Here is a 459,311-nt window from a genome sequence, read left to right as displayed (position 1 = left end):
CGACGACCGTGGCGCGGCCGGTGGTGCCGGAGGACGCGTGGATGCGGGCGACCTCGTGCTGCGGTACGGCGAACATGCCGAACGGGTAGGTCTTGCGCAGGTCTTCCTTCTCGGTGAAGGGGAATTTGGAGAGGTCGGAAAGTTCCTTCAGGTCCGTCGGGTGGACACCCGCGGCGTCGTACTTTTCCTTGTACAGCGGCACACGGTCATAGGCGTAGGCCAAGGTGTCTTGGAGACGGGCGAGCTGGATCGATTCGATCTGGTCGCGGCTCATGGTTTCTTCCGGATCCAACGGATTTGGAAGCTCGATCCGGGTGGAGGTCTGGGTCATTTCTTGGGCCTATCGTGCTGTGTGTGCGGGAGAAGTAAAGCTGGGGAACTAGGCGCGCTTGGGAATGGTGCGCGAACGGCCGCGGAATTCTGCCAGGATCTCATCCTCCGCGCCGGGAACCGACTGGAAGACCTGGATGTCGTAGATGCCGCTGCGGCCGGACTGCTGGCGGCGGTTCGCAACGGCCGTGAGCAGGCGTCCGGGAATGCCGGGCTTGAGGAAGTTGATGTCCACCCCGGCGGCCACCGTGATGGAGTCTTCGGAACCGGTGTGCGGGTTGCAGGACAGGGCGAAAGCCGTATCGGCGAAGGCGAAGATCATCCCGCCGTGGGCGATCCCGAAACCGTTGAGCATTTCCTGGCGGAGCTTCATGGTGATGGTCGCATGACCGTCGGCGACCTTTGTCACTTCGATGCCCATCCATTGGGTGGCATAGTCGTTCTTCAGGATGGGATGCATTAGTGGTGCGTCGACGTCGATGTCGCTCATGAAGGTCCCTTCAGTTATTTACCGAACGATCATTAGGTAATCCTGAAATGTGAGATAAGTCAAGACGCGAGCTTCGAATCACCGTCATTTTTCGCTCTACCGGGTACGAAAATGCTCCGAACGGAACGATGTGTCCAGACCTCCGCGGACGCGAGCGTAGGTGCCTCACGTGGACTTTTCGGTGGGGCCGGGATTCTCGGAAGGCGTCGGAGCGATTTCTTGCCGGCAGATTGAATGTGCTTGGGACGAAAGCCCCTTCCAGCTCCACCGGATCCAGGGGCAAACTCAAGAGTGGAGGACCTTCTGGATTATTGAGGAGTTGAGGGCTGATGCGTAAATGGCATCGTTGGGAAGACTGGACGGTGGTTGTCGCAGGCTTGGCCATTGCGCTGACCCCGTTGTGGAGCGAGGCAATTGGAAATTCCATTCCGCTGATGATTACTTCGGGTGCCTTGCTGGTAATTGTCGGGGTGATCAATCTGGCCGGGCCGAATCTTTACGGCATCGAGGCCGGACAATTGCTGGCGGCTTTGATAGCCATCCTCTTGCCGGGACTTGGAAGTTTTGTCGGGGTCAATGTACCGGCCATGACTTGCTGGATCGCCGGTGGCGTCGCATTCATCGCCACCATCCTGGCCATGAAGCCAAGTGTCAAAGCCTCGCACGAAGTGCAGCACCAAGGCGGCTAGGGCCCCGGGCTGTTGGGCCAGCCAGGCTTATCGAAGAACCATGATGTGTCTTCGGGGGTTTTACTCCGAAGACACAACATTTTTGTGTCCGGGCCGCAAGCGAGTTGGTCACCCCGGCTCGACATGAACCATGACCAAGTGCTTGGGCTACTGCGCCGGATGGGGCAAAACCTTGGGAACGACCCGGAAGCCCCGGAACAATCCGGGGCTTCAGCACGGCCGGTTCGATCAGTCCGCGTAGATCTTGGCGTAAAGGTCCCGGATGAACGGTTCCTTGACCGCGTTGTAATCCATGACCAGACCCATACCGCCGCCGCGCGCGTTGACCTCGTGCGCGGCCGAGCGCTTGATGCGCGCGTACGCCTCACGGTCGGCGGGATGCCGACGCAGCCAATCCCTGTAGGCGCGCATGCGCGAGGTCTCCGGGCAGCCCGGGGCAAAGACATGGAGGTTCACCGCCGGTAGCCCGTTGCCTTCCGCCGCGACCAGGAGCCGATGGGCATACCAGCGCGGTTCACGAAGCCGCAGGGCAAACCCGGCAGCCTCAAGGTCCGGAACATAGTCGGCCTCGGCCGCGGGGTCGTCAACCGCCAGCACCACGTCGATGACGGGCTTGGCGAGCAGGCCCGGCACCGACGTGGAACCGAGATGCTCCACCGACACGGCCTTGGGGCCCAGGGCCGACCTGATGCGCCCGGCGAGCGCGGCGAAGTCGTCAGTCCAGGACTCCCGGGGCTCGACGACGGCGACCTGCACGGGTGCGGGGGACCCATTGACCCATTCCACGGAAGATGAATCGGTTTCCGGGTTCCGCACCAGCGGCACGTGGGGCAGCACGCAGATGTAGCGCTGCCTGTCAGGCCAGCGCGGGTCGGTGGCCGAGGCGCTGCATTGGAAGCCGGAATCGCGGTAGAACCCGATGGCGTCGTCATCAGTGCGCGCCACGACCATGGCCGCCTCGAGTGCCTGCACCCGGTTCACCAGTGCCCTTGCCACGCCTTGGCGGCGCACGGCCGGGGCGACCGCCAGGTACTCGATTTCAACCGCGTAGGCATCGAGCCGCCGGTAGACGACCAGGGCCTGCGGATCTCCCTGCGGGCCGGGCACCACCAGCAGCTCCATGTCGGCGATCTGCCCGAGCAGGGCGTCGAGGTCCGCGCCGGTGGCGTCGCTGGCATCGGTGAGCAGTGCCCGGAACGCGGGGTTCGTGGCGAACCCCGCGCCGGACGTGCCAATTATTTCGGGTGTGGTCATGCCCCCGCCGGGTTCAGGCCCAGGGTGTCCAGGGCGAAGGCGTAGTCCCAGGCGCGGGTCTTCCAGCCCTCGTAGCGGCCCGAGGCACCGCCGTGTCCGCCGTCCATTTCGATCTTCATGATGATCGGCTCGCCGCCGGTGGTTTCCTCACGTAGCTTCGCGACCCACTTTGCCGGCTCGACATAGAGCACGCGGGTGTCGTTCAGCGAGGTGACCGCGGCAATCTTCGGGTAGGGCAGGGCCGCGACGTTTTCATACGGGGTGTAGGACTTCATGTACGCGTAAACCTCCGCGTCCTCGATGGGGTTGCCCCATTCCTCCCACTCCAGGGCCGAGAGCGGCAGCTCGGGATCCAGGATGGAGGTCAGCGCGTCGACGAACGGCACCTGGGCGATGATGCCCGTGTAGAGCTGCGGGGCAAGGTTCGCGACGGCGCCCATGAGCAGGCCGCCGGCGGAGCCTCCGAGGGCCACCACGCGGGACGGGTCGGCCCATCCGGTGTCCAGCAGGTACTTGGTGGCATCGACGAAGTCGGTGAAGGTGTTCTTCTTGGTCAGCTTCTTGCCGTCCAGGTACCACTGGCGGCCCAGCTCGCCGCCGCCGCGCACGTGGGCGATGACAAAAACCACGCCGCGGTCAAGCAGGGACAAGCGGGGGATGCCGAAGCCCGGGTCCATCGAGGCCTCGTAGCTGCCGTAGCCGTAGACGATGACCGGGTTGGGGGATTCGTTGGTGATGCCGGCCCGGCGCAGGATGGTCAGCGGGACCTTGGTTCCGTCCGCCGCGGTGGCCCATTCGCGGGTGGCCAGGTACTCGGAGGAATCGTAGTTGTTGACCTGGGTCTGCTTGCGGAGGGTCAGCGTGCCGTCGGCCAGCGTGTAGTCGTAGACGCGGGACGGGGTGAAGTCCGAGGTGTAGGACAGCCGGATCATCGGCGCCTCGAGTTCGGCGTGGGCCAGCGAGGCGGTGTAGAGCTCCTCGTCGAAGGCGGGTTCCACGGCCGGCTGCTGGGCCGCGGTGCCAAGGCCCGTCAACGGCAGGATCTGCACGCGTTCGGTGGTGTCCTTGCGGACGGCAATGAGCAGGTGGCTTGCGGTCGCCGCGGTTCCCTCGACCTTGACGGTGTCCCGGTGCTCGAGGATGGTTGCCCATTCCTGCTGTTCGTAGGGAGCACCGACCTGGTTGGCGGGAAGTAGCGAGACCATGTTGTTCAGGGCGCCGCGGTCGTGGGTGACCACGTAGGCGCGCTCGCCCTCAAGGGTGATCGGGTCCATCGAGTGCAGGATCCGGTGTTCGCGCGACAGGAGCATGACCGGGACGGCTTTCTCGTCGGTCAGGTCCAGGGCGAGGGTCTCCGAGTACTCGGAGTTGCCGATCGAGATCATCAGTTCGGTGCGATCCGCCGACAGGTCGAATCCGAGCCACATGCCCGGATCCTCCTCCTGGAGGATGACAACATCCGTTTCCGGGTCGGTTCCCAGGGTGTGGGCCTTGATCTGGTGCGGGCGCCATGACTCGTCCACGACGGTGTAGAACAGGCGGGTGCCGTCGGGGGAGAAGTTCAGGCCGTAGAAGACGTTCTCGATGACATCGGGCAGCAGCTCGCCGGTAGCCAGGTCCTTGACGCGCAGGGTGAAGCGCTCGTCCCCGGCGTTGTCCTGGGCGTAGGCCAGCAGGTTTCCGTCTTCGCTGACGCTCAGGCCGCCCAGTGAGAAGAAGGGCTTGCCTTCGGCCTCGAGGTTTCCGTCGAGCAACACCTGTTCGCCCTCGATTTCCACGCCGGCCTCGATGGCCGGGGGAGTCCAGTCGGCGGCGATGTCGCCGGTGTCGCTTGCCGCCACGCGGCAGTGGATCGAGTACTGGGAACCTTCGGCGGTTCGGGTGAAGTACCACCATCCGCGCTTGCGGGCGGGCACCGACAGGTCGGTTTCCACGGTTCGTTCCTTGATTTCCTGGAAGATCGCCTCGCGCAGGGATTCCTGGTTGGCCGTGACGGCTTCCGCGTATGCGTTTTCGGCGCGCAGGTGTTCCAGGACCTCGGGGCTGTCCTTCTCACGCAACCATTCGTAGTCGTCAATGAAGGTGTCCGCGTGGTGTGTGCGGGTGACGGGGACCTTGGCGGTCACCGGTGGCTGGGGCGTCTGCTCGGCGTGGCTCATGCTCCTATTCAATCCGAAGCACGGCCCGTCCGTGCGTAGCTACGCCCACCGCGTACAAATGGGGCCCGGCTCGGGCCCGCAAGGCATGGCCGCGTGCGGGAATCAGGAAGCGGCGGGCCTCCAACGGCTGGCATGGAAGAGCAAGGTGGCCAGCAGGCAAACCACGCCGAGAACCAGGAACACGAATGCCGCGATGTTGTAGTGCAGCAGCGTCGTGGCATCGAACATCAAGCTCGAGCCGTTGCCGAGGCCGTCGTCGAGCATCGCCCTCGAGGGTCCCAGCTTCTGCAGGATGAGTGCAGTCAAGAGCGTGGCACCGGTCAAGCCCCACAATGCGATGGCGTAGGGATTCCTCGGCGTCGAAGACATTGCGGGAACGGTTGGCGCGGCATCCAGTGCCGTGGTCTGGGAATCGCTCATGACCTGAGACTACGCAGTTCACCCCTGGCCGGGAAGGTCGCACCGGTTGTCGGTCCGAATCGTTATCCGACATGGCAGGATGGCTTCATGAGCAAAGCGCAACAGCCCACGGGCAATCCCGGCCAGACCGATCCTGCGGCCAATCCCGCCATTGCCGTCTGGGAGTCCGTGCTGCGGTATGCGCCAAGCTTCCTCGAGATCGACCGTGCCGTGTCCAGGCAACCCGGCTTCCAATGCGCGGTGGGCGTTGACGGTGAAATGCTCGGGGCCTTCAGCGGCGGATACGCGCACCTGGGCCAGCACGCCAGGCTGACCAACGACCACCTGTTCAGGGTCGCCTCGCATTCGAAGACCTTCACCGCCACCGCCGCCATGCTCCTGTGCGAGGACGGGGTCCTGTCCCTCGAAGACAGGCTCGGCGACCTGTTGCCGGCCTTGGCCGACAGCGACGTTTCCGGGGTCCGGGTCGGGGAGCTGCTCTCGCACTCCGGCGGAATCATCCGGGACAGCGAAGACGCGGATTTCTGGGCACTCGGACGGCCCTTCCCTCCGGAGACGGAACTGCTGGAGATCGCCAGATCTGCCAAGGTGCTCGAACGCAACGAACACTTCAAGTACACGAACATCGGCTACGGGTTGCTGGGCCTGGTCATCGAGGCGGCGAGCGGGCAAGACTATGCCGAATTCGTCAACCAACGCATCCTTGCCCCGCTGGAGTTGGAGAACACGGGTGTCGACCTTGACGGACGCGCGCGGGAACTCGCCGCGGGCTACGGGCCCCTGGTGTTGGCGGGCAGGGACCACGCATTGGACGCCCGGACCGAAATCGAGCACATCCACACCGGTGCGCTGGCCGCGGCAACGGGCTTCTACTCCACGGCAAGCGACATGGTCGCCTATTTCGCTTCCCATCTGGTTGGCGCCGCACCTAGCGTGATCAGCGACGAATCCAAACGCCTCATGCAACGCAAGGTGGAAGACTCGGGCGTTGCCGGCCGCGGCTACGGCCTCGGGCTCATCCTGCAAAAGGTCCAGGACCGCGACACCTTCGGCCACAGCGGCGGGTACCCCGGGCACATCACGCGTTCATGGGTTGTCCCCGAAACCGGTGTGGTGCTCAGCGTGCTCAGCAACGCGGTGGACGGTGCGGCAACCGCCTGGGGAGAAAAGCTCTTTGCCCTGGCCGCGCTCGCCGAGCAGAAAACACCCGAGTCCTACAAGGGCATCGGACCGGACACGCTGGCTCGGTTCACAGGCCGCTTTGCAGCCCTGTGGGGTTTGCAGGACGTCGTGGAATTGGGCGGCAAGCTGTTCCTGCTCGAACCAGGGGCGGCCGTTGACCCCAAGACCGCAGCGCCGTTGGAATTCGTCGATGAGTGCACCCTGAAATCCGCGGACCCCAACGGCTTTGGCGGGTACCGGGAATCCGTCCGCTTCGAATTCGACGAGCGTGGCGCCAGTGCTCTTCGCGGGCCCGGCGGACTGCGCTTTGTGCGTCAGGAAGATTTTGCGTTGCCGAAGGTCTTGGGCCTCGCCAACTAGGCACCGTCCGGAAACGAACGGCGGAAACCCGACCCGCAGCATCCCTCCGGCCCGTGGCTGGTAAAGACTGGGAGAAGATCGGCGAAATTGGACCCCCAGCAGTGTTTTCGGGAACCTGTTGCACCTATGCTTTGACCCGTGTTACGTCCATCGCACCACGGTGGATGCATCCATTGACGGGAGAGTGAACAACACGTGAAAACACCACACAGGAGAGGCGGTCCCGGAGCCCGATTCAGGGCCGTGCTTGCTACCGCGTTGGGAATGCTTTTGTTGCTCAGCGGTGCCGGCACAGCATGGGCCCAGACCACGGACGACGGGGTCGAGGGCAAGACCTTCGTCATTGGCACCGACACCACCTTTGCCCCCTTTGAATTCCGCGAGGGCGGCGAACTGACCGGCATCGACATGGACCTGATCCGGGCCATTGCCGAAACGGAGGGGTTCGATGTCGAGATCCGTTCCCTGGGATTCAACGCGGCCCTGCAGGCACTGAGTTCAAACCAAGTCGACGGCGTCATTGCGGGCATGTCGATCACCGATGAACGGAAACAGGTCTACGACTTCTCGGACCCCTACTTCGAATCGGGCATCCAAATGGCCGTCGCCGCAACGGACAACGACATCAAGGGCTATGAGGACCTGGCAGGAAAGACCGTGGTTGCCAAGACCGGATCCGAGGGCGAAACCTATGCCAAGTCGATAGCGGACCAATACGGGTTCACTGTCACGTCCCTTGACCAGTCGGCAACCATGTACGAGTCGGTGAAGTCCGGCAACGCCGTCGCGGTGTTCGACGACTATCCGGTGCTCGCTTACGGCATTGCCCAAAACAACGGACTCAAGACGGTCACGGAAAAGGTCCCGGGCGGCTCCTACGGATTCGCCGTCAACAAGGGCCAAAACACGGCGCTGCTGGCGGCATTCAACGACGGGTTGGCCAAGCTGAAGGCCGACGGCAGCTATGACAAGATCCTGGACAAGTACCTTGCCGCCCCCGCCGCAGCGGTCCCCACCGGTTTCGGGGACCTGGTGGTCAGGTCTTTCCCGGCGTTGATGAAGGGCCTGGCCAACACCATGGTGGTGACGGGCATTTCCTTCGTCGTTGCCATGGCTCTGGGGTTGATTGCAGGCTTCATGAAGATCTCGCGCAACATCGTGCTGCGCGGGATTGCCACCACGTTCGTGAACATCTTCCGCGGCACCCCGATCCTGGTCTGGGCGTTCTTCTTCTACTTCGGCCTGGCGCAGTTGATCGGACAGCCCGTGAACATCTGGGTGGCCGGCGTGCTGACACTTTCCCTGAATGGTGGCGCATACATTGCCGAGATTGTGCGTGGGGCCATTCAAACAGTTGATCCCGGCCAGCTCGAAGCGAGCCGTTCACTGGGACTGGGATACGGAAAGTCCATGCAGAAGGTGGTGGTCCCGCAGGCGTTCAAGATCATGACCCCTTCATTGATCAACCAGCTGATCATCATGCTTAAGGATTCCTCGCTGCTCTTGGCGATCGGCTTCGCGGAATTGCTCTACCAAGGCCAGCAGATCTACGCGGCAAACTTCCGCGTCACCGAAACGCTGTTCATCGTGGGTGCCATCTACTTTGTTGCAATCATGGCCCTGACCAAGCTGGCCAACTACGCAGACAGGAAGTTCAACAAGTGAGTGAAGCAACGGCTGAAACACAGAAGAACGCCAAAATCACGGTCAAGGGACTGCGCAAGTCATTCGGCACCAACGAGGTGCTCAAGGGCATCGACGTGGAGATCCGCGAAGGCGAAGTTGTATGCGTCATCGGACCTTCGGGTTCGGGCAAATCCACCCTTCTTCGTTGCTTGAACAAGCTCGAGGAAATCTCCGATGGACACGTTATCGTGGACGGCTTCGATGTCACCGACCCGAAGGTGGATATCAACGAGGTCCGCCGCCACGTGGGAATGGTGTTCCAGCACTTCAACCTGTTCCCGCACATGTCGGTGATGGAAAACATCATGCTGGCACCCGTGGAACTCAAGAAGGCGACGAAGGACGAAGCCAAGGCGCAGGCCCTCAAGCTCCTTGCGCGTGTGGGGCTCCAGGAAAAGGCCAACGCCCGGCCTGCTTCCTTGTCGGGCGGGCAAAAGCAGCGTGTCGCCATTGCCCGGGCCCTGGCGATGAACCCCGGCATCATGCTCTTTGACGAAGCCACCAGTGCACTTGACCCGGAAATGGTCGGCGAGGTGCTTCAGGTGATCCGCGATTTGGCGGCCGAAGGCATGACCATGGTCCTGGTGACCCACGAGATGGGCTTCGCCAAGGAAATCGGCGACCGGGTGGTGTTCATGGCGGACGGAGTGGTCTGCGAGTCGGGCAAGCCTGCCGACCTCTTCGGCAATCCGCAACAGGCACGCACTAAGGAATTCCTCTCCAAGGTCCTCTAAGGGACGCCGGGAGGGGAGGGCGCGCCGTGCTTCGAACTCGAGGCGCGGCGCGCTTCCACGATTGCAGGTGAACCAACGCAAGGCATGATCCAACCACCGAGTCATTTCACCGGTTGCAAGCCACCGTGGTTGAAGAAGCAGCGGTGCATGTCCCTGGGAACGGCAGCACGTGTGCGGCCTTGGTTCAGTCCTTGGCCGTGGGGTGTTGGCCCGAGCCGTAACCGATGCCCGGCTTCGGGCTGCCAATGAGTTCGGTGACCGTCACGAAGTGGTAGCCCTTGGTGCTCAGGTCCTTGAGGATCGTGGGCATGGCATCGACGGTCGACTTGTGGATGTCATGCATCAGGACGATGGATCCGGGAACGATCTTCTCCGCGGTCTTGATCGTGGACTTGGTGTTGCGCGTTTGCCAATCGAGCGTGTCCACGTCCCACAGCGCGATGGGCACGGAGAGATTCTTTTTCAGCGATGCCGGAAGCGAACCAAACGGCGGCCGGACCAAAGTCGGGTCGACACCCGCGGCCTCCTTGATGGCATCATCGGTCTTTTGCATGTCTCGCTTGGCCGCGGCAACCGAGACCTTCGTCAGGTCCTCGTGCGACCAGGTGTGGTTACCGATTTCGTGGCCCTTGGCGACCTCGTCGCGCACGATCTGCGGGTGCTTCTTGACGTTGCCTCCAATCAGGAAGAACGTCGCCTTGGCGTCGTACTGGTCCAGCAGGGACAACAGCTCAGGGGTGTACTTGCCGGGTCCGTCGTCGAAGGTCAATGCCACGCATTTGACCTTGCTGCAGTTCGGCGGAGTCCGCTCCGCTTGGGGCTCCACCGACGATGCCGTGGCCGGAGGCGTCGCGGTTGCCTGTCCGGAGTCCTCGGGGGCCTGGGCGAACGAATATCGCACCCATTTTTCGCTCAACGGGGCCGAACAACCGGCCAGGGAAAGTGCCAGGGCGGCAGCGGTTGCGATGCGAAGGGCGGCAAGGCGTGAGCTCATGGTTCCCATGTTGCCGGTCGAACCTCCAAAGATCCTCAACAGGCGGGGCGTTTCGCCCAAAACGTTAGCGAACGACTATCTCCGGCCTGCCGTACCGGCACGGTGCCCTGGCAACGTGGCGTCACATTCGTCGAGGCAAATCTCACAACACTTGAATCTTCAACTAATTTAATGGAAAGCTTGAACCAGAAACAGCGGACCGGCCGAACCCGGGCCGCCGCGCCATCCGCCACCGGTGGAGGCTGCGACCACCAGAAACCCCCAAGGACACTACCGATGAATGCTTTTTCGAAAAACCCCGCACTGACAACCGCCACCCAGACGCTACTGCGGGTGGTGGTCGGATTCCTGTTCGCCGCGCACGGATGGCAAAAATACGTCCAGTTCACCCTGGACGGAACGACGGCGGCCTTTGGCCAAATGGGCGTTCCGGCGGCTGAACTGGTGGCCCCGGTCGTGGCCACGCTTGAACTGGTCGGCGGCATTGCCTTGATGCTGGGCGTGCTGACCCGCGTCTTTGCGGCGCTGCTGGCGCTGAACATGCTCGGTGCGCTGGTCCTGGTGCACGCCCCGGCGGGTGTCTTCGTCGAGAACGGCGGATTCGAGCTGGTGCTGGCCCTTGCCGCCGGAGCCGCTGCCATCGCACTGATGGGCCCCGGGCGGATTGCCGTTGATCGTTTCATCCTTGGACGCTCCCGGGCAAAGTCCACGCTTCACGCCTAAGCCGCCAAACGGGCGAACCCCCGTGGCTGCACCGAGATCTCTTCGGTGCAACCACGGGGGTTTTGCTTTTTGGGCCCGTAAGGCCGGATGCTACTTGGCGTCGATGGGGACCAGTAGGTCCTTGACCGACGGATCGGTGCGCAGGAATTCCTGCACGGCGGGATCCTGGAACGCCTTGACCAGGTTCTTCACGTTTTCGGTGTCCTGGTACTCGGTGCCGATGGTCAGCTGCCCGGCAAACTCGTCGGGCGCCGCCGGGGCAAAGATCTGCTGCTCGAGCGGGATCTTGGCCGAGACGTAGTACTCGGTGTAGCCGACGGCCGCATCCAGGTCCGGCAGCGCGCGGGACTGTGCCGCGAAGTCAAGCAACTTGATCTTGATCCCCTTGGGGTTCTCCACGATGTCCTTCTGCGTTGCTTCCCACTTGTTGACCCCGTCGGCAAGCTTGAGCAGCCCGGCGCGCTCCAGGAGCCAAAGCCCCTGGGCCTCGTTGGCCGGGTCGGAGTAGAGGGAAATGGTGGCCCCGTCGGGAATCTCATCCACCGACTTGTACTTCTGGCTCCAGATCCCGAAGCCCCAGCGGAAGACGGGGGTTGCCGCGTTGAGCTTGAAGTCCGGGTTGGCCTCCAGCACCTGGGACAGCCAAAGCTTGTGCTGGTAGATGGTTCCCGCAACCTCGCCGGTGGACACCGCGCGGTTCAGCGTCGTCGAATCGGCAAGGCCCTTGAATGCGACCTTGATGCCGTACTTGGGCGCCACGTTTTCGGCGACGAAGTTCACCAACGCCTGTTCGGCATGGTTGCCTTCGGCCGTGACAACCGTCAGGGTGGCGCCCGCGACGTTGTTCGGCGACTTGTCTCCGGAACCCGCATTGATGGCCACGGTTGCGGCGACCGCGGCGACTACTGCCAGCGCGCCGACGGCCCAGGGCCACTTCTTTTTCTTCTGGATGGTGAATCCGTGGGACTCGGGCTCGCTTGTGGTTTTGGTGTCCGTGGTGGTCATGGGAGTTCTCTTTCCGGTGTGGGGGGGTGGTGCCTGGAACGGGGGAGACGTTCCGGCTTGGTGTGCGTGGATGAAAAGTGTTGTTTGCTAGCGGCGGCGCAGGTGCGGGGTTGCCGCCCGCACCAGGGCATCGCCAACCAGCTGGACGACGGTGACCATGAGGATCAGTAGCAGCACGGTGGCCAGCATGACCGTCTGGTCGAATCGCTGGTAGCCGTAGGTCACCGCAACGTAGCCGATGCCGCCGGCGCCGATGGTCCCGGCGATGGCCGAGTACTCGATCATCGCGATGGTGTTGATGGTCAGCCCGCCGAGGATCGCGGGAACCGCCTCGCCGAGTTGCGCGGTGCGGATGATCTGCAGGGGAGAGCCACCGGAGGCCCGTGCCGCCTGGGTGACCGAGCGGGGCACATCGCGCAGGCAGTTCTCCACGAGCCGGGCGAAGAACGGGATGCCCGCCAGCGACATGGGGACGATGGCCGCGGCAATGCCGATGTTCGTGCCCGTGACGAACCGGGTGAACGGGACGATCGCGGCCATCAGCACCAGGAACGGGAGGGACCGGCCGATGTTGACGATCCAGCTCAGCACCCCGTAGACGCCACGGTGCTCGAAGAGCCCACCCGGCGCCATGTTGTGCAGGGCGACGGCGATCGGGGTGCCGATTGCCACCACGATCGCCATGACGATCCCGACCATCGCCAGGGTCTCGCCCAGCGCCGGGAGCAGCAGCGCCGGCAGCTCCGGAACGGGGGTGTCGGACAGGGCGCGGACATGCACCGCGGAGGAAACCATCAGGCCCATTGGAGCTGCCCCTCTTCCTTGGCGTCGGCCCCGGACGGTGCGGGAATCCCCGGGCCGGACTCGGGACGCAGCGTGGCGCGCAGGCCGTGGCGGGCAAAGGCGCGCTGGACCCGGCGGGCCTCGGCGCGCAGCCCCACCGTGGCGTTGCCGGTGCTGGTTCCGTCGATGCTCTGGATGGTGGCTGCCAGCAGCGCGACTGGCTCGCCGATCTCGGCCGAGACCAGCTGCAGCCAGTCGGCCGGGACGGTGCGCGAATCGTAGGTCACGTACCAGGCCCGGGAACCCGCGCCAGGTTCGGCGGGGGACAGGTGCGGCTGCAGGGCCCGGCCCAAAGCGGAATCGTGGTCGGTGAGCAGGTCCACCAGGGAACCCTGCTCCGCGATCCGGCCGTGGTCCAGCCGCGCCGCCGAGTCGGCGACGTGCAGGACGGTGTCCATTTCATGGGTGATGAAGACGACCGCCAGGTCAAGGTCGTCGCGCAATTGGCGCAACAGCGCCACCACCGACCGCGTGGTTTCCGGGTCAAGGCCGGAGGTCGCCTCGTCGGAAAGCAACACCGAGGGGCGCAGCGCCAGCGCCCGGGCGATGCCCACACGCTGCAGCTGGCCGCCGGAAAGCTCGAACGGGTAGTGGTCCGCGCGGTGCGAAAGCCCGACTCGATCGAGCAGCTCTGCCACCCTCGATTTGGCTTCGGCGGGCGTGACGCCCAGGTATTCGAGCGGCAGGGCGATGTTTTGGGCGGCAGTGCGCCGGGAGAGCAAGCTGGCGGACTGGAAGACGGTGCCGATGCGGCGGCGGGCCACCCGGAGCTTGTGCTCCGGCAGTCCGGCGAGGTCTTCGCCGTTGACGATGACCTGCCCCGAGGTTGGCCGTTCCAAGAGGTTGATGCATTGGGCGAGCGTGCTTTTGCCGGCGCCCGAGGGGCCGACAACCGCAAGGATTTCGCCGCTTGCAACCTCCACGTCAAGGCCGTCGAGGACGGTGACGGCGTTGGCGCCGTGTCCATAGACCTTTGTGAGGTTTTTGAGGCTGATCATGAGGGGGCTTTCCGTGGTGGTCCGGTACGGGGTCGGACCGTCTGGCGGGCAGGTTCACCGGGGTGGACTGCCGTGGGGGAGTGAATCCATCCTCCCGATGCCCCGCTTTTTGCGCCAGATGCCGGTCACGGAGCGGCATGTGCAGTCACGCGGCGACGTGTTTATCCGGTCGGTTGGGCAGCTAACAGCCCCGTTTGACACACAAGGTCATCTGTCGACACATCTGACGTCTTGTACTTGCGGGTAGCTCGGTGACCGGCCTGCGCCAAGGTGCGGATCAAACGCCAGTGGTCTCGGTTCATGGCGAATCGGGACCACTGCTGCCCTGTTCGTCCAGGGCGGGTTGCCCGCTCGGGTGAACGCAAAGTATTTGCGACCGGGGCCGCCGCATCCAGCCTGCCATTCGGTCTTCACCGGCCCCGCGGCTTCAAGCGCGTCAACAGCGGATCGTGCGTGCCACCCTTGACGATGCAGAGCCCGGCTTCTACAGCGCCGCGATGATCGCGTACCCGTAGGACGGTCCGGTTTCGGTGGTTTCGGGGCACGCCATCCTAGCCTTGCCCTGAGTCAGCCGCTGGGTCATGTTGTGTGCTGACTAGGGTCGGAACCTGTTTCGTTTCCGGCTGGAGGCGTTTTCACAACTAGCTTGCATATCTAACTGGCAAGCCTGCCCAGAGAAGGGATCGAGATTTCGGGCCCGTAACCGATTGACGAAAAGGTTACGATCCGCATATCCTGAACGAACGGTCAGTAAATAAATCTTTTTGTCACAGTGAGGTGAGCACTATGGCTGCGCAGAATGAAAGCGGCGGAAAACTATCCGCGGTACTTTCTCCTGAGGAGCAAGCAGGCAAGGATCGCTTCGACGCGATCATCGCCGAAGATTCCCGCATCGAACCACGCGACTGGATGCCTGAGGCGTACCGCAAGACGCTCACGCGTCAGGTTTCCCAGCACGCGCACTCCGAGATCATCGGAATGCAGCCCGAGGCAAACTGGATCACCCGCGCTCCGTCGCTGAAGCGCAAGGCCATCCTGATGGCCAAGGTGCAGGACGAGGCGGGCCACGGCCTGTACCTCTACTCCGCGGCCGAAACCCTCGGCACCCCGCGCGACGAGCTCAACGAGCAGTTGCTCAGCGGCCGCGCAAAGTACTCCTCGATCTTCAACTACCCGGCGCGTTCCTGGGCAGACATGGGCGCCATTGGTTGGCTTGTGGACGGTGCAGCAATCGCCAACCAGGTCCCGCTGTGCCGCGCCTCCTACGGCCCGTACGGCCGGGCCATGGTCCGCGTGTGCAAGGAAGAATCCTTCCACCAGCGCCAGGGCTTCGAAATCCTGCTCGAGCTCGCCAACGGCACCGAGACCCAGAAGAAGATGGCGCAGGACGCCATCAACCGCTTCTACGCCCCGGCCCTGATGATGTTCGGCCCGACCGATGACGAGTCCCCGAACTCCAAGCAGTCGATGGAATGGCGCATCAAGCGCCATTCCAATGACGAACTGCGCCAGCGCTTCGTCGGCATGATCGCCGAGCAGGTCAAGGTCCTTGGACTGACCCTGCCCGATCCGGAATTGCACTTCGACGAGGAATCCGGCAAGTGGATCCACAAGGAACTTGACTGGGAAGAATTCAAGGCGGTGATCGCCGGCAACGGTCCGGTGAACTCCCAGCGGTTGGAACGCCGCCGCCAGGCCCACGCTGAAGGCGCATGGGTTCGTGAAGCAGCAGCGGCCTACGCCGCAAAGATGGCTCGAAAGACTGAGGTTGCCTAAACAATGAGTGAAAACAACAGCGCCTGGCCGCTTTGGGAAGTATTCGTCCGTTCCTCACGCGGACTCTCGCACGTGCACGCCGGATCCTTGCATGCCCCGGATGCGGAAATGGCACTTCGCAACGCACGCGACTTGTACACCCGCCGCAACGAGGGCGTGTCCCTGTGGATCGTGAACTCCAACGACATCATTGCCTCCGACCCGGACGCCAAGGGCCAGTTCTTTGAGTCCCCGCAGGGCAAGGACTACCGCCACGCAACCTACTACACCAAGAGCGAAGGCGTGAAGCACCTGTGAGCGCACACGACATCGACCACTCCCTGGACAGCTTCGGCGACGCGAGCGCCTCGGCGACCCGGGTCACCCCGGGCAACGCACTGCGCCCGGAGGACATTGCCATCCAGCAGACCGCCCCGAGCGAAGAGGTCGCGCAGTACGCCCTTCGCCTGGGCGACGACGCCCTGATCCTTGCGCAGCGGCTCTCCGACTGGATCTCCCGCGGCCCCGAGCTCGAGGAAGACATCGCCCTGGGCAACATCGCCCTGGACCAGTTGGGCCACGCCCGTTCCTTCCTTTCCTACGCCGCACTGGCCTGGGACAAGACCGAGGACGACCTTGCCTACTTCCGCGAGGAAGAGGAATTCACCGCGCTGCACATCGTGCAGCAGCCAAACGGCCACTTCGGCACGACCATCGCGCGCCAGCTGATCGTTTCGATCTTCCAGCACCTGCTCTACACTCGACTGCTGGATTCCTCGGACGAAACCATCGCGGCAATCTGCGCGAAGGCCGTCAAGGAAGTGGACTACCACCGCGACCACGCCATCCAGTGGACGCTGCGCCTGGGCCTCGGCACCGAGGAATCGGCCGAGAAGATGCGCCACGCGCTGGAGATCCTCTGGCCGTACGTTGACGAGATGTTCAAGGACGAACCGCTCTACGACGTGCTCGGCGACGCGGGCGTCCGCCCGTCCACGCTGCGTGCGGCCTGGGACGAAGAAATCACCGCCGTGCTTGCCGATGCGGGCTTGGAAATTCCCAAGACCGGTTCGGCCATGAGCTTCGGCCGCCAGGGACAGCCCAGCGAATACATGGGCTTCATCCTGGCCGAAATGCAGGTGCTGGCGCGCAAGCACCCCGGCGCCACCTGGTAACGAAAGAGGCTGACTAACGTGTCTGTTTCCACCGAGCGCTTGCTCGACATCGCCTCACGGGTCACGGATCCCGAGATCCCCGTTCTCACCATCGAGGACCTCGGGATTCTGCGCTCGGTGCAACAGGACACCGAGGGCACGGTTCACGTGACCATCACCCCCACCTATTCGGGGTGCCCGGCCATGGACGCGATCACCGAGGACCTCGGCATTGCCTTCCGGGAGGAAGGCTTTGAGAAGGTCAGGGTGAACCTGGTGCTCTCACCGGCCTGGACCACCGACTGGATGACCGAGTCGGGCAAGGCCAAACTCGAGGAATACGGCATCGCCCCGCCCACCGGCAAGGGCCACCGCGGGCCGGTGACCCTCGGCCTGGCCGTGAAATGCCCGCGCTGCCATTCGCTCAATACCAAAGAACTTTCCCGCTTCGGTTCCACCTCTTGCAAGGCCTTCTATTCCTGCAAGGATTGCCTGGAACCATTTGATTACTTCAAGGTGCTCTCATGACAGATACCGCTGCCACGCCCGAAACGACCCGACGCCGGGCCACCTTCCATTCCCTGCGCGTCGCCGAGGTGCGCCGGCTGACCGCCGACGCCATTGAGGTCACCTTCGAGGTCCCCGAGGACCTGGCCGACCAGTTCGACTACGTTTCCGGCCAGTACGTTGCGCTGCGCAAGGAACTTCCGGACGCCGATGGCAACCCCTTCGAGCTGCGCCGCAGCTACTCGATCTGCGCGGCCCCGGTACGCGGTGAGATCCGCGTTGCGATCAAGCGTGACCTCGGTGGAATCTTCTCCACCTGGGCCAACGAATCGCTGGCTGAGGGCGATGTCATCGACGTGATGAGCCCTGCCGGTGCCTTCATTTCAAAGCACAAGATGACCGGGATGAACGACCCGGAATCCATCGACACGGAAAATGAGAACAACTTCGTGGCAGTCGCCGCAGGTTCGGGCATCACCCCGGTCATGGCCATCGCCCGCACAGTGCTTGCCGCAAACAAGAACACGCGCTTCGACCTGATCTACGCGAACAAGGCAGCCATGGACGTTATGTTCCTTGAGGAACTGGCGGACCTCAAGGACAAGTACCCGGCACGCTTTGCACTGCACCACGTGCTCAGCCGTGAACAGCGCATCTCCCCGCTACTCTCAGGACGCATCGACTCCGAGAAGCTGCACACCATGCTCAGTACGGTGATCCGCACGTCCTCCATCGACGAGTGGTTCCTCTGCGGCCCGTTCGAACTGGTCCAGATGGTGCGCGACAACCTGACGGCCCAGGGCGTTGCGGCCGAGAAGGTCCGCTTCGAACTGTTCACCACCGGCGAGCCGAACCGCCCCGAGGGGCACATTGGTCGTCCGGTGGTTGCCGACGAGGGCGGGAAGAACTTCGAGATTTCCTTCAAGCTCGACGGCCTGCAGGGCGAGGTCAAGAGCCCGGTCAGCGCCCGCGAAACCATCCTGAACGCCGCGCTGCGCGTCCGCCCTGACGTTCCGTTTGCTTGCGCCGGCGGCGTGTGCGGCACCTGCCGCGCCAAGGTTGTCACCGGTACCGTCGAAATGGACGAAAACTACGCGCTGGAACCGGACGAAGTGGAGAAGGGCTACGTCCTGACCTGCCAGTCGCGCCCGACCAGCGACAGCGTCCTGGTCGACTACGACGCCTAGGAATATTCTCGGGGAAGGATCTGCCCATGAACGCGGGCGGGTCCTTCTCCTGTACCGACTGGAAAAGAGGACCGGATGATTGAACTAAGCATTTCCGGCGGCGTGGCAGAAATTGTGCTCAACGCCCCGCAGAAGATGAACGCGCTCGACGAGGCGGCATTGGCCGAATTGGAGGCCGCCTACGACAAGGCCGTCGAGGGCGTCGAAACCGGAGAGGTCCGTGCCCTGCTGTTGCGCGGGGAGGGCCGCGGATTCTGCGCCGGCCGCGACATCTCCGGGGTCACCCCGGCCGACGATGACGTGATCGGCTACCTGGGCGGCAAGGTCCAGCCGCTGTTGGCCAAGATGTCCTCGTTCCCGGCGCCGACGTTCGCATCCGTTCAGGGCGCGTGCCTGGGCGTCGGGCTCGGCCTGGCCATCGCCACCGATGTTGTCTACGTTGCGGACAACGCGAAGATCGGCTCGCCCTTCGCCAATCTCGGTGCCACCCTCGATTCGGGCGGACATTGGCTGTTCACCGAACGCCTGGGTTCCCACCGAACCCTGGACATGATTTACACCGCCGAACTGATCAGCGGTGCGGAGGCAGTGCGCTCGGGCCTCTTCTCGCGTTCGATGCCCGCGGACGAATTGCTGGAGAACACCCGAGCCATCGTTGCCAAGGTTGCCAGCGGTGCCACCGAGGCATTCAGGGCGTCCAAGGAATTGGTTGCCGAGATCCGCGACGCACGCCTGGGGCTGTGGGAATCAATGGCCAATGAAAACCAGGCGCAGGCCGACCTCTGCGCAACCGAGGACTATGCCGAAGGATTCCTTGCCTTCCAGGAAAAGCGCAAGCCCGTGTTCAAGGGCTAGTTGTCTTCCGGTCGTGACGGAATGCGCCGCCGCTGCTGGCAATAGCCAGCAGCGGCGGCGCATTTTCTTTGGGCGGCTCGGGCCGATGTCCTCGGAGCATGCCTGGCTGAGGTGTTTTCACACTCCGCCCGACCGAGGACTAATCGTTTGCCGGCTCGGATTCCCGGCTGGATTTATTGAGGACGGCGACCAGTGGAAGCGCTGCGCATGCGGTGATTCCCACCCAGATCCACATGGCAGCCTGCAGGCCGAGCCGGTCGCCCAAGAAACCGCCAACGATTCCCAAAACCGGAACCGGACCCATCGTGAAGACCAGACGGAACCCTTGCTGACGGCCCATCAATTCCTCGGGAGTGTAGCGTGCGAGCAAGCCATACACAGTTGCATTGTAGGAAACCATCAGCGCGTTGTAGAGCACCGAACTCGTGATGATCAGGAACACGGCTGCCTGCGAGACGCTGGCGGCCAAGGGGATGAGAGTGACCGCCAATGGCAGACACAGGACGGAAAGTGCCAGGACCTTTCGCTCGCCCAGGCGGCCCACCATTCCTGGAACCACTAGCGAACCGACAAGGCCACCAACGGCGATGGTTGAAATGACCAGTCCGACAACCTGCGGCGTGAACCCCAATACCTTGATGAAGTACAGGGTCTCCAACGCCGCACCGAACGCCAGACCCATGTTGGTGATGGATGACGAGGCCGTGAGCGCACGGATCATCGGGTGCTTGAGAGTGAAATGCAACGCCTCACTGAAAGAGGCCTTGAAGGAAACGCGTTCCTTGGGCTCCGTGGACTGGATGGCGACGTTGGATTTGTTCCGGAAGCCCCAGAGCAAGGCCCCTGCCGCCATGAAATTTGCTGCTCCGGCCACTAACAGGGTGAATGGTGCGGAAACGAGCGCAACCAAGACGCCTGCCAAGCCTGGGGAAATGATCCCCGCAGAGGCATCCACCGTTTCCTTGCGCGCAAAAGCCACTGAAATGAGGTCGCCCCCAACAATGCCGGGCAATGCAGAACCTGCACCCATGCCCCAGAACATGCCGGTGACACCCACCAGGAATGAAACAACCAGCAATTGCGGGTAACTCAGCACTTGCAGTGCCCAACAGACGGGAACTGAGAAGATTGCCATCCCCGCTATCGCTTGCGCCCAGATCATGGTCTTGATCCTGTTGACGCGATCAAGCAGGATCCCGGCCGGAATGGCCAGGAATAGAAACGCGATGGATTCCGAGGCGTTCAGCAGACCGATTTGAGTTGCATCGGCGTCGAGCGCATAAATGGCAACCAAATCGTTGGCGACATTCAGGATGCCCGAGGCAACGGCGCCAAAGGCAATGGAGACCATCAACATGGGGAAGCCGGGACGCCGCCTCAGGAGACTTGGCGTCCTTGCGGATTCGTCTTGTGTTTCCGCTTCCGCCGACTGCCGATCCATGCTGGCCGCTCCCTGTTGGTTCACGACCCCGGAAGAGTCATTGGGAATAGCCTATGGCTCGTGTATTCGTTTAGCGAGTATCGACATCTTCGAAGATCAAGAACGTTTGGGTGTCCAAGACTCCTGGCATGGCCTGGATCTGTTCAAAGATGACGCGGCGCAGGTCGACGTTGTCCCTGGCCCGGACCAGTAGGATGACATCGAAGTTGCCGCCGACCAGTCCCACGTGGTGCACCTCCGGCATAAGGGCCAGGCGTTCGCGCAGTTCACGCCAGGAATGCTGGCGCAATTTCAGGGTCACATAGGCGCTGGCGCGCAGGCCCGCACGCAGCGGATCGATCACCGCGGTGTAGCGGGTGATGACCCCTTCTTCCTGGAGGCGATTGATACGAGAATAGGCGTGGGCGCGCGAGACGTGGACCTTCTGCGCGACGGTGGTGACGGACTGCCGACCGTCGCGGGTTAGCTCTTCGAGGATGCGGCGGTCCACGTCGTCGAGTCGAACCGGGGGAGTCTCCATCAAATGCCTCTATCCGCTTTGTCTATAAACCATCGTGTAGCGACGGTCACATTTTCAATCTGTCTACAATACTATCGATCTCATGCTCAGTTTTCCAGAATTGCTCAACAGACTGGATACGTTTCAGTAGCAAAACACATAATTGAGTAATGAATTGGCATCGAGTCAAGCCTCCAGGCTTGGACGAATGCCTCCGAAACGGCAGAAAGGCGTGGACCGTGACCATCAACGAATCGCGCGAAGCAATCGAGCAGGTGAGCAGCAAATTCGGCATCACCCCGGAGGACTACATGCTTCCGGCGCGAACCGAGATCCACATGCTCGATGTAAACGGCAAGCTCCACCCGTCGGGTGAACAGGGTGCCGAGCCGGGCCACGATTACCCGCTGCCGAGCCCCGCCGCACTGCTGGCCGCCTATGAGCAACTGGTGATCGGCCGACGTGTCAACGACCAGAACTCCGCACTCGTTCGCCAGGGCCGCATGGCCGTTTACCCCTCCAGCCACGGACAGGAAGCTTGCCAGGTTGCGGCTGCCCTGTGTCTGGGCGAAGACGACTGGATGTTCCCCACCTATCGCGACTCGGTGGCAGTCATGGCCAAGGGCGTGGCACCGATGGAGGTCATGACAAGCTTCCGCGGTGACTGGCACAGCGGCTACGACCCCAAGCAGTACAAGGTTTCGGTCCAGGCCACCCCGCTGACCACCCAGCTGCTGCACGCTGTCGGCGTGGCACACGCGGCCAAGCTGCGCGGCGAGGACACCGTAGTCCTGGCAATGTGCGGCGACGGCGCGACCAGCGAGGGCGACTTCCACGAGGCACTTAACTTCGCGGCTGTGTTCAACCTGCCGGTGATCTTCTTCGTGCAGAACAACCAGTACGCCATCTCCGTCCCGCTCTCGCAGCAGTCGGTCGCCCCGTCCCTGGCGCACAAGGCCGTCGGCTACGGCATGGCGGGCGAGCGCGTCGACGGCAACGACCTGGTTGCCCTGCTCTCCGTGCTTGGCCGTGCCGTGCGCCTGGCCCGCGAAGGAAACGGTCCGCTGCTGGTCGAGGCCCACACCTACCGCATGCAGGCACACACCAACGCCGATGACGCAACGCGCTACCGCGAAGACGCCGAGGTCCAGGCCTGGATCGCCAAGGACCCGCTGACCCGCATGCGCAGCTACCTGGTCGATGCCGGGCTGCTCACCGAGCAGGCCGAGGAACGCATCACGGCCAGCGCCGAAGCAGTGGCCAAGACCCTGCGCGACGGCATGAATTCGGAAAACACCCCGGATCCGGCCGAGCTGTTCGCCCACGTATTCTCGACCCCCACCACGCAACTGACCGAGCAGGCCCACCTGCTCGCCGACGAACTCGCCCGCGAGGAGGACACCAAGTGAGCCCGACCATCAGCACCTCATCCGAGGCCAACGGCAACGTCAGCGCCGAAACCGCCGCCCAGGCGGCCCGCGCCGCAGACACCGGCCTGCAGTCCGTCACCTTTGCCAAGGCACTGAACACCGCGCTGGCCGATGCCATGGAATCCGACTCGTCGGTCCTGATGTTCGGCGAGGACGTCGGAGTGCTCGGCGGCGTCTTCCGCATCACCGACGGGCTGACCAAGCGCTTTGGCTCAAGCCGCTGCTTCGACACCCCGCTGGCCGAATCCGGCATCGTCGGCATGGCCATCGGCATGGCGATGAACGGCATGCGCCCGGTCATCGAGATGCAATTCGACGCCTTCGCCTACCCGGCCTTCGAGCAGATCGCCTCCCACGTGGCCAAGATGCACAACCGCACCAAGGGCAAGATGCCCCTGCCGATGGTCATCCGCATCCCGTACGCCGGCGGCATCGGCGGCGTCGAGCACCACTGCGATTCCTCCGAGGCCTACTACGCGCACACCCCCGGGCTGAAGGTCTTCACCCCGGCCACGGTCAAGGACGCGTACCTGATGCTGCGCGAGGCCATCGATTCCCCGGACCCGGTGGTCTTCATGGAGCCGAAGAAGCTCTACTGGACCAAGGAACATGTCGACCTCGAGGCCCTGCGCCTCTCGCACGAGACGGCCCTGGTTCCCTCGACCGAGGGCAGGGCGGCAATCGCCAGGTCCGGCACCGACGCCACGCTGATCGCCTACGGCCCCTCGGTTTCCACGGCGCTTGCCGCGGCCGAGGCCGCCGCCTTGGAGGGCCGCAACCTCGAGGTCATCGACGTGCGCTCCATCGTGCCGCTGGACGACGCGACGATCTGCGAGTCCGTGCGCAAGACCGGCCGCGCCGTGGTCATCGCCGAGGCCCCGGGCTTTGCCTCCGTGTCCAGCGAGATCGTGGCGCGGATCCAGGAGCGGTGCTTCCACTCGCTCGCGGCCCCAGTGCTGCGCGTGACGGGCTTCGACACCCCGTTCCCGGCCCCGAAGCTGGAAAAGTATTTCCTGCCGTCGGTTGACCGCATTCTTGACACCGTTGACGCATTGCAGTGGGAGGAAAAGGCATGAGCGTGAAGACATTCCTGTTGCCGGACCTCGGCGAGGGCCTTGCCGAGGCGGAACTGGTGAAGTGGCTGGTTGCCGTGGGCGACACCGTGGTCATCGACCAGCCGATTGCCGAGGTCGAGACCGCCAAGTCGATGGTGGAGGTGCCAAGCCCGTATGCCGGAACCGTGCACCAGCTGCACGGCGCCGCGGGCGAAATGATCCAGGTCGACACCCCGTTGATCTCCGTGCTTGAGGAGGGCAGCGAAGCCGAGCCCGCAACGGCCTCCCAGCCGGTGCGCGAGGTGGCATTGTCCTACCGCGAGGAGGAACGCGCGGGGGTTGCCGAGCCCGAGGCCGAGGGATCCGGCAACGTGCTCATCGGCTACGGCACCCCCGACGGGCTGGCCGCCAAGGCGCGCAAGCGCCGTCCGCGCGGCGGGGCCGTGGGAACAGCCCCGGCACAGGCACAGGTTCGTGCGGCGGTTTCGGTGCCGCTGCGTGCGCCGCTGGTGATCTCGCCGCTGGTCCGCAAGCTGGCAAGGGACCGCGGCATCGACATTGCCACGCTCGCGGGATCCGGGATCGGCGGGCTGATTTTGCGCAGCGACGTCGAGGCCGCATCCGCTGCCCCGGTCGCGGCGGCGGTTGTCGCCGCACCGGCTCCGGCTGCCGCACCGGCTCCGGCTGCCGCGCCCGCTGCGCAGCCTGCAGTCGTCGCGCCGCGTGCAGCAAGTGCGGAGACCGGCGAGCTCGACTCGCGCTCCGGCCTGGCGGTTGCCTCGCGCACCCCGATCACTGGCGTCCGTAAGACCATTGCCCAGGCCATGGCGCGCTCGCGCAGCGAAATCCCCGAGGCCACGGTCTGGGTCGACGTGGACGCCACGGCGTTGCTGGAGATGCGAAGCTCGCTCAAGGCCAGGGACCCGCAGAACACCCCCGGGCTGCTGGCGTTCATTGCGCGCTTCGTGGTGGCCGGGCTGCAGAAGTACCCGGAGCTGAACAGCCGCATCGAGACAAATGCGCAGGGCGACGTGGAGATCGTCGGGTTCGACGGGATCAACCTCGGCATCGCCGCGCAGACCGACCGCGGGCTGATGGTTCCGGCCATCCGCAACGCCCAGCAGCTCAGCGCCCGTGGCATCAATGCCGAGCTGGCGCGGCTCACCGAGGTCACCCGCTCCGGCAAGGCCACGGTGGCCGAGCTGACCAGCGGCACCTTCACGCTGAACAACTACGGTGTCTTCGGGGTTGACGGCTCGGCCGCCATCATCAACTACCCGGAGGTCGCGATCCTGGGCGTCGGCCGCATCATCGACAAGCCGTGGGTCGTCAACGGGGAGCTTGCCGTCCGCAAGGTCACCGAGCTGACGCTGGCCTTCGACCACCGCGTCTGCGACGGCGGCGTTGCGGCAGGCTTCCTGCGCTTCGTTGCCGATGCCATGGAGAACCCCGCGGGGGCGCTGGCCGACCTGTAGGGGTTACGCAGAAATCGGGCGTGCGCCCAATCCGTTTGAGGGGGATTGGGCGCACGCCCGATTTTGTTTGCCGCCAAACCCTCTCCGGCGACCTAACCCCGGGAAACATCGGGGCCCGAGGCGCCGAACGGGGGCCACCTGCGCAAATGCAAGGGGTCGGCATCTATGCCGTTGTTGCTCGCGGCTTTATCCTGAGGTCATGATCGAGATGAATGATTTGCCAGCAAGCTATGTCGAGTACCTTCTAAGCCTCGAGGAACACCACGCGGCGATGGTGCTGCCGGTGATGAGGGAATCGGTGGCCGAGGGAACGCACGGAGTCCATGTGCGAGGTCTGGGCGGCCACTCCGAGCAGGCCTACGTTGACGAGACTGTTCCCTTTGGCCATGTGAAGGTCACGGTCACCTGATCGCCCGCCTGACGTACCCCGGTACCCGCTTGAGGAGGCGTTGAATGCCTGGTGTTCCCGAGCCGATGCCGGAACGCTCTTCAAACGGCGACCCCGCCGGGGACGCGGAAGCCGCGCCCTTGGCATGGGAGGCGTTGCCCGACGCCTGCTGGCGGTTGACCAGCCCCGGGTTCGCCATGAACAGCGGGCTCATCGTGGGCAGCCGGCTGGCGGCCCTGATCGATACCGGCGCGGGTCCCCGCGAAGCCCGAGCGATCCACCGTGCGGTTCGCCGAATCACCGGCCTGGATCTCGTCGTCGTCAACACGCATGCCCACGGCGACCATTTTCTTGGCAACGACTATTTCCGCGCCCAAGGGGTCGGCGACTTCTACGCGGGGAACCTGGCCATCGGCCACATGGAGGAAACCGCGGCGGAACAACGGGCCCTGGTGCGGATGCTGGAACCGGAAATGGGTGCGGGGGTCGGCGAACACACACGCATCCACGTGCCGACCCATGCCCTGGGCAGCGAACCGCACGAACTGAATCTCGGGAACAGGTTCATCACCCTGCAACAGGTCGGTTCCGCGCACAGCCCCGGAGACCTGACCGTGCGTGCGGGCCGCGTGCTTTTTGCGGGCGACGTGATCGAGCAGGGCGGCCCCCCGAATTTCGGGGATTCGCGCCCGAGCCAGTGGCTACGGCTGTTGGAGGACCTTGCGGTGCATGAAGGCAGCGACACGGTGTTTGTTCCCGGCCACGGCGGCCCGGTGGACCGGGACTTTGTGCAGCGGCAGGCAAGAGAACTGCGCGAAGCCATTTTGCTGTGCCGGCGCATTGCGACCGGACGGGCCGAGGGGTGCGAGCCGACGGACGAGGAGTTGTCGGCCCTTCCCTACGGGCCGGTGGAGTCCCGCTTCATATATGAACGGCTGGTCGCCACGAGCCCGTAGTCCGTGCGTAGGATGAGGCAATGGACGATCAAACTTTCAGTATGCGGAGCATGGCGCTGAAAGTGTATTCGCCATCGCTTTTGTACTCCATTGGCCTTGGGGCCGTCACTCCGGTCATTGCGATTTCGGCCAGGGACCGCGGGGCGAGCATCGCAACGGCCGCACTCATCGTCACGCTCGTCGGCGTCGGGTCGCTGGTTTCCAATGTCCCGGCCGCGCTGCTGACCAACAAGGTCGGCGAGCGGACCGCCATGGTGGCTGCCGCCGGCTGGGCAGCCGCGGGACTGGCGCTTGGGCTGTTCCATTCGGAGCTGCCGCTCTTCGCCGTCGGCGTCACCATGCTGGGCATGGCGGGCGCGGTTTTCAACCTTGCCAGACAGAGCTACCTTGCCGAGGCCGTGCCCGTTGCCTACCGGGCACGGGCCATGTCCACGCTCGGGGGCGTGATGCGCATGGGCGTGTTCGCCGGGCCGTTCATGGCGACGGTCGCCATGGGATGGTGGGGCATCACCGGGGCCTATTGGGTGGGTGTGGCGGCAATGCTGCTTGCCCTGGTCGTCTGTTTTGCCATACCAGAGCTTCCCTCGCGCAGCGGAGAGCGGGGGAGCGCCAGGCCCGAGGCCCCCACCATATCCATGTGGGGCATGGCCAGGAAAAACCGGAGGGTGCTCTGCGGGGTGGGGCTGGGCGTGGTGTGCATTGCAGCTGTGCGTTCGTCCCGCCAGATCGTGTTGCCCCTGTGGGGTGAAAGCCTGGGCCTGGACGCGGGCACCATCGCCCTGGTGTACGGACTTTCCGGCGCGCTCGACATGCTGATTTTCTATCCGGCGGGCAAGGTCATGGACCTCAAGGGCAGGGTCTGGATAGCGGTGCCGTGCCTGGTCATCATGGCGATTGCCATGTCCCTGCTGCCGCTGACGACCGGCATTGGAATGTTCACGGCCGTTGCCATGCTGCTGGGCTTCGGGAATGGAATCGGCTCGGGCATCGTGTTGACACTGGGCGTCGACTATTCCCCGGTGCACGACAGGGCGAGGTTCCTGGGAGTGTGGCGCCTGATGGCGGACGCCGGGGCGATGGGCGGGCCGATCCTGCTTTCCGGCATGCTGGCCGTCGCCACGCTGGGCATCGGAATCTGGAGCATCGCGGCGGTGTCTGTGCTCGGGGCGGTGCTTTTCGGCTACTTCATTCCGAGGTCGGGATTGAAGCGGATCGGGGCCCCGTAGCGGCTGAATAGCCGAAGCACCACGTGGCCGATGAGGAACGCCGAGCCCAGGATCAGGGCCAGGCCGGCGCCGAGGAAGACCAGCAAGACGGGATCCGATACGTCGCCGATCCTGGGGTGCGGCAACAGCAACGCCAGGACCAGTCCTGCGCTCAAAGCGATGGTCCCGGCCGACGCGCACCAGGCCAGGATCCTTTCCGAGCTCCCGGAACGAGGCAGGCCCGCGCTGCCGGCCGGTTCCGTGGGTCCGTGCAGGTGGCGCAGCACGAGACCCGCAAGCATCGTCCAGAAAGCGGCCACCAGGTACGCGGCCACAACGTCGCTGGGACGGTGCCAGCCGAGCACCAAGGTCGAGGCGCCGGCGACTGCGGCGTAGGCCCAGCCGCCGAGGGCCACCATGGGGCGGCGTGCCGCGGGGCTCACCAGGAAGATCGACATCATGGCTGCCGCGGCAAAGGTCGTATGCCCGGAGGGGAAGGAGTTGACGGTGGCGCCGGAAATGTTCAGGTCGGGCCGCTCGAGAACCACGTGTTTGAGCAGTTGCGTGGTCCCCGATGCTCCCAGGATGCTCAAGCCGGCAATGGCTGGGCGCACGAAATCCCGTCTGCGGACCAGGGCCCAGAGCAGCACCGCTCCCGACAGGACCGCCGAGAACGCTGGCATGTAGTCAAGGAACGCCAGGGCCGGTTTCCGTGTTGCATAGGCAGCGAGGAATGCCTGCCCTCCCAGGAGCGCGGCATCGTCGATCCATTGCCCGAGGCGGGTTCGCACGAAAAAGACATAGCACGCAATGAACGCCACGGCCAGTGACGCCATGGCGGCATACCAAGGCAGCACGCCGGCGGTCCCGCGCCGAACGGTTGGGGCCAATTCTTCTGAACTCATCGCCACAAGCCTGTCACATCCGGAACCTCCGATGCGGTTTATGCGCTTCGGACCTCCGGGAGGGTTCCCGCCGGGGTGCCGATCGGCCGTGGAATTCGGCTGTCGCCGGCCCGCCAGGAATCTGTTGACAAATAAATTTGTCAGTGGGATTCTTGAGTCATGTTAGACCTTGCCGTGCTGGAAGACCCGCGGGCCGCAGCAGCCACGCTTGACCCCATGCGACGCACCCTCCTGGGGGAGCTGCGCGAGCCGGCGTCCGCGAGCATGCTTTCGCAGCGAATGAACATCCCACGCCAGAAGATCACCTACCACCTGAACCAGCTGGCGGAACTCGGGCTCGTGCAGGAGGTCGAGCAACGCCAGAAGGGCATCATGACCGAACGTCTCATGCAGGCCACGGCCGCGTCCTACGTGATTTCGCCGGAAGCCGTGGGAGCCCTGAACCCGAGCGCCGGCGACTTGCGGGACAGCTTTTCCGCGATCTGGATGCTTGCCCTCGCCGCTCGAACCCTGCGCGAGGTGGGGCGCCTGGTCGTCGGGGCCCGCACGGCGAACAAGCCACTGGCAACCTTTGCCGTGGACGCCGAATTGGTGTTTTCCAGTGCCCGGGACCGCGCCGAGTTCAGCCGCGAGTTGGCCGAAAGCATCGGTTCCCTGGCATCCAAGTACCACAAGCCCTCCGCGACCGGACGCATGCATCGGCTGGTCGTCACCCTTCACCCCACACTGAAAGAACAAGCCTCATGAACAAGGAATTTGAAATCCGCCAAGAGTCGGATCTGCCGGGCGCACCCGAACAGATCTGGAAGGCCGTCACGGAGGACACCGCCGCCTGGATGTTCCCCACGGGGGAGTGGGAATCCTATGTGAGCGAAAAGAACTACCCAACGCACCTGGTGTCCCGCATGGAAGGACCCAACGGGTGGTTCAACCAGCTCGAGCATGAAATGACCCCCGGGCCGGGCGGAACCCATCTGCGTTATGTGCATTCGGGAATCTTCGTTGAGGACTGGGACAACCAGTACGATGGCGCTTCCAAGCACACCACGTTCTACCTGCACACCCTGGGCCAGTACCTCCGGTACTTCAACGACCGCCCGGTGGCCTTCAGTGATGTCCAGGGACCGGATGCGGCAACAAGCGCGGATGCACTCGACCGGTGGGTCGATGCCTTGGGGCTCGGCAACGCGGCAGTGGGGGACACCCTCAGCCTGGACCTTCCCGGGCGTGGCCGGCAGGAAGTTGTCGTCGACTTCAGGAACGAGAATTTCGTGGGCCTGCGGACCGACGACGCGATGATTCGCATCTTTGGGCGCAACGCCTTCGGTCACCGGGTAGGACTGACGGTGCACGACTTCAAGCCCGGCGCCAAGCCGGAAGACAATGCCGAGGCCTGGCAGCAAGCCCTCAACAGCGCATACTCCGCAGCGTAAGCACCGGACTTCACGGGAGGGAACCGGCGATAGGCTGGAAACATGTTTGAACTGCCAGGCCTTGCCGAACTCACCGAGCGCGCCCACGTCGTCTCCCTGCCGATGCGCGTCAAGTTCCGCGGGGTTGAACATCGCGAGGCGTTGCTCCTCGAGGGGCCCGCGGGGTGGGGCGAATTTTCGCCGTTCCTCGAATACGCCCCCGCGGAGACCTCGTCATGGCTGGCCGCGGCCATCGAGGCCGCCTGGTGGGGTTACCCGGAACCGGTCCGTGAAGAAATCCCGGTGAATGCCACCCTGCCGGCGGTCGGCCCCGAACGAGTTGCACAGGTGCTGTCCAACTACGACGCCGTCCACACCATCAAGGTCAAGGTGGCGGAGCAAGGGCAGGACCTGGCCCAGGACGTCGCGCGGGTGGCCGAGGTGCGCCGGCTGTTCCCCGACGCGCACATCCGCATCGACGCGAATGCAGGATGGACCTTCGATGAAGCAACACTGGCCCTGGAAGCGCTGGCCGGCTTCGGCTTGCAGTATGCGGAACAGCCGGTGGCAAGCATCGAGGACTTGTCCCGGCTGCGCAAGCACGTGCAGGCACAGGAACTCGGGGTATTGATCGCAGCCGATGAATCCGTGCGGAAGGAAGAAGACCCGCTGGCTGTTGCCCGTGCCGGGGCGGCCGACCTGATCGTCATCAAGGCGCAGCCGCTGGGCGGCGTGCGCCGTGCGCTCGAAATCGTGGCGCAGGCCGGGCTGCCGGCCGTTGTCTCTTCCGCGCTGGACACCTCCGTTGGCCTGCGCCAGGGGGCGGCACTGGCCGCCGCCCTGCCCGAATTGCCCTACGCCTGCGGTCTGGCCACGGGATCCCTGCTTGTCGAGGACGTTACCACCGCCAGGTTCCTCGCCGTCGGCGGTGCGCTGCGGTTGCGCAACATTGCTGCGGATCCGGACCTGTTGCGGGCCCAAGCCGTGGACCCCGAACGCCGTCGTTGGTGGATGTCCCGGCTACGTGCAAGCCACCAGGTCCTCAGCGACAAAGCTGCGACGGCGGGCCGGTAGCCGGTTCGGGAATTTGGCGCCTAGACGCGCGCCGCGCGGCTTCCCCTGCTGCCATGGCGGTCTCCGGGAGCCCGACGCCGGCCAGTGAAGGCTGGTCCTGGCTGAAGACGAAGTACCGGTAGGCAAGAAACCTGAAGATGGTTCCGAGGATCAATCCGATGACCCCGCCAGCAATGAAGTCGGCGCTGAACGACGTGAAGCCCAAGACATACCGGGAAATGAATTGGCAGGCCACGACAATTCCCAGGCCGATGCCGTTCATGACAAGGAAGAGAACGAATTCCTTCCAGGGGCGGTCCGAACGCCGGTGCCTGAAAGTCCAGTAGCGGTTGGCGAACCAAGAGAAAATCGTGGCAATGGCTGTTGAGACAACGCGAGCCTTGATGGTGCTGTCGGACATCGGCCCGTGCCACAGCAGGGTGTAAATGCCATTGTCGATGACCCAGCCCAAACCGCCGACCACGCCGAACTTTGCTGCTTCGCGCCACAACAACATGAACAAATTTCTCAGGGATCCAATGAAGCGCATGGGGCCTTTCGAGCGGAGACTTGGAGTTGCAAGGCCCAATGACAATCGATATCCGTACGGCGGCCCCTGAATATCCGCCATGCGGGCATTCCCGGAAATGATTTAACCCGGCGTTTATCCAGCGTTAATGACGACCGTGTCCAATGCTCACCCTCTCATGGAAAGTTGTGAATCGAATAATTCATTCTCAACTTCATTTATGGGGACAACGATGATCCAGAACCGAACCCTCCTGCCCATGATTGGCCACACCCGGGGCAACCGAAACGCGGCGACCTGCCAGTTCAAGTGCGGCAATGCGTGCGCCAAGGACGTCTGCAACACCAGCGACAACGAGTACTTCCGAGACATTGCGGATGCCGCATTGAGCCGCCGTTCCGTGCTGGGCCTCGGCGCCGTGGCTTCGGCCGCGTTGGTCATCGGAGGAGAGATGCTGCGGGCCCCGTCGGCGAACGCCCAATTGGCCGCGGCTCCCGGAAACGGCGGCAAATTGCAGTTCAAGGCGATTGCCCCGGTCCCGCGCAGCAGCGATGTCCTCACCGTGCCGGAAGGATACGACTGGAGCCCAGTGATCCGGTGGGGCGATCCGCTGTTCAAGAATTCGCCGATCTTCGACATCACCAAGCAAAGCGCCAAAGCCCAAGCCGGCCAATTCGGGTACAACAACGACTACCTCAACTTGATCGTGGACAAGTACTCAGGTCGCAGCGGTGTGCTTGTTGCAAACCATGAATACACAAATGAAGACCTCATGTTCGACCCGGAATGGTTCGCCGCCAACAAGGCCGAAGCCGCGCGCATCGCCATGGCCGCACACGGGTTCTCCGTCGTCGAGATCAAGCGCGGGAGGGCAAGTGCACGCTGGGAGTACGTCCGCGGCGGCGAAAGAAACCGCCGCATCACCGCTTCCACCGCCTTCGCCGTAGACGGTCCCGCAGCGGGCTCGGCACTGCTCAAGACCGCGGCCGACCCCTCGGGACGGAAAATCCTCGGAACATTGAACAACTGCTCCGGCGGGACAACTCCGTGGGGAACCGTGATATCCGGTGAGGAAAACTTCAACCAGTACTTCCGCGGCACGGGCTCGGCCACGGACAAACGCTACGGAATCGCGGATGCCGCCACGGAACGCGGTTGGGAGGACATCGACCAGCGATTCTCGGCACACAACAAGGGGTTCGAAAACGAGTCCAACCGCTTCGGCTGGATCGTCGAAATCGACCCGCAAAACCCCGACTCGACCCCGGTCAAGCACACGGCGCTCGGGCGGTTCAAGCACGAGGGCGCAAACATCCGCATTGCAGCGGACGGAAGGGCAGTTGCCTACTCCGGCGACGACGAACGCTTCGACTACGTGTACAAGTTCATCTCCAAGGAGAAGTACCGGCGCGGGGACCGCAAACACAACCTGCGGTTGCTCTCCGACGGAGACCTCTATGTAGCACGATTCAGCGGGGATTCCCCGGCCGGCCAGATCGACGGTGCCGGCGCGGTTCCGTCCGATGGCGAGTTCGACGGAACGGGAACCTGGCTGCCGCTGGTGCTGGACGGCCGGTCCCGGGTGCCGGGGATGAGCGTCGAGGAAGTCCTGGTTTACACCCGTCTCGCGGCGGACAAGGTCGGAGCCACCAAGATGGACAGGCCCGAAGACGTGGAGCCGAGCCCCGTCTCGGGCAAGCTGTACATAGCGCTGACCAACAACACCCAGCGCGGCACGGCCGGCAAGGCAGCGGTCGACGAGGCGAACCCGCGCACCGGGAACCGCGACGGGCACGTCATTGAGCTGACCGAACGCAAGAACGATGCCGCAGCCATCGAGTTCTCCTGGAACATCCTGCTCGTTGCCGGGGATCCTTCCAAGGATGCGAGCACCTACTTCGCTGGGTATCCGAAGGACAAGGTCTCGCCGATCGCCTGCCCCGACAACCTGGCATTCGATTCGAAGGGAAACCTGTGGATCTCCACCGACGGGCAACCAGGAACCATCGGCTACTGCGATGCCCTGCACAAGGTCACTCTGACAGGCAATGAACGCGGCAAGGTTGAACAATTCCTTGCGGTTCCCGCAGGAGCCGAAACCTGTGGCCCGGTGATCCACGACAAGGACGGGTCGGTGTTCGTTTCGGTCCAGCACCCGGGGGAGGGTGGCAGCTACGACAAGCCGATCTCGTTCTTCCCCGACTATGTGGCGACACCCGGCAAGTCCAAGCGCGGCGAGGTCTACGGGCCCCGGCCCTCGGTGGTCCAGGTCTACGCCACGGGTAAGCCGGGGCGACGCTAGCACTGGGCCAAGACCCGGCGCATGAGCGCCGTGTGTGAATGGGAATTTCCTTTCACACACGGTGCTTTTCTGTTTTTTCAGGAAAGTTGGCTAAAGATGTCAGGAATTTCCCGATGTCGGAAATAGGTAGGGTGAAAGACTTACTCGCATACCTACCGAGGGAGGCCCATGCAGCCCGACCCAAAGCTGCTGGAGCATACGACCAGACCGCCGAACGGATTGGAAGAACGCTTCAGCGACTTCTACCGCCGGCATTACTGGATGGTTTTGAGATTCGCCGAACGGCGATTGAGCAGCCATGAGACATCGCGCGACATCGCCAGCGAAACCTTCCGCATTGCGTGGACCAAGTTCCAGGACGCCGAACCGGGCGGGCTCGCCTTCCTCTACCTCACGTGCAAGAACCTGATAGGCAACGAATACCGCAGGCAGCTGCGCGTCGCCGCCCTCGATGTCACGCTCCAACACGGGGCCGGTGCCTCAAACACCGAGGACCACGCGGTGGCATTGCGCGAGGCGATGCTGAAAATGCGAGAGGCCGAACGCGAGGTCCTTTACCTAACGTACTGGGAGGAAGCCAGCGCCGAACAGCTGGCCAAGACACTTGGCTGCTCGCAGGACGCGGCCTGGGCCAGGGTTAGCCGGGCACGCAAGTCATTGAAGAACATCCTACGAAGCGGGGGATCGAATGCCTAAGAATCTTTTCGAAGACGACATTTGGCTTGAGCAGAAGCTGCGAGAGTCCAACCCGTTCCCGGAATCGCCCCAACGCAATTTGGATGAGCGGGCGCTTCGAGACCTGGCATCGATCATGGCCATGGCCATGGCCATGGGCAGGGGTAGCGCAGCAGTGATTGAAGAAGCCACTGACTCGGAACCGATCCGATCGGATGCGAGCCGCACTGCAGGCGAGAACGTTGTGCCGTTCAAGCGCAAGTCCGCACTCACCCGACGTTGGGTGCTCGGAGGCCTGGCGGCCGCGGCCGCCGCGGTGCTTGTTGCAGTGCCCTTGGGGTCATCGCTGAATGGGGCGGCGAAGGCCGTGGCATCGCCCCTGCCGCTTGCTGTCGTGAAGCCCGCCACGCTGAGCACCGCGGAAGCGGTCGAACAACTCACCGGCGCAGTAAAAGCGCACCCGGATGCCGCCGACTTCATGCCGGGGTACCTGGACGTTGAACATTGGGAAGCAGGGACCATGTTTGTTCCGCTCGATGTCCAATTCGCCCCGACACAAATCCCAGATGGAGACCTCGGCGGAACCATGACGATAACAGAAGTGGAGTCCGACGACCGGATCTCCATTCCCACTACCTCCCAAATACGCAGGGAAGCCGACGGCTCCGGCACCATCACCCAGACCGTGGGGGAACCGCGTTCCACAACCGGTGAGACGGTGAAGTACGTTCCGTTCGAGGGAAACCAAAAGCCTGGCAGTGTTGACACGATCAATTTGTCGGCCGGACAATTCCAGAGCTGGTTCCCGAAAGGTCCGGAAGGCTCGGCAGCGAAACTCTACGGGCAGGTCACCAAGAAGCAAATTGCCAGCAATGCGGCAGTGGCGGATGGCCCATGGGGATTCGTTCAAACACTCGGATTCATGATGAGCGATTGGAAGTTCGACCAAACGCAATCCGTCGCACTGCTCGAAACGATCCCCAAGATTGACGGCATGAAGGTGCTTGGAACCACCAAGGACCGCTGGGGCCGGGACGCCGTAGCCTTCGGGGTGGAAACGTCCGAAGAAGGGGGCGTATTCAAGACGATGCTCCTGTTCAATCCGGAGACGGGGCGACTGACCAACTACGTCGAGGAGTTCCGCAAGGGCAAGGGACCCGAGGGGACCGCCACCTACGCCACCGACGTAGTCACCCGCTACATCTCGGTCTCCGAATAGCAGCGGCGCAGTTCGGCACGGCACGGCACACGTCGGGGTCGGAATTAGGATGGAAGACATGCCGTCTAATTCCGACCCCGAACTCGTCTCCATGGATGTAGCCCGGAAACTTGTGACAACCCTTCAGTCCGCCGGAGTGCGTGACGTGGTGATCTGCCCGGGCTCACGCAGCGCCCCGCTGGCCTACGCGCTCGCCGAATCCGAGGCCGCAGGAACGCTTCGACTGCACGTGCGCATCGACGAACGGGTCGCAGGATTCACGGCACTGGGGCTAAGCCTGGCCGGCGGAGCACCGGTGCCGGTGGTGACAACCTCCGGCACGGGCGTGGGGGAGCTGCTTCCCGCGGTTATGGAAGCTAACCACGTGGGCGCCCAGCTGCTGGTGCTTTCGGCGGACAGGCCAACCGAACTTCACGGCACCGGGGCAAACCAGGCCACCAACCAGGTCGATCTCTTTGGTGTGCACGTGCGCGCCAGCGTGGACATCGAGGCCGGCGCCGATCCTGCCGTGCCGGTTGCCAAGGCCCTGAAGATGGCCAGGGGTTCCAGTACCGCGGCACCGGGGCCTGTGCAGATCAACGTCGCCTTCCGCGACCCGTTGGTTCCCTCGGACGAGGACGGGCTGCCGGCCTTTGGCGCCAACGTGACGCACTCACCGGTTGGCGTGGACATCGCGGAATCGGTTGATTGGGCACGTCCCGGCTCGGGCGCGCCACTGCGGACCGTGGTAGTTGCCGGACACGGTGCCGGACCCGTCGCCGCGGACTTTGCCCACGCCCTGGGTCTGCCGCTGTTCGCGGAGCCGAGTTCAAACGCACGTTTCGGTCCGAACGCCGTCGGCCCGTACCGGACGCTGCTGGCCCGGCACATGTCCCACATCCAGCGGGTGGTTCTCTTTGGCCGCCCCACCCTGAGCCGGCCCGTGGCGCGCCTGCTGAACAATGCATCGATTGAAACGGCCTTGTGGACGCCTGCGCCGGCGCCGTGGTTTGAGGAGGGGAAGAGGCGCGAAAAGCTGATCTCCAAAGCCTCGGAGCTGGAGGCATTTGCCGGGACCGCGCCGGTGGGATGGCTGGCGAGCTGGCAAAAGCTGGCAATCTCGGCCACGAATGCGATCCAGCAAGGCATCGAGGGCTACGGCGGGCTCAACGGCCCGCTGGTGGCGCAGGAAGTCTGGGGGACGGTCCGGGGAAACCTGGTGTTCGGCTCCTCGAACGTCATCCGGGACGCAGACCTGTGCGGCACGCCAGCGGACAAGTCCGCGGCGCACGTGTACGCAAACCGCGGGTTGGCTGGAATCGACGGAACGATTGCCACCGCCACGGGCATCGCGCAGACCCGCGCGGGGCTCAAGACGACGGTGCTGCTCGGGGACGTGACGTTCCTGCACGACGTGGGCGGGCTGTTGCTGGGGTTGGGCGAGCCGGAACCGGAAATGGACGTGATCGTCCTCAACGACGGGGGAGGGGCCATCTTTTCAACGCTCGAGCACGGAGCCGTGGAGGAGTCCGGGCGCTATGCCGACGCCGTCGAGCGGCTCTTCGGCACCCCGCACAGGGTGCGGATCGAGTCCCTCGCTGCAGCCTACGGCTGGGAATACCTTGCGGTGGACCAGATGGACGGGCTTCGCCGTGTCCTGGGCTCCACTGGTCCTCGCCGCCGCTTGATCGAGGTTGTCGTGAGACGCAGCGGCCTGCGGGCCCTGCATGCGGAGATCACCGAAGCCGTGAACGCACTTGAATGGCCCGAAAGCCGGTAGAAACCAAATGGCCGCGCCCGGCTTTCGATCTGTTCAATGTCGGAAGCCGGGCACGGCCGGCAGGATTGCATGCTTTCCTATTGCGGTGCCAGTGGTGCGCTACCCGAACCGAGATTGGGTACCGGCAGGATGTGTGGGACGCTCCCGCGGGTTCCGTCCAGCTCAAGGATCACGACCCGGTTTTTCCCGGGTTGGATGAGCGGGGCGGGAACGTAGAGCGACAGCTGCGGACCCCTGTCCCAGAACCGTCCGAGACAGAATCCATTGACCCACACATAGCCTTTGCCCCAGCCGGTGAGATCCATGTAGCCATCGGCAGGGGCCGCGGCCGTGAAGTCCAGCGAGTGGAAGGCTGCCTCGGGTTCGTCCCCGGACTGTACCGATCCGGCTTGCCGCAATAGCTCGGTGGAAGGAGCCTGCGGCAGTTCCAATGCCGTCATGTTCCAGCCATGGAGTTCTTGGCGCTCGTGCAGCACGGCACCGAGGATGCCCTTGCGTTCGCCAACCAGCCGTCCATAGTTGACCCTGCCCATTGACTCAACGAAGAGCTCGATTTCCAACCCTTCGGCAGGAACTGACAAATCGTAAGGTTGCTGGCCGTTGCGCTCGAAAACGTGCTTGATCTTCCCGTCGATGACCAGATGCGCGCGATCGTTGAGTCCGTCGAGGGTCAAGGGGTATGACTGCCGCGGACCGGGGATGGTGGTGGTGTAGCGAACCACGCCGTGCGAAATACCGAGCTCTTCGAACGTCAAGGGATGCCCCGACTCGTAGATACCGCCACCGTTGATTGCTACGGCATCCAGGTAGCCGCGCAGCCCCACCGGTGCTCCCGCCGCAACCAATTGGGTGGCCGGCAGGAGCGGCTCGGTGAATTCCTCGAGTTCCGGGACAGCACGGTACTTGGCAATCACCTCGCGATAGGCATGGAACTTGGGCGTGGGTGCGCCGCGCTCGTCCAGGGGGGCATCGTAATCGTAGGAGGTCACGGTGGGTTGGTACCTGCCGACGGTCACCGACTGCGGGGGATCGAAGTTTGCGCCCGCACCGGTGCCGAAGTTTGTTCCGCCGTGGGCCATGTAGAAGTTCACCGACCAGCCGGCGGAAAGCATCTCATCGAGTGTCTGCGCGGCCTCCTTGGGGTCGCGGGCATGGTGTTCCTCGCCCCAGTGGTCGAACCACCCGTTCCAGAATTCCATGCAGAACAGCGGGTCATCGGTGCGGTGGCGGCGGAAACCGGCGAAAGCCCTGTCCGTGCCCGACCCGAAATTCGCGGTGGCCGGTACGCCGGGGATCATGCCGCCGGTGAGCATGTGGTCTTCGGGGCCGTCCGAGGTGAAAAGCGGGACGTCGATGCCTCGCTCAACGAGGGCCTTTTGGACCTGTTCCAAGTAGACGAAGTCGGAACCAAAAGATCCGTACTCATTTTCAACCTGGACCATCGAAATCGGACCGCCGTGTGTTTCCAGCAACGGAACCATGCGGGGGAGCAGCTCATTGAAGAACGCGGCTACCGCTGCCGTGTAGGCTGCCTGCCGGGTCCGGACCCTGATACCGGGTTGCGCGGTGAGCCAGGCAGGGAGGCCCCCGTTGTCCCATTCGGCGCAAATGTACGGCCCCGGTCGCAAGATGACTTTGAGTCCTTCCTCGCCCGCCAATCGAATGAACCGTTCGAGGTCGGCTCCTCCTGAGAAGTCGAACTCACCTTGGCGAGGTTCGTGGACGTTCCAAGCAACGTAGGTTTCCACGGAATCCAAGCCCATGAGCCTGAGCCAGTGCAACCTGGTTCGCCACTGTTCGGGATGGGTCCGAAAGTAGTGAAGGGCTCCGCTGATGATCACGTTCTGATACCTCGGTTCTTGCTCGAAACTGCTGCACGTCGTCTGTGAGGCAGAAAGTGGCAGACCACGGAGTCGACGCCGACTGGAACTGTTCGTTCCGGCGTCCGTGGTCATACGATTGTTATCGATAACAAGAGATTTGGCAATGGGGTCAAGAACTACAATTTTCAGTTCAGCGTTTGGCGGTGCTTGAGCGCAGGATCAATTCCGGAACGATTGGACCGGTTTGGCTGGAGCCTGGCGTGTCGCCGTGTTCCGAAAGTTCGCCGTCCAGCTGGCGTACCGCTTGGCGGCCGATTTCTTCCAGCGGCTGGCGGACCGTGGTCAATGGCGGGGCGCAGTACGGGGCCAGTTCAATGTCGTCAATGCCGACCACGGAGATGTCTTCCGGAACCCTGCGGCCGAGTTCCTTGACGGCTGCAATCAGGCCGAAGGCCATTTCGTCGCTTGCCACGAAAACGGCAGTGACCTCAGGCATGCGCCCGAGGATCAGTCCCGAACGGTAGCCGGATTCGGCGCTCCAGTCCCCGAAGAGTTCGGGGGGAACGGGAAGGTTCGCGGCCTTGAGGGCGTCCCGCCAGCCCGCGATTCGTGTCTCGGATTCGATCCAGTCCTTGGGGCCGGCAACATGCCAGATATTGGTGTGCCCGCAAGAGATGAGGTGTTCAACGGCAAGGCGCGCGGCCTGGGCCTGGTCGAACGTGACGGCCTGTTCGCCCGCGGGCAGTGGGGAGTCAATGGCTACGGACGGTACCTCCTGGAGCAGGTTGTCTACCTCCGCGGTGGAGTCCTGCAAGGGGATGGCGGTGATGATTCCGTCGACTCCCTGGGCCACGAGCCTGCTCAGTCCTTCCTCAAGTGAGCGGGCGGAGAGGTTGGTGATTGAAACGAAGGTGACCGAATATCCTCGGGCAGCGGCCTCTCGCTCGATACCTACGATCAGGGTCATGCGCGAGTAGGAGCTGGTTGAAAGCGTGATGACGCCGATCATGTTGCTGCGCCCGGTTACAAGTGCCCGGGCCGTTGCGTTGCGGCGGTACCCGAGGCTGCGTGCCGCTTCCTTGACGGACTGGCGGGTCGCTGGCTGGACATTTGGGTGGTCGCTGAGGACTCGGGACACGGTCTGGGCGGATACACCAGCCAGCTGGGCAACGTCGCGCATGGATGGGGCGCGGGACGGTTTCTGGTTCATCGTGTCCTTAGTGTCGGGCCGACAGCCATCGGTCGGGATGGCGGGATTGCATGTTATGTATCAAGTGACTCTATGTTATGGACCTTCTCCTTGGCCACGATTGACGAAGTGGAGGCAAAACGCTTCGAGATACTTGTTATCGATAACAAGCTGTGGCATTCTGGTTTTCACGCTGGATGTTGCGCGGCTCACATGAGTTCACTCTTGGGGGGGTGCCCGGGCAGGTTCAGGTGTCGGGGGAAACCCTCGTAGACCCAGCCTTTGATAGTCATACCGGGCAACGCATTGCCTGGTGGTAGCAAGTGGAGGAAACATGAAAAGCTTCAAGCGATGGGGGCTGGCCGCGGCCGGTACCCTTGCAGCGACACTCGCCCTGACGGCCTGCGGCGGCTCCAGCGGGGCCCCGGCAGCGAGTACGCCGGCGCCTGCGGCGTCGAGCAGCGAAGCCGCCAAGCCGGCAGAGCTGACGTTTTGGGGCTGGGCCCCGGGTTACGCGGACAGTGTCAAGGCATTCAACGCCTCCCAGTCGGACGTCGTCGTCAAGTACGAAGAGATCCAGCCGGGTTCGCGTGGCGGGTACGAAAAGATGCTCAATGCCGTTCAGGCCGGTAACGCCGCTTGCTTGGGTCAGGTCGGCTACGAAACCCTGACCAGCTTTGCCGCGCAGGGAGCGCTCGAGGACGTCACCCAGTACGCGACCGCGAACCAGGGCGAGTACGTGGAGTTCGCCTGGAACAGCGTCACCGTCGGTGGCAAGGTGTTCGGTGCCCCCGTGGACACCGGTCCCATGGCCATGTACTACAACAAGGCACTCTTCGAGAAGCACAAGATCGCAGTCCCCACCACGTGGGACGAGTACAAGGTCGCCGCAGAGAAGTTGAAGGCCGCCGACCCGAAGGTCAAGATCAGCTCGCCTTACGCGAACTACGACTACGCGGGAATGTCGTGGCAGGCAGGGGCCCCATGGTTCGGCATTGAGGGAGATAGCTGGAAGGTTTCCATCGATTCGGCGGAGAACAACAAGGTCGCCGAGTACTGGCAGTCGCTGGTTGACGCCGGAACCATCGCGAAGGCTCCGATGTATGACCCGGCGTGGTTCAAGGGACTCGGCGACGGCTCCATCGCAACCCTTGTCGGTGCGGTCTGGCAGGCAGGCGTCATCAAGGGCGACGCGGCGGACGGCGCCGGCAAGTGGGCCGTTGCCCCGATGCCGCAGTGGGATGCGGCAAGCCCGAAGGTCGGCAACGTCGGCGGGTCCGCGACTGCGGTGCTCAAGGGCTGCGAAACACCCGAGGCGGCTTGGAAGTTCGCAAACTTCCTTTCCACCGATGCCGACAGCTATGGCAACCTGATCGAAAAGGCTGCGCTGTACCCGGCCGTCAAGGCCCTGCTGGACTTGCCGCAGCTGACCAAGGCAGACGAGTACTTCGCGGGCCAGAAGATCTTTGACGTGTTCAAGGAAGAGGCCTTGAAGGTCAACACCGACTGGACCTGGGGTCCGAACATGCCGCTGACAACGACGAAGCTCGATGACGGCCTGAACAAGGCTTGGGCAGGCAACGGCAAACTCGCCGAGGCATTGGTCGAAGCCAACACCGCAACAGTTGAGAACATGAAGAGCCAGGGCATCAACGTCGCTGACTAACCCGATTCCCGTGGCGCCCCATGCCGGGCGCCACGGGTTTCAGTCGTTACAAAAACTTCGAAAGGCAGCAACACCCATGAGCGTCGCTTCCACAGCCCGGCCTCGGAAACCCGGGGCAAAAACCAACGGACGCCAGGGGCGCACCGCGGCCTTGCTGCTTGCTCCTTTTGTTGTCATCTTTGCGGCGATGTACCTGGCCCCCCTGGGGTTCGCCGTCTACCGCAGCCTTTTTGTCCTCAAACGCGACGGGCTTGGCCTCACAGCCCCCACGCTCGCATTCGACCCGATGGCGAACTACCTGAAGGCGTTCGCGGACCCGGTCTTCATCGAGTCCCTGGGCAGGGTCTTGCTTTTCGGCGTGGTCCAGGTGCCGGTCATGCTGGGGCTGTCCACCGGCCTGGCCCTGTTGATCGACTCCCGTTCCGCGCGGGCCAAGGGTTTCTTCCGCCTCACGAGCTTCCTGCCCTACGCGGTGCCGGGCGTCATCGCGGCCCTCATGTGGTCGTTCCTGTATTCAGGCACCTCCAGCCCCATCAATGCACTGTTGGAACCGCTGGGAATCGAGATCCCGTTCCTCGGCGAGGACATGGTGCTGTGGTCGGTGGCGAACATCGTCACCTGGGGATGGACCGGATACAACATGATCATCATCTATGCCGCGCTGCAGTCGATACCCGGCGAAATACTTGAAGCGGCAAAAATCGACGGGGCTTCGGCCTGGCGCATTGCCTGGAACATCAAGATTCCCATGGTGCGGCCGGCAATCATCCTCACGGCGGTCTTTTCAATCATCGGAACCGCCCAGTTGTACAACGAGCCCAAGGTGCTCCAAAGCGTCTCCGGCGGGTCCATCGATTCCGCTTTCACGCCGATCATGGCCGCCCAGGTTGCCACGGCCGCGCAGAACTATCCATATGCCGCTGCCATGTCCGTCATCTTGGCGGTGCTCGTAGGCATCTTGTCCATCACCTTCTTCAAGCTCACGAATAGAGGCTCCGACGCATGAGCACTCAACTAATCGCAGGGAACGACAGGGATTCCGAGAACGCCGTTGACGGGCGGGCCACTGCGCCGGGGAAGCCCGTGGGCGGCGGCCGGAACTTCGGGAACGGAACGGGACGAAAGGCACGTGACAATCGCGAGACGACTCTGACCAGCCGGCTGGTTGTCACCATCGTGTTGGGATGCTTTGCAATCTACTTCCTCGTGCCGATTTGGTGGCTGGTGGTCGCCGCCTCCAAGCCCATGGGCGAGCAGTTCTCCGCACCCGGATTCTGGTTCAACGGCATGCACATGGGGAGCAACGTGGCCGAGCTGCTCTCGTCCCGCGACGGCATCTTCATGCGCTGGATCCTGAACTCGATCTTCTATGCGGGTATCGGGGCCATAGTTGGCACGCTGCTGGCCTCGATGGCAGGCTACGCGCTGGCCAAGTACCGATTCCGCGGGCGCGAAGTCGTCTTCGGCGTCGTGCTGGCGGCGGTGCTGATCCCCAAGATCCTCTTTACCCTGCCGCTGTACCTGATGTTCTCCGAAGTGGGGCTGATCAACAACCCGCTGGCCGTGATCCTGCCAAGCATCGTGAGCCCCTTCGGCGTCTACCTGTCCAGGGTCTTTGCGGCTCAGTCAGTGCCGGACGAGGTCATCGAGGCGGCCCGGCTCGACGGGCTCGGGGAAGTCGGCATCTACTTCCGCATCGGCCTGCGCATGATGACACCGGCCCTGGTGACGATCTTCCTGTTCAACTTCGTGGAGATCTGGAACAACTACCTGTTGCCGGCGATGGTCATCAACGATTCCTCGCTGCAGCCGGTCACCGTCGGCCTGGTGTCCTGGTTCGCTTCCAACGGCAAGGTGCCGATGTCGTTGGTGGTTGTCGGTGCCCTGGTTTCGATCATTCCGCTGTTGTTGCTCTTCCTGTTCCTTCAGCGCTTCTGGAAGGCAGGGCTCACCGCAGGCGCCGTGAAATAGGAATGCCGATCTTGCCCGGTGCCTTTGCCAGGTAGCCGGGTTGGGGAAGTGGAGCGGTGTTGGCTTCCCTGGGTGGGGGAGCCAACACCGCTCCTTCCCTTTGCCCAAGTGCTCCCGTGGCGCCCCGGCTCGTAGGGATCTTTCGGTTCCAATGCCTGCCCCTGCGAAGCACAGGGCCCGATCGGGATCCGGCCATGGGAAGACTTGTCCGCTGTCAGCAACGAAGCCGCGGACGGGGGTTGAGACAAAACGCATGGGGGCCGTAGGCCGCAAGCCGGGAATGTCCAGTGCGGCGTACGACCCCCATGCGGAGCGCTTCTCGGAATCCTAGTCCGTGATCTCCACATGCGTGGGATCAAGAACGCGCTTAAGGAAGTCCTGGGTGCGCGGCTGCTGCGGATTGCCAATGACGTCCTTGGCATGCCCCTGCTCGACGACCACGCCGCCATCCATGAAGATCACCCGGTCGGCGACATCCTTGGCGAAGGACATCTCGTGGGTTACGACCAACATGGTCATGCCGGCCTTGGCCAGCGAGCGCATGATGGCCAAGACCTCGCCGACGGTTTCAGGGTCAAGTGCTGAGGTCGGCTCGTCGAAAAGCATCAGCGTCGGGTCCATGGACAAGGCGCGGGCGATTGCCACGCGCTGCTGCTGGCCGCCGGAAAGCTGGTCCGGGTAGCGGTCGCCGAAATCGCTCAGGCCCACCCGGTGCAGGTTCTTCTGGGCGGTTTCCTTCGCCTGCGCGGCCGGGCGCTTGAGCACCTTGGTTTGTGCAACGGTGCAGTTCTGCATCACTGTCAGGTGCGGGAAGAGGTTGAACTGCTGGAATACCATGCCAACCGTCCTGCGCATCTTGTCCAGGTCAACGTCGGGATCCGTGGCGTCGAAGCCGCCCACGTGGATGGTGCCGCCGTTTGGCTGTTCCAGGAGGTTCACGCAACGCAGCAGCGTTGACTTGCCGGAGCCGGACGGGCCGATCAGGCAAACCACTTCGCCGGGCTTGACCTCAAGGTCGATGCCCTTGAGGACTTCGTTGCTGCCGTAGGACTTGCGCAGGCTCGTGATGGATACGCCGGCAGCCTTGAAAGCGGTCGGGGTGTTTGTGCTGTCGTTCATGACTTTGCCTGCCTATCGATTCGTCTTCGCGGTGCGCGACTCGAACTTGCGAGCCACAAGACTCAACGGGACCGTGATGACCAGGTAGAAAGCACCGGCAACGACCAGCGGCGTGATACCCGCACCCAAGCTGGTCAGTCCTTGGCGACCGAAAGTCGTCAACTCGTACTGGCTTGCCGTGGCGCCGAGGATGAATGCAAGCGAAGAGTCCTTGGTGAGCATAATGACTTCATTGGTCAGCGGCGGCAACACGATCTTGAAGGCCTGGGGGATCACGATCGTGACCATGGCGCGCCAGGCCGGCATGCCCAGCGAGCGGGCCGCCTCAATCTGGCCCTTGGGTACTGCCTGCAGGCCCGCGCGGAGTGTTTCTGCGATGTAGGCGGATGAGACAAGGCCGAGGGAAACCATCACGACCACGGGCTGTGGCCAGAGGACGCCGGGGAACGCGATGGGGACACCGTACCCGAAGGCGATCAGCACCAATAGCGCAGGAACGCCGCGGAAGAATTCGATGAATCCGGTTGCTAGCCATCGGTAGGGGGCGAAGCTCGCGATCTTCATCAACGCCAGAATCAGGCCGAGTGTGAGGCCGAAGGCAAAGGAGAGGATCGTGTAGTACAAGGTGTTCTTCAAACCTACGGTGATCAGCTCGGGGAACATCGGCCCAAGCTTGTCGAAGTCGAAGAACGTGTCAGCCAGCAAAGCCCAGTTGGCGGATACCAAGAACCAAATGAGTAGGCCAGCGAATATGGCAGCCTGGACAATTTTGCTGGCCCGGGCTCGTTGACGCGTAGTCATGGCCATGAGAAAGAAGCCTTCCGTGAAAGTGGGTGAGGCCCCGGATCCGATCGGGAGCCGGGGCCTCACCAGTTACAAATGGACCAAGAAAACGGGTCGGTTAGTTGGTGGTTCCGAACCACGTGTCGGAGAACGTCTTCATCGTGCCGTCATCGGTAATGCGCTTCAGGGTCGCATTGATCTTTTCAAGAAGCACGGTGTTGCCCTTGGCAACGGCTATGCCCAGCTGCTCACCTGACTTGAAGTCCTCCACGCGCTTGAGCGTCGGTTCGTTCTTGATGGCATAGCCAAGGATCGACTGGTTGCCCAGTGATGCGACGGTCTGGCCGCTCTTCAGTGACATGACCTGGTCATTGCCGGTGGCGTATTCAACCGGGACCAGGCCGTGTTCCTTGGCGAACTTGGCGCCGGTGGTGGCCTGCTGCACGCCGACCTTCTGGCCCTTGGCGGATTCGACGCTGGTGATGCCCGAACCTTCCTTGGCAACCAGGGTCAGGTCGTCGTCCATGTAAGGGGTGGAGAAGTCCATGTTTCCCTTGCGCTCTTCGGTGATCGAAAGCCCGGAGATGGCCGCATCGCACTGGGTCTTGAACAAGCCCGACTGGATGGATTCGAAGGGTGAAGTGATTACATTGAGCTCCACGCCCAGGTCCTTGGCGATTTCGGCCGCAATGTCCATGTCGAAGCCGACATTCTTGCCGTCCTTGACGAATTCAAACGGTTCGTAGGGAATGTCGGAGCATACTGTGAACTTTCCCGGGTTGAGCAGCTTGACTGCATTCGGGTCGGCTGAAGTTGAAGCGGCCGGGGTGTCGTTGCTTCCGCATGCGGTAAGCGCGAGTGCGCCCACCGCCGCCACGGCCAGGGATTTGAGTACGGTGGTGGTGATCCGCATGGAGTGTGGTCCTTCTCTAGGTAATCGCTTCTGGACTTGCGTCGAAGCCAATTGTAACCGGCAATGCCCCAAGTAATGAGATATGCATCACAGGCTACATTCATTTTCTCCGGGTAAACAACTTTCGTTGTTCACCCGTTACCTAGTTGCGTGAACCCAGCTGCGCAAACCTAAATGCTGAGTGCCTCACGCATCGGGCGCATCTTGGCCCAGGACTCGGCCAACTCCGACGCCGGATCGGACGCCGCAACAATGCCGCAACCGGCGTAGAGCCGAATCGAGGTGGGGGACTCGATCACGCCGCCGCGCAGCGCAATGCCAAACTCTCCGTTCCCGCGCGTGTCGACCCAGCCGACGGGCCCCGCGTACGGGCCTCGGTCCATGCCCTCGAGCTCGCGCAGGATGCGGCCGGCTTCCTTCGTGGGGGTTCCGCACACCGCGGCCGTCGGGTGGAAGACCTCAGCCAAATCCAGAGCCGAGGGAACGCTGCCGTCCGAACGGTGGGCCAGCGACGCCTTGACGTCCGAGGCGAGGTGCCAGACGTTGGGCAGCTGCAAGACAAACGGTTCGGCGGGGGCGTCCATGCCGGAGGCCAGCGGCCCGAGCTGTTCGGTGAGCGAATCGATTGCCAGCTGGTGCTCGTGGCGCTGCTTCTCGTCCTCGACCAGCATGCGGTGCGCGTAGCTGGAATCCCCGGCCGGCGCGCTGGCGCGGTCAAGGGTGCCCGCCAGGACGCGGGCCTCGGCGATGTCGCCGCGCACCCGGACCAGCATTTCCGGGGTGGCGCCGATCAAGCCGTCCACCGAGTAAGTCCAGCAATCGGCGTAGCGCAGCGCGAGCTGGCGCAAGACCTGGGCCACGGCGATCGGCGTCGCGAGCTCGGCCACCGCATCGCGGGCCAGCACCAGCTTGGTGACCTGCCCGGATTCGATCGCTGCAACACCCTTGCGTACCGAGTCCATGTACTCGGCCTCGGTGATCTGGCCGGTCACCAGCCGGTCCACGCCTGCCCCCAGTTCGTGCTCGGCCGAGTAGTCGTCCAACAGCATCGCCAGCTCGGCCTCGGCCGCCTCGAGGCTCAACTCGGCCTCCGGGTCGGTGACCGTGTAGGTGATCCAGCTGCAGTTTTCGTCCTTGCCCACCACGATTTTCGGCACGATCATGCGCGAGGCATAGGTGCTGGAGAAGGAAAAGGCGAAGGCTCCGAAGGCGATCAGTCCCGTGCCGGGCAGTTCCAGCGGATCCTCGATGCCGGCCGCCGCCGTTACCCCGTTCCACCAGTCGCGGGCCAGCGCGAAGCGCTCGGGTCCGGTCGACTCGAACCGTGCAATCTGGCCGAAGCCGATGACTCCCTCGCCGCGTCGGGCCCACATCAGTGAATCGTCGCGGGTGGCGTAGTCAAGAAGTCCGTGTTCGCTCATCGCCGGGCGTTTGATGGTCAAGCTGCGCAGCTGCGGCACCGGGGTTGGCGTGTGCGGTCCCGTACCGGCGGAAAGTTGGGAAGTCATGATGAGCTAAGCCTACCGCCGCCGGGGTGCGCGCCGGACTCTTGAGTGGCCCCGCTCACCAGGACATCCGTGCGCCGTATTTTCACGTTGCCGCCGAACTTTGCGACAATGAAACCATGAGCCGCGCATCGCTGGAAAAGCACACAGAAGAAGTCCAAGCAATGTTTGACGACGTTGCCCCGCGTTATGACGTGGTCAACGACATTCTGTCCCTAGGGCAGACCCGCCGCTGGCGCAAGATCGTCTTCGACGCGGTCGGCGCCAAGCCCGGCCAGCGCGTGCTGGACCTGGCCGCCGGCACGGGGACTTCCTCCGAGCCGTTTGCCGATGCCGGCATCGGCGTCGTTGCCTGTGATTTCTCCCAGGGCATGCTGAAGGTCGGCAAGCGCCGCCGCCCGGACATCGACTTTGTCGCGGGCGATGCCACCAACCTTCCCTTCGAGGACAACAGCTTTGACGCGGCGACGATCAGCTTCGGCCTGCGCAACGTGAACGAGCCGAAGAAGGCGCTGGCCGAGATGCTGCGGGTGACCAAGCCCGGTGGCACCCTGGTGATCGCCGAATTCTCGCACCCGACGTTTGCGCCGTTCCGCACCGTGTACACCGAGTACCTGATGAAGGCGCTTCCGCCCATCGCCAAGAAGGTCTCCTCGAACCCGGCGGCCTACGTGTACCTTGCCGAATCCATCCGCGACTGGCCGAACCAGGACGGCCTTGCCGCCTGGATCGACCAGGCCGGCTGGGATTCGTGCCGCTACCGCAACCTCAGCGGCGGCATCGTTGCGGTGCATCGCGCCACCAAACCGCTGGTCTAGGCACGCCGCAGGCGGGCTGCCCGGGCGCCAAACGCCGGGCAACCTGCCGCGAATCGCCCGCCTTCGCCTTGATCGGGCCGAATGGCGATAGAGTGAAGCCTGTACTTGAGCAGCTGGTACCTACCGACCAGCAACCAGAATCGGCCACATGCCGCGGCTGGAACCGACCGTCGAGAGATAGTAAGTCTTAGAACTGTGACCGATTCCCAGACCAACTGGACCGCTGCCGGACACGGCGTGCACGATTCCTTCGATCTGAACCCGGAGACCAGCGTGCTGGCCGCCGCGGTGAACCTGCCCAGCGGTTTTTCCCTGATCGCCCACGATCCCGAGTTCGGCCCGGCCATCGCCACCGGCCTGGCCAAGGTGGAGAAGCTGCTGCGCGACGCGATCGCGAACTCCGACCCCTTGATCGATGCGACCAGCCGCCACCTGGTCGAGGCCGGCGGCAAGCGGATCCGTCCGCTGTTGGTGGTCTTGACCTCGCTGTTGGGCGAGGGGGTGACCGAAGAGGTCATCAAGGCCGCGGCCATTGTCGAGCTGACCCACCTTGCCACGCTTTACCACGACGACGTGATGGATTCGGCGCCGCTGCGCCGCGGTGCACCCACCGCGCACGAGGTCTGGGGCAACTCCGTTGCCATCCTCACCGGCGACCTGATCTTCGCCCGGGCCTCGGTCCTCGGTGCCGAGCTGGGCCCCGAGGCGGTCTCGATGCAGGCACGCACCTTCGAGCGCTTGTGCCTGGGCCAGCTGCACGAATCGGTGGGGCCGCGCGAGGGCGACGACCCGATCGAACACCACCTCAGCGTCATCGCCGACAAGACGGCATCCCTGCTGGCAACCTCCGGCGCCTTCGGTGCGCTCTTCGGCGGCGCCCCGGAATACGTGGAGATCCTGCGCACCTACGGCGAAAAGGTCGGCGTTGCCTTCCAGGTTGCCGACGATGTCATCGACGTGACAGGCGCAAAGGTCCGTTCGGGCAAGACCCCCGGAACCGACCTGCGCGAAGGCGTCCCGACGCTGCCGATCCTGCTGATGCGCGATGCCGCTGCGGCGGGTGACGCGGAGGCGGCCCGCGTGCTGGAGATTGTCGACGGGGACCTGACCGAGGACGCGGCTCTGGCCCGTGCGGTGGAAGCCGTTGCCGGCAACCCCGCCACGGCCAAGGCCTGGGCCGTTGCGCGGCACTGGGCCGACGAGGCCGTGGCCGTGCTGCAGCCGCTCCCGGCCGGAACCGTCAAGGACGCGCTGGCGGCCTTTGCCGACGCAGTGGTCACCCGCGAGGTCTAGGCAAAACCTAAACGAGGAACCTTTCGGGGTATTCGCCCCAAAGGTTCGCTTCACCCAAGGCCGCCCGTAACTGGGCGGCCTTTTGTGCGCGCTCGGCAACCGGGACGCGGTGCCGCAGGTGCCTGTAGAGGTCGTCGTCGCTGAAGCGCGGAAACACGTGCTGGTGGTAGTGCCAGACGTGCTGGTTTCCGGCGGGTTCGTTGTGCTGTCTGGTGCTGGTGCCCTCGGGGGACCACGCGTACTTCATGGCCAGGGCGATGCGCCGGGTCTCGAACATGATTTCGGCGGCGACCGTCTCCGGCAAATCGTAGAGCGCCTCGTGGTGCACGGAGGGAATGACCATGGCGTGGCCGCCGTGGGGGCCGAAGCCGTCACAGGCCATGATGACGGCGACGTGTTCGGTCCTGTAGATCAGGTCGGTCTGCGCACAGAGGTTGTCGGGGGAAAACTCTGCGCCGGCCAGGAGCTCGCAAAAAGGGCAGCGGTAATCTTCCGGTGCGTGCGAGTTCCATAGCCGGCGCATGGGGGTTGCTGACCCGGGGTTAGTCGTTCAGCTCGGGGGAGAGCTCGTCGAAGACCCAGCTGAACATGTCAAGGACATATTCGCTGAAGGTGCCCTCTTCGCTCTTCCACGTGCCGCGGGCATTCTGGCGGCGGTAGACGATCGGGTCCGGCACCTCGAGCTGGTCAAGGCGGAAGCCCCATACGTACTTTTCTTCCTCGTCCTCAAGGAAGAGCAGGTAGCCGTCTTCGACCTCGAGCTCGTCGGGGTCGAAGAAGTAGTGGTACGCCTCCATCAGGTCTTCGCAGCCACCCAGTGCCAGGTAGAACTCGCGCAGCACCAAGGGGAGCTGGACGGGGAGGGTGCCGAGCGCGTCATCGAGCTCGGCGTCGGTCAAGCCATCTTCTTTTTGCCACTCGTCCTCGAGGTACAACGGAACCAGTGAACGGAACTTCTCAAGGAACATTTCAGCCATGCCCCCCATTCTATCCGGAGCGATTCTAAGTAATGTCCTTGGCGGTCAATGCAAGCCACAATTGCACCCGATCGGCGGTGGTTGTCGGGTCGTAGCCGCTGAGCTCGCTGATCTGCTGGAGCCGGTAACGCACGGTATTGCGGTGCAATCCCAGGGTTTCGGCCACGGCGCCGACGCTGCCGTCCAATTCCAGGTAGTGACGCAACGTACCCAGCAATTCCGCCGAATGTTTCTTGTCGAAGGCCTCCAGTGGCCCGAGCGCCTCCTGGGCCAGGGCCTGCAGCGGGACATCGCGCGCCGCAAGCAGCAGGGAAGTGAGCGAGAGCCTGGACGGGGTGTTGATGCGTTCGCCGTGGCGCAGGGCCTCGAGCGCCTCGAAGAAACTCCAACGCAGGCCATTGGGCTGGGCATAGTCCCCTCCGAAACTTACGCGGGCGGTGATGCCGGCCCCTTCCAGGTACCCGTCAAGCTGGTCCGCGAATTTCGCGGCGTGGGAACCGTTCACCACCAGGGCAAGCCGGTCATCGACAATGGCCGAGACCTCGTGTTCGAGGTGCGGCGGGATGGGCAGGGTCCGCAACGCCTTTTCATGCCCCGAGGCCGCATGAACCAGCACCACCGAATGCGGGCGGTCCACGGTGATCCCGATGCCCTGCAAGCGGGCGGTTGCCTCGGAAGCGCTGAGGTTCCCGGCGATCAGATCCGAAAATGCCTGTCCCGCAACCAAGCGGTTGGATTCGCGCAACCTGGCCTGGTTTGCCAGCTCCAGCCCGATCAGCCCCTGGGCGTAGTCGACCAATCCGTCCCGGGTGTATGGCTCGGCCAGGTAAAGCGTGCACTTGTCCTTCAGCCCGGTGGCAATGGGAATCGGGTGCCACTTCTCCTTGCCCAGTTCCGGGCCGTGCACCCTGGCCCCGAACTGCGTCAACGAGACAGCGCTGCCGAGCATGCGCGAGAGCTCGCGCAGCATGGAACGCAACCCGCCGGTGAGCAGCGTGGACGCCAGCTGCTGGTGTCCCTTGAGCAGGCGTTCAAGGCGCGCCAAGTGGTCGGCGTTCAGCGTGTCGGCAATCAACTTGGTGATTGCCACGAACGGGGTCTCGTAGGGGACCTCGAAGACCGGCAGTCCGAGCTCGGTGGCCTTGCGGATGACCGCCGCCGGAACGCTGCGGTGGCTCAGCCCCGTTCCGTAACCCAGGGCCAGGGCGCCGGCGCCGTGCACGGTTTCCACAAAGGCCTGCTGGTTGGCGATCGTGGTCTGCCGCAGGCCCGTGGTCAGCACGATTTCCCCGCCGCTGAGGAAAGGGGAAGGATCCCGCAGTTCGGTGACTGCCGCCCACTCGATGGGAGTGTCTCCCGCCGCCGAAATATCGGTCAGTGCGCGCAGGGAGAGGGCGTGGGACCCGAGAAGTCGCGACAAGGTGATGGCCATGCACCAAGTCTATGGAGTTTTTTGTGCACTCATACGACCAATCGCTCCCCGGACTGGTCAGAATGCGGCCTGGGTCACGGGACGTACGTCACTTATGGGTAAGGTTGTCCGATGATCACTGCACCATCAGGCCAGGGCGGACAACCCGCACCGGCTCCTCGAGAGACATTCTCGTCTCGAAAACTCTTCATACTTTCCGCCATTGGCTCCGCCGTTGGGCTGGGCAATATTTGGCGTTTCCCCTATGTTGCCTACGACAACGGCGGCGGCGCCTTCCTGATCCCTTATCTTGTCGCCCTGCTCTGCGCGGGCATCCCCTTGCTTTTCCTTGACTACTCGGTCGGCCACCGTGGACGCGGCTCCGCCCCCTTGGCATACCGCCGCCTCAATCGTGCGGCCGAGCCGCTCGGCTGGTGGCAGGTGCTGATCTGCTTCGTCATCGCCATCTACTACGCGGCCATCATTGCGTGGGCAGCCATGTATGCCTGGTTCTCCGTGACCAAGGCCTGGGGCGACGACGCCGGGGCCTTCTTCGACAGCTACCTGAAGACGGCGCCGGCCGACCAAGTCGGACTGTCCTTCGACTTCGTCTCCGGCGTCTTCTTCCCGATGCTGGCCGTCTGGATCATCGCGATCGTGATCATGGTCGCCGGCGTGAACAAGGGCATTTCGCGTGCAAACGCGATCTTCCTGCCGCTGCTGGTGGTCATGTTCGTGATCCTGGTGATCCAGGCCGTGTTCCTCCCCGGCGCGATGGAAGGCCTGAATGCCTTCTTCACCCCTAACTGGGAAGCGCTGAAGAACCCGGGCGTGTGGGCCGCGGCCTTCGGCCACATCTTCTTCTCCCTCTCCGTGGCCTTCGGCATCATGGTCACCTACTCCTCGTACCTGAAGCGCAAGACCGACCTGACCGGTTCGGGCATGGTTGTCGCGTTCGCCAACTCCGGCTTCGAGATCCTGGCCGGCATCGGCGTCTTCGCGGCACTCGGCTTCATGGCGGCGGCCTCCGGGCAGTCGGTATCGGAAGTGGCAGGAGGCGGCATCGGCCTGGCCTTCATCGCCTTCCCGACCATCGTCTCCGAAGCCCCCCTCGGTGCGATCCTCGGCGTGCTGTTCTTCGGCTCGCTGGTCTTCGCGGGACTGACCTCCTTGATCTCGATCCTCGAGGTCATCGTCGCGGCATTCCAGGACAAGCTGGGCTGGAGCCGAAAGTCGGCAACGCTGATTGTCACGGTCCCGATCGCACTGATCTCCATGGTGCTCTTCCCGACCACCACCGGTCTCTACCTGCTGGACACCTCGGACGCGTTCGTGAACCAGTTCGGCATCCTTGCCTGTGCACTGGTGACCGTCATCGTCCTGACCGCGGGGCTGACGGCTCTTCCGCAATTGCAGAAGCACATGAACCGCACCTCGTCGATCAAGATGGGTACCGGCTGGCGCATTCTGGTCGGTGGCATTGCGCCCGTGGCCCTTGGCTACATGCTGATCAACGAAATCCAGACCAAGAGCACCGAGCAGTACTCCGGCTACCCGGCGTGGTTCAACGGAGTCTTCGGCTGGGGCATGGCGGGCGCGCTGGTCGTCGGCGCGCTGCTGCTCTCGCTGATCCCGTGGAGCGACAAATCGAAGCTCAATGACCCGGAATACGATGAATTCGAAGCCGCACTTGCGGACGAAGACGCAGCAGAGGAGCTGAAGGCATGACCCCGGTAGCCATCACCATGATGATCATTGCCATGGTCACCGTCTGGGGAGGCCTCGGCCTTGCCATGTGGAACCTGGCCCGCCACCCGGAGGACGAGGGACACCTTCCCGAGGAAATGCCCCACGAGCTGTAACACGTCCACGCCCCGCGGGGCGTGGCGGCAAAGGTGGCCCGTACCCGTCCGGGAATCCCGGACGGGTACGGGCCACCTTTGCCGTTAAACGGGCCCCGTAAAGTTCTGTGCACATGCACTGCGAACTCCCGGGAGTACTGTGCCAATTTCACTAGCGGGTATTCTCGCCCGCGGCATAGGCTTCATGAAAGTACACAACAACCAACACACCGGATTCCCTTGCTTGTGCCCAAACACCTGCGCTACGGCGCAGGACGCGGGCCGAAACCAGCAAAGGCCGGGAAAGGAATGAGCGTTCATGGACGTCACTTACCGCATTGAACAGAAGCGCCAGATCAACGGCGCCTTCCCCGGACCGAAGTCCGTTGAGCTGGCTGCACGCCGCACCAACGCTGTGGCACTGGGCGTGGCTTCCTCGCTCCCGGTCTACGTTGCCGACGCCGATGGCGGCGTGATCGTCGACGTCGACGGAAACTCCATCATCGACCTGGGCTCGGGCATTGCGGTAACCAGCGTTGGCGCCTCCAACGAGCGCGTTGCGGCAGCCGTTGCCGCACAGGCAGCACACTTTACCCACACCTGCTTCATGGTGACCCCGTACGAGGGCTACGTCGAGCTGGCCGAGAAGCTTGCCGAAATCACCCCGGGCACCCACGCCAAGAAGGCAGTCTTCTTCAACTCCGGTTCCGAAGCCGTCGAGAACGCCATCAAGGTTGCCCGCGTGGCCACCGGCCGCACCGCCGTTGTCGCCTTCGACCACGCCTACCACGGCCGCACCAACCTGACCATGGGCCTGACCGCCAAGGCTGCACCGTACAAGCGCGGCTTCGGCCCGCTGGCCTCGGAAATCTACCGCATGCCGATGAGCTACCCGTTCCGCGAAGAGAACCCGAACATCTCCGGCAAGGAAGCCGCAGAGCGCGCCATCCTCGCCATGGAGAAGCAGATCGGCGGCGACCAGATCGCAGCCATCATCATCGAGCCGATCCAGGGTGAGGGCGGCTTCATCGTTCCCGCCGAGGGCTTCCTGCCGCGCATCGCCGAATGGGCCAAGGAACAGGGCATCGTCTTCGTCGCCGACGAAGTGCAGGCCGGCTTCTGCCGCGCCGGCGCCTGGTTCGCCTCCGACATCGAGGGCATCACCCCGGACATCATCACCGTTGCCAAGGGCATCGCCGGCGGCATGCCGCTCTCGGGCATCGTCGGCCGCGCCGACCTGCTTGACTCGGTCCACCCGGGCGGCCTCGGCGGCACCTACGGCGGCAACCCCGTTGCCGTTGCGGCTGCGCTCGAGACCATAAAGTTCATGGAAGAGCACGACCTCGCAGCCCGCGCCCGCGAGATCGAAGAGCAGTTCTTCACCCGCATGCGCAAGATCCAGTCCGAGGTTTCGGTCATCGGTGACATCCGCGGCCGTGGCGCCATGGTGGCCATCGAGCTGGTCAAGGCCGGCGGCATCGAGCCGGATGCAGACATCACCAAGAAGATTGCGGCCGACTGCCTGGCCGCAGGCGTCCTGATCCTGACCTGCGGCACCTACGGCAACGTCATCCGCCTGCTGCCCCCGCTGGTCATCAGCGACGAGCTGCTCGCCGACGCCCTTGAGGTGCTGGAAGGCGCCATCCGCGCCAACGCCTAGCCAATGCGCTAGGGCGTAGAGCCAAGAAAGGGGCTGGAGGTTGTTCAGGGCTTTGAACAACCATCCAGCCCCTTTCTTCATGCCCGGAAATCGACGGAAACCCGGTGCATGGTGCGGAGCTTACTCCTTGTCGGCGGAAGACTCTGCCGCGGTGATGCCCGTGGATTCGCGCGGGGCCTTGTTCTTCGGCGGGAGCGGGGCGATGGCCGCCCGGGCCGCGCGATCGCGGCGCGGCTGGCGGGCCATGTCGATGCACAGCAAGATCACTGCCACCCAGACCAGGCAGAAGCCAACCAGGCGCTCGGGCGGCATCGGTTCGTTGAACACCGTCAGGGCCACGATGAATTGGAGGATCGGGGCCAGGAACTGCAGGGTGCCCAGGGTCGTCAAGGGCAGGCGTCGGGCCGATGCGCCGAAGAGCAGCAGGGGGACGGCGGTAATGACGCCGCTGGCCACCATGAGCCAGAAGTGCGCCGGACCCGCGGAAATCACCGTGTCCTGGTTCGAGGCGATGAGCCATGCCATGACTCCCAGGGCGGGAATGCTCAGGACGGCGGTTTCCACGCTCAACGAAGTCAACGCGGTGGCGGTGCGACCCACGCGGTTTTTCACGAAGCCGTAGAAGCCAAAGGAGAAGGCCAAGGTCAGTGCGATGTACGGGACATTGCCGTAGGCAAAGGTCAGGGTGAGAACCGCGGCCAGGCCGAAGCCCATGGCGACCCACTGCATCGTGCGCAGTTTTTCCTTCAGGAAGATGACGCCAAGCGCCGTGGAAACCAGCGGGTTGATGAAGTACCCCAGCGATGCCTCGACAGCATGCCCGTTGAGCACGGCAAAGGTGTAGGTCAGCCAGTTCACGGCAATCAGCACCGAGGCCACCGATAGCCGGATCATTGCCTGCCTGTCGCGCCCAAGCGCGAACAGCTGCTGCCAGTTCCGGGTCAGGCTCAGCAGGATGGCACAGAACACCAGTGACCAGACGATCCTGTTGGCAACGATTTCCAACGGCGAGGCAATGCCGATGGTCAGGAAGTACAGCGGCAGCAGACCCCACAAGCCGTACGCTGTGAGCCCCTGTATCAAGCCGGCGTTGCGTTCGGACGCCGGTGAGACCCCGGCGCCTGTACTCGTGGTTTTGAGGGTACTCGTTTGGGTCATGATTGACTCAACAGGGAAAACATTGATTCCATTCCGTGCTGCCGTGCAAAGCAACAAAAAGTTCGGGCATTTTCGTGGGTGACAAAAGGTATCTGACTAGTACCAACTCACTTCTTGGCTGGCGGTGCGAGCCAACGGAGGACTGCCCACACTTCAGCCTACAGTTCGATCGTTCCTGCGCGGCGACATCGCCCGCACCCAACCCCGCATCCCGGCCCGGAAAATGCCACGTGGGAACGTGAGTATGCGCACACCGGTTCCCACTTGGGAGCCAATCCCAATTAGACTATGTAGCTGTGCACTAATTTGCGCGCCCGTGTACATCCTCCGGAAGGAACCCCTCGTGTCCGATTCAGCAGTACGTCCGCTCCGTGTCGCCATCATCGGGGCGGGTCCGGCCGGCGTCTATGCTGCCGACATCCTCACCAAGGCCGAGCGCGAGTTCGAGGTCAGCATCGACCTGCTCGACGCCTACCCGGCTCCCTACGGCCTGATCCGTTACGGTGTTGCCCCGGACCACCCGCGCATCAAGGGAATCGTCAACGCCCTGCACAAGGTGCTTGACCGCGGCGACATCCGCTTCCTCGGCAACGTGACCTACGGCCGCGACGTGACTCTGAGCGACATCCGCGACATGTACGACGCCGTCATCTTCGCAACCGGCGCCATCAAGGACGCGGACATGAACATCCCGGGCATCGGCCTGGAGGGGTCCTACGGCGCCGCGGACTTCGTGTCCTGGTACGACGGGCAGCCCGACGTGCCGCGCACCTGGCCGCTCGAGGCCAAGGAAATCGCCGTGCTCGGCAACGGCAACGTGGCGCTGGACGTGGCCCGCGTGCTCTCCAAGCACGCCGAGGACCTGCTGGTCACCGAGATCCCGGAGAACGTCTTCGAGGGCCTGAAGGATTCACCCGTCACCGACGTGCACATCTTCGGCCGCCGCGGCCCCGCCCAGGTGAAGTTCACCCCGCTGGAATTGCGAGAACTGAGCCACAGCCGCGACGTCGACATCGTGCTCTACCCGGAGGACTTCGAATTCGACGAGGCCTCCGATGCCCTGATCAAGTCGAACAACCAGGTCAAGACCATGGTCAACACGCTGACCAACTGGATCGTCGAGGAGCAGGACACCGGCGCCTCGCGCCGTCTGCACCTGCACTTCCTGCACAACCCCGTCGAAGTCATCGGCGAGGACGGCAAGGTCGCCGGCATCAAGTTCGAGCGCCAGGAGCTGGACGGAACCGGAAACGTCAGGGGAACCGGCGAATTCGTCGACTACCCGGTGCAGGCCGTCTACCGCGCCATCGGCTACTTCGGCTCCGAGCTCGCCGAGCTCGAGTTCGACGAAAAGCGCGGGGTCATTCCCAACGCCGGGGGCCGCGTGCTGGATGGCAAGGGAACACACGTTCCGGGCCTCTACGCCACCGGCTGGATCAAGCGCGGCCCGGTCGGCCTGATCGGCCATACCAAGGGCGACGCCCTGGAAACCATCGGCAACCTGCTCGAGGACCGCATGGAACTGCCGCCCGCCGTGAACCCGAGCGAGGATGCAATCATCGAACTGCTGCAGTCCCGCGGCGTCGAATTCACCACCTGGGAAGGGTGGAAGAAGCTCGATGCGCACGAGATCGCCCTCGGGACCGCGGCAAGCCCGACCGAAACCTCGGTTGGCCCGGTGGAGCGCACGCGCATCAAGGTCGTGGACCGCGACGAGATGGTCAAGATCTCCCGCGACTAGGGCCCAACCCCACGCAGCCGATGCCCGCGTCCTCGAATGATCGAGGACGCGGGCATTTGCCTTGTCCGGGGCTTGTTCGTTCCGACGACCCGGCGGCGTGCAGGGAGCGGGCCACCGGCGGGCATTCGCGGCGATGCGACGAAGGGCCCCAACTCCGGGTGGAGGTGGGGCCCTTCGCTTGGTTGGCTAGGTGCCGGCCAAGTCCGCGGTGCGGGACTTAGTTGGCTGCCACGCCGTTCAGGCTTGCTGCGTAGGCGTCGCGCAGGATCTGGCCGAGGTTCGCATCGACGTTCGTCCAGTACTGGAAGAAGCCTTCGCGGATGGACTCGATGGTGATGCCCTGGCACTGGCCCAGCAGGGTTGCGTGGAAACGCTCCTTGGACTCTGCATTGTAGACCTCGCGGTACAGGGTACCGGCCTGGCCGAAGTCGTCGTCTTCCGAGCGCAGGGTCTGTGCCGCGCGGACCAATTCGCCGTCGGTCTCCCAGCCGCCCTCACCGGCGCGCTCTGCATCGGCGGACGGGCCACCGAAGGAGTTCGGGGTGTAGACGCGGGCCTCCGGGTCGTTGAACAGGTACTGCATGGCACCTTCGTGCATGTAGTTGTTCACCTTGGCGGCGTGCGGCTGGTTGACCGGCAACTGGTTGTAGTTGGCGCCGATGCGGTTGCGCTGTGCATCCGGGTAGGAGAACACGCGGGCCATCAGCATCTTGTCGGGGCTGATGTCGATGCCCGGAACCAGGTTCGACGGGGAGAACGCTGCCTGCTCGATCTCGGCGAAGAAGTTGCGCGGGTTGCGGTTCAACGTGAAGTGGCCAACCGGGATCAGCGGGTAGTCCGCGTGCGGCCAGACCTTGGTCATGTCGAACGGGTTGAAGCGGTAGGTCTTGCCCTCTTCGTACGGCATGACCTGGACCTTGACGTCCCAGGTCGGGAAGTTGCCGGCCTCGATGTTGTCGAACAGGTCGCGACGGTAGAAGTCGGCGTCCGAACCGGCAAGCTTCTCGGCTTCCTCGGCACCGATGTTGTGGACACCCTGGCGGGAGATGAAGTGGTACTTCACCCAGAAACGCTCGCCCTCGGCGTTGATCCACTGGTAGGTGTGCGAGCCGTAGCCGTTGAGTTCACGCCAAGAGCGGGACAGGCCGCGATCGCCCATCAGGTAGGTCACTTGGTGTGCGGACTCGGGGGAGTGGGTCCAGAAGTCCCACTGCATGTCGCCATTGCGCAGGCCGGAGGCGCCCATGCGCTTCTGCGAGTGGATGAAGTCCGGGAACTTGATGCCGTCGCGGATGAAGAAGACCGGGGTGTTGTTGCCTACGACGTCGTAGTTGCCCTCGGTGGTGTAGAAGCGAAGTGCGAAACCGCGCACGTCGCGCCAGGTGTCGGGGGAACCCTGCTCGCCGGCAACCGAGGAGAAGCGCAGCAGCGTCTCGGAGTTGGCGCCCGGCTGGAAGACTGCGGCACGGGTGTACTTGGAAACGTCTTCGGTGACGAAGAATTCACCGAATGCTCCGCCGCCCTTGGCGTGTGGGTTGCGCTCCGGCACACGCTCGCGGTTGAACGAGGCCAGCTTTTCGACAAGGTAACGGTCGTGGAGGGCGGTGATGCCGTCCGGACCGCTGGTCAGCGAGTGCGCGTCGCTGGCGACCGGCGCACCGCTCTGGGTGGTGGTGAAGTTCTCGCTCAAGAGACTCTCCTTCTGTTTGGGTTGGTAACTCTGCAGTGCAACGGACTTGCTCTAGGAATCCGCTGCTTTCCTGCAGTCTTCACAGATGCCCTGGTAAAGGACATCGGCAATCTGGATGGCCATGCCATGGTCGTCCGAGGGGGTCAGGCAGGGGGCGTGGCCCACCGCGCAGTCCACGTCCTCGACCCGGCCGCAACCGGTGCAGATGGCATGGTGGTGGTTGTCATTCACGCGGGTTTCGTAGAGTGCCGCGGAATGAGGGGGAGTGAACCTGCGCAAGATGCCTTGCTCGGTTAGATCATTAAGCACGTTGTAGACCGACTGGATCGAAACATCAGGCAAATCGCTGTGAACTTTTTCCACAACATCTTCCGCCGAGGAATGCGGATGCCGGTCAAGGACCTCGAGCACGGCAAGGCGGCCGCGGGTTACCCGCAGCCCTAGATCCCGCATCTGTGTCGAATGGTCCATGTGAACTATTCCACACGCTTATTTTGAATAAGTCAAGATAAGCGGGCTGTGTGGCGTGTCATGCGTGGCTAGACTCGTTGGGTGCCACGAATCCTTGCTGACCTGAGTCCACTACGCGAAAGCCCGGCATTCAAGAGGCTCTGGATCGGCAATGCGCTCTCCGCGGTAGGCGGGCAGTTGACGCTTGTGGCGGTCAGCCTGGAGGTTTACGAGCTGACCCAGTCAAGCCTCTACGTGGGCCTGCTTGGCGCCTTCGCCCTGGTTCCCTTGGTGCTGACGGGGCTCTATGGAGGCTCGATCGCCGATGCCCACGACCGGCGCAAGGTGGCTTTGGCCTCCGCCTTCGTCCTGTGGGCGGCCACCGCCGCGATCGCGGCGCAGGCATGGCTCGGCGTGGACAACGTCTGGGTGCTCTACGGCCTGGTGGCCGTCCATTCGGCGGCTGGCGGAATCAACCAGCCGGCCCGCGGCGCAATCATCCCCGCAATCGTCGGCCTCAAGCTCCTGCCTGCCGCGAACTCGCTGAACATGGTCACCTTCGGAATCGCGCAGATGGTGGGACCGCTGCTGGGCGGAATCCTGGTGGCTCGGATCGGCTTCGGCTGGACCTACGGAATCGACGTGCTGACCTACACCGCCGCCGTATGGTCCGTATACATGCTCCCGGCACTGCCGCCCAACGGTAAGGCCGGGCAGGCGGGGCTGCGGTCGGTCGTCGAGGGATTCCGTTTCCTGGGCACCCAGCCCAACGTCCGCATGACGTTCCTGATTGACTTGGCGGCCATGGTGCTTGCGGCCCCGCGGGCCCTGCTTCCGGCCGTGGGCGCCGTGCTGATCGGCGGCGGGGAACTCACGATGGGCCTGCTGCTTGCCGCCACAGCCATGGGGGCATTCCTGGCCGGGCTGTTCTCGGGCCCGCTGGGACGCATCCGCCGTCAGGGAGTTGCGGTGTTCGTGTCAGTGGTGGCCTGGGATGTGAGCATCGGGGCCTTCGGATTGGTGGTGCTGTTGGCTTCGCGCCAGCCGCTCCCTGCCGGCGGGGAGGCCAGCGCCTGGCTGTGGCCGGCCGCACTGTGCATGGCCGTGGCGGGTGTTGCCGACGCGATCTCCTCGGTCTTCCGCACCACCATCCTGCAAACCGCGACCCCGGACCATCTGCGCGGGCGGTTGCAGGGCGTGTTCATCGTGGTCGTCGCCGGCGGCCCGAGGCTGGGCGAGATGATCTCCGGCGGCGTGGCCGGCGGAATCGGCGAGGGCGCAACGCTGCTCCTTGGCGGGATCGCCTGCGTGCTCGCCGCGGCGCTTCTCATGCGTGCACAGCCCGGATTCCTGCGCTACGACTCGCGCCACCCCACGCCCCGAAGCATTCCCAGAGCCGCCGCACCCCAAACTCCCGGCAACATCCCAGCGGGGAACAAAGACTCACCAAGGCACGTTGACTACAGTTGATACAACAAGCGGTGCATGAAGCCGTGAACCGTTCTTCGAGGAGAAAACCACAGTGCACAATCACAACAACGGTCTGAAGACTGCGGGGTTGCTTGGTGGCATGTTCGCCCTGTTGCTGGCCATTGGCGGTCTGTTGGCTTCGGGGACCGGAAGCAGCAGTTTCATCTGGATCTTTGCGCTCATCGGCCTGGCCACCACGGCCTATGGCTACTGGAACAGTGACAAGATCGCCATCCGCTCCATGCAGGCCTACCCGGTCACCGAGGCCGAACAGCCTGCCATGTACAAGATCGTGCGCGAGCTTTCGGCAGCGGCCCAGCAGCCGATGCCCCGTCTCTATGTCTCGCCCACGGCCGCCCCGAACGCGTTTGCCACGGGCCGCAACCCGCAGAATGCGGCGGTGTGCTGCACCGAGGGCATCCTGCATTTGCTCAACGAACGGGAACTTCGCGGGGTGCTGGGGCACGAACTCATGCACGTCCATAACCGCGACATCCTCACCTCCTCCGTGGCCGCAGCGGTGGCAGGCGTCATCACCTCGCTGGCCCAGTTCCTGCTCTTCTTTGGCGGCGGGGACCGCCGCAACGCCAACCCGCTGGCCATGATCGCGATGGCACTGCTGGCCCCGCTGGCTTCCACCGTGATCCAGATGGCGATCAGCCGCACCCGCGAGTACGACGCCGACGAGGACGGGGCCAAGCTGACCAACGACCCGCTGGCGCTGGCCTCGGCCCTGCGCAAGCTCGAGGGTGGAGTTCAGCGCGCCCCGTTGCCGAGCGACGACCAGCGCCTGGTGAACGCCTCGCACCTGATGATCGCCAATCCGTTTGCCGGGGGAGCCCAGAAGCTTTTCTCCACCCACCCGCCGATGGACGACCGTGTGGCTCGCCTGGAAAAGATGGCTGGCCGCCCGCTGGGCTACTAGCCCAGTCAGGGTGGCACCGGGCAAAACAGCCTTTCGCTCCCGTTTCCCCGTTACTGGGGAAACGGGAGTTTTTTCATGGCCAGGCCCGCGTTCCTGAGTTGGCTCTCCGACTGCCGGACGGCGGCCATTGCCGTGCCTCAAAACTGTGGAAACCCGGCTCAAAACAGCCGTAATCTAAGGAAATGCCGAATCGTGAACACGATCGGACGGTGGTCCGTATCGCCAAGTGAAGCTTCGGAAAGCTGTGAGCGGAAGCCTCAGCGGGTTGAGCGGCACACTTTGTTACGTCGCTTTCGGTTTGCGGCTTGAAGTAAGCAGGGCGTAACCTCATTAGGCAATGGGCATGTGGCCTATTGGCACCAGTCACGCCTAATGGGTGGGGCGCCGCAGTGTCGGTGTCTGCCGGTTGACGCTGAACCCACGAAGGTAAATCATGACCGCGAACTTTCTCATCGGCCTGCGCGAAGGGCTCGAAGCTGTCCTTGTAGTTGTGCTGCTGTTGGCATACCTGCAAAAGACCGGACGGAATGAGCTTATTCCCCGGATTTTCGCCGGAGTCGGCATCGCCGTTGCGGTTTCCCTGGGGTTCGGCGCACTACTGACCTTCGGGCCGCGCGGGCTGACCTTTGAAGCCCAGGAAGCGATCGGCGGCAGCCTGTCCATCGTTGCCGTGGGATTCGTGACGTGGATGGTCTTCTGGATGGCGAGTGCATCCAAAACCCTGGCCGCGGACCTTCGCGGGAAAGTAGACCAAGTGGCCGAAGGCTCAGCCTGGGGGCTGGTCCTGGTGGGGGCGTTCGCGGTGGGCCGCGAGGGCCTGGAAACAGCAATGTTCCTCTGGGCCGCAACCCGTGCCACGGGTGAGACCTGGCAGCCGTTGTTGGGCGCGACACTGGGCATCATCGTAGCCATCGGCCTGGGTGGGCTGTTGCAGCGAGGAGTCCTGAAGATCAACCTTTCCAAGTTCTTCACCTGGACCGGCGCCGCCCTGATCATTGTTGCCGGCGGCGTCCTGGCCTACGGCGTCCACGACCTTCAGGAGGCGGCAATCCTGCCGGGCCTGCACAACCTCGCTTTCGACGTTTCGCACATCATCGCCCCGGGCAGCTTCCTGGGAACGCTGCTCAAGGGCGTATTCAACTTCTCACCAGCGACCACATGGCTCGAGGCAATCGTCTGGGTTGCCTACGTGGTTCCCGTGACGTTCATTTTCTTCCGCCGGATCGCTGCGCCAAAGAAGGCCTCGCGGGTCGCATCTGGCGCAGCCCGCACCGTCTAGTTTTCACACCACTTTCACACCCAAGGAACCCTCATGAAGCTTGCCCGACCCCTTCACTTCACCGCGGCCGTTTCGGTAGCGGCGCTGGCCCTGACCGGTTGCACAACCAACACCCCGTCCGCCGAAGGCGACGGAGCCATCCAGGTCACCAGCACGGCCGATGCCTGCACGCTCTCCGCCGGCACCGCGCCGGGCGGAACCATGAAGTTCTCCGTCAAGAACGAAGGCACCCAGGTGACCGAGTTCTACCTGTTGGCCGAGGACGGCCTGCGAATCGTCGGCGAAGTTGAAAACGTGGGCCCGGGACTCAGCCGTGACCTCGTGGTCATTGCGCCGGAGGGAAAGTACTTCACCGCTTGCAAGCCGGGCATGGTGGGCGACGGCATTCGTGCCGCTTTCGCCGTGACCAAGGCGCCGGAAGGGGAAACCGTCAGCGCCGACCGCGCAGCGCTTCAGGCCACCGCCGTGAGCCTGTACTCCGCTTACGTCAAGGACCAGGCGCAGCAGCTGGTCGAGGGCACCAATGAATTCGCCGAGGCTTTCGCCGCGGGGGATGTCGACAAGGCCCGTGAACTCTACCCTGCCGTGCGCATGCACTGGGAACGCATCGAACCGGTCGCCGAGTCCTTCGGCGACCTCGACCCCATGTTGGACGCACGTGAGGCCGACCTGGAAAAGGGCGACCCCTTCACGGGTTGGCACCGGGCCGAAAAGGACCTGTGGGCACCCAAGGGCTACACCGCCATGACGCAGGCCGAACGCCAGAAGCTGGCCGACAAGATGGTTGCCGACACCATTGACCTCAACAACCGCACCCGGGAACTGACCTACACGCCCGACAAGCTGGCCAACGGCGCCAAGGAATTGCTGGATGAGGTTGCCACCGGCAAGGTCACGGGCGAAGAGGAGTTCTTCTCGCACACCGACCTGTGGGACTTCCAGGCAAATGTCGAAGGTGCGCGCATCGCCTACGAGGACCTGCGCCCGTTGCTGACCGAGAACGACGCCGAGTTGGATTCGGCCCTGGAAACCAACTTCGCCACGCTGCAGGGCCTGTTGGACCAGTACAAGAAGGGCGATGGCTATGTCCTCTACACGGATCTGACCCCCGCCCAGATCAAGGAGCTCAGCTCGGCCGTGGACGCGCTGGGCGAGCCGCTGTCCAAGCTCACCGCCGCAGTGGTGAAGTAGCACCCGATGGACAAACCCAAGGACGTCGCCAACGACGACAAGCCGAAATCGCGGGGCATCAGCAGGCGCGGCCTCTTTGGCGTTGCCGGTGCCGGCGGAATCGGCTTGGCCGTTGGCGCCCTGGGCGTCAATGCGGTCAACGCGGCCACGGACCCCAAGCCAGCCGGCACGATCGTCGACTTCTACGGGGATCACCAGGCCGGCATCGTGACCGAGGCGCAGGACCGCATGCACATCGCTGCGTTTGATGTCACGGCAAGCACGCGCGAATCCCTGGTTTCCCTGCTCAAGGACTGGACCGAGGCGATCGCTGCGCTGACGCAGGGACGCGAGATCGGGGAAGGTGCCACCGACGGCAACTACGATGCCCCGCCGGACGACACCGGTGAGGCTCTGGACCTGGGCGCCAGCCACCTGACCGTGACGGTCGGATTCGGCCGGACGCTCTTTGAGAAAGACGGCAAGGACCGCTACGGCCTGGCCGGGAAGCTGCCCGAGGCGCTGATCGATCTGCCTCACTTCGTCGGTGACGCCTTGGAGGAGGGACGCAGCGGAGGCGACCTGATTGTCCAGGCCTGCGCCGACGATCCCCAAGTGGCCGTGCATGCCGTGCGAAACCTGGCAAGGATCGCCTTTGGCAGGGCGAGCGTGCGTTGGTCCCAGATCGGTTTCGGCCGTACGTCATCGACCTCCACGACCCAGGCGACGCCCCGGAACCTCTTCGGCTTCAAGGACGGCACCGCAAACCTGAAGCAGGAAAACGCCGACCTGGTCAACCAGCACGTGTGGGTGAGCGATGCCAGCGGACCGGAAGCATGGATGAACGGCGGAACCTACATGGTTGCGCGTCGAATCCGCATGCACATCGAAATCTGGGACCGCACGTCCATGCGCGAGCAGGAAGGCCTCATCGGCCGCACCAAGAAGGAAGGGGCGCCGCTCTCGGGCGGCGGGGAATTCACCGAGCCGGACTTCGGTATGCAGGGCCGCGAGGGACCGCTGATTGCCGTGGACTCGCACGTTTCGATTGCGCACCCGAACCACAACAACGGGGTGCAAATGCTTCGTCGCGGCTTCAACTACACCGACGGCTCGGACGGGCTGGGCAAGTTGGACGCAGGGCTGTTCTTCATTGCGTTTGTCGTGGATGCGAGGACGCACTACGTCCCCATGCAGTCGGCAATGGCCAGGAATGACGTCCTTTCCCTCGAGTACTTGCGGCACACCGGATCGGGCCTCTTTGCCGTTCCGCCGGGGGTCAAGCCCGGAGGATACCTGGGCCAAACACTGTTCGAATCCTGATTTTGGCGCCGCGGTTCCCGGTGCGGTAGCAGTCTGGACCACGCACTGCTCAATCCTGGAATGCAGATGGGCCCGCCACCTCGAATCCGAGGTGGCGGGCCCATCGTCGCTATCAAAGGCGGGTTAGCGGAAGTTCACAAACTGAAGATCCGCATCTTCGAAGGTCCGCAGCAGTGCCATGGTGGCCTGCAGGTCGTCGCGGGACTTCGAGGAAACGCGCAGTTCGTCACCCTGGATGGTGGACTTCACACCCTTGGGCGCTTCGTCGCGGATGAGCTTGTTGATTTTCTTTGCAACATCCTGGGCAATGCCCTCAACGATGGTTGCCTCGATGCGGTATTCCTTGCCCGAGGGGTAGGGTTCGCCGGCGTCCAAGGACTTCAGGGAAATGTTGCGCTTGACCAGCTTGGACTGCAAAACGTCGAGAACGGCCTTGACGCGTTCCTCGGAGTTTGCCTTCATCAGGATCTTCTCGCCGCTGAAATCGACCTCTGCGCCGACGCCCTTGAAATCGTAGCGCTGCACGATTTCCTTCTGGGCCTGGTTCAGTGCGTTGGACACTTCTTGGCTGTCGACCTTGCTGACAACATCAAAGGTTGAATCGCTCGCCATGGGAGCCTCCTATGAGTAGAGAATGGGCTTTGAATACAAGACTACCGGGGTGCCGCAAATGCCCAAAAGTTGAGTGTGGGGCAGCTCACGTGCCACCCGATTTTATCTTTCGGAAAAAGTCATGTAGAGTTTCTACTCGTTCCGAAGGGAACAAATTCGGCAGATTACCCGAGCGGCCAAAGGGGGCTGACTGTAAATCAGCTGGCAACGCCTTCACTGGTTCGAATCCAGTATCTGCCACGAATGAAGCTCGAGTCCAAATCGAAAGATTTGGACTCGAGCTTTTTTCATGCCCAAATTCACCCTTATTGCTGCAGCGGCTTCCGCCGGTTGGCGCCCCGTAGCCAATGTGCCCCACCCGATACCTTGAGGTGGCTGAGGAATTTGCCGGAGACCTAAGCCGCCATGCGCTCACCCATGGGAACCACAAATACATCCCAGAGCAACATCATGGAGTCGCCCGGAGCCTGCAACACCGCGTTGTAATGCGCCCACTGCCATTCGGTCGCCCCGTTGTCAGCCTGCGGCTTCGGAGGGCAGGAACCCGGCGTCAACCACGTGTTTCCATCCCAGATGGCCTGGAGGGACCCCACGGCCGTTGCCGCCGCGCTGGGATCGTTCAGCGGGGAGGGATATGAAACGCGCTTCTGGATCCGGGACGCAGGCGCAATGGCAAACGGCATTGAATCGGTGATGGCCAGGTCCACGGGCAGCCCGTCGACATAGCTTTCGGCAAGCAGCATTCCCTCGGAGAGTGCCTTGCGCCCGGATTCGCCGGTGGTGATCAGCAACAAGGTGCAGCGTGTCATGGTCCGTTCCCTTCATTTTCCAATGGGTTCCCCTTGAGGATAGAAGCGCGGAAAGGGGAATGGGACGGCGGCGCCGGGGTTGTGGATACGCGCCACTTGCGCACCCGATGGGCCGGTGCGGCGGTGTGGTGCCCAAGACCACAAATTGGGGATAACTGAAGCATGAACGGCTGTAAGCGGTACCGTGGAGGTATGGCTACCATCAATATCACCGAAGCTGAGTTCACTACGACACTGGAAGAAAATGACATTGTCTTCGTAGATTTCTGGGCTGAATGGTGCGGACCTTGCCGCCAATTTGCCCCTGTCTACGAACAAGTTTCGGCAAAATTCCCGGACGTAAAATTCGCCAAGGTCGACACCGAGGCCGAACAAGGCCTGGCACGTGCCGCAAACATCACTTCCATCCCCACCCTGATGGCCTTCCGCGACAAGGTGCTCGTTTTCTCGCAGCCCGGTGCGCTGAATGCCTCGCAGCTCGACGACCTGGTTGTTGCGGTCAAGGGCATCGACATGGAACAGGTTCACGCACAGATCGCCGAGCAGGAAGCACAAGCTCAGTAACTGCGCTTCAGCGGCGCCGGTGGTCCATCGGCGCCAATCTGGGACCGAAGGCCTGCTTGCGCACCCCCGAGGCTCCCAAAAGCCTGACCACGCGCTGCCGGTGTCCCGCATAGGGCGCCAGCAGCCGGAGCATCCCCGCATCATCAACCCTGCGCCCGGTCAGGACCTGGCCGACGAAGGCCGCCAAGTGGTAGTCGCCGACGGAAACGTGGTCCGGCGCCCCGTGCGTGCGTTGCAGCACCTCTGCGATGCTCCAAGGGCCAATCCCGGGAATCGAGCCCAGCGCGGCGTCGATGGTCCCGGCCCCCAAGACACCCTCGCGTTTGCTCCCCAGCGCCAGTGCGCCCCAGCGTTCCAGGCTCGAAGCAAGGGCGGCAGCCCGCACTGCCGTGGAAGACCGCTTGGCATCGACGCGCGCCTGGTGCCACTGCCACGGTTGCAGCGAACGGACCGCAGCTGGGGTGGGAGGCAGGCGCATGCCGGCCGGCGCGGGGGCAGGCGGGACCTCGCCCACGGCGAGCGCGAGGTACTTCCACGCGTAGTGGGCCTCGATGACCGTTACCTTTTGCTCGAGGATGGCGGGGAACAGCGCGTCGAAGATGCGCCCCGTCGCGGGGAAGCGCAGCCCGGGGTTCACCCTGCGGGTTTGTGCGACAACGGGCGGCACGATTTCCCTGAAGGCAGGAGCTTCAAAGGCGCTCCAGTCGTCGTGGGCGCCGACCAACCGCAGGCCCTGGGCCACGGCAGTTTGCGCTCCCGGGCCCCATGCCTGCAGCACCACCTCCGAATGCAGACCCTCCGTGCGGGAGACGCGCAGGGTGACGGGGCCCTCGGTGGTGCGGAAACACAACCAGGCCTGGGATGCGCCCACCCGGGTGGTGGGGTCCTGCGGGCCGCGCTGCAGGATGGAAAGAGTCGACCGCAGCGAGTAAGGTCCCTGCGGATCCCAAACGGCATGCGCATCACTGGGGGGAAGCTGGTGTGCAACATCGAGGACCATGGTTCAATCCTCCCACCGGCCCCGCACCGGGTGTTACGCGGCCCTGCCGCTCATGAAGAATCACTACGTATCGCCGCGAAATTGTTACGCTGCGCCGGTAGAGTGTGCGCCATGAAGTACGCTCGCACAGTCCTTGACCTGATCGGCAACACGCCACTGGTTCAGCTCAACGCAGTCACCGCCGGAATCGAGGCAAAGGTACTGCTCAAGCTCGAATACCTGAACCCGGGAGGGTCCATCAAGGACCGTATCGCCCTGAAAATGGTTGAGAAAGCCGAGGCCAGCGGGGAACTGCAGCCCGGCGGCACCATCGTGGAACCAACCAGCGGAAACACGGGGGTCGGACTGGCCATGGTGGGCCAGCTCAAGGGGTACAAAACAATTTTTGTCACCCCGGACAAGGTCGGCGAGGAAAAGCGCGACGTGCTGCGTGCCTACGGTGCAGAGGTCGTTGTCACCCCCACCGCGGTGGCACCCGAATCACCGGAGTCCTACTACGGGGTCTCCGACCGCCTGGTGCGGGAAATACCGGGGGCCTACAAGCCCGACCAGTTCTCGAACCCCGCGGCCCCCGACAGCCACTATGAATCGACTGGCCCGGAAATCTGGGCCGACACCGACGGCACCGTCACCCACGTGGTCATCGGCGCCGGCACCGGCGGAACCATCACCGGCACAGGGCGCTACCTCAAGGAAATCTCCGCGGACCGCCCCGGCGGCCCCGTCCGGGTCATCGGCGTGGACCCCGACGGCTCCGTGTACTCCGGCGGCACCGGACGACCCTACTTCGTCGAAGGCGTGGGGGAGGACATGTGGCCGGACAACTATGACAAGTCCGTCCCGGACGAGGTGCTGCCCGTGGGGGACGCCGAGGCATTCGAGATGACCCGCCGCCTGGCCAAGGAAGAAGGCTTGCTGGTTGGCGGCTCGTCCGGCATGGCGGTGGCTGCTGCCCTGCGCCTGGCCCGCGACCTGCCCTCCGACGCCGTGGTGGTTGTCATCGCACCGGACGGCGGACGCGGCTACCTGGGCAAGATCTTCAACGACGCCTGGATGCGCTCCTACGGGTTCCTGTCCACCGAGGGGCAGGACACTGTGGCCAAGCTGCTGGGGTCCAAGGACATCAGCCTCCCGGACCTGGTGCACGTGCACCCCAACGAATCGGTGCGCGACGCGATCGGCATCATGAACGAATACGGGGTCTCCGCCCTTCCGGTGCTCAGCACCGAGCCGCCCGTGCGGCTGGGGGAGGTGCGCGGCTACATCGACGAGCGCGCGCTCACCGAGAAGCTCTTCCGCAATGAAATCTCCCTTACCGACCCGGTCGGTCCGCTGGCGACCATCCCGCTGACGATGATCGGCGTGCACGAATCCATCGACAACGCCCGCACCCTGCTGGCAGACCACGACGCACTGCTGGTCACCCACGACGGCGAGGCCGTCGGGGTGGTCACCCGCCACGACCTGCTGACCTACCTCACCCACTAAGGACACCCGACACCATGAGCGAAAACACCCACGCCAACCAGGGCTTCAACACCCGCGCCGTCCACGCCGGCCAGGCCTTCGAGCCGCGCACCGGCGCCGTCGTGCCCCCGCTGCACTTCTCCTCCACCTACGCCCAGGACGGCATCGGCAACCTGCGCGCAGGCTACGAATACGGCCGCGGCGGAAACCCCACGCGCGACTCCCTGCAGGAACAGCTTGCAGCATTGGAGGGCGGCACCCACGCCTTCTCCTTCTCCTCGGGCCTCGCCGCGGAGGATTCGCTGATCCGCGCGCTTGCGGTGCCGGGGGACCACATCGTGCTGGGCAACGACGCCTACGGGGGAACCTACCGGCTGATCTCCCGGGTGCTCGGCGGCTGGGGGATCGGCAACACCCCGGTGAACATGGCCGACCACGCGGCGCTCGCCGAGGCCATCGCCGCGAACAACACCAAGCTGGTCTGGGTGGAGACCCCGTCGAACCCGATGATGCGCATTTCCGACATCGAGGCCATCGCGAAGATCACCCACGATGCCGGCGCCCTGCTGGTGGTGGACAACACCTTCGCCTCCCCGTACCTGCAGCAGCCGCTGGCCCTGGGCGCGGACGTGGTGGTGCACTCGACGACCAAATACATCGGCGGGCACTCGGACGTGGTCGGCGGCGCCGTGATCGTCAAGGACGCGGAGCTGGCGGAGAAGATCGGCTTCATCCAGTTTGCCGTCGGCGCCGTCTCCGGCCCGATGGACGCCTTCCTGACCACCCGCGGGCTGAAGACCCTGGGCGTGCGCATGCGCACACACTCGGAGAACGCCATGGCCGTTGCCAAGTGGCTGGCCGGGCGCCCCGAGGTCGAGGCCGTGCACTACCCGGGCCTGGAGGACCACCCGGGCCACGCGCTGGCCAAGAAGCAGATGCGCGATTTCGGCGGCATGGTCTCCGTGCAGTTCACCGGCGGCGAGGCCGCGGCCCGCACGGTGGCCGAGGCGACCCGCATCTTCACCTTGGCAGAGTCCCTGGGAGGCATCGAATCGCTGATGAACTACCCCTCGGAAATGACCCACGCCTCGGTGAAGGGCACCGAGCTGGCGGTTCCGGTGAACCTGCTGCGCCTTTCGGTGGGCATCGAGGACACCGCGGACCTGATCGCGGACCTGGAGCAGGCGTTCGCCAAGCTCTGACCCCGGCTCCACCCCGGTTTCAGGGGCAACCTGGACACCAATGGCCGGGGCCCGCGCGGAAAATTCCGCGCGGGCCCCGGCCATTGGTGGTTTGGGATTTGCCGTTCGTCCGGCTACTTGGCGGAACCCTGCTGCCGGCGTGCCGCACGTTCGGCCTTGCGCAGGTCCCGCGCGGCCTTGGCCTGCGGGGCGAAGAACCTGATGCTGGCCGGGGTCCACAGCAGGGCGACACCGACCAGCACCAGCGCGGCAAAGATGCCGAGCCGGAAGCCGCGGGTCAACAGCGGCAGCCCGATGATCAACCCGCACCAGGTCAGCGACAGCCGTCCCGCCAGCTTGCCGCGCCACAGCTGGACGACGGCGAAGCCGACGAGCAGCCCGATCCCGATGAGCGCAATGCCCGCGGCCCACAGCCCGGGCGCCTCGGCGGCCGGGCGCTGCGTGGAGTTGTAGAAGAAGCTCGCGGCGAAGCCCAGCGCAGCAAGCGCGATGGCGGCCCACCACCAGCGGGCCACCACCAGTGAGTGCGGCACGGGGTGCGGCGGGGACTGCAGCCTGGTCTGGTTGTCCGAACCCATGGCCTTAGTCGGCTACCTTGACGGGCAGTGCCCGGTGGTCGAGCATGTCGTTCTCGGTCCAGAGGAGGTCGCCTTGGTCTGCCAGCCAACCGGCAAAGGCGTCATTATCTAGCAAGTTCATGTTCGGGAGGATACCGGAAATGGTTTGGAAATGAGATCGGGGAACCCGGCTCGCCCCGGGGGCCTGGCCCGGCGCATGTGTAAACAACGAAGACCGGCCATCAGCATCCCGGTTGGCCCAAATTACCCCCGGGGGCATATTGTCGAGGCATGGAACTGGACCCAGTGGAACTCAAACCGGTACTCAACAGGCTCAAGCGCGCGCAGGGGCAGCTAGGCGCCGTCATCCGCATGATCGAGGACGGCCAGGAGTGCGCTGACGTGATCACCCAGCTGTCGGCGGCGTCCAAGGCCTTGGACCGTGCCGGGTTCAGCATCATCGCCAGCGGGCTGCAGTCATGCATGCAGGCGGAGGCGAACGAAGAGGGCGCCGGGACCCTGGATCGCCAGAAACTTGAGAAGCTTTTCCTCTCCCTGGCATAGACTGCGAATCATGAGTGCACAGGCCAACGCGGAAACAGCGAACCACCATGGGCCCGGAACCGGGACCCTGGAACACGTCTGTGTGGTCCATGCGCTGAAGCCCGACCGCGGTATCGGTGTCACGGCGATTGACAAGCGCGCGGTGCCCGGGCCGGTCAAGGTGGGCAAGATCGGGCTCTATGCCGACGTGCAGGCCGACCGCGTGCACCACGGGGGATTTGATCAGGCGGTCTACGCCTATTCGGAGGCCGAAGCGCAACGCTGGGCCCTGGAGCTGGTCCGCGAGATCCCCGCCGGATACTTTGGCGAAAACCTGAGGGTCTCCTCGCGGGCAACCACGGACGCCATTGTGGGGGAGCGCTGGCGGATCGGCAGGGACGTTGTCGTGGAAGTCACGCTGCCACGCACGCCATGCTCCACCTTTGCGCGGCATGTCCGGGAAGACGACTGGGTCGCCCGCTTCACAGAACGCGGCGATGTCGGCTGTTACCTCAGAGTTGTCCGGGTCGGCAAGATCCGGGCCGGCGACTCCATCGAGGTCGTGTCCAGACCCGCGCACGGGGTCAGCGTGCGGGATGTCTTCACGGGACCCACGCCGGGGCAGGCGCAGGCCATGCTCGACGAACAGGCGGCAACCGGTGTCCCGCTTCCGGAAAAGATCCTCGCCAAGCTTCGGCAACTCGGGTTCGCCGAGTAGATCCGCCCAAGTGGGCCGGGTGCGACCGCCCACAAAGGCCGCGGCACGCGGCTGTGTGCGCAAGCTCACCGGGCAAAAAGACCCCCGTTTCAGACGGGGGGCGATAAGCTTAGGTGTTCGCTGTATCCGGCTTCCCTCGCATTCTGCCCAATATTTGAGGCAGAAGCTCGTCGTGTGTGAGCCCGCCAAATTGTGCGGGATGTTTCTTTCATAGGGGAGTCGCCGGACCAAAGTGATTGAGTCCGATTGTGCTGCGGAGCCTCGTTGAAACGGGGTTTATCCGCCCCTATGAATGAGGTAATTTTCCTTGTCTACTGACATGCCCGAAAACCAGAACACCACCGCCGAGACCAAGACCGAAGAAAACGCAGTTCTCTTCAGCGATCTGGGCCTGGACGGCCGCGTTCTCGCCGCCGTTTCCGACCTTGGCTACGAAAAGCCGTCCCCGATCCAGGCAGCAACCATCCCGCTGCTGCTCGAGGGCCGCGACGTTGTCGGCGTTGCCCAGACCGGCACCGGCAAGACCGCCGCATTCGCCCTCCCTGCCCTGTCCAAGATGGCCGAACTGGCCGACTTGAACGGCACCGCCCGCAAGACCCAGGTCCTGGTTCTTGCCCCGACCCGTGAGCTTGCGCTCCAGGTCGCCGAAGCATTCACCTCCTACGCCAAGCACATGGGCGACTTCACCGTCCTTCCCGTGTACGGCGGATCCGCCTACGGCCCGCAGCTCAACGGCCTTCGCCGTGGCGCACAGGTAGTCGTCGGCACCCCCGGCCGCGTCATCGACCACATCAACAAGGGTTCCCTGGACCTTTCGGACCTGCAGTACGTGGTCCTGGATGAGGCCGACGAAATGCTGCGCATGGGCTTCGCCGAAGAGGTCGACAAGATCCTCGAGGCAACCCCGGAAGAGAAGCAGGTTGTGCTGTTCTCGGCCACCATGCCTTCCTCGATCCGCCGCATCTCCAAGCAGTACCTGCGCAACCCGCAGGAAGTTTCCGTCAAGTCGCAGAGCAGCACCGGCAGCAACATCCGCCAGCGCTACGTGCAGGTCATGGGAGCCCACAAGCTCGACGCCATGACCCGCATCCTGGAATCGGAGAAGTCCGAAGGCGTTATCGCCTTCGTGCGCACCAAGATGGCAACCGAGGACCTGGCCGACAAGCTCAAGTCCCGCGGCTTCACCGCTGCAGCCATCAACGGTGACATCCCGCAGCAGCAGCGCGAGCGCACCATCGAGAACCTTCGCGATGGCAAGATCGACATCCTGGTTGCCACCGACGTCGCGGCCCGTGGCCTTGACGTTGAGCGAGTGTCCCACGTGATCAACTTCGATATCCCGCACGACACCGAGTCCTACGTCCACCGCATCGGCCGCACCGGCCGTGCAGGCCGCTCGGGCGACGCGATCCTCTTCATGACCCCGCGCGAAAAGTACTTGCTGCGTGCCATCGAAAAGGCCACCCGCCAGACCGTTGAGCACATGCACCTGCCGAGCGTTGACGCCGTGAACGACAAGCGCCTGGCAAAGTTCGCCGACCAGATCGGTGAGACCATCTCCTCGCAAGACCTGACGGTCTTCCGCAACCTGGTGGAGAAGTACTCCGCCGAGCACGAGGACGTCACCGAAGTCGAGATCGCCGCGGCCCTCGCACACATGGCACAGGGCGGCCGCCCGCTGCTCATGCAGGAAATGCCTGCGGCCCCGGCCAAGCAGGCCCGCCTTGCAGGCGGCGGCAAGGACGGCTTCGGCTCCCGCGGCCCGTCGCGTGCACTGACCGAAGGCAACGCCACCTACCGCCTCGCGGTTGGCCGTCGCCAGCGCGTCATGCCGGGCTCCATCGTTGGCGCACTTGCCAACGAAGGCGGCCTGACCTCCGCTCAGATCGGTGGCATCGACATCCGTGCCGACCACACCCTCGTGGAACTGCCGGCGGACCTTTCCTCGGAGCAGCTGCAGTCGCTGTCCCGCACCCGCATCGGTGGCGAACTGATCCACCTCGAGCTGGACAACGGCCGTAGCCCGCGCAGCGATCGTGAAGGCGGCCGTGAAGGCGGCGGCGGTTACCGTGGCGGCCAGGGTGGCGGCGGCGGTTACCGTGGCGGCCAGGGTGGCGGCGGCGGTTACCGCGGCGGCCAGGGTGGCGGCGGCGGATACCGCGGCGGCAGCGACCGTCGCAGCGAAGGCGGCTCCTCCGAAGGCGGCCGTGGCGGTTACGACCGCGACCGCAACGATCGCGGTGGCGAGCGTGGTGGCCAGGGTGGCGGCGGTGGATACCGCGGCAACGCCGGCGGCGGAGAGAACCGCTTCGGCGGCTCGCGCAAGCCGCGCACCGCAGGTGGCACCAGCGCCCCGCGTCGTCGCGACTACTAAGCGCTAAATAGACAAAACCCCCGATGGGGGTGTCCTTCCTGGAAAGGTTGGGCACCCCCGCCGGGGGTTTTGCTTTCCCCGGAAACCGGCCGATGGCCGGCCAAGTCCGTGACCCAGCCCCGTCTTTCGCGCGTCGGCCATCGACCACTGGAGCCGCTGGCAGGGTGATGACGGCGCTGGTGGCCTCTCTGGCCGGGTTCATGAGGTTGTCGGTGAAAGGTGCCGGGTCCCGCGCGCTGCACAGCCACGCTGGCGCCGGCAGATCCATTGACCAGATGCCCTGTGCCTTGAGCCGCACCGGGAAGGCGGGCAAACCTGGGTGCGGGTATTCGCCGGAGTCCTGCATGACTTCGGCTTCCCCTCCCGTGGCCGCAACGCCTGCGATGCAACGGGGCACGGTGCAGGTGACGGGTTGGCCGCCACGGTGCTTGTCGTTGCAGCCGAGGTTCCACCGAGCGACTATGCTGCGTCGGCACCGAATCCTTGGCGGAGTACCGACTCGATGCCGTGGACGCCGTTTCGTCCCTGGCAGGGGACGGCCCGGCGGGCTTCGGTGAGACTGATGAGCTTGTTCGTGCCCGGGGAATCCTGGCCGCGGGTGCCCTCCGAATGGCATCCGTGGTCGCTGAAGGTTCCGTCCCGGGCACCCGCGTGCGCCGCTGAGATTGCCCACCCAAGGATCATCCGTGATGTGTATCACCGAATATCGACGCAAATGACATCCTGACGTGCCCCTTTTGGCAGATTTTGTGTCGTCGGCCACAAAAGTGCATCTCGATTTCACAGTGCCGAAAAATGCTGGTAGAGTTCTTACTCGTTGCCCCCCTAGCTCAGTGGTAGAGCGCGTTCTTGGTAAGAACGAGGTCACCGGATCGATTCCGGTGGGGGGCTCTGAATGGAATGGCCCGCGTTTGAGTCTGCCCGTAAGGGAACGTGACGCGGACGCGGGTATTACCATTCGTGGCGGCTTAGCTCAGCTGGTTAGAGCGCACGACTCATAATCGTGAGGTCCCGGGATCGAGTCCCGGAGCCGCTACAGATGGATCCCCGTCTTCCTTGCGAAGGCGGGGATTTTTTCATGCCTGCTTTCAGGATTCCACCCCGCCATGCCCGCGATTTTTTTGGTTGCCCGCGTCGCTATTGGCCGGCAACCGACTCCACTCATTTGAGGGTTAAACGTCCCTCGGCAAACGCGCTGCCGGCCCGATGGGCCAAGCAACACATTTTCCGCGTCTTTCTTGGGGGAAGCCGCGGAATGCACCCTGTTGTGCCGGTTTCGATGCGGGTCCGGCAGGGTGTCCGGAAGGGCCCCGTGCATTCGCTGCGCGGGGCCCTTTACGTTTGGCCGGTGGTTCGACCACGGGGCGACCAAACACGCAGGAAGCCCTGCTGGCTCAACGAGGATCAGGGTCCGGCACCTCCAAGGAGAAGGGTTGCGCCACCGTGGCATTTCCGTTGACCCTGAGTTCAACCGAATGGATTCCCGGGTAGTACTTCCGGGTACTGAGGGGCACGATGCCATGCTCCCGCCGTCCTGTCCAGGTTTCGCCGGAGTCAAGGGTGCGCGTGCTGAGCTTGAATGTCTTGGGTCGCGTCCGGCCGTTGGCCTTCATGAAATGGATGACGTAGTCAATGACGACGGTGGTCGGTGTGCTTTCTTCATTTGTCACCGCGTAAGAGAAACCCAGCGATTCCCCGAGGCGGATGGACTTCCGCTCGACGACGGGTCCGGAGATGGACAAGCGTCGCGATCCTTCCACGCCGACCATCGCCAAGGCATCGAGATTCGCTTCCTTGATCAGTGTCCTCAAGCCAAGTCGAATCAGCTTTCGGCTTTGGGCACTGCCGTCCACCGCCCATCGCCGTGCGAACCGCAGTGCCAGCTCGGGGTTGATCTTGCTGATGTCGTTGAGGTGGTTTGCGACCGAACGGCGAACGAAGTCCGATGTGTCGTTGTGCAGTGCGTCAAGAATCGGGCCGGAGTACCGTTCACCCTTGGCAAGGTGGTCCAGCCGCATGGCCCAGGGCAGTCGCGGCCGGGTGCATTCCGAAGCCAACCTTCGAACGTCCGGATCGGCATCTTGTGTCCACCGGAGAACGGTGGGCCATACATCGTCCTGTTTGGAAGCGATCAGTTTTCGCATGGCGAATTCGCTGCTCAGCCGGGGTGTTAGGCGTCGAAGCAGTTCGAGTGTCGTGTCCAGATCCGGAATCTCCCGGGTGACAAGGGCATCCGACACCGCCAGCGTCATCCAACCCGCGAAATCATTGGAGTCCAGGAGGTACGTGGCCGTGACGTCGAGCGATGGCTCGATGTCATCACGAAGGGCCGCGGCGATCAGTGCGATGCGTTCATGGATGCCCCTTGGTCCAAGGTTCCCTTGCACTGCGCGCAGGGACGTAAGCGGTTCGGCGGGATTGGTATCCGAGATCAATCCGATGAGCCTGGATAGGTCGTCTTCGCTGAGCATTTCATCTGCAAAAGGCACGGGGCATCGGGCTTTCTGGGTTGGACGCGGGTGGACTGGCCGAAGGTTCCTTGCCGTGGATCACAAGGTGAATCACGCTGAAAGCGGGTTCGTCAAAAAGAGGCTTCGGCACCGTTTCCGACCCGGGAAGCAACGCCTGACATGGGAAGCAGGCGCCCTTGCGGTAGTCTAGTCGGAAGTTTGCAGGCCGTCCGGCGCAACGGATGGCCAATTCCGAAAAGTGTCGCTTGCGCGCCGGGTTCGGGATGGCGCCAGTGGCGCAAGCGACTACACGATGAGCCGCTGGGCAGGAAAACCACCTGCAAAGCCAGGGATCGCACCGCGCCGTTTCCCAACTGCAGCACAACGAAGGAACGGGGCGATTTACGTATGGGGTATGGACGAGGTTCATGGTTGGCTGCCCTGACGGGTGTTGCCGCGTTGGCGGTCACGGGATGCGCCAGCCAAACCCCGAAGGCGGTGGCGCACGAACCCGTCGGCTACTCCGCCTTGGAATGGTCGGACGGTAGCGAATTCATGGTCAGCAGGGTCGATCTGCAGTCGGCCACCGAGGCCGTGGCCGGCAAGGACTTCAAGCAGGTGTCCACCACCGAACAATGGGCCCTTGGCAGCGAATCTTTCGGATCGTTCGGCCTGGACCGCGAGGGCAGGCTGGTGGGATCCATGATGCAGAACCAGGGGATCGACGCCGCCACGGAAGACCCCGCCACGGGTTCGCGCGTCGGCATGGTGGTCGGCGCCGAATTCAAGGCATGGCCCGATGCCACAGGGTCGGCGCCTTCCAACGAAATCCGTCAGCTGCAAAGCGGTGACTCCGACGGTGAAAGCTTCGTTTGGTCCGAAACCCCGGACACCACCCTTGTTGCCACCAGCTGGAAGATCTTCGCCAAGCGTGCCGATGCATCCGTGCCCGTGCTGCTCGCGAAGTCCAGCGAGAACGTCGACGATCCTTCTTCGGGGGCTGGCATGGGCGGCATCGCGCCAATCATCCATGGTGACCGCGTGTATTGGCACACCACCGTTGGGTCGGACATCGGGGGAGTGCTCAACACCCAAATCGTATCTACCGACATGGCCGCCCAAGGGAAAATTCGCCTCGAGGAATCCGGGGTTGCCTACCCGGTGTCCCTGGGCGATGCCGTGGCGGCAGTGAGACTCGAAAAGCTCGACGGGGAAGGGGGAGAAGGAGACCTGAACGTTCCCACGCTGGACGATGCGCAGGGAATAGTGCTTCTGAACAACGACGGAACCAAGACGGACTTGCTCAAGATCGCTGAAAACGCGCCGTCGGGCAGCACCTTCGAGACGTTCAACGGTTCCGGCAAAGCATTGTCCTTCTCCTTCAACGGGGAAACATTCGTTGTGGACACCAAGAGCAAGAACGTCATTGCGTTCCCGGAACCGCAGGATTCCTACCTTGAGGGCCTGGCACACTGCGGGGACATGGTGACGTGGACTTACACCGATGCCAACGGTGAAGGTGTTGGATCGCAGTACGTTTATGACACCAAGATGCAGACGCTGCGTGCCGTGAAGGAGCCGGAACTGTTCGGCAGCAGCCTTTGCCAGGGCGAGTACCTGGCCTGGTCGGTAAGCGATTCATCCAATGACAGCGCACTTGCCACGGACATAGTCACGCAGTGGAAGGACTGACCCGTTAGAAGGGTGGCGTCCCTGCAAAAACCGGGCGCATGGCGGTGACGGCTTCTTCCGGGCCTGGCGTTGTTGGCCGGAAGCGAAACGGAACCGGACGCACATTTGGAAACGGTTCCAAGACATCGGGGGAACCCGGTGAAACCGCGGGGCCATGGCCGTCCGAGATCCGGCCGCAGGCTTTTCCTAGAATGTTTGCCGAAGTTGCACAGTTTGCCCACGGAAGTGTCGACCGAAAATCGGCTTAATGTCGTAACTGGACGGGGTGTTGGGCCACGGGACTGTTTGCAGCTGACGAGACGGAAACGGCTATGGTGTTCGTGAATTCGATCAGTTTGGTTGGCGGTTGGTTTCCAACAACCGTTTGGATCGTCGCAGTGATCGGGATGCTTTTCCTTTTGCTTCCCCGCAAGCAATCCAGGTGGTTGCTGAGGATCGTGGTTGTGGCGGTAGCGGCCGTTATGGTGACGCTCGTTGCGCATTGGTTGTCGGTATGGGTTTTCTATGTTCTTCCCGAGCCCATGCCCGGGTCCGTGCTTGCCTGGGGCTGCGTGGGAACGTTTGCCGTATTCCTGGGGATTCTCGGATTGCGGGGCGTCTGGGCCTGGCGAAGGCTGGGCATCCCGCTTGCCGTGGTTGCGGTGGTCCTCCTGTCAGCGGTTCAGGTCAACGCCTACTTTGGCCAATATGTGAACATCGGGAGTCTCTACGATGCGGATACCTCGGGACTGCCGACACTGAGCCGGAACGACCTGCGCACTCCCCAAGGACTGGCCCATGCAACGGGTTCCAAGCTCCCCGCGATTCAAGGGTGGAAGGCGCCGGCCGACATGCCGAAAAGCGGCAAGCTTTTCGAGAACAGCATCCCGGGAACTGTCTCCGGATTCTCCGCCCGCAAGGCGGTGATCTACCTGCCGCCGGCATACCTGGTTGCGAACAGGCCGCAGCTGCCGGTGATGGTCATGGTGGCAGGGCAGCCGGGGAGTCCCAACGCTGGATCGATTCAGGCAATCTCGCGCACATCATGAACAAGTTTGCCCATTCACATCACGGGCTGGCTCCGGTCGTGGTGGTCGTGGATCCCAACGGCAGCCAGAACGGGAACACGATGTGCATGGACAGCCAAATCGCCAAGGCAGGAACGTATCTCTCGGTGGATGTCCCGAAGTGGATGAAGACGAATCTCGATGTCCAAGCAGATACGTCGCGATGGGCCTTTGGCGGATTCTCATTTGGCGGAACTTGCGCGATTCGGCTGGGCACCGAGCAACCGGCGATTTACCCGAATATCCTTGATCTGTCGGGCCAGCTCGAGCCCGCGCTGACCGCCAACAGAACGGTCACGATCCAACATTCGTTCGGCGGCAACACGGCGGCCTTTGATGCCAAGACGCCGCTGGCGTTGCTCAGCCGAAACAAGTACGACCACAGTTTCGCCTACCTTTCCGTTGGCGCGGACGACTACCATTACGGACCGGAGATGGGCACGCTTTCGGCGGCCGCCAAGGCCGCCGGAATGATCGTCGTGGATGCGAAGGTTGCTGGCATGGGACACTCCTGGAAAGCAGCCAAAGTTGGCCTCGCCGACGGCCTGGAGGTCCTGTCCAAACGCATGGGCTTGGCCAGGTAGCACCCTCGCGCTTGCACCGGCACGGTCCCTTGCAGATGACGGCCCTTGGTCCGGCGCGTTGGCCGTGAATCCGCTGGGAGATCGCGCCTCGAAAGGCGGATGCGACGCCCTGCCGCTGACCGTTGCCATAGTGTTGGGAAGTGATTTCTTTTTCGAACGTGCATGCGTCGCTGGCCGCCGTCTCGGTGAGGCCCGCAACCTCGAGCTTCCTTCCGGACTGGTTGAATCCCGACGTTTTCCTGAGGGATCCGGCCCTTGGCCCGTGGGTAATCTTGCTGGTTTGCGGCATCGTGTTTGCCGAGACCGGTCTGCTGGTGGGTTTCTTCCTGCCGGGAGATTCCATGCTCTTTACTGCGGGCCTCTTGGTCGCCACCGGTGCACTGGACGTCAGCCTTCCGGCTTTTGCCCTCCTGATCTTCATCGCCGCGTTCCTGGGGGACCAAACCGGCTATCTCATCGGGCGCAAGGCGGGGCCCGCAATTTTCAAGCGGCCGGATTCGCGGTTCTTCCGCCAGGAACACGTTGAAAAGGCCCACGCATTCTTTGAGCGCTTCGGCGGCAGGGCAGTGGTTCTTGCCCGTTTCGTGCCCATCGTCAGGACCTTTGTGCCGGTCATCGCGGGTGTCGCCCACATGAGCTACAGGGTCTTCGCCCTCTACAACTTGCTCGGTGCCTTGCTCTGGGGCGTGGGTGTGACGCTGCTCGGCTATTGGCTGGGGCAGTATGAATGGGTCGGCAACAACATCGACGTGATCTTCGTTGTCATCGTGCTTATTTCGGTGATTCCGATTGGATTGGAACTGCTCAAGGCAGGACGAAGAAAAGCAAGCGAAAGCTAACCCGGTTCCGGCGGGCGCTGCGCGAAACCATACACAACGCCCGCCGGTGGCACCCTGTCGGTTCAATACCGCGTCCGGGCGCAAGGAGCAGTAGCCCGGTGAGGGGCATCGCAAACACCCGACTTCCACGAGCAAATTGCGATCTTCGTCACTTTCGGCGCTTTCGATGTGCAATTCGGGGCGGTTGTTGGGTAGAGTATTTCTTCGTTGCCCCCCTAGCTCAGTGGTAGAGCGCGTTCTTGGTAAGAACGAGGTCACCGGATCGATTCCGGTGGGGGGCTCAGGGATGAAAACCGCTGTACAACCCATTTCAATGGGTTGTACAGCGGTTTTTTGTTGTCCGGAGTACCCGGATCCTCCGGTTGGCCTACTTTCGAAGCGAAGTGTTTCCGCTGATCCGGGCGACAACGCGGTCGATCATGATTCCCAAGCCCAGCGCAACCGCCACCGCAACCACCATGCCCAAGAGGTGGTACTCCTGGAACCACTGGCCCGCCAGCACCCCGATCAGCACCGAATACGAAGCCCAGCCAACACTGGAAAAACAGGTGAGAATCAGGAACTTACGATGCGAGTAGCGGGTGGCTCCGGCAACCAGATTCACCGCAACCCGGCCGATCGGCACGAAGCGCGCCACCAAAATCAGTGACACTGGCCGGAGTCGCAGTTCGTAGCCTGCCCACGCGAAGGCGTGTTGAAGCCGTTTTCGGCGCATCCACGCAAACCTGTCGGTTCCGATGGCCCTGCCGATCAGGTAGGCGACGTTGTCGCCCACGAACGCGCCCAATCCGGCCATGAGGCCCAGAAGCCATGGATTGGGCATGCCCCTGCTTGGTATCAGGGAAGCCAATGCCACGACCAGCGATTCACTGGGGACCGGGGGAAAGAAGCCGTCGATCGCGCAGAACAGGAAAATCATCAGGTAGGACAGCGGGTGTCCCGCAGCCGAGAGAATGAACGTGCTCAGCGCATCCATGGCTGTGGTGAATAAATCCAAGAGCGGTCCTGTTCGTTGAATGCCCCGTGTGGTTCATGCCACGTAGTTGGTCACTAACAAGGCTAGCCATCGGCGAATTCAATTCATACTCCGGCACCCGGAAGAGCCATGCCGGGGCCAATCTGCCACTTGGAGGGGGCTCCCCGATATGATGGAAGGAGTGCGAAATCTGTGGTCATAGGTGCCTTGTAGCTCTATGAAGGGCCAATGAGAGTAAGCGCTCGTGATGACCATGAACCTTTATGAGAGGACCAAGCGCATGCCCAAGGCCGACTTCAACCAAGAGTTCCCTACCCGCGCCTCGCTTCGACGTGCGCGCCAGGAGCAACAGGATTCGGGGAGCCAAGAAGGCGCTGCGGACAAGAAAGCACCAGGGGTTTCGGCACAGCGGGATGAATTTGATTCGATTCCGGAATCGAAACGCCAAGAGACCCGCAAGCCCGCTGCCGCCACGTCGCAGAAGCCTGTGGCGCCCGCCGCGCCGGCAACTAAAAAGAGCGCTCCAAGTGCCAAGACCGGGTCATCTTCTGCCGAGACAAGGCCGGCCAGGAACGTCAAGGACGTCAAGAAGGCAGACAAGGCAACGATGGGATCCGCCAAGCCTGGCGCTACGTCCCCGCAGCAGACGGCCAAGCCGACTGCGCCGGTGACCTCCCGGGTTGCGGCGGTGCAGGAAACCGCAAAACCAAGCAACGCGAAAGCCATGGCTTCGGTCCCCTCGACGCCAAGGCCCGCGGACCCGGCCGGCAGCAACACGCGGGTGCAGCCGGCGGCGAATGATGCCAGGCCCTTCGAGGCCCACAGCAATGGTTCCAAGGCCGCCGGCAAGCAGAAGAAACAGGCCCAGGTTGAATCCGTACCGGTGAAGACCGCCCCCGCGTCGCCAGCCAAGGCTGCATCGTCCGTGGCGCAGCTGGCTCCTGCGGTGGCCAAGCCCGCCGCATCCGAACCGACGCCCGCCGCTGGCGGCGTAAAGAACGCCGCGGCCACCGCCGCGGAAGAGACAGCCGGTTCCGAGAAGTTTGAAGACCTCTCCACCGCGGATGGGCGGCGCCAGGCATTCCGGGAATTGAATCCCGGGGCAGGGGAGCGGGACACCTTCCTGCGCCCGGAAGACGAGACGTCGTTCCGTGCCGAACGCGGGTTCCGCGGGTTCCTTTCGCGCATGGGCTTCAACATGGAACCATCGGCCCAGGAAGTCGAGGAGCGCAATTGGCGCCGGACGGTGGGAACCCGGCTGGACGAGTCAAAGACCATCTCCGTGGTGAACGGCAAGGGCGGTGCCAACAAGACGCCGACTGCTGTTCTGCTCTCAGCTGTTTTCGGCCGTAACAGCGGAGACCCGGTCTTGGTCTGGGACAACAACGGCACGCGTGGAACCCTGGGCTGGCGCACCGTCCAGGGTCCGCACTCGCGGCATTCGATGGATCTGCTGGCCTCGGCCGGCAAGCTCAAGGACACCCGGGTCGGGGACCCGATCATCCACGACTACGTGCACTACCAGCCCGAGGACTGCTACAGCGTGCTGCGCACCGACCCGACGTTGCTTGCCTCGGAGCAGCACGTGAATGCGGCCGATTTCGATGTCATGCATGAGATCGTCTCGCGCTTCTTTTCCCTGACCATCGTCGATTCCGGCAACGACGAATCGGCCGAGCGCTGGATGCGCATGATCGACCACACCGACCAGCTGGTCATCGCCAGCACCACGGTGGAGGAACACGCGGAGGCCGGCGCCCTGCTGCTCGAGGCCCTGGCCAAGCGCGGGGGACACTACGCGGAGCTGGCGAAGAACGCCGTGGTGATCGTTTCCCAGCACCAACCGCAGGGAAACAGCGACCAGCTAAACCGGATCGCCCACGGGTTCCGCCGCCTGGCCCGCTCCGTGGTGACGGTCCCGTATGACGCGGCCTTGGTGAAGGGGCAGGTCCGCTTCGACGGGATGCGTCCCACCACCCGCCGGGCATGGTTGCACGCGACCGCCGCGGTGGCCGGGGCGCTGCACAACTAAATGCAGGACCACGTGTTGCTGTGCCGGGGAGTTCTCTGGCCGGCCGAACCCGGAACCCCCTCGCTGTCCCTGCGGGATGAAAACGATGCTGCCCGCAACATTTCCCTGGACAGCGGCGTCGAGCTCGGCTTTGGCGTGCTGTCCGGGCGTTGGTGCCTTGGCCACCAGCTGATCCAGGACCGGACGCACCGCACGCAGGTTCCTTGTCCGACGGGTGCCAGGGTGGCGCGCGGAACCCAGTGCGAGTCCTGCGAGGCGGCCGACCAGTCGCGGGCGATGCACGACTTCCACCGCTCGGGGCGCGCCGGCGCCGGGCTGCGGGACTACCTGATGCAGGAACACTGGCTGTACATCGCATCCTTCGCGCACGGGGTCAGCAAGATCGGCACCGCGGCGAACCCCAGCAAGTGGCGCAGGCTGGCCGAGCAGGGGGCCGTCAGCGCCCGCTATGTCGGCCTGGCGGCGGATGGCGCACAGGTACGCATCCTGGAAGACCTGGTGACCAGGGAATTGGGCTTCACGCAGCAGGTGCGTGCGCAATCGAAGGTGCGCGGCCTGCTCGACTCCCGCACCAGCTGCGCCGCGTTGGACTCCCTCACCAGCGAGAGGGCATCGCGGGTGAGGGAGTTCCTGGCCACGTTGCCGATCGCCGGCGATGAAACCTTCCGGGTCGTCGACGAGCAATGGGCCGCCCCGGCACAGGCGGCAGCCCTGCTGGAGGGCTGGGATGCCAACGAACTGCAGCCCTATCCGGCCGACTTGGCCGGCGGCGAGCACGGCTTCACCGTGGCGGCTGTCCTGGGCCAGGGGCTGGGCGTGCGGCTGGGGAACGCTCCCGATCTCTTCGTCGCCGACGCATCCATGCTCAAGGGCAGGAAAGTCGTGCTCGGGCAATACGTGACGGAATCCCCGGCGATCCAGTCGGCATTGTTCTGATTTCCGCCCGCGCATCTGAATTAGGATTGACCCATGACCAATACTCCCTGGGAAGCCTCTTCCGGACTCTACAAGAAACTGGCCTTCGGGTCGATGATCATCTCGGGAACCGGCATAATCCTGGCAATCATTGGTGCCAACATGAAAAACCTGCCGCTGATGTACACGGCCATCGGCATCATCGGTGTCGGACTGCTGACCCACATCGCCGGCATGGTGGTGCGCGCCCGCGATGCAAAGGCCTGGCGTGTCTCCCAGGGAATTGTCCCGGCCTCCCGCCCCAGGCGTGAACGCAAGAAGAAGTCCTAGCACCCCACCCGCATTACCCCCCCCGTTTCCCAAACCCCTGCCCAGGAGAGAAATATCCGATGAGCATCAATCCCGAGTTGGCCGGACGCGTTTACCCGGCCCAGGATCCCTACGTGGTAGGCCGCGAGAAGATCCGCGAATTCGCCGCAGCCGTCAAGGCAACCCACCCGGCCCACTTCGAGCTGGCGGCCGCGGCCGAGCTTGGCCATGCCGACCTGCTGGCCCCGCCGACATTTGCCATCATCGTCGCCCAGCGCGCCGACGCGCAGCTGATCGCCGACCCGGCCAGCGGCATCGATTTCTCCCGCGTGGTGCACGCCGACCAGCGTTTCACCCACCACCGCCCGATCGTCGCGGGTGACGAACTGCTCGCCGAACTGCACGTCGACACGGTCCGTGCCATGGGCGGCGGGGCGATGATCACCACCCGTTCGGAAATCACCACAACCGCCGGCGACAAGGTCGCAACGACGGTTTCCTCCCTTCTGGTACGCGGAGAGGACCAGTAATGATCGACTTTGCAACCCTTGAAAAGGGCATGGACATCGGTTCCACCACCATCCACGTGAACCGCGCGGACCTGGTGCGCTACGCGGGCGCGTCGGGGGACTTCAACCCCATCCACTGGAACGAACGCTTTGCGACCGAGGTCGGGCTGCCGGGCGTCATCGCCCACGGCATGTTCACCATGGGCTCGGCCGTGCAGCTGGTCAGCAACTGGGTGGGCAACCCCGGCGCGGTCATCGATTACCAGACCCGTTTCACCAAGCCGGTGCCGGTGGCCGACCCGGCCGGCAGCAACCCGAGCGAGCACGCGGGCACCGCCGTCGAGATCAGCGGCGCGATCGGTGCGCTGGACGAGGAAGCCCGCACCGCGCGGGTGGACCTGACGGTCACGCTCGAGGGAACCAAGGTGCTGGTCAAGGCGCAGGCTCTGGTGCAATTCTGAGCAACGAACCCCGGCGCGGCGCCATGGCGGGCCGCACGGCCAGACCCCGGCCTGTGAAGGCCGTGGCCAACCCCGAGGTGCTGCCCTGGCGCAATGGCGTCATCGCCACGTACTTCGCCTCCGGGCTTGTCATCTCCACGCTGGTGGCCAGGCTGCCCTCGGTGCGCGACGCGCTGGGGCTGAGCCACGGGGAGGTCGGCCTGCTGCTGTTGTGCATGACCGCGGGCTCCTTCCTGTCCGTCTCCGCCTCCGGCTTCATCGTGATGAGGCTGGGATCCAAGCGCACCCTGGTGCTTGGCGCGACGCTCGCGTCGCTGGCCATGGCCGGGGTCGGCATCGGCTCGGCGGTCTTCGGCTCCGTGGCCCTGACCGGGCTGGCGCTGGCGCTCCAGGGCATGGGAACGGCAAGCTGGAACGTCGCCTCCAACGTCCAGGGCGCGGCTATGGAGCGGGCGCTGGGCAAGGGCATCATGCCCGCGCTGCACGGCTTCTTTTCCGTGGGAACGGTGGTCGGTGCGGCCGCCGGGGCGATCGGCGCGGCAACCCACCTGTCGATCGCCTGGCACTTCGGGCTCATGGCGCTGGTCGTTCTCCTGCTGGTCCACGGAGGCGCCCGAACCTTCGGGCCCGATGCCACAAGCACCGGCAGCGGACCCTCCAACAAGGCGCTGCTGGCCGCGGCCTGGCGCGAACCCCGCACCCTGGTCCTGGGTCTGCTGGTGCTCGGCATGGCGCTGGCCGAGGGCGCCGCGGGCGACTGGGTGGCCCTCGCACTCTCCGACGGCTACGGTTCGGCCAACACCGTCGGGGCCCTGGGCTACGGGGTGTTCGTGACCGCGATGACCACGGCGCGGATGCTCGGCGGCCGCGCCCTGGACCGCTTCGGGCGGGTCCTTGTCATGCGGGTCTCGGCCGCAAGCGCGCTGGCCGGACTGCTGCTCTTCGTCTTCGGTCCCTCGATCCAGGTGGCGATGGCCGCGCTGGTGCTGTGGGGCCTGGGCGTGGCGCTGAGCTTCCCGATCGCGATGACCGCGGCGTCCGACGACCCCATGCGGGCCGCGGCGCGCGTCTCGGTGGTCTCGACCATCGGCTACGGCGCGTTCCTGGGCGGGCCCCCGCTGCTGGGCCTGCTGGCAGACCGCATCGGGCTGCTCAATGCCCTGGCATCCGTGGGGGTGCTGGTGGTTATGTCCTTCGTGCTGGCCGGCGCCACGGCCCCGGTACACAAGACGACTCCGGAACAAGAATCCACGCCGGAACGCAAGTCCACCCCTGAACAAAAGCCCGAGCCGGAAACGGAGCCCGACGGGCAAACGTCCGTCGGCGCGGCTACCATCAAAGAGTAAATCCCGCTGCCGGCCGCTGCCGGCCGCTGCCGGCCGCTCCCGGCACGGCCCCGGATCCCATCACCACCCGATCTCCAGACCGCCGGCATCCGCGCCGGCAGGCATTCCCAGAACAGGCGCAAGAAACAGTGAACTCCCCGTTGCTCTCCCAGATGACCACCACCGGCGTCGGCGGCCCGGCCCGCACCCTGGTGCGCGCCACCACCGAGGAAGAGATCATTGCGGCGGTTTCCGGGGCCGACGCCCGCGGGGAGCGCCTGTTGATCATCGCCGGCGGGTCCAACCTGGTGGTCGACGATGCCGGCTACGACGGAACGGTGCTGCACATCGAATCCCACGGCGTGGAAATCGCCGGGGAACTGGGCGACGGGCGCATCCGCGTGGACATCGCCGCGGGCCACCCCTGGGACAACGCGGTCGCGCAGACCCTGGCCGCCGGGCTCAGCGGCCTCGAGGCGCTCTCCGGCATCCCCGGCTCGGCCGGCGCGACCCCGGTGCAGAACGTGGGCGCCTACGGGGCGGAAGTGGCCCACAGCCTTTTGGAGGTCCGCGTGTTCGAGCGTTCCACCGGCCGCACCACTGTCCTTGGCAATGCGGGCCTGGGCTTTGGCTACCGGGACTCGCTGCTCAAGCGCACCACGAACGAGGGGTCCCCGGAATTCGTGGTGCTCTCGGTCAGCTTCGCACTCGAACGCCGCCCCGACTCCGCACCCGTGCGCTACAAGGAACTGGCGAACTCGCTCGGCGTCCAGGCGGGCGAGCGGACCGGCTCCGGAGCGGTGCGCAGCAAGGTGCTGGAACTGCGCGCCTCCAAGGGCATGGTGTTCGATCCATCCGACCGCGACACCTACTCGACGGGGTCCTTCTTCACCAACCCGATCGTCAACGCCTCCGTGCTGGAAACGCTGCCGGAGGGCGCCCCGAACTTCCCGGCCGCCGAGCCGGGCAAGGTCAAGCTCTCCGCGGCATGGCTGATCGACCGCGCCGGCTTCGGCAAGGGCTACGGCCTGCCCGGCACCGCGGGCGAAGCCGTGGCGGGAGGCCGCGCCTCGCTGTCCTCCAAGCACACGCTCGCGATCACCAACCGCGGGGGAGCGGGCAGCGAGGACATCCTGGCCATCGCCCGGGCCGTGCGCGCCGGCGTCAAGGAACGCTTCGGCATCGAATTGCACAACGAACCGCTGCTGATCGGCTGCAGCCTCTAACAGCTGCAGCCTCCAACAACCCGGGAGACCGACCATGGCCACCGCACCTGCCCCGATGACACGCAGCGACAAGCTCCGTGTGGCACGGCTGCGACTGGCCGCACAGGGCCTGCTCCCGAAGGCGGTTCCGGGAATGGACGCGGCAACCACACCGGAGATGGTTGTCTCCCGCCTGGGCATGGTGCAGGCCCAGGACCTCGCCCAGGCGTGTTGGGCGCTGGGCGTGCGGCTGCCCGGAAGCACCATGGCCGAGGTCCATGCGGCACTCGAGTCCGGTGGCATCGTACGTTCCTGGGGTGCCCGCGGAACCCTCATGTTCCTGGATCCACGGCTGCTCCACCGATTGCTGCTTGTCACCGGGCCGCGCATCAAGGCACTGGCGGCGGGCACCTGGCGGAGTGAAAACATCACCGAGGCGGAACTCGAATCACTGCTGCCGGTGGTCGTGGAGCGCTGCGGCACGGCGGGGGCAAGCCGCTCCGAGTTGATGGAGGCAATCTCCGCCGCCGGATCGGATGTTTCCGGGCAGCGCGGCTACCACCTGCTGGTGGCGCTGAGCCTGGGCGGGCAGATCGTGCAGGGCCGCATGGAACCCGGGTCCGGAACGCGCCAGTTGTTCATGGCCAGCAGCCGGTGGTCGCCCGGCGCGGTCCCCGAAACAACCGCCGAGACCCCCGAACTGGCCCTGCGGGAGATTGTCCTGCGTTATTTCCGCTCGCACGGGCCGGCGACGGTTGCCGACTGCGCCTGGTGGCTGGGCCTCGGGCTGACACCCGTGCGGGCTGCACTGGAAGCCCTGGGCGACGAACTGGCCACCCGCGAACTCGGCGGCAGTGCCTACCATCTCGCGCAGGAAATCGATGCACTCTGGGACGACGCCCCCGGGGCGCGCAGCGTGCTAGCACTGCCCGGCTTCGACGAATTCCTGCTCGGCTACAAGGACCGCTCCGCCACGCTCGCCCCGGAGCATTCGGAGGCCATCGCCCCGGGCGGCAACGGGGTCTTCCGCCGCACGCTGGTCAGCGGCGGGCAAACCGTCGGCACCTGGCAGGTGGAGACCAAGGGCAGGGAAACCCGTACGGTTGCGGTGCCCTTCGAGGCCGGGTCGCCGGCGGGCATGCTGGGCCGGATGCATTCGCGCATGAACGGCTACCTGAAATTCCGCGAGGGCTAGACCGAACAAGAAATGCCGGGCTCCGCGGCCAAAAGGCCGCCGGAACCCGGCATCGAACTTGCTGAACCATTCAGCCCAAGGGCTAGAGGCGTCCCTGCGCGATCGCGAGCATGCGGCGCAGCGGCTCGGCGGCGCCCCACAGCAGCTGGTCGCCGACGGTGAACGCCGAAATGTACTGCGGGCCCATCTCGAGCTTGCGGATGCGTCCCACCGGGATGTCCAGGGTGCCTGATGCGGCAACCGGCGTCAGTGCGTCAACCGTGGCGTCCTTGGTGTTGGGAACGACCTTGGCCCACTCGTTGTCCTCGGCCAACAGCTTCTCGATCTCGGCCACCGAAAGATCCTCGGTGAGCTTGAGGGTGAGGGCCTGGGAGTGCGAGCGCATGGCGCCGATGCGCACGCACAGGCCGTCCATGATGACCTTGTTGGCGTCGGTGTTGCCAAGGATCTTGTTGGTTTCGACCCCGGCCTTCCACTCTTCCTTGGATTGGCCGTTGCCCAGATCGGAGTCGATCCACGGGATCAGCGAACCGGCCAGCGGCACGCCGAACTGGGTTGCATCGAGTCCGCCGCGCTGCGTGGCCAGGACCTTGCGGTCGATCTCGAGGATCGCGGAGGCCGGATCGTCGAGTTCCACGGAGACATTGCCGTTGATCGTGCCGAACTGGGTGAGCAGTTCGCGCATGTGGCGGGCGCCGCCGCCGGAAGCGGCCTGGTAGGTCATTGCGGTTCCCCACTCGACCAAGCCGTTCTTGAACAGCCCGCCCAAGCCCATGAGCATGCAGGAGACGGTGCAGTTTCCGCCCACGAAGTCCTTGGTCCCCGAGGCCAGCGAGGCGTCGATGACGTTGCGGTTGATCGGGTCCAACACGATGACCGAGTCGTCGTTCATGCGCAGCGTCGATGCGGCATCGATCCACAGGCCGTTCCAGCCGCGGGCACGCAAGTCGCCGTGCACGGCCTTGGTGTAGTCCCCGCCCTGGGCCGTGACGATGATCGGCAGCTTGGCCAAGGTGTCCAGGTCGTAGGCATCCTGCAGCGCGGGTGCGCCTTCGGCAAATGCCGGGGCAGCAGCACCTGCCTTGGAGGTGGAGAAGAACACGGGATCGAGATTCGCAAAGTCGCCCTCGTCCTGCATGCGTTGCATCAGAACAGAGCCAACCATGCCGCGGTAACCGACAAAGCCAACGGAAGAAGTCATGAACCCATCTTAAGGCTTCGGGCCCGCGATTGGGGAGTTGGTTACGCCACACGGGCGGCACCGCGCGGGTTGCCCGGGCGTGCGCTGCCGGGACATGCCACGTCACCAAACGAAGGACGCCGCACCCGAAGGGAAAAAATCCCTCGGGCACGGCGGCCTTCATGGTGCGGCGGCCCGAAGGCCCCGGTGTTACGGCTTCTTGTCTTCTTCGGCCAGCAACTTCTTGCGTGCACCAACGGCCCAGAGCGAACTGAAGGCAAAGACCTGGGTCAGCGTAAGCAGCAGGACCAGGCCCATGATCTTGGAGCCGGTCAGGATCAGGAACAGGCCAAGGCCCGCAAAGATCAGGGCAAAGAGCGGGAAGAACATGTAGCCCAAGACAAAAAGTGCCTCGGGGTGGGTCTTCAGCGCCTTTAGGCTGTCCTTCACGCGGCGCGCTCCCATGCCTCGATGCGGTATTCGGTGCCGTTGGCCGACTTCAGCCATCCGGTGTCCGGCTCGCTCATGGCCATGGTCCAGGCCGCGTCCAATGCCGGGGCGATGGTGTCGCCCTTCAAGCTGTCGTTGATCACGGTGACGATCGCCAGGTTGGCCTTCGTGGCCAGTGCCGTGTAGATTTCCCCGCCGCCGATGACCCAGATCTCCTCGGCGCCGTCGCTGGCGCGCGCAACCTCCAGTGCTTCCTCCGGCGAGGAAACGGGGGTGGCACCCGCGGCGCTCAGAGCGGCGTGGGTCGATGCATCACGGGTGATGACGATGTTGGTGCGGTTGCTCAGCGGGCGGAACTTTTCCGGGAACGATTCCCAGGTCTTGCGGCCCATGATGACCGGGTGGCCAAGGGTGGTGCGCTTGAAATGGGCCATGTCCTCGGGCAGGTGCCACGGCATGCTCCCGTTCAAGCCGATGACACGGTTTGCTGCCTCCGCCCAGATCATGCCGAGTCGTTCGGGGGTGGTGGTCTCGGCGCGGTGTCCGGCGCTGGAATTCAGGTTGCTCATACGGCGATGGGGGCCTTAATCGTCGGGTGGTGTTGGTAATCCTCGATGACGAAGTCGTCGACCGTGTATTCGAAGATTGAATCGGGGGTGCGCGTGATGCGCAGCTGCGGGTACGGGTACGGCTCGCGGGAGAGCTGTTCCTTGACCTGCTCCAGGTGGTTGGCGTAGATGTGGGTGTCGCCGCCGGTCCAGACGAACTCGCCGGGCTGGAGGCCCAGCTGGTCCGCCATCATGCGGGTCAGCAATGCGTAGGAGGCGATGTTGAAGGGGACGCCCAAGAACATGTCTGCGCTGCGCTGGTAGAGCTGGCAGGAAAGCTTGCCGTCGGCGACGTAGAACTGGAAGAAGGCGTGGCATGGCGGCAGTGCCATGTTCTCGATCTCCGAGACGTTCCACGCCGAGACGATGTGGCGGCGGGAATCGGGGTTCTCGCGCAGCGAATCCATGACCTGCGAAATCTGGTCGATGTGTCGGCCGTCGGCCGTGGGCCATGAGCGCCACTGCACGCCGTACACCGGACCGAGTTCGCCCTCGGCATCCGCCCATTCGTCCCAGATCTTCACGCCGTTCTCTTGAAGATAGGAGATGTTCGAGTCCCCGCGCAGGAACCACAAAAGTTCCACTGCCACGGACTTGAAATGGACGCGCTTGGTGGTGATCAGCGGGAAGGATTCCGACAGGTCAAAGCGCATTTGGCGGCCAAAAACACTGAAGGTGCCGGTGCCGGTCCGGTCGCCCTTGGCGTTGCCGTGGGCCAGGACTTCACGCAGCAAGTCTTCGTATGGGGTTTGAATCGTCACCTGCTAAGTGTAGTCGGGCACGGCGAATCAGCCGGCTACTGGCGTGACGAACACGCGAAATGCGCTCATGATCACCATGAAAGCCAAAGCGATGATCCGGTCCCGGGGAGTGGCGGCACCGGCTGTGCGGCCGCTGGCAAACCCAGTTCGCTACGGCACCATGGTGGCGGCATCGGCCTGGTTGTTGTAGATGAACGCGGCAACCCGCGGTGCGCCGGGGCCTTCAACTTCGTGCCTTGGCGCTAGTCGGTGGCGCGCAGCCGGCCCCGGACCAAGGCCAGCAGTGTCTCGTCGTCTATGCCCGCTGTACGTGCCTCTGCTACCAGTTCGGAGATCCTGAGCTCGATCTCGTGGTCGGCCTTTGTCTCGCCGTCGCCGGCCGGGGGGTGGGTGACTACGGTGCCGAGACGCCGCCGGCTCTCGATGAGTCCGGCCGCCTCGAGTTCCTTGTAGGCGCGGGCCACAGTGCCGGTTGCCACGCCAAGGTCTGAAGCCAGGGACCGCACCGTGGGCAGACGCGAGCCGTCGGCGAGTCGGCCGACGGCGATCAGCGAGGCGATCTGTGTGCGGATCTGTTCAAACGGGGGAGTGGCGTCGCGCAAATCGACGGTGACAAGTGCGCTCAACGCTGGCTCACGCTCAGGCCGTTGGTGTTGGGCATGGGGGACCGGTAAGCCGTGGCCGCAGGCAAGATGCACAATACTGCGCCGAGAATCAGGCACACGATCTGGAATCCGGAGGCGTCGAGCTCCGGATCGATGCCTTGTCCGTGGACCGCGTTTGCCGGCACCCAGTATCTGGGGGTGCCCAGGATGCCGGCGATGAAGAATGCGACGCCACCCAACATGCGGGCTCCACGGTGGGCGACGACGACGCGCAGATCATGGTCCTCGCGGATGCCGACTTCGCGCAGTGCCGGGCGGCCTGCGGCCATTCGAAACAGCGTCAGGGCCGACAATCCGGCCAGCAGCAGGAGTCCCAGCATCCACCACGCCGCGGCGGCAAGGGTCGGCAGTCCCTTCAACAGGAACGTTGCGATGCTCGCCAGTGCCGTGGTGAGGGCAACGGCCAGAACCACCGTGAACCAATGGGGCAGTAAGTCGGTGCGAGGCTTCTCCAGTGAGGTGCCGTTGCCCAGCCTGTTGGAGACGACGTAGGCGGCAAGCGCCTGGATGAGGAAGTACCCGACAATGACAATCAGCATGGAAATGGCGAAGGACGACAGTTCGGCCAACCTTGTTGGTCCGCTGGATGAGATGAGGTTCTGCACCCCCTGCCCGTCGACGTTGACCACTTCCCACGTCTGGCTCTCGGTGTAACCAGTGGTCCAGGCTGGAAGCATCCCCAGGAACGCGAGGGCAACGATCGAGGCGCACTGGGCCAGCAACAGGAAATCACGCGCTGTGCTGTAGGCGGCGGAAGGGGAATCCGTCAGGCGGGTTGCGGTGCCCGGCGAAACATGGTTCAGCGACGGCGGCCGGCAGGCCAGCACGATGATGACCAAGAGCAGCATGCACAAGGTGGTGGTCATATTGAGGGCATTGGTCTGGTCCTGGACAGCAAGGTCGAAACCAGCCCCGGGGTCGCTCACGGGAATGGCCCATTCTGCGCGGGCGCTCATGGACTCGGCCATGTAGGTCACGGACGCGGCCCCGAACCCGCCGACGATGATGATCGCGGTGCGCAGCAACCTGTTGATCCAGGTGGTGCGCAACACCGAGTTGCCCTCGTCATCCAGCGCGTCCAGCGGCGGGCGGCGCACCACGAGGGCCGTGACTGCGGCGACCGATGCCAGCACCAGCGCCAGCCCGCCGAGCAGGTAGGGGCCGACGACGGTTCCGGGGCGGGTGCCGGTGATGGAGGGAACGAACGGCTGGTCGGCTGCTTCTTCGGCCTCTTCCTCGTCCAAGAGGTTCCCGTATTCATCCACGGGATAGCCGTCCTCGTCCACGGGCACGCCGTCGATGTAGGTCTGGTCGTAGGAGCTGAACGACTCGGTACCCACCCGGCTCGGGGCGCCGGGGTCGCTCCAGGCGAAAACTATGGCCACGTTGCTGATCACCGTGCACACCAAGAGAAGCCCGGCCAGGAACTTGGGAATGACGGTCTTGATGCTGCGGACTTCCAGGGATGCCGAGCGCACGGGCTTGAGGTGCCGTGGCCAGGTGAACTGGCCCAGGGTGTAGATGATGCCCAGCCAGATGCCGGGGGCCGCGGCGTGCATGACCAGCGCGGGGGCGCTGGTTTCGCTGGGGTAGTTCGGGTCCGGATTGGCCCAGAGGTTGGCCAGCCCGGCCGTGCCGGTGGCGAGGAAGGCGATGGCAGCGGTCCACAAGGCGTGGCTGGAGATGGCCTTGGTGCTGTCGCGTGCGGCCGGGTTGGCGACGAAGAAGCGCAACACCACATAGAGCAGGGCCGCGGAAACGGCCAGCCCGACGCCGGTGGCGGTGAGTTGAGACAACGTGGACCCCCTGGATGGAACTTTGTCTCAATGTATCAATACATTGGGACAAAGTTCCATCGTTCGAGGGTCGTGTCAAGACAACGATCAGGCGGCGAGCATGTCGTTGTACTCGGGGTAGCGGCTCAGGTAGCCCTGCACGTAGGTGCACTCGGGAACGATTTTCGCGTTCTGCTTGCGCAGGTCCTCCAGCACCAACGTGACAAGCGCGCGGGCGTAGCCCTGCCGGCCGTACTCCTCATTGATGATGGTGTGCTGCAGCGTCGCCACGCCCTCCTCGAGGTGGTAGCCGAGGAATCCCACATAGGTGGGGCCCTGCCACAGGCTGTAGCGGCCGCGGTCCCGGTCGTTGTCCAACCGCAGTCCCTGGTGAACGATCTTCCGTGGGACGGTGCCGTGATTTGCAACAGCCATGATGCACTCCTCTTGTTCGTCAGGACCACGCCCCGCAAACCTCTCGCGGGGGCTTGCCTCCGAGCCTACATCCAAGACCTGCGGCTAGTCTTCAAACGCGTCGTAAACTTCCACTGAAACGAGTTTCCCCTTGCCACCAACCGGTTGATGGACCACCAGCAGGGAACCCGGGCGCAGGAACGGATCCTCGGCGGGCAGGAACGCGGCGAGCGATTCGCCCATCCGGGATGTCAGTTCCTCGAGGATCAGCGGCAACACCGGCCGGTGCGTGCACAGGACCTGCGACCGGCACTTGTCCAACAGCTTGGCAACGGCCTTCCGCGCCTTGCGCGGGTGGCGGTTGGCCTCGTGCTCGGTGGTGGAGTTCAGCAGCTTGACGGTGAAACGGTGCTGTTTCACGTACGGGGTGATGGTCTGCACGCACCGGGTCCATGGGCTGGACGCCACCCGCTCCGGGCGCCAGGCATCCAGCAGGCGGGCCACGGCTAACGCCTGGCGCTGGCCCGTAGCGGCCAGCGGGCGCTTGCCTTCTTCCCTGGTCCAGTTCGAGCGCGGCTTGGCCTTTGCGTGGCGCACCACCAGGAAGGGCTGGGTCTCCAGCTTCCCGGCCTTGTGCGCATGCACCAGCGCCTCCAGCGGAGCCATGTCACCGGGGTTGGTCAGCCACTTGCCGGCCATCTTCGGGGCGCACCAGCGCACGGCGTCGGTTTCCCGGCCGTCGGGAACGGGCTTGGTGCCGGGAGTCTTGGCGGCCCAGTAGTAGACGACCTTGGTGCCGCTGGCCACCTGGTAGGTCATCGCGGGAAGCGGGATGCCCAACTCGATGTCGAGCCCCACCTCCTCGAAGACCTCGCGGGCGGCGCACTCGGGCATGGTCTCGCCCTCGTCGAGCTTGCCCTTGGGCCAAGACCAGTCGTTGTAGCGGTCCCGGTGGATCATCAGGACTTCCAGCTCGCCCTGGTTGATACGCCAAACGATGGCACCGGCCGCGACCACGGCGAAGGCACCCTCACGAACCTCCTGGGAATCACAGGAGCGAAGCATGTGCACGGTTTTAGCGCCTCACTGCCGTCCGCTGGCGGGCCCGTGAATCCAGCAGCCAGGACTGGATGTCCTGCAAGGGCGCGCCGTTCGCATCCTTGTGGTGGCGGGTCCAGGCACCCTCGGCGTCAAGGTGCCAGCTGGCGGTTCCCGGATCCATGTACCGGTCCAGCAGCAAGACGAGTTCGGCGATGTCCTCGTGGCTGCTCAGCGAGACAAGCGCCTCCACCCGGCGGTCCAGGTTGCGGTGCATCATGTCGGCGGAGCCGATGTAGATCATCGGTGCCCCGGCGTTGGCGAACATGAACACGCGGCTGTGCTCCAGGAAGCGGCCCAGGATCGAGCGCACCCGGATGTTTTCGCTCAGCCCCGGGATGCCCGGGCGCAGCGCGCATATGCCGCGCACGATCACGTCGACGCGCACCCCTGCCTGGGAGGCCCGGTACAGCGCGTCGATGATCGCCTCATCGACCATGGAGTTCACCTTGATCACCACGCGGGCCGCAAGCCCGGCGCGGCGGTTGGCGATCTCCGCCTCGATCCGGTCGATCAGCCCGGAGCGCAGCGAGCGCGGGGCGACCAGCAGGCGCTTGAACGTGGAACGCGGCGCGTAGCCGGAGAGCTGGTTGAACAGGTGCGAGAGGTCCTCGCCGACCTGCTCGTCGCTGGTGAGCAGGCCCAGGTCCTCGTAGTAGCGTGCCGTGCGCGGGTGGTAGTTGCCGGTGCCGATGTGGCAGTAGCGGCGCAGCTTGTCGCCCTCGCGGCGGATCACCAGGGAAAGCTTGGAGTGCGTCTTCAGGCCCACGATGCCGTAGACCACGTGCACGCCGGCCTGTTCCAGCTTGCGCGCCCAGGAGATGTTGGCCTGCTCGTCGAAGCGCGCCTTGATCTCCACCAGCGCCAGCACCTGCTTGCCGGCCTCGGCGGCGTCGATCAACGCGTCCACGATCGGCGAATCGCCGGAGGTGCGGTAGAGCGTCTGCTTGATGGCCATGACCTTCGGGTCGTTGGCCGCCTGCTCCAGGAACGCCTGGACGGAGGTGGAGAACGAATCGTAGGGGTGGTGCAGCAGGATGTCGCGGCGGCGCATCGCGGCGAACACGTTGGCGGCCTTGGAGGTCTCTGACTCGTTCAGGTGCCGGGAGGTGTGCGCCAGCTGCTTGGGGAAGTGCAGGTCCGGGCGGTCGATGCCGGCGATGACAACCAGGCCGCGCAAATCCAGCGGGGCCGGGAGGGCGAAGACCTCGTCCTCCTCGATGCCCAGCTCGCGCACCAGCAGGGCGCGGATGTTCGGGGAAATGTCGTCGACCACCTCAAGGCGCACCGGAGGGCCGAAACGGCGGCGCAGCAATTCCTTTTCCAGGGCTTGCAGCAGGTTCTCGGCGTCGTCTTCTTCGACTTCAAGGTCCTCGTTGCGGGTGACGCGGAAGAAGTGGTGCTCGACGATCTCCATGCCGGCGAACAGGTGCTCCAGGTGCTGGGCGATCACGTCCTCGAGCGTGATGAAGCGAGCCACCCGGCCGGCGGTGTTGCCGGCGCGCGGCCCGTCCACGGAAATCAGCCGCGGCATGGTGTCCGGCACCTTCAGGCGGGCGAAGAGCTCCTTGCCGCTCACCGGGTTGCGGACCACCACGGCCAGGTTCAGCGAGAGCCCGGAGATGTACGGGAAGGGGTGGGCAGGGTCGACGGCCAGCGGGGTGAGGATCGGGAAGACCTGGTCGATGAACCAGCGGTGCAGCTCCTGCTGCGCGCGGGTATCGAGCTCGTCCCAGGTGGTGAGCAGGATCTGCTCGTTCTCCAGGGCGGGGCGGACCTGCTCGGCGAAGACCTTCGCGTGGCGCAACTGCAGTGCGTGCGCATCGCTGAGGATCATTTCCAGCTGGTCGATCGGGCTCATGCCGGCCGCGGAGGGCACGGCAAGGCCCGTGGCGATGCGGCGCTTGAGTCCCGCGACGCGGACCATGAAGAACTCGTCGAGGTTCGAGGAGAAGATCGAGAGGAAGTTGACCCGCTCCAGCAGGTGCACCTCCGGGTCCTCGGCGAGCTCGAGCACGCGGGCGTTGAAGTGCAGCCAGCTCAGCTCCCGGTCCAGGAACCTGTCGTCGGCGAAATCGCCGTCGGGCACCGGGGAGGGGCCGAAGTCGGGCAGCTCGATCCGGTCTTGGGTCGCGCGGGCCGCCGGTACGTCGGTGAGGCCCAGGGCGGTGGTGACTGGTTGCGGGTCCATGGTGTGTGCCCCTAGCTTAGGAGTGAATCAGGAAGCCGCATGCCCGTCGGCGTAACGTCGGGCACGCGGCTTTGCGTCTGGTACTTACTCTACCGAATCCTGCGCGCCCGCCGGGGCGTACATGACATCGACATCCCACTTGGTGAAACCGAGCTTCCGGTACAGTGCGACGGCGGCCGTGTTGTCCGCGTCCACGTAGAGCATCAGCGCGTCCAGACCCTTGCCGTTCAGGTGTTCGATGCCGGCCAGGGTCAGAGCCTTGCCCAGGCCGGTGCCCTGCGCGGCCGGGACCACGCCCACCACGTAGATTTCGCCGATCGCCTGGTGCTCCCCGGTGGTGGGGGAGGAGGTCGCGGGGTGCACCTTGGTCCAGTGGAAGCCCAGGATGTTGTCCGCCCCGTCGACGGCGAGCAGGAAGCCAGCGGCATCGAACCAGCCCTCGCCCATGCGGGCGTGCAGGTCCGCCAGGGTCATGGCGCCCTGTTCCGGGTGGTGCGCGAATGCCGCCGCGTTCGCCGCGACCCAGGCCGGGCCGTCGGTGTCCGGGTTGAAGGCGCGGATGCAGGTGCCGGCCGGGAGCGCCGGGGCGGGCACGGAGGTGCCGTGGACCAGGCGCATGCGCCACAGTTCGCGCACCGGGGTGAAGCCGAAGCGCTCGGCGAGCTTGGCCGCGCCCTCGTGGTTTCCGTGGGCCCAGGCGCGCAGCGCGGTGAGGTCCGTGTGCTCGGCCAGGGCCTCGAGCAGCGAACGGGCGATCCCGTCCTCGCGGAACGAGGGGTGCACGGCAAGTTCCAGGGTGCCCGGCTGGCCGGCGCTGCCCAGAACCGCGACAGCGGCGCCGACCAGCTCCGGCGAATCGTAGTCCGCGCTTTCCGCAAGGTAGGCGTAGGCGCCGAGGATGGCGTCGGTGTCCGGCTCGCTGCGCAATTGCAGCAGCGTCTGTTCGCCCAGTGGCGGGTTGCCGTCGGCTTCCTCGGCCGCTGCAACAAGCGTGCGCACCGCGCGAAGGACGTTTTGTTCCGGTGCGCCCTTGACGATGTCGATGGAGACTAGGGGGTTTCTGGCGGCGTTCATACCCCTAAAGATAGCGCCGCGGCCCCTAGGCGTCGACGACCTCGGGGTTTTCTTGGCGTTGCGGGGTGAACCGGTATCCGACATTGCGCACCGTCCCGATGAGTTGCTCGTGGTCGGTGCCAAGCTTGGCGCGCAGCCGCCGCACGTGAACGTCCACGGTGCGGGTGCCCCCGTAGTAGTCGTAGCCCCAGACCTCGTGGAGCAGCTGTTCGCGGCTGAAGACCCGCCCGGGGTGCTGGGCCAGGTACTTCAGCAGCTCGAATTCCTTGTAGGTCAGGTTCAGCGGGGTGCCGTGGACCTTCGCCGTGTAGCTTGCCTCGTCGATCAGGACGCCGGCGGCGCGGATCGGGGCCACCTCCGGTTCGTCCTGCGGAACGGCCCGGACCAGGGCCAGGCGCAGCCGGGCCTCGACCTCGGCCGGCCCGGCGGTGTCAAGGAATACATCGTCGACCTGCCACTGGCCGGACACTGCCGCCATGCCGCCCTCGGTGAGGACCAGCAGGACGGGGCGGCTGATGCCCGTGGTCCGCAGCAGCTGGCACAGGGTGCGGGAGGCAACCAGGTCCTTGCGCCCGTCGACCAGGATGATCTGTGCATCCTCGGCGTCCAGCAGCGCGGTTGCCTGGGCGGGCAGGATACGGACCTGGTGCGAGAGCAGCTCCAAGGCAGGAACGACATCGGGGGACGGCCCAGGTGCATTTGTCAGCAAAAGGATGCTTGCCACGGATGCCCCTCCTCAAGGTTGCGAATAAGAAACCGAGCACATCTACGGGATCGGGTGCATAAAAGCAGTATAGATTGCCGGGTGATTCGCATCGGCGCATGTGACGAGGGCATGCTCCCGGGATCCGAGCGCGCCGGAGGCACGCATGTGCCGGGCCCCGTCGATTCCGCTTCCCCGTGCGGGCCGGCACCCGCCCCGGCACCTGCCGCGCGGCCCGGGTTGGCGCGGTCCGGATGGGGGCACCCGGCGTCACATAAGGCAGGATGTAACTTGTGAGACTCAAAGTTTTGGCTACAGGAACCATTGCCCTTGCGCTGGTCATCGGGGCGAGCTACCTGCCCGTTGCCGCGGGATGGCCCGTGTTGGCGGTAGTGCTGTTGCTCCTGGGAGCCTTTGCCCTGGGCTGGCCGCGATTGCTGAAAGTGCCGGCGCCGAACCCGGTGGGCATTGTCATCTTCGTGGTCTCCGCCGCGGCGTCCCTGCTCGCCTTTTTCGGGGAGCCGTCCCCAGGCCTGATGTGGGTTGCCCCCTGCCTGGGGCTGGGCACGATCCTGGTGTTCCTCACCCAGCTCTTCCGCGGCACCGATGCCCAACAGCGCCTCGAATCCGTGGCCGTTGGCACCACAGGCATGGTCGTCGCGAGCCTCGGTGCGGGCTGGGTGGCGCTGGGCACCGATCCCCAATGGCGCGTACTCATGCTGATCTCGGGGCTGAGCATCCTCGGCGCCGCGATCCCCGGGGTGTTGCGCCTGCCGGACCGCATTGTCTTCCCGCTTGGATTCGTCTTGGCGGCCCTGATCGGCGGCGCCGCGAGCATGCTGGACATGGGCGTCAACGTGGTGCCCGCCATGGTGATGGGTGCGGCCTGCGGCCTGGTGGTGGTGGGCTGCCGGGCGATGCTGGTCACCGCCGGCGGCCCGCGCACCAATGCACAGGTTCTCGCCGCGGCCGGCGCACCGCTGTTGGTGTGCGGCTCGGTGGTTTGGTACGCCCAGCTCCTGATGGTCTAGGCCGCGGCCGGCTCCCGAAGCCGCGTGACCTTTGTCATGCGCAGGCCCTGAAGGGGCCCCGCCCGGGCGTTGTCCCGTTTATCTTTGTGACGGCCGGATGCCCTTTGCACGCATGGGAAGGGCGACGCGAAAGCGCGGGTCCGTCATCAAAGATCGGTCGGCGGCACGGAAACGGTTAGGATGGAGCCATGACTGAAAACTACCTTGGACTCGAGATCTTCTTCCTTTCCCTGCTGACCATTGCGGGACTGGGCATGGCCGGCTTTGCCGCACTTGTCGTGACCCGTCTCTTCAAGGGTCAGAAGTAATTTAGAAACGCAGCAGGAAGCACACGCGCCATGCCAATTGAGATCCCCACAGACTTGACCCCCGAGCTCGTACCACTTTCCTGGCTCCTCGGAACCTGGGAAGGCAACGGCCGCCTCGGCGAGGGGGAAGACGACGACGAGTTCTTCTGGCAGAGCGTGAGCTTCACGCAGAACGGCTTGCCGTTCCTGGAATACCGATCCGAATCGTGGGTCACCGACGAGCAGGGCACCAAGTTGCGCCCGCTTTCGGTTGAAACGGGATTCTGGTCGTTGGAACGCCCCATGGTGGACGGCGATCTTGGCCCGGGCATGATTCCGGGCGACATTGTTCCGACCCTGCGTTCGGCCGAAGACGTTGAAGCCTTGCGGACCGAAGACAACGGGTTCAAGATCCAGGCCAACATCGCGCACCCCGGGGCGATCTCCGAGCTTTATTACGGTGTCATCAAGGGCCCGCAAATCCAGCTGGCCACCGACTTGGTGATGCGCGGTTCCAACTCCAAGGAATACGCCTCGGCCACCCGCATCTACGGGCTGGTCAACGGCGACCTGTACTGGCGTTGGGATGTATCCACCGGCGGCAACGAACTGAAGGCCCACGCCTCAGCCGCACTCAAGAAACAGGCATAAACCATGGCGCTCTCGCCGTTGTTGTCACGACCGGCCGCAGTGGCCGGATCCGGGGTTGATGAGGGCGTGGCCGCCCACTACGGGGAACTGAGCGCCGAACAGCGCAGGTTGCTCGCGGGAACCGCGGTGGCCGACATGTCCCACTTCGACGTGGTGACGCTCTCCGGGGAAGACCGGTTGAGCTGGCTCAACACGCTCTCCAGCCAGATGCTGCTGGAATTGCGCCCGGGCCAAAGCGCCCAGACCTTGCTGCTGACGGTCCAGGGCCGCGTCGAATTCGACATCCGCATCCTGGCCGACGAGGACAAGCTGTGGCTGCTGGTCGAACCCGGCCAGGGCGCCCCGCTTGCCGCGTGGCTCGACCGCATGCGCTTCATGTTGCGCGTTGAGGTCACGGACGTCAGTGAGGACTTCGGCCTGGTCGGGGCCTGCACGCCGCAGCCCGCGCTGGAGGCCTACCCCTGCTGGGTCGATTCCTGGCCGGAGATCTCCCCGGGCGGCTACGCCTATTCCGTGGGGGAGCACCCGGGCGCCGAACGCCCGTGGCGTGAATACATCATCCCGCTCGGCGAGCTTGAGTCCGCCGTCGCGGACCTGCAGCTGGCCGGCATGATGGCCGTCGAGGCGCTTCGCATCGCCGCATGGCGTCCGCGCTTCGGCTTCGAGACCGACGAGAAGACCATTCCCCACGAGCTGGACCTGGTCCGCACGGCCGTGCACCTGAACAAGGGCTGTTACAAGGGCCAGGAAACCGTCGCCCGCGTCCACAACATCGGGCACCCGCCGCGCCGCATCGTGTTCTTGCACCTCGACGGGTCAATGCACACCCTGCCGGCCGTTGGCTCGGAGGTCCGCCTGGGCGAGAAGACCATCGGCAAGATCACCTCGGTGGCCACCCACTTCGAGGCTGGCCCGATCGCGTTGGCCTTGATCAAGCGCAACATTGATCCGGATGCGGCCCTGCAGGTCGTCGACGGGGAAGAGGCCTACGCGGCCTCGCAGGAAACGATCGTGACAACCGACGCCGGGCAGACCGCCGGTCGCTTCACCGGTTTCCTGCGCCAGCCGCACCAGTAGCGCTCCCGCCGGGCGCTCTGAGCCCGCGGGCAACCGGCATGGCGGCCTGCGACCGCACGGGCCGGTGCACTCACAAACCGTTGTGCAGCCGCACGCTCAGCAGGGAGCCCACGAGCTCGAACCCCAGGGACGTCGCAAGCGCGCTTGCGGCGTCCTGTCCGTCCTTGATGCGCGCCTGAGGAATCAATCCCTCGCTCAGCGCATCGTCGACCGCCAGCGCCGCCGCGTACTTGCCCAGGCCATAGCCGCGCATCGCCGGGTAGGTGAGCACCGTGGTGTCGGCCAACAGGCCGCCCGGGGCCCAGTAGCTCGCCGCGGCCACGGGATCGTCGTGGGTCTCGGAGAACAACACAAAGCACTGGTCGCAACCCTGCAACGTGGTGGTCGACGCGTCGTCGTGCGGGCTGCGTTCCAGCAACCGCGCCAGATCGGCCCGGGCGCCGGAGATCGAGACGTGTTCGGAATCGACGATCCCGAACGGGGCATCGACATAGGTCAGCGCGTCGACGCCCAGCGAACGCACCGAGGGGGCCTGCCCGCTGCCGTGCAGCAGCGAAACCAGTGCCCGGTCATCCATGAAGTGTTCGTCGGGGGCCGTGCGCAGCAGCGGCAACAGCTCCTCCGGGGCGCGGACCAGCTGGTGGTCGCCCAGGTGCAGGACCTGCACCATGTCGGTGCCGACGGCCGGGACAAAGAGGCGCACCGGGGCCCTGTCCGGCTGCAACGCCGAGTCATCGACGCCGAAGTCGCGTGCCCACGCCAGGGCGATGATGGCACGGGTGCCGAATTCAAGATTCACGTTTAGAGCCTAGTCCAGCGCGTCGGCTTTTTGTTGCCCGGCGCCCGTTCCGCGAACCGGGCCGCGCCGGACACGAACCGGACCGGGGCATGGACAGGACGGGTGGACGGCGGCAAGAATGGGCCAGCCGGCGCACCCGGAATTCCCGGGCCGCACCGCCCGGGTTCCCTGGGCCAGGCCGATCCGATGGTGCGAGGCGGGACATGAAGGCTCTGGTGGCGGGGGCGGGACTGGCGGGCCTCGTCGCGGCCCGCCAGCTGGGCTTGGCCGGCTGGGAGGTCGAGGTCCTTGAGAAGGCCGCGGCGCCGCCCTCGAACCGCGCTCACGCCGCCCGAAAACCTCGCCCACTGCCTTGGGCGAATCAGTGTAGGACCAATCGGTCAAGGTCCGTGCCGCACTGGAATCCTCCGGGCTGGACCAGGGACCCATCAACGTGCAAGACAAGATGAATTCCCTGGGCATGAATACACCGTCCACAGCCACGTTGGCGAGGATCTTTCGCGAACGGGACGTGGCCCGCAGCGAGCCACGGAAGAAACCACGCGCAGCGTGGCGCCGCTTCGCCTATCCAGCCCCCAATGCGTGTTGGCAACTGGATGCCACCGAATACGTATTGACCGTTGGACGAAAGTGCGTGGTCTTCCAGCTGCAAGATGATCATTCCAGGCTGGCTGTCGCCACGTTGGCCACTTCGGGGGAAACCAGCGAAACGGCCCTGGCGGTGGTGAAGAAGGGTATCGCGGCACACGGGGCACCCCAACGCCTTCTCGCCGACAACGGGACCGCACTAAATCCAAGCCGACGAGGCGCCATCGGCCAACGAGTCACCTACATGACGTCTTTGGGAGTCAGCATGATCACGGGCAAACCCTACAAGCCCACGAACCAGGGCAAGCACGAAAGGTTCCATCAAACCTTGTTCCGCTACCTGGATAAGCAACCCATGGCCAACTCATTGGCCGAATTACAAGCACAGGTTGATCGGTTCGACCTCATCTACAACACCCAACGGCCGCACCAAGGACTGCCCGGGCACATCACCCCGCAGCAAGCCTGGGATGCCACCGAGATCGCCGAGGCACCACGCCCGGACGTAACCAAATCACCGCAGGATCGTGACGCGGAGCCCTCAGATCCTTTGCCCCAGAGTCCTGCGTCGTCCGAGCCCCCTACTGGCCACGGAACCAGCTACGCTTTGGGCTGAATTCTCTGCCCGGTCGGTCACCGGCAGCTTCAACACCTCTGAATCGACCGGAGACCGGATGCTGAAGGTCTACTCCAACCGCACGATTCGTTTCAAGGATGTCGTTTATTCGCTGACCACTGGGCTGGACCACCGACAGGCGAGCATCACGTGGGACCCCGAGACGATCACCTTCGTCACCCTTGAAGGGGAAATCATCGCAGAATTTGACTGGCCGGCACCGGGAACCAAGCATCTGGGACTCAGATCTTCGCGAAGGTCATTTTAACGAGTCATGAACACGTAGAAAATACTCCGCACCCGTGCCGAACTGCTACCGATGTCTTGACTCATCGAGTGTCATCGAAGTCCTGATGCAGAATTGTCACCGATGCGTCGGGATATCACAAATTAGTTGAGGTATGCAGGAATGCTTGGCGGCATATTGACTTGAGGCAAGGCGGGGTTCAGTGTGAAGGCATCGCAACACTTGCAGCTTCTTGGGGTTCTTTGGGAGAAATAGCGATGCTCGCTGATTCAACCCGCCATTCCCTGGCGACCCTGACCAAGCTCATGGCAGGAGAACGAGGGAGATCATGTCGATTATCAAGGATCCGCACCTGTTCAACGAACAGAACCTATTCGTCGACCTGGAAGGGATGCTGGGCCGCCGCCTCTACCTGAAGATCGAGGGGTTCAACTTCGCCGGGTCGATCAAGCTCAAGCCCGCGCGGGAGATGGTCGAGCGCGCCGAGCGTGAGGGGTTGATCGGGCCCGGCTCCACGCTCGTGGAGTCCTCGTCGGGCAACCTCGGTGTCGCGCTCAGCATGATCGCGGCCAGCAAAGGGTACCGCTTTGTGTGCGTGGTCGATCCGAACTGCAATTCGACGACCCGGCAGCTGATGGAGTCGCTCGGGGCACAGGTTGACCTGGTCACCGAACCGGATCCCGTCGACGGGTTCCTTGGCGCCCGGCTCAACCACGTCCGGGAACTATGCGCGTCCGACGAGCGGTACGTCTGGCTCAACCAGTACGTCAACCCCGGCAACTGGGGCGCGCACTACCGCTGGACCGCCCCCGAAATCGCCGCCGAATTCCCCGACCTCGACGTGCTGTTCGTCGGAGCCGGCACTACGGGCACGCTAATGGGTTGCGCGCGGTACTTCCGTAAGCACCGCCCCGACGTCCGGATCGTCGCGGTCGATGCCGTCGGATCGGTCTCCTTCGGCGGCCAGCCGGCGCCCCGTCTGATCCCCGGCCTCGGCATGAGCGTGCGGCCGCCCCAGCTCGACGAGTCCTTGCTCGATGACGTGGTGTTCGTCAAGGAGCTGGACACGGTGCGTGCCTGCCACCGTCTGGCCGCGGGCGGGTTGCTGCTCGGCGGGTCCACCGGGACCGTGGTCCACGGCGCCATGACATGGCTCGCCGACCACGACGCCCAGGACGTCACCGCGGTGGCCATCTCGCCCGATCTGGGCCGCCCATACCTGGACACCGTCTACCAGCCCGGCTGGGTGCTCGACCACTTCGGGGCCGAATCGCTCGGCAGCGCTGGCACGACGGCAGACCCCGGTCTACGGTCTGACCCGGTGTCGGGGCCACAGCTTCCGGCAGCCGCCCCGTTGACTGATTCCGTGGCCACTGCCTCACTACGGAGGCTCGCGCAGTGAACAAGTCCGTCGACACGCCGCCAACGTCACCGGGTCCCACGACTCCGGTAGTTGCGACGAATCCCCCGGCACCCGTGGCACCCGCGGCTCCGGCCGGGAACGGCTCTCCAGCAACGCCGGCCACGGGTGCGGGCCTTGCCCTGGAGTGCCGGCTGGCGGATCTTCTCGCATCGGTGGTGAAGAAGGACGACGTCCCCGTGGACGCCAACTTCTTCTACGAATTGGGTGCGGACTCGCTGGTGATGGCGCAGTTCTGCGCCCGGGTGCGCAAGCAGCCGGACCTGCCGGCGGTGTCCATCAAGGACATCTACCAGCACCCGTCGATCGCGGCCCTGGCCGCGGCCCTGGCGCCGGCGGAACCGGCGATGTCGCCCGTGCAGGGCCGGCTGGCCGAGGTGCTGGGCGGCGTGCTGGGCATTGACCATGTCCCGGTGGACAGCGACTTTTTCCAGGATCTGGGTGCGGACTCGCTGGTGATGGCGCAGTTCTGCGCCCGGGTGCGCAAGCAGCCGGACCTGCCGGCGGTGTCCATCAAGGACATCTACCAGCACCCGTCGATCGCGGCCCTGGCCGCGGCCCTGGCGCCGGCGGAACCGGCGATGTCGCCCGTGCAGGGCCGGCTGGCCGAGGTGCTGGGCGGCGTGCTGGGCATTGACCATGTCCCGGTGGACAGCGACTTTTTCCAGGACCTGGGCGCGGACTCGCTGGTGATGGCGCAGTTCTGCGCCCGGGTGCGCAAGCAGCCGGACCTGCCGGCGGTGTCCATCAAGGACATCTACCAGCACCCGTCGATCGCGGCCCTGGCCGCGGCCCTGGCGCCGGCGGAACCGGCGATGTCGCCCGTGCAGGGCCGGTTGGCGGAGGTGCTGGCCGGTGTGCTGGGCATTGACCATGTCCCGGTGGACAGCGACTTTTTCCAGGACCTGGGTGCGGACTCGCTGGTGATGGCGCAGTTCTGCGCCCGGGTGCGCAAGCAGCCGGACCTGCCCAAGGTGTCCATGAAGGACATCTACGGCAGCCCGACGATCGCGGCCCTGGCCGCGGCCCTGGCCGCGGCCCTGCAAGACCCCTTGCAGCAAGACCAGCCGCAGGTGCTCCCACCAGTCCTGGCGTCAATGCCGGAGACGCCGCGGCCCATGGACGCGCGGACGTGGGAGTACGTCACCTGTGGCGCCCTGCAGGTGCTCGTCTACCTCGGCTACTGCATCCTCGCCGGCGCGCTCGCGGTCGTGGGGTATTACTGGCTGTTCCCCGAGGCGAAACCGGGGAACCACTACTGGCTGGCCCACGGGACGAGCTTCTGGGCGATCTACCTGCGGTCGATCGTCTACGCCGTGGTGGTGTTCGTGCTCATGTGCATCCTGCCGGTGGCCGCGAAGTGGATCTTTGTCGGGCGCTTCCGGCCCCGGGAGATCCGCATCTGGAGCCTGGCCTACTTCCGGTTCTGGCTGGTCAAGACCCTGATGCGAACCTCGCCCCTCTCGATGATGCCCGGTTCCCCGCTGACGACCTTCTACCTTCGCGCCATGGGCGCCAAGGTGGGCCGCAACGTGACGATCCTGACCAACCGGCTGCCGATCTGCACCGACCTGCTCACGATCGGGGAGGGGACGGTGATCCGCAAGGACGTGGTCGCCAACGGCTACCGCGCCCACGGCGGTGTCATCCAGTTGGGTGGGGTCACGCTGGGCCGGGACGTTATCATCGGCGAGGGCAGCGTCCTGGACATCGACACGGCGATGGGAGACGGCTCGCAACTGGGCCACCGGTCCACTCTGTACACCGGCCAAGCCGTGCCCGGTGGTGAGCGGTGGCACGGTTCGCCGGGCAGGGGCACGGATGTGGACTTCAGCACGGTCGCCGCCACGCCCTACCGGCCGTGGCGGCGGGGATGGTTCGCCGTGTCCCAGCTCCTGGGCACGGTGGGGCTGGGCCGCACCATGGTGGGACTGGTGGTCACGCTTTTCGTCCTGGCGTATCCACCCGTGGCGGCGCTTCTGGAGGCGCACCCGTACGCGTTCGCGGACTGGACGTTCTATGCCGACGCTGTCGCACTCGCTGGCCTGAGCGTCTTTGGTGGAACGGTCCTGGCGATGGTCGTCATCACGACCGTGCCGCGGCTGCTCCAGCTCGCGGTGAAGCCCGACACGGTGTATCCGCTGTACGGGCTGCGGGACGCGGCGGCGCGGGCGGTGGCGAGGTTGACCAACAGTCCCATGATCGGGAAGGTGTTCGGCGACAGCTCGTACGTCGTGAACTACGTGCGGGCCATCGGGTACCACCAGCCGCAGGTCCAGCAGAGCGGCTCGAACTTGGGCACGGCGTTCAAGCACGACACCCCGTTCCTGTCGACGATAGGCACCGGCACGATGATCGCCGACGGGGTGTCTTTCATGAACACCGACCACTCGGCGACGTCGTTCAAGGTCAGCCGGGTGGCCATCGGCGCGAACAACTTCCTGGGCAACGCCATTCTCTACCCGGCCGGGGCCAGGACCGGGGACAACTGCCTGCTCGCGACCAAGGTGATGGTCCCCATCGACGGACCGGTGCGCCACGACGTGGGCCTGCTCGGGTCGCCGGCGTTCGAGATCCCCCGTTCGGTCCTGCGGGACGCCCTCCCCGAGGAGCATACGGGCCGTGCCCGCTTTCGCCGGGACCTCTCGGCCAAGAACCGGCACAACCTGCGCACCATCGCGCTCTTGATGCTGGCGCGGTGGTTCAACGCCTCGGTGGCCCTGCTGGCGATGTTCGCCGGCCTCGAGCTGTCCGACCAATTCGGTTTCCTTGCCCTCAGCGCGTCGTTCGTCGTGGCGCTCCTGGTCGGCTTGCTGGTCCCCATCGGCATAGAACGCCTCGTGGCGGGGTCCCGGCGGCTTCAGCCCCAGCTCTGCTCCATCTACAATCCCTATTTCTGGTGGCACGAGCGGTACTGGAAGCTGACGGCCGAGAGCCGATACATGGCCATCCTCAACGGGACGCCGTTCAAGCCGCTGGTTTGGCGTCTGCGGGGGGTGCGGATCGGGACCCGGGTCTTCGACGATGGCTGCGGAATCATCGAGCGGAGCCTGGTGACGATCGGCTCCCGCTGCACCCTGAACGCCGGCAGCACGGTTCAATCCCACTCCCAAGAGGACGGAATGTTCAAATCCGACCACAACGTCATTGGCGACGACGTCACGCTCGGCGTCGGCGCCTTTGTCCACTACGGCGTGTCCATAGAAGACGGTGCCGTCGTCGCCGCCGACTCCTTCGTGATGAAGGGGACGACCCTCTCCCGGGGATCCGTGTGGGGTGGCAACCCGGCCGACGAGGCCCGTGCCGCCGCCACGTCCCCCGTCGCCTTGGAAAGGACCGTATCATGACCACCACTCCAGCGCTCACCTGCCGTACCGCCGGCCAATCGTTCGATCCGGTTGACGGCCGGCGCTCCGTCCCGGCTGCCGCACCGACGGCGATTCCCAGATGGACCCGGGACCCGCAGTCCGGCCAGGAGCAGGTCGAGGTGGCGGTTCCCGAAGACCTGCGCACCTCCGTCAGGCTGACGGCCCGTGCCCTGAAGACGACGCCTGGCTCGCTTTGGCTGGCGGCCCACGCGCGGGTACTGCAGGCATTGTCCGGCGAGTCGGAGATCGCCACCGGATGCGTGGACACGGCGGGTACCTGGCGGTGCAAGCTCGATCTGGGCCACCCGTCCTGGCGAGGTCTGGTCGCCGAGGCACATGACCGGCAGGTCCGGGCCGGCGCCAGGCCAGCCGACACCGAGCAGGCCGGCCGCGGGGAGACCCGTCACGAGGCCGCATCTCCGGGGTACGAGGTGGTGTTCGGCGCGCTTCAGCGCGACGATGAAGAGCTGCCGGAGGGCATCGTCCTCGGGGTCACCTTCCGGACCGTGGCCGGGGGCGAGGTGCTCCTGCTGCGGTACCGGCGGGACGTCCTCGACGACGGCGCCGCCCTTAGGATCGCCGGCTACCATCTGGCCGCGCTCCGCCAATTGGTCGCCGACCCCGAAGCGGAGCCCGCCGATGCCGATCTCGTTGATCCGGACGAGCGCCGCCTCCAGCTCGAGCAGCTGGCCGGACCCGAGCGGCCCCGGCCCCAACGACGCTTCCACCAGCTGTTCGAGGAGCGCGTCCGGCTTCACCCCGAACGCATTGCGGCGGTCCAGGACACGCGGGAGTGGACGTACGCGGAGCTGAACGCCCGCGCCAACCGGCTTGCCCGCGCCCTGCTGGCGCGCGGACTGCAGGCGGAGGACGTCGTGGCGGTCGTGGCCAAGCGGGACCTGGAGTGGATGGCCGCAGTCATCGGCGTCCTCAAGGCCGGAGGCGCGTACCTTCCAATCGAACCGCATTTCCCCGCCGACCGGATCGCCAGAACGATCACCCGGGCCGGGAGCCGGATAGCGCTGACCGAGGAAGGCAGCACCGCCTCGCTGGACGAAGCACTCGACGGGATGCCCTCGGTCACCAGGCTCCTCTTCGAGGACATCGAGGCCGAGGGGCACGCCGACGACGATCTCGGCGTGGAGGTGCGTCCAGACCAACTCGCCTACGTCTACTTCACCTCGGGCTCCACGGGCGAGCCGAAGGGTGCAATGTGCGCGCACGACGGGATGGTGAACCACCTGTACGCCAAGATCGAGGACCTGGGAATCGGCCCCGGCGACGTCGTCGCCCAGAGCGCCCCCCAATGCTTCGACATCTCGCTGTGGCAACTGGTCTCGGCCCTGCTCGTCGGCGGCCGCACACTCATCGTCGGGCAGGACCGCATCCTGGACGTCGAGCGGTTCGTCGACACGGTGGAACGGGGCGCGGTGGCGGTCTTCCAGGTCGTCCCGTCGTATCTGGATGCGGTGGTGGCGTACCTGGGCGGCAATCCCCGCACCCTGCCGCACCTCCGCTGCGTCTCCGCGACCGGGGAGGCCCTGAAAAGTGAGCTGGTCCGCCGGTGGTTCGACGTGATGCCGAACGTCAAGCTGGTCAACGCCTACGGACTGACGGAGACCTCGGACGACACGAACCACGAGGTGATGAGCGCAGCGCCCGCGGGCGGCTCCGTGCCACTGGGCCCGCCGATCCCGAACGTCCGGATCTACATCCTCGACGAGCAGCAGCGGCTCGTGCCGCTCGGAGCGCCGGGCGAGATCGCCTTCTCCGGGGTGTGCGTGGGCCGCGGCTACATCAACGACCCGGAGCGCACGGCACAGGCCTACTCCACCGACCCCTACGTGGATGGCGCGCGGCTCTACCGGGCTGGCGACTATGGGCGCTGGTCACAGGACGGCAAGCTGGAGTACCTTGGCCGGCGAGACAACCAGGTCAAGATCTCCGGGTTCCGTATTGAGATCGGCGACATCGAGAACGCGCTGTTGCGGGTTCCCGGCGTCCGCGACGGCGCCGTCGTCGTCGGCGCAGGCGGCGGGCAGTCCAAGTTCCTGGTGGCGTTCTACTCTGGCAACGGGCCGCTCGAGGTCGACGAGATCCGCAGCGAGATGGCCTCGCGGGTTCCGGGCTACATGGTTCCGTCGGCGTACAGATGGCAGGAGAGCCTGCCCCTGACCGGCAACGGGAAGATCGACCGGAAGGCCTTGACCCGCATGGCGCAGGAGGTCGCCCCCGAGGTCGGCACCCCCACGGAGGCGCTCACGGCCACCGAGCAGCGGCTTGCCGAGGCATGGGCGAGCGTCCTTGGCATACCGGCGGGTCGGATCGGCGGGCAGGACTCGTTCTTTGCGCTGGGCGGCACCTCCCTGTCCGCGGTAAAGCTCGCCGTCCTGCTCAAGCGCGCGGTGTCGATCAAGGACATCATGCAGACGCCCGTCCTGACGGACCTGGCGACCCTTCTCGGGGCCTCGTCCCTGGAGGATGCTGCCGAACCGCCCGCGCCCACGCCGGCGGAAACCGCCGCAGAGCCCGCCTCCATGCCCCGGACACCGGCAAGACACTCCAACCCGCTACCCGTAAAACGAAAGGACCTATGATGTCGTCTCCTTCACCCAGAATCCAGTTCGATGTGAAACGCGAAGCCGGCCGGGCACCGATGCTCGCCGTCGAGGTCGGCCACGACCCCGTGCGGTGGGCCGAAGAGAACCGCGAGGCGCTGCGCGCGGCAGTGGACGAGAACGGCGCGGTCCTGGTCCGCGGGCTGGGCCTCAGTGATCCAGTCCAGGTGGCCGAAGTCTACCAGCGGCTGGTCCCGGGCGGCCTCATACCGGACAGGGAGGCCTTCGCCACCAGGCAGCCCTACTTGGACGGCGTGTACTCGTCCCTCACATGGCCCGCGAACCAGCCTATGTGCATGCACCACGAGCTCAGCTACGCGCTCGAGTTCCCCGGCCTAATGCTCTTCGCCTGTCTCCAGGCACCCAGCGTCGGTGGCGTGACCGGTATCGCGGACGCCCGCTCGGTGCTCGACGCCATACCGGCGGACATCGTCCGGCGGTTCGAAAGCGAAGGGTGGCTGCTCGCCCGCAGCTACAACGGGGACATCGGAGCCACCTACGAGGAGGCGTTCGGGGTCGCCGACCGCGCTGCCGTCGAGAGCTACTGCCGTGCCCACGCGATCGAGTTCGAGTGGCAGCCCGACGGGGAGCTCCGCACCCGGCAACGGCGCCCTGCCGTGGTCCGGCACCCGGTGACCGGCGAACGCTGCTGGTTCAACCAGGTCGCGTTCTTGAGCGAATGGACCATCGCGCCCGAGGTGAGGGAGTACCTGGTGGACGTCTATGGTTCCGACGGGCTGCCGTTCAACACCCGCTTCGGCAACGGCGAGCCGATCGGCGAGGATATTATCGCCCTCTTGAACGAGGTCTACGAGGCCCACACCCTTCGAACGCCGTGGGAGACCGGGGACCTCATGCTTGTCGACAACGTGCGCATGGCCCACAGCCGCGAGGCGTACGAGGGTCCACGGGAGATCCTCGTTGGCATGGCCGAGCCACGCAATGCATTCGATCTCACTACCCACACCCAGGACGGTGCACGATGAAAGAATTCGCAGCTTCCCCAGTGACAGCCGCTGCGGAGCCGAAGACGATTCCCCCCTTCGCGGTCATCTCCGGAGCCCAGGTGCAGCAGGTGCTCCAGGGTCGTGAGAAACAGGTCGTCGAACTGGTCGAGCAGACCTACCGGGTGCACGCGGCCGGAGACTCGGTGAACCCCCCGTCCTACTTCCTGCGCTTCCCGGACCGGCCCACCTCGCGCATCATCGCCCTGCCCGCCTCGGTCGGTGGACAGGTGGACGTTGACGGCATCAAGTGGGTCTCCAGCTTCCCGGACAACGTGGCGTCGGGGATTCCGCGCGCCTCAGCGGTGTTGATCCTCAACGACCGGGCGACGGGCTACCCCTTCGCGTGCATGGAGAGCTCCATTATCAGCGCCTCCAGGACGGCTGCATCGGCCGCCGCGGCTGCGAACTGGCTCAGCCGAGGACGGGGGCGTCCAAGACGCATCGGGTTCTTCGGAGTGGGACTCATCGCCCGCTACATCCACACCTTCCTGAACGCGACCGACTGGTCCTTCGACGAGATCGGGGTATTCGACCTCTCGGGCGAGAGCGCGGAGGGTTTCAAGGGCTATCTCGAACGCAGCGGCACCCGAGCCCGGGTGACCGTGCACGACGGCCCCGAGCAGCTGATCCGGAGCAGCGACCTCGTCGTGTTCGCCACGGTGGCGGGCGAGCCGCACGTGCACGACACGACGTGGTTCGCGCACAACCCGCTGGTGCTGCACGTGTCCCTGCGCGACCTGGCCCCGGAGATCCTGTTGGCGTCGACCAACATCCTCGACGACGTCAACCACTGCTTGAAAGCCGGGACGTCTGCCCACCTCGTGGAGCAGATGGTCGGCCACCGGGACTTCGTGGACGGCACCTTGGTCGACGTCATGGAAGGCAGGGTCTCGCCGGCGGACGACCGCCCCGTGGTGTTCTCGCCATTCGGCCTGGGCGTGCTCGACCTGGCGGTGGGCAAGTACGTCTACGACGAACTTGCCAGCAGCGGCCAGCTCCGGGTGGTCGAGGACTTCTTTTCCGAGCTGCGTCGGTACGGCTGACCCGGCGGCCCATCCACGTTCATCAATTCGCACCCACCGAGGAGTGACACAATGCTCTCGCTATCACAGATGCTGGGGAATGTGTCCAAGGCACACTTCCAGTCCCCTGACGACTGGGCAAGATCGGTCACCGACGTCCTGCGGGACGCCGCCATCTACCACCAGGCCGGAAACGGCTTCTACCGTGCCCAGTGTGACGCGTTGGGAGTCGATCCCGCCGCGATCAACGACATCAACGACCTGCAAGACCTGCCCCTGTTGCCGATCGGCATGTTTAAGCGTCCCGACGCGCAGGTGCTGCTCACCTGCTCCCTGGCCGACGTTGAGACCGAGACCAGCTCCAGCGGAACCCGCGGTGCCCCGTCCCTTGCCCGCCGCAACAGCGAGACAGTGACCCGGGCGCTGGTTGGCCTGATCGGAACCTACCGGGAGTTCTTCAGCCTGTCCGGGGGCGCGGGCCTTTTCTTGAACCCGTCGGACCCCGAAGTCTCGGAGATGGGTCTGCTCAAGGACTTCAACATCCTGAACAGCGTCTTCGACGACCACGCATACCTCGTAGCCGACCAGGCATTCGACGCCAGGGAGGCCCTGGAGCAACTGCGCCGGTGGAAGGGCCACATGATCCGGCACATCGTCTGTCCACCGTTCGTCGTCGGCCGGCTCCTCCGGTTCCTCGAACAGGAGAATTTCAATGTGCGGTTGGACCCGTACAGCATGATCATCACTCTCGGCGGTTGGAAGCGGCACACGGCCGAGACCATCCCTGCCGAAGGCTTTCGGGAGCGGTGCCACGACCTGCTCGCCGTGCGCCCGGGGAACGTGCGCGACATGTACGGGATGATCGAATCGAACATGCTCGCTGTCGAATGCCACCTGCATCGCAAGCACGTCCCGCCGTGGTGCTACATCTCCATCCGGGACCCTGACCAGATCGGCAAGGAGCTCGCTCCGGGGGAGACCGGCACCATCGCCGTACTGGACGCCCTCAACACCAGCTATCCCGGTTTTCTCCTCACCGACGACGTGGGCGACGTCGAGACCGGTACCTGCGGGTGCGGGAGAACCGGCCAGATCATCAACTTCCGCGGTCGGGGGCCGGGTGGCGGGCTTGGCCACTGCCCCGTCAGCATCGAGCGCTACCTGGGGTCTGAGACTGGTAAGGACCGTTGATCAAGTGGTCTGTATTCCTCGGATTTGATCATGAGTCTGTGGATGGGAGTGTCCGGCTTTGCCGCTGTCGGGAATGGCCCGGTGTTGCGGGAGTTGTGATCGGCTGTGGTCGCCGGGTGTGTATCCGCTTCAGGGTGATCCGGCTTCTGCTGCAATCTTGGTGGTGCTGGTGTGGTGGTAACCGAGGCCCTGGGCCGCCACCGGTGGCATCTGGAGGACAAGCTGTCGGATCGCTGCGGTTCTGCCGGACTGGGCCGGGACCCCGATTTCCTGCGGCAGATCGCGGATGCTTCCCGGGTCCACGGGTTGCCCGGCCCTGCGCCCCCGGAAGAGCCAGCGGGAGGCAGGGCTGGCGGCCGTGGTCATGTTGGGCCTGTCTTCGAGGTATGCCCGCAGTAGCCCGGCCAGTGGCTCCGGAACCGGAGTCGGCGGTTCACCGAGGCGCAGCAGGGTGTGGTCCCCGTCGTGGAGGACGTCGTCGGTGGTGAGCCGGACGATCCGGCTCACCGGTTGGGCGTAGAGCAGAATCAATGAGCCGGTGATGCTGTCCCATCGGGGCCGGGTTTCCCGAGGATCGGACGGGGATGGTCAGGGCGGGCATCCGGCCGGTCTTCATGCACCAGCTCCAACTCATGCGGAATCTTCAGACCTGCCTGTGAGGATTACTAGTAGCTAGTCCGGGACTGGCTGGCAGAGTGGGTATCGGCTGTTCTGTCCCAACGTTGTGACTCTAGACCTGCCTGGCTCCAACTGGACGCCTTGTTGTTGACTTGTCCTCTCGCGGGATGGTCGGCCGGTACCTACCCGGCCCACCTCGGTAACCTGATAAGAAGGTTGTCCGCGCCTAAGGCGCGTGGCTCGTCACAGGAATGTTCCGAAGTGACCTCTATCCGGACTGGTACCGGCCGGCAGCGGCCTGACCACATGTCCGCCAAGAGGAAAGGTGCCGTGACCGCCATGGCTATCGTCGCGCATTCCTATCCATTTGTCGTGGGTGTAGACACTCACGCCCGCAACCATGTCTATGCCATCATCAACACCGCCACCGCTGCAGTACTCGAGACCCGCGATTTCCCGACAACTGCTGCTGGCATCAAAAGATCCATTGCCTGGGTAGCGAGGCGTACCGGTGCCGACATGGCCACCCTATGGGCGATCGAGGGCGCAGCTTCCTACGGTGCCGTCCTCGCCGGAACAATCGCAGCCGCCGGATATCCGGTGGTCGAAGCAGCGCGTATGAACGCCCGGGCCAACCGGGGCGTGGGGAAAACAGACCAACTTGACGCACAACGGATCGCTGCTGCGGTTCTACCTCTGGAGACCAGCCAATTGCGCCGTCCACGGCTGAATGCCGGTGTCCGCGCTGCTTTGCGTGTACTCATCGCGGCACGTGATTCCATGACCAGTGAACGTACCCGGGATGTCAATGCATTGACCGCCCTGCTGCGCGTGAACAGTCTCGGTCTGGATGCCCGCAAGCCCCTGACGAGGGCACAGATCCTTCAGGCGTCGCGGTGGCGTGAGCGTGACGAGCCCTTGGAGATATCCACCGCGCGCGCTGAAGCGACGCGGTTGGCTAAACGGATCACCGAACTTGATACGGATATCGGCACCAATACCACCAAGACCACCGAACTGGTCCAAATCAGCGAAGCTGCCCCACTGCTGGAAGAAAAGGGCTTTGGACCGGTCACGGCAGCGATTTGCCTCACCGCGTGGTCCCACCAAGGACGCGTACGCTCCGAGGCGGCGTATGCAAGCCTGGCCGGGACCAACCCGATCCCGGCCTCCTCTGGTAACACCGTCCGGTACAGGCTTAACCGGGGCGGCGATAGAAGGCTGAACTGGGCGCTGCATATGGTGGCGGTGAGCCGCATGGCCTTCGATCCGGACACCAAGAGATATGTCGAGAAGCGCCAAGCCGGTGGCAAGACCAACAAGGAAATTCGACGGTGCATCAAGCGCTACCTAGCACGTCAAATCTACCGAACCCTCAACTCGGCAAAACCAGCTCAACCCGAGCATTGACAGCTATAGAAGGGTCAAGAACCAATTGGAGAAAATGACACCGGCGCCGCGCGGAAACACGCGGCGCCGGGTGCGCGGAGGCCGCAGGTCAGCCGAAGAGGATCCGTGCCTCGTCGTAGCGTTCCTGCGGGACGCGCTTGAGGTTGTTCAGTGCGGCCTGGAACGGGACCCTGTTGAGCTTGGTGCCGCTCAACGCGACCATCGAGCCCCAGGCCTGGTCGTGCACCGAGTCGACGGCCGCCATGCCCAGCCGGGTGGCAAGCACCCGGTCGAAGGCGCTGGGAACCCCGCCGCGCTGGATATGCCCGAGCACCGTGGCGCGGGTTTCGATCCCGGTGGCGGCCTCGATGAACGGCGCCAGCTGCTCGCCGATGCCACCCAGCCGCGGCCGGCCGAAGGCGTCGAGCCCGCGGTCGGAGAAGGCAGCGTCGGCGCCCTCCGGCACAAAGCCCTCGGCGACGACGACCAGCGGGGCGCGCCCGCGGTCGTGCGCCTCGCGCACCCAGGTGTAGATCTGTTCCATGGTGGTGGACTGCTCGGGGATCAGGATGGCGTGCGCGCCGGTGGCCACGCCGGCGTGCAGGGCGATCCAGCCCACGTGGCGGCCCATGACCTCGGCGATCATGCAGCGGTGGTGGGATTCGCCGGTGGTGCGCAGGCGGTCGATGGCCTCCACAGCGATCTGGTTGGCGGTGTCGAAGCCGAAGGTGTAGTCGGTGGCGTCGAGGTCGTTGTCGATGGTCTTGGGGACGCCGACGATCTTCAGGCCCGCGTCGGTCAGCCGCTTGGCCCCGGCCAGGGTGCCCTCGCCGCCGATGGCGATGATCGCGTCGACGCCGATGCGCTTCAGCGTGGCCTTGATGTTGTCCGGGCCGCCGTTTTCGCCCTCGAACGCGTTGGTGCGCGAGGTGCCGATGATGGTGCCGCCCTGCTTGGAGATGCCGCGCACCGCCTCGCGGGGGAGGTCGATGAAATCGCCGTCCGTCACGCCGCGCCAGCCGTCACGGAAACCGACGAACTCGTGCCCGTAGCTCTTGATGCCGTTCAGGACGGCCCCGCGGATGACCGCGTTCAGTCCCGGGCAGTCTCCGCCGCTGGTCAGGATCCCGATGCGCATGCAAACTCAATTCTTTGTCGGTGCTCTTTGCCCGACCGAAAACGGTCGGGGGTCTGGTTGGAGCGCGACGCTGAGCTCGACAATGACCAGTCTAGCCAAGTGATGCGTGTGATGGCCAACACGCGGCCCCAGTGCTACGTGGCTTTGCCGGTGGCGGCACGGGCGTGGCGACGTGCCGCCGGTTGCACGGCAACGCCGAGACCCCGGCCACCCCGACCCGCACGCCGCAGTAGTTCCCAACAGCAGGAGCGGGCGGGGAACTGCGGGGTGAAAGCGGCGTGGCCGGGGCTGGCCCCGGAGGCTACCCGGGGGAGCTGCCTACTTGCTGAAGGAGCGGATGATCTTCTGCAGCGCGATCGAGTCATCCTGTGCCGGGATCAGCAGCCAGGCCACCAGATAGAGGGGAATGCCCAGGACCGGCAGCAGGAAGCTGAGCAGCAGCCCGATGCGTACCAGCGTGACGTCCCAGCCGAATTTGTCGGCGATGCCGCCGGCGACGCCGGCTACAAGGCGCTTGGGTCCGCGGCGGAAAGGGATGGAGCGAAGGGAATTGAAGAAGGAGTCCATGTCGGCAAGTCTTTCATGTTGTGGGCCCGAACGGGGCCTGGGCGTGGATGAAGCGTGGCGTTGGACGAATCCGCGGAAAGCTGCGGCTACCGGGTGCGGCGTGCCGCGACGATCCCGGAGATGATCAGGATCAACCCTGCACCTCCGAGCAGCCCGATGAACAGCAGCGGGCCATTGAGCTGGATTCCGAAGAGCAACCCGGCGAGCAGGAGCACGCCGACCACCAGCAGGATCAGGCCGAAGACCAGGGTTCCGGTGGGGAACTTCGACGGGGCCTGGAGCTCGGCCTCGTGCTGCGGGAACGGCTGGCTCATGGTGCCACCTCTGCTTTCTGGACGCTGACCTCGACGCTGTTGAAGGCGCCGTCAAGGTCGATTCGTAGGGTTGGGCCCGTCGCCGCGGGGTTGAGCCTGGTGCTACCGCCGGTGCTTGTGGTGTCCGCACCGTTGACGTTCAGCGAGGTGAAGGCGCCGCTGAACTCGAGGACAACCGGGATATTGTCGGGCACTATCAGCTTCACGGAGGAGAAAACGTTGTCGATCGACACCTCGGTGTCCTGGGTGATCGTCGAATAGTGGCGCAGGTCCATCTCCCCGGAGTGGAAGACGTTGGTACTGCTGCCCTCGTCAGTGGTGCTGATGCCGCTGCTGAACATGTTGACCTCGGCCATGCGCAGCGCACCGCCGCTCCACACGAGCGAGCACACCAGGGCCGCGATGCCGAAGCCGACCAGGGCCCCGCCGGTGCGTTGGTTCAGGGCCGCGCCGATCATGCCCAGGGCAATGACAACGAGTGCCGCGGCAAAGCCGATGGCCACGGAGCTGGTTGGCAGGTCGAGCCAGCCAAGTTCGTTAAGCCCCACGATCAGCGCGAAGACCAGCACCGCCAGGCCAAGCACGATGGTTGCGGCGTAGCCGGGAATGGCGCGGAGGCGCGGGGCCTTGGGTGCGCGCGTTGCCGTCGGCGGGGTGTACGGCGGCGGGGTGAATCCACCGCCGGCCGCGTGCCCGGTGCCGGGCTGCGCCGGGTCCAGCGGTGGAAGCACAGCATCAATCCTGGGGTTTTCGGACGGCGTGGTTGCGGGGAATGGCATGGTTCGCTCCTGGTCCAAGGGCTGGAACCTCGTGGTGGGGGTGTCTGTGGAGTCGCCGGAGGCTGCGGCGGGGGTGTTGTCCATGGTTGTTGTTTCAACACCTTCCGCGTCAGCTGGGCCGTTGGTTTTCTCCAAGCTGACTGGGACCGTGAGGTCGGAGCCGGAACCGGAGCCGGAGCCGGAGCCGGAGCCGGAGCCAGAGTCAGAGCCAGAGTCAGAGTCGGCCGGTGCGGTCTCGGCGTCGGGTTCGTTCCGGGCATCTGGTCCCGAAGCTGCAGGGGCCACCTGTGAACCGCTGTCGGTGCCGGCCGCCGAGGCAAAGGACCCGAACGTTGCGGGCGTACCCGGTGTCCCGGGACCGTCGGACCAGCTTGGATCCTTGGAGGAGGGGTACTGCGCCATCCATGGACCTGCCGCGGGTGCACCTTCGGGCGCAGGGCTGGTGTCCTGCCGGCGGTCATCAAAGCGACCGCGACGAGAGAAGATGACAAAGAGGATCGCCGCAATCACCGCAAAGGTCCAGAACCCGCCGTCCCACCAGCTGACGAACCACGGGAAACCGATGGCGCCACCGACAAAGAAGAGCAGCGCCCAGGTCATTGAGGTGCTCCAGCGGCCGGCCGCGGTCTCCTGGGCCTCGATGCGGCCGTCGGGCCCGGGCAGCAACGCCCAGGCAAGCCCGTAAACCAACAGGCCCAAGCCCGCCAGGAAGGCGAGCGCCACAAAGATGCCGCGGACAAGGATGGGGGCCAGGCCAAAGCGTTCGGCCAGACCGGATGCCACGCCGCCGATCCAGTGATCGCTACCGCGGCGCACCTCCAATTCTCTGACCCAACGGAAAAAACCGTGTTCGACTGGTGCTTCATTCATAACAACAATCTTTCCGTGCCCGCGGAGTGCACGCTATGAGGGTCGCCCCTGATTGAACCCTGAAGATACCCCCGAAGCGGCCGGGAATTCCCCTTCACCGATCCCGGACGTGCTTGTATTGAGGCATGAACACAACGCTCGAACGCCCCGAACTGGTCCGCGGCCAACCCCGCGTGCTGGCCGGGGTGTGTTCCGGCCTGGCCGTGCACCTTGGCGTCCAGGCGCTGTGGATCCGCATCGGCTTCGTGCTTGCTGCGGGCCTGGCCGGAGCCGGCATCATCCTTTATGCCTGGCTGTGGATTTTCCTTCCAAGCGCCACCGACGTCCAGCGCGAGGCCGAACGCCGCGAAGGAACCCGCAGGTTCGGCCTGGCCGAGGAATTGAACAAACAACTGCCGCCGGAAGCCGAAGACCCGGCCAGCGAGCAGCGCCAGCATTCGATGCGCCAGGTACTCATCGGCGCCGGACTGCTGGTCATGGCTGGATTGGTTTCCGCCCAGATGCTCGGGGCCGAACTGCGCCTTGACAGGCTCTGGCCCATTCTGGTGGTGGTCGCCGGCGCGATCCTGGCCTGGCTGCAATTGGATGACGAGGGCCGCGCGGGATTGCGCAGGAACACCGGGACACTGAGCACGGGCGCCCTCATCCGTCTCATCTTCGGTGTGGCATTGGTGGTCACCGGGCTGCTGTTGTTCCTCAGCGGCATTGTCGGACTGCGCGAGCTGCTCTCCGGGCTGGCCGTTGCGGTGGCGGTGATCGCGGGCCTGGCCCTGGTGCTGCTCCCGTGGGGACTGCGCTTCTGGCGCAACTACGTCTCCGAACGCTCCAACCGGGTGCGCGCCGCCGAACGCGCGGACATAGCGGCGCACCTGCACGACTCGGTGCTGCAAACCCTCGCACTGATCCAAAAGCGCTCCCAGGACCCCGCGCAGGTGCTCACCCTGGCCCGTGCCCAGGAACGCGAATTGCGCCAGTGGCTCTACAACACCCAGGAGCCGGAGGAAGGTGAAATCACCGAGGCCATCCGCCGGGAAGCCGCCGAAGTCGAAGAACTCTACCTGGTCTCCATCAACGTGGTTGCCGTGGGGGAATGCAGCGGACTGGGCGGCCACGACGCGCTGCTCCAGGCCACCCGCGAAGCCATGACCAACGCGGCGAAGCACGCGGGCGGAACCATCTCCGTCTACGTCGAGGCAAGCCCCGGCCGGGCGGAAGTCTTTGTGCGCGACCGCGGGGACGGGTTCGAGGTGGACCAGGTCTCCGATGACCGCCACGGCGTGCGCGAGTCGATCATCGGGCGTATGGAACGCAACGGCGGGAGCGCAAGCATCCGCAGCTCCGGCGACGGCACCGAGGTACACCTGACGATGAATGAAGAAACTAAGGACGATGATGACTGACCAGGCATTCACACCCATTGACGTGGTGGTGGTCGATGACCACGCCATCTTCCGTTCGGGACTGAAGGCAGACCTTGACCAACGCATCCGCGTGGTCGCGGAGGCCGCCACCGTCGCGGAGGCGATCGCCGCCGTGCACCAACACGCACCGGCAGTGGTGTTGCTGGACGTGCACCTGCCGGGTGGCCGCGGCGGGGGAGGTGCCGAGGTGCTGGCAGGCTGCGCCGACATGTTCTCCAGCGTGAAGTTCCTGGCCCTGAGCGTTTCGGATGCCGCCGAGGACGTTGTCACGGTCATCCGGGCCGGTGCGCGCGGCTATGTCACCAAGTCGATCTCCGGCCGGGAAATCTCCGATGCAGTGGAAAGGGTCGCTGGCGGGGACGCCGTTTTTTCCCCGCGGCTTGCGGGGTTCGTGCTGGACGCGTTCGGCACCCAGGCGGCCATCAGCGCCGATGAGGAACTTGACCTTCTCAGCGCCCGCGAACTCGAGGTGATGAGGCTGATCGCCCGGGGCTACAGCTACAAAGAAGTGGCCAAGGACCTTTTCATCTCCGTCAAGACGGTTGAAACCCACGTCTCGAGCGTGTTGCGCAAGCTGCAGCTCTCCAACCGCCACGAATTGACCCGTTGGGCAGTGGACAGGCGGATTCTCTAGCACCCTCGCCGGGGGTCGGCCCGGCCGTCACGGGCCGCCAATGCCCGGAAAACGATCGTGGCCGGCAACCTCCGTGAGGAGATTGCCGGCCACGATCGTTTGTCCAGAACCTGCTTACTTCGCTTCGCCCAGCAGTGCCGCCAGGCGGCCGACGCCCTCGGCCAGGTCCTCATCGCCCAGGGCGTAGGACATGCGGATGTAGCCCGAGGGGCCGAAGGCCTCGCCCGGGACCACTGCAACCTCTGCCTGCTCAAGGATCAGTGCGGCAAGCTCGGCCGAGGTGGCCGGGACAATGCCGCGGATTTCGCGGCCGAGCAGGCCACGGACATCCGAGTACGCGTAGAACGCACCCTCCGGGGTCGGGCAGTTCACGCCGTCGATGGCGTTCAATGCCGAAACCATGGCCTTGCGGCGGCGGTCAAACGCGGTGCGCATTTCTGCGACGGCATCCAGCGGGCCGGAAACTGCGGCCAGGGCCGCGATCTGCGAGACGTTCGAGACGTTTGAGGTGGCGTGCGACTGCAGGTTGGTTGCGGCCTTGATGACATCCAGCGGGCCCGCCATCCATCCCACGCGCCAACCGGTCATGGCATAGGTCTTGGCCACACCATTGAGGATGATGACCTTGTCGCCAAGTTCCGGGGCGGCGGTGGCGATCGAGGTGAACACCGCGTCGTCGTAGGTGAGGTGTTCGTAGATTTCGTCGGTGATGACCCACAGGTCCTTCGACGCGGCCCAGCGGCCCACTTCGGCAACCTGTTCCGGGGAGTACACGGCGCCTGTCGGGTTCGACGGGGACACGAAGAGCAACACCTTGGTCTTCTCGGTCACCGCAGCTTCGAGCTGGTCGATGGTGACCTTGTAGCCCTGCTCGGGGCCGGCAAAGACTTCTACCGGGACGCCGCCGGCCAAGCGTATGGCTTCGGGGTAAGTGGTCCAGTACGGGGACGGGAGGATGACTTCGTCTCCCGGATCCAGCAACGTGGCAAAGGCGTTGTACACGGCCTGCTTGCCGCCGTTGGTGACAAGCACCTGGGACGCATCCAGCTTGTAGCCGGAGTCGCGCATTGTCTTTTCCGCGATCGCTGCGCGCAGTTCCGGCAGGCCGGCTGCGGGGGAGTAGCGGTGGTACTGGGGATTGCGTGCCGCTGCGATTGCTGCTTCAACGATGTAGTCGGGGGTGGCGAAATCCGGTTCGCCTGCGCCGAAGCCGATGACCGGGCGTCCGGCGGCTTTCAGGGCCTTGGCCTTTGCGTCTACGGCCAAAGTTGCGGATTCTGCGATGGACCCGATACGTCGGGAAATGCGTGACATGTCGTCGCTTCCTGGAAGGGGAGGTGATTTGGGGGTGTGTGATTTCAGCTTAGTGCGCCAAGCCTGTTGGAACTACTAATTCACCCAATGCGACACGCGGTTCCCCGCAGGCGTTTCATGCACCTCGCGCGGGGGAGGGGACTACTCGTTGGGCAGCCGGCCGTAGCGCTTGAGGTGCAGCTCGGCTTTTTCCTGCGCATCCAGGTCGATTTCCTGGGCTTGGGCACGAACCTGGTGCCACTGGAAGTACGCGGCCACGCACAGGAAGACGGGGACCGTGATGACAAACGGCAGGTACATTGCCCCGGTGTAATTGATCAGGTGGAACTGTGCGCCCGCCGCCAGCACCAGCAGGCTGGTGCCAACCCACATGAGCAGGTTCTGGCCCAGCCTCATCGACCACATGACCAGCCCGGCCCCCAGATACCAGCTGACCGGAATGACGGAAGCGATCTCCACGAACCAGACAGGGAACGCCACTGCGAACATGATGAAGCAGGCTCCGGAAAGTTCCTTCTGATTCCGCAGGGCAACCCACGTGCCCGTGGCGATGAGCAGAGGGATGGCTGCGGCCATGAACTGGATGGGCCAGAAGCCGAACGACCCGGCAAGGTGCGCAATGCCGAAAATCGCATCGAGGATCGAGCCTCCGGCAAAGACCAAGAGAATCAACGCACTGGCGCGCTCGTAGCGAATGGACCCCGTTTTGGAAGAAGGCATGTCAATAAACCTAACAGGGAGGCCCGAAAACCCTTGAAAACACGGGGAAGTGGTTCTCAGTTCGACAATCGACCCATTCCATGCGTAAACTTGATCCTCGGTGTTGGAAAACATCTAGATCACCCAAGTTGCTAGCGGCTTGAGTGGCCGAACGAGTTCTGAACTCGAAGGGTAGTGGCGCAATTGGTAGCGCAGCGGTCTCCAAAACCGCAGGTTGCAGGTTCGAGTCCTGTCTGCCCTGCGCAGTAGCAATCATTCTGGATTGCTCGGCGAAATTCACGTCACGGTGTGTCGTGGTCGATACGACTGCGGCACACCGTGATTGTTTCAATTGGCATAATCTGAAACGAGGAACCGGTGACTGAAACGACTGCGAGCGATTCGCACGGCGCAGGGCGCAACAAGAAGCCGGCCAAGGCAGGTTTCTTCGCTGGAATTGCCCTGTTCTTCCGCCAGATGATTTCTGAGCTGAAGAAGGTCGTTACGCCGACTCGCAGCGAACTGGTGAACTACACGCTAGTGGTCATCGGCTTCGTCGTGTTGATGATGGTCATCATTTCCGCCCTGGACTTCGTGTTCGGCAACGGATCTATTTGGCTCTTCACCAACCCGGCCGAAAAGTAAGCCGAGACGATTCGCCCCATATTTCTGGTGAACCAGTAACAGAAAGCAGGAACCGCAGTGTCCGATCAGGAACTCGAACCGCAGGCCATCGAAGAACTTGAGGGTCAGGCAGCAGAGGTCGATACCGAAGAGGTGTCGACCGATTCCGTCGTTTCCGAGGACGCCGAGCAGGCTCCTGAAGATGCAGCAGCCGCGGAAACCCCGGCCGTCGATCCCATCGAAGAATTCCGCACCAAGCTGCGTCGTCAGCCCGGTGACTGGTACGTCATCCACTCCTACGCAGGTTACGAAAACCGCGTCAAGGTGAACCTCGAAACCCGCATCCAGACTCTGGGCATGGAAGAATTCATTTATGAAATCCAGGTCCCGGTGGAAGAGGTCGTGGAGATCAAGAACACCACGCGCAAGATCGTGCGTCGTGTTCGCATCCCCGGCTACGTCCTGGTCCGCATGGAATTGACCGATGCCTCCTGGGGTGCCGTTCGTCACACCCCCGGTGTCACCGGCTTCGTTGGCAACGCCCACAACCCGGACCCGCTGCGCCTCGAGGAAGTCTTCTCGATGCTCGAGCATACGATCGTCAGCGAAGAAGAAGCAGCCAGCATGAAGCCGGGCCGCGCCCCGATCACCGAGGTCACCGTTGACTTCGAGGTTGGCGAATCGGTTATCGTCAACGACGGTCCGTTCGAGACCCTGCCGGCAACGATCAGCGAGATCAAGCTGGAATCCTCCACCCTCGTGGTGCTGGTTTCGATCTTCGAGCGCGAAACCCCGGTTACCCTGTCGTTCAGCCAGGTCACCAAAATCCAGTAACATCTAGTCTTCGTGCCTTTCCCGGTTTGCTTTACCGGGAAAACGGCATGACTCGGCCGCCGCGCCACGGCGGTCAACCCCCCGAGGCACGCTCCTGTGCAACGGGGCAACGCAAAAGAAGAAGGACCCGACATGGCCCCCAAGAAAAAGGTCACCGGACTCATCAAGCTGCAGATCCAGGCAGGCGCCGCCAACCCGGCACCTCCGATCGGCCCGGCGCTTGGTCAGCACGGCGTCAACATCATGGAATTCTGCAAGGCTTACAACGCAGCGACTGAGTCGCAGCGCGGTAACGTGATTCCGGTTGAAATTACTGTCTACGAAGACCGTTCCTTCACCTTCATCACCAAGACTCCTCCGGCAGCCGAGCTCATCAAGAAGGCTGCAGGCGTTGCCAAGGGTTCCGCTACCCCGCACACCGTCAAGGTTGCAAACCTGACCCAGGCTCAGGTTGAAGAGATCGCCACCGCCAAGATGGAAGATCTCAACGCCAACGACATCAAGGCTGCTGCCCTGATCATCGCCGGCACCGCCCGTTCCATGGGCATCACCGTAGCTGGCTAATTAGCCCCCGCTACACCCCGCGCGCCCGGTTCAACCGGAAACGCACCCCCATAACAAACAAGACGACCGGGATATTTTCATCATTTGGTGGACACCCGATCGCAAGTGGCAGGGTCGCGCGCGACCCATACATGACCACGACTGCATAAGGAGAAAAAGCAGATGGCAAAGCGCAGCAAAGCATACGTAGCCGCCGCGGCTAAGATCGAAGCCGACAAGGTTTACGCACCGACCGAGGCAATCGCCTTGGCCAAGGAAATCGCTTCCTCGAAGGCTGACGAGACCGTTGAGGTTGCTTTCCGCTTGGGCGTTGACCCTCGCAAGGCTGACCAGATGGTCCGCGGCACCGTTATCCTGCCGCACGGCACCGGTAAGACCGCCCGCGTCCTCGTTTTCGCAAACGGTGACAAGGCTGAAGCTGCAATCGCAGCCGGCGCCGACTTCGTTGGCTCGGACGACCTGATCGCCAAGATCGCCGGCGGCTGGACCGACTTCGACGCAGCAGTTGCTACCCCTGACCTCATGGGCAAGGTTGGCCGTTTGGGTAAGGTCTTGGGTCCCCGTAACCTGATGCCGAACCCGAAGACCGGCACCGTGACCATGGACGTCGCCAAGGCTGTCAACGACATCAAGGGTGGCAAGATCGACTTCCGCGTCGACAAGCACTCGAACCTGCACTTCATCATCGGCAAGGTTTCCTTCGATGCCCAGAAGCTGACCGAGAACTACGCAGCAGCACTGGACGAGGTTCTTCGTTTGAAGCCTTCTTCCTCCAAGGGCCGCTACATCTCGAAGGCAACCATTGCAACCACCTTCGGTCCCGGCATTGCCGTTGACTCGAACGTGACCCGCGTGGTTACCGAAGCCTAAATAGCGCTTCAACTTCACCGCAGGCCCGGATCCCCTTTGCGGGGGATCCGGGCCTGCGGTTTTTTGTGACCGCTACAGGGCAACCCGGCCAACGATTCTCCACCCCACTGCGCGCCGTCGAGCGTCGGAAGGTTCCTTACACGCCGGGAAACTTCCCGCGAGCGGTGGAAGCACGACCGGGGCGGCCGTTGCACCCCGGCGTGAACGGCACAGGGATAGTTCCTGGACGTTGAAGAGCACGGCTGGCATCATCACCCGGGACTCATGGCAGTCCAACTTTCCGTGGCGGGGCAGACAGGCCCGAACTGCGGCCTCACGGAGCATCCGCGGGCCGCTAGTTCCTGGTTTATCCGCTCACCCACGTGGGCGCCCTCTGGCTACGTGCGAGGCGTGCTGCTCGAATTGCAAGCGGGCAAGGCGCGGATGGAAGGGCCCGTGCCGGACTTCGACGCGATTGCCTTCAGCACGGGGACCCTGGCCTGATGCCGACCTACCCGCGGCAAGGGTGGACTGGTGCGCTCCGGCTGCGAGAAGGCCGTGGAAATGGCCTCCTTGGCGCATGGAACACCATCAAGGAATGCGACCCCAACCGGATCGCAGGCTTTTCGCCGATCCCCGCCATATCGATGGCCAACCCGCAGATCTTCAGTCACCAGAACGACGTGCCGGGGCCGGGTGGCTGGTGGTGGATCGATCTGCCCGGTCATGTGAGACTAGAACGTGTCGTTGACCCCGCATCGGACACCCACCGGATGGTTGAGACCCGCCAGCAGGGACATGGCGGTTCCTTCGGCGCTGGCTACGCGGACAGCACCAATTTTGACTATGATTGGCCGCCGGCTTTGGCAAGAATCGACGCTGCACCGCCAATGCCGCATGCTGGCCGGTGTCGGACGGCCTCAAGCGGGTTTCTCCAAGCACATTTGTTGATGGCAGTGATGGTGACAGTGGTGTGATTCACCACGAGTGAATCGCCGGCGCGCATGGCGGTCAACGACCGTTCATCCCCAAATCGATGGGGCGGTTCGGGTTCCCGTGACATGGCAGACAACGTTCCGGTATGTGGTGATGGTTGGGGATTCTTCATCTTTAGCGACTATCCACGTACCTGCCTTCGTGTTCTCTACGATATTTCTCCCGCAGGGGCGGCCCTGCGCCGCCGAATGTGCGCTTGCCACGGTAAATGAGCGGCCCGTTGGAGGCCATTTTCCAGTCGTGGTGATGGGCGCAACCCACAGCCCGATGTCAACAACTGCGGGATTGGACTGCTCTTGCCGGGCATCGCGGAGGTGGTCTCCCTGGGCCTGGACCTGATCTTGGAATGCAAGCCCTCGGCACCCGCAGCAACGACGCGGCGCAAAGTCCTGGACGGACTTAGCCAACACTTGACAATGCACGGCTTGCCGAACGATTTGACGGCATAATATTTCCCCTTTAGGGAATCGAATTGATCAACCAAGTGAGACTTCGAACACGCATTCCGTAGGATGCAGGATTCCGGCCATCCACATGCTGACTTGGGGTCTTGTCGCAAAAAAAGATGACCTGTCAATTTTCTTTGCCTGTCAGGCAAGGCCCGATCTGTCAATTTTGGCTACCCCAACACCTTGTGTCCGAAAGCATTGCTGATAGGCTTATTTCGTTGCAACCTAGTTGTGACCGGTGATCTAATCACCAGTGTTTTTGACGGAGACCCCAAGCCCCGTCGTAAACACTTAGTGCGGCAATGCGTTCCCCCAAGTTGCATTGCCGCTTCCGCAGAACCCCGCTTCCGTTATCCCCCAAGTTACGGAACCGGGGTTTTGCTCTTTTTAAAAACCGCTGGCAAGGCTGCGGCTCTCGGGGCAGGTCCCCGCGAACCTTGAGTGGCAATGTTGTTTCCGCCTGGGGACATCGTGTTGCAGGGATGGCGTGGTTTGTGTTCTTGAGGCATTGGGATGGTGCGGGGAACCCGCAGGGCAGCGCTGCTCCACCGTGTGCCGGGCGTGCGTGCCGCGCTAGCTCCCTCCAGTGCGGGTGTTGCCTGCCGGGCAAGGTGCTGAATGGGCGGGAGATGCCTCGATTTGGTTCTTCCGTTGCGGCGCTGTTAGGCTTGTAATACCGAAGACCGTCGGTCGAGATTAGCTGCTTATGTAGTGAGGCTCCGAAAGTCCCACAAAGGACGACCTGCGCAGGTGAACGAAGTGAATTTTCCGCATTTTTAGTGCGTTCTTTCCGCCCCGTGCATCCTGCATGGGGCGTTTTTTATGTCAGTACTCCTGGCCGGGTCAGATCGACTGGTATCAGATCTATACCCCGGAAGGAGTGTTATGGCAACGCCGACTAAGGTTTCCGCAGTAGAGGAAATCACCGCCGACTTCAAGGAGTCGACCGCCGCTGTCCTGACCGAATACCGTGGGCTTACTGTTGCGCAGCTCAAGCAGCTTCGCCGCTCACTTGGTCAGGAGACCAAGTACGCGGTTGTGAAGAACACCTTGACTGGTATCGCAGCAAAGGAAGCCGGCATCGATGCATTCGAAGGCCAGCTTGCTGGCCCGACTGCAATCGCCTTTATTAAGGGCGATGCAGTTGCTGCCGCTAAGAGCCTCACGGATTTTGCTAAGGAAAACAAGCAGCTCATCATCAAGACCGGTTACTTCGAGGGCAAGGCCCTTGACGCAACCGAGGTTGCCGCTCTGGCAGCACTTGAGTCGCGTGAGTTCCAGCTTGCACGTGTTGCTGGTGTACTGAAGGCTCCGGCTTCTGCCGCGGCCCGCACCATCGAAGCACTGCGCGCAAAGCTCGAAGAAGCAAACGGTGGCGCTGCTGAAGCACCTGCCGAGGCCGAGGCACCTGCTGCCGAAGCCGCCACCGAAGAAGCCTAAGCTTTCTTCACCCCCTCACACATGTAACTTGTGGCACGCAAGTGCCGCCAACGGAAAGGACGCCCATCATGGCGAAGCTGTCCACCGAAGAGCTTTTGGAAGCCTTCAAGGAAATGACCATCATCGAGCTCTCCGAGTTCGTAAAGACCTTCGAGGAGACCTTCGAGGTCACCGCAGCAGCTGTTGCAGTTGCTGGCCCGGCCGCTGGTGCCGTTGAGGCCGAAGAGCAGACCGAATTCGACGTTATCCTCGAGTCGGCTGGCGACAAGAAGATTGCAGTCATCAAGGAAGTTCGTGCCTTGACTTCGCTGGGTCTGAAGGAAGCCAAGGAGGTCGTTGACTCGGCTCCGAAGGCCGTCCTCGAAGGCGCAACCAAGGAAGCTGCAGAGAAGGCAAAGGAAGCCCTCGAGGCAGCCGGCGCAACCGTTACTGTCAAGTAACTCTTCGCACTTTTCACTGCGGGCCCGCGGAACCAATTGGTTCCGCGGGCCCGCAGTATTTTAACGGCCAATACCGTTTTTGCGGGGCTTCCATCAACGCAGCGGGGTGAGAAAAAACCCACTATCGGATTGCAAGCAATGAACTTTGCTACCGTTGATAACGAAAAGACAACGCAAATCAACTAAAGGTGGGGTATGGCTTTGCCGGATTCCGGAACAGCGCTCATTGACGTCCCGCGCCAAAACGGCGCCTTGACGCAACCTGCTGCCCAGACACCGCGTGCGCCGAGACTGGCATTGCTGGACGGCCTTCGATTCCTTGCCGCGGTCCTGGTCCTGCTCTACCACTACACCGCGTGGCGCCATGAATTTTGGGGAACCCCGATGGCCAAGGACGCCTGGCCCGAGCTTTCAAAGTTCACCCTCTACGGCAACATGGGTGTGCAGCTCTTCTTCATCATCTCTGGATTCGTCATCCTGCTCTCGGCCTACGGGAAGAGTGCGAGCAGGTTCGTTGGTTCACGCGTGGGCAGGCTCTACCCGGCCTATTGGGTCGCCGTGCTTGCCACCGGCTTCCTGGTGATCGTCATGTGGCCGAAGTTGGGCGAGGGGCGAGGCATTAAGGAATTGCTGGCAAACCTCACCATGTTCCACCCGATGATGGGCATGCGGCATATCGACGGCGTCTACTGGACGCTTTGGATCGAGTTGCGATTCTACTTGGTCATCCTGGCGTTGATCCTGCTGCGCCTGCTGACGATTCGCGGGGTGACCGTCTTTGCGGTGGTCTGGCCGCTCCTGGGCCTTGGCGCCGAACTCTTGGGAAATGGAAACGCCACCTACCTGTTGATGGCCGAATACGCCCCGCTCTTTGCCGGCGGCATGATGTTGTTCATGATTTACCGCTTCGGACACAACCTGCAACGCTGGAGCATACTGCTGCTCAATGTCGCGCTGTCCGCCTACTTCACGGGGCTGAAAGCGCCGGTGGAAGCCATGGAGCTGGTTGGCTATCACGTCGCGCCGTGGACCTACTGGCTAATCGTCGCGGGGCTGTTCGCATGCGTTGCTGCCCTGAGCCTGACGCCGCTACGCAACGTCCAATGGAATTTCCTGGCATTGGCGGGGGCGCTGACCTACCCTGTGTACCTCTTGCATCAGGTGTGGGGCTGGTGGCTGATCGACCACCTCAATCCCACGTTGGGCAAGTACCTGACATTGCCGATTGTCATGGGCATCGTGTTCACGGCCGCGTACCTGGTGCACCGCTTTGTCGAGCGCCCGTTGGCCAAGCCGCTGGCAGCAGCCACGACAAAAGGACTTGAATTCCTGGGGGCGCGCGGAAAGAAGTTGCTTAGCCCGGTGCTTCAGCGTCGCTGATGTCGGCGACCGTCGCGTTGAGTGCGGAAATCAGTTCCGTCGAGTCGACGAATGCCGAGTGGCCGTGGGCGCCGGCGCCCAGGCAGATCCTGCCGGCAGCAACGCTTGAATCAACGTAGACCGGCCACGGAGTTGTCGCGCCCAGGGGAGTGATGGTGCCTCGCTCGTAGCCGGTTGCTGCAAGGGCCACCTCCGGGCGCGGCAGGGACAGCTTGTTGACGCCCAGCAAGGCCCGCAGCTTTGGCCACGAAATGCTGCGGTCCCCTGGAATCAACGCAAACAAGAATGTACCGTCCTTGTGCTTCACCACAAGCGACTTGACGATCTCATGGACCTCCAGGCCCATGAGCCCGGCTGCTTCGACCAGGCTGCCGGCCTGTTGGCGGGTAACCACGTCAACGTGCAGCCCGCGGCTGCGGGCATCGCGTTGCATGCGTTCCAGGCCGTCGGCCGGCAGCTGATCCTCCATCTTTAGGCTTCGCGCACCAACAGCAGCGCATCGCCCTGGCCGCCGCCGCCGCACAGGCTGACAGCTGCCTTGCCGGATCCGCGGCGCTTGAGTTCAAGTGCCGCGCTCAGGGCCAGGCGTGCGCCGGAGGCGCCGATCGGGTGGCCCAGTGCGATTGCCCCGCCGTGGATGTTTGTCTTTTCCAGCGGGTAGCCAAGGTCCTTGAGCGACTGGCAGGCAACCGCGCCGAAGGCCTCGTTGATCTCGATGAAGTCCAGGTCCGAGGTTTCCCAGCCTTGGGTTTTCAAGGCAGCGGCAATGGCATTCGAAGGCTGCGAGTGCAGGGAATTGTCGGGACCGGCAACCTGACCGGCTGCACCGACGGTGGCCAGGATCTCAAGGTTGTGCGCGATGGCGTACTCGCGCGAAGTGACGACAACGGCTGCGGCGCCATCGGAGAGCGGCGAGGAGTTGCCGGCGGTAATGGTGCCGTCCTTGGCGAAGGCCGGGCGCAGGCCGGCAAGGGTCTCGACGGTGGTCGTCGGACGGATGCCCTCGTCGGCGGAAACAACCAGGGGATCGCCCTTGCGCTGCGGGATGCTGATCTCCACGATTTCCTCGGTGAAGATCCCGGCCTCGACGGCGGCGGCGGCACGCTGGTGCGATGCCGCTGCAACCTCGTCCTGCTCGGTGCGGGTCAGTCCCAGCACAGTGTTCTTGGCTTCGGTGCTGCTGCCCATGGAGTTTCCGTCGAAGGCGTCGGTAAGGCCGTCGTGGGTCACCGAGTCGATGGCTGTGATGTTTCCGTAGGTCCAGCCCTGGCGCGAGCCCGGAAGAATGTGCGGGGTGTTGGACATCGACTCCTGGCCGCCGGCCACGACCACGTCGGCATCGCCCACGCGGATCAGGCGGGCGGCATCCGCGATGGCCGAGAGGCCCGAGAGGCACACCTTGTTGACCGTGATGGCGTTGACGTTCCAGCCGATTCCGGCGGCGATTGAACTCTGGCGGGCAGGGTTCTGGCCGCACCCGGCCTGGACCACGTGTCCCATGATTACTGCCTGGACATCCTCGGCTGGCACGGCGGAGCGCTGCAGTGCCCCGCGGATGGCTGCGGCACCAAGCTCAACTGCGCTCAGCTTTAAAAGCTGGCCATTCAGGCGGCCGAACGGGGTGCGGGCGCCGGCGACTATGACGGCGTCACGGTGTGAAGACATGATCGAATTCTCGCTTTCGGTAAAACAGGGTGAATGTTTACTTCTAGGCTAGCGCGCTGTGGTTTGCACCACAGAATTATCAACAAACCGTGATCCATCTCTCAGGAGTTGCGGGGGTTTCCGGGTCGGGTTTGCGAGTTTGGTGGTGGACATGGTAAGCCGCATGGTGTAACGTGGAGATTTGCGTCTTCTCTTTTCATCTCCGGCCTTCATATAGCGGTGGGCCTGCTCAACGGTGCTGTTGCGAGTGAAACTCGGGCAGAGAGACGGCGTCGGAAACCTGACGGTCTGTGGAAGGATCCATCTTGGTCGCCTCGAGCACCTCTAACAACCAAACCGCTAGTTCGGCCCGCAGCGCGGAATATGCTGGCCGACTTTCTTTTGCAAAGATTCACGAACCACTTGATGTTCCTAATCTTTTGGCACTTCAGACCGAGAGCTTTGACTGGCTCGTCGGCAACGAGCGCTGGAAGAACCGTCTGGCATACGCCCAGACCATTGGTGACACCAGTGTAGCCACGACTTCGGGTCTGGCCGAGATCTTCGAAGAGATCTCCCCGATTGAAGACTTCCAGGAGACCATGTCCCTGAGCTTCTCGGAGCCTGAGTTCGCTGATCCGAAGTACACCATGGCCGAGTGCAAGGACCGCGACGCCACGTACGCCGCTCCGCTGTACGTCAAGGCCGAGTTCATGAACAACAACACGGGCGAAATCAAGCAGCAGACCGTGTTCATGGGCGACTTCCCGCTGATGACGGACAAGGGTACCTTCATCATCAACGGCACCGAGCGTGTCGTGGTATCCCAGCTCGTTCGTTCCCCGGGCGCCTACTTCGAGCGCACCCCGGACAAGACCAGTGACAAGGACATCTTCACCGCGAAGATCATCCCGTCGCGTGGTGCATGGTTCGAACTGGAAATCGACAAGCGCGACCAGGTCGGCGTTCGCCTCGACCGCAAGCGCAAGCAGTCGGTCACCGTTCTGCTCAAGGCCCTAGGCTGGACCGAAGGCCGCATCCTGGAAGAGTTCGGACAGTACGACTCGATCCGCGCCACCCTGGAGAAGGACACCACCGATACCCAGGAAGAAGCCCTCCTGGATATCTACCGCAAGCTTCGCCCGGGCGAACCGCCGACGGTCGATGCTGCACAGGCGTTGCTCAAGAACCTCTACTTCGAGGCGAAGCGCTACGACCTGGCAAAGGTTGGTCGTTACAAGATCAACCGCAAGCTCGGTGTTGAAACCCCGCTTGATTCCCCGGACGCCTCGGTGCTGAACATTGACGACATTGTCGCAATGATCAAGTTCCTGGTTGCCCTGCACGCCGGCGAGAAGACCACCCCGGGCATGCGCGACGGCAAGCCCGTTGCCTTGACCGTGAGCGTCGATGACATCGACCACTTCGGCAACCGTCGCATCCGCGCCGTTGGCGAATTGATCGAAAACCAGGTCCGCACGGGTCTGTCCCGCATGGAGCGCGTGGTCCGCGAACGCATGACCACGCAGGACGTCGAGGCAATCACCCCGCAGACGCTGATCAACATCCGCCCGGTTGTTGCAGCGATCAAGGAGTTCTTCGGAACCTCCCAGCTCTCGCAGTTCATGGACCAGAACAACCCGCTGGCCGGTTTGACGCACAAGCGTCGTCTCTCCGCGCTGGGCCCGGGCGGTCTGTCCCGTGACCGTGCAGGCATGGAAGTTCGAGACGTTCACCCGTCCCACTACGGACGCATGTGCCCGATTGAAACCCCTGAAGGCCCGAACATTGGTCTGATCGGTTCGTTGGCGACCTACGGCCGCATCAACGCTTTCGGCTTCATCGAAACTCCGTACCGCAAGGTCGTCGACGGTCGCCTCACCGGCGAAATCGACTACCTGACCGCGGATGAGGAACTCGAAAACTTCATCGCACAGGCCAACGCACCGCTGGATGCAGACAACCGCTTCATTGAAGACGGCGTCCTGGTCCGCGAGCGCGGCGGCGGCGGCGAGCCCGTCATCGTGGAACCGTCCGAAGTTGAATACATGGACGTTTCCCCGCGCCAGATGGTGTCCGTGGCAACCGCCCTGATTCCGTTCCTCGAGCACGACGATGCCAACCGCGCCCTCATGGGTGCGAACATGCAGCGTCAGGCTGTGCCGCTGCTTGCCTCCGAGTCCCCACTCGTGGGTACCGGCATGGAGAAGTTCGCGGCAGTCGACGCCGGCGACTCGGTCATCGCAACCACCGGAGGCGTTGTCTCCGAGGTTTCGGCCGACCTTGTCACCGTCATGAACGACGATGGCACCGAAGCCGCCTACCCGATCATGAAGTTTGCTCGCTCCAACCAGGGCAACGCATACAACCAGCGCGTGATGGTTTCCGAAGGCGATCGTGTTGACTACAACTCGATCATCGCCGACGGCCCGTCCACCGACAAGGGCGAGCTCGCCCTGGGCAAGAACCTGCTGGTTGCCTTCATGTCCTGGGAAGGTCACAACTTCGAGGATGCGATCATCCTCTCCCAGCGCATGGTCTCCGACGACGTGCTCACCTCGATCCACATCGAAGAACACGAAGTCGACGCCCGCGACACCAAGCTTGGTGCCGAGGAAGTTACCCGCGACATCCCGAACGTCTCCGAAGAGATCCTGGCGCAGCTCGACGAGCGCGGCATCATCCACATCGGTGCCGAGGTTGAAGCAGGCGACATCCTGGTTGGCCGTGTCACCCCGAAGGGTGAAACCGAGCTGACCCCGGAAGAGCGCCTGTTGCGCGCCATCTTCGGTGAGAAGTCCCGCGAAGTTCGCGATACTTCCCTGAAGGTTCCGCACGGCGAGTCCGGCGTGGTCATCGGTGTCCGCATCTTCGACCGCGACAACGACGACGACCTGCCCCCGGGCGTGAACCAGCTGGTTCGCGTCTACGTGGCACAGAAGCGCAAGATCACCAACGGTGACAAGCTTGCAGGCCGCCACGGTAACAAGGGCGTCATCTCCAAGATCCTTCCGATCGAAGACATGCCGTTCCTTGAAGACGGAACCCCGGTTGACGTCGTCCTGAACCCCTTGGGTGTTCCGGGTCGAATGAACGTCGGCCAGGTCCTGGAAATCCACCTCGCGTGGGCTGCCAAGCAGGGCTGGAAGATCGAGGGCGAGCCGGAGTGGGTCAAGAACCTGCCGGACCTCCCGCGTGAAGTCGGCTCCAGCAAGGTTTCCACCCCGGTCTTCGATGGCGCCACGGAAAACGAAATCCGCGGCATCCTCGACCACACCAATGTGACCCGCGACGGCAAGCGCCTGATCGGCAACTCCGGTAAGGCCCGTCTGTTCGACGGCCGCTCCGGCGAGCCGTTCCCGGATCCGGTTTCCGTTGGCTACATGTACATCCTGAAGCTCCACCACCTGGTGGACGACAAGATCCACGCACGTTCCACCGGTCCGTACTCCATGATCACCCAGCAGCCGTTGGGTGGTAAGGCACAGTTCGGTGGCCAGCGCTTCGGTGAAATGGAAGTGTGGGCCCTGGAGGCCTACGGTGCCGCATACACCCTGCAGGAACTGCTCACGATCAAGTCCGATGATATTCACGGTCGCGTGAAGGTCTACGAGGCAATCGTCAAGGGCGAGAACATCCCGGAACCAGGTGTCCCGGAATCGTTCAAGGTCCTGATCAAGGAAATGCAGTCGTTGTGCTTGAACGTCGAGGTCCTCGGAACCGACGGCAACACCATCGAAATGCGAGACTCGGATGAAGAAGTCTTCCGGGCCGCGGAAGAACTCGGCATCGACCTTTCCCGGTCGGAACCGAACTCCGTCGAAGAAGTTTAGTTCCAACTGACGTCCTGTGGTCGGGGGAGCGGTGCCGGTGGCAACACCAGCGCAGCGCTCCTTCGACCGCCGGGACCAAACGGAACTGGATATCTTCCAGACCCACGGTGAGCGTGGAACCTTCGGGTTCCGCGAACACCTCACCACATTAGACTTCAGAAACTTAGAAGAGAGATAAGGACCATATGTCCAGCGAATCCTCATTCGGCCTCATGCGCATCGGCCTGGCAACTGCGGAAGAGATCCGCGGGTGGAGCTACGGCGAGGTTAAGAAGCCCGAAACCATCAACTACCGCACCCTCAAGCCGGAGAAGGACGGTCTTTTCTGCGAAAAGATCTTCGGCCCTTCCCGCGACTGGGAGTGCTACTGCGGCAAGTACAAGCGCGTGCGCTTCAAGGGCATCATCTGCGAACGCTGTGGTGTTGAAGTTACCCGTGCCAAGGTTCGTCGCGAACGCATGGGTCACATCGAGCTTGCAGCCCCTGTAACCCACATCTGGTACTTCAAGGGCGTTCCCTCGCGCTTGGGCTACCTGCTTGACCTGGCACCGAAGGATCTTGAAAAGATCATTTACTTCGCCGCCTACATGGTCACCTCCGTTGACGAAGAGCGCCGTCACGCCGAACTGCCGAACCTCCAGGCGCAGCACGACCTGGAACGCAAGCAGCTGGTCGACACCCGCGACTCCGACATCGCCTCCATCGCCCGCGACCTCGAGAACCAGCTTGCTGCCCTCGAAGCCGAAGGTGCCAAGGCTGCGGAAAAGAAGAAGGCCCGCGATCTGGCCGACAAGACGATGGCCCAGGTGCGTAAGCGCGCCGATGCGGACATCGAACGTCTTGACCAGGTCTGGGACCGATTCAAGAACCTCAAGGTCGCCGACCTCGAAGGAGACGAAGGCCTGTTCCGCTCGCTGCGCGAGCGCTACGGACTGTACTTCGAGGGCTCCATGGGCGCCGAAGCCATCAAGAAGCGCCTCGAGTCCTTCGACATGGCCGCGGAAGCCGAGATCCTTCGCGACATCATCGAAAACGGCAAGGGACAGAAGAAGACCCGTGCGCTCAAGCGCCTCAAGGTCGTCAACGCGTTCCTGACCACGTCCAACTCCCCGTTGGGCATGGTTCTTGACGCCGTACCGGTGATCCCGCCGGAACTGCGCCCGATGGTCCAGCTGGACGGTGGCCGCTTCGCGACCTCCGACCTCAACGACCTGTACCGCCGCGTCATCAACCGCAACAACCGCCTGAAGCGTTTGTTGGACCTTGGCGCACCGGAAATCATCGTCAACAACGAAAAGCGCATGCTGCAGGAAGCTGTTGACTCGCTCTTCGACAACGGTCGTCGTGGCCGCCCGGTCACGGGTCCAGGCAACCGTCCGTTGAAGTCGCTTTCCGACATGCTCAAGGGCAAGCAGGGACGTTTCCGTCAGAACCTGCTCGGCAAGCGCGTTGACTACTCCGGCCGTTCGGTCATCGTTGTCGGCCCGCAGCTGAAGCTGCACCAGTGTGGTCTGCCCAAGCAGATGGCCCTGGAGCTCTTCAAGCCGTTCGTGATGAAGCGCCTGGTTGACCTCAACCACGCACAGAACATCAAGAGCGCCAAGCGCATGGTCGAGCGTTACCGCCCGCAGGTTTGGGATGTTCTCGAAGAGATCATCACCGAGCACCCTGTGCTGCTGAACCGTGCACCTACCCTGCACCGTTTGGGTATCCAGGCGTTCGAACCACAGCTGGTTGAAGGCAAGGCCCTTCAGCTGCACCCGCTGGTTTGTGCCGCATTCAACGCCGACTTCGACGGTGACCAGATGGCAGTTCACCTGCCGCTGAGCCCCGAAGCCCAGGCCGAAGCACGCATCCTGATGCTGTCCTCGCACAACATCTTGAAGCCTTCGGACGGCCGCCCGGTTGCCCTGCCTTCGCAGGATATGATCATCGGCCTCCACCACCTGACCACCAAGCGTCTGGACGAGAAGGGCGCCGGTCGTGCGTTCTCCTCGCCGGCCGAGGCGATCATGGCGATGGACCGCGGCGAGCTGCACCTGAACTCGCCGGTCAAGATCCGCGTTTCCGGCTTTGTTCCTTCCGAGGAGCAGCCGGCACCGGAAGGCTGGGTCGAGGGTGAAGATGCACTGATCTCCACTTCGCTGGGCCAGGTTCTCTTCAACGAGACCCTGCCGGCGGACTACCCGTGGGTTGAGCAGGTTGCCGGCAAGGATGCACTCTCCGAGATCGTCAACGATCTCGCCGAGCGCTACCCGAAGATTGTCACGGCGGCAACGCTGGACAACCTGAAGGATGCAGGCTTCAAGTGGGCCACCCGCTCGGGTGTCACCGTCGCCATCTCCGACATCACCTCGAACATGGACAAGGCAACCATCCTTGCTCCGTACGAGGAGAAGGCCAAGCGCGTCCAGTCGCAGTTCGACAAGGGCCTGATTGCCGACTCGGAGCGTCGCCAGGACCTGATCGACATCTGGACCAAGGCAACCGACGAGGTAGCCGAGGCCATGAAGGCCGGCATGGAAGAGCTGAACACCATTAACCGAATGGTGACCTCGAAGGCTCGTGGTAACTGGCTGCAGCTGCGCCAGATTGCCGGTATCCGTGGTCTGGTGTCCAACCCTAAGGGCGAGATCATCCCGCGTCCGATCAAGTCTTCGTACCGCGAAGGCCTGTCGGTTCTCGAGTACTTCATCGCCACCCACGGTGCCCGTAAGGGTCTGGCCGATACCGCGTTGAAGACCGCAAACTCGGGTTACCTGACCCGTCGTCTGGTCGACGTGTCGCAGGACGTCATCGTTCGCGAACAGGACTGTGGCACCAGCCGCGGCCTGAACGTGCCGATCGCGTACACAGACGAAATCGGTACCGTGCGCATGCACGAAACCGTTGAGAACTCGGCCTACACCCGTACGCTGGCCACCGACGTGGTCGACGCCTCGGGCAAGGTGCTGGCAGCAGGCGGCTCGGACGTGGGCGACGTGCTCATCGACGAACTGTTCGCAGCTGGTGTCACCGACATCAAGGTCCGCTCCGTGCTGACCTGTGAGTCGGCAGTCGGAACCTGTGCACTGTGCTATGGCCGCTCGCTTGCAAGCGGCAAGACCGTCGACATCGGTGAGGCAGTGGGCATTATTGCCGCACAGTCCATCGGTGAGCCGGGTACCCAGCTGACCATGCGTACCTTCCACACCGGTGGCGCTGCCTCCGCGGAAGATATCACCCAGGGTCTGCCACGTATCCAGGAGCTCTTCGAAGCACGTACCCCGAAGGGTGTTGCTCCGATCTCCGAGGTTGCCGGTCGCGTGTCCATCGAGGACTCCGAGAAGCAGCTGCGCATCGTGATCACCCCGGACAACGGCGACGAAGAAATCGCCTACCCGGTGTTGCGCCGTGCACGCCTGCTGGTCGCCGATGGCGATTCGGTGGCGGTTGGCCAGCAGCTGGTTGCAGGTGCCATCGACCCGAAGCAGGTTCTTCGTGTCCTCGGCCCGCGTGAAGCCCAGAAGTTCCTGGTCCGCGAAGTCCAGGAGGTCTACCAGTCCCAGGGCGTAGGCATCCACGACAAGCACGTGGAAGTCATCGTTCGTCAGATGCTTCGCCGCATCACCGTCATCGAGTCGGGCGAAACCGACTTGCTGCCGGGTGAGCTTGCTGACCGCGCTCGCTTCCAGAACGCGAACCGCAAGGCCGTCTCCGAAGGCAAGAAGCCGGCATCGGGTCGTGACGAGCTCATGGGTATCACCAAGGCTTCCTTGGCTACCGACTCGTGGCTCTCGGCCGCTTCCTTCCAGGAGACCACGCGTGTCCTGACCCAGGCTGCAATGGAAGGCAAGTCCGATCCATTGCTCGGCCTGAAGGAAAACGTCATCATCGGTAAGCTGATCCCGGCCGGCACCGGCCTGGATCGCTACACCCAGGTGAACGTGGAACCGACCGAGGCAGCGAAGGCTTCGCTGTTCACCGGCCAGTCCGCATTCTCCACCGGCATGGACTACGACGGCTTGGAGCCGGGCCTCAGCCCGGAATTCCACGCCATCGCCATGGATGACTACGATCTCGGCAACGATTTCCGCTAAGGCATGAGCCGTTGTCCCGCCCACTCGGCGGGACAACGCTGATGCAACAAACTTTGGCCGGCATTCCCCATTCGGGGAATGCCGGCCAAAGTCGTTAACGGGGGGAGCGGGTGGTTGGCACCAATGGGGGTGGGGCAAGATCGCTGGCGGTGAGCCCGCCGAGCAAGTTGTGGCGCGTCGCTGTCGGAACTGAACCATGGACTTGCATAGGCTCGAGCCATGATCGAACTCATCGCCCCGGACGTCCGGTACCGGGACGATTGGCTGGAAGCTGCCATGGAATTCAACGGTGCCCACCGGGACGGAGCCAGTGCCGAGGACCTTGACCTTGAGCAATGGCGGGATCCGGGAGTCTTCGAAGGTTTTGTGGAACGGCTGCTCGCCGACGCACTACCCGACAGCCCGCGAAAGCCGGAGTATGTTCCGTGCACATTCCTTTGGATCGCCCAGGGGGCCAGCATTCTCGGCTCACTCGCCATCCGTCACGAACGCAACGACTATCTATTCAACGAAGGCGGACACATCGGGTACAGCGTTCGTCCGTCGGCTCGCCGCAAGGGTCATGCCACAGCGGCGCTGGCCCGGACCCTGCCCATGGCCGGGGCCTTGGGGATATCGCGAGTGCTCGTGACATGCCTTGAAGGCAACGCAGGATCACGCGGAACCATAGAGAAGAACCGAGGCGCGTACGAGGATACTCGAAACGGCACCCGTCGCTACTGGATCGATGCAGGCTAGGTCCGAGACCCGGAGCGTCCGATCGCGGTTTCGCTGTCTCAGCGAGTTGCGCCGGCAACTTGTGGCGCATGCGTCCCACGGCTGCTTCGATGAAGTGGCAGCGTGGCCGCACACGAAGAGTTCCTTGTGTTTAAAGGGAACCAGGGCAGTGTGTGATGAGACCCGTGTCATTAAGCGCGGAGAACTCATGCTAAGCTAGAGCTAATTGTTTTATAGGTGTGGCAAATGGACACAGTCCGGGTTGCGGGTAGGTTGCGCAACATATGCCACACTTTCGCACGCCTAGGGGTCAACCCGAAGTCGCTGTGACTAAACGACTATAAACGCAGCGTCTCCAAGCAGTCTTATTGTGGGCGGCGCCGCAGAACAAGAAACCGGAGGACACGAAAGTGCCTACTATTCAGCAGCTGGTCCGCAAGGGCCGCTCGCCGAAGGTCAAGAAGACCAAGGCCCCAGCCCTTAAGGGCAACCCAATGCGTCGTGGCGTATGCACCCGTGTGTACACCACCACCCCGAAGAAGCCGAACTCCGCACTTCGTAAGGTCGCACGTGTGCGCCTTGCCGGTGGCGTTGAAGTTACCGCTTACATTCCGGGCGTTGGCCACAACCTGCAGGAACACTCCATCGTGCTCGTTCGCGGTGGTCGTGTGAAGGACCTTCCGGGTGTGCGCTACAAGATCGTACGTGGTGCGCTCGATACCCAGGGTGTAAAGAACCGTAAGCAGGCTCGTTCCCGCTACGGTGCCAAGAAGGAAGGTAAGTAATGCCTCGTAAGGGCCCGGCGCCAGCGCGCCCCCTCGTCTCGGATCCGGTATACGGTTCCCCGCTTGTTACCCAGCTGATCAACAAGGTTTTGATCGACGGTAAGAAGTCCACCGCAGAGCGTATCGTTTACGGTGCACTCGAAGGTGCATTGGCCAAGAACGGTACCGACCCGGTTGTGACCCTCAAGAAGGCCATGGATAACATCCGCCCGGCCCTCGAGGTTCGCTCCCGCCGTGTTGGTGGCGCTACCTACCAGGTTCCAGTAGAAGTAAAGCCGGGTCGCTCGACCGCTCTGGCACTTCGCTGGCTCGTTGGCTACTCGAAGGCTCGCCGCGAGAAGACCATGATCGAGCGTCTCATGAACGAGATCCTCGACGCCTCCAACGGTCTGGGTGCCGCTGTAAAGCGTCGCGAAGACACTCACAAGATGGCAGAGTCCAACAAGGCCTTCGCCCACTACCGCTGGTAAAAAGCGTTCTATTCAGATGGCGGGATCGATCATTGATCGGTTCCGCCTCTGGAATGGATATCACCAACTTAGGGAGACATCGTGGCACAGGACGTGCTTACCGACCTGAATAAGGTCCGAAACATCGGCATCATGGCCCACATCGATGCCGGTAAGACCACTACGACGGAACGCATCCTGTTCTACACGGGTGTGAACCACAAGCTCGGCGAAACGCACGATGGTGCCTCGACGACTGACTGGATGGAGCAGGAAAAGGAGCGCGGCATTACGATTACGTCTGCCGCCGTGACCTGCTTCTGGAACAAGAACCAGATCAACATCATTGACACCCCGGGTCACGTTGACTTCACCGTTGAGGTTGAGCGCTCCTTGCGCGTCCTCGATGGCGCAGTTGCCGTCTTCGATGGCAAGGAAGGCGTGGAGCCACAGTCCGAGACTGTTTGGCGCCAGGCTGACAAGTACAACGTTCCGCGTATCTGCTTCGTCAACAAGATGGACAAGCTGGGTGCTGACTTCTACTTCACCGTAGACACCATCATCAAGCGCCTTGGTGCCAAGCCGCTGGTAATGCAGCTGCCGATCGGCTCCGAGTCCGAGTTCACCGGCGTTGTCGACTTGATGACCATGAAGGCTTTCGTATGGGAGGGCGACTCCAAGGGTGACGTCACCATGGGTGCCGCCTACGAAGTCCAGGAAATCCCGGCCGACCTTCAGGAAAAGGCCGAGGAATACCGCGCCAAGCTGGTTGAGGACGTAGCCGAGGGCTCTGACGAGCTCATGGAGAAGTTCCTCGAAGGCGAAGAGATCAGCATTGCTGAGCTCAAGGCCGGCATCCGCAAGATGGTTGTCAACTCCGAGATCTACCCGGTCTTCTGTGGCTCCGCCTTCAAGAACCGTGGCGTTCAGCCGATGCTCGATGCTGTCATCGACTTCCTGCCGAACCCGATGGATGTTGGCGCGACGATCGGTCACGATCCGAAGAACGAAGAGATCGAGATCCGTCGCGAACCTTCCGAGGACGAGCCGTTCTCGGCTCTTGCCTTCAAGATTGCGACCCACCCGTTCTTCGGCCAGTTGAACTTCATCCGCGTGTACTCCGGCAAGGCAACTCCGGGTACCCAGCTGCTGAACTCCACGAAGCAGAAGAAAGAACGTATTGGCAAGCTCTTCCAGATGCACGCCAACAAGGAAATGCCCGTAGACGAGGTCCACGCAGGCCACATCTACGCAGTGATCGGCCTCAAGGACACCACCACCGGTGACACCTTGTGCGATCCGGCAAACCCGATCGTTCTTGAGTCGATGTCCTTCCCTGATCCCGTGATCTTCGTTGCCATTGAGCCGAAGACCAAGGGCGACCAGGAAAAGCTCTCGACCGCTATTCAGAAGCTCTCCGCTGAGGACCCGACGTTCACCGTCTCCCTCAACGAGGACACCGGCCAGACCGAAATCGGCGGCATGGGCGAACTCCACCTGGACATCCTGGTGGACCGCATGCGTCGCGAATTCCGCGTTGAAGCCAACGTTGGCAAGCCGCAGGTTGCTTACCGCGAAACCATCAAGAAGGCTGTGGAGAAGGTTGACTTCACCCACAAGAAGCAGACCGGTGGTTCCGGCCAGTTCGCAAAGGTCCAGGTCTCGTTCGAGCCTCTGGAAGTTGTTGACGGCGTCATCTACGAGTTCAAGAACGGCGTAACCGGCGGCCGTATTCCTCGCGAATACATCCCTTCGGTTGACGCAGGTATCCAGGACGCAATGCAGTTCGGCATCCTGGCCGGCTACCCGATGGTGGGCGTTAAGGCGACCCTCCTCGACGGTGCCTACCACGACGTTGACTCCTCGGAAATGGCGTTCAAGATCGCCGGTTCCCAGGTGTTCAAGGAAGGCGCACGCCGCGCCCAGCCGATTATCCTCGAGCCGGTTATGGATGTTGAAGTCCGTACCCCCGAGGAATACATGGGCGACGTCATTGGTGACTTGAACTCCCGCCGTGGCTCCATCGCTTCGATGGAAGACGCAGCAGGCGTGAAGGTCATCCGTGCAACGGTTCCGCTGTCTGAAATGTTCGGTTACATCGGTGACCTGCGTTCCAAGACCCAGGGTCGTGCCGTTTACTCGATGACGTTCTCCAGCTACGCCGAGGTCCCGAAGGCAGTAGCCGACGAGATCATCCAGAAGTCCCGCGGCGAGTAATTTCGTTCAGGACCAAAAATTGGCCGTGACCCCGACTATCGGGTGAATGGCCGGACAGTGGGGTCGAGAGCGAGAAATCGTGCATCGACCCCACTAGGCCACCGGATGGATCTGCTATTGATCCCGAAGGCAACCGCAATTTAAACATTTCACCAAGCCCCCAGTAGACTTATATAAGTTTCGCCCGCGATCCGAGCGGGTGAGGTACGTCTTCTGTAAACGTTTCTAGGAGGAACCTGTGGCAAAGGCAAAGTTCGAGCGTAACAAGCCGCACGTTAACATCGGCACCATTGGTCACGTTGACCACGGTAAGACCACGTTGACTGCTGCCATCTCCAAGGTACTTGCTGACAAGTACCCGGATTTGAACGAACAGCGCGATTTCTCGCAGATCGACTCGGCGCCGGAAGAGCGCCAGCGCGGCATTACCATCAACATCTCTCACGTCGAGTACCAGACCGAGAAGCGCCACTACGCGCACGTTGATGCCCCGGGTCACGCTGACTACATCAAGAACATGATCACCGGTGCTGCTCAGATGGACGGCGCGATCCTCGTGGTTGCCGCTACTGACGGCCCGATGGCTCAGACCCGCGAGCACGTTCTGCTTGCCCGCCAGGTTGGCGTTCCGTACCTGCTCGTCGCACTGAACAAGTCCGACATGGTAGATGACGAAGAACTCCTCGACCTCGTGGAAATGGAAGTTCGCGAACTTCTCTCCGCACAGGGCTTCGACGGCGACGAGGCACCTGTTGTGCGCGTTTCCGGCCTGAAGGCTCTGGAAGGCGACCCGGTTTGGGTCAAGGCCGTCGAGGACCTGATGGACGCCGTTGACGAGCACGTTCCGACCCCGGTTCGTGACCGCGACAAGCCGTTCCTGATGCCGGTTGAAGACGTCTTCACCATCACCGGTCGTGGCACCGTTGTTACGGGCCGCGCCGAGCGTGGTACCCTCGCCATCAACTCCGAGGTCGAGATCGTCGGCATCCGCCCGGTCCAGAAGACCACGGTTACCGGTATCGAGATGTTCCACAAGCAGCTCGACGAGGCTTGGGCCGGCGAGAACTGTGGTCTGCTGCTTCGCGGCATCAAGCGCGAAGACGTAGAGCGTGGCCAGGTCATCGTGAAGCCGGGTTCCATCACCCCGCACACCGAGTTCGAGGCCAACGTGTACATCCTTTCCAAGGATGAAGGCGGACGCCACAACCCGTTCTACTCGAACTACCGCCCGCAGTTCTACTTCCGCACCACGGACGTCACCGGCGTTATCACCCTGCCGGAAGGCACGGAAATGGTTATGCCTGGCGACAACACCGAAATGTCTGTCGTGCTGATCCAGCCGATCGCCATGGAAGAGGGCCTCGGCTTCGCAATTCGCGAAGGCGGCCGCACCGTTGGTTCAGGCAAGGTCACCAAGATCACCAAGTAATTTTACTTCGCAGATCTTGACCTAACGGTCTAAGAAAAGACCCCCAACTGTTTCGACAGTTGGGGGTCTTTTTCTGTTAACCGCCAAGCGACCCAAGGGGCGCGCTGGCGCACCGCCAAACAAGCGACCTGGGGACTGTTCATTCGGAGCGGACCGCCTCACGGATTCGCCTGGAGGGCAGATGAACCCGAGGGGCCCGGCGATCCCGCCGGCAGGATCGACCGGAATGGCAGCATCCGCGTGTGTTGTCGTGCCCCTATCGCGAAAGCAGCCGGAATCAGAAACGAGCGTCGGCTGAATCGGCGGAAAAACCGTCCGGCGGACCGGGGGAGCGGTCTCGATTCCTCCGCTGGCTTTCGGTTTCGAAGCGCCATCGCCCATCGACGCGGACTGCACTCCTCGAATGAAATCGACACCCACGGAATCCTTAGCACGAAAATTACGCCCGCCCGGCCCGCGCACATATTCGGAAGCGCTTGACTGCCCAATCCCGGGCCACCGACAAATGCTCCATCGTGACCGCGGGTGCCGAGAACATGGTGATCGACAAGGGTCCAGCCACTACCATGGGGTCATGGAATTTTTGATTGTTGTCGCGCTACTCGTGGTTCTTGGCGGAGCTGCACTCTGGGCGCGCAAACACTTTTCGAAGGAAATCCAGCGGGCCAAGGAGATACGACGGGCAAACCGCGACGGTGCGTAGTGGTCTGAAGTCGCTGGCGCGGTGAGTTTCGTCACGGAAACTGCACGTCGGGGATCGTTCTCCGTGCAGCTGTTGCGGCAAGGTCGGGGGAGTGGGCGGGCTCCGGCGCCCCTTGCCGGCGGCGAATCCCGGGATTTCGAGAAGCCCGAACAAAGCTGGCGCCAAGGAACGCCCCGCGCCCGGTCGGTGTGAGCGAGCTGGGCGAGAGAATGCCCGATTTGGTGTTTTGGCCCTGTGTCTGCCAGACTAGACAAGTTGTTCATGAGTATTTCCATGGTTCATGTCTGCTGATCGGGTAACCGAGACCGGGGCAATGAATTTTCAACCGAGATTGTGTCTCACCCGGGATAATGCCCGGGGCTGGGGAGCAATACGACCGAATCTTTTGGAAACGTGAACATCACCCCCACGCATTCATGCGGGCTAGTATCGCCTTCAACCGCGACACGCCCGAGCGCGGGGGTCGGGCTTCGGCGGATTGAGGAACCCGGATTTATCCGGATTCAGTTCGATGCGAGGCGTGCCGGTTCCCAGGAACCCGTAGGGCACAGTAACTGTACAGAGAGTGCTAATTAGAAAGAGGCATGACGCCATGGCGGGACAAAAAATCCGCATCCGGCTGAAGTCGTATGACCACGAGGTCATTGACGTTTCTGCCCGGAAGATCGTTGAGACGGTCACGCGCGCAGGCGCAACCGTAGTCGGCCCAGTGCCGCTGCCAACGGAAAAGAACGTGTACTGCGTTATCCGTTCGCCACACAAGTACAAAGACAGCCGTGAGCACTTCGAAATGCGCACGCACAAGCGTCTGATCGACATCATCGATCCGACCCCGAAGGCCGTAGATTCGCTGATGCGTCTCGACCTGCCGGCGGATGTCAACATCGAAATCAAGCTCTAGGGGAGGTGGCGAGAAAACTATGACCGCAACCCGTAATGTAAAGGGCCTGCTGGGCACGAAGCTCGGCATGACCCAGGTTTGGGACGAGAACAACAACCTCATCCCGGTAACCGTTGTACAGGCCGACAGTAATGTCGTGACCCAGCTGCGCAACGCCGAACGCGATGGCTACGTTGCAGTTCAGATCGGCTACGGCCAGATCGATCCGCGCAAGGTCACCCAGCCTTTGGCTGGCCACTTCGAGGCCGCCGGGGTTACCCCGCGTCGCCACGTTGTTGAGCTGCGCACCGCAGACGCTGAATCCTACGCCCCGGGCCAGGAACTCTCCGTCGAAATCTTCACCGCCGGCCAGAAGGTCGACGTTGTTGGAACGTCCAAGGGTAAGGGCTTCGCTGGCGTTATGAAGCGCCACGGCTTCCACGGTGCTCCGGCATCGCACGGTGCTCACAAGAACCACCGTAAGCCAGGCTCCATCGGTGGCGCTTCGACCCCGGGCCGCGTGTTCCAGGGTCAGAAGATGGCCGGCCGCATGGGCGTCGATCGTGTTACCACGCAGAACCTCACGGTTCACGCTGTGGACGCCGAGAAGAACCTCCTGCTGATCAAGGGCGCCGTTCCAGGCGCTCGCGGCCGCGTCGTTCTCGTGCGCACCGCTGTGAAGGGAGCATAACTAAATGTCTAAGGCACTTACCGTAGAACTTCCTTCGGAGCTCTTCGACGTCCAGACCAACGTTCCGCTGCTGCACCAGGTCGTTGTGGCCCAGCTCGCAGCTGCTCGTCAGGGCACGCACAAGACCAAGGATCGCTCGGAAGTTTCCGGCGCCGGTCGCAAGCCGCACAAGCAGAAGGGTACCGGCCGCGCCCGTCAGGGTTCCATCCGTGCTCCTCACATGACCGGCGGTGGCGTTGTCCACGGTCCGACCCCTCGCGATTACAGCCAGCGCACCCCCAAGAAGATGAAGGCTGCTGCACTGCGCGGCGCCCTGTCTGACCGCGCTCGCAACAACCGCATCCACGTCATTGAAGCCCTGGTTGCCGGCACCACGCCGTCCACCAAGGAGGCCTTGGCCACCCTGCGCTCGCTGTCCGAGCGCAAGAACCTGCTCGTAGTCATCGAACGCAACAACGACGTAGCAGCACTTTCGTGCCGCAACATCGTGGCTGCCCACGTTCTCTACGTAGACCAGCTCAACACTTACGATGTTCTGGTTTCCGATGACGTCATCTTCACCAAGGCTGCTTTTGAAGCCCTGGTCCAGAAGGAGGAAGCCAAATGAGCACCTTCTCAAAGGCTCCGCACGATGTGGTCATCGCACCCGTCGTTTCGGAAAAGAGCTACGGTCTGATCGACGAAGGCAAGTACACCTTCCTCGTTGACCCGCGTTCAAACAAGACGGAAATCAAGAACGCCGTAGAAGCTATCTTCTCGGTCAAGGTTGATTCCGTAAACACCCTTAATCGTGCCGGTAAGCGCAAGCGCACCAAGTTCGGATGGGGGACGCGCAAGGCTACCAAGCGTGCGATCGTCTCCCTGAAGGAAGGCTCGATTGACATCTTCGGCGGTCCGCTTTCCTAAGCGGAGACCACTTTAACGAGGAATTAAACTATGGGAATCCGTAAGTACAAGCCGACAACCCCGGGCCTTCGCGGCTCGAGCGTTGCCGACTTCGCAGAAATCACCCGTTCGACTCCGGAAAAGTCGTTGCTTCGCCCGTTGCACAAGACTGGCGGCCGTAACAACACCGGTAAGATCACCACCCGTCACAAGGGTGGCGGACACAAGCGCCAGTATCGTCTGATCGACTTCCGTCGTCACGACAAGGACGGCGTGCCGGCGAAGGTCGCTCACATCGAGTACGACCCGAACCGTACCGCTCGCATTGCGCTTCTTCACTACATTGATGGAACCAAGCGTTACATCATTGCACCGAACAAGCTCGCCCAGGGCGATGCCATTGAAGCCGGCCCCAACGCCGACATCAAGCCAGGCAACAACCTGCCGTTGCGCAACATCCCGGTGGGTACCGTTATCCACGCTGTGGAACTGCGTCCCGGCGGCGGTGCCAAGATGGCTCGTTCCGCAGGTGCCTCGGTTCAGCTGGTGGCCCGTGAGGGTCGCTACGCTCAGCTCCGTTTGCCTTCCGGCGAAATCCGCAACGTTGACGTGCGCTGCCGCGCAACCGTCGGCGAGGTCGGCAACGCCGAGCAGTCGAACATCAACTGGGGCAAGGCCGGCCGTATGCGCTGGAAGGGCGTTCGCCCGACCGTACGTGGCGTAGCCATGAACCCGGTTGACCACCCGCACGGTGGTGGCGAAGGCAAGACCTCCGGTGGTCGTCACCCGGTCAACCCGAACGGTAAGCGTGAAGGACGCACTCGTCGTCCGAACAAGGAAAGCGACAAGCTCATTGTGCGTCGCCGTCGTACCGGCAAGAACAAGCGATAGGAGCCTGGAAACATGCCACGCAGCCTGAAGAAAGGCCCCTTCGTCGATCAGCACCTGTTTGTCAAGGTAGCTGCTGAGAACGAAAAGGGCACCAAAAACGTCATCAAGACGTGGTCCCGCCGTTCGATGATCATCCCCGACATGCTCGGGCACACGATCGCCGTACACGACGGACGCAAGCACATTCCTGTGTTTGTCACCGAGTCGATGGTCGGGCACAAGCTCGGCGAATTCAGCCCGACGCGGACGTTCCGTAGCCACGTAAAGGACGACAAGAAGGGCAAGCGCCGCTAACCCGCAAGGGTTAGTGAGTGCTTAGCACTTCTTCGAGAAGACGAGAGAAGGAAAGCAATGGAAGCCAAGGCAATTGCGCGCCATATTCGCGTGACGCCTATGAAGGCCCGGCGCGTCGTCAACCTGGTTCGTGGCAAGCAGACGAACGAAGCACTGGCGATTTTGAAGTTTGCCCCACAGGCAGCTTCTGAACCGGTGTTCAAGGTTGTTGCATCGGCCGTGGCTAACGCCCGCGCCGCTGCTGATCGCGAGGGAATCGCGTTCAACGAAGACGAGCTGATCATCAGCGAAGCGTTTGTTGACGAGGGTCCGACCATGAAGCGGTTCCAGCCGCGTGCTCAGGGTCGCGCATACCAGATCAAGAAGCGCACGAGCCACATCACTGTGGTCGTCGCAACCCCTAAGAAGGGTGGGGAAAAGTAAATGGGACAGAAGGTTAACCCGCACGGGTTCCGCCTCGGTATCACCACGGACCACGTTTCGCACTGGTTCGCTGATTCCACCAAGGTCGGCCAGCGATACAAGGACTTCGTAAAAGAAGACATCCGTATCCGCGAACTGATGACCACCGGCATGGAACGCGCCGGCATCGCACGCGTCGAGATCGAGCGCACCCGCGATCGTGTTCGTGTGGATATCCACACCGCACGTCCGGGCATCGTTATCGGTCGCCGCGGCGCCGAAGCCGATCGCATCCGTGGCGAGCTTGAAAAGCTCACCCAGAAGCAGGTTCAGCTGAACATCCTCGAGGTCAAGAACCCCGAGATCGAAGCTCAGCTTGTTGCACAGGGCATCGCCGAGCAGCTTGCTTCGCGTGTGGCTTTCCGCCGCGCGATGAAGAAGGCAATGCAGTCGGCAATGCGCGCAGGTGCCAAGGGCATCCGCGTACAGTGCTCGGGTCGTCTTGGCGGTGCAGAAATGTCCCGCAAGGAGTTCTACCGCGAAGGTCGTGTGCCGCTGCACACCCTCCGTGCGAACATCGACTACGGCAAGTTCGAAGCCAAGACCACCTTCGGCCGCATCGGCGTGAAGGTTTGGATCTACAAGGGCGACGTAACCTCGAAGGAACTGGCAGCCCAGGCTGCAGCAGCTCCTGCTCGCGGCCGCGGCGACCGTCCGGGCGGACGCCCGGGTGGACGTCCAGAAGGTGGCGAACGTCGTCGTCGCAACGACCGCAACACTGCACCGGAAGCAGCAGCAGCTGCTGAAGCTCCGGCAGCAGGCGCAGAAGGAGGACAGGCTTAAATGCTTATCCCACGCCGCGTAAAGTTCCGTAAGCAGCACCACCCCAAGCGGAGTGGCGCAGCATCGGGCGGTACCACGGTAGCTTTCGGCGAGTACGGTATCCAGGCCCTTACCCCGGCCTACGTTACCAACCGCCAGATCGAAGCTGCTCGTATCGCCATGACCCGCCACATCAAGCGTGGCGGTAAGGTCTGGATCAACATTTATCCGGACCGTCCGCTGACCAAGAAGCCTGCCGAAACCCGCATGGGTTCCGGTAAGGGTTCGCCGGAATGGTGGGTCGCAAACGTAAAGCCGGGACGAGTTCTCTTCGAACTCTCCGGTGTCAGTGAAGAGGTAGCACGCGAGGCATTGCGCCTGGCAATCCACAAGCTGCCGTTGAAGGCACGCATTGTGCGTCGCGAAGGTGGTGAATAAGGAATGGCAATCGGATCCAAGGATCTAGCAACCGAAGCACTGGACGGCTTTGATAACGCCCGTCTGGTCGAGGAGCTCAAGAAGGCCAAGGAGGAGCTTTTCAACCTCCGTTTCCAGTCGGCCACCGGTCAGCTTGAATCGCACGGCAACCTGAAGGCTGTCAAGCGCGATATCGCTCGTATCTACACGGTACTGCGCGAACGCGAGCTGGGCATTCGTCCGGACGTTGTTGTCCCAGTAGAGGAAGCTACGAAGGCCAAGAAGTCTTCGAAGAAGGCCGAAGCTGCTGAAGCAACTGAGGAAGCCAAGTAATGAGCGAGAAGGAGAACGTCGTGGATGCAGCTTCAGAGCGCAACGACCGCAAGACCCTCCGCGGGTACGTGGTTTCCGACAAGATGCAGAAGACCATCGTCGTTGACGTTGAGGACCGTGTTAAGCACGCCCTTTACGGCAAGGTCATGCGTCGCAACAAGAACGTGAAGGCTCACGACGAAGAGAACATCGCCGGCATCGGCGACCTCGTTCTCATCGCCGAGACCCGTCCGCTGTCCGCTGACAAGCGGTGGCGCCTGGTAGAGGTCATCGAAAAGGCTAAGTAAGCTTTTCGAATCTCGACGCTTAGCGTTGTTGCGCATCCCCCTCGACGGGGGTGCGTAGCGTTTGCCGAGACCCGAAATCGTGTGCATAGCACAGGATTTCGGGTCTCGGCCTTTTTAACGTAGACTAGATAACCTGTGCGCGTTGCGTTTGGAGACTATCCACCTCAAGCGCCACGCATAGTGCACTCGGACGGGCGTTTACGGGCCCGAAGGTTTGTGCGGCATAGCTCTCGGCTAACGCCTCGGCCCTGCTTCCCCAGCATGAAATCCGGCTACCGCTCTGCGGTCCGGCTTGAAGTGTTTGGAGGTGGGGGTAAGTGAAGGCTGAGATGGACCATATCCGTTCCGCAAGGCTCCCTAGGAGAACCAGCGAGACGACAGGAGTGAAAAGTGATTCAGCAGGAATCGCGACTGAAGGTTGCCGATAACACCGGTGCTAAGGAAATCCTTACCATTCGTGTTCTCGGTGGCTCTGGCCGTCGCTACGCAGGCATTGGCGACATCATTGTCGCCACCGTCAAGGATGCTATCCCTGGCGGAAACGTAAAGAAGGGTGACGTCGTCAAGGCTGTCATCGTTCGCACCAAGAAGGAGCGCCGTCGTGCAGACGGTTCCTACATCAAGTTCGACGAGAACGCAGCTGTCATCCTCAAGGCTGACGGTGAGCCCCGCGGTACCCGTATTTTCGGTCCGGTGGGTCGTGAGCTTCGCGACAAGAAGTTCATGAAGATCGTTTCCCTGGCTCCGGAGGTACTGTAACCATGGGTGCAAAGATTAAGAAGGGTGACCTCGTTCAGGTCATCGCCGGTTCCGACCGCAACAAGCAGGGCAAGGTGCTGAAGGTATTCCCGGCAGCACAGCGCGTGATTGTTGAAGGCGTCAACCGCGTCACCAAGCACACCAAGGCCGGTCAGACCGAGCGTGGCACGCAGACTGGTGGCATTGAGGTCGTTGAGGCCCCGATGCACGTCTCGAACGTGGCAATCGTTGATCCGGAAACCAAGAAGCCGACTCGCGTTGGCTTCCGTGAGGAAACCGTAGAGAAGAACGGCGTGTCCAAGACCGTCCGTGTTCGCTACGCCAAGTCTTCCGGGAAGGCACTGTAATGACTGAAGCAGCTGTGAACATCCAGCCACGTCTGAAGACCAAGTACGCCGCCGAGATCCGCGAAGCCCTCACGACTGAATTCAGCTACGCCAACCCGATGCAGGTTCCGGGCTTGGTCAAGGTTGTAGTCAACATGGGTGTCGGCGAAGCCGCCAAGGACTCCAAGCTCATCGAAGGCGCAGTTCGCGACCTCACCGCCATCACCGGCCAGAAGCCGTTGGTTACCAAGGCACGCAAGTCGATCGCACAGTTCAAGCTGCGCGAAGGCATGCCGATTGGTACCCACGCTACGCTTCGCGGCGATCGCATGTGGGAATTCCTGGACCGCTTGGTTACGCTGGCACTGCCGCGTATCCGCGACTTCCGTGGCCTGAGCCCGAAGCAGTTCGACGGCAACGGCAACTACACCTTCGGTCTCACGGAACAGTCCATGTTCCACGAAATCGATGTTGATTCCATCGACCGCGTTCGCGGTATGGACATCACCGTAGTGACCACCGCGAAGACCGACGACGAAGGTCGTGCCTTGCTCAAGGCACTGGGCTTCCCGTTCAAGACCGCCAACTAGATCAACTACGTTGCAGGTCCGCGCTTGCGCGGAAACCGTAGCGAGGAAGGGCAGAAGCCCAAATGACAATGACAGATCCTGTCGCAGATATGCTGACTCGTCTGCGCAACGCCAACTCGGCTTACCACGACACGGTTGCAATGCCGTCGTCGAAGCTGAAGGTGCGCGTTGCACAGATCCTCAAGGAACAGGGCTACATCGCCTCGTTCGTTGAAGAAGCAGCAGAGGTTGGCAAGAAGCTGACCATCACCCTGAAGTTCGGCCCGAGCCGCGAGCGTTCAATCGCTGGCGTTCGCCGTATTTCGAAGCCGGGCCTGCGTGTATACGCAAAGTCCACCAACTTGCCGCACGTCCTTGGTGGACTCGGCATCGCCATCCTGTCCACGTCCTCCGGTCTGCTTACCGACCGCCAGGCAGCCAAGAAGGGTGTAGGTGGGGAAGTCCTCGCCTACGTCTGGTAACGGGAAAGGGAGAAAGAAACCATGTCACGTATTGGACGTCTTCCGATCACTGTTCCTGCCGGCGTCGAGCTCAAGATTGATGGCGACGTTGTCTCCGTCAAGGGCGCCAAGGGCGAACTGACTCACACCGTAGCAAGCCCGATTGCCGTTGTTCTCGAAGAGAACATCGTCACCGTGTCTCGCCCGAACGACGAGCGCGATTCGCGTTCGCTGCACGGCCTGACCCGCACCCTGATCGAAAACATGATCATCGGTGTCACCGCTGGCTACGAAAAGAAGCTGGAAATCCACGGTACCGGTTACCGCGTTGCACTGAAGGGCTCGACTCTCGAGTTCGCCCTCGGCTACTCGCACCCGGTTATTGTCGAAGCTCCCGAAGGCATCACCTTCGCGATCGACGGCAACACCAAGATCACCGTTTCCGGTATCAACAAGCAGCAGGTTGGCGAAGTTTCCGCCAACATCCGCAAGCTGCGTAAGCCCGACCCGTACAAGGGCAAGGGCGTTCGCTACGCTGGCGAAATCATCCGCCGCAAGGTCGGAAAGGCTGGTAAGTAAACCATGGCTATCGGAATCAAGGGTAAGAGCAAGGCTGCCGCACGCGGCCGCCGCCACCTGCGTGTTCGTAAGCGCATCACCGGCACCGAGCTTCGTCCGCGCCTGGTCGTTAACCGCTCGGCTCGCCACATGTTCGTTCAGATCGTTGACGACAGCAAGGGCATCACCGTTGCTTACGCGTCGACTCTCGAAGCCGACCTGCGCGCCTTCGACGGCGACAAGACCGCCAAGGCCAAGCGCGTTGGCGAGCTCGTAGCCGAGCGCGCCAAGGCTGCCGGCATTGAAGCCGTGGTCTTTGACCGCGGTGGCAACAAGTACCACGGTCGCGTGGCTGCTGTTGCTGAAGGTGCACGCGAAGGTGGGCTGGCACTGTGAGCGAAGCAACTAACAAGAAGGAAACTCAGGTGTCTGAAGCTACTGAGGCAGTCGAGACTGCTGCTGCTCCGGCCGCGGACAACGCCGGCGCTCGTCGCGGCGAAGGCCGTGGCCGTGGCGGCGAAGGCCGTGGCCGTGGCGAGGGTCGTGGCCGTGGCCGCGATTCGAAGGACAGCCGCAACGAAGACAAGGACAAGTTCCTTGAGCGCGTTGTAGCTATCAACCGCGTATCCAAGGTCGTCAAGGGTGGTCGTCGCTTCAGCTTCACCGCACTTGTTGTTGTTGGCGATGGCAACGGTCTCGTTGGCGTCGGCTACGGCAAGGCCAAGGAAGTTCCGGCAGCAATCGCCAAGGGTGTAGAAGAAGCCAAGAAGTCCTTCTTCCGCGTCCCGCGCATCGGCACCACCATCCCGCACATGGTGCAGGGTGAAGCCGCAGCTGGCGTCGTTCTCCTCCGTCCGGCATCGCCGGGTACCGGCGTTATCGCCGGTGGTCCGGTTCGCGCCGTATTGGAATGTGCAGGCATCCACGATGTTCTGTCCAAGTCCATGGGCTCGAGCAACCAGATCAACATCGTTCACGGCACCGTTGCCGCTCTGAAGGCCCTTGAAGAGCCTCAGGCAGTTGCAGCCCGTCGTGGCTTGCCGTTGGACGAGGTTGTTTCGGCGCAGATGCTTCGCAACATCCAGAACCAGAAGGCAGGTGCGTAAGTAGTGGCAAAGAACATTGTCCCTAGCGACGCTACGCTGGTAATCACCCAGATCAAGTCCACCATTGGTGGCAAGCAGAACCAGCGCGACACCCTTCGCTCGCTCGGCCTGAAGCGTATCGGTCACACCGTGACTCGTACCGCTGACGCCGTGACCGTGGGTATGGTCAACACGGTTCCGCACCTCGTAAAGGTTGAGGAGGCGAAGTAATCATGGCTGAAAAAGAAAACGCATTGAAGGTACACCACCTGCGTCCGGCCGAAGGTGCCAAGAAGGCCAAGACCCGTGTGGGTCGTGGTGAGGCATCCAAGGGTAAGACCGCTGGTCGCGGTACCAAGGGCACCAAGGCACGCTACCAGGTCAAGGCCGGCTTCGCCGGCGGCCAGCTGCCGTTGCACATGCGCCTTCCGAAGCTTCGCGGCTTCAAGAACCCGTTCCGCGTCGAGTTCCAGGTTGTAAACCTGGACAAGATCTCGGAGCTGTTCCCGGAAGGTGGCGAGGTCACCGTCGAGGCATTGGTCGCGAAGGGCGCCGTTCGCAAGAACGAGCCAGTCAAGATCCTTGGCTCGGGCGAGCTCACCGTCAAGGTCGACGTGAAGGTCAACGCCTTCTCCTCGTCCGCAGCAGAGAAGATCGTCGCAGCCGGCGGTTCGGCTGTAGAGCTCTAAGCTACGTGATCCTTTGATCGCATAGAGGAAAGAGGGGTTTCAGGAATTCGGCAACGGATTCCCGGAGCCCCTCTTTTCGTCGTTTTCGGCCCACACCCGGGCACCAAAAGCCGGGGGAGTGCGGCCATTCTCCGCTGAAAATATCGATCAGCCGGGGAAGTCTTTACACTTTTTGCCGCGGCGCATTTGGTTAGTAACGCTAGTCACCCGGTAGAATCGATAGGTCATCTCCGGGTATCCCGGCCATCACCATTCAGGAGGACGCTTGTTCAGCGCCATTGCCCGGGTATTCCGGACGCCTGACCTGCGACGCAAGTTGTTGTTCACGCTCGCCATCATCGCGATCTACCGCGCCGGTGTATACATTCCTGCACCCGGAGTGGACTACACGAACGTCCAGCAGTGTCTGGCCGCCGGCAACACCAGCGGCGGTCTCTACCAGTTCGTCAACCTGTTCAGTGGCGGAGCCCTGCTGCAGGTATCGATCTTCGCCATGGGCATCATGCCGTACATTACGGCCTCGATCATCATCCAGCTGTTGCGTGTGGTTATTCCGCGCTTCGAGGAGCTGCACAAGGAAGGCCAGTCCGGCCAGGCGATCCTGACGCAGTACACCCGGTACCTGACCATCGCGCTTGGCCTTCTGCAGGCAACCACGCTGGTTTCCCTGGCACGCAGCGGAACCCTGTTCCCGAGCTGCCAGCTGCCGATTGTTCCGGACCAGAGCCTGATCGTGATCCTCTTGATGATCATCACGCTCACCGCCGGCACCGGCCTGATCATGTGGATGGGTGAACTGGCGACCGAACGCGGGGTCGGCAACGGCATGTCCCTGCTGATCTTCGTTTCCATCGCTTCCGGCTTCCCGGTATCGATGGGTGCCATCATCAAGTCCCAGGGCTGGGGCGCCTTTGCAGGCGTCATCCTCGTCGGACTGGCCGTCATTGCCCTGGTTGTGTTCGTTGAACAGTCGCAGCGCCGCATCCCGGTCCAGTACGCAAAGCGCATGGTTGGCCGCCGCACCGTCGGCGGAACGTCCACCTACATCCCGATCAAGGTCAACATGGCCGGCGTGATTCCCGTGATCTTCGCTTCCTCCATGCTTGCCCTCCCGGGCATGCTGGTCACGTTCAACACCCGCCAGGACGGAACCCTTCCGGACTGGGCGCTGTGGATCTCGACCCACTTCTCCGGTTCCTCCCCGCTGTACATGGTTGTCTACGCGTTGCTGATCGTGGGCTTCACGTACTTCTACGTGGCCATCACGTTCAACCCGACCGAGGTCGCGGACAACATGAAGCAGTACGGCGGCTTCATCCCGGGCATCCGGGCCGGACGCCCCACGGCCGAGTACCTCGAATACGTGCTCAGCCGCATCACACTCCCGGGTGCCATTTACCTGGCATTCGTGGCACTGATTCCGTTGATTGCCTTCGTGCTCTTCAACGCCGATCAGAACTTCCCCTTTGGCGGTACCTCGATCCTCATCATGGTTGGTGTGGGCCTTGAGACCGTCAAGCAAATCAACGCACAAATGCAGCAGCGACACTACGAAGGACTTCTGCGATGACAAGACTGTTGATCATTGGACCGCCAGGTGCCGGCAAGGGCACCCAGGCCGTACGTATCTCGGAGCGCCTCAACGTTGTGGCCATCTCCACCGGTGATATCTTCCGCGCCAACGTCAAGGGTGGAACTCCCCTCGGCGTCGAAGCCAAGAAATACATCGATGCCGGCAATTTCGTTCCGGACTCGGTCACCAACTCGATGGTGCGCGACCGTCTTTCCCAGGAAGACGTCAAAGACGGCTTCCTGCTGGACGGCTACCCGCGCACCAGCGCCCAGGTCGATGAGCTGGACTCGATCCTCTCCGACGCAGGCGTGGAACTGGATGCGGTCCTGCAGCTCACCGCCGATGACGAGGAACTGGTTGTCCGGTTGCTCAAGCGCGCGGAGATCGAAGGCCGTGCGGATGACACCGAAGAGGTCATCCGTCACCGTTTGAGCCTGTACCACGCGGAAACCGCAGTCGTGGTCAACCGCTACCAGGAGCGCGGCATCGTGCGCCAGGTTGATGGAATCGGCGAAATCGACGAAGTCACCAACCGCGTCCTGGACGCGCTGGAACAGAGCGTCTAAGCCAAGGCCGTAAGGCAATAGCCGTGGGGATCCGCACATAGCGTGCAGGTCCCCACGGCTTTTTGCGATAATAGGGGTAATCAGTCTTCGAAGGGACAAACACCATGGCTTTCGGCCAACCAAAAATCGAGTACAAAACCAACCAGCAGATCCTTAAGATGCGTGAAGCCGGATTGGTGTTGGCCGAAGCCCTGGACGAGGCCGTTGCGGCAGCGCAAATCGGTGCCACCACCGCCCACATCGATTCGGTCTTCGCCTCGGTGCTGGAACGCCATGGCGCCAAGTCAAACTTCAAGGGATACCACGGGTTCCCGGCCACTATCTGCGCTTCCGTGAACGAAGAGGTTGTCCACGGCTTCCCGAGCGAATACGTGCTCAAGGACGGCGACGTGCTGAAGATCGACGGCGGCGCCATCATCGACGGCTGGCACGCCGACTCCGCCCGCACCGTCATCCTGGGCACGGCGGATCCCGAGGACCAGCGGCTTTCCGACGTCACGCAGGAAGCCATGTGGCGCGGCATTGCCGCACTGGCGGATGCCCGCTTTGTCGGACAGATCGGCGACGCCATCGACGACTTCGTTTCCTCGGTGCCGGGCGCACCCTTGGGAATCCTCGAGGACTACGTGGGCCACGGCATCGGTTCGGAAATGCACCAGGCTCCGGACGTGCTGAACTACCGCACCGGCCACCGCGGGGCGCGGGTGAAGCCGGGCATGTGCCTGGCGATTGAACCGATGCTCGTGCGCGGCGATCTTGAGACGAAGGTGCTCGAGGACGACTGGACCGTAGTCACCGTCGACGGCGCACGCGCCTCGCAGTGGGAGCACAGCGTCGCCGTGCACATGGGTGGCATCTGGGTGCTCACCGCGCACGACGGGGGAGCGGCGGGCCTTGCCCCGTTCGGAGTCAAGCCGTCCCCGATCGTTCCGTAGCGAAAAGATCGTGGAGACTGGGCCAGGGTTCTTGAACCTTGGCCCACTCTTTTGACTCCGGCACGCGTACCGTTGTGCGCGAGCGGGTGATGGATGAGGGGACGAAGCGTCGATGTGCGTTTCGCCATGCCGCCGATATTGGCACAAAACCTGGACGGTGCCCGAATTGAACGCGCAATACGGTCTCCATCTTGTCCGCGCGCTGCCCTGGCGCCAGTGCAGCCTCGGCGTTGGTGTGGGCAAACTAACTAAAGTTGGCACCCGAGGGGATTTCCCTTTAAGCCGCCCACCGCGTAGGCTTGACTGTTGGTTGTCTGTTCCTTGGTGCCCAAAAGCAATTGTTTTGGTTTACCGGGAGAACTGCGGCCAGAACCATAAACCTGTCGGTGATAAATGTTGCCGACAACAAAAGTTAGCGGAGGATATGGCCAAGAAAGAGGGTGTCATCGAGGTAGAAGGCACCGTGTCAGAGGCGCTGCCCAATGCGATGTTCCGTGTTGAGCTGCCCAATGGACACGTTGTGCTTGCAACTATCTCGGGAAAGATGCGTCAGCACTACATTCGAATCCTCCCTGAGGATCGCGTAGTGGTGGAACTCAGCCCGTACGACCTCAACCGCGGCCGTATCGTCTACCGCTACAAGTAAAGACTTTTCATTGTCCAGGTTCCCCTCGGGGATCCGGGCGACGAAGGTAGTTACGCTCCACTGAAACCGCAACCGCAAAAGGAGTAAGCCGTGAAGGTTAACCCTAGCGTGAAGCCGATCTGCGATAAGTGCAAGGTGATCCGCCGTAACGGTGTGGTCATGGTGATCTGCGAAAATCCACGCCACAAACAGCGTCAGGGCTAATTTCCCTCACGGGAAATGCTCTGCGCGTAGTAATGAAATCGGTAGTACAGCATCCAAACGCGCGATGCATACCCTCGGCACGGAGGCCGGGGACTGGGTAACCAGGATGTACTGCTTAAGACCTCCGCACATCGAAAGGTAGACATAGCATATGGCTCGTCTAGCTGGCGTAGACATCCCACGCGAAAAGCGTGTGATTATTGCGCTCACCTACATCTACGGCGTGGGCAAGACCCGTGCAGAACAGACCATCGCCGAGACCGGGATCAACCCGGACACTCGCGTGAAGGATCTGACCGACGCTGAGCTGGTTCAGCTGCGTGACTTCATTGAAGGCAGCTTCAAGGTTGAGGGTGACCTCCGCCGTGAAGTGGCAGCTGACATTCGCCGCAAGGTTGAAATCGGCTCCTACGAAGGCATCCGCCACCGCAAGGGCCTGCCGGTCCGCGGTCAGCGCACCAAGACCAACGCTCGTACCCGCAAGGGCCCGAAGCGTACTGTCGCCGGTAAGAAGAAGACCCGCTAAATCTAGCGGCCGTCACTAAGCCAAATTTTTCGTAGGAGTAAGAATGCCCCCCAAGACTCGTGGAGCAGCGGTCCGCAAGCCGCGTCGTAAAGACAAAAAGAATATCCCGCTCGGCCAGGCGCACATCAAGAGCACCTTCAACAACACCATTGTTTCCATCACGGATCCAAGCGGTGCTGTAATCTCGTGGGCCTCGGCCGGCGAGGTTGGCTTCAAGGGTTCACGCAAGTCCACCCCGTACGCTGCTCAGATGGCCGCCGAGGCCGCTGCAAAGCGCGCACAGGATCATGGCATGCGTAAGGTTGACGTCTTCGTCAAGGGCCCGGGATCGGGACGCGAAACCGCGATCCGTTCGCTGCAGGCTGCTGGCCTTGAGGTTGGGTCCATCCAGGACGTTTCCCCAAGCGCACACAACGGTTGCCGCCCGCCAAAGCGTCGCCGCGTCTAATTGACTGTCTGGCTTTCCTGCCGCCGTGTTCATCATCCTTCGGATTTTGACACGGCGGCAGGATCGCCACGGCAAGCCAGACCGAACCAGACGAACGCCGACGAGGCTTACGTCGTTTCCACCCCCTGTGTTGCGTCATATAGCGGACGCTCGCCGAAAGGAAATGTAAGTGCTTATTGCACAGCGCCCCACCCTGACCGAAGAAGTCGTAGCGGAGAACCGCTCCCGTTTCGTAATTGAACCGTTGGAGCCTGGCTTCGGCTACACCCTGGGTAACTCGCTTCGCCGTACCCTGCTCTCCTCCATCCCTGGTGCAGCTGTCACCAGTGTTCGGATCGACGGAGTACTGCACGAGTTCACCACCGTAGCCGGCGTGAAGGAAGACGTCACCGAGCTGATTCTTAACATCAAGAGCCTCTCGGTGTCCTCCGAACATGACGAGCCGGTCGTCGCCTACCTGCGCAAGCAGGGCCCGGGCGTCGTTACCGCAGCAGACATCACCCCGCCAGCCGGCGTTGAATTCCACAACCCGGACCTGCACATCGCGACGTTGAACGCGAAGGGCAAGTTTGACATGGAACTGACCATCGAACGTGGCCGTGGCTATGTTTCTGCATCGCAGAACAAGAACGCGGACGCAGAGATCGGTCGTATCCCCGTGGATTCGATTTACTCGCCGGTAATGAAGGTGACCTTCCGCGTGGAGGCCACCCGTGTTGAACAGCGCACCGACTTCGACAAGCTCATTGTCGACGTTGAAACCAAGGATTCGATTGCCCCGCGCGATGCTGTTGCATCCGCAGGCACCACCCTGGTTGAACTGTTCGGCCTGGCACGCGAGCTGAACACCGCCGCTGAAGGCATCGAGATCGGCCCGTCCCCGACGGACGCCGCGCTCGCAGCCGACATGGCGCTGCCGATCGAAGACCTCGAATTGACCGTTCGTTCGTACAACTGCCTCAAGCGTGAGGGCATCCACTCCGTGGGTGAACTCGTTGCTCGCTCCGAGGCCGACCTGATGGACATCCGTAACTTCGGTGCGAAGTCCATCGACGAGGTCAAGGCGAAGCTGATCGATCTGGGTCTGGCCCTGAAGGATTCCCCTCCGGGCTTTGATCTGGCCGCACGTGCCGCAGCCATTGGCGACGATGACGTCTACGGTGACGAAGAAGTCTAAGACTTCTTAGCCACCCGCTACAGAACTTAAACCTTCGCACCCGGGTTTGCCCGGGTTGCGCAGGCCACCATATTAGGAGAACACTATGCCTACCCCGCCAAAGGGTCCGCGTCTCGGCGGCAGCGCAGCTCACGAGCGCTTGATGCTCGCGAACCTGTCCGCGCAGCTGTTCGAGAACAAGTCCATCACCACCACGTTGACCAAGGCCAAGCGCCTTCGTCCGCACGCTGAGCGTCTGATCACCTTCGCAAAGCGTGGCGACCTGGCCTCGCGTCGCCGCGTCCAGGCAGTCATTGCCTCGCGCAGCCGCACCAACAAGTCGATCGTTCACGAACTGTTCGAGAACATCGCACCGGTCATGGCCGAGCGTCCGGGTGGATACACCCGCATCACCAAGATTGGCAACCGTAAGGGCGACAACGCTCCGATGGCTGTTATTGAATTGGTAATGGAGCCGGTTTCCCCGAAGCAGGCCGTTGTGAAGGAAGCCGAAAAGGCTGCCGCAAAGGCTGCTCCGGTTGAAGAGGTCGTTGAGACCGAAGCAACCGAAGCTGCAGAGGTTGTAGAGACCGAAGCCGCAGAGGAGAACAAGGCCTAGTCCTTGTTTACTCGGCAATAGCTGAATCATTGGCCCGGTGCACTTATGCACCGGGCCAATGTTTTAAGTCTCTATCTAAGCCCTCAAGGACGGTTTGCCAAGACTCGAAGCCGGCCGAGGCGTATTGGTTTGTGGTTGCTACCAAGAACTGCTTGGCAACCGAACGGGGAAAAGGTCAATGAATATTCCGGAGCTGAACACCACCAACCCGGCCCTGGCGCCGACGGGGAGTGCCACCGAACCCGCCTTGGTGCGCATGTGTCTGCGCCTGGGATACGACGGCAGCTCGTACAACGGATGGGCGCTGCAGCCGGGCCTGCCCACGGTGCAGGGTGTCTTGGAAGATGCATTGGGCATGTTGATTCGCCGACCCATCAGAACCACCGTTGCCGGCCGCACCGATGCCGGTGTCCATGCCCGACACCAGATGGTCCACTTCGACCTGACCGAGGCCGAATATGCCGGTCTGGCCCGCGGCGCCAACCTGGATCCGGGATACGCGTTGGTACGCCGGCTGCGTGGGGTTCTGGGACGCGAAGGCGGAAGCATCCTCGTGCATGAGGCCTACAAGGCTCCCGCAGGTTTCGACGCCCGTTTCTCTGCCTTGTGGCGCCGCTACGCATATCGAATTGCCGATGGCCCGGCCAGGTTCGACCCGCTGACCCGGGCCTTCACCATGTGGCACAAAAAGGACGTTGATGTCGACCTGCTCAACGCGGAAGCGGAAAGCCTGCTGGGCCGCCATGACTTCCTATCCTTCTGCAAGCCGCGGGAGCGTGCCACAACCATCCGCACCCTCACCGAATTCACGTTCGAGCGGGACGAGTCCGGGATCATTGTGGCGCATTTGAAGGCCGACGCTTTCTGCCACAACATGGTCAGGGCCATGATCGGTGCCTGCCTGATGGTCGGCGACGGCCGCGAAAAGCCGGGGTGGGTTGCCCTCAGGTTGGATGCCGCAGTGCGTGACTCCAAGAACATGCTTGCCGACCCGCGCGCCCTGGTGCTCGAGGAAGTCGCATATCCCGATGACGTGGAAGAGATCGCGATGCGCGCGGAACTTACCCGAACCCGGCGCAAGCCGCACGAGATCACCACCGATCTGCCGGAACTGGGCGGAATCAAGGAATAATGCACGCCGTGCGGTGAGCTGCACGGGAAGCACCAACCGGTGTTTGGGTTCCCAGCGGCCCCGAATTGACCTCTTTCGCCGCCACCGCCGGGAAACGTCGGCAGGCTCACGTGACGCACTTTGGTAGACGTGGGGTTAATCCGATAGACTATTGGCTGTTGTGCGTGTCCTTTGTTCGACACAACCTTCCCCGCGTGACGGCTCAGTTGCAGAGCCACTGGTCTGTGGGGATTGCGAACATTCATGGACGGCCGGTCTTTTCAGTCCTCACCTGGCGAACTGGTTACAGCGCATCGAAACACGGCACATTCTAAGGATTGTGGATCTCACAGCCGCTTTCCTAAGATGTGCTTGACCAGTAACCAATAAACAAAGGCAATTACAGTGCGTACGTTCACTCCAAAGCCGGCCGATCAGACTCGTCAGTGGCACATCATTGATGCCTCAGACGTTGTACTTGGTCGCCTCGCCGTCCAGGCCGCAACCCTGCTGCGCGGCAAGCACAAGGCTACCTTCGCCCCCCACATGGACATGGGCGATCACGTCATCATTATCAACGCCGAGAAGGTTGCCCTGACCGGCGCCAAGCTCGAAAACAAGCGCGCTTACCGCCACTCGGGCTTCCCGGGCGGCCTGAAGTCCGTTACCTACGCCGAACTTCTTGAGAAGAACCCGGTTCAGGCAGTGGAGAAGGCCATCAAGGGCATGCTCCCGAAGAACTCCCTGGCTGCACAGCAGCTGTCCAAGTTGAAGGTCTACCGCGGTGCCGAGCACCCGCACGCTGCACAGCAGCCGACGACCTTCGAAATCACCCAGGTCGCGCAGTAGCGCTGGGCCCCGAGAAAAAGACTTTAGGAGATTATCGTGGCTCAGAACACTGAAGAGATCACCGAATTCGAGGGTGAAGCTCCGACTTCGTACACCTCGGAATCCGCATCGGCAGAAGCCGTTGTAGTTAAGGAACGTCCGGCCCTCACCGTTGCAGGCGCAGCAGTTGGCCGTCGCAAGCAGGCTATTGCCCGCGTTCGCGTCGTTCCGGGTACCGGCCAGTGGACCCTCAACGGTCGCACGCTGGAAAACTACTTCCCGAACAAGCTGCACCAGCAGGATGTCAACGAGCCGTTCAAGCTGCTCGAACTCGATGGCGCCTACGATGTTATCGCTCGCATCCACGGTGGCGGCCCTTCGGGCCAGGCCGGCGCTCTGCGTTTGGGCATTGCCCGCTCGCTGAACGAAATCGACCGCGACAACAACCGTGCGCAGCTCAAGAAGGCTGGCTACTTGACTCGTGACGCTCGCGTCATCGAACGCAAGAAGGCTGGTCTCAAGAAGGCTCGCAAGGCTTCGCAGTTCTCCAAGCGCTAAATCGCTTGCGTCGGGTTTTTGCCCGACACGAAGGGCCCAGGGATTATTCCCTGGGCCCTTCGGCCTTTAAAACGCCTTTGGTGTGGGGAATATCGCTGTCGAATTGGATATTCCGGTGCCGCCGGGGTCCGCAGATACCGGCCAAGGGGGAGTCGAACCCCTATGATGGATGACGATGGCAAGGTTATTTGGGACCGACGGTGTCCGCGGAAAAGCAAACGAACTCTTGACCCCCGAACTGGCGATGGCGCTTTCACAGGCCGCCGCAATGGTGCTGGGTCATGAACAAATAAAGGATGGGCGAAGGCCCATGGCGGTGGTGGCCAAGGATCCCCGGATCAGTGGCGACTTCCTTTCGGCTGCCATCGAAGCGGGGCTTGCCTCTTCCGGCGTTGACGTACACGACGCGGGAACACTGCCCACGCCTGCTGCCGCATACCTGGTGGCCGACCTCGGCGCCGACTTCGGCGTGATGATCTCCGCCTCGCACAACCCGGCGCCAGACAACGGCATCAAGTTCCTGGCACGTGGCGGCAAGAAGCTTGACGACGCGCTCGAAGACGCAATCGAAGCAGCGATGGAGAAGCCCAAGTACCGTCCCGTCGGCGGGGACGTGGGACGGGTGACCCGCTTTGCGGATGCCGAAGACCGCTACATCATGCACCTGTTGCAGTCCCTGCCGAACCGCCTCGAAGGCATGAAGATCGTGCTGGATTGCGCGCACGGCGCTGCAAGCGGCTGCTCCCCGGAGGTCTTTGCGGCCGCGGGCGCCAAAGTTATTGTCATTGGTGCCGAACCCGACGGCATCAACATCAACGACGGCTACGGTTCCACGCACCTTGAAAACCTGCAGGCAGCCGTGGTTGAACACAACGCGGACCTCGGAATTGCCCACGACGGCGACGCCGACCGGTGCCTGGCCGTGGACCACGAGGGAACCGTCGTCGACGGCGACCAGATCATGTCAATCATGGCCACCGCCATGAAGGACCTCGGAAAGCTGAAGGACAACACCCTGGTAGCCACGGTGATGAGCAACCTTGGCCTGAAGATCGCCATGCGCGAGGCCGGCATCACCGTCAAGGAAACCGGAGTCGGGGACAGGTACGTGCTCGAGGGCATGCGCGAGGGTGACTACAACCTGGGCGGCGAACAGTCCGGGCACGTGATCTTCGCCGACTATGCCACGACCGGCGACGGCGTGCTGACCGGTCTGCAGATCGCGGCCCGTGTCAACGCAACGGGCAAGTCCCTGAAGGAACTTGCCGGCGCCATGACCGTGCTGCCGCAGATCTTGATCAACGTCAAGGGCGTGGACAAGTCAGCGGCTCCCACCAACGCGGTGCTTGCAGATGCCGTTGCTGCGGCCGAAGCAGAGCTGGGCGATTCGGGCCGTGTGCTGCTGCGCCCGTCCGGAACCGAACCCGTTGTCCGTGTCATGGTCGAGGCAACCTCGCAGTCCGTTGCCGAGAACATTGCCAAGTCCCTGGCGGATGTTGTTTCGCGAGAGCTTGCTCTCTAGGAAACCAAGTTGTTGCGTGTGGCCGGGTGGAGCGGACTGTGGTCCGTTTCGCCCGGCCACATTGCTGATGGTTGTGCCGCAGAATGCGTGCGCAAGAGTCTTAGAAAGGGTGTCCCACGGGCATGACGTTGAAAATATCGGTGGTGGGCACCGGGTATCTTGGCGCAACCCACGCCGCATGCATGGCTGAGTTGGGTTTTGAAGTCATCGGCTTGGACATTGACCAGGCCAAGATCGATTCGCTGGCACTGGGCGAACTGCCCTTCCACGAACCAGGCTTGCCCGAGCTGCTGCGCAAGCACGTTGCAACGGGCCGGCTGCGGTTCACCACCGACTACGACCAGGTCGCCGATTGGGCGGATGTTCATTTCGTCGGAGTTGGCACACCCCAGCGTGCCGACGGCCACGGCGCCGACCTGCGTTTCGTTGATGCGGCCGTCCGTGAACTGGCCCGGCGCATCCGAGGCGAAGCCCTGATCGTGGGCAAGTCGACGGTGCCCGTGGGAACTGCGCGGCGCCTGACGTCACTGATCGAGGCGGAGGCGCAGCCGGATTCACGGATCATGCTGGCCTGGAACCCGGAATTCTTGCGCGAGGGTTTTGCCGTGGCCGACACCATGAGCCCGGATCGACTGGTCATTGGCACGCAGGACACCGAATCGGTGGATATCCTGCGCAAGGTTTACGCCAAGGCCCTGGCCGCCGACACCCCACTGATCGTCACCGACTTCGAAACCGCCGAACTGGTGAAGGTCGCGGCCAACGCCTTCCTGGCCACGAAGATTTCCTTCATCAACTCGTTCGCCGAGGTCACCGAGACCATTGGCGGGGACATCACGACCCTGGCCGATGCGCTGGGCCATGACGTGCGGATCGGGCGCAAGTTCCTCAACGCGGGCGTTGGCTTTGGCGGGGGATGCCTGCCCAAGGACATCCGGGCGCTGCAGGCACGCGTCAGCGAACTCGGGTTGACGCACACCATGGGGTTCCTGGCCGAGGTCGACGAGATCAACCTGCGCCGCCGCGAACGCGTGGTGCGGTTGACCCATGCAATGCTCAACGACGACCTGGTCGGCAAGAAAATCGCCGTCCTCGGCGTGACGTTCAAGCCGGACAGCGACGACGTGCGCGATTCGCCGGCCCTGGACATCGCCGTGCGGCTCTACAACGCCGGAGCCGAGGTGACCGTCTACGACCCCAAGGGCAACAAGAACGCGGCGGCACGCTTCCCGCGCCTTGACTATGCCCCGGGCCTTGCCGAGGCAGTCGGCGGCGCCGACGTTGTCCTGCTGCTGACCGAGTGGGCCGAGTTCAGGCAGCTGGCGCCCGGGGACCTGGATCCGCTGGTCGCTTCGCGCCGCATCATTGACGGCCGCAACGTCCTGGACCGCGCGGTCTGGGAAGCCGACGGCTGGGAAATCATCGGCATGGGCCAGCACTATGCCCCGCTGGACGCACAACCCTAGCCGGTTCCCGGATCCCGGACCAGCGGGTGGACGAAGGGCCTTGGTTTGACTTCGCGAAGTCAAACCAAGGCCCTTCGTCTATTGCTTCCGGCAAAAGTGCTTGGGGGGAGTAGCTCAGAGCCCCAGGTCCCTGGCCGCGCGCGGGAGTGCCCGGAGTAGGTCCACGGCGCTTAGTGTGCCTTCCAGCGCCGCCAGTGCGCCGGCATGGGCATGGATGAGGGCCCCTGCGGCGGCTATGTCGGTCAGCCGGTGCATGAGGTTGGTCTCGGATTCCTTGGCCGGGAAGCTTGTCGCCGCCAAGAGCGTCCCCAACAACCCGGTCAGGACATCGCCGCTGCCGGCCGTTGCCAAATCAGGCGTGCTGGAGTGCACGATCAGGGTGTAGCCATCGGGCGCCGTGCAGATCGTCGCCGAGCCCTTCAATAGGATCACGCAGTCATAAGCAACTGCCGCCCAGCGGGCCCAGCGCACCGGGTCGTCCGCAATGTCTGCAGCGTCCACCCGGACACCGGCCTTGGCCAACAGGGACCGCAACTCGCCGGCATGCGGCGTCAGGATCCGGGGTTGGGGGTTTGCTCCCGGCTCGAGCATGACCAGCGCCCCGGCATCGTATACGCAGGGACTTTCCGACGCCAAGATCTGCGCAAGTGTCTCGCGGTTGTCCGGGGTGTCTTCCAGGCCCGGGCCGACAGCCCACGCACCAATGCGTTTTGCGCCTTCGCGGTCGTTGCGGCGGCTGTGGGCGAGCAATGCGGTGAGCTCCTGCGAGGACAGGGGCACGGATTCGGGGACGGCACCGGACATTGCCGGGGCCACGGAGTCAGGGACCACGGTTCGCAACAGCCCCAGGCCAGTGGAGACAGCGGCCCGGGCGGCCAGCACCGCGGCTCCCGGATAGCGCGGGGAACCGGCAAACAGGCCCAGCACGCCTCGCTGGTACTTGTGCTGTCCCGGCACGTGCCAATCCGAGGTGCGGTTCAACAGCAGTTCAACGTCTTCACCTTGCGCGACCCACGCCTCCGGCGCAGGCAGGGTCTCGCGCAATCCGATGTCGATTACTTTGATGTGCCCGGAAACCAAATGCCCGGAACCAACCACGAGTCCGGTTTTCAACGCGCCAAAGCTCACGGTGCGATCGGCCGCAATGACGGTTGGGACGACCGCTCCGGTGTCTGCATCAACGCCGCTGGGCAGGTCGCACGCCAACACGGGTATGTTCTGCGGTATCTCCGGCAGTACGGCGCCGGGGCGGACACCGGTGCCGTAAACGGCATCTATCAGCAGGTCACAGTCTTCAAGCAGTCCGGGAAGCTGCATCGCATAGGCCGATCGCCCGCCGGCACGGTTGAAGTCTTCCAGCGCTTCGGGATGAGTGCGCTCGCCAAGCAACACGGCGGTGCATCTGACACCCCGTTTTGCCAGGGCGGCCATTGCATACAGGCCATCACCGCCGTTGTTTCCCGAACCAATGAGCCCGACCATTCGCGATCCGTACAATCTTCCGGAATGTTCACGGAGCATCAGCACCGCTTGGTGGGCCAGGGCGTCGGCCGCCATGCGCATGAGACGGTTTGCACCGCCGTTACGCACAAGTGGGATTTCTGCCGTACGTACCTGGGAACCTCTGTACACGGGAATCATATTGACAGAATACCGACTCTGTCAGGCACATGTCCCATCTATAGGTCGACACATGAAGCGGGAAGCCCGTTCCCACCAGCAAATTTGTTGAACCGTCTAGCGTTCGGCGACCACCATGGCGGTGGCAAGATCCCCGTCATGGCTCATGGAAATATGCCAGTAGAGGATGCCCTTCGCTGCTGCGACTTCGGCAACGGACCCGTCAAGCAGCACCTGGGGGTCCCCGGCAGCGTCCTTGACGATTTGGCAGTGCTGCCAATTCATTCCGGCCGGAGCGCCGAGGGCTTTGGCGATGGCCTCCTTGGCGGCAAAACGGGCGGCCAGGGACCTGACATGCAAACCCCGTTCCGCCGGAACGAAGAGCCGTTCGATGAGAGCCGGCGTGCGTTCCAGCTGCGCCTTGAACCTAGATACCTCGACAACATCTACACCAATTCCCACGATCATGGCTCCGAGTTTATCCGCGAAGTCCCTGGCGGATCGAAATGCCCATTGATCTATCAGGCCTGTTGGACGAGGCTTGGCTGTTGGATCGTGTGAAAATTTCGGGGCTCCCAACAAAGGGGTAAGTGGTTCATGGAGAATTCAGAGAGGTCGGATGCAGTGGCGGTTGCTCTCCTGCGCGATGGATTCGTTCGGGTATCGGAGGGGATCGGAACCCTGCTTGACCGGGCTGAGCCGGAACTCTTGCGCTTTAGGCCCAGCAAGAACACCAACCACATTGGATGGCTGATCTGGCATCTGACCAGGGTGCAGGATGACCACTTCGTGCACCTTGCCAACCGCTTGTGGCCCGAGTCCTCGGCTGAACAGCGCTGGGTCGCTGACGGATGGCGCCAAAGGTTTCAATTGCCCTACAGCGACCTTGACACCGGCTACGGGCACAGCAGTGGGCAGGTCGAAGAGTTCGGAATGTATGAAAGCGCGTACCTGCTGGGCTACTACCGCTCGGTGCATCAACTAAGCGACAGGATCCTTTGCACGCTGGAGGACGGCGACTTCGACACGATCATTGATCGGCGTTGGGATCCACCGGTGACCGTGGGAGTGCGGTTGGCGAGCGTCCTCAATGAAACCACCAAGCATTTGGGGCAAGCCGAATTCGTTCAAGGGATTTTTGCAGACCACGGTTGATTCCTGAACCAGAAGCCGGACCTGCCGCCGAACAAAACAGTCGATTGTTCGCCTTTTTCTCGCGTTGCTGGGTGGACGTTAGCTTCCGCGGTTCCACGGGCCGATCCGCTGTGATCCATGGTCCGGGTATCTCAATGTATTGCAGTCGATACCCGGGGGTGCCGACCCTTAGAGGCACCCTTAGAGGCGCCTGCCGGGCGTTAAAAGACAACGGTGTTGGTTTCATTCCCCTCGCGGGAAACGAAACCAACACCGCACACGTTAGGTCTACTCGACCGTTACCGACTTGGCCAGGTTGCGCGGCTGGTCCACGTCAAGGCCCTTGGCCGAAGCCAATTCGCAGGCGAAGAGCTGCAACGGAACCGTTGCCAGCAATGGCATTAGCAAGGTCGGGGTCTCCGGAACGTAGAAGACGAACTCGGAGAATTCGCGCACCGATTCATCGCCGGCCTCGGCGATGACCAGGGTCTTGGCACCGCGGGCGCGGACTTCCTGGATGTTGGAGACGACCTTGGAGTGCAGGGAATCCCGTCCACGAGGGGAAGGGACGACTACGAAGACCGGCTGGCCGTCGTCGATCAGTGCGATCGGGCCGTGCTTCAGCTCGCCGGCGGCGAAGCCTTCCGCGTGGATGTAGGCGATTTCCTTGAGCTTCAGCGCGCCTTCCATGGCAACCGGGTAGCCCACGTGGCGACCGAGGAAGAGCACCGAATTGGCTTCGGCCATGGAGCGTGCCAGTTCCTTGATTTCGTCGCCACGGTCCAGGACGTCCTGTATCTTGGCGGGGATCTTGCCAAGATCGGCCAGGATGTCCTTGATCTGGCCGCTGAACAGGTTGCCGCGCAACTGTGCAAGGTAGAGGCCCAGCAGGTAGGTGGCGGTGATCTGGGCCAGGAATGCCTTGGTGGAGGCAACGGCGATTTCCGGTCCGGCGTGGGTGTAGAGCACGGCGTCTGATTCACGCGGAATGGTCGACCCGTTGGTGTTGCAGATTGCCAGGGTCTTGGCGCCCTGTTCCTTGGCATAACGCACTGCCATCAGCGTGTCCATGGTTTCGCCGGACTGCGAGATCGAAACCACCAGGGTGTTCGCGTCCACGATCGGATCGCGGTAACGGAACTCGTGGGAGAGCTCGACCTCAACGGGGATCCGGCACCAGTTTTCGATGGCGTACTTGGCCACGGAGCCGGCGTAGGCGGAAGTGCCGCAGGCAAGGACAACGATCTTGGTGACGTTTGCCAGTTCCTCGGGGGCGATGCGCATCTCATCAAGGGTCAGACGGCCGAAGGCGTCCGAGCGGCCAAGGAGGGTGTCGGCCACCGCGGCGGGCTGGTCGTTGATTTCCTTTTCCATGAAGGACGCGTAGCCGCCCTTTTCGGCGCTGGCTGCATCCCAGTCAACCGAGAATTCCTTGCCCTCGGCCGGGTTGCCGAAGAAGTCCGTGATGCTGTGGTTCTCCGGCGTGATGGTGACGATCTGGTCCTGGCCGAGCTCAACGGCGCGACGGGTGAAGTCGATGAAGCCCGAGACGTCCGAGCCGAGAAAGTTCTCTCCGTCGCCAAGGCCCAGGACCAAGGGGGAGTTGCGGCGTGCAGCGACAACGACGCCGGGGTGGTCTGCGTGCACGGCCAGAAGAGTGAAAGCGCCTTCAAGCTGGCGGGCCGTCAGTTCCATGGAACGGGTCAGGTCGCCTTGGCCGGCGCCGCGGTAGACCGAGCCGAGCAGCGCAGCCGCAACCTCGGTGTCCGTGTCGGAGAGGAACTCGACGCCTTCACTGAGCAGCAGGGCCTTTAACTCGGCGAAGTTCTCAATGATGCCGTTGTGGATAAGGGCCAGGTTGCCGTTGTCCGCCTTGTGCGGGTGGGCATTGAGGTCGGTGGGGCCGCCGTGGGTCGCCCAGCGCGTGTGGCCAATGCCTGTGACGGACTGCGGCAACGGGTCTTCTTCGAGGTTCGCGATGAGGTTGGCGAGCTTGCCGGCCTTCTTTCGCGAGTCAACGCCGTCACCTGTGACTACGGCGATTCCGGCCGAGTCATAGCCGCGGTATTCGAGGCGACGGAGGCCTTCGATGATGACTTCGAGCGCGCCGTGAGAGGCCGTTCGTTCTGGGTTACCTACATATCCAACGATTCCACACATGAAAAAAGAGTACATGCCGCAAAGTGCCCAAAAGTGCATTTTTGCCGTGAGCGAGCATCGCAATTTTATGGGGTTGACCATGCTGCCCAATATCAGTGATCGGTCGACGTTTGGGTTTATGGGAGCTTTCTTGGCACAATTCAAGGCGTGAATGGACAGCGTACGGTCGACTTCGGTGCGACACCTTTCGTCGAATTAGACCGTCAAACATGGGCGCGCCTATCCAATGAAATGCAGCAACCCCTCGACGAGGCGGACCTGCAGCGGCTCAGCGGCTTGGGCGAACAGCTAAACCTTGAGGAAGTCCGCGAGGTGTATCTGCCTCTCTCTCGTTTGCTCAACCTTTATGTCCAAGGTGCAGCATCCCTTCATCAGGCAACCAACACCTTCCTGGGGGAAAAGACCAGTCGCACACCATTCGTGATCGGTGTGGCGGGATCCGTGGCCGTGGGCAAATCGACCACGGCTCGCGTGTTGCAAGAGCTTCTGCGTCGCTGGCCTGACACCCCGGACGTCCAGCTGATCACCACGGATGGTTTCCTGTATCCGAATGCCGACTTGGAAAAGCGCGGGATCATGCACCGCAAGGGGTTCCCGGAATCCTACGACCGGCGGAGGCTGCTCCGATTCGTTTCCGAGGTCAAGTCCGGGGCTCCCGAGGTCCGCGCACCTTGGTACTCGCACCTGACTTATGACATTGTGCCGGGCAAGGAAGTCGTGGTCCGCTCGCCGCAGGTACTGATTGTCGAGGGCCTGAATGTGCTCCAGCCGGCCCGTGCCCGCATGGACGGCATCGCCGGACTTGCGTTGAGTGATTTCTTTGACTTCTCGGTCTTCGTGGATGCACGCACCGCTGACATCGAGGAATGGTACATCAGCCGGTTCATGAAGCTGCGCTCCGGCGCGTTCTCGGACCCTGCCTCGTACTTCCACCGCTACGCGAACCTGAGCGACGAGCAGGCCAGGGAAACCGCGCACGGTATTTGGAAGCGGATCAATGAACCGAACCTGCGCGAGAACGTCATCCCAACACGCGGCCGGGCTCAACTGGTGCTCAGCAAGTCGGCCGACCACTCCATCAGGAGAATGCTGCTCCGCAAGATCTAATTTGCGGAAAGACAGTGGAATTTTGGTGAAACAGCGGGTCAAACCATGAAATTCGTCCTATATGTATGTAAAGCTGGGCTCATGCTTAAGGGATTTAGAGATTTCATAATGAAGGGCAATGTCGTTGACCTTGCTGTTGCTGTTGTCATCGGTGCCGCATTTGGTTCCGTCGTCACCGCAATGGTGGAATTCATCCTCATGCCACTTATCGCAGGGTTGGTGGGTTCCCCCAACTTTGATTCATTCCTTGTCGTGACTCTTGCCGGTGGCGTCCAGGTGAAGTTCGGCGCCTTCCTCACCGTCCTCGTGAACTTCTTGCTCGTCGCCGCAGCCATTTACTTTGTGGTCGTGATGCCGATGAAGAAGCTGAACGACTTGCACAAGGCCAAGTTCGGGGTTGAAGAAGCTGAAGCCCCGGTGGACCCGAAGCTTGCACTCCTTGCCGAGATCCGGGACGAACTTAAGAGCCGGACCAGCTAGCGCGGCCCAACCCCCGCCAATTTCGATGCTCCGTTGCCTTCCACGCCGAAGGCAACGGAGCATTTTTCGTATTGGCGCACGCGGGCCCGCGCCTATGGAACGAGCAGCGGGGCGAAAGTGGGATAATTGTTCGGTGAGTGCGCAATCAAATGAACAACCCGAGACCCCGACCCGCGACCAGAAGCCGGCAATGACGCCGAACTGGGAACGCCGAGCAATCATTGATCTGGCGAACGTGCGCGAAAACGTCAAGCGCGTCTCCGAACTGGTTGCCCCCGCAAAAATCATGGCCGTGGTCAAGGCCGACGGGTACGGACACGGTGCCGTCGCGGTGGGCCGCGCCGCCCTTCAGGCTGGTGCAACATGGCTGGGTTGCGCCCACGTCACCGAGGCGCTGAAACTCCGTGAAGCAGGGCTCAACGCCCCGCTGCTGGCATGGCTCCACACCGAAGGCACGCCCTTCGAAGATGCCATTGCCGCAAACATCGACATCGCCGTTTCCGGATGGGAACTGGACTACGTGGCCCGTGCCGCCGAGGCCGCCGCACAGCCTGCCCGAGTCCACCTCAAGATCGACACCGGACTGGGACGCAACGGCAGCACGCCCGCCGATTGGGATGCCCTCCTGGGGCGTGCCTCGAGTTACCAGGAAGAGGGGCTCATGCGCATCGTTGGAGTGTTCTCCCATCTGGCGGTTGCCGATGAACCCGAGCGTCCCGAAACCGATGAACAGCTCACGGCCTTCAACGAAGCCGTGGCTCTCGCCGAGGATGCGGGCTTCGACCTTGAAGTACGCCACATTGCAAACACGCCCGCCATCCTTTCCCGCCCCGACGCGCACTACGACATGGTGCGCCTCGGCCTGGGGCTGTACGGACTGAGCCCCTTCGAAAACGAAAGCCCCGAGAGCTTCGGCCTGCGCCCGGCCATGCGCCTGGTGAGTCGCGTGGCAAACGTGAAGCGCGTTCCGGCGGGACAGGGCGTTGGCTACGGCCTTCGCTACCACACCACCGAAGACACCTACCTGGGGTTGGTCCCCATGGGTTACGCCGATGGAATTCCCCGTGGGGCCAACAACGCGCCGGTCAGCATCAACGGCAAGATCTATCGGGTGCGTGGATCCATTGCCATGGACCAGTTCGTGGTGGACCTGGGGCCCGACGTCGACGTGGAAGAACTCCTCGGGTCGGAAGTCGTCCTCTTTGGCGACGGCGGTCCGCAAGTCACCGAATGGGCCGATGCCGCCGGAACGATCAACTACGAGATCGTGACCCGCATTTCCCCACGTGTGCCCCGCCAGCTGGTGGAAGGAACATGGGGTGAATCGGGTGAGTGATCCGGTCAGTGGGGGAGCGGCCCTCAAGGCGCAGATCGCCGTGGGGGATGTCGCCGAGACGCAACGCTTCGCCCAGCGCTTGGGCGGGCTGCTGGAAGCCGGCGACCTCTTGGTGCTCACCGGTGAACTGGGAGCAGGCAAGACGACCTTCACCCAGGGCCTGGGTCTTGGCATGGGCGTGCGCGAGGGCATTATTTCGCCAACCTTTGTCCTCTCGCGAATCCACCCTTCGCTTGCCCATGGGCCGGATCTTGTCCATGTGGACGCCTACCGGCTCGAAAGCGCGGGGGAGGTGGACGACCTTGACCTGGAAAGCAGCATGGGTTGCTCGGTCACGGTGGTCGAATGGGGGCAGGGGAAAGTCGAACAACTGAGCGACTCCCGCTTGGAAATCACGCTGCTGCGCGCCGGGTCCGCCGATACCGGCGGGGAACTGGTCTTCGACTTCCACGAAGGTGAAGACGAAGAACCTCGCACCATCATCCTTGGTGCATACGGGCCACGATGGGAACACCACGAGGCGCTCGCCGAGCTTCTTAACGACTTCGACAGTTCAAGGAAATAGCACAGTGTATCTACTGGCGATTGACACCTCAGCCAATGCTTCGGCCGCCCTTCTGGATGCCACCGATGCACAAGACGTTCGCGTCATCGAATCCTTTACCTCGACGGCCAGCAACGACCACTCCGAGGTCTTGGCTCCGGCCATTGAAAGTCTGTTTAAGAACGCAGGGATCGGCGGAGACGGCCTCGCTGGGATCGTCGTCGGCGTCGGGCCGGGCCCGTTCACGGGCCTGCGCGTGGGGCTTGCCACGGCCCGCACGCTGGGCTTTGTCTGGAACATACCGGTGCATGGGGTGATGAGCCTTGACGCCATCGCGCTTGAGGCCGTGGCCGGCAACCCCGAAACGGAATTCGTGGTTGCCATTGATGCCCGTCGCAAGGAACTCTACTGGGCACGCTACACCTCCACCGGTGAACTGCTGGATGGCCCGAATGTCACGGTCGCTGAAGAGCTTCCAGCCCTCCCGGTTTACGGGGCCGGGGCAGGGCTCTACGCAGAACGCCTCCGGGCCATCGGGGCAAGCATTATTGAAGGGTTTGAGGACCTGCACCCCAGCGCGGTGGCCCTCGGCACCCGCGCCGCAAGGCTGCTTGCCGAAGGGAAACCATTGCTCTCCACGGAGCCGCTGTATCTGCGTGAATCGGATGCCAAGGTTCCCGCAGTCATGAAGGGGAAAATGCTTTGAGAAACTCCGCACATGAGTCGCAGGCCGAAGGGCTCCATACCCGTTTCATGACCAGCGACGACCTGGCAAAGGTCTGGGCCCTGGAAACAGAGCTGTTCCCCGTGGACGCATGGCCCCTTTCAATGTTTGTAGACGAATTGGCCCTCACCGACACCCGTGACTATTGGGTTGTGGAAGATGCCGACCGGATCGTGGCCTATTGCGGCCTCATGTGCGTGCTGCCCCTGGCCGATGTGCAAACGATTGCCGTGATCCCGGAATACGAAGGACGGGGGATCGGGACGCATCTGCTGCGCACCATGATTGCACGTGCCATCGACCAAAGCGCCACTGACCTGCTGCTGGAAGTCCGGGCAGACAATCCACGCGCCCAGGGCCTCTATGAACGCCACGGGTTCGAAGTGATTCACCGTCGCCCGCGCTACTACCGCGACGGCGTTGATGCCGTCATCATGCGCAAGGTCTTGATTCCTTCCGCATAACAATGGCGACGTGCTGGGCACGGCGCCGCTTCGTCTAACCCGGGTCAGGAGACCTAAAATTATGGCTATGTCTGTTTCCAATCCCCTTGTTCTTGGCATTGAGTCTTCCTGCGATGAAACAGGCGTGGGAATTGTGCGAGGAACCGACTTGCTGGTCAACGCCGTTGCCTCCTCCATGGAGGAGCACGTGCGCTTTGGCGGCGTGATTCCCGAAATCGCTTCGCGTGCCCACCTGAACGAGTTTGTGCCCACCCTTGAATCGGCCTTGACTACGGCAGGGGTCACCCTGGATGAAATCGATGCCATTGCCGTAACCAGCGGCCCGGGACTCTCCGGTGCGTTGATGGTAGGCGTCGCGGCAGCCAAGGCGCTTGCAATGGCCAGTGGAAAACCCCTCTATGCGATTAATCATCTAGTTGCGCATGTTGGCGTGGCGGTTTTGGACGGCGGCAAGCTGCCTGAGAACCTCGGCGCACTCTTGGTGTCAGGTGGCCATACAGAAATCCTGCAGGTCAATTCGCTTTCCGACGATGTCCGTCTTTTGGGGGCAACGATCGACGACGCAGCGGGTGAGGCCTATGACAAGGTTGCCCGCCTCCTCGGGCTTGGATACCCGGGTGGGCCCGTCATCGACAAGATCGCCAGGGAAGGCGACCCCAAGGCCATCCGCTTCCCCCGCGGACTGACGCTTCCCAAATTCGTGGGTAGCGCGGAAAATCCGGGCAAGCACCGGCACGATTTCTCGTTCTCTGGCCTCAAGACGGCCGTGGCACGATGCGTCGAGCAATACCAACTGCGCGGTGAAGAAGTCCCCGTTGCCGACATTGCTGCCAGCTTCCAGGAAGCAGTGGTTGACGTTATTACCTCGAAGGCCGTACGCGCCTGCCAGGAGCACGGGCTGACCGACCTGCTGCTCGGGGGAGGGGTTGCGGCCAATACGCGCCTACGCGAGCTTCTGGCTGCCCGCTGTGCCTCGGCGGGGATTACTCTTCGGGTGCCGCCCAGGAGCCTGTGCACCGACAACGGAGCCATGGTGGCCGCACTTGGGGCACAACTTGTCAGCGCCGGTGTGAAGCCGACCGGCCTGAAGTTCTCCACGGACTCCGGGCAGCCCGTGAGCCTGATTTCCTTGGTAGCTTAGTCGCCCGGCTCAGATCCCCTTGGATGGATAACTGAATTAAACGATTGAAGGGTATGCGCCAACGGCGCATACCCTTCAATCAATTAGCCAGGTCGGGAATCTAGGCGATATTCATTCGCCGGATATTGTCCTTGACCACCTCACGCAGATCTCCGCCGTGAGCGGCTGCAATCTTGTGTTGCCATTGGTAGCCGGCGCCGCCCGTGATGATGCGTTCCACGTCGGCCAGCTCAGCACTGCACCCGAGCTTTTCGGCCACGGGGGCAAGCCGTTCAAGTTCCATGCGCAGATGGTCGGTAACCAGCATTTCATCGCCTTCGGCGTTGAGGATGATGATGGCTTCCATGCCGTAGCGCGCGGCACGCCACTTGTTCTCCACCCGGTACCAAGGAGGCATGACGGGAATCGAACCACCATTGTCCAGCGTCGTGGACATGTCATCAACCAGGCATTGCGTCAGGGCGGCGATGGCCCCGATGTCTTGAAGCGAGGACAAGCCGTCCGAGATGCGCATTTCCACAGTGCCGAAGCGAGGCACCGGACGAACATCCCAGCGGATCTCCGAGATGTCGTCAATGACGCCGGTGTGCACCATGTCGGCCACGTACGCTTCGTACTGTTTCCAGGTGGAGAAATGGTAAGGCACGCCGGCTGTCGGGAGTTGCTGGAACATCAAGGCCCGCTGTGAGGCATAGCCGGTGTCTTCGCCGCCCCAGAACGGGCTGGAAGCCGAAAGCGCCTGGAAATGGGCCTGGTAGTTGATCAACCCGTCCACAATCGGAAGCGCCTTGTCCCGGGAGTCCAAACCCACGTGGACGTGAACACCGTAGATGACCATCTGCTGGCCCCACCACTGCGTTCGATCGATCATCCTGGCATAGCGGTCCTTGTCAGTGACCGGCTGCGACTTGGGCGACGCAAAGGGATGCGATCCAGCACAGTAGAGGTCAATGCCCATGGGGTCCGTGACTTCGCGAATCGACACGATGCTCTCGTGCAGTTCGGCCTTGGCCTCGGAAACCGTTTCGCAGACGCCAGTAACTATTTCCACGGTGTTGAGCAGCAGCTCCTGCTTCACGTGGGGGTGCTCTTCATCAAGTTCGAGGGAACCATGGCGGGCATGCAGCTGCGCCAAGACGTCGTCGGCAACGGAACGCAGGTCCGCCGTGTTTCGATCCACCAACGCAATTTCCCATTCCACCCCAAGGGTGGACTGGCGTGATGATGCGAATTCTATTTGCATCTAGCCTCCAAATATTTTGCGGTGAACCACCCCAAATTTAATGCACGTTCAATTCTATCGAGTTAGTTGGCGTGGTGGATGACATGAATGAAACCACCTGTTGGACGGGCCTAGGCCACGGGTTCCACCTGGATTGCAACACGCTGGTCGCCGATGCGGGTGAGCACCAAGGTGGCCTTCTTCTTGGAGCTCTTTCCGGAGCCGGCCAGAAGCACCTTGCGCAGCTCTTCCGGGGTGACGTCCATGCCGCGTTTCTTGATGTCCAGAACGCCGATCTTTTCCGCCTTGACCCATGCCCGCAGGTTCTTGACGTGGTAAGGCCGGACTTCCACCACCTTGTATGCCTTGGCCAGCGGCGTCTGGACAAAGGCATCGGTTCCAAAGTAGGCGATATGCGGGTCGAGAAGGTGCCCGCCGGTGATCTTGAGCAGTTCATCGATGAGGCCCGCGCGTATGACAGCGCCGTCCGGCTCGTAGAGGTACTCGGAGATGGGACCGACCGGCACGTCGCCGCGGAGCGCGGCGTCCGGATCGAAATCCAGGGAGCTGGTGATTTCGGTGGCCCCGTGCTCGCTGATCACGAGGGCGGCCCGGCGGATGCCCGGGCGCGCTAGCTTGCCGAACCACAGTGCCGCTTCCGTGACATCCCCGTTGACAGAAACCCACTGGACTTCGCAATTGGCTGGAATGGCGTCGTGGGGCAGGCCCGGACCCATCTTGACGCCAACGGCCAGCCCCCGGTCGGCCAGGTTCTCGACGAACGACAGTGGAGGGCTGAACGCCTCGGGATCAAAGATCCGTGATGTGCCCGAGGTGTCGGTGGTGCGGCGCGCGGGATCCAGCCACACGCCGTCGAAACCGGTCAGGTCGAATGACGTCGCATCCGCATTCACGACCCGGGCGTTCGTCCATGGCATGAGGTTCAGGGTTGTTGCGGCGGCAGTGGTTTCATCCAGTTCGACCGCGGTCACATCGATTTCCGCACTGGCCAAGGCCAACGAATCGGCGCCAATGCCGCAACCGAGGTCTGCAACCTTCTTGATGCCGGCGCGCGTGTAGCGCTGGGCATGCAGGCCGGCAATGTTCAGCCGCGTGGCCTGTTCCAGGCCTGCCTGCGTGAAGACCATGCTGTCGGCAAACGGCCCGAATTTCGTCCGCGCCTTGAAACGCAGCTGGCTCTGCTGGACCACCGCAGTGGCCAACTCGGCCGGGTGACCGGCTTTGCGAAGGCTCAGGTTCAATTGAAAAGCAGCTTCGTTGGTGCCGGCCGATGACGGGTCGACGGAATTCAACAGCTCCCATCCTGCGGACGTCAACAGGAGTGCAAGCTGGGAACTAGGTACATCGGAACTGTTGGAAGACATGGGCATAAGCCTAGCTGTTTAGGCGGCCAAGCCGCGGCGTGAGCCCCCAATAGCGGAGGGCGGCCTCGCATGACGAGCCGCCCCCACACGCCCGGAAGCCCCGGGTCCGGCTAATTGGGCAGCACGTGCCTCAGCGGCCATTCCTGGCCTTCGAGAATCACCTGGGCGCAGTAGCCGGTGCCGGCGTTGACCAACAGCGGGGCCAGCAGGTTCACCGTCGGCTGGTTGCCGGTGGTGTTGACGATGACTAGGACGCTGTTGTCCCCGGGTGCAGGATCGCCTACCAAGGCTATCTGCTCGTTGGTGAACACCGGGTTGTAATCGGCAAGGTGGATTGCGGCATCCAGCACAAAAAATCGGAGTTCTGGTGCCTGTGTGGAAACTAGGGAATAGAGCCCGATGGCTCCCTCCACCGCTTCCAGGGACAGAGTTGTTGCCGTCGGAAAGCCCGGAAGCGGGGCAACGGGGATCAGCGCGCGGCTCATCGCAGGAAATCCATCAACGACGGCTGCAGCGTGCGTGCCGCTGCGGAAAGCGCTGCCTGGTAGGCAAGTTCCTGTGTTTTGAGTTGAAGAGCAATCGACCCCAAATCGATGTCCTCAAGGAGGCTTCGCTGCCCTTCCAGCGACACGGCGTCGGTCAACAGCGATTCGTCCGCCGCGAGCACGGCCGCATGGCTGGCACCGATCGTTGAATGCACCCCAAGTGCTTTCTGCATGATTTTATCCACATCCCCAATTCGGCTGCCGATGTTTGTACCATCGATCAGCTCGGTAATTATGTTGTTCACTAACTCAAAAACGCTGGTGTTCCCCTCACCAAATACGTCGGCCCCATCTACATCGACGCGGACGCTGGAGTTCGGTCCGATGCGTCGGTCAACGCTGCCGGCCCCAGTAAAGTTGTAGCCGGCAGCTACGTCTACTGCATTGGAATCAACGGAATTGCCGGCAAAAATGTGGCGCCCCATGAACTGGGTGTTCGCAACGCTTATCAGCGAATCATGCAGTTGTTTGAGCTCCTGAACAATGGCTGCCTTGGCATCCGGCGAAAGTGCGCCATCGTTGGCACCCTTCACGGTGGCGTCACGCAGCTGCTGGAGCAAGTCCGTGGTCGTCCCCAAGGCCTTGTCGGCGGTGGACAGCCAACCGTTGGCGTCCTGTACGTTGCGCGTGAGCTGGTCATTTTGGCGCTGTTGGGCGCGGATTGCCATGGTGCTGGCCGTGCCGCTGGGATCGTCGCTGGGACGCCCGATTTCCTTTTGGGTCCCAGCCTTGTTTTGCACAGTGGCCAGGCGGTTCATGGCAACCTGAAGATTGCGGTCCGTCGTAGCGCTTAGCGATGCGGTGGTAATTCTCATCATGATCCTTGTTGCCTATCGTCCAACGAGCCCGGTGCGGTTGATAAGGGTGTCGAGCATTTCATCGACGGCCGTCATCACACGTGCGGCGCCCTGGAAAGCATGTTGGTGGGCCAGCAGTGCGACGTTTTCCTCATCGAGGGAAACCGCGGATACCGAGAGCTGGGCGGCTTGGGCGCTGGATGCCGCAACCGCGGTGGAGACGGCCTGCTGCGCTTCCGACTTGGTTGCTACACCGATCTTGATCACCATATTTGCCCACAGGGCGTCGGGGCCGTCCTTGACTTTGCCCAACTGGGACATGGCTGACGCGTTGGACCCGTCCAAGGCATTGGCCGGATCCCATACTGCGGGCGGGGTCGGGGCCTTGCCCGTGGCCAGGTCCTTGGCGCCGCTGGCGAGCACCTTCAGCGACAAGGCGGCATTGGCCGGGTCGAAACTAAAGAAGTCTTTGCCCTGAACCCCGTCAACCGTCACGCCCTTGGCCTGGGCGTCATTGACGCGTGTTGCAAGTTCCACTGCGATGGAGTTCAACGACTTGGCCGATTCCGCAAGTGCGCCGCCGGTGCCGGTTGTGTTGGACGGTGCAATAAGCGAGAGCGCTCCCGCTATTCGGCCAGATTCAAGACCTATCGAATCACCTGGACGGTGGGCCCACCGCAAGGTAGCTGCGGGGTCGGTATCCATTGACTGTCCTCCGGCGACCTCGACGGGGCGAACCGTGGTGCCGCTGACCAAGGCGTTTCCACCAATCAACACGTCAATGGTTCCGTCAGGCGACTCGCGAACGGTGGCCCCGGATAGTTCTGCAATGCGGTCGCTGAGCAGCGCGCGCTGATCTAGAAGGGCGTTGGGAGCGCCGCCAGCGGCAACCGACGAACGAATCTGGCCGTTCAGTTCCGCGATGGCGGTGGCAGCGGTGTTGATTTCGTTGGCCATCGTGTCGAGGCCTTGCCTTTGGGCATTCCACTGGGTGGATATCTCCGTGTGCGAGAGGGAGATCCGGTCTACCACGGCCTTTGCCCGTTCCAGCAGGACGGCCGCGGGGGAGGTCGCCCCCGGCTGGGTGGCAACGTCTTCCCATCCAGCCCAAAACTCATTGAGCAAGGCGGAAAGGCCGTTTTCGCCTGGCTCGCGGAGGACTCCCTCAAGGTTGGAAAGACCCTCGGCGCGCACATCGGCCTGCGAGGCAAAGGCCAAGGTCCCGCGGACGCGGGCTTCGAGGTGGGCATCGGAAAGCCGTGCAATGCCCGTGAGGGCTACGCCTTGTCCCACGCCATTGCGAGAAGTCAGAAGCCCCGTCTGTGCAACGGAACCGACGGAAACAAAGTCGGCGCGCTGGCGGGTGTACCCCTTGGTGCCCACATTGGCCAAGTTGTTGCCGGCCGTTTCCATTGCCAAGCGTGCCGCATTCAGGCCTGTCATAGCAGTATTCAGGCCACTGAACGTGCTCACGGGGACTCCTTAGAGGTTTGTGTCGATGATGTGTGCCCCGACGTGTTGCGCCGGGGATGAGCCCTTGGGCCCATAAAGCGAAGAGTCTTCACCCAAAGTGGCAAGTGTCTCTTGGGTTGATCGGAATGCTGCGCGCAGGTACTGCTCGTTTGCGTCGCGGAGGCTGGCTATTTCGGTGCTTGTTGACCGCAATGCACCAAGGTGGGCAGCGAAGATTTCCTTCCACGGGCCATCGGGTGCCGATCCGATTATCTCTGCCAGCGAGGAATCGTCGGCAAGTCCCCAATCGGCTGCAACGCCTGAAGCCTCCAGTGCGCGCACCAAGCCCGCTGTGTGGACTTTTTCCAGAACACTTTCAATTTCTCGGGTTGCCAGGTCAATCCAACGCGATTTTCCTGCCACGAGTAGCAAATGCTGCTCTTCCAATTTGAATTGAAGCAGTTCGAGTAATTCGCGTTCTTTCCATAACAGCACCGAAAGCTCATTGGTTCCCATGGATGTTTTCCTCCCAAAGCTCTAGGTATCCCCCAAAATTTCCCCAGTTGGTTCAATCTATCGGCTTCATAACGACACGCGTTAGCCAAAATAACCCCACAAAGTTGAATTTGCCGCTAATATCTCATGTGGCGAGGTTCTTTGGGGAGAAATTGCCGTTTGGCCAGTGACAATACGCACCGGCCTGGGACTCTCTCTATGCGGTAAGGAACGCCCCAGTGGATCTAGAAGCACGCAACCAATTGGTTGTAGAGAATTTGCCACTTGTTGGCTATCTCGCGGCGGAAATGTGTGCGAAAGCAACGCACCTTTCCCGTGAAGATCTTGCTTCGGTCGGTGCTATTGCTCTCATCACGGCCGCCGAGGCATTCGATCCAAAGATTGGCGTTCCATTCGGCGCATATGCCCGTCGACGCATCGTCGGCGCCTTCGCCGATGACATGCGCTCCAACGATTGGGCCACACGAGGTGCACGGAAGCGCATCACCGAAACCCGCACGATCCAAGCAACCTTGACCGCGGCCATGGGCAGGACTCCCACGGTCGCCGAGCTCTCCGAGGCCATGGGCAAGGACCAGGAATCGACAATTGCCGCGCTTACTGATTCTGCACGCACGGTTGTCGGCATCGACGATGCGATGAACGATTACCTAAGTTCGAACAACCTCACACCTGAAGAATCCGTTCTTGAAGTCGAAAGCGTTCTGGTAGTGCGCGAGGCGGTGGCCGCGCTGCCGGAGAATTTGCGCATGGTGATTGAGCGCATTTACTTCCAGGGGTCCACCGTCAAGGAACTGGCAGCCGAAATGGGAATCACACATTCGGCGGTGTCGCAGCGTCGAACCTCTGCGGTGAAGCTGCTGCAAGAGGGCTTGCAAAAAAACTACATGCCCGAGGTTTCGCCGGTACCTTCAGCGGCCTTGACCCGTGCTGCAGCGCAGCGCCGAGACGCCTACCTGCATGAGTTTCAAGACCGGGCCACGGGAGGAATCGCCCGTATGGCATACGGCACCGAGTCATTGGTGCCTGCGGTTTAGGTTCCTTTCCAATAATTTTCCGGGAACCGCTAACCCCATGTTGATGACTGCCGATAGTCGGTGATTGAGGTCCATGGATGGACCTCGTACCAGACACCCGTCTCACGGAGGAATTCACCATGGGTATGCAAATCAACACCAACATTTCGGCGCTCAACTCGCACCGAAACCTGTCCAACACGCAGAACGACCTTTCCAAGTCGCTCGAAAAGCTCTCCAGCGGCCTGCGCATCAACCGTGCAGCTGACGACGCTGCCGGCTTGTCCATCTCCGAGGGCCTGCGTTCGCAGGTCAACGGCTCGGCTGTTGCAGCACGCAACGCCCAGGACGGTATCTCGGTCATCCAGACCGCTGAAGGCGCCTTGACCGAGGTTCACTCGATCCTGCAGCGCGTTCGTGACTTGGCCGTCCAGTCCGGCAACGATTCGAACAACGCCGATTCACGTGGTGCTATCAAGACCGAAGTTGAGGCCCTGGGCAAGGAACTCACGCGCATCAGTGAGTCCACCAACTTCAACGGCATTAAGCTGCTCGACACCGCTGCCGCTGCAACGGATATGACTTTCCAGGTTGGTGCCGGCGGATCTGCTACCGCGGATCAGATCGATGTCAAGATGACTGACGTTAGCCTCATTGGCACCGCGGTTACTACCCTTTCCGCGGCCGGTTTCGCAGACAAGACCGCAGCGCTGGCCACGATTACTGCACTCGACGGTCACATCAAGACCGTCTCCACTGCTCGTTCAGGATTGGGTGCTTCGCAGAACCGCTTCGAATCGGCAATCAACTCGCTGAACGTCTCCCGCGAAAATCTCTCTGCTGCAGAGTCCCGCATCCGCGACGTTGACATGGCCGGCGAAATGGTCAAGTTCACCGCCAAGAACATCCTGTCCCAGGCCGGTACGTCCATGCTCGCGCAGGCAAACCAGTCCACCCAGGGCATCCTTTCGCTGCTCCGCTAGAAATTCTGGCTCGGACTAGCATGATCGTTTTCTAAACCGGGATGCCAAGTTGGCATACCCCCAAGCTGCCAACAGGTAAGTCAACGGTTGAGGAAACACAAAGCATCACCCAAGGATCTCCCGTGGCATCCGCGCAGCACTTTGTGCGCGCTTGCCGCGGGAGATTCTCGGTATACAAATAAGACTGAAGAAGCGGAGACGGCATGGGCCTGGCACTCGACGGACTAGCCAGTGGATTGAACACCACTGAACTGATCAAATCCCTGATGCAGGTTGAAGCGATTCCGCAGAACATCCTGAAGAACAAGGTCAAATCCACCCAGACTATGGTCAGTGCCCTGCAAGCGCTGAACACCAAGGTAGCCGATCTGGCCAACCTTACTAAGAAGCTGGCCAAGCCCGAGTCCCTTCAGCTTTTCACCACCTCCAGCAGCTCCGATGGCGTCAAGGCTACCGCCGGAGCCGGTGCCAACCCCGGTTCCCTGGACGTCACTGTAACGAAGCTTGCCCAAAGCCAGATTCACGTATCGGAGGCCGTAACTGAATGGCCTGCCTCGAAGTTTGCCATCAAGTCCGCGGATGGAACCAAAACCACCAACATCGTTGCCGATTCGAATTCGCTGGATGATGTAATCAAGGCCGTCAACGCGTCCGATGCCGGCGTCAAAGCTGTCAAGGTCGCAACTGGTGACGGAACATTCCGTGTGCAATTCTCCTCAACGGATACCGGTGCCAAGAACGCTTTCACCATTACCAAGGCCGATGGGAGTACCGCGGAGGATCTGAAAGTGATTCGAACGGCGGAGGACGCCGCGTTGACTCTTTGGGCGGGCACCGACGCCGAGCAAAAAGTTGGTTCCGCCACCAATACCTTCACTTCCTTGCTTCCGGGCGTGGACGTCACGGTATCCAAGACATCAACGGAACCTGTCACTATTTCGGTGGCCCGCGACACAGAATCAACCTCTAAGACTGCTTCGGATTTGGTTGATTCCCTCAATGATCTTTTCAAGTTTATTGCCCTAAACTCGGCAGTCACAAGTGGTGTGGGCGGTTCAACATCCGGCATGATTTTCACGGGCGACAGCACTGCGCGGGACGTCAAGAAGCAAGTGATGGATGCAGTGGTCATGCCAATCGATGGAAAGTCGCCATCGGAGATCGGCATCTCGATCACCAAAGACGGCAAACTGGAATTCAACGCAGAAAAGTTTGCAAAAGTTCTGGCCGAGGACCCGGCGCGCATCGAATCTGTGATGCAAACTGTTGCCTCACGCGTTTCAACAGTCACCGCGAACCTGTCGGACAAATACGACGGGATAATCACCATGCACATCAAGGGGCAGGAATCCATGGTTTCCCGGCTTGATGCCCAGGTCCTGGATTGGGACCGACGACTTGCTACGCGCGAAGCCTCCCTAAAGCGCACCTATTCCGCCCTTGAAGTGCAGTTGAGCAAGCTCAATTCCCAACAGAATTACATGGCCTCGCAGCTTAACTCCTTGAGCACGGGTGCGCAGGGCAAATGATGATGAATCCCGCACAGAAACGCGCGCAGCTGAACCGCGAAGCAATCCTCTCGGCCAGCCCGGCGCGCTTGCTGACAATGCTCTATGACCGGTTGCTTCTTGACCTGAATAGGGCTGAAGCAGCGCAGCTGGCGCAGGACTGGATCGCTGCCTCCGACAACCTCATGCATGCGCAGGACATTATTGCCGAACTCGTTTCATCCCTGAACACGGATTCTTGGGACGGCGCGCAGGGCCTGCAAAGCCTGTACGCCTTCGCGACCCAACTGCTGGTCAATGCGAACATCCGCCGAGATCCGGCACTGACGCGCCAAGCAATCTCCTTGCTGGAACCACTGCGGCAGGCATGGCACGAAGCTGCGGCCGTTCCGGTGGCCGCTCCTGCGCGCGATGGCGGTACGTTCGTTGGCTAAGAATGCAACTCTGATCTCGGCCGAAGAATCATGGATTTCTGTGTTGGAACAAATGGAAGACGACATGGCCCGGTTGCGCCGATGTGCTCTGGACAGCGAAGAGCTTTTTGAGTTGCCCACCAGCTGGAGCCCACCGGAGGACGTGGGTCCGCTGCCGTCGAGCCTTGCGCCACGGGCACAGGCTATCTTCATGGAAATGCAGGAACTTGCTGTGGTCCTCAAGGACCGGCGAGATGAAACGGCGCGGCAACTGCGTGCGGTTGATTCCATCCCTCGATCCATGAGTTCCACATCCGTCTACCTGGATCTGGTTGGATAGCTGCAAATAGCTAACGGCTAGTAGTTTTTGGCCGATTGTCTGTTATGAGAGCACGGATTGCTCACATCCCTTTGTGCCCAAGGATGGGCCGCATTACGACCCTGGAGCAACCCGTCGTGTTCGATTCCGTCACCTCTTTGGCGCTGGAAAGTGCCCTGGATGGCTTGGCGCTGCGTCAGCGTGCCATTGCAAACAACATTGCAAACGTCAACACCCCTGGCTACCACGCCCGACGTGTCGAATTCGAATCCGCGTTGGCCAAGTCCGTGCAACGCGGCGATGGAAAAAGTGCGGCCACCACGGCGACGTCGTTGGAGCCCACGCGGCTCGACGGCTCGAACGTCAACATTGATACAGAGACCCTGTCCAACATTGACACAGTGCTGCGCTTCCAGTTCGCGACCCAGGCGGCCTCCGGCCCGTTCAACAGCATCCGCACCGCGCTGAGGAGCAACTAATGCCCGACGCAATCGGAATAGCCGGCACGGCACTGACTGTGCACCGCAAATGGTTGGATGCAGTCTCGGACAACCTTGCCAACGCCAACACCGCAACGGCCACGAGCGGCGAGGCTTTCCGTGCCCGCTACATCGTGGCCCAGGCCAGCGGCGACCAGCAGGGCGTGTTCGTCTCGGGTGCCGAATTCGGCAGCGCCGAGGGCCGCATCGTGCACGAACCAAACCATCCGCTGGCGGATGCCGAAGGAAATGTTCGCTATCCGGACATCGACATGGCCGAACAGATGGGCGCCCTCATCATGGCGCAGCGCGGTTATCAAGTGAACGCCGCGGTCGTCGACCGCGCCAAGGAAACTTACCAGGCAGCACTGCAGATCGGACGCAACTAATGCCCATGAACATTGCCCCTGTCACGGGAGTGAGCGCAACCACGGCCACCGGATTCGTCCAGCCGACTGCGAAGGCCGGTACCGACGGTGCAGCCTTCGCCAACGCGCTCGGCGGCGCCGTGAACGAGGTCCAAAGCTTGCAGGGAATCTCCAACGAGCTTTCCATCAAGGCCGTGACCGGAGACCTGACCGATATCCACGCCGCGACGCTTGCATCCACTCGCGCCTCCTTGGCAATTGAAATGGTGTCAACCTTCCGCAACCGCGGGGTTGAAGCCTTCAACGAGATCATGAGGATGCAAGCCTGATGGCCGCAGTTCCCGCGCCGCTGGGCAAGCTGGCGGACACCGTACGTGGATTCACCGTGGCGCAACGCACCATCGCGCTCATTGGCGTAGCCATTTTGGTCATGGGCGGTGTTGCCCTGACAGCATTCCTCACCCAGCCCAAAATGACGCCCTTGTTTTCGGGGCTTGCCCCCGAGGACGCCGCGGGCATCGTGGAACAGCTCAAGTCCGACGGCGTGTCCTACGAACTCACCGGCGGCGGGGGGACCATCCTGGTTCCCGAAGCCAGCGTCTACGACGCCCGGCTCAAGGCAGCCGCCTCGGGCCTGCCCAGCTCGGGAACCAGCGGTTACTCCCTGCTCGACCAGATGGGTGTCACCTCCAGCGAATTCCAGCAAAGCGTCACCTACAAGCGTGCTCTCGAAGGCGAGCTGGCCTCCACCATCCAGGCCATGGACGGCGTGAAGTTGGCTTCGGTGAAACTGGCCATTCCGGAACAGACGGTCTTTGTTGATTCAAAGACCAACCCCACGGCCTCGATCTTTGTCGAAACCAAGCCGGGCGTCACGCTTAGCCGCGACCAAGTCCAATCCGTTGTCCACCTGACCTCTGCGGCGGTTGACGGGCTGAAGCCCGATGACGTCTCGGTCGTTGACTCGGCGGGCAACCTGCTCTCCGCGGCGGGCGTTGGGTTGACCGGGGGAGTGAACCAGCAAACTTCCGATTACGAAACCCGCGTCGCGAGCACCATCCAGGGAATGCTCGACCGCGTGGTTGGACCCGGCAACGCCACAGTCGCCGTGGCTGCCGAAATGAGCAAGGAATCCGCCGAACGCACCGAGGAAACCTTCACCGATCCCAAGGGCTCGCCGGCACTTGTCGAATCGGAAAAGAAGGAAGACTACAAGGGCAACGGCAGCGGAGGTCCGGCTGCGGGGGTCCTGGGCCCCGACAACATTGCCGTGCCCAACGGAGCCAATGGCGATGGCACGTTCACCTCGACGGACAACCAGCGCACCAACGCCGTTAACAAGGTCACCGAGAATCGCACGATTCCCGCCGGAACCTTGGAACGCCAGACCATTTCGGTGGCCCTGAGTGACAGGGCCGCCCAGGGGTTGAGCATTCCGGAGATCACCCAAATGATCAGCAATGCCGCGGGAGTCAACGCGACCCGCAACGACCAGGTCAGTGTCTCGGTGGTGCCATTCAACACGGATGCCGCAACCGCCGCCCAAAGCCAGCTGGCCGCGGCGGAGGCAGCCGAAACCGCCGCACGCAACGCGGCCCTGATGCGCACGCTGATCATTGCAGGCGTCATCGCCCTGGCCCTGGTCCTGATTGCCGCGTACGCACTGTATGTGCGCCGCAACAAGCAGAACCGCGAACCAATCGATCTGGGTGAATTGCGCGACTACCCCTCGATTTCCGCGGTGCCGATGGAAAACCCGAACCCGGAGACCGTATCCATCTCCCAGGTGGCGCTGCCGACACCGATTGCGGCCTTCCCCATCTCACACAACGTCAAACGCGAAGAACTATCGGCACTGGCGGCCAGCGACCCGGCAAAAATGGCCGACTACCTGCGCTCCGTCATGGATGATCGGAAGCACGAATGAAAGCGCTAGGCCCCGGCGGCACCGCGATGCTCAGCGGCACCCAGAAAGTCGCAATCGTGCTCATGCAGATGGAGAAGGAACACGCCGCCGAAGTCATGAAGCAATTCACCGAATTCGAGGCAGATGAAATTGCCGGCGAATTGGTGCGCCTGCGTCGGGTGGACGCCGCCACCGTGGAAGACACTATCCACGAGATCCACGAACTTGCCACGTCCGGCCGGTTGAATGCCCGCGGCGGACGCGAAATGGCCGTGGGACTGCTGGAAGCCTCCTTCGGCAGCGACAAAGCCAACACCGTCATGGACAGGCTTTCGTCCTCCTTGGCCGGGATGACCTTTGAGTTCCTCGACAGCGCGGAACCCGCGCAAATCGTTGCCTTGCTTGACGGGGAATTGCCGCAAACCACGGCGCTGGTGGTTGCCCACCTGCGCCCGGAAATCGGGTCTGCAGTGCTCGCCAGCTTCGAGTCGCATCTCCGCACGGACATTGCCCGCGCCCTGGCCACCATGGGATCGGCTTCCCCCGAAGCCGTGCGCGTGGTGGCCGAAGCCCTGAAGAAGCGCACGGGCGCCGTCATGACTCCGCGCGAACCGATCGAGGCGGTCGGAGGAATCCAGCCGCTGGTGGAGATCCTGAACCGTTCGGATGTCGCGATCGAAAAGGACCTCCTGCAATCCCTGGAACAGCGCGACCCCCAGCTGGCCGAGGAAGTGCGCTCGCGCATGCTCTCCTTCACCGACCTGGTGAAGTTCGACCGCAAGGACGTCCAGCGGGTGCTGCGCGGCATCAACCCGACGGTCCTGGCCTTCGCGCTCAAGGGCGCAGGAAGCGCAGTCGAGGCAACCATCCGGGAAAACATCTCGGACCGCACCAAGGAAGTCCTGGACGCCGAGATCGAGTCAATGGGCCGGGTACGTGTTTCGCAGGTCGAGGAAGCACGCGCGGACATTGTCCGTTCCATCCGGGAACTGGAAACCACTGGCGAGATAACCATCCAGCGTGGCGACGAAGATGACTTTGTCCTCTGAGACGGTTGGCACCGAGGCGCCGGCGTTCGAACCCGCACGATTCGGCGAATTGAATTCCGCGGAGCACGCCAAGCGCCACGAGGCCATGTCCCAAACCCATGGTTACGCGACAGGCTATGCCACCGGCATCCGCGCTGCCGAGTCGGTGGCGCGCAAGCAGCGCGAACAGATCGCCCGTGCGCATGCCTCGGCCGAGGCCGCACGGGCTGCCGAACACGCACTGGCGATCGAAGCCCTGCAGGCCGCCGCCCAGGCGCTAAACGCCAGGACGGTGCCCGTGCTGGATGCCGCCTCCACCGTGCTGGCCGAAGCTGCCCTGCTCCTGGCCCAGAAAATCATTGGCAAGGAGTTGTCCAACGACGCTTTTGGCGCCAAGGCCGCCCTGGACCGGGCGCTGGTGGGCATCGAGGCAGGTACCGTGCGTGAAGTGCGGATGAACCCGCATGACCTGGCTCTGCTTGGTCTTTCGCATGTCCCCGGCACCACTATCAAGCTTGCCGCGGATGCCGCCCTGGCCAAGGGCGATGCCATGACCGCGTTTGACGAGGGTTTCCTTGACGCGCGCATCTCAACGGCGTTCGAACGTGCAGCATTGGCCTTGCGGGGCGGATCTTGATGGCTCCGGGCGCGCTGGCCTGGCCAGCGCTGGATAAAGCCTTGCTGGCCGCCGAACCGATACGCGTCGGTGTTGTCAGTTCCGTGGTTGGCCTTGGCCTTGAGGTCTCGGGCCTGAACGCCCCGCTTGGCACGGTCCTGGAGATCGGTCCGCAGAAGGTTCCCGCCGAGGTCGTGGCCGCCCGCCGCGAGGCATTGCACTGCATGCCGCTGGGTGAGCTGGAAAAGATCAGCGTCGGGGACCTGGTCAGCAGCAGCGGCCATGGCGCCCAGATTCCCACAGGCACCGGGCTCCTGGGCCGGGTGCTGGACGGTCTGGGCAAACCCATCGACGGCAAGGGGCCGTTGGGGGAGCACACCATGGTTCCCATGGAACACGAAACCCCGTCAGCACTTGAACGCAGCCGCATCACCGCCCCGCTTCAGCTGGGGGTCCGTGTCATGGACACACTCACCGCAGTGGGAGCAGGGCAGCGCATCGGGCTGTTCGCAGGCTCGGGCGTCGGCAAGTCGTCGCTGTTGTCAATGATTGCCCGCGGAGCCACCGCCCAGATCAACGTCATTGCCCTGGTGGGCGAGCGCGGCCGCGAAGTCCGTGAGTTCCTTGAAGAGGACTTGGGCGCCGAAGGGCTTGCCCGTTCCATCGTTGTGGTCTCCACGGCGGATGAACCCGCGCGCATGCGGTTGCGCGCCGCCTTCGTTGCAACCCGCATTGCCGAATCCTTCCGTTCCTCCGGTGCACAAGTGCTGTTGATGATGGACTCGCTGACCCGTGTGGCCATGGCCCAACGCGAAATCGGACTCTCCGCCGGGGAACCGCCGGCAACGCGAGGCTACCCGCCCTCGACCTTTTCCCTGTTGGCCAGGCTTCTGGAGCGGGCGGGCAGCGATGCCAACGGGTCGATCACGGGCATCTACACGGTCCTGGTGGACGGCGATGACCACAACGAACCCATCGCCGATGCAACCCGGTCGCTGCTCGACGGGCACATTGTGCTCGACCGCAAGCTGGCAGTCTCCGGGCACTTTCCCTCGATCGATGCCCTGGCCTCCGTATCGCGTGTGGCCAACAGGGTCACCACGCGGGAACAGGCGCAGGCCGCAGCAGGCCTGCGCCGTGTGCTTGCCGCCCGGCGTTCGGTCCAGGACCTCTTGGACGTGGGCGCCTACCAGCGTGGAAGCAACCCGCTGGCGGATGCCGCAGTGGACCACGAACACGCGATCAACAACTTCTTGCGCCAGCGCCTGGAAGAGCCGGTCTCCGGTGAACAGGCCTGGAGCGAACTGACAAACTTGCTGCGTACCTTGGGAGTGAACTAATGGGTAGGACTTTTCCCCTGTCGGGGCTGCTTCGCCTGCGCGAGCTTCAGGAAAGCAAGGCAGCCGGTGAATTGGCTGCCGCCAACAAGGCCCTGCGAGGCGGGATAACCGCGATCAAAAACGTGCAGGAAGCCGCGGGAGCCGGAGAAGAGTATCCGGTGGATGCAGCAACGATGCTGGCAGTCGCGGCATCGCGCGCCTCAACTAGCGGGATGCTCCTGGAACTCAACGCCCTGGTCGAAACCCTGAATGAGACGGCGCAATCCGCAGGGTTTGAACACCAGCGGGCCCGGGCCGGGGTCAAGGCCCTGGAGAAGCTTGCCGACAGGCACACAACGGCTCTTCGGCTTGAAGACCTGGGCCGCGAACAGGCCTTGCTTGATGATTTGGGATCGGCACGACCCCGGGGAAGGAACGCATAGTGGGTTTCAGCGAGATGGCTTCGCGCATTGGTTCCATCCAGGGAACCCTTGCCTCGGTCAGCGGCGCGGTTGCAAGCGAACCTGCCGTCCCGAGGACCGTCCAGGCCATGAATGCGGCCGGTTCGCTCGGCCTGGCCCAGTCCGGCTCGGGCACGATCCTGTCCGGCGGAACCGCCTCCGCGGACTTCACCCAGCTCCTGGAAGAGGCGCTGGATCCTGCCCGCACGGCCGTGACCGAAACCAAGCGCGTGGCAGGCGACGCAACAGGTTCCCCGCGTCTTGACGTAGGCAAGAGCGCGGTCAATGAAGTCGACGACGCAGCAAAGGCAGGGGACGGGAAAACCGACGGCGCCGACGTCGTACGCGAGTCGCGCAAGTACCTGGGCGTTCCCTACGTGTGGGGAGGCAACAATCCCGACATCGGTCTGGACTGTTCATCGTTTGTCCAACACACCTTCCGGGATCTGGGCATCCAGTTACCGCGTGTTGCCCGCGACCAAGCGAAGGAGGGCACGGAGGTTCCCTCGCTGGCGCAGGCCAAACCGGGCGACCTGATTGTCACCCGCGGCGGCGGCCACATCGGCATCTACCTGGGCGACAACAAGATGATCCATGCCCCTCGCCCGGGGGAAACCGTCAGCATTCGCAAACTATTTGAAACGGATGCACAAATCATGACAATCCGGCGCATCGTCCCGTCAGAATCCACCAACCAAGCCGCAACCAAGACCGTTGCCGATTCGTCCGTGAGGAACTCGGCCGCGCAGGCTGCAGGGTTCACCGCATCGGCACAGCGTGCAGCGTTCGCTTCGGCGGTGAGGGGCGCATGATTCCTTTGCTATTGGGGGTCCAGCCCGCACAAAGCACGACGCAGACGTCGACCGCCGGATCCAGCGACTCGGGCAGTGCCTTTGGCCACCTCTTGGCCTCGGCGCTTCCGGCCGACCAGGACGCGGCCAATACGCTGGACGACACCGCCATCGAGCCCGAGACCGCCGAGGAGGTTCCGGCTGGAATGGGCAGTGAGGCGTTTGGCGAACTGCACTTCCAGGATCGATTGGCAACACTTGGGTCAACCATTCTCCCGATCGCCGTGGCAACTCCCGTGATGGCGGACCCGGCAGCCTTGGCGATCGCCGACCCGGCGAATCCGGCGCTTGCCGATCAGGCGGTCTCGGGTGAATCGGAAGTGCCGCTGTCCTTGGTCGCCGCACCGGATGTGGAAGCTTCCGCCCCCGCGAATCCGCCTGCCGCCGCTCCTGTTTCCGGCGTGGCCGCCGGTTCGACCGCGACGCTCGGAACCAACCCCGGAGTGGCTTCGCTTGCCAGCGTTGCAACACCGGGAACCCGGACAATTGCCGGCGGGAATGCCCAGTCGGCAGCCGACGAGGTCCAGGAACCGGCAACGGTGCCCGTGGATGAAGTCGCGACCGAAGCACAGGGTCCCGCCGTCGCGCTCGAGGCCCGGCTCGCCGACCTCATTCCGGAAAACAAGCCTTCCCACCTGGCGCCAACGCCCGGACTCCAGGGGCTCGCGCCGCACGACGCGGCACGGTCTTCACGACCGGAGACCCTGCTGGGGGTTGGCGCCGTTTCCGGCGGCAAGACGCTTGCCGTGGAAAACGTGGTTTCCCGCGAACCCCAGGCCCCTCCGATCAACCGGCAACTGCTGGGCCCCATTTCCGCTTTGGCGGCGGGTCCGCACGGCGAACGCACGCTGAGCGTCAACATTGCCCCGGAAGCGCTGGGTCCCGTCACCGTCAAGGCCCATTTGGGTCACGAGGGGATGCGGGTCGAGCTGACCGCCCCCACCGAGGCCGGGCGTGAGGCACTGCGTGCCATGCTTCCCGAGCTTCGCCGCGACCTTGCGGCAACGGGTGCGGGAACGGTGAGCATCGGAACCGCAACCGATCCCGGAACGGGTGCAGGCACGTACTCCGGGGGAGGGCAGGCCTCAATGGCCAACGACCAACGATTCGGCGGCGGGGCCTTGGCCGCTGCGGGCCAAGGACGGCAGCAGGACGAGGAAACAGCGCAGCTTCCTGCCAATGAAGCCCGGCCGTCCGCACACGCTTCATCCCATCTTGACGTGATGGCTTAGGAAGGAATCGACCACCATGCCCATTGCACCCATTGACGTGACCCAGTTCGGGACGGGGAACCAGCCCGTCCGCGCACCCAAACAGAGCATGGACGGTGAAGTGTTCATGCACCTGTTGGTGACCCAGCTGGCGAACCAGGATCCGAGCTCGCCCATGGACACCAACGACATGATCGCGCAAACAACGCAGCTTGCCTCCATGGAACGCCTGAACATGCTCGGGGCAACCCAAGATGTTTCGCTGGCCATCCAGCAGCGTACGGCCGTTTCCGCCCTGCTTGGCCAGAAGATCACCACGGGCGGTGACGAGCCGGTCACGGGTGTTGTCACCGCAGTGTCCTTCGCCGGAGTCGAACCCGTTGTCACCGTGGATGGGAAGCAGATCCCGTACTCACACATCGTGAGCATTGCCGCGGTTCCCACTGAGCCACCGCCGCCGGAAGACACCGGTGAATCAACACCCGATCCCGAACCGGAACACCAGCCCGCCGCCGTCTAGCCCCGATCTCCGGCACCACCTTTTTTGAACAATTCCACGTCCACGCCACCGTAGAAAAGAGCCAGTCTCATGCTTCGTTCACTGTATTCAGGAATCTCGGGCCTGCGCGCCCACCAGACCATGCTTGACACCACGGGCAACAACATTGCCAACGTCAACACCGCGGGTTTCAAGTCTTCGTCCATCCAGTTCCAGGACACCCTGTCCCAGATGACTCAGGGTGCAACCACCCCCGGCGCCACCACCGGTGGACGCAACCCGGCTCAGGTCGGCCTGGGTGTGCAGGTCGCCGGCATCAGCACGAACTTCGGCCAGGGCTCGGCCCAGAACACCGGGCGCTCGTCGGACATGATGATTGCCGGCAACGGCTTCTTCATCACCCGCAACGGTGGCAGCACCTCGCTGACCCGTGCCGGCGCCTTCGACTTTGACGCCAACGGCCGACTCACCAGCCCCAACGGCGGGATTGTCCAGGGCTGGATGGCCAACAACGGTGTCATGCCCGCCGGCGGAGCACTGCAGGACATCACCTTGCCGAAGGACCTCGTGGCACCGGGCGTAGCAACAACCACTGCCTCGCTTATCGGCAACCTGCCCAGCGAAGCCAAGGTTGGCGATGCCCCTATCGTGCAGGACAAGGAAATCTTCGCGGCCGACGGCACCAGCCGGACCATGTCCATGACCTTCACTCGCACCGCAACAGGCTGGGACGTGGCCGCCAATGACGGTGCCGGAGCCACCGGAACCGCAGCCCTGACGTTGGCAGCCGACGGAACCCTGAATGGCGGAACCATGGCCGTCGGCGGCGTGGCCGTGGACCTGTCCAAGGTCACCGGCTACGCCGGGCTGAAGACTGTTTCCATCAGCGAACAGAACGGCCGTTCCGCGGGTACCCTCGAGTCCTACACCCTCGGTTCCGACGGCACGCTCACCGGCACCTTCTCCAACGGCGCCCAGCAGGCCATCGCACAGATCGTCCTGGGGTCGGTGGCAAACCCGGCAGGTCTGCAGAAGACGGGTGGCTCGGGTTACGCCCTCACCGCAAACTCCGGTGCCATCGAATACGGTGCGCCGGGTTCCCCGGGCATGGGCGACATCGCCGGCGGCATGCTCGAAATGTCCAACGTGGACCTGTCCCAGGAATTCACCAACCTGATTGTCGCCCAGCGCGGTTTCCAGGCCAACGCCCGCATCATCACCACCAGCGATGAGGTCCTGCAGGAACTGGCAAACCTGAAGCGCTAAGTAGTGTTGGAGGCACCGTTGGCTAACGGTGCCTCCATGCCTGCCGAAAGTGTCCTGTGAAAGGACGGGTGACATGATCGTTGTTACAAGGCTCAATATGAGCCGCTTTGCGATCAACCCGGACCTCATCGAACGGATCCAGGAAAACCCGGACACCGTTGTGGTCATGGTCAACGGCGCCAAATACGTGGTGACCGAGTCCATGGAAGAGGTCATCGGGCTGGTTATGCACTATCGAGCCTCAGTGGTTTCAAAGGCCCGGTTGCAGGAAACCGCATCCCCGTCCTCTGGATTACCTTCGCTTCGACCGAGGACGCCCTAATTGGATCCCGCAACAATCATTGGCCTCTTGCTGGCCTTCGGCGCAATGTTCACCATGCTTTTCATGGAGGGCGCCAGCGTCTCATCGATTCTCTTGCCGGCCCCCATGATCATTGTGTTCCTCGGAACCATCGCCGTCGGGATCGCCAGCGGAACCATCAGCGACACCATCATTGCCTTCAAGACTCTTCCCTCTGCCTTCCGCGGAAAAGTTGCTCCGGTCACCGTACTGATTGCGCGGCTCGTCGCCCTTGCAGACGTCGCCCGCAAAGAGGGCCTGCTGGCGCTCGAATCCGAAGCCCACGCAACCAAGGACCCGTTCCTGAGCCGCGCACTTCAGTCCATGGCCGACGGCATCGACGGCGACGAATTGCGCGACCAGCTCGAAGATGAAATCGCCACGCGCGAACGCACCGACGCCATCGCCCACAAGTACTTCGCCACCCTGGGCGGGTATGCGCCAACGGTCGGCATCATCGGCACGGTCATCTCGCTGACCCACGTCCTGGAGAATCTCTCCAAGCCCGACGAGCTCGGCCACATGATTGCCGCTGCCTTCGTGGCAACACTCTGGGGCCTGGTATCCGCAAACTTCATTTGGCTTCCCATCGGCTCACGCCTGCGTCGCCTCTCCGAACTCGAGGTCGAGCGCATGAGCTTGGCCGTCGAGGGTTTGCTGGCCATCCAGGCCGGAAGCCAGCCGATCCTCTTGGAAGAGCGCCTGCGCGCCATGGTTCCGGCCCACGAGCTTCGCGCCAAGGGCAAGGAACCTGCCGCGAAATCAGAAACGGCCACGCTAGAGGACTTTAAGGAAGCGGCGTGAGCTCACGTCGCGGGTCACGGCGCGGGCGCAAGGCACCGGCCGAACACCACGGTCCGGATGAACGGTGGATGGCCTCCTACATGGATATGGTCACGGTTCTCATGTGCCTGTTCATAGTCCTTTTTGCGATGTCCACGGTTGACCAGGACAAGTTCGAAGCCCTTAAGAACTCCTTGGCCACCGGATTTGGCTCCGAAAAAAGCATCAACGCCGACATCGCCCAGGGCATTGTTGTCCCGCCGGACCTTATTGGCTCGGAGGGCCTGCTGGCCAACGCCGAAATCGATTCGCAGACCAAGGAAAAACTCTTGAAGTTGGCCGAGGCCGAGGAAGAAGAGTTGCATGAACTCAAGGTCCGCATCGACCAACGCCTGAAAGATTCCGGACACAAGGGTGCGGCGGACTTTTCCATCAACCAGCGCGGGCTGACGGTCCGGTTGGTGAGCGCCGAAACATTCTTCAAACCCAACAGTGCGGAATTGACGAAGAACGCCCGCGAGATCATTGACGCGATTGCCCCGGTGCTTGCACCGACGAATCGCCACTTCGAGATCGAGGGCTTTGCCGACGAGCTGCGTCCCGTTGACCCGTATCCCACCAACTGGGAACTGTCCGCCAGCCGGGCCACGGGAGTGCTGCGGGCCATGGTGGAAGACGGGGGAGTGAAGGCGCACCGGATCTCCTCGGTCGGCTACGGGGACGCGCATCCGCTGAAGGGCGGCAAGGACAGGTCGCTAAACCGCCGCGTGGACATCGTGGTTCTCTCCAACCAGCCCGAAAGCGTCAGAAACTTTTTGCCGCAATCCTAGGCTCCGGCCCGGGGCCTCGGTGCTCGGGTGGCAATCCCGGAAAATGACAGGGTTCCGGCTAACCGTGCGGCTTTGCCCTCCGATAGTGGAGGCCGTGACCCCTATGTCTGTGGGCAACCATTAATGGCTGCCTTGAACCCCAAATCCCCTGCAGCGGTAATGGCTGTTGTCTACGACTTCCGTAGGCCCACCACGCTTGCCCGCGAGCACGCCCGTGTCCTTGAGCTTGCATTCGAGACATTCGCGCGCCAATGGGGCACCCAGCTCACGGCCAAGATCCGTGTGATGTCCCAGGTCACGCTCGAGTACTTGTCCATGCAGTCCTATGACGACTACGTGGCCGGGCTTCCGCCCACCACCGCCATGGTGTTGTGCGAATCCGAGGCGACAAGCGCCCGCACCGTCATCCAGTTCCCTGCGGCAGACGCCCTGAACTGGGTGTCCCACATGCTCGGCAGCCCCAGCGCAACCGACGTGCCGGAGCGCAAATTCACCCGCATTGAACAAACGCTGGTGCGCGGGCTCATGGATGAGGCCCTCGAGGACCTCCACTATTCGCTGGGCGCGCTCCTGCAAAACCAGCTGAGCGTGGCGAGCATCCACCACAACTCTCAATTTGCCCAGGCGGCCACCAAGTCCGAACTGGTCATCGCGGTTTCCCTGCGGGTCCGCGTCGGCGAACGCAGCACCCTTGCCAGCATTGCCGTTCCGGCCGAACTGATCCTGCCGCAACTGGGTGAAACAAACCCGACGGGTCCGGCCGAAAACGCCGGCGAACTGCTCGCCGAATCCCTCGCCGGGATCCCGGTGGACGTTGCCTTGGCCCTGGGAACCGCAGCAGTCACCCCGAGCACCATCTTGAACCTCGCCGTGGGGGACGTGCTGCCATTGCCGCACCCCACCCACAGGCCCTTTGAACTTTCCGTGGAAGGGCGCCGCTTGGGCACCGCCGCGGCCGGTACCCGGAGCGGCCGGATCGCCGCTGTTGTAGTTTCTACCGAGGAGACCCCCGTATGATTCCCGCACCGTCAGGAACCCCCGTGCTGCATTCGACCGCGCTGTATGCCGCGGCGGCCGAGGCCCTTGCCGCAATGCTGCCGACCCCGGCACCGGTGAGCGCGAAGCTGCACGCCGGTGCACGGGATGCCTCGATGCTCACCACCATGGGCGAGATCGTTGGGGCGACATTCGTCGGCCAGCTCTCCGCCGACGTGCTCATCTGCGTGGATGCCCCGCTGCTTGGCGGCAACCCGGGCGGAGACGGCTCCCTGATTTCCACCGCGGACGTGCTGCGCCCCGCCTTGGACGCCGCGACCGGCGTGCTGGGCGTGGGAGTGCTGTCCACTGACGCGGTGGTGAGCCCCGAGGCCCTGCTGGGCGACGCGGAAACCGTGTGCTTCGAATTGGTCAGCAGCGGCTCCGTCATCGGCTGGTTCGCCCTGCGCATCCGCGAAAACGCGGCGGCCGAATCGGCAAACGGCAAGAACGGCGAGGACCGCGAGGATGTCAGCTCGCGCCTGGGCCGCATCAACAACGTGGAAATGGCGTTGACCGTCGAGATCGGCCGCACCCGCATGTCGGTGCGCGACGTGCTGAACCTCGAGCCCGGCGCGGTGGTGGAGCTTGACCGTTCCGCCGGCGCCCCGGCGGACATCCTGCTCAACGGCAGGCTCATCGCCCTGGGCGAGGTTGTTGTGATGGACCAGGACTACGGCGTGCGCATCACCAAGATCCTCGATGTGAATGAGGGTTTGTCCTAGCTTGGAGAATTTCTTTTTACTGCTGCGGGTGGTCATCTCGCTCGCGGCAGTTCTTGGGCTCTTGTTCTACCTGCGCAAGCGCCTCCTGCACCGCTTTGGCTCGCATTCCGCCAGCCAGGTCACCATCGTTGAACGCCACGGCATCGGACCCAAGTCCACCGTGGTGCTCCTTGACGTCCAGGGACGGCGCTACCTGTTGGGTGTCGGCGAATCCTCGATCAACGTGCTCGACAGCTTCGAGGCGCCCGAGCCACCGGTTGCGGTTCCCGCGGCCTTCGAGGAGACTTCCGCCGCCTTGCGTTCGCAGTCCTTTGCGCTGAGCCTCCAGAAAGTCGCCGGTGCGCCGAGCGCAGGCGCCGAACGGCCCGGCGCGGGCGTTCCCGCGGCACTCGATGGGGGAGCGCGCCATGCCCTGCCCGTCGGCACTGCACCCGGGCCACTGGCCGGTTCGGTGTTGTCGCCGGACACCTGGCGTCGTGCCTGGGCCGCCCTGAAAACGGGGCGGTCGGCGTGAGCAACGAAACCCCAACAACTCTTCAGGCGACGGCTTTCCGGAAGGCAGCGCCTCGGAAAGCAACGCCGGGGACCTGGCGCCCGTTTGCCGTGGCACTGGCGGTGCTTGCCCTGGGTTTGCTGTTCTCCATGCTGGCCACGGGCACGGCCTGGGCTGCCCCCGTGGACCCGGATCCCGGGAACGGGGGAGTGTCGGTGGAGATCAACGGACCCAACGGCACGCCGAGCTCCGCGATCGTCACCATCATCGCCATCACGCTGCTGTCGGTGGCCCCGGCCCTGCTGCTGATGATGAGCTCGTTCACCAAGATCTTCGTGGTCCTGGCGATGACGCGCAACGCGCTGGCGCTGCCGACGATCCCGCCGAACCAGGTGCTGGCCGGGCTGGCCCTGTTCCTCTCGCTGTTCATCATGGCCCCGGTGCTCACCGCCATGAACGACCTGGGCGTGCAACCGTACCTGGCCGGGACCATCGACTTCCAGCAGGCCCTTGAGATCGGGGTGAAGCCGCTGCAGGACTTCATGCTGCTGCACACCCGCGAGGCGGACATCGCCCTGATGACCCGCGCCGCGGACCTGCCCAACCCGGCCACGCCGGCGGACGTTCCGCTGACGACGCTGATCCCGGCGTTCATGATCTCCGAGCTGCGCGCGGCCTTCATCATCGGCTTTGTGATCTTCGTGCCGTTCCTGGTCATCGACCTGGTGGTTTCCTCGGCCCTGATGTCAATGGGCATGATGATGCTCCCGCCGGTGATGATTTCGCTGCCGTTCAAGATCCTGCTCTTTGTGCTGGTCGACGGATGGGGATTGATCATCACCGCGCTTATCGGCAGCTACAAGATTGCCGGTGGCTGACATGGATCCGAACGCGGTACTAGACATAGGCCTGTCCGGTCTGTGGGTGGCGGCAAAGCTGTCGGCCCCGGTGCTGATCACCTCGCTGGTGGTCGGCTTCGCGATCTCGCTCTTCCAGTCGATGACGCAGATCCAGGAAGTCACGCTCTCCTTCGTGCCCAAGGCCGCCGCGGTGGCGATCGCCCTGCTGGTCTGCGGGCACTGGATGATCTCCGAAATGGTGCTCTTCACGCACGAACTCTTCGACAAGATTCCGGCCCTGCTGGGGGGCAGCTGACATGCAGGCGGTGCTGCCGCTGGGGAACCTCGAGGCGATGCTCCTGGCGGCGGTGCGCATGACGGCATTCATCATCATCGCCCCGCCCTTTTCCTACAACGCGATCCCGGGGCGCATCAAGGCGACCCTGGCGGTGGGCCTGGCCCTGGCCGTGACCCCGCGGCTCAGCGCCGGCTACCAGCCGCAGGACACCGGGCCGTTCCTGGCCTCGGTGGTCCTGGAGCTGGTGACCGGGGCGTCCCTCGGCTTCATGGTGTTCCTCCTGTTCTCCGCGGTGCAGAGCGCCGGCGGGCTGATCGACCTCTTTGGCGGCTTTGCCATGGCGCAGGGCTTCGACCCGCAGTCGATGGTCAACGGTGCGCAGTTCTCGCGCTACTTCCACTGGGCCGCGCTGGCCCTGCTGGTTTCCTCCGACGGCTACCAGCTGGTGCTTGCCGGGCTGTTCCGCTCATTCGACGCCATCCCGCTGGGCGGCGTCATCGCGATGGACGCGGTGGCCGAGAACCTGGTGCGCGGCGTCGAACAGATGTTTGTCTCGGCGATCCAGATCGCCGGCCCGCTGCTGGTGGTGCTGGTGCTCGCCGACATCGGGCTGGGCCTGCTCACCCGTGCCGCCCCCGCGCTGAACGCCTTTGCCATGGGCTTCCCGCTGAAGATCTTCCTCACGCTCTCGCTGGCTGGGACCGTGTTTGTACTGCTGCCCTCCGTGGTTGCGGCGCTGGTGCGCCAATCCCTGAAGGCAATCGGCACGGTGTTGGGCGCATGAGCCAGGACTCCGGGGAGCGCAGCGAAAAGGCCACTCCCGAGCGCATGAAGGAGGTGCGGTCCAAGGGTAAGATGACCCGCTCGCAGGACCTCACCGCCTGGCTGGGCATTGCCGCGGCCGCGCTGATGATCCCGGGGCTGATGACCCTGGCCGAGGAGGCCGGGCGCGGCCAGTTCGTCGCCATCCAGGCCGTCATCGCCAACCCGCGGGATCAATCCGCCCTGGAGGTGCTGGGGCTGGGCTTTTCCTCGCTGCCTTCGACGCTGGCGCCGATGTTCATCGCCGTGCTGGTGGTCATCCTGGCCACGGCCGCGCTGCAGGGCGGCATCAGGTTCAAGAAGTTCAAGATCGACCCGTCCAACCTGAACCTGCTCAACGGGTTCACGCGCGTGTTCGGCCTCCAGGCGCTCTGGCAGGGCATCAAGGCGCTGCTGAAGGTCGTTGTCATCGGCCTGGTGCTCTGGTCCGTGGTTTCCTCGTTGATGCCGCTGCTGCTGCAGTCCGGCTCGCTGCCGATCACCTCGCTGCTGGGTGCCGGGGGCAGCGGCGGCGCCTCGCTGATCCGCGCCTCCGTCATCGCCGGGCTGGTGCTGGCGGCCCTGGACGTCTTTGTGGTGATGCGCCGGAACCGGAAGCACACCCGGATGACCCGCAAGGAGGTCACCGACGAGAACAAGCGCTCCGACGGCGACCCGCTGATCAAGTCCCAGCGCCGCTCCCGCCAGATGGCCATGAGCCGCAACCGCATGATGGCGGGCATCGCGGATGCGGACGTGGTGATCGTGAACCCCGTCCATGTGGCGGTGGCCCTGAAGTACGAACCCGGGAAGTCCGCGCCCAAGCTGGTGGCCAAGGGCGCCGGCAACATCGCCTCGCGCATCCGCGAGGAGGCGGGCACCCACAAGGTGCCGATGGTCAAGGACGTGCCGCTGGCCCGGAACCTGCACGCGGTGTGCGAGATCGGCGACGAGATCCCGCCGGACACCTACAACGAGGTGGCCCGGGTGCTCGCGTTCGTGATGACGCTCAAGGCCCGCGGCACCGCCGCCGGCGTGCACACGGTGCCCGGGCCCCGGCCGGCGGCTTCCGCACCGGCCGGACCGGGCGGGCCGAACGCCCGGCCCGGTCCGCGCCGGGGCCGTCGGGCGGCCGCCGCGCCGCCCGACCCGTCTTCCCTTTCCCCCGCAGAACCCCCGCCCCGCCCTAAGGAACAAACCACATGAAATTCGCGAATTTCTCCAAGATCGGCGTCCCGCTGGGCGTGGTGGGCATCATCATGCTCCTGGTGGTTCCGATCCCCGCCGCGCTGCTCGACTTTCTGATCGCCGTGTCCATCCTGCTGGCCCTGGTGATCCTGTTGACCACCATGTTCGCCAAGCGGCCGCTGGACTTCTCGGTCTTCCCCTCGCTGCTGCTGGTCGCCACGCTGCTGCGCCTGGGCCTGAACGTCGCCTCCACCCGCCTGGTGCTGGGCAACGGCTACGCCGGCGAGGTGATCGCCGCGTTCGGGCACATCGCCGTGGGCGGGTCGCTGATCATCGGCTGCGTGATCTTCCTGATCCTGGTTGTCATCCAGTTCGTGGTGGTCACCAAGGGCGCCGAGCGCGTCGCCGAGGTCGGCGCCCGCTTCACCCTGGACGCCATGCCGGGCAAGCAGATGGCGATCGACGCCGACCTGAACGCCGGGCTGATCACCGACTCGCAGGCGCGTGAGCGCCGAGCGGAGGTCGCCGCGGAGGCCGACTTCTACGGCGCCATGGACGGTGCGTCCAAGTTCGTCAAGGGCGATGCGATCGCCGGCGTCATCATCATCATCATCAACCTGGTCGGCGGCATCGCGATCGGGATGGTGCAGCGCGGCATGGGCGTCGGCGAGGCGCTGAACACCTATGCGCTGCTGACCATCGGCGACGGACTGGCAACCCAGATCCCCGCGCTGCTCATGGCCGTGTCCACCGGCATGATCGTCACCCGCTCCAACGCCGCGGACGACATGGGCTCCACCGCCTCCACCCAGCTGGCGCAGTCGCGCACCGCGCTGCTGATCGCCGGTTCCGCCGCGATCGCCCTGGCGCTGGTGCCGGGCATGCCCAAGCTCCCGTTTGTGCTCATCGGCGGGCTGCTGGTCTTTGCCGCGCAGCGCATCAAGGCGCAGAAGGCCAAGGACAAATCGCTGGCTGCGGTGCAGGCGCAGAACGAGGCAGCGGTGCCGCAGAAGGAAACCACCGAGGACCTGATCGAAAAGATGCGGGTGCACGCCCTGGAGATCCAGCTGGCACCCGACCTGGTGGACGTCGTCAACGGGGGAGGCGACGACCTGCTGGCCCGGGTCCGCGCCCTGCGCCGCCGCGTGGCCATGGAGCTGGGCCTGGTGCTGCCCCCGGTGCGCACCCGCGACTCGGTGGACCTGCCCCCGGCCACCTACCTGATCAGGATCGCAGGGGTGGAGGCCGGGCGTGGCACGGCCCCGCGCGGCAAGATCCTGGCCCTGGGCGACCACCTGGACGCACTGCCCGGCGCGTCCGTTGTGGAGCCGGTCTTCGGGCTGGCCGGCAAGTGGGTCCCGGCCGAGTTGCGGCACAATGCGGAGATGGCCGGGGCCACCACGATCGACCGGGTCTCGGTGATCGTCACCCACCTGTCCTCGATCGTGCACACCCACGCCCCGCGACTGCTCACCCGCGAGGACGTGCGGGTGCTCACCGACTCGGTGCGCGAGGTCAACCCCGCGGCCGTGGAGGAACTGGTGCCCGCGCTGTTGTCCCTGGCCGAGGTGCAGCGCGTGCTGCAGGGCCTGCTGTCCGAGGGCGTGCCGATCAACGACCTGCAGCGCATCTACGAATCGCTGTCGCTGCGCGCCAAGGCCAGCACCGACCCGGAGGGGCTGATCGAGGCAGCTCGCGGCGCCCTGGGCCCCGCGATCGCCGCAACCCACCTGGAGGGCAACACGCTGCGGGTCATCATGATCGACCCGGTGCTCGAGCAAACCATGCTCGAGGGCCTGCGCCCCTCGGAACTCGGCAGCCAGATCATGCTCGACGCCCACCGGCTGGAGGCCGTGCTGGCCTCGGTGAAGGACATCGTCGGGCAGCTGGAAAACAGCGGGCTCTCCGCCGTGCTGGTGTGCGCCCCGGCGCTGCGCCCCGCGGTGCGCCGGCTGGTCGGCGGGCAGGGCGGCGGCCTTGCCGTGCTGTCCTACCAGGAGGCGACGGTCGGCGGGGCCGACATCGAGACCGTGGGGGTGGTGCGCGGTGCCGACGCAATATCGGCTTGAGGTTGAGAACCTGGAGCAGCTCAAGGAACGCATCGAGCGCGAGTTCGGGCCCACCGCCCGGATCGCCTCGGCCGAACGCGTGAGCCAGGGCGGCATCGGCAAGTTCATGGCCCGGCGCTATATCGAGGCGATCGTCGAGGTGCCCGATGACGATCCCGCGGTGCCGCCGGCCCCGGCGGTGCTGCGTCGCGCCGCGAAGACGGCCGCCGAGGTCCGGGGAGCGACCGCGCCGGCAGGGAAACTGGCCACGGTGGTGCCCACCCCGATCAAACCCAGCACGATCAAACCTGGCACCGATCCGGGATCCGGCATGGGTGCGTTGCTCGAACGCGCCGATGCGCAGGAGGAGCTGCTCGCGGCGCCCAGTGGCGTTCGCCGGCGTCCCGCGGGCACGGATGCCTCCGCGCCCTCCGGCGGGAGCGAAAAGCCCGGGGGTGGCGCCGGGGAATTCATGCGTTTACTCGACGGGGAAAGCTTTGCCTTCGAACCGGCAAAGGGCGCCCGCGCCGCCGGCCCCGCTGCAGGCCCCGCTGCCCGTTCCGATCGCACGTCACCGGCCCCGCGCACGTCCGGGCAGGCGCCCGTGCGCGTCGCACCGGCGGCCGTTCCCCCCGGCACAATTCAGTCCGGCACAATCCCGTCCGACGCCGATCCGTACCGCGCAACTGGCTCGCGGGGTCCTTCCCACCGCGACATCCTGCCCTCGCCGCTGGACGGCCCGGGGGACCTCGTGGTTGTCGTCGGCCTCTGGGGCGACGGTGTCATTGCCGGTGCGCAGCTCGGCGCCGAGTCGGCCATGCGGCGCCAGGCCGGGGAGCTGGCGCCGAAATTCAATACCGACGCCGCCGTGCGCCAGCCACTCACGGACCGGCGCGGCGTGCTCAAGGCGCGCGCGGCGGCGGTCGAGGCGCAGGAGCCGCTTGTCGTGTCCGTGGCGCTGAATCCGTTGCAGCCGCTCCGGGAACAGATGGAATTGCTGGACACCCTGGGTCCGGACCAGCTGTGGGTCGCCGTGGATGCGGGGCGCAAGAGCGAGGACACCGCGGCGTGGGTCAAACACGTCTCCGCGCGCCATCGGGTCTATGCGGTGGTTGCCCTGCACGGCAATGAGACGCTCAGCCCCGAATCCGTCCTGGAGCTGGGTTTCCCCGTCTTCGACGTCACCGCCCCAACGCCATAGACGGGCCGGGTCAACCCCGTGTTTGGGCTATGATTGTGCGGTGCTGGTACTTACCCGGAAAGTCGGAGAACAGGTCCTGATCGGCGAGGACATCGTGGTGACGGTCCTCGACGTACGCGGGGATTCCATCAAGATCGGATTCGACGCGCCCCGGGGCATCAAGATCCAGCGGGCCGAGATGGTTGCCGCGGTGACCGAGGTCAACCGCGAGGCCGCCGCAGCCGTCGACGACGGTGCCGAGGCTCGCCTGCGCGCGCTGTTTGCCGCCGCGCCCAAGCCGACCCAGCCTCCTGCGCCGAGCGCGTAAAAGACCCCAAAATTAGCACTCGCCTTGACCGAGTGCTAATGCTTGCCTAGAGTCATTGGTGGCACTCGTTGAATCAACGGATGCCGTAAAGCCTGAGGTAATTCGCCAGCTGGCACCGCGACGACGGTTGGTATCGCCCCAACGGCCCGTAAACCATTGGTAACTCACGCAAAGGAGAGACGATGTCCGTCTCCATTAAGCCTCTCGAGGACCGCATTGTCGTCCAGCCGCTCGAAGCAGAAACCACCACTGCTTCCGGACTGGTCATCCCGGATTCCGCCAAGGAAAAGCCGCAGGAAGGCAAGGTCGTAGCAGTAGGACCGGGCCGCGTCGATGACAACGGCAACCGCGTTCCAGTAGACGTAGCCGAAGGCGATGTCGTTATCTACTCCAAGTACGGCGGAACCGAAGTCAAGGTCGGCGGTGAAGAGTACCTGGTGCTCTCGGCACGCGACGTCCTGGCCATCGTCGTAAAGTAGTTTTCCCGTGTGAAGCCCCGGTCCACGACCGGGGCTTCACGCAGCCCAAAAGGAGTAACGCATGGCAAAGCAGCTAGCTTTTAACGAAGAGGCGCGACGCGCCCTCGAAGCGGGCATCGACAAGCTCGCAAACACCGTCAAGGTGACCCTCGGTCCCCGCGGTCGCAACGTTGTCCTGGCCAAGGCCTGGGGCGCACCGACCATCACCAACGATGGCGTGACCATCGCACGTGAGATCGAACTTGAGGATGCCTACGAAAACCTTGGCGCGCAGCTGGCCAAGGAAGTGGCAACCAAGACCAACGACGTTGCCGGCGACGGCACCACCACCGCCACCGTGCTGGCACAGGCACTGGTCAAGGAAGGCCTGCGCAACGTCGCGGCCGGAGCCGACCCGCTGAGCCTGAAGCGCGGCATCGAAGTTGCCGTCGAGGCAGTTGCCGCACGCCTGGCCGAGAACTCCGTTCCGGTCGAGGGCAAGCAGGTTGCCAACGTTGCAGCCATCTCCGCGCAGAGCGAAGAAATCGGCGAGTTGCTGGCCCAGGCCTTCGACACCGTGGGCACCGACGGCGTCATCACGATCGAAGAGTCCTCGACCACCGCCACCGAGCTGGTAGTCACCGAGGGCATGCAGTTCGACAAGGGCTACCTGTCCCCGCAGTTCGTCACCGACGCCGAGCGCCAGGAAGCCGTCCTCGAGGACGCGCTGATCCTGGTCAACTCCGGCAAGATCTCCACCGTGGCAGAATTCTTGCCGCTGCTGGAAAAGGTGCTGGCCGCCGGCAAGCCGCTGTTCATCATCGCCGAGGACATCGAGGGCGAAGCCCTCTCCACCCTCGTCGTGAACAAGATCCGCGGCACCCTGAACGCCGTGGCCGTCAAGGCCCCGGGCTTCGGCGACCGCCGCAAGGCCATGCTGCAGGACATCGCTATCATCACCGGCGCACAGGTTGTCTCCCCGGACCTGGGCCTGTCCCTGGACACCGTGGGCCTCGAGGTGCTGGGTTCGGCTCGCCGCATCACCATCACCAAGGACTCGACCACCATCGTTGATGGCGCCGGGACCGCCGAGGACGTTGCCGACCGTGTGTCGCAGCTGAAGGCCGAACTGACCCGCACCGATTCCGAGTGGGATCGCGAAAAGCTCTCCGAGCGCCTGGCCAAGCTGGCCGGCGGCATCGGCGTGATCAAGGTCGGCGCAGCCACCGAGGTCGAGCTGAAGGAACGCAAGCACCGCATCGAAGACGCAGTGTCCTCCACGCGCGCGGCCCTCGAAGAGGGAATCGTTGCAGGCGGCGGCACCGCATTGGTCGACGCGCTTGCAGTGCTGGACACCAACGCCGATGTGCTCGCCCTGACCGGCGACGCAGCCGCAGGCGTTGGCATCGTGCGCCGCGCACTGGTCCAGCCGTTGCGCTGGATCGCCCAGAACGCAGGCTTCGACGGCTTCGTGGTGATCTCCAAGGTCACCGAGTCGCCGACCAACGAGGGCTTCAACGCCCTGAGCGGCGAGTACGAGAACCTGATCTCCGCCGGTGTCATCGACCCCGTCAAGGTCACCCGTTCGGCGCTGCGCAACGCGGCATCGATCGCCGCCCTGGTGCTGACCACCGAAACCCTGGTTGCCGAAAAGCCGGCCGAGGATGACGACTCACACGCAGGACACAAGCACTAACACGTATCCGATACGTGTCAGCGGCATGAATGCCGCCGGCGCCCGGCCCCGCCAACCGCGGGGCCCGGGAAGCCGGCGGCATTTTGCGTGTTCTGCCGGAACCCGCGAAGTGCCGCCCGCGGCCACCGGAAAACGCGGTTTGCTATCGTTGAAGGCCACGGTCCACCGTCCCGGACCTGACTGATGTAAACAACTCCCCAGGATGTACCCCCCTGATTTCCTTACCTACCGCTGCGTCGGCCACGCCCGTGCGGCCGGCGCCGAGCCCCGCCAAGACCGCCTCCGGGTTCAGGCCCGAACTCCAGGGCCTTCGTGCGTTGGCTGTCGTTTTAGTGATGGTCTACCATGTCTGGTTCGGCCGGGTTTCCGGCGGCGTGGACGTGTTCCTGATGCTCTCCGCCTTCTTCCTCACGGGTTCCTTCATCAGGAAGGTCGAGACCGGCAGGCCCCTGGCCCTGGTCACCTACTGGCTCAATGTTTTCCGGCGGCTGCTTCCCGCGGCGGTCGTCGTGCTGCTGGCCGTCATAGCGGCCAGCGCGGCGCTGCTGCCCAAGGCGCGGTGGAGCTCGATCATGGAGCAAATCACCGCGAGCCTGTTCTACCAGCAGAACTGGCAACTGGCCCGGGACTCCGTTGACTACTACGCGACCGACCACGCCACGGCAAGCCCGCTGCAACACTTTTGGTCGCTTTCCATCCAGGGGCAAATCTTCATCCTCTGGCCCCTGCTCTTGGCCGGGGGCCTGCTGCTGTGGAAGAAAATAGGGCTTCGCTTCCCCGCCCTTGGCTACCGCGCGGTGATGGGCGCACTGTTCGCCGTGGTCTTTGCCTGCTCGCTGGCCTACTCGATCGGCACGACGGCCAGCCGCCAGGAATGGGCGTACTTCGACACCGGGGCCAGGCTCTGGGAATTCGCCCTGGGATCCCTCGTCGCCATTGCACTTCCCTTGCTGGAAAGGGTTCCTCGCTGGCTGGGCGTGCCGCTGGGCTGGGGCGGACTGGCCGCGATCCTCGCCTGCGGCATGGTGTTGCAGGTCGAACAGCAATTCCCCGGCTACCTTGCACTGTGGCCGACGCTGGCCGCCGCCGCGGTCATCTTGGCCCCCGCCAGCCCGTGGGGCGTGCAGCGCCTCCTGGCGTTGCCGGCGCTTGGCTGGCTGGGAAACATTTCCTACGCGCTGTACCTGTGGCACTGGCCAGTGATGGTTTTCTTCCTGGTCGAATCCGGCAGCCAGGACATTTCCCTGGGGGCGGGGCTCGGGCTCATGCTCGTCTCCCTGCTGCTGGCTTGGGCCACCACGCGCATCGTCGAATCGCCCCTGCGTTCCTGGCAGTGGCTCTCGGCCAAGCGCCGGCGGGCCGGGCTGGGCATAGCCGTGCTGCTTTCCCTGGTGCTGGTTCCGCTCAACGGGTGGCAACACCAGGTCAGCGCCGAGGAAAGCCGCGCCGCGGCGCAGGTGCCCTATGACAACCCGGGGGCCGAGGCCCTGCTGCCCGGATTCGACCAGGCCCCCGATCCGCAGGCCGTCACGATCCCGCTGACCAGCAAACTCGATGAACAATGGTCGAACTTCGGGGACGACTGCACGGGGGAGTGGGTGCCGGACGGCGAGGTCATCCAGTACTGCCAGCAGGGCGGGGCCCCCGATGCCACAAAGACCATCATGGTGGTGGGGGACTCGCACGCCCAGCACTGGAGCGGCGCCATCGACGTCATGGCGCAAAAACAGGGGTGGCGCTGGATCCTGCTGACCAAGCCGTCGTGCCGGTTCGGCGGCCCCTCGGAGACCCGCGGCGAGGAATGCGGGGCCTTCAACCAGGCCGCTTCCGACTACGTGCTCGAACACAAGCCGGACGCCGTCATCACCGTCGGGACGTTCACGGCACTTGGCCCCGACGGGGAAGGCCGTGCCCCCGGCGAGCAGGAACGCGTGGTGCCCGACTACGAGGCGGGCATCCGTCCCTTCCTCGACGCCGGCATACCGGTGGTTGCACTGCGCGACACGCCGCGGTTTGTCCTTTCCCCGCCCGAATGCGTGGACCGCTTCGGGGCGGAATCGGAGAAATGCTCGGCACCCGAATCGGAGTTGATGGCGGAAACCTCACCGCTGGACGAGCTGGCCGCCGGGGGATCCCTGGGGAAAAATTTCTCGACGATGGACCTGACGGATTTGCTCTGCCCCGCGGGCATCTGCCGCCCGGTGATCGGCAACGTCTTGATCTACATGGACCAGTCGCATCTCACCGGCGTGTACGCCCGCAGCGCCGCCATGGAGTTCGAGCGGCGCTTCCTCGCGGCCACGGACCTGAACGATTAGAAACACAGAGGTCATAGTCGGCTTGCAACGTGTTGGTGCTTCCGCGGGCCGGGCCCGGTATCTAAGCTGGGCCAAAGACGCCCCGTGGTTTGCCGGGGACGGGCAGAAACCGAAGTGGAGACGCGCCATGTACCTCGACGAACTAGACACGCCGCACGTCCGACCGGAACCGGGACCCCCGCAGTCCTGCGGAAGGCGGGGATTCCTCACGGCTGCGTTGGCCGGAGGGGCGCTCAGCCTGCCGCTGGTCGGCGTTGCCGCCCCGGCGAGCGCGGCCGCGGTCCGGGGGCGGGTCTACACGGTCGGCAAGCGCGACACCGCACTGAACAAGAAGTACCCGCGCGCCGAGTTCCGGGGGATGTGGGTGGCCAGCGTCCTGAACGTCGACTGGCCCTCCAAGCCCGGCCTTCCTGTCGCCGCGCAGAAGGCGGAGCTGCGCGCGCTCCTGGACCTGGCGGTGAAGCGAAGGCTCAACACTGTGCTGTTGCAGGTGCGTCCGTCCGCTGACAGGATGTGGGTCTCGACCCTGGGCGAGCCGTGGTCGAAGTACCTCAGCGGCACCCAGGGCAAGGACCCAGGCTACGACCCGTTGGCCCATGCGGTGGCTGAAGCGCACCGGCGGGCACTGAGCCTGCACGCGTGGATCAACCCGTACAGGGTGTCCATGGGCACCTCGCTTAACTCATTGGTTTCGACGCATCCGGCGCGGAAGAACCCGTCGTGGACCTTTGCCCACGGCGGCAAGCGTTACTACAACCCGGGGATCCCGGCCGTCCGCAACTACATCATCTCGGTCATCAAGGACCTGGTGAAGCGCTACGACGTGGACGGCATCCATTTCGACGACTACTTCTATCCTTACCCGGTGTCGGGGGTGGACATCCCGGATGGCGAAACGTACAAGAAGTACAAGGGGTCGTATACCTCGGTGGCCGACTGGCGGCGCAACAACGTCAACGTGTTCGTCCGGGATGTGCACAAGGCCATCCATGCGGCCAAGCCCCGGGTCGTCTTCGGGATTTCCCCCTTTGGCATCTGGCGCAACCGCTCGTCCAGCACCCTTGGCTCGGCAACCAAGGGGCTAGAGGCCTATACCTCGCTGTATGCGGATTCGCGGGCCTGGGTGAAAAACAACTGGGTCGACTACATGCTGCCCCAGCTCTACTGGAACCAGGGCTTCACCGTCGCGGACTATAACGTCCTGGTGGATTGGTGGGCCAAGCAGGTTGCGGGGACCAAGGTGAAGCTCATGATCGGGGAAGCCACCTACAGGGTCGGCGCCGGCGGGGCCTGGAACGACAAGAACGAATTGCGCGACCACCTGACCAAGACCCGGTCGGTGCCGGCCGTGCGCGGCCAAGCCTTCTACAACGCCACCTCGGTGCGCGCAAATCCCTTGAACGCCATGGGTGCGCTGGCCGCCGCCCACTACACACGCCCGGCATTGCCGTTGCCGTTGCCGAACCTGCGGTCGACGCGCCCGAAAACCCCGGCAATCACCTCGGCGGTCCGCACCGCATCCGGCGTGAAGCTCAGCTGGAAGTCCTCGGCCTCCGGGGAGAGGATCCGCTTCATCGCCATCTGGAGGTGGGAATCCACGGGGTCGAAAATGCCCAACATCCAGGCAACCGGCAAAAACCTGCGCAAGGTGGCTGCCCGCACGGCAACGGCCCAGAGCTGGACGGACACCGGAGTGGTGCGCGGCAAGCGCTATTGGTACATGATCCAAGCCATCAGCCAGACGGGAATGGATTCCGCCAAGGCCAGCGCCATCTTCGTCAAGGCCTGAACGCCCAACCTTCGGTAACCTGCTAGGGGGCATCCGCCGTAATCCCCGGCAACCCCCGCCCCCGGATTCCAGAAGGGCCAGTTCTTGGCCAAGTCGACGATAACCCGCGCGCAGCGTAAGGAAAGCGCGGACCTGCGCGAGGTCCGGCGCACCGCCGAAAGGCTGCGCAGGCGGAAGGCCTCCCGCAGGAAGCGGACCCGGCGGACACTGGGTGGCCGCATTGCTCTGGCGGTACATTTCTGGTCCCGCGGCGCTCGCCGGGGGATTGTTGCTGCCTTTGTTGTGCTTACCGCGGTACCGGTCTGGTGAGCCGCCGGTGACTCTGCCACCCACACGGCCGCGGAAACCCTGCTCGTGCGGACGATCCCGGCGCGCGAAGTGCAGGTGGTCAAGCGCAGTTCCGACTGGTTCGCTCCCAAGAGCGGTCCGTGGGTCGACGTCGACATTGACGGGACACCAGTTCGCCTTGAGCACGGGATGTTCAATGCCCGAGACCTTTCGGTGGGAAACAAAATCGCGGTCGTCGTGGATCCCGCGGACCAAAACCATGTTGTTGCCGTCGGTGGGCCCGGTGCTTGGGACGACACCACGAGCGACTGGGTTATTACGGCAGTCTTCGCCGGCGTGGCAGCGGCGTTCTTCTCCTTCCTGGTCGCGGCGTTTTTTCTGGGACCCGAGATTGAGGCGTGGGAGAACAGGCGCTACGCGGCGTGGCAGGAAAAGCGAGGCGCCAGCCATGGACCCCGATGACCGGCGGGCGCAATCGTCCAAGTATTTCCGGCAGACAAGTCGAACGGCAGGTGCGGCAGGTGGGCGATGAGCACAGCCGGCCCGCCCCCGCCTCCACCCGCTGGGACGCGGTTCCCGACCCCGCGTGGTTCGTCTTCCTCCGGAACACCGCCCGGCGGCTTGAACGGCTCGGCGACCGGCTGTGCGCGCCGTGGAATCGGCTCAAGGCCTCAAAGCGATCCTTGCGGATTCGTCTTGTCGCTGTGCTTGTACTCGTCGCGGCCCTCGGAACCGCCGGCATCGTGGGCGCCGTGCAGCTTGACGAACAGCGGATCGCGAACCTCGTTGCCACCTCCAGCCCTGGCGATGCAACGGTACTCGAGCAGGACCTGGACGATTGCTCCCTGGTGCTTGATCTCGACGGGGCCGCGCAGGAAGCGCGGACCGATTGCTCAAACACGATCTATGAGCCCGGACAGACGGTTCGGGTCGTCAGCGACCCCCGCTCGTGGCCGGAACTCATCGTGGTCGGTCCTGACCAGGACTGGCAGGGCAACGCCGAGTACTTCTGGACGCCCCTTGCCATCTGCGGCACGCTGATGGGGGTCTTTGCCTGGTTTGTCGCCTACCAGCTGCTGCTCAAGCACGACCGCGATGCCGTCCGGCTCAGGGCCATGGGCGTCAAGCCGCCGCCGGGTGCCTACGAGCGCGGCATTCTCCGGCTGCAATTTGCCCCGCAACGCGTGCGCTACGGACTGCTGCTGGGGTGTGCGGCCCTGTCCGTCGGGCTGGCCTTCTTGATCGCCTCGACGGACAACAACGACCTCCAGCGGGACCAACGGCTGCTCAAGACGGAACCACGGCTCGAGGCAACCCTGATTGAACACGGAGTCGACGGAAAAGGCGGATACCCCGATCGTGTGCAACTGGGAGACCAACGGGTGGAGTTGAGTAGGCGCTTGCCGAACTCCAGGTCGCTGCAGCTAGGGGACACGGTGCTTGTCATCCGCGATCCCCAGGATCCCGACATTGTCACGCCGGTGAATTTCATGGACGACTGGTGGAACAAGCCCGGCGGCCAGGCGGCGACGGCACTCTTTGCCCTGGTTCCCGGCGCGATGGTCATGGGCGTGGCCTTCAGGGTCCTTGCCTCGCGGCGCCCGCTCAGCGCGTTCGAACCCGAGACCGCGGACGGGCACCGCACATGATGCGGCGGCGCAGGAAAGGAGCCCACCAGCCGGAAGGGTACATGGCACCGCGACTCCGGGACCATGTTGCGATGCTCGCGGAAGGCTGCCTCTTTTGGATCATGGAGCTGCCGCGGGCGATCCGCTGGACGGTGGCTTGCCTGACCATTGCTGCGGCGGTGTTTGCAGGAAATGCGATCACGGTTTCCGGAAACCAGAACCGCCAGCACTATCGGGAACTCGTGGCCTCCGAGCCCCATTTCTCCGCGACTTGGTATCAAGGTGACTGGTGGCCACGCTCGGGGCGTGAGCAATGGGTCGAAATCAGGGGGCAGCGCGAGGAGCTCGCCATCCAGCTGGAGGGCGACCCGCTGCCCGCGCAGGGCGATCAGATCAAAGTCGTTCGCGATCCGGCCGATCACCGAATTCTTGTGCCCGTGGACTTCGAGGCCGGACCCTGGAATTCGGCCTGAGGACGCCTGGCCGTCGTGCTGATCGGATTCGGCGCGCCGATCCTGCTGGCGGCGGGACCGGTGTATCTGCTGCTCGTCGATGAAATCGGGCGCATGGCAAAGTTCGTTGATGCCAGGGCCGGCAGGATGCTGCGGATGCCTCCCGGGACGGGGAGAAGACGCCAACCGTAGCCACGGGGATGCTCTCGATCCCAACTCACCCGTGCCGCCAACCCCGATACCGTGATGCTTGCTCGTATTCTTGGCCTAGCAGGCAAATAAGCACTGATCAGCTGGGGATGACGCGCGGAAGGACGAACAGCCGTTGGGGCAACACGGGGGAGAATCGCAGGAAGCCGGCTCCGGCTGGTGGAGTAGGTTTGTCGCGCGATGCGTTGCTGTGCTGTATTGGGGCTTTGCGCTGGGGCTGGTGGCCACGAACCTTTTGAAAAGCATCCAGGCTCGGCTGTGGCGCATCCGGCGTTCCAGGCGCTGGCTGATCTGTTGGACACTGGCAATCCTTACGTTCCTGATCCCCGTCGTAGCTTCCAATGTCATGAACCGTGGCTACGAGCGCGACTTCATCATCACCAAGACCCAAAGCGCGGAGCAGGGGACTTTGTTGGAGGAGGACTATGCAGCTTGCAGCATGACCGTGGAATCCCGTGGAAAGACCATGGAGGCAGAGACGTCTTGCAACACCGGCACATCCTTCCCGGCCGGAACACGGGTATCTGTGGTCCAAGACCCAATACACCCTGAGCGATTCCTGGTGGTGGAACCGGGCCAGGCGTGGAGGGAACCTTCGGCTTTCGATTCGTGGTTTGGATTCGGCATTGGCACGATCCTGGGACTTATCGTGTTTTTCGACGGGTACTGGGTGCTATTGCTGGTGGATCGGCCTCGAACATGTCAAGCCCGTCGGCCAACTTTGCTGGCCGACGGTGGACCGGGTCGACCACGAAGTGACGCGAAGCGCTCGCCGATCGATCGGCCCGAGAAATGGTGGGAAGCGAAGAAGGCATCGGTGGTGGCGCAGTGGACCAAGTTCATCGTCACCGATGTCCGCGTTCGTGGAACGCTCGCGAGTGCTTGTCTCATTTTGGCGTCCATGGGACTCTTGGCCCTGCATCAAAGCGCGGAAGAGCAACCTCGGCGCGACATAGCCGTTGTCAACAACGGAACCATTGTTTACGCGGCCCTCCTGGACTACGGCACCGACAGCTCGAACCCGAGCGTGCGCTATGAGCTGGCAGGAACTTCCCTTGCCTATCCTTTGCGCGATCTCGAGGCGCATGAACTTGGAGAAGCAATTCCCGTGGTCGCGGATCCGGTTGATGCGGCCCGAGTAATACCCACCGAGATTGCAGCTGGCCGAGGGCCATTCTACTGGGTGACCGAAAACGCACTCATGGTGATCGCCTTGATTGTGGCGGTGGGTGGAGTCGTGGTCTTGCTCATTCCGCACGAGTTGGAGGCGGTCGGCAATTTGATCGTCGAGCGCGTTAATCGCAAACGGCCCAAACCCTCGACTTAACAGGGCTTGGGCGAATGGCCATATTCTGGTTAGCCGGCGTCAACCGAAGTGCCGGACTCGGGAAACGACCAAGGATGCAGGCATTTGGTAGACACGGCGGAGGCGAACAGGGCCCCTACGGCCATGAGCCGGGAGCCTTCGGAAATGGACTCCTGCCGTTTCTGGCGTGGTGGCACCAGCACCTGTTCGAACCGATCGGGGATTTCTTCTCAGACACCGCCGACAAGGTGCGGGGGATCAGGCGTTCGCGGCGCTGGCTGATCTGCTGGGCGTTGGGAATCCTCACCCTCGGCTTCAGCGGCCTGATCGTGATCGCCGTGGCAGAAGGCAACAACCGGGATTTCGCCATCGTGACGACGCAAGTCGCCGACGAAGGCGTCCTCATCGGGACGACTACTCGGGTTGCCGGATGGAGATCGACTTGCACGGGCAGCACGTGAGCGCCGAAACCTCGTGCAACACCACGTCGTTCCCCGCCGGGACGAAGGTCTCAGTGGTCCGGGACCCGGCCGACGCCGCACGCTACCTGGTGGTCTCACCCGGACAGGACTGGCGCGAGGCGACCTCGGAAGGGGTCTGGTTCGGCCTCATGACCGGTGCGGCGATTTCGCTTCTGGTTGTATGGATCGGCTACCGTGCGCTCCTGCATCCCGACGGGCCAGGGTCCCCGCTGGACCAAGAGGCCGCCAACCGTGCAGCCGGCACGCCGGAAGCCCGCCCGAGGAACACCGCGTCCGCTGCGCTGGATCGCTTCGGGGAATCCTGGGAGTCCAACAAAGAAGCTATGGTCAAGAGCCTGACCAACCTGGTCGACATGGACATCCGCCTCCACGGAACGATCCTCGGCGCGCTGGTCATCGCCGTGACTGGCTGGGTCATCATATGTGGGGCCGACGTGAATGCGGAGCTGGCGTATGACAGGTCGCTGGTCAGCACCCAACCCGTCGTGAACACCACGCTGCTCGAGCACGGCGGGAAGGGCACGAACCCGGCGGTTCGCTTCGGCACGCAAGCAGTCAGGCTCGCCCACGGCTTGCGCTGGGAAGACTTCCGCCACATCGGGGAGACAATCCCCGTGGTCGAAGACCCGCAAATCCCCGAGCGGCTGATCCCGTCAGAGTTGGCAGACTCCCGAGGCCTGTGGGGGCTCCTGATGGACAACGGTCCAATGATCATTCTCTGGACCGCAATCGTCGGGTTCCTCGGGTGGATGTTCATTCCCCGGGAGCTTGCCGCAGCGGGCGAGGCATTCGAAGTTTTCCTGCGCCGGGGACGGCCCAAGGGCCGCCACTGACTGAGCCCGGTTATTCCGGAAGAGCACGTCACAAACCAGTTTCGGACACGCCGGGTTTGCCGCCCGAAAACGTTGTGTTCGCCACACCTACGCCTAGGGAATGTCGCCAACCCCGGAACCGTTCTAGGATGTAATCAATCCCCGCACCGGCGTGAAAGGTCCACCGTGACTGAGTTCAACCCCTTTGCCTTTGAAGGCCTCACCTACGACGATGTCTTGCTGCTTCCTGGCCCGACGGATGTGATTCCTTCCGAGGCGGATACAACCACGCGCCTGACCAAGCGAATCAACATCAACATTCCGTTGATTTCCGCGGCAATGGACACCGTCACCGAGGCCCCGATGGCCATCGCGCTGGCCCGCCAGGGCGGCATCGGCATCATCCACCGCAACCTGTCCATCGAGGACCAGGTCAAGCACGTGGACCAGGTCAAGCGCAGCGAGTCGGGCATGATCACCGACCCGGTCACCGTGAACCCCGGCGCAACCCTCGCCGAGTGGGACGACCTGTGTGCCCACTACCGCGTTTCCGGCCTGCCGGTTGTCGATGAGAACCGCAAGCTGCTGGGCATCATCACCAACCGCGACACCCGCTTCGTGCCGCGCGAAAACTACATGACCAGCAAGGTCTACGAAGTCATGACCGCAATGCCGTTGATCACCGCCAAGGTGGGCGTCAGCCGCGAGGAAGTCATCGCGCTGCTGGGCAAGCACCGCATCGAGAAGCTTCCGCTGGTCGATGACAACGACGTGCTGCAGGGCCTGATCACCGTCAAGGACTTCGACAAGGCCGAGCAGTACCCGCTGGCCACCAAGGACGAAGACGGCCGCCTGCGCGTTGGCGCGGCTGTCGGATTCTTCGGTGAAGGCTACGACCGCGCCATGTCCCTGATCGACGCCGGCGTCGACGTGCTGGTTGTCGATACCGCCAACGGCCACTCCCAGGGCGTGCTGGACATGATCGCCCGCCTGAAGAAGGACCCGGCGGCCGCACACGTGGACGTCATCGGCGGCCAGGCCGCAACCCGCGAGGGTGCACAGGCACTGATCGACGCAGGCGCCGACGCCATCAAGGTCGGCGTGGGCCCGGGCTCCATCTGCACCACCCGCATCGTTGCGGGCGTTGGCGTACCGCAGGTCACCGCGATCTACGAGGCAGCCAAGGCCGCCATCCCGGCAGGCGTCCCGGTCATCGCCGACGGCGGCCTGCAGCACTCGGGCGACATCGGAAAGGCCCTGGTTGCGGGCGCCAACTCAGTGATGCTCGGCTCGCTGCTTGCCGGCACCGCCGAATCCCCGGGCGACCTGGTCTTCATGAACGGCAAGCAGTTCAAGGCCTACCGCGGCATGGGTTCGCTCGGCGCCATGGAAACCCGCGGCAAGAACACCTCCTACTCCAAGGACCGGTACTTCCAGTCGGACGTGCCGTCCAACGAGAAGCTCATCCCCGAGGGCATCGAAGGCCAGGTCCCGTACCGCGGCCCGCTGTCCGCAGTGGCACACCAGCTGGTCGGCGGCCTGCGTCAGACCATGTTCTACGTTGGCGGCCACAACATCGAAGAGCTGAAGAACCGCGGCAAGTTCGTTCGCATCACGGCCGCAGGCCTGAAGGAATCGCACCCGCACGACATCATGATGACCGTCGAGGCCCCGAACTACCGTTCGCGCTAAGACTCCGTCGTCAACCAAAGGCTCCGTTTCCTCCCGGCAAGGGGGAAGCGGGGCCTTTGGTCGATTGTGGGGCCCGGCCGCGTGTAAGGCGTCCTTTAGGACCCGTCGTCCTGCTCCCCGTCCCGGGGACGCCCGCTGAGCGGGATGGCGGTCGGCTGGAGTGTTGTCAGGCGACGGGCCACCACGAAGATTCCCGCGCCAACGGCTGCGCCCAGGGTGTTGGCCACGATGTCCAGGGAAGAGGCGTGCCTGTTTGGCAGCAACAGCGCCTGGCCAACTTCAATGACGCAGGACACGGCAAATCCAATGAGTACGGGGTGCCACCATTTTCTGGCCCACACGGCGGCGAAGACGTAGCCCAACGGGGCGAAAAGCGCGATGTTGGCCGTGAACTCGAGAGTCTTGTACCTGATGAACGAGGGCATGCCGTGTGCGTGCAACCACCTGATGGCGTGTCTCAACGTCCCGTTGATCGGGCGGTCCACCTCTGTCGGCCAAAATGCAATACAGGCCAGTGTCAGCAGGTACGCGAACGCCAGAAGCAACAAAACGCGGTGGTTCAGCTTGGTCATGGTGCCCTGCCATCGTAGGGATCATTGGATCTGCGGCGGCCGCGAAGTCCTCCGCGAAACAGGAATTTCCAGTCTACGACAGCAAACCTGCGGGCCACAGGGGGTGCTGCGGCGGTGGCTGCGAGGCATCGGTGAGGCCATGCGGCACGGAGAACCCGCCGCCACGACCCTGGCCGTTCATCCCGGGGCAACCCGACAGGCTCGGAAGCCCGGGGGCGAAGTCCTCCGGCGGATAGAGTGCCGAACCACCGGTGACTGCAAGCAGGCCAAGGCCTATCATGGGGTCAAATGATGGGTTGACGACGCCGTGACTCGCGGGACTCGGGCCCATCTGTCCAAGGAGTTGGCGATGAGCGATACCGAGCAAGCCATCAGTCGATACACCACCGGGGACCTGCGCGACCGTCTCCACGCGGCGCTGCGGGATGCGGGGAAGGAACCGGCGGTGTTGCAGCCGGCCGACTTGGAGGAATCCGACCACTTCCACAGCGGAGGTCGGGCCGCCACCATGGATGTGGCCAAGGCGGTGGGCATCGGGCTTGGCAAAAGGGTGCTGGATGTGGGCAGCGGAATCGGCGGCCCCGCCAGGGCCTTCGCGACGCTCGGAGCCGTGGTTACGGGGGTCGATGTCACCAACGAATTTGTCGTCCTGGCCCGGGAGCTGGACGCGGCATGCGGCATGGCCGGCTCGATCACCATGGTCCAGGCATCCGCGCAAGACACGGGGATTCCCGACGGCAGCTTTGACGCGGCGACCATGATCCACGTCGGCATGAACCTCGCCGACAAGGCCGCGGTGTTCGCGGAGGTGCACCGCCTGCTGCGCCCCGGGGGAGTGTTCGGGATCTACGACCTCATGGGAACCAACACGCTCGACTACCCGATGCCCTGGGCCGACGATGCGCAAAGTTCCTACGTGGAATCCGACGAGGCCTACCGAAACCACCTGCGCACGGCCGGGTTCATCGTCACCGAGGACAACGACCGCAGCGCAACCGCGCTGAAGCTCATGGCCGAGCAGGGCAGCGCCCAACGCGAGAACCCGAGGCCGCTGGGGGCCCCGATCCTGCTGGCCGGCGATCCCGAGGACCGGATCGGCAATGCGGTGAAGGCCATGAAGTCGGGGGCCATCGCGCCCCGGCTGCTCATCGCCGTGCGGCCGGTCTAGACACTCTTCCCTGAATGGCCGTCCCTCGAACGGCTGCCCGGCGAACCGTCGTGAGCGGCGGGCAGCCGGCGAATAGCGGGGGGACAAGCATGATTTGGGGTGCCCACGTAGAATGTTGCAGTGGCGCTGCCCCCTGGCGTGCGGGAGAAACCCGCGCCCCCGCGCACGCAAGAAGGACAACACCATGGCTCAGCCTAAAAACTTGAAGAAGCTCACCCGCGACCGCATGGAGCGCACCGGTGAAAGCTACACCACCGCCCGCAAGCACATCCTCTCCGCCAAGCCAGGACGCCCGGCCAACGCGCTCGAGGCCGCAGAGGCGGCCGCCGCGGCCGAGGAAGCCGAACTTCCCGAGTACCCGGCCCCGGAAAACGTCACCCAGTACGACGCGGCCCTCTGGCACCGCGTGCTGACCCAGGCGGGGGTCACCCACCCGCTGACCAAGGAGCCGCTCTCCGAGGCGCTGCTGGCTGGCCTGGCTGGCGGCATCGGCTTCATGGCATTCACCTTCCAATACGAGACGGTCACCACCGCAACGGTCGTCACCCGGGCCCACCCGGAGCCGTACACCGCAAACCTGTTGGCCCGCTGCGGAGTCAAGGCCAACGAACGCACCACGGGCAGCGCCCGCCTGGCCGCCGACTACCTGGATGCCGGGTTGGACGCCGGACGCGCGGTGGTGGTGCGCGCCTCCGTCGCGGCGCTGCCCTGGATCGACGGCGACGCGGTCGAGGAATCCGATTCCATTGATCTGGTGGTTGTCGGCGAACACGGCGACGACCTGCTGATCGATGACGGCTCCGGCTCGTTGACCCCGATTTCGCCGGAGGACCTGGCCCTCGCCCGCGCCAAGCGCAAGAAGGACAAGCACTGGCAGGCCTGGATCCCCACCAGCGCCGGCCCGTCCGCCGAACTGCTCGCCGCCAACGTGCGAGAGGCCATCGCACAGACCACCGGGCGCCTGCTGGGTAACCGCGAGTTGGAGGGAATCCCCGCGCACTTCTCCAAGAACTTCGGCGTCGCCGGCATGAACAACTGGGCCGACCGCCTACGCGACACCGACACCAAGAAAGGCTGGACGCGGATCTTCGAGGACCCCGAGCGCCTCGAATCCGGCCTGAACCAGGTTCTCGGCTTCCTCACCGACACCCGCTTCGGCGGCGTGGGCGGCTTGCGCGGCCAGTACGCGGACTTCCTCACCGAGGCATCCACGCTGCCGGGCCTCGAGGCGCTTGCCGCCCACGCGCCCGACTATGCGCACCTGGCCCAAGACTGGATCGTCTTCACCGACCTGATCGACCCGGACATCGCAGCGGAAGACCGCTCGGCCCACTTCGCCACGCTGGCCGACCAGCTGGAGGTCATTGCCCAGGCCGAGGAGCTGGCCGCCACCGCGCTGGCGCAGACCCTGGCGGAGCTGGCATAACGGGCTGTTGATGTGGTCTGCGGCGGGGGAGCCGGGTCATGACGAGGACACCGGCACCCCCGCCGCCCACCCGGACTGGTAGGCTGGTTCGGTGACTTATGAGATTGAAATCGGCCGCTCCAAGCGCGCAGCCCAGGCTTACTCCCTTGACGATGTGGCGATTGTTCCCAACCGTCGCACCCGTGACCCGCACGATGTATCGGTGAAGTGGCAGATCGACGCCTACGCGTTCGACACCCCCATCATCGGTGCACCCATGGACTCGGTCATGTCCCCGGCCACCGCGATCGCCCTGGGCAAGCTCGGCGGCCTCGGCGTGCTGAACCTCGAGGGCCTCTGGACCCGCTACGAGGACCCGACCAAGGTGCTCGAGGAAATCGCCGCACTGAAGTCCGCCAACGGCGACTTCGACCCGGCGATCACCAAGCGCCTGCAGGAAATGTACTCGGCACCGATCCAGCCCGAGCTGATCACCGCCCGCCTCGCGGAAATCCGCGAATCCGGTGTGACGGTTGCCGGCTCGCTGACCCCGCAGCGCACCCAGGAACACTACAGGACGGTTGTTGCCGCCGGCGTCGACGTATTTGTCATCCGCGGCACTACGGTCTCGGCCGAGCACGTGTCCAAGAACCACGAGCCGCTGAACCTCAAGCAGTTCATCTACGAACTCGACGTCCCGGTCATCGTGGGCGGCGCGGCCGGCTACACCCCGGCCCTGCACTTGATGCGCACCGGCGCCGCGGGCGTGCTTGTCGGCTTCGGCGGCGGAGCCTCCGGCACCACCCGCCGCGCGCTGGGCATCCACGCGCCGATGGCCACCGCCATCTCCAACGTCGCAGCGGCACGCCGCGACTACCTGGACGAGTCCGGCGGACGCTACGTGCACGTGATCGCCGACGGCGGCCTGGGCACCAGCGGCGACATCGTCAAGGCCATCGCCATGGGCGCCGACGCCGTGATGCTGGGCACCGCCCTGGCCCGCGCCGAGGAAGCACCGGGCGCCGGCTGGCACTGGGGCATGGAGGCCGCCCACGAGAACAACCCCCGTGGCGACCGGGTCAAGGTCGGCACCGTGGCACCGCTGGAGCAGCTGCTCTTCGGCCCGTCGCACCACACCAACGGAACCTCCAACCTGGTCGGCGCGCTGCGCCGCTCGATGGCCACCACCGGCTATTCGGACCTGAAGGAATTCCAGCGCGTCGACGTCGTCGTTTCACCCTACGAAGCCGACTAGCACCGCACCAAGCAACATCGTCGAAGGCGACCGTGTTTCCGTTTCCCGCACCGCGGGCACGTGAAACCGGTCGCCTTTTCCTTACCCGCACAACGGCACTTCGACGACACCCAAGCGGCCCCAGCGGCGAAAACCGGTGTCTCGCCGCCCCTCCCTCGTGTACGCTTCGACACATGTGAGGGCCGGCACTCGCAAGGCCCTGCCTGCCGCACCCGCGTCCAGCCCGCTTCCCCCTGAATCGATACCCATGCCAACACCGCAACCGCAGCACCCGGCGCCCGAGGCGCAGCCCGTCACCACCGCGGACCTGGTGGTCCTGGAAATGGACGCGCCAGGCCGCGAGGCCGCCGTGGCGGCCCTCGGTACCAGGCTGTTCGAGGCCGGGCGTATCGGGGACCTCGACGGCTTCCTGGCGGAGGTCGATCGGCGCGAACACCAGCTGGCCACGGGCCTGCCCGGCGGCATTGGCATCGCCCACGCACGCACCGCCCACGCCGCAGACACCAGCATCGCCGTGGGCGTGGTGGCCTTCGGCAAGGGAATCGACTTCGGCGCGCTGGACGGCGCGGCCCACGTGGTGCTGCTGCTTGCGACCCCCGCATCGAGCTACTCGGCACACCTGAACATGCTCGCGGCGCTGGCCCGCTCGCTGTCCAAGGACTCCTTCCGCACCTCGCTGCGCCGGGCCAACGACGCCGAGGTCATTGCCGAACTGGTCAACTCCACGATCGACTTCTCCACGGTCTGATTCTGCGACCAGCACCCCGCCAACACGCCGGCGAACCGCCCGGCCGGGCCCTCCGGGAAGACCCGGGGACAGGTGCCGGTGTGGCGCATCCCGTCGCGAACGAACGGGCCGGCGGTTTAGTTCCATTCGCTCTGGAACGCCCAACCGAAGTACGGTTGTATGGTGCTGAAAACTGCCTTCAAACCCCGCTGGATCCTGTCCCTGGTCGGCGCCCTCCTGGTTGCCACGGGCTTTGTCCTGCTTAGCCAATGGCAGTTCAACCGTTCGGCCACCGAGGCGCCGCCTCCGGTGACCACCACGGAAAAGCCGGTGCCGCTGACCTCCCACCTCAAGCCGACCGAGGTGCTGATGGCCAACCAGGCCGACCAGATGGTCACCGCGACCGGCCGCTTCCTGGACGGCAAGCAAATCCTGGTGAACAACCGCCTGGAAGACGGGCGGCTGGGCTACTGGGTCGTCGCGGCCTTCAAGGTCGACGGCGCGCCGGACGGTAACACCATCCCCGTCGTCCGCGGCTGGCAGCCCGACGAAACCACCCCCGCACCGGCCCCGTCCGGGGAACTCACGTTGACCGGCCGCCTGCTGCCCACCGAGGCACCGGTTTCCCGGGACCCGGGCAAGGCCAGCTTCGATTCGCTCTCGGTCGCCGAGCTCATCAACGTGTGGGACGTGCCGTCCTACAGCGGCTTCCTGGTCGCCGGCCCCGTCACCGGTGCCGACGGCGCGGACCACTCCGCCGCGGCCTCCGGCCTGGACCAGGTCACCGTCGGCCCGCAGCCGCAGGAACGCCAGATCAACTGGCTGAACGTGTTCTACGGGATCGAGTGGGTGGTCTTCGCCGGCTTCGCCGTCTTCCTCTGGTACCGGCTGGTGGCCGACGACTACCGCCGCGAGCAGGAGGACATCGCCGATGCCGCGGCCATCGCCGCCGGGCTCGACCCGGCCGCCGTCTACCGCGACGAGGTGCTGCTCGAGGCGGCCCATGCGGAATCCTTCCAGGGCGCCCAACCGGCCGCGCCCACCGGGCAGCCCGGCCCCACAGATCCAAGCAACGACATCTCCCAGAACAAGGACCAGAAGTGACTGAGCAATCCTCCACCCCCAAAGTGCGCCGCTTTGCCGGCACCCCGGCCCAGATCCGCAGCGCCGCAACCTTCTACAAGGTGCTGGCCTACGCCACCGGTGTGATGCTCCTGCTGCTCTGCGCGGAGATGGCCGTCAAGTACTTCGCCGGGCTTGAGCTGTTCGTCGGCGGCACCTTGCTCGACGGCAGCACCAACGCCGTCGGCCTGGTCAACCGAGCCGACATCACCGGCGGGCTCAACATCTCGCTGGCGATCCTGATCATCCACGGCTGGATGTACGTCGTCTACCTGCTGGCCGACTTCCGCCTCTGGTCGCTCATGCGCTGGCCGTTCAGCCGTTTCATCACGATCGCCCTGGGTGGCGTCGTCCCGCTGCTGTCCTTCTACATGGAAAAGAAGGTCCACGGCGAGGTCGAACGCGAACTGGCTTCGCACCCGCAGGCTGCCAAGCGCTACTGACCGGCACGCAAACCAAGGCGCACGCCCAAAGCGAGGCGCACGCCCGGCCGGCGGCCCCGGGACTTTCACGATGTTGGAAGGCCGGGGCCGCCGTTTGGCTTTCCACTTCTCCCCACATTTGGCGTTTTCCGCTGCGCCCAGGTCCCCGGGGGAGCACACTCGGTTCCATGAGCGCACAGGCAGCGGCCCCGGGATCGGGGCACCGGAGCATCGAGGCCGTCGGCCGGCAACTTGCCGGCGCGGTGCTCTCGCTGCGCGCCGCCATGGAAATGCTCGCCGGATTGCAGCTCGACGCGGCGGCCGGCGCCACCATGCTCGGCCTGCTGGAACAGGCCCACCGATCCGTCGCCTTCGGCCAACTGCTCGCCACCTTCCAGTGCGAAGTGTCGCAGGTGAACCGGCTCGACCCGGACACCGCACGGCGGATCGACCGGCTGGCCGCAAACCCCGAGGCGTTGACCAACGGCACCGCCCACGTCCCCGCGGAGGTCCTGCACCAGGGCATGGCCCCGCAGCGGAACACCCAGGCCTACCTGCAAGCGCACCTGCACATCTCCCATGCCGAGGCCCGGCGCCGGCTCGCCGGAGCCCGGCTGCTGATCGCCCCCGCACCGCCGAACCCCGACGATGCCGCGCCAGTCTCCGGCCCCGGCGAGCCCAAGTACCCGATCCTGGCTGAAGCCGCGGCCGACGGCAGCGCCGACGTCGCAACCCTGGCCCAACTCGCCGGCCGGCTCGACTCGATGGCCCCGCGCATCTCCCCGCGCCCCGACGCCAAGCAGGTGGCCACGGCCATCGAAGAATCATTGTCCAACGAGGCCCGCACCGGCGGGCCCCAGGCCTGCCACAAGGCGCTGCAAGACTGGAAGGACTTCCTCTCCGATCACGGATCGGCCATCACCGACGAGGAAATCCTGGCCAGGCGGGGCCTGTTCTACCGCGGCTTCCACGACGGCTGCGACGAGTTCCTGCTGCGCTGCGACCCCATCGACTCCGAGGTGATCCGCAGCTTCGGCGAAGCCTGGAGCAACCCACGTTCCCAAAAATCCCCGCCCCGGTCGGCTTCCACGCAACCCCGGACCATGTCGACCCCATCAGCGCCGGCCCCCGCCAAGCCGACTTCGGTCAAGTCGACTTCGGTCAATCCGGATTCAGGCAAGCCGGGCATACCACCCGTGCCCGGCGCGGCCCCTCTACCCGGTTCCACGGGCGTGCCACTGGGAACCCCGATCCCCGAATGGGCCGTTGCCCCGGGAACTCCGGCAGACCTGATCCCGGTGAACCAGCTCGAATGCGGCGCCCCGCACCCGGGGTTCTCCATCGGCACGGTCGCCATGTCCTCCGACGGGGACGAAAACTCGGCCGACGCCCAGACCGACGCCAGTGCCCAACAAGATTCCCCTGGATCCATCGGGCCATATCCCGGCACCGGGCAAGCCGCCGACGACGAACGCACCACCCCGCAGCTGCTGCTCGACGCGTTGACCGGTGCCTGCGCCGGGGTGATGGAGGGGAAGAACCTCAGCCAAACCGGAGGCCTGCGCGTGCGCGTCGGGGTCACCATCGACTACCGAACTCTGCTTGGGCAACTCGAGGAGGCCGGCATGACCGACCACGGCCGGCCGGTCTCGGCGCTCAGGATCCGCGCCATGGCCTGCACCGGCGGCTTGCTGCCGGTGGTGCTGGGATCCAAGGGCGAAGTCCTGGACATGGGGCGGGAAGTACGCGGCTTCACCACGGCCCAGCACAAGGCGTTGGCGATCCGCGACCGCGGCTGCGTCGTCCCGGGCTGCCACCGTCCGGCGGCAACCAGCGAGGCCCACCACGTCTGGTCCTGGCTCGACGGGGGACCCACCAACGTCGGCAACGGCTGCATCGTTTGCCAGTACCACCACCTCATGGTCCACGCCGGGCTCATCACCCTGCACATGATCGAGGGCATCCCGTACGTCATGGCCCGCGCCGGGGAACCCCGCGGCGACCCGTAGCGAAACCTGTTCTGGCATCCGGAACTGCGCACCGCCGGCTACAGCGTGCCGCTGTTCACGTGACAGGCTGCCGGCAAGCGCATGTGACTAGGCTTGATGTCATGAACATCGAACTTAGTCGTTTCCGGGTCCGCCCCGGCCGGATGCCCGTTGTCGAAGAATGGCTGGCGTTCCTGAACCAGAACATGGACGCAGTCCTCCAGACCCTGGACGGGGAGAACATGCTGGTGGAGACCATCTTCAGCGAACACCTGGACGGGGCCGACTACCTGTACTGGTTCAGCATCCAGGGTGAAGGAGGGGTCGACGTGCGCGAATCCAAGCACTGGGTCGATGAAAAGCACCTCGAGTACTGGCGGGCCTGCATCGACGACTCCTACACGCACGTCGACCTCACGCCAAGGGTCACGATGATCCCCGAACGGGTCATGGGCGGCTTCACAAACGGCGGGCAGCTGTCCGTCTAAGTAGCGTGCGTCACGCTTGGCCGGTTCGAGGTGCGAGTGGGCGTGTCGGGCGGCTAAGCTGGTGCACGTGACTAACACTCCCAGCACCCCAGAGCAAAAGCCGGTTCTGGTCGTCGATTACGGGGCCCAGTACGCACAGCTGATTGCTCGGCGTGTACGCGAAGCCAACGTGTATTCGGAGATCGTCCCGCATACCTTCACCACCGAACAGATTCTCGCCAAGAACCCGGCGGCAATCATCCTCTCCGGCGGCCCCTCCAGCGTTTACGCAGAAGGTGCCCCGAGTGTCGGTGCCGACCTTTTTGAAGCAGGTGTCCCGGTACTGGGCATCTGCTATGGCTTCCAAGCCATGGCCAACGCCATGGGTGGCGTCGTCTCCGAAACGGGCCTGCGCGAATACGGCGCAACCGACGCCACCGCCACCGGAGCGGCACGCTCCATCCTGGCCGGCATCCCCGAAAGCCAGAACGTCTGGATGAGCCACGGCGACTCCGTCTCTGTCGCGCCAGAAGGCTTCGACGTGCTGGCCACCACCGCCGGCGCACCCGTTGCAGCATTCGCCAACGAGGCCAAGCGCCTCTATGGCGTGCAGTGGCACCCCGAGGTCAAGCACTCCACCCACGGCCAGGACGTTCTGAAGAACTTCCTGTACAACGGTGCGGGCCTGACCCCGTCGTGGACCGCCGCCAACATCCTGGACGAGCAGGTCGAAAAGATCCGCGCCCAGGTCGGCACCGGCCGCGCCATCTGCGGCCTGTCCGGCGGCGTCGACTCCGCCGTGGCGGCTGCCCTGGTGCAGCGCGCCATCGGCGACCAGCTCACTTGCGTCTTCGTCAACCACGGTCTGCTGCGCGAAGGCGAAGCGGAGCAGGTTGAAAAGGACTTCGTCGCAGCAACCGGAGCCAAGCTCTACGTTGCCGACGAGCGCGAGCGCTTCCTGACCGCCCTTGACGGCGTGACGGACCCGGAAACCAAGCGCAAGATCATCGGCCGCGAATTCATTCGCGCGTTCGAGGCCGCCGAGCTGGCGATCCTCGCCGAGGCTGCCGACTCCGGCCAGCCGGTGAAGTTCCTGGTCCAGGGCACCCTGTACCCGGACGTCGTCGAATCCGGCGGCGGCGAGGGTGCTGCAAACATCAAGAGCCACCACAACGTGGGCGGGCTTCCCGAGGACCTGGACTTCGAACTGGTGGAGCCGCTGCGCGAGCTCTTCAAGGACGAGGTCCGTGCCGTGGGCAAGGAGCTTGGCCTTCCGGCCGAGATCGTCATGCGCCAGCCGTTCCCGGGCCCCGGCCTGGGCATCCGCATCATCGGTGCGGTCAACGAGGAACGCCTGACCCTGCTGCGCAAGGCCGACGCGATTGCCCGCGCCGAGCTCACCGCCGCCGGCCTGGACCAGGAAGTCTGGCAGATGCCGGTCGTCCTGCTCGCCGACGTGCGCTCCGTGGGCGTCCAGGGTGACGGCCGTACCTACGGCCACCCGATCGTGCTGCGCCCGGTGTCCTCCGAGGACGCCATGACCGCAGACTGGTCGCGCCTGCCGTACGACCTGCTCGCACGCATCTCCAACCGCATCACCAATGAGGTCGACGGGGTCAACCGCGTGGTTCTGGACGTCACGTCCAAGCCGCCGGGAACCATCGAATGGGAGTAAGCGGCTGCCGTTTCTAGCACGCCGTAAATAGTTCAGGGGGGAGCCGCGCATGCGGCTTCCCCCTGAACCATTTTCATGCCCCGCGTCCGCGCCCGCCGGCGTGCCGCCGGAAGTGTGCCCGCCCGGTCCGCGGCAGGGCGCCGACAGGGCCGCTGCAGCGGGGGAGCCCCGGTGTGCCCCACACAATCGAACAAGCCGGGCCGCAACGTGTTTTGGTTCGGCATCGGACGGCGGTTTTGCACTACGTTAGTAAGGGCTGAATGTACTCCTGTGGCAACGCCCGGTTCGGGTACGGCCGCATTCGGTTTGAGGGAAGGAACGGTGGCTTCGGTGGCAGAACACCAGCAGTATACGGATGAAATGGTCTCGACGTGGGTTGACTCCCTGGGACCCGGAGTCGGAACCGACACGCTGCTCCGGTACGCCCCCTCGGCGTCGAACAGCATCGACATCACCCACGCCCACCCCTCGGGCCTGGCCCAATTCCTGGCCGGCCGGCGCACCCGCCTCTCCACACTGCTGCGCGACTCGGACCAGTACGTTTCGGCCCGCCGCACCGCCGAGGCGCTGCGCGGAAAGATCCGAGAACTCTGGGATGAACGCGGCATCGACGTCGGCTACCTCTCCGCCGGCCTGGCCAACTGGCGCGCCGTGCACGAGGGCCGCAGTGAACAATTCAACGCCCCGATCATGCTCGGTCGCATCGTCCTCACGGTCCGCGAGGACCAGGAGGACTACGAGATCCAGCTCATGGGCCGCGCCGAATTCTCCCCGGCCCTGCTGCGCTATTTCAAGCGCCAGTACCACCTGGACATCGACGTCCCGGCGATCAACGCCGCAGCCTACTCGATCGCCCGCTTCGACCCGACCCGCGGCATGGACGCGTTGCGCCTGCAGGTCGCCGACACCGGCGGCATCGTGATCGCCCACCAACTGCTGATCTCCACCTTCGCCGACCTGGCCGATCCGGCCGACCCCGGCACCCTCGACCTGCAGCACCCGGTGCTTGCCTCGCTGCTGGCTGCCGAGGAAGGCCGCGCCGCCGGCTCCGGCACGCCCCGGAAGCTGGCCACCCCGGAGGTCGCCGTCCGCACGAGCGACGACCGTGACCCGGCCGACGAGCTCTTGCTGCTGGACGCCGATGAATCCCAGCAGCGCGCGCTGGACCTTATCGAGGCCGGCGCCTCGGTGGCGATCTGCGCCCCGGCCGGCAGCGGACAGACCCAAACGGCGATCAACGCCGCCGGGGTGCTCGCCGCCGCGGGCAAACGCGTGCTGGTGGTGGCCGAGCGCCGTTCCAGCGCCGAGGAATTCGTGGCCCGCTTCGCCGAGCTGGACCTGGCCGGCACGGCCCTGCTGCTCTCCCCGGAAGACGACCCGGCGGCGCTGCGCGAGCTGCTGACCCGGGCGATCCTGCGCAACGAGCGCGCCGCCGAACCGCAGCTGGGCAAGCTGCACGAAAAGCTGCGCGAACACCGCCACGCCCTGCTTGACCACGTGCGCTCGCTGCACAGCACCCGCGCCCGCTGGGGCTGCTCGCCGTACCGCGCCATGCAGGAACTCGCCCGCCTCTCCTCGCTGGACCCGGCCCCGGCCACCACCGTGCGGCTGAAGCGCTCGGTGCTGGATTCGATCACCGACCGCGCGGCCACCACCGTCCAGCTGGCGCGCGCCGCGCAGCTCGGCTCCTTTGTCAGTGCCTCGGCCACCAGCCCCTGGTACGGGGCGCGCCTGCGCAACAAGCGCGACACCGACACTGCACTGGAGCTGGTCACCGGGCTGCAGCGCGACCTGCCGATCCTGCGCGACCACATGCTCAAGGTCGCCGAGCACTCGGAAATCCGGCTCGCCGATTCCTACAACAAGTGGGGCGAGCAGCTCGACCTGTTGCTGGCGGTGCGCGGCTCGCTAGACAAGTTCGAGTCCGACATCTTCGACCGGCCCGTCGAGGACCTGATCTCCGCCACCGCCTCCTCTTCCTGGCGCCGGGAACGCGGCATCGAGATGAGCTCCATGACCCGCTCGCGGCTACGCAAGGTAGCCAAGGACTACGTGCGCCCCGGCATGTACGTCGCGGACCTGCAGTCGGCGCTCGAAGCCGTCCAGGTCCAGCACCTGGCCTGGCGCCAGCACGCCACCAGCCAGCGCCACCCGATGGTCCCGGCCGGCCTGCTTGACGTCAACGCCGGCTACCAAGACGCGGGCTCGCGCATCGACAAGCTTGCCTCGCTGCTGCCGGCGGCCGTTGCGCCCACGCTGCGCGACGAGCCGGTCGACAGGCTGCTGGGCCGCATGGACGCGCTGCTGGCGAACAAGGGCGAGCTGGACCAGCTGCCGGAGCGCACGCTGATCATGGAGCAGCTCGCCGAGCAGGGCCTGGGCGAGCTCATGGCCGACTTCCGCGAGCGCAACCTCGGCGCCGGCGCCGTCGGTTCCGAACTCGACCTGGCGTGGTGGCAGTCCGCGCTGGAGGCGATGATCTCCGGCGACGACTTCCTGGCGATGAACGACGGGGCGAAGATGCGCCGGCTCGAGGCCGAATACCGCATCACCGACTGCGCCCACGTCGCCTCCGGAGCCTCGCGCCTGCGCTGGTCCCTGGCCAAGGCCTGGAAGGCGGCGCTGGCGGACCACCGCGCCGCGTCTCGGGAGCTGCGCGCCATGCTCAAGGACGAGGAGCCGAGCATTGCCGCGCTCTGCGCCCTCGGCGACGACCTGGTCAACTCGCTGTGCCCGGTGTGGGTCGGCTCGCCGCTGCTGATCCCGGCGACGGTTCCGGCGTCGATGAAGTTCGACGCCGTCATCCTGCTGGAAGCCGACTCGCTGTCGCTGCGTTCGGTGCTCGGCTCGATCTCCCGCTCGACGCAGATCATCGCGTTCGGCGACACCATGATGGGCGCCCCGAACCCGTTCGAGGTCTCCGTCGACCCTACCGCGCACACCCGCGTCGAACGCACCCCCATCTCGGCGATGGAGTCGCTGGAGCGGATCCTGCCGCTGTGCCGGCTGGGCACCGTCTACCGCGGCATCGACGAGGGGCTCACCGAGTCGCTCTCGCACGCGTTCTACGCGGATTCGCTCTCCAGGCTCCCCGCCGCACGCTCCCTGGGCGCCGGCACCCCGGCGCTGCGCGCGGAGTACGTCATGGACGCGACGGGCTCGCTGAGCAACAACGGCGAATCCGTCGAAACCACTGTGGCCGAGGTGCAGCGCGTCGTCGACCTGGTTTTCGCGCACCTCTCGGGCCGCCCCGCGGAGACCCTCGCGGTGATCGCCGGCAACCGCAGCCATGCGGCCGCCATCGCCGAGGGCATCCGGGTCCAGCTGCCCAACCACCCGTGGGCCACCAAGCATTTCCGCGCCTCGAAGGAGCGATTCCTGGTCACGAGCCTGGACCGGCTGGCCGGACTGCAGCGCGATGCGATCATCCTCTCGCTGGGCTACGGGCGCACCACCCACGGCAAGACGGTGCACGACTTCGGCGCACTCTCGCTGCCCGGCGGCGACGAGCTGTTTGTCAATGCCGTCACCCGCGCCCGCACCAGCATGACGCTGGTTTCCGCGTTGCGCCCGCAGGACGTCGACCTCTCCCGCATGCGCTTCGGCGCCCGCCGCTTCCTGGAGCTGGCGGGCCGGGTGCTCGGCGGGGACTCGGGCATGATCGCAACCGCCGCGCCGCTGCAGGACGCACTGGTCACCGACCTGATGGTCCGGCTGGAGGAACGCGGTTCGCTCGTCACCCAGCACTACCGGGGCGTGCTTGACATCGCCGCGCACGCGGTGGACGTCACGGGCACCGGCACCACCGCCCCACTGGCGGTCGTTTACGACGGCACGCAAAACTACCGAAGCCTCTCGGTGCGCGAACGCAGCCGGCTGCGTCCGCAGCTCTTCGAGTCGCTGGGCTGGCGCTACGTGCCGTTGTGGACGATCGACGTGTTCTCGGACCCGGGCAAGGTGGCCAACACGCTGGCCGGCTACCTCGGGCTTGAGCCCGCGGACAGCGATTCCCAACGCGCATCGGTCTAGGAACCATGGCAGAACAGCAGACGCCGCGGCCCAGGAAGTCGCGGCGCTACACGGCACCCCCGCAGACGGTCAGCGACTCCGTGGTGCTTGGCGTCTTTGAGATGCCGCACGGTGCAGGGCGCCCGGACCCGCCCCGCCCGCCCGCGCCACCGCAGCCGCCACGAACCAACGCCCCAACAGACCGCGACGAGGCAAACCCCGACGAGGCAAACCCTGCGGCAGACAAGCAAACCCAAGCGCCCGGGAAGGACCGAGCTGCGGCGGCCGGGAAAGCGGCCAACGTCAAGTCCCCGGGGAAAGCCGGCTCCGGACCAGTGCTGCCCGAACGCGCCGCCGAGGACGACCCCCGTCGCTGGGGAGACGCGGACGACGACCTCGGCGAATGGATGAGGTCACAGCGCCCGCCGCACTGGGACTGATCTCGAGGATGCTGGCACCCCGTACCCCGGCCGCGGGGCATTTCACCCCGGTCGGGCCGGCGCTACGGATTGACCAGCACCACGGCAAGCTTCCCGCGCTGCGGTGCCGAGGAAAGCGACTCAGCAATCGCGGATCCTGCGGCCACCACAATGAGTCCAGCCACGTCGTCCGCGCCGGATGCACCCCACGGGCCCTGTTGCGCCGCATCGGGCTGCGCCCCGGTCCACAGAACGGCAAGGCCGCGCGCCAGCACCCGCGATGTCACGGCCGTCTCGAAGCCGTTCCCCTCGGTCAGCACCACGTCCACGCGTTGCCCGGCCCGGAGCAACGACGCGGTCTGGGCATCGTTGAGCCGCAGCGGAACGGCAACGGTTCCCGGGGGAGTGCCGGCAAGCAGGCCGGGCCCGATGATCATCGTCTCCAGCAGCGGGCTGCCGGCCACCAGCGGAATCGCCAGCCGCGAACCGGCCACGGGCTCTCCCCGGCCCAACCCGCCGGCAGGCAGCAACGAGCGGGACACCGGAGCAAGCGCCAGGTCGGAGTCGGTGAGCAGTGTCCCGGCCGGCAGGTCCCTGCCGGCAACCAACACCTGCACGCGTTCCTCGGCCTCGGGCGCCAGCGCGGCCAGGGACGTCACGACGGCCAGCATGGCCACTGCAGCGGCCAGCAACCGGCGGTACTTGGCGAAAAGCTCCCGGCCTGAGCGCCCCGGTTCCCGTGTTCCGCGCGGAACCCCGGGCCCGCGCGTGCCGGCGTCCGCAAGCACCCGGCGGGAATCGCGGTGTCCACCTGATTCAGTGGTGCGGCGAAGTGTAAACATCCGTTAAGCAAGCCATGGGTGGACACCCGTGAAGGTGTCCACCCATGGCGGTGGTGCAAATCTCGTGTGCGTACCCGTGCGGCAACGGCTGTGCGTGAAAGTGCCCGCGCAACCCCGCAAGCCTCGCACCCCCGGAAAACGCCGCCGTGTGCGGCCGCCGGGGATTGTCCCGCTACGCGGAGGTGCTTGCGGCCGGCACGCTGGAGCTGCCGGAGGAACGCGAATCGTTGCGGTAGAAGCCCGTGCCCTTGAAGACGACGCCTACGCTGTTGAACTTCTTGCGCAGGGAGCCCTCGCATTCGGGGCAGATCGTCAGTGCTTCGTCGCTGAAGGACTGGACAACCTCCATCGCGTGGCCACAGTCTTTGCAGGCGTAAACATAGGTAGGCATCATGATCCTTTCGCAAGATGAAGCGTGCGGTTCCGCATGGAACCCCCGGCACACAATGGCCTGGGGCGAATCCTGCGGGTTGGGTCGGCGGGGTTGGATACCTGCCGTGGATTCAATTCTAACGTACGACGAACCTCTCACACGGTGAGGTTACGCACGCCCGAGGCGGTCGCCACCGCGTCGACCCGCTGGTCGAAGGGCTCAACGGGAAAGGAGCCGGCGGCCATGAACTCGTGCTCGAAGACCATGGCCAGGAGTTTCGGCACCCGGCCCGGCCCGGCCATCGAGGCGATGAACCTATCGTAGTAGCCGCCACCCTGGCCCAGCCTGTCGCCGCGTTCGTCGACCGCCTGGGCCGGAACCAGCACCACGTCCACCTGGTCCATCAGGTCCGCGGAAAAGCGCGGACCGACGGGTTCGTCGATGGGCGCCACCGCGCTGCGGGCCATCTCGACGCCGGGGAACCAGCGGACCCATGACAGCCGGCGTTCGGGTTCGCACACCGGGACATAGACGGTGTAGCCGGCCGCATCCAGTTGGTCCAGCAGCACCCCGGTGGGTGGCTCGGCGCCATAGGACAGGAAGCAGGTCAGCGTCTTGCGCGGGGCCTGCCCGGCAAGCCACGGCAGCAGGTGCCCGCGCAGCGAACCCATCTGAGCATCGCGCTCGGCGGGCCCCAGCGCCCGGCGTTTGGCCCGAAGCAGCGTGCGGATCTCGTCCTTTGGGTCATTTTCATTCACGATCCCCAGTCTAGGACGCGGCGGCCGCGGTCGATTGACTAGGATGAGGTATGCCCGAATTCGACCGTCACTGGCCAGCCACCGTGGAGGGGCCAAACCTCATCCTTCGACCCATGCGCCTGCGCGACAAGGGCGAATGGAGCGCCCTGCGCCGGGCCAACGCAAGCTGGCTGGCGCCCTGGGACGCAACGGTGCCGGACGGCAGCGGGTACCCGGCGAATTTTGCGGCGATGGTCTCGAGCCAAAACCGGGCTGCACGCAACGGCCAATGCCTGCCCTGGGCGATCACGCTGCCCAACGACTACAGCAAGCGCCCGCCGATGGTCGGCCAGCTGACCGTCTCCTCGATCATGTGGGGGGCCGCGCGCAGTGGTTCCATCGGCTACTGGGTCGATGCCAACCATGCGGGCCGGGGCATCGTGCCGGAGGCCGTTGCACTGGCCACAGACCACTGTTTCCAGGTCCTGGGGCTGCACCGGATCGAAATCAACATCAGGCCGGAGAACGGGCCGAGCCTGCGCGTCGTCGAGAAACTCGGCTTCCGCGATGAGGGGCTGCGCAAGAACTACCTCCACATCGACGGGCAATGGGCCGACCACCGGACCTTTGCGTTGACGAGCGAGGAGGTCCCCGAGGGGCTGCTTAACCGCTGGGCGGTGCACCGAACAAAACACTGAATCGATTGCCAAGCCGCCGACAATCGGGCAAGGTGGTCTCACCGGCGACGAAAACGCCGATTTTCCGATTTTGTGGGGGGGGATTGCCGGACACACCGCGTCCAATGCCGCGTCAGCCGCCCATGCAAGCTTAATGTTGGTTGACGTGGACGTTCCATAATTCATTACGTGGCCCGCACGCCCGGAACCGGGTAGGGGACACGTGCAGACAAGCAAAGACCACATGCGGAAAAGTGCCGGCGGAGAGCCTGATCTCCACGGTATCCGCACAAGAAGCAGTCGTCCACCGACGGAGGAGCATCATGGCACCGGCAGCACCCAACGCTTCGGCCGCGTCTGGCACGGAGGGGCAGGCCCCCTTGCGGATTCACTATGACCGCGTGGCCATTGCGTTGCTTGGGTGTTTGTCCGTTGTCGCGCTCGTCATCGGCGGCATCCTGGCGCTGGCCGGCGTGTTTTCCGGTTGGGTTCCGATGGCCGGGTTGTTGCTGGGTGTTGCAAGTTTCTCCGCGTTGCGCACCCTGGCGGTGCGCGCCCGCCGCGCCAAGCTGCTGGCTCGCATGGAATCCACGCGCCAGCTGGCGATGGAACCCAAGGCCGAGCCCGTGCAGGCGACCGTGAAGAAGCAGCGGGACGTTTTCGACGCGCAGCCGGATTCCAACAAGCGCCCGCCGCGCCTGACGGTCGAGGAGCTTCGCGCCGAGGCCCTGCGCATCGCCAACAACGGGGCGGCAGTGCAGCGCCCCGAGGGCTGGAAGCCGACCGAGGTTCCGCTGCCGCAATACGTCGTGGCAAACGCCGTCAAGCGGCCCGCCCCCGAGGCGCTCGAGGTCGAGGCCGAAAGGAAGCCTTCGACCAAGACCAGCCTTCGTGCGCAGGAAGCCGGCCAGCGCCTGACGGAGGCCGTCGAAACCGTCGAGAATCCGGTCGATGACAAATCGGCAGCCACGATCGAGGCCGCGGCGGCCAAGGCCCGCCTCGAACGCGCTTCCCGCACCGGGGACCGGATGAACCTCGACGATGTCATGCAGCGCCGCCGCGCCTAGGCGGCGGAACTAGAAACCAGCCGATGACTACGGTCAACCCGCAGGCCAACCGGGATGCCGGGGAGCTGGCAGCGCTGTTGCCGGCAATCCCGCGGCTCATCACGGCGCTGGGCGGGAGAACGGTGCCGGGGCCGTGGGATTTCGACGAGCACCAGATCCGCCTGCAGCACCGCCCGGGAGCCGGAATCAGCGCCATCTACCGCATGCCGGTGGGCACTGGATTTGCCGAACTGGGCGTGAGCACCGAAAAAATCCACATGCCCGGAGCGCCCGGCATCGAGGTTCCGGGCCCGGCCTCGGATCCCGACACCGGGTCGCCGGTCACCGTCACCGGCTGGATCCACCCGCACGACCCGATGCTCCCGGGACTGGCCACCGCCCTCGACGGGCCGGAAGTGGCGCGCCTCTGGGGGCAGGGCGATCTTTTGGGAAGCATCAAGACCGTGGCCTACCGGCCGCTGCGCCGGGCCGTGGTCCGGGTGTCGTTTGTCACCCGCGGGCCATTGCGCATCGAGCGGAGCGTGTACCTGAAGGTCGGCCGCGAACACGCGATCGCCGCCCTGCTGAAGCGCCATCGGCTCATGGAGGGCTCTGCCGTGCCGGTGCCACGCGTTCTCGAGCCGGTGCTCGCCGGGATCCTGGCGTTGGAGGAGGGAACCGGCGAGGGCCTTGCGGCCGCGATCCGCCGGGACGCCGGCAACGACCTGGCTCCGGAGGACTTCACCTCCCTGCTTGACGGACTGCCGCGGGAGTTGATGGACCTGCCCGCCCGGCGGGCCTGGACCGATGGAATCCGGCGCTACAGGCAGGCGGCCGTCCTGGCGCTTCCCGCGCAGCAAGACCGGATCGACGCGCTGGTGCGGCGCATCGAGAACCACCTTGGCCATTCCGATCGCGGCCCGCTGGTTCCCGTGCACGGTGATTTTTACGACGGCAACATCCTCATGCGCGCCGGCAGGATCAGCGCGGTCCTGGACCTCGACTCGCTGGGCCCGGGCCACCGCGTCGATGACCTGGCCTGCTTCCTGGGGCACCTGGCAGTCCTGCCGAGCATCAGCGGGAAGAACCTTCCGGCGGCGGCCGCGCTTGAACGCTTCGGCGGCGCTTTTGAACGCACGGTGGATCCCGTGGCCCTGTGGGCGCGCGCCGGTGCCGTGGCGCTGACCCTGGTGGCGGGTGCGCGCGTTGCGGGCTCCGATGCCTGGATCCCGGCGGCCGAGGCCCGGCTTCGGGTGGCCGAGGAACTGGTGGACAGGGCCGATCGCAGCGGCCTGGGCGGCTCCGGCGGGGCGGGTTAGCCCAGGGGTTCCTCCGGAACCGGCCCGCCGTGCCCCTTGTGGTGGCCGAACACCAGGGTGGTCTCGGTGTGCCCGACGGATTCGTCGGTGGCCAGGTTGTCCAGCACCCAATCGCGCAACGCCTCGGTGGAGCTGACGGCGATGTGCAGCAGGTAGTCGGTGGCACCCGAGACGTGGAACATCGAGAGCACCTCGGGCAGCTGCGGCATCTTCTCGGTGAAACGGTCGATCTGCACGCGGTCATGCACGCGCAGGCGCACCGAGATCAGCGCCTGGACGCTGCGGCCCACCGCCGGCAGGCTCACCTCCGCGTGGTACCCGGTCAGCACCCCGCGCTCCACCAGCGAACGGGTGCGCAGCAGGGCCGTTGACGGGGCGATGCCCGTGCGCTGGGCCAGCATGGCGTTGCTGATGCGCGCGTCGTTGACCAGTTCCTGAATGATCCGACGGTCAACAGCGTCAAGTTCGGCCGGAAGTTGCGGGGAAGTAGAGAATGCCATGCAGATATTCCATCACAGTTGCGCAGCCTTTGGGACTGCGGCAGGCAGGGCGGCCCGGCCCACGCCATAAACTGGTTTCATGACTAACCCGCCAAACACCGGGCTTCGAGACTTCGAGACCCGGCTAGCCGCCTATTGTGTAGTGGTTCGCGACGAAAAAATCCTGCTGGCCCTGTGGGACATGCGCGCCCGCCAGGTCGACTTCGTGCCGCGCTGGACGTTGCCCGGCGGGGGAGTGGAGCTTGGCGAGAGCATCGAATCCGGGGCCGTGCGCGAGGTCGAGGAGGAAACCGGGTACACGGTGCAGATCAACGACCTGCTGGGTGTCGATTCCGGGTTGATCCCCGCCCACAAGCGCTTTGGCGCCGCCGCCCTGCCGATGCAGACGGTTGCCGTCGTCTACACGGCCAGCGTCACGGGCGGCGAGCTGCGTTTTGAAACCGACGGGACAACCAGCCAAGCCGCGTGGTTCCCGCTCGATGCCGTCGAGTCGTTGAACCGCACCGACCGGGTCGATGCCGCAATCGCGCTCTACCGCGCCAACAGCCTGAAAGACACCAAATGACACCGGGCGGATCCACGCCCAAGACCAAGCGCCGCGTCCTGGTGGCCGGCCTGGCCTGCGGGGCCCTGCTGCTGAGCGCCTGCACCCCCAAGCCGCAGGTGCAAGCCTCGCAGAGCGCCACCGAACGCGAGCTGGTTTTTGCCCACACCGCCGACGCCACGTCCACGACCCTGGCCAACGTCTACGTCGGAATGCTGGAAGCCGCGGGGATCGATGCCAAGGTTGGCGAACCTGTGGCCGACCCCGTCGCCGAGGTCCTCGACGGCAAGGCGGACGTGGTCATCGCCGGATCCGGCGACTTGCTGGCGGCGCTGGACAAGGAAGCCCCCGCGGGCTCCGCGCCGGTGCCGGGCTCCGCGCCGGCGACGGGCTCCGGAAAGCCGTCGACCCCGGCCCCCGGCACGGCGCTGCCGCCGAGCGCGGAACAGACACTCAAGCGCCTGCACGGGCTGGACCTCGGCGAGTACGCGCTGCTGGATTCGGCCGCGGCCGCCCGCACCGGCACCCTGGTCGTCACCGCTGCGACCAGTGCCGGCAAGAACCTCGCAACGCTCGCACAGCTGCCGGCGTTGTGCCCCGACCTGGACTTCGGTGTCCCCAAGTCGCTGTCCGCCGACCTGCTTCCGCGGCTGGAAGGGATCTACTCGTGTACGCCGCACCGCATGGTTCCGGTGGTGCCGCAGGACGAATCAACGGTGGGGCCGCTCATCACCGGCCAGGTCGAGGTCCTGGCGACGACGTCGGACAACGCGGGCATCCCAGACAACGGCCTGGTGGTCGTGCAGGACGCCCAAGCGCTGTTCGAACCGCAGACGCTGACCCCCCTGACCACCACCAGACAGCTCGGGCAGGACGCCATCGACGCGATCAACAAGGTCAGCGCGGCGCTGAAGCAGGAAGACCTCATCGCGCTGAACCGCGCGGTCACGGGCCGCGACGCGCTCGGCCCGGAGAAGGTTGCAATCGACTGGCTGCGGGAAAAGTCCCTGGTAGCCAAGCCCTGAGTGGCAAACATTTCACAACTGTGTCGCCCCGTCCGCGTTGGGTTGATCACATTCACCAACTCGGTGCGGCCCCTATGAGAAAGTAAGAGAATGCCAGAATTCAAGCAGTCGACCAAGCTCCACAACGTCCTCTACGACATCCGTGGACCGCTGCTCGAACACGCCCAGCGCATGGAGGCCGAGGGGCATCGGATCCTGAAGCTGAACATCGGCAACCCCGCGCCCTTTGGGTTCGAGGCACCCGACGCGATCCTCGTGGACATGATGCGCAACCTGCCCCAGGCCCAGGGGTATTCGGACTCCCGCGGCATCTTCTCCGCCCGCACCGCGGTCTCGCAGTACTACCAAACCCGCGGCATCCAATCCATCAGCGTCGATGACATCTACCTGGGCAACGGCGTCTCGGAGCTGATCACGCTGTCCTTGAACGCGCTGCTGAACAACGGCGACGAGGTGCTGATCCCTGCCCCGGACTACCCGCTGTGGACGGCATCGGTCTCGCTGGCCGGCGGCACCCCCGTGCACTACCTGAACGTCGAGGAAGAGGGCTGGCTGCCGGACCTCGAGGACATGGAATCGAAGATCACCGCCCGCACCAAGGGCGTGGTGATCATCAACCCGAACAACCCCACGGGCGCGGTCTACCCGAAGGAAACCCTCGAGGGCATCCTGGAGCTGGCCCGCAAGCACAACCTGGTGGTGTTCTCCGACGAGATCTACGAGAAGATCCTCTACGACGAGGAAACCCACATCAACACCGCCGCGCTGTGCGACGACGTGCTGATCCTGACCTTCTCCGGCCTGTCCAAGGCCTACCGGGTCTGCGGTTTCCGTTCCGGCTGGATGGCCATCTCCGGCCCCAAGCACCTGGCCGGGGACTACATCGAGGGCATCAACCTGCTCACCAACATGCGCCTGTGCGCGAACGTACCGGGCCAGCACGCCATCCAGACTGCGTTGGGCGGATACCAGTCGATCAACGACCTGATCCTGCCCGGCGGGCGCCTGAAGGAACAGCGCGACACCGCCTTCGCGCTGCTCAACGACATCCCCGGCGTCTCGGTGCAGCAGGCCAAGGGTGCGCTGTACTTGTTCCCGAGGCTGGATCCCGAGGTCTACCCGATCCGCAGCGACGAGGCCTTTGCCCTGGAACTGCTCAAGCAGCAGAAGATGCTGATCTCCCACGGCACCGCGTTCAACTGGATCGCCCCGGACCACTTCCGCTTGGTCACCCTGCCCGCGGTGCGCGACATCCGGGACGCTGTCGGCCGCATCGCCGAGTTCCTGGAGACCCTGCGCGAGGGCAAGGTCTCGGTCTAGCCTTCACCGGCACCAATACCGGCACCAATACCGGCGCAAACGCCGGGTGCCCCTGCCACGATTTCCCGGTGGCGGGGCACCCGGCGTTTTGCATGCCAGCCGCGGCTAGCCTCGCGCCGGCGGGGTTGGGCGGTCGGCGGGCGGGGTGCAGCAGGCGCAACCCGCATCGGCCGGTTTTTCGCGGCCGGCCGGACCGGGGTTTCCCGGTGCCTCGTCCCGGAACGCCCCGGGATTCGGTGCGCAGCAGGCATCGCCCTTCCAGGCGTCGCGCCCCTCCTTGAGCGCCACGGCGGCGATCACCAACGCGGCCACCGGGTCGGCCCAGGCCCAGCCGAGCCAGGCGTTGAGCACCAAGCCGACCAGCAGCACCGCGGAGAGGTAGGTGCACAGCAGCGTCTGCTTGGAATCGGCGACGGCCGAGCGGGAGCCCAGCTCTCGCCCGGCACGCCGCTGCAGGTAGGAGAGCACCGGCATGATCGCCAGCGAGAGCGCAGCCAGCACGATTCCCGGCACCGAATGATCGGCCTGCGCGCCGCCGAGCAGCGAACGGACGGCATCGACGGAGACGAAGGCGGCCAGCGCAAAGAAGGACACGGCGATGATGCGCAGCGCGGTCTTCTCGCGGGCCTCGGGGTCCCTGGCGCTGAACTGCCAGGCCACGGCCGCGGCGGAGGTCACCTCGATGACCGAATCCAGCCCGAACCCCACCAACGCGGAGGATGAGGCGATCTTCCCCGCGGTGATCGCCACGACGGCCTCGATGACGTTGTAGAAAATCGTTGCGGCGACGAGGAACCTGATCCGCCGGTTCAGCATGGCCCGTCGTTCATTGCCGACGGGGTTGGCGCCCAGGCGTTGCGTTGCCATGTCAGCAGCACCCCTCGGTGGCGGCGTTGGCGCAGTGGCCTGAATCGACGGCAAGCACGACGCCCATCGGGTCGGTCAGCGCGTGGGCGAGCATCGGATCGGAAAGCTCGTACCTGATGCGACGGCCCTCCGGGACCGCGACGACCAGCCCGCAGCCGCGCAGGCAGGCCAGGTGGTTCGAGAGCTTCTGGCGCGATACGCCCACCAGCTCCGCCAGGTCACTTGGGTAGGACGGGGAGTCCCGCAGTGCCAGCAGCACGGCCGTGCGGGTCGGGTCCGAGAGCGCGTGCCCGAACCGGGTCAGCACATCGGCGTGTGTCGTGGTTTCCATGACTTGATAGTACAGCCAAATCTGTATCAATGAGCTGGCGGGACCGATCCCGCGCGCCGCCCGCCACGGCACGGAAATCGATAAACACGCACGCCACGTGGACCGAAACGAAGCCGCCTGCCGTACGCTCGTTCCATCAGCCCCCGAACCGAAAGCGGTGTCCATGAGCAAGAAGCAACAAGTCCTGGCACGTTCCGTTCCCCTCGACGCCCCGGCGCACCGGTTGCTGCGTGTGCCCAAGGACTTCAGGCTGGGGGCCGTTGATCCGCGGTCGGCCCCCGGCTACTCCGGCAACAAGCTCAGCGCCGCCGCGGACCTGAAGGAAACCGGACGGGTGCTCGACGAGCTGCAGGAGCGGCTCTTCGCCGCCTCGCGCTCCGGCGCCACGCCCAAGGTCCTGCTCATCCTGCAGGCCATGGACACCGCCGGCAAGGGCGGCATCGTGCGCCACGTGGTGGGCATGGTCGACCCGCAGGGCGTCGAGCACCACGCGTTCAAGGCGCCCACCGAGGAGGAGCGCGCCCACGACTTCCTCTGGCGCATCGAGAAGGAGCTGCCGGGCGCCGGCCACATCGGGGTGTTCGACCGGTCGCACTACGAGGACGTGTTGATCCACAAGGTCCGCGGATATGCCGACGAGGCCGAGCTGGAGCGCCGCTACGCCGCCATCAACGAGTTCGAGGCCCGGCTGGTCGCCGCGGACACCAAGGTCATCAAGGTGATGATGCACATCTCCAAGGACGAGCAGCGCTCCCGGCTGGCAGAACGCCTCGAGCGCCCGGACAAGTACTGGAAGTTCAACCCCGGGGACATCGACGAGCGCCTGTTGTGGGACGACTACATGAACGCCTACGAGGTGGCCATCAACCGCACCAACACGGAGGCGGCCCCATGGCACGTGATCCCCGCGAACAGGAAGTGGTACGCGCGCCTGGCCGTCGCGTCGCTGCTGCGCGAGGCGCTGGAGGAAATCGACCCGCAGTGGCCCCCGGCGGCCTTCGACGTTGCCGAACAGCTGGCGCGCCTGCAGAACTCCTGAGCGCCGATCATCCCGGGCAGCAAGCAGCCCGCCAGCGTCGGCCAAAAGTCGATGCTGACGGGCTGTTGGGTTGCTGTGCTGTGCGGGGCGCTATTCGCCCGAGTCGGGGGATTCCTGCTGCCCGCGGGCGGCGTCCAAGCGCTGCGAGGCGCCCTGCAGCCAGGCCTCGCAGCGGGCGGCCAGGGCCTCGCCGCGCTCCCACAGGCCCAGCGACTGCTCAAGGGTCGCGGCGCCGGCCTCGAGCTGGGCCACCACGGCCACCAGCTCCTCGCGGGCCTGCTCGTAACTTAGCTGCGCAACATCGGGGTGCTTCGCTTCGGCGCTCATGCTGTGATTCCTTCGTCTGGTAACTGGCTGGTCGTAATGGTGGCGGTGAGCCGGCCGCGGGCCAGGCGCACCGAAACGTCGGTTCCCTCGGGGGCCTGGTCGGCGGCGCGGACCACCTGCCCGTCGGCAAGCTGCAGCACCGAGTACCCGCGGTCGAGTGTCTGCTGGGGGGAGAGCGCGCGGACCTGGGCGCGCAGGTGCGCTATCGCGTCCTGCCCGCGGGCCAGCGAGCCGCGCATCGAGTAGGTGCTGCGCTGGGACAGCCGGGCCAGGTCCTCGCGGCGCACCTGCACCATGAAGTGCGGGTTGGCCAGCACCGGGCGGGCCCGCAGCGAGGCGATGCGCTGGGATTCGCGCTCCAGGTTCTGCCGCACGGCCCGATCCAGCCGGTGCCGCGCCTGGGCGATCCCGTTCAGCTCCTCGAGAAGGTCCGGCACCACGCGCTTGGCCGCATCGGTCGGGGTGGAGGCGCGCAGGTCGGCCACGTCGTCGAGGATGGGCCGGTCCGCCTCGTGCCCGATGGCCGAAACCACCGGGGTGGTGCAGGCCGCGACGGCCCGCACCAGTTCCTCGGAGCTGAAGGGCAGCAGGTCCTCGAGGGCCCCGCCGCCGCGGGCGATGATGATCACGTCGATCTCCGGGTTTGCATCCAGGTCGCGCAGCGCGGCCATGACCTCGCCGACGGCGTTCACGCCCTGCACGGCGGTGTTGCGGATGTCGAAGCGGACGGCCGGCCAGCGCAGCGACGCATTGCGGATCACGTCCTTTTCGGCATCCGAATCGCGCCCGGTGATCAACCCGATCCGGTTGGGCAGCAGCGGCAGCGGCTTCTTGCGTGATGCGTCAAAGAGCCCCTCGTCGAAGAGTGCGCGGCGCAGCCGCTCGAGGCGCGCCAGCAGGTCACCCAGGCCCACCGGGCGCAGGTCGTAGGCGTTCAGCGACAGCCGCCCGGTCTTGGCATAGAAGCTCGGTTTCACCCGGGCCACCACGCGCGAACCGACCTCCGGGGCGCTGTCCAGCGAACGCATCACCGAGGCCCACACCGTCACGGAGAACGAGTAGTCGACGTCGACGTCGCGCATCACCAGGTAGGCGTGGCCGTTGCGGACGTTGGCCTCCAGCAGCTGGCCCTCCACCCATGACTCCGGGGAGTTCTCGATGTGCGCCTTCAACTTCTCCGACAGGACCCGCAGCGGCCAGGGGTTCTCCGGGCTTGTCGCAGCCGCGGTGCGCGGCAGCGAACCTTGTCCTTCTTGTGCTTGCTCCACGTGGGGAAACGCCTTCCTTGGTGCCGGATATCGAAACTACACCAAACTCATTGATACCAGTAACATGGGACAAATCACGGGTTGGCACCCCGCCGACCTCTACCGTTGGAGTCCTGATGCCCGCTACGGTCAGCAAAACCATCGCCATCGTGTTGGCAGTCCTCGCGGTGCTCGCCGCGGGCCTGGGGCTCGGTGCCCGCACCGCCAACCAGATCATCAACACCCCCGAACCGCTCCAGCGCATCATGGGCCCGCTTGCCGAAAACGAGCAGCTGCGCGCAATCCTGCCGAGCGAACTCGGCGCGGCACTGACCACCCAAATCACCAACAAGGTGCCGATCCCGCGGGCACTGCAGGGCGTGCTTGAAACGGCGATCACCAAGAGCAGCGCCGCGCTGCTCAGCGACCCGGGATTCGCCGCGGCGTGGGACACCACCATCGAAAACACGCGCCGGACCTACGCGGTGGAGCTGGAGACGGCCGCCGAAACCGGCATGGAAGAAGTGACCCTGAAGTTTGACCTGGCGCCGCTGATCACCGCCGCCTACGGCACACTTCACGCCTCGCTGGAGGGATCCGTGCTGGGCCGGCTGTTGCCGCAAACCATCGAGGTGCCCCCGGTGATGGTAGACACCAACTGGCCGACGGCGGACACGCTGTCCGCCAGCGAGGCGAACCGCTGGCTCGCATTCGCCGCGGCCTGGGGTTGGCTGCTTGCCGCGGCGGCCGTGCTGCTGGCCGGGGCGCTGCTCCTGGCTCCGCGCGGGTTCCGCGGCAGGGTGCTGGTTGTCACCGGGGGAGCGGCCCTGCTGCTCGCGGCGGTGCTCATCATCTTCGGATCGCGCCTGTCCGGGCTGCCGGTGGAGGGCTCCGAACTCACCCAGCTTGTGGTCGACCAATTGGCCACCGGGGCGCGGGCCGAGCTGCAGAACATCAGCAATGCGTTGATCGTCGGCGGGGTCGTTGCCCTGCTTGCGGCGCTCGGAACCTGGATCTGGCGGCGCGAAAACCCGATCGCGCTCGGCTAGCGGCGGAATCGGCGGGCACGCGCGCCAACCAATTTGCCCCCGAACGTAGACTTGTTACATGGCTACCAGTTCCACCGCTCCGGTCTCACTTCCGATGCCCGTCATCCCGCGCACCCGTCGCACCCCGGCAGAAATTGCCGCCGCTGCGCCCGTCACCGGCGAACGCAAGGTCTACCTTGCCGCCCCGCGCGGCTACTGCGCCGGTGTGGACCGCGCGGTCATCGCCGTGGAAAAGGCCCTTGAGCACTACGGTGCCCCGGTGTACGTGCGCAAGCAGATCGTGCACAACCTGCACGTGGTTTCCACCCTTGAGGCCCGCGGTGCCATCTTCGTGGAGGAAAACGAGGAAGTTCCCGAGGGCGCGCTGGTGGTCTTCTCAGCCCACGGAGTATCCCCGGCAGTGGTCAAGTCCGCGGCCGACCGCGGCCTGCGCACTATCGACGCCACCTGCCCGCTGGTGACCAAGGTCCACAAGGAAGCGGTGCGCTTCGCCCGTGAGGACTACGAAATCCTGCTGGTGGGCCACGAGGGGCACGAAGAGGTCGAGGGCACCTACGGCGAGGCGCCGGAGGTGACCACCATCGTGAACAACCCCGAGGAAGCCGACACCGTCCAGGTGAAAAACCCGGACAAGCTCATCTGGCTCTCACAGACCACTTTGAGCGTCGACGAGACCATGGAAACCGTCCGCCGCCTGCGCGCCCGCTTCCCGAACCTGCAGGATCCTCCGAGCGATGACATCTGCTACGCGACCACCAACCGCCAAGCGGCCATCAAGGCCATCGCCCCGCAGGCCGAGCTAGTCATCGTCGTGGGTTCCTCGAACTCCTCGAACTCGGTGCGCCTGGTCGAGGTCGCCCTCGAGTACGGCGCCTCCGCCGCCTACCGCGTGGACTACGCCTCGGAGGTCGACGAGTCTTGGTTCGAGGGCGTCTCCAGCGTGGGTGTGACCTCCGGCGCCTCGGTGCCCGAGGTCCTGGTCCGCGACGTGCTGTCGCTGCTGGCCGAGTACGGCTTCGCAAACGTGGAGGAAGTCACCACCGCGGAGGAGGACATCCTGTTCTCGCTGCCCAAGGAAATCCGCGCCAAGCTCAAGGAAGCCGGCGATGATTCGCGCGGCCTCGGCGGGCGCATCGTGAAGTCGGACATCAGCAGCTAGTCCCTCGACGGCGCACACAGGCGCCGCACACAAGCCATGGCGTTGATCCACGAATGCGTGGGTCAGCGCCATGGCTTTGCTCATTTCGGGCAGCGATGCCGCGGGCTGCCGGCGGTGCAGGAAGCGCAGGCAGGATCGGGACGGTAGACTCTATTCCCGTGGCTCTTACAATCGGAATCGTCGGACTGCCCAATGTCGGCAAGTCAACAATGTTCAACGCGCTTACCCGCGCCCAGGTCCTCGCGGCCAACTACCCGTTCGCAACCATCGAACCCAACGTGGGTGTCGTGCCGTTGCCTGATGCACGCCTGAAGGTGCTCGCCGGGATCTTCGGCTCCGAGCGCATCCTTCCGGCAACCGTGTCCTTCGTGGACATCGCCGGCATCGTCAAGGGTGCCTCCGAGGGTGAAGGGCTGGGCAACAAGTTCCTGGCCAACATCCGCGAAGCCGAGGCCATCTGCCAGGTGACGCGCGCTTTCTCGGACCCCGACGTGATCCACGTCGACGGCAAGATCGATCCGGCCTCGGACATCGAGACGATCGCCACCGAGCTGATCCTTGCCGACCTGCAGACCATCGAAAACCAGCTGCCGCGCCTCGAAAAGGAACTGCGGACCAAGAAGGTCGAAGCCTCGTTCATCGAACTGGTCAAGGCCGCGCAGAAGGTTCTCGAAGAGGGCAACACCCTCTACGCTTCCGGCAAGGCCGCAGGCATCGACATCGAAGAGCTGGCCCCGTTGCAGCTGATGACCACCAAGCCGTTCATCTACGTGTTCAACACCGATGAAGAGGGCCTGGCCAACACCGCAATGCAGGAAGAGCTTTCCGCACTGGTTGCCCCGGCCGAGGCAATTTTCCTCGACGCGCAGTTCGAATCCGAACTCTCGGAGCTGACCGAAGAAGAAGCCGAAGAGATGCTCGAGGACGCCGGCTACACCGAGTCGGGCCTGGACAAGCTGGCACGCGTCGGTTTCGACACCCTCGGCCTGCAGACCTACCTGACCGCAGGCCCGAAGGAAACCCGTGCCTGGACCATCCACAAGGGCTGGACCGCCCCGCAGGCGGCAGGTGTCATCCACACCGACTTCCAGCGCGGCTTCATCAAGGCCGAGGTTGTCGCGTTCGACGACCTGGTCGACGCCGGTTCCATGTCCGCGGCCAAGGCCGCCGGCAAGGCCCGCATCGAGGGCAAGGAATACATCATGAAGGACGGCGACGTCGTGGAGTTCCGCTTCAACGTTTAGGTCCTGACCGACTTCTAACCTTTGCGATGGCCGCCAAGAACTCGTGTTCTTGGCGGCCATGCGTTTTTTACGAGCGGCTGCCACCTCAATGCAGCCAGCCAGCATTTTGCTGTCTAACGAAAGAATGACCAAACTTGTGGCCGCAATCAAAGTCGTTCAAGGAACCAAAGGCACCGTTCTTGCCGGGCGTTGGATCCGCTCTGCGGGTATGGGCAGAGGGCGACTCGTCGTGACACAGGCCGCGAAGCCAGCAGACGTAATTCCCTCAGAACAGCGGCCAGGGCACCGCAGGCATCTCACCGCTAGGAGCAGGAAAACGACCTGCTAGGCGCAACCGGGAGCAGCGCGCGGCAAGCGATGCGATTTCTTCGGCGCTGAGCAAGCCCGCCAGGTTTCGGCCCAGCTGACCGTGCAGTCCTTCATTGACACGGTCTATGCCTTCTTCTTCCTCGGCGGTCAGGGCGTCACCCAGCCACCCCCACAACACCGTTCGCAGCTTGTTGTCATTGTGAAAGGTGAGCCCATGATCCACTCCGTACCGGTGTCCGTCCGTCATGGCAAGAATATGGTTGCCTTTGCGGTCGGCATTGTTCACGATCGCGTCGAACACGGCCATGTGTCTGAGTGCTGGCGAGTCTTCGTGAATGAGGTTGACTGTCCGTCCGTTCTCATCTTGACCCTCGAGAACGTGCTTCCAGCCCGTCTCCGGAACATCGTCCGTCGCGACCAGATCCACGGCATTCTGGGTCGGGTCTTGCTCCTGCCAGAGTTGCACCATTCCCTCGCCCAGCGGACCATCGCGCAGCCAGGTGTGCGGCACAACGTTCCAGCCCAAGACCTGCGAGACCAGATAGGCGGCCAGCTCCCGGTGAGCCAGGGTGCCGTTGGGAAAATCCCACAGCGGATGTTCGCCTGCTATCGGCTTGTAGACGACCACCACGTCGTCGATGCTGCCCAGGAATGTAGCGTTTGAAGCGGTCGTGATGCGGCCGGTGAGCGTCAGCTCGGCGCACACTAGGTCCGGCGCTGGCATCAGACCTCGGGAACGGTGCAGGTGTGCCCGTCGGCGTCTATGGGGTAACCGCAGAGCGGGCACATCGGACGCCCGGCGCCGACGACCTCACGGGTGCGCTTGGCAAATGCCCGGGCTGAGCCGACCGGCATTTTTACCAGCAACATTTCGGTCGCGGTAGGGTCAATCTCGTCAACCGATTCGACGTCATCGTCGGCAGCGATGTCAGTGATCGGGTAGGCCTCAATGACGACCTGCGCCGTCGTGGGGTCCCAACCCAGGCTCATGGATCCGGTCCGAAACTGCTCCTGAACGGCCTCGAGCTGGTCATTGTCGACGAGTTCACGGGGAGTACCCGTGGGAACGCTGAAGGGGTTGCCCTCTAGAGCGATGAGCTGGTCAAGAATTTCGTCGATCATCTCGGCGAGCAGAGCCGACTGCTGCTTCTCCATGGCAATACTGACAATCTGCGTCCCTGCGCGCACCTGCAGGTAGAACGTGCGCGCCCCCGGAAGACCAAGGGTGCCAACGACGACCCGATCCGGCCAGATAAATTCATGAACACGTGTAGGCATATAAGTATCTTAGGCTTCAGAGGTTCGTGGCGCTTCTTGCCCTGCCCCGCCGCCCACCGGTGCATCGCCAGTGTGGATACTTTTCGACAGCCACGACAGATCCCCAGCGTCGGTGTTGGTTGCGTAGACGGTCGGCCGATTAATGCCGTAGTGCACGATCGATACGGAGGCTGGGCTCACATTGATTCGCTGGAACAGGTCAAGGTGCATGCCGAGCGCGTCGGCGAGCACTGACTTGATGACATCCCCGTGACTCACCGCCGCCCACACGGCCCCTGGCCCGTACTCGGATTCGAAGGCCGCGTCGTGGCGTCGAATGGCTGCCACCGACCTAGCCTGCATCGCTGCCATGGATTCACCGCCGGGAAAGACGACGGCGGACGGTTGCGTCTGCACCACCGGCCACAAATCCTCGGTGGCGAGATCGCCGAGCGTGCGGCCCTGCCACTGGCCGTAATCGCACTCGGTGAGATCTGGATCGACCAGTTCGTACGGGGTGCCGGCCTGGCGATCGAGGATGAGCTGGGCGGTCTGCCGGCAACGTTCGAGGGGGCTGGACACCACCGCGACCAAGGGCACGGCCGCGAGCCGATCTCCGGTCAGGGCCGTCTGGTCGCGCCCGATCTGGTCCAGGCTGATACCGAGGGCCCGACCGGCCAGCACTCCAGCGGCATTGGCTGTGGTGCGGCCGTGCCGCACGAGAATTACTGTCGCCATCCACCCAGCCTAACCGCCCTGTCGATGGTGGTGTGAACCCTGCAAAGCCGCGCGTCAAAAAGGCAGATAAGACACTGGTGGAACCCTTCAAGCACGCCGATGCATTCAAAGACGCCCAGACGGACTCGACACGCATCGAGAACAGATGGGCGAGAGTGGTCACTACACGGGTGTCCCCTTTTCGGCAGGGGGCCAGGGCCCGTGAATGTCTTGACGAAAAACACTGCCATCTCTCATTGACCAGCAAAGCCAAAAAGCCGCGCTGCGGTTCACGTGTGGAAGGATTCCCCGAGTTCGAGGGACGGAACGCGAATTGCAGCGGGCCTGACCTGGCCGGACCAGCACAAACACTCCCAAGACGAATTCGGCCCGAGGCGAGTTTCCCGAGACGAATCTGGCGTGTCGAGTTGGCAGCACAAATGTCCCGTCTTGGGGTCCGTCTTGGAAGAAGCAGAGGTTATTCAATAACTGAATGTGGTGGAGTTCCGCTTCAACGTCTAATTCGCTGTGCCCTTCCAATGGTGCCCGGGAAGCCTTTTGGCCTCCCGGGCATTCCTGTTTCACGGCGATTCTCTAATCCTGATGGAGGACAGCGACGCCACCAAATTTCCGTTCAGGGCCCAGAGGAGTCCGCGCGGCACGTCAATTAGTGGTGTCGTGGTTCGGATGCTTGTAGGCGCGTTGAGGATCCTCGCCGGGGGAATGAGCAAGCCAGCTGGCTTTACCTACGTGTTCAACAGGTTGTCCTGCGATAGCTGAGGATCGTCGCTTTGGTGTCCGAACTCGTCAACTACCTCTGAGAAGCTGAGAAGCTGAGAAGCTGAGAAGCTGAGAAGCTGAGAAGCTGAGACCGGCGCATCCGGGCGAGGTACTCATTGAGGATTTCATCACGGAGCTGAGCCCGAACCAGAAGCGTGTCGCCGTGGCCATCGGCATGCCGCCTTGGCATTTCAACGAGATTGCGCATGGCAAACGGAGCATCACTGCTGACGCAGCGATCCGACCGGCGCGGCACTTCGGCACCTGGGAAGAGTTCTGGATGCATCTGCAGTCGAACTATGAACCGCGGATTGAGCGCCGGGTGCTGCGGGAAAATCGTTGCTGGGATCACGCGACCAAGAGATGCTTGATCGAGCTGTCGAATAAGGGGCGTGGCAATTACGGCATGTGTTCGGCCAAAAGCTTGGCTCCTGCTGCACCGGTCGAGTGGCCTGATTCGTCATTGGTGCACCTCAGTGAAGCTTAGCTGCAAGTAGTCTTTCAATGTATGTAAACGCGAGATCGCCAAGACCGCTTCCGCCTACTGCGGTGGGCCGTAGGGCAGGTTCTCATTTTTCTCAGGTGGTGCTCGAAGACACGACGCCAGGGCACCTTGTAGCTGTCGTGGAAATACGACCTCCAAAATGATTGCAGTTGGAAATCACTCTGGGCTAGGGTTCAACCGTTTCCAGATTTCATTCACACAGGGAGATCTCATGGTTCAGACGCGAGTGCACAACCTGCTCGTTTCTTCGGATGGATATGCCGCTGGCGATTACGTGACGCTCGAAAAGCCGATCGGTGGAGCTGGGGCGCTTTTCGGCAAGTTTGACGGACGCGTCATCCATGGCATCCATGGAATCGACGACCCGGTGACCGTGGATCGAGCCATGTTCAGCATGTGGGGCCAAGGTATCGGGGCGGAGATTATGGGCCGCCGTAAATTCGGTCCGCAGTCGGGCGAATGGCCCGACGACGGCTGGGAAGGCTGGTGGGGAGACGAACCTCCCTTCCTGACTCCGGTGTTCATCCTGACCCACTATCCTCGTAAGCCACTCGAGTTCGCCAACGGCACCAGCTTCCACTTCGTAGATGCGTCGCCGGAGAAGGCGCTTCGTCTGGCGCAGGATGCGGCTGGCGGGTTGGACGTTCGAATTGGCGGCGGGCCCTCGACCGTGAGCGAATTCCTCCAGGCTGATCTCATCGACTTCCTGCATGTGGTGATCGTTCCGATCGTGCTCGGTTCCGGTGTCCGAATCTGGGATCACCTTACTGGCTTGGAAGACAGGTTCAGTGTCGAATCCGTCAGCACGTCCAGTGGACTGACGCATCAGCTTTGGAACAGGAATCGCCGCGTGTGAAGGCTCCACGTCGTCATCAAGAGGTTGCCAAGTACCGGAACGTCGTGGAGTTCCGCTTCAACGTCTAACCTTCCCGACAGCCGGTTGTTGCCGGGACGGAGCCTGAACGCCCCGAATCCCGGCACGAAGTGCGCGGGATTCGGGGCGTTTTTCTTGCGTGGTCGCTCGCCATCCCCACACACGGTGTGCGACCCAGCTTTGCGGTCGCCACCGTCCGGGTTCATCTCGACCTGTGGCGTCCTGCCATAGCGGAACGGCCGGCCCGGCAGGGGTACAGAAGTTGATCTTGATTTTGCCGGGTTAGCTTGCAGCCTTGCGAATGTGATCCGCGATCTTCTTTTCGATCTCCGGTGTCAACGCCAGCACGGCGAACGAGGTTACCCACAGGTCCCCGTCATCGAGCCGCGCGGACTCTTCGAAGCCGAGGGTGGCGTAGCGAGTGGTGAACTTCGAGGCAGCCTTGAAGAACACGACTACCTTTCCGTCCTCGTTGGCATACGAAGGGAATCCGTACCAGGTCTTCGGAACGAGATGCGGGGCGACTTCGGAAACGATCCTGTCGATACCTTCGGCGAGAACCCGGTCCTCATCCGGCAGTGCGGCGATCGCCTCCCGGACGGCCTGTTCGCCTGCGGCGCGGGTTTTCCCGGCTTTCTCCTGTGCTCGTAGCTCTGCAGCGCGCTGCTTGACGGCCTCGCGTTCTTCCCTGGACAGCCCAGCGTTCTTTTCGGCCATGTGATTCTCCTCAGTTCAAATGTGGCGACCATTCCTCGTTCAGCATCACACTACCGCCACCGGTCGCGGCGCGCTTCTTGAATCCTGTCCGCATGATTTCTGCACCTGACGTGCTCGAGCCTGCTGAGAATCTATAGAACAGAAACTGGATTCACTGTTTGGTCGATGACGCCACGAATCTTTCCGACACGGTGCTGCGCGCGGCACGGAGCTGAAGGTCTCCTTCATTGACATGGACAAGGCCACGCAGGCGGCCCTCGAGTAGAGCAGGACCATTGCGCCGAGGGCACGGACGCCGGCTACACCGAGTCGGGCCTGGACAAGCTGGCACGCGTCGGCTTCGACACCCTCGGCCTGCAGACCTACCTGACCGCAGGCCCGAAGGAAACCCGTGCCTGGACCATCCACAAGGGCTGGACCGCCCCGCAGGCGGCAGGTGTCATCCACACCGACTTCCAGCGCGGCTTCATCAAGGCCGAGGTTGTCGCGTTCGACGACCTGGTCGACGCCGGTTCCATGTCCGCGGCCAAGGCCGCCGGCAAGGCCCGCATCGAGGGCAAGGAATACATCATGAAGGACGGCGACGTCGTTGAATTTAGATTCAATGTGTAGTTCCTGTTCTCATTGAGACCTTTTGCGCATAGCCGCTAAGAACACGTGTTCTTAGCGGCTATGCGCTTTGTGACCGCCCGCGTGGTCAAAATGATGCCACCAGTTTTTTTCGTCTGACTTTGCATCACAGGGATTTGGGCCAGGGCGAGATGCTATGACTATGCGCGTCGAGGTGAATGAGCGGGTCGCGGGACATGCGGTGATTGGGAAGTGGCTGGCCGATCGGGAAGGTTTGCCTCCGCGGTCGTTGTTGCGTCGTGTTCTCGGTGCCGACCCGCTGACTCCGGACAATTAATCGTCGTAAAAGGGTGCTCTCGGGGAGAAAGCAGTCGGGCAGATCCTGCAACGGTTAGGTCCCGACTTGACGGTCCTGCACGCCGTACCGGTGGGCGCCGGCGCGTCCGACATTGACCACTTGCTGATAGTTCGGCCGGTGTGTTCACCCTCAATACCAAAAACCACGCCGGGCAATCCGTTTGGGTTGCAGGCCGGACCTCGATGATGTGTGGTAAGAAACAGCGCCGTCTCTACAATGCCAGCCAAGAAGCCGCCCTGGCAGCGAAACTTCTCACCCGGGGAACGAACGCGCCAATTGAGGTCACCGGCGTTGTGGTCGTCGTTACCCCGAAGAACCTGACTGTCAGGGAGTAACCCTTCGATGTTGCAGTGGTAGCGGACAGGCAGCTCCTGCGGTGGCTCAGTGACCGCCCGAATTTACTCGCGCCCAGGCAGACAGCTGCGATTACAGCTGTGGCCATACGCCCCGGAACGTTCCCAGACCATAGGCCGCGCCATGGCGCCACTCTGAGGGCGAGCAGTACTTGGTGGCACGGCGCCAGTTCACGAAGTGGATATGAGCGCCCGGGAGATAGGGTCTTACGTCCTATCAAAGGTTCCTCTATCGACACGCGACGGCCAGTTCAGCCGAAGTTTGTGAGTGCGGCCGCTGCGTTGCCGCAGCGACAGGCCACCGCCTCACCCGCGACGGGTGATTCCAGAGTTACTGGAGCGGCTGTCCGGGCGATGGGTTGACCAGTGATGCCGCGCGTACGAGAATGCGAACCATGAGTGATCCTCACAGCCTTTCCGAGCCCGCTCCGTTCACCGCCGATGACTTCGCCGAGCGGTTGCGGAGAGCAGCCCACGCCGCCCAGGATGCTGGGCTCGACGGCATCCTGGTCACTCCCGGACCGGACCTGCTGTACTTCACTGGGTATGCACCCGTGGCCATCACTGAACGCATCACCATGCTCGTGATCCCCGTCGACTCGGAGCCCGCCATGATCGTTCCGAGGCTCGAGAGGCCTGACGCGGAAGCGGCCGCCGGCGCCTCGAGTATGAAGATCACCGACTGGACCGACGGGAGCGACCCCTACACGGAATCTGCGACGCTAATGGCCGGCACCGGACGTTATGCCGTCTCTGACTCTGCCTGGGCCATGCACCTCCTCGGCCTGCAGGATCGACTTCCCAAGTCGTCCTACGTCTCGATGACGACCGCCCTGCCGATGCTTCGGGCGATCAAGGATGACGACGAGATCGAGCGGCTGGCGGCGGCCGGCGCGGCCGCAGACCAGGCGTACGAGGAGATCGTCACCGTGCGGTTCGCTGGGCGCAGCGAGACCGACGTCGGCTCTGATCTCGCCGACCTACTTCGCCAATTCGGTCATTCGCAGGTGGACTTCACCGTTGTCGGTTCGGGTCCGAACGGAGCCAACCCTCACCACGAGATCGGCCCGCGGATCATCGAGGCCGGAGACATGGTGGTGCTCGACTTCGGTGGCCTCAAACACGGCTACGGATCTGACACGACGCGGACCGTGCACGTCGGCGAACCCACCGCCGAGGAGCGCGAGGTTCATGACATCGTCAGACACGCGCAGCAGGCCGGGTTCGAGGCCGTGCGGCCAGGCGTCGAGTGCCAGGAAATCGATCGCGTGTCCCGGGCGGTGATCACTGAAGCCGGCTACGGCGACTACTTCATTCACCGCGTCGGGCACGGAATCGGACTTACGACTCACGAGCCGCCGTACATGGTCGAGGGCGAAACCCAGATCCTCCACCCCGGCATGTGCTTTTCGATCGAACCCGGAATCTACCTGCCGGACAGGTTCGGCGTACGGATCGAGGACATTGTGACGGTCGTTCCCGACGGCGGACGGCGACTCAATCAGACCTCGCACGAGATGAGAATCGTTCACTAGTTAGCCGACGTGGTCCACGATCCGACGTGGCCGACCACCGATGCCGACGGCAGGCGCGATTTGGTCGATGCAGGCAAGTAGGTATTCCGGCATGGCGGCCACGGCCCAGATGCGCCAGTTGTAGCGCACTGCCAGCGGAATGCCGGTCGCGGTGAACCGGACGTCCACGGGGACGTCGAGGGTCTTTTTGTTCGGTGTTGTGGTCACTGTGTATGCGCTCTCTGTCCCCTCGCCCCACGGTCAGCGTGGTCACGCAACCAACTGAGGACTACTTCGCCATCCGGCAGAACTCGGAGGAGTACCAAGTCGATGGCGAGCCTGCGGTCCTGACCTTCTGGCACCGACCCACTTCACGCGATTCTTCCGCCGCGCATCCTCAACGGCGAGAAGACAGCATTCCTGTCCTTCATCTTCTTCGTCCTGGAAACCGGCTGAGGTAGCGGAGGACGTGGGAGTATGAGCCGCGGCGGGGTTGATGTTCGGGGCCGCATCGAAGCCGACGTCCCCGAGAAGGATCTGGCGTGTCGCTGTTCCCTGCGCCAACATCCCATCGCGATGGTCCGTCGTGATGAGGAGTGGTTCTCCGTGACGGAACGTCGTGGAGTTCCGCTTCAACGTCTAACCTTCCCGACAGCCGGTTGTTGCCGGGACGGAGCCTGAACGCCCCGAATCCCGGCACGAAGTGCGCGGGATTCGGGGCGTTTTTCTTGCGTGGTCGCTCGCCATCCCCACACACGGTGTGCGACCCAGCTTTGCGGTCGCCACCGTCCGGGTTCATCTCGACCTGTGGCGTCCTGCCATAGCGGAACGGCCGGCCCGGCAGAGGTAGTGCCGACCGTTCACGATTCTGGCGAGTTAGCTTGCAGCCTTGCGAATGTGATCCGCGATCTTCTTTTCAGTGTCGGGCGTCAACGCCAGCACGGCGAACGAGGTTACCCACAGGTCCCCGTCATCGAGATTCGCGGACTCTTCGAAGCCGAGGGTGGCGTAGCGGGAGGTGAATTTCGAGGCCGCCTTGAAGAATACGACTACCTTTCCGTCCTCGTTGGCATACGAAGGGAATCCGTACCAGGTCTTCGGAACGAGATGCGGGGCGACTTCGGAAACGATCCTGTCGATACCTTCGGCGAGAACCCGGTCCTCATCCGGCAGTGCGGCGATCGCCTCCCGGACGGCCTGTTCGCCTGCGGCGCGGGTTTTCCCGGCTTTCTCCTGTGCTCGTAGCTCTGCAGCGCGCTGCTTGACGGCCTCGCGTTCTTCCCTGGACAGCCCAGCGTTCTTTTCGGCCATGTGATTCTCCTCAGTTCAAATGTGGCGACCATTCCTCGTTCAGCATCACACTACCGCCACCGGTCGCGGCGCGCTTCTTGAATCCTGTCCGCATGATTTCTGCACCTGACGTGCTCGATCCTGCTGAGAATTTACCGAACGGTAAATGGATTCACTGTTTGGTCGATGACGCCACGAATCTTTCCGACACGGCGCTGCGCGCCGAGAAAACCGCGGCTTCCTTTATCGATGCTGTCAAGGCCGCGGGCATCGCTATGCAAGAAGAGCTTCCCGCTCTCGTCGGGCCGGCCGAGGCCATCTTTCTCGACGTGCAGTTCGAATCCGAACTTTCGGAGCTGACCGAAGAAGAAGCCGAAGAAATGCTAGAGGACGCCGGTCACACGGAATTGGGCCTGGACAACCTGGCACGCGCCGATCGGCGCCTTGTTGGGATTTTTCAACGTCTAGCCCGTGGGGCATCGCGCAAACAGCTACCTATTGAGCGGTCCGAAGTAGCCCACCGCCATGAGAACGCGTGAGATGCGCGTCCGGATCCAGGCGGCGTGGAACGGCTTCGTGCCGTAATGGCCACCGGTGGAAGGCCAGGCTGTACAGCAACTCGACTGCCTCTGCCAAGGTGGCCGGCAAGACTCGCATCGAAGGCTAAGGAATACATCATGAAGGAAGGCGATGTTATGGAGTTCCGCTTAAACGTCCAATCCTGCAGTTCGGGATCGACACCGAGTCGACGTCTGAAGCGCCCCGAAATCTTGCGCCGTGAATGCGCTGGTTCGGGGCGTTCGGCGTATCTGCAGGGTCTGATTCCAACTATGTGTGACGATGGCTGCAGACAATGAGAGACAACGACGAAAGAAGAACAATGCAGATCGGAACTCCGGGTGAGAACTGGGATGATTCAGGGCACTGGCGGGGCCACCGCACTACCAACGTGAAACGCACCTACCGCGAGTGGGTGCGCCTGCACGAATCTCGGGATGAATTCCAGTTGGTCATGAGCCAGTATGGCGGCGAGCTCGGGACCGATGGTGCGGTCACCACACGCTCGACCGATCTTGGCCTGAAGGCTTTCGACCTCGCTATTACCGAGGTCCGCAACGACAACCTGATCTACGACCTGAAAACGATGCTCGGCATGGAGCAAGAGGAATTGCTCGGGTATTGGTTCTCCCGAATGGACTGCAGCGAGTCGCCGTTCGGTGGCTGCCTCTTTGTGGAGGCGCCAGTGTTCGGGGATCAGTGTGTGTTCTGTGGGCTTCATTTCCGTTAGTAGCGCACCAGTCGAGAAGGTCTTGGCCGAATCTTGTCACGCACGACTACCGCCATCGAAGTTGCCCCGTCGCGGCCATGCGTAAGGATCAATCCGGTTGCCTCCCGTATCAACATCTAATTTCCATCCTTCGAGGGGCAGTGTGACACTCGGCCCCCGACTTCATTTCTTGGAGTCGGGGGCTTTGCCGCGCCAGGATGGGTCCTTGCCGTACGCGGCCACTGGAGCTCCGGAAGCTGCCGATCTCGGGTTGCGCGGCTGGTGAGTATGACGAAAATTCTCGGGTTGCACAGCTTGGGAAACCCAACGTCGTTCGTTCTCCCGTAGGGAGAAACAACGGGTGGGCGCACACCGAGGACCGCATGCCACGTGTCATCGGCTTGCCTGCGGCATGTGTTTCTCTACAACTTTGTACCTCGGCTGACACAGGAGTCGGCAACGGACTTGGAGGCCAAGTTCGGTCGCAGCAAAGGTTGTTTAAGGCCACCAATGGATGTTTCCTTTACTCAGATTCGGAAAGGAAAACGGCCCAGGTTTAGGACCATTCAAACGAAGGAGTTCACGCGGACACCGGAAGTGGTTTTATGGCAATTTCGATTGGGCAGGAACGGTGCAAAAGGTAGTTTTTGCCTTGATCATCCTCTTGGTGACGTGGCTGCTGGCCAAGTTCATCAAGTGGGCCATTGGAAAGCTCGTGGGCCGGATCAAGCTGCTGCAGCGCCAGGGTAACGACGGCGAACCGCTTGGCGAATCACTCGGAAAGATCGCGGCACTGATCGTCTGGCTCTTCGGCCTTGTTGCCATCCCGCAGGTGTTTGCCCTCTCCGAGGTGCTGGCACCCGTACAGGAGCTGCTTGCAAACGTCATGGGGTTCATCCCCAACGTCATCGGAGCCGGCGTCGTCTTCTTCATCGGCTACATGATCGCCAAGATCGTCCGGCAGCTGGTCACCACGGCGTTGGGCGCCGTCGACTTCAGCCGCATGACAAACAAGCTCATGCGCAAGCATGAAGAGCCGGACCTTGTTGAATCGCGTGAACGGAATGCAAGAATCATTTCCGTCATCGGAAACATCCTCTTTGCGATCATTGTGATCGTGGTGGGCATCAACGCGCTGCAGGTCTTGGGCATCGCCGCGATTTCCGATCCGGCACAGCAAATGCTGGCCCTGATACTGAACGCAATACCGCTGATCATTGCGGCCCTGATCCTGCTGGGAATTGGCTACGCCATCGCGAAGTTCGCGGGCAATATTCTCCAGGGCACCTTGCATGGGGTGGGGGCTGATGACGTGGTGCGCAAATGGGGCATCCTCCCGAGCGGCCAGAGCGCCTCGGCCATTATTGCCATGCTGGTGAAGATCGCCATCATGCTGTTCTTCGGCATCATGGCGGCGCGACTGCTGAACTTCCCGGAAGTCACCATCATCCTCAACCAGATCCTGGCGCTGGCCGGCAGCGTGCTGTTCGGCGGACTGATCATTGCCGCCGGATTCCTCATCGCCAACGTCCTCGTCAAGATCATGGGGGAGGGGATCGCGGCAACGGTGATCCGGTACGCGACGATCGCCCTGTTCGTGGCAATGGGCCTGAACTACATGGGCCTGGCGGACTCCATCATCAACATGGCTTTCGGCGCCGTCGTCATCGGTGGGGCGCTCGCAGCCGCCCTCGCCTACGGCTTGGGCGGACGTGATGCGGCGGCCCGGTCATTGCGACGGCTGGAGCACAAGCTTCCTCCGGCCACGCCGCCTGCCCCGCTTGGCTGGGTGGATCCACTGGGCTAGCGAGCCGCATGCCGCGCTGCAGGACCCGGCGCATATCGAATGGGTGGTTTCGGGCCGAATGGTCCGGGGCCGCCCATTGCTTCGGGGCCAGATGTTGCGTTTCACCCCTGACCCCGGAATGTAGTGAGCAGCGGCTTCGAGGTGCTTGCCGTGTCCATGGCCCAGTCGGGCTTGGAATTTCCCATAAAAAATACGTGTGATTTACCGCTCGCGGCTTTCGACTGAAAACCGCGGAATGACGGGGATGATTGACGGCAGGTCGGCGAATCGGTGTCGATTTTGTCTCGAAAATAGCCTCGTGCAGCCGGGTGATGTTCGGCACGATTTCCGTCAGTTTTTCCAGAAGGACTAGAATAGTGAATTGGGTCAATCGTGGCCCCGAACCCCGAGACCCAAAATTCTCTAGAAGAAGTGAGCCTTTTCGCATGTCAGATTCCACTCTCATTCGTCGCGACGACCTGCGTAACGTAGCAATCGTTGCGCACGTTGACCACGGCAAGACCACTTTGGTCAACGCAATGCTCCAGCAGACTGGTGCATTCGACAGCCACGGTGAAACCGAAGATCGTGTGATGGACTCTGGCGAGCTCGAACGCGAAAAGGGCATCACCATCCTTGCGAAGAACACCACCGTGTTCTACAGCGGCCCGGCCGCCGAAGGCAAGCAGATGACCATGAACATCATCGACACCCCGGGTCACGCCGACTTCGGTGGCGAGGTAGAGCGCGGCCTGTCCATGGTTGACGGCGTTGTCCTCCTCGTCGACGCTTCCGAGGGCCCGCTGCCGCAGACCCGCTTCGTGCTGCGTAAGGCACTCGTTGCCAACCTGCCGGTCATCATCGTCGTCAACAAGACCGACCGCCCGGATGCCCGCATCGAAGGCGTCATCTCCGACTCCATGGACCTGCTCCTGGGCCTGGCCTCGGACCTGGCCGACGAAGCACCGGACCTGGACCTGGACAAGATCCTGAACGTCCCGATCGTCTTCGCCTCGGGCAAGGCCGGCTTCGCCTCGGCCAACCAGCCTGCCGACGGCACCATGCCGGACAACGAGGACCTCGAGCCGCTGTTCGAGACCATCATCAAGCACGTTCCGGCCCCGACCTACACCGAAGGCGAAGTCCTTCAGGCACACGTCACCAACCTTGACGCCTCGCCGTTCCTTGGCCGTCTGGCACTGCTGCGTATCTTCAACGGCACCCTGCGCAAGGGCCAGCAGGTTGCCTGGGCACGCCAGGACGGCACGCTCAAGCAGGTCAAGATCACCGAACTGCTCGCCACCAAGGGTCTGACCCGTGTTCCGGCCGAAGAAGCAGGACCGGGCGAGATCGTTGCAGTTGCAGGCATCGAAGACATCATGATTGGTGAAACCCTCACCGACTTGGAAAACCCGAAGCCGCTGCCGCTGATCACCGTTGACCCGCCGGCCATCTCGATGACCATCGGTATCAACACCTCGCCGCTGGCCGGCAAGGTCAAGGGCGCCAAGGTCACCGCACGCCAGGTCAAGGACCGCCTCGACAAGGAACTGATCGGTAACGTTTCGCTGAACATCCTGCCGACCGAGCGTCCGGATGCCTGGGAAGTCCAGGGCCGTGGTGAATTGGCGCTGGCCATCCTCGTTGAGCAGATGCGTCGCGAAGGCTTCGAACTGACCGTCGGCAAGCCGCAGGTTGTTACCAAGAAGATTGACGGCAAGGTCCACGAGCCGATGGAGCACATGACCATCGACGTACCCGAGGAATACCTCGGCGCCGTGACCCAGCTTATGGCTGCCCGCAAGGGCCGCATGACCAACATGGCCAACCACGGTACCGGCTGGTGCCGCATGGAATTCATCGTTCCGGCCCGTGGCCTGATCGGTTTCCGCACCCGCTTCCTGACCGACACCCGCGGTGCCGGCATCGCCTCCTCGCTGGCCGAGGGCTACGAGCCATGGTGCGGCCCGATCGAATACCGCATCAACGGTTCGATCGTTGCCGACCGTTCCGGCGTGGTCACCCCGTTCGCGATGATCAAGCTCCAGGAACGCATGTCCTTCTTCGTGCAGCCGACCTCCGAGGTCTACGAAGGCATGATCGTTGGCGAGAACTCACGCGCCGATGACATGGACGTGAACATCACCAAGGAAAAGCAGCTCACCAACATGCGTGCGGCTTCCTCGGACACCTTCGAGAACATGACCCCGCCGCGCAACCTGACCCTTGAAGAGTCCCTCGAATTCGCTCGCGAAGACGAGTGCGTCGAGGTCACCCCGGAAGCCATCCGCATCCGCAAGGTCGTCCTGAACGCCAGCGAACGCGCCAAGGTCAACCGTGCACGAGCCAAGGCCTAACCATCAGCAAGGGGGCTCTTTAGCCTCCGTGTTGGTCAGCGTCCTGGCGGCCTTGGCCGCCGGGGCGCTGGCCGCCGTGGTTGGAACGATCCTGCATGCCTCCATGGCCTATGCAGGGGACACCCCGATCCCTTGGGGCGCCGCTCTGGCACTGTTGTTCACCGGAGCCCTGTCCTACTGGGTTGGGATACTTCGCGGGAAACTGTGGGTCACCGCCTTGAGCGGTTTGAGCACCTACGTCCTGGTGGCGCTGTTCTCGGCCGACGCCCATAACCAGATGATCGTCTCCGCACAATACCTTGATGTTCTGCCCGGCCCCGCGCTGGCAGGCACCATCTGGGTTTACGGGATCATCGTCCCGGTTGTCATCGCGGTCTTCCTGGTCTCGCGCCACCTGCGTGCGCGGCCACAGCCCACGGCATAGCCACGCAATACAAGAAATGCCCGGAAGGACTTCCTTCCGGGCATTTCTTGTATTCGGGCAATGTTGCCGGCGCCCGAGGGTGCCCCGCTAGTTCGAGCTCAAATCCAGGTGGTGGGCCATGAACAGGGAAGTGGCGACGCCGTCGGGATCGGGCTCGCGCATTGCGTAGTCCTCGATGACCGCATGGATGCGGGCCAGCATTTCCTTTTGGGTGGCCTCGCTGAGTTTCAGGCCGACCCGGAGGACCTGGATTTCCTCGGGGGCAAGGCCGTCGATCTCCTGCAGGAACGTATCGACAAGAAGCGGTGCCGCATCGGGCAGCTTGGTGCCCCAGGAGAGCTTGGTGCTGCGGTAAGGCACTTCCTTGGCGCCGCGGTTGCCGCGCCGGGTTTCCTCGGCCGCGAGAAACCCGTTGGCGAGCAGGGTGCGCACGTGGTGAAGCGAGGTGGCCGGATTGATATCCAGCAGGTCCGCTATTTCTTTGTTGGTACGGGACTCGTGCAAGCAGAGTCGCAAAATGCGAAGACGGAGCGGGGAGCTAAGCGCCCGCGCACGGGCCTGTACCTCATCATCTGTGGCCATGATTTCAGCATACGGGAAAATCCGCCACTGATTGAATCATTCAAATCACATGTGCGGCGACGTCGGTTTTCCGTACCAGACAGGCAACCGCGGGGCTTGCCGGGTCAGCTCCTGGGCGCGGTGTGCCTACGCTCCGGGGGCGGGGGAACCAGCTTTGCATGGGTGATCGACTCGCGACTGATGTGAATTTCCCCGGTGCGGGTCTGCACCGTTACCGACTTCTCGTTGATCTCCAACAGGTATCCCAGGGCGTCGCTCAGCCGCTCGCCTGCCGAGCCTAGTTCCCCGGGCGAGAGCCGGTAGCGGACCACCACTCGGGCGCCGGGATCCAGGGAAGCGAAAAAGTCCGTGCTCATGAACCAATCCTAGGTGCTGGCTGCGCCGACATCGGGGCGCGACGCATGGCGTAAGAATTCCCCCGCAGTGGGCGTGCGGCGGCTTCGCGGGGCGACGCATGGCGTAAGAATTCCCCAGCCAAGGGCCGTAGAGGCACCGTCGCGTGACGCGTAACGTAAGAATTCGCCGGTTCGGGGCCGTTGGGACAAGCGATAGATGTGAGAAATACCTGTTCAACGTGCTGCTGCGGCAATCTAGTCGGGGCGGGACTAAGCTTGTCTCAAGCACGCTTAGCAGCATGCACACCCACCGAACATTTTCCGTAGTGAAGGAAGGCCCCGGGTACCGTGACCTACATCATCGCCCAGCCATGCGTCGACGTCAAAGACAAGGCATGCATCGAAGAATGCCCCGTTGACTGTATCTACGAGGGCGAACGCTCGCTGTATATCCACCCCGACGAATGCGTCGACTGTGGTGCCTGCGAACCGGTCTGCCCCGTCGAGGCCATCTACTACGAGGACGATGTTCCCGACGAGTGGGCCGAGTACTACAAGGCAAACGTCGAATTCTTCGACGAGGTGGGTTCCCCAGGCGGAGCCGCGAAGCTCGGCAACATGGGCATCGACCACCCAATCATTTCCGTGCTCCCGCCGCAGAACCAGGAATAAGCGCCACACCCATGCTGAGCCTTCCCGAATACCCTTGGACAGCCCTTGCCCCTTACACGGCCAAGGCCAACGAGCACCCAGACGGGGCCGTCAACCTGTCGATCGGCACCCCGGTGGACCCCACGCCGCAGGTTGTCATCGAAGCGCTGCAGGCAGGCGCCAACGCGCCGGGATACCCGACGACGCACGGCACGGTTGAACTTCGCGAAGCCATCGTCGAGTGGTACGCCCGCCGCCGCAACGTTCACGGCCTGAGCGTCGAGGACGTCATGCCGACCGTTGGGTCCAAGGAAATGGTTGCCTGGCTGCCGTTGCTGCTGGGCCTTGGCGCGGGGGACCTTGTCGTCCGCCCCGTGGTCGCCTACCCGACCTACGACATCGGCGCCCTGCTGGCCGGAGCCGATTCGATCGCCGCCGATTCGCTGGCCGACCTGTCGGACGCGGACCGCGCCCGCGTGAAACTGGTCTGGGTCAACTCCCCGGGCAACCCCACGGGCATCGTGCGCAATGTCGCGGAGCTCAAGTCGCTGGTGGATGACGCCCGTTCGCTCGGCGCAGTGGTCGCCTCGGACGAATGTTACGCCGAGCTGGGGTGGGGCGAGTACGAAAACGGCGTCCCGAGCGTACTCGAGGAGGCCATCTGTGGCGGAGATCACACCGACCTGCTGTCCGTGTATTCGCTCTCGAAGCAATCCAACGTTGCTGGCTACCGGGCCGCCTTTGTGGCCGGTGCCCCGAACCTCATGCCGACTCTCATCAACAGCCGCAAGCACGCGGGCATGATCGTGCCCGCCCCGGTGCAGGATGCAATGCGCGCGGCACTTGCCGACGAGGCACATGTCGCGGCCCAAAAAGCCCTGTATCGCGCGCGTCGCGAGGCCTTGATCCCAGCCCTTGAGGGCTTCGGGTTGCGCATCGAAGACTCGGTGGCGGGTCTCTACCTCTGGTGCACCGCCGACGAGGATTGCTGGATCACCATGGGGCGATTGGCCGAGCTCGGAATCATCGCCGGCCCCGGTGCGTTCTACGGCGACGCCGGCGTGAATTTTGTGCGCATAGCGCTCACCGCAAGTGACGAACGGATTGCCAGCGCCGTTCAGCGGCTGAATGCGGCTCGTTGATTCCTTAACGTGACCAACCGATTGGTGTCATGCGCCTACTAAACGGTAGCGTGGCACTGATTACTGACCATCGGATCCATCTGTATTCCGGTTAGGAGAGACAATGACGGAAAACAATTCTGCTCAGCTCAGCTTCGGCGGCAACAACATCGAACTCCCTGTTGTACCCGCTGTAGAAGGCAACAATGGCTTTAACATCGCTCCGCTTTTGAAGGCGACGGGTGGCGTGACTTACGACCCGGGCTTCATGAACACAGCGGCGACCAAGTCCGCAATCACCTACATCGACGGCGACGCGGGCATCCTGCGCTACCGCGGTTACCCGATCGAGCAGCTGGCCGAAAAGTCCAGCTTCCTCGAGACCACTTACCTGCTGATCTACGGAAACCTTCCCTCGGCCACCGAGCTCGAAGAATTCGACCAGAAGATCCGCCGCCACACCCTGCTGCACGAGGAGCTCAAGGGCTTCTTCGGCGGCTTCCCGCGCGAAGCGCACCCGATGCCGGTGCTTTCCTCGGCCGTGACGGCGCTGTCGACCTGGTACCAGGATTCCCTGGATCCGTTCGACGAGGAGCAGGTCGAACTTTCGACCATCCGCTTGCTGGCCAAGATGCCGGTTCTTGCCGCCTACGCGCACAAAAAGTCCATCGGCCAAGCGCTGCTTTACCCGGACAACTCGATGAACCTCGTCGAGAACTTCATGCGTTTGAGCTTCGGCCTTGCCGCCGAGCCGTACGAGATGGATCCGGTCATCGTCAAGGCGCTGGACCAGCTGCTGATCCTGCACGCGGACCACGAGCAGAACTGTTCGACCTCCACCGTGCGCCTCGTCGGCTCATCGAACGCGAACATGTTCGCCTCGGTGTCCGCGGGCATCAACGCACTCTCCGGCCCCGCCCACGGCGGCGCCAACGAGGCGGTCCTGAAGATGCTGCGCCAGATCCAGTCCGAGGGCCTGAAGCCCGCGGACTTCATGGAAAAGGTCAAGAACAAGGAAGACGGCGTCCGCCTCATGGGCTTCGGACACCGTGTTTACAAGAACTACGATCCGCGTGCCAAGATCATCAAGGAGACGGCCCACGAGATCCTCTCCAAGCTCGGCGGAAACGACCAGCTGCTGGACATCGCCATGTCGCTGGAAGAGCGCGCACTGAACGATGATTACTTCATCTCGCGCAAGCTCTACCCGAACGTGGACTTCTACACCGGCCTGATCTACAAGGCCATGGGCTTCCCGGAGAAGATGTTCACCGTCCTCTTCGCCATCGGCCGTTTGCCAGGCTGGATCGCACAGTACCGCGAAATGCTGCAGGACCCCGAAATGAAGATCGGCCGTCCGCGCCAGCTCTTCATCGGCGAAACCGAACGCAACTACCCGAACCGCTAAACGGTTTGGCGCGGACGGACAATCCTGCTCCGCGACGCTTGCAATCTTGTGTTTCAGGCCCGACGGGCGTTGCTTCGAATAATTCGGAGCGGCGCCTGCCGGGCCTTTTGGCGTTCAGGCGCGAAGTGGCGCGGTTTTTTCGGCCCAACGCTTCCGTTCAGGGCTATTCTTGAAGTAGGCGTTGGTTTTGATGGAAACGAGTGTGCCTCATGGTTCAAGAGTCTGGTCCCGGCTGGAAAGTATCAGCTGATACACACCGTGAGATGTTGCTTGCACTGTACATTCGGGACTTGGCAGCGATCGAACCGCTTGGTACCCCGTGCCTTGCACCGCTGTGCCCCAGGGTGAAGCCCGCCGCGGCGCGCGAGCTGGGCGAGGGATCCGCCGGCGAATTGCGCCAGGAATGGCAAAGCTGGTGGGAGCGCATCCTGCGCGGAGGATATTCGCCGCCCGAGTCGAACGACGAACCGGATTTTGCGGAGTTCTCCGATTCCCCGAGCCTGCAGCACCTTCTGCGCGCCCACTACGGAAATGCGTTTATCTGGACGCAGAACCGGTTGGGGGAGTACAAGGATTACTGCAAGAAAAACACGGTCGAACGCTCGGCACTTATGTCGCAGCTTTTCATGGAACTCGAACTCGGCGGCCAGGACGCCGGGGAGCTGCACCTGAAAATGGTGGAGTTGCCGCTGGCTGAACCCCGAGCCTGGTTTGTCGAGCCGGACACCGTGCTGTTGAGCCAGGACCTGATGCTGGATGCCGAGCTTTTCCGCAGTTACCTGCAGCCGATCATCGGGATGATGAAGTAGGGCCTGATGCGCGGTCCCGTGCGTCCACCGGCTACGGCGTCGCCGACTGGATGATGACGTAGCCGTCGGTGGTGGCGGCCGAAACCCATTCGCCCTGGGCGCGGTTCCACACCAGCCCGGCGTAGGAAACCGACTCGGTGTTCATGGCCCCGGCATTTGCGACTGCCCATTGGGCCACGGCCCAGCCCTGCTTGCCCTTCGCCGGGACCTTGAGCCGCGGCCCGTCGGGAACCGCATCGGTGATTCCGGTTGCCTCGCGCAAAGCCGCATTGACGTTGGCGGGAGAGCCTGCCGATTCGGCGGGGCGCAGCGTGCAATTCAGCGCCGAGTCGGCGCTGCCGGACAGCGGTGCGGAGAACGCCTTGGCCAGGTCCTCGTGCTTGGCGTAGGCCATCGGGTAGGCGCTGCGTTGGACTTTCTGCGCGGCGTCGGTCAACGACATCGAGGAGTAGTCAAAGGTTGCCAGCTCCTGGAAAAACCTGCCGGCCGCATAGGCCGGGTCCATGACCTGCTTCTCCGTGCCCCAGCCCATGCTGGGCCGTTGCTGGAAGAGGCCCCGGGAGTCGGGGCCGGCGTTGTCGCCGTAGTCGATGTTGGTGAGCTTGGATTCCTGCATCGACGTGGCGATGCCGATGGTTGCCGCGCGTTCGGAAAGGCCGCGCTTGATGGCCACCGCGGAGATCAATGCGGCGTTCGAAGCCTGCTCGGGGGAGAGTGTGTAGGTGCTGGAACCCACGATGGCCGTGCACTTCTCGCGCACCAGGCCTTGGTTCAGGCCGATGAAATTCATGGCGGCGTAGAGTCCGCCGCCGATCAACCCGCAGGCGATGAGCAGCGCCAGCAGGGAACGCCCCCATCGGCGGGGCCGCACATGGCGGCCTCGCCGATGGGTTTCCCCGGTTTGGGTGCCCATCGAGAGCACCCGGTGGTGGGCATCAGTTGGCATGCAGGATGCTGTTCAATTCCACGTGTTGGCCGGCGCGGGCCATGGCTTCGACGGCGCCGGTGACGGAGTTGCGGCGGAAGAGCAGGTTCGGCACGCCCGAAAGCTCCACGGCCTTGATGGTCTGGCCGTTGAGCAGTACGCGGGTGCCCGCCGTGACGTAGAGGCCGGCCTCCACCACGGAATCGTCCCCGATGGAGATGCCCACGCCCGAGTTTGCCCCGAGCAGGACGCGCTCGCCAATGGTGATGCGTTCCTTGCCGCCGCCGGACAGCGTGCCCATGATGGAGGCGCCGCCGCCGACGTCCGAGCCGTTGCCGACCACCACGGAGGCGGAGATGCGACCCTCGACCATGGAGGTGCCGAGCGTGCCGGCGTTGAAGTTCACGAAGCCCTCGTGCATCACGGTGGTGCCCGGTGCCAGGTGGGCGCCGAGGCGGACGCGGCCGGCATCGGCGACGCGCACGCCGGAGGGAACCACGTAGTCGAGCATGCGCGGGAACTTGTCGACGCCCAGGACGTTCAGCACGCCGCGGCGGCGCAACCTCAGGCGCGTGGCCTCGAAGCCCTCGACGGCGCACGGGCCGAAGTTGGTCCAGACGACGTTGTTCAGCAGGCCGAAGGCGCCATCGAGGTTAACGTCGTTGGGCAGCACCAGTCGGTGGGAGAGCAGGTGCAAGCGCAGCCACACGTCGGCCGTGTCGGCCGGGGCGACGTCGACGTCGATCTCCAGGGACACCACCGACTGGGTGGTGCCGCGCTCGGCGTCGGACTGAGCCGCGGCGGCAAGTTCGCCGGCGACCTTTGCCGCGTCTTCCAGGTTTCCCAGGTGCGGATCCGGGAACCACACATCGAGAACCGAACCGTCCGAGGCGTAGGTGGCCAGGCCGTGGGCCGAGGCAATGCGCAGGGGTCGTGGGGAATCAATATCGGGGCGGGTGTCTACCGGAGTCATGAATCAATCCTAACGTGGCACAAGGTACTAATCTGGGATTGTGCATAGCAACCCAAACCCCGAACTTGAGCCCGCCGCCCCGATCGAACTGGACCTGAGCCAGGACGTCGCGATGCTCACCGCGCAGCTGATGGACATCGAATCGGTCTCCGGCAACGAAAAGGCGCTGGCCGATGCCGTCGAAAACGCCCTCTCGAAGTACGCGCACCTTCAGGTGCACCGCGACGGCGATGCGATCGTTGCGCGCACCACGTGGGGCCGGGCCGAGCGGGTCATCCTGGCCGGGCACCTTGACACGGTGCCGCTGCCGACGGCCCCCGGCGCCCGCGGCACGGTTCCGGTGAGCTGGGAGGGCGAGACCCTCTACGGCCGCGGCGCCACCGACATGAAGGGCGGGGTCGCCGTGCAGCTTGCCCTGGCCGCATCGGTTGTCGATGCCGCGCGCGACGTGACTTTCATCTTCTACGACCACGAAGAGGTCGAGGGTTCCAAGTCGGGGCTGGGCCGGCTCTTCCGCAACTGCCCCGAACTGCTGGGCGGGGACTTTGCGATCCTGCTCGAACCGACCAACGGCACCGTCGAAGGCGGCTGCAACGGCACCACCAGGTACCGGGTGCGCACCCGCGGGGTCGCCGCACACTCGGCCCGCGCCTGGATGGGCGAGAACGCGATCCACGCCGCGGCCCCGATCCTGCAGGTGCTCGCCGACTACGAACCGCGCACCGTGGACGTCGACGGGCTCGCCTACCGCGAGTCGCTGAACGCCGTGCGCATTGCCGGCGGCATCGCCGGAAACGTGATCCCGGACTTCTGCGAGGTGGAGGTCAACTACCGCTTCGCCCCGGACAAGGACGTGGCCCAGGCCGAGGCGCACGTCTTCGAGCTGTTCAACGGCTTCGAAATTGTCCGCACCGACGGGGCCCCGGGTGCCCGCCCGGGCCTGAACCACCCGGCGGCCGCGTCGTTCGTCGCTACGGTGGGGCAGGTGCCGAAGCCCAAGTACGGCTGGACCGACGTCGCGCGCTTCTCAGAGCTCGGCATCCCCGCGGTGAACTTCGGCCCCGGCGATGCCCTGTTGGCGCACTCGGACGACGAGCATGTCACGGCCGATGCGATCCGCGAATGCCTGGCCACGTTGCGCCGCTGGCTCGGCGGGGAGTAGGGCCCTCCGCCCCGGGCGGCCGGAACCCCAAACGGCGATGCCGCCGGACTCCCACCTTGCGGTGCGGAGATCCGGCGGCATCGTTTTTTGTTTTGCTGCCCGGTGTTGCCTTTGTTCCTATACCTTCGGGTCGATCGGAGCCACCGGCGGGGTGATGGGCGCCTCGATGTCGGTCGCCGGGTTGGCGCCCTCCTTGGCGCTCGGCATCCTGCTGCTCAGGCGGCGGGAGACAAACTCCGCCAACTTGCCCAGCGAGAAGTTGATGATGATGAACACCGCCGCGGCAAGCAGCAGCGCCTGCAACATGTTGCCGTTGGCGGCCGCGAAGGTGCGGGAAAAGAACAGGAACTCCGTGAACCCGATGATGTAGCCAAGCGCGGAGTCCTTCAGGATGACGACAAACTGGCCGATCAACGCCGGCAGCATGGCCACCAGCGCCTGCGGGATCTCGATCAGGCGCAGCGACTGGGTGGTGGTCAGGCCGATCGCAATGCCCGCCTCGCGCTGCCCCTTGGGCAGGTTGCGCACGCCCGAACGGACAAGCTCGGCGATCACGGAACCGTTGTAAAGCATCAGGGAGATCACGACGGCCCAGAAGGGGGAGTCGGTTCCGTTGACCATGCCCGTGCGTGCAAGCAGGATGTTGAGGAACACGATCATCAGCAGCACCGGCACAGCCCTGAAGAACTCGACGATGATCGTGGAGAACCAGCGCAGGGCCTTGGCCTGGGCGAGCAGGCCCATGCCGAAGGCCAGGCCGAAGGTCACCGAGAGCACGATGCCCAGGCCGGCGGCCTTGAGCGTGTTCAGCAGGCCCGGAAGCAGGAAGTTGACCCAGGCGTTGGAGGTGAACAGCGACGCCCAGAGCTCCGGATCCATCTGGCCCTTGGCCGCGAGCCCGGCGACCACCACGAACAGCAGGCCCGCGATGAGCAGGATGCCGATGACGTTGATCAGCAGGATGCGCCGTCTGGCCTTGGGGCCGGGTGTGTCAAAGAGGACTGATGCGCTCATCGGGCCACCGCCAGTTTCTTGGAGAGCCAGGTGGTCAGCAATCCGACCGGGATGATGATGACGACAAAGCCCATGGCGAAGGTCGCGAAGATCGGGATGATCATGTCGCCGCGGAACTCGAGCATCGTCTTCATGACCGATGACGCCTCGATGGCCACGGAGCTCACGGCCGCGACCGTCGAGTTCTTGATCAGGGCGATCAGCACGTTGCCCAGCGGGACTACGGACCCGCGGAAGGCCTGCGGCAGGATGACTTCGCGGGCGGCCGGCAGGAAGCTCAGGCCGATGGCACGAGCGGCCTCGGCCTGGCCGACCGGTACCGTGTTGACGCCCGAGCGGATCGCCTCGCAGACGAATGCCGCATGGTAGATCGCCAGTCCCATCACCGCGAGGTTGAAGAAGTTCTGGCTGAAGTCATCGGAGAGCGTGAAGCCCAGCTGGTTGTAGAGGGCCAGCACGCCAAAGAGCAGGATGATCGTCAGCGGGGTGTTGCGGATGATGTTCACGTACGCGGTGCCGAACGCGGCAAAGCTGCGTACCGGGGAGATGCGCATCATCGCCAGGACGGTGCCCAGTGCCAGGGCGCCGATGGCCGCCCAGAAGGTCAGCTGGATGTTGACCCAGAACGCGGCGGCGATGTTGTACTCGGTGAACAAGGAGAGATAGTTGTCCATATTTCTGCCTCGATTTCAGCGGTCGAAGTTGGACCGAATCGGTAGAACGGGGTGTGCCCCGCCGTTGCCGGCGGGGCACACCCCAGTGACCTGACGCGTGGGTTAGGCGCAGGGATCCATCTTGGGCGGGTTCAGCGCCGGGTTCGGTTTGTAGCCGGTGCCGGCGGTGTTGGCGTCGATGGCCTTCTGCCATTCACCGGAGTCAATCATCTTGGTGATCGCCTTGTTGATGTCGGCGCACTTGGTGGATTCCTTGTTCAGGCCCACGCCGTACTTCTCCTCGCTGAAGGGCTTGCCGACGACCTTGAACTTGCCGGCATTGGCCGGCTGCGCGGCCAGACCGGCAAGGATGATGTCATCCGTTGTCACGGCGTCGATGGTGCCGCCGGACATGCCGCCGAGGCATTCGGCGTAGCCCGACTGTTCCTGCAGGTTCACGCTCTGGGCGTAGGTGTCCTTGATCTTCTGGGCGGAGGTCGAACCGGTCACCGAGCAGAGCGTCTTGCCGTTGAGGTCCTCGGGGCCGGTGATCGTCGAATCAACCGGAACCAGCAGGTCCTGGCCGGCCACGAGGTACGGTCCGGCGAACGCGACGGATTCCTTGCGCTTGTCCGTGATGGAGTACGAAGCGAAGATCATGTCGACCTGCTTGTTCTGCAGGGCTGTTTCGCGGTTTGCCGACGGGGTCGAGATGAACTCGATCTTGTCCGCGGGGTAGCCCAGCTCGTTGGCGACGTATTTGGCGACATCGACGTCGAAGCCCTTGTACTCGTTGCCGTCCTTGTAGCCGACACCCGGCTGGTCGAACTTGATGCCTATCTTAATCTTGTCGCTGGCGGCATCTCCGCCGCCTCCGCCACAGGCGCTGAGGGTCAGTGCTGCCGCTGCGGCCATTGCGGCTACTGCTGCGATGCGAGTCTTGCGCATTGGTTCTCCTTGATTTTCTGAACGGGACTGGTTTTCCCGTCCGGTTTACTTCAAAAGGTGCGAATCTTTTTAGTGGGTGATGAGCTTGCCGAGGAAGTCCTTGGCGCGGACACTCTGCGGGTTGGTGAAGAACTGCTCCGGGGCTGCCTGCTCCACGATTTGTCCGTCGGCCATGAAGATGACCCGGTCGGCGGCCTTGCGTGCAAAGCCCATTTCGTGGGTGACAACGATCATCGTCATGCCCTCCTTGGCCAGACCGACCATGGTGTCCAGGACCTCGTTGATCATTTCCGGGTCAAGTGCGGAGGTCGGCTCGTCAAAGAGCATCACCTTCGGGCGCATCGCCAGTGCGCGGGCGATGGCGACGCGCTGCTGCTGGCCGCCTGACAGCTGTGCCGGAAGCTTGTCCTTCTGGTTGGCAACGCCCACGCGCTCGAGCAGGGAGAGGGCCAGCTTGTTGGCCTCGGCCTTCTTCATGTTCTTGACCTTGATCGGTCCAAGGGTCACATTCTCCAAAATGGACTTGTGGGCGAAGAGATTGAATGACTGGAAGACCATGCCGACATCGGCGCGGAGCTTGGCCAGCATCTTTCCCTCTTCGGGCAAGACCTGACCGTCGATTTCGATGCTGCCCGAATCGATGGTTTCCAGGCGGTTGATGGCGCGGCACAAGGTCGACTTGCCGGAGCCGGAGGGCCCCAAGACAACGACAACCTCACCCTTGGAGACTTCGAGGTTGATGTTCTGCAGAACGTGCAGCTGGCCATAGTGCTTGTTGACATCGGTCAGCTTGACGATCGGAGTCGTGGCCGACCCAGCGCCACTCGCGGGGGAATCAGTGCTCATGTGACGACAATAGCCGATGTGAGCTGGATCATGATTCACTCATGCGCGCCTTTGCCAAATCGTTTCCTAAATTGATTGCAAGGCAACCGGAGAATTCGGCGATTGCCGATACAGTGGGTGACATGTCACGCCAGAACTCTCAAGCCAAGAACTTCGCATCATTGCCCGACCCGGCGCGCCGCAAGGGCTCCGTGATATTGCGCCGGGCGCAGGCCGACATCCCGCAGTCGGACCGCTACCTATTGGACTCCCGGGAAAACCAGGACTTCACCCACACCGATCCGTGGCGCGTGCTGCGGATCCAGAGTGAATTCGTCGAGGGGTTCGGGGCGCTTGCAGGCATCGGGCCGGCGATCAGCGTCTTCGGATCGGCGCGCACCAAGCGCGATTCGGCGCGTTATGCGCAGGCGGAAAAGATCGGTTCGCTGATTGCCCAGGCCGGCGTAGCGGTCATCACAGGTGGCGGGCCGGGTGCCATGGAGGCCGCAAACAAGGGTGCCTGCGAGGGCGGCGGCGTTTCCATCGGGCTGGGCATCGAGCTTCCGTTTGAGACGGGCCTGAACGAGTGGGTCGATGTCGGCATCAACTTCCGCTACTTCTTTGCCCGCAAGACCATGTTCGTGAAGTACTCTCAGGGATTCATCGTGTTGCCGGGCGGGTACGGAACGCTCGACGAGCTGTTCGAGGCCGTGACCCTGGTGCAGACCGAGAAGGTCACCGGGTTCCCGATCGTGCTGGTGGGAACCGATTACTGGGGCCCGCTCCTTGAATGGTTGCGAAACACGGTAGCCGAGGAAGGTGCGATCTCCGTTGCCGACCTCGACCTGATCAAGTTGACCGACGATGTCAACGAAGCGGTGCGCATCGTTATTGAATCCGCCCACGCCAATGGGTTTACCGCGGCCGACTGACGGCGTCCGGCGGGCATTGTGGGCTTCACGAGGAGTGGGTATTGGTTTACGTTTTATTAGTCTTGGCGATCTTGCTGCTGGGCGCGGCAGTCTTGATGGGCGTCGGAACCCGGCGCGCCCGCATGTATGGAGGCGGGCTGCGATACGAGTCGATGCGGGCTCCGATCCAGGGGCTTGTGGAGCCCGTGGCGTCGCTTCCCCCGGTGTTGCTTCCCGTCGAGCCCAAGCCCGCCGACATCGAGGCGGTGGGTTTCTCCCTGGCTCTGAGGGGGTACCGGTGCGACCAGGTCGACGAGGTCTTGGATGTGCTCTCGGCCGAGATTGACCGGTTGCATCAGGTCATCGCGCAACACGGTAAAGAGCGTGTGATTAGCAACACGGGCGATTATTCGGAATAATAGAAGTTAGCAAGTTGAAAGCGATTCACGCATTGGCTGAATTCGCCAAGTAACTCACGACCGGGCGAAGGGTCTTAACCCCTTCGCCTCATAAGAAAGGGACAGCGCTAATGGCTGCGATGAAACCACGTACCGGGGATGGTCCGATGGAGGTCACCAAGGAAGGCCGTAGCCTGATCATGCGCGTACCGATCGACGGTGGCGGGCGACTGGTTGTTGAACTCAATGCCGACGAGGCCGCTGCCTTGCGTGACTGCCTGGTGGGCGTCACCGAGTAATCTTCGGTTCGGAAATTGTGTACATGGGGGTCGATCCGCACGGATCGGCTCCCATTTGCATGGGTGCCGATCCGCCCCCCGGTGCACTGCATCGCGGCGCACCGGGACCGGGCTACATGGTTCGCGCCGCGACCAACAGCCCCAAGCCTGAGGGGATCAGCGTGGTGGTGAATCGCTCGTCGCTCCGCAGCAACCGGATGGCATTGCGGGTGGCGACGGTGCTGGGCTGGCGGATTGCCGGCTTGGCCACGCGGTGGTGGTCGAAGGCGTCGTGCATCAGGATCATCCCGCCGACCTTGACCAGGCGGATCGCCTGGGTGGCGTACTCGGACATGTGGGCCTTGTCGGCATCGATGAACACCATGTCGTAAGCGGCGTCGGTCAGGCGTGGCAGCACGGCCTCCGCCCGGCCGGCGATGGCGCGGAAGCGGGAAGAATCGAACCCCGACTCGTGGAAGGCCTCGCGCGCCGCGGCCAAGTGGTCGACATCGATGTCGATGGTGGTCAGTGCGGTGTGTGCGCCAAGGCCGCGGAGCAGGCTGGTTCCTGAGACGCCCACGCCCGAACCGATCTCCACCACGTTGCGCGCCTTGGAGGTGGCTGCCAGCACCGTCAAGAGGTTGGCCGTGGCGGGGCTCACCGACTCGACCCCGAGTTCGCGTCCGCGTTCGCGGGCCCGCTCGATGACCGGATCTTCCGTGGCTTGGGCCTCGGCGTACGACCAGCTGCTATAGACATCCAGGTTCATGAGTGTTGTGGGGTCCTTTTCAAGAAGCGTGGGTTGGCGGGCGTCGTCCCGGATCGTGCGGGCACGGCGGCTTCAAGAGCCCGGCCGTTGCCTGCCGCCGCGCGAGGTGCCGATATGTCCCCATCCTATCCCCGTGTGTCCACTTCAACCGCTGAATTGGAATCGTAGGAGTGGCACAGGTTGCATACAGGGTTCGTTCAGGAGCCTAAGCCAGAATTGAAACCGTGAACGCAACGAATCCGACCTTGGCCAGCAACCCCAGCTCCACCGACGAGCTCGGTGCGTTTGAGGTTCCCACATGGGATGAGATCGTGAGGGATCATTCCCCCCGGGTTTACCGCCTCGCATACCGGTTGACCGGCAACCGGCAGGATGCAGAGGACCTGGCGCAGGAAACATTCGTGAGGGTCTTCCGCTCCCTGCATACATTCACCCCGGGAACCATCGGCGGGTGGCTGCACCGCATCACCACCAACCTGTTCCTGGACCAGGCGCGCCGCAAGTCCCGCATCCGCTTTGACGGACTGGGCGAGGAAGCCGAGGCGAAGCTGCCCGGAACGGCTCCCGGCCCGGAGCGCAGCTTCGAATACAACAACCTGGATGTCGACGTGCAAGCAGCGCTCGACGGACTGTCCCCGGAATTCCGTGCAGCCATCGTCCTGTGCGACCTGGAGGGGCTCTCCTACGAGGAAGTGTCCGATGCGCTGGACGTCAAGCTTGGCACGGTCCGATCGCGCATTCACCGCGGACGGGCGATGCTTCGCGAAAAGCTTGCCCACCGAAATCCCGCTGTCCGACCATCGGCAACCGTGGGGTTGCCCAAGATCCGGCGGCCGATCCCGGGAGTCCGCTAAGGCATGCATTCACAACAAGAGTGGATCCGTGCGTATCTCGCCGGTGAGCTGGACGCGAAGAAGCGCCGCAGCATCGAAAGACATGTGCATCGATGCCTGAGGTGCTGGGAAGCGCTCCAGTCTGCCATGCCGAGGACTCTCCCGCAGTGGAACAGCCAGGCCGGGATCCCACGGCCGCCTCTCACCGCGCAAACCCTGCTGAGCAGTTCCGGCACGGTAGGGGACTCCAATGCACACCACCGCAACTCACATTTCCGCCCATGGATTCCGGTCGTTGCGCTTCTGGGCATCTTGGCGATGGTCGGAGCCTTGATGGGCCTCTCCTGGTCGCTGGGGGCCCCCGGAGTCGCGTCCGCGGCGCAACACGATCCCACCGGTTCCTGGAACGCAACGGCCACGCACCTTGGAGAAGGCGAACTCGATGAATTGCGCGAGGCGGGCTGGACCTGCCCCGTTGTCGACTCGGGAGGTTTCCACCTGGCGTCTGCCACCGGAACCCGGTCCGGCGGAAACGCCGCGGTCCACCTGGTGATGAAAAACGGCAAACATGAACTCGGTGTGACCGAGGTGCGGAAACTGGCGGGAGGTCCGCTGGCGACGGGCATCCTGGCTGCCCCGGAGCATGCGGCGGCCAATGCGGCGTCCGCCGCAGCCACCGAGGGCCCCCTGACGGAGCTGGGGCGAAGGCTCGGTGCCAAGGCGGCGGCAGCTGTCAGTTTCGGCAAGGGCAAAGCCACGCTGAGCATGGACGATGTCGATTACACGATCACGTCGAACCTCGCGAAGAAGGATGTTGAAGGGCTGCTGCAACGCCTGGTCGTCGGCGAACACACGCAATCCGTCGGGCTTGATGCCAGTCCCGAGGAGCTGGGAGAACGCCTGATGCGCGGGCTGTCCAGACTCATGGTTTTGGACTTCGACTAGGCAGTGGCCAAATGATGCAACGAAAGCAGGTAGTCTACTAGGGTGTTTCTGGGAATCAATGGTAGTGAGTTGCTGGTGTTGGCCATACTGGCCGTTGTCATTTTGGGACCCGAAAAACTCCCGGAATACGCGGCCCAGCTAGCGCGACTTGTCAAGGAGTTGCGCCGCATGGCCACCGGCGCGAAGGAGCAGCTGCGCGAAGAGGTCGGCGACGACATCGTCGACATGGACTGGAAAAAGCTTGATCCCCGGCAGTACGACCCGCGGCGGATCATCAAGGAAGCGCTGCTTGACGACTTCGAGGACGCGGCCAGCGCTGTCAAGGAACCTGCTGCCATCCACCAGCGTGCCGTCGCGACGGTGCAGGTGAAGCGCCTGGCGCCGAACGAGCCGGCGCCGTTCGACCTGGAAGCTACGTAGCTGACCGCTACCGGCGCGGCAGCACGGGACGCGATGTGGCAAAAGCGTGATGTGGCAGAAGCGTGATGTGGCAAAAGGTGGAGGCCGCAATTCCCGAACGGGGGTTGCGGCCTCCACCTTTTTTGGCTTCCGGGGCGGGGCCCGCCGGGGGAGACCTGGTTTAGCCGGGGGAGACCGAGAGTTTCATGCCGGCCAGCCCCCGCGGGCGGTGCGAGAGGGAACGGGCGATCGCGGTGATCTGCGCCGCCGCGGGTGAGCCGGGGTGCGAGAGCACCAGCGGCAGCCCCGCATCGCCCCCTGCGCGCAGCAGCGGGTCCAGCGGGACCTGCCCCAGCAGCGGGACCTCCGCGCCGAGGGTTGCCGTGAGGCGTTCGCTGAGCTGCCTGCCGCCGCCGGAGCCGAAGAGCTCCATGGTGGAGCCGTCGGGCAGCTGCAGCCAGCTCATGTTTTCAATGACGCCGACGACCTTCTGGCCCGTCTGGACGGCGATGGCGCCGGCGCGCTCGGCGACCTGGGCGGCCGCCGCCTGCGGGGTCGTGAGGACCACCAGCTCGGAGCCGGGAAGCAGCTGGGAGACGGAGATGGCGATGTCACCGGTTCCCGGGGGCAAATCCAGCAGCAGCACGTCGAGGTCCCCGAAGTGCACGTCGGTGAGGAACTGTTCAAGGGCGCGGTGCAGCATCGGTCCGCGCCAGATCACCGGCTTGTTGTCGTCGACAAACATGCCGATGGAAATGACCTTCACCCCGTGGGCGACCGGAGGCAGGATCATATCGTCCACGCGGGTGGGCTTGGCACCGGGGATGCCGAGCAGTCCGGGGATGGAGAAGCCGTGCACGTCGGCATCGATGAGGCCCACGCGTAGCCCGTCGGCGGCCATGGCGCAGGCCAGGTTGGCGGTCAGCGAGGACTTGCCGACCCCGCCCTTGCCGCTGGCGATGCCGATGACCCGGGTCAGTGAGGAGGGGTCGCCGAAGGGCACGGCGCGGCCCTTGAGCGACTCGCGGAGCGCCGCACGCTGCTCGGGGCCCATCACCCCGAGCTCCAGCTCCACGGAGCCGACCTCCGGCAGGGTCGCCAGTGCGGCCGTGGCGTCGTTTTCGATGGTGGAGCGCAGCGGGCAGCCGGCGATGGTGAGGAGGATCTTGACCCGCGCCGTGCCGTTTTCGAGGACCGCGGACTCGACCATGCCCAGTTCGGTGATGGGGCGGCGCAGCTCGGGGTCTTGGACCGCGGAGAGTGCTTCAAGGAGCCGTGGCTCGATGCTCATGAGGGCTGGTTCTTCTCTGTTTGTTTGCCTTGTTGCTTGTCTTGCCTGTCCGCCCGCTTGGGGGCCTTGGCAACCTGGGGGATGAGCCCGGTGTTCGTGGAGGTGCGGTCGCGGCGCTTGGGGTTCTTGGCGCGCAGCTTCAGCTCCTCGCCGTCGGCGGTCTCCAACAGTTCCTCGAGCACCGATCGCAGTTCGGAGCGCACGTAGTCGCGGGTGGCGACGTCGCGCAGGGCGATGCGCAGCGCGGCGAGTTCGCGGGTGAGGTATTCGGTGTCGGCGAGGTTGCGTTCGGCCCGGCCGCGGTCGTCGGACAGGGAGACCTTGTCCCGGTCATCCTGCCGGTTCTGGGCCAGCAGCAGCAGCGGGGCCGCATAGGAGGCCTGCAGCGAGAGCATGAGGGTCAGCGCGGTGAAGCCCAGGGCGGCGGAGTCGAAGCGCCACGCCACCGGCGCCCAGGTGTTCCAGATGAGCCAGAACACGCAGAAAATGCTCATGTAGAGCAGGAACTGCGGGGTTCCCATGAAGCGCGCGAACTTCTCGGTGCTGGAACCGAAGGCGTCCGGGTCGGGGGAGAAACGCGGGAAGAAGCGGTCTCGGGCGCTCATCGGGGTGTCCAGCCCGCTGCCTGAGTGGCGTTTCTCAGCCATGGGTGTCTCCGTTCTTCGCCGGTGGGTTCTTGGCGGTGTGGTCGTCGTGGGTGCGCCAGTCCTCGGGCAGCAGGTGGTCCAGCACGTCATCGACGGTGACCGCGCCGACCAGGCGGCCGGCGTCGTTGACGACGCCGAGCGAGGTGAGGTTGTAGGTGGCAAGCGTGCGGGCGACCTCCGGCACGTCGGCCATGTCGGAGATCGGCGCCAGGTGGGTGTCCAGGATGTTGCCCAGCGACTCCGGCGGCGGGGTGCGCAGCAGCGCCTGGATGTGCACGGCGCCCAGGTAACGCCCCGTGGGGGTCTCCAGCGGCGGGCGGGTCACGTACACCGTGGAGGCCAGCGCGGGGCTCAGCTCCTCGCGGCGCACCGAGGCCAGCGCCTCGGCGACGGTTGCCTCGGGGGAGAGGATCACCGGCACCGGGGTCATCATGGACCCGGCGGTGCCCTCGGCGTACTCGAGCAGGCGGCGCACGTCGCGGGCTTCCTCGGGCTCCATGAGTTCGAGCAGTGCGTGCTTGGTGTCCTCGCTGAGCTCGGAGAGCAGGTCGGCGGCGTCGTCGGGGTCCATTTCCTCAAGCACGTCGGCCGCGCGTTCCATGCCCAGGGCGGAGAGGATCTGCACCTGTTCGTCGTCGGGCATTTCCTGCAGGACGTCCGCCAGGCGGTCATCCTGCAGCTCGGAGGCAACCTCGACGCGGCGCTTGTCGTTCATTTCGTGCAGCGCGTCGGCGAAGTCGGCGGGCTTCATTTCGTCGTGCGCGGCAACGTAGGTGGTGGCGGCCTGCGGTTCGTGCAGGGCGGTGTGGATGATGGCGTTCCAGGGCACCAACAGGCGTTCCCCGCGCGAGCGGCGCAGGCCAAGGATTCCGCTGGCGTGTTCGCCGCGGCGCACGAAGTAGTCGGAGATGATCCAGTCCCCGCCGCGTTCCTGGCTGAGCCCGATGTCCTCCACGACGGCGTGGCCGCTGCCGTCGGCGAACAGGACGCGGCGGTCGAAAAGCTCGGCGGCGACGAGGATCTCGGCGCCGCGCTGCTGGAAGCGGCGCATGTTCACCAGGCCGGAGCAGATGATCTGGCCCGACTCCATCGCAGTGATGCGGGTCATCGGGACGAACACGCGGCGCTTGCCGGGGACCTCGACGACCACGCCGACGCACTGGGCGGGTTTGGTGAGCGAGCGCGAAATGACAACGACGTCGCGCAGCCTGCCCAAGCGGTCGCCCAGCGGGTCGAACACGTCCAGGCCCAACAACCGTGCAATGAAGACCTTCGAAGAATTGCTGCTCACGCTCTCTAGGCTACTGCCTAGCGAAGCGGGGAGCACATACGGCGTCACCCGCACGGACACCGGGCGGCGGCTTCCGTGCGGCGTGCCACGGGGCGTGCCACGGGCGCGTGCCGCTGCCCGGCGCGACATTTGTCTTTCACCTTGAGCGATCAAGCGGGCGGCCGGGGGCCGAGAGCGTGCACAATGGAAGCATGTCATCCCCACTTGGTGCTTCCCAGACCCACTCGAACTCGCTCGGTTTGCCGCGCGGTGAACTCCTGGGGCGTTACGACTCCTACCTCGACGCGCAGAAAATCGTCGACTACCTGGCCGACAACGACTTCCCGGTCAGCAACATCACGATCGTCGGCAACGACCTCAAGAGCGTCGAGCGCGTCACGGCGAAGCTCAGTTACCCGAAGGTCGCGGCCGCCGGTGCGGCGCAGGGCGCCATGTTCGGCGTGTTTGTGGGGTTGATCCTGTCGATCTTCAACCCGACCAGCGATGCGTGGGCGCAGATCCTGTCCTCGGTGGGCCTGGGCATCGCGATCTGGCTGATCGTGGCCGTGGTGGGCTATTCCTTCCGCCGGGGCAAGCGCGACTTCGCCTCCCAGTCCCAGGTGCTGGCCACCAGCTACGACGTGGTCGTCGACTTCTCGCACGCCCACGCCGCCCGCGCGCTTGCGGCCAAGCTTCCGATGAGCCGCGGGGCCGCCGACGCCGGGGTCGGCATCCATGCGGTCCCCGTGCAGCCGCCGGCGCCAGCCCAGCCGCAGGCACCCGTGGTCCCGGGCACCGGGCAGGCCCCGGCCGCCCCGGCCCCGTCGGGCTCCTATTCCGATCTTCCCGACGGCCGCCCGCAGTTCGGCATCCGCGTCCAGCCGGGAGTTCTAGCCGCTCCGGCGGCCGCACAGGCTCCCGTGGCCGATGCCCCCGCAGCCGCCCAGGCGCCCGCCGCTCCTGAGTCGCCAGCTCCCGAGGCCACCGCCCCCGAGTCGCCAGCCCCGGAGGCAACCGCGGCCGATGCCGTGGCACCCGCGGCGGAGCCGGCAGTGGCCGAAAGCGCCGATGAAGAAGCGCCGGCCCAGGGCACCGAAAAAGAAACCGGCAGTGAAACCAACAGCGAAGCCGGCCCGCGCCACTAGGTTCGGCGCTCAACGGCAAACGGCCCGGGTCTTTCCCGCTCTCGAATGAGAAGCAGGGAAAGGCCCGGGCCGTTTTTTGTGCCATGCCCGCCGGTGCCGCAGCCCCTTGCGGGGGCTGCGGCGGGGGAGACTAGCTGTTGCGGATCTCCGCCATCCAGGCCTCGACGGCCTCCGGGGTGCGCGGCAACGCGGCCGAGAGGTTCACGCAGCCGTCGGCCGTGATGAGCACGTCGTCCTCGATGCGCACGCCGATGCCGCGGTATTCCTCCGGCACGGCAAGGTCCTCGTTCTTGAAGTACAGGCCCGGCTCGATGGTGAAGACCATGCCCTCCTCCAGCACGCCGTCCAGGTAGAGCTCGGCCTTGGCCTGCGCGCAGTCGTGCACGTCGAGGCCCAGGTGGTGGCTGGTGCCGTGCGGCATCCAGCGGCGGTGCTGCTGTCCCTCGGGGGAGAGCGCCTCCTCGAGCGACACGGGCAGCAGGCCCCACGCGTCGAGGTTCTCGGCGAGCACCTTGATGGCAGCGCCGTGCAGGTCGCGGAACTTGGTGCCGGGCTTGGCGACGGCGAACGCGGCGTCGGCCGCGTCGAGCACCGCCTGGTAGATCTTGCGCTGCACGTCGGTGTAGGTGCCGTTGACCGGCAGAGTGCGGGTCACGTCGGCGGTGTAGAGGGACTCGGCCTCGACGCCGGCATCGAGAAGCAGCAGCTCGCCGTCGTTGACGGTGCCGTTGTTGTTGATCCAGTGCAGGACCGTCGCGTTGTTGCCGGAGGCGGCGATGGTGTCGTAGCCCAGGTCGTTGCCCTCCTCGCGGGCGCGGGCGAAGAAGGCGCCCTCGACGACGCGTTCGCCGCGCGGGTGGGTGAGCGCGCGGTCCAGGGAGCGGACCACGTCGTGGAAGCCGTTGATGGTCGCCGCGACGGACTTCTTCATTTCGTCGATTTCCCAGGCGTCCTTCACCAGGCGGATCTCGGACAGGGCCTCGGTCAGTTCGCCGTCCAGCGAGTCGGAGACCTCGAGGTCCACGCCGGTGTTGATGCGGGAGGTGTCGACCAGCGCGTCGCAGTTCATGTCGACGTCGCGCAGCAGGCGGACGCGCATGCCGCCGAGCTCGACGACGCCGGCGTTCTTGGTGATCGCAACCTCAAGTTGCGTCAGGTCGGCGGTGGGCAGGCCGAGGCGTGCCTGCAGCAGGCCCAGGGTGGGGCGGGGGCCGATCCAGAATTCGCCGGTGCGGGCGTTGGAGTAGAACTCCTCGGTGTCGCGGCCGGCCATGGGGGAGAAGTAGAGCGTGGCGTTGTGGTTGGAACCGTTGTCGCCCGCTCCTTCGTCGGTCGGTTCCATGACGAGCACCGCGTCGGGTTCGTGGTCGAGGCCCAGGCCGGTCAGGTGGGCGAAGCCCGAGTGTGGGCGGAAGCGGTAGTCGGTGTCGTTCGAGCGGACCTTCAGCGGTCCGGCCGGGATGACAAGGCGCTCGCCGGGGAACCGTGCGGAAACGGCCGCGCGGCGGGCCGCCGCGTACGGGGCAACCCCGTCGGCGCCGGGAAGCTCGGAGGTGTCGGGCGCCCAGGAGGAGGCCATGAAGGTCTTGAATGCCTCGGAGGACGGGCGCTGCGAACGGTTGTTCACGCGCTCCTCGAGGGGCTGGTCGCTGCCGGTGGTGGTGGTTGCATCAGTGCTCATGGTCCAATCGTCTCAAAGCGCGACGACATGTGCCAAGGCGCTCAGCGCAGAGCGGAGCCGGGTGTGGGAAAGAACTCCCGCCGCCCTGTGCCCGGCACGGCAAACCCCCGGTGGGCCGAGGCGCAAACCCGGCGCGTAGGTGCGCCCCTTTCGTCGGCGGAGGAACCGCCGGGCCCAAACAGCGCCGAAGCGCGGGCAAGGACTAGGCTGAGTGTTATGCGGATCGATCTTCACACACACTCACACATTTCCGACGGGACCGAGTCTCCCGCCGACCTGGTCACCGCGGCGGCTGCCGCGGGGCTCGATGTGGTGGCGTTGACCGACCACGACCAGACCGCCGGCTGGGCGGATGCCTCCGCAAGGGCGCTGGAGCTGGGCATCGGGCTGGTCCCGGGCATGGAAATCTCCTGCAAGACCGACCGCGGCATCAGTGTGCACCTACTCAGCTACCTGCACGACCCGGCGCACCTCGGGCTGCTCGAGGAGATCGAGAAGGCCCGCGATGCGCGCATCACCCGCGCCCGCCGCATGGTCGAGCTGCTCGCCGAGGACTACCCCGTGGACTGGGAGCTGGTCTCCAAGCATTCAGTGCCGGGAGCCACGATCGGCCGCCCGCACATTGCCGATGCGCTTGTCACTGCCGGGGTGGTGCGCACCCGCACGGAGGCGTTCGCCCAGGTGCTCACCGCGCGCTCCCGTTACTACGTGGGCCACTACGCAATGGACCCGGTGACCGCGGTGCGGCTGGTGCGCGAGGCGGGCGGCGTGCCGGTCTTCGCCCACCCCGTCGCCTCCGCGCGCGGGCGCATCGTGGGGGAGGAAACCTACAAGGAGATGATCGAGGCGGGATTGCTGGGCCTGGAGATCGAGCACCGGGACAATCCCGAGGAGGGCCGCAAGTACTTGCGGGCGCTCGCCGAACGGCACAACCTGATTGTCACCGGTTCCTCGGACTACCACGGCACGGGCAAGACAAACCTGCTGGGGGAGAACACCACGGCCCCGGAGATGCTGCGGCGCATCCTGGCCGCCGGAACCGGCAGCAGGGCCGTCGGGATTCCCGACCTTTCCTAGGTTCCGGCGCCGAATCCTGTCCTCGGCACTCGCGGAAGGCTTCACTTCCAAAACAAGACTGCCCCCAACCACGTCCCGCAGGTGCGGTACATGGTTGGGGGCAGTCTTTTGTCAGGCGGCGCCGGGATTCAGGGGGCGACTAGACCTGCGGGGCTTCAAGCAGGCTGGCACCGGGGATGCGCGCGCTCATCACCGCGATGGACTGCGGGTTCTCATCCACGCAGACAAATCGCCGGCCGGCCGCCGCGGCCACGGCCCCGGTGGTGCCGGAGCCCGCGAAGAAGTCCAGCACCCAGTCGCCCGGGCGTGAACTTGCGTTGATGATGCGGCGCAGGATGCCCTCGGGCTTCTGCGTGGGGTACCCCGTCTTTTCCTTGCCGGTGGGGGAGACGATGGTGTGCCACCAGACATCGGTGGGCAGCTTGCCACGCTCACGCTTTTCCGCAGTGACAAGCCCGGGGGCCATGTACGGCTCGCGGTCGACCTCCGCCGAGTCGAAGTGGTAGGCCTTCGGGTTCTTCACGTAGACAAGGATGTTGTCGTGCTTGGCCGGCCAGCGGCTCTTGGCGCGTGCACCGTAGTCGTACGCCCAGATGATCTCGTTGAGGAACGACTCGCGGCCGAAGATCGCATCGAGCATGACCTTGGCGTAGTGCACCTCGCGGTAGTCAAGGTGCACGTACAGCGTGCCGTCGTCCGCCAGCAGCCGCCAGGCCTCGCGCAAGCGCGGTTCCAGGAAGGACCAGTAGTCGTCGAACGCGTCGTCGTAGCTGTGCAGGTCCCCGCGCAGCGTGGAATAGCTGCGGCCCTGGAAGCCGATGCGGTCGCCCTCGCCCTCGGCCGCGCGCACGGCCTTGAGCACCTGGCGCTTTTGCGTGCGCCCGGTGTTGAACGGGGGATCGACGTAGATCAGCGTGAAGGATCCGTCGGGCAGCGTCGGCAGGAACGTCGCGTTCTCCGCGTGGACGATCAGGTTGGGGCCCTCCGGGTCCCAGGCCTGCACCGGTGGGGGACCGGCGGGCCCGCCGGCAACCTGTTCGGTTGCCTGGACGGGCCCGTCGGGGGTGTTAAGACGGCTCACCGATTTACTCGGAGTCGGTCTTGTTCACTACTTCGCCGTTGCGGCGACGGGTGCGGCTGCGGTTCGGCCGCGTGCGTGCCGGGCGTTCGGTGCGCTCGGCACCTTCGCCGGCGGGAGCCTCGGCCTCGTGGCCGGCTGCCTTGGTTTCGCGGTGGCGTTCGTCCTCGCGTGCCGGGCGGTCCGCACGGCCGTGCGAGTGGCCGTGGCGGCCGCCGCGATCCGATCCACGCTCGCCGCCGCGTTCCCCGCCGCGCTCGCCACGACGCGGTGCGCCGCCGCGGGGGCTGTTCTTCTTACCGGTTTCGCCCAGGTCCTCGAGCTTTTCACCGGCAAGGCCCTCGAGCTTGCGGGCGCTGCGTGGCAGGCGGCCCTTGGTGCCGGCGGGAATGTGCAGGTCCGCGAACAGGTGCGGGGAGGAGGAATAGGTTTCGACCGGCTCGGTGACGTCAAGGCCCAGCGCCTTGTTGATCAGGCCCCAGCGCGGAACGTCTTCCCAGTCGACGAAGGTCACCGCGGTGCCCTTGTTGCCGGCGCGGCCGGTGCGGCCCACTCGGTGGAGGTAGGTCTTCTCGTCCTCCGGGCACTGCAGGTTGATCACGTGGGTGACGTCGTCCACGTCGATGCCGCGGGCCGCGACGTCGGTGGCGACCAGCACGTCGACCTTGCCGTTGCGGAAGGCGCGAAGCGCCTGCTCGCGGGCGCCCTGGCCCAGGTCGCCGTGGATGGCGCCCGCGGCAAAGCCGCGATCGACCAGTTCGTCGGTCAGCTTGGCGGCCGAGCGCTTGGTCTTGGTGAAGATGATGCAGCGTCCGCGGCCCTCGGCCTGCAGGATGCGGGCGACGACCTCGTCCTTGTCCAGCTGGTGGGCGCGGTAGATGACCTGGCGGATGTCCTTCTTGGTGATGGAATCATCGTCGTTGTCGGCGGCGCGGATGTGCGTCGGCTTGGTCATGTAGCGGCGGGCCATCGCGATGACGGCGCCGGGCATGGTGGCGGAGAAGAGCATGGTTTGGCGCACGGCCGGGGTGGCCGCCAGCAGGGTCTCGACGTCCGGCAGGAAGCCGAGGTCAAGCATTTCGTCGGCCTCGTCGAGGATGACGATGCGCACGTTCTTCAGGCTCAGGTGCTTCTGCTTGTAGAGGTCGATCAGGCGTCCGGGGGTGCCGACGACGATCTCGACGCCGGAATTGAGCTGCTCGATCTGCGGCTCGTAGGCGCGGCCGCCGTAGATGGTGGCGATGCGCGCGTTGCGGAACTTGGAGGCCTTGTCCATGTCGGCGGCGACCTGCACGGCCAGTTCGCGGGTCGGGGCGACGATCAGTGCCTGCGGGGCGCCGGGGACCGGGAGCTTGTCATAGCCCTCGTCGTCCGGGCCGATGACGCGCTGCAGCGCCGGGATGCCGAAGCCGAAGGTCTTGCCGGTGCCGGTCTTGGCCTGGCCGATGATGTCGTGGCCGCCCAGGGCGACCGGAAGGGTCATGGCCTGGATCGGGAACGGGTGGGTGATGCCGGCTGCTGCGAGCGATTCGACGATGTCGGAGCGGACCCCGTAGTCGGCGAAGGACTGCTCGGGCAGTTCGTGGGGCTTTTCGTCGGTGGACAGCGATTCTTCGATGTCCACGGCTTCAGACGCCGAGTCGGCGGTGAGCAGGTGTTCAGTGTTCAAGACAGGGTTCTCATTCGTTTAGGCACCGTGCTTGGGGTGCTCGACGACCCCGAGAAGTCGAGAAAAGACCAGGGGGTCGGAGTCCACCACATGGCGGTGATTCCAGCGGAGCCGATCGCAGGCTATGCATCGCAACCGGGCTGTTGTGGCTGCGTGGGCGCAGGAGTCGCTGGGTAATCCCGCTAAAAAACTTGTTCAAGATACGCGACCGGGCATCCTTGTATACCCTCCAAGCATATCCCGCACCCGTTCCGATCCCTGCATTTCGCGGCCCGACGCACCCGGGACGGCGCAACGGCGCCGCCCGGGCACGGTCGGCCAACGGCCGGCCAACGGCGGGCGACGGCCGGGTGCCCCTTAGGGCCCGACGATCCTGAAGAGCACGGTTCGGGTCGTCAAATCCGCTGTGACAAGTTCAACCTCGACGTGGCGCCCGGCAGGCGCCGCCCCCTCGAAGGGGGCGGTCACGGCGGGGGAGATCAATTGCAGGGTGCCACGCGACTTGTGCCCGTTGGCCCCGTTCGTGCCGTTTGTGCCGTTCGAATGCGTGGAGCCGGGTGCCGCGGGTCCCGGGGCACCCGGCACGGTGCCGGTCAGCGTGACGGCGGAGAATCTTTCGCCCACACGGTGGGCAAGTGAGGCCGCTTCCACGGTGTCGATCGCGGCGCGTTCAACCTTGTTCACCAACTGGTTGGAGGAGCCCATCAGCTTCGGAAGCAATGGCAGGACCTCGCGGACGGCAGCGGGAACGTCCTGCCCGCGTATCGCATACGAACACACCAGCAGGGAGAACCTGTCGACCAACCTGCGCAGCGGCGCGGTGGTGTGCGCATAGGGCGCGCCGATGGCCGCCTGTTCCAGGCCGGAGGGAACCGCCCCGTCAAGCACCGTGTAGGTGGCGCCGCGGAACAGGCTTGCCGCGTGGTGCATCAGCGCCAGCTGACCGGCGTCGTCGAGGTCCAACGAGCGCAGGAACTCCCCGTAGGGCTGGTCCGTGCCCCAGCTGGCACCCAGCGTCGTGGCCTGCAGCCGGAACACCTCAAGGTCCTTGGGCAGCGGGGCGGGCATGGTGCGCAGGATGCCGACCTTCGCGTCGATCATCAGCCGGGCGGCTTCCATCCCCGTCATCAGGGAGATCTGGGCGTTCCAGTCCTCGACGGGCAGCGGCGCGCTGGCCCGCAGGACGTAGGTCCCGTTGATGCATTCCACCTCCTGGGCCGGGATGCGCAGGCTGGCGCCCCCGCGCTCGCGTTCCAGCTCGATGCGCTTGAGTCCGACCTCGCGCAGCAACCCCAGCAGCTCGGACGCCGTCCCGGCGTCGAGCTCCTCTTGCACGCCGACGTAGTTGAGCTTTGCGCGGCTGCGCACGATGGCGCGTTCCAGGGCGGTGTCGGTGACGACCCCGCGCGCATCAAGGGTGAAGGACCACAGGTAGGCGCTGCGGTCCTTCTCCGGCAGCAGCGAACCGGCATCCTCCGCTATCGATTCCGGGTGGAGCGAGAGCCTCCGGTGCGGAAGGTAGACGGTTTGCCCGCGCAGCCTGGTCTCGCCGTCCAGCCGGCCGCCGAGGCTGACAAAGCCCGGCACATCGGCAATCGCATAGTGCACCAGGTAGCCGTCGGCGGCGCGGGACAGGTGCACGGCCTGGTCCAGGTCCGTGGACTCCGCGGGGTCGATCGTCACAAACTCGATGTCCCGCCTGTCGGTGGGCGGGAACTCGAAGTCGCGGATGGCCCGGGCCGCTTCCTCGAGCACCTCCGACGGGAAAACGGTGCGCAGCTCGAACTCGGTCTCCAGTGCAACCAGAGCCTGGGCCAGGTCTGTGGTTTGTGCGTCAGGCGTTAGCCCGAGGATGTTGTGGATCACAACGACAGCATAACCACAGCACCGCCGCCGGAGCTTCAACTGTTGCGTGTTTGGCACCCCGAGTAGGCTGAACGCATGAGAAACCCTTCCGCAACCCCCGCCCGGCGGGACGCCGCCCAAGACGAAATGGCGCTGCTGGGCCTGATCGCCTACCAGGAGCTGACGGCCTTCGAACACCTTTCCTCCGACGCCAGGTTCTCGCCGACCCTCGTGGACAGGGAAACACTGGCCAGGCTGGCGGTCACCGAGTTCGGGCACTACGAGCTCATCAGGGAGATCATCGCCTCGCGCGGAATGGACGCCCAGGAGGTCATGGAACCGTTCATGTCATCGCTCGATGAAATGCACGAGCGCACCAAGCCGGGGGACTGGTACGAGTCGCTGACCAAGGCGTACGTGATCGATGGCGTTGCCGCCGACTTCTACTCCTACATCGCCTCGGAGCTCACCGAGGAGTCCCGCTCGATGGTGCAGAGCGTGAAGACTTCCGACGCCAACACCGAATGGCTGAAAGACCGGCTGCAGCTGGCCATCTCCGACCGCCCGGACCGGGCCTCGCGACTGGCCCTGTGGGGGCGCCGCCTGCTGGGCGAAGCGCTGACCCAGGCCCGCGAGATCGGAGAGCAGTACGACTACTGGGGTTCCCTGGAGGAGCGCGGCGACCGCGGGCAGACCATGACGGCGCTCTTTGCCCGGCTCGTCGAAAACCACTCCCGCCGCATGAGCAAACTGGGCATGACGGCCTAGGCGCCGGCACCCGGCACCCGAACCAATCCCAAGAGCCAAAGGAACGACGATGGATTCACCTAAACACGTCCTGGATGGATACGAGATCGCCCGCGCGCTGAAGTCGCTTCCGTCGTGGCGCCGGCGCGGGGGCGCGCTGGTGTGCGCCTGGTCGTTCGCAACCTCCCGTGAGGCCGTGGATTTCCTGGCGATCGTTGCGGAGGCCGCCGAGCACCTGGGCCACCACCCGGATGTCGACTGGCGATGGAACACCATCTTCCTCACCAGCACCTCGCACGACGTCGGCGGGGAGATCACGCCGCGCGACATCGAGCTGGCGACGCTGCTGGAATTCGCCGCCGCGGATTCCGGCGCCATTGCCGTTCCGCACCGGCACCAGGACATGACCCTGGCCATCGACGCACAGGACCCCGGGAAACTTGAGGGATTCTGGTCCGCGACGCTTGGCTACCGCAAGGGCCGCGACGGCGACCTCGTGGATCCGGAACGCCGCAACCCGCCGCTCTGGTTCCAGGAGACCCAAACGCCAAACGCCAACAGGTTCCACATCGATAAGCTTGTCGCTCGTTCGGAATTCGATGCCGCACGGGAGAAGATGCTCCCGGCGGCAGGCGAGGGCGATGCCATCCACGCGCCGCGCTGGGTGATCTACACGGACCCCGACGGGAACCGCATGTGCCTGTGTGCCGAACCCGAGGTCCCCGGCGAGACCTTCGACGCATAGCCGGGCCCGGAACCAGTCCCCAGACCGGCTCAAACGAACGGCGCCGGGTCCGCACTCCAACTGGAGTGCGGACCCGGCGCCCCCGGGTTTAAGCGAAACTAGTGTGCGAAGCCCACGCGGCGGGCTTCCTCCACACCGATTTCAACGTAGGCGATGCCCGCGACGGGAACCAGCATGAGGCGGCCCTTGGAATCGGTGAGGCGCAATTCTCCGCCGGCGCTCAATGCGTCCGAGACACGCTGGGCCAACTCTTCCGCGTTTTCGGCAGACTCGATTACGATCTCGCGGGCAACATTCTGAATTCCAATGCGAACGTCCATGGTGGCCTTCCTGGTTTTTGCGTACGTCGGTGCCCAGTGGCACCGAGAAACTTCTGATCTGAATTTACGTCAGGATTCTTTGGGGAAGCGACCGATTCCGCGCCAAGCTAAACGCGAGACCAATTTGCTGGCCTCCTCCATACTCACTTCGTCGCGCAGGTCCACCCAGTAACGGGCCGAAACCTGGGCCATCCCGGCCAAGGCACGGCCCATCAGCAGTGCCTGGCCCGGGGGAAGGTTGGTGTCCTCGGCGACGACCTCGGCGATACCAAAGGCGAACTTGGCGTTGAACGCCTCGATGCGCCCGCCGATCTCCTCGTCGTTGAGCAGGTCGGACTCGAAAATGAGCCGGAACGCCTGGGAATCGCGGGCGATGAACTCGTAGTAGGCATGGATTGTGGCGCGAACGCGCAGCTTGTTGTCGTTTGTCGAGTTCAATGCCTGCTGCAGCAGCGCACTGAACTCATCCATGTGCTGGTCCAGCAGCGCAATGTAGAGCTCGCGCTTGCCGGGGAAGTGCTGGTAGAGCACGGGTTTGGAGACCTCGGCGACCTCGGCGATTTCATCCATCGAAGCACCGTGGAAGCCATGGGCGACGAATACCTGGTGCGCGGCCTGCAAAAGCTGGCGGCGGCGGGCCTCGCGCGGCATCCGTTGCGTACGAACGCCACGGCTGGGGGAAGTAGTCACATCGGCCCTTTCGAGGTGCAGTCCGCCGTCGGATGCGGCGGACTCTCGTGCAAGTCTACTCTTGGGTAACGAAGTGGAAAGGGTACTGCGCCGCCGTCATTGCGGGGCTATGGTATTTCCATGGAACCCAACGAGTCGCCAACCATTTCATCCGGCACGTCCTCGGTGAAGCGGCCGGGGCCGGGGCTTGCGCCGCTGGTGGAGCCCGGGTCCGAGCTCGGCGCCGAGGAACTGATGCGCTATTCGAGGCAGATCATTATTCCGGAGATCGGGATGGTCGGCCAGCGCCGCCTCAAGAACGCCAAGGTCCTGGTCATCGGTGCCGGGGGGCTTGGTTCGCCAGCCTTGCTTTACCTGGCCGCCGCCGGCGTGGGAACCATCGGGATCATCGATGACGACGTGGTCGACGTCAGCAACCTGCAGCGCCAGGTCATCCACGCCGTGTCATCGGTTGGCCGGCTCAAGACCGAATCGGCCGCCGCCCGCATCCGAGAGCTGAATCCGCTGGTTGCCGTGCGCCTGCACTCCCACCGCCTGGACGTCGAGAACGTCCTGGGCCTTTTTGGGCAATACGACGTCATTCTTGACGGCACCGACAACTTCGCTACCAGGTACCTGGTCAACGACGCGGCGGCGTTGTGCGGCAAACCCTACGTGTGGGGGTCCATCCTTCGTTTCGACGGGCAGGTCAGCGTCTTTTGGGACAAGTTCGGCCCGAACTACCGGGACCTTTACCCCACGCCGCCGCCGGCCGGCACCGTTCCCTCGTGTTCCGAGGGCGGGGTCTTTGGCGTGTTGTGCGCCCAGGTGGGTTCGGTCATGGTTGCCGAAACCATCAAGCTGATCACCGGAGTGGGGGAGCCGCTCCTCGGCCGGGTGCTGATCCTGGACTCGCTGGACATGCGCTGGAGCGAGATCCGGCTTGAAGCGGACCCGAGTGCTCCCGGGATCAAGGAGTTGCTGCCCAGCTACGAGGCCTTCTGCGCGGGCCCCGAGACCAATCGCGCGGCGGAGGGCGAACAGGAGCCGGCGACAGTCAGCGCCGCGGAACTTGCCGCATTGCTGGATGGGCGTGCGGCGGGGGACAGCGATTTCCTCCTCGTCGACGTGCGGGAGCCGGGGGAACACGAAATAGTTTCGATTCCCGGTGCAATTCTCGCTCCGCGGGGTGCCGTGCTTTCCGGCGAAATCACCTTGCCGAGGGATAAAGAGATCATTCTTCACTGCAAATCCGGAGGCCGTTCCGCCGAGGTCCTGAGGTTCCTGCGCAGCGAGGGCTATGCAGAGGTTCGCCATCTGGAGGGCGGAATCCTGGCCTGGATCCACGACGTCGACCGCACGCTTCCTGCCTACTGAGACCACAAGTCTGCGCTTCCTTGTGTGGCGTTCCCAACAGCGGGAAAAATTGTGCATAGAAATAATGCAAAATGAATAAAATTCACATAGTCTAAGGTGAACATACTGAAGTGTTGCTCTGTGGGGAGGGCACTGAGGTTAAGGTTCACCATGAAAGTTCTGTTGCTTACACTTGTGAGTTTATTGGCGCTCTCACCGGCTCCATTTGCAGTCCAAAACAATATTGCACTGTCCACCCCACCGGAAATATCCCGACAAATGAGCGGCGACGCCCAGGGTTCCGAGCAGGATGCCGTGCAATCGATAGAGCCAGGCGAGGTGCGACTTTCCGGGAAAAACTCGGTCACCGCATCAAAACCGAGGTTCGTGACGACCGGTTCCATCACGCCGCGGACCGGCAAAAGCAGCGGCGCCAAGCTCGGTTCCGCGTCCAAGGGATACACCGTGTGGGGCACGGGTAGGTCTTCCTCGGGACACACCCAAATCAAGTTCTTCGGCAAGAGCGCGTGGGTGAAATCCAACCAGCTCAAGCGCGTGGCCGCTGCGAACTACACCACCACGCGCGGCACGAAGCTTCGCTCCCAGGCGGCCGCGGGCAAGACGCTTGCGACATTGCCCAGTGACTACACCGTCGGGACCCTCACCAACGCCAAGGCCAACAAGAACAAGTGGGTCCAGGTCCAGTATCAGGGGAGGACCGGATGGGTCGCCTCCAAGGACCTCAAGGGCGCATCTCTGCGCGCGGCCGCCGGCGCGGGAAAGAAGTCGTATTCGGACGCTGCATGGGCCAAGAAGGTCCAGCAAAACATCGCCAAGTATTGCCCGTCGATTCCCGTACGCGTCAGCAAGGTCAAGGGCGAGTACTACGCGGAATCCATCCCGCGTCGCATCACGCTCAGCCGGGTCGGCAACAACGACCCGGACGCGGCGAACATCAAGGCTGTCGCCCTGCACGAATGCGCGCACATCCTTCAGTTCAAGGTCTACCCGTCGGGCTTCGCAAAGCTGACGGCCTACGCCAACAGCATCAATCCGCGTCGTGACGGACGCGGGATCGAGCACCTGGCCGACTGCATGAGCGAAAAGATGGGTGCCAAGCGCACCGGCACGCTTTCCAACGGCAACGGCTACATTGCCGGGTACCAGGGCAAGTGCACCTCCACCCAGAACCAGGCGGCGACGGCCTTGCTGGCCGGCAAGCGGCCCGCGGGGGCGTAACGCAGGCAGGTGCCGGAGCCCGCAAGGGCAGGCATCGGCCATGGCGTTCGCCGGGCGAGGCAAGGTAAGCGTCAACGCAAAGACACCGCGGGAGCCACCTTCATGAAGGGTTGGCTCCCGCGGTGTCTTTGCAGGTGCTGCGGGTGTCTAGCCGACCTGGCGCAGAGGCTCGGCGGCGGGCTCCGCGGCGGCGGGTTCCCCGGCGGCAGCGACGGGGCAGACGCCCTTGGACGCGGGCGCTGCCGGCAACTCGATCTCAAGGCCGTAGAGGGTCTCGAGGGCATCGATGTAGTCACCGGCACGGCCCTCGGCCGCGAGTTCGCGGGCGCGGACGGTCGGCACGTGCAGCAGCTGGCGCATCATGCGCCGCATCGCGAATTCGACCTCTTCGGCCGCGGCCGTGCAGCCGTGCTGGGCGCGGACCTTTTCGACCTCGGCCTCGAGCACGGACTGGGTGTGCCTGCGCAGTGCCACGATTGCGGCGTCGGCGGCACGTTCGCGCTGCTCGAGCGCAAAGGCCCGGGTGGCTCCCTGCACGATTTCGCGTGCCTGGTGCAGCGCCTGGGCCTGCTCGTCGGGGGCCGCCATGCGCACGGACTCGAGGTTGACCAGATCCACGCCGGGCAGCTGGCCGAGGCTTGGGTCGAAGTCGTTGGTCAGGGCCAGGTCGATGGCGATCAGTGCCCGGTCCCCGCGGTCCAGCGCCGCGATGTCTTCGCGCATCAGGCGGTGGTCCGAGCCGCTGCAACCGATCAGGACGTCGGCGGCCGCGAGTGCTCCCTCGAGGGATTCCTCGTCCACGGCGGTGCCTCCTCGGGTCGAGACGAATGCCTCGGCGCGGCCGGAGGCGGAGAATACCGAAATGTTGTGTGCCTTGCGCTCGCGCAGCAGCGACATGGTGGCCCCGGCGTAGGCGCCGGTGCCGAAGATGACGATGTTCTTGTTCTCCCACGCCGGGTCGGCGCTCAGGTCGGTGGCCAGGTCAAGGGCCACGGAGACAACCGAGAGGCCGCGCGAACCCAGTGCGGTGCGCGATCCGACTTCCTTGGCGGTGCGCGATGCGGTCTGGAAGAGGCGTACCAGCGAACCCGTGGCGGTGCCGGAGGCTTGCGCCTCGTTCAGGGCGCGGCGTACCTGGCCGGCGATTTCGCGTTCCCCGATGACGGCCGAATCCAGGCCGGCGCCCACGGAGAAGAGGTGTGAGACGACGTCGGACTCCGTCTTGGAGATCAACGCCCCCGAGACGGTCTCTTCACTCAGCCCGGTGCTGGCGGCGATCTGAGTGATCACCGAGGAGCGGGCGGCGGGAACGTCTTCGGAACGCGGCACTTCGCAGTAGATTTCATAGCGGTTGCAGGTGGCAAGGGTGATGGCTCCGGCCACGGGGCTGGCCGAAGCGAGCACGACGGAAGCGACCTGGGAGGCGTCGGCGCTGATCTTTGCCACGGTCTCGAGGTCGATGTCTGAATGGGAGGCAACGAGAGATAGTAAAACCACAGTGTTCCCATGATAGCCCTTCTACCTCCTGTAGAAAACAACACGTTGGATGGTTTAAGTTCGGTGGCCGGCGTGTTTGTTCGCCCGGGGCGTGCGGATTACAGTTCGGCGCAACAACTTGGCACAATCATGAATATGACGTTGAGCCAGAACCACCCGATGATGGACGGTCGCACCGCCGATTCGCCGTTGATTTCCGCCTACCGGGGCAAGACCCCAAGCCGCCGCCCCGTATGGTTTATGCGCCAGGCCGGCCGCTCGCTGCCCGAATACCGCAAGCTGCGCGAGGGCACGCAAATGCTCGAATCGTGCCTGCGCCCGGACATGGCGTCCGAAATCACCCTGCAGCCGGTGCGCCGCCACGGCGTCGACGCCGGAATCTTCTTCTCCGACATCGTCATCCCGCTGAAGCTTGCGGGCGTCGAGGTCGACATCGTCCCGGGCGTCGGCCCGGTGCTAGCCACGCCGGTGCGCACCGCCGCCGACGTGCGCGCGCTGCCGAAGATGGACGACGCCGCGCTTGATCCGATCCGCGAGGCCGTCTCCATGACCGTCGAGCAGCTGGGCAACACCCCGCTGATCGGCTTCGCCGGGGCCCCGTTCACGGTCGCCGCCTACATGGTCGAGGGGCGTCCGTCCCGCGACCACCTGGGCCCGCGCACCATGATGCACGCGGAGCCGGGCGTCTGGGAGGAGCTGGCCAACTGGGCGGCCGATGCCTCCGGCGCGTTCCTGCGCGCGCAGATCGAGGCCGGCGCCTCCGCCGGGCAGCTCTTCGACTCCTGGGCCGGATCGCTCTCGCTGGCGGACTACACCAACTTCGTGGCCCCTTCCTCCGCCCGTGCCCTTGACCACGTGCGCGACCTTGACGTGCCGCTGGTGCACTTCGGCACCGGCACCTCCGAGCTGCTCGGCGCCATGCGCAACGTGGGCGTCGACGTCATGGGCGTCGACTACCGCCTGCCGCTGGACGAGGCCAACCGCCGCCTGGGCGGGGACATCCCGCTGCAGGGCAACATCGACCCCGCGCTGCTCGAGGCCCCGTGGGAGGTGCTCGAGACGCACGTGCGCCAGGTGCTCGCCGCCGGCGACAACGCCCCGGGCCACGTGGCGAACCTCGGCCACGGCGTGCCGCCGGACACCAACCCGGAGACGCTGACCCGTGTGGTGGAACTCATCCACTCGATCGCACCGATCGCGCGTTAAGCTAGAAACACAGCCCGCATCCGCCTTCCCCGCCCCGAAAAACCCACAGCGACGCCCTTGGGCAACGCGGGGACGGGGCGGGAAGGCGGCGGGGCACCCCCGTCTCCAGGAAGAGATCATGCAGTCAAACGCACCAGAGCAGCCCGCCTCCAACGCCGCACCGGCGAGCCAGGAACCCGGCGCGGCGCCCAAGGCCAAGCGTGCGCCCGTGGCCTCCAACGCCGCGGCCCACGCCATGCGCTTGCTGCAACGCGCACGTGCGGGCGAACAGCGCTCCGCCGAGGCCAAGGCCCCGGCCGGGCCGCGTGCGGCCGTCATCGGCGGCGGCATCTCCGGCCTGGTTGCGGCCCGCGAACTTGCAATGAGCGGTCACTCGGTCACGGTCTACGAGGCTTCCGCGGAGTTCGGCGGCTGCGTGCGCGCCCACGAGGTCGCGGGCCTGGTGCTCGACGCCGGCGCCGAATCCTTCGCCACCCGCTCCACCGCCGTGGCCGACCTGCTGGTTGAGCTCGGGCTGGGCGACGACATCGTCACCCCGGCCCCCGGCGGCGCCTGGCTGTACCTCAAGCGCGGCAGCGAATCCGCGGCCCAGCCGCTGCCGGCCACCGGCATCCTGGGCATCCCCGGCGACCCGTGGGCCGAAGAGGTGCGCAGCGCCGTGGGTCGCGCCGGCGCCCTGCGTGCGGCGGCCGACCTGATCACCCCGGTGTCAAAGAAACTGCTCGAGGGTGAACTGTCCCTCGGTGCGCTGGTGCGCTCACGGATGGGAACCGCGGTGCTGGAAAATCTTGTCACTCCCGTGGTCTCCGGCGTGCACTCGGCCGACCCGGACACCCTTGACGTCGACGCGGTCGCCCCGGGCCTGCGCGCGGCGGTGCTCAAGCACGGTTCGCTGGCCAAGGCCGTGGCGGCCATGCGCGCCGCGGCCCCGGCCGGCTCCGCGGTCGCCTCGATCGCCGGCGGCATGAACAGGCTCACCGCGGCTCTGCTGAAGGACTTGCGCGCCGCGAACGTCGTGCTGCTGCCCGGAACGGCCGTCGCCTCGGTGCACCACCAAGCCGGGACCGGCAATCCGGACCAGGCCTTCGAGCTCCGCCTGGCCGGCGGCACCGAGGCCGGGACCGAGGGCGGCTCCCAGCCGGCCGCGGCCGAACCCGCATGCTTCTCCCGCGTGGTCATCGCGACCCCCGGCGAGATCGCCACCGACCTGCTGGTCGGCATCGACCCCGGATTTGCCGGCTACCGCCCGGCCCCGGGCGCCGGCATCTCGCTGGTGACCCTCGTCATCGACAAGCCCGAACTCGACGACGCCCCGCGCGGCACCGGCGTGTTGGTCGCGCCGACCGTGGACACCGTCGGGGCGAAGGCGCTGACCCACGGCACTGCCAAGTGGCAGTGGCTGGGCGACGAATCCGGACCCGGATCCCACGTGCTGCGCCTGTCCTACGGCCGGCTCAACGACGTGGCCGGGTCGCTGGCCAACGCGGACGATGCGTCGCTGCGGACCGCGGCGCTTGCGGACGCCTCCACCCTGCTGGGCCTGGAAATCACCGCCGGCGACGTGCTGGGCTTCGACGTGGTGCGCTATGCGGGCGCGCTGCCGTTTGCGACGACCGGGCATGCCGCCCGGGTCGCGGCGATCCGCGAACGCACGAATGCCACCCCGGGACTCGAGGTCGTCGGCGCCTGGCTCTCCGGGACCGGGTTGGCGGCCGTGGTGGCCGACACCCGCAGGCGCCTGCGCATCAGCGCCAGCTAGCAACGGGGGTCCGGGCGGGCCGCCGGATCTCAACAGACTTTCACACCAGACCTTCACACCAGAGAAGAAACAGCCTCTTCGCCTTCACGCGCGAAGAACCGCAGAGAAAGCAGAAGAATCATCATGAGTGCAGTTGAAAGCCATTCGCCAGTGATCCGCGACCGCGAGGCAGCGGGCGACGCCACGATGTACTACACCCTGTGGACCATCTTCAAGCGCGACTCCGACCTGGACCGAACCGAGGGCGTCGAGGCCTTCGACGCGCTTGTCGAGGAACTCGCCGCCGAGGGCGTGACCGTGCGCGGCACCTACGACGTCTCGGGCATGCGCGAGGATGCCGACGTGATGATCTGGATGCACGGCGCCACCGCCGAGTCCCTGCAGGCCGCGCTGCGCAAGATCCGCCGCTCGTTCCTGTTCGCCGAGACCTCGATCGTCTACTCGACCATGGGCGTGCACCGCGAGGCCGAGTTCGCCAAGGACCACTCGCCGGCGTTCGCCCGCGGCGTAGCCCCCGAGGCCTGGATGACCGTCTACCCGTTCGTGCGCACCAACGACTGGTACCTGCTTGACCCGAAGGACCGCGGCAAGATGCTGCGCGACCACGGCATCCTGGGCCGCGAGTTCCCGATGGTGCTGGCCAACACCGTCGCCGCCTTCTCCTTCAGCGACTACGAATGGCAGATCTGTCTGGAGGCGCCGGACATGATCGACCTCGTCGACATGATGCGCCACCTGCGCTACACCGAGGCCCGCAACCACGTGCGCGAGGAAACCCCGTTCTACACCGGACGCCGCGTCTCCACCGCCGAGGTCGCCGAGGTCCTGCGATGAGCCAGGCCTTCGACCCGCGCGTCGGCTACGACGAAAACGGCGTCATGGCACCCAAGGCCTACGACGCGATCCTGCTGGCATCCTTCGGCGGTCCGGAGGGGCAGGACGACGTGATCCCGTTCCTGCGCAACGTCACCGCCGGCCGCGGCATCCCGGACGAACGCCTCGAGGAGGTGTCCCACCACTACCGCAAAAACGGTGGCGTTTCGCCGATCAACGCGCAGAACCGCGCGCTGAAGGCCGCCCTCGAGGCCGAGCTCGTCGCACGCGGCATCGATCTGCCGGTCTACTGGGGCAACCGCAACTGGGCGCCGTACATCCCGGAAACCGTCGAGCGGATGTACGCCGAGGGGCACCGCAAGGTGCTCATGATCTCCACCAGCGCCTACTCCGGCTACTCGAGCTGCCGCCAGTACCGCGAGGACCTCGGCGAGGCCCTGCGCGACACCGGCCTCGAGGGCAAGCTCGAGGTGGACAAGGTGCGCCAGTACTTCGACACCCCCGCGTTCGTCGCCCCGTTCATGGAAGGCCTGGCGGACTCGCTGGCCGAGGTGCGTGCGCAGCTGGCGCAGGCCGGAAACCCGGACGGCGAGATCAAGGTCGTCTTCGTCACCCACTCCATCCCGACCTCGGATGCCGAGGCGGCGGGCCCGCGCGACCTCGTCGCAAAGCTGGACACCGACCTGTACACGGCCCAGCACCTGGCCGTCGCCGACGCGATCCTCGCCGGTGTGCCCGCCGCTGCCGGCCTGGAGCACACGTTGGTCTTCCAGTCGCGCTCCGGCGCCCCTCACATCCCGTGGCTCGAGCCGGACATCAACGACGCCCTGGAGGAGTACAAGGAAGCCGGCGTTGCCGGCGTCGTGGTGGTGCCCATCGGCTTCGTCTCCGACCACATGGAGGTCCTCTGGGATCTGGACACCGAGGCGAAGGACACCTGCGCCGAGCTCGGCCTAGCCTTCCACCGCGTGCCGACCCCCGGAACCCACGCCAAGTTCGTCTCCGGCATGATCGACCTGGTCAGCGAGCGTGTTGCAGGTGCAGACGGAAACGCGCTGAAGTCCGGCCGCGACTCGGTCGCCGCGCTCGGGCCGTGGTTCGACGTCTGCCGACCCAACTGCTGCGCCAAGGTGATGCGCGACGGCACCGTCAAGCCCACCATCGCCGCCGTCGACTCCGAGGTCGGGGTGCCGTCGCCATGACCCAGGCACCCTTCCGGATCGGCACGCGCGGCTCCGCCCTGGCCACCACCCAGACCGGGCACGTGGCCGCGGAGCTCGCGGAGCTGGCCGGTATCGAGATCGAAACCGTCCTGGTCAAGACCGAGGGCGACGTGACCACCGGGCCGCTCTCGCAGCTCGGCGGCACCGGCGTGTTCGCCGCGGCGCTGCGCCAGGCGCTGCTGTCCGGCGAATGCGACCTGGCCGTGCACTCGCTCAAGGACCTGCCCACGACCCAGCCCGAGGGCCTGGTCATCGCGGCGACCCCGAAGCGCGCCGACGTGCGCGACGCCCTGTGTGCCCGCGACGGGCTCTTCCTGGCCGAGCTGCCCGAGGGTGCAACCGTCGGCACCGGATCCCCGCGCCGTGCGGCCCAGCTGCTGGCCTTCCGCCCGGATTTGAAGATCGTCGACATCCGCGGCAACGTCGGCACCCGGCTGGGCCGGGTCAAGGGCTCGCCCGCGCAGGCCGACGACGGGGGAGTGGGCCGCACCAACCAGGGCGACCTGGACGCGGTCATCCTGGCCGCGGCCGGCCTGGAACGCCTGGGCCTCGAATCCCACATCACCGAGTACCTGGACCCGGAGATCATGCTCCCGGCCCCGGGACAGGGGTCGCTCGCGGTCGAGGTGCGCGCGGCGGGCAGTTCGAACGCGGCGGTCGACGCGGCGCTGGAGAAGCTCGACGACCACGACACGCGCCTGGCCGTCACCGCCGAACGCGCGCTGCTGGCCCGCCTGGAGGCCGGCTGCGCCGCGCCCATCGGTGCGCTGGCCCGCGTGTTCGAGGACACGCTGGTGCTCGATTCGGTGGCCTGCCGCCCCGACGGCACCGACACCATGCGCCGGACCGCCACCACGCAAACGCTCACCGTCGACGGGGCCATTGCCCTGGGCGTGGCGTTGGCCGAGCTGCTGCTGCGCGAGGGCGCGGCCGCGTTGGCGGGGCTCTAGCGGCCATGTCCATTTCCGGGGTGTTGGCGGGGCGCACCGCCCTGCTGCTGCGCAGCGCCGATCGGGCCTCCGCCACGATCGCCGCGCTGCGCGAACGCGGGGCGCGCACCGCGCTGTGCCAGCTCATCGACTTCGAGCTGCCCGCCGACACCGCGGAACTCGATGCCGGCCTGCGCCGGCTGCTGGCCGGCGGGTTCGATTGGTGCGTTTTCACGTCCGTCAACACGCTCACCGCGCTGGCCCTGCGCGCGAAGGCCATGGGCCTGGAGCTGGCCGTCCCGTCCGCCACCCGCATCGCCGTCGTCGGCGAGGCGACGGCGCGGGCCGTGCTGAAGTTGGGGGCCTCCGTCGATTTCATGCCGGAGGCCGACCACTCGGCCCGCGGCATGCTCGCCGAATGGGACGCCCTGCGCGCCAGCCCGGCGAGCGTGTTCATGCCGCAGGCGGACATCGCCTCCGCCACGCTGCGCACCGGCTTCGCCGCCCACGGGTGGGACGCGCACATCGTGGTTGCCTACAACACCGTTGCCGCGCCCGCGGATCCGGCCCGTGCACTGGTTTCCCCCGCGGGCGCACCCGCAACGGACCTGCCGCCCGGCGGCCGACGGCTACACATCGACGAGCTGGCCGCGAGCCTGCCCGACATCGATGCGGTCTTCTTCACCTCCCCGAGCACGGTGGACAGGTTCCTGGCCGTGGCGCCCGCGCCGGATGCCGCACTGGATCTCATCGCCATCGGGGACAGCACCGCGGCGCGCCTGCGCGAGCGCGGATTCACGCCCGCAGCCGTCGCGGACCTGCCCACCCCGGCGGGCATGATCGCCGCCTGGGAAGCCGCGCTGGCGGCCTCCGGCCCCGGCCGCCCACGGCCAACCCGAACTTGAACACCCGAACTTGAGCCACCACAGAACTTGAACAACCCCGAGCTTCACGAGGAGCCAGAATGTCATTCCCAGCCCGCAGGCCCCGCCGCCTGCGCACCACCCCCGCCATGCGCCGACTCACCGCCGAGCTGACCCTGGCCCCGCAGCAGCTGATCCTGCCCGCGTTCGTGCGCGAGGGACTCGCCGAACCCAACCCGATCACCTCCATGCCCGGCGTCGTGCAGCACACCCTTGACACGCTCAAGGCCGCCGCGGCGGAGGCCGTCGAGCTGGGCCTGGGCGGCATCATGCTCTTCGGCATCCCGGAGACCCGCGACGCCGTCGGCAGCGCCGGCATCGACCCGGCGGGCATCCTGAACCGCGGCATCGAGGCCGTGCGCGCGGAGGTCGGCGACGAGCTGGTCATCATGTCCGACGTCTGCCTGGACGAGTTCACCGACCACGGCCACTGCGGCGTGCTCGACGCCAAGGGCAACGTGGACAACGACGCCACGCTGGAAATCTACGGCCGCATGGCCGTGGCGCAGGCGGAGGCCGGCGCCCACATGCTCGGCCCCTCGGGCATGATGGACGGCCAGGTTGCCGTCATCCGCCAGGCCCTGGATGAGGCCGGCCACCAGGACGTCTCCATCCTGGCCTACGCCGCCAAGTACGCCTCCGCGTTCTACGGCCCGTTCCGCGAGGCCGTCGACTCCCAGCTGAAGGGCGATCGCCGCACCTACCAGATGGATGCGGCCAACCGCCGCGAGGCCATGGTCGAGGTTGAGCTCGACCTTGCCGAGGGCGCCGACATGGTCATGGTCAAGCCGGCCATGAGCTACCTGGACGTGCTGGCGGACGTCGCCGCCATGTCCCCGGTGCCCGTCTCCGCGTACCAGATCTCCGGCGAGTACGCGATGATCGAGGCCGCCGCCGCCAACGGCTGGATCGACCGCCGAGCCGCCATCACCGAATCCGTCCTGGGCATCCGCCGTGCCGGTGCCGACACCGTGTTGACCTACTGGGCCTCCGAACTGGCCCAGTGGCTGAAAGAAGGAAAGTAATGACCAGCTCCGCAGAACTCTTTGCCACCGCCCAGAAGCTGATGCCCGGCGGGGTGAACTCCCCGGTGCGCGCCTTCGGCTCGGTCGGCGGCGTTCCCCCGTTCATGGTCGGAGCCAAGGGCGCCTACCTGACCGATGCCGACGGGAACTCCTACGTGGACCTGGTCTGCTCGTGGGGCCCGGCCCTTCTGGGCCACGCGCACCCGGCCATCCAGGACGCCGTGCACGCGGCGGTCGACCGCGGGCTGTCCTTCGGGGCGTCGACGCCCGACGAAGGCAAGCTCGCAGCACTCGTGATGGGCCGCGTCGGCGGGGTCGAGCGCATGCGCATGGTCTCCACCGGCACCGAGGCCACCATGACCGCGGTGCGCCTGGCCCGCGGCTACACCGGCCGCGACCTGATCGTGAAGTTCGCCGGCTGCTACCACGGCCACCTCGACGGACTGCTGGCCGCCGCCGGATCCGGCCTGGCCACCCTGGCGCTGCCCGGCTCCGCAGGCGTCACCGCGGCCACCGCCGCCGAGACCCTGGTGCTGCCGTACAACGACCGCGAGGCCGTCACCGCCGCGTTCGCCGAGCACGGCGCCAACATCGCCGCGGTCATCACCGAGTCCGCACCCTGCAACATGGGCGTCGTCACCCCGGAGGCCGGCTTCAACAAGTTCCTCGCCGAGACCACCCGCGCCAACGGCGCCCTGCTGATCCTCGACGAGGTGCTCACCGGCTTCCGTGCTTCCGACGCTGGCTACTGGGGCCTGACCGGCCGCACCGAGGGCTGGACCCCGGACCTCTACACCTTCGGCAAGGTCATCGGCGGCGGCCTGCCCACCGCCGCGCTCGGCGGCCGCGCCGAGGTCATGGACTACCTGGCCCCGCTGGGCCCGGTCTACCAGGCCGGCACGCTCTCGGGCAACCCGGTGGCCATGGCCGCGGGCATCGCCCAGCTGACCCACGCCACCCCCGAGGTCTACGCACACATCGACGCGAAGTCCCTGGAACTGCAGGCGGCCCTGGCCTCCGCGCTGAATGATGCGGGGGTCGATCACTCGATCCAGCGTGCGGGCAACCTGTTCTCCGTCGCCTTCGGCACCTCGGTACACGGCGTGCACAACTACGAGCAGGCCCAGGCGCAGGAAGCCTACCGCTACGCACCGTTCTTCCACTCGATGCTGGAGTCGGGCATCTACCTGCCGCCGAGCGTCTTCGAGGCCTGGTTCCTGTCCTCCGCACACGACGACGAGGCCATGGACAAGATCTTCGCGGCGCTGCCTGCCGCCGCCCGCGCCGCGGCCGCAGCCACCCCGGCGGCCTGATCGCTGAAGGCCGAACCCCGGCACGAATGCTCCCCGGTTTTCCCGCGCCCCTCCAAGGTGCCGCGGGGAAACCCGGGAGCATTCCGCGTTAACCGGCGGGTACGTGAGGTGCCCGGGCTATTTCGGGCCTCCGAAAGCGCCCGGGGCGTGAGGTGTGGCTCACGTCGCCCGTCGGAGCTGCCGTGGGGTGCGGCGCCCCGGGCCGGGTGCCGGAACGAGCTTGGGTTTCCGGGTGCAATGACCTAAATGCCCACGTCAGCATGAGATTGTTCTACAAAAAGCGGGTCGGCCGACGGTGGAGGCCCGCGCGCCGGGGACCGTCATTTGGGCTCGAGTCCAAGTAAAGCGGCAGAATCCGCGCCAAGGGAGCACAGCTAGGCTTGTGCGGTTAGTTTTCGCGTTTCATTGCCCAGGGGATCATAGTGAGCCTATTTCGTACCAAACCCGTCGAGAGTTTCTTGGCGGATGCCGCAGAGCCGGGTCGCCAGCTCAAGCGGACCCTGAACACCTGGGATCTGATGATCATGGGTGTAGCAGTATCGGTGGGCGCCGGAATCTTCTCCGTGGGTGCACGGGCCGCAGCAAACTTCTCCGGTCCCGCAGTCACGCTTTCCTTTGTGATCGCCGCGCTTACCTGCGCAATGGCGATCATGTGTTACGCAGAATTTGCCACGGCGATCCCCGTTGCAGGTTCAGCGTATGTATTTTCCTACGCCACCATGGGTGAGTTCATCGCGTGGATCATCGGGTGGAACCTGATCCTCGAACTGTTCACCGCAGCAGCGGTGATCGCCAAGTACTGGGGTATCTACCTCACCGAAGTCTTCCAGCTCGTGGGAGTACACCTCTCACCAACCATTGATCTAGGCATCGTCACCATGAGCTGGGGACCGTTGCTGATCGTTGCGCTGTTTACGCTGTTGCTCGTCATGGGCACCAAGCTTTCAGCCACGGTCGGCAACATCTTTACCGTCATCAAGATCGGCGTGGTGCTCTTTGTCATCGTCGCCGGGTTCTTCTACGTGAAGGTGGAGAACTACACGCCTTTCGTCCCGGAAGCAGTCCCGGCCACGGGTGACGGCACCACTGAGGTGCTCAAGCAGTCGCTGTTCGCCTTCGCCACCGGCGCCGCTCCGGCGCAGTACGGCATGATGGGCGTCTTCGCGGGCGCCGCACTGGTGTTCTTCGCCTTCGTCGGCTTCGACGTCGTGGCCACCAGCGCCGAGGAGGTCAAGAACCCGAGTAAGACGCTGCCGCGCGGCATCTTCGCGGGCCTGGCCCTGACCACGCTGCTCTACGTAGGCGTCTCGCTCGCACTGACCGGCATGGTCTCCTACAAGGACCTCGCTGCAGTCGAAACCCCGAACCTGGCCACCGCGTTCTCGCTGGTGGGCAACGAGGGCGCCGCATCGGTCATCGCCGTCGGTTCGCTGATCGGCCTGACCACCGTGATCATGGTGCTGCTCATGGGCCTCTCGCGCGTGGTGCTTGCCATCAGCCGCGACGGCCTGCTGCCGCGCTCGCTGTCCAAGACCAGCGCCAAGCGCGGCACCCCGGTGCGCATCACCGTCATCTGCGGTGCCCTGGTGGCATTTGCCGCAGGCTTCACCCGCGTGGACGTGCTCGAGGAAATGATCAACATCGGCACGCTGTCCGCCTTTGTGATGGTCAGCCTGGGCATCATCGTCCTGCGCCGCAAGCGCCCGGATTTGAAGCCCGCCTTCCGCGTGCCGTTCGGTCCGGTCATACCGATCGTCTCGGCCCTGTTGTGCACCTACCTGATGCTCAACCTGGCCGTCGAGACCTGGATCTACTTTGCCGGCTGGCTGGTGCTGGGTGTGGCGATCTACTTCGGCTATGGCCGACGCCACTCGCGCCTGAACGAGAAGTTCGCCGACCAGATCGCAGCGATGGGAAAGGTCGACGAGCCGGAGCTCGTCGGAAAGTAAGACCGCCGACCGCCCCCGCCGGGGCCCGGCAAACAAGCATTGAACAGGCGAAAGCGCCGGCGCCACTTCTGCGATCCAGAACAGGGTGCCGGCGCTTTTGCGTACCTGCCATGTCGGCACGCGTTCGGGCAGGCCTTCGGCCGATGCCCGAACGCTGGCAACCGGGGCGCACCAGGACGTCTCGGCGGTAGCCGATGGTTGTTCAGTCACCGCCGGTCTGGTGACCACGGCACTAGGAGCAGAACTGGCGCAACGGGTCAGGAAAATTGGCGCCGCAGAGCCACGAGTCCGGGGTCGGTTGGGGTTCCGGAACCGGGGCGGCTGGTTTGATGGCCGGAACCGTGGGTGTTGGCGTGGCCGGAACCGGGGCGGCCGGTTTGAGCTCCGGAGCCTTGGGGGAGGGGAACGCCAGCACCGCCAGGAGGGGATGGTGGTCTGACGGCACCTTGCCCTTGAACTTGCCGGTGCGGGGATCGATCTTCACGACCAGTTCCCAGCTTTTGACTCCGATGCCCTTGTCCACCATGATGTAGTCGATTCGCTTGCCGGGTACCCGCGGGAGCGGGTTCTTGAATCCGTGGAAACTGTTGAAGGTGGTGTTCTTCCCCGGCGCATCGACTTTTGCGGTGTCCCTGAATCCGTTCTTGAGCAGTGTCTTCACCGGCTTCTGGTAGGCATAGGAGTTCAGGTCGCCCATGAAGAGAACCGGCAAGCCCTGCGGATTGATCGAGGTGCGCAGGGCCTTGAGTATGTTCTTGACCTGCCCGTTACGGCAGCGCTCGAAGTCGCCGCGCTCGTTGATGCCCTCGAAGTCCAGGTGGGTGTTCACCATCAGAAATGTGGTCGACGGTGTGGTGCGCGTGCGGAAGACCTGCCAGACCATGGCGCGGTCGTCCCATTCGCACCAGTCGTTGTCCACGTTGACGGTTCCCCCGGTGCCGATGGGTTCCACAGTTGCCTTTTTGTAGAAGATGTGCAGGCCGAATTGCTCCGCTTCGTCATCGGAACAGTCCTTCTTGCCGCAATCCTCGTACTTGCCGTCGGAACCCGTGAGGGCGTGGCCGTACCCCTTTTTGGCAAGGGCCCGGCGCAGGCTCTCCCACTGGGGGATGTCGTCGTCGTTATCATCCCAGTCACGGGAGATGGAGGCTTCCTGGACTCCCAGGACATCCACGGAATGCGATGTGACCGTCTTGGCCACGGCCGCACGGCGTTCGTCCCAAGGGTGCTCATCTTGGTGTCGGAGAGCCGTCAGGATGTTGAAACTCATTGCCGTGATCTGCGGTGCCGGTGCATTGCCGGTGGCAACCTGCTTCGGCAAGGGCTTCGTTGGCGGCCCCGTGATCGAGGGGCTTTCTGGGGCCTGCGGATGTACTGCAATCCCCTGTTGAGGTGCCACCGCCGGCGCTGCGCCGGGTGTTGGCCAGCCCCCGATCGCGGCAGCGAGAACCAACGCTGCCAATGCTCCCCAAAATGCACGAAGTCTCCGCGACATCTGGCCACCCCAATCGACCATGGCCGGGTCCGGCCACTTGGATTTGTCCTTGCAGGGGCCTCGACCGCGCCATTACGGCCGGGGTCCTGAGCGGCCCCGGACGATGCGAGTGCATCCGGGGCGAACTCATTTGCCCATGCTAACACCGGCGGTCGCGAGTCAATAAGGGGAAAGCAGCCGAATTTGGCGACCGGTGACCCGCTTGCGGGACCTAGCTGCGGCGCGGGAGGCGTCGCCCGTCTCGGTCCGCCGCCGTGGGTGTGGTGCCGCCGTGCGGCGGCAAGGCGTGATTGACGTGTCGCGGGCACGAAAAATGCGCTGCCCCATCCTGCTGAGGCAGGGGGAGCAGCGCATCTTGCGGTCTCCCCGGAGGGAAGCCGTGTGGAGCCTAGAACGCCGGGATGACGTCGCCTTCGGTCCAGGTGGTCTTGATGTACTCGCGGACCTCGTCCGAACGCAGCAGCTCGTCGAGCTTGGCGATCGCCGGGGTCGATTCGCCCGCACGCCAGGTCAGGAAGTTGGCGTTCGGGTTGTTCTCCGCCGATTCCTGGGCCAGGACCTCGTCCTTGTTCAGCTTCGCCTGGACGATGTAGTTGCCGTTGACGATTGCCATGCCCACGGTCGGGTCTTCCTGGTAGAACTTCGGGACCTGCTCCGAGTTGACTTCCTGGAACTTGAGCTTCTTCGGGTTCTTGGCCGCGTCGTCCTGGACGGTCAGGGCCGAGTCGCCGTCGACCAGGCCGGTCAGCAGGCCGGCGGATTCCAACACGCGCAGGCCGCGCAGCTGGTTGACCGGGTCGTTGTTCAACACGACAACGGCGCCCTCGGTCACCGAGGCGACGTCCTTGAACTTCTTGGAGAACACGGTCAGCGGTTCCAGGTGGATGCCGGGGCCGTGCTCGAACTTGTAGCCCTTGGTCTTCATCTGGTCGGCCAGGTAGGCCTCGGTCTGGAAGTAGTTGGCGTCCAGGCTGCCGTCCGCAAGCGCGATGTTCGGGGTCTGGTAGTCGTCGATCTCTGTGATCTCCAGATCGATGCCGTTCTTCGCGGCCAGGTTCTTGTCGATGAACTCGAGGATCTGGGCGTGCGGGATCGGGCTGGCGCCGACCTTGACGATCGTGGGGTTGGCCGGGTCGAGCGTTGCCGTCGCGCTGGGGGCAGCGGAATTTCCGCCACCGCAAGCCGTCAGTGCGAACAGGGTTGCGACGCCGGTCAGGGCAAGTGCGAGTTTCTTACGCATCGGATGCGTTTTCCTTTTCATCAAGACCCGGAGTCGGTGGACAACGGGCAACTAACGCAGCTAGCGGCTACTGGCTGCGCGCCGGCGGAAGTGAACCGCCGGAAAATCACGAAGGGGCACGGGTGCGCCCCAAGGGGATACTGCGATGGAAAAGCTGGGTGAGGCCGGTCCGCGGGAGTGGACCGTGCGCCCGGGGGTGGGTTGGTGCGGCGGGACGGACGCCGCACCAACCGGGGTCTTGCAGGTGGGTCAAGCCGGGCCTAGAAGGCCGGGATGACGTCGCCCTCTGGCCAGGTGGTCTTGATGTAGGTGCGGACCTCGTCCGAGTGCAGCAGCTCATCGAGCTTGGCCACGGCGGCGGTCTTCTCGCCGGCGCGCCAGGCCAGGATGTTGGCGTTCGGATTGTCCTTGGTCGGCTCCACGGCAAGGACCTCGTCCTTGTTCAGCTTCGCCTGGACGATGTAGTTGCCGTTGACCACGGCGATTCCCACGGTGGAATCCTCCTGGTAGAACTTCGGCACCTGTTCGGCGTTCACTTCCTGGAACTTCAGGTGCTTCGGGTTCTTGGCCTCGTCGGACTCGACGGTCAGGACCGAATCGCCATCGACGATGCCGCTGATCAGTCCGGCGCTCTCGAGGACGCGCAGGCCGCGGATCTGGTTCGACGGGTCGTTCATCAGCACAACGAGCGCGCCATCGGTCACCGAGGCCGCGTCGGCGAACTTCTTGGAGAACGCGGTCAGCGGTTCGAGCAGGATGCCCGCGCCGTGCTCCAGCTTGTAGCCCTTGGTCTTGACCTGGTCGTCGAAGAACGGCACGTGCTGGAAGAAGTTGGCATCGATCGAACCGTCACTCAGCGCCAGGTTCGGGGTTTGGTAGTCGTCGATCTCTGTGATGTCCAGGTCGATGCCGGCCTTCTTGGCGAGGTTCTCATCGATGTACTGGAGGATCTGCGAGTGCGGAACCGGGCTGGCGCCGACCTTGACGATCGTCGGGTTGGCCGGGTCCAGCGTGGCGTTGAGGTCCGCGCTGGGGGTGGCAGCGCCGCCACCGCAAGCCGTCAGGGCGAACAGGGTTGCGACTCCGGTGAGTGCGAGAGCTAGTTTCTTACGCATTGGATGCGTTTCCTTTTCATGAAGAACCGGCGTCCGGGACGCCGGGTAACCAACGCAGCTAGCGGCTACTGGCTGCGCGCCGGCGGATTAACCGCCGGAAACTTTCGGGAGGGGCGCCGAGGCGGCGCCCCCGGGGGTTAGCGGTGGTCGACCAGACGGGAGATCCGGTCGCCCAGGATCTGCACGAACTGCACCAGCAGCACCATGATCACGATGGTGACGATCATGATGGTCGGTTCGTAGCGCTGGAAGCCGTAGTTGTAGGCGAGTCGGCCCAAGCCGCCGCCGCCGACCAGGCCGGCCATCGCGGAGTAGCCGATCAGCGTCACGATCGTGGTGGTCGTCGCGGCGATGATGCCGGGCATGGCTTCGGGGACCAGCACCTTGCGGATGACCTGCATCTTGGTCGAACCCATGACCAGCGCCGCGTCGATCTTGCCCGCGGAGACATCGCGCAGGGCGGTTTCAACCAGGCGGGCGTAGAACGGGATGGTGCCAATGGTCAGCGAGACGGAGGCCGCGATCGGGCCCAGCGAGGTGCCCACCAGCCATGCGGCAAACGGGATCAACGAAACCATGAGGATCGCGAACGGGATCGACCGGGTGATGTTCACGATGACGCCGGAGAGGATCCCGTTCAGGGTCTTGTTCGGGGTCAGCCCGCCCTTGGCGGTGTTCAGCAGCAGGATGCCGAGCGGCAGGCCGATCAGGATGGTGAAGAAGGTGGAAATACCCGTCATCTGCAGGGTCTCGAGCAACGCGGGCCACAGGGCCTTGGTGATGCCGGGGTTGGTCATCAAGTCGTCGAAGAAGTCCATGTTTTACTTGGCCTCCTTCACGGTCACTGCAACGCCGTTGGAAAGCAGGTGCGCGGTGATGGCGGCGATGTCGGATCCTTCGGGAAGCTGGATGCGCAGGTGCGCGAATTGGTGTTCGCCGAGGTGCTCTACCGAACCGGCCAGCACGTTGACATCGATATTGAAGGTGCGGGCGATCGAGGAGATCACGGGCTCGGTGGCGCGGGCGCCCGAGTACAGCAGGTCCAGCACGGTGCCGGCAGGAAGGCCGTCCGGCAAGTCGCCGGGCATCGGCAGCAACGCCTGGGACAGGCGGCCGGACGGGTCTGCCACGACCTTCTGGATGTCGCCGTGTTCGACGATGCGGCCGGAATCCAGCAGGGACACCGAATCGCAGGCCTGCTTAACGACGTTCATCTCGTGCGTGATGATCAGCACCGTGAGGTTCAGGCGGTCGCGCACGGACTTGATCAGTTCAAGGATCTCGTCGGTGGTCTTCGGGTCCAGAGCGCTGGTCGGCTCGTCGCAGAGCAGCACGTCGGGGTCCGAGCACAGGGCGCGGGCGATGCCCACGCGCTGGCGCTGCCCGCCGGAAAGCTGTGCCGGGTAGGCATCGGCAAACTTGGTCAGGCCCACCAGCTCCAGGAGGTCGGCAACCTTGGCCTTGATCCTGGCCTTCGGGGTGCCGATGAGTTCGAGCGGGAACGCCACGTTCTGGGCGGTGGTGCGCGAATCCATCAGGTTTGCGTGCTGGAAGACCATGCCGATGCGTCGGCGCGCGGTGCGCAGGTCGGCATCGGAAACGTTTGCGAGTTCTTGGTTGTTCACTGCAACGGACCCGGAGGTGGGGCGATCCAACAGGGTCAGGCAACGCACAAGCGTCGACTTTCCGGCGCCGGAATGGCCGATGATGCCGTGAATCTGGCCGGCATCAACGTGCAAGGAGACACCGTCAAGGGCGACGACGGTGCGATCGCCCTGCTGGTAGACCTTGCGCAGGTCGGTAACTGTGATCAAAAGGGGTGTCCTCGGCAATCAAAATGCAAAAAGTAAAAAGGGGTACTACATATTGAAGCACTATCGAATGATTGCGGCGCAATCGTGGTACTTCAGCGCAATTTTGCGCAGCGAGACGGGTCCATCCGGTTTGCCGCCATCGATTTGTTGCATCAGCCGGCCCTTCGCCGAAGAAATCGACGACCCGGCGGAGCCCGTCATGGTGAGCGACGGCACAGCTGTGCCCGGTGAACTGTCTCACGTTCACCGGGCACCGTGCTGTTTATGGGGTTGCCCGGGTGGCGTCCCGGGCGGGCCCGTGTGTCAGCCGCGCACCGGCCACTCGCCGTTGACAACCGCGGCCGAGTCCTTGCGGCGGAAGAACTCCTGCAGGCCAGCGGCCTGTTCGGCGGCCCAGGAGACCTGTGCGCCATGCAATTCCAGCGGGTCGACCTGCAGCTTGGGGTACTTGGTGGCCAGTGCGTCGGCGATGCCGATGGTTGCGGCCGCGTCAGCCGCGGAAGTGTGGGCGTTGAGCAGCGGAACGCCGTAGAACTCGCTCATCACCGAGAGGTTGCGCTTGCCGCGGCGGTACTTGTCCACCTGCTTGTCCATGATGTACGGGTCGATGACCGGCGCGGGGGCCAGCGGGGCCACGCCGTGGCGCTTTGCCTCGCGGTCCAGCACGGTGAAATCGTAGGCGGCGTTGAACGCCATGACCGGCATGGTCTGGAACAGGTCAGCAAGGTAGGCGGAAATCTCCGCGACGGCCGTCGCGGCGTCGATGCCCTCGGCCTGGGCCTGGGCGGTGTAGATGCCGTGGATCTCGCTGGCTTCCACCGGGATCGGCACCCCGGGGTTCACCAGCCATTCCTTGGTGTGTAGGATTTCGGAGCGGCCGTTGACCACGACGATCGACGCCGTGACGATGCGTGCATCGAGCGGATCGCGCCCGGTGGTTTCAAGGTCGAACGCGGCGCGGGGGAGTGTATGCCAGGAAGTCATGCACCTACGCTACCGGGGATGGCGGACACTTTGGCACAGGACACCGCGGCGGCGTTGATGGCGGGCGTGCAATGCCGGATAGATTTGATGCATGGTGCAAAGCACTGCCGACGGGCAGCAGGAAAACGGCGGCCGCCTCGACTACGACGAGGCGGTGCTGGAAGTGGCTGCCCTGATTCCGCCGGGCAAGGTGCTCTCCTACGGGGACATCGCAGAACTGCTCGGGTCCGGCGGCCCGCGCCAGGTGGGCAAGGCCATGTCCCGGTCCGGTTCGGCCGTGTGCTGGTGGCGGGTGCTGCGCGCCGACGGCAGCCTGCCCGCGGACCTGCAAGCCCGGGCCGAGGTCCAATGGGTTGCCGAAGGCACGCCGCAGCGCGGTTCCGGCGTGCTCATGAAAGCGGCCCGGTGGGAGCCGGGCGAGTCCGAACACCGGCGCATCGACGAGGTCGCGGCCCTGCTGCCGGTTCCAAAGCGTCGTACACCACTGATCTGATGGAGAACATGAATTCCCGCACGATGGATTCCCCGACGACGGATTCCCGGACGCCTGCGCACGAAGCCTTCTCCGGGGGGCCTGCCTACGCCCAGGACCCCGCGCAGCAGGAACTGGTCGACCTGGAGGCGGGCCACGGTCCGCTGCTGGTGCTCGGCGCCCCCGGCACCGGGAAAACCGCCACGCTGCTGCGCATGCTCACCTCGCGGCTGGACCGCGGGCTGGACCCCGAACACCTCCTGGTGCTCTCGCCGACCCGTGTTGCCGCGGCCCAGCTGCGCGACGACCTGTCCGCCAGCACCGAAAAGACCTTCTCCGAACCCGCCGTGCGCACCTGGTCCGCCTACGCGTTCGACCTGATCCGCCGCGCGCGGCTCGACGGGCTGCTGCCGCAGCTGCAGCGCCCGCCCCGGCTCCTCTCCGGTCCCGAGCAGGACACGCTGATCGGGCACCTCCTGGAGGGGCACGCGCAGGGGTTCACCCCCGCGCCGGAATGGCCGTCCTCCCTGGGTGAGGCCGTAGGCACCCGCGGTTTCCGCAAGGAGCTGCGCGAGCTGTTCGACCGCGTCTCCGAACACGGGCTCGATGCGGGCGAACTGCAGGACCTGGGCGAAGCGCTGCACCGCCCCGAATGGGTAGCCGCCGCGCAGTTCTACCAGGAGTACCGGGACCTGCTGGACCTGGGCAGCGCCGAGGCCTTCGACCCCGCCGGGCTGATCGCCGAGGCCGCGTACCTGCTGGAATCGAACCCGGAATTCCTGGCCGCCGAGCACGAGCGCCTGCACCTGGTTTTGGTCGATGACCTGCAGGAAGCCAACCCGGCGCAGCAGCGGCTGCTCTCCATGCTGGCCCGCGGGCGCGACCTGGTCGCCTTTGCCGTGCCCGACAACGTCGTCCAGGGCTTCCGCGGCGCGCGCCCGGACCTGCTGGGCGATTTCGCGTCCCTGCACGGCACCGAGAAGGCGCCGGCTCGCACGTTTGAACTCCGCACCTCCTACCGGCTGAACCCCGGGCTGGCAGAGGTCTGGGGCCGGGTGGCACGTCGCATCCCGGTCTCCGCCGGCGCCGCCGGCAGGACGCTCGTGGCAAGCGAGCTTGAATCAGAAAACCCCGATGCCGACGCCGCTGTGGCTGCCGAGACCCATGCCGTTGCAGGGCTCGCCGACAGCGACACCGCGGAGCCCGACGAGACCGGCAACCCTGCGGCGTTGGAGGTCCTGCTCGTCGACTCGCCCATTCACGAACAGCGCCTGGTCGCCCAGCGGCTGCTTGAGGAACACCTGATGAACGGGCGCGCCCTGGACTCCATGGCCGTGGTGCTGCGCAACGGCGGCCAGGTGCGGGCCATGTCCAAGTACCTGGCGGGAACCGGGATCGCGGTGAACACCCCGCCGGCGGAAACCCCGCTGCGGGAGGAGCCTGCGGTGCGCCCGCTGCTGGACTTGATGCAGCTGGCACTGGACCCGGAGAAGATCCCGGACCCGCTGCTGCTTCAGGAATTGTTGATGTCCCGCTACGCGACCTCCACGGCGCTGGACGTGCGCAGGCTGCGCCAGGGGTTGCGCCGCCACGAGGTGGCCGAGGGCGGGCAGCGGTCCAGCGCGGACCTGCTTGCCGGCATGCTCGAGCAACTTCCCCTGATGGAGACCATGGGCCGGGAAGCGGCCGGCGCCAGACGGCTGGCCCGCATGTACCAGGCGCTGAAGGGCGAGCTGGCCGCGCCGAACGTGAACGCCGAGACCGCCCTCTGGGCGTTGTGGGCCGCCAGCGGCATGGCCGAGAAGTGGACGGAGACCGCCTTGGGCGGAGGCGTGCTCGGCGCCCGCGCGGACCACGACCTCGACGCGATGCTGGCGATCTTCCAGAGCGCCGAACGCTTCGTCGACCAGCTCCCGGGCTCCAGCGTGCAGCAATTCGTCGACCACGTGCTGGGCCAGGAACTGCCCATGGACACCCTGGCCAACCGCGGCGGGTCCGCCGCCTCCGTGCAGGTGCTCACCACCGCCGCGGCGGCCGGGCGCGAATGGGACCTGGTGCTGATCCCCGGCATGCAGGAGGGCATCTGGCCCAACACCCGGCTGCGTGGCGAACTGCTGGGCGGCGGGGCGCTCAGCGACGTCATCGAACACGGCCCGCAAATCCTGCCCACCCGCAACATCGCCGCCCGCCTGCGCGAAACCCGGGCCGACGAGCTGCGCACCTTCGCCAACGCCATCTCCCGCGCCCGCCAAAAGGTCGTCTGCATCGCCGTGGCCTCCGAGGACGCGCAGCCCTCGTCGTTCCTGGACGTGGTGGACCCGCACGGGGCGCTCGAACCCCGGCGCCCGGTCTTTGTGCCGCGCCCGCGCACGCTCGGCGCGCTGGTCGCCGAACTGCGCCAGGCCGCCGAGGCCACCGCGCTGGACCCGGAGCGGGCCCCGCTGCACGCCGACGCTGCCCGGTCCCTTGCCATGCTGCTCAGGGCGCCCTTCCCGATACGCGGCGTGCACCCCAACAGCTGGTGGGGGCTGCAGGAGGCCACCAGCCACGGACCGGTCACGCCGGTGGGCGAACCGGTGAAGGTTTCCCCCTCCAAGGTCGAGTCGGTCATGAACTCCCCTCTGAACTGGTTTGTGCAGGCCGCCGGGGGGGAGGCCGCCACCGACTTCGCCCGGAGCCTTGGCACCCTGGTGCACTCCATCGCCGAGGAATACCCGGAGGCCAGCGGCGGGCAGTACCTGGAGGTGCTCGACGAACGCTGGCCGGAACTCGAAATGCCGGAGAACTGGGAGGGCGCGCGCGACCGCGAGCGCGCCGAGTCGATGCTCAAGAAGCTCGCCCAGTACTCGATCATGATGCGCGGGGAAAACCGCAGGCTGATCGGGCGGGAAATCCCGTTCGACGTGACGATCCCCGGCGACAAGCGCGACGCGCTGCTGCGCGGGGTGGTGGACCGGGTGGAGGCCGACGAGGCCGGAAACCCCTGGGTCGTGGACCTGAAGACCGGCAAGTCACAGCCCAGCGGCAAGGACGTCGAACGCCACCCGCAGCTCGGCGCCTACCAGGCCGCCGTCATCAACGGTGCGCTCGCCGGCAAGACCGCCGAGGAACTGACCACCCGGCCGGCCGGCGCCTCGCTGGTGCAGCTGGGCACCAACACCAAGAGCCCGCGCGAGCAGGCCCAACCGCCGATCATCGACGAGGACTGGGCCACCCCCATGGTGCTCCAGGCCGCCGAGCTGATGGGCGAGGCCGACTTCCTGAGCCGGCACGATCCCGCCCGCGGCGGGCGCAGCGGCAGCAGCTGCCGGCTGCCCAGCATTTGTCCGCTCTGTAGCGAAGGAAAACAGGTGACCGAGCCGTGAGCCGCCCCATGATAGACCCGCAGGAAACCGCCGCCGACGAGCGGGGCCCGGTCCGCGTCTACTCCCCGGAGGAACTCGCGGACCTGCTCGGCCAGCACCAGCCGACCGCCGAGCAATCAGCGATCATTTCCTCGCCGCTGGAACCGTTGCTGGTGATCGCCGGCGCCGGGTCCGGCAAGACCGCCACCATGGCCGACCGCGTCATCTGGCTGGTGGCCAACAAGCTGGTGCGCCCCGAAGAGATCCTCGGGGTGACGTTCACCCGCAAGGCCGCCGGGGAGCTGGCCCAGCGCATCCGCGGGCAGCTGGAAAAGCTCGCCCGCTCCGGCCTTTTGGAACTCGAGGAGGGGGAGGGGCTGCTGGATCCCAGCGTCTCCACCTACCACTCCTACGCCAACACCATCGTGAAGGAACACGGGCTGCGCATCGGGGTCGAGTCCGACACCGCGCTGCTTGGCACCGCACAGGCCTGGCAGGTCGCGGCCGCCGTGGTCGAAGACTACACCGGCGACTACGAGCACCTAGCCTCGTCCAAGAACACGCTGATCGATGCGGTTGTCACCTTCGCCGGGGAATGCGCCGAACATCTCATGCCGCCCACCGATGCCAAGGCCTGGGTCGACGAGCTGGTGGCCAGGCTGGAGGCCCTGCCGTACCGGGTGGACAAGCAGGCCGCGCCCTCGCTGGAGGCGCGCAAGCTGCTGGACAAGCTGCGCACCCGTTCCACGATCGCCGAGCTGGCCGTCGAGTATGCGCAGGCGAAGGCCGCGCGCGGCGCCCTGGACTACGGGGACCTCGTGGCACTGGCAGCCCGCATCGCCCAGGAGATCCCGGAGGCCTCGGAGGGGGAACGCGCCAAGTTCAAGGTGGTGCTGCTGGACGAGTTCCAGGACACCTCGCACGCGCAAATGGTGCTGTTCTCCTCGATCTTCGGCGGCGGGCACGCGCTGACCGCGGTGGGCGATCCCAACCAGTCGATCTACGGTTTCCGCGGCGCCAGCGCCGGGCAGCTCTTCCGGTTCCCCGTCGAGTTCCCCGCCATCGACGGGGAGGGCCTGCGCCCGGCATCCGTCGCGTACCTGAGCACGGCCTGGCGCAACTCCATCAACGTGCTGGAGGCGGCGAACGCCGTCTCCGCGCGGCTGAATTCGGCGGCGGTCTCCGGCATCGCCGTGCCGTCGCTGAAACCCAGCGCCTTTGCCGGCACCGGGGTGGTCGAGCTGGCCCGCCATGCCACGGGTGCCCAGGAGGCGGCGGCCCTGGCCCAGCGCTTCATCGCCGAGCGCCACTCGTTCACCCAGGAACACGGCAGGCACCCGTCGATGGCGGTGCTCTGCCGCACCCGATCGCAGCTGACCCCGATCTCCCGCGGGCTGGAGGACGCCGGCATCCCCTATGAGATCCTGGGCCTCGGCGGCCTGCTGAGCATGCCGGAAGTCACCGACCTGGTGGCAACGCTGAACGTGCTGGTGGACCCCAACCGCTCGGACCACCTGCTGCGGCTGATCTCCGGGGCCCGCTGGCGCATCGGACCGGCCGACCTGATGGCCTTCGCCGACTGGTCGCGTTTCCTGGCCCGGCGCCGCGAGTTCGCGCTCAAGGACGGCGGCACCGAGAACCTCGAGCGGCCCGACGGGACCGAGGAAATCATCAGGGCCGAAGCCCGCGCCGAACTCAACGACGCCGCCAGCCTCGTCGAGGCCCTCGATTACCTGCCGCACCGCGACTGGGTCAGCGGGGACGGGCGTGCGCTCAGCCCCGAGGCCCTGGGCCGGTTGACCAAGCTTCGTGACGAACTGCGCTACCTGCGCGGTTTCATCGACGACGACCTGGAAACGCTGCTGCGCGAGACCGAACGCACCATGGGCCTTGACCTGGAGGTCGCCGCCAAGCCAGGCGTCGGAATCCACGAGGCGCGCCGCCACCTCGACGCGTTCGCCGACATCGCCCAGGACTACGCGCGTTCATCGCTGCGCGTCGACCTGGCCGGGTTCCTCACCTGGCTTGAGGCCGCCGCGGAAAAGGAGGGCGGGCTGGCGATCGTCCAGGCCGAGTCCAACCCGGAGGCGGTGCAACTGCTGACCATCCACGCTTCCAAAGGGCTGGAGTGGGACGTGGTGGCGGTGACGGGGATGAACGACGGCGTCTTCCCCAGCGCCAACGATTCGCGCTGGACCAGCGGGGACGCCGCCCTGCCCTGGCCGCTGCGCGGCGACAAGCACGATTTGCCGCAATGGGACACCGACCAGGAATCGCTATTCGACGCGGTCAAGGCCGAGGGGATGTTCAAGTCCGAGGTCCTGGCCCACGCCGAAATGGAGGAGCGGCGTCTGGCGTACGTGGCGCTGACCCGTGCCAAGAGCCTGCTGATCTGTTCGGCCACGGTGTGGACCGGCACGCGCACCAAGATGACCGAACCCTCCGGCTTCCTCGGCGACATGTTGCCGCTGGCCGATGGCCCGACCCCCTCGGCGCACATCACCACGTGGGTCGAGGACGACCAAGCCCCGGAGGCCAACCCGTTCCGTGAGGAGCCGCTGGAAGCACGCTGGCCCTACGACCCGCTGGAAGGCCCCGTTGTGGTCGGGGGAGGGACGGTGCGTCCGCGTCCGCCGGGACGCCGTGCCGCACTCGAGGCCGCAGCCCGATCGGTGCTCGGTGCCGCGGGATTCCCGGTTGCCGCGCCCGAGGCCTCGTCCGAGGCTCCGCCCGAAGAATCCGCCGAACCCATCGAGAACGATGCCGGGGCCTCAGTAGGCGAAGTGGATGCCTCCTGGCAGACGCCCATCGGTGAAGCCTGGCTGAAGGAAACGAACCTCTTGGTGGCCAGGTTGGCGGCGGAGTCCGCGGAGGTGCGGACCACCAGCGTGCCCAAGCACGTCCGCGCCTCGGTGTTTGTCGAACTGGCCACGGACGCCCAGGGGGTGCTGGACGATCTGCGCCGGCCGGTTCCGCGCCGCCCGGGCACTGCGGCACGCCGCGGCACCGCCTTCCACGCCTGGCTGGAAGAGTACTTCGACTCCACCGGAATGCTTGACCTTGGCGAATTCATGGGTGCGGCGGACGCCTACATCGACGAGGCGTTGGACCTGGAAGAGATGAAGGACGCGTTCCTGAAATCCGAGTGGGCCCAGCGTCAGCCGGCCCACGTGGAGGCCGCGATCGAGACCCGGATCGGACCGGTCAGCGTGCGTGGCCGCATCGACGCCGTCTTCCAAGAGCCCGACGGTTCATGGCTGCTTGTCGATTGGAAGACCGGACGGGTGCCGCGAGGGGATGACCTGCGCAGCAAGTCGTTGCAGCTGGCCGTCTACCGGCTGGGCTGGGCGCGTCTGCTGGGCATCGACGTGGAACAGGTTCGCGCCGCGTTCTACTACGTTGGCTCCGGCATCACGATCAGGCCGCATGACCTGGCCGAGGAGGCGGAACTCGAGGCGTTGATCAGCGAGTCAATCGGCACGCTCAACGGCTAGTTGCTTCAGCGGAATGCGCAATGGGTCGGGAAAACGGATAATCCGTTTTCCCGACCCATTGGCAAACCTGCGGGTGTTTACAGTCCCGGAATGCTGATGACCTCGGTGGCGGCGGGGGCCTTGTGGGGTGCCACAGCGTTCCAGTCGCTGAAGCTCATCGTGCCTGTCCCGTCGGTTGTCGAACCTGTTGCTTCGATCTTTAGCAGGTTGGGCTCGCCCTCTGCGGCAATCCAGAAGTTCGTTTCGTCGCCGACGTACTTGAACGTCTTCACTCCGTTGAGGTCCTCGAGGGACTTGGCCGTGACCTTGGGGCCCCCACGCTCACCATCTTGTCCGTTCCAAGGCTTTCGAGCATTGAGCCGAGATTGAAGTTGCCGAACTGGCTGGCATCCTTCACGGAAATCCATTTGTCGCCGGCCATGGTCGCAAGCATGCCGGCAGCTTCCTTGCCCGCCGTTTTGGCGAGGAATTCCTTGTCGGCCTTCATGTAATTGGAGCCCTCGATGGACAGCAGCTCGAGAGTGCCATCCTTCGTCGTGATGGTCGCCTTGGTGTTGGAACCTTCCTTGTTTCCGGAAAGCATGATCTTCGCGCTCTCGGAGCCGCTCGAAATGTTGCCGTTCAACGTTACCGAGGTCGCCTTGTTCATGGCGGCGACCGTCTTCGGGAAGACTTCAGTAGCATCCGGCACCGTGATCTGCGCGGCCTCCGGGGTGTTTTCGGCCCCTGCGTTGGTGGTGCCTGCCGGCTTGTCGGATGCGCTGGAGCATCCGGTCAGCGCCAGAAGTACTCCGGCAGTAGTTGTCAGCAGTATGGCCCTGCTTTTGAGGTTCTTCATGATTGTGTCTCCGCGGTGCATAGGGTGATGGAATTCAGGTCACCGACGTCAAAACGCAGCAGCCCACCGCACAGTCTACTGAATGGATTAATTGAACCTACACTCTCGATGGGCGGAGACGGCCGCCTGAATTCCGTACCTGCCGGCTACTTCGAATCGAGAGGCTGGACCGGAATTGCGGTCGTGTCCGGACCGGACACTTCTTGGAGTTCGCTGACCTTGGCCGATTCGTCGTGGTTGGCGTCATCGGCGGCAACGGGATCGGCAGAGACGGCCCCGGAAACGGCCCTGAGCGGTGCCGGCAATTCGCCGTGCTGCGCTTGGGGCTCGGGCGTGTCGGAATCACCAGCCGGTTCTCCGCCGTCAATGGGAAGAACTCGAGGCGCGGACTTGGGCTGCGCCGGGACCGGGACCGGCGCAGCGACCGGGGCGGAGACGGGAGAAGGAATCAGCCGGATTGCATTGGTTGCAGGTTCCGTGTCATCGGAATCACGTGCCTCCCCGGGAGATCCGGCCGACTGTGGCGTGGCTGCAACGGCCACGGGAACCGGCGACGCCACCACGGCCTCGACCCGTGTGGCACGCGGTGGCTCAACCACGCTGATCGGCTGCCCGCCGTATTCGGCGATGTCGTTGTCCAACTCCTCGAGCATCGTCTTGGCCTCGGCAATTCGCTGGACGTCCTCGCTGGCAATGGCCTTGACCAGCCACTGCGCCAGCGCGAACTCGGCGGCAAGAGCTGCGCGGCGCATGATGTGTGGATCGGCGCGGTCGCCGCGAACTGCGACGTAGCCTTCGAACGCAGCATCGGCAAAGGACTGTTCGTGCACGGCGGCCAGCCAGGCGAAGTCGTCGGCAGGGTCGCCGACCTGCAAGTCCGTCCAGCCGGTCACGGCGACAACCTTCGCGTCCTCGACCAGAAGCTGGTCCTCGTGCAGGTCCCCGTGGATGACGGTCGAGTTGAAGCGCCACAGCGCCACGTCCTCCAGTGCGTGTTCCCAGCGGCGCAGCAGGCGGGACGGGATCATCCCAGTGGTCGCGGCCGCGTCGAGCTCGTTCAGGCGGCGCTGGCGCACCTGTTCGGAGGTGTAAGACGGCAGGTCCGCGCGGTCGATGGCAGACTTCGGCATCGAATGGATCGCGGCCATGACGGCACCCAGGTCCTGGGCGCAGCGGGAACCGAGCCCCACCAGGTCCTCGAGGGAGTACTGCTTGCCCGGGAGGTGGTTGTACACGAAGGTCCGCAGCGTGCCCTGGCGCACAGTGCCGGCGACGGAGGGAAGCTGGAAGGGAAGCGAGGCACGAATGCCTGCGGAAAACGCGCGCAACGCCGCCAACTCGGATTCGAGCCTGATGCTGGCCTCGTCATGGCGCGGCGAGCGCACGCGCCAGCGGTTTTTGGCGGCGTCGACGATGAGCACCGAGTCAAAATCATCACTGTCATCCGGCAATGAGGCCACGCCCGTGGGGGCCAAGCCGGGGACCGCGGCGGTGGCGATGGCAGCGAGTTCCATGGGAGAGCGTTTCACATCCTCCACCGTAGACCGCCGGTGCCGTCTGCGTCCTGCCGCGAGGCGGCGAGTCGCGTGATTTGCGCCCAAACCCAGCCGATTCGCAGCTTGGATGTGGCACCGGCAACGTTTCAAGACCCCGGGTCGGGCCGACCGGTGCGAGTGTCGATCGGGCGATCCGGCCGGCCGTTCAGCCGTAGGCACGCCAGGGCCCATGCCCGGGCGTGCCTTCGGGCACAGAAACCCCGTGCGGGCGTGCGGGAGTAGGTGTTGGGCGGTGAGGATCAGTACGGTTAGGGGTATGAGTGAAACAGCGCAGCCCGCAGGCCCGACCCACCCGGCCCTCGGAGCCCTGCCGCTGGCCCGCGAATCGGTCGACAGGCGCTGTGAGCGGCGCACCGAAGCCGACTGGTTGGAGCGGCTGGGCAAGGACTCGGAGACCGGCAACCTGATCCTGGTCGGCGGGCGGGCGCACGTGCGCGACGGCGCCCTGGAACTCGTGGCCCGCGCGCAGGTCCCGGCCGGCGGCACGGAGATCTACCTGGGCTTCGACGGAACGCGCGAGATCGTTCTTCACTCCTTCCACGACGATCCCGGGGAGCTCACCAAGGAGCGGACCGGAGCGGACCCCGGTGAGTGGCTGGGGTTGCGCGATGTCGCCGCCGGGCTGGGACCGCGCGATGCCGGCCTCTTTGTGGAGGCCGTCGCCATCGCCAACTGGAACCATTCGATGCAATATTGCCCGCGCTGCGGCCACCACCTGGAGCCAGCCGCCTCCGGCTGGGTCAAGGCCTGCCCGAACGACGCTTCCGAGCACTTTCCGCGCACCGACCCCGCCATCATCGTTGCCATCACCGACAAGGACGACCGGCTGCTGCTGGGCGCGAACGCACAGTGGGGCGGCAAGCGTTTCTCAACGCTTGCGGGATTCGTGGAACCGGGGGAGTCGCTGGAGTCCGCGGTTGTCCGCGAGGTGGCTGAGGAATCCGGCGTCTCGGTTGCCAACCCGCGCTACATGGGCTCGCAGCCCTGGCCTTTCCCGTGCTCGCTGATGCTCGGGTTCAGGGCCACGGCGCTGGGCACCGAACTGCGCCCGGACGGGGTGGAGATCATCGACCTGCGCTGGTTCACCCGCGAGGAACTCGCCGCGCAGATCCGCTCCGGGGAGATCGGGGTGCCGGTCGGCGTCTCGATCGCCAGCGCCCTGATCGAAGACTGGTACGGCGGCGCGCTGCCCGAACCCGAACACCTGGAGAACTAGAACGCCCATGGCATCCCTCGAAGACCGCATCCTCGCCGGGCTGGACGCCGAGCAGCGCCAGGTGGCAACCACGCTGAACGGGCCGCTGTGCGTGCTCGCCGGCGCAGGCACCGGCAAGACCCGGGCCATCACCCACCGCATCGCCTACGGCGTGCACTCGGGCGTCTACAAGCCCAGCTCGCTGCTGGCCGTCACCTTCACCGCCCGGGCGGCCGCAGAAATGCGCTCCCGCCTGCGCGAGCTCGGAGCAGGGGCCGTGCAGACGCGCACCTTCCACGCCGCGGCGCTGCGCCAGCTGCAGTACTTCTGGCCGCAGGCCATCGGCGGTTCGCTGCCGGGCATCGTCGACTACAAGGCGCCGCTGATCACCGAGGCCGCCCGACGCCTGCGCACCAATGCCGACCGCGCCACGGTCCGCGACCTTGCCGCGGAGATCGAATGGGCGAAGGTCTCGATGCTCACCCCGGAGAGCTACGTCGCCGCCGCGGCGGACCGCGGGCAGCCCGGCGGGCTGGACACCATCACCGTCTCGCGCATCTTCCAGTCCTACGAGGACGTGAAGACCGACCGGCAGTACATCGACTTCGAGGACGTGCTGCTGCTGACCGTCGCCATCCTGGAGGACGACGAGCGGGTTGCGGCCTCGGTGCGCGACCAATACCGCCACTTCGTGGTCGACGAATACCAGGACGTTTCCCCGCTCCAGCAACGCCTGCTCGATTTGTGGCTGGGCGGTCGCGACGAGCTCTGCGTGGTGGGCGACGCCTCCCAGACCATCTACTCGTTCACCGGCGCCACCCCGCGCCACCTGCTGGACTTCCCCGCGAAGTACCAGGACGCCCCGGTGGTCAAGCTGGTGCGCGACTACCGCTCCACCCCGCAGGTGGTGCACCTGGCCAACCGGGTGCTCGCCGCGCGCAGGCCCGAGCCCGGGGTGCCGGACCGCGACATTGCCTGGCCGACGCCGCTGGAGCTGATCGCCCAGCGCGACCCCGGGCCGGAGCCGGACTTCATCGAGGCCAAGGACGACGAGGCGGAGGCCGCCGAGGTCGCCGCGCGCATCAAGAAGCTGCTGGCCGCGGGCACCCCAGCATCGGAAATCGCCATCCTGTACCGCACCAACGGGCAGTCCGAGGCCTACGAGCAGGCGCTCACGGCGCAGGGCATCGGCTACCTGCTGCGCGGCGGTGAACGCTTCTTCAACCGCCGAGAGGTGCGCGACGCGATGCTGCAGCTACGCTCCGCCTCCCGCACCGCCGCCGACGAATCGGTCCCGCAGCTCACCCGCGACATCCTGGTCTCGCTGGGCTACAGCAACATCGCTCCCAGCGGAGGGGGGGCCGTGCGCGAGAAGTGGGAGTCGCTCTCCGCGCTGGTAGGCCTCGCCGACGAGATGGCCGCCGCACGGGTGGACGCAGACACCCCGTTCACGCTGCACGCCTTTGTCACCGAGCTCGAGGAACGCTCCGCCAGCCAGCACGCACCGACCATCCAGGGCGTCACCCTGGCCTCGCTGCATGCGGCCAAGGGCCTGGAATGGGACGCGGTGTTCCTGGTCGGGCTCTCCGAGGGGCTCATGCCGATCTCCTTCGCCGATGACCAGGCCGGCTACGACGAGGAACGCCGGCTGCTCTACGTGGGCATCACCCGCGCCCGCGTTCACCTCTCGCTGTCCTGGTCGCTGGCCCGGACCCCCGGCGGGCGCGCCCACCGCAGGCCCTCCCGCTTCCTCGACGGGCTGCGCCCGGCCGGCAGCTCCCGCACCCAGGGAACCGCCCGCGCCGCCAAGCGCAAGGCGCTCGCCGGACCGCCGACCTGCCGGACCTGCGGCACCCTGCTCAACGGCGCGGCGGAGCGCAAGCTCGGGCGCTGCGGCAATTGCCCGGCCGGGTACGACGAGGCGGTGTTTGAGAACCTGCGGTCCTGGCGGCTGCAGATCGCCCAGGCCAACTCGCTTCCGGCGTTCGTGATCTTCACCGACGCCACGCTGATGGCGATCGCGGAGGCGAACCCCGGTGACCTTGCGGCGCTGGGGCTCGTCTCCGGCGTGGGTCCCGGCAAGCTCGAGCGCTACGGGGACGCGATCCTGCAGATCCTCGGATCGGCGTAGCGGAGCCTGGGACCTGCAGCCCCCACACGGCCTACGCGGCCTGCCCGTCCAGGCAGGTGCACCCGGGCCGTTGACGCGCCGGCACCTGCCGCGTGGCCCCAGTGGCCAGGTCGCACAGGATCATGGCCTCCGCCGCCGCGGGCACGTTGACCTCGTCGAGCGCCATGAGGATCTGGGTGGCGGCGGTGCCCGCCGCCGTGGCAGCGAGGCTGGCCTCCGGCCGCACCGGATGCTGGCGCCCGAGGTGCCCGCCGGGCGGAACGATGCGCAGCGTGGGATCGCACTGTTCCCACGCGCAGGCATCGCACATTGTCAGCCCCGGGATCACCATGGGCCCGATGCGCACCCCGGCGTCGGTGAAGAGGATCGGCAGCAGCCGTTCGTCCTGCGGCAGCAGGCCAAGGTCCGGCAGCAGCCCGCCGGCGATCACCACCGCCAGGTCCACCGGCGCCGCATCGGGCCCGCGCTGCGCGGTTTCGGCGAGCGTGAGCCGCGGGTACGTTTGCGCCAGCGCGCGCGAGGCAGCCCTGGCGCGCAATTGCCCCACGCTGTTGATGCCGGTGGTTGCCGCGCCGAGGTCTTCCGGCTGCATGCGATCCGCGTCGCACAGCAACAGGGACCCGATGCCCGAGGCGGCCAGGATGCCCGCCAGCATCTGCCCGGTCCTGCCCAGGTGGTGGATGGCGACCCGTGCGTTGGCCCGCTGCCGGAGCACCGGTCCGGCGTCCAGCTCATAGGCCGCCGACCACTGCAGGATGTCCGGGGTGAGCCGGGAACTGCCCGGCGCGTCCGCCGCGGCCCGGGCCGCAGCCCCGGAGGCGGAAACCCCGGAGGAGGAAGAAGCAGAGGCCGTGGCAGGACCCGGCGAGGGGAAGGCGGCCGCGGCCGGTTCGATGAGCACCGGGCGCAGGACGGACAGGAGCGCCTTTTGCCGTTCCGGCGGCAGGAGCGGTGCCGCCGCGGGCTCGCCCGCCGGCTCCCGCCCGCACAGCGAAAGCACGAATTGCTGCTCGGCGGGGTCCAATCCGGTTATCCACCGCGCACGGTGCCCGGTGCCGATCTGGATGGTGCCCTCCACTATGCTGAGTACCTGTAAACCCGGGTTGATCCTCATGGTGCTGCCCCTTTCATCGTGAGCCGATCGGCTTCCACCAGCCCATGGTGGCATCGTCCCGACGGGTTTTGGGCGCTATCCACAAGGCGGCGCGGGCAAGTGCCGAAGGCACGGAGCGGCAGCATCGTCGGCCGTGGCCAGCGGGCCGGAAAGGAACAGAGAATGCCAGTCCACCCATCGACCATCGAGTTTGTGAACGACTCCGGCACGCCGATCCGGGTGGTGCGCTCCACCCGGCGCCGGAAGACGATCTCCGCCGTGTGGAAGGAAAGCACCATGGTGGTCTCGGTTCCCGCGGGGCTGACGCACGATGCCGAGCGGATCCTGGTGCTGGACATGGTCAAGAAGCTGGAGCGGAAGGTGGCCCGGGCCGTGGTGCCCGATGCCGATGCGCTGCTGCTGGCCCGCGCGCGTGCCATGGACGCCGAGCTCTTCGGCGGCCGCGCGGCACCGGCTTCGGTGCGCTGGGTGGGCAACCAGACCCGCCGCTGGGGATCTGCCAGCCTGCGCAGCCGCAGGATCCGCCTCTCCGACCGGCTGCGGGGCATGCCGCAGTGGGTGCAGGACTACGTCCTGGCCCACGAGCTGGCCCACTTGGTCGAGCCGCGCGACGGCCACGGGCCTCGTTTCAAGACAGAGTTGTCCCGCTTCCCGCGTGTCCACGACGCAAACATCTTCCTCGCCGGTGTGAGCCACGGGTATGCGACAAAGCCGTACGCCACCTCCGGGGGAGCGTCCGGGGCAGTGCCGGACGCAGCCGGACTTCCGCTCGCCGATGACGACGACTTCGACGATTTCGAGGCGGATGACGGGGACCACGAGCGGTTCTGACGGCCCGCACTCCAACGCAAGAAACGATGGCCGGCGGCTGCCGACACCACCATCCGGTGTGTCGGCAGCCGCCGGCCATCGTTCATGAAATACGTGCCGGGCCGGTTGGCCGGGGCTACTTGCCCTGCGGTTCCCCGTCGGCGGGCGCGTCGCCCTCGGTGTCCTCGTCGCCGTCGGATTCCTGGTCGCCGGCATCCTCTGCATCCGCCTCCGCAGTGTCCGCGGCCTCGGGCGCATCGAAGCCGCCGGAGAGCAGCTTGCTCAGCGCCGCGTCGATGTCGTCCATGCTGGCCTCGGCAAGCTGGCGGCGAGGCGTGAAGCCGGCCGGATCCTGCAGGTCCTCGCTGGTCGGCATGAGGTCCGGGTGGTCCCAGACGGCGTCGCGGCCCTCGATGCCGCGCTCGTCGAGCAGGTGCGCCCACAGTGCGGCGGCCTCGCGCAGGCGTCGCGGACGCAATTCGAGGCCCACCAGCGAGGCGAAGGCGTTCTCGGCGGGCCCGCCGGAGGCCCGGCGGCGGCGGATGGTCTCGCGCAGCGGGCCGGCGCTGGGCAGGTTGACCGCCGCGGCGGCGACAACCTGGTCGACCCAACCCTCAACGAGCGCCAGCACCAGTTCAAGCTTCTCCAGCGCGGCGTCCTGTGCCGGGGTGCGCTTGGGCATGAACAGGCCCTCGCCCATGAGCGACTGCATCGACTCGGGGTTCATCGGGTCGATGTCGCGCACCGCATCCTCGATGCGGGACATGTCGATGTGGATGCCGCGCGCATACGCCTCGATGGCGCCGATCAGCGTCGAACGCAGCCACGGCACCCGGTTGAACAGGCGGACGTGGGCGCATTCGCGCAGCGCGGCGAAGAGCAGGATTTCCTGTTCGGGCACCTCCAGGCCCTCGCCGAACGCGGCGAGGTTGGTCGGCACCAGCGCCGGGGCGGAGCCGGCCAGCGGCAGCCCGATGTCGGTGGCGCCCAGCACGTCCTTGGCCAGGCCTCCCACGGCGGTGCCCAGCTGCATGCCGAACATGGTGCCGCCCAGCGACTGCAGCATGCCCTGCGCGCCGCCGATCATCGGGCGCATCTGCTCGGGGATCTGTTCGGTCAGCGCCAGGGTGATGGCCTTGCCGACGCTGATCGCCACCGGTTCGGTCAACGACTTCCACACTGGCATGGTCTTCTCGACCCATTCGGTGCGGGAGAGCGCGCGGCAGGTGCTGCCGTCGCCCTCGAGGGCGGTGGCAGCATCGAGCCACAGGTCCGCCAGCTGCGCGGCGTTTGCGATCGCGGAGGCGCGGGCGGCGGAAACGGAGGGGTCGTCGCCGACGATGGACTGGCGGGCGGTGTCGGTCGCCATTTTCCAGTTCACCGGGCCGGAGCCGCCCTGCGACATCGCCGCCATCATCGCCTGGGCCTGGCGCATCATCTGCGCCATGGCATCGGGGTTGTTGCCCACGCCCATGGCCTCGCCAAGCCCGGCGGGAAGGTTCTTCGGGTCGAATCCACCCGCGCCGCCGAACAACGCTCCGAACATTTCGGAGAAGGGGTCCTTCGGGTTCTCGTCGTTGTTTTCGGAATCATCGGGACGGTTTGATGGGGGGTTCTCAGCCATGTTTCAACGGTACCCCGGCCCCGGCGCATCGACCCACGGGCCGCGAAGCCAGTTCGCTGTGGGCACATCGGAAAATGCTGTGAACTCCGCCCGATGCGCCGTTGACAGGGGCTCCGGCCGCCCGTGCTTGTAGGCTGGAACGGTGCCAACCGAATGGCCGCGGGGCTCGGACAGGGTCCGCCTCGCCGGCCAGTTCAACATGAAAAACATGAAAGAGGAACCGTGCCAGCAGTGCCAGGACCGCCGGAGTCGTCGATGAACGACGCTGCTGCCCCGAACCCGCAGATGACAGGCGACCCCGACGGCGCCGACCACCGGCCGTTGCTGCGCCGGCGCAGCACATCCGCCGCAGGTGCCCAGGGCGCCCCGCAGTCCGCGGCGGCTCGCCGCGGCAGGTCGATCGCCGGATGGATCATCGTGGGAACCATCGCCCTGGCGGCCATGCTTCCCACGCACTTCGTGGTGGAATCGGCTGGCCCGGCGCTGAACACCATCGGCGAGGTCGATGGCACCGCGATGCTGACCGTCACCGGCAAGCCGACCTACCCGACCAGCGGCGCGCTGGACATGACAACCGTTTACGTGCAGGGCGGCGGGCAGCAGCGCCTGGGCTTCTTCAACGTGCTCTCCGGGTGGATCAACCCGCGGCAGGACGTGCTGCCCGAGGAAATGGTGTTGCCGCGCGGCACCACCAGCGAGCAGCAAAGCGAACAGAACACCGTGATGATGGACGACTCGCAGCAGCTCTCCACCGCCGCGGCGCTGCACGAGCTGGACATCCCGTTCACCCAGCACCTGTCCGTCGCCGGGTTCGCCACGGAACAGAACGCGAAGGCGCTGAAGACCGGGGACCAGCTGGTCGCCATCAACGGGACCACGGTCACCGACCTTGCGCTGCTGAAGGACGAACTCCAGAAGGCGGGGGAGAAGCCCAGCGAACTGGAGATCCTGCGCGACGGCAAGCCCCTCACGGTCACCGTCAACACCACCGCCGGGCCAGGCGGCCAACGACAGCTGGGCATCCTGCTGGGCAGCGGCTTCGATTTCCCTGTGGACGTGACGTTCGGGCTGGAGAACGTCGGCGGCCCGAGCGCCGGCATGATGTTTGCCCTCGCCATCGTCGACGAGCTGACCGAGGGTGAAATGACCGGTGGCAAACACTTCGCCGGCACCGGCGCGATCACCGCCGACGGCCAGGTGCAGCCCATCGGCGGCATCGCCCAAAAGATGGTCGGTGCCAAGTCCAACGGCGCGCAGGTATTCCTGGCCCCGGCGGAGAACTGCACGGACGTGGTCGGTCGGGTCCCCGCGGGGCTGGACGTGGTGAAGGTCGAAACCTTGGATCAGGCACGCGCCGCGGTCGAAGGAATCGGCGGCGGGAAGGACCCGAAATCCTTCCCCACTTGTCAGTAAACACTCAGGTTCGGGCGGGTTTTGCCGGGTTTTGTCCGGTAACTGTCACAATTTACGCACTATTGCCTATGAATGCCTGTGGCTTTTGAGTTCTTGCACCGGATGCAGGGCAGAATGGATAGCAAAGTCCTTGTTCGAGGTGCGCCTCCCCGGCGTGCTGAATCGGTTCCAACGGTGAGGTAAAAATTGAGTTTTGGCACTGGCAACCCCTTCGGAGGCCCGCCGCGCGGCCCCGAGGAGCGTCCCGACCCGCAGCAGCATCCCGAGCGGCGTTCGTCCCCGCTGATGCCGACGATCGTCATCATCGGTATCCTTGTCGCCGTCTTCGTGTTCTTCGCGAGCGTGTACGCGGATGTGCTCTGGTACAACCAGCTCGGCTTCCAATCCGTGTTCTGGACCGAGAACCTTGCCAAGATCGGCATCTTTGCGGTGGCGTTCCTGGTCATGGGCTTCACCATCTGGATTTCGATGCGCATGGCCTACCGTGCGCGCCCGGTGTACGCCCCCGACGGCCACCAGCAGGACAACATGTCCAAGTACCAGTCCCAGCTCGAGCCCATGCGCCGGCTGCTGATGATCGGCGTCCCGGTGGTCATCGGCGTCTTCGCCGCCACCGCGGTGACCTCGCAGTGGAAAGAGGTGCTGCTCTTCTTCAACCAGGTCCCGTTCAATGAGACCGACCCGCAGTTCAACATGGACCTGGGTTTCTACATCTTCACCCTGCCGTTCCTGGGCCTGCTGATCGGCTACCTGATCTCCGTGGTGCTGATCGCCGGCATCGCCGGCCTGCTCACCCACTACCTCTACGGCGGCATCCGCGTCGAGGAGCGCGGCGGCATCGTCGTCGGCAATGCGGCACGCATCCACATCGCCGTGTTCGCCGTCGCCTTCCTGCTCCTGCAGGCCGGCAACTTCTGGCTTGACCGATACTCGACGCTTCTTTCGCAGAACGGCCGCGTGGCCGGCGCGTTGTACACCGACGTGCACGCGGTGATCCCCACCAAGACGATCCTGGCGATCGCCGCGGTGCTTGTGGCGATCACGTTCATCGTCACCGCGATCATCGGGCGCTGGCGCCTGCCGATCATCGGCACCGCGATGCTGCTGGTGACGGTTGTCGTCGCCGGCGGCATCTACCCGTTCATCGTGCAGCAGTACCAGGTCATTCCGTCGGAAAAGACCCTGGAGCGCGCGTACATCGCGAAGAACATCCAGATGACCCGCCAGGCGTACGGCCTGACAGACGTCGAGGAGACCGCCTACAACGCCGAGGTGAACCCGAGGAAGGGCGTGCTAGCCAAGGACAAAGCAACCACCACGAACATCCGCCTGCTGGACCCGAACCTCGTCTCCTCGGCGTTCGCCCAGCTGCAGCAGTTCCGGACCTACTACAAGTTCGCCCCGACGCTGAACGTCGACCGATACGCCATCGACGGCAAGACCGAAGACACGGTGATCGCCGTGCGCGAGCTCAGCGTCGACCCCACCGAGTCCTGGGTCAACCAGCACATCACCTACACCCACGGCTACGGCGTGGTGGCCGCCTACGGCAACCGCGTGACCTCCGGCGGACGCCCGGACTTCATGCTCAGCGGCATCCCCACCGGCGGCGTGCTGGCCAGCGACAAGACCTACGAACCGCGCATCTACTTCGGCGAGCTCTCTCCGCAGTACTCGATCGTCGGCGGCCCCGAGGGTTGGGCTCCGCGCGAGCTTGACCGCCCGGCCTCCGGTTCCGGCAGCCAGGACACCCGCAACACCTTCTCCGGCGACGGCGGCCCGTCGGTCGGCAACTTCTTCAACCGCCTGGTCTACTCGCTGAAGTTTGCCTCCACGGACCTGCTGCTTTCCGATGCGATCAATTCCGAGTCGCAGATCCTCTACGACCGAAACCCGAAGGACCGCGTGCAGAAGGTCGCACCGTACCTGACGGTGGATTCCAACGCCTACCCGGCGATCGTCGACGGCCGCGTGCAGTGGATCGTCGATGCTTACACCACCTCAAAGAACTACCCGTACTCCAAGCAGCAGCAGCTGGATTCGGCGGTCACCGACTCGCTGACCGGCGGAACCCGTGCCGCGGCACTGACCGGCCAGGTGAACTACATCCGCAACTCGGTCAAGGCGACGGTCGACGCCTACGACGGCTCCGTCACCCTGTACGCATGGGAGGCCGACGAGCCGCTCCTGCAGGCCTGGCAGAAGGTTTTCCCGGCGAACATCAAGCCGATGTCGGAGATGTCCGGCGAGCTGATGAGCCACGTGCGTTACCCGGAGGACCTGTTCAAGGTCCAGCGCGAGCTGCTCGCCACGTACCACGTGACGGATCCAGACGGCTTCTACGACTCCAACGACGCCTGGGCGGTGCCCTCGGAACCAACACAGGGCAACGCCAACATCAAGCAGCCGCCGTACTACATGTCGCTGAAGATGCCGACGCAGGACGCCGAGACCTTCTCGCTGACCTCCACCTTCATTCCGCAGACCGCGGCGGGTGGACAGCAGCGAAACGTGCTCTTCGGGTTCCTCTCGGCCGAGGCCGACGCGGGAAACGAGGCAGGCAAGAAGGCCGAGGGCTACGGCAAGCTTCGTCTGCTTGCGCTGCCGCGCGAAACCAGCGTGCCGGGCCCGGGCCAGGCACAGCAGAACTTCGACTCCAACACCACCGTGTCGCAGACGTTGAACCTGTTGCGCCAGGGTGCATCGCAGGTCAAAAACGGCAACCTGCTTTCACTGCCGGTCGGTGACGGCATCCTCTACGTTCAGCCTGTCTACGTGCAGTCCTCGGGTGCGACCTCCTACCCGACCCTGCGCAAGGTCCTGGTGGCGTTCGGTGACAACGTCGGCTTCGCCGACACCCTCTCCGAGGCGCTTGACCAGGTCTTCGAGGGTTCGTCCGGCGCCGTGACCAGCGAAAACGGTGGAACCTCCGGCGGAGGCGAACCGGGCAAGCCGCCCGTGACACAGACGGCGCAGCAGAAGCTGACGCAGGCCCTGAACGACGCAAGAGCGGCGATCAAGGCGGGCCAGGCTGCTCTGGCGCAGAACGACTTCGCCAAGTACGGCGCGGAGCAGGCCAAGTTGCAGAAGGCACTCGAAGCTGCAATCGAGGCCGAAGCCGAGCTGACCGGGAAGCCTGTTGTCCCGGAGGCGCCGGCCCCGACCGACGGCACCGTCACCCCTGCCCCGACCGACGGGGACGGTGCACCGGCCCCGGAGGCACCTGCGCAGGAAACCCCGGCGCCGTAGCCAGGGAACCGAACTCCCGGTGTGAGCAGGGCGACACCGCCAGGATTTGCGCTATTCCACCCTCGTCGGCGATGATTGATACATCGCCGCGGGGTGGAGCAGTTCGGTAGCTCGCCGGGCTCATAACCCGGAGGTCACAGGTTCAAATCCTGTCCCCGCCACGAGATAACGACCCCGACCAGGGAAACCTGGTCGGGGTCGTTCCTTTTTGCCGTTTAAGCCAGCTGCCGCACTTTCGGTCCCGCATGGCTCCTGCGCGGATCTTGCCAGCGGCCCGCCGTCTAGGGGCGCATTGGAGCGACGTGGCGCAAGCGGGCGCTTAAGTGAGGAAGCGCACCTTGGAAAATTCTGCATTCGGCGCGATTTGCCATGGACAAGATGCGCTAGGCAGGACTTTGGCCGTTGAACTGACGCGGTTCTTGCCCGTTTCTCGATGAATGTTCATCTGGATTAGGTGCATCCGCAATGCGCTGGTACTGTTGTATTTACCGACGCGGGGTGGAGCAGTTCGGTAGCTCGCCGGGCTCATAACCCGGAGGTCACAGGTTCAAATCCTGTCCCCGCCACAGAGAAAACAACCCATGATCCTGGTTCAGGATCATGGGTTGTTTTGCATTTAAGCCATTGTGCGGCTTCCGGTCTGAAAGGCCTGACTGCCCAACGATCGAGCAGATCCCGACCGTGGCAGAAGACGGGGCGTCGAGGCGTACCGCCTTCCCTGCCCGGTTCAGAAGAGCAGGGGGCCGGATTGGGTGTGTTGTTGCCACTGGCTGTTGCGCCGGGGTTTTTGTTCGGGATCCAGGTATTTGGGGAGGATGACCGCGGGCAGTCCGTGCTCGTTCCGGACTAGTTTGTATTGTCCGGTGTGGTAGCCGTGGTGGTGGTTGACGCAGCCGGGGGCCGAATTTTCGGTACTCGTGGTTCCTCCGTCGGCCCAACTATCGATGTGGCACATTTCAAGGTGTTCGGGTGGAACCGTACAGCCCGGGACGATACAGCCGCCGTCGCGGGCAAGGACGGCTTGGCGCATGTAGTCGGGGACAAAGCGCTGTTCGCGTCCGAGATCCAGGATTTGGCTTTCGCCGTTGAAGATGATCGGAATGACCCCGGCGTTGCACAGTTCCCGGCGGAGGTCCCCGGGAGAGATTGCCAACCCGTGTTGGGTGATGCCAGCCTTTTCGGCCAGCCCGAGCAGGGTGGTGAGTTGGCAATAGACGATGAGGCGGGCTTGGGGCAGACCGGTGGCTTCCTTGTTTCCCTTGGCGCGGGGTTCTCCGGCGGTTCTCATGATGTTGAGCAGGGTTTGCATCCTGCGCCTGGCCGGGGTGAGCCCGTCGGAGCCTTCAGCTGAGTCGTTGAACCGCTGAGGCAACGTTGGGATTGGGGTATTTGCTCCGCTTCCGTTGTCCGCGCGGGCCGGTGGTGCGGGGATTCCGTTCGGCGTCGCCGAACCCTCCGAGCAGGGGTTGGCAAGATGGGGGTGTGTGGCACGGCCGAGATCCGCCCATTCCGCACGGGGTCGTTCGCTGGGCGGGGTGTCGGGGTCGATGGCCCACGCGGGGATGGTCTGCGTCGGGTTCCAGTCGGCAGCTGAACCCTCAAACTCATCCTCACTGTCACTGTCACTGTCACTGTCACTGTTGTCGTTGCTTTGGGTGCCGGGGTTTCTGCCGGCGGCGTCGTTGGCGAGATTTTCTCGGTTGCCGGCCTTGGTGCGGGGATTGTCGGAGAGCGCGAAGTGCGTCAGGACGAGTTCGGCGTCCGGGTTAGTCATGGTGAGCGTGAAATATGTGAGGTGTTCGGTGCGGCGGGAGAGCCGGAACCCGGTCTTGGCTGCCAGTTCCTCCTCGGTGGGTGCCGGGGCAGTGGCGTTCTCCAGCTCCGCGTTCAGGGCGTTGAAGAGCTTGGCGGTGGCCGCCGGGCCCTGGGTGAGCAGGGATTCGAGAACCTGTTCCTCGATCGCTGTTCTGAGCTTGGCGGGGTTGGGTTGGCCGGTGATCTCCGGGCGCAGCTTTTCGAGCTTGTTGGCTGCCCGGATCGCGTCGGTCGGATCGAGGTTCCCTGCCTTCATGTGGGCCGCCAGCAAGGGGTACCGCGCCGGGGCCGGGGTCCCATGTTCGTTGGTGCTCGGGAGCAGGAGGCCGGCGGCATCGATGCGGTCGCGTGCGTCGAAGTATCCGATGGCGCAGGTGCGCTGCAAGAGCTCGGCGGTGTCCTTGTGCGGGAGCCGCCCCGTGGGGACCCCTCGCGGGTCTGCGGGCAGGGCCCTGTCCCCGGCACTGAAGTCCGCGGGGTGGTCGGTGATATCCCGCAGTTCGTTGAGGGTTTCGACGGGCAGTTCGTGGGCGAGGGAGTGCTGGGCGGCGCGGGTCGCGAGGAGTTGGTGGTGTCCGGCGCGCCGGCGGGCCTTCTCCAGTCCCATGTTCAGCAAGACGGCGGTGACGGGGGAGTCGTACGCACGGGCGGCGAGGTCTTCGGCGAGGGTGTCGATGCGGTCCTGGAGTTCGAAGAAGTCGCGCAGCTGGTCCTCCCGGGTCGCGTGGTGCCCGGGACCGGGACCGGACGACGGTGCTCCGCCGGTCCGTGCTGGAATGAATTCTCCGCTGCTCATGGGATCGAGCATGAACCATCGCAGTGCACCCGAAAGGGGGAGGTATCGGGGTTGTGGAGATCCGGGGCAGGGCAGTGCCGGCGTGAGATCGACGGCGTGTCTGTGCGGAACAGTGCCGGCAGGGGACTGCATCGGACAACGACGGAAGCCATAGGAGGACAACGGGCGGCAGTTTGCGGGAAATGCAACGATGGGCGGGCAGTCGGGGAACACCGGATTGGTGGTCCGGACCCGGGCTGCCCGCCCATCGTGCGTTGTGGCTATGAAATTATGCGGCGGGATGTGCCGCCGGAGGGGCTAGGCCCCGGGGGTGATCGACGGGGTGGCCTTGGCGCCCTTGAGTGCGGCAAGGCGTGCCTCGATCTCCGTTTGCTCGCCAAGGTCCTCCAGCGAGTTGAACTGGGCGTCGAGTGATGAGGATGCGAGCTCCGCGGCACCGCGGACGCGGGCCTCTTCGCGACGGATCTTCTCTTCGAAGCGGCCGACCTCGCTGGAGGGATCCATGATGTCGATGCTCTTGACGGCCTCCTGCACCTGGTTCTGCGCCTGGGCGGACTTGGCGCGGGCAATGAGTTCGTCGCGCTTGGAAACCAGTTCCTGGCGCTTGGACTTCATGGCGTCCAGTCCGGTCTTGAGCTTCTCGACGATCTCGCGCTGCGAGCTGATGGTCGGCTCGGCGGTCTTGGCCTCGCCCTCGGACTGCATCTGGCGCTGGATGGCGACCTTGGCGAGGGAGTCGAACTTGTCGGCGTTGCTGCTTTCGCCGGCGGAGCGGAACTCATCTGCCTTGGAGGAAGCGGCAAGCGCCTTGTTGCCCCAGTCCGAGGCGGCCTTGATGTCCTCGTTGTAGTCGTCTTCGATCATGCGCAGGTTGCCGATTGTCTGGGCAACCGCGGTTTCGGCTTCGGCGATGTTGTCCGTGTAGTCACGGACCATCTGGTCGAGCATTTTCTGCGGATCCTCCGCGGAATCCAACATCGCATTGATGTTGGCCTTGGCCAGCTGGGAGATACGACCAAAAATAGACTGCTTTGCCACGATGAGACCTTTCGTTGGACATTATTTGAGGTGTTGGGTTTCCTGCTTGCGATCCTCGTTGCCGGGGTTCGGGATGCTGCAACATTGGGGCCCTGCGGCCGTTGTCTGGGCGGCTGCTAGAAGCTGCTGCCGCCGCCGCCGCCATCGAAGCCGCCGCCTCCGCCGCCGCCTCCGCCGCCGAATCCACCGCCGCCGTCTCCGCCGAAGCCGCCGAAGCCGCCGCCGCCAAAGAGGCCGCCACCGCCGCCGCCGTGGCTGCCGCCGCGCAGGATCGAATCGATGAGGATGCCGCCGAGAATGGCGCCGCCGAGTCCGTTGTTTCCGCCTCCGCGGCCGCCTCCGAAGCCGCCGCCCCCGCCGAAGCCGTTGACATCGGATTCGGCCTGGCGTGCCGCCTGGTCGGCCAGCGCGGAAGCCTGTTCTGCATAGGCAAGGGCCGATGCCGGGTCGGAGGAAGCCGTGCGTAGGGCCTCGTCGAGGTTGCGCTGTGCCTCGGCCAAGCGCGTGCGGGCCGTTGCCCCCACGCCGCCGCGGCGGGCGCGAATGAAGTCGTCGGTGCCCTTGATCTTCATCTGTGCGGTGCGGACCGCCGCCTGGAGCTGTTCGGCGGCGCGGCGTGCGCGTTCCTGCTGGTCGCGGATCTGGTTGAGCTGCTCGTTGAGCGGGCCGCGTCCCTCGGTGACCTCGGTGATCAGGGCGACGGGGTCGATCCGTCCCGTGGCGACCTGGGCCTGGACCGATGACAGCGCCGATTCGAGGGACGCAGCGGAACCCGCAAGTTCGGGGTTGCTGCCGTTGGCCAGCAGGGCGCGGGCCTGGGCGAGGTCCTGGGCCGAAGCGGCGACAAGTGATTCGAGGTCGGCGCGGGCGTTGTCCAGGTCCGAGTCGGTGTGCTCGATGGCATCGAGCAACACCGCTGCCTGGTGCACAGCTTCTTCGCCCGCGCGGATTGCCACGGCCGCCTCGGCGGCTGACCCCTCGGCAATCTTCGCCTCGGCGGTCAGCACCGCGGTGTGCGCGAAGTCGATCCTGTCGGTGGACTCGGAGATGTTGGTGTTGACCTGGTGGAGGGCGCTGTCGGCGTAGCGTGCGGACAGGGTGTCGAACTCCGCCTTGGCCGTGCCAACGCGCTGGCGCAGCGGTTCGATGCGTACCTTCAGGGATGCGGTGGCGGCGGGCGCGTTGGCCTCGAGCTCGCGTAACGAGGCGAACTCCTCGCTGTGCTGTTCCAGGGTTTCGTTCACGGCCTCGCAGCGGCGGATGATCTCGCCAAGCCAGGAACGCTGTTCGGCTTCCGTATCCGGGATTTCGTCGTCGAGTTGCTGCTGCAGCTTGAAGGACGCGGACATGTGTTCCTTGGCGGTTTCGATGTCCGCGGCGAACGGCTTGATGGCCTCGTCGCCGAATTGCGCCTGGGCGAAGCCGACTTCCTGTTCGCTGGAGCGGATGGCATCGTCCGCGGCGATGAGCAAACTGCCGGCTTTGGTGCGGAGTTCCGGGACGCTCAGGGACGCCAGCGGGTCGATCGGCTGGCCGTCCGGCCCCACCGTCACCTGGGGCACGCCGCCGGAGAGCTTCTTGCGGCGCGTCAGGGCCCACGCGGTGGCGCCGCCCGCTACGGCAACGCCGCCCACGACCCACCAGCCGGCGGAGGAACCGTTGGAAGTGGGGGATTTGCCGTTGGCGACGTTCGTGATGCCCTTGACCGCGCCCAGGGCCGCGCCGGCCCAGTCATCCTGCGCGAGCGCGGGGCTGACGAGCTTGTTGTAGATCTCCTGGTCCTTCTCGACGATCTTGCCATTGTTGTCCGACTTCAAGCGGGCCTGGCGTGACTCCACCGCGACAGCCAGGATCGAGTCGCTGGGACCCATGCCCTTGGTCTTGGCCACCTGGCTGACCCAGGCGCTTGGATCGGTCGGGTTCGTGAAGGTGTCGACGTAGATCACGAACAGGTTCTGCCCGGTGTCGGTGCGCATCTTGGTAATGGCGTCCGTGACCTCGGCCGTGGACGCGCCGAGCACGTCGGCCTCGTCGATGACAAACTGGCCCGGGGGGATCGTCACCGGATCGGTGGCGGATGCGGCGGGCGCTAAGATGAATACGGACAGGATTCCTGCAGCGGCGGCCTGAGCCAACCGCCGGGTCAACAACTTCATGGTTTTCCTTCACCCTTGCTTCAGTCGCCGCAGAATTCTTGGCAAAGCACGTAGTGAAACCACCATATGCCCTGATTTCTGCTAACGATGTCGATTCTATGGCGGGGACCGGCGAGAGTCCACGAAAAACGCCGTGGGCTGGCGAAATGCGCATGAGGGTGCGGCAAGCTCACAGCTTCTACTCAGGTCCTGCTTTTCGCTGCCACAGACGCGGCGGGCATAGTTGTAACCAAGAAGAGCAATCACGCACCACCAGCATCGGAAGGTTAACGATGAGCGAGAACCAGTTTGAGCAGCCAAACTCCCCCGAGAACCCAGAGCAGGCAAGCACCCCCGTGCCGCAGCGCCCCATGACCCCTCCCGCCGCACCGGAGCAGGACCCCGCCGTGTCAAAGGTCGACGGGGCCGTGGAACAGACGCAGGCGCTGCCGCGGCACACCGCTGACGCCGCCCCGGCAACCCCGAGCTTGGCAACCCCGAGCGCGGCAGCACCCGCCGCCGGGACCGCCCCGGCGCCTGCCCACGCAGCCGTCCCGGGCGCCCAGTCGCCGGCACATGCCCCCTACGGCACCCCGACGCATGCGGAGCAGGCCTCGGCATTCGGCGTCCCCTCGCCGGTGCCGCCGGCCAACCGCGCCGCACCGAAGAAGTTCACCGCCGGGGTGCTGGTGCTGGGCATGGTCGCGGCGGCGCTGGTCGGCGCCGGCAGCGCCGTGGGCGCAAATGCCCTGATGTACCCCGCGTCCTCGTCGGCAAGCGCGGGAAACAACGCCCCGCAAAGCGGCCTGGTCATCAACAACCCGAAGAACGTCACCGCCGTCACCGCGGCGGCGGCCAAGGCAAGCCCGAGCGTCGTGACCATTGATGTGAGCGGCAGCAGCTCCTCGGGCTCCGGATCGGGCATCATCCTGGACGCCGAGGGGCACATCCTGACCAACACCCACGTGGTGACCTTGGGCGGAACCACGGCCAGCCCGAAGATCGCCGTGCAGATGTCCGACGGCAAGGTCTACAACGCCACCCTGGTGGGAACCGACCCGCTGTCGGACCTCGCCGTCATCAAGATCGAAGCGCAGGGCCTGACCCCGGCGACGCTGGGCACCTCCGGGAACCTGAACGTCGGCGACACCGCCGTGGCCATCGGCGCCCCGCTGGGCCTGAGCGGAACCGTCACCGACGGCATCATCTCCACGCTGAACCGCACGATCTCCGTGGCCTCCTCCGCGGTGCCGGAACAGAGCGAGGGAACCGAACCGAACAACAACGGCAACCAGTTCAACTTCCAGCTGCCCGGAGCCCCGCAGCAGCAGGCCCCGGCCTCCCAGGGATCGATCTACATCAACGTGATCCAGACCGACGCCGCCATCAACCACGGAAACTCCGGCGGCGCGCTGGTCGACGCCAACGGCAACATCATCGGCGTGAACGTGGCGATCGCCTCCTCCGGTTCGGGCGACAGCTCCGCAAGCGAAGGCGGTTCCATCGGTGTCGGCTTTGCGATCCCGATCGACTACGCCAAGCGCATCGCCCAGGACCTGATCGCCAACGGCAAGGCAACCCACGGAATGCTGGGCGTGACGGTGCAGGCCAAGCCAGCCGACGTGAAGGACGGCAACTCGTCGTTCAGCGTCGGCGCCCAGGTCAAGGACGTAGTTCCGAACAGCGCCGGCGCCAAGTCCGGGCTGAAGGCCGGCGACATCATCACCGGTGTCGGGGACCGGGTGATCTCCGACAGCAGCTCGCTGACCGCGGCAATCCGTGAGATCCCGGCCGGCGGCCAGGTGACGATTCATTACACCCGCAACGGGCAGCCGGCGTCGGCCGACGCCACGGTGGGCGCCTCCACGGCGTCATAATCCCCCTCGGGGGCAATAAATAGTCATAACGCGAACAACGGGCCCGGATCATTTCGGGCCCGTTGTTCGTGCGATGCGGGCGGATGCGGCGCACGGCTAACATGTAAGGGGTGCGTTTCCCGCGGCGCGGGGGACATCAGGCACCGAATTTGGACACTTCTAGGAAAGGCAGCAATGAGCCAGCTGACAGGCACGCCATTGAGGATCCTCGTACTCGTCAAACACGTACCGGACGTGCAATTCGAACGCCACCTGGGCGGCGCGGAGTTGCGCCTGGACCGCAAGGACTCGGTGCTCTCCGAACTTGACGAGTACGCGATCGAGGCGGCCCTGCAGCTGGCCGAATCGCGCGGCGGGGCGGCGGCGGGCAACACCGTCATGGCCCTGAGCATGGGCCCGGAGGCCGCGGCGAACGCCGTGAAGAAATCCCTGCAGATGGGCGCCACCGAGGGCGTGCACCTGTGCGACGACGCGCTGGCCGGGTCCGATGCCGGGGCCACCTCGCTGGCCCTCGCCGCGGCCGTGAAGCACCTTGGCGCGTTCGACCTCATCGTCACGGGCATGGCCTCCACCGATGCCGAGACCTCGCTGGTTCCCGCGCAGCTGGCCGAACGCCTGGGCCTGGCCCAGCTGACCCAGGTGGCACACGTCGAACTTGCCGCCGATTCCACGACGGTGCGTGCCGTGCGCGAAACCGACAACGCCGCACTGAGCCTCGAGGCCGAGCTGCCCGTGCTGCTCTCCGTCACCGACCAGGCCAACGAGCCGCGCTACCCGAACTTCAAGGGCATCATGGCGGCGAAGAAAAAGACCATCACCGTGCTGTCCCTCGCGCAAATCGGCGTCGACGCGGCGCAGGTCGGGGCCGCCGGCTCGGCCACCGCGGTGCTCGACGCGCAGGCGCGCCCGGCCCGCACCGCAGGCACCATCATCACCGACTCCGGCAACGCCGGCATCGAACTCGTCGACTTTCTTGCCGCAGCGAAGCTGATCTAGCCTTTTCCGAGGGGAAAAACATGCCAAATATTCTTGTTTACATTCAGGCGCCGGCCGCAGTCCCGACCAAGTCGCAGCGGGAGATGCTGACCCTTGCCAGCAGGCTCGGCGAGGTCCGCGTGGTGCTCGGGGCACCGACCGACGAGACCGCGCTGGCGGCCCTCACCGCCTGGGGCGCCAACGGCTTCTACGCCGCCGGGGCCTCCTGTGCACTGGTCGCCCCCGACGCCGCACTGCTGGCCGCGGCCGCGAAGGACTCTGACGCCGCGCTGGTCCTGCTGCCCAACGACATCCAGGGCCGCGAGGTCGCGGCCCGCGCCGGCATCAAGCTCGACGCCGGTGTCATCACCGACGCCATCGACGTCGACGCCGACCTGGTGGTTAGCAAGACCGTGCTCGCCGGCAGCTACACCGTCCGCGTGAAGGCCACCCGCGGCCCGGCCCTGGTCACCGTGAAGCCAAACAGCGTCGAGCTGCCCGCCGGGGAGCCGGCGGCCGCTTCCGCCGCCCCGGTGCAGGTCCTGGAGTTCGGAGAGGTCGGCCCCGCGGCCACCGTCGCCGGCACCGTCCAGCGCACCGCCTCGGGCCGCCCGGACCTCAACGAGGCCCGCTTTGTGGTGGCCGGCGGCCGCGGCGTCGACGGCGACTTCGGACCGGTCGAGGACCTGGCCGATGCCCTGGGCGCCGCTATCGGCGCTTCCCGTGCGGCAACCGACGCGGGCTGGATAGACCACTCCGCGCAGATCGGGCAGACAGGCAAGACCGTTTCCCCGCAGCTGTACATTTCCGCGGGCATCTCCGGCGCCATCCAGCAGAAGGCCGGAATGCAGTCCTCCACCTACATCGTCGCGGTGAACAAGGACCCGGACGCCCCGGTGTTCGAGATCGCGGACCTGGGCATCGTGGGGGACCTGGCCACCGTGCTGCCGCAGGCCGCGGCCGAAATCCGCCGGCGCAAGGGCTAGCGGGCATGGCTGTTTTTGACCCGGCGCTCCGTCCGGTCCGGCGGGTGCTCTGCTTCGGCGCGCACCCTGACGACCTGGACTTCGGCGCCTCCGGGACCGTGGCCGCGTGGACCGCGGCGGGCGTGCACGTCGAGTACTGCATCATGACCGACGGCGACGCCGGCGGCTTCGACGACCGCACCGCGGAGGAAATCACCGAGATGCGCCACGCCGAACAGCGTGCCGCGGCCGCCCTGGTGGGCGTGCACACGGTGCACTTCATGGGCGAGCGTGACGGCTTCCTGGAGCCCACCCACGCGGTGATGAAGCAGGTCGTCGAGCTGATCCGCACCGTGCGCCCCGACGTGGTGCTGGCCATGCACCCGGAGCGGAACTGGGCGCGCATCCAGCGCTCGCACCCGGACCACCTGGCCTGCGGCGAGGCGGTGACCCGGGCGATCTACCCGGCGGTGGAGAACCCGTTCTCCTACCCGGAGCTCGAGGCCGCCGGGCTGGCCGCCTACAAGCTGCCCTGGCTGTGGCTGTACGGCTCGCCGACCGAGCGCGAGAACCACGCGGTGGACATCACTTCGGTCTTCGAGCTCAAGCTCGAGGCGCTGCGCCAGCACCTGAGCCAGCACCCGGATGTCCCGGCGATGGAACGCTACGTGCGGACCCAGTGCCTGGCCAAGGGCAGGGAATACGGCATGAAGGACGGCGCGCTGGCCGAGGCCTTCCACGTGGTGGCCGTCAACGCGGCCGACACCATCGCGGGGTTCTGACCCGGCCGTCGTCCTCGGATGGCTGCAGACACCAGCAGTAGGCACAAAGGTCGGGGCGTGGATATCCACGCCCCGACCTTTTCTTGTTCAAAACGCTTGTTCGAACGGCTTGCCCATGCCGGCATTCGCCGGCGGGGGGAGAGCCGCTAGTCCCCGAAACGCTCCGGGGATGCCGCAACGTAATGCGCGATGGACGCGGCCAGCAGCTCCGCGACGCCTGGGCGCGGCGTGCCGTGCTTCGGCGCGTCGTAGGACGCCGTGAAGCGGTCATCGGCCACATACATTTCTCCGAGGCCCGCATAGGCTTCGGCGGTGGGGGTCCAGCTGTGGCAGACCCAGGCGTGGTGGCGGGCGATGACCGACTGCACGGTGTTGTCCTCCGGGCCCAGGCCGGCACCCAGCGCCGCGAAAAGCTCGTCGGCGATCGATTCGTGTTCGGCCAGCAGCCGCGCCTGGCCCTCGGGGCCCAGCGCGCGCAGCCGCTTGTTGCCGTCCTCGACCGCCTGGTTGCCCCAGCGCGTCCGCGCCTCGGCCTCGTAGGGGTTGGGCGCGAAGCCGTTGAAGGCCGCTTCGGGGTTCATGTCTTCTCCTGACTGAAGGTGTGCGATGGTTGCACGCACGCTTGCCGCCATGGCGGCGAGCCTGTCGCGTTCGGCATCCAACCACCTGGCATGCAGCGCCAGGGTCCGCAGCTCGTCTTCCTGCCCGTCGATCACCGCGGCGATGGTCTCCAGGGACAGCCCCAGTTCCTTCAGTAGCAGGATGCGCTGCAGGCGCAGCACCTCGGGTTGCCCGTAGAAACGGTATCCGTTGGTGGCGGTGAAGGCGGGGGCGAGCAGGCCGATGGCGTCGTAGTGGCGCAGGGTCCGGGCGCTGATGCCCGAGTCCCTGGCCAGCTGTGAGATGCCGTATTCGGCCGGTTGATTGTGCCTCATGCCCTCAGCGTAGAAGTTGACGTTGCGTCAAGGTCAAGTGCTACTTGGCGGCGGGGGTTTCCAGCACCACGAGGGGCTCCGTGGACGGGCTGGTGCTGCCTTCGGCCGGTTCCACGGTGAGCATCACCGAGCCGACCGTGGCCATGCCGTTGAAGCCCTCGGTGGCCGACTCGGCGCCGGCGTCGATGGTTGCCAGGCGGGTGGCGCGGTCGGACTCGGCCTCGATGAGCCAGACCGTGTAGCGTTCGGTGCCGTCGATGCGCGGCAAGGCGGTCAACGCGACGGATCCGGCATCGGCCTTGGCGGAGGTGCTAAGCACGGCGTGTCCGCCGCCTTCCAGGTCCGCCTGGACCACGACCTTGTCCTTCGCGCCATCGACCTGTGCCACGTAGTTCTTGGGCATCAGGTTCGCCAGCAGGATCACGACGCCGATGAGGATGACGGCCAGGCCTGCCACGACGAAGACCCACTTCTTCAGTGGCCTGCGCGTGTTTTCCGCGTCGGTGGAAACCTGGTCCACCAGATCCATGCCGAGGTCGTCGTCGTTCTCATCGTCACGATGCCCGGGGTACACAGGATCGGTGCCGCTCATGATGTGCCATCCTTTGAGTGATTTTGGGTGGGCCGGATAAGGCCACCAGTAAGCATAGGGGAAAAGGCTATGCGTTGAGTGTGTGCCAGCCGCGTGCGGGCTTGGCGTGGCGCCCTATTTGGCGGTTGCCGCGGCGAAGCCGTGCTGGCGCCAGGCCTCGTAGATGGCGATCGAGGCCGAATTGGCCAGGTTCAGCGAGCGACGGGCCTCCAACATGGGCAAACGCACGGTTGCGGTGACGTGCGGGTCGACCTTGACCTCCGCGGGCAGGCCGACTGACTCGGGGCCGAAGAGCAGGACGTCGCCGGGCTGGTAGGCGATGTCGGTGTACAGGGTCTCGCCCTCGGATGTGAAGGCAAACACGCGTTCGGGGGCCAGCGCCGCCCAGGCGGACTCGAGGTCCTTGTGCACTGTCACCACCGCGAGGTCGTGGTAGTCAAGGCCGGCCCGGCGCAGCTTGGAGTCCTCGAAGTCGAAGCCCAGCGGCTCCACCAGGTGCAGTTCGGCGCCGGTCACCGCGGCGAGGCGGATGGCGTTGCCGGTGTTGCCGGGAATTTCGGGGGTGTAGAAGAGGATTCGAAACACGTGGTTCAACCTTTGGGTGTGTAGACAACGATTGGGGGAAGACGAACGGGAGGGGAGGGTCGGGGCTGGCTAGTACATGCCGCCGAGCAGCCGGGAGAGCACCGAACGGTCAACGAGGTTCGGTGCGGGGCCGGTGCCTAGGAACATTTTCAGTTCGCGCACCAGGTTTATGGCGTTGATGACGTTGGAGGTGCTGGTCGGGCCGGGTTCCCCGCCGCGGGCGTAGTCGATGACGGGCTCGTGCAGGTTGCCGTCGGGGGAGTGGATCACGGTCCACCCGGTGACGTTCAGCTCCGGGAACAGGGCCTGCATCTGGTGAACGGACGGTGCGATGCGCGGGGGGTCGATGTGCTTGCCGCCGCGGAACAGCGAGGAACCGTCCCACCTGTACACGCCCTTGGGCAGCAGCATCGAATGCACGATGGCCAAACGGTAGCCGCACAGCAGGGCGTGGTCGATGTAGCCGCCGCCCGGGGCGTGCAGCCCGTTGACAAGCCGCGTGGAGGGCAGCGCCGGAAGCAGCTGGCGCGAGAGCAGCTGGATGGTCCGCGCCTCGCGGGCCATCCGCGCCTGGGCGCCGAAGATGCCGCGCTTGCGGGGGGCCCCGTGGATCTGCTGGATGGACTTGGCCCGGTCGAGGGGCGAGGCCGGCGATTCCAGCAGCGGCGGAACGAAAACCGTGGGGTCCGAGGCCGAGGAACGCGGGGCGTTGGACTCGAAGCGCACCGAGGGGCCGCCGCTTGGACCCGCCGACCCGTAGCCGCCCGCGGAGGGGGCCTTGCCGCGCAGGTAGCTCGACTCGGTGCCGTAGCTGCGGTCGTAGCGTTCACGTGCCGCCGGGTCGATCAGGGTCTCGTAGGCGAGCGTGACGGCGCCGAAGTCCTCCGCATTCCCGCCGTGGTCCGGGTGCGTCACCCGGGCGGCCTTGCGGTAGGCCGTCTTGATCTCCGTGGCGCTGGCGGTGCGCGCGATCCCCAGGACCTCGTAGTGGGTTCGACGCTGGGCCACGGGGAGACCTTTCGCTGTTGACGGGGGCTTGGTCCCGCATTTTCCCGCCGGACCCGAGGGCATGGGGGAATATGCGGAAGAAGATGCTCTTGAAATCCTACCGGTTGGGCCTTGTGGCGCGGAACTTGGCTTTCGGCAGACGCTCTGTGAGGGTTGGAACATGGACGCCACTTCGCTGCATGTATCGATCGCCCGCGCCGACTCGCAGGTGGGCCTGGTTTTCAAGGCGATCGCCGGAATCCTGCTGCTTGTGGGGCTGCTGCTGGCCTTCTTCGATTCCGGGTCGGGCGTCATGGACCGGATCGTCGGGGCCGGGGCGGTTCTGGGTGCTGCCGCCGGACTCTGGTTCCTGCCCGGAGCGCTGGTGGCCCGCACCGAGGTCACCACCGATGAGATAGTGGTCCAGTGCATGAAGGTATTCCGGGTGACGCTTCGGATCGCGGACGTGCAGGGCGTTGTCGATGATTCGAACCTGCCCACCGGAGGCTACGGGCTGCGCTGGGTGGGAAAAGGGCACCATGCGTTCGTCAGCGGAGGGTCGCAGGTGACGGTCACCATGAAGAGCGGGAAGCTGTACACAATCAGCGTCGAATCAGTCGAAGGTTTCCTGGGGGCCTATGGCACCGCAGCTGCAGCCGCAGGCGCAGCCGCACGCTGAACCCGGATCCCGAGGGCGCAGCGAAACCCGGGGCCCTTGCGTCACGGGCTTGCATGGCGCGGCGCAACCACGTAATTTCGGCAGATGCCCACGGAAAACAACCACCGCGTCATTGTTGCAGCGAACAGGAGTTCGGGCACTGGCCGCGGACACCGCGCCGTCGAACGCACGGTGATCGCGCTGCGCACCCATGGCATCGAGGCCGAACTCCTCGAGGCGCCGAGCTACGCGCAATTGCAGCGGGACGTCGCACTCCGAATCGCCGGGGGGCGTGCGCGCACTGGTTGTCGTGGGCGGGGACGGCATGGTGCACCTTGGATTCAACGCGGTGGCCACAACAAACACGCCGCTGGGCGTGGTGCCGGCGGGAACCGGAAACGACTTTGCGCGAATGCTCGGCCTGGACCCCAGGGTGCCGGAAATTGCCGTCGAACGCATTGCCCGCGCCCTGGGAACGGCTCCGCGGGCCGTCGACGCCGCTCTGGTGAGCGGTGCCTTTGGCAGCAGGTACGTGGCAGGCGTGTTCAGCGCCGGCTTCGACGCGGTGGTCAACAAGCGGGCCAACGCGATGAGCTGGCCGCGCGGCGCCCAACGCTACAACCTGGCGCTGCTGCGTGAACTTTTTGCCTTCAAGCCGCGCCGGTACACGCTGCGCATCGACCGGGGTGCCGAGGAGCGCCTTGAAGCGATGCTGGTTTCGGTGGCCAACGCGCAATTCATCGGCGGTGGCATGCGCATTGTGCCGCAGGCAAGCATCACGGACGGGCTGCTTGACCTGGTGGTGATTGCCCCGTTGGGCAAGCTGCGGTTCCTGGGGATCTTCCCGTCGGTCTTTTCCGGAAAGCACATCACCCACCCGGCGGTCCGCATCGAACAGGTCCGCAGCATCACGCTGCAGGCCGCGGACACGCGCGGATTTGGCGACGGGGAGGCAGTCGGTGTCCTGCCCGTGGAAATCACGGCGGCCCCGGGGGTCGTCAAGCTGTTGTTCTAGTGCCACGGGCGTCGTCCATCCGTCGGCCCGGGAGGCGGCGGAACCGTCAGGGGACCCTTCGGTATTCGGCCAGCAGGTTCCCGTCTTCCTCCAGCAGCGTGTGCAGGGCGAGCCGGTGCAATTCGCTTCCCGTGACGCCGGTGCTGATGCGACCGGCGTCCCCGCCGGCCATGAGCGGGGCCGTGGTGAGGCAGAGACTGTCGACCGCCCCTGCCGCCTGGAAGGCGCCCAGCAGGTGCGGGCCGCCCTCCGAATGGGTGACGCGGTGGCCGCGGGCGGACAGAACCTCACGGATCCACAGCGGATCGACCGCGGACCCCGGAAGCGGGCAACGCACCACCTCGGCAACCCGGTCCAGGGCGGCTTCCTTGGCCGGGTCGGCGGTGGAGGAGGTCAGGACGAGGATCTTCCCAGGGTTCTGCACGAAGAGTTCCGAGTTCTCGTCCAGGTCCAGCCGCCCGCTGACAATCGCCAGCACGGGGCGCTCGGCCATGCCCCGGGCCAGCCGCCAGGCGCGCGAGTCCAAATCGAGCAGCTCGCCCTCGTAGCCCTCGGCGCGGATGGTGCCCGCTCCCACCAGGATCACGTCGGCAAACCTGCGCAGCAGCGAAAACACGCGCTTGTCCCCGGCCGAGCCCAGAGCCCCGGAAAGCCCGCCCTGGGTGGCGGCCCCGTCGATCGAGGCAACGAAGTTGAAGCGGACAAAGGGTGCGGTGCCGGGCGGGGGCGCGTAGAAGCCGAGCAGCTGCCCGTCGTCGGGGTCCGCGAGGTGGCCCGGGTACAGCCGCTGCATCAGGCGTCGGCCTCCACAGCCTCCACGGCGGCCCGGGGTGCAATGCCCGCGCGCTCGGGGTGCGCCGGCGCATTGACCTCGCCCATGTTGTGTTTCAGGTAGGCGGGTTCGCGCCAGCCCATGGCGGCCTCGAGCAGGCGAATCGTCGAGGCGGATTCGGGGATGTTGTGCATCCGGATGATCCGGGCGCCGTTCATGATGCACATGGCCGCCGCCGCCAGGGAGCCTGCGGTGCGCTCGGCCTTGGGCAGGTCGAGCGTCTCCCCGATGAAGTCCTTGTTGGACACCGCGGCAAGCGCCGGATAGCCCAGGCCAGCAAAGGACTCGAAGCCGGAGGTCAACGCGAGGGTGTGCAGGGTGTTCTTGTTCAGGTCGTGGCCCGGGTCGATGATCAACTTGTCGTCGGCGATGCCCAGCGAGCGGGCCAGCTCCACCTTGGACTGCAGGTAGCCGGCCACCTCGGCCACGACGTCGTCGTAGCGGGGGTGCGGGTAGACGGTGCGCGGGGCGGCCAGCGAGTGCGTGAGCACCAGGTGCACGCCGGTGTCGGCCACGACCTTGCCCAGTTCCGGGTTGCTCAGGCCGGTGGTGTCGTTGATGACGTCGGCCCCCGCCTCGATGGCGGCCCGGGCGACCTCCGGCAGGAACGTGTCGGCCGAGATGACCACGTCGGACTGCGCACGCACCGCCGAAATCACCGGAACCACGCGCTGGGCCTCCTCCTGCCAGCTGAGCGCCGGGCCGGGGGAGAAAGGCACCCCGCCGATGTCGATCCAGTCCGCGCCGGCATCCACCGCCGCGAGGGACGCATCGACCGCCGCCTGCAGGGCAAAGGTCGCGCCTCCGTCGTAAAAGCTGTCCGGGGTGCGGTTGATGATGGCCATCAGCGCAATGCTCGAGGAGAAGTCGATGCTCCGGTGGCCAAAGTGGTGCACGGGGTGTCGCAGCGGCGGTAGGTACATGCTCATGCTTGGTTTCTCCCTTGACGCGGTTGATCCATTCATACCAGCTCACCGGCCGCTTCGGGGTGTTCTGCGTCGCACCGGCTCCACCCGGGTGCGGATTCCTCGGTAACCTGTTGCCATGACTTTGAACTTTGCGGGACCCGTTGCCGGTAGCTGGATCGTCGACGCGCTGGCGGCGCAATCGACGGACTCGGAGGTTGCCGACCTGGTGGCGGGACAGGTCCCGGCCGGCTACGAGGCGTACGCGCGCATCTTCCACCCCGCGTTGGGGCTCGACGGCGAGGCCGTGCGCTGGGGCAGGATCGCCAAGGGACGCGGCACCACCATGCACGGCGGCGCTCAGTTCACCCCGGTCTCTGGCATCAGCGAGGACGGCATCGCCCTGGTGGAGGACGCCTGGGAGGGGGAAGCCCCGTCCGGCGACGGACTGCCCGCCGGCCAGCTGGCTGCCATCGCGCCGATCCTCGCGGCCCATACACAGACCCCGCGGGAAATCTTCCTGGCACTGTGGAACGGACTGGCGTTCATCCACGGCGGGGACCGGATCGAGGTGCTCCACGATGACGACCCGAAGTTGACCGAAGAAGAAAACGCCGCCCGCAGGGAGGCCGCCAACGCCGAGGCCAAACGCCCGGCCTTCTCTGAGGAGGTCCGCAACGGCCCGACCTTGCAGATGGGCTCCGCCTACAGGTCCTTCTACGTATTCGAAGGTACGTTCGAGGACCTTGCCAGCCCGCTGTGGGCGCGCACCTCCGAGGGGGAGCAGCGCCAGGCCCCGAACCTCGCCTGGCCCGCCGACCGCGCCTGGCTGCTGTCCACCGAACTCTACGAGGACTCGAGCATCGTCGCCGGTTCCCGCGCGCTGGTTGACGCGTTGCTGGCCTGCCCGGACATCGAGGCCCACGAGGTGGCCATCGACACCCGCCTGGACCTGGACGGGGACAACGTGAACCCGATGCCCGTCGAGGTGGAGGGCGAGGACGACGACGACCTCGGCGACCTGATCGAGGGCGAATTCACGAACTGACCCGGATCGGGGAAGGTGGGGGGCCGGTCCGGCAAGGGGCTTGTGAGCAACACCTCTGCGTGGCCCGCGCACCGTGACGGTAGAATTGAGCGGTGCGCACCACCCCCGTTTACCTTGACCATGCCGCCACCACTCCCATGTCACCGGCCGCCCTGGCTGCCATGACCCGTGAGCTGGCGCAAACCGGCAACCCCTCCTCGCTGCACGGGGCCGGGCGCCGCGCCCACCGCGTCATGGAGGAATCACGCGAACAACTCGCCGCCGCGGCCGGGGCGCACGCCTCGGAGGTCATCTTCACCTCCGGCGGCACCGAGTCGGACAACCTCGCGATCAAGGGCCTGTACTGGAACCGGCGCGACGCCAACCCGGTACGCAAGCGCATCCTCTGCTCCGTGATCGAACACCACGCGGTGCTCGACACCGTCGAATGGCTGCAGGCGCACGAGGGGGCCGAAGTCACCTGGCTGCCCGTGGACAGCGACGGGGTCGTCGACTTGGCGGTGCTCGAGGCGGAAATCGCCAAAGACCCCGACTCGATCGCACTGCTCACCCTCATGTGGGCGAACAACGAGGTCGGCAGCATCCAGCCCATCGACAAGGTCGTTGCGCTCGCCGAGCCCCACGGCATCCCCGTGCACTCCGACGCGGTCCAGGCCTTCACCGCAGTGCCCATCTCCTTCGCGGATTCGGGCCTGGCGACCATGGCCGTGAGCGGGCACAAGATCGGCGGACCGGTGGGCATCGGCGCCCTCTTCGTGCGCCGCAACGTGGTGCTCACCCCGGTCCAGCACGGCGGCGGGCACGAGCGCGCACTGCGCTCCGGAACCCTGAACGCGGCCGCGGCCGCCGGCTTCGCGGCGGCGGCCACCGAGGCGGCCAAGGACCTGGCCCGGGAAAACGAGCGCCTTGCCACGCTGCGCGACGCCCTGGTGGCCGGGGTGCGCGAGCTGGTCCCGGAGGCCGTCATCAACGGCACCGAGGACCCGGCCCACGCCGGCACCCGGCTTCCGGGCAACGCGCACTTCACCTTCCCGGGCTGCGAGGGCGACTCGCTGCTCTTCGTGCTGGACATGCTCGGGGTGCACTCATCCACGGGATCGGCCTGCACCGCGGGCGTGCCGCGTCCCTCCCACGTGTTGCTGGCCATGGGCCGGGACGAGGAAACCGCCCGCGGAGCCCAGCGCTTCACGCTCGGGCATACATCGAGCGCCGCCGACGTTGAAACCTTGGTGGCCGCGTTGCCCGAGGCCTACGCGCGCGCAAAAAAGGCCGGCATGGCCGCACAAGTCAGCAGCATCCAAACAGCAGGGACAGGGTTTACACGATGAAGGTTTTGGCAGCAATGAGCGGCGGGGTCGACTCGGCCGTTGCGGCGGCGCGGGCAGTCGAGGCCGGCCACGAGGTCGTCGGCGTGCACCTGGCCCTGTCCCGCATGCCCGGCACCCTGCGCACCGGAAGCCGCGGCTGCTGCACCGTCGAGGACTCCAACGACGCCTGGCGCGCCTGCGACAAGCTCGGCATCCCGTACTACGTGTGGGACTTCTCCGAGCGCTTCAAGGAGGACGTGGTCGACGACTTCATCTCCGAGTACGAGGCCGGCCGCACCCCGAACCCCTGCATGCGCTGCAACGAACGCATCAAGTTCGCGGCCCTGCTGGAAAAGGCGATCGCCCTGGGCTTCGACGCGGTCTGCACCGGGCACTACGCCAAGGTGATCCGCGACGAAGAAGGCAACCCGGAGCTGCACCGCGCCGCCGACTGGGCCAAGGACCAGTCCTACGTGCTGGGCGTGCTGACCCGCGAGCAGCTCGAGCACTGCATCTTCCCGCTGGCCGACACCCCCTCGAAGGCGGAAGTCCGCGCCGAGGCCGAGGCCCGCGGGCTCTCGGTGGCCAACAAGCCGGACAGCCACGACATCTGCTTCATCCCCGACGGGGACACCCGCGGTTGGCTGGCCGAGCGCATCGACATGACCCAGGGCGAGATCGTCGACCACGAGGGCAAGGCCCTGGGCCAGCACGAGGGCGCGCACGCCTTCACTGTCGGACAGCGCAAGGGCCTGAAGCTCGGGGTTCCCGCCGCCGACGGCAAGCCGCGCTTCGTGCTGGAAATCCGTCCGAAGGAAAACAAGGTCATCGTCGGCCCCGAGGCGCTGCTGGCAGTGGACGAGCTGCGCGGCATCAGGATTTCCTGGGCCGGGTTGCCGATCGCCGATGCCGAGTCCGGAACCGAATTCGACTGCATGGTCCAGGTACGCGCGCACGGCGACCCTGTCGACGCCCGCGCCCAGGTGCAGACCCTCGAAGACGGAAGCTCCATCCTGGTCGCCACCCTGGTCGAGCCGATGCGCGGGGTGGCCCCGGGCCAGACCATGGTCGTCTACCAGGGCACCCGCGTGCTGGGCCAGGCGACCATCGACTCGGCACGTTCCGCCGCATGGGACTCGAGCCTGGTGTCCTAAGCGCCCGTACCGAACGAGAAGGGCCTCCGTGTGAATGGATTCATTCACACGGAGGCCCTTCTCGTTTGTGGCGCCAACGTTCTTGGAGCTGCTACGGAACAGCGGAGGAACTAGCCGGCCTGCGCCGGTTTCGGGCGCCTGCGGACCATCTGGATGGCCAGGAGCACCAATGCCACGGCGCTGGTGACATACAGAAGACCTCCCCAGGGCGCGTAGTCCCCGCCGGATATGCCGAAAGTATCGGCGATGCCCATGCCTGCGGGGAAGGAAGCAAACATCAGGGAAGGTGCACCCAACACGATCAATAGAAGGTTCAGCGTAGTGGCTCTGGCCGCCGAAATTTTTCGCGTGAGCGACGCTGCCAGCACACCTGCGGCCAAGAGAATTCCCATGACTGTCCACGTCATGACCAAGGGAGTGGCCAATGACTCGTTTGCCCAGTCCATTTCGGCATGGATTTGGGCCAAGGTGGCACTTGGCACCGCCGCCAATGGATTCCACACCAGTACGTGGACCGCACCGAAGACCGCATAGCCGGCAACCACCAGGAAACCCATGAGACCCACCCTCACTGCGGGCGAGCGTATGGCAGTTGAGTCAATAACCATCCCGACAGCCTAGCTTTTCTGCTTGGGAGGCCGGTAGCCGGGATTTTCTGTGCCGACTCTTCAGTGGTAGGCATCCCGAGTGGATCCAGACGTCCGTTTCCACATCGTGAACCTCGAGGACAAGGCTGTGGCCCGCATGAGGTGTTGCTCTGCGTCGTGGTGGCGTGGCCGCACTTCTCTTGGCGAGCCGCCAACCGGGGTTGGGCACCTCGGTAGCCGGGGGTTCAGGCTAGCTTGCTCAATTTTGAGCTCCTACTGCCGAACAGTGCGTGGTCCACGGAATACCGGCCGGCCCCGGCAAGGACAAACAGCAGGCATGCCGCGGCAAGCAGCAGGACAAATTCAAGGCCGTTCTTGGCCACGAAAAAGCCGTTGCTGAGATGCACGATGAACATCGCACCGAGCATGTCACATATGAGCAGGGCGGCGAAAATGCGCGTCAGCACCCCAAGAACCATGGCGATCCCACCAATCAGCTCCAGGGTCGCTACCCCGGGGGCAGCAAGGTCTGCCATCGGCACGCCCATCTCCTGGAACGAAGCCTGGGTGCCGGCAATAGTGAACTCATTGAATTTTTGCCAGCCATGCATGGCAAAAATCAAACCAACCACAACGCGCAGAAGAAGCATTCCAAGCTGAGCCATTATGTACCTGCCTTGGAGGGATCCGAACCCGGCCACTTGGCCGTAGCATATTTCAACCTAGCGCCAGACTCCTGGTTCCACAATCGTTTCTCCCCCAACCCCACGTTTAAGCGGACACATCCAGAGTCGTCGTTGGGCACGTGCCCGGAGCGGGCACACGTTAGGTCGTGCAGTTGCCGGACCGATTCAGGCCAATGCACGACCGCGGACCCGGCCGCAGGCTCCGAGCCGAGTAGGTCATGCCTCGTTCGAGACGAATGTTTTCCTTCCCTTGTGCCCACCAATGGTGGACTTTGAATGCAACAACGCAGTCGTCCCTTTAGAATGCGCCAATGCGGGACAGTCAGCGCTCAAGCTTGAGGTTGCCGTTTCGGTCCACTCCAACGCTCGATTCGAGACCGTGACCCGCCTGTCGTGAATCAGCTATGGCAACTGAGGTTTTCCGGAGTCCGCGTAGTCGACGGATGGAGGAAGCAGGCCGTCGGCGTCAACCGATCCTTTCGGCCAGGGACACAATGATCCCCTCCGGACCCCGCACGTAAGCCATGCTCCAGACATTTTCGTACTAGCCGATCCCACCGACCAACCGCCGGAGCGCAGGGCCGGTCGGCGAGGATCCTTCCCGTTGCCCGGCCGACACGCAAAAAGCCCCGTCTTCCCGCCGCACCAGGCGGAAGGAAAACGGGACTTTGTGGTTCTTGGCTGTGCGGCTAGGCCTTTGCCTCGTCCACGATGCCGTACATGTGGGTGGAGATGTCCGGGTACTCCAGGCGGGTCTTGCCTGCTTCAAGGGACGGCAATTGCGCGGGGCCGTGTTCGGCGCAGTGCACGAAGTCGAATTCCGGCCACCACTTCTTGGGCCGTTCGGCCTCGCTGAAGCCGCACACGGCGCAGGTCAGCTGCACCCATACCGGGCGCTTGCCTTGGCGGTTGGCGCGTGACTGGATCAGCCAGGCCGGGGGATTGGCATTGAGCTCGGCGAATTGCGCCTCGCTCAAGCGGGCGGGAATGTTATGTCGCTTGGCCATCTCCATGGGGATATCCAGGGCAATCGCTGCGTCTCTACGTGTCATCATCGCCTTCAAGCCTAGGCCACAACCGGTGTTGTCGGGTGTGCTTGGTGAGCGCCGTCATGTTTGGGTCATGTGCATCCCGTTCGTGAAGATCACGTTTCAGATTCATTGTGGGGCGCGCCAAGTTTTGTTGACATTTCGTGACGATGATCACTTAGGCTGTAGCAGATGTGGTTTAGCCCACAGTTAATGCACTCGCACAAGATAAGGATTGCTCATGACCCGAAAGATCAACGGTTTGCGTGTAGCGGCGGCCGTAGTTGGCATTTCCGCGCTGGCGCTCACCGCATGTACAGGTCCGGCTACGACCCCGAATGCCACGGGCGGCGGAACGACGGGCGCGGCCACTGCCCCGATCACCCTGGGAACCACCGACAAGGTGACGTTGCTGGACCCCGCAGGCTCCTACGACAACGGCTCGTTCATGGTCATGAACCAGATCTACCCGTTCTTGCTCAACTCGATGCCGGGCTCGGCAGACCCGAAGAACGACATTGCCGAATCGGCCGAGTTTACCAGCCCCACCGAATACACGGTCAAGCTGAAGGCCGACCTGAAGTGGGCCAACGGCCACGTTCTCGACTCCAAGGACGTCAAGAACACCTTCGACCGTCAGGTGAAGATCGCCGACCCGAGCGGCCCTTCCTCGTTGCTGGGCAACCTGGAAAGCGTCTCGACTCCGGATGCCACCACCGTGGTCTTCAAGCTCAAGAGCGGCAACGACCAGACCTGGCCGCAGGTCCTGACCAGCCCCGTCGGCCCGATTGTCGATGACGAGGTCTTCCCAGCCGACAAGATTGTGTCCGACGAGGACATCGTCGCCGGCAAGGCCTTTGCCGGCCAGTACACCATCGAAAGCTACGCCAAGAACTCGCTGGTTTCCTTCAAGGCCTACGACGGCTACAAGGGCATGCTTGGCGCACCGGCAAACACCGCCGCCAACATCAAGTACTACGCGGACTCGAACAACCTGAAGCTCGACGTGCAGCAGGGCAACATCGACGTCGCGTGGCGTTCGCTCTCGCCGACCGACGTCGACTCCCTGAGCAAGGAATCCAAGGTCAAGATCCACAAGGGTCCGGGCGGCGAATTGCGCTACATCGTCTTCAACTTCGACATCATGCCGTTCGGCGCCAAGACCTCCGACGCGGACCCGGCGAAGTCGCTGGCGGTGCGCCAGGCCGCGGCAAACCTCGTCGACCGCGAAGCGATTGCCAACGACGTCTACAAGGGCACCTACCTGCCGGTCTACTCCTACGTGCCGCAGGGCTTCACCGGTGCCATTGAGCCGTTGAAGGAGCTCTACGGCCAGGACGGCGGCCCGTCGCTCGACAAGGCCAAGGCCGTGCTCGAAGCCGCGGGCGTGACCACCCCGATCGACCTGAAGCTGCAGTACAACCCGGACCACTACGGCCCGAGCTCGGGTGACGAGTACGCCAAGGTGAAGGCACAGCTGGAAACCGGCGGCCTGTTCAAGGTCGACCTGCAGTCCACCGAATGGGTCACCTACCAGAAGTCGCGCGTCACCGACTACCCGGCGTACCAGCTCGGCTGGTTCCCCGACTACTCGGATGCGGACAACTACCTGACCCCGTTCTTCGCCAAGGACAACTTCCTGGGCAACGGCTACGACAACCCCGAGGTTGGCAAGCTGATCAACGAACAGCGCGTGGAAACCGATCCGGCAAAGCGCACGGCCCTGATCGAACAGATCCAGACCAAGGTCGCCGGCGACCTCTCCACCCTGCCGCTGCTTCAGGGCGCGCAGGTTGCCGTTGCAGGTGCCGACGTCACGGGCGTCGAGAAGACCTTGGACGCCTCGTTCAAGTTCCGCTTGGGTGTACTCGCCAAGTAACCAACAACCCCGTAGCGCAACACCGCGGGTGCTACCGCCTTGGCTCCTTCCCCGTTGCGGGGGAGGAGCCAAGGTTCCCGCGTCATGCGCCGCGGACATGTAAACCTTTCAAGCTAGGACGCATTGTCAATGGCAATCATGAACGACCTCGCCGATGCACCGGCGGCACCCCCGTCGGTGGGCACCGCGGCACCGAAAGCGGGAGGCAGCTTTGCACGTTACCTCGTCACCCGCTTCCTGCTGATTTTCCCCACCATCTTCATCCTCGTGACCCTCGTCTTCTTCCTGATGCGCGTCACGGGCGACCCGATCACCGCGGCCCTGGGCGGGCGGCTCACCCCCGACCAGCTGGCCGAACGCATCCACGCGGCCGGCTACGACCGCCCGGTGATCGTGCAGTACTTTGAGTACCTTGGCCAGGTCTTTACCGGCAACTTCGGACGCACCATCTCCGACAACCGCGCCGTCACCGAGGTGCTTGCCACCTATGGCGCGGCGACGCTGGAACTGGCGTTCAACGCGCTGGTCATCGCGCTGCTGGTCGGCATCCCCTTTGGCCTGCTTGCGGCCAGGCTGCGCGACCACTGGCCCGATGCGGTGCTGCGCGTCTTCGCGATCCTTTGCTACGCCACCCCGGTCTTCTTCGCCGGCCTGCTGCTCAAGCTGGCCTTCGGGGTCTGGCTGGGCTGGCTGCCGATCGCCGGACGCGCCGGGGTCAACGCGGAATTGCAGCTGACCTCCCTGCAGAACCCGACGGGCATCTACCTGCTCGATGCCCTGCGCTCCGGCAACATGGACGCGGCCCTTGACGTGACGCGGCACGCGGTGCTCCCGGCCGTCGCCCTGGGCCTGCTCACCGCCGGCGTGTTCCTGCGCCTGGTGCGCACCAACGTCATCGGCACACTGGGCCGCGACTACGTGGAGGCCGGCCGCTCGCGCGGCGTCTCCGAGTACCGGCTGCTCACCAAGCACGCCTACCGTCCGGCGCTGATCCCCATCATCACCGTGATGGGCCTGCAGATCGCGCTGCTGCTCGGCGGCGCCGTGCTCACCGAGTCCACCTTCGAGTGGAAGGGCCTGGGCTTCCAGCTGGCCCAGTACCTCACCGCACGCGACTTCGTCGCCGTGCAGGGCATCGTGGTGCTGCTGGCGGTCATCGTGGCATTCACCAACTTCATCGTGGACATCATCGCCGCGCTCATCGACCCGCGAGTGAGGTTCTAGCCAATGAGCACCACCATTGCACCACTGCGTCCGCGCAAGCGCCCGCTGTTCTCCCGACTGCCGATCGTCTCCCACCTGCGCATGAGCGCCGGCCTGCAGCGCGGCATGCTTGTTGCGGGCCTGGTCCTCACCGGGGCCTTCCTGCTCACCGCCCTGCTGGCGCCTTGGATCGCCCCCTTCGGGTTCGCGCAGATCTCCGACGCCCAGGGCGACTTCCCGACGCAGGCGCCGCCGGGCGGGCCCTTCATCTGGGGCACCACCGTCGGCGGCTACGACGTGTACTCCCGCACCCTCTGGGGAGCGCAGACGGCCGCGCTGGTCATCGTCGTCGCCGTGGTCTTCTCCATCTTTGCCGGCGTGTTCCTGGGCCTGGTCTCCGGCTACATCGGCGGCTGGTTGGACCGCGTGCTGGTCGTGCTGGCCGACGCCATCTACGCCTTCCCGTCGCTGCTGCTGGCCATCGTCATGTCGATCGTCATTGCCCACGGGCAATCGGGCCTGTGGCAGGGCATTTTCGCCGCGGCGATCTCCATCACCGTGGTGTTCATCCCGCAGTACTTCCGGGTGATCCGTGCCGAGACCGTGCGCCTGAAGGCCGAACCCTTTGTCGAATCGGCAAAGGTCGTCGGCGCCTCCAGCTGGCGCATCATGTTCAGGCACGTCTACCGCAATGCAACCCGCACGCTGCCGCTGATCTTCACGCTTAACGCCTCCGAGGCGCTGCTGACCCTTGCGGGCCTCGGCTTCCTGGGCTTCGGCATCGAACCGACCAAGGCCGCCGAATGGGGCTTCGATCTCAACCGCGCGCTCTCCGATGCCACCAGCGGCATCTGGTGGACCGGTGTCTACCCCGGCGCGGCCATCGTGCTCACGGTGCTGGGCCTGACCCTCGTGGGCGAATCAATGAACGACCTGGCGGACCCGCGGTTGCGCAGGCGCCGCAAGACCAAGGCCAGGACCAAGACCGAGACCGAGACCAAGCGTGCCGGCGGAAAGGACCTAGCATGAGCGAGAACCGCACCCCAAGCATTGCCCGGGCCGACGGAACGGTGCTGAGCATCGAGGAACTCGAGGTCGACTTCGCCACCGACGCAGGCGACGTCGCCGCGGTGCAGGGCGTCAGCTTCCAGGTCGCGGCCGGCGAGGTGGTTGCCGTCGTCGGCGAATCCGGCTCCGGCAAGTCCGTCACGGCACGCACCGTGCTGGGTCTCCTGGCCGAAACCGCCACGGCCCACGGGGCTGTGGTGCTGCGCGGCAACAACATGCTGACGCTCAGCGGCAGCGAGCTTCGCGCGGTGCGCGGCAACGACGTGGCCATGGTGTTCCAGGAGCCCTCCACCGCGCTGAACCCCGTGTACACCGTGGGCTGGCAGATCGCCGAGGGCATCCGCGCCCACGGCAAGGTCGGCAAGAAGGAGGCCAAGGCCCGCGCCATCGAGGTGCTGCGCAAGGTCGGCATCCCGGAACCCGAAAAGCGGGTCAACTACTACCCGCACCAGTTCTCCGGAGGCCAGAAGCAGCGTGTCATCATCGCCGCGGCACTCGCGCTGAACCCGGCGCTGATCGTCGCCGACGAGCCGACCACCGCGCTGGACGTCACGGTGCAGGCCGAGATCCTCGAGCTGCTGCGCGAGGTGCGCGACGAGTTCAACACGGGCATCGTGCTGATCACCCACAACATGGGCGTCGTCGCGGACTTGGCCGACCGCGTGGTGGTGATGTACCAGGGCAAGGTCGTGGAAACGGCGCCGGCGCTGGAACTCTTTGCCAACCCGCGCGAGGACTACACCAAGGCGTTGCTGGGGGCCGTCCCGCATCTGGGCCGCCACTCGGCATCGGCCGGAATGACCGAACGCGCCGGGCAGGAGAAAGAGGTGCTGGTGCAGGCCACCAACCTGAACATCACCTACCCTGGCCGCATGGGCACCCCGGCCTTCACCGCCGTGGACGACGTGTCGCTGCGGATCTGCGCCGGCGAGGTCTACGGCCTGGTGGGCGAGTCCGGTTCCGGCAAGACCACGATCGGCCGGGCCATCGCCGGGCTGAACCGGGTCAGCGGCGGATCGCTGAAGGTGATGGGGCACGAGATGCTCGGCTTCAAGGAGAAGAACTTCAAGAAGCTGCGCCAGGACATCGGGTTTGTGTTCCAGGACCCCGCGGCCAGCTTCAACCCACAGCTGAGCATCGGCCAGTGCGTCGCCGAACCGCTGCTGGTGCACCGGAAGATCTCGGCCGCGGACGCCCGCAAGCGCGTCGACGAGCTGCTTGAGGCCGTGCAGCTGCCCCGGTCCTTCGCCGACCGGTTCCCGCACGAGCTCTCCGGCGGGCAGCGCCAGCGTGCCTCGCTGGCCCGGGCGCTGGCGCTTGACCCCAAGCTGCTGATCGCCGACGAGCCGACCAGCGCGCTCGATGTTTCGGTGCAGGCCAAGGTGCTTGAGCTGTTCAAGGAGCTGCAGCAGGAACTGGGCTTCGCGGCCCTGTTCATCTCCCACGACCTGGCCGTGGTGGACATGCTTTCCACCTGGGTGGGCGTGCTGTACCGCGGCAAGCTGGTGGAGGAAGGCATCGGGTCCCGTGTCATGGGCAGCCCGGAGCACCCCTACACCCGGCGCCTGATCGCCTCGCTGCCGGTGCCGGACCCCGTCGAACAGGAAACGCGCCGGATCGCGTTCCTGAAGGCGGTCTAGGCGGGCCGCACGCAACGGAGCAGTGCGGAACGGGATGCGTTGGTTGGCGCTGGCGCATCCCGTTCCGGCTTCCGGCCCATTCCAGCACCCGATTCCGGCCCTGTTTCCGGTCCCGACGGGCCGGCCGGGCGCGTCACGGTTGGGTGCACACCCGGCGCGAACCATAGACTGGGAACCATGAGCTCACAGATCAACCCGCAGGCCGCGGACACCGACCGGCAGGGCGACTACGACCCGAAGACCAGCTCCCTTTCCGGGACGGTTCGCGACGAGGTCATGGACGAACTTCTTTCGATCCGCGGAAGCATCGACAACTTCGACGCCCAGCTGGTGTACCTGCTGGCCGAACGCTTCAAGGCCACCCAGCGCGTGGGGCACCTCAAGGCCGTGCACCAGCTGCCGGCCAGTGACCCGGGACGCGAAAAGGCTCAGATCGAACGCCTGCGCCGGCTCGCCCAGGAAGCGCACCTTGACCCGGAGTTCGCCGAGAAGTTCATGAACTTCATCATTTCCGAGGTCATCCGGCACCACCAGACGATCTCCGCCTCGCACGCCGAGAACGAAAACTAGATCCGGGTCTTGCAGATGAACTCCTCCAACATGCAGGCCGAGAACACCGGGGCGGTTTCCCGGCAGGTTCAGGCCAGCGGGCACGGCCCGATGCCCGGCATCGACCCGCTCGAAAGCCAGCACATCATCCGCGGCGAACTCGGCGAGCCCAACCTGCCGCACCTGCACCAGCTTCCGGACCGCGGGGTGGGCTCCGACGCCATCGGCCGCGGCGCGATGTTCCTTGAGGAACTGAGCATCGACCTGCAGCCGCACGGGTGGCGGCTCTCGCAGGCCCCGGGCATCGACGCCAAGCGCGCGGCCTCGGCCCTGCGCGCGGACCTGAACGTGCTCGGCGACGTCATTGGCGCCGAGGAATCGGCTGGCCACGAACTGAAGATCCAGCTGCCGGGCCCCGCGACGCTTTCGGCGAACCTGTACCTGCACCAGGGCGAGCGCGCGCTCAGCGACTTCGGGGCGCGCCGCGACCTGGCCCAGTCCCTGGCCCTCGGGGCGGCCCGCCACCTGCGCGAGGTCGCCCGGGGCACGGGCCGCGAACTCATCACCGTCTACGTCGACGAACCCGACGCGGGCGCGGTGCTCAACGGCACCCTGCCCACCGCCAGCGGCTACCGCACCCTGCGTTCGGTGCCCGTGGCCGAGGTCCGCTCCTGGTGGACCGAGCTCACCGAGGCGCTCAAGGACGCCGGCGCGCACCAGGTGATCCTGGGCAGCGGCGGCGAACCGGAGACCTGGAACCGGGTGGCCTCGACGGCGATCGACGCGGGCGTCGACGGGCTGGGCGTCAACGCCGCCGACCTGACGGTGCCCGGCTGGGAACTGCTGGCCGGGGCCGTGGAAGCCGGGCGAAGGCTCTGGCTGGGCTGCCTGACCCCGGACGGGACTTCCCCGGGCGTCGTGGAGGCCGTGGCAAACATCCGCCGCCCCTGGAACCAATTGGGCCTTTCCGACGCCCTGCTCGATGCCCTGGTGCTGACCCCCACGGAGGGGCTGGACGGCGTCGGGCCGGAACAGGCAACCGCCGTGCTGTCGCGCCTTTCCGCGTACGCCGACGCGCTGAACCAGGTCCGCGTCGACGCCTAGGCGAAGGCAGCGCAGCGAACGCAAAAAGGAAGGTCCCGGGCAATTGCGCCCGGGACCTTCCTTTTGGCGTGTTTGGATCTACCGGGCCGATCAGGCCAGGGACCGGTCCGCGGCGTCGTGGCCCGGGATGGCGTGGGCCGCGGGGTCGTTGAGCTCGCCGAGCAGCGCCTGGTCCAGCCGCTCGTGGCGGATGCGAAGGTCCACCTGCAGCAGCGTGAGCAGCACCTGCATGATTAGCGTGCTCACCGCGGTGACCAGCACGTTGACGACGACCGTGAGCGCCAGCAGGAGCCACGCGTTGCCGGTGCTTCCGGGGATGGATGCGACAACGCCCGGGATCGAGGCGACGATGCCGCCGAGCACCGAGACCACCAGGGCAACCACCAGCACGATACCGAAGATGCGCCACCACGATCCACGGGTCAGGCGCCACGACCTGGCCAGCGCGCCGCGGATGGTCAGCGATTGGGAGACCAGCAGCACCGGGACAAGGGTCAGCCGCACGCCCGCCCAGAGCAGCGCGAGGGCCGCGGCAAAACCAAGCAGCAGCATCGGTGCCAGTGCCCCGATTCCCCAGGCGGAAAAGAGCAGGACACCCAGCACCGCCAGCAGCAACACCGGGACCAGTCCGACCAGGAAGAGCAGCAACTCGACGCCCACCAGTTTCGGGATGGCCGGCCGGGCGAGTCCGTAGCCCTGGCGCCAGGAGGTGGGGCGGTCCAGCGTCGCGCGCATCGCGGCTGCCGTTGCCGGCCCCGCCACCAGTGCGTAGGCGAATAGCTGGGCCAGCAGCACCAGGAGCACCGCCGCCGCATACAGGTACCACGGGTAGGGGAAGGCCTCGTTGAACGTGCCCTCCAGCTCCCCGAGGTCGCCGGCGTCCACGGACACGCTGAGCAACGCATCCTCGAGGCCCATGGCCGGTTCAAACAGCCAGCCCAGGAACACCAGCCCCAGGACGCCCATGGCCAGCTGGACCACCGCGGCGTTGACAAGCGTCGGCATCGGGGAGCGGCGGAACACGGCAAAGGTGCCGTCGAGCAGGTCGGACAGCGCGAGCGGGCGCAACTCGACCACGCCGGGCTTTGCCGGACGCGGGAATTGCGGATACCAGGAGCCGGGAGGCGGAAGGCCGGGGCCCGGGTAGGGGGACTGTTCGGGGTTCGGCGGCGGGGTTGATCCCCAGCTCGGGGGAGGCGGCCCCCAGCCGGGCTGCCGGCCTCCGGGCTCATCGGGGGAAGCTGTGGGGTCCTGCGGCATCGAGTCGACCTTGTGTCCTTGCTGCGTTGTGTGGATGGTCACCGCACCCCTCCCGCGCCCGTTCGGGGTGTCCATTACAGCGTATGTGGTGGGACGGAACAAAGGGGCATTGGCTGGTGGCCGTTTAACAGCCGATTTGTGCGCCGGCCTCATGTAGTCTTGTTCATATCTGGGTTCCGGCATACATCGGTCCCATGCAGCGCTACGGAAGGGCAGATTATGAAGGCACGCATCCTGGTTGTCGACGACGACGAGGCGCTGGCCGAAATGATCGGCATCGTATTGCAGAACGACGGCTTCGAGGCTGTGTTCTGCTACGACGGCGCCAAGGCCCTGGGCATTTTCCGCGAGGTCAAGCCCGACCTGGTGCTGCTGGACCTGATGCTTCCGGGACTCGACGGCATCGAGGTCTGCAAGCTCATCCGCGCCGAGGACGACGTCCCGATCGTCATGCTCACCGCCAAGTCGGACACCGCGGACGTGGTGCGCGGCCTGGAATCCGGTGCCGACGACTACGTCCCCAAGCCGTTCAAGCCGGCGGAGCTGGTGGCACGCGTCCGTGCCCGGCTGCGCCCCACCGAGCAGCACGCCCCGGAAACCCTGAAGATCGGCGACCTGACCATCGATGTCGCCGGCCACCGGGTGACACGCGCGAGCGCGCCCATCGGGCTGACCCCGCTCGAATTCGACCTGTTGGTTGCGCTGGCCCGCAAGCCGTGGCAGGTCTTCACCCGCGAGCAGCTGCTTGAACAGGTCTGGGGCTACCGCCACGCCGCGGACACCCGGCTGGTCAATGTCCATGTCCAGCGCCTGCGCTCCAAGGTCGAGCTCGATCCCGAACGCCCGGGCGTTGTGCTGACCGTGCGCGGCGTCGGCTACAAGGCCGGTCAGGTCTGAGCCAGGAGACGACGGGCGAGACCCCGTCCGCACAGCCCCCGGAAGCCGCACCGGAAAACACCGAGTCAGGTGTCGGGGCGTTCATGCGGCGGACCCTTGAGGCGACCAAGCATGCCAAGGCGGCGGTGCTCTCCCGCTGGAGCCGGTCGCTGCTTTTCCGCACCGTCACCTCCGCGGTGCTGCTGACCGCGCTGGCATTGCTGGCCGCGGGCGGCTTCCTGTCCAACCAGATCGCAGCCGGGCTCTTCCAGGAGCGCTTCCACCAGGTCGAGTCCGAGTCGGTGCGCGGCCTGAACCAGGTCAAGGCGATCTTCGATTCCGCCGCCACCACCGACCGCGCCAGCACCCACTCGCTGGTGACAAACACGCTGAAGATCCTCGAGGGCGACGGGGCGCTGGTGCCCCGCGACTTCGTGCTGGTGCCGCTTCCCGGCGACGACACCCTGTACGTCGGCCCCACGGCCAGCGGCAACCTGACCTCGCGCATCGTCCCCGAGGCCCTGGCCGCGCAGATCCGCGAATCGAACGCCATCTACTGGCAGTCGATCGAGGTCAAGAAGGGCGCCGGCACCGGCCCCGGGCTGATCTTCGGGACCCGGGTCACGCTGCCCCCCGGGAAGGAATACGGGCTCTACCTGGTCTACGACCTCACCAGCGTGCAGAACACCCTCGACTTCATCAACCGGGCCATGGCCCTGGTGGGCGGCCTGCTGCTGCTGGTGGTCGGCGGCATCACCTGGTACGTCACCCGTGGCGTCGTGCGTCCCGTCGCCGACGCCGCGCAGGTGTCGGAAAAGCTTGCCGCCGGCGAGCTCCAGGAACGCATGGAGGTCAAGGGCGAGGACGAGATCGCGCGCCTGGGCACCTCCTTCAACCACATGGCCCAGTCCCTGCAGGACCAGATCAACCAGCTGGCGACCCTCTCGCAGATGCAGCAGCGCTTCGTCTCCGACGTCTCCCACGAGCTGCGCACCCCGCTGACCACCGTCCGAATGGCCGCGGAGGTCCTGCACGACGCCCGCGAGGACTTCGACCCGATCAACAAGCGAAGCGCCGAGCTGCTCTACAACCAGGTCGAACGCTTCCAGATCCTGCTCAACGACCTGCTTGAGGTATCCCGCTTCGACGCCGGCGTCGCCGTGCTGGACGCCGAGCCCACCGACCTGGTGGCGGTGGCCCGGCGCGTCATCGATGCCGCCACGCCGCACGCCGAGGCCATGGGGTCGCTGCTGCGCCTCTCGACCCCGGCCGGCGGCTGCGTCGCCGAAATGGATTCGCGGCGCATCGAACGGGTGGTGCGCAACCTTGTCATGAACGCCATCGAACACGGCGAGGGAAACCCCATCGACATCTCCGTCGCGGGCAACGCGTCCGCGGTGGCGCTCTCCGTGCGCGACCGCGGCATCGGCATGAGCCCGGAGGCCAGCACCCGCGTCTTCGACAGGTTCTGGCGAGCCGACCCGGCCCGCGCCCGCACCACCGGAGGCTCCGGGCTCGGCCTGTCCATCGCCACGGAAGACACCCGGCTGCACACCGGGCGGCTCGAGGCCTGGGGCGAACGCGGCGTCGGCTCCTGCTTCCGGATGACCCTGCCCCGGGTGCTGGGGGAGACCATCACCGGCTCACCGCTGCCCCTGGAGCCGATCGTGCTCGCGGACGCGGTGATCGACCGGAACATGCTGATCACCTTCCCGCTGACCGGCGAGATCCCGGTCATCGGGTTCAAGCCGCTGCAGCCAATGACCTCGTCCGATCCCAAGCCCGGCACGGATCCCGTGCCGCCCGCGGGGGAAGAAAACCCCACAGGAAAGCAGGAACCAGATGCCTAGGCCACACTCCGGAATCCGCAGGGCCCTGGCCCTGCTCCTCGGGCTGGTGCTGGTGCTCTCCGGTTGTTCCGCGATCCCGCGCAGCGGACCGGTCCAGGCCCTGCAGGTCGAAAACGTCGCGGAGGGCCAGGGGAGCACCTTCTCCCCGCCCGGCCCCAAGGTCGATGCGCACCCGCGGGAGATCATCGAGGGTTTCATCGAGGCGGGCATCGCGCCGCAGGACGACTACAAGGTCGCCCGCGAATTCCTGAACCCCAAGCAGAATGGGGTGTGGAAGGGTTCCGTCCAGACCCTGGTCTACGACGCGCGCCCCAGCGTGATCCCGGGCTCCAGGCCCAGCACGTTCACCATCCAGCTTGAGGTGGTGGCCCAGATCGACGCCAACGGCGTGATGACGGAGCTGCCGCCGCACTCCACCCGCGCGGTGGACATGACCCTCGAGAAGCTCAACGGCCAGTGGAAAATCTCGGAGCTGCCCGACGGCACCATGATCGACAGGGATTCCTTCAACGGGCTGTTTGCGGCCCAGCCGATCTACTTCTACGACGCGACCTACCACTACGCGGTCCCGGACATGCGCTGGTTCCCCAAGCGGACAGGCCTGGCCGCGGCGATGGTCGAGGCGTTGCTCAAGGGTCCCGCGGGGTACCTGGAAAACGCCGTGGTTTCGGCCTTCCCCAGCGGCAGCTCACTGGTGCGTTCGGCCGTTCCCATCGAAAGCCAGCGGGCCACCGTCGACCTGAACTCGGCGACGTTCATCGATGCGACGGAACTGAGCCGCCAGCAGATGCAGCAACAGCTCGACCTCACCCTCAAGGGGCTCAGCAGCATCCGCTCCGTGGTGATGACGGATGAACAGCGCGAGGTTAAACTCGGGCCGGCCGACCCGCAGTTCATTCCGGCGCAGGTCAATGCGCCCGTTCCGGACACCCAGATCGGTATCGTCGACCAGGCGCTGTACTACGTCAAGGGCAAGGCCATCAACCGGGTCGCCGGCATCGACGACATCTCCGAATACGACCCGCGCGACCCTGCCATGAGCCCGCTGGGGAACCGCTATGCGTTCCTGGACGGTACGTTCACGAGGCTCTTCACCGTCGACGACCTGGGGCACAGCAGGGTCGTGGCGAGGGGCACCGCGCTGGTGCGCCCGAGCATCGACACCAGCGGCTGGACCTGGACGGCGGACCACGGGGCAAAAACCAGGATCCTGGCCGTTCCGGAGGACACCCTGCTCAACGGCAAGGTCAGGCCCATTGCCGCGGACTGGCTCAATGATTCGAGCATTTCCTCGATCCGCATTTCGCGTGACGGGGCGCGTGCGCTGATCGTTTCCTCCAAGGCGGGAGTGTCGACGGTGAGCATCAGCGGCATCCTGCGGGACAGCGATGGCACACCGCGTGGCTTCGCCACTCCGATGCACCTTTACCCATCGGTCCCCGTGACCAGGGCCGTCTGGGACTCGGATTCCAGCATCATCGTCGCCTCATCCGATCCGAACGAACGGGTGGAGGCGGAGCGGATCAACCTCGGGGGCAAGCCCGAGAAGTTCCAACCGCTGCTGGGCATGGTCGGGCTTTCCGCCGGCCCGGGTGAACGGCGCCCGGTCTTTGCCGAAACCAAGGACAAGCTCTACACGCGTGTCGGAAATTCGTGGCACAAAATGGAGGAGTCCGCGCGCGACCTCTCCTACCCCGGATAACAGGCCGAACACCGCAAACCGCGCTCCGGGGATCGATATCCCCAACTCGCCCGGCACGGAACCCACCGAGGCCTCCTGTGTTCCATGCTGGGGTTCATGAGATCGAACGAACGGATTCCGTCGCGGGCGCCACGCCCGGATGCCACCGGCAGGAGCGGCGCAACACCATGGTGGCCGAGGCTTCTGGACCAGCTGTGGTCGGCCAGGGAAACCCGGATTCTCCGGTCGGCGCTGCGGGGGACCGCGGCACTGTTGTTTCCGGTGCAGTGCGTCTGCTGCCGTCGCCCCGATGCCTCGTTGTGTCGCCCATGCGCCACGGGCCTGCGCAGGGCCGGTCTGCACCCCGGCCGTGTTGAGCGGCATGCCGAGGCCTTGCCGCTGAACCAAAGCGGGCAGGCGTTGCCGGTCATTGCCGCGGGAAAATACGAGCATGAGCTTGCCTCGGTTCTCCTGGCCTACAAGAACCACCAGATGGTTTCCCTGGGCAGGGTGCTGGCACCGGTTCTTGCCTCGGCGCTGCGGGCGGGCATCCTGGGACTGGCAAACCCGCAGGCGCCCGTGATCCTGGTGCCGGTCCCCACGCGCCGGCAGGCACGCGCCGGCAGGCACGTGCCAAGCGGGGCTACTGGCCAGTGGGCCTGCTGCTGCGGCGGGTGGCGGCCGCCGGGTCGCTGCCGGCAAACGCGAGGGTCGCCCACCTGTTGAGGTACGGGATCGGGAACTCCTGGGGTGCCGCACAGAAGGGATTGGGCCGCCGGGGCCGGGCGTCGGTGCGGAACACCATGCGGATGCGCGCCACGCCCGGAGCAAGAAGGATCCATTCCTCGGGTGCCCAGGTGCTCTTTGTCGACGATGTGTTGACCACGGGTGCGACCTTGGCCGAGGCCCACCGTTGCCTGGCGGGCCACGGGTTGGTGGTGTGCGGCGCCGTGGTGCTGGCGAGCACGACGGCGCCGTCCGGAAATCGATGATTACGCTCAACGCGATGAAGTAATAATCGGAACATCCTTGATTATCCGTGCATCTGTCATAGGGTGAAGTATGGGCACCCCGATAGGGGAAACGAACCCATCTTCAGCGACTGAAAGGAGTGGTTTTTCAGTCGCTGTTGTGTCACCTGAGCAATGATGGAGGACACCATGGAGATGACGATCAGCGGACGAAACGTAACGGTTTCCGATCGCTTCCGCGAGTACGTGGACGAGAAGATCGACAAGGTCGATCAACTTGCGACGAAGATCCAGCGCTTGGACATCAAGGTCACCAAGGAGCCGCACGCTGCTCGTAACGCCGACAGCGCCCTGACCGTTGAATTGACGGTCCTGGGCCGAGGCCCGGCAATCCGCGCCGAAGCGAAGGCCGCTGACAAGTTCGCCGCCTTTGACACCGCGTTCGCAAAGCTGCTCGAGCGGCTGCGCAAGGCACGGGATCGTCGCAAGGTCCACCACGGCAGCCGGACGCCGAAGGCCGTCCACCAGGCAACCAGCGGCCTGCAGCCCGCCGACAGCTCCATTCCGCTGCATGAGGCAACCCGCATCGCGCAGCAGGAAGAGGAATTGCGCCTTGCCGCCGAGTCGGCCGAGGCCAGCGCCAGCCCGATCGAGATCCGGCGCAAGGTCTTCCCTGCCGAGTCAATGAGCGTCGACGACGCCCTGGACCGGATGGAAATGGTCGGCCACCCGTTCTACCTCTTCATCGACGAAGCGACCGGTGCACACTCGGTGGTCTACAACCGCCGTCAGTACGCCTACGGCATCATCACCCTGGATCCCGAGGCCACCGACGAGGCAACCTTGGAGACCCGCCGCTACCGGGCCGCAGCCCCGGCCAACGCTTAAACAACAAGGCAACTACGATGGGCCTATGACCACGATTCTCTCGACGTCACAGGCCCGTCGTATCGCCCTCGCAGCCCAAGGGCTGCACCGGGCACGGCCCACCGCACCAGTCACGATTGGTGCGGTGGGCCGCACTTTTAACCGTTTGGAACTGCTCCAAATCGATTCGGTCAACGTACTCACCCGCGCGCAGTACCTGCCGCTCTTCTCGCGGCTGGGCCCCTACGAGACTTCATTGCTTGACGATCTCTGCGTCGGCAAACCACGCAAGGTCCTCGAATACTGGGCCCACGAAGCGTCCCTGGTCAGGTCCGAACATTTTGCCGACCTTGTGCCTTGGCAACGCCGCACCTGGCCGGGAAGCCTCGGCGCTCTTGACGACGCGGGCCATTCGCTCTCAAGCGAGATCCAAGGCCTGCTACAAAGCTCCCCGCCACTGACCGCGCGGGAGGTCGCCGAGGAATTGGGCCATGAGCACCGCAAGGAAACCGTGGAGTGGGGCTGGAACTGGTCGGCCGTCAAACGGGTTTTGGAAGCGCTCTTTGCCGAAGGCATCATCACCGCCGCGGGGCGCAACAAACAATTCGAGCGCAGGTATACGGCACTGGACAGGGTGTTGCCGGGGTACGGAAACGAATCCGAACCGGTGGACCCGCGGGAGGCCATGGAACGCCTGTTGTTGGCATCCGCAAAGGCCCACGGGGTCGGTACGGCGCACTGCCTGGCTGACTATTTCAGGTTGCCCGTCAGGGAAAGCGCGGCGGTACTGGAAGACCTGAGCGAGAGGTCGATGCTGGTTCGAACCGGCGTGCACGGACACAAGGACACCTTCTACATGCTCCCGGGCACCGTCATTCCGCGACGTGCCTCGGCTCGGGCGCTCCTTAGCCCGTTTGATTCGCTGGTTTTCAATCGCAAACGCATCCAGAAACTATTCAATTTCAATTACAGGTTGGAAATCTATACCCCGAGCGAGAAACGCACCTATGGCTACTATGTGTTGCCGTTCCTGTTGGGGGAGTGCCTGGTGGGTCGTGTCGACGTCAAGGCCGACCGCCTGCAGAAGTCCCTGATCGTGCGCGGGGCCTATACCGAACCCGATGCCCCGCCCGAAACCGCCGGTGAATTGGCCGAGGAATTGCGCCTGATGGCGGGGTGGCTGGGCCTGGAAACAGTAGAGGTTTCCCCGCGGGGAAATCTGGCAGCTGCCTTGGAGTTTTCGCTAAGCTCGCCCAAATACGCTGATAACCACAAGTGAAAGCAATCTCTCACGTAGACTGAACACGCCAGAATTCCTGTGCTTGAGATTTGGGAGCTGCCTCGTGGCATCAATGCTTGAACGTATCCTGCGTACCGGCGATAAGAAGACGCTGAAAAAGTTGCGTGGATACGCTGACGCTATCAACGTGCTTGATAGCGAATTCCGTGCCCTTAGCGATGCCGAGTTGCGCGGCGAGACAGATAAATTCAGAGCGCGAATCGCCGATGGGGAATCGCTGGACCACCTGCTCCCGGAGGCGTTTGCCGCCGTCCGCGAAGCAGCGGATCGCACCCTCGGCATGCGCCACTTCGACGTGCAGCTCATGGGCGGCGCCGCCCTGCACATGGGCAACATCGCCGAAATGCGCACGGGTGAAGGCAAGACCCTGGTGGCCACGGCTCCCGCCTACCTCAATGCACTCAGCGGCAAGGGCGTCCACGTTGTCACGGTCAACGACTTCCTCGCCGAGTACCAGTCAGACATCATGGGCCGCGTCTACCGCTTCCTGGGCCTGACCAGCGGTTGCATCCTGTCAAACCAGGATCCCGCGCAGCGTCGCCTGCAGTACGAATTCGACATCACCTACGGGACGAACAACGAATTCGGCTTCGACTACCTGCGCGACAACATGGCCTGGAGCGCCGATGAACTCGTGCAGCGCGGCCACAACTACGCCATCGTCGACGAAGTCGACTCGATCCTCATCGACGAGGCCCGCACCCCGCTGATCATTTCCGGGCAGGCTTCCGGCGACGTGAACCGCTGGTACACCGAGTTCGCCAAGCTGGTCAACCGCCTCGCCATCGACGTCGACTACGAGGTCGACGAGAAGAAGCGCACCATCGGTGTCCTGGAATCGGGCATCGAAAAGGTCGAGGACTACCTCGGCATCCACAACCTCTACGAGGCCTCGAACACCCCGCTGATCGGCTTCCTGAACAACGCCATCAAGGCCAAGGAACTGTTCAAGAACGACAAGGACTACGTCGTGATCAACGGCGAAGTGATGATCGTCGACGAGCACACCGGCCGTTCGCTGGCCGGCCGCCGCTACTCCGAGGGCATGCACCAGGCTATCGAGGCGAAGGAAGGGGTGGAAATCAAGGCCGAGAACCAGACCATGGCGACTGTGACCCTGCAGAACTACTTCCGCCTCTACGGCAAGCTGTCGGGCATGACGGGCACGGCCCAGACCGAGGCCGCCGAGTTCATGTCGACCTACAAGCTCGGCGTCGTGGAAATCCCGACGAACAAGCCGCTGTTGCGCAAGGACCAGCCGGACCTGATCTACAAGAACGAGATTGCCAAGTTCGACGCGGTCGTCCAGGACATCGCCGAACGCCACGCCACCGGCCAGCCGGTGCTGGTGGGCACCACCAGCGTGGAAAAGAGCGAGTACCTGGCCCGCCTGCTGGCCAAGCAGGGCATCCGCCACGAGGTGCTCAACGCCAAGCAGCATGCACGCGAAGCGGCAATCGTTGCCCAGGCCGGCAAGAGGGGCTCCGTCACCGTGGCCACGAACATGGCCGGCCGCGGTACCGACATCATGCTCGGCGGCAACGCCGAGTTCCTGGCCGTGACGGAGATGGAACGCCGCGGACTGGATCCGGAAGAAAACTCCGAGCAGTACGAGTTGGAGTGGGACGACGTCTTTGCCGCGGCGAAGAAGCAGGTCGCAACCGAGGCGAACGAAGTTGCCGAATCGGGCGGCCTCTACGTGTTGGGCACCGAACGCCACGAATCGCGCCGCATCGACAACCAGCTGCGCGGCCGTTCCGGCCGACAGGGAGACCCGGGCGAGTCCCGCTTCTACCTGTCGATGACCGATGAACTCATGCGCCGCTTCAACGCCGGTGCCGCACAGCGCATCATGAACAACCCGTCGATGCCGGACGACGTGGCCCTGGAATCCAAGATCGTCTCCAAGGCCATCGAGACGGCCCAGGCGCAGGTGGAGGGCACCAACGCCGAACAGCGCAAGAACGTGCTGAAGTACGACGACGTGATGAACCGCCAGCGCGAAGCCATCTACGGCGACCGCCGCCGGATCCTGGAAGGCGGCGACCTCCACGAGAAGGTTGCGCACTTCCTGGAGGACGTGGTCAAGGCCATGGTCACAGAGGCCACCGCCGAGGGGCACGCCGACGACTGGGACCTGAAGCAGCTGTGGACCAACCTGAAGCAGCTCTACCCGATCTCCATCACCCTAGACGAGGTCATTGCCGAGGCCGGACACCGCAGCTCGCTGACCCCGGAGTTCCTTGAACGCGAGATCCTTTCCGACGCCCGCCTGCAGTACCAGGCGCGTGAGCAGTCGGTCGGCGAGGAAAACATGCGCGAACTGGAGCGCCGCGTGGTGCTCTCGGTCATCGGCCGCAAGTGGCAGGAACACCTCTACGAGATGGACTACCTCAAGGAAGGCATCGGCCTGCGTGCCATGGCCCAGCGCGACCCGTTGGTCGAGTACCAGCGCGAGGGCTTCATCCTGTTCCAGACCATGATGGAATCCATCCGCGAGGAGAGCATCGGCATGCTCTTCAACATCGAGGTCGAGACCCGCCAGGCCCCCGAGGTGTCGCTGCCCGGTGTCACGGATGCACGTTCGATGACCAGCGAGCCGGTGCTGAACACGCCCGGTCTCGACGCCCCGGCTCGGCCCTCCACGCTGCGCTACACCGCGCCGGAGGAGACCGGCGAGGCCTCGACGCACATCGAGCGCACCCCGGGTGCGGCCGCGCCGAAGTCCGAGGGCAACAACAAGAAGAAAAAGGGCAAGCGCAGCTAGCCGATTTCCAGCGCAGTAACCTGCCACCGTCCGTGCCACCGCTCTATTCTCAGGGCGGTGGCACGGACTTTTTCTAGGTCCAGCAGGACCACTGCCGCCTCGAAAACCAGGGGGAGGACCTCGGAAATGCGGATGCGCAGCACCCTCGGGTTGCTGTAGCAGCACACGCCTGGGTCCGGTTGCTGCTGCTGCCCGATCCGCAGGTGGTGCTCGAGCTTGCCCATGCACTCGGGGTTCAGGGCGTTGATGAGTTGGCGCGCCGGACGTGCCCCGGCCAGCACCTCCAGCACCGCGGGGGCCACGGCATGCACGACGGTGGCCACCGACTCCTCGATGTTCGCCATGGACCCGGCCTTGGGGAAGATCTTCTCGATGAGCGGCCGGACCTCCGCCGGCACCGGGTCGGACTCCGCGTCGGGGGCCTCCGCATGCCGTGGGGAGGCGGTTTCCGGTGCGGTCTCCTCCGGGACGGCCGCCGGGCCGACGGCGCACCGCTGCCTGCGCGGCGCCGCAGTGCCCCGCAGGGCCTGCGGAAAGCGCCTGCCGGTGGTGCGCGGGGCCGGCGCCTGGCCCGATTCGGTCCACACGCCCTCGTGCAGCAGGACCGCAGGGGTGTTGCGGGTGGCCGGTTCGATCGTGGTGATGCTCATGGCGTGCTCCTGGTGGGGACGTGGTGCGGGTGGTGGACCTATGGACGGGTGCTGCGGGTGTTCGGTTCGGTGAGGACCATGCCGACGTCGAGGCTGTCGGGGTTCGGGCCGATGAGTTCGCGGTTGGCCGCGTACCACTGCGGCCAGGATTCGGCGATGTCTCCGGCCGTCGACTCGGGGGCCAAGTGCCGGGCGGCGATCGACCAAAGGGTGTCGCCGGGTCGGACGACGACTTCCTGCGACGGGCGCGTGCCGCCGCCGAGCGTGCGCTGCAGCGGCAGGGAAATCCGTTGCGGAAGCCAGCCGGGGGAGAGCACCGTGGGCTCTGCTGCCGCGGCGCCCGCCCCGTCCCCGATCTCCCCGCGCGGCTCCGCGGCTGTCGTCGCTTCGGGGTCGGCGGTCTGTCCGGCGAGTTGCTGGGCCATCTGTGCGTGCGGGGCTGCGGCGTTCGCCGACGTGGCCAGGAGGAGGGAGCCGCCGATGGCCGCCACGCAGAGCCTGGCCATGAACCCCGGGACCAGACGCGCGATTTTCGCGCCGAGGCGGCGGTGGCCGGACCTGATGCTCAGCGTGGCCAGCAGGGCCAACAGCATGCCGAGCAGCAGCCAGAGCATGATCGCCGCAGCGAGCCATCCCAGGGCCATCCCGGTGAGTTGCTCGAGGGAACGCGGCGTGAGTTCCGCGTCACCGATTGCGCCCAGGTCCAGGCGCCGGGAAATGAGGTGGCTGCCGAGCAGCATGGCCAGCGGCAGGCAGGCCGTCGCCGCCAGCATGAGCAGATCTTTTATGACTTGTTTGCGCATCTTAACCTGATTTGATGTCGTTTGAGACTGTTTGATGTCCTGTGTTTGAATATGATGGCACTTCGCCGGGTGAGGCGCTAGGGGTTCCGGGGATCGAATTCCGGACCTAGGGTGTGCCCATGAGATGGGAATCGCTTTTTGAGGACCTGGAGGCGCAGCTGGAAGCCGAGTCGGCACGCGAAAAGACCAGCGAAGTGCAGGAAGCGGTGCGTGTCGAACGCGCCCGTGAGGAGTTGATCCAGCGCCTGTCGCCCCAAATCAACGCGCACGTGGAGGTGCAGCTGCTGGGCGGCGAACGGCTGCACGGGCGGCTGGCGGCGCTTGGCAAGGACTGGTTCATGTTGCGACGCGGAGAGGTCGAGGAACTGATCCCGGTCCACGCGCTGGCCGGCTGGACGCAACGGACCCTTGGGCAGCGACAGGACGCCCGCGAGCCCCGCATCGGACTCGGCCAGGCCTTGCGCATGCTGGTGCGGGACCGCGCGCGGATCACCGTCGGTGGCATTGACGGCTCGCTGCTGGCCACCGGAACGCTCGACCAGGCGGGCCGGGACTTCTTGGAGATCGCCCGCCATGAGCGCGATGAATACCGCAGGGCGTCGGTGCTCCAGGGATCCAGCCTGGTGCCGATTCCCGTCGTGGCTTGGGTGCGCAGGGAAAACTGAAAACCAACATTTTGCTGACGGGGGCTTTTCACCGGTCGGGGTGCGGGCGTAGGGTGTCGGCTCAGGGGCCGGGAAACGTCGGGGTGGCCCTGCGAGTCATGGGGGACTCGGTCAACGAGGATTCTAGGGGGAAAACACCATGGACCGGGTTCAGGACCGCGTTGCGGGCGAAGCGCGCCGCATGGCACGACCCACGTGGAAGGACCCGCGGTTGCTGATCGGCATCCTCATGGTGCTGGCCTCCTGCGTCGGGGTGATCGCGTTGACAAGCACCTTGGACAAGACCGTGCCCATGTACGTGGCCAAGGCGGACATCTCCCTGGGCGAGGAGCTCACCGCGGAGAAGCTCAGCGTCGCCAACGTCAAGCTCGACGCGCTGGGGGAGCGCTACGTTGCGGCGGACCCGAAAATCCTGTCCGGGCATCGGGCCAACGCGCTGATTCGTGCCGGCGAATTGATTCCCTCCAGTGCAATCGGCCTGCAGGACGGGACAAACCGAAGGCCGGTTTCCGTGAACCTTTCCGATGCGCTGCCTGCGGCAATCACCGCCGGGTCCCACGTGGATGTGTGGGTTTCCTCCAAGGACCGGGAGGCCAACGCCTTCGCGGCTCCGACGCTGCTGCTGCCCGCGGCCGAGGTGACGTACCGGGCCGAACGCCCCACTGGATTCGGCGGCACCGCGGGCACCGTGGTGGAACTGCTGGTGGTGGACGCCTCGCTTGCGGACCTGCTCGAGGCGATGGCCAACGACGCGCGCATCACTGTCGTCTTCAACCCGGCGGCGAGTTCATGATGAACATCTCGGTGGTCATCTGGGCCGATGACGGGGAATTGATCGAACGCCTGGAGAGGCAACGCGGGATTCTCACGGTGGCCCGGACCAGCACCGACATGGTCGAAGTCATAGCTCTCAGCGAGACGGGGTTGGCGGATGCCGTCATCCTGGCCGGGGTGCCGGACCTCATCGAAACCCGGGACATCGATGCAATCACCGAACGTGGCGTCCCCGTGGTGGTGCTGTGCGACGACCCGGCGCAGTCCAACCGGCTGAACAGGGCCGGGGCCCACGTGGCTGTGGGCGCCATCGACGCCGTGGAGCTCGGCGTGCTCATCCAGCGGGCGTGCGGGGAACGGCAGCGCGGCACCCGCTCCGACGGCGCCAAGGCAAGTGCGGAACCGGCGGGAAACCCCTCCGGCAGGCGCGGACGGGTCGTGGTGTTCTGGGGGCCCAGCGGTTCCCCCGGTCGGTCCCTGGTGGCGCTGAACTATGCGGTTGAATGCGCGCTGGATGCGCGCGAGGTGATCCTGCTTGATGCGGACACCTACGGGGCAACCCAGGCCGTGCAGCTGGGGTTGCTGGACGAGGCGGCGGGGCTCGCGCAGATCTGCCGGACCGTGGACCAGGACCGCTTCGACGCCCACACGCTGGAGCGCATTTGCGCGCCGGTGGTGATTGCCGGGGCCAAGATGCGCGTGGCCACCGGGCTCCCGCGGGCCAACCGGTGGCCGGAGCTGCGTCCCACCGCGCTGCGCAGGGCGGTGCTGGCCCTGCAGGAACGCTGCGACGTCATCGTGATCGACGTTGCGGGACCGCTGGAACTTGACGAGGAGCTCAGCTTCGACACCGCCGCCCCCCAGCGCAACGGCGTGGCGGCGGCCATGCTCCGCATCGCGGACGAAATCTACGCGGTGGGCCAGGCAAACAGCATCGGGGTGCCCCGGCTGATCCGGGCTCTGGATGAAATGCAGGCCTCGGTCGGGGAACTTGCCGTGAAGGTGGTGTTCAACAAGGTCTCGGCCGCCAGCGTGGGCTCGGCCCCGCACCGGGCGCTGGCCGAGACCTGGGCGCGATTCGGGCCCGCCCAGCCCGTCGTGGCCTACCTGCCCCACGATCCCGATGCCGTGGAATCGGCGCTGCTGGCCGGAAGCGCGCTAGCAGAAATTGCGCCGCATTCTGCACTGCGCATCGGCATTGCGGGTCTCGCGGGAAGAAAAATCAAGGGTCGACAGCGCATTTTGCCGCGCCGCGCCGCGTCGAGGTGACGACCGTAACCTGGCGGGATAGTGTTGTAACACTAGCGTTACGCAACGGAGCGAAACGTACATCTATACACGGAGGCGTTCTTTTGAACACGTCGGAGTCCAGCATGTCCGAAACATTCATCGCTGAGACACTCACTGCCGATTTAGTAGGTACCTACTACGGCCAGTTAGCACCAGAAGATGCAGCGGCGTATTCGCCGGAGCAGCTCGAATCCAGGGTGGTGGCGCACTTGGCCGTCGGCTGGGAGCGTGACCCGAAATCGGCACGGGTTTCGATCACCCGGCATGCGGGCACCACCATGGTTTATGTGGTCACCGACGACATGCCGTTCCTGGTGGATTCCGTGACCGCGGAAATCGTGCGCCAGAAGGCCGCAATCAACATCGTGGTCCACCCCACCTTCGTGGTCAGCCGCGATTCCGAGCACGGCCGCATCACGTCGCTGGAAACCGTTCCGGCCCACGAGCACCTGGCCAGCGGCGACACCGCCGCGATGCCGAGCCTCTCCGCACTCGTCGCGAAAAACCGCGACACCGCCATCGAATCCTGGATCGCCGTGGAACTCGGCGGGGACCCGAGCGACGAAACCGTCGAATCCCTGATCGCCGGCCTGGAACGCATCCTCGTTGACGTGCGTGCCGCCGTCGAAGACTGGTCGGCCATGCGCAACAAGGCCCACGAGATCGCCGATTCGCTGGCACTTGTCACCGGCGCCGAGCAGATCCCCGACCTCAACGCCGCGGTCGACCTGCTGCACTGGCTCGACGACGGGAACTTCACCTTCCTGGGCTACCGCGACTACGACCTGGTCACCGAGAACAACGAAGACGTGCTGCGCATCCGCCCCGACTCCGGCCTGGGCCTGATGCGCAACACCGACTCCGCCCGCAACACCCAGCACCTGACCAAGCGCGGACGCGCCATGGCCCGCGACAAGCGCGCCCTGGTGATCACCAAGGCCAACTCCCGCTCCACCGTGCACCGCGGCGTCTACCTGGACTACGTGGGCATCAAGCGCTTCGACGCCCAGGGCAACGTCAACGGCGAGCGTCGCTTCATCGGCCTGTTTGCCTCCAGCGTCTACACCTCCTCGGTGCGCAGCGTGCCGGTGGTCCGCGAAAAGGTCAAGGCAGTGCTGCGGCGCACCGGGTTCGCCCCGGACTCGCACTCCGGCAAGGACATCGTCACCATCCTTGAGACCTACCCGCGCGACGAGCTCTTCCAGATCTCCGTTGAGGACCTCACCGACACCGTGCTGGGCATCCTGCGCCTGCAGGAACGCCGCCGCACCTCGCTCTTCCTGCGCCCGGACGTCTACGGACGCTTCATGTCCGCGCTGGTCTACCTGCCGCGCGACCGCTACACCACCGGCGTGCGCCTGCGCATCGAAAAGGAATTGACGGAGGCCTTCAACGCCGAGTCCGTCGACTTCGAGGTGCGCATGAGCGAATCCGCGCTGGTTCGCCTGTTCTACCGCATCCGCCTCCAGCGCCACGGCCTGACCCCCGTGGTCGACCGCGCCGCGCTGGAAACGCGCCTGGTCGCCGCCGTGCGTTCCTGGTCCGAGGGCATCTCCGAGGCCGCCACCGAGCGCTACGGCGCCGAGGCCGGCACCGCACTGGCCTCCAACTGGGCCGAGGCCTTCCCCGCTGCCTACCGCGTGGACTTCGAGGTCGAGGAGGCCCTGGCCGACATCGAACGCTTCGGCGTCTACGAGGAGCCCGACCACGTCGGCCCGGTCATCAAGCTCTACGTGCCGGAGGAAGACGAGGACTCCGAGGTCAACGCCCGGATGAAGCTCTACCTGACGGCACCGCTCTCGCTCTCCAAGATCCTTCCGGTGCTGCAGAACCTGGGCCTGGAAGTCATCGACGAGCGTCCCTTCGCCGTCACCCCCTTGCGCGCCGAGGAGCGCTACCTCTACGACCTGGGCCTGAAGTTCCCGGCCGGGATCGACCCGCTGGCCGCCGAGTCGCTGCTCGAGGCCGCCTACAGCGCGATCGTGACCGGCGTCGCCGAGTCCGACCACCTCAACCGCCTGGTGCTGCGCGAGTCCATGGGCTGGCGCGAGGTCGCGCTGCTGCGCGCCTACGCCAAGTACCTGCACCAGCTGGGCGTCTCGAACTCCTACTCGTTCGTTTCGGACACTCTGGTGGCCAACCCGGACGTCACCCACGGAATCCTCGCGCTCTTCAAGGGCACCTTCGACCCGATCCTAGGTGCCGAGGAGTCGGCGGCCGCCCGCCTGGCCGCACACGCCACGCTGGCCGAGGCGCTTGAAAAGGTCCCGACGCTGGATGCCGACAAGCTGCTGCGCCGCTTCGTGAACGTCATCGAGGGAACGCTGCGCACCAACTACTACACCGACCCCGCGGCGCTGGCCTTCAAGCTGATGCCGGGCAAGATCGACGGTGCGCCGTTCCCGCGCCCCAAGTACGAGATCTGGGTCTGCTCCCCGCGCGTCGAGGGCGTGCACCTGCGCTTCGGCGAGGTCGCCCGTGGCGGCCTGCGCTGGTCGGACCGCCGCGACGACTTTCGCACCGAGGTCCTGGGCCTGGTCAAGGCGCAGATGGTCAAGAACGCGGTGATCGTGCCGACCGGCGCCAAGGGCGGCTTCTTCGCCAAGCAGCTGCCGAACCCGGCCGTGGACCGCGGCGCCTGGATGGAAGAGGGCAAGTCCGCCTATCGCATCTTCATCCGCTCGTTGCTGGAGATCACCGACAACCTCGTCACCGACGCCAACGGCGAGACCGTGGTGCCGCCGGCAAACGTCGTGCGCCTCGACGGGGACGACACCTACCTGGTGGTTGCCGCGGACAAGGGCACCGCGTCCTTCTCCGACATCGCCAACTCGATCTCCGAGGAACGCGGGCACTGGCTGGGCGACGCCTTCGCCTCCGGCGGCTCGATCGGCTACGACCACAAGGCCATGGGCATCACCGCCCGCGGCGCCTGGGAGTCCGTCAAGCGCCACTTCACCGAGTTCGGCGTCGACACGCAGACCGAGGAATTCACCGCCGCCGGCGTGGGTGACATGTCCGGCGACGTGTTCGGCAACGGCCTGCTGCGCACCCGCACCGTGAAGCTTGTCGCCGCGTTCGACCACCGCGACATCTTCCTGGACCCCAACCCGGATGCCGGGGCTTCCTTCGTCGAGCGTGCGCGCCTGTTCGAGCTGCCGAGGTCCTCCTGGGCCGACTACAACAAGGACCTGATTTCGGCGGGCGGCGGGGTCTTCTCCCGCACGCTGAAGTCCATCCCGATCTCCCCGGAGGTCCGCGACGCGCTCGGCCTGGGCGCCACGGTCAGCTCCATGGCACCCACCGAGCTGCTCAAGGCCATCCTGGGCGCCCCGGTCGACCTGCTCTACAACGGCGGCATCGGCACCTACGTGAAGGCCTCCACGGAGACCCACGCCGAGGTCGGGGACCGCGCCAACGACGCGATCCGCGTCGACGGCAAGCAGATCCGCGCCAAGGTGATCGGCGAGGGCGGCAACCTGGGCATGACCCAGCTCGGCCGCATCGAGGCGGCGCTGCACGGGGTCCTGCTGAACACCGACGCCATCGATAACTCCGCCGGCGTCGACTGCTCGGACCACGAGGTCAACATCAAGATCTTCGTGGACCGTATGGTCCGCGCCGGAAAGATCGACAAGGACGAGCGTTCGGCATTCCTGCACTCGATGACCGACGAGGTCTCCCGGCTGGTGCTGAAGACCAACTTCGACCAGAACGTGATGCTGCTCAACGACAAGCAGGAGATGGCCAGCTGGTCCCCGGCCTTCGAGCGCCAGATGGATTGGCTGGAGGAGCACGCGGACCTGAACCGCGCGCTCGAGTTCCTGCCCACCAACGAGCAGCTCGAGGAACGCCTCGCCGCGGGCCAGACGCTGACCGTGCCGGAGCTCTCCGTGCTTGTCGCCTACGCGAAGATCCAGCTGGCTTCGGCGCTTGCCGCGTCCGACCTGCCGGACGACCCGTACTTCGCGGCCACGCTGCGCAACTACTTCCCGGTCCAGCTGGCCGAACGCTTCGGCGAGGAACTCGATTCGCACCCGCTGCGCCGCGAGATCATCGCCACGGTGATCGCCAACGACATGGTCAACGTCGGCGGCACCACCTACGCCTTCCGCGTCATGGAAGAGACCGGCGCCACCGAATCCCAGGTTGCCAAGGCCTTTGTCGCACTGCGCGACATCTACTCCTTCGACTCGGAATTCGATGCGATCAATGCGCTGGCACCGTCCTTCGACACGCAGACCTGGTGCCGCCTGCACCTGGACATGCGCCGCCTGCTGGACCGTGCCACCCGCTGGTACATCCACCACGTGGACCGCAGCCAGATGGTCACCGAATCGATGCAGGCCCTGGCGCCGACGATCCAGGCCCTGCGCCCGGCGGTCGGCTCGCTGCTGCGCGGTTCGGACGATGCACGCGTGAGCGCGCTGAAGGTCGAGGCGCTGGGCTGGGGCCTCGAGAAGGGCATGGCCACTCGCTGGGCCGAGCAGTTCGAGTCCTTCGTGCTCCTGGACATCGCCGCCATGGCGACCCGCACCGGGCTGGATGCCGGGGAGATCGCAAAGATCTACTACGTGCTCTACGACCGCTTCGGGGTCGACGCGCTGCTCGAGCGCATCACCTCGCTGCCGCGTGCGGACCGCTGGCAGGCCTTGGCCCGTGCGGCCCTGCGCGACGATCTGTATTCGACGATCATCGACTTCACCCGCGATGTCATCGAGGTGTCCGACGACGCCGAATCGGACCCGGTTGTGCGCGTGGATGCGTGGGAAGCCGCGAACGAGGCTAATCTTGAACGTGCAAAGAACATGTTCGCGGAAGTGAACCGACTCGAACGCGATGACATGGCGTCCCTGTCGGTGGCTCTGCGACTGTTGCGTTCAATCGTACGGAGGTAACCGTTGGCCATCTTCACGGACCAACTTCGAGAGTCAGCTGATTTTGGGCCTGGAGATGAAGACTGGCTTCACCTCTTGGTGGGGGACTGGCAACTGGTCGCCGATCTGGCGTTTGCCGATCTGGTGTTGTGGTTTCCGGTCCCGGACGGGACGTACATGGCGCTTGCCCATGTGCGTCCCTCCACCTCGCACACCGTCTTCCACACGGACTTCGTGGGGGAGCGGATCCGCAAGGACCTCAAATCCCTCGTGGACGAGGCCTGGCGGACGCAGGCAATCGTTCGTTCGGACCGCGGGACGGAGCAAGAGGAGCATTCGATGCTCATCGAAGCCGTCCCGATGGTCCGCAACGGGCGCACCCTGGCAGTCATCAGCGTGCACTTCGACCTGTCGGGTTCGCGCATGCCCTCGCGCCTTGAACTGACCTACAGGCAGTGCGCCGAGGACCTGCTGAAGATGTGCACCCAGGGGCTGTGGCCGGACTTCGCCACGCCCACAGGGTCCCGCCGCGGCGCCCCGCGCGTCGGGGACGGGTTCATCCGCCTCGACGCCGACGGCATCGTCCAGTATGCGAGCCCCAACGCGGTTTCGGCCTACAGGCGGCTCGGCGCGGCGGACACCCTCGAGGGCAGGTCCCTCTCCGAGGCGACCATGGGCCTGGTGAAGGACCGCCGGCTGATCGACGAGTCCCTGCCGCTGGTGGTCTCCGGCAAGATGCCGTGGCGCACCGAAATCGAATCCATGGGCGTGACCCTGTCGCTGCGGGCCATTCCGCTGCGGGACTCAAGGAAGCGCTACGGAGCACTGGTGCTCTGCCGCGACGTGAGCGAATTGCGCCGTCGCGAGAAGGAACTGGTGTCCAAGGACGCGACGATCCGCGAGATCCACCACCGCGTGAAGAACAACCTGCAGACGGTTGCGGCACTGCTGCGCATGCAGTCGCGCCGCATGAAGTCGGAGGAGGGCCGCCAGGGCCTCGACCAGGCCATGCGCAGGGTAGCGACGATCGCCGCCGTCCACGAGACGCTCTCGCAGGGCCTGAGCGAGAACGTGGACTTCGACGAGCTCATCGACAGGCAGTTCCGGCTGATCGTGGAGATCGCCTCTCCCGGCCAGAAGGTCAACACCGAACGCACCGGCGCCTTCGGGGGTCTTCCGGCCGAGTTGGCAACGCCGCTGTCCCTGGTGATCAACGAGCTTGTCACAAACGCCGTGGAGCACGGGCTCGCGGACCGCGACGGCACCGTGGTGCTGGACGCGGAACGCTACAGGGACCCGCTGGGCGAGGACTTCCTCCGGGTCGCCATCAGCGATGACGGGGTGGGGCTCCCGCCCGAACCGCGCCAGGAGGGACTTGGCCTGCAGATCGTGCGGACCCTTGTCACCAGCGAGCTGAGCGGAAACATCTACTGGGAGGACCGGAGCGGTCCGGGGACCCGCGTGGTCATCGAACTGCCGGTGGCGGCGCGGCGCTAGGTTCACCCCGAACAAGGACAGACGCGAAGGGCCGGCCCACCAAATTGGTGGGCCGGCCCTTCGCGCCTGTTTCGCCGGGCGTCTGCGCCTAGAAGCGGTTCTGCAAGGCGATGATGTTTGCGACGTATCGCTTGGTGTCCGGGTACATGCCGTACTTCTTCACGCCGGCAGCTCCCTGGTAGTAGGAAGCGATGCCGATTTCCTTGGACGGGCTGTTGCGCTGGTGGTGGCGGATGATGGCAATGCCGGCCGTCACGTTGTCCTGCGGGTCGAGCAGGTTCAGCTTGCGTCCCACGAGCCCCTCGGCCCACTGTCCCGCGGACGGGATGACCTGCATGACGCCCACCGCATTGGCGGGGGAGACCGAAGCCATGTTGAAGCTTGATTCCTGGAAGGCGTGCGCCAGCGCCAGGGATGGATCGACACCCATGGCGCGGGCGGTCGAGGCAACCATTGCCTGCATTTGGGCCCGCGAGGGCAACTTTGCAGCAAGCAGCGTACGTTTGTTCTCATTTGCCGAATTCACGGTTCCCGATGAGTACTTGCGTCCCAGGAAGGTGTTCCCGACCAGCGGCTTGGAGGACGTCGGATTCACGGCGGAGCTGCTCGAGCCGTTGCCTGAGGTCTTCAGGCGCTGTCCGATGGAGAGCGTCGAGCCGTAGCTCAGGTTCTTGTTCAGCTTCAGCAGCGTGTTCACCGGGGTGTTTGTCTTGTTGGCAATGCCGATCAAGGTGTCGCCGGAGACGACGGTGTAGCTGCCCTGGGCCGCCGCGGGGGTCTTGGGCGCGGCGGGCGCTGACGAACCGGCGGAACCGCCGGAAACCTTCACGACTTGGTTCAGGCGGATGATGGAGCTGTGGCTGAGGCCGTTGAGCGCCAGAAACGAAGAGGTCGACATGTTGTGGCGCAGGGCGATGCCCGAGGGCGTATCGCCGGCGCGCACCACGTAGCTGCCTGCCGGGCTCTTCGACGAGATCTGCGAGCCGGGCTTCGACGCGGCGGTGCCGCCGGTGGAGGAGAAGCGAAGGACCTGCCCGATGTGGATCAGGTCGCCGGCGGGGTTGCCTGCCGCGCTGCGTACCGCTCCCAGGGAGATGCCCATCCGGTTGGCGATACCGCCGAGGGTGTCACCAGCGACGACCTTGTACTGAGATGCAGTCTTCGTCGTGCTGGCGCTTGCCTTGGCCTTCGGCGCGGACGCGGCGGAGCCGGAGGTCTTCAGGCGCAGTGTCTGGCCCGCGTAGATATTGTCGGAGCTGAGGCCATTGGCCTTTTTGAGGTCCGCAACCGAAACCTTGGTGCGAAGTGAGATGTGAGAGAGCGTATCGCCCTTCTTCACCAGGACGGTTTCGCTCTTCTTTGCCATCGGAATGACCGACGTCGGAATGTGCGACGCCACCAGGTGCGCACTGATTCGGGCCTCGGCGGCCTTGACCAATGCGGGGGTGGCGACCCTGGGTTGAAGTGCATCACGGGCTGGCAGTGGTGCAGCGGCGGCCGGGGTGGCGAGAGTGCCAAGAACCACGGCAGGAATTGCCGCGGTGGCGACTGCGCCGCCGATTGCTCGGACATGACGGTTCTGTGCGATGGACATGAAGCGATCCTTTGGGTCAGGGCAAGGGCGAATCGTTCGGTCGCAAGTGAATTCACAGGAAAGGCCTTGTGAATCATGTGACTCAAGTTGCGAGTGTGACTCCTGTGAATTTACACCACAAGCTGAAATTTGTGAAAGATCCCATGCAAAAAACTTCAATATGGGTCCAGATATGCCGTGGGATGTGGCACGCTGGATTGGTGAGCAATATTGAGAATCTCGTAGCCGAGTGGCTGCCCCTGCCCGACCTAGCCGAAGCGCTGGATATTTCCATCAAGAAGGTCCACAGCCTCATCGACGAACGCGCGATTATTTGTGTCCGCGTGGGCGCGCGCAACATCCGTTCGGTGCCCGCTGACTTCGTCCTCGACGGACAGCTCGTGGACAGCCTGAAGGGAACCATTTCGGTTCTCAAGGATTCGGGCTACGAGGATGAAGAGCTGCTGGTGTGGCTCTTCACCGCCGACGATTCGCTGCCAGGCACGCCCATGGAGGCGTTGCGTGCAGGTCGCAAGACCGAAATCCGCCGCCGCGCCCAGTCGCTGAGCTGGTAGCAGGTATTCGACCCGGGAAACGTGAATCCACGGCATCGGGGCCAGGATAAACATCAGGGAGTGTTCGCGCCGGTTTCGGCGGGAACACTCCCTCTTTGTTTTAATGTACGAAGTGCCGGAGCCCTCCGGCACTTTGACAGACTGCGGGCGGACCCTAGGACGTGCGGCGGATCGCCGCCAGCCCCAGGGTGCGCAGGGCATGCCTGGCCATCGGCGAAACCTCGAGTTCCTCCAGTGCAGCAAATCCTTGCTCTGAAAGTCGGGCGATGGATTCCTCGGTTGCCGCCAGCGCGCCGCAGGATTCCAGCAGGTCCCGCATCCGGTTCACCTCTTCGTCGGAGAGGTCCTCGGCACCGAGCCGGCCCTGGATGAATGCCTGGTCCTCGTCCGACGCCAAGGTTAAGGCATGCGCAATGATTTCGGTGCGCTTTCCCTCGCGTAGGTCATCACCCGCGGGCTTGCCTGTCACGGCGGGATCGCCGAAGACACCCAGGACGTCATCACGCAACTGGAAGGCCTCGCCCAGGGGGAGGGCAAAGCGGGAATACTGTTCCAGGAGTTCATCGCTTGCACCGGCCAGGGCCCCGCCGAGCAGCGTCGGGTTTTCCGTCGAATACTTGGCCGACTTGAAACGCACGATGGTTCGGGCGCGCTTGACGGCGTCCGACGGGCCGTAGGCGGGGCCGGCGGATTCCTCGAGCACATCAAGGTACTGCCCGGCCATGACCTGGGCTCGCATCCGGTCAAAGATCGACCGTGCCTGCGGAACCGACGGCTCGATGGTTGCAAAGAGCTGTTCGCTTAAAGAGAGGCACAGGTCCCCGGCGAGAATCGAAGCGGCCTCGCCGAAACGCGGGGCGTCGCGGTGCCACCCCGAGGCCCTGTGCAGGGATTCGAAACGGCGGTGCATGCTTGGCTGTCCTCGGCGGGTATCCGAGCGGTCGATCAGGTCATCGTGGATGAGGGCTGCGGCCTGGAAGAGCTCGAGGGCCGCGCCGGCCTGCACGATGGAGTCCTCGTTCGGGTCTCCGCCGGCCCCGACGAAGCCCCAGAAGGCAAAGAGCGGACGAAGGCGCTTGCCGCCGCGGGTCAGGTCGCTGATGGCGGTGACGAGTTCGCCCGCTGCCGGAGCGATCTGGGAGATGACTTCGTGCTGTTCTGCCAGGAACGTGGTGAGTAGTTCTTCGATGCGTTCCGAGAAGCCTGCGGAAAATACCCGGGCCTGTTCGGGGTCGAAGGTGTCCGCAGCAAAAAGAGTCATGTTTCCCATCCCATAGATTGCGCAACGTGGTTTGGGGTTAACTCTAGTACGCGCGGGCAAAACGCCCGCAGTGTCGGTGCGGCTCACTAGACTGGGCAACATGGGAGAGCAACGGGTTCGGGCGATACTGCACGTGGACATGGACGCCTTTTTCGTTTCCGTTGAACTGCTGTCGCGGCCGGAGCTGGTTGGCCGGGAAGTTATCGTCGGCCATCCGGGGGAGCGGTCGGTCGTGCTCTCCGCGTCCTATGAATGCCGTGCCAAGGGCGTGAAGTCCGCGATGCCGATGAGCCAAGCCGTCCGGCTTGCCCCGAAGGCCACGGTCATCGAACCCACTCACGGCCTGTACTACAGCTACTCGGCGCGCATCATGGAAATCTTCTACGAGGTGACTCCGCTGGTGGAGCAGCTCAGCGTCGATGAGGCCTTTCTCGATGTAACGGGCAGCATGCGCCGGCTCGGCCCGCCGGAAGCCATCGGGGAAATGATTCGCTCACGGCTTCGCGCCGAACTCGGGCTTCCGGCAAGCGTCGGGATCGCAACAAACAAATTCGTGGCTAAGGTCGCATCGACCCGAGCCAAGCCCGACGGGATGCTGGTGATCAGGCCCGAGCAAACATTGGACTACCTGCACACCCTGCCGGTCAAGGCATTGTGGGGCGTCGGGGCCAAGACAGCCGAGGTGCTTAGGGAAATGGGCATCTCCACCGTTGCCCAACTCGCGCACACCCCGGAAAGCACGCTGAAGAAGCGCCTGGGTGCCACCGGCACGCACCTCTATGGCCTGGCCTGGGGACGCGACGATCGGGAGATTGAAACCGAGCGGGAAGAGAAAAGCATCGGAGCCGAAGAAACGTTTGCCGTGGACATCCACGACAGTGAAATCATCAAGCGCGAGATCCTGCGCCTGGCACACCGGGTGGCCACACGACTGCGAGAAGCCGACAAGGAAGCCACCACGGTGGCGCTGAAACTGCGCTACGAGGACTTTTCCACCCTTTCGCGCAGCCGAACCCTGCCATCGCCCAGCAACGCCGCAGGTGTTCTCGCGGCGGCCGCCGAAGGCCTGCTCGAAAAACTCGGCACAAGGCCCATGGCGGTTCGGCTGGTGGGTATCCGCGTTGAAAAATTGCGCAACGCCGGCCTCGGAATGCAATTGAGCATCGATCCGCAGGATGACAACTGGCGTCAGGCCGAGGTTGCAATGGATCTTATCCGCTCCAGATTCCCGACTGGAGCCTTGCGTCCGGCTTCATTGCTGGGGCCAGGGCACAACGAAAGGGCTCAGGGACACAAGGAGTGAAATGGATGCCGTGAGCGGGTTATGAGTCGAATCCTGACTACCTTATTAACAAGTTTCGGGACTATTCTTGTTTTAGAACCTACTGACTGAGATGGTCGGGAACATTGTCAAGATGTAGTTCGTTCCATAAGGTAAGGGCGAGAGCCGTGACCGTGAAGTGAAAGGTAAGAGACGATGCCACTTTCCGAGCATGAGCAACGTCTTCTGGAGCAGCTGGAAAAGCAGCTACATGAGGATCATCGCTTCGCCTCGACAATGAAGACCGTGTCGAGCGCGGGGAACTATTCAACGCGCAATCTAGCATTGGGTGCGTTGATCGGTATCGTCGGGATCGGCGTATTGATCGCCGGAATCTCGAGCCAACTGATTCTTGTTGGCGTATTGGGCTTCATAGTGATGTTCGGCGGTGTTTACTTGGCACTTTCGCGTAAGGGAGGCGCCAGGGCTTCGAAATCGGCGGAGAAGGCAAAAGCCGCACAGAAGTCCGGCTTCATGAGTGATCTAGAGAGCAAGTGGGAACAGCGCAAGCGCGACGAGCAAGGTTCCTAGATTCCGACTTCGGATCTGCCCGGGGGCGCCCACGCAAACGTAATAGAATTCGCCAAGGCTCCGCATTGTGCGGAGCCTTGGGCATTTAACTGACTCTCAGCTCTCAGCTCTTTGCCCGCTGCCGTCTTCCGCCCGCCGCCGATCTGCGACCCTGGCGAAGCTACGCGCGGCCACCTTGTCTGGGGGCAAACGGCGTTCGACGCGCCCGACGCGCCCGACGCGCCGAGTATGCCCAATCGAAATAATTTTTATTTCGAGGGTCAGCCAAGGTCCGTTTGACGAGCCGTCCAAGGCATCAATTTTCCCTCCACATTCGCTCTATCGCCCCCTACGCTTCCTTCCGCCGCAACTACACCCTGCCCAAAAACCGCGTATTCACGCAGATTTTGCAATATGTATTTGTGTTTTATGTCACCGGTTCATTTTTGGGGATTCTCGACTGTGGTTTTTCCCTCCACTTCGCGCCCCGCCCGGAATTCCGCGGAAAATCAATGCTTTTTCGGATTTTGCCGTGTCGGAACGGCCGAATGTACGTTGACAGTGGAGGGGTGTGGAGTAAAGTGGAGCGAAATAGAGGGAAATGGAGTCGATTCTCCTTCAAACCGAGAGGCGGTCTATGTGTTCCTAGGAACGTATACACCGCGCCTCGACGAGAAGGGGAGATTGATTCTTCCAGCCAAATATCGTGATGAATTAGCAAATGGTCTAGTTCTGACACGAGGGCAGGAGCGTTGCATCTATGTTTTTAGTCAGCGTGAATTTGAGAAGCAGCATGAGCAAATGAGTCAGGCGCCGATTTCTTCACGTCAGGCACGAGACTATGCGCGTGTTTTTCTTTCCGGTGCTTCTGACGAATTACCGGATAAGCAGGGCCGGGTTACCATTCCGGCAATGCTTCGCTCCTATGCGGGATTGGACCGTGAGGTCACAGTGATTGGCGCGGGCAACCGTGTCGAGATCTGGGATTCAACCTCATGGAACTCCTACCTTGAGGAGCAGGAGAACGCGTTCTCTGAGACAGATGACGAAGCCTTACCCGGTTTCTAAGCACCTCGGTGATTGGAAATCTGCAATTGGTTTGGATGAGATCTCCAGCCGCCCAGTCGACGTCCATCCTGGCTTCACTTCCCCGAAGCCAGGCGGGACAGGTATGGGTCGGAGGGGGCTCTGATCTCAGCCAGTACCCGAGCAACAATGCCCACGCGAAAGGGGTAGCAGTGAATCCTGACGGAGCCGCAGAGCGACCCGCCTCGGAACGACACGTTCCTGTCCTGCTTGATCGATGCGTTGGGCTGCTGGCACCCGGAATCGAAGCCGGAATTGCGGCTCGCGGTCGCGCCGTCGTGGTGGATTGCACCCTCGGCATGGGAGGCCACTCGGAAGCCTTGCTTCAGCGTTTCCCCGACCTGCACCTGATCGGTCTTGACCGGGACGAACAGGCACTGGCCCTCGCAGGTGCACGCCTCGAACCCTATTCAAACCGTACCGATCTCGTACACGCCGTTTACGACGAAATCGCGGACGTTGTTGAAGACCTCGGATTCGACGGAATCGACGGGGTGCTCTTCGATCTCGGGGTTTCCTCGCTGCAGCTCGACGAACGGGAACGAGGATTTGCCTATTCCTACGACGCTCCCCTGGACATGCGGATGGATACGTCGCGCGGCCCCACGGCGGCGGACGTCGTCAACGAATACAGCGAGACCGAACTGGTGCGGATCATTCGCGCGTGGGGCGAGGAGAAATTCGCCGGGCGGATTGCCTCGTCCATCGTCGAAGCCCGCAAGGTCAAGCCCTTCACGAGCACCGAGGAACTCGTTGCGGCCATTCGTTCAGTAGTTCCTGCCGCCGCGGCACGTACCGGGGGACACCCGGCAAAGCGAACGTTCCAGGCACTTCGCATCGAAGTGAACGAGGAACTGGACGTCTTGGAACGTGCGATTCCCGCGGCAATGGGGGCGCTGCATGTCGGCGGCCGCGTCGTGGTGATGAGTTACCACTCGCTGGAAGACAAGATCACCAAACGGCATTTCGCTGCCGGCTCCAAATCTTCGGCACCGGCGGGCTTCCCCGTGGAGCTGGAAGAACACAAGGCGCAATTCAAGGTCCTCACGCGAGGCACCGAGAAGCCAACTGACCAAGAAATCGCAGAAAACTCACGTGCAGCTTCAGCGAAGCTGCGAGCCGTGGAACGCATCCTGAAGAGGAACTGAGTAAATGAGCAACCGGACACCCCACCGCGTACGTTCCCGCACCTTTGACGTGCCACCGACGCAGGGTGCCAACGCGCTCAGCTATGCCCCGGAACCGATACCGGCGTCGAGGCCCGAATCTTCTTCGACGAAGCGGCGCGTCACGCTTTCGGTTGTGCCCTCGATTTCGACTAAGCGACGCATACCACTCTTGATCACGATGCTCTTGATGATTCTCGCTTCGGCCGTGATCGTGCTTCTCCTCAACGTATTCATTGCCAACGGCCAGTACACGATGGTCGGCCTCAAGGGGCAGGAACGCACGCTCTCGCAGGAGAACGAGGCGCTGCGCCAGGAGGCCCAATATCTGGAGGCCCCGCAAGTGATTGCAGAGAAGGCCACCAAGCTCGGCATGGTCAAGCCGGGTACCCCGGCAGCGATCAACCTCGATACGGGCCAAGTCACAGGGAAAGCCACGGCGGCCGTGAAGCCCGAAAAGGACTCGAAGATCTCTGGCGTTCTGGCTACGCCGCTCACGCCCGAAACCGAGGTTCCGACGGCAACTGAAACCAAGACGGAGCCGAACAAGCCGGAGGCCGTTGAAGGCTCCGCATCTGCGACAGCCCCGACCCAGGGAAACCCGGTTCAGACGGAAGAAGCCCCGGCCCCGACGGTGAAGCAGCCGCTGGATTCCGGCACGCAAGGTCGTCCGTCGTTCACTCCGCAGCAGCTCAACGGCGGAACCATCCCGGCCCCGACGATGAAGACCCCCGGCCTGTAGCCACTTGCCTTTGGCACTTGAGCCGCGCTAAAGCACCACCAATCCTTTCGGTATGAGCTGAGGAAAGCATGTCAACAAAATCCCCAACAAATACCGGAACGACGCATCACCGGATGCGTATTGTGCTGGTTTTCTCCATGGTGGCCTTGCTGCTGATAGGCGGTCGCCTGTTTTTCGTGCAGTCGCTGAATGCCTCGGCGGTCGCCGCGGTGGCCGTGGACAAACGCACGCGTGTCCAGGAAACGATCCCCAAGCGTGGGCAGATCGTGGATTCAAAGGGCAGGATCCTAGCGACAAGCGTTGACCGGTACGACCTGGTCATCGACCAGCGCAAGGTCGAACCGGAAAAGACCATTGCCCGCAAAAAGCTTGACGGCAGCTCGGGCGGCGAAAGAGTCACGGTCGAGCAGGCCGTCAATGAGCTGGCGGTAATCCTGGGCCAGGATGTGGACGTAGTCCGCACAGCGGTCGTGGGTGCCCCCGGTGCCAAGCCGAACGCGAACTCGGTGGTCGCCAAGGGCGTCACCCCCGAGGTGCGCAACGCAGCGATGGAATTGCGGATCCGCACGCTCACGGGGCTGTTGCGCAGCGAGCGGCAGTACCCCAACGGGGTGATCGCCGGCCCGTTGCTCGGATTCGTCAAGAACACCGAGGACCAGACCGCGCTCGAAGGCGCCGAAGGCCTTGAACTCAGCCAGGAGAAGCGTCTCAAGGGAACGCCCGGCAGCAAGACCTATGAGATCGGCGCCGACGGGGTCCGCATCCCCATGGCCGGCATGTCGGAGGTTCCCGAGGTTGACGGACAAGACGTCAAACTCACTACTGACACGGACATACAGTTCATCGCGCAGGAAGAAGCCCGGAAGAAGCAGCAGCAGTTCAACGCCGAATGGGTCTCCATTGTCGTCCAGGAGATCAAGACGGGCCGACTGATCGCCATCGGCGACTCCAACCCGTTGGACCCCAACGACCCAAGTGCCACCGATGCGGAATTCCGGACCTCCGCCTCGATCACCCAGGCCTTTGAGCCGGGATCCACGGGAAAGGTCCCTACCTTTGCCGCTGCCGTTGAAGAGGGCGTCATCAAGGGAACGGATGCGTTCAAGGTCCCCAATTCCTACAAGGTGAACAACGAAGTCATCAACGACTCCTTGAAGCACCCGACCTACGACATGACCGCGGCCGGAATCTTCGCGCGTTCCTACAACACCGGAACGGTGATGGTGGGACAGAAGCTGAGCAATGAAACGCGCTACAACTACATGAAGAAGCTCGGCCTCGGCCAGCCCATCGACGTCGGTATCTCCGGGGCCAGCAAGGGCATCCTGGCCCCGTGGCAGGACTGGGAACGACGCCAGCAGTACACCACCATGTTCGGACAGGGCTACACGCAGACGGCGCTGCACACCGCCCAGATCTTCCAGACCGTAGCCAACGGCGGGGTTCAGGTGGAACCGAAACTCATCGATTCCTACATCAACCCCGACGGATCCGTAGAGAAGACCCCCGAGTCCAAGTCCAAGCGCGTCTTCTCGCAAAACACCAGTAAAGAGATGCTGCGTTTGATGGAGACGGTCGTCCTTGAAGGCACCGGCACTAAGATGGGTGTGTCCGGTTATCGTGTTGGCGGAAAGTCCGGCACGGCCCAGGCCGCCGGTCCCTCCGGAAAATACGATGGCTACACCAACTCTTTCGCGGGTGTGGCACCGCTGGAAGACCCGCAATTCGTTGTGGTCGTCACCATGCACCGTCCGAAGGGAGACTGGAAAACCTGGAGTGTCGGTGACGCCTTCAGCGAGGTCATGAGCAAAACATTGAACGCCTACAACGTTCCGCCGAGCAATTCGAAGCCCAACGGGTACGACGTGTTCATCGGATCCGAACAAAAGAAATCTTGGTAATGCCTGAAGTCCTCACCCCCCGTGCCGCAGAACAGCTTCTGCGGCCGCACCGCAAGTCAGCCACGGCCCTGGGCGCCATGCTCGAATACCTCCACGAAACCGGCCGGGGAGCGAACATCATAGGTGACGGGCAACGGCAGGTCACCGGCATCTGCCTGGATTCCCGAGCAGTGCTGCCCGGCGACCTTTACGTGGCAGCGCCGGGCGCAAAGTTCCACGGCGCCCAGTTCGCCGCCGCTGCAATGCAAGCCGGCGCGGCGGCGATCCTCACCGACATGGAGGGCGAAGCCACTGCCTCGGCGCTCGGCCTGCCGATGGTTTTGGTCCAGGACGTACGGGAAGTGGTCGGCGAACTCTCGGCGCTCATCTACGGAACCGACGTGAACTGCCCCGAGCTGTTCGCTCTGACCGGAACCAACGGCAAGACCACCACCACCTACATGATCCGCTCCGTTTTGCGCGCCCTGGGCCGCGAAACCGGTCTGGTGGGCACCATCGAGATCGCTGCGGGCGATACGCCGATCCCCAGCATCCTCACCACGCCGGAGGCTCCGCAGCTGCATGGCCTGATGGCCCGCATGGGCGAAATGGGCGTCAACGCGGCGGCCATGGAAGTTTCCTCGCATTCGCTGTCCTACAAGCGCGTCGACGGCCTGCGCTTCGCGGTGGCCGGGTTCACCAACCTGACCCAGGACCACCTGGACCTGCACGGGTCGATGGAGGACTACTTCGAGACCAAGGCCGCCCTCTTCGACCTTGAACGCAGCGACCGCGCAGTGATCACCATCGACGATCGGTGGGGCGTTGCCATGGCCGAGCAGGCCACGGCCGCCGTGTGGACGCTGGCCTCGGATGCCGCCAACGTCGACGCCGACTGGGTCATCACCAACATCGCCCCGTTGGGCCTGGGGCACAGCTTCGAACTCCACGGCCCCAAATCGCAGGTGCTGCGCCTGAACACGGGCCTGCCGGGGGACTTCAACGTCTCCAACGCGGCATTGGCCGTGCTCATGGTGCTTGCCTCCGACGTGCCGCTGGCCGAGCTGCAGGCTGCGCTGGACGCCTCGAACCCGCTCACCGTCGAGGTGCCCGGACGCATGCAGGTCATCGCCGAGCGGCCCGCGGCGATTGTTGATTTTGCCCACAATGCGGACGCCCTGGCGCGCGCGCTGGGCTCCGTTCGTTCACCGGTTCCCGGTTCCCGCGTGATTGTGGTCTTCGGGGCCACGGGGGAGCGCGACGCAACCAAGCGGCCGATCATGGGTGCCGTGGCCGCGACCCACGCCGACGTCGTGATTGTCACAGACGACGATCCCCATGGCGAGGAAGCAGCACCCATCCGTGCGGCGATCTTGGCCGGTGCCCGCGGCGAAATCGCCGCCAAGGGGCTGTCCAGCCAGGCGCTCGAGGTCTACCCTCGGGCCGAGGCGATTGCCGCTGCGGTGGCCATGGCAACGGAAGACGACACCATTTTGGTGGCCGGCCGCGGGCACGAGGTCTTCCAGGAAGTCATGGGCATCAACCTGGAACTCGACGACCGCGAAGAGCTTCGCCGGGCACTGCTGCTCAACGGATTCCGTCCGCTGGGCCAAGGCGCCGATTCCTTTGATTCCAAGGACGAAGGGTAAAGTCCTACCTGTCATGATTGATCTTCTTTCCGCCGAAATCGCCGAAATCACGGGCGGGCGACTCACTTCCACGGCCTCTGCCGACCACCAGGTCCGCGGGGTCACCACCGACTCGCGAGAGTGCAACGAGGGTTGGCTCTTTGTGGCCAAACCCGGCGAAGCCTCCGACGGCCACCACTTTGTGCAGGCCGCGATGGACCGCGGTGCGCTGCTGGCCCTGGCCGAGCGCGAAACCACCGCGCCCGACGGCTCGGTGCACCCGGCCGTCATCGTGCCCGATGCCGTCATCGCCATGGGCCAAATCGCCGCGGCCATCGTCGCCCGGCTCAAGGAACGCAACGGCCTGCGGGTCGTCGGCATCACCGGTTCCGCGGGCAAGACCACGACGAAGGACCTACTGGCCGAACTGCTGGCCACCGCCGGTCCCACCGTGGCGCCGGTCGGTTCCTACAATGGCGAGGTCGGCGTTCCGCTGACGGTTTTCCGCGCCACCGAGGACACCAGGTTCCTCGTGGTCGAGATGGGCGCCACCGGCGTGGGGCACATCAACTACTTGACCGATCTGGTCCACCCCGAGGTCGGGGTGGTGCTGGGCGTCGGTTCGGCACACGCCGGCGAGTTCGGCGGCGTCGAGAACATCGCGATCGCCAAGGGCGAGATGGTCGAATCCCTGCCCGCCGACGGCCTCGCCGTGCTGAACCTTGACGATCCGCTGGTCGCCGCCATGGCTTTGCGCACGATCGCGCCGGTGTTGAACTTCGGTGTGCAGCGCAACGCGGATGCGACCGCCGTGGGCGTGTGGGCACGCGATGCGGAGGTCGACGCCAACGGGCATCCGGTCTTCACGCTGGTGCTGCGCGACGGGTCGCAATTCCCCGTGCGCTCGGGCCTGATCGGACGCCACCACATCACCAACATCCTTGCCGCGGCCGCCGTTGCCGAGTACCTCGGCGTCGAGGGCGCGCAGATCGCCGCAACGCTGCAGGGCCTCGGCCCTGCCAGCCGCTGGCGCATGGAACGCACCGAACGTGCCGACGGCGTGAGCATCATCAACGATGCCTACAACGCCAACCCGGATTCGATGCGTGCCGCCCTCGTCACCCTCGCCGAACTCGGCCTGCCCAACGAGTCGGGCGTCGCTCGCCGGACTTGGGCCGTGCTGGGTGAAATGCTCGAACTCGGCAGCGACTCGATCCACGAGCACGACCTGCTGGGCCGCGCGGCGGTCCGCATGAACATCAAGAAGCTGCTGGTTGTGGGGCGCGGCGCCAAGGCCGCCTACAACTCGGCGGTCCTCGAGGGCAGCTGGGGCGACGAGGCGTACTTCGCCGAAGACGCCGACGCCGCCGCCGAGATCCTCAACGACAACCTGCTCCCGGGCGACATCGTGCTTTTCAAGTCGTCAAACGGTTCCGGACTGCGCCACCTGGGCGACCAGATCGCAGAAACCAACAACGGTGTCCGCACCGCAAAGGAGGGCTCGGCGCAGTGATTGCCCTAATCATGGGAGCCGGCATTTCCCTGGTCTTTACCATGGCCACGATGCCCATTTTCATCCGCTTGCTGACCAAGAAGCAGTACGGACAGGTGGTCCGCGACGACGGGCCGACCAGCCACGCCATCAAGTCGGGCACCCCGACCATGGGCGGCGTCATCATCGTGCTGGCCGTGATCCTGAGCTACTTCCTCACGCACGGCATCCTGACCCTCATGGGGCGGGCCACCTCCGGCGTCACGGCCAGCGGCCTGCTGGCGCTGCTGCTCTTCGCGGGCATGGGCCTGGTCGGCTTCCTTGACGACTTCATCAAGATCGCCAAGAAGCGCTCGCTGGGCCTGCGCGCCTGGGAAAAGATCGTGCTGCAGGCGGCCGTCGGCATCGGCTTCGCCGTGCTCGCGCTGAACTTCCCCAACCAGAACGGGCTGACCCCCGCGTCGACCGCGATTTCCTTCGTGCGCGACACCAACATCGACCTGGCCTTCGCCGGGCCGCTGGCGGGCCTGATCCTGTTTGTACTCTGGTCCAACCTGATCGTCACCGGCACCACCAACGGCGTGAACCTCACCGACGGGCTCGACGGCCTGGCCGCCGGCGCCTCCATCATGGTCTTCGGCGCCTACACGCTGATCGGCATCTGGCAGAACAACCAGGCCTGCGGGCTGCCGGGATCCGGCAACGTCTGCTACACGGTGCGCGACCCCATGGACCTGGCGCTGCTCGGCGCGATCCTCTGCGGTGCCCTGATCGGCTTCCTGTGGTGGAACGCCAAGCCCGCGAAGATCTTCATGGGCGACACCGGTTCGCTGGCCATCGGCGGGGCCGTGGCAGCGTTCGCGATCCTTTCCCGCACCGAGCTGCTGCTGGTCGTGCTGGCCGGCCTGTTCGTGATGATCGCGCTGTCGGTCATCATCCAGGTCGGCTTCTTCAAGCTCTCCGGCGGCAAGCGCGTCTTCAAGATGGCGCCGCTGCAGCACCACTTCGAGCTCTCCGGCTGGGCCGAGGAGAACGTCGTGGTCCGCTTCTGGATCCTCGGCGGGCTCTTTGTCGCCGCGGGCATGGGCATCTTCTATTCCGAATGGGTCGTGGGACTGTGACAATGGCCGATCTTTCCAAGCTGACCCGCTGGGAATCGGACTGGGCCGGGCTGCGCGTCGTCGTGGCCGGCCTGGGCCTTTCCGGTTTCTCCGCCGCCGACACCCTGATCGAACTCGGCGCCCACGTGGTGGTCGTCGACGGGGCCGACACCGAGGTGAACCGTTCGCGTGCCGACACCCTGAAGATCGTCGGGGCAACCGACGTGCTGCTGGGCGCCGCGCACACCGACACGCTTCCGCGCATCAATGGCGAGGCCCCGCAGCTGGTCATCGCCTCGCCCGGGTGGAACCCGCGCCAGCCGATGCTTGCCGCGGCCGCCGAGGCGGGCATCGAGATCTGGGGCGACGTCGAACTCGCCTGGCGCGTGCGCACCAAGGAGGGCCGCAAGCTCGCCGAGTGGGTAGTCATCACCGGGACCAACGGCAAGACCACCACGGTGGGCATGACCGAGTCGATCTTCAAGGCCGCGGGCCTGCGCGCCATCGCCGCGGGCAACGTGGGAACCCCGATCCTTGACGCGATCCGCGACCCCGAGGGCTTCGACGTGATCGCCCTGGAGCTCTCCAGCTTCCAGCTGCACTTCACCCACACCATCTCCCCGTTGGCCTCCGTGGTGCTGAACATCGCCGAGGACCACGTGGACTGGCACGGCGGGTTCGAGAACTACAAGGCCGACAAGGCCAAGATCTACGAGCGCACCCGCGTGGCCGCGATCTACAACGCCGATGAGCGCGTGATCGAGGCCATGGTCGAAAACGCGGACGTCATCGAGGGTTGCCGTGCCGTCGGCTTCACCACGGGCGTGCCGTCGCTGAGCATGGTCGGAGTGGTCGAGGACCTGTTGGTCGACCGCGCGTTCATCGAGGACCGCCGCAACTCGGCGGCCGAGCTCGTGCCCTTGGACCAGATCGGCGAGGTCGTCCCGCGGCACACCGCCGCCAACGCCGCGGCCGCCGCGGCGCTGGCCCGCGCCTACGGCGTGGAACCCGCGGCCGTGGCGCTGGGGCTGAGCAACTTCGATGCGGGGGACCACCGCATCCAGGCCGTGGCACGGCGCGACGACGTGCTGTGGATCAACGATTCAAAGGCGACGAACCCGCACGCCGCCGGCGCCTCGCTGGGCGCCTTCGGCTCCGTGGTGTGGATCGCCGGCGGGCTTTCCAAGGGCGTTGATTACAACGACCTGGTGAAAGCCCATGCCAAGCGGCTCAAGGCCGTGGTGGTGATCGGAACCGACACCGCGAAGCTCGTTGAGGCATTGGAACGACACGCGCCGCAGGTGCCGGTGATCATGACCGCCGTGCGCGAAACTGGAGAAGAGGCAACCGGATCGGCCCACGGCTGGGCCGTGATGGCCGAGGCCGTGAACCAGGCTGCGGCGATCGCCGAGGCCGGAGACACGGTGCTCATGGCACCGGCGGCGGCCTCGATGGACCAGTTCTCCTCCTATGCACAGCGGGGCAACGCGTTTATCGACGCGGTTCGCGCCCTCATGGGAGAAGACACCAAGTAGTAAGGAGCAGTCGTGAGCGGCAAAACACAGGCCCCGCGCGGCAAGGGCGGCGCCGGAAAAGCGGTCAAGCCCGGCCGGGGCCGTGAACCGCGCGGACTAGCCAAATTGTTTTCGAGGCTCGAAGACCCGTCGCTGCGCGGCGCCCAGATCAACTACTACGTAGTCCTGGGCAGCACGCTGGCGCTGACCCTCCTGGGCCTGATCATGGTGCTTTCCTCCTCCTCGGTGGAGGCCATCGCCCGGAACAAGTCGCCCTTCGACGACTTCAGCAAGCAGGCCATGTGGGCCGTTTTCGGCCTGTTGTGCATGGGCGCGTTGCAGCTGCTGCCCACCGACAAGCTCAAGGTGCTGGCCTGGCCGGCATTGGGGATCGCCACGGTCCTGCTGATGATGGTGCTTGTCTTCGGCGAGGAAATCTACGGCAACAAGAACTGGCTCATCATCGGCGGCTTCTCCGTGCAGCCCTCCGAGTTCGCGAAGGCCGCCATGGCGCTGTGGGGCGCGGCGGTCGTTGAACGCAAGGCACACCTGATGGGCCAGTGGAAGCACGCGGTGGTGCCGCTCCTGGCGCCGTTCGGCGGACTCATGCTCCTGCTGGTGATGATCGGCAAGGACCTGGGCACCGCCATGGTGCTGGCGCTGATCCTGGTGGTGGTGATGTTCGTCGGCGGCGCGCCCGCCAAGATCTTCGGCATCGGCGCGGGCGTGGCGGCCGTCGGCCTGGCCATTGCAGTGGCCGTGGCCCCTACCCGTTTGGGGCGCGTCACCGCCTGGCTCTTCGGCTGCGCCGCCGATGCCCAGGACTATTGCTACCAGGCCGAACAGGGGATCTACGCACTGGCTTCCGGCGGCTGGCTGGGCGTGGGCCTGGGCCAATCACGGCAAAAGTGGTCGCACATCCCCGAGGCCCAGAACGACTTCATCTTCGCAGTGCTCGGCGAGGAAATGGGCCTGCTCGGTACGCTCTTCGTGGTGCTGCTGTACACCATGCTGGCCGTGGCCATGTTCCGCATTGCCGTGCGCTCGGAAACGCTCTTCGGGCGGGTGGCCGTCAGCGGCATCATGGCCTGGATCGTCGGCCAGGCGTTCGTGAACATCGGCATGGTCATCGGGTTGCTCCCGGTCATCGGCGTGCCGCTGCCGTTCATTTCCTCCGGCGGCTCGGCCCTGCTGGCCACGTTCCTGGGCATCGGCGTCGTGCTGTCCTTTGCCCGCGAACAACGCATGGGCAAGCAGGGCCGGGCGACACCGGGCACGCTCCCGGGGCTCATGGCCAAGCTCCGCGGCACCAAGGCCAACTAACCACATCGCTTGCGCCCGCCACCGTTTCCACGGGCCCCCGGGGCCTGTCGCGGGGCGCGGCGCCAAAGCTTGAGAACCGAAAGTAGTGCAAGGCATAGATGACTGAAGACTTACGCGTGGTGATTGCCGGCGGCGGCACCGCCGGACACGTTTCCCCGATGATTGCGATTGCCGACGCCATGCGCCGGATGGCACCCGGCACCGAGATCACCGCGGTCGGCACCGACAGCGGTTTGGAGACCAGGCTGGTCCCGGAGGCGGGCTACGAGCTGCGCACCATCGCCAAGGTCCCGATGCCCAGGCGCCCGTCCATGGACCTGCTGAAGCTCCCCTTCCGTTTCTCCGCCGCCATCAAGGCCGCCGGCAGGATCCTCGATGACGCGGGTGCACAGGCGGTGCTGGGCGTCGGCGGCTACGTTTGCACCCCCGTCTACCTGGCGGCCAGGAAGCGCAGGCTGCCGATCTTCGTGCACGAGGCCAACGCGCGCGCCGGCCTGGCGAACAAGGTCGGGGCGAGGTACGCGCAGGGTGTCGGTGCGGCCTTCGGCGGCACCGGGCTTCCTGGCGCCAAGGTCGTCGGCATGCCGATGCGCGGCAACATCGCCACGATGGACCGAGCCGCCCTGCGCGAGGGCGCCCGCGAGGCCCTTGGCCTTGCCCCCGGCGTCCCGGCGCTGGTGGTGACCGGGGGCTCCTCCGGCGCGGCGTCGGTGAACGCCGCGATCGCCGGGAGCCTTGCCGACCTGTCCGCGGCCGGGATCCAGGTCCTTCACATCACCGGGCGCGACAAGGTCGTTCTGGACGGGGAGGGCAACCCGCTGGCGGCCCCGGGCTACCGCCAGGTCGAATACGTCGACTCCATGGACCAGGCCTACGCCGCCGCGGACTTGATGGTTGCCCGCTCGGGCGCCGGAACTGTGTGCGAGCTTGCCGTCGCGGGCACCCCCGCGGTGCTCGTCCCGTTGCCGATCGGCAACGGCGAACAGCGGTTGAACGCCGCGGACCTGGTCGCCGCCGGCGGCGCGCTGCTGGTCGCGGATGCCGATTTCACCCCGGAATACGTCGCCACCACGGTGATTCCGCTGCTGCTGGACAACGCCGCGCTGGAGCGGATGGGCAAGGCCGCCTCCAGCCAGGGACGCAGCGATGCGGCCGAGGTCATGGCGGCAATGATTCTTGACTCACTGGGACGCCAAACCCCTCCGCGCCCCGCCGTCATGGGAAGCTAGTCACATGCAGGAATTACATACTCTCGACCAACTCGGCAAAGTCCACCTGATGGGCATCGGCGGCGTGGGGGTCTCGGCGGTTGCCAGGCTCATGCTGGCCCGCGGACTGACGGTCTCCGGAACCGACGCCAAGGAACTTCCGGTGCTCGACGACCTCCGCGAGGCCGGGGCGCGCATCCACGTCGGCTACGCGGCCGAAAACCTGGGCGATGCCGACACCGTGGTGATCTCCTCGATCATCAAGGCCGGCAACCCGGAATACGACGAGGCCGTCTCGCGCGGCCTGCGGATCCTGCACCGCTCCCAGGGACTGGCCGCGACCATGGAGGGCCACCACGTCATCACCGTGGCCGGCACCCATGGCAAGACCACAACCACGTCGCTGATCGCCTTCATGCTGCGCGAGGCGGGGATTTCCCCGACCTTTGCGATCGGCGCCAACATCGCCAGCCTCGGCTTCAACGCCGAGTACGGTGCCGGACGGGTCTTTGTCGCCGAGGCCGACGAATCCGACGCCTCGTTCATGAACTACCAGCCCGACGTCGTGGTGATCACCAACATCGAGGCAGACCACCTTGACCACTACGGCTCGGTCGAGGCGGTCCACCAGTCGTTCCACGCCTTCGCCTCGCTGCTGCCCGCCGACGGCCTGCTCATCTGCTGCGCCGACGACGAGGGCTCCCGGGCCCTGGCCGCCCGCATGCGCCGCGAGCGCCCGGACCTGCGCGTGCAGACGTACGGCTTCTCCGAGGACGCCGACCGCCGCCTGCTCGATGCGCATCCGCGGGACAACCGTTTTGCCTGCACCCTGGAATGGGGCAGCGGCCAGGAAACCGACCTGGAAATCGCGCTTCCGGGCAACCACAACCTGCTCAACGCCGCCGCCGCCTTCGCGGTGGGGCTGGATTGCGGGTTGGACCCGGAAGCCGCAGTCGAGGGCCTGGGCGCCTTCACCGGCGCCGCGCGGCGCTTCGACTTCCGCGGCGAGGCCGGCGGCGTGCGGGTCTACGACGACTACGCCCACCACCCGACCGAGGTCCTGGCTGCCCTGCGTGCCGCCCGCGCCGTCGCGGGAACCGGTGCCGTCCACGTGCTTTTCCAGCCTCACCTGTTCAGCCGCACCAACGAGTTCCACCGCGAGTTCGGCCAAGCGCTTTCGCTGGCCGACACCGCGTACGTGCTCGAGATCTACCCGGCACGCGAAACCCCGATCCCGGGCGTGACAAGTGAACTTGTCACCAAGGAACTGGACACCGCCGGTGGCTTGGTTTCCACGGGGCAGGCCGCCTCGGTGGTTGCCGCATGCGCCAAGCCGGGCGATGTCATCATGACGATCGGCGCCGGGGACGTCACCGAGCAGGGGAGCGCGATCCTGGCGGAATTGCGCACGCGCCTGGGTAGCTGATGGTCGCCAAGCCCAAGCGTGCCGGCGGGTCCAATGTCGTGGACCTGCCGCCCGACCCCCGGCTGCGCACCCGAAGGCGCTGGATCATCGGCATCTCGGTTGTCGCTGCCGTGGTCGTTGCGCTGGTGCTGGTGCTGAGCTTCTCGCCGATCCTGGCCATCAAGAACATCCAGGTCGAGGGAAACTCGCTGGTGAAGGAAAAGGACCTCCAACAGGCGTTGGAGCCGCTGCACGGGGTGCCACTGGCGCGCGTGGGCACCGGCCGGGTCATGGACCTGCTCGGCGGGCAGCCGGCGGTCAAGGACGCGATCGTGCAGGCCGAGGTTCCCGACACCCTGAGAATCCAGATCATTGAGCACCATCCGGTGGCGGTCCTGAAGGACGGCTCGAAGCGCTCGTTGGTGGGTGCCGACGGCCGGGTTCTGGCGGTGCTGGGGGAGAAGGACAAGCCCAAGCTTCCCACGGTTCGATCCAGTGCCGTGATTAACAACCCCAAGGTGTTTTCGACGCTTACCCAAGTTCTTTCGGAACTACCGGATACACTATTGGCGGCTGTGGATCACGCAACGGCCACGAGCAAGGACTTCATTGAGCTAAAGCTCAAGGACGACACCTTGGTAATCTGGGGTAACGACCAGGACTCCGCGCTGAAAAGCAAGGTCCTCGAGGCTCTTTTAGGGGCCCCGAAGGATGAGGAGTCATCGATCAAGGTGTACGACATTTCCAGCCCGCAACACCCGGTGGCCCGGTAACGGTCCGCCAAACGTGTAAAACACAGAAAATTCAACGACTTTGGGGCGACACGCGGCCTTGGTTGTTGCATGTGCGAACCACGAACCATAGCGTTTTAACAGCGGTTGCTTGACATAACTATAACCTTCCAGTTGAGGGTTAACGTTGGTCCGGTTGAGCTTCCTCGGTCAGCAGCACATCGAACAAGGGAATCAGGACGTGGCAGCTCCACAGAACTACCTCGCCGTCATCAAGGTCGTCGGCATCGGCGGTGGTGGCGTCAACGCCGTCAACCGCATGATCGAAGTTGGCCTGCGAGGCGTCGAATTTATTGCAATCAACACTGATGCGCAGGCACTGCTCATGAGTGATGCAGACGTCAAGCTCGACGTTGGACGCGAACTCACGCGTGGACTTGGCGCAGGCGCCAACCCCGATGTGGGACGCCAGGCGGCCGAAGACCACGGCGAGGAAATTGAAGAAGTACTCCGCGGCGCGGACATGGTCTTCGTGACCGCAGGCGAGGGTGGTGGCACCGGCACCGGTGGCGCGCCCGTCATCGCCCGCATCGCTCGCGGCCTCGGCGCACTGACCATTGGTGTTGTCACCCGTCCGTTCACCTTCGAAGGCCGCCGCCGTGCGAACTCCGCCGAAGCCGGCATCGAAGCACTGCGCGACGAAGTCGACACCCTGATCGTGATCCCGAACGACCGTTTGCTCTCGATCTCGGACCGCAACGTTTCGGTGCTTGACGCTTTCCGCCAGGCCGACCAGGTGCTGCTTTCCGGCGTCCAGGGTATCACCGACCTGATCACCACCCCCGGCCTGATCAACCTTGACTTCGCCGACGTGAAGTCGGTCATGCAGGGTGCGGGTTCGGCCCTCATGGGCATCGGTTCGGCTCGTGGGGAGGACCGTGCCGTCAAGGCCGCGGAACTCGCCATCGCCTCGCCGCTGCTTGAGGCGTCGATCGACGGTGCCCACGGCGTCTTGCTCTCCATCCAGGGCGGATCGGACCTGGGCCTCTTCGAAATCAACGAGGCAGCCCGCCTCGTGCAGGAAGTGGCCCACCCGGAGGCGAACATCATCTTCGGCGCCGTCATTGACGACGCCCTGGGTGACGAAGCCCGCGTCACCGTCATCGCCGCAGGCTTCGACCAGGTGGACGTGACCAGCGCGCCTCAGGCCGCACTGCCGGCCCGCACGGTCCCGGCTGCCCCTGCAGCGGCTCCGCAGGCTCCTTTTGTTGCACCGGTGCGCGAGGAAGTTCGCGCAGCAGTGGCAACGGTGGAGCCCGCATTCGAGGAACTCCCAGCCATCGTCGAGCCGGACCTTTCGGCCACCAACGATGACCTGGATGTCCCGGATTTCCTGAAGTAAAAAGCAAATCACCTGATGGGGGAGTTGCCCGGTCCTATGTTGCGTTACCAATCCGCATTGGCTCCAAGCCTGCAAATTGCTTTCACTTCAATGGAACAGGGCAACCTCGCATTCCATGTTCCGGATGATCGTGACGCCGTGCTGCTGCGGCGTCGCGGTCTGGAACAAGGCCTGGGTCTGGGTGGAACACGTTTCACCTACATGGACCAGGTCCACTCGGCGGATGTCGTTACCGTCGCGGGAGCGCCGGTTCCCTCAAACACCGCCACCTGCGATGCGCTGGTATCGCCACATGCCCTCGAGCCATTGGCCGTCATGGTCGCCGACTGTGTCCCCGTAGTTTTCACCGGCACCTCCGCGTCGGGCGCGATCAGCGCGGTGGCACACGCCGGACGTCGCGGCCTGCTGGATGGGATACTGTCCAACACGGTGGCGCGGATGGAATCCCACGGCGCCACGAGTTTGGAAGCGTGGATCGGACCGTCAATCTGCGGTTCCTGCTACGAAGTCCCACAGCAAATGGCCGAAGAGTCCGAAAGCCTGCGCCCCGGCATTGCCTGTGCGACCCGTTGGGGCAGCACCGGCCTTGACCTGCCGGGCGAGGCCTGCCGGGAGCTTGAATCGCTCGGGGTCATGGTGACGGAAAGCGGTGTTTGCACTTTCGAAAACGAAGACTACTTCTCCTACCGGCAAAACCCGGACACCGGCCGGTTGGCCGGTCTGGTTTGGTCAGGCACGTAGGAATTCCCGCAAGATCCAGCTCCTTGGGGCTGGCCGAAGTCAGCACGGAGTTGTTGTGGCGGCGAAAGCCACATTGCGACACACCGACGCGAAGTATCCGATGTGCTCGGGCACCGCCGAATGGTGCGGTAGCGTCGAATTAGCGGAGAGACTTGCGGCCGGCAAAGCCGACCGCACGATTAAAAGGAGAAGACCATGGCTGGCGCACTGCGCAAGACAATGATCTACCTCGGACTCGCCGAAGGCGACGAGAACTTCGAGACGGAGCAGCGTGACATCGAAGCGCGTGAAGAAGTTCGCGTAGTTGAGCCTCTTCACGAGGAACCGGTTGCCGTCCAGCCTGCTCCGGCGGCACCAGTTGCCCCGCGACCTGTCATTGAAAACGAATACCGGGCTCCGGTAACACCCATCAAGCGCGCGCCTTCAGCTCGGGACGAGGACGATTCATTGCGTCAGATCACTACGGTTCACCCACGTTCATACAATGATGCAAAAATCATTGGCGAGAACTTCCGTGACGGCATCCCTGTCATCATGAATGTCACGGACATGGGTGAAGCCGATGCCAAGAGACTTGTTGATTTCTCGGCCGGGCTTGTTTTTGCGATGCACGGGAGCATCGAGCGGGTCACCAACAAGGTGTTCCTGCTCTCACCTTCCACCGTCGAGGTTTTGGGTGAGGACAAGAAGCAGTCCGAAGACCAAGCCACGTTCTTCAACCAGAGCTAGCGGCAAAGGTTCGTATACAACGTGGAGCTTATCTTCGCACTGCTCTATATAGTGCTTACCGTGTTGCAAGTCATGCTCTTGCTGCGCATCGTGCTGGACATCACTGAATCATTTGCCCGCTCCTGGCGCCCTCGAGGGCTGGCCCTGGTGGCGGTTTCGATGATCGCCCGGACCACGGATCCACCCATGCGCTGGCTCCGGTCCCGCGTGAAGCCGCTCGATATCGGGGGAATCCGCCTGGATCTGGCGTTCATAATATTGTTCCTTGTCGTCATTTTTCTGAAATTGGCCGTCGGTTCTTTGGGTCGAATGGCGGCTGTGGGTTAATGCTTCAATTGAAGCTGAAGTAGGCCGCGACAAGTGGCAACTAATGAGAATTCCTGCTGGAATGTTCGTTAGATTTAGTCATTAGTGGTTCAGTCGTTATAGTGTTGACGCGTTAGGCACAACGACTGCGCCGGTTAGCGTGTCAATAAACGGTAAGTGTACTCGGGCCGCACATCAGCGGTTCGGGGAGAGAACCAAGTATCGAGGTGACCAGATGGCTCTCACGCCAGAAGATGTAGTCAACAAACGATTCCAGCCAACTAAGTTCCGCGAAGGCTACGATCAGGATGAAGTTGACGATTTCCTAGACGAGATCGTTGTCGAACTACGTCGTCTGACGCAGGAGAACGATGAACTGCGTCGCCGCCTGAGCGAAGCCGGCGTTACCGACGGCGACCTGGCTGTGCCAGCTCCCGTTGCAGCGGCGCCCGCCGCCAAGGCAGCCGAAGCCGACAAGGCCAAGGCAAAGGAAGCAGAAGCGAAGAAGGAAGAAACCCGCGCTGCCGAGGCCCCGAAGGCCGCCGAGCCGGCAAAGGTTGTGGCAGCAGCTCCTGCAGCTCCGTCTTCCGCCACAACGGCGGAATCAGCCGCCGGCGTTCTCGCCATGGCACAGCGCCTGCACGACGAGTACGTGTCGGCCGGTGTTGAACAGCGTGACAAGATCATTGCCGAGGCCCAGGTCGAGGCCAACAGCCTTGTATCCGACGCCGAGGAGAAGAGCCGTAAGACACTTTCCGCCCTGGAACAGCAGAAGACTGTTCTTGAGCGCAAGGTTGAGCAACTGCGCGGCTTCGAGCGTGACTACCGTGCACGTCTGAAGACCTACATTGAGGGTCAGCTGCGCGACCTTGAGGCCAAGGGCTCCATGGATTCTGCCGATTCCAAGGACAACGGCTAACCTGCCAATCCCTGCCTCACATATTGATGGCTTAAGATTGTTGGCGGTCGGGATATCCCGACCGCCAACAATGCGTTAAAGGACATAATGGAAAACAGTTCCGTACCACCAGCGCCACAGGATTCGAGAGCATCTGGAATCCTTGGTGGACCCAAGAAGCAATTGATTCTGCTGACCACCGCACTGGCAGTGATTGCCTTGGTATTGGATCAGGTCACCAAACGTATTGTTGTAAGCAACATGTATGAGGGCCAAGCGATAGATGTATTCCCGCCGCTGCTGCGTTGGTACTTCATCCGAAACTCGGGAGCCGCCTTCTCCATGGGGGAAAGCGTGACCTGGATTTTCACCATCATCCAGGCCGCGGTGCTCGTGTACGTGGCGATCTTCCTGGTGCGCAAGATCGGTTCGCTGCCCTGGGCGCTGGCACTGGGCGGCCTGATGGGCGGAGTCGCCGGCAACCTGACGGATAGGCTCTTCCGGCCACCGTCCTTTGGCCACGGCCACGTCGTGGACTTCATCGCCCTTCCAAATTTCGCGATCTTCAACGTGGCGGACATGTTCATTGTCTGCTCCATGATCGGCATTTGCCTGCTTCTTTTCACGGGCAGGGAAATCGATGGCTCGCGCGCGGCCCACGGCAAGAAGACGAAGAACCGCACCGAGGCGGAACCCGAAGCGCCGGGCAACGAATGAGCCAGGGGCGAGAAGAAACATTCCTGGTCGAACCCGAGGAAGCCAATCTCCGCCTGGACGCGTTCCTGGCGGAGCGGCTTGGCGTTTCACGTTCACAGGCCGCGCTGCTTTGCACCGAAGGCAACGTCAAGGCCGGTGGCAAGATCGTTGGCAAATCGCGCAAGACCATTGCCGGGGAACAGGTCGACGTTTACCTTCCGGTTCGGCCGGACCCACTAGAAATCAGGGTAGAACTCGTGGAAGACCTAAAGATCATTGCCGACGACGATGACTACGTCGTCATCGACAAGCCCGTTGGTGTCGCCGCGCACCCGTCCCCGGGCTGGGTCGGGCCCACCGTCGTCGGTGCCCTGATTGCCGCAGGATACCGGATTTCCACCTCGGGATCCGCCGAACGCCAAGGCATTGTGCACCGGCTCGACGTCGGGACCAGCGGCCTGATGGTCGTGGCGAAAACCGAGCGGGCATATACCGCGCTGAAGCGAGCGTTCAAGGAACGCACCCCCAAGAAGGTCTACCACGCAGTGGTCCAGGGGCTGCCCGAACCACTGCAGGGCACGATCGATGCGCCGCTGGGCCGCCACCCCGGCCACGACTGGAAGTTTGCCGTCCTTGAAGAAGGCCGCGACTCCGTCACGCACTACAAGGTCCTTGAGGCCTTCGGCCGGGCCTCGCTCGTTGAGGTGACACTCGAAACGGGCCGGACCCACCAAATCCGCGTGCACTTCAGTGCCTTCCGCCACCCGTGTGTCGGAGACCAGACCTATGGCGCAGACCCGAAGCTGGCCGCGGGCCTCGGGCTGACCCGCCAGTGGCTGCACGCGCAAACGCTTGGCTTCTTCCACCCGGTTTCGGGTGAATGGGTCGAGTACAGCAGCGACTACCCGATGGACCTGAACAACGCGCTGGAAATGTTGCGGGACGGCGAATTCTAGGTCGTTTTGAGTGGCACCTGTTGAAGACAACAGGTGCCACTTTTCACATCCCCGGCAAGACGCCAGCGGCAGCCAACAAGAGCGCCTAGACTGGATCGGTGGCTAGCTCTAATCGCGATGGATTCGTACACCTTCACACGCACACCGAATACTCAATGCTTGACGGTGCTGCACGTCTGACAGAACTCTTTGAAGAGACCAACCGGCTTGGGATGACCGCACTGGCAACCACCGACCACGGTTATCTCTTCGGTGCCTTCGACTTCTGGAACAAGGCAACCCAGGCCGGCATCAAGCCGATCATCGGCATCGAGGCCTATGTGACCCCAGGTACCGCACGCGACGACAAGACGCGTGTCAAGTGGCGCACCGACGAAAGCCAGAAGCGCGACGACGTCTCCGGCGGTGGCCTCTACACGCACATGACATTGCTGAGCTACAACAACACCGGCATGAAGAACCTCTTCAAGGCCTCATCGATCGCCTCCCTCGATTCGGTGTTCGGCAAGTACCCGCGCCTGGACCGCGACCTGCTCAACACCTACCACGAGGGCATCATTGCCACGACAGGGTGCCCCTCCGGCGAAATCCAGACCAAGCTCCGCCTCGGCCAGTACAACGAGGCCAAGGCCGCCGCCGCAGAGTTTCAGGACCTGTTCGGCAAGGAAAACTACTTCTGCGAATTCATGGACCACGGGCTGGACATCGAGCGCCGCGTCACCCAGGACCTGTTGCGCCTGGCCAAGGAATTGAACATCCCGAGGGTTGCCACCAACGATCTGCATTACACCCACGAGCACGATGCCAAGGCCCACGAGGCCCTGCTGGCCATCAACTCCGGTTCCACCCTCGATGAGCCGACGTATGACCAGGGCGGTTCACGCTTCGCCTTCTCGGGGTCCGGCTACTACCTCAAGAGCCCGGCCGAGATGCGCCACCTCTTCCGCGAGATGCCCGATGCCTGTGACAACACCCTGCTGATCGCCGAACGCGCAGAAGTCTCCTTTGACACCAGCGCCAACTACATGCCGCGCTTCCCCTGCCCGGAGGGCGAGGACGAAACCAGCTGGCTGATCAAGGAAGTCGACAAGGGGATGCACTACCGCTACCCCAACGGCGTCCCGGAGGCTTCGCGCAAGCAGGCGGACTTCGAACTCGACGTCATCATCAAGATGGGCTTCCCCGGCTACTTCCTGGTCGTTGCCGACTTCATCAACTGGTCCAAGGACAACGGCATTCGCGTTGGACCCGGCCGTGGTTCGGGTGCAGGTTCCATGGTTGCCTACGCCATGCGCATCACCGACCTCGACCCGCTGGTCCACGGGCTGATCTTCGAACGCTTCCTGAACCCGGAACGTGTCTCCATGCCCGACTTCGACGTCGACTTCGATGATCGTCGCCGCTCGGAGGTCATCAGGTACGTGACCGAAAAGTATGGCGACGAACGCGTGTCGATGATCGTGACCTACGGGTCCATCAAGACCAAGCAGGCGCTGAAGGACTCCTCGCGCGTGCTGGGCTACCCCTTCTCCATGGGCGAATCGTTGACCAAGGCGCTGCCGCCCGCCGTCATGGCCAAGGACATCCCGCTCAACGACATCGAGGACCCCAAGTCCAAGCGCTACTCCGAGGCCGGGGACTTCCGCCAGCTGGTCGCCACCGACCCCGAGGCCGCGCGCGTCTTCGAGACCGCCAAGGGCATCGAGGGGCTGAAGCGCCAATGGGGCGTGCACGCCGCCGGCGTCATCATGAGCTCGGACCCGATCATCGACGTCATCCCGATCATGCGCCGCATCCAGGACGGCCAGGTCATCACCCAGTTCGACTACCCAACCTGTGAAGGCCTTGGGCTGATCAAGATGGACTTCCTGGGGTTGCGAAACCTCACCATCATTTCCGATGCCCTGGAAAACATGAAGGCGAACCAGGATGTAGACCTGGACCTTGAACGCCTGGAACTCGACGACGCCGGCGCCTACGAGTTGATGGCCCGCGGCGACACGCTCGGCGTGTTCCAGCTCGACGGCGGGCCCATGCGCTCGCTGCTCAAGCTCATGCGCCCGGACAACTTCGAAGACATTTCCGCGGTGCTCGCGCTTTACCGCCCAGGCCCGATGGGCGCGAACTCGCACAACAACTACGCGTTGCGCAAGAACAAGCTCCAGGAAGAAACACCGATCCACCCGACCCTGGAGGAACCGCTGCGGGAGATCCTGGGCGGGACCTACGGTCTGATCGTGTACCAGGAGCAGGTCATGTCCATCGCGCAGAAGCTGGCCGGCTTCTCGCTGGGCCAGGCAGACATCCTGCGCCGCGCCATGGGCAAGAAGAAGAAATCCGAGCTGGACAAGCAGTTCGCCGGCTTCTCCCAGGGCATGATCGACAACGGGTTCACGATGGAGGCCGTGAAGGCCCTCTGGGACATCCTGCTTCCGTTCTCCGACTACGCCTTCAACAAGGCGCACTCGGCAGCCTACGGCGTCATCTCCTACTGGACCGCGTACCTCAAGGCCCACTACCCGTCCGAGTACATGGCGGCGCTGCTGACCTCCGTGGCCGACGACAAGGACAAGACGGCCATGTACCTGAACGAATGCCGCCACATGGGCATCACCGTTCTGGCACCGGACGTGAACGAATCGGCGCTGAACTTCACCCCTGTGGGCAAGGACATCCGCTTCGGCATGGGCGCCATCCGCAACGTCGGCGCCAACGTCATCAACGCCATGGTCGAGGCCCGCAAGGAAAAGGGCAACTTCGAGAACTTCTCGGACTTCCTGCAAAAGGTCCCGGCGGTGGTCTGCAACAAGCGCACCATCGAATCGCTGATCAAGGCGGGCGCCTTCGACTCCATGGGACACGCCCGCCGAGCTCTGGTGGCGATCCACGAAGAGGCCGTCGACTCGGTCATCGCGGTCAAGCGCAACGAGGCGGCCAACCAGTTCGACCTCTTCAGTGCGTTCGACGACCCGTCGGTCGCATCGGGCATGACGGTCTCCGTGCCGGACATGCCGGACTGGGAAAAGAAGGACAAGCTCGCCTTCGAACGCGACATGCTCGGACTCTACGTCTCGGACCACCCGCTCAAGGGCCTGGGCGGTTTGTTGGAGCAGAACGCCGACATGTCCGTCACCCAGGTGCTCTCGGACGACGGCCCGCAGGACGGGCACACCGTCACGATCTGCGGCATGATCACCTCGCTGCAGCGCAGGATCGCCAAGAAGTCGGGCAACCCGTACGCCCGCTGCGAGATCGAGGACCTGTCGGGTTCCATGGAGACAATGTTCTTCGGCAACGCCTACGCGCCGATCGCCAACGTGCTGGCCGAGGACCTGATCGTTGTGGTCAAGGGGCGTGTGCAGAAACGCGACGACGGCTCGATCACGCTCAACGCCCAGGAACTCACGGTTCCCGAGATCCGAGAAGACGGGGAAAGCGGACCCGTGGTGATCTCGATGGCCGCGCACAAGGCCACCGAGGACGTGGTGTCGGCGCTTGGCGACGTGCTGCGCGTGCACCAGGGGACCACCGAGGTGCGTGTGAAGCTGCACGGCAGCCGCGGCACCTCGCTGATGCGCCTGGGCATGGAGTACCGCGTCAACCCCAACTCCGCGCTCTTCGGCGACCTGAAGGTGCTGCTCGGCCCGACCTGCCTGGACGGCTAAGGCCAAGCTGACGAATTAGCGGTATGCGGAAGGCGCCCGAGTGCTCCCCAACTTGTGGGGGACTACTCGGGCGCCTTCGCGTATGCCGGAGCCAGAGCGGGGTAGTAGTCGTCCCACTTGACCGATTCGACGTCTCCGCCCGCCAGGTGCACGAGCAACCGTTGCAGGTAGTACTCCCAACCCGGCCCGATGGTGCTGGGGTCATCCGACGGCCCGAGGTCATGGATGAACGTGATCTTCTTCGTTCCCGGCCGGCGCGAAAGGCCCAGGCCAAGATGCCATGCCCCTTGTTCGGTCTCGACAGTCACGAGGAAGTTGTATGGAGGCCTGCAGTGCTGGATGTTCACGCTCCCGGCCGCCGTTTCCAACCCCTCCTCGAGGAACGCGAACCGCAGGTCGCTGCTGTCCGCGTTCCCGCGCAGGATCCCCACCCAGGAACGGAGGCCCTCGGCGGTGGTGGAGGCTTCCCAGATGTCACGGATGTCGTACTCCGCATCGAGCTCGATGACGATGCGCCGGCCACCAGAGGGGAACCAAAACCCGACGCCGCCATGGGCCTGTGTCATGGGCTTGCCCTCCTGCGGGTGGTTGGTGAAATTGTGTAGGTCCAGGGCAGGAGACGGTCCCCGTGGAAGGACGTGACCTATTCGGACGCCCTCGTGTAGGCCGGAGCCAGGGCAGGGTAATAGTCGTCCCACTTGACCGATTCGACGTCGCCGCCCTCCAGCGAAACAATCGCCCGCTGGACGTAGTATTCCCAACCCGGCCCGATGGTGCTCGGATCGTCGGTCAGGCCGAGGTCCTGGATGAAGCGAATCGTGCTCACCCCGTCCTGCCTGGACAATTCGAGCCCGAGGTTCCACGCGCCGTATTCGCTGTCCGTGGTGAAGGACAGTTCGTGCGGTGCCCTGCAACGATGGATCCGCAGGTTCGCGGGCGAAGCCTCCTGCCCGCCCTCGACCATGGAAAATTGAAGGTCGCCCGCCTCGCGGGTTCCGCGAAGGACCCCCACCCAGGGCTCGAGGCCCTCGGGTGTGGTGAATGCGTCCCAGATTTCCTCCAGGCCGAACCCGACCTCGCGTTCGATCACGATGCGCAATCCGGTCGGTGATGCCTCGAAGCCGCCATGTGGCTGTGGCATGGGGTTTCCCTTCTGATGTGTATGTTCATGCTAGGTGCAGACTATGGCACCGGGATGCGCCGGGGGAAGCGCGCCCGAACGCGGGAGTGTCGTTTCGATTGTTAAGGGGGCGGCTACGCACTTTTCATGGCGCCGGCTCGCCGACCCTATAAACTGGTGCAGTGACTAGCAACGCCAGCCCCCAGACCTTTTCCGCGCTCCAAGACCTTGATCTGCGGGGTGCCGCATTGGACCATGCGAGCCTCAAGGCGGTGCTGCCGCGGCCCGAGCTGAATTTCGCCACGGCCGCCGAGGCCGTCGAAGGCATCATCGCCCGCGTCCGTGCCGAGGGGTTCGTCGCCCTGCGCGAGCTGGCGGAACGCTTCGACGGCGTCACCCAGACCCACACCCGCGTGCCGGCCGAGGCCATGGTTCGTGCCCTCGTGGAACTGGACCCGGAGGTCCGCGCGGGGCTTGAGGAATCCATCGCCCGCGCCCGCGCCTTCGCCGCGGAACAGGTGCCGGGGAGCAGCGAAGTCCGCTACGCCACCGGCGCGACGGTGACCCAGCGCTGGGTTCCGGTGCGCCGCGTGGGCCTGTATGTGCCCGGCGGCCTGGCCGTCTACCCCAGCTCCGTGATCATGAATGCGGTCCCCGCCCTGGCCGCGGGCGTCGGCTCGCTGGCCATCGCCTCGCCGCCGCAGAAGGAATTCGGCGGACTGCCGCACCCCACTATCTTGGCCGCCGCGCAGCTGCTTGGCGTGGAGGAGGTCCACGCCATGGGCGGGGCCCAGGCGATCGCGGCCCTTGCCTACGGCGTGCCGGTTGCCGAGGGTGAAGACGCTACATTGGCGATCGAGCCGGTCGACGTTGTCACCGGACCCGGGAACCTCTTTGTCGCAACCGCCAAGCGACTGGTCAAGGGCGTTGTCGGAATCGACGCCGAGGCGGGCCCCACCGAAATCGCGATCCTGGCCGATGCCACGGCCAACGCCGGCTACATTGCCGCCGACATGATCTCCCAGGCCGAGCATGACCCGAACGCCGCGGCCGTGCTGGTCACCGATTCCCCGGAACTGGCACAATCCGTGCGCGAGGCACTGGAAACCCGGTGCAACACCACCAAGCACTCCGAACGGGTGCGGGTTGCCCTGGGCGGAAACCAGTCGGCAGTGATCCTTGTCGACGACCTGGAATCCGGCATCGCCGTGTGCAACGTCTACGCCGCCGAACACCTGGAAATCCACACGATGGACGCCGCTGGCGTTGCCGAGCGCATCACCGCTGCCGGTGCCGTCTTTGTCGGTTCGCACTCACCGGTGAGCCTCGGGGATTACTGCGCCGGGTCCAACCACGTGCTGCCGACCAGCGGAACCGCGGCATTCGCCTCCGGCCTGAACGTGAACACGTTCCTGAAGGCAATCCAGGTCATCGACTACGACCGCGCCGCGTTAAGCGAGGTGGCCGGGCACGTGATTGCCCTGGCCAACGCCGAGGACCTGCCCGCGCACGGCGACGCCGTCGCAATTCGTTTCGACAACGCCTGAAAATCGTCGGCCATCAGCGCGCTAAAGTGACGCAAGCCACTACATGTGGTAATGACAATGTTGTGATTAGGCTATATATGGTTCTAAACTGAAGCGAAGCACTCATGTGTTTCGCCAAAGACCCCAAAGAAGGAGTGCCGTGTACTGTCCGTATTGCCGGCATACCGATTCGCGTGTCGTAGATAGCCGGCTCACCGACGACGGCACGGCAATTCGCCGCCGCCGCCAATGCGCGGCCTGCGGACGCAGGTTCACCACCGCCGAAACCACGAGCCTGAACGTGCTCAAGCGTTCGGGTGTCGCGGAACCGTTTAGCCGGGCCAAGGTCATCAACGGCGTGCGCAAGGCCTGCCAGGGCCGTCCCGTCACCGACGACGACTTGGCGGTGCTTGCCCAGGAGGTCGAGGAAACCGTGCGCTCTAGCGGGGCCGCGGAAATCGACGCGCACCAGGTTGGGCTGGCCATCCTGGCACCGCTTCAGCGCCTGGACGAGGTGGCCTACCTGCGGTTCGCCAGCGTCTACCAGGGGTTCGAATCGCTCAAGGATTTCGAGCAGGCCATCGACAAGCTGCGGCGCGAACGCGAAGAGCGCCCGACGGGCAAACAGCGCCCGCTGGGCGCCAAATAGCATTAGCTGAACTAAAGAAAACGGGTGGTGTTCCGGGGCAAAAATCCCGGGAACACCACCCGTTTCGCGTGTGGAGGTCAGACGGCGAGCTGCTCGGAAATCACCGATTGCAGGGCCGAACCGACGATTCCGGCATTGTTCTTCGAGGAAGCAACAACCATCGGGGCATTGACCGAAATCTTCGGAAGGTAGTCGCCGGCCCGCTTGGAGATGCCGCCGCCGATCACAAACAGGCTGGGAGAGAGCAAGAACTCCACGTGGGAGAAGAACCGCTGCAAGCGCTCTGCATACTCATCCCAGGACAGGTCATCGCGTTCGCGCGCCGAGGCCGAGGCCTTGGTCTCGGCAACCGCGGAATCGATTTCCAGGTGGCCCAGCTCGACGTTGGGCACCAGCACGCCGTTGTGGATCAGCGCGGAACCGATGCCGGTGCCCAGCGTGATGACCAGGACGGTTCCGTCGACGCCGTGTCCGGCGCCGTAGCGGACCTCGGCCAGACCGGCTGCATCCGCGTCGTTCATGACGTGGACAGGGCGGCCCAGACGTTCGGTGAGCAGCGAATCGACATCCGTTCCGATCCACGACTTGTCCACGTTGGCGGCCGAGCGGGCCACCCCGCGGTGGATGATCGCCGGGAAGGTGACACCCACCGGGGTGTTGGCCGCCGGTGCATCCTCGCGGGAGGAAAGCTCCTCAACGATTTGGGCCACGACCTCCGCAACTGCGGCCGGCGTGGCCGGCTTGGGGGTGTCGATCCGGAAACGGTCGCCAATCAACTTGCCCCGGGCCAGGTCGACGATGCCGCCCTTGATGCCCGTGCCGCCGATGTCGATTCCGATGGCAATGGTTGCTGGATCCTGCGCGCTATTAGACATGGTGTTCTTCAGGTTCTCTCTCGTGCGGGAAAGGTCCTGCCGTTAGGGCAGGGTGAGGATTTCGGCGCCGTCCTCATTGACGAGCAGAGTGTGTTCAAACTGTGCGGTGCGTTTGCGGTCCTTGGTGGTGGCGGTCCAGCCGTCCTCCCACATGTCCCATTCGATGGTTCCCAAGGTCAGCATGGGTTCGATGGTGAACGTCATGCCCGGTTCGATGAGCCTGTTGTAGGCCGGTGCCGCATCGTAGTGCGGGATGATCAGCCCGGTGTGGAAGGATTCCCCGACGCCGTGGCCGGTGAAGTCCCGAACCACACCATAGCCGAATCGCTTCGCGTATGCCGAAATGGTGCGGCCTATGACGTTTATTTCACGGCCCGGCATCACAGACTTGATGGCGCGGCGCAGGGATTCCTCGGTGCGTTCAACCAGCAGGCGCGATTCCTCGTCGACGTCCCCGGCCATGAACATGGCATTGGTGTCGCCGTGGACCCCGCCGATGAATGCCGTGATGTCGATGTTGATGATGTCGCCATCCTCAACCACGGTGCTGTCCGGGATGCCGTGGCAGATGACCTCGTTGATCGATGCGCACAGCGACTTGGGGTATCCGCGGTACCCCAGGGTGGAGGGGTAGGCGTTGTGGTCAAGCAGGAACTCGTGTCCGACGCGGTCCAGCTCATCGGTGGTCACGCCGGGGACCACAGCCTTGCCGACCTCGACCAGCGCCTGTGCCGCGATCTTCGAGGCGATGCGCATCTTGGCGATGACCTCCGGGCTGCGGACCTCCGACGCATCGGATTTCCGCGGCGCCGGGCGGCCGACGTATTCGGGCCGCACGATAGAAGCGGGGACTGGACGTGGTGGGGAGAGGACGCCGGGTTTCAGGGACCCGACAGGTGCTGTTGACGCAAGAGGCATAACGCCTATTCTAACCGTGCCCCCATGCCCCGGGCACATAGGTGGCTTGCGGGCCGTTCGGGCGCGCGGCCGGGGCTGTAGGGTGGGCATTAGCCATGCAAAACAGAGCTAAAGGAAGGCGGACAACCAGATGAGCAAGGAACTCCCGGGTGAGGGCGATTACTGGTTCAACATCGTCACAGGGCAGGTCGAATTCGGTCCGCAGGCGGACTGGTCCCAACTGCTGGGGCCCTACAACTCCCGCGCCGAAGCCGAACAAGCCATGACCAAGGTGCGCGAGCGCAACGAACAATGGGACGCGGAAGACGAGGCCGAGTTCGAAGACTAGGCCCTAGTCCTCGAACTCATGCTCGGGCGCCGGGAACGTGCCGGAAACGACGTCCTGGTGGTAGGCGGTGGCGGCCAGCGTAACGATGGAGCGCAGGTCGGCATATTTCTTAACAAAACGTGCGCCCTTGCCGCCGCCCAGCCCGAGCATGTCCTGCCACACCAAGACCTGGCCGGTGGTCACGGGGCCGGCGCCGATGCCCACCGTCGGCACGTGCAGGGCCTCGTCGACGCGACGGGCGGCCTCGGTGGGAACCATTTCCATCAGGACGGCGAAGGCGCCGGCGGCCTCCAGCGCCTGGGCGTCCTCGACCAACGCGCCCGCGGCATCCCCGCGGCCCTGGACCCGGTAGCCGCCCAGCGCGTGCTCCGATTGCGGGGTGAAACCAATGTGTGCCATCACCGGAATACCCGCGGCAACCAGAGCCCGCACGTGCGGGGCAAAGTAGGTGCCGCCCTCCAGCTTCACGGCATGCACCCCGCCCTCCTTCATCAGGCGCACAGCCGAGGTCACGGCCTGTTCGGGGGAAACCTCGTAGGAGCCGAACGGCATGTCGCAGACCACCAGGGCGCGCTTGACCCCGGAGGTCACGGCCTTGGCAAAAACGACCATCTCATCGAGGGTGATCGGCAGGGTGGAGGAATACCCCACGACCGTGTTGGCGGCGGAATCCCCGACCAGCAGGACCTCGATCCCGGACTCGTCGAAGAGGTTTGCCATCATCGTGTCGTATGCGGTGAGCATCGCAAACTTGCGTCCCTCGGCCTTGGCCTTTTGCAAGTGGTGGACGCGGACGCGGCCGCCCGGGGCCTGCGCAGCGGACGTGGAGTTTGCGGGGACTGGGGGATGAGCACTCATGGGCAAGAGACTAATGCACAATGCCCGAACACGTAGCACCGTGTCATGTAGGGAAAACCGTATAAAGTGATTGAGGCGGCACTTTCCGCCCAATATGAAGCCGTTGTGGAAGGAACCCGCCGTGGATCGCCAGCAGGAATTCGTCCTCCGAACCATCGAAGAGCGCGACGTGCGCTTTGTTCGCCTGTGGTTCACCGACGTGGTTGGTTCGCTGAAGTCGGTGGCCCTGGCCCCGGCCGAGGTCGAGGGAGCCTTCGAGGAGGGCCTGGGCTTCGATGGGTCCTCCATCGAAGGGCTATCACGCATATACGAATCCGACATGCTCCTGCAGCCGGATCCGGCCACCTTCCAGATCCTGCCGTGGCGCGGGGAAACCGAACCCACATCCCGCATGTTCTGCGACATCCTCACACCGGACGGATTGCCGGCGGCTGCGGATTCCCGCCACGTCCTCAAGCGCCAGCTGGCCGTCGCCTCGGAGATGGGCTTCACCTGCTACACCCACCCCGAGATCGAGTTCTACCTGCTGCGCTCCAGCGAATTGGGCGCCGACGGCTACCCGGTGCCTGTCGACCGCGGCGGCTACTTCGACCACGTCACCGGCGGCGTCGCCCAGGACTTCCGCCGCACGGCGGTGACGATGCTAGAGGCCGTCGGCATCTCCGTGGAATTCAGTCACCACGAGAACGGCCCCGGGCAGAACGAAATCGACCTGCGTTACGCCGATGCGCTGCAGACGGCCGACAACGTGATGACCTTCCGCACCGTCATCAAGGAGGTCGCGCTCCAGCAGGGCATCTACGCGACGTTCATGCCCAAGCCCTTCTCCGATGAACCGGGGAGCGGCATGCACACCCACTTCTCGCTCTTCGAGGGCGACACCAACGCCTTCTTCGAGGCCGGGCGCGAATTCCAGCTTTCCGACACCGCACGCCAGTTCATTGCCGGCATCCTGCGCCACGCACCGGAATTCACGGCGGTGACCAACCAGTTCGTGAACTCCTACAAGCGCCTGTGGGGCGGAGGCGAGGCCCCGAGCCACAGGTCCTGGGGCCACAACAACCGCTCGGCACTGGTCCGCGTTCCGCTGTACAAGCCGGGCAAGGGCCAGAGCGCCCGCGTGGAATACCGCGGCATCGACTCGGCCACCAACCCCTACCTGGCCTACGCCTGCCTGCTCGGCGCTGGACTGAAGGGCATCCAGGAGGGCTACGAGCTCGAGCCGCAGGCCGAGGACGACGTGTGGGGCCTGAGCAGCGCGGAGCGCCGCGCATCCGGCCACGACCCGCTGCCCGGTTCGTTGCACGACGCGATCCGCGCCATGGAGGAATCCGAGCTGGTGGCCGAGATCCTCGGCGAACAGGTCTTCAATTCCTTCCTGCGCAACAAGCGCGACGAGTGGGAAGCGTACCGGCAGAACGTGAGCCCGTTCGAGCTTCGCCGCTACCTCGGGATCCTCTAGGAGCCATACGTGAATCCCACGCGGCGGCTCATCTCCGCCGGCTTTGACGACCTCGAACGGGCCAAGCGATTCCTGGCGGCCGAGGAACTCTCCGGGGTCAACCTCAAGGAACTCGTCGGGAACCTGGCCAACGCGGCAGACCCCGACCTTGCATTGCTCTCCCTGGTCCGGCTCATCCCTCATGCTCCGGCCGCGGTGGCGCTGGTGGAAAACCCGCGCACGGCGCCGGGCCTGTTGCGCGTCCTCGGCGCCTCCGACGCCCTGGCGGGCTTCATGATCCGCGAGCCCGGGGCGCTGGCCGTCTTCGAGCAGGTGCCCGACGCGCGGATCCAGGGGTGCGCCGCCGGCGACCTGCGGGAGCAGCTCCTGCTGGCCGTCGGTGCGGACCCTGAATCGGCCGCCGCGCCTGTGGCAGCGCTGTCCGGTCCCGCCGGCTACCGGGCGCTGCGTGTCGCCTACCGCCGGGCCCTGCTGTCGCTGGCGCACCGCGACCTCGGGGCGGCCAACGCACTGGATGCAATGCCGGTGGTGGGCCGCGAACTTGCAGACCTTGCCGCCGCGGCCATCGAGGCCGCGCTGGCCATCAGCCGGGTCGAGGCCGCCGAACGCTTTGCCGCCGAGGACGTTGCCGCAGTGCGCCTGGCCGTGATCGGCATGGGCAAATGCGGTGCCCGCGAACTGAACTACGTCTCCGACGTCGACGTCATCTACGTGCACGCAAGCGACGGGCTCGATGAGCAGACCGCCTCGGGCATTGCAGCGGTGCTGGGGGCCGGCATCTCCCGCGCCATCGATTCCACGGGGCCGGAGCCGGGCCTGTGGGAGGTCGATGCAAACCTGCGCCCTGAGGGCAAGGACGGTGCGCTCTCGCGCACCCTCGAATCCCACGCCGCGTACTACAAGCGTTGGGCCGCCTCCTGGGAATTCCAGGCGCTGCTCAAGGCCCGCGCCATCGCCGGCGATGCGGCACTGGGCGCCGAATACGAAGCCATGGCCGCGCCGCTGATCTGGTCCTCCTCGGAGCGGGCGGGCTTCGTCGAATCGGTGCAGGGCATGCGCCGCCGCGTCACCGCCAACATCAAGCCCGAAGAACTCTCGCGCCAGCTCAAGCTGGGGCCCGGCGGCCTGCGGGACGTGGAATTCACCGTCCAGCTGCTGCAGTTGGTGCACGGCAGGGTCGATGAATCCTTGCGTGTGCGCACCACCACGACGGCCATCGGCGCGTTGAGCCAGGCCGGCTACATCGGCCGCGACGACGCCGAGAGCTTTGACGGGTCCTATCGATTCCTGCGCGTGCTCGAGCACCGCATCCAGCTCGTCAACCTGCGCCGCACGCACCTGATGCCGCAAAGGGAATCGGGCCAGCGGGTGCTTGCCCGCGGGGTGCGTTCGATGCTGGGCGTGGAACTTGCAAGCGCCGCGAAGCTGCTGGAGCGGTGGGGCGAAACCAAGCGCGAGGTCCGCAAGCTCCACGAGCGGATCTTCTACCGCCCGCTTCTGAGCACCTCCGCCAACCTCTCCCGCGACGAGGTGCGCCTGAGCCCGGAGGCGGCCCAGGCCCGCCTGCGTGCCCTGGGCTACGTCGACCCGAAGGCCGCCATGCGCCACATCGACGCGCTCACGGGCGGGGTGCGGCGCCGTGCCGCCCTGCAGCGCCAGTTGCTGCCGGTGCTGCTGGGCTGGATCGCCGAGGGCGTGGACCCCGACGCCGGGTTGCTGGGCTTCCGGCGGCTGAGCGAGTCGCTGGGGGAGTCCCACTGGTACCTGGGCATGCTGCGCGATTCTAACGCGGCGGCCGAACGCCTGTGCAAGATCCTGTCCAACTCCCGGTTCATCACCGACCTGCTGGAGGTGTCCCCGGAGTCGACCGCCTGGCTGGGCTCCGACAAGGACCTGCAGCCGCTGTCCTTCGAGGCGCTGTGGGCGGAGATCTCCTCCAAGCTCAAGCGCAACCTCGGCACCGACCCGGCCATCCGGCTCATCCGGGTGATCCGCCGGCGCGAAATGCTGCGCATCGCCCTGGCCGACGGCGCAGAGGTCATCGACCAGGACGGGGTGGGCCGCGCGCTGGCGGACAACGACAGGGCCGCGGTGCTCGGCACCTTGCGGGTGGCGCAAAACCTCGAGCACGAGACGACCGAGCCATTGTGCGACGTGTTGGTGGTCGCCATGGGGCGCCAGGGCGGCCGCGAAATCGGATATTGCTCGGACGCCGATGTCATGTTCGTGCAGCGGCCCATCGCGGGGGCCGACCCGCAGGCAGCCCAGGAGCAGGCGCTGCGCATCGTCACGTCGCTCGGCTCGTTCCTGGCCAAGCCCATGACCCCGGCAATCCAGGCCGAGCCGCGGCTTGAGGTCGATGCGAAGCTGCGCCCCGAAGGCCAGAGCGGCCCGCTGGTGCGTTCGTTCGACGCCTACCAGGAGTACTACAAGCGGTGGGCCCACGTCTGGGAACGCCAGGCCCTGCTGCGTGCCGCCCCCATGGCCGGATCCGACGAGCTGGCCGAGGACTTCATGGCCATGGTCGACGAGGTGCGTTACGGGGAACCAATCGGGGAAGAGCAGGTCCGGGAGATCCGCCGGATCAAGGCCCGGGTGGAGGCCGAACGGCTGCCGCGCGGCGCGGATCCCGCCCGCCACCTCAAGTTGGGCCGCGGCTCCCTCAGCGACGTCGAATGGCTGGTCCAGCTCATCCAGTTGCAGCATGCGGCAACAATTCCAGAGCTGCGCACTACCTCGACGCGTCCCGCGCTGCACGCGGTCGCCGAGGCAGGCATTATTCCGGCGGAGGACGTCCAGACCCTTGATCACGCCTGGGCCCTAGCCACCAGGATCCGCAGCGCGGGGGTGATCTGCACGGGCCGGGTGACCGATGTGCTGCCGCATGCCTGGCGGGACATGGAAGCCGTCGCGCGCTGGTGCGGCTATTCGCCCGGGGAGGCCGCGGTGATGGAGGACGACTACCTCAAGGCCACCCGGCGGGCGCGACAGGTTTTTGAGCGACATTTTTACGCCTTTGAGGACTAATTCGCCGGAACCCGGGGCATAGTAGGTAGCAGCACCCGTTGCCGTCAATTCGAAAGGTAGGCATCCCTGCCATGCATATCACCCGAGCCGAAATGGATGACCTGGTCGAACGCGAGTTGGCAAAGGCCGCGGCCACGGCCAACGGGCGCAGTGCCGTGGCGGTGCTCAAGGACGGGCGGCTGCGCCACACCTTGATCACCCTGACCTCCGGATCCAGCTTGAACGAGCACCCCAAGCCGGAAGCGGCGACGCTGCTGGTGCTGCGCGGCAACATTCTTGTCAGCTGGGAGGGGCAGACCGCGGCCATCGCCCACGGCGGCCTGTTTGTGCTGCCTGATGCGCTTCATGATGTGGTGGCCGAGTCGGACAGCTCGTTCCTGCTGACCACCATCGCGGGCTAGCCGGGGACAGGGGAGGGTCCGCCGTGTCCGTGGTCGTTGCGTTGGCAACAGGGGAGAAGTACAGGAACGATGACGAGGAAGGCTCCCAGGTTGCCTACAAGATCCTCGACAACGGCGCGCTGGCCGTAGTTGTGAAGCCGGTTGGCGGCGAACTGGCGATCCTGCGCGAGTTCTCGCCCGCCGGCTATGCCTGGGTCGAAGGAAAGCGTTTCCTGGGTGATGTCGAAAGGCTGGCGGGCACCGACGGGATCGTCGTGTTCGGCTGACCGCAGCCGGGAGCTGAACGCCCGATACAACGAAAGGGAGCCAACGACAATCGTCGTTGGCTCCCTTTTGTGCGGACTCCCTGCGGGCTAAGCCCCGGCTGTCCCCATGGACTGGCTAGCAGCCGTAGTACAGCTCAAACTCGTACGGGTTCGGGCGCAGCGACAGCGGCTTGATTTCGTGTTCGCGCTTGTATTCGATCCAGGTGCGGACCAGGTCCTCGGTGAAGACGTCGCCCTCAAGAAGGAACTCGTAGTCTGCTTCGAGGGCCAGCAGGGCTTCTTCCAGGGAGCTCGGAGCAACCTGGATGTCCTTGGCTTCTTCGGCCGGGAGCTCGTAGAGGTCCTTGTCGATCGGGTCTGCCGGCTCGATGCGGTTCTTGATGCCGTCAAGGCCTGCCATCAGCTGTGCGGCAAATGCCAGGTACGGGTTCGAGGCAGCATCCGGTGCGCGGAATTCGATGCGCTTGGCCTTCGGGTTCGATCCGGTGATCGGGATGCGGATGCCTGCCGAGCGGTTGCCCTGCGAGTACACCATGTTGACCGGTGCCTCGAAGCCCTTGACCAGGCGGCGGTAGGAGTTCACGGTCGGGTTGGTGAAGGCCAACACGGCCGAGGCGTGCTTCAGCAGGCCGCCGATGTACCAGCGGGCCATGTCCGAGAGGCCGGCGTAGCCCTTCTCGTCGTAGAACAGCGGAACGCCGTTGGCCCAGAGAGACTGGTGGCAGTGCATGCCCGAGCCGTTGTCACCGAAGATCGGCTTCGGCATGAAGGTTGCGGACTTGCCCCAGGCATCGGCCACGTTCTTGACGATGTACTTGAATTTCAGGATGTCATCGGCCGAGTGGGTCAGCGTGTTGAACTTGTAGTTGATCTCGGCCTGGCCGGCGGCGCCAACCTCGTGGTGGCTGCGCTCGACCTCAAGGCCTGCGGCCTCGAGCTCAAGGCAGATGGCGTCGCGCAGGTCGGCCTGCTTGTCGGTTGGGGAGACCGGGAAGTAACCGCCCTTGAAGGGGGTCTTGTAACCCTGGTTGCCGCCTTCTTCCTTCTTGCCGGTGTTCCACGGAGCCTCGATGGAATCAACCTTGTAGAAAGAGCCCTGCGGCTTGGATTCGTACTGCACGTTGTCGAAGATGAAGAATTCGGCTTCGGGTGCGAAGAATGCGGTGTCGGCGATGCCGGTGGAGGTCAGGTAGGCCTCGGCGCGCTCGGCAACGCCGCGCGGGTCGCGGTGGTACGGCTCGCCGGTGCGCGGGTTCACGATCGAGAAGTTGAACGCCAGGGTCTTCTCCAGGCGGAACGGGTCAACGAACCCCGAGGTCACGTCAGGGATCAGCTGCATGTCGGAGTCGGCGATGCCGGCGAAGCCGCGGATCGAGGAACCATCGAAGAGCTGGCCGTTGAGGAAGAAGTCAGCGTCGACCGTGCGGGCCGGGACGTTGAAGTGCTGCTGAACGCCGGGGAGGTCCGTGAAACGGATATCGACGAACTTGACGTCTTCTTCGGCAATGTATGCCATGACTTCTTCTGGACTCTTGAACATAGTCAGGGGCTCCTGTGTGGTTTCTTCGGGGTGCGGCTGGGGCTGCCGTAGAAGGGAAAACGCGGGTCTTCCCTTCCTTCGTTATCAACCATAGACCGTTGCCGTTACTCTACTGTGTCTCGATTGTTTCAAGTACGTTACACGGACGAGGATTTCACCCTGAGGTACATGAGGTGAATCACACTGGCGATCGAGGGTGTGGCATGGCCCACTTGGAAGCCTAGAAAAACGGGCGCCGGAGCGCAAGTTGGCGCACCCCGGTAGTCTGGTAGATGTGGAAAGAAAAGATTTTGGCTCGTGGCTCGAGGGCCCGCCGCAACTGAGTAACCAGGAATGGCCAGGCAAGCGATTGGGGCGCCCCGAAAGCGGGCCGGGCTCCGTGGCGCGGATCGGACGGCGCGTTGGCGCCCTGCTGGTTGACTGGGGAATCGCGATGCTGATTTCGCTGATTTTCTTCAAGGCCGACACGACGGCGAACCTGGTGATCTTTGCCGCCATGCAAATGCTCTTCGTTGGTGTCACAGGCCACTCAATCGGCCACCGCATCTTCGGGATGCAGGTGCAGGGTATGGACGGGACCGCGGTGAAGCCGTTAACCGGGATCATTCGGACCTTGCTGATCTGCTTGGTGATCCCGCCGCTGCTGAGCGATTCCGACCAGCGTGGTTACCACGATCGGCTGGGCAAGACCATTCTCGTACGTATCTAATTCGGCTTTGAGCCGGGTCTGAAACGGTTAAATGAGTGAGGGGCTGGAACCAAAACGGTTCCAGCCCCTCACTCATTTAACAAGTGCTGTTCTCTAGCGTCCGCGGCGATCCGGGCGGGCCCGGTTCGGGTCGATTCCCTTGGGAATCGGCAAGCGGGCGCTACCCAGGGTGCTCAGTCGCTTGTCAACGGCGCTGATCTCGAGCTTGGTGATCGACTTGGGAAGCTTCTTCATCGCCTTGCCGACCTCAGCCAAAGGAACCTGTCCTTCGTCACTGCCGGCATTGATCACGTGGATCGGGACGTTGGGAAGAACGCGGTTCATGCGCTTGCGTTCCGCGTCAACCAACGTGCGAACGCGCGTGGTCGGCCCCTCGGTCACAAGTACAACGCCCGCGCGACCGATGCCCAGGAAGACCAGGTCCTTGGTGCGGGGGTTGACCGCAACGGGCTCGTCCTTGAGGATCCAACCGCGGCGAAGCACGCTCATGGCCGCACCGGCAGCACCGGGGCGTCCTTCGAGCTGCTTGAACGCGGCCTTTTCGGCGCGGCGGGAAAGAATCATCGTTGCAGCCAACAATGCCAGCGGGATCGAGATGAGAAGCGCGGTGATCCAGTTCTTGATCAGCAGGCCAACAACGAGGCCCACTACCAGCACGCCAAGGGCCGCCAGAATCATCAGCCAAACGACCATCGGGTCGTTCTTGCGAGTCATCTGGAAGACCTGGCCCAGCTGTTTCAGCCGGCCTGGTTCCTTAGTGGCCTTCTCGGCCTTTGGCTTGCGCGAAAAGAGTCCGCGCTTTGGGCTTGCAGCCTCGCTCGAGGCATTATCGGTGTTTTTGGCCATAGTATTTCAATTCTACGCGATGCGTGGCTGACTATGTGCCGACCAGAGAGGACGCCTCCTGCCGCGTGTCTCCGGAACTTTCTATGTGGGCCAGGGCTTCGGGAATCGGAAGCCCCTTCTTGCGCATGGCACTGGCCCACAGGCGTCCGGCGCGGTAGGAGGAACGAACCAGCGGGCCGCTCATGACGCCGAGCATGCCGAGCTCTTCGGCTTCCTGCTGCAATTCCACGAATTCCTGCGGCTTGACCCAGCGTTCAACAGGGTGGTGGCGTTCGGTCGGGCGCAGGTACTGGGTGATGGTCAACAGGTCGCAGCCGGCATCCACGAGATCCTTGATGGCGTCGGTGACTTCCTCGCGGGTTTCACCCATGCCAAGAATCAGGTTGGACTTGGTGATCATCCCGTTGGCGCGGCCCTGGGAGATGACGTCAAGTGAGCGATCGTAACGGAAGGCCGGGCGGATGGACTTGAATAGTCGAGGTACCGTCTCGAGGTTGTGGGCATAGACCTCTGGGGCGGATGCGCAGATTTCGTCGAGGAATTCCGGTTTACCGGAGAAATCGGGAATCAGCAGTTCAACTCCGGTGCCGGGGTTCAACTGGTGAATGCGTCGAACGGTCTCGGCGTAAAGCCAGGTTCCCTCGTCCTCCAAGTCGTCGCGGGCGACGCCCGTGACGGTTGCGTAGCGCAGACCCATCTTCTTGACGCTCATGGCGACCTTGAAAGGCTCGGCACGGTCGATGGCCTGGGGCTTGCCGGTGTCGATCTGGCAGAAATCGCAGCGGCGGGTGCATTCGGAGCCGCCGATGAGGAAGGTCGCTTCCTTGTCTTCCCAACATTCGAAGATGTTCGGGCAGCCCGCTTCCTCGCAGACGGTGTTCAGGCCCTCGGACTTGACGAGTTTCTTTAGGCCCACGTATTCCGGGCCGATGTTGACCTTGGCCTTGATCCAGGCTGGTTTCCGTTCTACGGGTGTTGCGGAGTTGCGCTGTTCAATGCGCAACAGGCGGCGGCCTTCGGGTGCGGCGGTCATCGGTTGGCTCTTTCCGGGGTGGTTGCTGTCAGTGACACGATGGGGCTCAATAAAGCATCGAGTTCTTTCTCGATACGGTCAAGGACATCGGCTGGAGTGATGGTGGTTCCAGTTTCTTCGCTGAGGCTTGTGACCCCGGCGTCGGTGATTCCACAGGGGATGATTTGTGCGTAGGGGGAGAGGTCGTTGGAGCAGTTGAAAGCGAAACCGTGCATTGTGACGCCGTGGTCCACGCGAATGCCGATGGCGCCGAGTTTGCGGTCTTGGGCGCCATCGGTGCCCAGCACCCACACGCCACTACGGCCCTTGATGCGGGCGGCGGGAATGCCATACCCGGTGGACACGTTGATCATTGCTTCCTCGAGGACCGAGACATACTCGCGGATGCCTTTCATGTCCAACAAGCGGACGATCGAGTATCCGACAAGCTGCCCGGGGCCGTGCCAGGTCAGCTTTCCGCCCCGATCAACGTCAATGACGGGTGTTCCGTCCACTGGTAGGTCTTCAGGTTCCGTCAGGCGGCCTGCGGTATACACTTCTTCGTGTTCCAGGAGGAAGACAACGGGTCCTGTGCTCCCGTGCGTGACTTCCTCATGAACGCGCCGTTGCAATTCCCATGCCTCGCGATAGTCGACCAGCTCCGGAGCCAGGCCAATTCGCTCGAATTCGATGCTCATGGCCAATACGGTACGCCTATCGAAGACAGCCTTCGAATTTGAATAGACACACGTCTTGTGGATAACCAAAACAAGATTCTTCTATGAAGCGTAGAACTAATGCATGGAAACGCGTGATGAACCGCGGCAACAACCGCAAATTGCCGGATATGACACCAATCGATATCTGGGACAAGGTGGAAACGGAACAGTATGGGTTATTCAAGACGCCGATTCGGGTGAGGAACTGGCCGTAAAGATCATCGGATATGACGAATCGTTGCGACGGATTGGAGCCGGCGGTTTGAACCTGCATCATGAATTCCTGGTACACGAACACGGCATGGTGGAGTCCTCCCAAGGCCCGGGAATCTTGATGGAGTACTGCCCTGCCGGCAGCGCCGCCGCGGTGGTTGCGGCCCGGGGACCGCTGAGCGTTGGGGAGGTGCTGACGGTGATTGCGCCGATTGCCGAAGCCCTGCAGTTTCTTCACGATCAGGGATTGACCCATGGCGATGTGAGTCCAAGAAACATCCTGTTCACCGCCGAAGGAAAACCCAAACTCGGAGACTTCGGAACCCACTCGATTCGTGGCGAAACTCCTGCCGAGTATGGAACAATCGGGTTCTGCGCACCTGAAGTCACGGAGATTGCCGAACCCGGTGAACTTGAACCCGCCCGTGACATCTACGCCTTGGCTGCCTGTACCTGGTACCTGCTGACAGGGCGGGCGCCAGCCTTGGCAACAAACCGAATCCCCATAGGGGCGATGGTTCCGGAAGTAAACGACAATCTCGCGATCCTTCTTGAGGACGGGCTTGCCGCCGACCCGATGCGGCGGCCCAGCGCAGGACAGTTCGCCCATCGAATCTTTTCCGGTGGTGACCCGACTGCCGTGGAGCTCGGTTCGGCAGTCGAGCCGGAGGCGCTCAGACACATGGTCACCACACGCCAGTCGCCGCGAAAAAGGACACCATTCGCAAGGTTCAAGCAGGTCGAATCGGAAGCAGAGCCGGCGAAGGGAGTCCCAACGAATCGCCGAGAGCGGGTTGCGCGAAAGTCCAAGGATAGTCCACAAGGTTCGCCGGCAACGGCGGGGAAGAGCCCTTCGTTGCCCCTCCGCCGTAAAGGCAGCGGTGGAACGTCCGAGGCCCATGGGCATCGGATCCATTCGCTGGCGAGCGGGAGACGAAAGTTGGCAGTTGCCGGCCTGCTCGGGATCGTGGTGGTTGCATCCGGGGCCGTTATCGCCCAGTCGATAGAGATCCCTGTGTCCCCAGCGGATGCACATGAAATTGAGTCACCGTTCGCTGGAGGGGCGGTGCAGGAGACGGCCGCCTCAGGCGGAATGCGTCCGGGAGTGGGACGCGAACACGACGAAATACTCTTGGCTGCCGTGGACCTGACGTTGCGGAGGGACAAGATCTTGATGAATGGCGATGCAAGGGCGCTCAAGGCAATTCACGTGCCAGGTTCTCCTTCAATGGCACGCGACAGCGAAATCCTGGCCCTTTTGAAGCGAAACCAGCTAAAGCTGGAGTCCCTGCAAACGTCAATGGAACACGTGTCCCTTATGGCCGTTGGGAGCAACGGCAGTGCTTTCGTGGAGGCAAGCAGCACGCAGAGCGGCTACCGGTACGTGGACGGTGTCGGGAAGGTTGTTTTTGCCGCGAAAGATGCGGAACGGCAGCCTGTGCGTATTGAACTGCGCCGGGACAAGAAGAACTGGAAAATCTGGGATGTCGGTTCGATGCCGGATGGCCAACCCTGAAGGTTCAAGGAAAAGCGGGTGCTGGTGGTTCGCGCAATTGGATCTCAGCGAACCAGCAACACCCGCCAAAGGCTATGCCAGACGTGCATCCAGGGTGATTGAAGGAACCGCGGCCAAGGCCGCAGATACGGGACAACCTTCCTTGGCAGCTTGGGCCAGCTTCTGGAATTCCGCGTCTTCCAGGCCTGGAACCGTGGCCTCCAACGTCAAACGAATCTCACTGATCCTTGCGCCGTCGCTGGTGTCGAAATCAACTTCCGCGGTGGTCGCCAGCTTGTCGGCAGTGTGGCCCGACTCCTTCAGCATGTTGCTGAGCGCCATGGAGTAGCAGGTTGCATGTGCCGCGGCGATGAGTTCCTCCGGGCTGGTCTTGCCTTCCGCGGCCTCGGCGCGCGCCCGCCACGTCACGGGGAAGGTGCCGATCTTTGAGGTCTCAAACGTGGTTTCCCCGGCGCCCGAGACCAAATCCCCGGTCCAGACGGTGCTTGCGCTTCGTGTTACTGCCATGGTGACAACTCCTTGGATTTGCAGAGGAATCGGAGCTTGCGCTCCATGTGCCATCCTATGACCGCGCACCCGGAACCGAAAGAGCGTTTTCCAAGGCCGTTCGGTTCCGATCCGCAATGCAAGGCCGGGACGCGAATGCCTGGTTAAACGCAGTTGCGGTGCGCACCAAAAGGCACGCACCGCAACGGATCATGCGACGTATCGGGGAATTAGACCCAGAGAACGGCTACGGCAATAGCGATTAGCGCGGTGCCGCCGGTGCCGTGGGCAAGTCCGGTCGGGACTTCCTGGCCGTTCTTGATCTTGCGGCGTCCCAACAGTGCCGCAATGAAGACGCCAATGGCCAACAGGAGCTTGACGGCAATCTTGATGTGGTTCAGCTCGGCACCCTGCATCTCGGCCAAGCCGACGAGCAGCAGACCGGTCACCAGCTGGGTGATGGCACCGTACCACTGCCAAATGGTGACGGTCGGGGTCTTGAAGTTGGCGAGCCAGCCGCCGAAGATCGCCGCAGCACCCAAAATGTGCAGGAATACGAGGAATGTATACAAAAAGGTCATGTCCATAGCCTAATCGAAATTCGACGCAGCGTAGAACTCGGAATGCAGGAAAGTGTCCGATGACATGGTGGTACGACTCGGGGCGGCACTCCGTGTTGGAGTGCCGCCCCGAGTTGCGAAGCCCTAGGTCTTAGAGACCGAGGTCGGCTGCGAAGGAGCCTTCTTCAAGGCGTGCCTTCAGCGTCTGCAGGAAGCGACCTGCATCGGCGCCGTCGACCAGACGGTGATCGTAGGTCAGCGACAGGTACATCATGTGGCGGATGGCAATGGTGTCATCGCCGTCGGCGTTGGTGACAACAACTGCACGCTTGACGATCGCACCGGTGCCCAGGATGGCTACCTGTGGCTGGTTGATGATCGGGGTGTCGAACAGTGCGCCAACCGAACCGATGTTGGTGATCGAGAAGGTGCCGCCCGAGAGCTCGTCCGGACCGATCTTGTTGGTGCGGGTGCGGTTTGCAACGTCGGCGATCTTGCCGGCCAGGCCGGCAAGGTTCAGGTCGCCCGCGTTGGAAATAACCGGAACCAAAAGGCCCTTGTCGGTGTCCACCGCAATCGCCAGGTGTTCGGCGTTGTGGTAGGTGATTTCCTGGGTGTCCTCGTTGTACTCGGCGTTCAGCTTCGGGTGCTGCTTCAGTGCTTCGGCAACGGCCTTGGCAATGAACGGCAGGAAGGTGAGCTTGGTGCCGTTGGTTGCCGCGAAGGCGTCCTTGGCCGAGTTGCGCAGCTTGAAGATGCGGGTCATGTCGACCTCGTGCACCTGGGTCAGCTGGGTCGAGATGTCCAGGGACTCGCGCATGCGGCGGGCGATGACCTGGCGGATGCGAGGAGCCTTGGCGACGGTGCCGCGCAGCGAGGAAGCAACCACAGGGGCTGCTGCTGCGGCGGCCGGGGCTGCAGCCGGTGCTGCCGCGGCCGGAGCCGAAACGGTCTTGGCTGCGGCGGCTGCATCGATGACGTCCTGCTTGCGGATGCGGCCGCCAACGCCGGTGCCGGTCACGGTGGACAGGTCGACACCGTTCTGGTTTGCTAAGCGGCGTACCAGCGGGGTGACGTAGCCGTCGTTGCCCGTGGCTGCTGCGGGTGCAGCGGCAGCAGGGGCGGCCGGAGCTGCAACCGGAGCGGCCGGGGCCGCAACAGGTGCCGGTGCCGCCACGGGAGCCGGGGCGGCAACCGGTGCTGCAACGGGGGCCGGAGCTGCCACAGGTGCCGGTGCTGCGACCGGAGCCGGAGCGGCCGGTGCGGCTGCGCCTGCTGCACCGATGATTGCCAGGACGGCGCCAACTTCGGCGGTCTCGTCTTCGGCAACGCGGATTTCCAGCAGGGTGCCGGCAACCGGAGAAGGAACCTCGGTGTCGACCTTGTCGGTGGAAACCTCGAGCAAAGGCTCGTCGACTGCGACGTCGTCGCCAACGGCCTTAAGCCAGCGGGTAACGGTGCCTTCGGTGACGGATTCGCCCAAAGCCGGAAGGGTGATTTCGGTGCCCGATGACGGCGCGGCAGGGGCAGTCGGTGCTGCCGGGGCAGCCTCTGCAACCGGGGCCGGTGCGGCTGCCGGGGCCGGAGCCTCAACAGCGGCGGGTGCCTCGGCAACCGGAGCTGCGGCGGAACCCGAGCCATCGCCGATGCGAACCAAGGCGGCTCCAACATCAGCGGTTTCGTCTTCTGCGACGAGGATCTCTTCGATGACGCCGGCAACCGGCGAAGGGATCTCGGTGTCGACCTTGTCGGTCGAAACTTCCAGCAACGGCTCGTCGACCTCAACGCGGTCGCCGACCTGCTTGAGCCAGCGCGTAACGGTGCCTTCGGTGACACTTTCACCCAAAGCGGGCAAGTTCACGGTTTCAGACATCTTGTTCCCGTTCTCCTAAAAACTAAATTTTGTGTGCGAGAGATCCGCGGGTTTCCCGCACATCTCGTGGGAGGCGTTGCCTCCGAGTTTAGTGCACCGCGCACGCGTACCTTTCGGTTCGCGTGCGCGGTCCAGTAATTGTGACTAACCGTGCAGCGGCTTGCCGGCCAAGGCCATGGCGGCCTCGCCGAGCGATTCGTTCTGCGTCGGGTGTGCGTGGATGAGCTGTGCAACATCCTCCGGGTAGGCTTCCCAGTTCACGATGAGCTGTGCTTCACCGATCTGCTCGCCGATGCGGCCGCCGATGCCGTGAACGCCGACGATCGGGCCGTTCTTGACGCGAACCATCTTGATCAGGCCGGAAGTGCCCAGGATGGAGGACTTGCCGTTGCCGGCCAGGTTGTACTCGGTGACCTCGATCTGGTCGTCACCGAACTTTTCCTTGGCCGCAGGCTCCGAGTAACCAACCGAAGCGATTTCCGGTTCGCAGAAGGTGACCTTCGGGATGTTGATGTCCTCGACGACAACCGGGTTCAGGCCGGCGATCTCTTCGGCGACGAAGATGCCGTGCTGGTAGCCGCGGTGTGCAAGCTGGACGCCCGGGACGATGTCGCCGATGGCGAAGATGTTGCCCACGCCGGTGTGGCAGCGCTCGTTGATGAGCACGAATCCGCGGTCCATCGGGATGCCCTGCTCTTCGTAGCCCAGGCCGGCGGTGACCGGGCCACGGCCAACGGCAACCAGGACGATCTCGGCTTCAAGGACCTTGCCGTCTGCCAGGGAGACCTTGACGCCGTTGGCGTCCTGCTCGACCTTTTCGAAGAAAACGCCGGTGTTGAACTTGATGCCGCGCTTCTTGAAGGCACGCTCCAGGTTCTTGATGATCGAGGGATCTTCGTTCGGAACCAGGGAAGGCAGGCCTTCAACGATGGTCACGTCGACGCCGAAGGACTTCCATACGGAAGCGAATTCAACGCCGATGACGCCGCCGCCGAGCACGATGGCGCTCTTCGGAAGGGTGTCCATGTTCAGGGCTTCGGTGCTGGTGAGGATGCGTCCGCCGATTTCCAGGCCGAAGGTCTTCGACTCGGAACCGGTGGCAAGGATGATGTTCTTGCCCTTGTAGGCAACGCCGTCAACGTCGATGGTGTCCTGGGAAACCAGGCGGCCGTTACCTTCGATAACGGTGACCTTCTTCATCTTCAGCAGACCCGACAGGCCCTTGTACTTGCCGGCGACAATGCCGTCCTTGTAGCTGCGCACGGCGCCGAGGTCGATGGACTCAAGGGTGGTGTTGATGCCGTACTTGGCACCTTCGCGAGCGTTTTCGGCCAATTCAGCCGAGTGCAGGTACGCCTTGGTCGGAATGCAACCGGTGTGCAGGCAGGTGCCACCGAGCTTGGCCTTCTCAATCAAGCCGACGGTGAAACCCAGCTGGACGGCGCGCAATGCTGCCGAGTAGCCGGCGGAACCGCCGCCGAGAATGAGGATGTCGAATTCTTGCGTTGCTGCCGATTCGGCCACGTGAACGCTCCCTCGTTATGAGTTGTGGCCAACGTGGTGGTCGGCCATGGTGTGTGGGGGTGATTCCCCGCGCCCGTGTTGCGGGCGCGGGAAACTGTAATGCAAGTGATCTATCAGAATTACCTTAGCCCCATGAAACGTACTCGGCCACCTGCCGTGATACACATTGCCGTCAACTGTGACGGGTTACACAGCGCCGGGAACAATCGGAAAAGTTCCGGAAAAACCCCGGCGTCGTGCATGCCTCTTCCATGGGTGCAGGCAGGACTACTTTCCTGCGGCCATTTCCTCGGCAAACGTCACCAAGGTGCGCACCGAAGATCCAGTGGCGTTCTTGTGGGTGTAGCCGAAGGGAGCGGCCTCGTTGAATGCCGGTCCGGCGATGTCCATGTGGGCCCACGGGATCTTCACGCCGTCAACCTCGCCGACGAACTCGTTCAGGAACGCGGCGGCGGTCATCATGCCGCCCATGCGCTCACCGATGTTGGCCAGGTCCGCGACCTGCGAGTCGATGCTCGGGCGCAGTTCCTCGGGAATCGGCATGGCCCAAGCGGCTTCGCCGGCACGGTCCGCGGCGGCAACCACGGAATCGCGCAGCGCCTCGTCGCCCATGACGCCCGCCGTGCGCACGCCCAGGGCCACGACCTGGGCGCCGGTGAGCGTTGCGACGTCGATGATTGCATCGGGCTTTTCCGCGCTGGCCGCAACCAAGCCGTCGGCCATGACCAGGCGGCCCTCGGCATCGGTGTTCAGCACCTCGACGGTCTTGCCTCCGAACATGGTGATGACGTCGCCCGGACGGGTCGAGCCGCCGCCTGGCATGTTCTCCGCGAGGCACAGCCATGCGGTGATCTTCACCGGAAGGCCCAGTTCGGCAATGGCGACGATTGCCTGGTGGATCGTCGCGGCACCGGCCATGTCGTTCTTCATGGCGTGCATGCCGGCTGCCGGCTTGATGGAAATGCCGCCGGTGTCGAAGGTGATGCCCTTGCCGACGAGGGCCAGGTGCTTGGTCGCCTTGGCGGGGGAATACTCGACCTTGACCAGGCGCGGGCCGCGATCCGAACCGCGTCCGACGCCCGTCAAGCCGCCGTATCCGTCCTTTTCCAGCTTCTTGTCGTCAATGACGGTGACCTTCAGGGCAAGGCCCTTGGCGGTGTCCTTGACTTCCTGGGCGAAGGACTCCGGGAACAGGACGTTCGGGGCGGTGTTGACCAGGTCGCGGGTTGCGCGCACTGCGCGGCCGATGACGGCCGCGCGCTTCAGTGCCGCGGGCAGGCCCTTGTCCGCCGAAGCGGCGGTGGCGATGACGGCTTCGCTCAGCGGCAGCTTCTTGGCCGGGGTGGAGCGGTGGTTCGAGAAGTCGTAGGCGCCCATGGCGATGCCCTCGGCGACGGCTCCGGCCTGTGCGACCGTTGCGGCCGGCAAGGCAAACAGCACGCTGGAGGTGCCGGCAAGCTGGCGGGTTGCCGAGCCGGCGGCGCGGCGCAGCGCCTCTTCGGTCAGGGTGGATTCCTCGAAGCTGCCGAGGCCGATGAAGGCGAGGAGCTCGGCCTTCGTTTCGCCGGTTGCCGGCAGGCGGGTCAGTTCGTCTGCGGCGCCACTGGCATTGAGCAGGTTCAGGGAAGCCTGCAGCGAGGCGGTCGCCTTCGGGCTGAACGGCGAGGCCACCAGGGTCGGGCCGTCGGCGCCCTTGACGACACCAAGGACCAGGGCGCCGGCGCCGATGCGCTTGATGTCTGTGGAAACGGCGGTCAGCTTGAGATCGCTTGAGTTGATCACGAAACGATTCCTGTTCGGTAGATTCTGTGGGTGCAGTGAAAGTACCTGTACCTCGGGGGAGCATTATCGGTTCCGGACCCCAAGGTCTTCGGTGGTCCCGGTGCCGATTGGGCTTTACCGATCGTATCCCTGAGACGGAGCACACACCGCATTTGATCCCGAGTCGGCCTAGAATTGTGGGTGGTCACGGGAAGAAAACACGTATTCCCTTGGTTGACCCCACTGTAACGGGAATCGATCCAATCTGGTCGAGTCCACATGTCCACTCCTGTTGGGTTCGGGTATTTGCTTGCGCGTCGTCCAAGTGAATTCCCCCGTGACATTGGAGAACGCCAAGACAGCAACCTGAAAGGAGCAGCGGCAATGCTTGAATACCAATCCCTGGTCCGGTTCGAAGATGTCGACCTGGATAGCCTGGAATTTCAAGGCCTCGACCTGCTGATTGGAATGCGCGGCCATCTCGATGCCGGCCACGTGCTCTCGCAGGTGCGCACCGAATTGCTCGATTCGCTCAACCCCCGGTTGATTGCCTCCTTCGACACCGACCAGCTGATCAACTACCGCGAGCGCCGGCCCCAGATTTCTTTCCTCGGCGACCACTTCGCCGCCTACCAGCCGCCGCGCTTGGAGCTCTACCTGCTTACCGACGGGTTGGAGCAGGATTTCCTTTTCCTGACCGGCCCCGAACCCGATCTTGCCTGGGAGCGGGTGTCTCGGGCAGTCGTCGCACTGGTCGAGGCGCTGAATGTCCGCCTGACGGTTTCCTTCGGCGCAGTGCCGATGCCCGTCCCGCACACGCGCCAGATGGGTGTCACCGCCCACGGAAACCGCAAGGACATCATCGAAGGCATTTCCACGTGGTCGCCCACCGCGGAACTCCCGGCGAGCCTGGTCAACCTCATCGAGGTGCGGTTGATCGAGGCCTCACGCGACGTGGTCGGCTACTCGATGCACGTTCCGCACTACCTTTCCGAGGCCGAATACCCGCAGGTTGCCGTCGGCGCGCTGGAGTATGTCGGTGCCGCCATGGGCCTGGGCCTGCCCACCGACCGGCTGCGTGAAGCGGGCCGCCGGCTTGAAGGGCAGATTGCCGAGCAGGTTGCGGGCAGCCCCGAGGTGCAGAAAATGGTTGCGGGCTTTGAAGAACGGTTCGACCAGCACGTCCCCGAAACGGAGCGGCGTTCGTTGCTGGTGAGCCTCGATGCAGAGGTTCCCGACGGGGATGAATTGGCGATGGCCGTCGAGGCGTTCCTTTCGGGCGTGGACGACCAAGGTGGCCCGGCCGCCGCGGATTCCTAGTGGGCAAGCCGATCCACCACGATTCCCCACGATCCTGGCTGGTTTGGGGCGCGAGCGTCGGGGCCTACCTGATCGCCGTCACCCAGCGAACCAGCTTCGGCGTCGCGGGGCTTGAAGCAACCGAGCGCTTTGACGCTTCTGCCTCGATCCTTGCAACCTTCTCCGTGGTCCAGCTTGTCGTCTATGCGGGATTGCAGATCCCCGTTGGCGTGCTGGTCGACCGTTGGGGCCCGCGCGCGATGATCACCGGCGGTGCCGCACTGATGGTGGTTGGCCAGTTGCTTCTGGCGATGGCCGACTCGGTGGGTGCCGGACTTGTCGGAAGGTTCTTTGTCGGCGCCGGCGATGCCATGACCTTTGTATCGGTGATCCGGTTGCTTCCCATCTGGTTCTCCGGATACCGGATCCCGATGCTCACCCAGGTCACCGGCATGGTCGGCCAATTGGGCCAGCTACTGTCATTGATCCCCTTCGTGGCACTGCTTCACCTGTGGAGTTGGACCCCCGCGTTCCTCTCGCTGGCGGCGCTGTCGGTCCTGGCGTTGCTGCTTGCGGTGCTTCTTGTCAGCGACGGGCCGCGCGCCGCGGGACCGCGACCGGTCCAACCCAAGGTCCGCGCCCTGCTGTCGCACGCGTGGAAGGAACCCGGCACCCGCTTGGGCTTCTGGACGCACTTCACCACGCAGTTCTCGGCCAACGTCTTCCTGCTGACGTGGGGCTACCCGTTCCTTGTGTCGGGGCAGGGCTTGTCCCCGGCGCTTGCCTCGGGTCTTTTGTCCATCTTTGTGGTCGTGGCGATGGTCTGCGGCCCGATCCTGGGTGCAGCTGTGGCCCGGTATCCGACCCAGCGATCAAACATCGCCTTCGGCGTCATTCTGGGCATCGCATTGAGCTGGCTGGCCGTTGTCCTTTGGCCCGGCCAGGCGCCCCTGTGGATGCTTGTCGTCCTGATCGTCTTCGTGGCCATCGGCGGCCCGGCCTCAATGATCGGGTTCGACTTTGCCCGCACCTTCAATCCGCCGCATGTCATTGGCACCGCAACCGGCATCGTCAATGTCGGCGGATTCCTTGCCGCCCTGATATCCGTTTACGTGATTGGCTGGCTGTTGGATTTCCAGCAAAAGGCCGCCGGGCCAGGCGCCGAGCTGTACAACCTTGACGCCTTCCGCTGGGCCATGTCGTTCCAGTTCCTCGTGATCGCCACCGGTGTCATCGGCATGTTGGTCACCCGGGGCAAGGCGCGCCGCAACCTGGCGCTGCGCGAGGAAGCCCTGCCCGGCGGTGCGGCAAAGAGCGTCCCGGGCAACTAGCCTCCGCACTGTCCCGCACAGCCCGGTGCTAGGGAGCGGGGCCGGCAGCGTTCCACAGCCGGCCCCGGAAGTCGGTCGGCGGACCGCTGGCACGCGCAGCCTGTGGTGCATGACTACTTCACCCTCGGCATCAAATTTTTCCCTGGCCAGCCCCGACGAGGTGCTCGCCTACATTCCGCACGCACTTGGGTTCTACCCGCGAAACTCGGTGGTCTTGCTGATCATGCAAAAGGCGGGACTGGCGGCCACGTTGCGCGTGGACCTGCCGGCGGGCCACCACGAACCATCCAACGAGCGCATCTGGGTGCGCCAACTGGTTAGCCTGGTGCACAAGGTGCCGCAGGCCGATGCGGTGTTCGTCGCGTTCTACACCGAGCAGTCGCCGGAGAATGCTGCGGACTGGCCGCCACGCCACAAGCTCCTCCAAGAGCTTGTGGCCGCATTGATGCGCGGCGGCATCCAGGTGCGCGACGGCTGGCATGTCGGCTCCGAGCGT

General features: G+C 64.6%; 439 protein-coding genes, 7 tRNA genes and 1 pseudogene (2 of these 447 running past the window's edge). 308 read left to right on the top strand and 139 right to left on the bottom strand.

What is annotated here, in order from left to right:
- Both JOF47_RS12655 and paaI read right to left on the bottom strand, forming a co-directional pair.
- Positions 1-331, bottom strand: the 5' portion of a protein-coding gene (locus JOF47_RS12655) for a phenylacetate--CoA ligase family protein (protein WP_209998896.1). It extends 989 nt beyond the left edge of the window; the window shows 331 of its 1,320 coding nt (coding positions 1-331); the start codon lies at positions 329-331; its stop codon lies beyond the left edge, outside the window.
- Positions 332-379: 48 nt separating this feature from the next.
- Positions 380-820 carry a hydroxyphenylacetyl-CoA thioesterase PaaI gene (gene paaI / locus JOF47_RS12650; protein WP_209998894.1) on the bottom strand — a complete coding sequence of 147 codons (441 nt, stop codon included), beginning with the start codon at positions 818-820 and terminating at the stop codon, positions 380-382.
- 329 nt (positions 821-1,149) lie between these two features.
- Here paaI and JOF47_RS12645 point away from each other — a divergent pair, with 329 nt between their 5' ends.
- Positions 1,150-1,509, top strand: coding sequence for a hypothetical protein (locus JOF47_RS12645; protein ID WP_209998886.1), 360 nt, complete (start codon positions 1,150-1,152; stop codon positions 1,507-1,509).
- 228 nt (positions 1,510-1,737) lie between these two features.
- On the opposite strand, the gene JOF47_RS12640 is transcribed toward JOF47_RS12645, so the two are convergent.
- The 3 genes from JOF47_RS12640 to JOF47_RS12630 form a co-directional block, all read right to left on the bottom strand.
- Positions 1,738-2,763 carry a GNAT family N-acetyltransferase gene (locus JOF47_RS12640; RefSeq protein WP_209998884.1) on the bottom strand — a complete coding sequence of 342 codons (1,026 nt, stop codon included), beginning with the start codon at positions 2,761-2,763 and terminating at the stop codon, positions 1,738-1,740.
- Positions 2,760-4,922 (bottom strand): S9 family peptidase, encoded by a 2,163-nt coding sequence (locus tag JOF47_RS12635; RefSeq protein WP_209998876.1) that lies wholly within the window; start codon positions 4,920-4,922, stop codon positions 2,760-2,762. The genes JOF47_RS12640 and JOF47_RS12635 overlap by 4 nt, the downstream gene beginning before the upstream one ends.
- 102 nt (positions 4,923-5,024) lie before the next feature.
- Positions 5,025-5,342 carry a hypothetical protein gene (locus JOF47_RS12630; RefSeq protein WP_209998874.1) on the bottom strand — a complete coding sequence of 106 codons (318 nt, stop codon included), beginning with the start codon at positions 5,340-5,342 and terminating at the stop codon, positions 5,025-5,027.
- Positions 5,343-5,429: 87 nt separating this feature from the next.
- Here JOF47_RS12630 and JOF47_RS12625 point away from each other — a divergent pair, with 87 nt between their 5' ends.
- From JOF47_RS12625 to JOF47_RS12615, 3 genes are all read left to right on the top strand, one after another.
- A complete protein-coding gene (locus JOF47_RS12625) occupies positions 5,430-6,884 on the top strand; it encodes a serine hydrolase domain-containing protein (protein ID WP_209998865.1) in 1,455 nt (484 codons plus the stop codon).
- Between the two features lie 264 nt (positions 6,885-7,148).
- Positions 7,149-8,549, top strand: coding sequence for an amino acid ABC transporter substrate-binding protein/permease (locus JOF47_RS12620; protein WP_210001626.1), 1,401 nt, complete (start codon positions 7,149-7,151; stop codon positions 8,547-8,549).
- The gene (locus JOF47_RS12615) at positions 8,546-9,304 is read left to right on the top strand and encodes an amino acid ABC transporter ATP-binding protein (RefSeq protein WP_342592769.1); all 759 of its coding nucleotides are present in this window, start codon (positions 8,546-8,548) and stop codon (positions 9,302-9,304) included. The genes JOF47_RS12620 and JOF47_RS12615 overlap by 4 nt, the downstream gene beginning before the upstream one ends.
- A gap of 184 nt (positions 9,305-9,488) precedes the next feature.
- Here JOF47_RS12615 and JOF47_RS12610 read toward each other — a convergent pair whose 3' ends face one another.
- A complete protein-coding gene (locus JOF47_RS12610; RefSeq protein WP_209998863.1) occupies positions 9,489-10,298 on the bottom strand; it encodes a polysaccharide deacetylase family protein in 810 nt (269 codons plus the stop codon).
- A 276-nt stretch (positions 10,299-10,574) separates the two neighbouring features.
- Between JOF47_RS12610 and JOF47_RS12605 the strand changes: the two genes are divergently transcribed.
- Positions 10,575-11,021: a DoxX family protein gene (locus JOF47_RS12605; RefSeq protein WP_209998861.1), complete on the top strand. Its 447-nt coding sequence runs from the start codon at positions 10,575-10,577 to the stop codon at positions 11,019-11,021.
- Positions 11,022-11,111: 90 nt separating this feature from the next.
- Here the strand turns inward: JOF47_RS12605 and JOF47_RS12600 are convergent, their stop codons facing one another.
- From JOF47_RS12600 to JOF47_RS12590, 3 genes are all read right to left on the bottom strand, one after another.
- Complete coding sequence (locus tag JOF47_RS12600) at positions 11,112-12,026, bottom strand: MetQ/NlpA family ABC transporter substrate-binding protein (protein ID WP_209998858.1); 915 nt, start codon at positions 12,024-12,026, stop codon at positions 11,112-11,114.
- Positions 12,027-12,113: 87 nt separating this feature from the next.
- Entirely contained in the window at positions 12,114-12,830 is a 717-nt protein-coding gene (locus JOF47_RS12595; RefSeq protein ID WP_245356355.1) for a methionine ABC transporter permease, read from the bottom strand.
- On the bottom strand, positions 12,821-13,867 hold the full coding sequence (locus tag JOF47_RS12590) for a methionine ABC transporter ATP-binding protein (RefSeq protein ID WP_209998856.1): 1,047 nt from the start codon (positions 13,865-13,867) through the stop codon (positions 12,821-12,823). Before JOF47_RS12590 ends, JOF47_RS12595 begins: the two co-directional genes overlap by 10 nt.
- A 786-nt stretch (positions 13,868-14,653) precedes the next feature.
- On the opposite strand from JOF47_RS12590, the gene paaA reads away from it, so the two are divergent.
- The 6 genes from paaA to JOF47_RS12555 all read left to right on the top strand — a co-directional run bounded on the left by paaA (position 14,654) and on the right by JOF47_RS12555 (position 19,325).
- Positions 14,654-15,643, top strand: a complete 990-nt coding sequence (paaA, locus tag JOF47_RS12580; protein ID WP_209998853.1) for a 1,2-phenylacetyl-CoA epoxidase subunit PaaA — start codon at positions 14,654-14,656, stop codon at positions 15,641-15,643.
- Positions 15,644-15,646: 3 nt separating this feature from the next.
- Positions 15,647-15,940 carry a 1,2-phenylacetyl-CoA epoxidase subunit PaaB gene (gene paaB, locus JOF47_RS12575; protein WP_209998851.1) on the top strand — a complete coding sequence of 98 codons (294 nt, stop codon included), beginning with the start codon at positions 15,647-15,649 and terminating at the stop codon, positions 15,938-15,940.
- Positions 15,937-16,797 (top strand): 1,2-phenylacetyl-CoA epoxidase subunit PaaC, encoded by an 861-nt coding sequence (paaC, locus tag JOF47_RS12570; RefSeq protein ID WP_209998849.1) that lies wholly within the window; start codon positions 15,937-15,939, stop codon positions 16,795-16,797. Before paaB ends, paaC begins: the two co-directional genes overlap by 4 nt.
- A gap of 9 nt (positions 16,798-16,806) precedes the next feature.
- Positions 16,807-17,304: a 1,2-phenylacetyl-CoA epoxidase subunit PaaD gene (gene paaD, locus JOF47_RS12565; RefSeq protein WP_210001619.1), complete on the top strand. Its 498-nt coding sequence runs from the start codon at positions 16,807-16,809 to the stop codon at positions 17,302-17,304.
- The gene (gene paaE, locus JOF47_RS12560) at positions 17,301-18,470 is read left to right on the top strand and encodes a 1,2-phenylacetyl-CoA epoxidase subunit PaaE (RefSeq protein WP_209998839.1); all 1,170 of its coding nucleotides are present in this window, start codon (positions 17,301-17,303) and stop codon (positions 18,468-18,470) included. The genes paaD and paaE overlap by 4 nt, the downstream gene beginning before the upstream one ends.
- A 75-nt stretch (positions 18,471-18,545) precedes the next feature.
- Positions 18,546-19,325: an enoyl-CoA hydratase/isomerase family protein gene (locus JOF47_RS12555; protein WP_209998832.1), complete on the top strand. Its 780-nt coding sequence runs from the start codon at positions 18,546-18,548 to the stop codon at positions 19,323-19,325.
- A gap of 139 nt (positions 19,326-19,464) precedes the next feature.
- Here JOF47_RS12555 and JOF47_RS12550 read toward each other — a convergent pair whose 3' ends face one another.
- The gene (locus tag JOF47_RS12550; protein WP_209998831.1) at positions 19,465-20,766 is read right to left on the bottom strand and encodes an MFS transporter; all 1,302 of its coding nucleotides are present in this window, start codon (positions 20,764-20,766) and stop codon (positions 19,465-19,467) included.
- Between the two features lie 70 nt (positions 20,767-20,836).
- Complete coding sequence (locus tag JOF47_RS12545; protein WP_209998829.1) at positions 20,837-21,286, bottom strand: Lrp/AsnC family transcriptional regulator; 450 nt, start codon at positions 21,284-21,286, stop codon at positions 20,837-20,839.
- 218 nt (positions 21,287-21,504) lie between these two features.
- On the opposite strand from JOF47_RS12545, the gene JOF47_RS12540 reads away from it, so the two are divergent.
- The 6 genes from JOF47_RS12540 (at position 21,505) to JOF47_RS12515 (ending at position 27,795) form a co-directional block, all read left to right on the top strand.
- Entirely contained in the window at positions 21,505-22,674 is a 1,170-nt protein-coding gene (locus tag JOF47_RS12540; RefSeq protein WP_342592767.1) for a thiamine pyrophosphate-dependent enzyme, read from the top strand.
- The gene (locus tag JOF47_RS12535) at positions 22,671-23,771 is read left to right on the top strand and encodes an alpha-ketoacid dehydrogenase subunit beta (protein ID WP_209998817.1); all 1,101 of its coding nucleotides are present in this window, start codon (positions 22,671-22,673) and stop codon (positions 23,769-23,771) included. Before JOF47_RS12540 ends, JOF47_RS12535 begins: the two co-directional genes overlap by 4 nt.
- The gene (locus JOF47_RS12530; protein WP_209998814.1) at positions 23,768-25,225 is read left to right on the top strand and encodes a dihydrolipoamide acetyltransferase family protein; all 1,458 of its coding nucleotides are present in this window, start codon (positions 23,768-23,770) and stop codon (positions 25,223-25,225) included. Before JOF47_RS12535 ends, JOF47_RS12530 begins: the two co-directional genes overlap by 4 nt.
- A gap of 199 nt (positions 25,226-25,424) precedes the next feature.
- Positions 25,425-25,634: a hypothetical protein gene (locus JOF47_RS12525; protein WP_245356354.1), complete on the top strand. Its 210-nt coding sequence runs from the start codon at positions 25,425-25,427 to the stop codon at positions 25,632-25,634.
- A gap of 44 nt (positions 25,635-25,678) precedes the next feature.
- Positions 25,679-26,569 carry an MBL fold metallo-hydrolase gene (locus tag JOF47_RS12520; RefSeq protein ID WP_209998812.1) on the top strand — a complete coding sequence of 297 codons (891 nt, stop codon included), beginning with the start codon at positions 25,679-25,681 and terminating at the stop codon, positions 26,567-26,569.
- Between the two features lie 50 nt (positions 26,570-26,619).
- Complete coding sequence (locus JOF47_RS12515) at positions 26,620-27,795, top strand: MFS transporter (RefSeq protein WP_245356353.1); 1,176 nt, start codon at positions 26,620-26,622, stop codon at positions 27,793-27,795.
- Here JOF47_RS12515 and JOF47_RS12510 read toward each other — a convergent pair.
- Positions 27,750-28,679, bottom strand: coding sequence for a phosphatase PAP2 family protein (locus JOF47_RS12510; RefSeq protein ID WP_209998808.1), 930 nt, complete (start codon positions 28,677-28,679; stop codon positions 27,750-27,752). The genes JOF47_RS12515 and JOF47_RS12510 overlap by 46 nt on opposite strands.
- 159 nt (positions 28,680-28,838) lie before the next feature.
- Here JOF47_RS12510 and JOF47_RS12505 point away from each other — a divergent pair, with 159 nt between their 5' ends.
- Genes JOF47_RS12505 through JOF47_RS12495 form a run of 3 tightly spaced genes read left to right on the top strand, consistent with a single transcriptional unit; the run spans position 28,839 to position 31,165 of the window.
- The gene (locus JOF47_RS12505) at positions 28,839-29,426 is read left to right on the top strand and encodes a winged helix-turn-helix domain-containing protein (protein ID WP_209998799.1); all 588 of its coding nucleotides are present in this window, start codon (positions 28,839-28,841) and stop codon (positions 29,424-29,426) included.
- A complete protein-coding gene (locus tag JOF47_RS12500) occupies positions 29,423-30,112 on the top strand; it encodes an SRPBCC family protein (RefSeq protein WP_209998798.1) in 690 nt (229 codons plus the stop codon). The genes JOF47_RS12505 and JOF47_RS12500 overlap by 4 nt, the downstream gene beginning before the upstream one ends.
- A 42-nt stretch (positions 30,113-30,154) precedes the next feature.
- The gene (locus tag JOF47_RS12495; protein ID WP_209998790.1) at positions 30,155-31,165 is read left to right on the top strand and encodes an o-succinylbenzoate synthase; all 1,011 of its coding nucleotides are present in this window, start codon (positions 30,155-30,157) and stop codon (positions 31,163-31,165) included.
- Here JOF47_RS12495 and JOF47_RS12490 read toward each other — a convergent pair.
- A complete protein-coding gene (locus JOF47_RS12490) occupies positions 31,134-31,661 on the bottom strand; it encodes a GtrA family protein (protein ID WP_245356352.1) in 528 nt (175 codons plus the stop codon). The two genes, JOF47_RS12495 and JOF47_RS12490, sit on opposite strands and share 32 nt — an antisense overlap.
- A 244-nt stretch (positions 31,662-31,905) precedes the next feature.
- Between JOF47_RS12490 and JOF47_RS12485 the strand changes: the two genes are divergently transcribed.
- The 4 genes from JOF47_RS12485 (at position 31,906) to menD (ending at position 37,628) form a co-directional block, all read left to right on the top strand.
- Entirely contained in the window at positions 31,906-33,975 is a 2,070-nt protein-coding gene (locus JOF47_RS12485; protein WP_209998785.1) for a PhoX family protein, read from the top strand.
- A 168-nt stretch (positions 33,976-34,143) separates the two neighbouring features.
- A complete protein-coding gene (locus JOF47_RS12480; protein WP_209998777.1) occupies positions 34,144-34,671 on the top strand; it encodes an RNA polymerase sigma factor in 528 nt (175 codons plus the stop codon).
- Positions 34,664-35,869, top strand: a complete 1,206-nt coding sequence (locus JOF47_RS12475) for a hypothetical protein (protein ID WP_209998775.1) — start codon at positions 34,664-34,666, stop codon at positions 35,867-35,869. The genes JOF47_RS12480 and JOF47_RS12475 overlap by 8 nt, the downstream gene beginning before the upstream one ends.
- A gap of 58 nt (positions 35,870-35,927) precedes the next feature.
- Positions 35,928-37,628: a 2-succinyl-5-enolpyruvyl-6-hydroxy-3-cyclohexene-1-carboxylic-acid synthase gene (gene menD / locus JOF47_RS12470; protein WP_209998772.1), complete on the top strand. Its 1,701-nt coding sequence runs from the start codon at positions 35,928-35,930 to the stop codon at positions 37,626-37,628.
- A 77-nt stretch (positions 37,629-37,705) separates the two neighbouring features.
- Here the strand turns inward: menD and JOF47_RS12465 are convergent, their stop codons facing one another.
- The gene (locus tag JOF47_RS12465; RefSeq protein ID WP_209998770.1) at positions 37,706-39,469 is read right to left on the bottom strand and encodes a glycoside hydrolase family 35 protein; all 1,764 of its coding nucleotides are present in this window, start codon (positions 39,467-39,469) and stop codon (positions 37,706-37,708) included.
- 172 nt (positions 39,470-39,641) lie between these two features.
- Positions 39,642-40,661: a LacI family DNA-binding transcriptional regulator gene (locus tag JOF47_RS12460; RefSeq protein WP_209998768.1), complete on the bottom strand. Its 1,020-nt coding sequence runs from the start codon at positions 40,659-40,661 to the stop codon at positions 39,642-39,644.
- Positions 40,662-40,974: 313 nt separating this feature from the next.
- On the opposite strand from JOF47_RS12460, the gene JOF47_RS12455 reads away from it, so the two are divergent.
- From JOF47_RS12455 to JOF47_RS12445, 3 genes are all read left to right on the top strand, one after another.
- Positions 40,975-42,306 (top strand): ABC transporter substrate-binding protein, encoded by a 1,332-nt coding sequence (locus JOF47_RS12455; RefSeq protein ID WP_209998766.1) that lies wholly within the window; start codon positions 40,975-40,977, stop codon positions 42,304-42,306.
- A gap of 76 nt (positions 42,307-42,382) precedes the next feature.
- On the top strand, positions 42,383-43,312 hold the full coding sequence (locus tag JOF47_RS12450; protein WP_209998763.1) for a carbohydrate ABC transporter permease: 930 nt from the start codon (positions 42,383-42,385) through the stop codon (positions 43,310-43,312).
- Positions 43,309-44,277, top strand: a complete 969-nt coding sequence (locus tag JOF47_RS12445; protein WP_209998761.1) for a carbohydrate ABC transporter permease — start codon at positions 43,309-43,311, stop codon at positions 44,275-44,277. The genes JOF47_RS12450 and JOF47_RS12445 overlap by 4 nt, the downstream gene beginning before the upstream one ends.
- Before the next feature lie 327 nt (positions 44,278-44,604).
- On the opposite strand, the gene JOF47_RS12440 is transcribed toward JOF47_RS12445, so the two are convergent.
- The 4 genes from JOF47_RS12440 to JOF47_RS12425 all read right to left on the bottom strand — a co-directional run bounded on the left by JOF47_RS12440 (position 44,605) and on the right by JOF47_RS12425 (position 48,600).
- Positions 44,605-45,396, bottom strand: coding sequence for an amino acid ABC transporter ATP-binding protein (locus JOF47_RS12440; protein WP_209998759.1), 792 nt, complete (start codon positions 45,394-45,396; stop codon positions 44,605-44,607).
- Positions 45,397-45,408: 12 nt separating this feature from the next.
- Positions 45,409-46,203 (bottom strand): amino acid ABC transporter permease, encoded by a 795-nt coding sequence (locus JOF47_RS12435; RefSeq protein ID WP_209998757.1) that lies wholly within the window; start codon positions 46,201-46,203, stop codon positions 45,409-45,411.
- Positions 46,204-46,297: 94 nt separating this feature from the next.
- Positions 46,298-47,092 (bottom strand): ABC transporter substrate-binding protein, encoded by a 795-nt coding sequence (locus JOF47_RS12430; RefSeq protein ID WP_209998755.1) that lies wholly within the window; start codon positions 47,090-47,092, stop codon positions 46,298-46,300.
- Between the two features lie 170 nt (positions 47,093-47,262).
- Positions 47,263-48,600, bottom strand: a complete 1,338-nt coding sequence (locus tag JOF47_RS12425) for an isochorismate synthase (RefSeq protein ID WP_209998752.1) — start codon at positions 48,598-48,600, stop codon at positions 47,263-47,265.
- Between the two features lie 116 nt (positions 48,601-48,716).
- On the opposite strand from JOF47_RS12425, the gene JOF47_RS12420 reads away from it, so the two are divergent.
- Together JOF47_RS12420 and JOF47_RS12415 are read left to right on the top strand one after the other, a co-directional pair.
- Positions 48,717-49,415, top strand: coding sequence for a demethylmenaquinone methyltransferase (locus JOF47_RS12420; RefSeq protein ID WP_209998750.1), 699 nt, complete (start codon positions 48,717-48,719; stop codon positions 49,413-49,415).
- A gap of 195 nt (positions 49,416-49,610) precedes the next feature.
- Positions 49,611-50,708, top strand: a complete 1,098-nt coding sequence (locus JOF47_RS12415; RefSeq protein WP_209998748.1) for a polyprenyl synthetase family protein — start codon at positions 49,611-49,613, stop codon at positions 50,706-50,708.
- A gap of 7 nt (positions 50,709-50,715) precedes the next feature.
- On the opposite strand, the gene JOF47_RS12410 is transcribed toward JOF47_RS12415, so the two are convergent.
- The 3 genes from JOF47_RS12410 to JOF47_RS12400 are packed head-to-tail and all read right to left on the bottom strand — an operon-like array spanning position 50,716 to position 53,117.
- The gene (locus JOF47_RS12410) at positions 50,716-51,231 is read right to left on the bottom strand and encodes an HIT family protein (RefSeq protein WP_209998746.1); all 516 of its coding nucleotides are present in this window, start codon (positions 51,229-51,231) and stop codon (positions 50,716-50,718) included.
- Between the two features lie 19 nt (positions 51,232-51,250).
- Positions 51,251-51,685 carry an SMI1/KNR4 family protein gene (locus JOF47_RS12405; RefSeq protein ID WP_209998744.1) on the bottom strand — a complete coding sequence of 145 codons (435 nt, stop codon included), beginning with the start codon at positions 51,683-51,685 and terminating at the stop codon, positions 51,251-51,253.
- 25 nt (positions 51,686-51,710) lie between these two features.
- Positions 51,711-53,117, bottom strand: coding sequence for a PucR family transcriptional regulator (locus JOF47_RS12400; protein ID WP_209998742.1), 1,407 nt, complete (start codon positions 53,115-53,117; stop codon positions 51,711-51,713).
- A gap of 111 nt (positions 53,118-53,228) precedes the next feature.
- Here JOF47_RS12400 and JOF47_RS12395 point away from each other — a divergent pair, with 111 nt between their 5' ends.
- The 3 genes from JOF47_RS12395 (at position 53,229) to gabT (ending at position 56,597) form a co-directional block, all read left to right on the top strand.
- On the top strand, positions 53,229-54,824 hold the full coding sequence (locus JOF47_RS12395; protein ID WP_209998740.1) for a sodium-dependent transporter: 1,596 nt from the start codon (positions 53,229-53,231) through the stop codon (positions 54,822-54,824).
- Complete coding sequence (locus JOF47_RS12390) at positions 54,821-54,958, top strand: methionine/alanine import family NSS transporter small subunit (RefSeq protein WP_209998738.1); 138 nt, start codon at positions 54,821-54,823, stop codon at positions 54,956-54,958. The genes JOF47_RS12395 and JOF47_RS12390 overlap by 4 nt, the downstream gene beginning before the upstream one ends.
- Positions 54,959-55,256: 298 nt before the next feature.
- Positions 55,257-56,597: a 4-aminobutyrate--2-oxoglutarate transaminase gene (gene gabT / locus JOF47_RS12385; protein WP_209998736.1), complete on the top strand. Its 1,341-nt coding sequence runs from the start codon at positions 55,257-55,259 to the stop codon at positions 56,595-56,597.
- A 120-nt stretch (positions 56,598-56,717) separates the two neighbouring features.
- Here the strand turns inward: gabT and rarD are convergent, their stop codons facing one another.
- The gene (gene rarD, locus JOF47_RS12380; RefSeq protein WP_209998734.1) at positions 56,718-57,755 is read right to left on the bottom strand and encodes an EamA family transporter RarD; all 1,038 of its coding nucleotides are present in this window, start codon (positions 57,753-57,755) and stop codon (positions 56,718-56,720) included.
- A gap of 343 nt (positions 57,756-58,098) precedes the next feature.
- On the opposite strand from rarD, the gene JOF47_RS12375 reads away from it, so the two are divergent.
- Positions 58,099-59,496 (top strand): FAD-dependent oxidoreductase, encoded by a 1,398-nt coding sequence (locus JOF47_RS12375; RefSeq protein WP_342592766.1) that lies wholly within the window; start codon positions 58,099-58,101, stop codon positions 59,494-59,496.
- A 217-nt stretch (positions 59,497-59,713) separates the two neighbouring features.
- On the opposite strand, the gene JOF47_RS12370 is transcribed toward JOF47_RS12375, so the two are convergent.
- Together JOF47_RS12370 and JOF47_RS12365 are read right to left on the bottom strand one after the other, a co-directional pair.
- Positions 59,714-61,186 (bottom strand): catalase, encoded by a 1,473-nt coding sequence (locus JOF47_RS12370; protein ID WP_209998732.1) that lies wholly within the window; start codon positions 61,184-61,186, stop codon positions 59,714-59,716.
- Between the two features lie 51 nt (positions 61,187-61,237).
- The gene (locus JOF47_RS12365) at positions 61,238-61,657 is read right to left on the bottom strand and encodes a Fur family transcriptional regulator (RefSeq protein ID WP_209998723.1); all 420 of its coding nucleotides are present in this window, start codon (positions 61,655-61,657) and stop codon (positions 61,238-61,240) included.
- Positions 61,658-61,738: 81 nt separating this feature from the next.
- On the opposite strand from JOF47_RS12365, the gene JOF47_RS12360 reads away from it, so the two are divergent.
- From JOF47_RS12360 to efeB, 5 genes are all read left to right on the top strand, one after another.
- Positions 61,739-63,106 carry an MFS transporter gene (locus tag JOF47_RS12360; protein ID WP_209998720.1) on the top strand — a complete coding sequence of 456 codons (1,368 nt, stop codon included), beginning with the start codon at positions 61,739-61,741 and terminating at the stop codon, positions 63,104-63,106.
- 52 nt (positions 63,107-63,158) lie between these two features.
- A complete protein-coding gene (gene htpX, locus JOF47_RS12355) occupies positions 63,159-64,031 on the top strand; it encodes a zinc metalloprotease HtpX (protein WP_209998718.1) in 873 nt (290 codons plus the stop codon).
- Between the two features lie 433 nt (positions 64,032-64,464).
- Complete coding sequence (gene efeU / locus JOF47_RS12350) at positions 64,465-65,310, top strand: iron uptake transporter permease EfeU (protein ID WP_209998709.1); 846 nt, start codon at positions 64,465-64,467, stop codon at positions 65,308-65,310.
- A gap of 33 nt (positions 65,311-65,343) precedes the next feature.
- Positions 65,344-66,501 (top strand): iron uptake system protein EfeO, encoded by a 1,158-nt coding sequence (gene efeO / locus JOF47_RS12345; protein WP_209998707.1) that lies wholly within the window; start codon positions 65,344-65,346, stop codon positions 66,499-66,501.
- Positions 66,502-66,507: 6 nt separating this feature from the next.
- A complete protein-coding gene (efeB, locus tag JOF47_RS12340) occupies positions 66,508-67,803 on the top strand; it encodes an iron uptake transporter deferrochelatase/peroxidase subunit (RefSeq protein ID WP_209998699.1) in 1,296 nt (431 codons plus the stop codon).
- Positions 67,804-67,926: 123 nt separating this feature from the next.
- Here efeB and JOF47_RS12335 read toward each other — a convergent pair whose 3' ends face one another.
- Complete coding sequence (locus JOF47_RS12335; protein ID WP_209998697.1) at positions 67,927-68,415, bottom strand: YajQ family cyclic di-GMP-binding protein; 489 nt, start codon at positions 68,413-68,415, stop codon at positions 67,927-67,929.
- Between the two features lie 158 nt (positions 68,416-68,573).
- On the opposite strand from JOF47_RS12335, the gene JOF47_RS12330 reads away from it, so the two are divergent.
- Positions 68,574-68,655, top strand: a tRNA-Tyr gene (locus tag JOF47_RS12330).
- A 155-nt stretch (positions 68,656-68,810) separates the two neighbouring features.
- Here the strand turns inward: JOF47_RS12330 and JOF47_RS12325 are convergent.
- On the bottom strand, positions 68,811-69,224 hold the full coding sequence (locus JOF47_RS12325) for a hypothetical protein (protein WP_209998695.1): 414 nt from the start codon (positions 69,222-69,224) through the stop codon (positions 68,811-68,813).
- Positions 69,225-69,416: 192 nt separating this feature from the next.
- On the opposite strand from JOF47_RS12325, the gene trxA reads away from it, so the two are divergent.
- Positions 69,417-69,788, top strand: a complete 372-nt coding sequence (trxA, locus tag JOF47_RS12320) for a thioredoxin (protein ID WP_209998693.1) — start codon at positions 69,417-69,419, stop codon at positions 69,786-69,788.
- Positions 69,789-69,795: 7 nt separating this feature from the next.
- Here trxA and JOF47_RS12315 read toward each other — a convergent pair whose 3' ends face one another.
- The gene (locus JOF47_RS12315) at positions 69,796-70,788 is read right to left on the bottom strand and encodes a DNA-3-methyladenine glycosylase family protein (protein WP_209998690.1); all 993 of its coding nucleotides are present in this window, start codon (positions 70,786-70,788) and stop codon (positions 69,796-69,798) included.
- Positions 70,789-70,899: 111 nt separating this feature from the next.
- On the opposite strand from JOF47_RS12315, the gene JOF47_RS12310 reads away from it, so the two are divergent.
- Both JOF47_RS12310 and JOF47_RS12305 read left to right on the top strand, forming a co-directional pair.
- Positions 70,900-72,276: a cystathionine beta-synthase gene (locus JOF47_RS12310; RefSeq protein ID WP_209998688.1), complete on the top strand. Its 1,377-nt coding sequence runs from the start codon at positions 70,900-70,902 to the stop codon at positions 72,274-72,276.
- Between the two features lie 14 nt (positions 72,277-72,290).
- Positions 72,291-73,457 (top strand): cystathionine gamma-synthase, encoded by a 1,167-nt coding sequence (locus JOF47_RS12305; protein ID WP_209998685.1) that lies wholly within the window; start codon positions 72,291-72,293, stop codon positions 73,455-73,457.
- A gap of 113 nt (positions 73,458-73,570) precedes the next feature.
- Here the strand turns inward: JOF47_RS12305 and JOF47_RS12300 are convergent, their stop codons facing one another.
- Positions 73,571-74,035 (bottom strand): hypothetical protein, encoded by a 465-nt coding sequence (locus JOF47_RS12300; RefSeq protein ID WP_209998682.1) that lies wholly within the window; start codon positions 74,033-74,035, stop codon positions 73,571-73,573.
- A gap of 270 nt (positions 74,036-74,305) precedes the next feature.
- Here JOF47_RS12300 and JOF47_RS12295 point away from each other — a divergent pair, with 270 nt between their 5' ends.
- From JOF47_RS12295 to JOF47_RS12285, 3 genes are all read left to right on the top strand, one after another.
- The gene (locus JOF47_RS12295) at positions 74,306-74,578 is read left to right on the top strand and encodes a metal-sensitive transcriptional regulator (protein WP_209998680.1); all 273 of its coding nucleotides are present in this window, start codon (positions 74,306-74,308) and stop codon (positions 74,576-74,578) included.
- Between the two features lie 10 nt (positions 74,579-74,588).
- On the top strand, positions 74,589-75,275 hold the full coding sequence (locus JOF47_RS12290) for an MOSC domain-containing protein (RefSeq protein ID WP_209998678.1): 687 nt from the start codon (positions 74,589-74,591) through the stop codon (positions 75,273-75,275).
- Positions 75,276-75,594: 319 nt separating this feature from the next.
- The gene (locus tag JOF47_RS12285; RefSeq protein ID WP_209998675.1) at positions 75,595-77,649 is read left to right on the top strand and encodes a DEAD/DEAH box helicase; all 2,055 of its coding nucleotides are present in this window, start codon (positions 75,595-75,597) and stop codon (positions 77,647-77,649) included.
- Between the two features lie 459 nt (positions 77,650-78,108).
- Here JOF47_RS12285 and JOF47_RS12280 read toward each other — a convergent pair whose 3' ends face one another.
- Positions 78,109-78,333, bottom strand: coding sequence for a hypothetical protein (locus tag JOF47_RS12280; protein WP_209998672.1), 225 nt, complete (start codon positions 78,331-78,333; stop codon positions 78,109-78,111).
- Positions 78,334-78,468: 135 nt separating this feature from the next.
- On the opposite strand from JOF47_RS12280, the gene JOF47_RS12275 reads away from it, so the two are divergent.
- A tRNA-Thr gene (locus JOF47_RS12275) sits at positions 78,469-78,540 on the top strand.
- Between the two features lie 71 nt (positions 78,541-78,611).
- Positions 78,612-78,685 (top strand) — tRNA-Met (locus JOF47_RS12270).
- Positions 78,686-79,043: 358 nt separating this feature from the next.
- Here the strand turns inward: JOF47_RS12270 and JOF47_RS12265 are convergent.
- Positions 79,044-80,138, bottom strand: coding sequence for a DNA alkylation repair protein (locus JOF47_RS12265; protein WP_209998664.1), 1,095 nt, complete (start codon positions 80,136-80,138; stop codon positions 79,044-79,046).
- Positions 80,139-80,531: 393 nt separating this feature from the next.
- On the opposite strand from JOF47_RS12265, the gene JOF47_RS21960 reads away from it, so the two are divergent.
- The 5 genes from JOF47_RS21960 to JOF47_RS12235 all read left to right on the top strand — a co-directional run bounded on the left by JOF47_RS21960 (position 80,532) and on the right by JOF47_RS12235 (position 84,541).
- Positions 80,532-81,791: a hypothetical protein gene (locus tag JOF47_RS21960; RefSeq protein WP_245356350.1), complete on the top strand. Its 1,260-nt coding sequence runs from the start codon at positions 80,532-80,534 to the stop codon at positions 81,789-81,791.
- 443 nt (positions 81,792-82,234) lie between these two features.
- Positions 82,235-82,819: an alpha/beta hydrolase gene (locus JOF47_RS12250; protein WP_209998654.1), complete on the top strand. Its 585-nt coding sequence runs from the start codon at positions 82,235-82,237 to the stop codon at positions 82,817-82,819.
- Positions 82,816-83,421 carry an alpha/beta hydrolase-fold protein gene (locus JOF47_RS12245; RefSeq protein ID WP_209998651.1) on the top strand — a complete coding sequence of 202 codons (606 nt, stop codon included), beginning with the start codon at positions 82,816-82,818 and terminating at the stop codon, positions 83,419-83,421. Before JOF47_RS12250 ends, JOF47_RS12245 begins: the two co-directional genes overlap by 4 nt.
- A gap of 143 nt (positions 83,422-83,564) precedes the next feature.
- Positions 83,565-84,260, top strand: coding sequence for a VTT domain-containing protein (locus JOF47_RS12240; protein WP_210001613.1), 696 nt, complete (start codon positions 83,565-83,567; stop codon positions 84,258-84,260).
- Between the two features lie 209 nt (positions 84,261-84,469).
- Positions 84,470-84,541, top strand: a tRNA-Thr gene (locus JOF47_RS12235).
- A gap of 86 nt (positions 84,542-84,627) precedes the next feature.
- On the opposite strand, the gene JOF47_RS12230 is transcribed toward JOF47_RS12235, so the two are convergent.
- On the bottom strand, positions 84,628-85,236 hold the full coding sequence (locus tag JOF47_RS12230; protein WP_210001611.1) for a DedA family protein: 609 nt from the start codon (positions 85,234-85,236) through the stop codon (positions 84,628-84,630).
- A 244-nt stretch (positions 85,237-85,480) separates the two neighbouring features.
- Between JOF47_RS12230 and JOF47_RS12225 the strand changes: the two genes are divergently transcribed.
- The 8 genes from JOF47_RS12225 (at position 85,481) to JOF47_RS12190 (ending at position 93,187) form a co-directional block, all read left to right on the top strand.
- Entirely contained in the window at positions 85,481-87,268 is a 1,788-nt protein-coding gene (locus JOF47_RS12225; RefSeq protein ID WP_209998642.1) for a hypothetical protein, read from the top strand.
- Entirely contained in the window at positions 87,269-88,204 is a 936-nt protein-coding gene (locus JOF47_RS12220; protein WP_209998640.1) for a DUF2797 domain-containing protein, read from the top strand.
- Positions 88,205-88,237: 33 nt separating this feature from the next.
- The gene (locus JOF47_RS12215) at positions 88,238-88,513 is read left to right on the top strand and encodes a hypothetical protein (protein WP_209998638.1); all 276 of its coding nucleotides are present in this window, start codon (positions 88,238-88,240) and stop codon (positions 88,511-88,513) included.
- Between the two features lie 59 nt (positions 88,514-88,572).
- Positions 88,573-89,022 carry an FAS1-like dehydratase domain-containing protein gene (locus tag JOF47_RS12210; protein WP_209998636.1) on the top strand — a complete coding sequence of 150 codons (450 nt, stop codon included), beginning with the start codon at positions 88,573-88,575 and terminating at the stop codon, positions 89,020-89,022.
- On the top strand, positions 89,022-89,462 hold the full coding sequence (locus JOF47_RS12205) for a MaoC family dehydratase (protein ID WP_209998634.1): 441 nt from the start codon (positions 89,022-89,024) through the stop codon (positions 89,460-89,462). The genes JOF47_RS12210 and JOF47_RS12205 overlap by 1 nt, the downstream gene beginning before the upstream one ends.
- 23 nt (positions 89,463-89,485) lie before the next feature.
- Positions 89,486-90,808, top strand: a complete 1,323-nt coding sequence (locus JOF47_RS12200) for an MFS transporter (protein ID WP_209998632.1) — start codon at positions 89,486-89,488, stop codon at positions 90,806-90,808.
- A 128-nt stretch (positions 90,809-90,936) separates the two neighbouring features.
- The gene (locus tag JOF47_RS12195; RefSeq protein ID WP_209998631.1) at positions 90,937-92,013 is read left to right on the top strand and encodes a UDP-N-acetylmuramate dehydrogenase; all 1,077 of its coding nucleotides are present in this window, start codon (positions 90,937-90,939) and stop codon (positions 92,011-92,013) included.
- Positions 92,014-92,047: 34 nt separating this feature from the next.
- Positions 92,048-93,187, top strand: a complete 1,140-nt coding sequence (locus JOF47_RS12190) for a winged helix DNA-binding domain-containing protein (RefSeq protein WP_209998628.1) — start codon at positions 92,048-92,050, stop codon at positions 93,185-93,187.
- Positions 93,188-93,269: 82 nt separating this feature from the next.
- On the opposite strand, the gene asd is transcribed toward JOF47_RS12190, so the two are convergent.
- The 11 genes from asd to JOF47_RS12135 form a co-directional block, all read right to left on the bottom strand.
- On the bottom strand, positions 93,270-94,388 hold the full coding sequence (gene asd / locus JOF47_RS12185; protein ID WP_209998626.1) for an aspartate-semialdehyde dehydrogenase: 1,119 nt from the start codon (positions 94,386-94,388) through the stop codon (positions 93,270-93,272).
- 189 nt (positions 94,389-94,577) lie between these two features.
- Entirely contained in the window at positions 94,578-94,817 is a 240-nt protein-coding gene (locus JOF47_RS12180) for an NF038396 family protein (protein WP_342592764.1), read from the bottom strand.
- A complete protein-coding gene (locus JOF47_RS12175) occupies positions 94,814-95,386 on the bottom strand; it encodes a dihydrofolate reductase (protein WP_209998624.1) in 573 nt (190 codons plus the stop codon). Before JOF47_RS12175 ends, JOF47_RS12180 begins: the two co-directional genes overlap by 4 nt.
- Complete coding sequence (locus JOF47_RS12170) at positions 95,383-96,186, bottom strand: thymidylate synthase (protein ID WP_209998623.1); 804 nt, start codon at positions 96,184-96,186, stop codon at positions 95,383-95,385. Before JOF47_RS12170 ends, JOF47_RS12175 begins: the two co-directional genes overlap by 4 nt.
- A gap of 242 nt (positions 96,187-96,428) precedes the next feature.
- Complete coding sequence (locus JOF47_RS12165) at positions 96,429-96,812, bottom strand: GntR family transcriptional regulator (protein WP_209998620.1); 384 nt, start codon at positions 96,810-96,812, stop codon at positions 96,429-96,431.
- Positions 96,809-98,647, bottom strand: coding sequence for a hypothetical protein (locus tag JOF47_RS12160; protein ID WP_209998618.1), 1,839 nt, complete (start codon positions 98,645-98,647; stop codon positions 96,809-96,811). The genes JOF47_RS12165 and JOF47_RS12160 overlap by 4 nt, the downstream gene beginning before the upstream one ends.
- Positions 98,648-98,734: 87 nt before the next feature.
- Positions 98,735-99,061 carry a GNAT family N-acetyltransferase gene (locus tag JOF47_RS12155; RefSeq protein ID WP_209998615.1) on the bottom strand — a complete coding sequence of 109 codons (327 nt, stop codon included), beginning with the start codon at positions 99,059-99,061 and terminating at the stop codon, positions 98,735-98,737.
- Positions 99,062-99,145: 84 nt separating this feature from the next.
- Positions 99,146-100,105, bottom strand: coding sequence for an NUDIX hydrolase (locus JOF47_RS12150; protein WP_209998613.1), 960 nt, complete (start codon positions 100,103-100,105; stop codon positions 99,146-99,148).
- A 10-nt stretch (positions 100,106-100,115) separates the two neighbouring features.
- Complete coding sequence (locus tag JOF47_RS12145; RefSeq protein WP_209998611.1) at positions 100,116-102,329, bottom strand: RNA degradosome polyphosphate kinase; 2,214 nt, start codon at positions 102,327-102,329, stop codon at positions 100,116-100,118.
- Positions 102,330-102,413: 84 nt separating this feature from the next.
- Positions 102,414-103,403, bottom strand: coding sequence for a mycothiol synthase (gene mshD / locus JOF47_RS12140; RefSeq protein WP_209998602.1), 990 nt, complete (start codon positions 103,401-103,403; stop codon positions 102,414-102,416).
- Between the two features lie 25 nt (positions 103,404-103,428).
- Entirely contained in the window at positions 103,429-104,127 is a 699-nt protein-coding gene (locus JOF47_RS12135) for a response regulator transcription factor (protein WP_209998600.1), read from the bottom strand.
- Between the two features lie 287 nt (positions 104,128-104,414).
- Between JOF47_RS12135 and JOF47_RS12130 the strand changes: the two genes are divergently transcribed.
- The 3 genes from JOF47_RS12130 to ygfZ all read left to right on the top strand — a co-directional run bounded on the left by JOF47_RS12130 (position 104,415) and on the right by ygfZ (position 107,152).
- Complete coding sequence (locus JOF47_RS12130) at positions 104,415-105,137, top strand: hypothetical protein (protein ID WP_209998598.1); 723 nt, start codon at positions 104,415-104,417, stop codon at positions 105,135-105,137.
- Between the two features lie 338 nt (positions 105,138-105,475).
- On the top strand, positions 105,476-106,075 hold the full coding sequence (locus JOF47_RS12125) for a heme-binding beta-barrel domain-containing protein (RefSeq protein ID WP_209998596.1): 600 nt from the start codon (positions 105,476-105,478) through the stop codon (positions 106,073-106,075).
- A 3-nt stretch (positions 106,076-106,078) separates the two neighbouring features.
- Positions 106,079-107,152, top strand: coding sequence for a CAF17-like 4Fe-4S cluster assembly/insertion protein YgfZ (gene ygfZ / locus JOF47_RS12120; RefSeq protein WP_209998594.1), 1,074 nt, complete (start codon positions 106,079-106,081; stop codon positions 107,150-107,152).
- Between the two features lie 70 nt (positions 107,153-107,222).
- On the opposite strand, the gene JOF47_RS12115 is transcribed toward ygfZ, so the two are convergent.
- Positions 107,223-107,951, bottom strand: coding sequence for a hypothetical protein (locus JOF47_RS12115; RefSeq protein WP_209998592.1), 729 nt, complete (start codon positions 107,949-107,951; stop codon positions 107,223-107,225).
- Between the two features lie 89 nt (positions 107,952-108,040).
- On the opposite strand from JOF47_RS12115, the gene JOF47_RS22510 reads away from it, so the two are divergent.
- From JOF47_RS22510 to JOF47_RS12070, 9 genes are all read left to right on the top strand, one after another.
- Positions 108,041-108,400: an NAD(P)-binding protein gene (locus JOF47_RS22510; RefSeq protein WP_425354916.1), complete on the top strand. Its 360-nt coding sequence runs from the start codon at positions 108,041-108,043 to the stop codon at positions 108,398-108,400.
- Between the two features lie 11 nt (positions 108,401-108,411).
- Positions 108,412-109,155, top strand: a complete 744-nt coding sequence (locus JOF47_RS12105; protein ID WP_209998590.1) for an integrase core domain-containing protein — start codon at positions 108,412-108,414, stop codon at positions 109,153-109,155.
- Positions 109,156-109,213: 58 nt separating this feature from the next.
- Positions 109,214-109,423: a hypothetical protein gene (locus JOF47_RS12100; protein WP_209998588.1), complete on the top strand. Its 210-nt coding sequence runs from the start codon at positions 109,214-109,216 to the stop codon at positions 109,421-109,423.
- A 307-nt stretch (positions 109,424-109,730) separates the two neighbouring features.
- Positions 109,731-110,804 (top strand): 2,3-diaminopropionate biosynthesis protein SbnA, encoded by a 1,074-nt coding sequence (gene sbnA, locus JOF47_RS12095; protein WP_209998586.1) that lies wholly within the window; start codon positions 109,731-109,733, stop codon positions 110,802-110,804.
- Positions 110,801-114,169 (top strand): Pls/PosA family non-ribosomal peptide synthetase, encoded by a 3,369-nt coding sequence (locus JOF47_RS12090; protein ID WP_209998576.1) that lies wholly within the window; start codon positions 110,801-110,803, stop codon positions 114,167-114,169. The genes sbnA and JOF47_RS12090 overlap by 4 nt, the downstream gene beginning before the upstream one ends.
- Positions 114,166-116,787 carry a non-ribosomal peptide synthetase gene (locus JOF47_RS12085; protein WP_209998566.1) on the top strand — a complete coding sequence of 874 codons (2,622 nt, stop codon included), beginning with the start codon at positions 114,166-114,168 and terminating at the stop codon, positions 116,785-116,787. Before JOF47_RS12090 ends, JOF47_RS12085 begins: the two co-directional genes overlap by 4 nt.
- Positions 116,788-116,819: 32 nt before the next feature.
- Entirely contained in the window at positions 116,820-117,794 is a 975-nt protein-coding gene (locus tag JOF47_RS12080) for a TauD/TfdA family dioxygenase (protein ID WP_342592763.1), read from the top strand.
- Positions 117,791-118,858 (top strand): 2,3-diaminopropionate biosynthesis protein SbnB, encoded by a 1,068-nt coding sequence (gene sbnB / locus JOF47_RS12075; protein WP_209998555.1) that lies wholly within the window; start codon positions 117,791-117,793, stop codon positions 118,856-118,858. Before JOF47_RS12080 ends, sbnB begins: the two co-directional genes overlap by 4 nt.
- A 51-nt stretch (positions 118,859-118,909) precedes the next feature.
- Positions 118,910-120,028 (top strand): LuxE/PaaK family acyltransferase, encoded by a 1,119-nt coding sequence (locus tag JOF47_RS12070; protein WP_209998553.1) that lies wholly within the window; start codon positions 118,910-118,912, stop codon positions 120,026-120,028.
- 129 nt (positions 120,029-120,157) lie between these two features.
- On the opposite strand, the gene JOF47_RS12065 is transcribed toward JOF47_RS12070, so the two are convergent.
- Positions 120,158-120,535, bottom strand: coding sequence for a CoA transferase family protein (locus JOF47_RS12065; protein WP_209998551.1), 378 nt, complete (start codon positions 120,533-120,535; stop codon positions 120,158-120,160).
- Positions 120,536-120,985: 450 nt separating this feature from the next.
- Here JOF47_RS12065 and JOF47_RS12060 point away from each other — a divergent pair, with 450 nt between their 5' ends.
- Positions 120,986-122,056: an IS110 family RNA-guided transposase gene (locus tag JOF47_RS12060; protein ID WP_210001607.1), complete on the top strand. Its 1,071-nt coding sequence runs from the start codon at positions 120,986-120,988 to the stop codon at positions 122,054-122,056.
- Between the two features lie 88 nt (positions 122,057-122,144).
- Here the strand turns inward: JOF47_RS12060 and JOF47_RS12055 are convergent, their stop codons facing one another.
- From JOF47_RS12055 to JOF47_RS12040, 4 genes are all read right to left on the bottom strand, one after another.
- A complete protein-coding gene (locus JOF47_RS12055) occupies positions 122,145-123,173 on the bottom strand; it encodes a 6-phosphofructokinase (RefSeq protein WP_209998549.1) in 1,029 nt (342 codons plus the stop codon).
- 318 nt (positions 123,174-123,491) lie between these two features.
- Positions 123,492-123,740, bottom strand: coding sequence for a PspC domain-containing protein (locus tag JOF47_RS12050; RefSeq protein WP_209998540.1), 249 nt, complete (start codon positions 123,738-123,740; stop codon positions 123,492-123,494).
- Between the two features lie 86 nt (positions 123,741-123,826).
- Positions 123,827-124,054, bottom strand: a complete 228-nt coding sequence (locus tag JOF47_RS12045) for a hypothetical protein (protein WP_209998538.1) — start codon at positions 124,052-124,054, stop codon at positions 123,827-123,829.
- A complete protein-coding gene (locus JOF47_RS12040; protein WP_209998529.1) occupies positions 124,051-125,703 on the bottom strand; it encodes a PspC domain-containing protein in 1,653 nt (550 codons plus the stop codon). Before JOF47_RS12040 ends, JOF47_RS12045 begins: the two co-directional genes overlap by 4 nt.
- Positions 125,704-125,828: 125 nt before the next feature.
- Between JOF47_RS12040 and JOF47_RS12035 the strand changes: the two genes are divergently transcribed.
- Entirely contained in the window at positions 125,829-127,103 is a 1,275-nt protein-coding gene (locus JOF47_RS12035) for an ATP-binding protein (RefSeq protein ID WP_209998527.1), read from the top strand.
- Positions 127,093-127,758 carry a LuxR C-terminal-related transcriptional regulator gene (locus tag JOF47_RS12030; RefSeq protein WP_209998519.1) on the top strand — a complete coding sequence of 222 codons (666 nt, stop codon included), beginning with the start codon at positions 127,093-127,095 and terminating at the stop codon, positions 127,756-127,758. Before JOF47_RS12035 ends, JOF47_RS12030 begins: the two co-directional genes overlap by 11 nt.
- A gap of 114 nt (positions 127,759-127,872) precedes the next feature.
- Here the strand turns inward: JOF47_RS12030 and JOF47_RS12025 are convergent, their stop codons facing one another.
- Together JOF47_RS12025 and JOF47_RS12020 are read right to left on the bottom strand one after the other, a co-directional pair.
- Positions 127,873-129,072 carry a pyridoxal phosphate-dependent aminotransferase gene (locus JOF47_RS12025; protein WP_209998517.1) on the bottom strand — a complete coding sequence of 400 codons (1,200 nt, stop codon included), beginning with the start codon at positions 129,070-129,072 and terminating at the stop codon, positions 127,873-127,875.
- Positions 129,073-129,213: 141 nt separating this feature from the next.
- On the bottom strand, positions 129,214-129,792 hold the full coding sequence (locus JOF47_RS12020) for a hypothetical protein (protein WP_209998514.1): 579 nt from the start codon (positions 129,790-129,792) through the stop codon (positions 129,214-129,216).
- Positions 129,793-129,960: 168 nt separating this feature from the next.
- Here JOF47_RS12020 and JOF47_RS12015 point away from each other — a divergent pair.
- The 10 genes from JOF47_RS12015 to JOF47_RS11970 all read left to right on the top strand — a co-directional run bounded on the left by JOF47_RS12015 (position 129,961) and on the right by JOF47_RS11970 (position 137,347).
- Positions 129,961-130,033, top strand: a tRNA-Trp gene (locus JOF47_RS12015).
- A gap of 116 nt (positions 130,034-130,149) precedes the next feature.
- On the top strand, positions 130,150-130,416 hold the full coding sequence (gene secE, locus JOF47_RS12010; RefSeq protein ID WP_209998512.1) for a preprotein translocase subunit SecE: 267 nt from the start codon (positions 130,150-130,152) through the stop codon (positions 130,414-130,416).
- 57 nt (positions 130,417-130,473) lie between these two features.
- Positions 130,474-131,229: a transcription termination/antitermination protein NusG gene (gene nusG, locus JOF47_RS12005; protein ID WP_209998510.1), complete on the top strand. Its 756-nt coding sequence runs from the start codon at positions 130,474-130,476 to the stop codon at positions 131,227-131,229.
- 132 nt (positions 131,230-131,361) lie between these two features.
- Complete coding sequence (gene rplK, locus JOF47_RS12000) at positions 131,362-131,793, top strand: 50S ribosomal protein L11 (protein ID WP_209998508.1); 432 nt, start codon at positions 131,362-131,364, stop codon at positions 131,791-131,793.
- Positions 131,794-131,955: 162 nt separating this feature from the next.
- The gene (gene rplA, locus JOF47_RS11995; protein WP_209998506.1) at positions 131,956-132,663 is read left to right on the top strand and encodes a 50S ribosomal protein L1; all 708 of its coding nucleotides are present in this window, start codon (positions 131,956-131,958) and stop codon (positions 132,661-132,663) included.
- A 264-nt stretch (positions 132,664-132,927) separates the two neighbouring features.
- The gene (locus JOF47_RS11990) at positions 132,928-133,146 is read left to right on the top strand and encodes a hypothetical protein (RefSeq protein WP_209998504.1); all 219 of its coding nucleotides are present in this window, start codon (positions 132,928-132,930) and stop codon (positions 133,144-133,146) included.
- On the top strand, positions 133,146-133,619 hold the full coding sequence (locus JOF47_RS11985) for a hypothetical protein (protein ID WP_209998502.1): 474 nt from the start codon (positions 133,146-133,148) through the stop codon (positions 133,617-133,619). Before JOF47_RS11990 ends, JOF47_RS11985 begins: the two co-directional genes overlap by 1 nt.
- A 1,353-nt stretch (positions 133,620-134,972) precedes the next feature.
- Positions 134,973-135,527: a 50S ribosomal protein L10 gene (gene rplJ, locus JOF47_RS11980; RefSeq protein ID WP_209998494.1), complete on the top strand. Its 555-nt coding sequence runs from the start codon at positions 134,973-134,975 to the stop codon at positions 135,525-135,527.
- A 68-nt stretch (positions 135,528-135,595) separates the two neighbouring features.
- The gene (rplL, locus tag JOF47_RS11975; protein ID WP_209998491.1) at positions 135,596-135,967 is read left to right on the top strand and encodes a 50S ribosomal protein L7/L12; all 372 of its coding nucleotides are present in this window, start codon (positions 135,596-135,598) and stop codon (positions 135,965-135,967) included.
- 195 nt (positions 135,968-136,162) lie between these two features.
- On the top strand, positions 136,163-137,347 hold the full coding sequence (locus JOF47_RS11970; RefSeq protein WP_209998489.1) for an acyltransferase family protein: 1,185 nt from the start codon (positions 136,163-136,165) through the stop codon (positions 137,345-137,347).
- On the opposite strand, the gene JOF47_RS11965 is transcribed toward JOF47_RS11970, so the two are convergent.
- Complete coding sequence (locus JOF47_RS11965) at positions 137,322-137,816, bottom strand: aminoacyl-tRNA deacylase (protein WP_209998487.1); 495 nt, start codon at positions 137,814-137,816, stop codon at positions 137,322-137,324. The two genes, JOF47_RS11970 and JOF47_RS11965, sit on opposite strands and share 26 nt — an antisense overlap.
- A 2-nt stretch (positions 137,817-137,818) precedes the next feature.
- Entirely contained in the window at positions 137,819-139,012 is a 1,194-nt protein-coding gene (locus JOF47_RS11960; RefSeq protein ID WP_209998485.1) for an acetyl-CoA C-acetyltransferase, read from the bottom strand.
- Positions 139,013-139,317: 305 nt separating this feature from the next.
- Between JOF47_RS11960 and rpoB the strand changes: the two genes are divergently transcribed.
- The 42 genes from rpoB to JOF47_RS11755 all read left to right on the top strand — a co-directional run bounded on the left by rpoB (position 139,318) and on the right by JOF47_RS11755 (position 175,710).
- Positions 139,318-142,824 (top strand): DNA-directed RNA polymerase subunit beta, encoded by a 3,507-nt coding sequence (gene rpoB, locus JOF47_RS11955; protein WP_209998483.1) that lies wholly within the window; start codon positions 139,318-139,320, stop codon positions 142,822-142,824.
- A 185-nt stretch (positions 142,825-143,009) separates the two neighbouring features.
- Positions 143,010-146,903, top strand: a complete 3,894-nt coding sequence (locus JOF47_RS11950) for a DNA-directed RNA polymerase subunit beta' (RefSeq protein WP_209998482.1) — start codon at positions 143,010-143,012, stop codon at positions 146,901-146,903.
- Between the two features lie 219 nt (positions 146,904-147,122).
- The gene (locus tag JOF47_RS11945) at positions 147,123-147,641 is read left to right on the top strand and encodes a GNAT family N-acetyltransferase (RefSeq protein WP_209998480.1); all 519 of its coding nucleotides are present in this window, start codon (positions 147,123-147,125) and stop codon (positions 147,639-147,641) included.
- 389 nt (positions 147,642-148,030) lie between these two features.
- Positions 148,031-148,405 carry a 30S ribosomal protein S12 gene (gene rpsL, locus JOF47_RS11940; RefSeq protein ID WP_068731493.1) on the top strand — a complete coding sequence of 125 codons (375 nt, stop codon included), beginning with the start codon at positions 148,031-148,033 and terminating at the stop codon, positions 148,403-148,405.
- Positions 148,405-148,875: a 30S ribosomal protein S7 gene (gene rpsG / locus JOF47_RS11935; RefSeq protein WP_209998471.1), complete on the top strand. Its 471-nt coding sequence runs from the start codon at positions 148,405-148,407 to the stop codon at positions 148,873-148,875. Before rpsL ends, rpsG begins: the two co-directional genes overlap by 1 nt.
- Positions 148,876-148,956: 81 nt before the next feature.
- Positions 148,957-151,071: an elongation factor G gene (gene fusA, locus JOF47_RS11930; protein ID WP_209998469.1), complete on the top strand. Its 2,115-nt coding sequence runs from the start codon at positions 148,957-148,959 to the stop codon at positions 151,069-151,071.
- Positions 151,072-151,309: 238 nt separating this feature from the next.
- Entirely contained in the window at positions 151,310-152,500 is a 1,191-nt protein-coding gene (gene tuf / locus JOF47_RS11925) for an elongation factor Tu (RefSeq protein ID WP_209998467.1), read from the top strand.
- A 574-nt stretch (positions 152,501-153,074) separates the two neighbouring features.
- Positions 153,075-153,203: a hypothetical protein gene (locus JOF47_RS22195; protein WP_281070242.1), complete on the top strand. Its 129-nt coding sequence runs from the start codon at positions 153,075-153,077 to the stop codon at positions 153,201-153,203.
- A 592-nt stretch (positions 153,204-153,795) separates the two neighbouring features.
- Positions 153,796-154,104: a 30S ribosomal protein S10 gene (rpsJ, locus tag JOF47_RS11920; protein ID WP_003803825.1), complete on the top strand. Its 309-nt coding sequence runs from the start codon at positions 153,796-153,798 to the stop codon at positions 154,102-154,104.
- 19 nt (positions 154,105-154,123) lie between these two features.
- Entirely contained in the window at positions 154,124-154,774 is a 651-nt protein-coding gene (gene rplC, locus JOF47_RS11915) for a 50S ribosomal protein L3 (RefSeq protein WP_209998465.1), read from the top strand.
- 4 nt (positions 154,775-154,778) lie between these two features.
- Complete coding sequence (gene rplD / locus JOF47_RS11910) at positions 154,779-155,381, top strand: 50S ribosomal protein L4 (protein ID WP_209998463.1); 603 nt, start codon at positions 154,779-154,781, stop codon at positions 155,379-155,381.
- Positions 155,378-155,680, top strand: coding sequence for a 50S ribosomal protein L23 (rplW, locus tag JOF47_RS11905; RefSeq protein ID WP_071212935.1), 303 nt, complete (start codon positions 155,378-155,380; stop codon positions 155,678-155,680). Before rplD ends, rplW begins: the two co-directional genes overlap by 4 nt.
- 30 nt (positions 155,681-155,710) lie before the next feature.
- On the top strand, positions 155,711-156,550 hold the full coding sequence (gene rplB / locus JOF47_RS11900) for a 50S ribosomal protein L2 (protein WP_209998461.1): 840 nt from the start codon (positions 155,711-155,713) through the stop codon (positions 156,548-156,550).
- 12 nt (positions 156,551-156,562) lie between these two features.
- Entirely contained in the window at positions 156,563-156,844 is a 282-nt protein-coding gene (gene rpsS, locus JOF47_RS11895; protein ID WP_068731512.1) for a 30S ribosomal protein S19, read from the top strand.
- 57 nt (positions 156,845-156,901) lie between these two features.
- Entirely contained in the window at positions 156,902-157,267 is a 366-nt protein-coding gene (rplV, locus tag JOF47_RS11890; protein WP_105548304.1) for a 50S ribosomal protein L22, read from the top strand.
- On the top strand, positions 157,268-158,089 hold the full coding sequence (gene rpsC / locus JOF47_RS11885; RefSeq protein WP_209998459.1) for a 30S ribosomal protein S3: 822 nt from the start codon (positions 157,268-157,270) through the stop codon (positions 158,087-158,089).
- On the top strand, positions 158,090-158,506 hold the full coding sequence (gene rplP, locus JOF47_RS11880) for a 50S ribosomal protein L16 (protein WP_068731518.1): 417 nt from the start codon (positions 158,090-158,092) through the stop codon (positions 158,504-158,506).
- 3 nt (positions 158,507-158,509) lie between these two features.
- A complete protein-coding gene (gene rpmC, locus JOF47_RS11875) occupies positions 158,510-158,818 on the top strand; it encodes a 50S ribosomal protein L29 (RefSeq protein WP_209998450.1) in 309 nt (102 codons plus the stop codon).
- A complete protein-coding gene (gene rpsQ / locus JOF47_RS11870) occupies positions 158,818-159,105 on the top strand; it encodes a 30S ribosomal protein S17 (RefSeq protein WP_209998448.1) in 288 nt (95 codons plus the stop codon). The genes rpmC and rpsQ overlap by 1 nt, the downstream gene beginning before the upstream one ends.
- A gap of 390 nt (positions 159,106-159,495) precedes the next feature.
- Positions 159,496-159,864: a 50S ribosomal protein L14 gene (gene rplN, locus JOF47_RS11865; protein ID WP_209998446.1), complete on the top strand. Its 369-nt coding sequence runs from the start codon at positions 159,496-159,498 to the stop codon at positions 159,862-159,864.
- Positions 159,865-159,866: 2 nt separating this feature from the next.
- Complete coding sequence (rplX, locus tag JOF47_RS11860; protein ID WP_068731527.1) at positions 159,867-160,211, top strand: 50S ribosomal protein L24; 345 nt, start codon at positions 159,867-159,869, stop codon at positions 160,209-160,211.
- Positions 160,211-160,780: a 50S ribosomal protein L5 gene (gene rplE / locus JOF47_RS11855; RefSeq protein ID WP_209998438.1), complete on the top strand. Its 570-nt coding sequence runs from the start codon at positions 160,211-160,213 to the stop codon at positions 160,778-160,780. The genes rplX and rplE overlap by 1 nt, the downstream gene beginning before the upstream one ends.
- A gap of 62 nt (positions 160,781-160,842) precedes the next feature.
- Positions 160,843-161,241: a 30S ribosomal protein S8 gene (gene rpsH, locus JOF47_RS11850; protein ID WP_068731531.1), complete on the top strand. Its 399-nt coding sequence runs from the start codon at positions 160,843-160,845 to the stop codon at positions 161,239-161,241.
- A 21-nt stretch (positions 161,242-161,262) separates the two neighbouring features.
- Complete coding sequence (gene rplF / locus JOF47_RS11845; protein ID WP_209998437.1) at positions 161,263-161,799, top strand: 50S ribosomal protein L6; 537 nt, start codon at positions 161,263-161,265, stop codon at positions 161,797-161,799.
- A 3-nt stretch (positions 161,800-161,802) separates the two neighbouring features.
- Complete coding sequence (rplR, locus tag JOF47_RS11840; protein ID WP_068731535.1) at positions 161,803-162,174, top strand: 50S ribosomal protein L18; 372 nt, start codon at positions 161,803-161,805, stop codon at positions 162,172-162,174.
- A 29-nt stretch (positions 162,175-162,203) separates the two neighbouring features.
- Positions 162,204-162,884, top strand: a complete 681-nt coding sequence (rpsE, locus tag JOF47_RS11835; protein ID WP_209998435.1) for a 30S ribosomal protein S5 — start codon at positions 162,204-162,206, stop codon at positions 162,882-162,884.
- Positions 162,885-162,887: 3 nt separating this feature from the next.
- A complete protein-coding gene (rpmD, locus tag JOF47_RS11830; protein WP_209998433.1) occupies positions 162,888-163,094 on the top strand; it encodes a 50S ribosomal protein L30 in 207 nt (68 codons plus the stop codon).
- A gap of 2 nt (positions 163,095-163,096) precedes the next feature.
- Positions 163,097-163,552, top strand: a complete 456-nt coding sequence (rplO, locus tag JOF47_RS11825) for a 50S ribosomal protein L15 (RefSeq protein ID WP_209998423.1) — start codon at positions 163,097-163,099, stop codon at positions 163,550-163,552.
- A 265-nt stretch (positions 163,553-163,817) separates the two neighbouring features.
- On the top strand, positions 163,818-165,122 hold the full coding sequence (gene secY / locus JOF47_RS11820; RefSeq protein WP_209998421.1) for a preprotein translocase subunit SecY: 1,305 nt from the start codon (positions 163,818-163,820) through the stop codon (positions 165,120-165,122).
- The gene (locus tag JOF47_RS11815) at positions 165,119-165,691 is read left to right on the top strand and encodes an adenylate kinase (protein ID WP_209998418.1); all 573 of its coding nucleotides are present in this window, start codon (positions 165,119-165,121) and stop codon (positions 165,689-165,691) included. The genes secY and JOF47_RS11815 overlap by 4 nt, the downstream gene beginning before the upstream one ends.
- A 104-nt stretch (positions 165,692-165,795) precedes the next feature.
- Entirely contained in the window at positions 165,796-166,626 is an 831-nt protein-coding gene (map, locus tag JOF47_RS11810) for a type I methionyl aminopeptidase (protein ID WP_209998416.1), read from the top strand.
- Between the two features lie 424 nt (positions 166,627-167,050).
- Positions 167,051-167,272, top strand: a complete 222-nt coding sequence (gene infA / locus JOF47_RS11805; protein ID WP_068731548.1) for a translation initiation factor IF-1 — start codon at positions 167,051-167,053, stop codon at positions 167,270-167,272.
- A gap of 90 nt (positions 167,273-167,362) precedes the next feature.
- Entirely contained in the window at positions 167,363-167,476 is a 114-nt protein-coding gene (gene rpmJ, locus JOF47_RS11800) for a 50S ribosomal protein L36 (RefSeq protein WP_013349661.1), read from the top strand.
- Between the two features lie 151 nt (positions 167,477-167,627).
- On the top strand, positions 167,628-168,002 hold the full coding sequence (rpsM, locus tag JOF47_RS11795) for a 30S ribosomal protein S13 (protein WP_071212955.1): 375 nt from the start codon (positions 167,628-167,630) through the stop codon (positions 168,000-168,002).
- A gap of 43 nt (positions 168,003-168,045) precedes the next feature.
- Positions 168,046-168,450, top strand: a complete 405-nt coding sequence (gene rpsK, locus JOF47_RS11790) for a 30S ribosomal protein S11 (protein WP_209998414.1) — start codon at positions 168,046-168,048, stop codon at positions 168,448-168,450.
- A 169-nt stretch (positions 168,451-168,619) separates the two neighbouring features.
- A complete protein-coding gene (locus JOF47_RS11785; RefSeq protein ID WP_209998403.1) occupies positions 168,620-169,627 on the top strand; it encodes a DNA-directed RNA polymerase subunit alpha in 1,008 nt (335 codons plus the stop codon).
- A gap of 85 nt (positions 169,628-169,712) precedes the next feature.
- The gene (rplQ, locus tag JOF47_RS11780) at positions 169,713-170,225 is read left to right on the top strand and encodes a 50S ribosomal protein L17 (protein ID WP_209998393.1); all 513 of its coding nucleotides are present in this window, start codon (positions 169,713-169,715) and stop codon (positions 170,223-170,225) included.
- A 178-nt stretch (positions 170,226-170,403) separates the two neighbouring features.
- Positions 170,404-171,357 (top strand): tRNA pseudouridine(38-40) synthase TruA, encoded by a 954-nt coding sequence (gene truA, locus JOF47_RS11775; RefSeq protein ID WP_209998391.1) that lies wholly within the window; start codon positions 170,404-170,406, stop codon positions 171,355-171,357.
- A gap of 384 nt (positions 171,358-171,741) precedes the next feature.
- Positions 171,742-172,185 carry a 50S ribosomal protein L13 gene (gene rplM / locus JOF47_RS11770; RefSeq protein WP_209998382.1) on the top strand — a complete coding sequence of 148 codons (444 nt, stop codon included), beginning with the start codon at positions 171,742-171,744 and terminating at the stop codon, positions 172,183-172,185.
- A gap of 36 nt (positions 172,186-172,221) precedes the next feature.
- On the top strand, positions 172,222-172,722 hold the full coding sequence (rpsI, locus tag JOF47_RS11765; protein WP_068731564.1) for a 30S ribosomal protein S9: 501 nt from the start codon (positions 172,222-172,224) through the stop codon (positions 172,720-172,722).
- A gap of 175 nt (positions 172,723-172,897) precedes the next feature.
- Entirely contained in the window at positions 172,898-174,244 is a 1,347-nt protein-coding gene (gene glmM / locus JOF47_RS11760; RefSeq protein ID WP_209998380.1) for a phosphoglucosamine mutase, read from the top strand.
- Positions 174,245-174,366: 122 nt separating this feature from the next.
- On the top strand, positions 174,367-175,710 hold the full coding sequence (locus JOF47_RS11755) for a UDP-glucose dehydrogenase family protein (RefSeq protein WP_209998379.1): 1,344 nt from the start codon (positions 174,367-174,369) through the stop codon (positions 175,708-175,710).
- Between the two features lie 114 nt (positions 175,711-175,824).
- Here JOF47_RS11755 and JOF47_RS11750 read toward each other — a convergent pair whose 3' ends face one another.
- Positions 175,825-177,267, bottom strand: coding sequence for an NAD(P)H-hydrate dehydratase (locus JOF47_RS11750; RefSeq protein WP_209998377.1), 1,443 nt, complete (start codon positions 177,265-177,267; stop codon positions 175,825-175,827).
- A gap of 180 nt (positions 177,268-177,447) precedes the next feature.
- Positions 177,448-177,798 carry a holo-ACP synthase gene (locus JOF47_RS11745; RefSeq protein ID WP_209998375.1) on the bottom strand — a complete coding sequence of 117 codons (351 nt, stop codon included), beginning with the start codon at positions 177,796-177,798 and terminating at the stop codon, positions 177,448-177,450.
- A gap of 129 nt (positions 177,799-177,927) precedes the next feature.
- Here JOF47_RS11745 and JOF47_RS11740 point away from each other — a divergent pair, with 129 nt between their 5' ends.
- Positions 177,928-178,485 (top strand): mycothiol transferase, encoded by a 558-nt coding sequence (locus tag JOF47_RS11740; protein ID WP_209998373.1) that lies wholly within the window; start codon positions 177,928-177,930, stop codon positions 178,483-178,485.
- 267 nt (positions 178,486-178,752) lie between these two features.
- Here JOF47_RS11740 and glmS read toward each other — a convergent pair whose 3' ends face one another.
- On the bottom strand, positions 178,753-180,624 hold the full coding sequence (gene glmS, locus JOF47_RS11735; protein WP_209998371.1) for a glutamine--fructose-6-phosphate transaminase (isomerizing): 1,872 nt from the start codon (positions 180,622-180,624) through the stop codon (positions 178,753-178,755).
- Here glmS and JOF47_RS11730 point away from each other — a divergent pair.
- The 8 genes from JOF47_RS11730 (at position 180,623) to tsaD (ending at position 186,420) form a co-directional block, all read left to right on the top strand.
- Positions 180,623-180,775: a hypothetical protein gene (locus JOF47_RS11730; protein WP_209998369.1), complete on the top strand. Its 153-nt coding sequence runs from the start codon at positions 180,623-180,625 to the stop codon at positions 180,773-180,775. The two genes, glmS and JOF47_RS11730, sit on opposite strands and share 2 nt — an antisense overlap.
- The gene (gene coaA / locus JOF47_RS11725) at positions 180,772-181,731 is read left to right on the top strand and encodes a type I pantothenate kinase (RefSeq protein ID WP_209998368.1); all 960 of its coding nucleotides are present in this window, start codon (positions 180,772-180,774) and stop codon (positions 181,729-181,731) included. Before JOF47_RS11730 ends, coaA begins: the two co-directional genes overlap by 4 nt.
- Positions 181,732-181,812: 81 nt before the next feature.
- Entirely contained in the window at positions 181,813-182,211 is a 399-nt protein-coding gene (gene mscL, locus JOF47_RS11720) for a large conductance mechanosensitive channel protein MscL (protein WP_210001604.1), read from the top strand.
- A gap of 190 nt (positions 182,212-182,401) precedes the next feature.
- Complete coding sequence (gene alr / locus JOF47_RS11715) at positions 182,402-183,547, top strand: alanine racemase (protein WP_210001603.1); 1,146 nt, start codon at positions 182,402-182,404, stop codon at positions 183,545-183,547.
- Positions 183,531-184,112, top strand: a complete 582-nt coding sequence (tsaE, locus tag JOF47_RS11710; protein WP_209998365.1) for a tRNA (adenosine(37)-N6)-threonylcarbamoyltransferase complex ATPase subunit type 1 TsaE — start codon at positions 183,531-183,533, stop codon at positions 184,110-184,112. Before alr ends, tsaE begins: the two co-directional genes overlap by 17 nt.
- 4 nt (positions 184,113-184,116) lie before the next feature.
- The gene (gene tsaB, locus JOF47_RS11705) at positions 184,117-184,797 is read left to right on the top strand and encodes a tRNA (adenosine(37)-N6)-threonylcarbamoyltransferase complex dimerization subunit type 1 TsaB (RefSeq protein ID WP_209998355.1); all 681 of its coding nucleotides are present in this window, start codon (positions 184,117-184,119) and stop codon (positions 184,795-184,797) included.
- Positions 184,794-185,279 carry a ribosomal protein S18-alanine N-acetyltransferase gene (gene rimI / locus JOF47_RS11700; protein WP_281070241.1) on the top strand — a complete coding sequence of 162 codons (486 nt, stop codon included), beginning with the start codon at positions 184,794-184,796 and terminating at the stop codon, positions 185,277-185,279. Before tsaB ends, rimI begins: the two co-directional genes overlap by 4 nt.
- Positions 185,280-185,346: 67 nt before the next feature.
- Complete coding sequence (gene tsaD, locus JOF47_RS11695) at positions 185,347-186,420, top strand: tRNA (adenosine(37)-N6)-threonylcarbamoyltransferase complex transferase subunit TsaD (protein ID WP_210001601.1); 1,074 nt, start codon at positions 185,347-185,349, stop codon at positions 186,418-186,420.
- 100 nt (positions 186,421-186,520) lie between these two features.
- Here tsaD and JOF47_RS11690 read toward each other — a convergent pair whose 3' ends face one another.
- The 6 genes from JOF47_RS11690 to JOF47_RS11665 all read right to left on the bottom strand — a co-directional run bounded on the left by JOF47_RS11690 (position 186,521) and on the right by JOF47_RS11665 (position 192,337).
- On the bottom strand, positions 186,521-187,663 hold the full coding sequence (locus JOF47_RS11690) for a glutamate--cysteine ligase (RefSeq protein WP_209998350.1): 1,143 nt from the start codon (positions 187,661-187,663) through the stop codon (positions 186,521-186,523).
- A gap of 110 nt (positions 187,664-187,773) precedes the next feature.
- Positions 187,774-189,027, bottom strand: coding sequence for a class I SAM-dependent methyltransferase (locus tag JOF47_RS11685; protein WP_209998349.1), 1,254 nt, complete (start codon positions 189,025-189,027; stop codon positions 187,774-187,776).
- 110 nt (positions 189,028-189,137) lie between these two features.
- On the bottom strand, positions 189,138-189,512 hold the full coding sequence (locus JOF47_RS11680; RefSeq protein WP_209998347.1) for a flagellar assembly protein FliW: 375 nt from the start codon (positions 189,510-189,512) through the stop codon (positions 189,138-189,140).
- On the bottom strand, positions 189,509-190,390 hold the full coding sequence (flgL, locus tag JOF47_RS11675) for a flagellar hook-associated protein FlgL (protein WP_209998345.1): 882 nt from the start codon (positions 190,388-190,390) through the stop codon (positions 189,509-189,511). Before flgL ends, JOF47_RS11680 begins: the two co-directional genes overlap by 4 nt.
- Positions 190,391-190,402: 12 nt before the next feature.
- Positions 190,403-191,842: a flagellar hook-associated protein FlgK gene (flgK, locus tag JOF47_RS11670; RefSeq protein ID WP_209998343.1), complete on the bottom strand. Its 1,440-nt coding sequence runs from the start codon at positions 191,840-191,842 to the stop codon at positions 190,403-190,405.
- 9 nt (positions 191,843-191,851) lie between these two features.
- Positions 191,852-192,337: a flagellar protein FlgN gene (locus JOF47_RS11665; RefSeq protein WP_209998333.1), complete on the bottom strand. Its 486-nt coding sequence runs from the start codon at positions 192,335-192,337 to the stop codon at positions 191,852-191,854.
- Positions 192,338-192,555: 218 nt separating this feature from the next.
- Here JOF47_RS11665 and JOF47_RS11660 point away from each other — a divergent pair, with 218 nt between their 5' ends.
- The 42 genes from JOF47_RS11660 (at position 192,556) to guaB (ending at position 230,599) form a co-directional block, all read left to right on the top strand.
- On the top strand, positions 192,556-193,374 hold the full coding sequence (locus JOF47_RS11660; RefSeq protein ID WP_209998331.1) for a sigma-70 family RNA polymerase sigma factor: 819 nt from the start codon (positions 192,556-192,558) through the stop codon (positions 193,372-193,374).
- 119 nt (positions 193,375-193,493) lie between these two features.
- Positions 193,494-194,336 carry a flagellin N-terminal helical domain-containing protein gene (locus JOF47_RS11655; RefSeq protein WP_210001599.1) on the top strand — a complete coding sequence of 281 codons (843 nt, stop codon included), beginning with the start codon at positions 193,494-193,496 and terminating at the stop codon, positions 194,334-194,336.
- 203 nt (positions 194,337-194,539) lie between these two features.
- On the top strand, positions 194,540-195,865 hold the full coding sequence (gene fliD, locus JOF47_RS11650; protein WP_209998328.1) for a flagellar filament capping protein FliD: 1,326 nt from the start codon (positions 194,540-194,542) through the stop codon (positions 195,863-195,865).
- Positions 195,862-196,278 (top strand): flagellar export chaperone FliS, encoded by a 417-nt coding sequence (gene fliS / locus JOF47_RS11645; protein ID WP_342592762.1) that lies wholly within the window; start codon positions 195,862-195,864, stop codon positions 196,276-196,278. Before fliD ends, fliS begins: the two co-directional genes overlap by 4 nt.
- Entirely contained in the window at positions 196,271-196,597 is a 327-nt protein-coding gene (locus JOF47_RS11640; RefSeq protein WP_209998326.1) for a hypothetical protein, read from the top strand. The genes fliS and JOF47_RS11640 overlap by 8 nt, the downstream gene beginning before the upstream one ends.
- Positions 196,598-196,713: 116 nt before the next feature.
- Entirely contained in the window at positions 196,714-197,055 is a 342-nt protein-coding gene (locus JOF47_RS11635) for a flagellar basal body rod protein FlgB (protein WP_210001596.1), read from the top strand.
- On the top strand, positions 197,055-197,444 hold the full coding sequence (locus tag JOF47_RS11630; protein ID WP_209998324.1) for a flagellar basal body rod protein FlgC: 390 nt from the start codon (positions 197,055-197,057) through the stop codon (positions 197,442-197,444). Before JOF47_RS11635 ends, JOF47_RS11630 begins: the two co-directional genes overlap by 1 nt.
- On the top strand, positions 197,444-197,752 hold the full coding sequence (gene fliE, locus JOF47_RS11625; RefSeq protein WP_209998315.1) for a flagellar hook-basal body complex protein FliE: 309 nt from the start codon (positions 197,444-197,446) through the stop codon (positions 197,750-197,752). The genes JOF47_RS11630 and fliE overlap by 1 nt, the downstream gene beginning before the upstream one ends.
- A complete protein-coding gene (fliF, locus tag JOF47_RS11620) occupies positions 197,752-199,350 on the top strand; it encodes a flagellar basal-body MS-ring/collar protein FliF (RefSeq protein WP_209998313.1) in 1,599 nt (532 codons plus the stop codon). Before fliE ends, fliF begins: the two co-directional genes overlap by 1 nt.
- Positions 199,347-200,378: a flagellar motor switch protein FliG gene (fliG, locus tag JOF47_RS11615; protein ID WP_209998302.1), complete on the top strand. Its 1,032-nt coding sequence runs from the start codon at positions 199,347-199,349 to the stop codon at positions 200,376-200,378. Before fliF ends, fliG begins: the two co-directional genes overlap by 4 nt.
- Positions 200,362-200,994: a FliH/SctL family protein gene (locus tag JOF47_RS11610; RefSeq protein WP_209998300.1), complete on the top strand. Its 633-nt coding sequence runs from the start codon at positions 200,362-200,364 to the stop codon at positions 200,992-200,994. The genes fliG and JOF47_RS11610 overlap by 17 nt, the downstream gene beginning before the upstream one ends.
- The gene (locus tag JOF47_RS11605; RefSeq protein ID WP_209998298.1) at positions 200,994-202,313 is read left to right on the top strand and encodes a FliI/YscN family ATPase; all 1,320 of its coding nucleotides are present in this window, start codon (positions 200,994-200,996) and stop codon (positions 202,311-202,313) included. The genes JOF47_RS11610 and JOF47_RS11605 overlap by 1 nt, the downstream gene beginning before the upstream one ends.
- Positions 202,313-202,735 carry a flagellar export protein FliJ gene (locus JOF47_RS11600; RefSeq protein WP_209998291.1) on the top strand — a complete coding sequence of 141 codons (423 nt, stop codon included), beginning with the start codon at positions 202,313-202,315 and terminating at the stop codon, positions 202,733-202,735. Before JOF47_RS11605 ends, JOF47_RS11600 begins: the two co-directional genes overlap by 1 nt.
- Positions 202,735-203,565 carry a C40 family peptidase gene (locus JOF47_RS11595; protein WP_209998289.1) on the top strand — a complete coding sequence of 277 codons (831 nt, stop codon included), beginning with the start codon at positions 202,735-202,737 and terminating at the stop codon, positions 203,563-203,565. The genes JOF47_RS11600 and JOF47_RS11595 overlap by 1 nt, the downstream gene beginning before the upstream one ends.
- Positions 203,562-204,836 carry a flagellar hook-length control protein FliK gene (locus JOF47_RS11590; protein WP_209998287.1) on the top strand — a complete coding sequence of 425 codons (1,275 nt, stop codon included), beginning with the start codon at positions 203,562-203,564 and terminating at the stop codon, positions 204,834-204,836. The genes JOF47_RS11595 and JOF47_RS11590 overlap by 4 nt, the downstream gene beginning before the upstream one ends.
- Before the next feature lie 16 nt (positions 204,837-204,852).
- Positions 204,853-205,335, top strand: a complete 483-nt coding sequence (locus JOF47_RS11585; RefSeq protein WP_209998286.1) for a flagellar hook capping FlgD N-terminal domain-containing protein — start codon at positions 204,853-204,855, stop codon at positions 205,333-205,335.
- A gap of 69 nt (positions 205,336-205,404) precedes the next feature.
- Positions 205,405-206,580, top strand: a complete 1,176-nt coding sequence (locus JOF47_RS11580) for a flagellar hook protein FlgE (RefSeq protein ID WP_209998284.1) — start codon at positions 205,405-205,407, stop codon at positions 206,578-206,580.
- A 73-nt stretch (positions 206,581-206,653) separates the two neighbouring features.
- Positions 206,654-206,902, top strand: a complete 249-nt coding sequence (locus JOF47_RS11575) for a flagellar FlbD family protein (RefSeq protein WP_209998282.1) — start codon at positions 206,654-206,656, stop codon at positions 206,900-206,902.
- Entirely contained in the window at positions 206,903-207,724 is an 822-nt protein-coding gene (locus JOF47_RS11570) for a motility protein A (RefSeq protein ID WP_209998274.1), read from the top strand.
- Positions 207,721-208,533 (top strand): OmpA/MotB family protein, encoded by an 813-nt coding sequence (locus JOF47_RS11565; protein WP_209998271.1) that lies wholly within the window; start codon positions 207,721-207,723, stop codon positions 208,531-208,533. Before JOF47_RS11570 ends, JOF47_RS11565 begins: the two co-directional genes overlap by 4 nt.
- A 123-nt stretch (positions 208,534-208,656) precedes the next feature.
- Complete coding sequence (locus tag JOF47_RS11560; protein WP_209998269.1) at positions 208,657-209,550, top strand: flagellar motor switch protein FliM; 894 nt, start codon at positions 208,657-208,659, stop codon at positions 209,548-209,550.
- On the top strand, positions 209,547-210,293 hold the full coding sequence (gene fliN / locus JOF47_RS11555) for a flagellar motor switch protein FliN (RefSeq protein WP_209998267.1): 747 nt from the start codon (positions 209,547-209,549) through the stop codon (positions 210,291-210,293). Before JOF47_RS11560 ends, fliN begins: the two co-directional genes overlap by 4 nt.
- 1 nt (position 210,294) lies before the next feature.
- The gene (locus JOF47_RS11550; RefSeq protein ID WP_209998258.1) at positions 210,295-210,807 is read left to right on the top strand and encodes a FliO/MopB family protein; all 513 of its coding nucleotides are present in this window, start codon (positions 210,295-210,297) and stop codon (positions 210,805-210,807) included.
- Positions 210,808-210,935: 128 nt separating this feature from the next.
- Positions 210,936-211,664, top strand: a complete 729-nt coding sequence (fliP, locus tag JOF47_RS11545; RefSeq protein WP_210001594.1) for a flagellar type III secretion system pore protein FliP — start codon at positions 210,936-210,938, stop codon at positions 211,662-211,664.
- A gap of 1 nt (position 211,665) precedes the next feature.
- The gene (gene fliQ, locus JOF47_RS11540) at positions 211,666-211,941 is read left to right on the top strand and encodes a flagellar biosynthesis protein FliQ (RefSeq protein ID WP_209998256.1); all 276 of its coding nucleotides are present in this window, start codon (positions 211,666-211,668) and stop codon (positions 211,939-211,941) included.
- A gap of 1 nt (position 211,942) precedes the next feature.
- Positions 211,943-212,707 (top strand): flagellar biosynthetic protein FliR, encoded by a 765-nt coding sequence (locus tag JOF47_RS11535; RefSeq protein WP_209998254.1) that lies wholly within the window; start codon positions 211,943-211,945, stop codon positions 212,705-212,707.
- Complete coding sequence (locus JOF47_RS11530) at positions 212,704-213,930, top strand: EscU/YscU/HrcU family type III secretion system export apparatus switch protein (protein ID WP_209998253.1); 1,227 nt, start codon at positions 212,704-212,706, stop codon at positions 213,928-213,930. Before JOF47_RS11535 ends, JOF47_RS11530 begins: the two co-directional genes overlap by 4 nt.
- Entirely contained in the window at positions 213,927-215,981 is a 2,055-nt protein-coding gene (locus JOF47_RS11525) for a flagellar biosynthesis protein FlhA (RefSeq protein ID WP_209998251.1), read from the top strand. The genes JOF47_RS11530 and JOF47_RS11525 overlap by 4 nt, the downstream gene beginning before the upstream one ends.
- Positions 215,959-217,161: a hypothetical protein gene (locus JOF47_RS11520; protein WP_209998249.1), complete on the top strand. Its 1,203-nt coding sequence runs from the start codon at positions 215,959-215,961 to the stop codon at positions 217,159-217,161. The genes JOF47_RS11525 and JOF47_RS11520 overlap by 23 nt, the downstream gene beginning before the upstream one ends.
- A 40-nt stretch (positions 217,162-217,201) precedes the next feature.
- On the top strand, positions 217,202-217,468 hold the full coding sequence (csrA, locus tag JOF47_RS11515; protein WP_209998247.1) for a carbon storage regulator CsrA: 267 nt from the start codon (positions 217,202-217,204) through the stop codon (positions 217,466-217,468).
- 182 nt (positions 217,469-217,650) lie between these two features.
- Positions 217,651-217,947 carry a co-chaperone GroES gene (groES, locus tag JOF47_RS11510; RefSeq protein WP_209998240.1) on the top strand — a complete coding sequence of 99 codons (297 nt, stop codon included), beginning with the start codon at positions 217,651-217,653 and terminating at the stop codon, positions 217,945-217,947.
- A gap of 61 nt (positions 217,948-218,008) precedes the next feature.
- Positions 218,009-219,622 (top strand): chaperonin GroEL, encoded by a 1,614-nt coding sequence (groL, locus tag JOF47_RS11505; protein WP_209998230.1) that lies wholly within the window; start codon positions 218,009-218,011, stop codon positions 219,620-219,622.
- 248 nt (positions 219,623-219,870) lie between these two features.
- A complete protein-coding gene (locus JOF47_RS11500) occupies positions 219,871-221,940 on the top strand; it encodes an acyltransferase family protein (protein ID WP_342592760.1) in 2,070 nt (689 codons plus the stop codon).
- Positions 221,941-222,067: 127 nt separating this feature from the next.
- Positions 222,068-223,729: a glycoside hydrolase family 10-like protein gene (locus tag JOF47_RS11495; protein WP_209998218.1), complete on the top strand. Its 1,662-nt coding sequence runs from the start codon at positions 222,068-222,070 to the stop codon at positions 223,727-223,729.
- 354 nt (positions 223,730-224,083) lie between these two features.
- Positions 224,084-224,479 (top strand): hypothetical protein, encoded by a 396-nt coding sequence (locus tag JOF47_RS11490; RefSeq protein WP_209998216.1) that lies wholly within the window; start codon positions 224,084-224,086, stop codon positions 224,477-224,479.
- A gap of 59 nt (positions 224,480-224,538) precedes the next feature.
- Positions 224,539-225,666: a hypothetical protein gene (locus tag JOF47_RS11485; RefSeq protein ID WP_209998215.1), complete on the top strand. Its 1,128-nt coding sequence runs from the start codon at positions 224,539-224,541 to the stop codon at positions 225,664-225,666.
- A 71-nt stretch (positions 225,667-225,737) separates the two neighbouring features.
- Positions 225,738-226,118: a hypothetical protein gene (locus JOF47_RS11480; protein ID WP_209998207.1), complete on the top strand. Its 381-nt coding sequence runs from the start codon at positions 225,738-225,740 to the stop codon at positions 226,116-226,118.
- 15 nt (positions 226,119-226,133) lie between these two features.
- Positions 226,134-226,289 (top strand): hypothetical protein, encoded by a 156-nt coding sequence (locus JOF47_RS11475; protein ID WP_209998204.1) that lies wholly within the window; start codon positions 226,134-226,136, stop codon positions 226,287-226,289.
- A gap of 238 nt (positions 226,290-226,527) precedes the next feature.
- On the top strand, positions 226,528-227,634 hold the full coding sequence (locus JOF47_RS11470) for a hypothetical protein (protein ID WP_209998194.1): 1,107 nt from the start codon (positions 226,528-226,530) through the stop codon (positions 227,632-227,634).
- A 74-nt stretch (positions 227,635-227,708) separates the two neighbouring features.
- Positions 227,709-228,074 carry a hypothetical protein gene (locus JOF47_RS11465; RefSeq protein ID WP_209998192.1) on the top strand — a complete coding sequence of 122 codons (366 nt, stop codon included), beginning with the start codon at positions 227,709-227,711 and terminating at the stop codon, positions 228,072-228,074.
- On the top strand, positions 228,044-228,928 hold the full coding sequence (locus JOF47_RS11460; protein ID WP_209998190.1) for a hypothetical protein: 885 nt from the start codon (positions 228,044-228,046) through the stop codon (positions 228,926-228,928). Before JOF47_RS11465 ends, JOF47_RS11460 begins: the two co-directional genes overlap by 31 nt.
- A 165-nt stretch (positions 228,929-229,093) precedes the next feature.
- Entirely contained in the window at positions 229,094-230,599 is a 1,506-nt protein-coding gene (gene guaB / locus JOF47_RS11455; RefSeq protein ID WP_209998188.1) for an IMP dehydrogenase, read from the top strand.
- 95 nt (positions 230,600-230,694) lie between these two features.
- Here guaB and JOF47_RS11450 read toward each other — a convergent pair whose 3' ends face one another.
- Entirely contained in the window at positions 230,695-231,171 is a 477-nt protein-coding gene (locus JOF47_RS11450; protein ID WP_209998187.1) for a VanZ family protein, read from the bottom strand.
- A 73-nt stretch (positions 231,172-231,244) separates the two neighbouring features.
- Positions 231,245-231,451, bottom strand: coding sequence for a hypothetical protein (locus JOF47_RS11445; protein ID WP_209998185.1), 207 nt, complete (start codon positions 231,449-231,451; stop codon positions 231,245-231,247).
- 69 nt (positions 231,452-231,520) lie between these two features.
- On the opposite strand from JOF47_RS11445, the gene JOF47_RS11440 reads away from it, so the two are divergent.
- From JOF47_RS11440 to JOF47_RS11390, 11 genes are all read left to right on the top strand, one after another.
- Positions 231,521-232,339, top strand: a complete 819-nt coding sequence (locus JOF47_RS11440) for a class I SAM-dependent methyltransferase (protein ID WP_209998177.1) — start codon at positions 231,521-231,523, stop codon at positions 232,337-232,339.
- 184 nt (positions 232,340-232,523) lie between these two features.
- On the top strand, positions 232,524-233,765 hold the full coding sequence (locus tag JOF47_RS11435) for a BtrH N-terminal domain-containing protein (protein ID WP_209998175.1): 1,242 nt from the start codon (positions 232,524-232,526) through the stop codon (positions 233,763-233,765).
- A 91-nt stretch (positions 233,766-233,856) separates the two neighbouring features.
- Positions 233,857-234,999: a GuaB3 family IMP dehydrogenase-related protein gene (locus JOF47_RS11430; RefSeq protein ID WP_209998168.1), complete on the top strand. Its 1,143-nt coding sequence runs from the start codon at positions 233,857-233,859 to the stop codon at positions 234,997-234,999.
- 247 nt (positions 235,000-235,246) lie between these two features.
- Positions 235,247-235,747, top strand: coding sequence for a PTS sugar transporter subunit IIA (locus JOF47_RS11425; RefSeq protein ID WP_209998166.1), 501 nt, complete (start codon positions 235,247-235,249; stop codon positions 235,745-235,747).
- Between the two features lie 159 nt (positions 235,748-235,906).
- Entirely contained in the window at positions 235,907-236,830 is a 924-nt protein-coding gene (locus JOF47_RS11420) for an SURF1 family protein (protein ID WP_209998164.1), read from the top strand.
- The gene (locus tag JOF47_RS11415) at positions 236,827-237,291 is read left to right on the top strand and encodes a DUF3817 domain-containing protein (protein ID WP_209998155.1); all 465 of its coding nucleotides are present in this window, start codon (positions 236,827-236,829) and stop codon (positions 237,289-237,291) included. The genes JOF47_RS11420 and JOF47_RS11415 overlap by 4 nt, the downstream gene beginning before the upstream one ends.
- 167 nt (positions 237,292-237,458) lie before the next feature.
- Positions 237,459-239,279, top strand: coding sequence for an HNH endonuclease signature motif containing protein (locus JOF47_RS11410; protein WP_209998145.1), 1,821 nt, complete (start codon positions 237,459-237,461; stop codon positions 239,277-239,279).
- 101 nt (positions 239,280-239,380) lie between these two features.
- Positions 239,381-239,746: a DUF6176 family protein gene (locus tag JOF47_RS11405; RefSeq protein WP_209998131.1), complete on the top strand. Its 366-nt coding sequence runs from the start codon at positions 239,381-239,383 to the stop codon at positions 239,744-239,746.
- Between the two features lie 61 nt (positions 239,747-239,807).
- A complete protein-coding gene (guaA, locus tag JOF47_RS11400) occupies positions 239,808-241,400 on the top strand; it encodes a glutamine-hydrolyzing GMP synthase (protein ID WP_377737701.1) in 1,593 nt (530 codons plus the stop codon).
- A gap of 330 nt (positions 241,401-241,730) precedes the next feature.
- Complete coding sequence (locus JOF47_RS11395; RefSeq protein WP_209998127.1) at positions 241,731-245,429, top strand: DNA helicase; 3,699 nt, start codon at positions 241,731-241,733, stop codon at positions 245,427-245,429.
- Positions 245,430-245,434: 5 nt separating this feature from the next.
- Positions 245,435-245,848 (top strand): hypothetical protein, encoded by a 414-nt coding sequence (locus JOF47_RS11390; RefSeq protein WP_209998125.1) that lies wholly within the window; start codon positions 245,435-245,437, stop codon positions 245,846-245,848.
- A gap of 62 nt (positions 245,849-245,910) precedes the next feature.
- Here JOF47_RS11390 and cpaB read toward each other — a convergent pair whose 3' ends face one another.
- From cpaB to JOF47_RS11375, 3 genes are all read right to left on the bottom strand, one after another.
- Positions 245,911-246,669, bottom strand: coding sequence for a Flp pilus assembly protein CpaB (gene cpaB / locus JOF47_RS11385; protein ID WP_209998117.1), 759 nt, complete (start codon positions 246,667-246,669; stop codon positions 245,911-245,913).
- A gap of 172 nt (positions 246,670-246,841) precedes the next feature.
- Complete coding sequence (locus JOF47_RS11380) at positions 246,842-247,060, bottom strand: FmdB family zinc ribbon protein (RefSeq protein ID WP_210001592.1); 219 nt, start codon at positions 247,058-247,060, stop codon at positions 246,842-246,844.
- A 137-nt stretch (positions 247,061-247,197) separates the two neighbouring features.
- Positions 247,198-247,800: a 5-formyltetrahydrofolate cyclo-ligase gene (locus tag JOF47_RS11375; RefSeq protein ID WP_209998115.1), complete on the bottom strand. Its 603-nt coding sequence runs from the start codon at positions 247,798-247,800 to the stop codon at positions 247,198-247,200.
- Between the two features lie 50 nt (positions 247,801-247,850).
- On the opposite strand from JOF47_RS11375, the gene JOF47_RS11370 reads away from it, so the two are divergent.
- The 3 genes from JOF47_RS11370 to JOF47_RS22190 all read left to right on the top strand — a co-directional run bounded on the left by JOF47_RS11370 (position 247,851) and on the right by JOF47_RS22190 (position 250,821).
- Positions 247,851-248,477: a GNAT family N-acetyltransferase gene (locus JOF47_RS11370; RefSeq protein WP_209998113.1), complete on the top strand. Its 627-nt coding sequence runs from the start codon at positions 247,851-247,853 to the stop codon at positions 248,475-248,477.
- 302 nt (positions 248,478-248,779) lie between these two features.
- The gene (locus tag JOF47_RS11365; RefSeq protein WP_209998111.1) at positions 248,780-249,523 is read left to right on the top strand and encodes a hypothetical protein; all 744 of its coding nucleotides are present in this window, start codon (positions 248,780-248,782) and stop codon (positions 249,521-249,523) included.
- 23 nt (positions 249,524-249,546) lie between these two features.
- Entirely contained in the window at positions 249,547-250,821 is a 1,275-nt protein-coding gene (locus JOF47_RS22190) for an aminoglycoside phosphotransferase family protein (RefSeq protein ID WP_209998109.1), read from the top strand.
- Here JOF47_RS22190 and JOF47_RS11355 read toward each other — a convergent pair.
- Positions 250,818-251,321: an Lrp/AsnC family transcriptional regulator gene (locus JOF47_RS11355; protein ID WP_209998100.1), complete on the bottom strand. Its 504-nt coding sequence runs from the start codon at positions 251,319-251,321 to the stop codon at positions 250,818-250,820. The genes JOF47_RS22190 and JOF47_RS11355 overlap by 4 nt on opposite strands.
- A 79-nt stretch (positions 251,322-251,400) precedes the next feature.
- On the opposite strand from JOF47_RS11355, the gene JOF47_RS11350 reads away from it, so the two are divergent.
- The 3 genes from JOF47_RS11350 to JOF47_RS11340 all read left to right on the top strand — a co-directional run bounded on the left by JOF47_RS11350 (position 251,401) and on the right by JOF47_RS11340 (position 254,210).
- Positions 251,401-251,886, top strand: coding sequence for an NUDIX hydrolase (locus JOF47_RS11350; protein ID WP_209998098.1), 486 nt, complete (start codon positions 251,401-251,403; stop codon positions 251,884-251,886).
- Positions 251,883-252,890: a glycine betaine ABC transporter substrate-binding protein gene (locus JOF47_RS11345; protein ID WP_209998096.1), complete on the top strand. Its 1,008-nt coding sequence runs from the start codon at positions 251,883-251,885 to the stop codon at positions 252,888-252,890. Before JOF47_RS11350 ends, JOF47_RS11345 begins: the two co-directional genes overlap by 4 nt.
- 90 nt (positions 252,891-252,980) lie before the next feature.
- Complete coding sequence (locus JOF47_RS11340) at positions 252,981-254,210, top strand: pyridoxal phosphate-dependent aminotransferase (protein WP_209998086.1); 1,230 nt, start codon at positions 252,981-252,983, stop codon at positions 254,208-254,210.
- A gap of 105 nt (positions 254,211-254,315) precedes the next feature.
- Here the strand turns inward: JOF47_RS11340 and JOF47_RS11335 are convergent, their stop codons facing one another.
- Both JOF47_RS11335 and JOF47_RS11330 read right to left on the bottom strand, forming a co-directional pair.
- Positions 254,316-255,077, bottom strand: coding sequence for a cation efflux transmembrane domain-containing protein (locus JOF47_RS11335; protein WP_209998085.1), 762 nt, complete (start codon positions 255,075-255,077; stop codon positions 254,316-254,318).
- A 1-nt stretch (position 255,078) separates the two neighbouring features.
- Positions 255,079-255,408: an ArsR/SmtB family transcription factor gene (locus tag JOF47_RS11330; protein ID WP_209998084.1), complete on the bottom strand. Its 330-nt coding sequence runs from the start codon at positions 255,406-255,408 to the stop codon at positions 255,079-255,081.
- Between the two features lie 163 nt (positions 255,409-255,571).
- On the opposite strand from JOF47_RS11330, the gene JOF47_RS11325 reads away from it, so the two are divergent.
- Positions 255,572-256,447 (top strand): PPK2 family polyphosphate kinase, encoded by an 876-nt coding sequence (locus JOF47_RS11325; RefSeq protein WP_209998081.1) that lies wholly within the window; start codon positions 255,572-255,574, stop codon positions 256,445-256,447.
- A 90-nt stretch (positions 256,448-256,537) separates the two neighbouring features.
- Here JOF47_RS11325 and JOF47_RS11320 read toward each other — a convergent pair whose 3' ends face one another.
- Both JOF47_RS11320 and xseA read right to left on the bottom strand, forming a co-directional pair.
- Positions 256,538-256,774, bottom strand: coding sequence for an exodeoxyribonuclease VII small subunit (locus tag JOF47_RS11320; RefSeq protein WP_209998079.1), 237 nt, complete (start codon positions 256,772-256,774; stop codon positions 256,538-256,540).
- Positions 256,771-258,042, bottom strand: a complete 1,272-nt coding sequence (gene xseA / locus JOF47_RS11315) for an exodeoxyribonuclease VII large subunit (protein ID WP_209998077.1) — start codon at positions 258,040-258,042, stop codon at positions 256,771-256,773. Before xseA ends, JOF47_RS11320 begins: the two co-directional genes overlap by 4 nt.
- Positions 258,043-258,158: 116 nt before the next feature.
- On the opposite strand from xseA, the gene JOF47_RS11310 reads away from it, so the two are divergent.
- The 3 genes from JOF47_RS11310 (at position 258,159) to ychF (ending at position 261,473) form a co-directional block, all read left to right on the top strand.
- Positions 258,159-259,070 (top strand): hypothetical protein, encoded by a 912-nt coding sequence (locus tag JOF47_RS11310; RefSeq protein WP_209998075.1) that lies wholly within the window; start codon positions 258,159-258,161, stop codon positions 259,068-259,070.
- 58 nt (positions 259,071-259,128) lie between these two features.
- Positions 259,129-260,229: a 4-hydroxy-3-methylbut-2-enyl diphosphate reductase gene (locus JOF47_RS11305; RefSeq protein ID WP_209998073.1), complete on the top strand. Its 1,101-nt coding sequence runs from the start codon at positions 259,129-259,131 to the stop codon at positions 260,227-260,229.
- A gap of 158 nt (positions 260,230-260,387) precedes the next feature.
- Positions 260,388-261,473 (top strand): redox-regulated ATPase YchF, encoded by a 1,086-nt coding sequence (gene ychF, locus JOF47_RS11300; protein WP_209998071.1) that lies wholly within the window; start codon positions 260,388-260,390, stop codon positions 261,471-261,473.
- A 265-nt stretch (positions 261,474-261,738) separates the two neighbouring features.
- On the opposite strand, the gene JOF47_RS11295 is transcribed toward ychF, so the two are convergent.
- Genes JOF47_RS11295 through JOF47_RS11285 form a run of 3 tightly spaced genes read right to left on the bottom strand, consistent with a single transcriptional unit; the run spans position 261,739 to position 263,777 of the window.
- Positions 261,739-262,506 carry an SCO1664 family protein gene (locus tag JOF47_RS11295; protein ID WP_209997949.1) on the bottom strand — a complete coding sequence of 256 codons (768 nt, stop codon included), beginning with the start codon at positions 262,504-262,506 and terminating at the stop codon, positions 261,739-261,741.
- Entirely contained in the window at positions 262,506-263,060 is a 555-nt protein-coding gene (locus tag JOF47_RS11290; RefSeq protein WP_209997941.1) for a DUF3090 domain-containing protein, read from the bottom strand. The genes JOF47_RS11295 and JOF47_RS11290 overlap by 1 nt, the downstream gene beginning before the upstream one ends.
- A 9-nt stretch (positions 263,061-263,069) precedes the next feature.
- Positions 263,070-263,777, bottom strand: a complete 708-nt coding sequence (locus JOF47_RS11285; protein ID WP_209997934.1) for a histidine phosphatase family protein — start codon at positions 263,775-263,777, stop codon at positions 263,070-263,072.
- A gap of 844 nt (positions 263,778-264,621) precedes the next feature.
- Between JOF47_RS11285 and JOF47_RS22350 the strand changes: the two genes are divergently transcribed.
- A complete protein-coding gene (locus JOF47_RS22350) occupies positions 264,622-265,023 on the top strand; it encodes a HigA family addiction module antitoxin (protein ID WP_210001590.1) in 402 nt (133 codons plus the stop codon).
- Positions 265,024-265,252: 229 nt separating this feature from the next.
- Positions 265,253-265,897 (top strand): dihydrofolate reductase family protein, encoded by a 645-nt coding sequence (locus JOF47_RS11275; RefSeq protein ID WP_209997932.1) that lies wholly within the window; start codon positions 265,253-265,255, stop codon positions 265,895-265,897.
- Between the two features lie 300 nt (positions 265,898-266,197).
- Here JOF47_RS11275 and JOF47_RS11270 read toward each other — a convergent pair whose 3' ends face one another.
- Positions 266,198-266,632 (bottom strand): hypothetical protein, encoded by a 435-nt coding sequence (locus tag JOF47_RS11270; protein WP_209997931.1) that lies wholly within the window; start codon positions 266,630-266,632, stop codon positions 266,198-266,200.
- Positions 266,633-266,893: 261 nt separating this feature from the next.
- Here JOF47_RS11270 and JOF47_RS11265 point away from each other — a divergent pair.
- From JOF47_RS11265 to JOF47_RS11255, 3 genes and pseudogenes are all read left to right on the top strand, one after another.
- Positions 266,894-267,244, top strand: a pseudogene (locus JOF47_RS11265) (DUF933 domain-containing protein); the annotation flags it as partial.
- A gap of 435 nt (positions 267,245-267,679) precedes the next feature.
- Positions 267,680-267,895, top strand: a complete 216-nt coding sequence (locus JOF47_RS11260; RefSeq protein WP_209997929.1) for a hypothetical protein — start codon at positions 267,680-267,682, stop codon at positions 267,893-267,895.
- Between the two features lie 413 nt (positions 267,896-268,308).
- Positions 268,309-269,448: an aminopeptidase P family protein gene (locus JOF47_RS11255; RefSeq protein WP_209997926.1), complete on the top strand. Its 1,140-nt coding sequence runs from the start codon at positions 268,309-268,311 to the stop codon at positions 269,446-269,448.
- Here the strand turns inward: JOF47_RS11255 and JOF47_RS11250 are convergent, their stop codons facing one another.
- A complete protein-coding gene (locus tag JOF47_RS11250) occupies positions 269,449-269,655 on the bottom strand; it encodes a hypothetical protein (RefSeq protein ID WP_210001882.1) in 207 nt (68 codons plus the stop codon). It abuts the gene before it with no gap.
- 648 nt (positions 269,656-270,303) lie between these two features.
- Entirely contained in the window at positions 270,304-270,738 is a 435-nt protein-coding gene (locus tag JOF47_RS11245; protein ID WP_209997917.1) for a hypothetical protein, read from the bottom strand.
- Between the two features lie 92 nt (positions 270,739-270,830).
- Here JOF47_RS11245 and JOF47_RS11240 point away from each other — a divergent pair, with 92 nt between their 5' ends.
- From JOF47_RS11240 to JOF47_RS11220, 5 genes are all read left to right on the top strand, one after another.
- Positions 270,831-271,256 (top strand): hypothetical protein, encoded by a 426-nt coding sequence (locus JOF47_RS11240; protein ID WP_209997915.1) that lies wholly within the window; start codon positions 270,831-270,833, stop codon positions 271,254-271,256.
- A gap of 341 nt (positions 271,257-271,597) precedes the next feature.
- Positions 271,598-272,005: a hypothetical protein gene (locus JOF47_RS11235; protein WP_209997913.1), complete on the top strand. Its 408-nt coding sequence runs from the start codon at positions 271,598-271,600 to the stop codon at positions 272,003-272,005.
- A 610-nt stretch (positions 272,006-272,615) separates the two neighbouring features.
- Positions 272,616-273,791 carry a mechanosensitive ion channel gene (locus tag JOF47_RS11230; RefSeq protein ID WP_342592759.1) on the top strand — a complete coding sequence of 392 codons (1,176 nt, stop codon included), beginning with the start codon at positions 272,616-272,618 and terminating at the stop codon, positions 273,789-273,791.
- A gap of 425 nt (positions 273,792-274,216) precedes the next feature.
- The gene (gene typA, locus JOF47_RS11225) at positions 274,217-276,127 is read left to right on the top strand and encodes a translational GTPase TypA (protein WP_209997909.1); all 1,911 of its coding nucleotides are present in this window, start codon (positions 274,217-274,219) and stop codon (positions 276,125-276,127) included.
- A 28-nt stretch (positions 276,128-276,155) separates the two neighbouring features.
- The gene (locus tag JOF47_RS11220; protein ID WP_209997907.1) at positions 276,156-276,551 is read left to right on the top strand and encodes a hypothetical protein; all 396 of its coding nucleotides are present in this window, start codon (positions 276,156-276,158) and stop codon (positions 276,549-276,551) included.
- Between the two features lie 87 nt (positions 276,552-276,638).
- On the opposite strand, the gene JOF47_RS11215 is transcribed toward JOF47_RS11220, so the two are convergent.
- Both JOF47_RS11215 and JOF47_RS11210 read right to left on the bottom strand, forming a co-directional pair.
- Complete coding sequence (locus JOF47_RS11215) at positions 276,639-277,133, bottom strand: helix-turn-helix domain-containing protein (RefSeq protein WP_209997905.1); 495 nt, start codon at positions 277,131-277,133, stop codon at positions 276,639-276,641.
- Positions 277,134-277,237: 104 nt separating this feature from the next.
- Positions 277,238-277,489 carry a putative acetyltransferase gene (locus JOF47_RS11210; protein ID WP_209997903.1) on the bottom strand — a complete coding sequence of 84 codons (252 nt, stop codon included), beginning with the start codon at positions 277,487-277,489 and terminating at the stop codon, positions 277,238-277,240.
- 327 nt (positions 277,490-277,816) lie between these two features.
- On the opposite strand from JOF47_RS11210, the gene fdxA reads away from it, so the two are divergent.
- The 4 genes from fdxA (at position 277,817) to JOF47_RS11190 (ending at position 281,457) form a co-directional block, all read left to right on the top strand.
- The gene (gene fdxA / locus JOF47_RS11205; RefSeq protein ID WP_209997901.1) at positions 277,817-278,140 is read left to right on the top strand and encodes a ferredoxin; all 324 of its coding nucleotides are present in this window, start codon (positions 277,817-277,819) and stop codon (positions 278,138-278,140) included.
- A gap of 11 nt (positions 278,141-278,151) precedes the next feature.
- Positions 278,152-279,261 carry a succinyldiaminopimelate transaminase gene (gene dapC / locus JOF47_RS11200; protein WP_209997900.1) on the top strand — a complete coding sequence of 370 codons (1,110 nt, stop codon included), beginning with the start codon at positions 278,152-278,154 and terminating at the stop codon, positions 279,259-279,261.
- 103 nt (positions 279,262-279,364) lie between these two features.
- On the top strand, positions 279,365-280,648 hold the full coding sequence (locus JOF47_RS11195; RefSeq protein ID WP_209997897.1) for a citrate synthase: 1,284 nt from the start codon (positions 279,365-279,367) through the stop codon (positions 280,646-280,648).
- A 263-nt stretch (positions 280,649-280,911) separates the two neighbouring features.
- Positions 280,912-281,457: a hypothetical protein gene (locus tag JOF47_RS11190; protein ID WP_209997881.1), complete on the top strand. Its 546-nt coding sequence runs from the start codon at positions 280,912-280,914 to the stop codon at positions 281,455-281,457.
- 31 nt (positions 281,458-281,488) lie between these two features.
- Here the strand turns inward: JOF47_RS11190 and JOF47_RS11185 are convergent, their stop codons facing one another.
- Positions 281,489-282,328 carry a hypothetical protein gene (locus JOF47_RS11185; RefSeq protein WP_417629207.1) on the bottom strand — a complete coding sequence of 280 codons (840 nt, stop codon included), beginning with the start codon at positions 282,326-282,328 and terminating at the stop codon, positions 281,489-281,491.
- A 64-nt stretch (positions 282,329-282,392) separates the two neighbouring features.
- On the bottom strand, positions 282,393-283,355 hold the full coding sequence (dapD, locus tag JOF47_RS11180; protein WP_209997876.1) for a 2,3,4,5-tetrahydropyridine-2,6-dicarboxylate N-succinyltransferase: 963 nt from the start codon (positions 283,353-283,355) through the stop codon (positions 282,393-282,395).
- A gap of 40 nt (positions 283,356-283,395) precedes the next feature.
- Between dapD and dapE the strand changes: the two genes are divergently transcribed.
- Entirely contained in the window at positions 283,396-284,517 is a 1,122-nt protein-coding gene (gene dapE, locus JOF47_RS11175; protein ID WP_377737718.1) for a succinyl-diaminopimelate desuccinylase, read from the top strand.
- A gap of 117 nt (positions 284,518-284,634) precedes the next feature.
- Here dapE and JOF47_RS11170 read toward each other — a convergent pair whose 3' ends face one another.
- The 4 genes from JOF47_RS11170 to JOF47_RS11155 all read right to left on the bottom strand — a co-directional run bounded on the left by JOF47_RS11170 (position 284,635) and on the right by JOF47_RS11155 (position 287,930).
- Positions 284,635-285,531, bottom strand: coding sequence for an amino acid ABC transporter permease (locus JOF47_RS11170; RefSeq protein ID WP_209997874.1), 897 nt, complete (start codon positions 285,529-285,531; stop codon positions 284,635-284,637).
- Positions 285,528-286,205 carry an amino acid ABC transporter permease gene (locus JOF47_RS11165; RefSeq protein ID WP_209997872.1) on the bottom strand — a complete coding sequence of 226 codons (678 nt, stop codon included), beginning with the start codon at positions 286,203-286,205 and terminating at the stop codon, positions 285,528-285,530. Before JOF47_RS11165 ends, JOF47_RS11170 begins: the two co-directional genes overlap by 4 nt.
- Before the next feature lie 102 nt (positions 286,206-286,307).
- Positions 286,308-287,132, bottom strand: coding sequence for a glutamate ABC transporter substrate-binding protein (locus tag JOF47_RS11160; protein ID WP_209997870.1), 825 nt, complete (start codon positions 287,130-287,132; stop codon positions 286,308-286,310).
- A 69-nt stretch (positions 287,133-287,201) separates the two neighbouring features.
- Entirely contained in the window at positions 287,202-287,930 is a 729-nt protein-coding gene (locus JOF47_RS11155) for an amino acid ABC transporter ATP-binding protein (RefSeq protein ID WP_210001584.1), read from the bottom strand.
- 170 nt (positions 287,931-288,100) lie between these two features.
- Between JOF47_RS11155 and JOF47_RS11150 the strand changes: the two genes are divergently transcribed.
- The 3 genes from JOF47_RS11150 to JOF47_RS11140 all read left to right on the top strand — a co-directional run bounded on the left by JOF47_RS11150 (position 288,101) and on the right by JOF47_RS11140 (position 289,565).
- Complete coding sequence (locus tag JOF47_RS11150; RefSeq protein WP_209997867.1) at positions 288,101-288,889, top strand: LOG family protein; 789 nt, start codon at positions 288,101-288,103, stop codon at positions 288,887-288,889.
- Between the two features lie 41 nt (positions 288,890-288,930).
- A complete protein-coding gene (locus JOF47_RS11145) occupies positions 288,931-289,287 on the top strand; it encodes a DivIVA domain-containing protein (RefSeq protein WP_245356345.1) in 357 nt (118 codons plus the stop codon).
- A 110-nt stretch (positions 289,288-289,397) separates the two neighbouring features.
- The gene (locus tag JOF47_RS11140; RefSeq protein ID WP_209997865.1) at positions 289,398-289,565 is read left to right on the top strand and encodes a DUF3117 domain-containing protein; all 168 of its coding nucleotides are present in this window, start codon (positions 289,398-289,400) and stop codon (positions 289,563-289,565) included.
- A gap of 112 nt (positions 289,566-289,677) precedes the next feature.
- Here the strand turns inward: JOF47_RS11140 and JOF47_RS11135 are convergent, their stop codons facing one another.
- Positions 289,678-290,313 carry an O-methyltransferase gene (locus JOF47_RS11135; protein WP_209997863.1) on the bottom strand — a complete coding sequence of 212 codons (636 nt, stop codon included), beginning with the start codon at positions 290,311-290,313 and terminating at the stop codon, positions 289,678-289,680.
- Positions 290,314-290,558: 245 nt separating this feature from the next.
- On the opposite strand from JOF47_RS11135, the gene sigE reads away from it, so the two are divergent.
- From sigE to JOF47_RS11120, 3 genes are all read left to right on the top strand, one after another.
- On the top strand, positions 290,559-291,167 hold the full coding sequence (gene sigE, locus JOF47_RS11130; protein WP_245356768.1) for an RNA polymerase sigma factor SigE: 609 nt from the start codon (positions 290,559-290,561) through the stop codon (positions 291,165-291,167).
- A gap of 297 nt (positions 291,168-291,464) precedes the next feature.
- Positions 291,465-292,091, top strand: a complete 627-nt coding sequence (locus JOF47_RS11125; protein WP_209997850.1) for a hypothetical protein — start codon at positions 291,465-291,467, stop codon at positions 292,089-292,091.
- A 42-nt stretch (positions 292,092-292,133) separates the two neighbouring features.
- Positions 292,134-292,511, top strand: a complete 378-nt coding sequence (locus JOF47_RS11120; protein WP_209997848.1) for a sec-independent translocase — start codon at positions 292,134-292,136, stop codon at positions 292,509-292,511.
- Between the two features lie 160 nt (positions 292,512-292,671).
- Here the strand turns inward: JOF47_RS11120 and JOF47_RS11115 are convergent, their stop codons facing one another.
- Genes JOF47_RS11115 through JOF47_RS11105 form a run of 3 tightly spaced genes read right to left on the bottom strand, consistent with a single transcriptional unit; the run spans position 292,672 to position 295,719 of the window.
- On the bottom strand, positions 292,672-293,781 hold the full coding sequence (locus JOF47_RS11115) for an Mrp/NBP35 family ATP-binding protein (protein ID WP_209997845.1): 1,110 nt from the start codon (positions 293,779-293,781) through the stop codon (positions 292,672-292,674).
- Complete coding sequence (locus JOF47_RS11110) at positions 293,778-294,428, bottom strand: DUF1003 domain-containing protein (RefSeq protein WP_209997838.1); 651 nt, start codon at positions 294,426-294,428, stop codon at positions 293,778-293,780. The genes JOF47_RS11115 and JOF47_RS11110 overlap by 4 nt, the downstream gene beginning before the upstream one ends.
- Positions 294,421-295,719 (bottom strand): magnesium transporter MgtE N-terminal domain-containing protein, encoded by a 1,299-nt coding sequence (locus JOF47_RS11105; RefSeq protein WP_209997836.1) that lies wholly within the window; start codon positions 295,717-295,719, stop codon positions 294,421-294,423. Before JOF47_RS11105 ends, JOF47_RS11110 begins: the two co-directional genes overlap by 8 nt.
- Before the next feature lie 191 nt (positions 295,720-295,910).
- On the opposite strand from JOF47_RS11105, the gene JOF47_RS11100 reads away from it, so the two are divergent.
- A complete protein-coding gene (locus tag JOF47_RS11100) occupies positions 295,911-296,843 on the top strand; it encodes a YflT domain-containing protein (protein ID WP_209997834.1) in 933 nt (310 codons plus the stop codon).
- Between the two features lie 130 nt (positions 296,844-296,973).
- Here JOF47_RS11100 and JOF47_RS11095 read toward each other — a convergent pair whose 3' ends face one another.
- The gene (locus tag JOF47_RS11095; RefSeq protein WP_209997827.1) at positions 296,974-298,524 is read right to left on the bottom strand and encodes an aminopeptidase P family protein; all 1,551 of its coding nucleotides are present in this window, start codon (positions 298,522-298,524) and stop codon (positions 296,974-296,976) included.
- A 216-nt stretch (positions 298,525-298,740) separates the two neighbouring features.
- On the opposite strand from JOF47_RS11095, the gene JOF47_RS11090 reads away from it, so the two are divergent.
- Positions 298,741-299,601: a PHP domain-containing protein gene (locus tag JOF47_RS11090; RefSeq protein WP_209997825.1), complete on the top strand. Its 861-nt coding sequence runs from the start codon at positions 298,741-298,743 to the stop codon at positions 299,599-299,601.
- A 139-nt stretch (positions 299,602-299,740) separates the two neighbouring features.
- Here JOF47_RS11090 and JOF47_RS11085 read toward each other — a convergent pair whose 3' ends face one another.
- The 3 genes from JOF47_RS11085 to JOF47_RS11075 all read right to left on the bottom strand — a co-directional run bounded on the left by JOF47_RS11085 (position 299,741) and on the right by JOF47_RS11075 (position 304,214).
- Positions 299,741-300,604 (bottom strand): DNA-methyltransferase, encoded by an 864-nt coding sequence (locus JOF47_RS11085; protein WP_210001580.1) that lies wholly within the window; start codon positions 300,602-300,604, stop codon positions 299,741-299,743.
- Positions 300,605-300,686: 82 nt separating this feature from the next.
- Positions 300,687-302,333: a DEAD/DEAH box helicase gene (locus JOF47_RS11080; protein ID WP_377738796.1), complete on the bottom strand. Its 1,647-nt coding sequence runs from the start codon at positions 302,331-302,333 to the stop codon at positions 300,687-300,689.
- A 372-nt stretch (positions 302,334-302,705) separates the two neighbouring features.
- Positions 302,706-304,214, bottom strand: coding sequence for an RNB domain-containing ribonuclease (locus JOF47_RS11075; RefSeq protein ID WP_209997815.1), 1,509 nt, complete (start codon positions 304,212-304,214; stop codon positions 302,706-302,708).
- 75 nt (positions 304,215-304,289) lie between these two features.
- On the opposite strand from JOF47_RS11075, the gene JOF47_RS11070 reads away from it, so the two are divergent.
- Both JOF47_RS11070 and JOF47_RS11065 read left to right on the top strand, forming a co-directional pair.
- Positions 304,290-304,961 carry a ferritin-like fold-containing protein gene (locus JOF47_RS11070; RefSeq protein WP_209997813.1) on the top strand — a complete coding sequence of 224 codons (672 nt, stop codon included), beginning with the start codon at positions 304,290-304,292 and terminating at the stop codon, positions 304,959-304,961.
- Between the two features lie 49 nt (positions 304,962-305,010).
- Positions 305,011-305,685 (top strand): 4a-hydroxytetrahydrobiopterin dehydratase, encoded by a 675-nt coding sequence (locus JOF47_RS11065; protein ID WP_209997811.1) that lies wholly within the window; start codon positions 305,011-305,013, stop codon positions 305,683-305,685.
- A 98-nt stretch (positions 305,686-305,783) separates the two neighbouring features.
- On the opposite strand, the gene JOF47_RS11060 is transcribed toward JOF47_RS11065, so the two are convergent.
- On the bottom strand, positions 305,784-306,005 hold the full coding sequence (locus tag JOF47_RS11060) for a DUF3107 domain-containing protein (protein ID WP_209997809.1): 222 nt from the start codon (positions 306,003-306,005) through the stop codon (positions 305,784-305,786).
- Between the two features lie 69 nt (positions 306,006-306,074).
- Positions 306,075-306,656: a TetR/AcrR family transcriptional regulator gene (locus JOF47_RS11055; RefSeq protein ID WP_210001578.1), complete on the bottom strand. Its 582-nt coding sequence runs from the start codon at positions 306,654-306,656 to the stop codon at positions 306,075-306,077.
- Positions 306,657-306,815: 159 nt separating this feature from the next.
- Here JOF47_RS11055 and moeB point away from each other — a divergent pair, with 159 nt between their 5' ends.
- A complete protein-coding gene (moeB, locus tag JOF47_RS11050) occupies positions 306,816-308,051 on the top strand; it encodes a molybdopterin-synthase adenylyltransferase MoeB (RefSeq protein ID WP_209997806.1) in 1,236 nt (411 codons plus the stop codon).
- A 258-nt stretch (positions 308,052-308,309) separates the two neighbouring features.
- Complete coding sequence (locus JOF47_RS11045) at positions 308,310-309,269, top strand: SH3 domain-containing protein (protein ID WP_209997805.1); 960 nt, start codon at positions 308,310-308,312, stop codon at positions 309,267-309,269.
- Between the two features lie 147 nt (positions 309,270-309,416).
- Here JOF47_RS11045 and JOF47_RS11040 read toward each other — a convergent pair whose 3' ends face one another.
- A complete protein-coding gene (locus JOF47_RS11040) occupies positions 309,417-310,766 on the bottom strand; it encodes a glutamyl-tRNA reductase (RefSeq protein WP_209997795.1) in 1,350 nt (449 codons plus the stop codon).
- A gap of 135 nt (positions 310,767-310,901) precedes the next feature.
- Here JOF47_RS11040 and hemE point away from each other — a divergent pair, with 135 nt between their 5' ends.
- The 9 genes from hemE to JOF47_RS10995 all read left to right on the top strand — a co-directional run bounded on the left by hemE (position 310,902) and on the right by JOF47_RS10995 (position 321,927).
- Positions 310,902-311,972, top strand: a complete 1,071-nt coding sequence (hemE, locus tag JOF47_RS11035) for a uroporphyrinogen decarboxylase (RefSeq protein ID WP_209997793.1) — start codon at positions 310,902-310,904, stop codon at positions 311,970-311,972.
- 118 nt (positions 311,973-312,090) lie between these two features.
- Positions 312,091-313,731 carry a protoporphyrinogen/coproporphyrinogen oxidase gene (locus JOF47_RS11030; protein ID WP_245356344.1) on the top strand — a complete coding sequence of 547 codons (1,641 nt, stop codon included), beginning with the start codon at positions 312,091-312,093 and terminating at the stop codon, positions 313,729-313,731.
- Between the two features lie 186 nt (positions 313,732-313,917).
- Entirely contained in the window at positions 313,918-314,565 is a 648-nt protein-coding gene (gene hemQ, locus JOF47_RS11025; RefSeq protein ID WP_245356761.1) for a hydrogen peroxide-dependent heme synthase, read from the top strand.
- On the top strand, positions 314,562-315,767 hold the full coding sequence (locus JOF47_RS11020) for a ferrochelatase (RefSeq protein ID WP_209997790.1): 1,206 nt from the start codon (positions 314,562-314,564) through the stop codon (positions 315,765-315,767). Before hemQ ends, JOF47_RS11020 begins: the two co-directional genes overlap by 4 nt.
- On the top strand, positions 315,764-316,738 hold the full coding sequence (gene hemC, locus JOF47_RS11015; protein ID WP_209997788.1) for a hydroxymethylbilane synthase: 975 nt from the start codon (positions 315,764-315,766) through the stop codon (positions 316,736-316,738). Before JOF47_RS11020 ends, hemC begins: the two co-directional genes overlap by 4 nt.
- 5 nt (positions 316,739-316,743) lie before the next feature.
- The gene (locus JOF47_RS11010) at positions 316,744-317,622 is read left to right on the top strand and encodes a uroporphyrinogen-III synthase (RefSeq protein ID WP_209997778.1); all 879 of its coding nucleotides are present in this window, start codon (positions 316,744-316,746) and stop codon (positions 317,620-317,622) included.
- A gap of 59 nt (positions 317,623-317,681) precedes the next feature.
- Positions 317,682-318,665 (top strand): porphobilinogen synthase, encoded by a 984-nt coding sequence (hemB, locus tag JOF47_RS11005; RefSeq protein WP_209997776.1) that lies wholly within the window; start codon positions 317,682-317,684, stop codon positions 318,663-318,665.
- Complete coding sequence (hemL, locus tag JOF47_RS11000; protein WP_209997768.1) at positions 318,665-319,978, top strand: glutamate-1-semialdehyde 2,1-aminomutase; 1,314 nt, start codon at positions 318,665-318,667, stop codon at positions 319,976-319,978. Before hemB ends, hemL begins: the two co-directional genes overlap by 1 nt.
- 422 nt (positions 319,979-320,400) lie before the next feature.
- The gene (locus tag JOF47_RS10995; protein WP_209997765.1) at positions 320,401-321,927 is read left to right on the top strand and encodes an amino acid permease; all 1,527 of its coding nucleotides are present in this window, start codon (positions 320,401-320,403) and stop codon (positions 321,925-321,927) included.
- A gap of 232 nt (positions 321,928-322,159) precedes the next feature.
- Here the strand turns inward: JOF47_RS10995 and JOF47_RS10990 are convergent, their stop codons facing one another.
- From JOF47_RS10990 to JOF47_RS10965, 6 genes are all read right to left on the bottom strand, one after another.
- Positions 322,160-323,197, bottom strand: a complete 1,038-nt coding sequence (locus JOF47_RS10990) for an endonuclease/exonuclease/phosphatase family protein (protein ID WP_209997764.1) — start codon at positions 323,195-323,197, stop codon at positions 322,160-322,162.
- 613 nt (positions 323,198-323,810) lie between these two features.
- Positions 323,811-324,662, bottom strand: a complete 852-nt coding sequence (locus JOF47_RS10985; RefSeq protein WP_209997750.1) for a MetQ/NlpA family ABC transporter substrate-binding protein — start codon at positions 324,660-324,662, stop codon at positions 323,811-323,813.
- A gap of 260 nt (positions 324,663-324,922) precedes the next feature.
- On the bottom strand, positions 324,923-325,777 hold the full coding sequence (locus tag JOF47_RS10980) for a MetQ/NlpA family ABC transporter substrate-binding protein (RefSeq protein ID WP_209997748.1): 855 nt from the start codon (positions 325,775-325,777) through the stop codon (positions 324,923-324,925).
- 137 nt (positions 325,778-325,914) lie between these two features.
- On the bottom strand, positions 325,915-326,595 hold the full coding sequence (locus JOF47_RS10975; protein WP_209997743.1) for a methionine ABC transporter permease: 681 nt from the start codon (positions 326,593-326,595) through the stop codon (positions 325,915-325,917).
- 3 nt (positions 326,596-326,598) lie between these two features.
- A complete protein-coding gene (locus tag JOF47_RS10970) occupies positions 326,599-327,591 on the bottom strand; it encodes a methionine ABC transporter ATP-binding protein (RefSeq protein ID WP_209997735.1) in 993 nt (330 codons plus the stop codon).
- Positions 327,592-327,894: 303 nt separating this feature from the next.
- A complete protein-coding gene (locus JOF47_RS10965; RefSeq protein WP_209997734.1) occupies positions 327,895-328,575 on the bottom strand; it encodes a 3'-5' exonuclease in 681 nt (226 codons plus the stop codon).
- Positions 328,576-328,666: 91 nt separating this feature from the next.
- Here JOF47_RS10965 and JOF47_RS10960 point away from each other — a divergent pair, with 91 nt between their 5' ends.
- The 3 genes from JOF47_RS10960 to JOF47_RS10950 are packed head-to-tail and all read left to right on the top strand — an operon-like array spanning position 328,667 to position 335,885.
- A complete protein-coding gene (locus JOF47_RS10960) occupies positions 328,667-329,068 on the top strand; it encodes an MGMT family protein (protein ID WP_209997732.1) in 402 nt (133 codons plus the stop codon).
- An 8-nt stretch (positions 329,069-329,076) separates the two neighbouring features.
- Complete coding sequence (locus JOF47_RS10955) at positions 329,077-332,412, top strand: ATP-dependent helicase (RefSeq protein ID WP_245356343.1); 3,336 nt, start codon at positions 329,077-329,079, stop codon at positions 332,410-332,412.
- Positions 332,413-332,420: 8 nt separating this feature from the next.
- The gene (locus tag JOF47_RS10950; RefSeq protein WP_210001574.1) at positions 332,421-335,885 is read left to right on the top strand and encodes an ATP-dependent helicase; all 3,465 of its coding nucleotides are present in this window, start codon (positions 332,421-332,423) and stop codon (positions 335,883-335,885) included.
- A gap of 77 nt (positions 335,886-335,962) precedes the next feature.
- On the opposite strand, the gene JOF47_RS10945 is transcribed toward JOF47_RS10950, so the two are convergent.
- From JOF47_RS10945 to JOF47_RS10935, 3 genes are all read right to left on the bottom strand, one after another.
- On the bottom strand, positions 335,963-336,157 hold the full coding sequence (locus JOF47_RS10945) for a hypothetical protein (protein ID WP_209997729.1): 195 nt from the start codon (positions 336,155-336,157) through the stop codon (positions 335,963-335,965).
- Entirely contained in the window at positions 336,154-336,723 is a 570-nt protein-coding gene (locus tag JOF47_RS10940; protein ID WP_209997728.1) for a hypothetical protein, read from the bottom strand. Before JOF47_RS10940 ends, JOF47_RS10945 begins: the two co-directional genes overlap by 4 nt.
- Before the next feature lie 146 nt (positions 336,724-336,869).
- Positions 336,870-338,252, bottom strand: coding sequence for a phosphotransferase (locus JOF47_RS10935; RefSeq protein ID WP_342592757.1), 1,383 nt, complete (start codon positions 338,250-338,252; stop codon positions 336,870-336,872).
- 283 nt (positions 338,253-338,535) lie between these two features.
- Between JOF47_RS10935 and nudC the strand changes: the two genes are divergently transcribed.
- Together nudC and JOF47_RS10925 are read left to right on the top strand one after the other, a co-directional pair.
- Positions 338,536-339,495, top strand: coding sequence for an NAD(+) diphosphatase (gene nudC / locus JOF47_RS10930; protein ID WP_209997727.1), 960 nt, complete (start codon positions 338,536-338,538; stop codon positions 339,493-339,495).
- 7 nt (positions 339,496-339,502) lie between these two features.
- A complete protein-coding gene (locus JOF47_RS10925) occupies positions 339,503-341,605 on the top strand; it encodes an ATP-dependent DNA helicase UvrD2 (RefSeq protein ID WP_209997725.1) in 2,103 nt (700 codons plus the stop codon).
- Positions 341,606-341,636: 31 nt separating this feature from the next.
- On the opposite strand, the gene JOF47_RS10920 is transcribed toward JOF47_RS10925, so the two are convergent.
- Positions 341,637-342,719 carry a ThiF family adenylyltransferase gene (locus JOF47_RS10920; RefSeq protein ID WP_209997724.1) on the bottom strand — a complete coding sequence of 361 codons (1,083 nt, stop codon included), beginning with the start codon at positions 342,717-342,719 and terminating at the stop codon, positions 341,637-341,639.
- A gap of 162 nt (positions 342,720-342,881) precedes the next feature.
- Between JOF47_RS10920 and JOF47_RS10915 the strand changes: the two genes are divergently transcribed.
- Entirely contained in the window at positions 342,882-343,550 is a 669-nt protein-coding gene (locus JOF47_RS10915) for a M48 metallopeptidase family protein (RefSeq protein WP_209997705.1), read from the top strand.
- Positions 343,551-343,665: 115 nt separating this feature from the next.
- On the opposite strand, the gene JOF47_RS10910 is transcribed toward JOF47_RS10915, so the two are convergent.
- Positions 343,666-345,153, bottom strand: coding sequence for a zinc-dependent metalloprotease (locus JOF47_RS10910; protein ID WP_209997704.1), 1,488 nt, complete (start codon positions 345,151-345,153; stop codon positions 343,666-343,668).
- A gap of 222 nt (positions 345,154-345,375) precedes the next feature.
- Here JOF47_RS10910 and JOF47_RS22345 point away from each other — a divergent pair, with 222 nt between their 5' ends.
- The 4 genes from JOF47_RS22345 (at position 345,376) to JOF47_RS10890 (ending at position 350,381) form a co-directional block, all read left to right on the top strand.
- Positions 345,376-346,566: a YlbL family protein gene (locus JOF47_RS22345; RefSeq protein WP_209997702.1), complete on the top strand. Its 1,191-nt coding sequence runs from the start codon at positions 345,376-345,378 to the stop codon at positions 346,564-346,566.
- Positions 346,567-346,851: 285 nt separating this feature from the next.
- Positions 346,852-349,815 (top strand): UPF0182 family membrane protein, encoded by a 2,964-nt coding sequence (locus JOF47_RS10900; protein WP_210001571.1) that lies wholly within the window; start codon positions 346,852-346,854, stop codon positions 349,813-349,815.
- Positions 349,816-349,902: 87 nt separating this feature from the next.
- Positions 349,903-349,976 (top strand) — tRNA-Met (locus tag JOF47_RS10895).
- 331 nt (positions 349,977-350,307) lie between these two features.
- Positions 350,308-350,381, top strand: a tRNA-Met gene (locus JOF47_RS10890).
- 161 nt (positions 350,382-350,542) lie between these two features.
- Here the strand turns inward: JOF47_RS10890 and JOF47_RS10885 are convergent.
- From JOF47_RS10885 to JOF47_RS10875, 3 genes are all read right to left on the bottom strand, one after another.
- Positions 350,543-352,426, bottom strand: coding sequence for an HNH endonuclease signature motif containing protein (locus tag JOF47_RS10885; RefSeq protein ID WP_209997700.1), 1,884 nt, complete (start codon positions 352,424-352,426; stop codon positions 350,543-350,545).
- Between the two features lie 297 nt (positions 352,427-352,723).
- Positions 352,724-353,464, bottom strand: coding sequence for a PspA/IM30 family protein (locus tag JOF47_RS10880; RefSeq protein WP_209997699.1), 741 nt, complete (start codon positions 353,462-353,464; stop codon positions 352,724-352,726).
- Between the two features lie 116 nt (positions 353,465-353,580).
- Positions 353,581-355,620 carry a TPM domain-containing protein gene (locus JOF47_RS10875; protein WP_209997697.1) on the bottom strand — a complete coding sequence of 680 codons (2,040 nt, stop codon included), beginning with the start codon at positions 355,618-355,620 and terminating at the stop codon, positions 353,581-353,583.
- A gap of 272 nt (positions 355,621-355,892) precedes the next feature.
- On the opposite strand from JOF47_RS10875, the gene JOF47_RS10870 reads away from it, so the two are divergent.
- The 4 genes from JOF47_RS10870 to JOF47_RS10855 all read left to right on the top strand — a co-directional run bounded on the left by JOF47_RS10870 (position 355,893) and on the right by JOF47_RS10855 (position 360,198).
- Positions 355,893-357,476: a S1C family serine protease gene (locus JOF47_RS10870; RefSeq protein WP_209997694.1), complete on the top strand. Its 1,584-nt coding sequence runs from the start codon at positions 355,893-355,895 to the stop codon at positions 357,474-357,476.
- A 174-nt stretch (positions 357,477-357,650) separates the two neighbouring features.
- Complete coding sequence (locus JOF47_RS10865) at positions 357,651-358,472, top strand: electron transfer flavoprotein subunit beta/FixA family protein (protein ID WP_209997692.1); 822 nt, start codon at positions 357,651-357,653, stop codon at positions 358,470-358,472.
- Between the two features lie 20 nt (positions 358,473-358,492).
- Entirely contained in the window at positions 358,493-359,437 is a 945-nt protein-coding gene (locus tag JOF47_RS10860; protein ID WP_209997690.1) for an electron transfer flavoprotein subunit alpha/FixB family protein, read from the top strand.
- A 5-nt stretch (positions 359,438-359,442) separates the two neighbouring features.
- Positions 359,443-360,198: a PIG-L deacetylase family protein gene (locus JOF47_RS10855; protein ID WP_209997688.1), complete on the top strand. Its 756-nt coding sequence runs from the start codon at positions 359,443-359,445 to the stop codon at positions 360,196-360,198.
- A 146-nt stretch (positions 360,199-360,344) separates the two neighbouring features.
- Here the strand turns inward: JOF47_RS10855 and JOF47_RS10850 are convergent, their stop codons facing one another.
- From JOF47_RS10850 to JOF47_RS10835, 4 genes are all read right to left on the bottom strand, one after another.
- Positions 360,345-361,133 (bottom strand): MerR family transcriptional regulator, encoded by a 789-nt coding sequence (locus tag JOF47_RS10850; RefSeq protein ID WP_209997679.1) that lies wholly within the window; start codon positions 361,131-361,133, stop codon positions 360,345-360,347.
- A 40-nt stretch (positions 361,134-361,173) separates the two neighbouring features.
- Entirely contained in the window at positions 361,174-361,725 is a 552-nt protein-coding gene (locus JOF47_RS10845) for an anti-sigma factor domain-containing protein (protein ID WP_209997678.1), read from the bottom strand.
- A gap of 114 nt (positions 361,726-361,839) precedes the next feature.
- Positions 361,840-362,310 (bottom strand): tRNA (cytidine(34)-2'-O)-methyltransferase, encoded by a 471-nt coding sequence (locus JOF47_RS10840; protein ID WP_209997676.1) that lies wholly within the window; start codon positions 362,308-362,310, stop codon positions 361,840-361,842.
- 69 nt (positions 362,311-362,379) lie between these two features.
- The gene (locus tag JOF47_RS10835) at positions 362,380-363,318 is read right to left on the bottom strand and encodes a J domain-containing protein (RefSeq protein WP_209997674.1); all 939 of its coding nucleotides are present in this window, start codon (positions 363,316-363,318) and stop codon (positions 362,380-362,382) included.
- Positions 363,319-363,478: 160 nt separating this feature from the next.
- Here JOF47_RS10835 and JOF47_RS10830 point away from each other — a divergent pair, with 160 nt between their 5' ends.
- The gene (locus tag JOF47_RS10830) at positions 363,479-363,976 is read left to right on the top strand and encodes a hypothetical protein (RefSeq protein ID WP_209997664.1); all 498 of its coding nucleotides are present in this window, start codon (positions 363,479-363,481) and stop codon (positions 363,974-363,976) included.
- Positions 363,977-364,247: 271 nt separating this feature from the next.
- Entirely contained in the window at positions 364,248-364,970 is a 723-nt protein-coding gene (locus JOF47_RS10825; protein WP_209997661.1) for a diacylglycerol/lipid kinase family protein, read from the top strand.
- A 46-nt stretch (positions 364,971-365,016) separates the two neighbouring features.
- On the opposite strand, the gene JOF47_RS10820 is transcribed toward JOF47_RS10825, so the two are convergent.
- Positions 365,017-365,763, bottom strand: coding sequence for a pyrimidine reductase family protein (locus JOF47_RS10820; RefSeq protein ID WP_209997654.1), 747 nt, complete (start codon positions 365,761-365,763; stop codon positions 365,017-365,019).
- Positions 365,763-366,731 (bottom strand): dihydropteroate synthase, encoded by a 969-nt coding sequence (gene folP / locus JOF47_RS10815; protein WP_209997652.1) that lies wholly within the window; start codon positions 366,729-366,731, stop codon positions 365,763-365,765. The genes JOF47_RS10820 and folP overlap by 1 nt, the downstream gene beginning before the upstream one ends.
- Positions 366,732-366,846: 115 nt before the next feature.
- Here folP and JOF47_RS10810 point away from each other — a divergent pair, with 115 nt between their 5' ends.
- The 3 genes from JOF47_RS10810 (at position 366,847) to mnmA (ending at position 370,216) form a co-directional block, all read left to right on the top strand.
- Positions 366,847-367,755, top strand: a complete 909-nt coding sequence (locus JOF47_RS10810; RefSeq protein WP_209997649.1) for a hypothetical protein — start codon at positions 366,847-366,849, stop codon at positions 367,753-367,755.
- Positions 367,756-367,847: 92 nt separating this feature from the next.
- Entirely contained in the window at positions 367,848-369,083 is a 1,236-nt protein-coding gene (locus JOF47_RS10805; RefSeq protein WP_377737740.1) for a cysteine desulfurase family protein, read from the top strand.
- Positions 369,080-370,216 carry a tRNA 2-thiouridine(34) synthase MnmA gene (gene mnmA, locus JOF47_RS10800; protein WP_209997641.1) on the top strand — a complete coding sequence of 379 codons (1,137 nt, stop codon included), beginning with the start codon at positions 369,080-369,082 and terminating at the stop codon, positions 370,214-370,216. The genes JOF47_RS10805 and mnmA overlap by 4 nt, the downstream gene beginning before the upstream one ends.
- A 110-nt stretch (positions 370,217-370,326) precedes the next feature.
- Here mnmA and JOF47_RS10795 read toward each other — a convergent pair whose 3' ends face one another.
- The 3 genes from JOF47_RS10795 to JOF47_RS10785 form a co-directional block, all read right to left on the bottom strand.
- Positions 370,327-370,824 carry a hypothetical protein gene (locus JOF47_RS10795; protein WP_245356342.1) on the bottom strand — a complete coding sequence of 166 codons (498 nt, stop codon included), beginning with the start codon at positions 370,822-370,824 and terminating at the stop codon, positions 370,327-370,329.
- Between the two features lie 224 nt (positions 370,825-371,048).
- Positions 371,049-371,468 carry a DoxX family protein gene (locus tag JOF47_RS10790; protein WP_209997639.1) on the bottom strand — a complete coding sequence of 140 codons (420 nt, stop codon included), beginning with the start codon at positions 371,466-371,468 and terminating at the stop codon, positions 371,049-371,051.
- Between the two features lie 710 nt (positions 371,469-372,178).
- Entirely contained in the window at positions 372,179-372,544 is a 366-nt protein-coding gene (locus JOF47_RS10785) for a hypothetical protein (protein ID WP_209997637.1), read from the bottom strand.
- Between the two features lie 214 nt (positions 372,545-372,758).
- Between JOF47_RS10785 and JOF47_RS10780 the strand changes: the two genes are divergently transcribed.
- The 6 genes from JOF47_RS10780 to JOF47_RS10755 all read left to right on the top strand — a co-directional run bounded on the left by JOF47_RS10780 (position 372,759) and on the right by JOF47_RS10755 (position 379,960).
- Positions 372,759-374,396 (top strand): ABC transporter substrate-binding protein, encoded by a 1,638-nt coding sequence (locus JOF47_RS10780; RefSeq protein WP_209997636.1) that lies wholly within the window; start codon positions 372,759-372,761, stop codon positions 374,394-374,396.
- A gap of 138 nt (positions 374,397-374,534) precedes the next feature.
- Positions 374,535-375,620, top strand: coding sequence for an ABC transporter permease (locus JOF47_RS10775; protein WP_210001564.1), 1,086 nt, complete (start codon positions 374,535-374,537; stop codon positions 375,618-375,620).
- A 3-nt stretch (positions 375,621-375,623) separates the two neighbouring features.
- Positions 375,624-376,628: an ABC transporter permease gene (locus tag JOF47_RS10770; protein ID WP_209997634.1), complete on the top strand. Its 1,005-nt coding sequence runs from the start codon at positions 375,624-375,626 to the stop codon at positions 376,626-376,628.
- On the top strand, positions 376,625-378,307 hold the full coding sequence (locus JOF47_RS10765) for a dipeptide ABC transporter ATP-binding protein (RefSeq protein ID WP_209997631.1): 1,683 nt from the start codon (positions 376,625-376,627) through the stop codon (positions 378,305-378,307). Before JOF47_RS10770 ends, JOF47_RS10765 begins: the two co-directional genes overlap by 4 nt.
- Before the next feature lie 177 nt (positions 378,308-378,484).
- Entirely contained in the window at positions 378,485-378,877 is a 393-nt protein-coding gene (locus JOF47_RS10760; RefSeq protein WP_209997630.1) for a chorismate mutase, read from the top strand.
- A gap of 15 nt (positions 378,878-378,892) precedes the next feature.
- On the top strand, positions 378,893-379,960 hold the full coding sequence (locus JOF47_RS10755) for a uroporphyrinogen decarboxylase/cobalamine-independent methonine synthase family protein (RefSeq protein ID WP_209997628.1): 1,068 nt from the start codon (positions 378,893-378,895) through the stop codon (positions 379,958-379,960).
- Positions 379,961-380,050: 90 nt separating this feature from the next.
- Here the strand turns inward: JOF47_RS10755 and JOF47_RS10750 are convergent, their stop codons facing one another.
- A complete protein-coding gene (locus tag JOF47_RS10750) occupies positions 380,051-381,262 on the bottom strand; it encodes a glycerophosphoryl diester phosphodiesterase membrane domain-containing protein (protein ID WP_209997610.1) in 1,212 nt (403 codons plus the stop codon).
- A gap of 177 nt (positions 381,263-381,439) precedes the next feature.
- Here JOF47_RS10750 and mtrA point away from each other — a divergent pair, with 177 nt between their 5' ends.
- The 8 genes from mtrA (at position 381,440) to secA (ending at position 391,532) form a co-directional block, all read left to right on the top strand.
- The gene (gene mtrA / locus JOF47_RS10745) at positions 381,440-382,117 is read left to right on the top strand and encodes an MtrAB system response regulator MtrA (protein ID WP_209997608.1); all 678 of its coding nucleotides are present in this window, start codon (positions 381,440-381,442) and stop codon (positions 382,115-382,117) included.
- An 83-nt stretch (positions 382,118-382,200) separates the two neighbouring features.
- Positions 382,201-383,946, top strand: a complete 1,746-nt coding sequence (mtrB, locus tag JOF47_RS10740; protein ID WP_209997606.1) for an MtrAB system histidine kinase MtrB — start codon at positions 382,201-382,203, stop codon at positions 383,944-383,946.
- A complete protein-coding gene (locus tag JOF47_RS10735) occupies positions 383,939-385,648 on the top strand; it encodes an LpqB family beta-propeller domain-containing protein (RefSeq protein ID WP_209997604.1) in 1,710 nt (569 codons plus the stop codon). The genes mtrB and JOF47_RS10735 overlap by 8 nt, the downstream gene beginning before the upstream one ends.
- A gap of 96 nt (positions 385,649-385,744) precedes the next feature.
- A complete protein-coding gene (locus tag JOF47_RS10730) occupies positions 385,745-386,353 on the top strand; it encodes a hypothetical protein (RefSeq protein ID WP_209997602.1) in 609 nt (202 codons plus the stop codon).
- Between the two features lie 83 nt (positions 386,354-386,436).
- Positions 386,437-386,619, top strand: a complete 183-nt coding sequence (locus tag JOF47_RS10725) for a phosphoribosyltransferase (protein ID WP_209997600.1) — start codon at positions 386,437-386,439, stop codon at positions 386,617-386,619.
- A 168-nt stretch (positions 386,620-386,787) separates the two neighbouring features.
- On the top strand, positions 386,788-387,486 hold the full coding sequence (gene hpf, locus JOF47_RS10720) for a ribosome hibernation-promoting factor, HPF/YfiA family (protein ID WP_209997598.1): 699 nt from the start codon (positions 386,788-386,790) through the stop codon (positions 387,484-387,486).
- A gap of 25 nt (positions 387,487-387,511) precedes the next feature.
- Complete coding sequence (locus JOF47_RS10715; RefSeq protein WP_209997596.1) at positions 387,512-388,744, top strand: winged helix-turn-helix domain-containing protein; 1,233 nt, start codon at positions 387,512-387,514, stop codon at positions 388,742-388,744.
- A gap of 64 nt (positions 388,745-388,808) precedes the next feature.
- The gene (secA, locus tag JOF47_RS10710; RefSeq protein WP_209997593.1) at positions 388,809-391,532 is read left to right on the top strand and encodes a preprotein translocase subunit SecA; all 2,724 of its coding nucleotides are present in this window, start codon (positions 388,809-388,811) and stop codon (positions 391,530-391,532) included.
- On the opposite strand, the gene JOF47_RS10705 is transcribed toward secA, so the two are convergent.
- Entirely contained in the window at positions 391,529-392,182 is a 654-nt protein-coding gene (locus JOF47_RS10705; protein ID WP_209997591.1) for an Rv3235 family protein, read from the bottom strand. The two genes, secA and JOF47_RS10705, sit on opposite strands and share 4 nt — an antisense overlap.
- 38 nt (positions 392,183-392,220) lie before the next feature.
- Complete coding sequence (locus tag JOF47_RS10700; protein WP_209997589.1) at positions 392,221-392,955, bottom strand: LysM peptidoglycan-binding domain-containing protein; 735 nt, start codon at positions 392,953-392,955, stop codon at positions 392,221-392,223.
- A 149-nt stretch (positions 392,956-393,104) separates the two neighbouring features.
- Here JOF47_RS10700 and JOF47_RS10695 point away from each other — a divergent pair, with 149 nt between their 5' ends.
- From JOF47_RS10695 to JOF47_RS10675, 5 genes are all read left to right on the top strand, one after another.
- A complete protein-coding gene (locus tag JOF47_RS10695) occupies positions 393,105-393,650 on the top strand; it encodes a hypothetical protein (RefSeq protein ID WP_209997571.1) in 546 nt (181 codons plus the stop codon).
- A gap of 139 nt (positions 393,651-393,789) precedes the next feature.
- The gene (locus tag JOF47_RS10690) at positions 393,790-394,443 is read left to right on the top strand and encodes an SAF domain-containing protein (RefSeq protein WP_209997570.1); all 654 of its coding nucleotides are present in this window, start codon (positions 393,790-393,792) and stop codon (positions 394,441-394,443) included.
- Complete coding sequence (locus JOF47_RS10685; RefSeq protein WP_209997568.1) at positions 394,440-395,693, top strand: CpaE/TadZ family protein; 1,254 nt, start codon at positions 394,440-394,442, stop codon at positions 395,691-395,693. Before JOF47_RS10690 ends, JOF47_RS10685 begins: the two co-directional genes overlap by 4 nt.
- A gap of 104 nt (positions 395,694-395,797) precedes the next feature.
- Positions 395,798-400,612, top strand: a complete 4,815-nt coding sequence (locus JOF47_RS10680; protein ID WP_209997566.1) for an NAD-glutamate dehydrogenase — start codon at positions 395,798-395,800, stop codon at positions 400,610-400,612.
- A 3-nt stretch (positions 400,613-400,615) separates the two neighbouring features.
- Positions 400,616-402,088, top strand: coding sequence for a sensor histidine kinase (locus tag JOF47_RS10675; RefSeq protein ID WP_209997555.1), 1,473 nt, complete (start codon positions 400,616-400,618; stop codon positions 402,086-402,088).
- Between the two features lie 88 nt (positions 402,089-402,176).
- On the opposite strand, the gene JOF47_RS10670 is transcribed toward JOF47_RS10675, so the two are convergent.
- The gene (locus JOF47_RS10670) at positions 402,177-403,682 is read right to left on the bottom strand and encodes a lytic transglycosylase domain-containing protein (RefSeq protein WP_209997554.1); all 1,506 of its coding nucleotides are present in this window, start codon (positions 403,680-403,682) and stop codon (positions 402,177-402,179) included.
- A 200-nt stretch (positions 403,683-403,882) separates the two neighbouring features.
- Here JOF47_RS10670 and JOF47_RS10665 point away from each other — a divergent pair, with 200 nt between their 5' ends.
- Entirely contained in the window at positions 403,883-404,236 is a 354-nt protein-coding gene (locus JOF47_RS10665; RefSeq protein ID WP_209997553.1) for an Rv2175c family DNA-binding protein, read from the top strand.
- 154 nt (positions 404,237-404,390) lie between these two features.
- Here the strand turns inward: JOF47_RS10665 and JOF47_RS10660 are convergent, their stop codons facing one another.
- Positions 404,391-405,497 carry a polyprenyl synthetase family protein gene (locus JOF47_RS10660; protein ID WP_209997552.1) on the bottom strand — a complete coding sequence of 369 codons (1,107 nt, stop codon included), beginning with the start codon at positions 405,495-405,497 and terminating at the stop codon, positions 404,391-404,393.
- A 100-nt stretch (positions 405,498-405,597) separates the two neighbouring features.
- Between JOF47_RS10660 and dinB the strand changes: the two genes are divergently transcribed.
- The 22 genes from dinB (at position 405,598) to dnaE (ending at position 431,996) form a co-directional block, all read left to right on the top strand.
- A complete protein-coding gene (gene dinB / locus JOF47_RS10655; protein WP_209997551.1) occupies positions 405,598-406,800 on the top strand; it encodes a DNA polymerase IV in 1,203 nt (400 codons plus the stop codon).
- Between the two features lie 174 nt (positions 406,801-406,974).
- Entirely contained in the window at positions 406,975-407,349 is a 375-nt protein-coding gene (locus JOF47_RS10650; RefSeq protein WP_209997550.1) for a DUF3040 domain-containing protein, read from the top strand.
- A gap of 618 nt (positions 407,350-407,967) precedes the next feature.
- On the top strand, positions 407,968-408,396 hold the full coding sequence (gene mraZ / locus JOF47_RS10645) for a division/cell wall cluster transcriptional repressor MraZ (protein WP_209997549.1): 429 nt from the start codon (positions 407,968-407,970) through the stop codon (positions 408,394-408,396).
- A 170-nt stretch (positions 408,397-408,566) separates the two neighbouring features.
- Positions 408,567-409,562 carry a 16S rRNA (cytosine(1402)-N(4))-methyltransferase RsmH gene (rsmH, locus tag JOF47_RS10640; RefSeq protein ID WP_209997548.1) on the top strand — a complete coding sequence of 332 codons (996 nt, stop codon included), beginning with the start codon at positions 408,567-408,569 and terminating at the stop codon, positions 409,560-409,562.
- 4 nt (positions 409,563-409,566) lie between these two features.
- Positions 409,567-410,322, top strand: coding sequence for a cell division protein FtsL (ftsL, locus tag JOF47_RS10635; RefSeq protein WP_377779748.1), 756 nt, complete (start codon positions 409,567-409,569; stop codon positions 410,320-410,322).
- Positions 410,323-410,435: 113 nt separating this feature from the next.
- Positions 410,436-412,223 carry a peptidoglycan D,D-transpeptidase FtsI family protein gene (locus tag JOF47_RS10630; RefSeq protein WP_209997546.1) on the top strand — a complete coding sequence of 596 codons (1,788 nt, stop codon included), beginning with the start codon at positions 410,436-410,438 and terminating at the stop codon, positions 412,221-412,223.
- The gene (locus JOF47_RS10625; protein WP_209997545.1) at positions 412,223-413,851 is read left to right on the top strand and encodes a UDP-N-acetylmuramoyl-L-alanyl-D-glutamate--2,6-diaminopimelate ligase; all 1,629 of its coding nucleotides are present in this window, start codon (positions 412,223-412,225) and stop codon (positions 413,849-413,851) included. Before JOF47_RS10630 ends, JOF47_RS10625 begins: the two co-directional genes overlap by 1 nt.
- Before the next feature lie 13 nt (positions 413,852-413,864).
- A complete protein-coding gene (locus tag JOF47_RS10620; RefSeq protein ID WP_209997544.1) occupies positions 413,865-415,343 on the top strand; it encodes a UDP-N-acetylmuramoyl-tripeptide--D-alanyl-D-alanine ligase in 1,479 nt (492 codons plus the stop codon).
- Positions 415,340-416,443, top strand: a complete 1,104-nt coding sequence (gene mraY, locus JOF47_RS10615; RefSeq protein WP_209997543.1) for a phospho-N-acetylmuramoyl-pentapeptide-transferase — start codon at positions 415,340-415,342, stop codon at positions 416,441-416,443. Before JOF47_RS10620 ends, mraY begins: the two co-directional genes overlap by 4 nt.
- A gap of 2 nt (positions 416,444-416,445) precedes the next feature.
- A complete protein-coding gene (murD, locus tag JOF47_RS10610; protein ID WP_245356339.1) occupies positions 416,446-417,957 on the top strand; it encodes a UDP-N-acetylmuramoyl-L-alanine--D-glutamate ligase in 1,512 nt (503 codons plus the stop codon).
- 12 nt (positions 417,958-417,969) lie between these two features.
- Entirely contained in the window at positions 417,970-419,259 is a 1,290-nt protein-coding gene (gene ftsW, locus JOF47_RS10605) for a putative lipid II flippase FtsW (protein ID WP_209997541.1), read from the top strand.
- Positions 419,260-419,357: 98 nt separating this feature from the next.
- Positions 419,358-420,488, top strand: a complete 1,131-nt coding sequence (gene murG / locus JOF47_RS10600; protein WP_209997540.1) for an undecaprenyldiphospho-muramoylpentapeptide beta-N-acetylglucosaminyltransferase — start codon at positions 419,358-419,360, stop codon at positions 420,486-420,488.
- A 4-nt stretch (positions 420,489-420,492) separates the two neighbouring features.
- Entirely contained in the window at positions 420,493-421,893 is a 1,401-nt protein-coding gene (murC, locus tag JOF47_RS10595; protein WP_209997539.1) for a UDP-N-acetylmuramate--L-alanine ligase, read from the top strand.
- Entirely contained in the window at positions 421,893-422,645 is a 753-nt protein-coding gene (locus JOF47_RS10590; RefSeq protein WP_209997538.1) for a cell division protein FtsQ/DivIB, read from the top strand. Before murC ends, JOF47_RS10590 begins: the two co-directional genes overlap by 1 nt.
- A 199-nt stretch (positions 422,646-422,844) precedes the next feature.
- Positions 422,845-424,005 carry a cell division protein FtsZ gene (gene ftsZ / locus JOF47_RS10585; protein WP_209997537.1) on the top strand — a complete coding sequence of 387 codons (1,161 nt, stop codon included), beginning with the start codon at positions 422,845-422,847 and terminating at the stop codon, positions 424,003-424,005.
- A 90-nt stretch (positions 424,006-424,095) separates the two neighbouring features.
- Complete coding sequence (locus JOF47_RS10580; protein ID WP_245356337.1) at positions 424,096-424,746, top strand: purine nucleoside phosphorylase YfiH/LACC1 family protein; 651 nt, start codon at positions 424,096-424,098, stop codon at positions 424,744-424,746.
- A gap of 195 nt (positions 424,747-424,941) precedes the next feature.
- Positions 424,942-425,475: a cell division protein SepF gene (locus JOF47_RS10575; protein ID WP_209997535.1), complete on the top strand. Its 534-nt coding sequence runs from the start codon at positions 424,942-424,944 to the stop codon at positions 425,473-425,475.
- 21 nt (positions 425,476-425,496) lie between these two features.
- Positions 425,497-425,802 carry a YggT family protein gene (locus JOF47_RS10570; RefSeq protein WP_209997534.1) on the top strand — a complete coding sequence of 102 codons (306 nt, stop codon included), beginning with the start codon at positions 425,497-425,499 and terminating at the stop codon, positions 425,800-425,802.
- A gap of 214 nt (positions 425,803-426,016) precedes the next feature.
- On the top strand, positions 426,017-426,700 hold the full coding sequence (locus tag JOF47_RS10565) for a DivIVA domain-containing protein (RefSeq protein ID WP_209997533.1): 684 nt from the start codon (positions 426,017-426,019) through the stop codon (positions 426,698-426,700).
- 165 nt (positions 426,701-426,865) lie between these two features.
- Positions 426,866-427,396, top strand: coding sequence for a signal peptidase II (gene lspA, locus JOF47_RS10560; RefSeq protein ID WP_377738797.1), 531 nt, complete (start codon positions 426,866-426,868; stop codon positions 427,394-427,396).
- Positions 427,393-428,331, top strand: coding sequence for an RluA family pseudouridine synthase (locus tag JOF47_RS10555; protein ID WP_209997531.1), 939 nt, complete (start codon positions 427,393-427,395; stop codon positions 428,329-428,331). The genes lspA and JOF47_RS10555 overlap by 4 nt, the downstream gene beginning before the upstream one ends.
- Before the next feature lie 98 nt (positions 428,332-428,429).
- The gene (gene dnaE, locus JOF47_RS10550) at positions 428,430-431,996 is read left to right on the top strand and encodes a DNA polymerase III subunit alpha (protein WP_209997530.1); all 3,567 of its coding nucleotides are present in this window, start codon (positions 428,430-428,432) and stop codon (positions 431,994-431,996) included.
- 62 nt (positions 431,997-432,058) lie between these two features.
- Here dnaE and JOF47_RS10545 read toward each other — a convergent pair whose 3' ends face one another.
- A complete protein-coding gene (locus tag JOF47_RS10545) occupies positions 432,059-432,562 on the bottom strand; it encodes an SRPBCC family protein (protein ID WP_209997529.1) in 504 nt (167 codons plus the stop codon).
- A gap of 77 nt (positions 432,563-432,639) precedes the next feature.
- Positions 432,640-433,137 (bottom strand): SRPBCC domain-containing protein, encoded by a 498-nt coding sequence (locus JOF47_RS10540; RefSeq protein ID WP_209997528.1) that lies wholly within the window; start codon positions 433,135-433,137, stop codon positions 432,640-432,642.
- A 161-nt stretch (positions 433,138-433,298) separates the two neighbouring features.
- Here JOF47_RS10540 and hisD point away from each other — a divergent pair, with 161 nt between their 5' ends.
- The gene (gene hisD, locus JOF47_RS10535; RefSeq protein WP_209997527.1) at positions 433,299-434,663 is read left to right on the top strand and encodes a histidinol dehydrogenase; all 1,365 of its coding nucleotides are present in this window, start codon (positions 433,299-433,301) and stop codon (positions 434,661-434,663) included.
- A gap of 139 nt (positions 434,664-434,802) precedes the next feature.
- The gene (gene nrdR / locus JOF47_RS10530) at positions 434,803-435,291 is read left to right on the top strand and encodes a transcriptional regulator NrdR (protein ID WP_209997526.1); all 489 of its coding nucleotides are present in this window, start codon (positions 434,803-434,805) and stop codon (positions 435,289-435,291) included.
- A gap of 77 nt (positions 435,292-435,368) precedes the next feature.
- On the opposite strand, the gene ppgK is transcribed toward nrdR, so the two are convergent.
- Together ppgK and map (JOF47_RS10520) are read right to left on the bottom strand one after the other, a co-directional pair.
- Positions 435,369-436,166, bottom strand: a complete 798-nt coding sequence (gene ppgK / locus JOF47_RS10525; protein WP_209997525.1) for a polyphosphate--glucose phosphotransferase — start codon at positions 436,164-436,166, stop codon at positions 435,369-435,371.
- A gap of 42 nt (positions 436,167-436,208) precedes the next feature.
- Positions 436,209-437,084 (bottom strand): type I methionyl aminopeptidase, encoded by an 876-nt coding sequence (gene map, locus JOF47_RS10520; RefSeq protein ID WP_209997524.1) that lies wholly within the window; start codon positions 437,082-437,084, stop codon positions 436,209-436,211.
- A gap of 130 nt (positions 437,085-437,214) precedes the next feature.
- Here map (JOF47_RS10520) and JOF47_RS10515 point away from each other — a divergent pair, with 130 nt between their 5' ends.
- The gene (locus JOF47_RS10515) at positions 437,215-437,412 is read left to right on the top strand and encodes an SPOR domain-containing protein (RefSeq protein ID WP_209997523.1); all 198 of its coding nucleotides are present in this window, start codon (positions 437,215-437,217) and stop codon (positions 437,410-437,412) included.
- Positions 437,413-437,415: 3 nt separating this feature from the next.
- Here JOF47_RS10515 and panB read toward each other — a convergent pair whose 3' ends face one another.
- A complete protein-coding gene (gene panB / locus JOF47_RS10510) occupies positions 437,416-438,270 on the bottom strand; it encodes a 3-methyl-2-oxobutanoate hydroxymethyltransferase (protein ID WP_209997522.1) in 855 nt (284 codons plus the stop codon).
- Positions 438,271-438,391: 121 nt separating this feature from the next.
- On the opposite strand from panB, the gene glnA (JOF47_RS10505) reads away from it, so the two are divergent.
- The 4 genes from glnA (JOF47_RS10505) (at position 438,392) to JOF47_RS10490 (ending at position 443,426) form a co-directional block, all read left to right on the top strand.
- Positions 438,392-439,732: a type I glutamate--ammonia ligase gene (gene glnA, locus JOF47_RS10505; RefSeq protein ID WP_209997521.1), complete on the top strand. Its 1,341-nt coding sequence runs from the start codon at positions 438,392-438,394 to the stop codon at positions 439,730-439,732.
- Positions 439,733-439,741: 9 nt separating this feature from the next.
- Positions 439,742-442,759, top strand: coding sequence for a bifunctional [glutamine synthetase] adenylyltransferase/[glutamine synthetase]-adenylyl-L-tyrosine phosphorylase (locus JOF47_RS10500; protein ID WP_209997520.1), 3,018 nt, complete (start codon positions 439,742-439,744; stop codon positions 442,757-442,759).
- A gap of 71 nt (positions 442,760-442,830) precedes the next feature.
- Positions 442,831-443,160 carry a cupin domain-containing protein gene (locus JOF47_RS10495; protein WP_209997519.1) on the top strand — a complete coding sequence of 110 codons (330 nt, stop codon included), beginning with the start codon at positions 442,831-442,833 and terminating at the stop codon, positions 443,158-443,160.
- Between the two features lie 23 nt (positions 443,161-443,183).
- Positions 443,184-443,426, top strand: coding sequence for a hypothetical protein (locus JOF47_RS10490; RefSeq protein WP_209997518.1), 243 nt, complete (start codon positions 443,184-443,186; stop codon positions 443,424-443,426).
- 115 nt (positions 443,427-443,541) lie between these two features.
- Here JOF47_RS10490 and glnA (JOF47_RS10485) read toward each other — a convergent pair whose 3' ends face one another.
- Positions 443,542-444,966 (bottom strand): type I glutamate--ammonia ligase, encoded by a 1,425-nt coding sequence (glnA, locus tag JOF47_RS10485; RefSeq protein WP_209997517.1) that lies wholly within the window; start codon positions 444,964-444,966, stop codon positions 443,542-443,544.
- Positions 444,967-445,240: 274 nt separating this feature from the next.
- Between glnA (JOF47_RS10485) and JOF47_RS10480 the strand changes: the two genes are divergently transcribed.
- A complete protein-coding gene (locus tag JOF47_RS10480; RefSeq protein ID WP_342592756.1) occupies positions 445,241-445,675 on the top strand; it encodes an RDD family protein in 435 nt (144 codons plus the stop codon).
- Between the two features lie 93 nt (positions 445,676-445,768).
- Here the strand turns inward: JOF47_RS10480 and JOF47_RS10475 are convergent, their stop codons facing one another.
- The 3 genes from JOF47_RS10475 to lipB are packed head-to-tail and all read right to left on the bottom strand — an operon-like array spanning position 445,769 to position 448,231.
- The gene (locus tag JOF47_RS10475) at positions 445,769-446,521 is read right to left on the bottom strand and encodes a DUF4191 domain-containing protein (RefSeq protein ID WP_209997516.1); all 753 of its coding nucleotides are present in this window, start codon (positions 446,519-446,521) and stop codon (positions 445,769-445,771) included.
- A 31-nt stretch (positions 446,522-446,552) separates the two neighbouring features.
- The gene (gene lipA / locus JOF47_RS10470; RefSeq protein WP_209997515.1) at positions 446,553-447,554 is read right to left on the bottom strand and encodes a lipoyl synthase; all 1,002 of its coding nucleotides are present in this window, start codon (positions 447,552-447,554) and stop codon (positions 446,553-446,555) included.
- A complete protein-coding gene (gene lipB, locus JOF47_RS10465) occupies positions 447,551-448,231 on the bottom strand; it encodes a lipoyl(octanoyl) transferase LipB (RefSeq protein ID WP_209997514.1) in 681 nt (226 codons plus the stop codon). The genes lipA and lipB overlap by 4 nt, the downstream gene beginning before the upstream one ends.
- 103 nt (positions 448,232-448,334) lie before the next feature.
- Between lipB and JOF47_RS10460 the strand changes: the two genes are divergently transcribed.
- Entirely contained in the window at positions 448,335-449,981 is a 1,647-nt protein-coding gene (locus JOF47_RS10460) for a serine/threonine protein kinase (protein ID WP_209997513.1), read from the top strand.
- 72 nt (positions 449,982-450,053) lie between these two features.
- On the opposite strand, the gene JOF47_RS10455 is transcribed toward JOF47_RS10460, so the two are convergent.
- The 5 genes from JOF47_RS10455 to JOF47_RS10435 form a co-directional block, all read right to left on the bottom strand.
- A complete protein-coding gene (locus JOF47_RS10455; protein WP_209997512.1) occupies positions 450,054-450,488 on the bottom strand; it encodes an OsmC family peroxiredoxin in 435 nt (144 codons plus the stop codon).
- 209 nt (positions 450,489-450,697) lie between these two features.
- Entirely contained in the window at positions 450,698-451,048 is a 351-nt protein-coding gene (locus JOF47_RS10450; RefSeq protein ID WP_209997511.1) for a hypothetical protein, read from the bottom strand.
- A gap of 130 nt (positions 451,049-451,178) precedes the next feature.
- Entirely contained in the window at positions 451,179-452,900 is a 1,722-nt protein-coding gene (sucB, locus tag JOF47_RS10445; RefSeq protein WP_209997510.1) for a 2-oxoglutarate dehydrogenase, E2 component, dihydrolipoamide succinyltransferase, read from the bottom strand.
- Between the two features lie 144 nt (positions 452,901-453,044).
- Positions 453,045-454,424 carry a dihydrolipoyl dehydrogenase gene (gene lpdA / locus JOF47_RS10440; RefSeq protein ID WP_209997509.1) on the bottom strand — a complete coding sequence of 460 codons (1,380 nt, stop codon included), beginning with the start codon at positions 454,422-454,424 and terminating at the stop codon, positions 453,045-453,047.
- Positions 454,425-454,691: 267 nt separating this feature from the next.
- Positions 454,692-456,206, bottom strand: coding sequence for a leucyl aminopeptidase (locus tag JOF47_RS10435; RefSeq protein WP_209997508.1), 1,515 nt, complete (start codon positions 456,204-456,206; stop codon positions 454,692-454,694).
- A gap of 363 nt (positions 456,207-456,569) precedes the next feature.
- Here JOF47_RS10435 and JOF47_RS10430 point away from each other — a divergent pair, with 363 nt between their 5' ends.
- From JOF47_RS10430 to JOF47_RS10420, 3 genes are all read left to right on the top strand, one after another.
- Positions 456,570-457,505 carry a proteasome assembly chaperone family protein gene (locus tag JOF47_RS10430; protein ID WP_209997507.1) on the top strand — a complete coding sequence of 312 codons (936 nt, stop codon included), beginning with the start codon at positions 456,570-456,572 and terminating at the stop codon, positions 457,503-457,505.
- Entirely contained in the window at positions 457,505-458,815 is a 1,311-nt protein-coding gene (locus JOF47_RS10425; protein ID WP_209997506.1) for an MFS transporter, read from the top strand. The genes JOF47_RS10430 and JOF47_RS10425 overlap by 1 nt, the downstream gene beginning before the upstream one ends.
- 109 nt (positions 458,816-458,924) lie before the next feature.
- Positions 458,925-459,311: the 5' portion of a DUF4192 domain-containing protein gene (locus tag JOF47_RS10420; RefSeq protein ID WP_209997505.1), read on the top strand. 771 nt of this gene lie beyond the right edge of the window; the window shows 387 of its 1,158 coding nt (coding positions 1-387); its start codon is at positions 458,925-458,927; its stop codon lies beyond the right edge, outside the window.

The sequence above is a fragment of the Paeniglutamicibacter kerguelensis genome (genome assembly GCF_017876535.1).
GTDB lineage: Bacteria > Actinomycetota > Actinomycetes > Actinomycetales > Micrococcaceae > Paeniglutamicibacter > Paeniglutamicibacter kerguelensis.
This window is presented reverse-complemented; position numbering and strand designations above follow the sequence as displayed.

Coding starts and splice junctions, on each gene's coding strand:
- paaI (WP_209998894.1), bottom strand. CDS start 820: ATGAGCGACATCGACGTCGACGCACCACTAATGCATCCCATCCTGAAG.
- JOF47_RS12645 (WP_209998886.1), top strand. CDS start 1,150: ATGCGTAAATGGCATCGTTGGGAAGACTGGACGGTGGTTGTCGCAGGC.
- JOF47_RS12640 (WP_209998884.1), bottom strand. CDS start 2,763: ATGACCACACCCGAAATAATTGGCACGTCCGGCGCGGGGTTCGCCACG.
- JOF47_RS12635 (WP_209998876.1), bottom strand. CDS start 4,922: ATGAGCCACGCCGAGCAGACGCCCCAGCCACCGGTGACCGCCAAGGTC.
- JOF47_RS12630 (WP_209998874.1), bottom strand. CDS start 5,342: ATGAGCGATTCCCAGACCACGGCACTGGATGCCGCGCCAACCGTTCCC.
- JOF47_RS12625 (WP_209998865.1), top strand. CDS start 5,430: ATGAGCAAAGCGCAACAGCCCACGGGCAATCCCGGCCAGACCGATCCT.
- JOF47_RS12620 (WP_210001626.1), top strand. CDS start 7,149: ATGCTTTTGTTGCTCAGCGGTGCCGGCACAGCATGGGCCCAGACCACG.
- JOF47_RS12610 (WP_209998863.1), bottom strand. CDS start 10,298: ATGAGCTCACGCCTTGCCGCCCTTCGCATCGCAACCGCTGCCGCCCTG.
- JOF47_RS12605 (WP_209998861.1), top strand. CDS start 10,575: ATGAATGCTTTTTCGAAAAACCCCGCACTGACAACCGCCACCCAGACG.
- JOF47_RS12600 (WP_209998858.1), bottom strand. CDS start 12,026: ATGACCACCACGGACACCAAAACCACAAGCGAGCCCGAGTCCCACGGA.
- JOF47_RS12595 (WP_245356355.1), bottom strand. CDS start 12,830: ATGGGCCTGATGGTTTCCTCCGCGGTGCATGTCCGCGCCCTGTCCGAC.
- JOF47_RS12590 (WP_209998856.1), bottom strand. CDS start 13,867: ATGATCAGCCTCAAAAACCTCACAAAGGTCTATGGACACGGCGCCAAC.
- paaA (WP_209998853.1), top strand. CDS start 14,654: ATGGCTGCGCAGAATGAAAGCGGCGGAAAACTATCCGCGGTACTTTCT.
- paaB (WP_209998851.1), top strand. CDS start 15,647: ATGAGTGAAAACAACAGCGCCTGGCCGCTTTGGGAAGTATTCGTCCGT.
- paaE (WP_209998839.1), top strand. CDS start 17,301: ATGACAGATACCGCTGCCACGCCCGAAACGACCCGACGCCGGGCCACC.
- JOF47_RS12555 (WP_209998832.1), top strand. CDS start 18,546: ATGATTGAACTAAGCATTTCCGGCGGCGTGGCAGAAATTGTGCTCAAC.
- JOF47_RS12550 (WP_209998831.1), bottom strand. CDS start 20,766: ATGGATCGGCAGTCGGCGGAAGCGGAAACACAAGACGAATCCGCAAGG.
- JOF47_RS12545 (WP_209998829.1), bottom strand. CDS start 21,286: ATGGAGACTCCCCCGGTTCGACTCGACGACGTGGACCGCCGCATCCTC.
- JOF47_RS12530 (WP_209998814.1), top strand. CDS start 23,768: ATGAGCGTGAAGACATTCCTGTTGCCGGACCTCGGCGAGGGCCTTGCC.
- JOF47_RS12525 (WP_245356354.1), top strand. CDS start 25,425: ATGATCGAGATGAATGATTTGCCAGCAAGCTATGTCGAGTACCTTCTA.
- JOF47_RS12520 (WP_209998812.1), top strand. CDS start 25,679: ATGCCTGGTGTTCCCGAGCCGATGCCGGAACGCTCTTCAAACGGCGAC.
- JOF47_RS12515 (WP_245356353.1), top strand. CDS start 26,620: ATGGCGCTGAAAGTGTATTCGCCATCGCTTTTGTACTCCATTGGCCTT.
- JOF47_RS12510 (WP_209998808.1), bottom strand. CDS start 28,679: ATGAGTTCAGAAGAATTGGCCCCAACCGTTCGGCGCGGGACCGCCGGC.
- JOF47_RS12505 (WP_209998799.1), top strand. CDS start 28,839: ATGTTAGACCTTGCCGTGCTGGAAGACCCGCGGGCCGCAGCAGCCACG.
- JOF47_RS12500 (WP_209998798.1), top strand. CDS start 29,423: ATGAACAAGGAATTTGAAATCCGCCAAGAGTCGGATCTGCCGGGCGCA.
- JOF47_RS12495 (WP_209998790.1), top strand. CDS start 30,155: ATGTTTGAACTGCCAGGCCTTGCCGAACTCACCGAGCGCGCCCACGTC.
- JOF47_RS12490 (WP_245356352.1), bottom strand. CDS start 31,661: ATGTTGTTGTGGCGCGAAGCAGCAAAGTTCGGCGTGGTCGGCGGTTTG.
- JOF47_RS12485 (WP_209998785.1), top strand. CDS start 31,906: ATGATCCAGAACCGAACCCTCCTGCCCATGATTGGCCACACCCGGGGC.
- JOF47_RS12480 (WP_209998777.1), top strand. CDS start 34,144: ATGCAGCCCGACCCAAAGCTGCTGGAGCATACGACCAGACCGCCGAAC.
- JOF47_RS12475 (WP_209998775.1), top strand. CDS start 34,664: ATGCCTAAGAATCTTTTCGAAGACGACATTTGGCTTGAGCAGAAGCTG.
- menD (WP_209998772.1), top strand. CDS start 35,928: ATGCCGTCTAATTCCGACCCCGAACTCGTCTCCATGGATGTAGCCCGG.
- JOF47_RS12460 (WP_209998768.1), bottom strand. CDS start 40,661: ATGAACCAGAAACCGTCCCGCGCCCCATCCATGCGCGACGTTGCCCAG.
- JOF47_RS12455 (WP_209998766.1), top strand. CDS start 40,975: ATGAAAAGCTTCAAGCGATGGGGGCTGGCCGCGGCCGGTACCCTTGCA.
- JOF47_RS12450 (WP_209998763.1), top strand. CDS start 42,383: ATGAGCGTCGCTTCCACAGCCCGGCCTCGGAAACCCGGGGCAAAAACC.
- JOF47_RS12445 (WP_209998761.1), top strand. CDS start 43,309: ATGAGCACTCAACTAATCGCAGGGAACGACAGGGATTCCGAGAACGCC.
- JOF47_RS12440 (WP_209998759.1), bottom strand. CDS start 45,396: ATGAACGACAGCACAAACACCCCGACCGCTTTCAAGGCTGCCGGCGTA.
- JOF47_RS12435 (WP_209998757.1), bottom strand. CDS start 46,203: ATGGCCATGACTACGCGTCAACGAGCCCGGGCCAGCAAAATTGTCCAG.
- JOF47_RS12430 (WP_209998755.1), bottom strand. CDS start 47,092: ATGCGGATCACCACCACCGTACTCAAATCCCTGGCCGTGGCGGCGGTG.
- JOF47_RS12425 (WP_209998752.1), bottom strand. CDS start 48,600: ATGACTTCCCAACTTTCCGCCGGTACGGGACCGCACACGCCAACCCCG.
- JOF47_RS12420 (WP_209998750.1), top strand. CDS start 48,717: ATGAGCCGCGCATCGCTGGAAAAGCACACAGAAGAAGTCCAAGCAATG.
- JOF47_RS12410 (WP_209998746.1), bottom strand. CDS start 51,231: ATGCGCCGGCTATGGAACTCGCACGCACCGGAAGATTACCGCTGCCCT.
- JOF47_RS12405 (WP_209998744.1), bottom strand. CDS start 51,685: ATGGCTGAAATGTTCCTTGAGAAGTTCCGTTCACTGGTTCCGTTGTAC.
- JOF47_RS12400 (WP_209998742.1), bottom strand. CDS start 53,117: ATGGCCATCACCTTGTCGCGACTTCTCGGGTCCCACGCCCTCTCCCTG.
- JOF47_RS12395 (WP_209998740.1), top strand. CDS start 53,229: ATGATCACTGCACCATCAGGCCAGGGCGGACAACCCGCACCGGCTCCT.
- JOF47_RS12390 (WP_209998738.1), top strand. CDS start 54,821: ATGACCCCGGTAGCCATCACCATGATGATCATTGCCATGGTCACCGTC.
- gabT (WP_209998736.1), top strand. CDS start 55,257: ATGGACGTCACTTACCGCATTGAACAGAAGCGCCAGATCAACGGCGCC.
- rarD (WP_209998734.1), bottom strand. CDS start 57,755: ATGACCCAAACGAGTACCCTCAAAACCACGAGTACAGGCGCCGGGGTC.
- JOF47_RS12365 (WP_209998723.1), bottom strand. CDS start 61,657: ATGGACCATTCGACACAGATGCGGGATCTAGGGCTGCGGGTAACCCGC.
- efeU (WP_209998709.1), top strand. CDS start 64,465: ATGACCGCGAACTTTCTCATCGGCCTGCGCGAAGGGCTCGAAGCTGTC.
- efeO (WP_209998707.1), top strand. CDS start 65,344: ATGAAGCTTGCCCGACCCCTTCACTTCACCGCGGCCGTTTCGGTAGCG.
- efeB (WP_209998699.1), top strand. CDS start 66,508: ATGGACAAACCCAAGGACGTCGCCAACGACGACAAGCCGAAATCGCGG.
- JOF47_RS12335 (WP_209998697.1), bottom strand. CDS start 68,415: ATGGCGAGCGATTCAACCTTTGATGTTGTCAGCAAGGTCGACAGCCAA.
- JOF47_RS12325 (WP_209998695.1), bottom strand. CDS start 69,224: ATGACACGCTGCACCTTGTTGCTGATCACCACCGGCGAATCCGGGCGC.
- trxA (WP_209998693.1), top strand. CDS start 69,417: ATGGCTACCATCAATATCACCGAAGCTGAGTTCACTACGACACTGGAA.
- JOF47_RS12315 (WP_209998690.1), bottom strand. CDS start 70,788: ATGGTCCTCGATGTTGCACACCAGCTTCCCCCCAGTGATGCGCATGCC.
- JOF47_RS12310 (WP_209998688.1), top strand. CDS start 70,900: ATGAAGTACGCTCGCACAGTCCTTGACCTGATCGGCAACACGCCACTG.
- JOF47_RS12305 (WP_209998685.1), top strand. CDS start 72,291: ATGAGCGAAAACACCCACGCCAACCAGGGCTTCAACACCCGCGCCGTC.
- JOF47_RS12300 (WP_209998682.1), bottom strand. CDS start 74,035: ATGGGTTCGGACAACCAGACCAGGCTGCAGTCCCCGCCGCACCCCGTG.
- JOF47_RS12295 (WP_209998680.1), top strand. CDS start 74,306: ATGGAACTGGACCCAGTGGAACTCAAACCGGTACTCAACAGGCTCAAG.
- JOF47_RS12290 (WP_209998678.1), top strand. CDS start 74,589: ATGAGTGCACAGGCCAACGCGGAAACAGCGAACCACCATGGGCCCGGA.
- JOF47_RS12285 (WP_209998675.1), top strand. CDS start 75,595: ATGCCCGAAAACCAGAACACCACCGCCGAGACCAAGACCGAAGAAAAC.
- JOF47_RS12280 (WP_209998672.1), bottom strand. CDS start 78,333: ATGATCCTTGGGTGGGCAATCTCAGCGGCGCACGCGGGTGCCCGGGAC.
- JOF47_RS12245 (WP_209998651.1), top strand. CDS start 82,816: ATGAACAAGTTTGCCCATTCACATCACGGGCTGGCTCCGGTCGTGGTG.
- JOF47_RS12230 (WP_210001611.1), bottom strand. CDS start 85,236: ATGGATGCGCTGAGCACGTTCATTCTCTCGGCTGCGGGACACCCGCTG.
- JOF47_RS12220 (WP_209998640.1), top strand. CDS start 87,269: ATGCAGGACCACGTGTTGCTGTGCCGGGGAGTTCTCTGGCCGGCCGAA.
- JOF47_RS12215 (WP_209998638.1), top strand. CDS start 88,238: ATGACCAATACTCCCTGGGAAGCCTCTTCCGGACTCTACAAGAAACTG.
- JOF47_RS12210 (WP_209998636.1), top strand. CDS start 88,573: ATGAGCATCAATCCCGAGTTGGCCGGACGCGTTTACCCGGCCCAGGAT.
- JOF47_RS12205 (WP_209998634.1), top strand. CDS start 89,022: ATGATCGACTTTGCAACCCTTGAAAAGGGCATGGACATCGGTTCCACC.
- JOF47_RS12200 (WP_209998632.1), top strand. CDS start 89,486: ATGGCGGGCCGCACGGCCAGACCCCGGCCTGTGAAGGCCGTGGCCAAC.
- JOF47_RS12190 (WP_209998628.1), top strand. CDS start 92,048: ATGGCCACCGCACCTGCCCCGATGACACGCAGCGACAAGCTCCGTGTG.
- asd (WP_209998626.1), bottom strand. CDS start 94,388: ATGACTTCTTCCGTTGGCTTTGTCGGTTACCGCGGCATGGTTGGCTCT.
- JOF47_RS12175 (WP_209998624.1), bottom strand. CDS start 95,386: ATGAGCAACCTGAATTCCAGCGCCGGACACCGCGCCGAGACCACCACC.
- JOF47_RS12155 (WP_209998615.1), bottom strand. CDS start 99,061: ATGGCTGTTGCAAATCACGGCACCGTCCCACGGAAGATCGTTCACCAG.
- JOF47_RS12150 (WP_209998613.1), bottom strand. CDS start 100,105: ATGCTTCGCTCCTGTGATTCCCAGGAGGTTCGTGAGGGTGCCTTCGCC.
- JOF47_RS12145 (WP_209998611.1), bottom strand. CDS start 102,329: ATGGACCCGCAACCAGTCACCACCGCCCTGGGCCTCACCGACGTACCG.
- mshD (WP_209998602.1), bottom strand. CDS start 103,403: ATGAACGCCGCCAGAAACCCCCTAGTCTCCATCGACATCGTCAAGGGC.
- JOF47_RS12125 (WP_209998596.1), top strand. CDS start 105,476: ATGCCAATTGAGATCCCCACAGACTTGACCCCCGAGCTCGTACCACTT.
- ygfZ (WP_209998594.1), top strand. CDS start 106,079: ATGGCGCTCTCGCCGTTGTTGTCACGACCGGCCGCAGTGGCCGGATCC.
- JOF47_RS22510 (WP_425354916.1), top strand. CDS start 108,041: ATGGACAGGACGGGTGGACGGCGGCAAGAATGGGCCAGCCGGCGCACC.
- JOF47_RS12105 (WP_209998590.1), top strand. CDS start 108,412: ATGAATACACCGTCCACAGCCACGTTGGCGAGGATCTTTCGCGAACGG.
- JOF47_RS12100 (WP_209998588.1), top strand. CDS start 109,214: ATGCTGAAGGTCTACTCCAACCGCACGATTCGTTTCAAGGATGTCGTT.
- sbnA (WP_209998586.1), top strand. CDS start 109,731: ATGTCGATTATCAAGGATCCGCACCTGTTCAACGAACAGAACCTATTC.
- JOF47_RS12085 (WP_209998566.1), top strand. CDS start 114,166: ATGACCACCACTCCAGCGCTCACCTGCCGTACCGCCGGCCAATCGTTC.
- sbnB (WP_209998555.1), top strand. CDS start 117,791: ATGAAAGAATTCGCAGCTTCCCCAGTGACAGCCGCTGCGGAGCCGAAG.
- JOF47_RS12070 (WP_209998553.1), top strand. CDS start 118,910: ATGCTCTCGCTATCACAGATGCTGGGGAATGTGTCCAAGGCACACTTC.
- JOF47_RS12060 (WP_210001607.1), top strand. CDS start 120,986: ATGGCTATCGTCGCGCATTCCTATCCATTTGTCGTGGGTGTAGACACT.
- JOF47_RS12055 (WP_209998549.1), bottom strand. CDS start 123,173: ATGCGCATCGGGATCCTGACCAGCGGCGGAGACTGCCCGGGACTGAAC.
- JOF47_RS12050 (WP_209998540.1), bottom strand. CDS start 123,740: ATGGACTCCTTCTTCAATTCCCTTCGCTCCATCCCTTTCCGCCGCGGA.
- JOF47_RS12045 (WP_209998538.1), bottom strand. CDS start 124,054: ATGAGCCAGCCGTTCCCGCAGCACGAGGCCGAGCTCCAGGCCCCGTCG.
- JOF47_RS12040 (WP_209998529.1), bottom strand. CDS start 125,703: ATGAATGAAGCACCAGTCGAACACGGTTTTTTCCGTTGGGTCAGAGAA.
- JOF47_RS12035 (WP_209998527.1), top strand. CDS start 125,829: ATGAACACAACGCTCGAACGCCCCGAACTGGTCCGCGGCCAACCCCGC.
- JOF47_RS12030 (WP_209998519.1), top strand. CDS start 127,093: ATGATGACTGACCAGGCATTCACACCCATTGACGTGGTGGTGGTCGAT.
- JOF47_RS12025 (WP_209998517.1), bottom strand. CDS start 129,072: ATGTCACGCATTTCCCGACGTATCGGGTCCATCGCAGAATCCGCAACT.
- JOF47_RS12020 (WP_209998514.1), bottom strand. CDS start 129,792: ATGCCTTCTTCCAAAACGGGGTCCATTCGCTACGAGCGCGCCAGTGCG.
- rplK (WP_209998508.1), top strand. CDS start 131,362: ATGGCCCCCAAGAAAAAGGTCACCGGACTCATCAAGCTGCAGATCCAG.
- rplA (WP_209998506.1), top strand. CDS start 131,956: ATGGCAAAGCGCAGCAAAGCATACGTAGCCGCCGCGGCTAAGATCGAA.
- JOF47_RS11990 (WP_209998504.1), top strand. CDS start 132,928: ATGGCAGTCCAACTTTCCGTGGCGGGGCAGACAGGCCCGAACTGCGGC.
- JOF47_RS11985 (WP_209998502.1), top strand. CDS start 133,146: ATGCCGACCTACCCGCGGCAAGGGTGGACTGGTGCGCTCCGGCTGCGA.
- rplJ (WP_209998494.1), top strand. CDS start 134,973: ATGGCAACGCCGACTAAGGTTTCCGCAGTAGAGGAAATCACCGCCGAC.
- rplL (WP_209998491.1), top strand. CDS start 135,596: ATGGCGAAGCTGTCCACCGAAGAGCTTTTGGAAGCCTTCAAGGAAATG.
- JOF47_RS11970 (WP_209998489.1), top strand. CDS start 136,163: ATGGCTTTGCCGGATTCCGGAACAGCGCTCATTGACGTCCCGCGCCAA.
- JOF47_RS11965 (WP_209998487.1), bottom strand. CDS start 137,816: ATGGAGGATCAGCTGCCGGCCGACGGCCTGGAACGCATGCAACGCGAT.
- JOF47_RS11960 (WP_209998485.1), bottom strand. CDS start 139,012: ATGTCTTCACACCGTGACGCCGTCATAGTCGCCGGCGCCCGCACCCCG.
- JOF47_RS11950 (WP_209998482.1), top strand. CDS start 143,010: ATGTCCAGCGAATCCTCATTCGGCCTCATGCGCATCGGCCTGGCAACT.
- JOF47_RS11945 (WP_209998480.1), top strand. CDS start 147,123: ATGATCGAACTCATCGCCCCGGACGTCCGGTACCGGGACGATTGGCTG.
- rpsG (WP_209998471.1), top strand. CDS start 148,405: ATGCCTCGTAAGGGCCCGGCGCCAGCGCGCCCCCTCGTCTCGGATCCG.
- JOF47_RS22195 (WP_281070242.1), top strand. CDS start 153,075: ATGGAATTTTTGATTGTTGTCGCGCTACTCGTGGTTCTTGGCGGAGCT.
- rpsJ (WP_003803825.1), top strand. CDS start 153,796: ATGGCGGGACAAAAAATCCGCATCCGGCTGAAGTCGTATGACCACGAG.
- rplC (WP_209998465.1), top strand. CDS start 154,124: ATGACCGCAACCCGTAATGTAAAGGGCCTGCTGGGCACGAAGCTCGGC.
- rplD (WP_209998463.1), top strand. CDS start 154,779: ATGTCTAAGGCACTTACCGTAGAACTTCCTTCGGAGCTCTTCGACGTC.
- rplW (WP_071212935.1), top strand. CDS start 155,378: ATGAGCACCTTCTCAAAGGCTCCGCACGATGTGGTCATCGCACCCGTC.
- rplB (WP_209998461.1), top strand. CDS start 155,711: ATGGGAATCCGTAAGTACAAGCCGACAACCCCGGGCCTTCGCGGCTCG.
- rpsS (WP_068731512.1), top strand. CDS start 156,563: ATGCCACGCAGCCTGAAGAAAGGCCCCTTCGTCGATCAGCACCTGTTT.
- rplV (WP_105548304.1), top strand. CDS start 156,902: ATGGAAGCCAAGGCAATTGCGCGCCATATTCGCGTGACGCCTATGAAG.
- rpsC (WP_209998459.1), top strand. CDS start 157,268: ATGGGACAGAAGGTTAACCCGCACGGGTTCCGCCTCGGTATCACCACG.
- rplP (WP_068731518.1), top strand. CDS start 158,090: ATGCTTATCCCACGCCGCGTAAAGTTCCGTAAGCAGCACCACCCCAAG.
- rpmC (WP_209998450.1), top strand. CDS start 158,510: ATGGCAATCGGATCCAAGGATCTAGCAACCGAAGCACTGGACGGCTTT.
- rpsQ (WP_209998448.1), top strand. CDS start 158,818: ATGAGCGAGAAGGAGAACGTCGTGGATGCAGCTTCAGAGCGCAACGAC.
- rplX (WP_068731527.1), top strand. CDS start 159,867: ATGGGTGCAAAGATTAAGAAGGGTGACCTCGTTCAGGTCATCGCCGGT.
- rplE (WP_209998438.1), top strand. CDS start 160,211: ATGACTGAAGCAGCTGTGAACATCCAGCCACGTCTGAAGACCAAGTAC.
- rpsH (WP_068731531.1), top strand. CDS start 160,843: ATGACAATGACAGATCCTGTCGCAGATATGCTGACTCGTCTGCGCAAC.
- rplF (WP_209998437.1), top strand. CDS start 161,263: ATGTCACGTATTGGACGTCTTCCGATCACTGTTCCTGCCGGCGTCGAG.
- rplR (WP_068731535.1), top strand. CDS start 161,803: ATGGCTATCGGAATCAAGGGTAAGAGCAAGGCTGCCGCACGCGGCCGC.
- rplO (WP_209998423.1), top strand. CDS start 163,097: ATGGCTGAAAAAGAAAACGCATTGAAGGTACACCACCTGCGTCCGGCC.
- JOF47_RS11815 (WP_209998418.1), top strand. CDS start 165,119: ATGACAAGACTGTTGATCATTGGACCGCCAGGTGCCGGCAAGGGCACC.
- map (WP_209998416.1), top strand. CDS start 165,796: ATGGCTTTCGGCCAACCAAAAATCGAGTACAAAACCAACCAGCAGATC.
- infA (WP_068731548.1), top strand. CDS start 167,051: ATGGCCAAGAAAGAGGGTGTCATCGAGGTAGAAGGCACCGTGTCAGAG.
- rpsM (WP_071212955.1), top strand. CDS start 167,628: ATGGCTCGTCTAGCTGGCGTAGACATCCCACGCGAAAAGCGTGTGATT.
- rpsK (WP_209998414.1), top strand. CDS start 168,046: ATGCCCCCCAAGACTCGTGGAGCAGCGGTCCGCAAGCCGCGTCGTAAA.
- rplQ (WP_209998393.1), top strand. CDS start 169,713: ATGCCTACCCCGCCAAAGGGTCCGCGTCTCGGCGGCAGCGCAGCTCAC.
- truA (WP_209998391.1), top strand. CDS start 170,404: ATGAATATTCCGGAGCTGAACACCACCAACCCGGCCCTGGCGCCGACG.
- glmM (WP_209998380.1), top strand. CDS start 172,898: ATGGCAAGGTTATTTGGGACCGACGGTGTCCGCGGAAAAGCAAACGAA.
- JOF47_RS11755 (WP_209998379.1), top strand. CDS start 174,367: ATGACGTTGAAAATATCGGTGGTGGGCACCGGGTATCTTGGCGCAACC.
- JOF47_RS11750 (WP_209998377.1), bottom strand. CDS start 177,267: ATGGCGGCCGACGCCCTGGCCCACCAAGCGGTGCTGATGCTCCGTGAA.
- JOF47_RS11745 (WP_209998375.1), bottom strand. CDS start 177,798: ATGATCGTGGGAATTGGTGTAGATGTTGTCGAGGTATCTAGGTTCAAG.
- JOF47_RS11740 (WP_209998373.1), top strand. CDS start 177,928: ATGGAGAATTCAGAGAGGTCGGATGCAGTGGCGGTTGCTCTCCTGCGC.
- JOF47_RS11730 (WP_209998369.1), top strand. CDS start 180,623: ATGAAAAAAGAGTACATGCCGCAAAGTGCCCAAAAGTGCATTTTTGCC.
- glmS (WP_209998371.1), bottom strand. CDS start 180,624: ATGTGTGGAATCGTTGGATATGTAGGTAACCCAGAACGAACGGCCTCT.
- mscL (WP_210001604.1), top strand. CDS start 181,813: ATGCTTAAGGGATTTAGAGATTTCATAATGAAGGGCAATGTCGTTGAC.
- alr (WP_210001603.1), top strand. CDS start 182,402: ATGACGCCGAACTGGGAACGCCGAGCAATCATTGATCTGGCGAACGTG.
- tsaD (WP_210001601.1), top strand. CDS start 185,347: ATGTCTGTTTCCAATCCCCTTGTTCTTGGCATTGAGTCTTCCTGCGAT.
- JOF47_RS11690 (WP_209998350.1), bottom strand. CDS start 187,663: ATGCAAATAGAATTCGCATCATCACGCCAGTCCACCCTTGGGGTGGAA.
- JOF47_RS11685 (WP_209998349.1), bottom strand. CDS start 189,027: ATGTCTTCCAACAGTTCCGATGTACCTAGTTCCCAGCTTGCACTCCTG.
- JOF47_RS11680 (WP_209998347.1), bottom strand. CDS start 189,512: ATGAGCCGCGCGCTGATCCCCGTTGCCCCGCTTCCGGGCTTTCCGACG.
- flgL (WP_209998345.1), bottom strand. CDS start 190,390: ATGATGAGAATTACCACCGCATCGCTAAGCGCTACGACGGACCGCAAT.
- JOF47_RS11665 (WP_209998333.1), bottom strand. CDS start 192,337: ATGGGAACCAATGAGCTTTCGGTGCTGTTATGGAAAGAACGCGAATTA.
- JOF47_RS11655 (WP_210001599.1), top strand. CDS start 193,494: ATGGGTATGCAAATCAACACCAACATTTCGGCGCTCAACTCGCACCGA.
- fliD (WP_209998328.1), top strand. CDS start 194,540: ATGGGCCTGGCACTCGACGGACTAGCCAGTGGATTGAACACCACTGAA.
- fliS (WP_342592762.1), top strand. CDS start 195,862: ATGATGATGAATCCCGCACAGAAACGCGCGCAGCTGAACCGCGAAGCA.
- JOF47_RS11630 (WP_209998324.1), top strand. CDS start 197,055: ATGCCCGACGCAATCGGAATAGCCGGCACGGCACTGACTGTGCACCGC.
- fliE (WP_209998315.1), top strand. CDS start 197,444: ATGCCCATGAACATTGCCCCTGTCACGGGAGTGAGCGCAACCACGGCC.
- fliF (WP_209998313.1), top strand. CDS start 197,752: ATGGCCGCAGTTCCCGCGCCGCTGGGCAAGCTGGCGGACACCGTACGT.
- fliG (WP_209998302.1), top strand. CDS start 199,347: ATGAAAGCGCTAGGCCCCGGCGGCACCGCGATGCTCAGCGGCACCCAG.
- JOF47_RS11610 (WP_209998300.1), top strand. CDS start 200,362: ATGACTTTGTCCTCTGAGACGGTTGGCACCGAGGCGCCGGCGTTCGAA.
- JOF47_RS11605 (WP_209998298.1), top strand. CDS start 200,994: ATGGCTCCGGGCGCGCTGGCCTGGCCAGCGCTGGATAAAGCCTTGCTG.
- JOF47_RS11600 (WP_209998291.1), top strand. CDS start 202,313: ATGGGTAGGACTTTTCCCCTGTCGGGGCTGCTTCGCCTGCGCGAGCTT.
- JOF47_RS11590 (WP_209998287.1), top strand. CDS start 203,562: ATGATTCCTTTGCTATTGGGGGTCCAGCCCGCACAAAGCACGACGCAG.
- JOF47_RS11585 (WP_209998286.1), top strand. CDS start 204,853: ATGCCCATTGCACCCATTGACGTGACCCAGTTCGGGACGGGGAACCAG.
- JOF47_RS11580 (WP_209998284.1), top strand. CDS start 205,405: ATGCTTCGTTCACTGTATTCAGGAATCTCGGGCCTGCGCGCCCACCAG.
- JOF47_RS11575 (WP_209998282.1), top strand. CDS start 206,654: ATGATCGTTGTTACAAGGCTCAATATGAGCCGCTTTGCGATCAACCCG.
- JOF47_RS11560 (WP_209998269.1), top strand. CDS start 208,657: ATGGCTGCCTTGAACCCCAAATCCCCTGCAGCGGTAATGGCTGTTGTC.
- fliN (WP_209998267.1), top strand. CDS start 209,547: ATGATTCCCGCACCGTCAGGAACCCCCGTGCTGCATTCGACCGCGCTG.
- fliP (WP_210001594.1), top strand. CDS start 210,936: ATGCTGGCCACGGGCACGGCCTGGGCTGCCCCCGTGGACCCGGATCCC.
- fliQ (WP_209998256.1), top strand. CDS start 211,666: ATGGATCCGAACGCGGTACTAGACATAGGCCTGTCCGGTCTGTGGGTG.
- JOF47_RS11535 (WP_209998254.1), top strand. CDS start 211,943: ATGCAGGCGGTGCTGCCGCTGGGGAACCTCGAGGCGATGCTCCTGGCG.
- JOF47_RS11530 (WP_209998253.1), top strand. CDS start 212,704: ATGAGCCAGGACTCCGGGGAGCGCAGCGAAAAGGCCACTCCCGAGCGC.
- JOF47_RS11525 (WP_209998251.1), top strand. CDS start 213,927: ATGAAATTCGCGAATTTCTCCAAGATCGGCGTCCCGCTGGGCGTGGTG.
- groES (WP_209998240.1), top strand. CDS start 217,651: ATGTCCGTCTCCATTAAGCCTCTCGAGGACCGCATTGTCGTCCAGCCG.
- groL (WP_209998230.1), top strand. CDS start 218,009: ATGGCAAAGCAGCTAGCTTTTAACGAAGAGGCGCGACGCGCCCTCGAA.
- JOF47_RS11495 (WP_209998218.1), top strand. CDS start 222,068: ATGTACCTCGACGAACTAGACACGCCGCACGTCCGACCGGAACCGGGA.
- JOF47_RS11480 (WP_209998207.1), top strand. CDS start 225,738: ATGCTCGCGGAAGGCTGCCTCTTTTGGATCATGGAGCTGCCGCGGGCG.
- JOF47_RS11465 (WP_209998192.1), top strand. CDS start 227,709: ATGCAGGCATTTGGTAGACACGGCGGAGGCGAACAGGGCCCCTACGGC.
- JOF47_RS11460 (WP_209998190.1), top strand. CDS start 228,044: ATGGAGATCGACTTGCACGGGCAGCACGTGAGCGCCGAAACCTCGTGC.
- JOF47_RS11450 (WP_209998187.1), bottom strand. CDS start 231,171: ATGACCAAGCTGAACCACCGCGTTTTGTTGCTTCTGGCGTTCGCGTAC.
- JOF47_RS11445 (WP_209998185.1), bottom strand. CDS start 231,451: ATGATAGGCCTTGGCCTGCTTGCAGTCACCGGTGGTTCGGCACTCTAT.
- JOF47_RS11440 (WP_209998177.1), top strand. CDS start 231,521: ATGAGCGATACCGAGCAAGCCATCAGTCGATACACCACCGGGGACCTG.
- JOF47_RS11435 (WP_209998175.1), top strand. CDS start 232,524: ATGGCTCAGCCTAAAAACTTGAAGAAGCTCACCCGCGACCGCATGGAG.
- JOF47_RS11425 (WP_209998166.1), top strand. CDS start 235,247: ATGCCAACACCGCAACCGCAGCACCCGGCGCCCGAGGCGCAGCCCGTC.
- JOF47_RS11420 (WP_209998164.1), top strand. CDS start 235,907: ATGGTGCTGAAAACTGCCTTCAAACCCCGCTGGATCCTGTCCCTGGTC.
- JOF47_RS11410 (WP_209998145.1), top strand. CDS start 237,459: ATGAGCGCACAGGCAGCGGCCCCGGGATCGGGGCACCGGAGCATCGAG.
- JOF47_RS11405 (WP_209998131.1), top strand. CDS start 239,381: ATGAACATCGAACTTAGTCGTTTCCGGGTCCGCCCCGGCCGGATGCCC.
- JOF47_RS11390 (WP_209998125.1), top strand. CDS start 245,435: ATGGCAGAACAGCAGACGCCGCGGCCCAGGAAGTCGCGGCGCTACACG.
- cpaB (WP_209998117.1), bottom strand. CDS start 246,669: ATGTTTACACTTCGCCGCACCACTGAATCAGGTGGACACCGCGATTCC.
- JOF47_RS11380 (WP_210001592.1), bottom strand. CDS start 247,060: ATGCCTACCTATGTTTACGCCTGCAAAGACTGTGGCCACGCGATGGAG.
- JOF47_RS11370 (WP_209998113.1), top strand. CDS start 247,851: ATGCCCGAATTCGACCGTCACTGGCCAGCCACCGTGGAGGGGCCAAAC.
- JOF47_RS11365 (WP_209998111.1), top strand. CDS start 248,780: ATGGCACCGGCAGCACCCAACGCTTCGGCCGCGTCTGGCACGGAGGGG.
- JOF47_RS22190 (WP_209998109.1), top strand. CDS start 249,547: ATGACTACGGTCAACCCGCAGGCCAACCGGGATGCCGGGGAGCTGGCA.
- JOF47_RS11355 (WP_209998100.1), bottom strand. CDS start 251,321: ATGGCATTCTCTACTTCCCCGCAACTTCCGGCCGAACTTGACGCTGTT.
- JOF47_RS11350 (WP_209998098.1), top strand. CDS start 251,401: ATGACTAACCCGCCAAACACCGGGCTTCGAGACTTCGAGACCCGGCTA.
- JOF47_RS11345 (WP_209998096.1), top strand. CDS start 251,883: ATGACACCGGGCGGATCCACGCCCAAGACCAAGCGCCGCGTCCTGGTG.
- JOF47_RS11340 (WP_209998086.1), top strand. CDS start 252,981: ATGCCAGAATTCAAGCAGTCGACCAAGCTCCACAACGTCCTCTACGAC.
- JOF47_RS11335 (WP_209998085.1), bottom strand. CDS start 255,077: ATGGCAACGCAACGCCTGGGCGCCAACCCCGTCGGCAATGAACGACGG.
- JOF47_RS11330 (WP_209998084.1), bottom strand. CDS start 255,408: ATGGAAACCACGACACACGCCGATGTGCTGACCCGGTTCGGGCACGCG.
- JOF47_RS11325 (WP_209998081.1), top strand. CDS start 255,572: ATGAGCAAGAAGCAACAAGTCCTGGCACGTTCCGTTCCCCTCGACGCC.
- JOF47_RS11320 (WP_209998079.1), bottom strand. CDS start 256,774: ATGAGCGCCGAAGCGAAGCACCCCGATGTTGCGCAGCTAAGTTACGAG.
- JOF47_RS11310 (WP_209998075.1), top strand. CDS start 258,159: ATGCCCGCTACGGTCAGCAAAACCATCGCCATCGTGTTGGCAGTCCTC.
- JOF47_RS11305 (WP_209998073.1), top strand. CDS start 259,129: ATGGCTACCAGTTCCACCGCTCCGGTCTCACTTCCGATGCCCGTCATC.
- JOF47_RS11295 (WP_209997949.1), bottom strand. CDS start 262,506: ATGCCAGCGCCGGACCTAGTGTGCGCCGAGCTGACGCTCACCGGCCGC.
- JOF47_RS11290 (WP_209997941.1), bottom strand. CDS start 263,060: ATGCCTACACGTGTTCATGAATTTATCTGGCCGGATCGGGTCGTCGTT.
- JOF47_RS11285 (WP_209997934.1), bottom strand. CDS start 263,777: ATGGCGACAGTAATTCTCGTGCGGCACGGCCGCACCACAGCCAATGCC.
- JOF47_RS11275 (WP_209997932.1), top strand. CDS start 265,253: ATGGTTCAGACGCGAGTGCACAACCTGCTCGTTTCTTCGGATGGATAT.
- JOF47_RS11270 (WP_209997931.1), bottom strand. CDS start 266,632: ATGGCCGAAAAGAACGCTGGGCTGTCCAGGGAAGAACGCGAGGCCGTC.
- JOF47_RS11255 (WP_209997926.1), top strand. CDS start 268,309: ATGAGTGATCCTCACAGCCTTTCCGAGCCCGCTCCGTTCACCGCCGAT.
- JOF47_RS11245 (WP_209997917.1), bottom strand. CDS start 270,738: ATGGCCGAAAAGAACGCTGGGCTGTCCAGGGAAGAACGCGAGGCCGTC.
- JOF47_RS11240 (WP_209997915.1), top strand. CDS start 270,831: ATGATTTCTGCACCTGACGTGCTCGATCCTGCTGAGAATTTACCGAAC.
- JOF47_RS11235 (WP_209997913.1), top strand. CDS start 271,598: ATGCAGATCGGAACTCCGGGTGAGAACTGGGATGATTCAGGGCACTGG.
- typA (WP_209997909.1), top strand. CDS start 274,217: ATGTCAGATTCCACTCTCATTCGTCGCGACGACCTGCGTAACGTAGCA.
- JOF47_RS11215 (WP_209997905.1), bottom strand. CDS start 277,133: ATGGCCACAGATGATGAGGTACAGGCCCGTGCGCGGGCGCTTAGCTCC.
- JOF47_RS11210 (WP_209997903.1), bottom strand. CDS start 277,489: ATGAGCACGGACTTTTTCGCTTCCCTGGATCCCGGCGCCCGAGTGGTG.
- dapC (WP_209997900.1), top strand. CDS start 278,152: ATGCTGAGCCTTCCCGAATACCCTTGGACAGCCCTTGCCCCTTACACG.
- JOF47_RS11195 (WP_209997897.1), top strand. CDS start 279,365: ATGACGGAAAACAATTCTGCTCAGCTCAGCTTCGGCGGCAACAACATC.
- JOF47_RS11190 (WP_209997881.1), top strand. CDS start 280,912: ATGTTGCTTGCACTGTACATTCGGGACTTGGCAGCGATCGAACCGCTT.
- dapD (WP_209997876.1), bottom strand. CDS start 283,355: ATGACTCCGGTAGACACCCGCCCCGATATTGATTCCCCACGACCCCTG.
- JOF47_RS11170 (WP_209997874.1), bottom strand. CDS start 285,531: ATGAGCGCATCAGTCCTCTTTGACACACCCGGCCCCAAGGCCAGACGG.
- JOF47_RS11165 (WP_209997872.1), bottom strand. CDS start 286,205: ATGGACAACTATCTCTCCTTGTTCACCGAGTACAACATCGCCGCCGCG.
- JOF47_RS11160 (WP_209997870.1), bottom strand. CDS start 287,132: ATGCGCAAGACTCGCATCGCAGCAGTAGCCGCAATGGCCGCAGCGGCA.
- JOF47_RS11150 (WP_209997867.1), top strand. CDS start 288,101: ATGTCACGCCAGAACTCTCAAGCCAAGAACTTCGCATCATTGCCCGAC.
- JOF47_RS11140 (WP_209997865.1), top strand. CDS start 289,398: ATGGCTGCGATGAAACCACGTACCGGGGATGGTCCGATGGAGGTCACC.
- JOF47_RS11135 (WP_209997863.1), bottom strand. CDS start 290,313: ATGAACCTGGATGTCTATAGCAGCTGGTCGTACGCCGAGGCCCAAGCC.
- JOF47_RS11125 (WP_209997850.1), top strand. CDS start 291,465: ATGGTCGGAGCCTTGATGGGCCTCTCCTGGTCGCTGGGGGCCCCCGGA.
- JOF47_RS11115 (WP_209997845.1), bottom strand. CDS start 293,781: ATGAGCATCGAGCCACGGCTCCTTGAAGCACTCTCCGCGGTCCAAGAC.
- JOF47_RS11110 (WP_209997838.1), bottom strand. CDS start 294,428: ATGGCTGAGAAACGCCACTCAGGCAGCGGGCTGGACACCCCGATGAGC.
- JOF47_RS11100 (WP_209997834.1), top strand. CDS start 295,911: ATGTCATCCCCACTTGGTGCTTCCCAGACCCACTCGAACTCGCTCGGT.
- JOF47_RS11095 (WP_209997827.1), bottom strand. CDS start 298,524: ATGAGCACTGATGCAACCACCACCACCGGCAGCGACCAGCCCCTCGAG.
- JOF47_RS11090 (WP_209997825.1), top strand. CDS start 298,741: ATGCGGATCGATCTTCACACACACTCACACATTTCCGACGGGACCGAG.
- JOF47_RS11070 (WP_209997813.1), top strand. CDS start 304,290: ATGAGAAACCCTTCCGCAACCCCCGCCCGGCGGGACGCCGCCCAAGAC.
- JOF47_RS11065 (WP_209997811.1), top strand. CDS start 305,011: ATGGATTCACCTAAACACGTCCTGGATGGATACGAGATCGCCCGCGCG.
- JOF47_RS11060 (WP_209997809.1), bottom strand. CDS start 306,005: ATGGACGTTCGCATTGGAATTCAGAATGTTGCCCGCGAGATCGTAATC.
- JOF47_RS11055 (WP_210001578.1), bottom strand. CDS start 306,656: ATGCCGCGCGAGGCCCGCCGCCGCCAGCTTTTGCAGGCCGCGCACCAG.
- moeB (WP_209997806.1), top strand. CDS start 306,816: ATGGAACCCAACGAGTCGCCAACCATTTCATCCGGCACGTCCTCGGTG.
- JOF47_RS11045 (WP_209997805.1), top strand. CDS start 308,310: ATGAGCGGCGACGCCCAGGGTTCCGAGCAGGATGCCGTGCAATCGATA.
- hemE (WP_209997793.1), top strand. CDS start 310,902: ATGACGTTGAGCCAGAACCACCCGATGATGGACGGTCGCACCGCCGAT.
- JOF47_RS11030 (WP_245356344.1), top strand. CDS start 312,091: ATGCAGTCAAACGCACCAGAGCAGCCCGCCTCCAACGCCGCACCGGCG.
- hemQ (WP_245356761.1), top strand. CDS start 313,918: ATGTACTACACCCTGTGGACCATCTTCAAGCGCGACTCCGACCTGGAC.
- JOF47_RS11020 (WP_209997790.1), top strand. CDS start 314,562: ATGAGCCAGGCCTTCGACCCGCGCGTCGGCTACGACGAAAACGGCGTC.
- hemC (WP_209997788.1), top strand. CDS start 315,764: ATGACCCAGGCACCCTTCCGGATCGGCACGCGCGGCTCCGCCCTGGCC.
- JOF47_RS11010 (WP_209997778.1), top strand. CDS start 316,744: ATGTCCATTTCCGGGGTGTTGGCGGGGCGCACCGCCCTGCTGCTGCGC.
- hemB (WP_209997776.1), top strand. CDS start 317,682: ATGTCATTCCCAGCCCGCAGGCCCCGCCGCCTGCGCACCACCCCCGCC.
- hemL (WP_209997768.1), top strand. CDS start 318,665: ATGACCAGCTCCGCAGAACTCTTTGCCACCGCCCAGAAGCTGATGCCC.
- JOF47_RS10990 (WP_209997764.1), bottom strand. CDS start 323,197: ATGAGTTTCAACATCCTGACGGCTCTCCGACACCAAGATGAGCACCCT.
- JOF47_RS10985 (WP_209997750.1), bottom strand. CDS start 324,662: ATGCGTAAGAAACTCGCACTTGCCCTGACCGGCGTCGCAACCCTGTTC.
- JOF47_RS10980 (WP_209997748.1), bottom strand. CDS start 325,777: ATGCGTAAGAAACTAGCTCTCGCACTCACCGGAGTCGCAACCCTGTTC.
- JOF47_RS10975 (WP_209997743.1), bottom strand. CDS start 326,595: ATGGACTTCTTCGACGACTTGATGACCAACCCCGGCATCACCAAGGCC.
- JOF47_RS10965 (WP_209997734.1), bottom strand. CDS start 328,575: ATGACTTCCTGGCATACACTCCCCCGCGCCGCGTTCGACCTTGAAACC.
- JOF47_RS10960 (WP_209997732.1), top strand. CDS start 328,667: ATGGTGCAAAGCACTGCCGACGGGCAGCAGGAAAACGGCGGCCGCCTC.
- JOF47_RS10955 (WP_245356343.1), top strand. CDS start 329,077: ATGAATTCCCGCACGATGGATTCCCCGACGACGGATTCCCGGACGCCT.
- JOF47_RS10950 (WP_210001574.1), top strand. CDS start 332,421: ATGATAGACCCGCAGGAAACCGCCGCCGACGAGCGGGGCCCGGTCCGC.
- JOF47_RS10940 (WP_209997728.1), bottom strand. CDS start 336,723: ATGAAGAACCTCAAAAGCAGGGCCATACTGCTGACAACTACTGCCGGA.
- nudC (WP_209997727.1), top strand. CDS start 338,536: ATGAGTGAAACAGCGCAGCCCGCAGGCCCGACCCACCCGGCCCTCGGA.
- JOF47_RS10925 (WP_209997725.1), top strand. CDS start 339,503: ATGGCATCCCTCGAAGACCGCATCCTCGCCGGGCTGGACGCCGAGCAG.
- JOF47_RS10920 (WP_209997724.1), bottom strand. CDS start 342,719: ATGAGGATCAACCCGGGTTTACAGGTACTCAGCATAGTGGAGGGCACC.
- JOF47_RS10915 (WP_209997705.1), top strand. CDS start 342,882: ATGCCAGTCCACCCATCGACCATCGAGTTTGTGAACGACTCCGGCACG.
- JOF47_RS10910 (WP_209997704.1), bottom strand. CDS start 345,153: ATGGCTGAGAACCCCCCATCAAACCGTCCCGATGATTCCGAAAACAAC.
- JOF47_RS10900 (WP_210001571.1), top strand. CDS start 346,852: ATGCCGACGATCGTCATCATCGGTATCCTTGTCGCCGTCTTCGTGTTC.
- JOF47_RS10885 (WP_209997700.1), bottom strand. CDS start 352,426: ATGAGCAGCGGAGAATTCATTCCAGCACGGACCGGCGGAGCACCGTCG.
- JOF47_RS10875 (WP_209997697.1), bottom strand. CDS start 355,620: ATGAAGTTGTTGACCCGGCGGTTGGCTCAGGCCGCCGCTGCAGGAATC.
- JOF47_RS10870 (WP_209997694.1), top strand. CDS start 355,893: ATGAGCGAGAACCAGTTTGAGCAGCCAAACTCCCCCGAGAACCCAGAG.
- JOF47_RS10865 (WP_209997692.1), top strand. CDS start 357,651: ATGAGCCAGCTGACAGGCACGCCATTGAGGATCCTCGTACTCGTCAAA.
- JOF47_RS10860 (WP_209997690.1), top strand. CDS start 358,493: ATGCCAAATATTCTTGTTTACATTCAGGCGCCGGCCGCAGTCCCGACC.
- JOF47_RS10855 (WP_209997688.1), top strand. CDS start 359,443: ATGGCTGTTTTTGACCCGGCGCTCCGTCCGGTCCGGCGGGTGCTCTGC.
- JOF47_RS10850 (WP_209997679.1), bottom strand. CDS start 361,133: ATGAGGCACAATCAACCGGCCGAATACGGCATCTCACAGCTGGCCAGG.
- JOF47_RS10845 (WP_209997678.1), bottom strand. CDS start 361,725: ATGAGCGGCACCGATCCTGTGTACCCCGGGCATCGTGACGATGAGAAC.
- JOF47_RS10830 (WP_209997664.1), top strand. CDS start 363,479: ATGGACGCCACTTCGCTGCATGTATCGATCGCCCGCGCCGACTCGCAG.
- JOF47_RS10820 (WP_209997654.1), bottom strand. CDS start 365,763: ATGCAGCGGCTGTACCCGGGCCACCTCGCGGACCCCGACGACGGGCAG.
- folP (WP_209997652.1), bottom strand. CDS start 366,731: ATGAGCATGTACCTACCGCCGCTGCGACACCCCGTGCACCACTTTGGC.
- JOF47_RS10810 (WP_209997649.1), top strand. CDS start 366,847: ATGACTTTGAACTTTGCGGGACCCGTTGCCGGTAGCTGGATCGTCGAC.
- mnmA (WP_209997641.1), top strand. CDS start 369,080: ATGAAGGTTTTGGCAGCAATGAGCGGCGGGGTCGACTCGGCCGTTGCG.
- JOF47_RS10795 (WP_245356342.1), bottom strand. CDS start 370,824: ATGGTTATTGACTCAACTGCCATACGCTCGCCCGCAGTGAGGGTGGGT.
- JOF47_RS10790 (WP_209997639.1), bottom strand. CDS start 371,468: ATGGCTCAGCTTGGAATGCTTCTTCTGCGCGTTGTGGTTGGTTTGATT.
- JOF47_RS10785 (WP_209997637.1), bottom strand. CDS start 372,544: ATGATGACACGTAGAGACGCAGCGATTGCCCTGGATATCCCCATGGAG.
- JOF47_RS10780 (WP_209997636.1), top strand. CDS start 372,759: ATGACCCGAAAGATCAACGGTTTGCGTGTAGCGGCGGCCGTAGTTGGC.
- JOF47_RS10775 (WP_210001564.1), top strand. CDS start 374,535: ATGAACGACCTCGCCGATGCACCGGCGGCACCCCCGTCGGTGGGCACC.
- JOF47_RS10770 (WP_209997634.1), top strand. CDS start 375,624: ATGAGCACCACCATTGCACCACTGCGTCCGCGCAAGCGCCCGCTGTTC.
- JOF47_RS10765 (WP_209997631.1), top strand. CDS start 376,625: ATGAGCGAGAACCGCACCCCAAGCATTGCCCGGGCCGACGGAACGGTG.
- JOF47_RS10760 (WP_209997630.1), top strand. CDS start 378,485: ATGAGCTCACAGATCAACCCGCAGGCCGCGGACACCGACCGGCAGGGC.
- JOF47_RS10755 (WP_209997628.1), top strand. CDS start 378,893: ATGAACTCCTCCAACATGCAGGCCGAGAACACCGGGGCGGTTTCCCGG.
- mtrA (WP_209997608.1), top strand. CDS start 381,440: ATGAAGGCACGCATCCTGGTTGTCGACGACGACGAGGCGCTGGCCGAA.
- mtrB (WP_209997606.1), top strand. CDS start 382,201: ATGCGGCGGACCCTTGAGGCGACCAAGCATGCCAAGGCGGCGGTGCTC.
- JOF47_RS10735 (WP_209997604.1), top strand. CDS start 383,939: ATGCCTAGGCCACACTCCGGAATCCGCAGGGCCCTGGCCCTGCTCCTC.
- JOF47_RS10730 (WP_209997602.1), top strand. CDS start 385,745: ATGAGATCGAACGAACGGATTCCGTCGCGGGCGCCACGCCCGGATGCC.
- JOF47_RS10725 (WP_209997600.1), top strand. CDS start 386,437: ATGCGCGCCACGCCCGGAGCAAGAAGGATCCATTCCTCGGGTGCCCAG.
- hpf (WP_209997598.1), top strand. CDS start 386,788: ATGGAGATGACGATCAGCGGACGAAACGTAACGGTTTCCGATCGCTTC.
- JOF47_RS10715 (WP_209997596.1), top strand. CDS start 387,512: ATGACCACGATTCTCTCGACGTCACAGGCCCGTCGTATCGCCCTCGCA.
- JOF47_RS10705 (WP_209997591.1), bottom strand. CDS start 392,182: ATGAGCATCACCACGATCGAACCGGCCACCCGCAACACCCCTGCGGTC.
- JOF47_RS10700 (WP_209997589.1), bottom strand. CDS start 392,955: ATGCTGGCGGCGACGGCCTGCCTGCCGCTGGCCATGCTGCTCGGCAGC.
- JOF47_RS10695 (WP_209997571.1), top strand. CDS start 393,105: ATGAGATGGGAATCGCTTTTTGAGGACCTGGAGGCGCAGCTGGAAGCC.
- JOF47_RS10690 (WP_209997570.1), top strand. CDS start 393,790: ATGGACCGGGTTCAGGACCGCGTTGCGGGCGAAGCGCGCCGCATGGCA.
- JOF47_RS10685 (WP_209997568.1), top strand. CDS start 394,440: ATGATGAACATCTCGGTGGTCATCTGGGCCGATGACGGGGAATTGATC.
- JOF47_RS10680 (WP_209997566.1), top strand. CDS start 395,798: ATGTCCGAAACATTCATCGCTGAGACACTCACTGCCGATTTAGTAGGT.
- JOF47_RS10670 (WP_209997554.1), bottom strand. CDS start 403,682: ATGTCCATCGCACAGAACCGTCATGTCCGAGCAATCGGCGGCGCAGTC.
- JOF47_RS10660 (WP_209997552.1), bottom strand. CDS start 405,497: ATGACTCTTTTTGCTGCGGACACCTTCGACCCCGAACAGGCCCGGGTA.
- dinB (WP_209997551.1), top strand. CDS start 405,598: ATGGGAGAGCAACGGGTTCGGGCGATACTGCACGTGGACATGGACGCC.
- JOF47_RS10650 (WP_209997550.1), top strand. CDS start 406,975: ATGCCACTTTCCGAGCATGAGCAACGTCTTCTGGAGCAGCTGGAAAAG.
- ftsL (WP_377779748.1), top strand. CDS start 409,567: ATGAGCAACCGGACACCCCACCGCGTACGTTCCCGCACCTTTGACGTG.
- JOF47_RS10630 (WP_209997546.1), top strand. CDS start 410,436: ATGCGTATTGTGCTGGTTTTCTCCATGGTGGCCTTGCTGCTGATAGGC.
- JOF47_RS10625 (WP_209997545.1), top strand. CDS start 412,223: ATGCCTGAAGTCCTCACCCCCCGTGCCGCAGAACAGCTTCTGCGGCCG.
- JOF47_RS10620 (WP_209997544.1), top strand. CDS start 413,865: ATGATTGATCTTCTTTCCGCCGAAATCGCCGAAATCACGGGCGGGCGA.
- murD (WP_245356339.1), top strand. CDS start 416,446: ATGGCCGATCTTTCCAAGCTGACCCGCTGGGAATCGGACTGGGCCGGG.
- murG (WP_209997540.1), top strand. CDS start 419,358: ATGACTGAAGACTTACGCGTGGTGATTGCCGGCGGCGGCACCGCCGGA.
- murC (WP_209997539.1), top strand. CDS start 420,493: ATGCAGGAATTACATACTCTCGACCAACTCGGCAAAGTCCACCTGATG.
- JOF47_RS10590 (WP_209997538.1), top strand. CDS start 421,893: ATGGTCGCCAAGCCCAAGCGTGCCGGCGGGTCCAATGTCGTGGACCTG.
- JOF47_RS10580 (WP_245356337.1), top strand. CDS start 424,096: ATGGAACAGGGCAACCTCGCATTCCATGTTCCGGATGATCGTGACGCC.
- JOF47_RS10575 (WP_209997535.1), top strand. CDS start 424,942: ATGGCTGGCGCACTGCGCAAGACAATGATCTACCTCGGACTCGCCGAA.
- JOF47_RS10565 (WP_209997533.1), top strand. CDS start 426,017: ATGGCTCTCACGCCAGAAGATGTAGTCAACAAACGATTCCAGCCAACT.
- JOF47_RS10555 (WP_209997531.1), top strand. CDS start 427,393: ATGAGCCAGGGGCGAGAAGAAACATTCCTGGTCGAACCCGAGGAAGCC.
- JOF47_RS10545 (WP_209997529.1), bottom strand. CDS start 432,562: ATGACACAGGCCCATGGCGGCGTCGGGTTTTGGTTCCCCTCTGGTGGC.
- JOF47_RS10540 (WP_209997528.1), bottom strand. CDS start 433,137: ATGCCACAGCCACATGGCGGCTTCGAGGCATCACCGACCGGATTGCGC.
- ppgK (WP_209997525.1), bottom strand. CDS start 436,166: ATGTCTAATAGCGCGCAGGATCCAGCAACCATTGCCATCGGAATCGAC.
- map (WP_209997524.1), bottom strand. CDS start 437,084: ATGCCTCTTGCGTCAACAGCACCTGTCGGGTCCCTGAAACCCGGCGTC.
- JOF47_RS10515 (WP_209997523.1), top strand. CDS start 437,215: ATGAGCAAGGAACTCCCGGGTGAGGGCGATTACTGGTTCAACATCGTC.
- panB (WP_209997522.1), bottom strand. CDS start 438,270: ATGAGTGCTCATCCCCCAGTCCCCGCAAACTCCACGTCCGCTGCGCAG.
- JOF47_RS10495 (WP_209997519.1), top strand. CDS start 442,831: ATGCATATCACCCGAGCCGAAATGGATGACCTGGTCGAACGCGAGTTG.
- glnA (WP_209997517.1), bottom strand. CDS start 444,966: ATGTTCAAGAGTCCAGAAGAAGTCATGGCATACATTGCCGAAGAAGAC.
- JOF47_RS10475 (WP_209997516.1), bottom strand. CDS start 446,521: ATGGCCAAAAACACCGATAATGCCTCGAGCGAGGCTGCAAGCCCAAAG.
- lipA (WP_209997515.1), bottom strand. CDS start 447,554: ATGACCGCCGCACCCGAAGGCCGCCGCCTGTTGCGCATTGAACAGCGC.
- lipB (WP_209997514.1), bottom strand. CDS start 448,231: ATGAGCATCGAATTCGAGCGAATTGGCCTGGCTCCGGAGCTGGTCGAC.
- JOF47_RS10460 (WP_209997513.1), top strand. CDS start 448,335: ATGGAAACGCGTGATGAACCGCGGCAACAACCGCAAATTGCCGGATAT.
- JOF47_RS10455 (WP_209997512.1), bottom strand. CDS start 450,488: ATGGCAGTAACACGAAGCGCAAGCACCGTCTGGACCGGGGATTTGGTC.
- JOF47_RS10450 (WP_209997511.1), bottom strand. CDS start 451,048: ATGACCTTTTTGTATACATTCCTCGTATTCCTGCACATTTTGGGTGCT.
- sucB (WP_209997510.1), bottom strand. CDS start 452,900: ATGTCTGAAACCGTGAACTTGCCCGCTTTGGGTGAAAGTGTCACCGAA.
- JOF47_RS10430 (WP_209997507.1), top strand. CDS start 456,570: ATGCTTGAATACCAATCCCTGGTCCGGTTCGAAGATGTCGACCTGGAT.